This is a genomic window from Methylobacterium sp. 092160098-2 (assembly GCF_028920805.1).
GTDB lineage: Bacteria > Pseudomonadota > Alphaproteobacteria > Rhizobiales > Beijerinckiaceae > Methylobacterium > Methylobacterium fujisawaense.
Window position 1 is genome coordinate 112,460 of sequence record NZ_JAQPZJ010000001.1, and the last position, 461,373, is coordinate 573,832.

At 68.2% G+C, this 461,373-nt stretch carries 407 protein-coding genes, 12 pseudogenes and 1 other annotated feature (1 of these 420 running past the window's edge); of the genes and pseudogenes, 193 read left to right on the plus strand and 226 right to left on the minus strand.

Going from position 1 to position 461,373, the window contains the following annotated elements:
- Positions 1-125: 125 nt before the first annotated feature.
- Complete coding sequence (locus PQI07_RS00555) at positions 126-2,225, plus strand: prolyl oligopeptidase family serine peptidase (protein ID WP_274925803.1); 2,100 nt, start codon at positions 126-128, stop codon at positions 2,223-2,225.
- A gap of 663 nt (positions 2,226-2,888) precedes the next feature.
- Here PQI07_RS00555 and PQI07_RS00560 read toward each other — a convergent pair.
- The 3 genes from PQI07_RS00560 to PQI07_RS00570 form a co-directional block, all read right to left on the minus strand.
- A complete protein-coding gene (locus PQI07_RS00560; RefSeq protein ID WP_274925804.1) occupies positions 2,889-3,158 on the minus strand; it encodes a hypothetical protein in 270 nt (89 codons plus the stop codon).
- Positions 3,159-3,371: 213 nt separating this feature from the next.
- Complete coding sequence (locus tag PQI07_RS00565) at positions 3,372-3,779, minus strand: hypothetical protein (RefSeq protein WP_274925805.1); 408 nt, start codon at positions 3,777-3,779, stop codon at positions 3,372-3,374.
- Positions 3,780-4,523: 744 nt separating this feature from the next.
- Positions 4,524-5,417 carry a LysR family transcriptional regulator gene (locus PQI07_RS00570; RefSeq protein WP_274925806.1) on the minus strand — a complete coding sequence of 298 codons (894 nt, stop codon included), beginning with the start codon at positions 5,415-5,417 and terminating at the stop codon, positions 4,524-4,526.
- Between the two features lie 155 nt (positions 5,418-5,572).
- On the opposite strand from PQI07_RS00570, the gene PQI07_RS00575 reads away from it, so the two are divergent.
- From PQI07_RS00575 to PQI07_RS00600, 6 genes are all read left to right on the plus strand, one after another.
- Positions 5,573-6,565 (plus strand): aldo/keto reductase, encoded by a 993-nt coding sequence (locus tag PQI07_RS00575; RefSeq protein ID WP_274925807.1) that lies wholly within the window; start codon positions 5,573-5,575, stop codon positions 6,563-6,565.
- A 98-nt stretch (positions 6,566-6,663) separates the two neighbouring features.
- Complete coding sequence (locus PQI07_RS00580; protein WP_274925808.1) at positions 6,664-7,653, plus strand: aldo/keto reductase; 990 nt, start codon at positions 6,664-6,666, stop codon at positions 7,651-7,653.
- 31 nt (positions 7,654-7,684) lie between these two features.
- Positions 7,685-8,281, plus strand: coding sequence for an NAD(P)H-binding protein (locus PQI07_RS00585; RefSeq protein ID WP_274925809.1), 597 nt, complete (start codon positions 7,685-7,687; stop codon positions 8,279-8,281).
- A 141-nt stretch (positions 8,282-8,422) separates the two neighbouring features.
- Positions 8,423-8,818 carry a (R)-mandelonitrile lyase gene (locus tag PQI07_RS00590; protein ID WP_274925810.1) on the plus strand — a complete coding sequence of 132 codons (396 nt, stop codon included), beginning with the start codon at positions 8,423-8,425 and terminating at the stop codon, positions 8,816-8,818.
- Positions 8,819-8,856: 38 nt separating this feature from the next.
- Positions 8,857-9,840: an aldo/keto reductase gene (locus PQI07_RS00595; RefSeq protein WP_274925811.1), complete on the plus strand. Its 984-nt coding sequence runs from the start codon at positions 8,857-8,859 to the stop codon at positions 9,838-9,840.
- A gap of 38 nt (positions 9,841-9,878) precedes the next feature.
- A complete protein-coding gene (locus PQI07_RS00600; RefSeq protein ID WP_274925812.1) occupies positions 9,879-11,114 on the plus strand; it encodes a multidrug effflux MFS transporter in 1,236 nt (411 codons plus the stop codon).
- 92 nt (positions 11,115-11,206) lie between these two features.
- Here the strand turns inward: PQI07_RS00600 and PQI07_RS00605 are convergent, their stop codons facing one another.
- A complete protein-coding gene (locus tag PQI07_RS00605) occupies positions 11,207-12,190 on the minus strand; it encodes a GlxA family transcriptional regulator (protein ID WP_274925813.1) in 984 nt (327 codons plus the stop codon).
- A gap of 232 nt (positions 12,191-12,422) precedes the next feature.
- Between PQI07_RS00605 and PQI07_RS00610 the strand changes: the two genes are divergently transcribed.
- On the plus strand, positions 12,423-13,148 hold the full coding sequence (locus PQI07_RS00610) for an SDR family oxidoreductase (RefSeq protein ID WP_274925814.1): 726 nt from the start codon (positions 12,423-12,425) through the stop codon (positions 13,146-13,148).
- Positions 13,149-13,359: 211 nt separating this feature from the next.
- Here PQI07_RS00610 and PQI07_RS00615 read toward each other — a convergent pair whose 3' ends face one another.
- The 9 genes from PQI07_RS00615 to PQI07_RS00655 form a co-directional block, all read right to left on the minus strand.
- Complete coding sequence (locus PQI07_RS00615; RefSeq protein ID WP_274925815.1) at positions 13,360-14,538, minus strand: thiolase family protein; 1,179 nt, start codon at positions 14,536-14,538, stop codon at positions 13,360-13,362.
- Positions 14,539-14,577: 39 nt separating this feature from the next.
- A complete protein-coding gene (locus PQI07_RS00620; RefSeq protein WP_274925816.1) occupies positions 14,578-15,228 on the minus strand; it encodes a PaaI family thioesterase in 651 nt (216 codons plus the stop codon).
- Positions 15,225-16,673, minus strand: a complete 1,449-nt coding sequence (locus PQI07_RS00625; RefSeq protein WP_274927663.1) for an MATE family efflux transporter — start codon at positions 16,671-16,673, stop codon at positions 15,225-15,227. Before PQI07_RS00625 ends, PQI07_RS00620 begins: the two co-directional genes overlap by 4 nt.
- Positions 16,674-16,741: 68 nt before the next feature.
- Complete coding sequence (locus PQI07_RS00630) at positions 16,742-17,554, minus strand: oxidoreductase (protein ID WP_274925817.1); 813 nt, start codon at positions 17,552-17,554, stop codon at positions 16,742-16,744.
- A gap of 117 nt (positions 17,555-17,671) precedes the next feature.
- Complete coding sequence (locus PQI07_RS00635) at positions 17,672-18,256, minus strand: TetR/AcrR family transcriptional regulator (RefSeq protein WP_274925818.1); 585 nt, start codon at positions 18,254-18,256, stop codon at positions 17,672-17,674.
- 250 nt (positions 18,257-18,506) lie between these two features.
- Positions 18,507-21,629 carry an efflux RND transporter permease subunit gene (locus PQI07_RS00640; RefSeq protein ID WP_274925819.1) on the minus strand — a complete coding sequence of 1,041 codons (3,123 nt, stop codon included), beginning with the start codon at positions 21,627-21,629 and terminating at the stop codon, positions 18,507-18,509.
- Complete coding sequence (locus tag PQI07_RS00645; RefSeq protein WP_274925820.1) at positions 21,626-22,711, minus strand: efflux RND transporter periplasmic adaptor subunit; 1,086 nt, start codon at positions 22,709-22,711, stop codon at positions 21,626-21,628. The genes PQI07_RS00640 and PQI07_RS00645 overlap by 4 nt, the downstream gene beginning before the upstream one ends.
- Positions 22,712-23,284: 573 nt before the next feature.
- The gene (locus PQI07_RS00650; protein WP_274925821.1) at positions 23,285-24,157 is read right to left on the minus strand and encodes a methyltransferase domain-containing protein; all 873 of its coding nucleotides are present in this window, start codon (positions 24,155-24,157) and stop codon (positions 23,285-23,287) included.
- Between the two features lie 106 nt (positions 24,158-24,263).
- Entirely contained in the window at positions 24,264-25,877 is a 1,614-nt protein-coding gene (locus PQI07_RS00655) for a GMC family oxidoreductase (protein ID WP_274927664.1), read from the minus strand.
- A gap of 642 nt (positions 25,878-26,519) precedes the next feature.
- Between PQI07_RS00655 and PQI07_RS00660 the strand changes: the two genes are divergently transcribed.
- The 6 genes from PQI07_RS00660 to PQI07_RS00685 all read left to right on the plus strand — a co-directional run bounded on the left by PQI07_RS00660 (position 26,520) and on the right by PQI07_RS00685 (position 32,027).
- Positions 26,520-27,200, plus strand: a complete 681-nt coding sequence (locus tag PQI07_RS00660; RefSeq protein WP_274925822.1) for a Crp/Fnr family transcriptional regulator — start codon at positions 26,520-26,522, stop codon at positions 27,198-27,200.
- A 22-nt stretch (positions 27,201-27,222) separates the two neighbouring features.
- Complete coding sequence (locus PQI07_RS00665; RefSeq protein ID WP_053608613.1) at positions 27,223-27,744, plus strand: FecR domain-containing protein; 522 nt, start codon at positions 27,223-27,225, stop codon at positions 27,742-27,744.
- Between the two features lie 14 nt (positions 27,745-27,758).
- Positions 27,759-29,630, plus strand: a complete 1,872-nt coding sequence (locus PQI07_RS00670) for a CHASE2 domain-containing protein (protein WP_274925823.1) — start codon at positions 27,759-27,761, stop codon at positions 29,628-29,630.
- 100 nt (positions 29,631-29,730) lie between these two features.
- The gene (locus PQI07_RS00675; RefSeq protein WP_274925824.1) at positions 29,731-30,105 is read left to right on the plus strand and encodes a hypothetical protein; all 375 of its coding nucleotides are present in this window, start codon (positions 29,731-29,733) and stop codon (positions 30,103-30,105) included.
- A gap of 357 nt (positions 30,106-30,462) precedes the next feature.
- Complete coding sequence (locus tag PQI07_RS00680; RefSeq protein WP_446720933.1) at positions 30,463-31,698, plus strand: DUF3095 domain-containing protein; 1,236 nt, start codon at positions 30,463-30,465, stop codon at positions 31,696-31,698.
- Positions 31,699-31,778: 80 nt separating this feature from the next.
- Entirely contained in the window at positions 31,779-32,027 is a 249-nt protein-coding gene (locus PQI07_RS00685; RefSeq protein ID WP_274925825.1) for a hypothetical protein, read from the plus strand.
- A 231-nt stretch (positions 32,028-32,258) separates the two neighbouring features.
- Here the strand turns inward: PQI07_RS00685 and PQI07_RS00690 are convergent, their stop codons facing one another.
- On the minus strand, positions 32,259-32,903 hold the full coding sequence (locus PQI07_RS00690) for a hypothetical protein (protein ID WP_182592115.1): 645 nt from the start codon (positions 32,901-32,903) through the stop codon (positions 32,259-32,261).
- 4 nt (positions 32,904-32,907) lie between these two features.
- Positions 32,908-33,552, minus strand: coding sequence for a hypothetical protein (locus tag PQI07_RS00695; RefSeq protein ID WP_043755499.1), 645 nt, complete (start codon positions 33,550-33,552; stop codon positions 32,908-32,910).
- Between the two features lie 92 nt (positions 33,553-33,644).
- Between PQI07_RS00695 and PQI07_RS00700 the strand changes: the two genes are divergently transcribed.
- Positions 33,645-34,628 carry a glycosyltransferase family protein gene (locus PQI07_RS00700; RefSeq protein ID WP_111474251.1) on the plus strand — a complete coding sequence of 328 codons (984 nt, stop codon included), beginning with the start codon at positions 33,645-33,647 and terminating at the stop codon, positions 34,626-34,628.
- A gap of 37 nt (positions 34,629-34,665) precedes the next feature.
- Here PQI07_RS00700 and PQI07_RS00705 read toward each other — a convergent pair whose 3' ends face one another.
- Both PQI07_RS00705 and PQI07_RS00710 read right to left on the minus strand, forming a co-directional pair.
- Complete coding sequence (locus tag PQI07_RS00705; protein WP_274925826.1) at positions 34,666-35,850, minus strand: glycosyltransferase family 4 protein; 1,185 nt, start codon at positions 35,848-35,850, stop codon at positions 34,666-34,668.
- The gene (locus PQI07_RS00710; protein ID WP_342462028.1) at positions 35,850-36,890 is read right to left on the minus strand and encodes a glycosyltransferase family 4 protein; all 1,041 of its coding nucleotides are present in this window, start codon (positions 36,888-36,890) and stop codon (positions 35,850-35,852) included. The genes PQI07_RS00705 and PQI07_RS00710 overlap by 1 nt, the downstream gene beginning before the upstream one ends.
- Before the next feature lie 93 nt (positions 36,891-36,983).
- On the opposite strand from PQI07_RS00710, the gene PQI07_RS00715 reads away from it, so the two are divergent.
- The 7 genes from PQI07_RS00715 (at position 36,984) to PQI07_RS00745 (ending at position 44,414) form a co-directional block, all read left to right on the plus strand.
- On the plus strand, positions 36,984-39,035 hold the full coding sequence (locus PQI07_RS00715; protein ID WP_043352927.1) for an HAD-IIB family hydrolase: 2,052 nt from the start codon (positions 36,984-36,986) through the stop codon (positions 39,033-39,035).
- Positions 39,025-39,909: a glycosyltransferase family 2 protein gene (locus tag PQI07_RS00720; protein ID WP_274925828.1), complete on the plus strand. Its 885-nt coding sequence runs from the start codon at positions 39,025-39,027 to the stop codon at positions 39,907-39,909. Before PQI07_RS00715 ends, PQI07_RS00720 begins: the two co-directional genes overlap by 11 nt.
- Positions 39,910-39,931: 22 nt before the next feature.
- Positions 39,932-41,077, plus strand: a complete 1,146-nt coding sequence (locus tag PQI07_RS00725) for a glycosyltransferase (RefSeq protein WP_274925829.1) — start codon at positions 39,932-39,934, stop codon at positions 41,075-41,077.
- Between the two features lie 41 nt (positions 41,078-41,118).
- Positions 41,119-42,060 (plus strand): glycosyltransferase family 2 protein, encoded by a 942-nt coding sequence (locus PQI07_RS00730; RefSeq protein WP_274925830.1) that lies wholly within the window; start codon positions 41,119-41,121, stop codon positions 42,058-42,060.
- Entirely contained in the window at positions 42,057-43,115 is a 1,059-nt protein-coding gene (locus tag PQI07_RS00735; protein WP_274925831.1) for a glycosyltransferase, read from the plus strand. Before PQI07_RS00730 ends, PQI07_RS00735 begins: the two co-directional genes overlap by 4 nt.
- A 64-nt stretch (positions 43,116-43,179) precedes the next feature.
- Positions 43,180-43,854, plus strand: a complete 675-nt coding sequence (locus PQI07_RS00740; RefSeq protein WP_274925832.1) for a class I SAM-dependent methyltransferase — start codon at positions 43,180-43,182, stop codon at positions 43,852-43,854.
- Positions 43,855-43,991: 137 nt separating this feature from the next.
- Positions 43,992-44,414, plus strand: coding sequence for a response regulator (locus PQI07_RS00745; protein ID WP_274925833.1), 423 nt, complete (start codon positions 43,992-43,994; stop codon positions 44,412-44,414).
- A gap of 358 nt (positions 44,415-44,772) precedes the next feature.
- Here PQI07_RS00745 and PQI07_RS00750 read toward each other — a convergent pair whose 3' ends face one another.
- On the minus strand, positions 44,773-45,249 hold the full coding sequence (locus PQI07_RS00750) for a MarR family winged helix-turn-helix transcriptional regulator (protein WP_274927666.1): 477 nt from the start codon (positions 45,247-45,249) through the stop codon (positions 44,773-44,775).
- Between the two features lie 115 nt (positions 45,250-45,364).
- On the opposite strand from PQI07_RS00750, the gene PQI07_RS00755 reads away from it, so the two are divergent.
- A complete protein-coding gene (locus PQI07_RS00755) occupies positions 45,365-45,736 on the plus strand; it encodes an antibiotic biosynthesis monooxygenase family protein (protein WP_274925834.1) in 372 nt (123 codons plus the stop codon).
- A gap of 273 nt (positions 45,737-46,009) precedes the next feature.
- On the opposite strand, the gene PQI07_RS00760 is transcribed toward PQI07_RS00755, so the two are convergent.
- Positions 46,010-46,939 (minus strand): AraC family transcriptional regulator, encoded by a 930-nt coding sequence (locus tag PQI07_RS00760; protein WP_274925835.1) that lies wholly within the window; start codon positions 46,937-46,939, stop codon positions 46,010-46,012.
- A gap of 94 nt (positions 46,940-47,033) precedes the next feature.
- On the opposite strand from PQI07_RS00760, the gene PQI07_RS00765 reads away from it, so the two are divergent.
- Positions 47,034-47,777, plus strand: a complete 744-nt coding sequence (locus PQI07_RS00765) for an SDR family oxidoreductase (RefSeq protein WP_274925836.1) — start codon at positions 47,034-47,036, stop codon at positions 47,775-47,777.
- Positions 47,778-48,130: 353 nt separating this feature from the next.
- Here PQI07_RS00765 and PQI07_RS00770 read toward each other — a convergent pair.
- From PQI07_RS00770 to PQI07_RS00805, 9 genes and pseudogenes are all read right to left on the minus strand, one after another.
- A pseudogene (locus tag PQI07_RS00770) lies at positions 48,131-49,371 on the minus strand (cytochrome P450).
- Positions 49,364-50,224 (minus strand): FAD-dependent oxidoreductase, encoded by an 861-nt coding sequence (locus PQI07_RS00775; protein WP_342462030.1) that lies wholly within the window; start codon positions 50,222-50,224, stop codon positions 49,364-49,366. The pseudogene PQI07_RS00770 and the gene PQI07_RS00775 overlap by 8 nt, the downstream one beginning before the upstream one ends.
- A 318-nt stretch (positions 50,225-50,542) precedes the next feature.
- The gene (locus PQI07_RS00780; protein ID WP_274925837.1) at positions 50,543-50,758 is read right to left on the minus strand and encodes a ferredoxin; all 216 of its coding nucleotides are present in this window, start codon (positions 50,756-50,758) and stop codon (positions 50,543-50,545) included.
- Between the two features lie 56 nt (positions 50,759-50,814).
- A pseudogene (locus PQI07_RS38085) lies at positions 50,815-51,363 on the minus strand (MptA/MptB family glycosyltransferase); the annotation flags it as partial.
- Entirely contained in the window at positions 51,360-52,103 is a 744-nt protein-coding gene (locus tag PQI07_RS00785) for a TIGR04282 family arsenosugar biosynthesis glycosyltransferase (protein ID WP_274925838.1), read from the minus strand. The gene PQI07_RS00785 and the pseudogene PQI07_RS38085, both read right to left, overlap by 4 nt.
- 19 nt (positions 52,104-52,122) lie before the next feature.
- Entirely contained in the window at positions 52,123-52,287 is a 165-nt protein-coding gene (locus PQI07_RS00790; RefSeq protein ID WP_236961598.1) for a hypothetical protein, read from the minus strand.
- 21 nt (positions 52,288-52,308) lie between these two features.
- Entirely contained in the window at positions 52,309-52,653 is a 345-nt protein-coding gene (locus tag PQI07_RS00795; protein WP_274925839.1) for a hypothetical protein, read from the minus strand.
- Complete coding sequence (locus tag PQI07_RS00800; RefSeq protein WP_274925840.1) at positions 52,650-53,423, minus strand: molybdopterin-dependent oxidoreductase; 774 nt, start codon at positions 53,421-53,423, stop codon at positions 52,650-52,652. Before PQI07_RS00800 ends, PQI07_RS00795 begins: the two co-directional genes overlap by 4 nt.
- A complete protein-coding gene (locus PQI07_RS00805) occupies positions 53,420-54,022 on the minus strand; it encodes a cytochrome b/b6 domain-containing protein (RefSeq protein WP_274925841.1) in 603 nt (200 codons plus the stop codon). The genes PQI07_RS00800 and PQI07_RS00805 overlap by 4 nt, the downstream gene beginning before the upstream one ends.
- Before the next feature lie 230 nt (positions 54,023-54,252).
- Here PQI07_RS00805 and PQI07_RS00810 point away from each other — a divergent pair, with 230 nt between their 5' ends.
- Together PQI07_RS00810 and PQI07_RS00815 are read left to right on the plus strand one after the other, a co-directional pair.
- Complete coding sequence (locus tag PQI07_RS00810) at positions 54,253-55,239, plus strand: AraC family transcriptional regulator (RefSeq protein ID WP_274925842.1); 987 nt, start codon at positions 54,253-54,255, stop codon at positions 55,237-55,239.
- A 358-nt stretch (positions 55,240-55,597) separates the two neighbouring features.
- On the plus strand, positions 55,598-56,716 hold the full coding sequence (locus tag PQI07_RS00815; protein ID WP_274925843.1) for an alpha/beta fold hydrolase: 1,119 nt from the start codon (positions 55,598-55,600) through the stop codon (positions 56,714-56,716).
- A 60-nt stretch (positions 56,717-56,776) separates the two neighbouring features.
- On the opposite strand, the gene PQI07_RS00820 is transcribed toward PQI07_RS00815, so the two are convergent.
- Positions 56,777-57,547, minus strand: a complete 771-nt coding sequence (locus tag PQI07_RS00820) for an SDR family NAD(P)-dependent oxidoreductase (RefSeq protein ID WP_043384584.1) — start codon at positions 57,545-57,547, stop codon at positions 56,777-56,779.
- Positions 57,548-57,785: 238 nt separating this feature from the next.
- A complete protein-coding gene (locus PQI07_RS00825) occupies positions 57,786-58,475 on the minus strand; it encodes an SDR family NAD(P)-dependent oxidoreductase (RefSeq protein ID WP_274925844.1) in 690 nt (229 codons plus the stop codon).
- 100 nt (positions 58,476-58,575) lie between these two features.
- Here PQI07_RS00825 and PQI07_RS00830 point away from each other — a divergent pair, with 100 nt between their 5' ends.
- Positions 58,576-59,508, plus strand: coding sequence for a LysR family transcriptional regulator (locus PQI07_RS00830; RefSeq protein ID WP_274925845.1), 933 nt, complete (start codon positions 58,576-58,578; stop codon positions 59,506-59,508).
- Between the two features lie 13 nt (positions 59,509-59,521).
- On the opposite strand, the gene PQI07_RS00835 is transcribed toward PQI07_RS00830, so the two are convergent.
- From PQI07_RS00835 to PQI07_RS00845, 3 genes are all read right to left on the minus strand, one after another.
- Positions 59,522-60,238, minus strand: a complete 717-nt coding sequence (locus PQI07_RS00835) for an SDR family oxidoreductase (protein WP_043384577.1) — start codon at positions 60,236-60,238, stop codon at positions 59,522-59,524.
- Positions 60,239-60,265: 27 nt separating this feature from the next.
- On the minus strand, positions 60,266-60,940 hold the full coding sequence (locus PQI07_RS00840; protein ID WP_274925846.1) for a peroxiredoxin-like family protein: 675 nt from the start codon (positions 60,938-60,940) through the stop codon (positions 60,266-60,268).
- 96 nt (positions 60,941-61,036) lie between these two features.
- Positions 61,037-61,672, minus strand: coding sequence for a glutathione S-transferase family protein (locus PQI07_RS00845; RefSeq protein WP_274925847.1), 636 nt, complete (start codon positions 61,670-61,672; stop codon positions 61,037-61,039).
- Positions 61,673-61,794: 122 nt separating this feature from the next.
- Here PQI07_RS00845 and PQI07_RS00850 point away from each other — a divergent pair, with 122 nt between their 5' ends.
- Together PQI07_RS00850 and PQI07_RS00855 are read left to right on the plus strand one after the other, a co-directional pair.
- A complete protein-coding gene (locus tag PQI07_RS00850; protein ID WP_274925848.1) occupies positions 61,795-62,700 on the plus strand; it encodes a LysR family transcriptional regulator in 906 nt (301 codons plus the stop codon).
- 96 nt (positions 62,701-62,796) lie between these two features.
- Positions 62,797-63,567, plus strand: coding sequence for an enoyl-CoA hydratase/isomerase family protein (locus PQI07_RS00855; protein ID WP_274925849.1), 771 nt, complete (start codon positions 62,797-62,799; stop codon positions 63,565-63,567).
- Between the two features lie 68 nt (positions 63,568-63,635).
- Here PQI07_RS00855 and PQI07_RS00860 read toward each other — a convergent pair whose 3' ends face one another.
- A complete protein-coding gene (locus PQI07_RS00860) occupies positions 63,636-64,616 on the minus strand; it encodes an alpha/beta fold hydrolase (RefSeq protein WP_043384565.1) in 981 nt (326 codons plus the stop codon).
- Positions 64,617-64,900: 284 nt separating this feature from the next.
- On the minus strand, positions 64,901-65,818 hold the full coding sequence (locus PQI07_RS00865; protein WP_043755439.1) for a LysR family transcriptional regulator: 918 nt from the start codon (positions 65,816-65,818) through the stop codon (positions 64,901-64,903).
- A 129-nt stretch (positions 65,819-65,947) separates the two neighbouring features.
- Here PQI07_RS00865 and PQI07_RS00870 point away from each other — a divergent pair, with 129 nt between their 5' ends.
- Positions 65,948-66,802: an alpha/beta fold hydrolase gene (locus PQI07_RS00870; RefSeq protein WP_274925850.1), complete on the plus strand. Its 855-nt coding sequence runs from the start codon at positions 65,948-65,950 to the stop codon at positions 66,800-66,802.
- Between the two features lie 332 nt (positions 66,803-67,134).
- A pseudogene (locus PQI07_RS00875) lies at positions 67,135-67,404 on the plus strand (transposase); the annotation flags it as partial.
- 273 nt (positions 67,405-67,677) lie between these two features.
- Here PQI07_RS00875 and PQI07_RS00880 read toward each other — a convergent pair.
- A pseudogene (locus PQI07_RS00880) lies at positions 67,678-68,720 on the minus strand (IS110 family RNA-guided transposase).
- Positions 68,721-68,779: 59 nt separating this feature from the next.
- Here PQI07_RS00880 and PQI07_RS00885 point away from each other — a divergent pair.
- From PQI07_RS00885 to PQI07_RS00905, 5 genes and pseudogenes are all read left to right on the plus strand, one after another.
- Positions 68,780-69,001: pseudogene (locus tag PQI07_RS00885) on the plus strand (IS3 family transposase); the annotation flags it as partial.
- 215 nt (positions 69,002-69,216) lie between these two features.
- On the plus strand, positions 69,217-69,519 hold the full coding sequence (locus PQI07_RS00890; RefSeq protein WP_274925851.1) for a hypothetical protein: 303 nt from the start codon (positions 69,217-69,219) through the stop codon (positions 69,517-69,519).
- Positions 69,520-69,574: 55 nt separating this feature from the next.
- Entirely contained in the window at positions 69,575-70,240 is a 666-nt protein-coding gene (locus PQI07_RS00895; RefSeq protein WP_274925852.1) for a glycoside hydrolase family 19 protein, read from the plus strand.
- Between the two features lie 2 nt (positions 70,241-70,242).
- Complete coding sequence (locus tag PQI07_RS00900) at positions 70,243-70,653, plus strand: 3TM-type holin (RefSeq protein WP_179698085.1); 411 nt, start codon at positions 70,243-70,245, stop codon at positions 70,651-70,653.
- A gap of 94 nt (positions 70,654-70,747) precedes the next feature.
- Positions 70,748-71,086 (plus strand): hypothetical protein, encoded by a 339-nt coding sequence (locus tag PQI07_RS00905; RefSeq protein WP_043351545.1) that lies wholly within the window; start codon positions 70,748-70,750, stop codon positions 71,084-71,086.
- 652 nt (positions 71,087-71,738) lie between these two features.
- Here PQI07_RS00905 and PQI07_RS00915 read toward each other — a convergent pair.
- Both PQI07_RS00915 and PQI07_RS00920 read right to left on the minus strand, forming a co-directional pair.
- A complete protein-coding gene (locus PQI07_RS00915) occupies positions 71,739-72,104 on the minus strand; it encodes a hypothetical protein (protein WP_274925853.1) in 366 nt (121 codons plus the stop codon).
- Positions 72,105-72,738: 634 nt separating this feature from the next.
- Complete coding sequence (locus tag PQI07_RS00920; RefSeq protein ID WP_164706411.1) at positions 72,739-72,912, minus strand: hypothetical protein; 174 nt, start codon at positions 72,910-72,912, stop codon at positions 72,739-72,741.
- Positions 72,913-73,222: 310 nt separating this feature from the next.
- On the opposite strand from PQI07_RS00920, the gene PQI07_RS00925 reads away from it, so the two are divergent.
- Positions 73,223-73,357, plus strand: coding sequence for a hypothetical protein (locus PQI07_RS00925; protein WP_274925854.1), 135 nt, complete (start codon positions 73,223-73,225; stop codon positions 73,355-73,357).
- Positions 73,358-73,360: 3 nt separating this feature from the next.
- Here the strand turns inward: PQI07_RS00925 and PQI07_RS00930 are convergent, their stop codons facing one another.
- Positions 73,361-73,612: a hypothetical protein gene (locus PQI07_RS00930; RefSeq protein ID WP_043350800.1), complete on the minus strand. Its 252-nt coding sequence runs from the start codon at positions 73,610-73,612 to the stop codon at positions 73,361-73,363.
- 16 nt (positions 73,613-73,628) lie between these two features.
- A complete protein-coding gene (locus tag PQI07_RS37830; RefSeq protein ID WP_446720934.1) occupies positions 73,629-73,955 on the minus strand; it encodes a DUF6894 family protein in 327 nt (108 codons plus the stop codon).
- Between the two features lie 70 nt (positions 73,956-74,025).
- On the opposite strand from PQI07_RS37830, the gene PQI07_RS00940 reads away from it, so the two are divergent.
- Genes PQI07_RS00940 through PQI07_RS00950 form a run of 3 tightly spaced genes read left to right on the plus strand, consistent with a single transcriptional unit; the run spans position 74,026 to position 76,003 of the window.
- Positions 74,026-74,220, plus strand: coding sequence for a hypothetical protein (locus tag PQI07_RS00940; protein ID WP_342462038.1), 195 nt, complete (start codon positions 74,026-74,028; stop codon positions 74,218-74,220).
- Positions 74,199-74,678 (plus strand): LexA family protein, encoded by a 480-nt coding sequence (locus PQI07_RS00945; RefSeq protein ID WP_246410953.1) that lies wholly within the window; start codon positions 74,199-74,201, stop codon positions 74,676-74,678. The genes PQI07_RS00940 and PQI07_RS00945 overlap by 22 nt, the downstream gene beginning before the upstream one ends.
- A complete protein-coding gene (locus PQI07_RS00950) occupies positions 74,675-76,003 on the plus strand; it encodes a Y-family DNA polymerase (protein ID WP_274925856.1) in 1,329 nt (442 codons plus the stop codon). Before PQI07_RS00945 ends, PQI07_RS00950 begins: the two co-directional genes overlap by 4 nt.
- Before the next feature lie 97 nt (positions 76,004-76,100).
- On the opposite strand, the gene PQI07_RS00955 is transcribed toward PQI07_RS00950, so the two are convergent.
- Together PQI07_RS00955 and PQI07_RS00960 are read right to left on the minus strand one after the other, a co-directional pair.
- A complete protein-coding gene (locus PQI07_RS00955) occupies positions 76,101-76,523 on the minus strand; it encodes a GNAT family N-acetyltransferase (protein ID WP_274925857.1) in 423 nt (140 codons plus the stop codon).
- Between the two features lie 245 nt (positions 76,524-76,768).
- A complete protein-coding gene (locus tag PQI07_RS00960) occupies positions 76,769-77,338 on the minus strand; it encodes a hypothetical protein (RefSeq protein ID WP_274925858.1) in 570 nt (189 codons plus the stop codon).
- Positions 77,339-77,833: 495 nt separating this feature from the next.
- On the opposite strand from PQI07_RS00960, the gene PQI07_RS00965 reads away from it, so the two are divergent.
- The gene (locus PQI07_RS00965) at positions 77,834-84,217 is read left to right on the plus strand and encodes an autotransporter outer membrane beta-barrel domain-containing protein (protein WP_274925859.1); all 6,384 of its coding nucleotides are present in this window, start codon (positions 77,834-77,836) and stop codon (positions 84,215-84,217) included.
- A gap of 268 nt (positions 84,218-84,485) precedes the next feature.
- On the opposite strand, the gene PQI07_RS00970 is transcribed toward PQI07_RS00965, so the two are convergent.
- Entirely contained in the window at positions 84,486-85,637 is a 1,152-nt protein-coding gene (locus PQI07_RS00970) for an epoxide hydrolase family protein (RefSeq protein WP_274925860.1), read from the minus strand.
- A 29-nt stretch (positions 85,638-85,666) separates the two neighbouring features.
- A complete protein-coding gene (locus PQI07_RS00975; protein WP_210187513.1) occupies positions 85,667-86,563 on the minus strand; it encodes an NmrA family NAD(P)-binding protein in 897 nt (298 codons plus the stop codon).
- A gap of 103 nt (positions 86,564-86,666) precedes the next feature.
- Between PQI07_RS00975 and PQI07_RS00980 the strand changes: the two genes are divergently transcribed.
- Positions 86,667-87,551: a LysR family transcriptional regulator gene (locus tag PQI07_RS00980; RefSeq protein WP_274925861.1), complete on the plus strand. Its 885-nt coding sequence runs from the start codon at positions 86,667-86,669 to the stop codon at positions 87,549-87,551.
- A gap of 337 nt (positions 87,552-87,888) precedes the next feature.
- Here PQI07_RS00980 and atzD read toward each other — a convergent pair whose 3' ends face one another.
- Complete coding sequence (gene atzD, locus PQI07_RS00985) at positions 87,889-88,995, minus strand: cyanuric acid amidohydrolase (protein WP_274925862.1); 1,107 nt, start codon at positions 88,993-88,995, stop codon at positions 87,889-87,891.
- Positions 88,996-89,485: 490 nt separating this feature from the next.
- Here atzD and PQI07_RS00990 point away from each other — a divergent pair, with 490 nt between their 5' ends.
- Positions 89,486-90,442: a helix-turn-helix domain-containing protein gene (locus PQI07_RS00990; protein WP_179698061.1), complete on the plus strand. Its 957-nt coding sequence runs from the start codon at positions 89,486-89,488 to the stop codon at positions 90,440-90,442.
- Between the two features lie 231 nt (positions 90,443-90,673).
- On the opposite strand, the gene PQI07_RS00995 is transcribed toward PQI07_RS00990, so the two are convergent.
- Positions 90,674-92,047 carry an IS1182 family transposase gene (locus PQI07_RS00995; RefSeq protein ID WP_274925863.1) on the minus strand — a complete coding sequence of 458 codons (1,374 nt, stop codon included), beginning with the start codon at positions 92,045-92,047 and terminating at the stop codon, positions 90,674-90,676.
- Between the two features lie 336 nt (positions 92,048-92,383).
- Positions 92,384-93,058 carry a helix-turn-helix domain-containing protein gene (locus PQI07_RS01000; RefSeq protein ID WP_274925864.1) on the minus strand — a complete coding sequence of 225 codons (675 nt, stop codon included), beginning with the start codon at positions 93,056-93,058 and terminating at the stop codon, positions 92,384-92,386.
- 440 nt (positions 93,059-93,498) lie between these two features.
- Between PQI07_RS01000 and PQI07_RS01005 the strand changes: the two genes are divergently transcribed.
- The 5 genes from PQI07_RS01005 (at position 93,499) to dctP (ending at position 101,275) form a co-directional block, all read left to right on the plus strand.
- Positions 93,499-95,151: an MFS transporter gene (locus tag PQI07_RS01005; RefSeq protein WP_043755542.1), complete on the plus strand. Its 1,653-nt coding sequence runs from the start codon at positions 93,499-93,501 to the stop codon at positions 95,149-95,151.
- A gap of 43 nt (positions 95,152-95,194) precedes the next feature.
- A complete protein-coding gene (locus PQI07_RS01010) occupies positions 95,195-96,388 on the plus strand; it encodes an iron-containing alcohol dehydrogenase (protein ID WP_274925865.1) in 1,194 nt (397 codons plus the stop codon).
- A 115-nt stretch (positions 96,389-96,503) separates the two neighbouring features.
- Positions 96,504-97,982 (plus strand): aldehyde dehydrogenase, encoded by a 1,479-nt coding sequence (locus PQI07_RS01015; protein ID WP_164706441.1) that lies wholly within the window; start codon positions 96,504-96,506, stop codon positions 97,980-97,982.
- A 132-nt stretch (positions 97,983-98,114) separates the two neighbouring features.
- Positions 98,115-100,088 carry an aconitate hydratase gene (locus PQI07_RS01020; RefSeq protein ID WP_274925866.1) on the plus strand — a complete coding sequence of 658 codons (1,974 nt, stop codon included), beginning with the start codon at positions 98,115-98,117 and terminating at the stop codon, positions 100,086-100,088.
- Between the two features lie 161 nt (positions 100,089-100,249).
- Positions 100,250-101,275 (plus strand): TRAP transporter substrate-binding protein DctP, encoded by a 1,026-nt coding sequence (gene dctP, locus PQI07_RS01025; RefSeq protein WP_182592110.1) that lies wholly within the window; start codon positions 100,250-100,252, stop codon positions 101,273-101,275.
- Positions 101,276-101,701: 426 nt separating this feature from the next.
- On the opposite strand, the gene PQI07_RS01030 is transcribed toward dctP, so the two are convergent.
- Both PQI07_RS01030 and PQI07_RS01035 read right to left on the minus strand, forming a co-directional pair.
- Positions 101,702-102,616 carry a DUF3471 domain-containing protein gene (locus PQI07_RS01030; RefSeq protein ID WP_274925867.1) on the minus strand — a complete coding sequence of 305 codons (915 nt, stop codon included), beginning with the start codon at positions 102,614-102,616 and terminating at the stop codon, positions 101,702-101,704.
- A gap of 509 nt (positions 102,617-103,125) precedes the next feature.
- The gene (locus tag PQI07_RS01035) at positions 103,126-104,157 is read right to left on the minus strand and encodes a hypothetical protein (RefSeq protein ID WP_274925868.1); all 1,032 of its coding nucleotides are present in this window, start codon (positions 104,155-104,157) and stop codon (positions 103,126-103,128) included.
- A gap of 1,002 nt (positions 104,158-105,159) precedes the next feature.
- On the opposite strand from PQI07_RS01035, the gene PQI07_RS01040 reads away from it, so the two are divergent.
- The 4 genes from PQI07_RS01040 (at position 105,160) to PQI07_RS01055 (ending at position 113,352) form a co-directional block, all read left to right on the plus strand.
- Positions 105,160-107,337 carry a type I secretion system permease/ATPase gene (locus PQI07_RS01040; RefSeq protein ID WP_274925869.1) on the plus strand — a complete coding sequence of 726 codons (2,178 nt, stop codon included), beginning with the start codon at positions 105,160-105,162 and terminating at the stop codon, positions 107,335-107,337.
- 2 nt (positions 107,338-107,339) lie between these two features.
- The gene (locus tag PQI07_RS01045; protein ID WP_274925870.1) at positions 107,340-108,737 is read left to right on the plus strand and encodes an HlyD family type I secretion periplasmic adaptor subunit; all 1,398 of its coding nucleotides are present in this window, start codon (positions 107,340-107,342) and stop codon (positions 108,735-108,737) included.
- 472 nt (positions 108,738-109,209) lie between these two features.
- Entirely contained in the window at positions 109,210-111,096 is a 1,887-nt protein-coding gene (locus PQI07_RS01050; RefSeq protein ID WP_274925871.1) for a procyclic acidic repetitive family protein, read from the plus strand.
- Between the two features lie 663 nt (positions 111,097-111,759).
- On the plus strand, positions 111,760-113,352 hold the full coding sequence (locus PQI07_RS01055; RefSeq protein ID WP_075381705.1) for an ABC transporter substrate-binding protein: 1,593 nt from the start codon (positions 111,760-111,762) through the stop codon (positions 113,350-113,352).
- Positions 113,353-113,371: 19 nt separating this feature from the next.
- Here PQI07_RS01055 and PQI07_RS01060 read toward each other — a convergent pair whose 3' ends face one another.
- Positions 113,372-114,838, minus strand: a complete 1,467-nt coding sequence (locus PQI07_RS01060) for an amidohydrolase family protein (protein WP_274925872.1) — start codon at positions 114,836-114,838, stop codon at positions 113,372-113,374.
- A 145-nt stretch (positions 114,839-114,983) separates the two neighbouring features.
- Here PQI07_RS01060 and PQI07_RS01065 point away from each other — a divergent pair, with 145 nt between their 5' ends.
- Both PQI07_RS01065 and PQI07_RS01070 read left to right on the plus strand, forming a co-directional pair.
- Complete coding sequence (locus PQI07_RS01065; RefSeq protein WP_274925873.1) at positions 114,984-115,664, plus strand: aspartate/glutamate racemase family protein; 681 nt, start codon at positions 114,984-114,986, stop codon at positions 115,662-115,664.
- Between the two features lie 13 nt (positions 115,665-115,677).
- On the plus strand, positions 115,678-116,997 hold the full coding sequence (locus tag PQI07_RS01070; RefSeq protein WP_274925874.1) for a dihydroorotase: 1,320 nt from the start codon (positions 115,678-115,680) through the stop codon (positions 116,995-116,997).
- Between the two features lie 12 nt (positions 116,998-117,009).
- Here PQI07_RS01070 and PQI07_RS01075 read toward each other — a convergent pair whose 3' ends face one another.
- Positions 117,010-118,296 carry a hydantoinase/carbamoylase family amidase gene (locus PQI07_RS01075; protein WP_274925875.1) on the minus strand — a complete coding sequence of 429 codons (1,287 nt, stop codon included), beginning with the start codon at positions 118,294-118,296 and terminating at the stop codon, positions 117,010-117,012.
- Positions 118,297-118,712: 416 nt separating this feature from the next.
- Between PQI07_RS01075 and PQI07_RS01080 the strand changes: the two genes are divergently transcribed.
- Genes PQI07_RS01080 through PQI07_RS01110 form a run of 7 tightly spaced genes read left to right on the plus strand, consistent with a single transcriptional unit; the run spans position 118,713 to position 125,065 of the window.
- A complete protein-coding gene (locus PQI07_RS01080) occupies positions 118,713-119,954 on the plus strand; it encodes a transporter substrate-binding protein (RefSeq protein WP_274925876.1) in 1,242 nt (413 codons plus the stop codon).
- On the plus strand, positions 119,947-120,339 hold the full coding sequence (locus PQI07_RS01085) for a hypothetical protein (RefSeq protein ID WP_274925877.1): 393 nt from the start codon (positions 119,947-119,949) through the stop codon (positions 120,337-120,339). The genes PQI07_RS01080 and PQI07_RS01085 overlap by 8 nt, the downstream gene beginning before the upstream one ends.
- Positions 120,336-121,565: an urea ABC transporter permease subunit UrtB gene (urtB, locus tag PQI07_RS01090; RefSeq protein ID WP_274925878.1), complete on the plus strand. Its 1,230-nt coding sequence runs from the start codon at positions 120,336-120,338 to the stop codon at positions 121,563-121,565. The genes PQI07_RS01085 and urtB overlap by 4 nt, the downstream gene beginning before the upstream one ends.
- Complete coding sequence (gene urtC, locus PQI07_RS01095; protein ID WP_274925879.1) at positions 121,562-122,662, plus strand: urea ABC transporter permease subunit UrtC; 1,101 nt, start codon at positions 121,562-121,564, stop codon at positions 122,660-122,662. The genes urtB and urtC overlap by 4 nt, the downstream gene beginning before the upstream one ends.
- Positions 122,659-123,369, plus strand: coding sequence for an ATP-binding cassette domain-containing protein (locus tag PQI07_RS01100; RefSeq protein WP_274925880.1), 711 nt, complete (start codon positions 122,659-122,661; stop codon positions 123,367-123,369). Before urtC ends, PQI07_RS01100 begins: the two co-directional genes overlap by 4 nt.
- A complete protein-coding gene (gene urtE / locus PQI07_RS01105; protein WP_182593255.1) occupies positions 123,366-124,085 on the plus strand; it encodes an urea ABC transporter ATP-binding subunit UrtE in 720 nt (239 codons plus the stop codon). The genes PQI07_RS01100 and urtE overlap by 4 nt, the downstream gene beginning before the upstream one ends.
- 20 nt (positions 124,086-124,105) lie before the next feature.
- Entirely contained in the window at positions 124,106-125,065 is a 960-nt protein-coding gene (locus PQI07_RS01110) for an acetamidase/formamidase family protein (protein ID WP_274925881.1), read from the plus strand.
- A gap of 157 nt (positions 125,066-125,222) precedes the next feature.
- On the opposite strand, the gene PQI07_RS01115 is transcribed toward PQI07_RS01110, so the two are convergent.
- The 6 genes from PQI07_RS01115 to PQI07_RS01140 all read right to left on the minus strand — a co-directional run bounded on the left by PQI07_RS01115 (position 125,223) and on the right by PQI07_RS01140 (position 131,161).
- Entirely contained in the window at positions 125,223-125,576 is a 354-nt protein-coding gene (locus PQI07_RS01115) for a transposase (protein ID WP_043352705.1), read from the minus strand.
- 252 nt (positions 125,577-125,828) lie between these two features.
- The gene (gene atzF / locus PQI07_RS01120) at positions 125,829-127,634 is read right to left on the minus strand and encodes an allophanate hydrolase (protein WP_274925882.1); all 1,806 of its coding nucleotides are present in this window, start codon (positions 127,632-127,634) and stop codon (positions 125,829-125,831) included.
- A gap of 21 nt (positions 127,635-127,655) precedes the next feature.
- A complete protein-coding gene (locus tag PQI07_RS01125) occupies positions 127,656-128,570 on the minus strand; it encodes a polysaccharide deacetylase family protein (protein ID WP_274925883.1) in 915 nt (304 codons plus the stop codon).
- Positions 128,570-129,352, minus strand: a complete 783-nt coding sequence (locus PQI07_RS01130) for an ABC transporter ATP-binding protein (protein ID WP_043385394.1) — start codon at positions 129,350-129,352, stop codon at positions 128,570-128,572. Before PQI07_RS01130 ends, PQI07_RS01125 begins: the two co-directional genes overlap by 1 nt.
- Entirely contained in the window at positions 129,345-130,214 is an 870-nt protein-coding gene (locus PQI07_RS01135; RefSeq protein ID WP_274925884.1) for an ABC transporter permease, read from the minus strand. The genes PQI07_RS01130 and PQI07_RS01135 overlap by 8 nt, the downstream gene beginning before the upstream one ends.
- Positions 130,211-131,161, minus strand: a complete 951-nt coding sequence (locus PQI07_RS01140; RefSeq protein ID WP_274925885.1) for an ABC transporter substrate-binding protein — start codon at positions 131,159-131,161, stop codon at positions 130,211-130,213. The genes PQI07_RS01135 and PQI07_RS01140 overlap by 4 nt, the downstream gene beginning before the upstream one ends.
- 118 nt (positions 131,162-131,279) lie before the next feature.
- Here PQI07_RS01140 and PQI07_RS01145 point away from each other — a divergent pair, with 118 nt between their 5' ends.
- Positions 131,280-132,176, plus strand: a complete 897-nt coding sequence (locus tag PQI07_RS01145; RefSeq protein WP_274925886.1) for a LysR family transcriptional regulator — start codon at positions 131,280-131,282, stop codon at positions 132,174-132,176.
- 47 nt (positions 132,177-132,223) lie between these two features.
- Here the strand turns inward: PQI07_RS01145 and PQI07_RS01150 are convergent, their stop codons facing one another.
- Complete coding sequence (locus PQI07_RS01150; protein ID WP_274925887.1) at positions 132,224-133,258, minus strand: alpha/beta fold hydrolase; 1,035 nt, start codon at positions 133,256-133,258, stop codon at positions 132,224-132,226.
- Positions 133,255-133,404 carry a fatty acid desaturase gene (locus PQI07_RS01155; RefSeq protein ID WP_244538918.1) on the minus strand — a complete coding sequence of 50 codons (150 nt, stop codon included), beginning with the start codon at positions 133,402-133,404 and terminating at the stop codon, positions 133,255-133,257. The genes PQI07_RS01150 and PQI07_RS01155 overlap by 4 nt, the downstream gene beginning before the upstream one ends.
- A 279-nt stretch (positions 133,405-133,683) precedes the next feature.
- Here PQI07_RS01155 and PQI07_RS01160 point away from each other — a divergent pair, with 279 nt between their 5' ends.
- Genes PQI07_RS01160 through hpxZ form a run of 6 tightly spaced genes read left to right on the plus strand, consistent with a single transcriptional unit; the run spans position 133,684 to position 140,299 of the window.
- Positions 133,684-135,303 carry an ABC transporter substrate-binding protein gene (locus tag PQI07_RS01160; protein ID WP_051976165.1) on the plus strand — a complete coding sequence of 540 codons (1,620 nt, stop codon included), beginning with the start codon at positions 133,684-133,686 and terminating at the stop codon, positions 135,301-135,303.
- A 4-nt stretch (positions 135,304-135,307) separates the two neighbouring features.
- A complete protein-coding gene (locus tag PQI07_RS01165) occupies positions 135,308-136,279 on the plus strand; it encodes an ABC transporter permease (RefSeq protein WP_043755366.1) in 972 nt (323 codons plus the stop codon).
- 2 nt (positions 136,280-136,281) lie between these two features.
- A complete protein-coding gene (locus PQI07_RS01170) occupies positions 136,282-137,109 on the plus strand; it encodes an ABC transporter permease (protein ID WP_043385407.1) in 828 nt (275 codons plus the stop codon).
- Positions 137,106-138,722, plus strand: a complete 1,617-nt coding sequence (locus PQI07_RS01175; RefSeq protein ID WP_274925888.1) for an ABC transporter ATP-binding protein — start codon at positions 137,106-137,108, stop codon at positions 138,720-138,722. The genes PQI07_RS01170 and PQI07_RS01175 overlap by 4 nt, the downstream gene beginning before the upstream one ends.
- The gene (locus PQI07_RS01180) at positions 138,719-139,900 is read left to right on the plus strand and encodes an amidase (protein WP_043385413.1); all 1,182 of its coding nucleotides are present in this window, start codon (positions 138,719-138,721) and stop codon (positions 139,898-139,900) included. Before PQI07_RS01175 ends, PQI07_RS01180 begins: the two co-directional genes overlap by 4 nt.
- A complete protein-coding gene (gene hpxZ, locus PQI07_RS01185; protein WP_274925889.1) occupies positions 139,901-140,299 on the plus strand; it encodes an oxalurate catabolism protein HpxZ in 399 nt (132 codons plus the stop codon). It begins immediately after the preceding gene.
- A 549-nt stretch (positions 140,300-140,848) separates the two neighbouring features.
- Here hpxZ and PQI07_RS01190 read toward each other — a convergent pair.
- From PQI07_RS01190 to PQI07_RS01230, 9 genes are all read right to left on the minus strand, one after another.
- Positions 140,849-141,313, minus strand: a complete 465-nt coding sequence (locus PQI07_RS01190) for a tetratricopeptide repeat protein (RefSeq protein WP_274925890.1) — start codon at positions 141,311-141,313, stop codon at positions 140,849-140,851.
- 167 nt (positions 141,314-141,480) lie between these two features.
- The gene (locus tag PQI07_RS01195) at positions 141,481-143,262 is read right to left on the minus strand and encodes a hypothetical protein (RefSeq protein ID WP_274925891.1); all 1,782 of its coding nucleotides are present in this window, start codon (positions 143,260-143,262) and stop codon (positions 141,481-141,483) included.
- A 71-nt stretch (positions 143,263-143,333) separates the two neighbouring features.
- The gene (locus PQI07_RS01200) at positions 143,334-144,344 is read right to left on the minus strand and encodes a hypothetical protein (protein ID WP_043755358.1); all 1,011 of its coding nucleotides are present in this window, start codon (positions 144,342-144,344) and stop codon (positions 143,334-143,336) included.
- A gap of 43 nt (positions 144,345-144,387) precedes the next feature.
- Positions 144,388-147,003, minus strand: coding sequence for a virulence factor SrfC family protein (locus PQI07_RS01205; RefSeq protein WP_274925892.1), 2,616 nt, complete (start codon positions 147,001-147,003; stop codon positions 144,388-144,390).
- An 8-nt stretch (positions 147,004-147,011) separates the two neighbouring features.
- Positions 147,012-150,122, minus strand: coding sequence for a virulence factor SrfB (locus PQI07_RS01210; RefSeq protein WP_274925893.1), 3,111 nt, complete (start codon positions 150,120-150,122; stop codon positions 147,012-147,014).
- A gap of 66 nt (positions 150,123-150,188) precedes the next feature.
- The gene (locus PQI07_RS01215) at positions 150,189-151,199 is read right to left on the minus strand and encodes a hypothetical protein (RefSeq protein WP_274925894.1); all 1,011 of its coding nucleotides are present in this window, start codon (positions 151,197-151,199) and stop codon (positions 150,189-150,191) included.
- Positions 151,200-151,575: 376 nt separating this feature from the next.
- Positions 151,576-153,357, minus strand: a complete 1,782-nt coding sequence (locus PQI07_RS01220; RefSeq protein ID WP_274925895.1) for a trypsin-like peptidase domain-containing protein — start codon at positions 153,355-153,357, stop codon at positions 151,576-151,578.
- A 33-nt stretch (positions 153,358-153,390) separates the two neighbouring features.
- Positions 153,391-153,963 (minus strand): tetratricopeptide repeat protein, encoded by a 573-nt coding sequence (locus PQI07_RS01225; protein ID WP_274925896.1) that lies wholly within the window; start codon positions 153,961-153,963, stop codon positions 153,391-153,393.
- Between the two features lie 309 nt (positions 153,964-154,272).
- Positions 154,273-155,454, minus strand: a complete 1,182-nt coding sequence (locus PQI07_RS01230) for a S1C family serine protease (RefSeq protein WP_043755352.1) — start codon at positions 155,452-155,454, stop codon at positions 154,273-154,275.
- Positions 155,455-155,654: 200 nt separating this feature from the next.
- Here PQI07_RS01230 and PQI07_RS01235 point away from each other — a divergent pair, with 200 nt between their 5' ends.
- Positions 155,655-155,921 (plus strand): hypothetical protein, encoded by a 267-nt coding sequence (locus tag PQI07_RS01235; protein WP_139231638.1) that lies wholly within the window; start codon positions 155,655-155,657, stop codon positions 155,919-155,921.
- A gap of 932 nt (positions 155,922-156,853) precedes the next feature.
- Positions 156,854-157,843: an IS481 family transposase gene (locus tag PQI07_RS01240; protein WP_043385432.1), complete on the plus strand. Its 990-nt coding sequence runs from the start codon at positions 156,854-156,856 to the stop codon at positions 157,841-157,843.
- A gap of 239 nt (positions 157,844-158,082) precedes the next feature.
- Here PQI07_RS01240 and PQI07_RS01245 read toward each other — a convergent pair whose 3' ends face one another.
- Together PQI07_RS01245 and PQI07_RS01250 are read right to left on the minus strand one after the other, a co-directional pair.
- Positions 158,083-159,165, minus strand: a complete 1,083-nt coding sequence (locus PQI07_RS01245) for a catalase family protein (RefSeq protein ID WP_274925897.1) — start codon at positions 159,163-159,165, stop codon at positions 158,083-158,085.
- A 54-nt stretch (positions 159,166-159,219) separates the two neighbouring features.
- The gene (locus tag PQI07_RS01250) at positions 159,220-159,522 is read right to left on the minus strand and encodes a hypothetical protein (RefSeq protein ID WP_274925898.1); all 303 of its coding nucleotides are present in this window, start codon (positions 159,520-159,522) and stop codon (positions 159,220-159,222) included.
- Between the two features lie 99 nt (positions 159,523-159,621).
- Between PQI07_RS01250 and PQI07_RS01255 the strand changes: the two genes are divergently transcribed.
- The 4 genes and pseudogenes from PQI07_RS01255 to PQI07_RS01275 all read left to right on the plus strand — a co-directional run bounded on the left by PQI07_RS01255 (position 159,622) and on the right by PQI07_RS01275 (position 166,210).
- Entirely contained in the window at positions 159,622-160,698 is a 1,077-nt protein-coding gene (locus tag PQI07_RS01255) for a catalase family protein (protein ID WP_274925899.1), read from the plus strand.
- A 1,041-nt stretch (positions 160,699-161,739) separates the two neighbouring features.
- Positions 161,740-163,116, plus strand: a pseudogene (locus PQI07_RS01265) (ABC transporter substrate-binding protein).
- Positions 163,113-165,119 (plus strand): selenocysteine-specific translation elongation factor, encoded by a 2,007-nt coding sequence (selB, locus tag PQI07_RS01270; RefSeq protein WP_274925901.1) that lies wholly within the window; start codon positions 163,113-163,115, stop codon positions 165,117-165,119. The pseudogene PQI07_RS01265 and the gene selB overlap by 4 nt, the downstream one beginning before the upstream one ends.
- 113 nt (positions 165,120-165,232) lie before the next feature.
- Positions 165,233-166,210 carry an HWE histidine kinase domain-containing protein gene (locus PQI07_RS01275; RefSeq protein ID WP_274925902.1) on the plus strand — a complete coding sequence of 326 codons (978 nt, stop codon included), beginning with the start codon at positions 165,233-165,235 and terminating at the stop codon, positions 166,208-166,210.
- A gap of 722 nt (positions 166,211-166,932) precedes the next feature.
- On the opposite strand, the gene PQI07_RS01280 is transcribed toward PQI07_RS01275, so the two are convergent.
- The 3 genes from PQI07_RS01280 to PQI07_RS01290 form a co-directional block, all read right to left on the minus strand.
- Complete coding sequence (locus PQI07_RS01280; protein ID WP_182592593.1) at positions 166,933-168,216, minus strand: cation:proton antiporter; 1,284 nt, start codon at positions 168,214-168,216, stop codon at positions 166,933-166,935.
- A gap of 234 nt (positions 168,217-168,450) precedes the next feature.
- Positions 168,451-169,365: an extracellular catalytic domain type 1 short-chain-length polyhydroxyalkanoate depolymerase gene (locus PQI07_RS01285; RefSeq protein ID WP_182592592.1), complete on the minus strand. Its 915-nt coding sequence runs from the start codon at positions 169,363-169,365 to the stop codon at positions 168,451-168,453.
- Positions 169,366-169,410: 45 nt separating this feature from the next.
- The gene (locus PQI07_RS01290) at positions 169,411-169,836 is read right to left on the minus strand and encodes a hypothetical protein (protein ID WP_244447728.1); all 426 of its coding nucleotides are present in this window, start codon (positions 169,834-169,836) and stop codon (positions 169,411-169,413) included.
- A 648-nt stretch (positions 169,837-170,484) separates the two neighbouring features.
- Between PQI07_RS01290 and PQI07_RS01295 the strand changes: the two genes are divergently transcribed.
- Entirely contained in the window at positions 170,485-171,123 is a 639-nt protein-coding gene (locus PQI07_RS01295) for a BA14K family protein (protein ID WP_111474282.1), read from the plus strand.
- A 411-nt stretch (positions 171,124-171,534) separates the two neighbouring features.
- On the opposite strand, the gene PQI07_RS01300 is transcribed toward PQI07_RS01295, so the two are convergent.
- A complete protein-coding gene (locus PQI07_RS01300; RefSeq protein ID WP_274925903.1) occupies positions 171,535-171,831 on the minus strand; it encodes a hypothetical protein in 297 nt (98 codons plus the stop codon).
- A gap of 351 nt (positions 171,832-172,182) precedes the next feature.
- On the opposite strand from PQI07_RS01300, the gene PQI07_RS01305 reads away from it, so the two are divergent.
- The 3 genes from PQI07_RS01305 (at position 172,183) to PQI07_RS01315 (ending at position 174,212) form a co-directional block, all read left to right on the plus strand.
- Positions 172,183-172,449, plus strand: coding sequence for a hypothetical protein (locus PQI07_RS01305; RefSeq protein WP_148291146.1), 267 nt, complete (start codon positions 172,183-172,185; stop codon positions 172,447-172,449).
- Between the two features lie 171 nt (positions 172,450-172,620).
- Positions 172,621-173,022, plus strand: a complete 402-nt coding sequence (locus tag PQI07_RS01310; protein ID WP_391525597.1) for a hypothetical protein — start codon at positions 172,621-172,623, stop codon at positions 173,020-173,022.
- 971 nt (positions 173,023-173,993) lie between these two features.
- The gene (locus PQI07_RS01315; protein ID WP_179698008.1) at positions 173,994-174,212 is read left to right on the plus strand and encodes a hypothetical protein; all 219 of its coding nucleotides are present in this window, start codon (positions 173,994-173,996) and stop codon (positions 174,210-174,212) included.
- Positions 174,213-174,732: 520 nt separating this feature from the next.
- On the opposite strand, the gene PQI07_RS01320 is transcribed toward PQI07_RS01315, so the two are convergent.
- A complete protein-coding gene (locus PQI07_RS01320) occupies positions 174,733-175,479 on the minus strand; it encodes a Crp/Fnr family transcriptional regulator (protein WP_179698007.1) in 747 nt (248 codons plus the stop codon).
- A 349-nt stretch (positions 175,480-175,828) separates the two neighbouring features.
- Positions 175,829-178,159 (minus strand): FdhF/YdeP family oxidoreductase, encoded by a 2,331-nt coding sequence (locus tag PQI07_RS01325; RefSeq protein ID WP_274925904.1) that lies wholly within the window; start codon positions 178,157-178,159, stop codon positions 175,829-175,831.
- A gap of 140 nt (positions 178,160-178,299) precedes the next feature.
- Between PQI07_RS01325 and PQI07_RS01330 the strand changes: the two genes are divergently transcribed.
- Positions 178,300-178,527 carry a hypothetical protein gene (locus tag PQI07_RS01330; protein WP_236952839.1) on the plus strand — a complete coding sequence of 76 codons (228 nt, stop codon included), beginning with the start codon at positions 178,300-178,302 and terminating at the stop codon, positions 178,525-178,527.
- 53 nt (positions 178,528-178,580) lie between these two features.
- Here the strand turns inward: PQI07_RS01330 and PQI07_RS01335 are convergent, their stop codons facing one another.
- On the minus strand, positions 178,581-179,255 hold the full coding sequence (locus tag PQI07_RS01335; RefSeq protein WP_274925905.1) for an HAD family hydrolase: 675 nt from the start codon (positions 179,253-179,255) through the stop codon (positions 178,581-178,583).
- A 14-nt stretch (positions 179,256-179,269) separates the two neighbouring features.
- A complete protein-coding gene (locus PQI07_RS01340; protein ID WP_274925906.1) occupies positions 179,270-180,241 on the minus strand; it encodes an alpha/beta fold hydrolase in 972 nt (323 codons plus the stop codon).
- A 327-nt stretch (positions 180,242-180,568) separates the two neighbouring features.
- Here PQI07_RS01340 and PQI07_RS01345 point away from each other — a divergent pair, with 327 nt between their 5' ends.
- A complete protein-coding gene (locus PQI07_RS01345) occupies positions 180,569-181,747 on the plus strand; it encodes a zinc-dependent alcohol dehydrogenase (RefSeq protein WP_075381667.1) in 1,179 nt (392 codons plus the stop codon).
- A 131-nt stretch (positions 181,748-181,878) separates the two neighbouring features.
- Here the strand turns inward: PQI07_RS01345 and PQI07_RS01350 are convergent, their stop codons facing one another.
- Positions 181,879-182,061 (minus strand): hypothetical protein, encoded by a 183-nt coding sequence (locus PQI07_RS01350; protein WP_043351806.1) that lies wholly within the window; start codon positions 182,059-182,061, stop codon positions 181,879-181,881.
- A gap of 203 nt (positions 182,062-182,264) precedes the next feature.
- On the opposite strand from PQI07_RS01350, the gene PQI07_RS01355 reads away from it, so the two are divergent.
- The 5 genes from PQI07_RS01355 (at position 182,265) to PQI07_RS01375 (ending at position 185,134) form a co-directional block, all read left to right on the plus strand.
- The gene (locus tag PQI07_RS01355; protein ID WP_182592585.1) at positions 182,265-182,558 is read left to right on the plus strand and encodes a hypothetical protein; all 294 of its coding nucleotides are present in this window, start codon (positions 182,265-182,267) and stop codon (positions 182,556-182,558) included.
- Positions 182,555-183,277, plus strand: a complete 723-nt coding sequence (locus PQI07_RS01360; protein ID WP_274925907.1) for a hypothetical protein — start codon at positions 182,555-182,557, stop codon at positions 183,275-183,277. Before PQI07_RS01355 ends, PQI07_RS01360 begins: the two co-directional genes overlap by 4 nt.
- A gap of 4 nt (positions 183,278-183,281) precedes the next feature.
- A complete protein-coding gene (locus tag PQI07_RS01365) occupies positions 183,282-183,647 on the plus strand; it encodes a hypothetical protein (protein ID WP_274925908.1) in 366 nt (121 codons plus the stop codon).
- Between the two features lie 450 nt (positions 183,648-184,097).
- Positions 184,098-184,862 (plus strand): Crp/Fnr family transcriptional regulator, encoded by a 765-nt coding sequence (locus tag PQI07_RS01370; RefSeq protein ID WP_274925909.1) that lies wholly within the window; start codon positions 184,098-184,100, stop codon positions 184,860-184,862.
- A 2-nt stretch (positions 184,863-184,864) separates the two neighbouring features.
- Positions 184,865-185,134: a hypothetical protein gene (locus tag PQI07_RS01375; protein ID WP_043755316.1), complete on the plus strand. Its 270-nt coding sequence runs from the start codon at positions 184,865-184,867 to the stop codon at positions 185,132-185,134.
- Between the two features lie 344 nt (positions 185,135-185,478).
- Here the strand turns inward: PQI07_RS01375 and PQI07_RS01380 are convergent, their stop codons facing one another.
- From PQI07_RS01380 to PQI07_RS01400, 5 genes are all read right to left on the minus strand, one after another.
- Positions 185,479-185,967, minus strand: a complete 489-nt coding sequence (locus PQI07_RS01380) for a hypothetical protein (RefSeq protein ID WP_236961616.1) — start codon at positions 185,965-185,967, stop codon at positions 185,479-185,481.
- Positions 185,968-186,032: 65 nt separating this feature from the next.
- A complete protein-coding gene (locus tag PQI07_RS01385) occupies positions 186,033-187,019 on the minus strand; it encodes a hypothetical protein (protein ID WP_043388425.1) in 987 nt (328 codons plus the stop codon).
- Positions 187,020-187,071: 52 nt separating this feature from the next.
- Positions 187,072-187,332: a GlsB/YeaQ/YmgE family stress response membrane protein gene (locus PQI07_RS01390; protein WP_043351821.1), complete on the minus strand. Its 261-nt coding sequence runs from the start codon at positions 187,330-187,332 to the stop codon at positions 187,072-187,074.
- 1,260 nt (positions 187,333-188,592) lie between these two features.
- Positions 188,593-189,345, minus strand: a complete 753-nt coding sequence (locus PQI07_RS01395; protein ID WP_342462052.1) for a Crp/Fnr family transcriptional regulator — start codon at positions 189,343-189,345, stop codon at positions 188,593-188,595.
- A gap of 457 nt (positions 189,346-189,802) precedes the next feature.
- Positions 189,803-190,153, minus strand: coding sequence for a hypothetical protein (locus PQI07_RS01400; RefSeq protein ID WP_274925911.1), 351 nt, complete (start codon positions 190,151-190,153; stop codon positions 189,803-189,805).
- Between the two features lie 255 nt (positions 190,154-190,408).
- Between PQI07_RS01400 and PQI07_RS01405 the strand changes: the two genes are divergently transcribed.
- The gene (locus tag PQI07_RS01405) at positions 190,409-191,851 is read left to right on the plus strand and encodes a TolC family protein (protein ID WP_274925912.1); all 1,443 of its coding nucleotides are present in this window, start codon (positions 190,409-190,411) and stop codon (positions 191,849-191,851) included.
- On the opposite strand, the gene PQI07_RS01410 is transcribed toward PQI07_RS01405, so the two are convergent.
- From PQI07_RS01410 to PQI07_RS01425, 4 genes are all read right to left on the minus strand, one after another.
- Positions 191,790-193,898 carry a peptidase domain-containing ABC transporter gene (locus tag PQI07_RS01410; RefSeq protein ID WP_274925913.1) on the minus strand — a complete coding sequence of 703 codons (2,109 nt, stop codon included), beginning with the start codon at positions 193,896-193,898 and terminating at the stop codon, positions 191,790-191,792. The genes PQI07_RS01405 and PQI07_RS01410 overlap by 62 nt on opposite strands.
- Positions 193,899-193,953: 55 nt before the next feature.
- Positions 193,954-195,219 (minus strand): HlyD family secretion protein, encoded by a 1,266-nt coding sequence (locus tag PQI07_RS01415; RefSeq protein ID WP_075381659.1) that lies wholly within the window; start codon positions 195,217-195,219, stop codon positions 193,954-193,956.
- On the minus strand, positions 195,216-196,133 hold the full coding sequence (locus tag PQI07_RS01420; RefSeq protein ID WP_274925914.1) for an LpxL/LpxP family acyltransferase: 918 nt from the start codon (positions 196,131-196,133) through the stop codon (positions 195,216-195,218). The genes PQI07_RS01415 and PQI07_RS01420 overlap by 4 nt, the downstream gene beginning before the upstream one ends.
- 118 nt (positions 196,134-196,251) lie before the next feature.
- Complete coding sequence (locus PQI07_RS01425; protein ID WP_158498431.1) at positions 196,252-196,395, minus strand: hypothetical protein; 144 nt, start codon at positions 196,393-196,395, stop codon at positions 196,252-196,254.
- A 713-nt stretch (positions 196,396-197,108) separates the two neighbouring features.
- Between PQI07_RS01425 and nhaA the strand changes: the two genes are divergently transcribed.
- The 3 genes from nhaA to PQI07_RS01440 all read left to right on the plus strand — a co-directional run bounded on the left by nhaA (position 197,109) and on the right by PQI07_RS01440 (position 199,341).
- Complete coding sequence (gene nhaA, locus PQI07_RS01430; RefSeq protein ID WP_274925915.1) at positions 197,109-198,290, plus strand: Na+/H+ antiporter NhaA; 1,182 nt, start codon at positions 197,109-197,111, stop codon at positions 198,288-198,290.
- A gap of 77 nt (positions 198,291-198,367) precedes the next feature.
- On the plus strand, positions 198,368-198,544 hold the full coding sequence (locus PQI07_RS01435) for a hypothetical protein (RefSeq protein ID WP_164706322.1): 177 nt from the start codon (positions 198,368-198,370) through the stop codon (positions 198,542-198,544).
- A 26-nt stretch (positions 198,545-198,570) separates the two neighbouring features.
- The gene (locus tag PQI07_RS01440) at positions 198,571-199,341 is read left to right on the plus strand and encodes a potassium channel family protein (protein WP_274925916.1); all 771 of its coding nucleotides are present in this window, start codon (positions 198,571-198,573) and stop codon (positions 199,339-199,341) included.
- A gap of 36 nt (positions 199,342-199,377) precedes the next feature.
- Here the strand turns inward: PQI07_RS01440 and PQI07_RS01445 are convergent, their stop codons facing one another.
- A complete protein-coding gene (locus tag PQI07_RS01445) occupies positions 199,378-200,274 on the minus strand; it encodes a LysR substrate-binding domain-containing protein (protein ID WP_043386218.1) in 897 nt (298 codons plus the stop codon).
- Positions 200,275-200,609: 335 nt separating this feature from the next.
- Here PQI07_RS01445 and PQI07_RS01450 point away from each other — a divergent pair, with 335 nt between their 5' ends.
- From PQI07_RS01450 to PQI07_RS01460, 3 genes are all read left to right on the plus strand, one after another.
- A complete protein-coding gene (locus PQI07_RS01450; RefSeq protein ID WP_274925917.1) occupies positions 200,610-200,891 on the plus strand; it encodes a hypothetical protein in 282 nt (93 codons plus the stop codon).
- A 356-nt stretch (positions 200,892-201,247) separates the two neighbouring features.
- Positions 201,248-202,948, plus strand: coding sequence for an ATP-binding cassette domain-containing protein (locus tag PQI07_RS01455; protein WP_274925918.1), 1,701 nt, complete (start codon positions 201,248-201,250; stop codon positions 202,946-202,948).
- Positions 202,932-203,954 (plus strand): efflux RND transporter periplasmic adaptor subunit, encoded by a 1,023-nt coding sequence (locus PQI07_RS01460; RefSeq protein WP_274925919.1) that lies wholly within the window; start codon positions 202,932-202,934, stop codon positions 203,952-203,954. The genes PQI07_RS01455 and PQI07_RS01460 overlap by 17 nt, the downstream gene beginning before the upstream one ends.
- A gap of 312 nt (positions 203,955-204,266) precedes the next feature.
- Here the strand turns inward: PQI07_RS01460 and PQI07_RS01465 are convergent, their stop codons facing one another.
- From PQI07_RS01465 to PQI07_RS01475, 3 genes are all read right to left on the minus strand, one after another.
- Complete coding sequence (locus PQI07_RS01465) at positions 204,267-205,364, minus strand: YeiH family protein (protein WP_052083522.1); 1,098 nt, start codon at positions 205,362-205,364, stop codon at positions 204,267-204,269.
- A complete protein-coding gene (locus PQI07_RS01470; protein ID WP_274925920.1) occupies positions 205,361-205,693 on the minus strand; it encodes a hypothetical protein in 333 nt (110 codons plus the stop codon). The genes PQI07_RS01465 and PQI07_RS01470 overlap by 4 nt, the downstream gene beginning before the upstream one ends.
- A 62-nt stretch (positions 205,694-205,755) precedes the next feature.
- Positions 205,756-207,063, minus strand: coding sequence for an MFS transporter (locus tag PQI07_RS01475; RefSeq protein ID WP_043346575.1), 1,308 nt, complete (start codon positions 207,061-207,063; stop codon positions 205,756-205,758).
- A 280-nt stretch (positions 207,064-207,343) separates the two neighbouring features.
- Between PQI07_RS01475 and PQI07_RS01480 the strand changes: the two genes are divergently transcribed.
- Genes PQI07_RS01480 through PQI07_RS01505 form a run of 6 tightly spaced genes read left to right on the plus strand, consistent with a single transcriptional unit; the run spans position 207,344 to position 213,161 of the window.
- A complete protein-coding gene (locus tag PQI07_RS01480; protein ID WP_043386232.1) occupies positions 207,344-208,159 on the plus strand; it encodes an IclR family transcriptional regulator in 816 nt (271 codons plus the stop codon).
- A gap of 15 nt (positions 208,160-208,174) precedes the next feature.
- Entirely contained in the window at positions 208,175-209,332 is a 1,158-nt protein-coding gene (locus tag PQI07_RS01485) for a CaiB/BaiF CoA transferase family protein (protein WP_043346580.1), read from the plus strand.
- Between the two features lie 10 nt (positions 209,333-209,342).
- The gene (locus PQI07_RS01490; RefSeq protein WP_182592569.1) at positions 209,343-210,059 is read left to right on the plus strand and encodes an enoyl-CoA hydratase/isomerase family protein; all 717 of its coding nucleotides are present in this window, start codon (positions 209,343-209,345) and stop codon (positions 210,057-210,059) included.
- A 25-nt stretch (positions 210,060-210,084) separates the two neighbouring features.
- Entirely contained in the window at positions 210,085-210,912 is an 828-nt protein-coding gene (locus PQI07_RS01495; RefSeq protein ID WP_043386239.1) for a CoA transferase subunit A, read from the plus strand.
- Positions 210,905-211,660, plus strand: a complete 756-nt coding sequence (locus PQI07_RS01500) for a CoA-transferase subunit beta (protein WP_274925921.1) — start codon at positions 210,905-210,907, stop codon at positions 211,658-211,660. The genes PQI07_RS01495 and PQI07_RS01500 overlap by 8 nt, the downstream gene beginning before the upstream one ends.
- Positions 211,661-211,697: 37 nt before the next feature.
- Complete coding sequence (locus PQI07_RS01505; protein ID WP_274925922.1) at positions 211,698-213,161, plus strand: class I adenylate-forming enzyme family protein; 1,464 nt, start codon at positions 211,698-211,700, stop codon at positions 213,159-213,161.
- 117 nt (positions 213,162-213,278) lie between these two features.
- On the opposite strand, the gene PQI07_RS01510 is transcribed toward PQI07_RS01505, so the two are convergent.
- The 4 genes from PQI07_RS01510 to PQI07_RS01525 all read right to left on the minus strand — a co-directional run bounded on the left by PQI07_RS01510 (position 213,279) and on the right by PQI07_RS01525 (position 217,707).
- Positions 213,279-214,472 carry a YbfB/YjiJ family MFS transporter gene (locus PQI07_RS01510; RefSeq protein ID WP_274925923.1) on the minus strand — a complete coding sequence of 398 codons (1,194 nt, stop codon included), beginning with the start codon at positions 214,470-214,472 and terminating at the stop codon, positions 213,279-213,281.
- A 19-nt stretch (positions 214,473-214,491) separates the two neighbouring features.
- Positions 214,492-215,646 carry an LLM class flavin-dependent oxidoreductase gene (locus PQI07_RS01515; RefSeq protein WP_179697987.1) on the minus strand — a complete coding sequence of 385 codons (1,155 nt, stop codon included), beginning with the start codon at positions 215,644-215,646 and terminating at the stop codon, positions 214,492-214,494.
- Positions 215,647-215,675: 29 nt separating this feature from the next.
- A complete protein-coding gene (locus PQI07_RS01520) occupies positions 215,676-217,064 on the minus strand; it encodes an MFS transporter (protein WP_274925924.1) in 1,389 nt (462 codons plus the stop codon).
- A gap of 139 nt (positions 217,065-217,203) precedes the next feature.
- Positions 217,204-217,707 (minus strand): flavin reductase family protein, encoded by a 504-nt coding sequence (locus PQI07_RS01525; protein WP_043346606.1) that lies wholly within the window; start codon positions 217,705-217,707, stop codon positions 217,204-217,206.
- 337 nt (positions 217,708-218,044) lie between these two features.
- Between PQI07_RS01525 and PQI07_RS01530 the strand changes: the two genes are divergently transcribed.
- Positions 218,045-218,938 carry a LysR family transcriptional regulator gene (locus PQI07_RS01530; RefSeq protein ID WP_043346609.1) on the plus strand — a complete coding sequence of 298 codons (894 nt, stop codon included), beginning with the start codon at positions 218,045-218,047 and terminating at the stop codon, positions 218,936-218,938.
- A gap of 438 nt (positions 218,939-219,376) precedes the next feature.
- Here PQI07_RS01530 and PQI07_RS01535 read toward each other — a convergent pair whose 3' ends face one another.
- The 11 genes from PQI07_RS01535 to PQI07_RS01585 form a co-directional block, all read right to left on the minus strand.
- Entirely contained in the window at positions 219,377-219,532 is a 156-nt protein-coding gene (locus PQI07_RS01535) for a hypothetical protein (protein WP_164706323.1), read from the minus strand.
- Between the two features lie 602 nt (positions 219,533-220,134).
- Positions 220,135-220,371 carry a hypothetical protein gene (locus tag PQI07_RS01540; protein WP_051044647.1) on the minus strand — a complete coding sequence of 79 codons (237 nt, stop codon included), beginning with the start codon at positions 220,369-220,371 and terminating at the stop codon, positions 220,135-220,137.
- A 576-nt stretch (positions 220,372-220,947) separates the two neighbouring features.
- The gene (locus PQI07_RS01545; RefSeq protein WP_043346614.1) at positions 220,948-221,145 is read right to left on the minus strand and encodes a hypothetical protein; all 198 of its coding nucleotides are present in this window, start codon (positions 221,143-221,145) and stop codon (positions 220,948-220,950) included.
- 41 nt (positions 221,146-221,186) lie between these two features.
- Entirely contained in the window at positions 221,187-221,549 is a 363-nt protein-coding gene (locus PQI07_RS01550) for a DUF6481 family protein (protein ID WP_043755289.1), read from the minus strand.
- Between the two features lie 105 nt (positions 221,550-221,654).
- The gene (locus PQI07_RS01555; RefSeq protein WP_043346616.1) at positions 221,655-221,864 is read right to left on the minus strand and encodes a cold-shock protein; all 210 of its coding nucleotides are present in this window, start codon (positions 221,862-221,864) and stop codon (positions 221,655-221,657) included.
- A 333-nt stretch (positions 221,865-222,197) separates the two neighbouring features.
- Positions 222,198-222,566, minus strand: coding sequence for a hypothetical protein (locus PQI07_RS01560; RefSeq protein WP_274925925.1), 369 nt, complete (start codon positions 222,564-222,566; stop codon positions 222,198-222,200).
- Positions 222,567-222,733: 167 nt separating this feature from the next.
- Positions 222,734-222,976 (minus strand): hypothetical protein, encoded by a 243-nt coding sequence (locus PQI07_RS01565; RefSeq protein ID WP_274925926.1) that lies wholly within the window; start codon positions 222,974-222,976, stop codon positions 222,734-222,736.
- A gap of 603 nt (positions 222,977-223,579) precedes the next feature.
- Entirely contained in the window at positions 223,580-223,816 is a 237-nt protein-coding gene (locus tag PQI07_RS01570; RefSeq protein ID WP_043346619.1) for a DUF6894 family protein, read from the minus strand.
- Positions 223,817-223,962: 146 nt separating this feature from the next.
- Positions 223,963-225,318 carry a sigma-54-dependent transcriptional regulator gene (locus PQI07_RS01575; protein WP_274925927.1) on the minus strand — a complete coding sequence of 452 codons (1,356 nt, stop codon included), beginning with the start codon at positions 225,316-225,318 and terminating at the stop codon, positions 223,963-223,965.
- On the minus strand, positions 225,315-227,198 hold the full coding sequence (locus PQI07_RS01580) for an ATP-binding protein (RefSeq protein ID WP_274925928.1): 1,884 nt from the start codon (positions 227,196-227,198) through the stop codon (positions 225,315-225,317). Before PQI07_RS01580 ends, PQI07_RS01575 begins: the two co-directional genes overlap by 4 nt.
- Complete coding sequence (locus tag PQI07_RS01585) at positions 227,195-227,464, minus strand: hypothetical protein (protein WP_274925929.1); 270 nt, start codon at positions 227,462-227,464, stop codon at positions 227,195-227,197. The genes PQI07_RS01580 and PQI07_RS01585 overlap by 4 nt, the downstream gene beginning before the upstream one ends.
- 29 nt (positions 227,465-227,493) lie before the next feature.
- Here PQI07_RS01585 and PQI07_RS01590 point away from each other — a divergent pair, with 29 nt between their 5' ends.
- A complete protein-coding gene (locus PQI07_RS01590; RefSeq protein ID WP_043346633.1) occupies positions 227,494-228,837 on the plus strand; it encodes a dicarboxylate/amino acid:cation symporter in 1,344 nt (447 codons plus the stop codon).
- A gap of 124 nt (positions 228,838-228,961) precedes the next feature.
- On the opposite strand, the gene PQI07_RS01595 is transcribed toward PQI07_RS01590, so the two are convergent.
- Together PQI07_RS01595 and PQI07_RS01600 are read right to left on the minus strand one after the other, a co-directional pair.
- Positions 228,962-230,038: an HD-GYP domain-containing protein gene (locus PQI07_RS01595; protein WP_274925930.1), complete on the minus strand. Its 1,077-nt coding sequence runs from the start codon at positions 230,036-230,038 to the stop codon at positions 228,962-228,964.
- A gap of 22 nt (positions 230,039-230,060) precedes the next feature.
- Positions 230,061-230,612, minus strand: coding sequence for a protein phosphatase CheZ (locus PQI07_RS01600; RefSeq protein ID WP_043755281.1), 552 nt, complete (start codon positions 230,610-230,612; stop codon positions 230,061-230,063).
- A gap of 448 nt (positions 230,613-231,060) precedes the next feature.
- Between PQI07_RS01600 and PQI07_RS01605 the strand changes: the two genes are divergently transcribed.
- Genes PQI07_RS01605 through PQI07_RS01615 form a run of 3 tightly spaced genes read left to right on the plus strand, consistent with a single transcriptional unit; the run spans position 231,061 to position 233,608 of the window.
- Positions 231,061-231,663, plus strand: coding sequence for a TadE/TadG family type IV pilus assembly protein (locus PQI07_RS01605; RefSeq protein ID WP_091955289.1), 603 nt, complete (start codon positions 231,061-231,063; stop codon positions 231,661-231,663).
- Positions 231,663-232,277, plus strand: a complete 615-nt coding sequence (locus tag PQI07_RS01610; RefSeq protein WP_274925931.1) for a TadE/TadG family type IV pilus assembly protein — start codon at positions 231,663-231,665, stop codon at positions 232,275-232,277. Before PQI07_RS01605 ends, PQI07_RS01610 begins: the two co-directional genes overlap by 1 nt.
- Positions 232,278-232,315: 38 nt before the next feature.
- Positions 232,316-233,608 carry a TadE/TadG family type IV pilus assembly protein gene (locus PQI07_RS01615; RefSeq protein WP_274925932.1) on the plus strand — a complete coding sequence of 431 codons (1,293 nt, stop codon included), beginning with the start codon at positions 232,316-232,318 and terminating at the stop codon, positions 233,606-233,608.
- Positions 233,609-233,668: 60 nt separating this feature from the next.
- On the opposite strand, the gene PQI07_RS01620 is transcribed toward PQI07_RS01615, so the two are convergent.
- Complete coding sequence (locus tag PQI07_RS01620; protein WP_274925933.1) at positions 233,669-234,286, minus strand: cupin domain-containing protein; 618 nt, start codon at positions 234,284-234,286, stop codon at positions 233,669-233,671.
- Positions 234,287-234,430: 144 nt separating this feature from the next.
- On the opposite strand from PQI07_RS01620, the gene PQI07_RS01625 reads away from it, so the two are divergent.
- The 4 genes from PQI07_RS01625 to PQI07_RS01640 are packed head-to-tail and all read left to right on the plus strand — an operon-like array spanning position 234,431 to position 237,890.
- A complete protein-coding gene (locus PQI07_RS01625) occupies positions 234,431-235,204 on the plus strand; it encodes an ABC transporter substrate-binding protein (protein ID WP_043386249.1) in 774 nt (257 codons plus the stop codon).
- 5 nt (positions 235,205-235,209) lie between these two features.
- Complete coding sequence (locus tag PQI07_RS01630) at positions 235,210-235,863, plus strand: amino acid ABC transporter permease (protein ID WP_043346657.1); 654 nt, start codon at positions 235,210-235,212, stop codon at positions 235,861-235,863.
- Positions 235,860-236,591, plus strand: coding sequence for an amino acid ABC transporter ATP-binding protein (locus PQI07_RS01635; protein WP_043386251.1), 732 nt, complete (start codon positions 235,860-235,862; stop codon positions 236,589-236,591). Before PQI07_RS01630 ends, PQI07_RS01635 begins: the two co-directional genes overlap by 4 nt.
- A gap of 9 nt (positions 236,592-236,600) precedes the next feature.
- Positions 236,601-237,890: an NAD(P)/FAD-dependent oxidoreductase gene (locus tag PQI07_RS01640; RefSeq protein WP_274925934.1), complete on the plus strand. Its 1,290-nt coding sequence runs from the start codon at positions 236,601-236,603 to the stop codon at positions 237,888-237,890.
- Positions 237,891-238,054: 164 nt separating this feature from the next.
- Here PQI07_RS01640 and PQI07_RS01645 read toward each other — a convergent pair whose 3' ends face one another.
- Positions 238,055-238,375: a hypothetical protein gene (locus PQI07_RS01645; RefSeq protein ID WP_043386257.1), complete on the minus strand. Its 321-nt coding sequence runs from the start codon at positions 238,373-238,375 to the stop codon at positions 238,055-238,057.
- A 714-nt stretch (positions 238,376-239,089) separates the two neighbouring features.
- On the opposite strand from PQI07_RS01645, the gene PQI07_RS01650 reads away from it, so the two are divergent.
- The 3 genes from PQI07_RS01650 (at position 239,090) to PQI07_RS01660 (ending at position 243,126) form a co-directional block, all read left to right on the plus strand.
- The gene (locus PQI07_RS01650; protein WP_274925935.1) at positions 239,090-241,072 is read left to right on the plus strand and encodes an acyl CoA:acetate/3-ketoacid CoA transferase; all 1,983 of its coding nucleotides are present in this window, start codon (positions 239,090-239,092) and stop codon (positions 241,070-241,072) included.
- Positions 241,073-241,355: 283 nt separating this feature from the next.
- A complete protein-coding gene (gene mdcB / locus PQI07_RS01655; protein ID WP_446720935.1) occupies positions 241,356-242,285 on the plus strand; it encodes a triphosphoribosyl-dephospho-CoA synthase MdcB in 930 nt (309 codons plus the stop codon).
- 106 nt (positions 242,286-242,391) lie between these two features.
- Positions 242,392-243,126 (plus strand): DUF3750 domain-containing protein, encoded by a 735-nt coding sequence (locus PQI07_RS01660; RefSeq protein WP_100793886.1) that lies wholly within the window; start codon positions 242,392-242,394, stop codon positions 243,124-243,126.
- A gap of 60 nt (positions 243,127-243,186) precedes the next feature.
- Here PQI07_RS01660 and mqo read toward each other — a convergent pair whose 3' ends face one another.
- The 4 genes from mqo to PQI07_RS01680 form a co-directional block, all read right to left on the minus strand.
- Positions 243,187-244,917, minus strand: coding sequence for a malate dehydrogenase (quinone) (gene mqo / locus PQI07_RS01665; RefSeq protein WP_274925936.1), 1,731 nt, complete (start codon positions 244,915-244,917; stop codon positions 243,187-243,189).
- A gap of 642 nt (positions 244,918-245,559) precedes the next feature.
- Complete coding sequence (locus PQI07_RS01670) at positions 245,560-245,694, minus strand: hypothetical protein (RefSeq protein WP_257787395.1); 135 nt, start codon at positions 245,692-245,694, stop codon at positions 245,560-245,562.
- 157 nt (positions 245,695-245,851) lie between these two features.
- Positions 245,852-246,958 (minus strand): tlde1 domain-containing protein, encoded by a 1,107-nt coding sequence (locus PQI07_RS01675; protein ID WP_274925937.1) that lies wholly within the window; start codon positions 246,956-246,958, stop codon positions 245,852-245,854.
- A gap of 230 nt (positions 246,959-247,188) precedes the next feature.
- Positions 247,189-247,983, minus strand: coding sequence for a lytic murein transglycosylase (locus PQI07_RS01680; protein WP_043380860.1), 795 nt, complete (start codon positions 247,981-247,983; stop codon positions 247,189-247,191).
- A gap of 680 nt (positions 247,984-248,663) precedes the next feature.
- Between PQI07_RS01680 and PQI07_RS01685 the strand changes: the two genes are divergently transcribed.
- Entirely contained in the window at positions 248,664-249,350 is a 687-nt protein-coding gene (locus PQI07_RS01685) for a class I SAM-dependent methyltransferase (protein WP_043380861.1), read from the plus strand.
- Positions 249,351-249,401: 51 nt separating this feature from the next.
- Complete coding sequence (locus PQI07_RS01690; protein WP_274925938.1) at positions 249,402-250,013, plus strand: hypothetical protein; 612 nt, start codon at positions 249,402-249,404, stop codon at positions 250,011-250,013.
- 40 nt (positions 250,014-250,053) lie between these two features.
- Here the strand turns inward: PQI07_RS01690 and PQI07_RS01695 are convergent, their stop codons facing one another.
- Positions 250,054-251,745: an aminotransferase class III-fold pyridoxal phosphate-dependent enzyme gene (locus PQI07_RS01695; RefSeq protein WP_274925939.1), complete on the minus strand. Its 1,692-nt coding sequence runs from the start codon at positions 251,743-251,745 to the stop codon at positions 250,054-250,056.
- A 32-nt stretch (positions 251,746-251,777) separates the two neighbouring features.
- On the opposite strand from PQI07_RS01695, the gene asd reads away from it, so the two are divergent.
- Positions 251,778-252,680, plus strand: coding sequence for an archaetidylserine decarboxylase (gene asd / locus PQI07_RS01700; protein WP_043380867.1), 903 nt, complete (start codon positions 251,778-251,780; stop codon positions 252,678-252,680).
- A 1,543-nt stretch (positions 252,681-254,223) separates the two neighbouring features.
- On the opposite strand, the gene PQI07_RS01705 is transcribed toward asd, so the two are convergent.
- The 5 genes from PQI07_RS01705 to PQI07_RS01725 all read right to left on the minus strand — a co-directional run bounded on the left by PQI07_RS01705 (position 254,224) and on the right by PQI07_RS01725 (position 260,220).
- Positions 254,224-256,281, minus strand: coding sequence for an ATP-binding protein (locus PQI07_RS01705; RefSeq protein WP_050735150.1), 2,058 nt, complete (start codon positions 256,279-256,281; stop codon positions 254,224-254,226).
- A complete protein-coding gene (locus PQI07_RS01710) occupies positions 256,278-256,808 on the minus strand; it encodes a hypothetical protein (protein ID WP_050735149.1) in 531 nt (176 codons plus the stop codon). Before PQI07_RS01710 ends, PQI07_RS01705 begins: the two co-directional genes overlap by 4 nt.
- Positions 256,808-258,091, minus strand: coding sequence for an SIR2 family protein (locus PQI07_RS01715; RefSeq protein ID WP_050735162.1), 1,284 nt, complete (start codon positions 258,089-258,091; stop codon positions 256,808-256,810). Before PQI07_RS01715 ends, PQI07_RS01710 begins: the two co-directional genes overlap by 1 nt.
- A gap of 312 nt (positions 258,092-258,403) precedes the next feature.
- A complete protein-coding gene (locus PQI07_RS01720) occupies positions 258,404-259,072 on the minus strand; it encodes a uracil-DNA glycosylase (RefSeq protein WP_050735148.1) in 669 nt (222 codons plus the stop codon).
- Entirely contained in the window at positions 259,069-260,220 is a 1,152-nt protein-coding gene (locus tag PQI07_RS01725; RefSeq protein WP_050735147.1) for a nucleoside triphosphate pyrophosphohydrolase family protein, read from the minus strand. Before PQI07_RS01725 ends, PQI07_RS01720 begins: the two co-directional genes overlap by 4 nt.
- A gap of 206 nt (positions 260,221-260,426) precedes the next feature.
- On the opposite strand from PQI07_RS01725, the gene PQI07_RS01730 reads away from it, so the two are divergent.
- Entirely contained in the window at positions 260,427-260,954 is a 528-nt protein-coding gene (locus PQI07_RS01730; RefSeq protein WP_050735146.1) for a hypothetical protein, read from the plus strand.
- Between the two features lie 7 nt (positions 260,955-260,961).
- Positions 260,962-261,555 carry an Nmad2 family putative nucleotide modification protein gene (locus PQI07_RS01735; RefSeq protein ID WP_050735145.1) on the plus strand — a complete coding sequence of 198 codons (594 nt, stop codon included), beginning with the start codon at positions 260,962-260,964 and terminating at the stop codon, positions 261,553-261,555.
- Positions 261,556-262,158: 603 nt separating this feature from the next.
- On the opposite strand, the gene PQI07_RS01740 is transcribed toward PQI07_RS01735, so the two are convergent.
- From PQI07_RS01740 to PQI07_RS01750, 3 genes are all read right to left on the minus strand, one after another.
- On the minus strand, positions 262,159-265,452 hold the full coding sequence (locus PQI07_RS01740; RefSeq protein ID WP_050735144.1) for an efflux RND transporter permease subunit: 3,294 nt from the start codon (positions 265,450-265,452) through the stop codon (positions 262,159-262,161).
- 3 nt (positions 265,453-265,455) lie between these two features.
- The gene (locus PQI07_RS01745; RefSeq protein WP_050735161.1) at positions 265,456-266,685 is read right to left on the minus strand and encodes an efflux RND transporter periplasmic adaptor subunit; all 1,230 of its coding nucleotides are present in this window, start codon (positions 266,683-266,685) and stop codon (positions 265,456-265,458) included.
- 70 nt (positions 266,686-266,755) lie between these two features.
- On the minus strand, positions 266,756-267,067 hold the full coding sequence (locus tag PQI07_RS01750) for a hypothetical protein (RefSeq protein WP_050735143.1): 312 nt from the start codon (positions 267,065-267,067) through the stop codon (positions 266,756-266,758).
- A 107-nt stretch (positions 267,068-267,174) separates the two neighbouring features.
- On the opposite strand from PQI07_RS01750, the gene PQI07_RS01755 reads away from it, so the two are divergent.
- Complete coding sequence (locus tag PQI07_RS01755) at positions 267,175-267,447, plus strand: metal-sensing transcriptional repressor (protein WP_050735142.1); 273 nt, start codon at positions 267,175-267,177, stop codon at positions 267,445-267,447.
- Positions 267,448-267,455: 8 nt separating this feature from the next.
- Positions 267,456-268,790: an MFS transporter gene (locus PQI07_RS01760; RefSeq protein ID WP_050735160.1), complete on the plus strand. Its 1,335-nt coding sequence runs from the start codon at positions 267,456-267,458 to the stop codon at positions 268,788-268,790.
- Positions 268,791-269,089: 299 nt separating this feature from the next.
- Here the strand turns inward: PQI07_RS01760 and PQI07_RS01765 are convergent, their stop codons facing one another.
- Together PQI07_RS01765 and PQI07_RS01770 are read right to left on the minus strand one after the other, a co-directional pair.
- A complete protein-coding gene (locus PQI07_RS01765; protein WP_050735141.1) occupies positions 269,090-270,214 on the minus strand; it encodes a nickel/cobalt efflux transporter in 1,125 nt (374 codons plus the stop codon).
- Positions 270,215-270,227: 13 nt separating this feature from the next.
- Entirely contained in the window at positions 270,228-270,506 is a 279-nt protein-coding gene (locus PQI07_RS01770; protein WP_050735140.1) for a metal/formaldehyde-sensitive transcriptional repressor, read from the minus strand.
- A gap of 87 nt (positions 270,507-270,593) precedes the next feature.
- On the opposite strand from PQI07_RS01770, the gene PQI07_RS01775 reads away from it, so the two are divergent.
- Complete coding sequence (locus PQI07_RS01775) at positions 270,594-270,809, plus strand: DUF1289 domain-containing protein (protein WP_050735139.1); 216 nt, start codon at positions 270,594-270,596, stop codon at positions 270,807-270,809.
- Between the two features lie 784 nt (positions 270,810-271,593).
- On the opposite strand, the gene PQI07_RS01780 is transcribed toward PQI07_RS01775, so the two are convergent.
- From PQI07_RS01780 to PQI07_RS01850, 15 genes are all read right to left on the minus strand, one after another.
- A complete protein-coding gene (locus PQI07_RS01780; protein ID WP_050735138.1) occupies positions 271,594-273,453 on the minus strand; it encodes a TniQ family protein in 1,860 nt (619 codons plus the stop codon).
- A gap of 10 nt (positions 273,454-273,463) precedes the next feature.
- Positions 273,464-274,591 (minus strand): ATP-binding protein, encoded by a 1,128-nt coding sequence (locus PQI07_RS01785; protein WP_050735137.1) that lies wholly within the window; start codon positions 274,589-274,591, stop codon positions 273,464-273,466.
- 10 nt (positions 274,592-274,601) lie between these two features.
- Positions 274,602-276,863, minus strand: a complete 2,262-nt coding sequence (locus PQI07_RS01790) for a TnsB C-terminal domain-containing protein (protein WP_050735136.1) — start codon at positions 276,861-276,863, stop codon at positions 274,602-274,604.
- A complete protein-coding gene (locus PQI07_RS01795; protein WP_050735135.1) occupies positions 276,845-277,066 on the minus strand; it encodes a hypothetical protein in 222 nt (73 codons plus the stop codon). The genes PQI07_RS01790 and PQI07_RS01795 overlap by 19 nt, the downstream gene beginning before the upstream one ends.
- Entirely contained in the window at positions 277,063-277,758 is a 696-nt protein-coding gene (locus PQI07_RS01800; RefSeq protein ID WP_050735134.1) for a TnsA endonuclease N-terminal domain-containing protein, read from the minus strand. Before PQI07_RS01800 ends, PQI07_RS01795 begins: the two co-directional genes overlap by 4 nt.
- Positions 277,758-278,957 carry a hypothetical protein gene (locus PQI07_RS01805; RefSeq protein ID WP_050735133.1) on the minus strand — a complete coding sequence of 400 codons (1,200 nt, stop codon included), beginning with the start codon at positions 278,955-278,957 and terminating at the stop codon, positions 277,758-277,760. Before PQI07_RS01805 ends, PQI07_RS01800 begins: the two co-directional genes overlap by 1 nt.
- A gap of 92 nt (positions 278,958-279,049) precedes the next feature.
- On the minus strand, positions 279,050-279,220 hold the full coding sequence (locus PQI07_RS01810) for a hypothetical protein (RefSeq protein WP_160320619.1): 171 nt from the start codon (positions 279,218-279,220) through the stop codon (positions 279,050-279,052).
- A gap of 472 nt (positions 279,221-279,692) precedes the next feature.
- The gene (locus PQI07_RS01815) at positions 279,693-280,193 is read right to left on the minus strand and encodes a hypothetical protein (protein ID WP_050735132.1); all 501 of its coding nucleotides are present in this window, start codon (positions 280,191-280,193) and stop codon (positions 279,693-279,695) included.
- 528 nt (positions 280,194-280,721) lie between these two features.
- On the minus strand, positions 280,722-282,128 hold the full coding sequence (locus tag PQI07_RS01820; RefSeq protein WP_111473126.1) for a serine/threonine-protein kinase: 1,407 nt from the start codon (positions 282,126-282,128) through the stop codon (positions 280,722-280,724).
- Positions 282,129-282,631: 503 nt separating this feature from the next.
- On the minus strand, positions 282,632-283,507 hold the full coding sequence (locus PQI07_RS01825; protein WP_236961630.1) for a 3'-5' exonuclease: 876 nt from the start codon (positions 283,505-283,507) through the stop codon (positions 282,632-282,634).
- A gap of 68 nt (positions 283,508-283,575) precedes the next feature.
- Positions 283,576-284,556: a metallophosphoesterase family protein gene (locus PQI07_RS01830; protein WP_050735129.1), complete on the minus strand. Its 981-nt coding sequence runs from the start codon at positions 284,554-284,556 to the stop codon at positions 283,576-283,578.
- Complete coding sequence (locus PQI07_RS01835; protein WP_274925940.1) at positions 284,553-286,496, minus strand: AAA family ATPase; 1,944 nt, start codon at positions 286,494-286,496, stop codon at positions 284,553-284,555. The genes PQI07_RS01830 and PQI07_RS01835 overlap by 4 nt, the downstream gene beginning before the upstream one ends.
- A gap of 84 nt (positions 286,497-286,580) precedes the next feature.
- Positions 286,581-287,372, minus strand: a complete 792-nt coding sequence (locus tag PQI07_RS01840; protein ID WP_050735127.1) for a metallophosphoesterase — start codon at positions 287,370-287,372, stop codon at positions 286,581-286,583.
- A gap of 54 nt (positions 287,373-287,426) precedes the next feature.
- The gene (locus PQI07_RS01845) at positions 287,427-287,858 is read right to left on the minus strand and encodes a hypothetical protein (RefSeq protein WP_050735126.1); all 432 of its coding nucleotides are present in this window, start codon (positions 287,856-287,858) and stop codon (positions 287,427-287,429) included.
- Positions 287,859-287,947: 89 nt separating this feature from the next.
- Positions 287,948-288,976 carry a hypothetical protein gene (locus tag PQI07_RS01850; RefSeq protein WP_007565570.1) on the minus strand — a complete coding sequence of 343 codons (1,029 nt, stop codon included), beginning with the start codon at positions 288,974-288,976 and terminating at the stop codon, positions 287,948-287,950.
- A gap of 758 nt (positions 288,977-289,734) precedes the next feature.
- On the opposite strand from PQI07_RS01850, the gene PQI07_RS01855 reads away from it, so the two are divergent.
- From PQI07_RS01855 to PQI07_RS01870, 4 genes are all read left to right on the plus strand, one after another.
- Entirely contained in the window at positions 289,735-290,520 is a 786-nt protein-coding gene (locus PQI07_RS01855; RefSeq protein WP_050735125.1) for a hypothetical protein, read from the plus strand.
- A 17-nt stretch (positions 290,521-290,537) separates the two neighbouring features.
- Complete coding sequence (locus PQI07_RS01860; protein ID WP_050735124.1) at positions 290,538-290,870, plus strand: hypothetical protein; 333 nt, start codon at positions 290,538-290,540, stop codon at positions 290,868-290,870.
- A gap of 627 nt (positions 290,871-291,497) precedes the next feature.
- Positions 291,498-291,812 (plus strand): ArsR/SmtB family transcription factor, encoded by a 315-nt coding sequence (locus tag PQI07_RS01865; protein ID WP_050735123.1) that lies wholly within the window; start codon positions 291,498-291,500, stop codon positions 291,810-291,812.
- A gap of 188 nt (positions 291,813-292,000) precedes the next feature.
- A complete protein-coding gene (locus PQI07_RS01870) occupies positions 292,001-293,323 on the plus strand; it encodes a type II restriction enzyme NmeDI-related protein (protein WP_050735159.1) in 1,323 nt (440 codons plus the stop codon).
- 464 nt (positions 293,324-293,787) lie between these two features.
- Here PQI07_RS01870 and PQI07_RS01875 read toward each other — a convergent pair whose 3' ends face one another.
- From PQI07_RS01875 to arsH, 9 genes and pseudogenes are all read right to left on the minus strand, one after another.
- Positions 293,788-294,906 (minus strand): DNA-binding protein, encoded by a 1,119-nt coding sequence (locus PQI07_RS01875; protein WP_050735158.1) that lies wholly within the window; start codon positions 294,904-294,906, stop codon positions 293,788-293,790.
- A gap of 637 nt (positions 294,907-295,543) precedes the next feature.
- On the minus strand, positions 295,544-296,278 hold the full coding sequence (locus PQI07_RS01880; RefSeq protein ID WP_050735121.1) for a DUF4396 domain-containing protein: 735 nt from the start codon (positions 296,276-296,278) through the stop codon (positions 295,544-295,546).
- An 8-nt stretch (positions 296,279-296,286) separates the two neighbouring features.
- Positions 296,287-298,728, minus strand: coding sequence for a heavy metal translocating P-type ATPase (locus PQI07_RS01885; RefSeq protein ID WP_274925941.1), 2,442 nt, complete (start codon positions 298,726-298,728; stop codon positions 296,287-296,289).
- Positions 298,729-298,812: 84 nt separating this feature from the next.
- Positions 298,813-299,310 (minus strand): DUF305 domain-containing protein, encoded by a 498-nt coding sequence (locus PQI07_RS01890; protein WP_274925942.1) that lies wholly within the window; start codon positions 299,308-299,310, stop codon positions 298,813-298,815.
- Positions 299,311-299,366: 56 nt separating this feature from the next.
- Positions 299,367-299,699, minus strand: a complete 333-nt coding sequence (locus PQI07_RS01895; protein WP_274925943.1) for a four-helix bundle copper-binding protein — start codon at positions 299,697-299,699, stop codon at positions 299,367-299,369.
- Positions 299,700-300,069: 370 nt separating this feature from the next.
- Entirely contained in the window at positions 300,070-300,546 is a 477-nt protein-coding gene (locus PQI07_RS01900) for a hypothetical protein (RefSeq protein WP_274925944.1), read from the minus strand.
- 94 nt (positions 300,547-300,640) lie between these two features.
- Complete coding sequence (locus PQI07_RS01905; RefSeq protein ID WP_274925945.1) at positions 300,641-300,853, minus strand: heavy-metal-associated domain-containing protein; 213 nt, start codon at positions 300,851-300,853, stop codon at positions 300,641-300,643.
- A 131-nt stretch (positions 300,854-300,984) separates the two neighbouring features.
- Positions 300,985-301,185 carry a hypothetical protein gene (locus PQI07_RS01910; protein WP_274925946.1) on the minus strand — a complete coding sequence of 67 codons (201 nt, stop codon included), beginning with the start codon at positions 301,183-301,185 and terminating at the stop codon, positions 300,985-300,987.
- Positions 301,186-301,326: 141 nt separating this feature from the next.
- A pseudogene (gene arsH, locus PQI07_RS01915) lies at positions 301,327-302,075 on the minus strand (arsenical resistance protein ArsH).
- A 331-nt stretch (positions 302,076-302,406) separates the two neighbouring features.
- Here arsH and PQI07_RS01920 point away from each other — a divergent pair.
- Both PQI07_RS01920 and PQI07_RS01925 read left to right on the plus strand, forming a co-directional pair.
- A pseudogene (locus tag PQI07_RS01920) lies at positions 302,407-303,123 on the plus strand (adenylate/guanylate cyclase domain-containing protein); the annotation flags it as partial.
- Positions 303,124-303,153: 30 nt separating this feature from the next.
- Positions 303,154-303,327 carry a PepSY domain-containing protein gene (locus tag PQI07_RS01925; protein ID WP_274927668.1) on the plus strand — a complete coding sequence of 58 codons (174 nt, stop codon included), beginning with the start codon at positions 303,154-303,156 and terminating at the stop codon, positions 303,325-303,327.
- A gap of 47 nt (positions 303,328-303,374) precedes the next feature.
- Here the strand turns inward: PQI07_RS01925 and PQI07_RS01930 are convergent, their stop codons facing one another.
- Complete coding sequence (locus PQI07_RS01930; RefSeq protein WP_274925947.1) at positions 303,375-303,824, minus strand: hypothetical protein; 450 nt, start codon at positions 303,822-303,824, stop codon at positions 303,375-303,377.
- Between the two features lie 339 nt (positions 303,825-304,163).
- Between PQI07_RS01930 and PQI07_RS01935 the strand changes: the two genes are divergently transcribed.
- Positions 304,164-304,835, plus strand: a complete 672-nt coding sequence (locus PQI07_RS01935; RefSeq protein ID WP_274925948.1) for a toll/interleukin-1 receptor domain-containing protein — start codon at positions 304,164-304,166, stop codon at positions 304,833-304,835.
- 108 nt (positions 304,836-304,943) lie between these two features.
- Here the strand turns inward: PQI07_RS01935 and PQI07_RS01940 are convergent, their stop codons facing one another.
- The 4 genes from PQI07_RS01940 to PQI07_RS01955 are packed head-to-tail and all read right to left on the minus strand — an operon-like array spanning position 304,944 to position 306,078.
- On the minus strand, positions 304,944-305,279 hold the full coding sequence (locus tag PQI07_RS01940; protein WP_274925949.1) for a hypothetical protein: 336 nt from the start codon (positions 305,277-305,279) through the stop codon (positions 304,944-304,946).
- Complete coding sequence (locus PQI07_RS01945) at positions 305,276-305,506, minus strand: hypothetical protein (protein WP_274925950.1); 231 nt, start codon at positions 305,504-305,506, stop codon at positions 305,276-305,278. Before PQI07_RS01945 ends, PQI07_RS01940 begins: the two co-directional genes overlap by 4 nt.
- Positions 305,491-305,733: a hypothetical protein gene (locus PQI07_RS01950; protein ID WP_274925951.1), complete on the minus strand. Its 243-nt coding sequence runs from the start codon at positions 305,731-305,733 to the stop codon at positions 305,491-305,493. The genes PQI07_RS01945 and PQI07_RS01950 overlap by 16 nt, the downstream gene beginning before the upstream one ends.
- Before the next feature lie 21 nt (positions 305,734-305,754).
- Positions 305,755-306,078 (minus strand): hypothetical protein, encoded by a 324-nt coding sequence (locus PQI07_RS01955; protein WP_274925952.1) that lies wholly within the window; start codon positions 306,076-306,078, stop codon positions 305,755-305,757.
- Between the two features lie 483 nt (positions 306,079-306,561).
- Here PQI07_RS01955 and PQI07_RS01960 point away from each other — a divergent pair, with 483 nt between their 5' ends.
- The 7 genes from PQI07_RS01960 to PQI07_RS01990 all read left to right on the plus strand — a co-directional run bounded on the left by PQI07_RS01960 (position 306,562) and on the right by PQI07_RS01990 (position 316,088).
- Positions 306,562-306,942: a hypothetical protein gene (locus PQI07_RS01960; RefSeq protein ID WP_274925953.1), complete on the plus strand. Its 381-nt coding sequence runs from the start codon at positions 306,562-306,564 to the stop codon at positions 306,940-306,942.
- Positions 306,943-307,074: 132 nt separating this feature from the next.
- A complete protein-coding gene (locus PQI07_RS01965) occupies positions 307,075-308,409 on the plus strand; it encodes an efflux RND transporter periplasmic adaptor subunit (protein ID WP_274925954.1) in 1,335 nt (444 codons plus the stop codon).
- 14 nt (positions 308,410-308,423) lie between these two features.
- Positions 308,424-311,672: an efflux RND transporter permease subunit gene (locus tag PQI07_RS01970; RefSeq protein ID WP_274925955.1), complete on the plus strand. Its 3,249-nt coding sequence runs from the start codon at positions 308,424-308,426 to the stop codon at positions 311,670-311,672.
- Positions 311,673-311,677: 5 nt separating this feature from the next.
- Positions 311,678-312,238 (plus strand): threonyl-trna synthetase, encoded by a 561-nt coding sequence (locus PQI07_RS01975; protein WP_274925956.1) that lies wholly within the window; start codon positions 311,678-311,680, stop codon positions 312,236-312,238.
- Complete coding sequence (locus tag PQI07_RS01980; RefSeq protein ID WP_274925957.1) at positions 312,235-312,954, plus strand: hypothetical protein; 720 nt, start codon at positions 312,235-312,237, stop codon at positions 312,952-312,954. The genes PQI07_RS01975 and PQI07_RS01980 overlap by 4 nt, the downstream gene beginning before the upstream one ends.
- 150 nt (positions 312,955-313,104) lie before the next feature.
- A complete protein-coding gene (locus tag PQI07_RS01985; protein ID WP_274925958.1) occupies positions 313,105-314,655 on the plus strand; it encodes a TolC family outer membrane protein in 1,551 nt (516 codons plus the stop codon).
- A gap of 146 nt (positions 314,656-314,801) precedes the next feature.
- Positions 314,802-316,088 carry a multidrug ABC transporter ATPase gene (locus PQI07_RS01990; RefSeq protein ID WP_274925959.1) on the plus strand — a complete coding sequence of 429 codons (1,287 nt, stop codon included), beginning with the start codon at positions 314,802-314,804 and terminating at the stop codon, positions 316,086-316,088.
- 18 nt (positions 316,089-316,106) lie between these two features.
- Here the strand turns inward: PQI07_RS01990 and PQI07_RS01995 are convergent, their stop codons facing one another.
- From PQI07_RS01995 to PQI07_RS02005, 3 genes are all read right to left on the minus strand, one after another.
- The gene (locus tag PQI07_RS01995) at positions 316,107-317,357 is read right to left on the minus strand and encodes a calcium:cation antiporter family protein (RefSeq protein ID WP_274925960.1); all 1,251 of its coding nucleotides are present in this window, start codon (positions 317,355-317,357) and stop codon (positions 316,107-316,109) included.
- A 340-nt stretch (positions 317,358-317,697) separates the two neighbouring features.
- Positions 317,698-318,213 (minus strand): signal peptidase II, encoded by a 516-nt coding sequence (lspA, locus tag PQI07_RS02000; protein WP_274925961.1) that lies wholly within the window; start codon positions 318,211-318,213, stop codon positions 317,698-317,700.
- Positions 318,213-320,411, minus strand: coding sequence for a heavy metal translocating P-type ATPase (locus PQI07_RS02005; RefSeq protein WP_274925962.1), 2,199 nt, complete (start codon positions 320,409-320,411; stop codon positions 318,213-318,215). The genes lspA and PQI07_RS02005 overlap by 1 nt, the downstream gene beginning before the upstream one ends.
- A gap of 100 nt (positions 320,412-320,511) precedes the next feature.
- On the opposite strand from PQI07_RS02005, the gene PQI07_RS02010 reads away from it, so the two are divergent.
- The gene (locus PQI07_RS02010) at positions 320,512-320,913 is read left to right on the plus strand and encodes a MerR family transcriptional regulator (RefSeq protein ID WP_063110606.1); all 402 of its coding nucleotides are present in this window, start codon (positions 320,512-320,514) and stop codon (positions 320,911-320,913) included.
- Positions 320,914-321,224: 311 nt separating this feature from the next.
- Positions 321,225-321,965 (plus strand): NYN domain-containing protein, encoded by a 741-nt coding sequence (locus tag PQI07_RS02015; RefSeq protein ID WP_127991703.1) that lies wholly within the window; start codon positions 321,225-321,227, stop codon positions 321,963-321,965.
- Positions 321,966-321,978: 13 nt separating this feature from the next.
- Here the strand turns inward: PQI07_RS02015 and PQI07_RS02020 are convergent, their stop codons facing one another.
- The 8 genes and pseudogenes from PQI07_RS02020 to PQI07_RS02055 form a co-directional block, all read right to left on the minus strand.
- The gene (locus tag PQI07_RS02020; RefSeq protein WP_206614555.1) at positions 321,979-322,455 is read right to left on the minus strand and encodes a DUF411 domain-containing protein; all 477 of its coding nucleotides are present in this window, start codon (positions 322,453-322,455) and stop codon (positions 321,979-321,981) included.
- 19 nt (positions 322,456-322,474) lie between these two features.
- Positions 322,475-325,648, minus strand: a complete 3,174-nt coding sequence (locus tag PQI07_RS02025) for an efflux RND transporter permease subunit (protein ID WP_274925963.1) — start codon at positions 325,646-325,648, stop codon at positions 322,475-322,477.
- Positions 325,645-327,168 carry an efflux RND transporter periplasmic adaptor subunit gene (locus PQI07_RS02030; RefSeq protein WP_050735109.1) on the minus strand — a complete coding sequence of 508 codons (1,524 nt, stop codon included), beginning with the start codon at positions 327,166-327,168 and terminating at the stop codon, positions 325,645-325,647. Before PQI07_RS02030 ends, PQI07_RS02025 begins: the two co-directional genes overlap by 4 nt.
- Positions 327,165-327,569 (minus strand): FixH family protein, encoded by a 405-nt coding sequence (locus PQI07_RS02035; protein ID WP_050735155.1) that lies wholly within the window; start codon positions 327,567-327,569, stop codon positions 327,165-327,167. The genes PQI07_RS02030 and PQI07_RS02035 overlap by 4 nt, the downstream gene beginning before the upstream one ends.
- 81 nt (positions 327,570-327,650) lie before the next feature.
- Entirely contained in the window at positions 327,651-328,064 is a 414-nt protein-coding gene (locus PQI07_RS02040; protein ID WP_274925964.1) for a hypothetical protein, read from the minus strand.
- A gap of 1,179 nt (positions 328,065-329,243) precedes the next feature.
- Positions 329,244-329,333 (minus strand): annotated as a pseudogene (locus PQI07_RS02045) (NrsF family protein); the annotation flags it as partial.
- Positions 329,334-329,512: 179 nt separating this feature from the next.
- Positions 329,513-329,737, minus strand: a complete 225-nt coding sequence (locus PQI07_RS02050) for a GDCCVxC domain-containing (seleno)protein (RefSeq protein ID WP_007563961.1) — start codon at positions 329,735-329,737, stop codon at positions 329,513-329,515.
- A complete protein-coding gene (locus PQI07_RS02055; RefSeq protein ID WP_007563959.1) occupies positions 329,737-330,159 on the minus strand; it encodes a hypothetical protein in 423 nt (140 codons plus the stop codon). The genes PQI07_RS02050 and PQI07_RS02055 overlap by 1 nt, the downstream gene beginning before the upstream one ends.
- A gap of 69 nt (positions 330,160-330,228) precedes the next feature.
- Between PQI07_RS02055 and PQI07_RS02060 the strand changes: the two genes are divergently transcribed.
- Entirely contained in the window at positions 330,229-330,654 is a 426-nt protein-coding gene (locus PQI07_RS02060; protein ID WP_007563956.1) for a MerR family transcriptional regulator, read from the plus strand.
- A 145-nt stretch (positions 330,655-330,799) separates the two neighbouring features.
- Here PQI07_RS02060 and PQI07_RS02065 read toward each other — a convergent pair whose 3' ends face one another.
- A complete protein-coding gene (locus PQI07_RS02065) occupies positions 330,800-331,345 on the minus strand; it encodes a MerR family transcriptional regulator (protein ID WP_341776988.1) in 546 nt (181 codons plus the stop codon).
- Positions 331,346-331,412: 67 nt separating this feature from the next.
- Between PQI07_RS02065 and PQI07_RS02070 the strand changes: the two genes are divergently transcribed.
- From PQI07_RS02070 to PQI07_RS02095, 6 genes are all read left to right on the plus strand, one after another.
- Positions 331,413-332,168 (plus strand): cation efflux transmembrane domain-containing protein, encoded by a 756-nt coding sequence (locus PQI07_RS02070; RefSeq protein WP_274925965.1) that lies wholly within the window; start codon positions 331,413-331,415, stop codon positions 332,166-332,168.
- 47 nt (positions 332,169-332,215) lie between these two features.
- The gene (locus PQI07_RS02075; RefSeq protein WP_050735097.1) at positions 332,216-333,202 is read left to right on the plus strand and encodes a cation diffusion facilitator family transporter; all 987 of its coding nucleotides are present in this window, start codon (positions 332,216-332,218) and stop codon (positions 333,200-333,202) included.
- A 7-nt stretch (positions 333,203-333,209) separates the two neighbouring features.
- A complete protein-coding gene (locus PQI07_RS02080; protein WP_007563950.1) occupies positions 333,210-333,896 on the plus strand; it encodes a ZIP family metal transporter in 687 nt (228 codons plus the stop codon).
- Positions 333,897-333,908: 12 nt separating this feature from the next.
- Positions 333,909-334,655 (plus strand): response regulator transcription factor, encoded by a 747-nt coding sequence (locus tag PQI07_RS02085; RefSeq protein WP_007563949.1) that lies wholly within the window; start codon positions 333,909-333,911, stop codon positions 334,653-334,655.
- Positions 334,652-335,986: an ATP-binding protein gene (locus PQI07_RS02090; RefSeq protein WP_007563947.1), complete on the plus strand. Its 1,335-nt coding sequence runs from the start codon at positions 334,652-334,654 to the stop codon at positions 335,984-335,986. The genes PQI07_RS02085 and PQI07_RS02090 overlap by 4 nt, the downstream gene beginning before the upstream one ends.
- A 99-nt stretch (positions 335,987-336,085) precedes the next feature.
- The gene (locus PQI07_RS02095) at positions 336,086-336,349 is read left to right on the plus strand and encodes a hypothetical protein (protein ID WP_007563945.1); all 264 of its coding nucleotides are present in this window, start codon (positions 336,086-336,088) and stop codon (positions 336,347-336,349) included.
- A gap of 213 nt (positions 336,350-336,562) precedes the next feature.
- On the opposite strand, the gene PQI07_RS02100 is transcribed toward PQI07_RS02095, so the two are convergent.
- Both PQI07_RS02100 and PQI07_RS02105 read right to left on the minus strand, forming a co-directional pair.
- Positions 336,563-336,802: a hypothetical protein gene (locus PQI07_RS02100; RefSeq protein ID WP_007563942.1), complete on the minus strand. Its 240-nt coding sequence runs from the start codon at positions 336,800-336,802 to the stop codon at positions 336,563-336,565.
- 172 nt (positions 336,803-336,974) lie between these two features.
- The gene (locus PQI07_RS02105; protein ID WP_007563940.1) at positions 336,975-337,211 is read right to left on the minus strand and encodes a hypothetical protein; all 237 of its coding nucleotides are present in this window, start codon (positions 337,209-337,211) and stop codon (positions 336,975-336,977) included.
- A gap of 230 nt (positions 337,212-337,441) precedes the next feature.
- Here PQI07_RS02105 and PQI07_RS02110 point away from each other — a divergent pair, with 230 nt between their 5' ends.
- The 15 genes and pseudogenes from PQI07_RS02110 to PQI07_RS02180 form a co-directional block, all read left to right on the plus strand.
- Positions 337,442-337,813 carry a hypothetical protein gene (locus tag PQI07_RS02110; protein ID WP_039902985.1) on the plus strand — a complete coding sequence of 124 codons (372 nt, stop codon included), beginning with the start codon at positions 337,442-337,444 and terminating at the stop codon, positions 337,811-337,813.
- Positions 337,814-337,933: 120 nt separating this feature from the next.
- On the plus strand, positions 337,934-339,286 hold the full coding sequence (locus PQI07_RS02115) for an efflux RND transporter periplasmic adaptor subunit (protein ID WP_007563937.1): 1,353 nt from the start codon (positions 337,934-337,936) through the stop codon (positions 339,284-339,286).
- 11 nt (positions 339,287-339,297) lie between these two features.
- Positions 339,298-342,546: an efflux RND transporter permease subunit gene (locus PQI07_RS02120; protein ID WP_007563935.1), complete on the plus strand. Its 3,249-nt coding sequence runs from the start codon at positions 339,298-339,300 to the stop codon at positions 342,544-342,546.
- A gap of 5 nt (positions 342,547-342,551) precedes the next feature.
- Positions 342,552-343,109: a hypothetical protein gene (locus PQI07_RS02125; protein ID WP_007563933.1), complete on the plus strand. Its 558-nt coding sequence runs from the start codon at positions 342,552-342,554 to the stop codon at positions 343,107-343,109.
- Between the two features lie 40 nt (positions 343,110-343,149).
- Positions 343,150-344,091 carry a cation diffusion facilitator family transporter gene (locus tag PQI07_RS02130; protein ID WP_007563931.1) on the plus strand — a complete coding sequence of 314 codons (942 nt, stop codon included), beginning with the start codon at positions 343,150-343,152 and terminating at the stop codon, positions 344,089-344,091.
- Between the two features lie 225 nt (positions 344,092-344,316).
- Entirely contained in the window at positions 344,317-344,595 is a 279-nt protein-coding gene (locus tag PQI07_RS02135) for a hypothetical protein (protein ID WP_124262910.1), read from the plus strand.
- A gap of 184 nt (positions 344,596-344,779) precedes the next feature.
- Positions 344,780-345,388, plus strand: coding sequence for an MFS transporter (locus PQI07_RS02140; RefSeq protein WP_007563927.1), 609 nt, complete (start codon positions 344,780-344,782; stop codon positions 345,386-345,388).
- A gap of 131 nt (positions 345,389-345,519) precedes the next feature.
- Complete coding sequence (locus tag PQI07_RS02145) at positions 345,520-345,957, plus strand: EamA family transporter (RefSeq protein ID WP_050733501.1); 438 nt, start codon at positions 345,520-345,522, stop codon at positions 345,955-345,957.
- A 67-nt stretch (positions 345,958-346,024) separates the two neighbouring features.
- On the plus strand, positions 346,025-346,684 hold the full coding sequence (locus PQI07_RS02150) for a response regulator transcription factor (RefSeq protein WP_050733500.1): 660 nt from the start codon (positions 346,025-346,027) through the stop codon (positions 346,682-346,684).
- Positions 346,681-347,976: a sensor histidine kinase gene (locus PQI07_RS02155; RefSeq protein WP_007563921.1), complete on the plus strand. Its 1,296-nt coding sequence runs from the start codon at positions 346,681-346,683 to the stop codon at positions 347,974-347,976. The genes PQI07_RS02150 and PQI07_RS02155 overlap by 4 nt, the downstream gene beginning before the upstream one ends.
- Positions 347,977-348,068: 92 nt before the next feature.
- Positions 348,069-348,845, plus strand: a complete 777-nt coding sequence (locus PQI07_RS02160; protein ID WP_274925966.1) for a COG4705 family protein — start codon at positions 348,069-348,071, stop codon at positions 348,843-348,845.
- Between the two features lie 68 nt (positions 348,846-348,913).
- Positions 348,914-349,321 carry a hypothetical protein gene (locus tag PQI07_RS02165; RefSeq protein ID WP_050733520.1) on the plus strand — a complete coding sequence of 136 codons (408 nt, stop codon included), beginning with the start codon at positions 348,914-348,916 and terminating at the stop codon, positions 349,319-349,321.
- A gap of 29 nt (positions 349,322-349,350) precedes the next feature.
- Entirely contained in the window at positions 349,351-350,133 is a 783-nt protein-coding gene (locus PQI07_RS02170; RefSeq protein WP_050733498.1) for a COG4705 family protein, read from the plus strand.
- A gap of 29 nt (positions 350,134-350,162) precedes the next feature.
- Positions 350,163-350,942: a COG4705 family protein gene (locus tag PQI07_RS02175; RefSeq protein WP_050733497.1), complete on the plus strand. Its 780-nt coding sequence runs from the start codon at positions 350,163-350,165 to the stop codon at positions 350,940-350,942.
- 314 nt (positions 350,943-351,256) lie between these two features.
- A pseudogene (locus PQI07_RS02180) lies at positions 351,257-351,883 on the plus strand (Uma2 family endonuclease); the annotation flags it as partial.
- 422 nt (positions 351,884-352,305) lie between these two features.
- Here the strand turns inward: PQI07_RS02180 and gyrB are convergent.
- From gyrB to PQI07_RS02205, 5 genes are all read right to left on the minus strand, one after another.
- Positions 352,306-354,750: a DNA topoisomerase (ATP-hydrolyzing) subunit B gene (gene gyrB / locus PQI07_RS02185; RefSeq protein WP_043380905.1), complete on the minus strand. Its 2,445-nt coding sequence runs from the start codon at positions 354,748-354,750 to the stop codon at positions 352,306-352,308.
- A 179-nt stretch (positions 354,751-354,929) separates the two neighbouring features.
- On the minus strand, positions 354,930-355,892 hold the full coding sequence (locus PQI07_RS02190; protein ID WP_274925967.1) for an aldo/keto reductase: 963 nt from the start codon (positions 355,890-355,892) through the stop codon (positions 354,930-354,932).
- A gap of 8 nt (positions 355,893-355,900) precedes the next feature.
- A complete protein-coding gene (locus tag PQI07_RS02195; RefSeq protein ID WP_043380910.1) occupies positions 355,901-356,545 on the minus strand; it encodes an MBL fold metallo-hydrolase in 645 nt (214 codons plus the stop codon).
- Positions 356,546-356,634: 89 nt separating this feature from the next.
- Complete coding sequence (locus PQI07_RS02200; RefSeq protein WP_043345342.1) at positions 356,635-357,018, minus strand: hypothetical protein; 384 nt, start codon at positions 357,016-357,018, stop codon at positions 356,635-356,637.
- A gap of 67 nt (positions 357,019-357,085) precedes the next feature.
- Positions 357,086-358,753 (minus strand): alpha-amylase family protein, encoded by a 1,668-nt coding sequence (locus PQI07_RS02205; RefSeq protein ID WP_043345339.1) that lies wholly within the window; start codon positions 358,751-358,753, stop codon positions 357,086-357,088.
- Between the two features lie 156 nt (positions 358,754-358,909).
- Here PQI07_RS02205 and PQI07_RS02210 point away from each other — a divergent pair, with 156 nt between their 5' ends.
- Positions 358,910-361,957 (plus strand): penicillin-binding protein 1A, encoded by a 3,048-nt coding sequence (locus PQI07_RS02210; RefSeq protein WP_274925968.1) that lies wholly within the window; start codon positions 358,910-358,912, stop codon positions 361,955-361,957.
- A 28-nt stretch (positions 361,958-361,985) separates the two neighbouring features.
- On the plus strand, positions 361,986-363,041 hold the full coding sequence (locus tag PQI07_RS02215) for a hypothetical protein (RefSeq protein WP_182592621.1): 1,056 nt from the start codon (positions 361,986-361,988) through the stop codon (positions 363,039-363,041).
- Between the two features lie 19 nt (positions 363,042-363,060).
- Here PQI07_RS02215 and PQI07_RS02220 read toward each other — a convergent pair whose 3' ends face one another.
- Positions 363,061-363,279 (minus strand): hypothetical protein, encoded by a 219-nt coding sequence (locus tag PQI07_RS02220; protein ID WP_043345328.1) that lies wholly within the window; start codon positions 363,277-363,279, stop codon positions 363,061-363,063.
- Between the two features lie 269 nt (positions 363,280-363,548).
- Between PQI07_RS02220 and PQI07_RS02225 the strand changes: the two genes are divergently transcribed.
- Together PQI07_RS02225 and PQI07_RS02230 are read left to right on the plus strand one after the other, a co-directional pair.
- Complete coding sequence (locus PQI07_RS02225) at positions 363,549-363,797, plus strand: hypothetical protein (protein ID WP_043345326.1); 249 nt, start codon at positions 363,549-363,551, stop codon at positions 363,795-363,797.
- A 182-nt stretch (positions 363,798-363,979) separates the two neighbouring features.
- Positions 363,980-364,618 carry a hypothetical protein gene (locus tag PQI07_RS02230; protein ID WP_274925969.1) on the plus strand — a complete coding sequence of 213 codons (639 nt, stop codon included), beginning with the start codon at positions 363,980-363,982 and terminating at the stop codon, positions 364,616-364,618.
- Between the two features lie 16 nt (positions 364,619-364,634).
- Here PQI07_RS02230 and PQI07_RS02235 read toward each other — a convergent pair whose 3' ends face one another.
- Entirely contained in the window at positions 364,635-365,213 is a 579-nt protein-coding gene (locus tag PQI07_RS02235) for a polysaccharide biosynthesis/export family protein (protein WP_043345320.1), read from the minus strand.
- Positions 365,214-365,402: 189 nt separating this feature from the next.
- Between PQI07_RS02235 and PQI07_RS02240 the strand changes: the two genes are divergently transcribed.
- Complete coding sequence (locus tag PQI07_RS02240) at positions 365,403-367,625, plus strand: GumC family protein (RefSeq protein WP_274925970.1); 2,223 nt, start codon at positions 365,403-365,405, stop codon at positions 367,623-367,625.
- A gap of 42 nt (positions 367,626-367,667) precedes the next feature.
- Here the strand turns inward: PQI07_RS02240 and PQI07_RS02245 are convergent, their stop codons facing one another.
- Positions 367,668-368,855, minus strand: a complete 1,188-nt coding sequence (locus PQI07_RS02245; RefSeq protein WP_051975976.1) for a GNAT family N-acetyltransferase — start codon at positions 368,853-368,855, stop codon at positions 367,668-367,670.
- 245 nt (positions 368,856-369,100) lie between these two features.
- Between PQI07_RS02245 and PQI07_RS02250 the strand changes: the two genes are divergently transcribed.
- Positions 369,101-370,162 carry a polysaccharide deacetylase family protein gene (locus tag PQI07_RS02250; protein ID WP_274925971.1) on the plus strand — a complete coding sequence of 354 codons (1,062 nt, stop codon included), beginning with the start codon at positions 369,101-369,103 and terminating at the stop codon, positions 370,160-370,162.
- 83 nt (positions 370,163-370,245) lie between these two features.
- On the opposite strand, the gene PQI07_RS02255 is transcribed toward PQI07_RS02250, so the two are convergent.
- Positions 370,246-370,902 (minus strand): DUF2155 domain-containing protein, encoded by a 657-nt coding sequence (locus PQI07_RS02255; RefSeq protein ID WP_043380931.1) that lies wholly within the window; start codon positions 370,900-370,902, stop codon positions 370,246-370,248.
- A 128-nt stretch (positions 370,903-371,030) separates the two neighbouring features.
- The gene (locus PQI07_RS02260; RefSeq protein WP_078947231.1) at positions 371,031-371,447 is read right to left on the minus strand and encodes an NADH:ubiquinone oxidoreductase subunit NDUFA12; all 417 of its coding nucleotides are present in this window, start codon (positions 371,445-371,447) and stop codon (positions 371,031-371,033) included.
- Positions 371,448-371,959: 512 nt separating this feature from the next.
- On the opposite strand from PQI07_RS02260, the gene PQI07_RS02265 reads away from it, so the two are divergent.
- Both PQI07_RS02265 and PQI07_RS02270 read left to right on the plus strand, forming a co-directional pair.
- Positions 371,960-375,691 carry a vitamin B12-dependent ribonucleotide reductase gene (locus tag PQI07_RS02265; RefSeq protein WP_274925972.1) on the plus strand — a complete coding sequence of 1,244 codons (3,732 nt, stop codon included), beginning with the start codon at positions 371,960-371,962 and terminating at the stop codon, positions 375,689-375,691.
- Positions 375,692-376,099: 408 nt separating this feature from the next.
- Positions 376,100-379,441 (plus strand): DEAD/DEAH box helicase, encoded by a 3,342-nt coding sequence (locus PQI07_RS02270; protein ID WP_043381003.1) that lies wholly within the window; start codon positions 376,100-376,102, stop codon positions 379,439-379,441.
- Positions 379,442-379,624: 183 nt separating this feature from the next.
- On the opposite strand, the gene PQI07_RS02275 is transcribed toward PQI07_RS02270, so the two are convergent.
- From PQI07_RS02275 to PQI07_RS02305, 7 genes are all read right to left on the minus strand, one after another.
- Complete coding sequence (locus PQI07_RS02275; RefSeq protein ID WP_274925974.1) at positions 379,625-379,792, minus strand: hypothetical protein; 168 nt, start codon at positions 379,790-379,792, stop codon at positions 379,625-379,627.
- A 67-nt stretch (positions 379,793-379,859) separates the two neighbouring features.
- Positions 379,860-380,234, minus strand: coding sequence for a response regulator (locus tag PQI07_RS02280; RefSeq protein WP_043380939.1), 375 nt, complete (start codon positions 380,232-380,234; stop codon positions 379,860-379,862).
- A gap of 813 nt (positions 380,235-381,047) precedes the next feature.
- Positions 381,048-381,650, minus strand: coding sequence for a DUF2147 domain-containing protein (locus PQI07_RS02285; RefSeq protein WP_043380940.1), 603 nt, complete (start codon positions 381,648-381,650; stop codon positions 381,048-381,050).
- 34 nt (positions 381,651-381,684) lie between these two features.
- Positions 381,685-384,771 carry an efflux RND transporter permease subunit gene (locus PQI07_RS02290; RefSeq protein WP_043380942.1) on the minus strand — a complete coding sequence of 1,029 codons (3,087 nt, stop codon included), beginning with the start codon at positions 384,769-384,771 and terminating at the stop codon, positions 381,685-381,687.
- A 53-nt stretch (positions 384,772-384,824) separates the two neighbouring features.
- Positions 384,825-386,063 carry an efflux RND transporter periplasmic adaptor subunit gene (locus PQI07_RS02295; protein ID WP_043380945.1) on the minus strand — a complete coding sequence of 413 codons (1,239 nt, stop codon included), beginning with the start codon at positions 386,061-386,063 and terminating at the stop codon, positions 384,825-384,827.
- A complete protein-coding gene (locus tag PQI07_RS02300) occupies positions 386,060-386,698 on the minus strand; it encodes a TetR/AcrR family transcriptional regulator (protein WP_043380947.1) in 639 nt (212 codons plus the stop codon). Before PQI07_RS02300 ends, PQI07_RS02295 begins: the two co-directional genes overlap by 4 nt.
- Positions 386,695-386,982: a hypothetical protein gene (locus PQI07_RS02305; protein ID WP_051975977.1), complete on the minus strand. Its 288-nt coding sequence runs from the start codon at positions 386,980-386,982 to the stop codon at positions 386,695-386,697. The genes PQI07_RS02300 and PQI07_RS02305 overlap by 4 nt, the downstream gene beginning before the upstream one ends.
- A 467-nt stretch (positions 386,983-387,449) precedes the next feature.
- On the opposite strand from PQI07_RS02305, the gene PQI07_RS02310 reads away from it, so the two are divergent.
- Entirely contained in the window at positions 387,450-388,490 is a 1,041-nt protein-coding gene (locus tag PQI07_RS02310) for a GSU2403 family nucleotidyltransferase fold protein (protein WP_158713270.1), read from the plus strand.
- Between the two features lie 218 nt (positions 388,491-388,708).
- Here PQI07_RS02310 and PQI07_RS37835 read toward each other — a convergent pair whose 3' ends face one another.
- Entirely contained in the window at positions 388,709-388,987 is a 279-nt protein-coding gene (locus PQI07_RS37835; protein ID WP_446720936.1) for a helix-turn-helix transcriptional regulator, read from the minus strand.
- Positions 388,988-389,093: 106 nt separating this feature from the next.
- Here PQI07_RS37835 and PQI07_RS02315 point away from each other — a divergent pair, with 106 nt between their 5' ends.
- The 6 genes from PQI07_RS02315 to PQI07_RS02340 all read left to right on the plus strand — a co-directional run bounded on the left by PQI07_RS02315 (position 389,094) and on the right by PQI07_RS02340 (position 398,685).
- Positions 389,094-389,990: a 3'-5' exonuclease gene (locus PQI07_RS02315; RefSeq protein ID WP_043380952.1), complete on the plus strand. Its 897-nt coding sequence runs from the start codon at positions 389,094-389,096 to the stop codon at positions 389,988-389,990.
- Positions 389,991-391,766: 1,776 nt separating this feature from the next.
- Positions 391,767-392,483, plus strand: coding sequence for a hypothetical protein (locus PQI07_RS02320; RefSeq protein WP_139239493.1), 717 nt, complete (start codon positions 391,767-391,769; stop codon positions 392,481-392,483).
- Entirely contained in the window at positions 392,480-394,687 is a 2,208-nt protein-coding gene (locus PQI07_RS02325; protein ID WP_043380955.1) for a TnsB C-terminal domain-containing protein, read from the plus strand. The genes PQI07_RS02320 and PQI07_RS02325 overlap by 4 nt, the downstream gene beginning before the upstream one ends.
- Positions 394,684-395,778, plus strand: a complete 1,095-nt coding sequence (locus PQI07_RS02330) for an ATP-binding protein (protein WP_051975980.1) — start codon at positions 394,684-394,686, stop codon at positions 395,776-395,778. Before PQI07_RS02325 ends, PQI07_RS02330 begins: the two co-directional genes overlap by 4 nt.
- On the plus strand, positions 395,775-397,727 hold the full coding sequence (locus PQI07_RS02335; RefSeq protein ID WP_043380957.1) for a TniQ family protein: 1,953 nt from the start codon (positions 395,775-395,777) through the stop codon (positions 397,725-397,727). Before PQI07_RS02330 ends, PQI07_RS02335 begins: the two co-directional genes overlap by 4 nt.
- A 256-nt stretch (positions 397,728-397,983) precedes the next feature.
- Positions 397,984-398,685 (plus strand): GntR family transcriptional regulator, encoded by a 702-nt coding sequence (locus PQI07_RS02340; protein WP_081948592.1) that lies wholly within the window; start codon positions 397,984-397,986, stop codon positions 398,683-398,685.
- 835 nt (positions 398,686-399,520) lie between these two features.
- Here PQI07_RS02340 and PQI07_RS02345 read toward each other — a convergent pair.
- From PQI07_RS02345 to PQI07_RS02360, 4 genes are all read right to left on the minus strand, one after another.
- Positions 399,521-401,203 carry a cation acetate symporter gene (locus tag PQI07_RS02345; protein ID WP_091994845.1) on the minus strand — a complete coding sequence of 561 codons (1,683 nt, stop codon included), beginning with the start codon at positions 401,201-401,203 and terminating at the stop codon, positions 399,521-399,523.
- Positions 401,200-401,556, minus strand: a complete 357-nt coding sequence (locus PQI07_RS02350; RefSeq protein WP_081948593.1) for a DUF485 domain-containing protein — start codon at positions 401,554-401,556, stop codon at positions 401,200-401,202. Before PQI07_RS02350 ends, PQI07_RS02345 begins: the two co-directional genes overlap by 4 nt.
- 113 nt (positions 401,557-401,669) lie before the next feature.
- Positions 401,670-403,649: an autotransporter domain-containing protein gene (locus tag PQI07_RS02355; protein WP_083461088.1), complete on the minus strand. Its 1,980-nt coding sequence runs from the start codon at positions 403,647-403,649 to the stop codon at positions 401,670-401,672.
- Positions 403,650-403,771: 122 nt separating this feature from the next.
- On the minus strand, positions 403,772-404,620 hold the full coding sequence (locus PQI07_RS02360) for an AraC family transcriptional regulator (protein ID WP_081948595.1): 849 nt from the start codon (positions 404,618-404,620) through the stop codon (positions 403,772-403,774).
- 251 nt (positions 404,621-404,871) lie between these two features.
- Here PQI07_RS02360 and PQI07_RS02365 point away from each other — a divergent pair.
- Together PQI07_RS02365 and PQI07_RS02370 are read left to right on the plus strand one after the other, a co-directional pair.
- Positions 404,872-405,290: pseudogene (locus tag PQI07_RS02365) on the plus strand (IS630 transposase-related protein); the annotation flags it as partial.
- A gap of 287 nt (positions 405,291-405,577) precedes the next feature.
- Positions 405,578-405,775: pseudogene (locus tag PQI07_RS02370) on the plus strand (helix-turn-helix domain-containing protein); the annotation flags it as partial.
- Positions 405,776-405,902: 127 nt separating this feature from the next.
- Here the strand turns inward: PQI07_RS02370 and PQI07_RS02375 are convergent.
- From PQI07_RS02375 to PQI07_RS02390, 4 genes are all read right to left on the minus strand, one after another.
- Positions 405,903-407,387 (minus strand): sensor domain-containing diguanylate cyclase, encoded by a 1,485-nt coding sequence (locus PQI07_RS02375; protein ID WP_158713271.1) that lies wholly within the window; start codon positions 407,385-407,387, stop codon positions 405,903-405,905.
- 164 nt (positions 407,388-407,551) lie between these two features.
- Positions 407,552-407,944 (minus strand): EAL domain-containing protein, encoded by a 393-nt coding sequence (locus tag PQI07_RS02380; protein WP_274927669.1) that lies wholly within the window; start codon positions 407,942-407,944, stop codon positions 407,552-407,554.
- A 35-nt stretch (positions 407,945-407,979) separates the two neighbouring features.
- A complete protein-coding gene (locus PQI07_RS02385; RefSeq protein WP_081948597.1) occupies positions 407,980-408,636 on the minus strand; it encodes a LuxR C-terminal-related transcriptional regulator in 657 nt (218 codons plus the stop codon).
- Positions 408,637-409,327: 691 nt separating this feature from the next.
- Positions 409,328-409,453, minus strand: a complete 126-nt coding sequence (locus PQI07_RS02390; RefSeq protein WP_274925975.1) for a KUP/HAK/KT family potassium transporter — start codon at positions 409,451-409,453, stop codon at positions 409,328-409,330.
- A gap of 47 nt (positions 409,454-409,500) precedes the next feature.
- On the opposite strand from PQI07_RS02390, the gene PQI07_RS02395 reads away from it, so the two are divergent.
- On the plus strand, positions 409,501-409,824 hold the full coding sequence (locus tag PQI07_RS02395) for a hypothetical protein (protein WP_139239494.1): 324 nt from the start codon (positions 409,501-409,503) through the stop codon (positions 409,822-409,824).
- Between the two features lie 426 nt (positions 409,825-410,250).
- Here the strand turns inward: PQI07_RS02395 and PQI07_RS02400 are convergent, their stop codons facing one another.
- The 3 genes from PQI07_RS02400 to PQI07_RS02410 form a co-directional block, all read right to left on the minus strand.
- On the minus strand, positions 410,251-410,664 hold the full coding sequence (locus tag PQI07_RS02400; RefSeq protein ID WP_244538882.1) for a hypothetical protein: 414 nt from the start codon (positions 410,662-410,664) through the stop codon (positions 410,251-410,253).
- Positions 410,665-410,731: 67 nt separating this feature from the next.
- Positions 410,732-413,428, minus strand: a complete 2,697-nt coding sequence (locus PQI07_RS02405; RefSeq protein ID WP_081948598.1) for a PAS domain S-box protein — start codon at positions 413,426-413,428, stop codon at positions 410,732-410,734.
- A gap of 15 nt (positions 413,429-413,443) precedes the next feature.
- Positions 413,444-414,235 (minus strand): Crp/Fnr family transcriptional regulator, encoded by a 792-nt coding sequence (locus PQI07_RS02410; protein ID WP_043380972.1) that lies wholly within the window; start codon positions 414,233-414,235, stop codon positions 413,444-413,446.
- A 23-nt stretch (positions 414,236-414,258) separates the two neighbouring features.
- Between PQI07_RS02410 and PQI07_RS02415 the strand changes: the two genes are divergently transcribed.
- Positions 414,259-414,702, plus strand: coding sequence for a DUF6894 family protein (locus PQI07_RS02415; RefSeq protein ID WP_244538883.1), 444 nt, complete (start codon positions 414,259-414,261; stop codon positions 414,700-414,702).
- 1,247 nt (positions 414,703-415,949) lie between these two features.
- Positions 415,950-416,174: a hypothetical protein gene (locus PQI07_RS02420; RefSeq protein WP_139239495.1), complete on the plus strand. Its 225-nt coding sequence runs from the start codon at positions 415,950-415,952 to the stop codon at positions 416,172-416,174.
- 483 nt (positions 416,175-416,657) lie between these two features.
- Here the strand turns inward: PQI07_RS02420 and PQI07_RS02425 are convergent, their stop codons facing one another.
- The 6 genes from PQI07_RS02425 to PQI07_RS02450 all read right to left on the minus strand — a co-directional run bounded on the left by PQI07_RS02425 (position 416,658) and on the right by PQI07_RS02450 (position 419,859).
- Positions 416,658-417,167, minus strand: coding sequence for a hypothetical protein (locus tag PQI07_RS02425; protein ID WP_043380974.1), 510 nt, complete (start codon positions 417,165-417,167; stop codon positions 416,658-416,660).
- A 51-nt stretch (positions 417,168-417,218) separates the two neighbouring features.
- Complete coding sequence (locus PQI07_RS02430) at positions 417,219-417,467, minus strand: hypothetical protein (RefSeq protein WP_053622175.1); 249 nt, start codon at positions 417,465-417,467, stop codon at positions 417,219-417,221.
- A gap of 168 nt (positions 417,468-417,635) precedes the next feature.
- A complete protein-coding gene (locus PQI07_RS02435; RefSeq protein WP_053622176.1) occupies positions 417,636-417,821 on the minus strand; it encodes a hypothetical protein in 186 nt (61 codons plus the stop codon).
- A 44-nt stretch (positions 417,822-417,865) separates the two neighbouring features.
- Positions 417,866-418,450 carry a hypothetical protein gene (locus PQI07_RS02440; RefSeq protein ID WP_043380978.1) on the minus strand — a complete coding sequence of 195 codons (585 nt, stop codon included), beginning with the start codon at positions 418,448-418,450 and terminating at the stop codon, positions 417,866-417,868.
- 139 nt (positions 418,451-418,589) lie between these two features.
- Complete coding sequence (locus PQI07_RS02445; protein ID WP_043380981.1) at positions 418,590-419,060, minus strand: cupin domain-containing protein; 471 nt, start codon at positions 419,058-419,060, stop codon at positions 418,590-418,592.
- Positions 419,061-419,319: 259 nt separating this feature from the next.
- A complete protein-coding gene (locus tag PQI07_RS02450; RefSeq protein WP_051975989.1) occupies positions 419,320-419,859 on the minus strand; it encodes a DUF3280 domain-containing protein in 540 nt (179 codons plus the stop codon).
- Positions 419,860-420,049: 190 nt separating this feature from the next.
- On the opposite strand from PQI07_RS02450, the gene PQI07_RS02455 reads away from it, so the two are divergent.
- The 4 genes from PQI07_RS02455 (at position 420,050) to PQI07_RS02470 (ending at position 424,031) form a co-directional block, all read left to right on the plus strand.
- Positions 420,050-421,468: a HAMP domain-containing sensor histidine kinase gene (locus PQI07_RS02455; RefSeq protein WP_051975990.1), complete on the plus strand. Its 1,419-nt coding sequence runs from the start codon at positions 420,050-420,052 to the stop codon at positions 421,466-421,468.
- Positions 421,465-422,121 (plus strand): response regulator, encoded by a 657-nt coding sequence (locus PQI07_RS02460; protein ID WP_043380983.1) that lies wholly within the window; start codon positions 421,465-421,467, stop codon positions 422,119-422,121. Before PQI07_RS02455 ends, PQI07_RS02460 begins: the two co-directional genes overlap by 4 nt.
- 701 nt (positions 422,122-422,822) lie before the next feature.
- Entirely contained in the window at positions 422,823-423,470 is a 648-nt protein-coding gene (locus PQI07_RS02465; protein ID WP_081948600.1) for an RNA-guided endonuclease InsQ/TnpB family protein, read from the plus strand.
- A gap of 222 nt (positions 423,471-423,692) precedes the next feature.
- The gene (locus tag PQI07_RS02470) at positions 423,693-424,031 is read left to right on the plus strand and encodes a zinc ribbon domain-containing protein (RefSeq protein ID WP_081948601.1); all 339 of its coding nucleotides are present in this window, start codon (positions 423,693-423,695) and stop codon (positions 424,029-424,031) included.
- A gap of 245 nt (positions 424,032-424,276) precedes the next feature.
- On the opposite strand, the gene PQI07_RS02475 is transcribed toward PQI07_RS02470, so the two are convergent.
- Positions 424,277-425,134, minus strand: coding sequence for a manganese catalase family protein (locus PQI07_RS02475; RefSeq protein ID WP_043380988.1), 858 nt, complete (start codon positions 425,132-425,134; stop codon positions 424,277-424,279).
- A 391-nt stretch (positions 425,135-425,525) separates the two neighbouring features.
- Between PQI07_RS02475 and PQI07_RS02480 the strand changes: the two genes are divergently transcribed.
- From PQI07_RS02480 to PQI07_RS02490, 3 genes are read left to right on the plus strand one after another with little or no spacing between them, the layout of a single operon-like run.
- On the plus strand, positions 425,526-426,302 hold the full coding sequence (locus PQI07_RS02480; RefSeq protein WP_139239496.1) for a hypothetical protein: 777 nt from the start codon (positions 425,526-425,528) through the stop codon (positions 426,300-426,302).
- Between the two features lie 3 nt (positions 426,303-426,305).
- Positions 426,306-428,618 carry a KGGVGR-motif variant AAA ATPase gene (locus PQI07_RS02485; protein WP_043380990.1) on the plus strand — a complete coding sequence of 771 codons (2,313 nt, stop codon included), beginning with the start codon at positions 426,306-426,308 and terminating at the stop codon, positions 428,616-428,618.
- Positions 428,619-428,658: 40 nt separating this feature from the next.
- A complete protein-coding gene (locus PQI07_RS02490; protein WP_139239497.1) occupies positions 428,659-430,176 on the plus strand; it encodes a carbon-nitrogen hydrolase family protein in 1,518 nt (505 codons plus the stop codon).
- Between the two features lie 230 nt (positions 430,177-430,406).
- Here PQI07_RS02490 and istB read toward each other — a convergent pair whose 3' ends face one another.
- The 6 genes from istB to PQI07_RS02515 form a co-directional block, all read right to left on the minus strand.
- The gene (gene istB, locus PQI07_RS02495) at positions 430,407-431,150 is read right to left on the minus strand and encodes an IS21-like element helper ATPase IstB (protein WP_053608999.1); all 744 of its coding nucleotides are present in this window, start codon (positions 431,148-431,150) and stop codon (positions 430,407-430,409) included.
- 11 nt (positions 431,151-431,161) lie between these two features.
- Positions 431,162-432,700 (minus strand): IS21 family transposase, encoded by a 1,539-nt coding sequence (gene istA / locus PQI07_RS02500; protein WP_053609000.1) that lies wholly within the window; start codon positions 432,698-432,700, stop codon positions 431,162-431,164.
- 91 nt (positions 432,701-432,791) lie between these two features.
- Positions 432,792-432,932 (minus strand): hypothetical protein, encoded by a 141-nt coding sequence (locus PQI07_RS02505; RefSeq protein WP_274925976.1) that lies wholly within the window; start codon positions 432,930-432,932, stop codon positions 432,792-432,794.
- Between the two features lie 87 nt (positions 432,933-433,019).
- Positions 433,020-433,286: a hypothetical protein gene (locus tag PQI07_RS37690; protein WP_139239498.1), complete on the minus strand. Its 267-nt coding sequence runs from the start codon at positions 433,284-433,286 to the stop codon at positions 433,020-433,022.
- Positions 433,169-433,459 (minus strand): methyl-accepting chemotaxis protein, encoded by a 291-nt coding sequence (locus PQI07_RS37695; protein WP_342462078.1) that lies wholly within the window; start codon positions 433,457-433,459, stop codon positions 433,169-433,171. The genes PQI07_RS37690 and PQI07_RS37695 overlap by 118 nt, the downstream gene beginning before the upstream one ends.
- A gap of 72 nt (positions 433,460-433,531) precedes the next feature.
- Positions 433,532-434,467, minus strand: coding sequence for an IS110 family RNA-guided transposase (locus tag PQI07_RS02515; RefSeq protein WP_274925977.1), 936 nt, complete (start codon positions 434,465-434,467; stop codon positions 433,532-433,534).
- A gap of 210 nt (positions 434,468-434,677) precedes the next feature.
- Between PQI07_RS02515 and PQI07_RS02520 the strand changes: the two genes are divergently transcribed.
- Positions 434,678-435,906 (plus strand): IS3 family transposase gene (locus PQI07_RS02520; protein WP_091995070.1). Its coding sequence is split into 2 segments (ribosomal slippage): positions 434,678-434,966 and positions 434,966-435,906, totalling 1,230 coding nucleotides; the frame shifts between segments, so codons are not numbered across the junction.
- Positions 434,959-435,075 (plus strand) — a sequence feature (AL1L pseudoknot). Its footprint overlaps the gene before it by 117 nt.
- Before the next feature lie 36 nt (positions 435,907-435,942).
- Here the strand turns inward: PQI07_RS02520 and PQI07_RS02525 are convergent.
- The 3 genes from PQI07_RS02525 to PQI07_RS02535 form a co-directional block, all read right to left on the minus strand.
- Positions 435,943-436,443 (minus strand): hypothetical protein, encoded by a 501-nt coding sequence (locus tag PQI07_RS02525; RefSeq protein WP_043387483.1) that lies wholly within the window; start codon positions 436,441-436,443, stop codon positions 435,943-435,945.
- A gap of 819 nt (positions 436,444-437,262) precedes the next feature.
- A complete protein-coding gene (locus PQI07_RS02530) occupies positions 437,263-438,171 on the minus strand; it encodes a helix-turn-helix domain-containing protein (RefSeq protein ID WP_051976262.1) in 909 nt (302 codons plus the stop codon).
- 865 nt (positions 438,172-439,036) lie between these two features.
- Positions 439,037-439,693 (minus strand): GntR family transcriptional regulator, encoded by a 657-nt coding sequence (locus PQI07_RS02535; protein WP_043387481.1) that lies wholly within the window; start codon positions 439,691-439,693, stop codon positions 439,037-439,039.
- Positions 439,694-439,958: 265 nt separating this feature from the next.
- Between PQI07_RS02535 and PQI07_RS02540 the strand changes: the two genes are divergently transcribed.
- A complete protein-coding gene (locus PQI07_RS02540; protein WP_051976261.1) occupies positions 439,959-441,263 on the plus strand; it encodes an MFS transporter in 1,305 nt (434 codons plus the stop codon).
- Between the two features lie 12 nt (positions 441,264-441,275).
- Here PQI07_RS02540 and PQI07_RS02545 read toward each other — a convergent pair whose 3' ends face one another.
- Positions 441,276-442,988 (minus strand): 2-hydroxyacyl-CoA lyase, encoded by a 1,713-nt coding sequence (locus PQI07_RS02545; protein WP_043387479.1) that lies wholly within the window; start codon positions 442,986-442,988, stop codon positions 441,276-441,278.
- A gap of 210 nt (positions 442,989-443,198) precedes the next feature.
- Here PQI07_RS02545 and PQI07_RS02550 point away from each other — a divergent pair, with 210 nt between their 5' ends.
- From PQI07_RS02550 to PQI07_RS02580, 7 genes are all read left to right on the plus strand, one after another.
- Positions 443,199-443,606, plus strand: a complete 408-nt coding sequence (locus tag PQI07_RS02550) for a cobalamin B12-binding domain-containing protein (protein ID WP_043387478.1) — start codon at positions 443,199-443,201, stop codon at positions 443,604-443,606.
- A gap of 10 nt (positions 443,607-443,616) precedes the next feature.
- Positions 443,617-445,053 (plus strand): phenylacetate--CoA ligase family protein, encoded by a 1,437-nt coding sequence (locus PQI07_RS02555; protein ID WP_043387477.1) that lies wholly within the window; start codon positions 443,617-443,619, stop codon positions 445,051-445,053.
- Positions 445,050-446,039: a methylmalonyl Co-A mutase-associated GTPase MeaB gene (gene meaB, locus PQI07_RS02560; protein WP_043387475.1), complete on the plus strand. Its 990-nt coding sequence runs from the start codon at positions 445,050-445,052 to the stop codon at positions 446,037-446,039. The genes PQI07_RS02555 and meaB overlap by 4 nt, the downstream gene beginning before the upstream one ends.
- Positions 446,036-447,727, plus strand: a complete 1,692-nt coding sequence (locus PQI07_RS02565; RefSeq protein ID WP_043387474.1) for a methylmalonyl-CoA mutase family protein — start codon at positions 446,036-446,038, stop codon at positions 447,725-447,727. The genes meaB and PQI07_RS02565 overlap by 4 nt, the downstream gene beginning before the upstream one ends.
- Positions 447,728-447,840: 113 nt before the next feature.
- Positions 447,841-448,458: a cob(I)yrinic acid a,c-diamide adenosyltransferase gene (locus PQI07_RS02570; RefSeq protein WP_043387472.1), complete on the plus strand. Its 618-nt coding sequence runs from the start codon at positions 447,841-447,843 to the stop codon at positions 448,456-448,458.
- Positions 448,455-449,558 carry an enoyl-CoA hydratase/isomerase family protein gene (locus PQI07_RS02575; RefSeq protein ID WP_043387470.1) on the plus strand — a complete coding sequence of 368 codons (1,104 nt, stop codon included), beginning with the start codon at positions 448,455-448,457 and terminating at the stop codon, positions 449,556-449,558. Before PQI07_RS02570 ends, PQI07_RS02575 begins: the two co-directional genes overlap by 4 nt.
- A gap of 3 nt (positions 449,559-449,561) precedes the next feature.
- Positions 449,562-450,296, plus strand: a complete 735-nt coding sequence (locus PQI07_RS02580) for a precorrin-2 C(20)-methyltransferase (RefSeq protein WP_051976259.1) — start codon at positions 449,562-449,564, stop codon at positions 450,294-450,296.
- Between the two features lie 28 nt (positions 450,297-450,324).
- Here PQI07_RS02580 and PQI07_RS02585 read toward each other — a convergent pair whose 3' ends face one another.
- The 5 genes from PQI07_RS02585 to PQI07_RS02605 all read right to left on the minus strand — a co-directional run bounded on the left by PQI07_RS02585 (position 450,325) and on the right by PQI07_RS02605 (position 454,449).
- Positions 450,325-451,374, minus strand: coding sequence for an enoyl-CoA hydratase/isomerase family protein (locus PQI07_RS02585; protein ID WP_043387468.1), 1,050 nt, complete (start codon positions 451,372-451,374; stop codon positions 450,325-450,327).
- Positions 451,375-451,401: 27 nt separating this feature from the next.
- Complete coding sequence (locus PQI07_RS02590) at positions 451,402-451,701, minus strand: hypothetical protein (RefSeq protein WP_043387467.1); 300 nt, start codon at positions 451,699-451,701, stop codon at positions 451,402-451,404.
- 199 nt (positions 451,702-451,900) lie between these two features.
- Complete coding sequence (locus tag PQI07_RS02595; RefSeq protein WP_342462084.1) at positions 451,901-452,830, minus strand: RNA-guided endonuclease InsQ/TnpB family protein; 930 nt, start codon at positions 452,828-452,830, stop codon at positions 451,901-451,903.
- Positions 452,831-452,833: 3 nt separating this feature from the next.
- Positions 452,834-453,172: an IS200/IS605 family transposase gene (gene tnpA, locus PQI07_RS02600; RefSeq protein ID WP_342462646.1), complete on the minus strand. Its 339-nt coding sequence runs from the start codon at positions 453,170-453,172 to the stop codon at positions 452,834-452,836.
- A gap of 425 nt (positions 453,173-453,597) precedes the next feature.
- Complete coding sequence (locus tag PQI07_RS02605) at positions 453,598-454,449, minus strand: transporter (RefSeq protein WP_043387465.1); 852 nt, start codon at positions 454,447-454,449, stop codon at positions 453,598-453,600.
- Between the two features lie 1,025 nt (positions 454,450-455,474).
- Here PQI07_RS02605 and PQI07_RS02610 point away from each other — a divergent pair.
- Positions 455,475-455,738: a zinc ribbon domain-containing protein gene (locus PQI07_RS02610; protein WP_081948768.1), complete on the plus strand. Its 264-nt coding sequence runs from the start codon at positions 455,475-455,477 to the stop codon at positions 455,736-455,738.
- Positions 455,739-456,005: 267 nt separating this feature from the next.
- Here the strand turns inward: PQI07_RS02610 and PQI07_RS02615 are convergent, their stop codons facing one another.
- The 6 genes from PQI07_RS02615 to PQI07_RS02640 all read right to left on the minus strand — a co-directional run.
- Positions 456,006-457,082, minus strand: coding sequence for an NAD(P)-dependent alcohol dehydrogenase (locus PQI07_RS02615; protein ID WP_043387463.1), 1,077 nt, complete (start codon positions 457,080-457,082; stop codon positions 456,006-456,008).
- 120 nt (positions 457,083-457,202) lie between these two features.
- Positions 457,203-458,771, minus strand: coding sequence for a GMC family oxidoreductase (locus PQI07_RS02620; protein ID WP_043387489.1), 1,569 nt, complete (start codon positions 458,769-458,771; stop codon positions 457,203-457,205).
- Between the two features lie 42 nt (positions 458,772-458,813).
- Entirely contained in the window at positions 458,814-459,359 is a 546-nt protein-coding gene (locus PQI07_RS02625; RefSeq protein WP_043387461.1) for a gluconate 2-dehydrogenase subunit 3 family protein, read from the minus strand.
- A 30-nt stretch (positions 459,360-459,389) separates the two neighbouring features.
- Positions 459,390-459,788, minus strand: a complete 399-nt coding sequence (locus PQI07_RS02630; RefSeq protein ID WP_043387460.1) for a VOC family protein — start codon at positions 459,786-459,788, stop codon at positions 459,390-459,392.
- Between the two features lies 1 nt (position 459,789).
- Complete coding sequence (locus tag PQI07_RS02635; protein ID WP_081948767.1) at positions 459,790-460,197, minus strand: c-type cytochrome; 408 nt, start codon at positions 460,195-460,197, stop codon at positions 459,790-459,792.
- Between the two features lie 320 nt (positions 460,198-460,517).
- A protein-coding gene (locus PQI07_RS02640) for a catalase (protein WP_091995066.1) crosses the window boundary here: on the minus strand, positions 460,518-461,373 show its 3' portion. It continues 731 nt past the right edge of the window; only the last 856 of its 1,587 coding nucleotides appear in the window; its start codon lies off the right edge, out of view; its stop codon occupies positions 460,518-460,520.

Sequence of the window (461,373 nt, forward strand, 5' to 3'; positions counted from 1 at the left end):
GTCGCCAGCGGTCGGCAGTGATGTTGAGCCGCGACGAAATTTTCGTCACCCGCCCACTGCGTCACCTTAACGCTCGCATCGTCCCCCGCTCGTGATCGACGAGCGCTCGAACTATTGTGACGAGCATGAGCCCATCGACCGTGACGCCGTTCGACCCAAGGCCCACCCGCGCACGGCCCGACGACGACCCGTACCTCTGGCTGGAGCAGATCGACGGCGTTGATGCCCTCGCCTGGGTCGATGCCCGAACCGCTGAGACGCTCGCCTGCTACGGCGACGCCGCCTTCGTCCGTGACCGCGACCTCGCCCGCGACCTGCTCGACCGGCCCGACCGCATTCCCTTCGTCAGCCGTCGCGAAGGGTTGCTGTACAATTTCTGGCGGGACGACGCGCATCCCCGCGGCCTGTGGAGGCGGACCGACGAGGCGACCTACCGCGCAGGCGATCCGGTCTGGGAGATCCTGCTCGACCTCGACGCGCTCGCCGCGCGCGAGAACGAGGACTGGGTGTGGTCAGGGTCGGTGCCCTTCCGCGATGGCTACGACCGCGCGATGCTGCGCCTCAGCCGAGGCGGTGGCGACGCCGTCGTCCTGCGCGAGTTCGACCTGCCGACCCGCGCTTTCGTCGCGGACGGTTTCATCCTACCCGAGGCCAAGGGCGGCGCGGTCTGGCTCGACCGCGACACGCTGCTTCTATCCAGCGCGTTTGGACCCGGCATGGCCACGCAGTCCGGCTACGCGCGCACCGTGCGCCTCTGGCGGCGCGGCGCGGACCCTCTCGACGCCCCGGTCGTGTTCGAGACCGCCGCGCGCAGCATGGGCGTCTGGGGAGGTGTGGACCATCAGACTGGAGTCGAAAGGCTGACGTTCGCCGAGCAGATCGGATTCTTCGACACAGCCCTGCACATCGGCGACCGCGAAGGCCCGCGCCTGCGCCTCGACCTGCCCACGCACGCGGGTGTGCAATTGCATCGTGACCGCCTCTCCGTGCGTCTGCGACGACCGTGGATCGTGGACGGCGTGGAGCACGCGGCCGACACCGTCCTGACGATCGGGCTGCCCGATTTCCTCGCGGGGGAGCGCACGTTCGAGGTCCTGTGGCGGCCGGGAGATAGGTTGGCGCTCCAAGGGGTGTTCTGGTCCGCTGGGCGACTGATCGTGGACGCCCTCGACGACCTGCGGCCGATCTACACGGTCTGCGAACGGGGACCGGAGGGCTGGACGCGGCGGCCATTGCCTGGGCTGCCCGGGCTCGGCACCGTCGGCGTCTGGCCCCTTGATGATCACGCCGAGACCGCCGACGGCAGCCTGCTCGCCACCGTGCAGGACCCCGTCACACCCACGACGCTGCTGGCCTTTCCGCCCAGTCTCGACGCCCCCACCGTGCTGCGTCGGACGCCCCCGGCCTTCGACGCGCGTGGCCAGCGCGTGACGCGCCACGAGGCGGTCTCATCGGACGGGACGCGCGTGCCCTATGTCCAGACCGGACCAGACGGGACGGACGGCGACGCGCCGGTTCACCTCACCGCCTACGGTGGCTTTCGGGCTTCGACGTTGCCGGTCTATCGGGGCGTGCTGGGCAAGCTGTGGCTTGAGCGGGGTGGGACCGCCGTGACCGCCAACATCCGCGGCGGCGGCGAGTTCGGCACCGGCTGGCATGAGGTGGGTCGCCGGGAGGGTAAGGCGCGCGCCCATGAAGACTTCGCCGCGGTGGCGGCGGATCTCGTATCACGCGGCGTGACCCGGCCGGGTCGGATCGCGGCGGAGGGCGGATCGAACGGCGGACTGCTGATCGCCAACATGCTGACGCGCTTTCCCGAACGGTTCGGGGCGCTGTTCTGCACGATCCCACTGATCGACATGCGCCGGTACGCCAAGCTCCTGGCTGGCGCGAGCTGGATCGCGGAGTACGGAGATCCGGACGACGCGGCCGACTGGGCGTATCTGGGCGGCATCTCGGCCTACCACGTCGCCGAAGCGGGCCGTCCCTACCCGCCGATCCTGCTGGCGACGAGCCGCGGGGATGACCGGGTACATCCCGGCCACGCGCGCAAGATGGCTGCGAAGCTGCGGGCCCTGGGGTACGCGGCAGCGTTCTACGAGCCTGCGGCTGGAGGGCACGGCTACGGCAAGGACAACGCCGAGACCGCCGCTTTCATGGCGCTGGGGCTGAGCTTCCTGAGACAGTCGATCGGCTGGTCAGCGTCAGCGCTACCGGAAGCCTGAGCGACAGGTAGCTTCTCGTCCAGACACCTTGTCTGATTCCGAACCAAGTTGGGCGTGCTGCCGATTCTTCGGGCTTCCCTTCTTTGGGCCTCCCGAAAGCGGTCAGCCTGTCCCGCGGCAAACTATGAACTCGGCCATCGCCGCAATGGCGGCAGCCATCTCGCCGGTGTCCCTCGTTCGTCGACGTCACCGACCTGTCGTCGACGGCAACGTCCATCCTGACGAGAATTTCGTCACCATCCACCGTTTCCTGCCGCCGCTCTTGCGGCCGAAGCTACTGCTTGGCATTTGCCGTGAGAGGCTGCTACCGACCCATACCAGGCGTGCGGGTCGCGGTCGCCGCTTCCTGATAGCGGACACATGTCAGCCGACACCCAGTTTTAGGTGGAGATGCTTGACATATAAAAACTGACTTCATTCTAAAAGCAATTATATCTAATTATCCGGTCCGCAGGGTTGATTTTTAAATAAACCAGGACTGCATTCCGGGATGGGTTTCCCCGACCAATCATGTCTAGGAAACCGGTGTATGAAAAATGCGAGCACAGCAGCCATGCCAAATACGCCACACAAAATAGAGATTGTCAATGTGATGATGAGTTGTTTCAATATATGATGTCCCTGTAAGAAATCATGCATAAATGTAAATACAGCTTAGGTCTTCTAACTTCTGAGACGACCGGTGCGCTGGCCGAATAAGCCGCCAAGAATTATGCCGAGCATCAGAAAGATATAGCTTGTTGCAATTCCCGCCACGAGGATGATCAGCACGTCTATCCGATCTTGGGCGTACGCCATCGCTGCCGTCACTATGAATATGAGCGGTGCAAACCTGTTGGCACGCCATCCAAATCGCGAACGCTGAAAACCTCGCAGGTAGCCCAGGACGAAACCGCCGATCAGAGAGAAAATTGGAGCGGTAAATAAAATCATTCCGATGCTCGCTCAGTTTTATTATAGTCGCAGTCCGAAAATCTTAGTGGCAAAACGTAAGCAAAAAGTACGTGCATCTCTCCCTATCTTAGGTTTAACGAACTTGCCGCGGGTCGCGAACTGGCGTTCCATGATGTTCGCTTCGATGAATCATTCGCCTGGACGCCGACCGGCGGAAAACCACCCTTCGCGGATCTTCCGCCTGTTTTTGGCTCAGGAAATTCCGAGGAGGTGAGATCGCAGGAAACGCCAGCTACCGCCGACCTTCCTGTAAACCTGGGCCGCCACACCCAGCCCGGCGGGATGACGGCCGATTTTGCCGGACGAGTGAAATCGGCCATCGAGAACAAGATGGGTCACCACCACGACAGCTTTGGTCCGGGATTGATCGAAGATCGGGTAGTGGAAGAGCCTACGATCAATCTGCATATTCGGCTCCGAGCTAGCCTCGAATTCCGCAATGCGCTCGGCCGTGTAGCTCCCCAACTCCGCGTCCGTGCAGAAGGCGGTTGCATCGGCACGTTGGTCGGGATCGACGATTGCGCGGAAGTCTCCCGTCGTGGGCCGCACGGTACTCCCTACCTCGGCACGGACGACGCGCATGCTGTCAGCGTCGAGCATGGTTCGATCCCAATCGGTGCCATATCGACAACGTCCAGGCGCTGCCTCCTTGGCGATCACTGCCCTAAAAACCTCCCGAGCCTCTCGGTCGCGGCTCGACAGGTTAGCTTGGGCTTGCGGAGCCTGCGCATGGACGGGGAGGCAACTTACCGCGAAAGCAACAGCTGTCGCAGCGAGAGACACACGCACAAACGTAGCTGTCATCAGGGTGACCTATCATCGCGCCCGTTTAGATGGTGCCTTACTCCACGCCCGCTTTCCACTCGTCCCAGCGGTAAGTTTCTGTCTCATTGTGCCGCCTACAAGCGGACGTTTTGGCTTCGGCGGAGGGTTGTGGGCGGGCACGGAGACGATGTCCGCTTCCATCGATCACTGCCCGAAGGCAGACCGGCAGAAAACCACCCAACCTAGCCGTTCAGTCGCGCCAGCCAGCAAGGCCGGAAGTGGCCGTAAGCGGAATGGCTGCTTCGGAGCAGCCCAGCCGCAAAAGCGGACGGCCTCCTACCGACCAAACGCGGTCGCTCTTGCGCGGCCATGCGGATCCTAAGAGCGGACGTGTGCCAGATCGGTTCTCTGGGAACCTCGCGTCTAATTAAATCAAACGAAATCTACCAGGGCTTTCGCTAAGCGGGCATTGGTTGAATTAGCAAACATAAACCACCCTGGACGCCACCAGTATCAGCTGCCGGCATGGGTGGCTGATCACGGCCGAAGCCATGATTGCGCGAGTCATTCGATACGTGATCAGGCCCTATATCGGAGCGCGTCGACCAGCATCGCGAAGGCGGGCGTGGGCTGACGCCGGCTTGGGTAATACAGGTAATAACCCGGGAAAGACGGGCACCAGTCGGAGAGCACCCGCAAAAGTCGGCCACCATCGAGATCGACTCGGACCCGATCCTCGGGGAGATAGGCTATACCCAACCCGCCAAGGGCCGCCTTCAACGCCATCGAGCCGGTGTTGACCACCAGCGGTCCCTCGACCCGCACGTTCAACACGCGCGAGCCCTTCTCGAACTCCCAGGCGTAGAGCCCGCCACGCGTCGGCAAGCGCAGGTTGATGCACGCGTGCCCGGTCAGGTCGTCGGGCGCGCGCGGCTGGGGGCGCTTCTCGAAGTACCCAGGCGCCGCGACCGCGGCCATGCGCAGGTCCGGCCCGATGGGGACCGCGATCATGTCCTTCTCGACCTGCTCCCCGAGCCGGACGCCCGCATCCAGGCGCTCGGCAACGATGTTGGTCAGGCCGTTGTCGACGACGACCTCCGCGGTCACGTCGGGGTACTCAGGCAGCAGCCGCTCCAGGGCCGGCCAGACGATGGTCTCGGCCGCGTGTTCGCCCGCCGAGATCCGGACGTTTCCGGCCGGCTTCTCGCGGTACTCGGTCAGCGCGGCGAGTTCGGCGTCGATCTCGTCGAAGCGCGGCGCGAGGGTCCGCACCAGACGCTCACCAGCCTCCGTCGGCGAGACGCTTCGGGTCGTCCGGGTCAGGAGCCTGACGCCGAGGCGCGCCTCCAGCCCCTTGAGCGAGTGGCTCAGCGCCGATTGGGACACGCCGAGCTTGGCCGCCGCGCGGGTGAAGCTGCCCTCGCGCGCGACCGCCAGGAAAGCCGCAAGGTCGTTCAGGTTCTCGCGCGCCACTGATGAGCCTCACTCATAGCCCCATTCGACTTTGCGCGTCTAATCCGATTGCTCCATCCCGGATAGGTTCCTCGCCATCCCCGGCGGGCGACGCCGACCGGATCCCCAGAAAACCGGCAGGGACGGGCCTTCGAGGCATTGTCGAGGATGGAACGATGAAGACGCGCCAACTCGGACGCAGCGGCCTGGATGTCTCGGCCATCGGCCTTGGCTGCATGGGCCTGAGCTTCGGCCTCGGGCCGGCCACCGACCGCGCCGAGGCCATACGGGTCATCCGCACGGCCGCCGACCGCGGCGTCACCCTGTTCGATACCGCGGAGGCCTACGGGCCTTTTGCCAACGAGGACCTCGTCGGCGAGGCCCTGCAACCGGTACGCGACCGGGTTCTGGTCTGCACGAAGTTCGGTTTCGACATCAACGACGCCGGCGAGATGGTCGGCCTGAACAGCCGGCCGGAGCGCGTCCGCGCGGTCGTCGAGGCCTCCCTGAAGCGCCTTCGCACGGACCGGATCGACCTGCTGTACCAGCACCGCGTCGATCCGGTCGTGCCGATGGAGGACGTCGCGGGCGCCGTGAAGGACCTGATCGGCGAGGGTAAGGTCGGCCACCTCGGCCTGTCCGAGGCGAGCGCCGAGAACATCCGGAAGGCGCATGCCGTCCAGCCGGTGGCCGCCATCCAAGACCACTACTCGCTATGGATGCGCGAGCCCGAGCGGACCAAGTTCGCGCTCTGCGAGGAACTCGGGATCGGCCTCGTCGCCTGGGGCCCGCTCGGCCAGGGCTTCCTGACCGGCGCCATCACCCGCGGCATGCGCTTCGACGACCCGAACGACCTGCGCAAGGATTTCCCCCGGTTCACCCCCGAGGCGCTGGAGGCGAACTTCAAGGTCGTCGACTTCCTGAAGGACCTCGCCGCCCGGAAGGGCAGCAGCCCCGCGCGGATCGCGCTGGCCTGGCTGATAGCCCAGAAGCCGTGGATCGTGCCCATCCCCGGCGGCACCAAGGTCACCCACCTCGACGACAACCTCGCGGCCGCCGACCTCGACCTGACGCCGGGCGACCTCGCCGAGATCGACGCGGCCTTCGCCGCCATCGACATCAAGGGCGCGCCCCTGTCCGAGGCACTCGACGCCGCCATCGACCGCTGAACCCAACGCGCCTTCCTTCGCTGCTTTGCTGCGGACGAGGGCGCCCGCGGCCGGAGCCGAACTGCCCCGGCCGCGTCCCGACAAACAGGAACCCGACCATGAAGATCCGAAACCTCGGCCCCCTGGCCGTCTCCGAGCTCGGCTACGGCACGATGAGCTTCGCGAACTATTACGGAGCCTCGCCCGAACGTTCCGAGGCCATCCGCGTCATCCGCAGCGCGCACGAGCGCGGCGTGACGCTGTTCGATACCGCCGAGTCCTATGGTCCGTTCACCAACGAGGACCTCGTCGGGGAGGCGCTGGCCCCAATTCGCGACGAGGTCGTCATCGCCACCAAGTTCGGCTGGAACATCGACCTTGAGACCGGCGAGCGGCGTCCCGGCCTGAACAGCAAGCCGGCCCACGTGAAGCGGGCGGTCGAAGGCATGCTGCGGCGCCTGAGGGTCGAGACCATCGACCTGCTCTACCAACACCGCGTCGACCCGGAGGTCCCCATCGAGGACGTCGCCGGCGCGGTGAAGGACTTGGTCGCCGAAGGTAAGGTCAGGCATTTCGGGTTGTCCGAGGCCGCCGCAGCGACCATCCGCCGGGCCCACGCCGTGCTGCCCGTGGCCGCCATCCAGAGCGAGTATTCGCTTTGGACCCGCGATCCCGAGCCGGAGATCCTACCCCTATGCAGGGAACTCGGCATCGGCTTCGTGCCGTGGAGCCCGCTCGGCGCGGGCTTCCTGACCGGCACGGTCGACCCTGGCACGAGCCACGGGGCCGGCGACTTCCGCGCGAATTCCCCCCGATTCACCCCGGAGGCGAAGGCGGCCAACCAGGATCTGGTGGATCTCCTGCGCCGCTTCGCCGAGGCCAAGGGTGCGACCCCGGCCCAGGTCGCCCTGGCATGGTTGCTGGCGCGCGCGCCCTTCATCGTGCCCATCCCCGGGACGCGCAGGCTCGACCGGGTCGAGGAGAACCTCGGTGCAGCGTCGGTGACGCTCACCGCCGGGGACATGGACGAGATCGAGGCCGCCGCCTCGAAGATCACCGTGGCAGGCGCCCGCTTACCCCAGGCCGTCCTCCAGTTCTCGTACCGCTGAACCCGGCCGCCCGCGAAGGGAGGATGTAAGCATGACCAAGGTCGTGATCCTCGGCGCCAACGGGCAGATCGCCCGCGTGGCGACCGACCTGTTCTTGAAGGACACGGATGCCGAGTTGACGCTGTACCTCCGCAAGGCCCGCCGTCTGCGGGGCCTCGACGGCAATGCTCGGGTCCGCCTGGTGGAGGGCGACGTCCTCGACGAGGCGAGGGTGACGGGCGCCATGGCGGGACAGCAGGTCGTCTACGCCAACCTGTCCGGTCCGATGGAACGGCAGGCGCAGACCATCGTCCGGGCCATGAAGGCAGCCGGTGTCCGGAGGCTGATCTTCGTCAGCTCGATGGGCATCTACGACGAGGTCCCGGGCGAGCGGTACGGAAGCGTGCTCGACCCGTACCGCAAGGCGGCCGCGATCATCGAGGCGTCCGAGCTCGACTACACCCTTCTCAGGCCCGCCTGGCTCAACGACCGAAACTCCATCGCCTATGGCACGACCCGTAAAGGCGAGGCCTTCGTCAACGCGAACGCCACCGTCTCGCGCAGGAGCGTCGCCGACCTCGTGATCAGGACCGCCACCACCCCCGGCCTGAATTCGTGCGAGAGCCTCGGTGTCCACGCGACGGCCTGATGCACGAATGTTCCGCCGCACTGATGAGCATCGCTCATAACCACATGCGGTTTTGATGGGCTAATGCCAAGTTCGACGGAGGCCTAACTTCAACTCGTTCCCGCCGCACCGTCGGCGGGCCACGAAACGAAGGTGATGCCCATGGACATCAAGCGCAGCGGCTCGCAGGCGTCGGCCAAAGGGCCGGCCGAGTGGTTCACGGGTTCCGTCCGCATTGACGCCCCCTTCCAGGGCAGCGAGCCGGCCCGGGTCGCGGGCGCGACCGTGACCTTCGAGCCGGGCGCCCGCACGGCCTGGCACACCCACCCGCTCGGCCAGACCCTTTTGGTCGTGTCCGGCCTGGGCTGGGTCCAGCGCGAGGATGGACCGGTCGAGGAGATCCGGCCCGGCGACATCGTCTGGTTCGCACCCGGCGAGAGGCATTGGCACGGCGCGACGGCCGACACCGCCATGAGCCACGTCGCCATCGCGGAGAAGCTCGAAGGCAAGTCCGTCGACTGGCTGGAACACGTCACCGACGAGCAATACCGGGCGTGAGCGCCCGGACGTCCCGACCCCCGATCCGGAGCAATCAAATGAAGACACGTACCCTTGGTAAATGCGGCCTCGAAGTATCCGCCCTCGGCCTCGGCTGCATGGGCTTGAGCTTCGGCTACGGCCCCGCGACCGAGAAATCGGCCGCCATCGCGCTGATCCGCGCCGCCTACGAGCGTGGCGTCACCTTCTTCGACACCGCCGAGGCCTACTCCCAGGGCGCCAACGAGGAGGTGGTCGGCGAGGCCCTGGCACCGTTCCGCGACAAGGTGGTGATCGCGACCAAGTTCGGCTTCCTGGACGGCGACGCCATGAAGGGCGTGAACAGCCGGCCGGACAACATCCGCGCGGTCACGGAAGCCTCCCTCCTGAACCTGGGCACCGACCACATCGACCTGCTCTACCAGCACCGCGTCGATCCGGCGGTGCCGATGGAAGACGTGGCCGGCACCGTCCGCGACCTGATCCGAGAGGGCAAGGTCAGGCACTTCGGCATGTCGGAGGCCGGCGTCGAAAGCATCCGCAAGGCTCACGCAGTGCAGCCGGTGGCGGCCCTTCAGAGCGAGTATTCCCTGTGGTGGCGCGAGCCGGAGACCACGGTCCTGCCGGTCTGCGAGGAGCTCGGCATCGGGTTCGTGCCGTTCAGCCCCCTCGGCAAGGGGTTCCTGACCGGCGCCATCAACGAGGGCACGACCTTCGACAAGACCGACTTCCGCAACATCGTGCCCCGCTTCTCGGAGGAGAACCGCAAGGCCAACCAAGCGCTGGTCACGCGGCTCGGCGAGATCGCCGCCGGGCACGGGGCGACCAACGCGCAGATCGCGCTGGCGTGGTTGCTCGCCCGGAAGCCCTGGATCGTCCCGATTCCGGGTACGACCAAGCTCCATCGCCTGGAGGAGAACGTCGCCGCAGCCGACGTCACACTGACCGCCGACGACCTCGCCGCCATCGAGGACGCGCTCGCCGGGGTCGAGGTCGTGGGTGAACGATACCCGGCGCAGTTGCAGCAGCGCGTCGGGCGCTGACGTCCTCCCGGTTCGAGACAGCCCAGGGTCAGCCCACCATGATTGACGCCGCATCCGTCGCCGAGGCAAAGCCCGGGGCTGCTCCCCCGACGACGCACGGCTGGCGGGTGCTCGGCGTGCTCAGCGCCCTGATGGGCTTCGCCTCGATCTCGACCGACCTGTATCTCCCGGCGCTCCCGGCCATGGCGACCGGGCTCGGCTCCGACGCCGGCACCATGGAACTCACCGTCGCGGGCTACCTGATCGGCTTCAGCCTGGGGCAGCTGGTCTGGGGGCCGCTAGGCGACCGGCACGGGCGGCGTGGCCCGGTGGCGTTCGGCTTGACGTTGTTCGTGCTCGGCTCGGCCGGCTGCGCCATGTCGGGGACCGCCGGACACCTCGTCGCCTGGCGCATCGTCCAGGCGGTCGGCGCCTGCGCCGGCGTGGTGCTGTCCCGGGCGATGGTCCGCGACCTCTACGCCGGGCATCGCGCCGCCTCGATGCTCTCCACGCTGATGACCGTCATGGCCGTAGCGCCGCTGCTCGGGCCCCTCCTCGGCGGCCAGGTTCTCGCGCTCGCCGGCTGGCGGGCGATCTTCTGGCTGCTGGTGGGCGTCGGCCTGCTAACCCTCGCGGCGCTCGCGACGCTGCCGGAGACCCTGCCGGACGAGCGGCGCAACCGCGAACCGCTGGCCCGCGCCTTCGCCCGGTACGGCCTCCTGCTGCGCGAGCCGCGGCTGCTGGCCTATGCCGGCGCCGGCGGCTTCTTCTACGGCGGTATGTTCGCCTACATCGCCGGCTCGCCCGGCGCCTACATCACCGTCCACCACGTGAGCCCGCAGGTCTACGGCCTGCTGTTCGGCATGGGCATCCTCGGCATCATGGCGGCGAATCTGCTGAACGCGCGGCTCGTCCGGCGGACGGGGGGCGAGCGCCTGCTCACGCTGGGCACGCTCGGGGCGGCCTTGGCCGGCCTCGCCGTCGCGCTTGCTGCGTGGACGGGTTGGGGAGGCCTCGTCGGGCTGGTGACGTCGCTCTTCTTGTTCATCACGGCGACCGGGTTCATCGTCGCCAACTCCATCGCCGCGGCGCTCGACACCTTTCCCGAGCGGGCGGGCGCCGTCTCGGCGCTGGTTGGATCGCTTCACTATGGCAGCGGGATTCTCGGCGCCGGCCTCGTCGGTGCCTTCGCGGATGGAACGCCGTGGCCGATGGGCTTGGTCATCGCGCTCGCCGGCATCGGCAGCGCCTCGTGCGCTCTTGCCGTCAACCGCACGGCGGCTCCGAACCGCTAGGCGGAGACCGACAATCGGGCAGGAGCGATGCCGCGACGGCCGCAGCGGTGGAGAAGCGAACGATGCCGGGTCCTCTCGACCGGCTGGCGTGCTCATTGCCGGAGCGCGTTCTCGCGTGGCCGCCCGGCTGGGTCGGCCTCCCTGCGCGACTGCTGCCTCAGCACCTGAGGGGGTTGCCCGTAATGCCGCACGAAAGCCTCCCGCATCCTTCGAGGATCTCCGAAACCGGTCTCCTGCGCGACGGCCTCCATCGGATGCCGGCTCTCTTCCAGCATGATCCGCGCGGCCTCCAAGCGGAGTTGCTCGACGACTTTCCCCGGTGACCGTCCCGTGGCAGCGCGGAAAGCCCGGCTGAACTGCCTGGGGCTGAGCGCCGCCGCTCCTGCCAGTTCCTCGACGGTCAGCGGATTGCTCAGGTTCTTTTTCGCGTAGTTCAGGACGGTCTGGATACGGTCGGTACGGGGCGCCAAGTCGAGCAATTCCGAGTGCTGGGATTGTCCGCCGGCGCGGCGGTGATGCATGACCAGCTTGCGCGAGACGGATCGCGCGACCTCGAAACCGAGATCCTGCTCGACGAGCGCCACTGCGAGATCGAGGCCGGCCGTAAGGCCAGCCGACGTCCAGATGTTGCCCTGGTTGATGAAGATCCGGTCCTCTTCCACCAGGATGGCGGGGAAGTCCTCGCGCATCCGCCGCGCGTAATACCAATGCGTCGTCGCCCGGCGGCCGTCGAGAACGCCTGCCTGCGCCAGCAGGAACGCTCCCGTACAGATCCCCGCGGTGCGCCGCGCGCGACGGATATGGTCGTTCAGATGGGCGAGATGGTCCCGTCCGAGGGCGCCCGGCAATCCGGTGCCGGCCATCAGCAGCAGCGTGTCGACCTCATCCACCGAGGCAAGGGACTCCGTCTCCATCCGGAACCCCGTCGACGACGCCACGAGGCCGCCGTCCAGGGAGAGGAGCCGCAGCGAGTAGTAGCGTTCGCCGGCGACGTTGTTCGCGATCTCGAACACGGTCTGAGCCGCAAGCGAGATGAACTGAAAGCCCGGAAGGACGAGCATTCCGACCTCAGGCATCGGCGGTGACCTCCGAAATCCAGCGCGTCCTAAAAACGTAGTCTATCCGTCATTTCGGCCATCGGCCAGGGGCTTCATAAGCCTCGGGTGGCCGGCGAACGACGCACCGGTCTCCGGGCCGGAACGACCGCTCGGAAGTGGCCCAAGGCCTCATCCGTGCCGCCGTTCGCGCTCGCCGAAACCGTCGAACGAGCCGTCCGCGCCCGCCGCGGACAGCGTGCGGAGAACCATCATGCAACTCACCGGCAACACCATCCTGGTCACCGGCGGGACGTCCGGGATCGGCCGCGCCATGGCCGAGGCGTCCCACGCGCGCGGTAACCAAGTGATCGTCGCAGGTCGCCGAAAGGGCCTCCTCGACGAGATCACCGCAGCCAATCCCGGCATGGCCGGCATCGTCCTCGACATCGCCGACCCCGGCAGCATCGCCGCGACGGCGCGGGAAGCGACCGAGCGGTTTCCCAACCTCAACGTCCTGTTCAACAACGCCGGCTTTATGCCGTTCGACGACGCCGGCGCTCCGGTCGACGATACGGTCGCGCACGACGTGCTCACGACCAACCTCCTCGGGCCGATCCGCATGACGTCGGCCCTGATCGGACACCTGAAGGCACAGCCGCGCGCCGTGATCCTCAATACGACGTCCCTGCTGGCCTTCGCGCCGCTCGCGTCCGCCGCCGTCTACTCGGCGAGCAAGGCGGCGCTGCACAGCTACTCGATGTCCCAACGCTACATGCTCCGCGATACGTCCGTGCGGGTGCAGGAAATCGCGCCGCCGTGGGTCGACACTGATCTCGTCCCAGCCAAGGGCGATGCGCGCGCGATGCCGCTGGCCGCGTTCGTAGAGCAGACCATGGAAAAGCTGGCGCTGGACGACGAGGAGGTTGTCGTCGACTTCGTCCGCCAAGCCCGCCACAGCATCGCGACCGACGGGAGCACGCCTTCTTCAAGGGCCTGAACGACATGCTGTCCGCCGACCCGATCCGAGCCTGACAGCGCCCGACCGCTCCAGGGTCAACAAAGGACCGCCGCGGCAGTGCCCGCGGCGGAAGGATCACGAAGACGGCAGAGACGAGGATCGAGTTTCCCCATCGCGCATTCGCGGGCGATCCTGCGAACGCGTCCGGCTCAAAAAGTGCACCGAGCCGTGTGTCGGTCCGCGAAGTTCCTCACAACGCTTCCACGGCCAGGGCGATGCTTTGGCCACCGCCGATGCAGAGGGTGACCAGCCCTCGCCGGATGCCGTCCCGCTTCATGGAATGAAGAAGGCGGGTCGTGAGCACCGCGCCGGTGGCGCCGATGGGGTGGCCATGGGCAATCGCGCCACCCTCGACGTTCACGATGTCCTCGGGCAGGCCCAGGGCCTGCGCCACGGCCAGCGGGACGACCGCGAAGGCTTCGTTGATCTCGACCCGCTCGACGTCGCCGAGCGACCAGCCCGCCCGTTCCAGCGCTTGGCGGAAGGCGGGAACCGGACCGAGCCCGAACATCCCTGGTTCGCAGGCCCCGACCCCGTGGGCGACGAGGCGCCCGAAGGCGAGCAACCCCTCGGCCTCGGCGAAACGCCGTTCCGCGACGATCATGGCCGCCGCGCCTGAGTTGAGGCCGGGGGCGTTGCCGGCGGTGATCGTCCCGTCGCTGCGGAAGGCCGGCTTCAGCTTCGCCAGCGTCTCGACCGTCGTGTCCGGACGCGGCGCCTCGTCCTTCGCGAAGGTCTCGGTGCCCTTTCGCCACTTGATCTCGACCGGAGCGATCTCGGCGTCGAAAACGCCCATGGCCTGAACCTTGGCGAACCGCGCCTGGGAGCGGGCGGCCCAGGCATCCTGGGCCTCGCGGCTGATCTGCGATTCCTTCGCGAGGTCCTCGGTGTGCCAACCGGAATGCTTGCCGGAGAAGGCGTCGTTGAGCCCGTCGTGCAGCATGCTGTCGAGGATCTCCGCATGGCCCATGCGATGGCCCCAGCGTCCGCTCTCCATCAGGTACGGGGCCCGGTCCATGTTCTCCATGCCGCCCGCGACGGCGACGTCGTGATGGCCGAGACGGATCTCGTCGGCCGCCGTCGCGATGGCTTGGGCGCCGGAGCCACAGACGCGGTTCACCGTCATCGCCGGCACCGCGACGGGGACGCCGCCGTTCACCGACGCCTGACGGGCCGGGTTCATGCGGTTGCCGGCCTGGACGACGTTGCCCATCGTCACGCTTCCCAGCTTGGCGGCGTCGAGACCCGACCTCCGCAGCGTTTCGCGGATCGCGGCCGCCCCAAGCTCCGTTGCCGCGACGCCCTTGAGGCTACCCGAATAGGCGCCGATTGCCGTTCGGACCGGACTACAGAGAACGATGTCACGCATGGCCTGCTCACTCCTATCATCAGCTTGAAACGGTCTGCTTCAGCAAGGCTTCATCCAATCGGAAGCATCCCATCGCCGGTCGTCTTGAGGCTTCGGCTCTCGCTCCATTGTCCTTTGCGAGCCGACCGAAGGCCTCGCACGATCTTGGTCGGGGAGATCGAAAAGGAGGCAGGTGGTGGTGGCGGTCGCGCAGAGGCGCGACGCCTCGTCGGTCAGGCTCGCCTCTGCGACGGCCTGCTGGCGACCGGAGTGGACCACGCGCCCGACCGCGGTCACCAGTCCCGATGCCTCTGTGACGGCGCGAAGGTAGTTCACCTTGATTTCGAGCGTGGTGAAGCCGCGGCCCAACGGCAGGGTGGAATGCACTGCACAGCCCATGACGCTATCCATCAACGTCGCGATGAGCCCTCCGTGGACGGATCCGAGCGGGTTGTAGAGGTACTCCTGCGCTCGCATGGACATCGTCACCCGGCCGGCCTCGGCCGCCACGAGGTCGATGTCGAGCAACGCGACCGCGGGCGGTGGCGGGATCTCGCCCGCCATCAGCGCGTGGAGGAAGTCGAGGCCGGCGAGACCATGGCCGGCCCTGGCGATGGCGCGCGGGTCGGCCCAGGAGAAGGTTTTGGTTCGAGGCGTCGCCTCCGCGAGCTTTCCCGCGAGCTGCGGCCGGTCGGTGCGAGGCACGATCATCGTACTGTTCCTGTCTGCACGGAATGAAGGTGGTCACGTCCGGGCGCCTCCCCGGAACCGGAGCCGATGGGCGCCCCGAGCCCTGGCTGTTCTGTCGGGCTCGGGAGGGGAATCGTGGAGCCTCTGGCGTAGGCCGCGGCGTTGACGACGCCCATCGCGACGAGCCCGGATGCCAGGGCGGCGAAGATGCCTGGGAGCCCGAACCCGAACGCGAGGGCGAGCCACGCACCGCCGAGCGAGACCGCCATGCGGAGGATGCTCGCGACCAGGGGCCAGCCCACCCGGCCGGCACCCTGCCCCGCGAAGTAGAGAGCGAGGCCGAAGCCGAACAATCCGTAGAAGGGGCCGACGATCCGCAGGTACAGCGAGCCGGTGGTCAGGAACTGAGGATCCTGGCCGAACAGGCCCAGCCACGCCGTGGGATGCCACGCCGCGGCAAGCCCGATGACTTCCGTCAGCAGACCGGCGACCAGCGCACCCGTCCAGGCCGCCTGTCGAGCGCGACCCACCGCCCCCGCTCCCAACGCGGTGCCGACGATGGCGGCGACGGGCGAGCCGAGGCCGAAGACGAGCGGCACCAAGAGGTATTCCAACCGGGCACCGGTACCGTATCCGGCGACCGCCCCCGGACCGGCGGCTCCCACGAAACCCGTCACGGCGATGATCGTGACGTTCGTCGTCGCGGCGGAGAGCGCGGACAGCGCACCGATCCGCAGGATCTCCCGCGAGGGAGCCCAGGTCAGCCTCGGGATGGAGGGTTGGGGTCGCAGGACGCCCCGGCCGGACCAGAGGTAGGCGGCGAACACGGCGCTTCCGGCGGCGTAATACGCCACGACCGCGTACCCGCCTCCCGCGATCCCAAGGCGCGGGAACGGCCCCCAACCGAAGATGAGGGCCGGCGACAGGGGGATCAGCACCACCGCGCCGACGCACATCACGAGGGCCGGAAGCACCATGTTGCCGGTGCCTCGGATCACGGCCGACAGGGCGTTGAACAGCCAGAGGAGAACCGCCCCCGAGAACACGACGCCCGAGTAGGCGCTCGCCGCGGCGAGCGAGGCGCCCGTCCCGCCCATCAGGCCATAGAGGAAAGGTCCGAGCCCGAGGGCGAGGACGCTCGTCGCGAGCCCGAGCCCGACCGCCAGGGCGACCGCGTGCCAGGCGAGAAGCCCGGCCTCGGCCTGCCGCCCGGCTCCGAGGCTGCGGGAGACGGCCGAAAGGATACCGCCTCCCATGCCGCCGGCCGAGACCATCTGGACGAGCATCAGCAACGGGAAGACCAGCGCCATGCCGGCTAAGGCGTCGGTACCGAGCCCGGCCACGAAATAGGTCTCGATCAGCCCGATGGAGGACTGGACCAGCATGACGAGCACGTTGGGAAGGGCGAGCCTGGCCAGCGTCGGCATCAGCGGCGCTTCGAGCAGCCGCCGGGTTCGGATGTCGATGTGTCGGCCCGCAGGCGCATGGGTCGTGGTTTGGTCCCGGGACACTCCGACCGGCCGCTCGCCCCCGGTCACGACGGGAGCCTCATCTGCTTGCGGAAGCTCTTGTCGAAGGCGCGCGCCGGCACGAAGCGACGCAACAGGCTGACCCGTCGGGCCGTCTTGCCTGCGGTGTAGCGGGTCTTGGGCGCCGCCGCGGTCGCCGCCGTCATCACGGTCCGGGCTACGGTTGCCGGATCGTCGGCGACCGCCATGACATCGCGTAGGAAGCGCTCGTGCCCGGAGCGTGCCGCGTCGTAGACGGCCAACGGCGCATCCGGAGTGACCATGTTCCGGTCGAAGGCGGTGCGCGTATAGGCCGGCTCGACGAGGACCACGCGGATGCCTTGCGTCCTCACCTCATGGTCCAGGCTCTCCGAGTATCCTTCGAGCGCGTGCTTGCTCGCGGCGTAGAGAGCCATGAACGGGGCCGGGACGAGGCCGTAGGCCGAACTGATGTTCACGATGCGGCCTCCGCCGCCGGCCCGCATCGAGGGCAGGACGGCGCGGGTCATGCGGATGACGCCGAACAGGTTGACGTCGAACAGCGCATGGGCCTGCTTCACGGAGGATTCCTCGGCGCCGCCGCTGATGCCGAAGCCGGCGTTGTTGACCAGAAGGTCGACCCGTCCGAGCTGCGATATGACAGCCTCGACGACGCTGGCGACCGAGGCATCCGAGGTCAGGTCGCAAGGCAGCATCGTGATGCCGCCCACGTTCTGGTCGGGCTTCCGGCTCGTGCCGAACACGCGGTAACCAGCGGCTACCAACAAATTAGCGGTTTCCAGGCCGATGCCCGAGCCGGCCCCCGTCACGATTGCGACCTTGCTTTCGGTTTGCGCCACGATGCCCTCCACCAAAGACGGCCATCTCGGGACCGTTAGCCATATAGATTATGGTCATAATATAAAATGGCAACAAGAAAATGCCCCGGATTGGGCCGGAAACGCACTCCGCCGCGGCTATCCAACCGTGGCAGTATACGCCAAGCTTTCAGCTTCGGGCGTCCCGCCACCGATCGAAGCACGTGCTGCCGCGAGGATCTGCTCGGCCAAATCTTCGTCATCGACCGCGCGGGCCAGGACGACTGCGCCGACGAGTGTCGAGAGAGAGGACAGAACCCGCTCCTGCTTCCGCTTCGCCCTTTTCGACACGGCGTCCGCGACCAAAGCCGCCAATCCGCGAACCCCGTGCGTGAAGCGTGACCTGATCGGACTGTCCGGGGCTTCCCGCGCGACGTCGTTCGCGAGGGCGGCGATGGGGCAACCGATACCGGGAGCGCGGACGTGGGCGAGCGACAGGTACTTGGTTACGAGGGTCTCGGCGGAACCCCGTCGATTGTTGACGAGCGCGGTGTCGAACGCTTCCGCGACGAGAGCGTCCTTGTTCGCGAACTGCCCGTAGAAGCCACCATGCGTGAGACCTGCAGCGCCCATGATGTCGGCGACGCCGACCCCATGGAGGCCGCGCTCTCGGAACAGGGTCGCCGCCACCTCGACCACACGCTGGCGGTTGAGCTTGGCCTGCTCCTGCGAAACCCTCGGCATGTGCTGACCCTCCGGCTACGCCCCATCCGTCAATATAGATGTTTTTCGTAATTTATGAAGTGGCAGGCGGACCACGTCGTACCATGATGCCGCTTCGACGAGACACCTGTGGTGCGCATCGAAGGCGATGCGATCTGCAAGAGGTTCCGGCGGGCCCGCGGGGGGGCGGTTGCGAGCCCGCCGGATCATCGCACGCGACCTTGGGAGCGCGTGCGATCTTATCGGCCGGCTCCGTGATGGAGCCAGGGCCTCATCTGGATGCCGGCATCCCGCCCACGTTCCCGACCGCGCTGCGGTGGCCGGCGGCCTCGGTTTCCGACGGCCGACGGACCCTGAACCAGAGGGCGTAAAGCGCGGGCAAGAACAGCAGCGTCAGCAGGGTCCCGACCCCGACGCCGCCGATGAGCACGTAGGCCAGGGCCCCCCAGAACACAGAGTGGGTCAGCGGGATGAAGGCCAGCATCGCGGCGGCCGCCGTCAGGATCACCGGCCGGGCCCGGCGCACCGTCGACTCGACGATGGCGTCGTAATCCTTCAAGCCTGCCGCCTGATCATGATGGATCTCGTCAACCAAGATCAAGGTGTTGCGCATCAAGATGCCCGACAGCGCGATCAGGCCCAGGATCGCATTGAAGCCGAAGGGCTGGTGGAAGACCAGCAGGGTGGGCGCGGCGCCAACGAGACCCAACGGCGCGGTCGCGAACACCATGAACATGGTCGAGAACGAGCGGACCTGCAGCATGATGACCGTCAGCGTCACGATCAGCATGATCGGGAACACCTTGACAAGGGCCGTCATCGCCTTCGCGCTCTCCTCCACCGAGCCAGCTGTGTCGATCCGGTAGCCTGGCGGAAGCTTCGCCTTGATCGGCTCCAGCAGGGGAAAGACCTGGGCGTGGATGTCCGGCGGCTGGAGGCCGTCGAGCACGTCTCCCTGCACCCGGATGTAGGTTTCCCGGTTGTAGCGCTTGTGCACCGCGTCCTCACTCCGGCTCTCAAGGTGGGCGACCTGCGAGAGAGGAATTTGGCGCCCGTCATGGGTGGTCAGGGTCAGGTCGCCGATGTCGCCCAGGGAGCGGCGCTCCGGGCCGGGGCTGCGGAGGACGACGTCGACGGAACGCAGGTTCTCGCGGACCTGGGTCGCCGGCGTCCCGTTGAGGTAGCTCTGCAACTGCTGCCCGGCCTCCTTCGGCGTCAGGCCGATCAGGCGCAGGCGCTCTTGGTCGAGGGCGAGGCGCAGGGTCGGCGTCTTGTTGCTCCAGTCGAGGTGGACGAGGCGCATGTTGGGGTTTGCCATCATGACGTCGCGCACCTCGGCAGCGATGCCGCGGATGACGTCGAGGTCGGGTCCGACGACGCGGAAGGCGACGGGGAAGCGCACGGGCGGCCCGAACACGATCTGAAGCACCCGCACCCGCGCCTCGGGGAAGCGCCCTTCGTCGACGAGCTGGCGGACCTTGATCCGGAGCGCGTCGCGGGCGTGGGCGTCGGGGGTCTGCACCACGATCTGCGCGAAGGCGGGATCGGGCAGTTCCGGGTCGAAGGACAGCACGAAGCGCGGCATGCCCTGGCCGATGTAGCTCGTGATCTCGCGTGCCTCGGGCAACTTACGCACGGCCGCCTCGATCTTCTTCACGCTGGCCTCGGTGGTGGCGAAGGCAGAACCGGTGGGCAGGGTCACCTCGACGATGAGTTCGGGTCGCTCCGAGTTCGGGAAGAACTGCTTCTCGACCTTGCCCATGCCGACGACGGCCGCTGCGAACAGCGCCACCGTGATGCCGGCCGCCATCCACTTGTGGTCGACGGACAGACGCACGACCCGGCGCAGGCGCTCGTAGTTCTTGGTGGCGTAGATCGCCGCGTGGCCGCCCTCGACCTTTTTGATGTTCGGAAGGAGCTTGACGCCGAGGTACGGCGTGAAGGTCACCGCCACGATCCACGAGATGATCAGGGAGAAGGCCACCACCCAGAAGATGTTTCCGGCGTACTCGCCCGCCGTGGAGGCGGCGAACCCGACCGGCAGGAATCCCGCGATGGTGACGATGGTGCCGGTCAGCATCGGCGCGGCGGTCGAGCTCCACGCATAGGTCGCCGCCTCGATGCGGTCGTAGCCCTCCTCCATACGCACCACCATCATCTCGATGGCGATGATGGCGTCATCGACGAGGAGACCGAGCGAGATGATCAGGGCGCCCAGCGTGATGCGGTCGAAGTCGCGGCCGGTGACCATCATCACCACGAAAACGGCCGAGAGGGTCAACGGAACCGCCAATGCCACGACGATGCCGACCCGGAAGCCCAGCGCGACGAGGCTGACGAAGATCACCACGCCGAGGGCGGTGAAGAACTTCAGCATGAACTCGTGGATGGCGTCGTCGATGACCTTCGCCTGGTCGGTGATCTTGCTGAACGTGATCCCGGTCGGTGTCTCGTGATGGATCGCCACTTCCTCGGCGTTCAGCGCCTCGCCCAGGCTGAGACCGTTGTAACCCGGCTTCATCACGAGGCCGAGGATCAGGGCCGGCTCGCCGTCGTTGCGGATCGCGAAGGTCTTCGGGTCCTCGTAGCCGCGCTTCACTTCGGCGATGTCGCCGAGCTTGAGGCTGCGGTCTCCCGCCGCCACCGGCAGGTTGCGGATCGCGTCGAGGCCGTCGATGGCGCCGTCGAGGCGCAGGTACACCCGCGGGCCGTCGGCCTCGACGAAGCCGGCCGGCGTCACGTCGTTCTGGTTGGCGAGCGCCGCCATGAGCTGCTGGCCGGTGATGCCGAGCGTCGCAAGGCGCTGATAGGAGATCTCGACGAAGATTTTCTGCGCCTGCTCGCCGAGGATGTTGATCTTCTCGACGCCGGGCACGCGCAACAGCCGCTGGCGCAGGTCCTCTGCGCGCAGCACCAAGGCCCGGTGCGGCAGGCCCTGCGCCTGGAGCGCATAGAGAGAGAAGTAGACGTCCGAGAACTCGTCATTGAACAGGGGACCGAGCACGCCGCGGGGCAGGCTGGAGGCTTGGTCGGAGAGCTTCTTCCGGGTCTGGTAGAACTCCGACGGCAGCTTGGCCGGCGGCATGTTGTCCTTGAAGAACACCTTCATCAGCATCACGCCGGGGCGGACGGTCGTCTCGACCCGGTCGTAATAGACGAGTTCCTGGAGGCGCTTCTCCAGCGGGTCGGCGACCTGCCGCTGGATCTCGTCGGTGGTCGCGCCGGGCCATGCGGCCGAGACGACCATCGTCTTCACCGCGAAGGTCGGATCCTCGGCACGCCCGAGCTTCTCGAAGGCGAAGAAGCCGGCCCCCACGAGGGCGATCAGGAGGAACAGCGTGACGGCGCGTTCGCGGACCGCCAGCGCCGAGAGATTGAAGGATGAGGCGTTCATCGCGCGATCCCCGTCGTGCCCGCCGATGCTTCGCGGACCTTCTGACCGGCCTTGAGAAGGTGCGCCCCCAGGGCGACGATCCGGTCGCCCGGCTTCAAGCCTGAGGCGAGTTCAGCGCGCTCCTCGGACATCCGCGCGACGGCGACGGGCTGCGCATTCACGGTCTGCGTGTCGGCGTCGTAGCTCCAGACGGCCGGGCCGCCGCCTTGGTCGAACAGCGCCCCGAGCGGCACGGAAACAGACGCGGTCGCCTGCGGCTGGGCGGGCTTCAACCTGAGCGTGACCGTCGCGCCGAGCGGGGCCGTCTCCCCGCCACCCGAGAGGATATAGCGGGCGCGGTAGGTGCGCGTCGCCGGGTCTGCCGTGGCCGACAGCTCCCGGAGCCGGGCCGGATAGGTCTTCTCACCCTCGGAGTAGAGCGTCGCGGACGCCGTGCCCGACGCGAGGTGGCGACTGCCTTCCGGCAGGAACACCTCCGCCTCCCGCGAGCCGTCGCGGGCGAGCTTCACCACCGTCTGCCCGGCTGCGACGACCTGGCCCGGCTCGCTCGGGACCTCCATGACGACGCCGTCGGCATCGGCCAGGAGTTCGGAGTAGCCGGCCTGGTTGGCGATCTGGCTCGCCTGCGCCTCGGCGTTGGCGAACTGGGCGATGGCCGCATCGGCGGCCGCCTTATTCTGGTCGTAGGTCTGCTTCGAGGTCCAGCCGTCGCCGACGAGCTTGCGGCTGCGCTCCTCGTCGGCCTTGGCCTTGATCATCTGGGCGCGTGCCGCCTCGACGGACGCGCGAGCGGCGTTGAGCGCCAGGGTGAAGTCGGTCCGGTCGAGGCGCATGAGGGGCTGGCCGAAGCCCACGTGGTCGCCGGGATCGACGAGGCGCTCGAAGATCTTGCCGCCGACGCGGAAGCCGAGGTTGCTCTCCGTCCGGGCGCGGACGACACCCGTGAAGCGGGCGACCGCAGCAGCCCCGGGCGCGGCTTCTATGACCTGGACCAGGGGCGGGTCCGGCACCACGGCGGTCTCGGCAGGCGAACAGGCTGACAGAGCCAGACCGCCGATCCCGATCATCCACCTGACCATCATCGCCTCCCAAGCAGCGTCACCGGTCCTAAAAATTATTGTCATAATTTATTATGGCGTTGGTCCGGCGTCAATGGCTGCTTGTCTCGTGGTGGCGGCTCCTGCTGCATGATCTTAACACCATGCCCGCGAGGGCAGCTTGAGGCTCTCGCTTTTGTCGGACGGTCCGTTTTCTTCAGCTGCGTGCAACGAGCAGTCGTTCGACTTCGGGCCAACTACTGCCGAGCCCCGGACATCCGCTTTTTGTACTGAGCACCGGAAAGCAGAAGGACCGGAAACCACCCAACCCAGTCATTCAGGGGCGCCCGCCACCACGACGGGATTTGGCCGAGACCCGCCGGTCCGCTCTGGGGGGCCAACTGCACCGGAGCGGACACTCGAAGCGGTTCAGGCAGAGGCCTCGGGGTGCGCCCCATCAACTGGATCGCGGCTTCGAAAGTCATTCGCAGGCGCGACGCGGCAGCGGCTCTCGAGCCGCCCGATCGTCGGTCCTGATCGCGCTGCCTTGGACCCGGTCGGTACTGGCCGGCTTGATGCGCCCCGTCGCGGCAGGCCACCGCCTCGACGGAAAGCGTTCTACGCGCGTCGTCCCATCATGAGCGTGACCGGCTGTCCCGCAGAAGTCTCGATGGCGGTGAATTTACGGGAGCGAAGTTCAGCCTCCATCGCAGCACACGACCATAGGTGGCCGCCGCTTCGGGCCAGCCGCAGGGCTGCAAGCGCGGCGCCGACCGGATCCGGAGGCGGAGCGTAGAGACCGACAACAAGGTATCCCTTCGGCTGGAGGGCAACCGTTAGCCGGTCGAGCGCTGTCCGAGCCGCGTCCTGGGAAAGGAAGGGTGCCGGAAGCCACGTCAGCGCGTAGCTGGCTGGATCATCGAACTGGGTCACATCCTGCAGGCGGAGATCGATACGGCTGCGGAATGGGCTTGCCGCCACGTTCGCACGGGCCAGTTCGAGGGCCGGCTCCCAGATGTCCAGGCCCACGACACGCAGCGAGGGCCACTGCGCTGCGGCTTCGAGAGCAATGCCGCCCACACCCGTGCCGACATCCAGGAAGCGCCCGGTAAGGGCGGCCGCGAGCGCCGGGCGGTCGGCCGCCAGGGCCGCCAAGCGCCGTACGACGACCCGCGAGGCTTGGCCCTGAGCCTGCAACATCGCAGGATCGCGGACCTGCCAGACGGGCGGTCGCTCGGGACACTCCAACAGATCCCGCGCCTCCTGCAGGGCGTGCGTGACGGAGGCCAGGGACGCGGAGACCTGCGCCTGATCAAGGTCACCGAGGCCGCCCGGCACCACGGCGGCGACCACGTCGTGCAACCGGCGCGCGACCTCGGGATGAATATCCGGCGCCTCCTGCCGCAGGCGTAGGGCTGCACCGATCGCGGCAAGGCCTCTTGCCGCATCGCCCATCTGCCGCAGCGTGTGTTGAAGGTCTTGGAAAGTCATCGGCGACCGCCAGAATGAAGTTCACCACGACGCGGCATGGCGCCCGAAGCAGAAGAGCCGGACCCGTCAGCCGCAGAACCCGGCCGGGCCGCGACCCGCAGGGTGATCACAGGCCGTGCGCCTGAGCGATCATCTGTGCCGCCCGCTCGCCGATGATGGCGCAGGGGGCCTGCGTGTTTCCCGCCGTCACACGCGGCATGATCGAAGCATCCGCGATGCGCAGAGCGTCGATCCCGTAGACGTTCAGCGATGCATCGACCACCGACATGGCATCGCGGCCCATCTTGGCCGTGCAGCTCTGGTGCCAGTAGGTCACGGCGGCATCACGGATGAAGTCTTCGAGTGCGTCTCCCCGGATGTCGCCCGGCATGGCCTCTCCGCGGACATGCGGACGAAACGCCTGGGCGTTGCCCAGCGCGCGGCACAGATCCACGCAGGCGACGGCCGTCGTCAGATCAGCGGGATCGGACATCATGTTGGCCTCGATCGCCAACGGCACTCCGGGATCGGCACTCGTCAGCCGAAGCCGGCCGCGGCTCGCCGGGCGCGCCAGACCGGCGAACATCGTCCAGCCCTGCGCCGGCACACCGCGCGCCGCGGTCCGATCGCTCGGCACGGGAAATTCGACCTGGCAGAAGAGCACGTCCGGCGCATCGAGCCCGGGGCGGCTCGTCCAATACAGGGTCGCCTCGCTGCCGCTGTTACGGGGGGCGATGGGTTCGGCATACTCCCAGATGCATCCGAACGAGACATGGTCCTGAAAGTTCTGGCCGACGCCCGGCAGGTGCTGCACCACCGGGATGCCGAAGCGCGTCAGCTCCGCATGGTCCCCGATGCCGGAATGCATCAGAACCTTGGGCGTCTGGATGGCGCCCAGGGACAGCACCACCTCGGCCCGGGCTCTGATCTCCAGGACCTGCCCGGCGCGGACCACTTCGACGCCGACCGCGCGCCGCTGCTCGATCAGGACGCGCCGCACGGTCGTGTCGGTGAGGACCGTCAGGTTGGGGCGGTCGAGCCAAGGATGGACATAGGCCCGGTAAAGCGATTGGCGCCGGCCGTCGCGAACCAGCATGTCCGAAATCGAGGCGCCGCCCGGCCCCTCCATCATCTGGCCATTCGGATGCGCGAAGGTCGGGATGCCGACCTCGCGGGCCGCATCGAGCATCGCGTGTGCGATGGGGCTGGGATCCGAGGCGGGCTGGACCCAGACCGGCCCGGACTCGCCGCGATACCGCGGATCCGGTGAACCCTGCCAGTTCTCGATTCGACGATAGATCTGGAGGACGTTGTCGTAACTCCACTCGGCATCGCCCGCCTCCGCAGCGAAGTAATCCCAGTCGCTGCGATGCCCGCGCGCCCAGACCATCACGTTGATGCTGGAGCCGCCCCCGAGACCTTTGCCCATCGACATCGACAGGGCACGACCGTTCAGGTGCGGGTTCGGCTGCGCCTCAAATCCCCAATCCCGCTCGCTGCCCAAGTTGGCCGGCCATTGTGCAGGGTCGAGCACCGTCTCGGCATCGTCGCTGCCTCCGGCTTCGATCAGCAGCACGCGCAGGTCGGGATTTTCCGCGAGGCGCCGCGCCACGACCGAGCCCGAGGATCCGGCGCCGCAAATGATGACATCGTATTGCGAGCGCAGGTCGGCGACCAGGCGCTGCTGGTTCTCCTGCGCGCGCCGGGATGAATCGCGGTCCTCGCGACGAGACTGGCTCATGATATGTAACATCCTTCTAATGCTGCGCTGCCGTTGCTGATGAACGGAGCGTTTTGTCCCGCCAACACGGCGGGTCCCGCGAAAATGATCCTGAGCCGCAGGAATTCGGGTCGATGTTCCATGCCTTCGACCCCCGCGACTGTGATCGACGTCACACTGGAAGCGCGGGATGAAGTTCACGAGGGCCTGTTCGCTTCGACTCCCGAATGCGTTACAGAGATCTTCGCAGATCTGCATGTCGCGCTTCGCGTGATAGGCTCGGTTCGCCCTCACGCCATTGTCGTCGATCTTGCCGACGGAGATGCGTTTTGGTCCGGCCTTCTGAAAAGCCTCGGGGCGAACCGATCCTTCGGTCACAGCCGCATCCCGGCTGCGGGAACCTCCGACATAGCAGCGCCGTCCGAAGGTTCGGCGGGCAGCCCGGATCGCGTCTCCCCGAGATGCGGTGGCGGCCATACGCGATCGCTGGCCGATAGCCGGTCCTCGTGGAACGGCGTGGCCAGCCGGGCTGTGAGTTTTGTCACGGACCCGCCCGCCGGTCAGAGGCGACACGGTGCGGCATCATGCTGACACCAGGCTGCGCCGCGGAGAACTTTGCGGAGCGCACACGAGCCTGGGTCGGCACAGTCGAGAGAGGATGTCGTGAGCGCGCCGAACAGGCTTGTCGGGCTCTTGGCCGCCAACGCGTTCTTCGCCGAGCTGGGCCAAGACGCTCTACAAGCCATCGCCGGCCTTTGCCGGATGCGCAGCGTTGCGCGTCACGAGATCCTCTTCCAGAAGGGGGACCCAGGCGATGCCCTCTACGCGATCCGTCGCGGGCAGATCCGCATCGCCACCGGCACCGAGGACGGCCGGTCCGTGACGCTCAACCTCCTCGGCCCCGGCGATGTCTTCGGCGAGATCGCCCTGCTCGATGGCCATGCCCGCACCGCAGAGGCCATCGCGCTCGAGACGACGGATCTCTTCGTCATCGACCGGCGGGACTTCCTCGAACTCCTGGCGCACGACGCGGCCCTGGCGGCGCGGATCATCGGCTTCCTGTGCCGACGGTTGCGCTGGATGAGCGAGCGCATGGAGGAGGCTACGCTCCTTCCCCTGGATGCCCGGCTGGCGCGGCGTCTGGTTATGCTGTCCGAGGATTACGGCGCAGAAATCCAGGTGACACAGCAAGAACTCGCCGCTTACGTTGGCGCGGCGCGGGAAAGCGTCAATCGCGTCCTTCAGGATTGGCGTCGATCCGGCATCATCGATCTTGGGCGCTCACGCGTGCGTGTGAAGGTCGCGCCGCGTCTGGCGGCCCTCGGCGCGCCCTCACGGCTCTGAGGCGGCAGAAGGGATCCACCCCATGAGGAATCTCGCGCGCGTCGTGACCGCATTCGCGGCCGTCGTCGTCCCGGTCACCGTCCATGCCCAGACGCGCTGCACGGAAACGACCCGCTTCGACCCACCTCTGCGGATCCTGCGATGCACCGACGGGCTCACGCTCGAAGCCGAGCGAGCGGCCAAGTTACGGCCGGTGGATCGGGACGGCGACGGGCAGCTCGAGGGAGCGGAGATCGGCGGCAGCGCCGTACTCGTGACCCTGCCGCCGCGCTCGAAGACGCGCCGGGGCGGCTTCCAGATCCTCACCCCCCACGCGATTGCCTCCGTGCGCGGCACGATCTACGCCGTCGATGTGACCACCGCCAAGACGGCGGTTTTCGTGGCTCGCGGCCGCGTCGCCGTCGCGCGCCGGAACACCCCGGCCGTGTCCGTCACGCTCGGCCCGGGTGAGGGCGTCGATGTCGGTGAGGATCAGGCCCCCCTGGACGTGCGACGGTGGCCGCAGGAGCGCGTCAGAAGCCTGCTCGAGCGCTTCGGGCGGTGAGAGCCGCGGGTCCGGTGCCGCGGCTTGAGTCGATCTCGCGCCCCGGGCGGACGAAGCGACGCTTCGCCCTCCTCATGTTCGTGGCCGCGCTGGGTTGGAGCGGTTGGCTCGCGCACCTGCACATCGCCGGACGGGCAACGCCCCTCGATTACCTGGAGGCGGCGGCGACGGACCTGCGCATGCGCGTGGCCGGTCCACGCACGCCGCCCAAAGATGTCGCGATCGTCGCCATCGACGACGAAATCGTCCGCCGGGAAGGAGGCTTTCCCATCTCGCGCACGACGATGGCGCGGCTGATCGAAACGATCGCCGCGGCCCACCCCCGTGCGCTCGCCGTCGATGTCCTGTTCCTCGAAGACGGGCGCCAGCCCGAGGCGGATCATGCCCTCGCCGCCGCCCTCCGCAAGGTGCCCGCCGTCCTGGCGGCGGCAGCCGTCTTCGACGAGGCCACGAACGAAGGGGGCATCCCGGTCGCCACCGCCGTGCATCGCCCGATCCCGGTGATCGGCGCGGCCACGCTGACGGGACTCGTCAACCTGTCCGAGGACGCCGCCGGCGTTCCGCGGCACCTTCCTCTCGTTGCCAGGACGGACAACGGCGTTGCGGCCCATTTCGTCCTGCGCACAGCGGCCCTGGCGGCCCGGAGCGATCCGGTCCTGACCGAGGGACAGGTCCGGATCGGGCCTGCCGTCATCCGGCTCGACCTCGGCTATCATCTTCCGCTCCGTCCCTACGGGCCGCGGCGCACGATCCAGACCTTGAGCGCCGCCGCACTTCTCGATGGAACGGCACCCGTCGCCGCTCTGGCGGGCCGTGTCGTGGTGATCGGCGCGACGGCACTCGGGGGCAGCGACACCTTTGCGACGGCGTTCGATCCCGTGATGCCCGGCGTCGAACTGCTGGCGACCGGCATCGCCCATCTGACCGCGGGCGACGGACTCGTGCGCGATGCGCGCGTTCGGCGGCTCGACGGGGTGGCGGCCGTGATTCTCGCGGGCGCCGCCGTGCTCCTCATCGCGCTGGCCCCACCGCTCCCAGCAGCCATCCTCGTACTCCTCCTCCTGGCCGCCTGGTTCGCTCTGGGCACCGTCGCCTTCAGCCAGGGCATCTGGATGAGCGCCGCCCTGCCGCTCGCAGCCGCTGGCCTGCCGACGCTCCTGTGCGCGGTGGCCCGCCAGACGCTGGATCGCCGCCAGGGCCTGAGGCTCGCGCGATCGGAGCAGGCCCTGCGCCGACTTCAACCCGCCGCGCTCGCGGAACGGCTCTCCTGGGACCCGACCTATCTGGCTGCACCCCTCACGCGCGAGATCCCGGTGCTCTTCATCGATCTGACCGGCTTCACCGGCCAGAGCGAGCGCCTGGGCCCGGTCCGCACCCGCGCCCTCCTCAAGACGTTCCACGATCTCGTGGACGAGACCGCCTCGTCGCACAAAGGCCTCGTCGTCAACTTCATGGGCGACGGCGCGATGGTCGTGTTCGGCGCCCTGGACCCCGATCCCGCGAAGGCGGAAAACGCCGTGCGGGCGGCCAGCGATCTCATCGTCCGGACCCGCGACTGGATCGCGCGCGATCCCGAACTGGCAGGCGCCGGACGGGCGCTCGACGTGCGGATCGGCGCGCATTCCGGACCGGCGATCCTCTCGCGCCTCGGCAGCGACACCAATCAGCAGGTCACGGCGACGGGCGATACCGTCAACGTCGCGAGCCGCCTGCTGGCCGTGGCGTCGGAGGCCAAGGCCCGCCTCGCCGTCAGCGCCGATCTCCTGACGGCTGCCGGCATCGTTGAGCCGGCCGGCCTCTTCGACGAGCGGCGGACGGCTTCCATCCGCGGACGGTCCCAACCCATCGCGGTTTGGTTGACGCGCGAACCTGCGCGGCTGCCATAGATCCCGCGCCACGCCGCGTTTCCGGGCCTCTGTGACCGCGGTCACAGCGGCCGGCCATCGTCGGGCGCAGAGTGCTGTCACCCCAACAGGGAGAAGCACGATGAAGACGACTTCGACGAAGACGATGATGGTCGCAGGTCTCGCGCTCGCGACACTGGCCGGCGGTGCCGCCAGCGCCGATGCCCGCGGGTTCGGTCACGGCGGCTTCGGTCACGGCGGCTTCGGTCACGGCGGCTTCGGTCACGGCGGCTTCGGCCATCACGGCGGCTTCGGCCATCGCGGATTCGGGTACGGTCGCTTCGGAAACGGCGGGTTCGGCCACCATCGATACTTCCACCACCGTGGCTACCGTCGGCACTTCGGCGGGTTCGACTGGAATTATCCCACGGGTGGCTACTTCCTGAGCTCGGATTTCAGGGATTGCCGCGTCGTCTACAACCCCTTGTTCTTCGGACACGAGCGCGTCTGCAGCTGACGGAGCATTTGTCTTCGGCTGATTGAGGCCCCGGTGCGCGATCGGCCGCCGCTGCACCCGCAGCGGCGGCCGGTTGGCCGACGTCGTCACACCAAAGCTTGCCGTGACGACGGGATGGGAGCCGGCACCCCGGACCCATTCGTCTCGAAGACGCCGCTCGAATATCGAAAGTCAAACCGCAACCGCATTAGACATGAGCCGAGCGGCAGCGCGGAGCGGTCGTGAGTTTGTCGCCGCCGTAGCGCGTTCGCTTGAAGGCGTGCACGCGACCGTGGTGATGGTGGTCCCACCAAGGAAGATGTCGGTGCCGCGTTCCGGGCGCGCCGCGCGTCCGAGGCTGTGCCGGGGAGCAGGGCGATGACGGCGACGAAGACATCGGGACGTGCAGAGGAGCCAATCGAACCCGCAATGGGCCGCACGACCCCTGATTTCTACGCGAGCCTGCCCCGGTTTACCGCCTTCTCCAGCCTCATGGATCCAGGCCTCTATCGGCCGCTTCCCACGACCTGGTGGCTGGGTGTGACCGATGTCGTCGGCTCTCAGCAGCAGATCGGGCTCGGCCGCTACAAGGCGGTCAATGCGGCCGGCGCAGCCATCATTGCGGCCGTTTCGAATGCCCTCGGCCGGCGCGCGTTCCCGTTCGTCTTCGCCGGCGACGGGGCAAGCTTCGCGATTGCCCCGGAAGACGTAGACGCCGCCAGAGAAGCGCTGGCCGCAACGGCCGTCTGGGTCCGCGAGGCGCTGCAGCTCGAGTTGCGCACCGCTCTGGTACCGGTCTCCGCCGTGCGCGATCGCGGGCTCAACGTGCGCGTCGCGCGCTACGCGCCCAGTGCTCACGTGTCCTATGCCATGTTCAGCGGAGGCGGCCTGCCCTGGGCAGAGACCGCCATGAAGGCCGGCGACTATGCCGTCCTACCGGCTGAGCCCGGTAGCCAGCCCGACCTGACCGGCCTCTCCTGCCGCTGGCAGGCAATCCGTCCCCGCCACGCGTTGATGCTCTCGCTCATGCTCGTGCCGCAGCACAGCGGCGACGCGCCGGCCTTCCGGCAACTCGTGCAAGAAATCCTGCACAGTGTGGAGATCAGTGCCGAGGTCGCACATCCGATGCAGGATGAGGGACCGCAGATGCACGGACCGTGGGCGGGCCTGGATCTTGAGCTGCGCGCCATGCCGGGCTCCCGTCTGAGCCGCCTCTGGCGCAAGCTTCGCCTCGTGGCACGATCGATCCCCGAATACCTGATCTACCGCATCGGCTTGCGGGTGGGAGGGTTCGATCCGGCCGCGCTTCGGCACGAGATCGTCGGGAATACGGACTTCCGCAAATACGACGATGCGCTGCGGATGACGCTGGACTGCACAGAGGCCTTCGCGGATCAGCTGGAGGCGCAGCTCGCCGGTGCGGAGGCGCGGGGGATCTGCCATTTCGGGCTAGAACGGCAATTGGCTGCGCAGTTGACCTGCATCAGCCCTCCGGTGCCCGGCCGCGGGCACATGCACTTCATCGATGGCGCTGGCGGAGGCTACGCCGCGGCCGCCGCAAGGCTGAAGGCTCGGGCGGCAAGCGTCGGGGCCGTGGTGCCGACCAGCCCGTGAGGGAGCTGTGAAGCGTGGCTGCTGCCGGATGAAGCGCGGGCGCTCGGGACGACCTACCTTGAGCGGCGTTCAGGATCACTGTGCAGCACCGCACCGGCGAGCGTTTGGTCGATGACGGGACCTTCGCGGTCTGCGCCAGCCTGATCGGTGCCGCTGCCTGCGAGCGGCGACCGGTGGAAGGCGCGAAAATCTTCACCGTGTCGGTTCTTCTCCGGCCTGGGATCTTTGCGGAAGAGATGTCCGCTTCGGAGCGTTCTCGAAACACGCTGAATGACCGGGATGGGCGCCAAGCGGAACGATTGCTCCTGCGCGTTTGTGGGTCGGCGTGACGTGGTCTGGCCGAAACCTGCCATTCCGCTTCGGAATGCCGCCGCCCGAAATGCGGACATTCTCTCTGTCCGACTGCGAGCCACTGGCACGCGTAGGATCATGCGAGAACGTAGCCCGTAGGCAAAGGGCAGCTTCGGAGCTTCTGTTCAGATAGGTCGTCTTTCCTGCGGCCGACCTGATCACGATAACGCTTCAGAAGTTGTAGCCGAGACGACGTCGGGATTCCTCCATCAGCTACGCGTCCACGCAGCATGCACGGCTCCAGTCGCCGTATCCGGTTTCGCCGCTCCTATGAAGATCACGACCGGGCCATGGGAATCGCGCCGGGGGTCATAGAAATCGAGCAGGCCGGGATGGAGGCGCTGGATGAAATCCGGTTGCCGCCCGCTCCGACGCAGCAGGTGGTCGATGACGACCTGATCGCCATGCACCGCGTTCGGCACGGGGCCGCAGGATCCTGGGCTCATCCAGCGGTCGGGGTCGGCCGCGAAGGTCGTGTAAAGCGATGCGAGCTCGTCCCCGGACCAGCGCAGCAGCGCACTGGAGAGGCGCCCCGCGTGGAAAAAGTCCTCCATCGCGGCGAGGCCGGGCTCGGCGAGGGCATCGGCTGGGCCGGTCAGCACCGTATCAAGGTCGCACAGGAGGGTCGGACCCGTGCTGAGACCGGGCCGGAACGCCTCCATCTTCGCCCACCAGGCCGACCAAGCGTGCCGGAGCGGGATCGTCTCCACGCCCGCGACGGCCACTGGCAGGTCCGTAAGACAGACGATCCGTTCGAAAGCCGGGGCATGACGGCGGATGCCGCCTGCGAGGCGGGCGACCCAGGTGGCGTCGTAGCGCCCGCCGCCCTTCAGGACGGTGATCAGCGTGGTCATGACGTTATTGCTCGGTCAGAGATGGTGGATGCACTCGGATGCGTCCGGCCGCCTCAGCCTCGGCGAACCATGCGCGCTCGGCCGCCCAGGGATGACCGGGCCAGCCGTCGAAACCAAAGCCGAAGACCTGCGCCGGTCCTGCACCCGCCGGGCGGCCGAGCAGTAGCGCGAGCGTCACGAGGAAGCCGGTGCTCGGGTTCGGGTGTCCCGCCGTGCGCGGGCCGAGCAGGGCGTGAGCCTGCTGGTGCAGCGTCTCGGGCAGGAGGAGGACCGGGCGGCCCAGCGGACGCAGCCGCGCCAGAAGCTCGCGGGTCCAGCAGATCGGCTCGGGGACGTTGTGCTCCGCCGGCAGCATCGGGAAGGGCAGGATGAAGGCCTGCGCGGCGCGGACCACCGGGCGCTCGAGGAAGCGCCGGTCCGCCAGCCATTCCCGCGGCTGGCCGCCGCGGTTGACCAGGGCGAGATGCGTGACGCGGTGGCCGGTGCCGCCGCCGAAGCCGAGCGCGTTGTTGAAGCGGACCACGCTGTCCGCCGCATCGATCGCGGCTGCGCACGCACCCGCTCCGGGCGCGTTGCCCACGATGGCGAGGGACCCGTCGGCTGGTAGGCCGGCGCGTCCGGCAGGGAGGGAGTCGACGTCCGGGATCACGTGCGGCAGGGGTTATGGGAACCGCGGAGGTAAGGCGCGGGCCCGACGCATCCAGGCCCCTCTGCTGGATCGCGGGCGTCGGAGATGGGATCATGCGCCGGTGTTTCGTCTGTGCCGCCGCCATGATCGGGCCGAGCGACCGGACCCTGTCCTATCCGGGCGGCGCGCGCCGCGCCTTCCCGCTGGCCTGCAACGCCTGCGGGGTCCTGCTCGCGCACGGCGCGGCCCCGGAGGCCTGCCGCGCGCATCTGGCCCGAAGCCTCGCCGGTCCCGTCTTCGCGCCCGACCTGGAGGCGCCCTACGGCCTCGACCTCTATACCCTGCGTAGCGCCGCGACCCGTTGGCGGCTCGGCGTCCGTCCCCGCGACGCGGCCGGCCGCGCGGAACTCCGACACCCCCACGGTACCCGGGCGGCCGACGCTGAGCTGTTCGCCCTCGAAGCCGCCGACCGGCGCCCGGTGTCCCTCGGTCTCCTCTGCCGTCCGGCGGACCGGGACGCCGTCCTGGCCTCGCTGCCGGCGCAGGCTGGCTGGACGGACGACGTCGCGATCTTGATCGACGGGCCGGCGCGGGCGGCGGTGCCGGTCCCGGTCGCGGGCTTCGCCGCGGGGGCGGTGCGCGTGGCCGCCCGCCCCCTGGACGGGGATTTCGCCGCGCAGCGCAATGCTCTCCAGGGCCTCGCCCGCCACGGCTGGATGCTGCAGCTCGACGCCGACGAGGCGCTCGGCCCGGCGACCGGCCGCTTGCTGCCCGCCCTGGCGGCCCTGGCCGAGGCGGAGGCTGTCGTCTCGATCGGCCTCGCCCGGGCGAACCGGGTCGACGGCGTCCTCTCGGACGTGTTCCCGGATGTCCAGTATCGGTTGAACCGCACCCATCTGGTCTACGCCGGCCGCGTCCATGAGCGCCCGGTTCTCGACCGTGGCTGGCCCGGGAGCCTCATCGCCCTGCACGGCGGCATCGAGCATCGCCTGAGCGCGGCCCATGTCCGGGCACGGTCGCGGCGCTACGAGGCGCTCGATCCCGGGCGCGGACGTCCGGAGGAAGAGGCCGCGTTGCTGCGCCCCTACGCAGACTGACGGGTCGGAGCGGACCGGATCTGCCGCGGCTGCACGATCAGCCGCCCCGCGCCGCCGTGATCGCCCGTTCGTAGAGCGCCAGGGTCTCGCGCCCGAGGCTCGCCCGGCTGAAGCGCCCGGCCGCCGCCAGGGCGCGGGCGCGATAGGCGCGGCGCAGGTCCGGATCGGTGAGGAGCGGACGCAGGGCGTCGGCGAGGGCCGGCCCGGTCGCGGCCGCGGCCAGGGGGCCGGCGCCGGGCACGCCGACGAAGGCGCGGGCGCTCGCATCCTCGGCGCAGGCCACGACCGGCCGGCCGTAGGCGAGCGCTTCCTGGTAGACGAGGCCGAAACTCTCGTAGCGCGAGGGCGCCAGCACCGCGTGAGACTCGGCGTAGGCCGCCGACAGCGCCCGGCCGTCGATCCGGCCCCGGGCCTGGATGTGCGGCCGCGCCACATTGGGCAGATCGGCCGGGAGATCGTCCGGCGGCACCCCGACGAGGTCGAGCCGGAAGGCGGGCAGCGCGCCCCTCGCCCACTCGGCGCCGAGGATCGCGACCGCGCCGAGAAGGGCATCGAACCCCTTCCGCGCCTCCGCCCGCCCGACGAAGAGCAGGCGGATCGGTTCCGCCGCCTCCGGATAGGGGGCGCCACTCGCGGCCTCGGCGACCTCGGGGGGCAGGCTGAGACCGATCACCGCCTCGGGCTGCCGCCCGGTCAGCCCGTAGCAACGGGCGATCACCCCCGCGTGCGTCGCGGTGTTTGCGATGAGCCCAGCGCTCGCCTGAGCCTGCCGACGCTCCAGGCGGTCAGCCGTCCAGCCGTCGAGGCGGTTCCGCAGGCTGCCGGCCGGCTCGCGGGTGAAGGCGGCCGGCGTGGAGCTGCGGGTCACCAGCGGCAGATCCCGCCGGCCGGCGAGCAGGGCAGCCGGCGCATACCAATTGGTCGCCTCGATCACGGCGAAGGGCCCTTGGCGATGCGCCTCCAGCACGGCACGCCGGAAGGCGAGCGGGGCGGCGAGATGGCCGGCGGAGCCCCAGAGGCGCAGGCGCGCGAGGGAGCTGCCAGGCGCCAGGGCGAGCCCCGACACGGTGACGCCGCCGATCCGTTCGTGTCCGGTCCGGTCGAGGGTGAACACCGTCACCTCCGCGCCCGCCTGCGCAAGGCTCTCGGCGATCTCTCGGGCCGCGGTGGAGAGCCCGCTCGGCGATGGCGGGTAGTCCCAGGCCAGGAAGGCGGTGCGCATCAGGCGGCGTGCAGGCGGTGGTAGAGGGCGAGGTAATCCCGGGCCATGCGTTCGGCGGTGAAGCGCTCCTCGAACCGGCGGCGGATCGCGGCGCGGTCGAGCTGCCCGATCCGGGCGAGGGCCGCGACCGCCTCGGCTTCGCTGGAGACGATGAAGCCCGTCACCCCGTCCTCGACGATCTCGGGAACCGAGCCGCGGTTCCAGGCGACCACCGGAGTGCCGCAGGCCATCGCCTCGATCATCACGAGGCCGAAGGGCTCGGGCCAGTCGATCGGGAACAGGAGCGCCCGGGCGCCGCCCAGGAGCTCGCCCTTCCGGGTATCGTCGACGGGCCCGAGATAGGTCGCGTCGACGCTCAGCAGGGGACGCACGCAGCGGTCGAAATAGTCCGGGTTGCCGACATCGATCGTGCCGCCGAGCCAAATCGGCAGACCGGCGGCGCGAGCGACCCGGATCGCCACGTCGGGCCGCTTCTGGTCGGTCATGCGACCCACGAAGGCGACATGGTCGTCCGGCGCGGCGCGGAAGGCGTAGCGCGCCCGGTCAATGCCGTGATGGACGATGCCGGCCAGGTTCACGGCCGGGATGCCGGTCGCCTGCGCGGCCGAGATCGCCGCGACGGGCAGGTCGGGGAAGCCCTGGAAGAACAAGGCCCGGTCGAGCTCGTCGACCCGCCAGTGGATGGTGGTCAGGCTGCGTCGGCGCCGCGCGCCCAGCAGCGCCGCGTGGGCGAATTCGCCGTGGCAATGGACGATGTCGAAATCGTCGAGCCGCTGCCGCAGGTCCTCCAGCTGCAGAGCCTCCATGGCGGCGGGCACCCCGGGTGCGACGCGCCCGTGTTGCCGTTCCAGCGCCGCGAGACTCGGGTAATTGCCGACGCGCGGTAAGTCTGTCGCACTGTCCGATGGGGCGAATAATGTTAGTTCCACACCCAAGCTTCGTAGCGCCGTGCTGAGATCGTGCACAACCCGCTCGGTGCCGCCGTGATGGTCTGGGGGAACGGGAAAAATGTTCGGAGCGACCTGCGCGACGCGAAGCACGGCAACCTCTTTACATATGTTAAGCCGGGGCGCGGCGTTCGCTTTACATAAGTTAAGCGTTCTGCGGCGCGCGAGAGCCGCAGCGCACGCCTGATGTTTGTCCTGCATATCGCCCTGCAGGGCTGCCTGCGCGGCGACGGCGTCGTCTACGGGCTCACCGCCGACACGGGCGGCCATATCCGCTACCTGCTCGATCTGGTCTCGGCCTCGGTGCAGGACCGCGATCTCACGCGGATCGTGGTGGCGACCCGTCTGTTTCGCGGCTCCCTCGGGGCCGCCTACGCCGTGCCCGAAGAGCCGATCGCCGACAAGGTCACGCTCGTGCGGCTCGCGAGCGCGTCCCCGGACTACCGCGCCAAGGAGGCGATGCACGCCGAGGTCGCGTCCTTCGCCGAAAACCTCATCACCTGGATCGCCGCCCAGGCCCGGGCGCCGGATCTCATTCACGCGCATTACGCGGACGCGGCGACGGTGGCGGCCCTGGTGGAAGATCGCCTGGGCATCCCCTTCGTCTTCACGGCCCATTCCCTCGGACGCGTGAAGGCAACGATGCTGGGCACGGCCCCCGTCCGGCCTGATCTCGCCCGCCGGATCGCCGCCGAGGAGGAGGCTGTGGCGCGAGCCCAGCTCGTGATCGCCTCCTCGCGGGACGAGGCGGAGGTGCAGTACGCCGGCTATGCGGCCTACGATCCCGGACGCGTCCGCGTCCTGCCTCCGGGCAGCGACCTCGCCCGCTTCGCCGCGGCCCAGACCCATCCCCGGGTCGACGCGGCGATCGACCGCTTCCTCGACGATCCGGACAGGCCGGCAATCCTGGCGCTCGCCCGGCCGGTGGCGCGCAAGAATCTCGCTGCGCTGGTGCGTGCCTACGGCGAGAGTCGTGCGCTCCAGGCCCACGCCAACCTCGTGATCATCGCCGGGACCCGTGACGACATCGATACCCTCGACGGCGACATGGCCGCGACCATGCGCGACCTCCTCGTCCTGATCGATCGCTACGATCTCTACGGGCGCGTCGCCTACCCGAAGACGCACCGTCCGGAGGACGTTCCGGCGATCTACGCCCATGCCCGGACGCGCGGCGGCCTGTTCGTCAACCCGGCCCTCAACGAGCCCTTCGGCCTGACGCTACTCGAGGCCTCTGCCGCCGGCCTGCCGCTGGTCGCCACCGACAGCGGCGGCCCCAACGACATCGTCGAGACCTGCGGCAACGGGCTCTTGGTCGATCCACGCACCCACGGGGCGATCGCGGAAGCGTGCCTGCGGATCCTGGGCGATCCGGTCCTCTACGCACGCTGCGTGGCTGGCGGCGCCCGGGCGGCTGCAGCCTACGACTGGGACCGGCACGCCGCCCGCTATCACGTCCTGCTGCGCGCGCTGCTGTCCCCGGAGCCGCCCACCCAGACACCCCGGCAGCTGCTCGTCTGCGACATCGATAACACGCTGGTCGGCTGCGATGCGGCGATGGGAATCTTCCGCCGGTGGCGCAGCCGGCAGGCGGGGCTCGCCTTCGGCGTCGCAACCGGCCGGTCCTTCCACAGCGCGATGGCCGTGCTGGAGCAACAGGACAGCCCCCGGCCCCAGGTAATGATCACCTCGGTGGGATCCGAAATTTACCACCTAGACGCCAACGGCGTGACATACACGGCAGACGCCGCGTGGCGCCGGATCATAGAGCCCGGCTGGGATCGGCCCGCCGTGCAGGCAGCGCTCGACAGGCTTGATGGGCTGAGCCCCCAGGGTCCTCTGGAGCAGCGGGCCCTGAAGCTGAGCTATTTCGGTGACACCGAGACCGAACGGCGCGTCCGCGCGCGTCTAGCAGAGGCCGGCATCGCCGCGCGTGTGATTCACAGTCATGGACGGTATCTCGACGTCCTGCCCGAGGCCGCCTCGAAGGGCACTGCCGTGGACCACGTCCGGGCCCTGTACGACCTGCCGGAGCACGCCGTGTTCGTGGCCGGCGATTCCGGCAACGACATCGAGATGCTCGGCGCCCGCGTGCAGGCGATCATCGTGGCGAACTATTCCGACGACCTCGCAAGCCATGCCGCCCTGAAGCACTCCTACGTGTCCCGCCGGACCCACGCCCGGGGCATTATTGAAGGGGTCTCGCACTTCCGCCGGATGCTCGCCGATGCCGGCTGAGCACGGGGGGGGGCCGGCTCCCAGCGTCCTGACCCTAGTCCGCGGCCGGGCCGACCGCCTCCATAACCTGATGCAGGGTCTCGCCCGCCAGACGCTGCCCCCGCGAGAGCTGGTGATCGCCTGGATGCAGTCGGAGCGTGCGCCGGACCTGCCCGATCCCGGCTGCCCGATCCGGCACCTCCACGTGCCGGGCGAGCCGATGCCGCTGGCCGCCGCGCGCAACCGGGCCGCCGAGGCAGCGTGCGCTGAACTCCTCGTCTTCCTCGACGTGGATTGCATCCCGTCGCCGACTTTGACGGACGCCTATGCGCGGGCCGGCGCTACGGCGCAGGGGCTGTTGCTCGGCGAGGTCCTCTACCTTCCGCCGGGGGCGGGCACCGGCGATTGCACGCCGGCGGTACTCGACCGCCTCGGCCGAGCCCATCCGGCCCGGCCCGCCCTGCCCGAAAACGGCCTGCGGCCGGAACCCGATGCAGGCCAGCTCTGGGGCCTGTCCTTCGCCTTACCGGCCGCGGTTTGGCGCACGGCCGGCGGCATGGACGAGGCTTTCGTCGGCTACGGCGGTGAGGAGACGGACCTCGCCGCCCGGCTCGCCGCCGCCGGGCTGCCGGTCTTCTGGGTCGCGGGGGCTCGCGCCTATCACCAGCACCATCCGGTCCACGTGCCGCCGCTGCAGCATTTCGCGTCGATCCTCGCCAACGCGGCGCGTTTCCGGGCGCGGCACGGGCGCTGGTGCATGACCTACTGGCTCGACCAGTTCCGCGCGGCCGGGCTGATCGACTGGGACGTCGCCGCCCCCGCGATCCGCCTGATCCGCCCGCCGACCGAACCCGAGATCGCCGCGGCCCTGCGGCCCGACGCCCTGTTCTCTTGAGAGCGAGCCCGAACCCACCGTTATGAAGAAGCCGATCGCGTTCTTCGTTCATCATCAGGGCCGCGGCCACGCCAACCGCACGATGGCGGTGGCCGCCGAGTTTGCTCGTGACCGGGCCGTCTCGGTGCTGACCGCCGATCCACGCCTGTTCGACGGCTTCGGCCGCGACATCGAGATCGTGGCGCTGCCCAACATGATCGGCGCCGCCGTGCCGACGGCGCGCCTCTACGCCGAGCCGACGCCCCAGGTGATGCACTGCGTTCCCCTGGGTCTCGACGCGATGCGCCGGACCATGCGGTCGATCCTCGACCATCTCGACGAGCGTGGAATCGGCCTGTTCGTGGTCGATGTCTCGGCGGAGATCGCGCTGCTCGCGCGTATCGCCAGCGTGCCGGCGGTGCAGATCCGCATGCACGGCGACCGGTCCGATATCGGCCATGTCGGCGCCTACGAGGCCTGCGTCGGAATGCTCGCCCCCTTCGACGAGCGCTTGGAGCAAGACGATTACCCGGCACACCTGCGCGCCAAGACCTTCTACAGCGGCGGCCTGTGCACCAGCGTCGACCGGGTGCCGGAGCGCGCGGAGGCCCGCGCCAAGCTCGGCCTCGATCCTGCACGGGAGATCGTGGTGGCGGTGACCGGCGGCGGCGGCAGCGGCACGCCCTTCGCGCCTCTCACGGTCGCGGCCCGCGCCGAACCCGACGCCCTGTGGCTCACCCTCGGGCCGACCCACCGCGAGGGCCACGAGACCGACTTTTCGAATCTGCGCGAACTCGGCTGGGTGTCCTCGGTCACCGACTACCTCGCCGCCGCCGACATCGTGATCGCCTCGGCGGGCGACAACACGGTCCACGAGGTCGCCCGGGTCGGCGGTCGCCTGATCGTGATGCCAGAATGGCGCTACTTCGCCGAGCAGACCCGCAAGGCCGAGGCCCTGGTCCGTCTTGGCGCCGCCGTGCAGGCGCCCGCCTGGCCGGGTGATCTCCAGGGCTGGCGGGACCTCCTCGCCCGCGCCCGCGCCCTCGATGGGGCTGCCCTGCGGAGCCTCTACGCCCCCGACGCCGCTGCCCGCGCCGCCGGCTGGCTCGAAGGGCTGACCGACGCGCTCTGGGATTGCGGACCGGCCGGCGCCGAAACCGTCCCGCTTCCAGGCATCGCCGCCGAGTGACCGCCGCCGTCTCCCCAACCCAACCGGAGCCCGATCGCCTTATGTCCACCGTCTCCGTGGTGACCCTCGCGAAGGGCCGGCCGGCGCATCTGCGCAACGTGCTCCGCGGCCTGGAGCGCCAGACGCAGCCCCCCGCCGCCTTCATCGTCGCGGTGATGCAGGAGACGCCCTACGACCTGCCCGAGGTCGGCTTCCCGGTGCATCAGATTCCGGTGCGGGGCCGCGAGTTGCCGCTGGCGGCGGCGCGCAACCGCGGCGTGGCGGCGGTCGACAGCGACGCCGTGGTCTTCCTCGACGTCGATTGCATCCCGGCGCCCGACCTCGTCGCCGACTACGCGCGGGGGCTCTCCGAACTCGACGGGCTGCTGATGGGCGAGGTGCTGCATCTGCCCGAGCGCGCCACGCAGGGGACCTGGGACTATGCCGGCCTCGATGCCGTGGCGGAGCGGCATTCCGACCGCCGCGGGCCCCCGGCCTCCGGCATCGAGATCTGCAACGATTACCGCTGCTTCTGGTCGCTCAACTTCGCGATCCGGCGGGCCACCTTCCTGGCGACCGGCGGCTTCGACGAGCGCTACACCGGCTACGGCGGCGAGGACACCGACTTCGGCAAGCTCCTCGACCGAAGCGGCATCCCGATCGCCTGGATCAAGGGCGCGCGCGCCTATCACCAGTACCACCCGCACCACATGCCGCCGGTCTATCACCTCGAGAGTGTGGTGCGCAACGCCGAATTGTTCGAGGCCAAGTGGGGCTACCGCACCATGGGCCACTGGCTCTACGCCTTCAAAGTGATGGGCCTGATCGACGACACGCCCGACCGGCCGATCCGCATCCTGCGCCGGCCCGACGCCGCCGACCTCGCGCTGACTGGTCAGCTGGGCCACCAGCCCTACACCAACTCGGCGTCGGTGATCCGCGCCATCGAGGCCCGGACGGATGCCGGGGCCGCCGCGAAATCGCCGGCGCCGGTGACGGCGTGAGGATCGCGCTCCTTGCCCATCTCCGCCATCCGATCGCCCCGCCCTTCGCGGGGGGCCTCGAAGCCTATACGTGGAGCCTCGCGGACGGTCTCGCCGCCCGGGGCCACAGTGTCGCCCTGTTCGCCTCCGGCGACAGCGACGCGCGCTTCGCCCTGGATCCTGTGATCCCGGTCCATCACGAGCGGAGCCATGCCGGCCTGGAGCACCGGGGCGATGCGGGCCTGAAGGCTCATCTCGACGACGGCTACGCTTCCGCCTGCGACCGGATCGCTGCCGGGGGCTTCGATGTGCTGCACAACAACAGCCTGAGCCGTCTGCCCCTGGAGAAACGGCGCACCGCCGCGACGCCCACCGTCACGTCGCTGCACGTACCGCCCTACGACGCCCTGCGCTGGTTCGTGCAGGCGAGCCCCGCCCCGGGACACCGGATCACCGCGCCCTCCCGGGCGCATCTCGACGCGTGGTGGCCGGACGGGGCGCCCCCGGAGGCCTCGGTGCTTCACAACGGCATCGATCCCGCCGCCTGGCCGTATCGTCCGGACGGCGACGGCAGCGCCGTCTGGTGCGCGCGGATCACGCCCGACAAGGGCGCGCAGCACGCGATCGGCGCGGCGCGCCAAGCCGGCCTGCCCCTGACCCTGTTCGGCCCGGTCGAGGAGCCGGATTACTGGGCGGCCCAGGTCGCGCCGTTGCTCGGCGGCTCGATCCGCTACGGCGGCCAGCTCAGCGGGACGGCCTTGGCCGCGGAGATCGGCCGCGCCTCCGTGTTCCTGGCCACACCGTGCTGGGACGAGCCGTTCGGGTTGGCGGCGATCGAGGCGATGGCCTGCGGCCTGCCGGTCGCCGGCTTCGCCCGGGGCGCCGTTTCGGAGGTCGTCGGCGAAGCCGGGTCCCTCGCGGCACCAGGGGACCAGGCGGGTCTTGCCCGTGCCATCGGCGCGGCGCTCGTGATCCCGCGGCCGATCCCGCGCGCGCGTGTCCTGCGCCTGTTCACCCGCGCATGCTGGCTCGACCGATGCGAGGCACTCTACGCGCAGGCCCGCGCCGTTCGATGACCCCACTGCTCTTCCTGGATGTCTGCCCCTCCTGGGCCTTCCAACACCCTCAAATCAGAGTTCCATGACCCGTCAGGACCTGATCGCCGCCCTGTGGCACGGCCGCGACCCCTTCGCGGATCCCCCGGCGGACCTACGCGCCGGCGACCTTCAAGGCTGGCGCAGCATCCACCCCTATCTCGAAGAGGCGGTGATCGAATTCCGACCCCGCGTCACCGTCGAAATCGGGACATGGAAGGGAGCCAGCGCCCTCTTCCTCGCGCGAACCATGGCCGAGAACGAGGTCGCCGGCACCGTGATCGCGGTCGATACGTGGCTCGGAGCCGTCGATCACTGGGCGGACGAGGCGCTGTTCGCGGAACTCGCCACCGAGCATGGCTATCCGAGCCTCTACCGGACCTTCCTGGCCAATGTGGTGCGCGAAGGCATGACGGACCACATCGTGCCGTTGCCGCTCGACTCGGTGAATGCCGCGGAACTCTTGCGTCTGCGCGGTGTGACCGCCGACGTCATACATCTCGATGCCGGGCACGAGGAGACGTCTGTCGCGGCGGACCTGCGCGCCTGGTGGCCGGTCCTGCGGCCTGGAGGCCTCCTGATCGCCGACGATTACGACCGCTTGGGCGGCCGCTTCCCGGGTGTGACCCGGGCGGTCGATGCGTTCTGCGCCGAGGTCGGGGCGCGGGGGCCGTGGTCGCTGCAGGGCAAGTGCAAGTTCACCAAGCCGAATGAGGGCTGATCAAGTGCTTCGCCTGTGCGCCGGCGATGAGGATCTGGTCGGCACGCTGACGACCTCGGGCGTCCATCTCATGGCAGGCGGCTGAACTTGGCGTCTTTCCACCCGGACCTTTCCATGAAACGCGGCATTGAGGGGAGATGACCCATGCCTCCTCGAACGCTGCGCCCTGTGCTCTCGTCGTCGACGACGACGGCATGGTCCGCATGGCTGCAATCGACATCCTGGAGGACGCGGGGTTTGCGACCTTTGCGGCCGCATCCGGTGATACGGCGTTGCTCGTGCTCGAAGAACACCACGCGTGCATCGTGCTGCTGTTCACCGACGTGCAGATGCCGGGCGTACACGATGGCTTCGCCCTCGCTCGCAAGGTTGCGAGCGCCTATCCTCACGTCTCGATCGTCGTTGCGTCGGGGCAGGCCAAGCCCGGACCGAACGATCTGCCGGACGGAGCGCGCTTCATCGGAAAGCCGTTCAGCGTGGACATCGTGAATCACCACCTGCGCGAGGTTCTGCCGGACGAGCAGAAGCCCGAGCCGCTGCGCGACAAGAACCGCGCCTGAGAGGCGCGATCATATCTTCCGTCAGCACTCGCAGCTACGCAAGCATGCACGCGAAATGACTGTCGGCACCCCAAACGGACCCGGCGGCGCTGTCTGCTTTGAAGTATTCGCCGTCCAGAAGCGGACGGGCCGGACACCACCCCGAGCGGACGGTTCGATAGCGACCCAACCCAGCCGCCGGGAACGCCATTTACGGTTCTCCAAAGCGGTCGCTCGTTGGCCACCCCGCAAGCTCGGCTGGGGGTGGGGAGCAGACCCTGACCCTTCGCCCTTAAGCGGACGTTCCGCCAGCGATCCCCGAAAGCAGCCGTCCTTGTGGACGATACCCCAGGCGTCGGGGGCGTCAGCCGACCGTGAGCTACGCGCTCCGGTCCTCGGCATCGGCGCCGCCCTCCGCGAGCCTGTTACGCAGTGTTCCGAGAACACGCAGCGCCGTGGCGAGATCGTCGGAAGGGATGTCTTTGGCCAAGTCGCCGGCCGCCGGAAACCAAGCCCGAACGGCGGCTTCGTAGGCCTGCCGACCTGCCGTCGTCAAAACTACGAGTTGTGCGCGCTTGTGGTGCGGGTTGGTCTCGAAGGCCACCAAGCCGTCCTTGGCGAGTTCGTTGACGATGCGCTGCACGTTCTGCCGGTTCGCGCCGAGGTCCCGGGCTAGCCAAGCCACTGGCTGCGGCCGATCTGCATAGGCGATGGCCCCCATGATCTGCCAGCGCGCGCTGGTGAGCCCGAAGGGCTCGACCAGGCGGTCGCCCCAGATCAGCGTCGCGTTGTTGACCCGGAAGAGCGTGAGAACGAGATCGGTCAGCGCTTCAGCAGAGGGAGAAACTTCGGACATCGCAGAGATCACCGCCCTATTGACATCATGATGCCATTTCGTTGATTATGACACCATGATGCCATTTGGGCATCACGCGGGCAACTCATTGGCCTGCCTGCCCAAGGAGCACCCGATGTCGACCTTCATCGAAATGGATAACACCGTGACGCTCGCCGACCAGCTGGCCGACGAGGAGGCCGGTCCGGTCGTCTTGATCAACACCTTCGTCGTCCCGCCAGAGGACGCGGACGCGCTTCTGGAGGTCTGGAGCCGCGATGCGACGATCATGAAACGGCAGCCGGGCTTCATCTCGACACAGCTCCATCGCGGCATCGCGGGAAGCGGTGTCTTTCTGAACTATGCGGTTTGGCAGTCCGTCGCCCATTTCCGGGCCGCCTTCGCCAACCCCGAGTTTCGGGCGAAACTCTCGGAGTATCCGGAGAGCGCGAGGGCGAGCCCCCATCTGTTCCGTAAGGTCGAGGTTCCCGGCATTTGCATCGCCTGACGCCTCATGGGCCCGGATCAGAACACCGCTCTTCGAGAACGCGGATGAAGGCTGATCACTGCGGTTGCTCGATCGAGTGAGGGCCACTTTCTCAGCCCTCACTTCCCGAAGCGGAGCATCGGAAATCCACCACTCTGGACGTGGGTCATCCTCGACTTAGCTGCCGAGAAGCGGACCCTCCAAGGGTCTGAGAAGGGTCGTGAGGGGTCCCCATGGCTATGTCCGCTTGATGCAACTGTCGTCCAGAAGCGGACGGGCAGGAGACCACCCGTCTCAGACGGGCTGAGGCGCAGGGCTACGTTGTTGGGCGCGCTGCTCGCGGGCGTAGTGAATTGGCGGTCTGCCGACATGACGGGCGAAGGCGGTGCTGAAGGTGCTGGCAGACCCGTAGCCCACGCGCTCGGCCACCTCCGCCACGCCGGCTCCCTCGCGACCGAGCAGATCCTTCGCCAGCGCGATGCACCACGCCAGCAGATACGCCATCGGCGCGACGCCGACCTCGCGCCGAAACCGTTCGAAGAATGTCGAGCGCGACAGTCCCGCCTCTCGGGCCAGGGCCGCGACCGTCCAGGGAACGGTCGGTCGCTCGTGCATCCGGCGCAACGCGGTGGCCACGCGCTCGTCGGCAAGCCCGCGCAGGAGGCCTGAGGGTGCCGTCGGACCCGTGGTGGACCGAAGCGCCTCGATCAGAAGCACCTCCAGAAGCCGCGCCAGGACCACCTCGCGACCGGGCCTGTCGCCCCGCGTCTCTTCGTTCACCAAGCCGAGCAGCATCGCCAGTCGTCCGACGCCGCGCACATGGACGAACCGTGGCAGGAGCGACAGCAGCAGTTCCGTATCGTCGGAGGCGAAGGTGCAGTGCCCCACCAGCATGCGCAGGTCGGGCGGCACCTCGGCAGGACCGAGCCGGAACACGCCGGGGCCAATATCGACGGGCGGTGGCGCCCGCCCCGCCGAAGGCGCGACGAGGCTGGAGGCGGCGAAGGCGCTGGCGGCGGGGATCAGTACGAAGTCGCCGGCCGCGAGGACGATCTCCGCCTCGCCGTCGATCGCAAGGCGGCACGCCCCCTCCAGCACAGCGGCGTAGAACGGCTGGCCGTGGTCGTCGCGGCGCACGATCCAGGCGCCGCCGGCCAGGACCAACTTGGAGAACGAGGCGCTGGGCTGAAGCAGCCCGACCACCTGGGTGAGCGGATCGACCATTTCGGACGCTCGCCATTGAAATATGGACTTGCGCCCGTATCACGTCCGGCGAAGCGCTCCTATCACCCCGTGGTGCGTCACACGGGAGGTCACCATGAACACGATCCTTATCACCGGCTGCTCATCCGGCTTCGGCCTGGAGACGGCGCGCCTGTTCCTCGACCGTGGCTGGCGGGTCATCGCCACGATGCGGACGCCTCAGGCCGCCCTGCTCCCGGAGTCCGACCACCTCACCGTCCTGCCGCTCGACGTGACCGACGCCGGCAGCATCGCCCGGACGGGCGCGGAGGCCGGGCCGCTTGATGTCCTGGTGAACAACGCGGGCGTCGGGCTGCTGAACGCCCTGGAAGGCCTGTCGATAGAGTCCGCCCGGGAGGTGTTCGAGACGAACACCCTCGGCACCATCGCCATGACCCAGGCCGTGCTGCCGCAGTTCCGGGAACGGGGCGCGGGGGTGATCGTCAACGTGACGTCGAGCGTGACCCTGCGGCCGCTGCCGCTGCTGGCGGTCTATACCGCGAGCAAGGCGGCGGTGAATGCCTTCACCGAGTCCCTCGCCCACGAACTCGTGCCATTCGGGGTGCGCGCCCATCTCGTCATTCCCGGCCGATCGCCGGAGACCGCGTTCGGGACCAACGCCCGCACCCGAATGGGGATGGATGTGCCCGAGGCCTATGGCGAACTGGCGGGTCAGGTCTTCGCGAACTTCCAGCAGGCGACGGAAGAGCTGACCCGGGCCTCGGACGTGGCCGAGGCGGTCTGGCGCGCGGCGACCGACCCGGCCTGCCCGATGCGCCTGCCGGCGGGCGCTGACGCGGTCGCCTGGTCGGCGGCCTGAACCGACCCCTCGAACGTCTGCTTCCGCCCCATGTTCGAGGGGAAGCGGACGAGCCGAGATCCACCCACCCCGGTCATTCAGAAGACCATGCCAGCGACTCGGGACCTGGCCGATAGCAGAACGACCGCTCCTGAAAAGGCTTGCCACAGAAGCGGACGAGATCATGCGAACCCGGTCAAATATCCCGATGAGTCACCGTTCTGAAGGTCAGTCGCACAATGAGAGATTTCAGTCCCTGGTGCGATGCGCATGACTGGACAAGCTTGTACAACAGGGTGAGTTGACGCGCGCCTTCGACAGACAATAGCGCGTGGCGCCTAGCAGCTTCCCAGACCCCTTTCGGGCCCGGAGGATCAGGCGATCCCCGCGATGGCGATGCCGAAGTTCTTCGGACCGCGCAGGGAAGCGCCGGCCCGGTAGGGCGGTGGATCGTTGAGGAGCCGCGGCGCGACGAGGCGCCGGCACAGGGTGACCAGGGCGATCTCGGCTTCGACGCGCGCCAGCGGCGCGCCTACGCAGTAATGGAGGCCGCCGCCGAACCCGAAATGCTGGTTGTCGTTCCGGTCGGGATCGAACCGGTCCGGCTGCGTGAACCGCGCCGGATCGCGGTTTCCGGCCGCGAGCATCAGGACCACCGAGGATCCGGCCGGGATCGTCGCGCCCGCCACCTCGATGGCGCCGAGCGCCTTGCGGGTGCGGAAATGGACGGGGGGCTCGTGACGCAGGATCTCCTCGATCACGCGGAGCGCCCGCTCGGGGTCGGCCTTCAGCTTCTCGAGTTCGTCCGGATGTCGGAGCAGGGTGAGCATCCCGTTGGTGATGAGGTTCACGGTCGTCTCATGGCCCGCGACGAGGAGCAGGATCGCCGTGGAGATCAGGTCGATGTCGCCCATGGCTAGTCTGCCCCGGCCGCCGCGGGCGGCGAGGCCGCTGAGCATGTCGTCGGCCGGATGGCGGCGCTTCTCGCGGATCAGCCGGCGCATGTAGTCCGAGATCGCGTCGAAGGTGGCGGCGATCTCGCGCCGTCCCGCCTCGTCGTGGCGCGCGTCGGGCTCCAGGGCCGTCGCGATGCGTGTCGCCCAGGCATGGAATTGCCGCTCGTCGGCCTCGGGCACGCCGAGGAGCTCGCAGATGACGGCGACGGGCAGCGGACAGGACAGGTCGTCCACGAGGCAGACCGTGTCGCGGCCCCGGCACTTGTCGATCAAGGCATCCACAAGCGTCGCGACCTTGGCGTGGGAGTCGCGCACCCGGGCGATCGTGAACTCCTTCATCACGAAGCCGCGCAGGGTGTCGTGGTCGGGCGGATCGCGGAAGATCAGCGGGCGGTGGGCATTGACCACGCGGTTCCGGATCGGGTTGAGGATCCAGTCCTTTGGGGGTTGCCCGTGGCGGGCCGGCGCGACGGAGGCAGATCCTCGGAGCTGAGGCGCGGATCGAAGATCAGGCTCCGCAACGCCGCCTGGGTGCTGACGAGGTAGCTGCCATCCGCCTGCCGGGACACAGGTGTCTCGCGCATCCTGGCGTAGAGGGGATAGGGATCCGCCCGGTTCTTCGGGGCCAGCACCTGCGCGAAGAGCGTCTCGTCAGACATGGCTAGCCTCCGGCGCCGGCGCGGCGGGATGGGCAGGGGGCCGCGCCGCGGGGAAGCCCGGCTTCAGCCGCTCGATTCGTGGCTGGTCGATGGCATCGGGAAACGGAGGAAAGCGCGCCCCGGCGGCGACGGCCTCGGCATGGGCGGGCAGCCAGCGCGCCTCGTCGAAGGAGACGGCGGCGATGCTGCGACCGGCCCTGCCATCCACGGCCAGGAACCGGTGCGAGGCCCGCGATCCCTGGACGAGCGCGAGTGCATCCGCCCCCGCGGTGTGGCCTGCGAGCTTGATGTTCAGGCCGAACTGTCTCGACCAGAAAGCCGGCAGATGCCGGTAGGGCTGCTGGGCGGAGGGGGCGGCCATCATGTTGGCTGCCGCGTGCCGGGCCTGGTCGACAGCGTTGCCCCAATGCTCCACCGTCATCGGACGATCATTGTAGAGCGGGTTCGGCCAGCGCGCGACTTCGCCGGCCGCGTAGATGTTGGGGTCGGGCTCTCCCGCGATAGAGATCGCGCGGCAGGCTCCGTCGCAGGTCAGGCCGCCCGCATCGGCGGCGAGGCCCGCCGCAGCGAGCCAGCCGGTGTCGCGTGTGGCGCCGAGGGCGACGATGACGAGATCCGTCTCGAGAACCTCTCCCCCGGCGAGGTGCGCGCGGCGGACCTGCCCGGCCTCGCCCGAGAGCGCGCGGACCATCGTCTTCGGGCGGAAATCGACCCCGGCGCCGCGCATCCGTTCGGCGAGGGTGGCACCGATCGTGGTTCCGAGCAGGCGGGCAAGCGGCGTCGGGTTGGGATCGACCAAAGTCACCGCCAGGCCGAGGTCGGCACCGTCTCCGGGCCATGTCCTCGCCCTCACCCCGGTGGTGATGAGAAGCTTCTCCTAGGGAAGCGTCGCGCCGTCGGCGAGGTGCAGCACCCGGCGCTCCCGGTCCAGCGCGACGGCGGCCCGGCCGAGCCGCCACTGCGCCTGCAACCGGGTGAGCTGTGGCAGCGCGGTCGCGTGGCGGGAAGCTCGCCCGCAAGGACGTGCTTGGACAGGGGCGGCCTGTCGTAGGGCCGATGCGGCTCGGCCCCGACCAGGATCAGGGGCCCATCATAGCCGCCGTCCCGCAACGCCTCCGCCACCCGGCGAGGGAGGCGCCCACGACGACGATGCCCGGTCGCTGTGCGCCGATCACGGTTCGCCCTCCTCGGAGAGGCCGGCGCGCTCGCTCTCAATGGCTCGGACGGGGCAGGCCTGCTGCGCCCGCTCGATCTGCGACCGCTTCGCGTCCGGTGGCGCGGAATCGTAGAACAGGATCTCGTAACCGCGCAGCTCGAAATGCTCAGGGGCGGCGTAGCAGCACTGGGCGTAGCCCTGGCAGCGATTGGGATCGACGACGACACGCATTCAGGGCCTCCAAAAAACTGTGCGGATGACCGGCCGGCGCCGCGCAGGATCGCGAGCATGGCGAGCACGCCCAGGGCCTCGAAGCCCAGCATCGCGAGCTTCATGCCGGTGACGCCGTGCGAGACTTGGCCCACGGCGGCGAAGACCATCTGCGCCGCGGGCGGGTAGATCGTGGGCGCGTAGTCCTTGCGGTTGATCAGCGGGTAGACCGCCGCATCGCGCAGCCGTTCGAGAGCCGGACCGGCCGGGATGTAGCGGTAGGGGTTGATCCCGGCAGCCTGGACCTGCCCGTCCCAGACGTAGCGGTAGATGTCGCTCGACAGGAACGGCGGCGCCGGCAGCAGCGCGGCCCGCATCGCCACGGCGAAGCCGGGGATCGTCCACAGGGCCGCGGGCGGCAGCCGCTCCCGCAGCACCAAGCGCACGGCGAGAAGGCAGATTCCGAGACCAACCGCGACCACGCCGACGAAGACGTTGGCGCGGGCCACGGAGCCGACCGTGTCGGCGCCCGGCACGTGGATCGCGAGCGCGCCGACATTCACGACGAGCAGCCCGAGACCGAGGGCCGCGAGCCGGTGCGCGGGGCTGGCGAGAAGCCGGGTCATGCCGGGACGGCTTCCGAGGTCTCCGTGAGCCCCGCCAGGACCGCGCGCGTCGCCGGGGCCGCGTAGCCGGACGTATCGGCGGAGAGCTGCGCCAGCGAGGCCGCGTCGTCGACGTCGTACCAGGGGTCCAGCTCGACGAGAGCGAGGCCGATCTCGTGCGCCCGGGCGCGGGTGGCGGCCGCGACGGTGTCGGTGCTCCAGGCGATGTCGGCGAAGAGGCGGGCATGGGCCTGCTTGAGGCCTAAGATGTAGTAGCCGCCGTCTCTGCAGGCGCCGAGCACGGCCCTGTCCCCCGGCGCCAGCAGGATCCGGGCGGCCTGGACGAGGAGGCGCGTCGGCAGCGTCGGGATGTCGGCGCTGAGCACGCAAGCCGCTGCATGGCCCTCCGCGAGCATGCCTCCGACGGCCTGCAGCAAACAGCGGCCGAAACCCTCGACTGCCGCCGGGGCCGGGATGTCGCCGTCCGCCGGGACGAGCTGTGTTCCGATGACCAGATGGGGGCTGACCAGCGCCTCGGCGCCGCGCGGCGCGTAGGCCGCGTAGGCGGCGATCGGCGCGGAGCGGGCCGCCTCTAGGATGTTAGCGGTCGTGTCGCGCAGGAAGGCACCGCTCAGGAGTGCGGCCTGGTCGGGCGTCAGCGGCGGGCACAGCCGCGTCTTGGAGCGGCCGCTGCGCGGCGCCTTGGCCATCACGCCGATCGCGCAGGTGGCGGACGATCCGGACGTCGGTCCTGGTGCCATCTCCAAGATTCCTCCGTGATCAATGGAAGGGCCGGACGATCCCGAGGCGGAGCGTCTCGTCCAATTGAACCGCGGTGGCCGAGCCCGGCGCGAAGGCTGGCAGCGCGCGCAGGCGTTCCGGCGTCAGGCCCATGAGGGCGACGTGCTCGCCGAGCAGCGCCACCGCTTCGACCGGCACGGCCACGAGCCGGGATCCGACCCCGCTTCAGGCGACCGGCTGGAGTCCGAGCCAGGTCAGCCCGAGGACGCCGTCGAGGCGCACGATCACATCGGCGCCGCCATCGTCGCGGCGGACGAGCCCCGTCACGCGGCCGAGCACGGGCTGTGATTCCTCCGGCTGAAGCAGGAGGCGGCCGGGGAGATCGCCGACGCGCACAGGCTGGGGAAACCGGCCGGCCGCGCGACCCGCCATCTCGGGGGCGGTCATGCCGGGCTTCGGCATGTGGTCGGGGGCCGGCGAGGGACCGGCGGTCTGCGCCTGCGCCGGCCCGGCGAGGGCCAGCGTCAGCAGGACGACGCCCCGGGCGCACCGGATCGCGCGGGCACTCATAGGCCCGCGAACCAGTTGAAGCCGCGATTCTCCCAGTAGCCGCCGGGATAGGTGTTGGTCACCTCGATGGCCGTGATCCATTTGGGATTCTTGAAGCCGAGCTTGACCGCGGTGCGCAGGCGCAGCGGGTACCCGTAGGGGTCCGGCAGCTCCGCGCCGGCATAGCGGGTGGCGAGCAGCGTCTGCGGGTGCAGTGCGCTGGCCATGTCGATGCTGCTCGGATAGTTGTCGGCCGTCTTGAAGGCGACGTACTTGGCGGTGAGGTCGGCGCCGACGCGCTCCAAGAAGGCGCGGAGCGGCACGCCCGACCACTGCCCGATATAGTCCCAGCCCTCCACGCAGACGTGGCGGATGATGATCTCGCGCTCGGGCAATTCCGCGATCTGCCGACGCGTCCAGGGCCGCTTGTCGGAGATCAGCCCGGCGAGTTCGAGCCGCCACGCCGTGCCGTCGATCGGCTTCACGTCCTCGACGTCGTAGTAGGCGTTGAAGCGCGGCGGCTTCAGGACCTGGGAGGCGGGATATTCCGGCGCGAGCTTGCGGGGATCGAACAGGGCGGCCTGGACGCCGTCGTTGAAGTCGGAGACCGCGCGCAGCGCCCGGCCGACCGCGGTCGTGTCGGTCACGTCGCAGCCGGTGAGCATGGTGAGCGCGCCCAGCGTCAGGCCGCCGCGCAGGAGACCGCGCCGCTCGATCTGGCGGACCAGGGGGCGGTGGTCGTCGAGGATGCCGGGATCCGGCACCGTGCGGGGGCGGAAGGGCGACCTCATCGCGCCGCCTCCCGGGCCACGGCCGGGAGGGCCGGCTGGCGGACCGGGCCGCCAGTCAGCATCGCCCTCAGCGTGCGCGGCACGAGCAGGGCGAGCACGACGTGGATGGCAAGGAAGCCCGCCAGCACCGCCATGCCGGCGAAGTGGACGAGGCGCGCGCCCTGGAAGCCGCCGAGCAGTGCGACGAGGCCGGAGAATTGGACCGGCTTCCAGATGGCCAGCCCGCTGACGACCTGGCTGATGCCGGCCAGGATGGCGACGATGTAGAGGATCTCCTGGACGGCGTTGTAGGTCGTCAGGTCCTCGTGCGCGAGCTTGAGCCGCAGCGTGTCGCGGACCGTCTGCACGATGTCGCTCGGGCGGATCGGCAGGAGGCGCTCGCGCAGGCGCCCGGTCGCGACGCCGTAGACGAGATAAGCGCCGCCATTGGCAACCAGCAGCCACATCGCGGCGAAGTGCCAGAGCAGGCTCTCGGCGGCCCAGGACCCAAGGCGGATCGCCTTGGGAAAGTACACGCCGTGAATAATGACGGAATCGTCGTAGATGCCCCAGCCGGAGCCGATCAGCACTACCATCGCCACGGCGTTCGTCCAGTGCATGATCCGCACCGGCTATGGGTGCAAGCGACGCCTGGATCTGATCGCGTTCATCTTCATGATAGCGGGCGCCCTTCGTGTTTTTTGATCCAATACGTGGTCGTAAATTGATGAATTATGGGATCGACAAGTCATATGGGAAAAGCCAACCGCCAAGTTGCCTGTCGTGATGACCTGGACCTTCCACAAAAGACGCTGAGATTAGTTCACCAGTAAGAGCGCACGGAGTGCCCATGTCCTGCGATATCCTTCCGCGTCTGTTCTCGACTTTGTCTGTGCAGGTCCATGCGTTCGCGTTCTGTGAGATCCAGACCGGGTGGCAGCTGGCGAAGAACGGCATGGCCGACGCGATTCTGGTCCATTACGTCCTTGCGGGCTCAGGAACGATCGTGGTCGAAGGTCAAGAACCTCTACGTTTTGGGCCGAATTGCATGGTGATCCCACCGCGCGGCATGCGGCACTCAATTGGTTTCGTGGGAGCTACCCGAACGGTTACGGCCGAAGACGCACGCAGAGTTCTTCCGGATGGCCTTATTGCGTTGACGGCGGGTGATGGAAGACGGGACATTTTACTGGCCTGCGGCTCTATCGCGGCGCGATATGCCGGCGCGCTCGGTCTTTTCGACTGTCTGCACAACGCCTTGATTGAAGATTTATCCGGCAGCGACAGGATGCGCCACGCCTTCGCTTTCATGATCGAGGAACTGGTCAATCCAAGTCTCGGTACGCAGGAAGTGACGAGTGCGCTGATGAAGCAGTGCCTGACAATCCTGCTTCGGATCCATCTGAAGGAGAAAGGCGCTGAATCGCCGATCTTCGAAGCGCTGCGCGATCCGAGACTGGTCCCGGCGATCGCGGCTGTCCTCGACGCGCCTGGGGCGCAGCATACGGTCGATAGCTTGGCTGCGCTCTGTGGGATGAGCCGCTCCGGTTTCGCCGAGCGCTTCTCCGCCACATTCGGCGAGGGTCCGATCGAGTATCTGCAGCGGGCGCGACTGCAACTGGCAGCCAAGCTGCTGACGTCCTCGCCCATGCCCGTGAAGGTCATCTCCGAGAGCGTCGGTTACGCCAGCCGCAGTTACTTCTCGCACGCCTTCAAGACCGCTTACGGGTGCGATCCGAGCGCCTACCGCGCTCAAGCCACGAGCCTGGTCAGATCCCTGGCGCCACAATCCGACCTCGGGATCGACGGTTCACGTCGGAAATCCGAAAAGCCTTGAGCGTGCATGCGGGTGGATGTCTTCCGCGTTGGACACGAGCACCGAGGGTATTGCCATCATCAACGCCGGATAGTCTCGCCAAAAACTTGCGATGGTGGAACCCGCGCGGCGTGCGTTATCGTTCAAAACAGGTGCTGTGGCTCGAACTTGGTGGTTTCTGAAATTAAACCCGCATATAATCGGCGCGTCGAAAAGACGGCCTGGATTTCCTCAGGGGGGCTCATTCGGAAAACGAAGGACGGCCTTTCGGGGATGAGGACTCTTAAAAATCCTGCTCTTCAGTATGCACGGCGCGACCCGAGAAGCGGCGCCCATCAAGGCTGAGAAATCTTGAAATCAGGATCTGCCACGCCGATCGATGCTGCTCTTCGTCAACGTGGCACAGACGCTTGGCCTGGTTGGGTCGATGACCAGCCCCGATGAAAGAATGGTCTGCTCGGCGAAGACCAGCAAAGAGCGCGTCCGCGTACGGCTCGAGGCCTGCTGCCGAGTCGAGAACGGAGTCACGCAGTCACTCCTGGCACCATCGGAACATCAGAGACGTGGATCTGCGGGTGCCATGTCCCGCCATTTAAGATGCGAAAGGATGTTCATGCCGTCGGTCCTAGCGCCTGGCACGCACAGCATCGCCGTGAACGGCGTAGCTCAACATTATCACGTCTCCGGCATGGGACCCTATTGCATCGCGCATGCCGGTGGCCCCGGCATAGACGCCAGCTACTTGCGATTGCCTCTGCTCGAAGAGAGCCTGACCATGGTGTATCTGGACCCGATCGGCACAGGATCGTCCGGACGCCTCGCGACCCATCCCCAGGGGTACAGCGTAGACCGCTTCTCCGAACAGCTGCTCGCGTTCATCGACGCGGCCGGTATCCCCGAACCTTACCTCCTCGGCCATTCGCACGGTGCCTTTGTGGTGCTGGAGGCAGCGCTCAAGCGGCCAGGAGGACTCAAAGGCCTGATCGTGTATGCGGGCGCTGCCTACACAGGCGGCGCCTTCATGGCCGATGCGAGCGCTGAGATCGCCGCCTTCGTGGCACGCCACGCGGGGACGGCGGAAGCCAAAGCGGTCGAGAGGGCCTGGGCCTCGATCCCCACCATCCGCACAGACGCGGCCTATACCGCGGCGCTGCGCGACCTCCTTCCGGCCTATATGTCGGACTTCCGGCGCTGGCCAGACATGCTCGCGACCCTGCAACGGCGGCTCCAGGCGACCCTGTTGGTCGGCGATGGCCAAGTCTTCGACGTTCGCGACCGTCTCGCCACCGTGCAGGTTCCGGCGCTCGTCGTCACCGGAACCGACGACTTCATTCTCGGCCCGCGCCACGCGGCGTTGCTGGCCGATCTGCTACCACAGGCGCAAATGAGAATCTTCGAGCAGAGCGGCCACTTCGCCCATATCGAGGAGGCCTGCGCCTTCGCGGAGGCCGTCCTTCGCTTCACGGGACGTCCGGGCCGAGCGTTGTCCGGTATATGACGGCCGTGCGCGCCTAAGATCCCCGACCTCAGGCGCTCCACCGAGGGGCTGCGTGGCTGTCTAGGGCAGCGGCACACCGGACAGCGTCGCGCACCGGTCCAGCAGAGCCTCCTGCAGCCCGACGCGACGGGTGCTGGGCTCCGGCGATTTTTCGCGCTGGTGATAGAAGTACCGGCCCGTGACACGGGTCGCTGGGTCGTCCCCGACCGCCAGCCATGCCTGGGTCACGGGCGCGGCGGCCATATCATCCGGCGCACCGGGGCCGCCCATACGGGTGGGTACCCAGCCCGGTTCGAGGGCGTTCGATCGCACCGCGGGCCAGTGTCGTGCCACGCCGAAAGCCAGCAGGACATTCAGGAACTTCGTTTCCGCGTAAGCCTGCGATCCGCTCCAGCGCCGTCTGGTCCATTGCAGATCGTCCATGTCCGGAATACCGCCTGGGTGCATGCCCGAGCTCAGGTAAACGAGGCGGTCTGGCCTCTCCATCAAAGCGGTGAGCAAGTAAGGCGCCAAGACGTTGATCGCGAAGAGATGGCTCAGACCATCCCGGGTCTCCAGCCGGCGCGCTTCGCGATAGCCGATGCCGACATTATGGATGACGGCGTCGAAGCGCCCGATCGCGTTGGCCTGCTCGGCCACGGATCGCATGCCGGCGATCGTGACGACATCGCCGATGACGATCTGGGCCGCGTTCGGAAGCGCCCGTCGCGCGACCTCGCCACGATCGGTGTTCCGCGCATGCAGCACGACTTCATGGCCCTCGCGAGCCAGGCGCTGGCCCGCCATGAGCCCGAGGCCATCCGACGATCCGGTGATGAAGATACGGGCCATCGCCAGTCTTTCAGCAATGCTTCGGTTGCGATCGGCGTTTGAGAGCGCTGCAACGACGCGGCCGCCCGTAGATCGTACGTCGCGAATCCCTGCTCGGGTAGCACCGCTCCAGGCGATGACGGGCGGCTCTGCGCGGCAACCGGAGTCGTTCCGGTCACTGTCGCCGATCTCCTCGGGTGGACGCTGCCTGCCGTGGTACGTGGGTGGCGCATGTCCGGTTCGCCTGGCAGTCAGTCGGTCACCAGGGAAGCGGATTGTTGAACCGGTCGACGTAGCGCAGACCGGCCAAGCCGCGGTTCGCCTCGATCATGTCGACCACGCGCGGGATGCTCTCCGCGACGGACAGAGCCGCATCGCCGCCGCCCATCTCGGTCCGCACCCAGCCGGGAGCGACGAGGAGCAGGGCGTGCCCGTCATCGAAGTGCTTCGCCGCATAGCCCTTCATGAGCATGTTGAGCGCGGCTTTGCTGGACGCGTAGAGCTGCCAGCCGCCGGTCGCGTGCGCGATGCTGCCGAGCTCGGAACTCATGATCCCGATGGTGCCGCCGGCCGGCACCAGATCCCGCAGGAGCTCGACCGCGCGCACGGGCGAGAAGGCGTTAGTCAGCATCATGTCGAGAAAGTCCGTCTCATGCGCGCTGATCGGGCTCGCCTCGATTTCGCGGGCGATGCCGGCATTGATGAACAGGACGTCGACGCGTCGACCGCTCAAGCGCTCGCGCAGCGCGCGGACCGAGCTTCCATCGTTGATGTCGACCGGCTGGATCTCAAGGCTGTCGGGAAAGCGGTTCGCGAGCGTCTCAAGTTGGTCGGAGCGGCCGCGTGCCGTTGCGATCACGCGCCACCCGCGCCCGAGCCACTCCTCCGCGAGGGCGAAGCCCAGTCCGCGCGAAGCGCCGACGACGAGCGCCGTGGACTGCCCTGTCATGAGAGCCTCCTCTGAATTGCCACGGCTCTATGTGGCGTAGAGTCGGGACAGGAATTAGCGTCGTTCTGTCAGATCATTCCGGACTCGGAGTCATGGAACGATGCCTTACGATGGCCGACTGCTCGCCGGCGTGACGGTTCTGATGGCTGTGGTCGAGGCCGGAACCATGACCCGAGCGGCCGAGGCCCTCGGGCTCACCCAGTCGGGTGTGGGACGCGCCATCCAGCGTCTGGAGACCCGCGTCGGTGTGCGGTTGCTCGATCGCACGACCCGGACCTTGCGGCTCACCGACGAGGGACGTCGCTTCTGGGAGCGGGTCGGCCCGCATCTCGACGGGATCGAGGAAGCCGCCCTGGAGGCGGCGGGCAGCGCGTCGACGGTGCGCGGGCGCCTGCGGGTGAATGTCGATCCGTTTTTCTCGCGCCTCGTCCTGTCGCGTGAGCTGACGCGCTTCCTCGCGCTCCATCGCGAGTTGCGGCTCGAACTGATCATGCGCGATCAGATCGGCGACCTCGTTGCCGACGGGTTCGATATGGCACTGCGGTTCGGGGATCCGCCGATGGCGGGCTTCACCGCGCGCAAGCTCCTGGAAACGCGGATCCTGACAGTCGCGGCGCCGGCGTACCTGGCTGCGCACGGCCGCCCCGCGCACCCGCGCGACCTTCGCGACCACGCCTGCATCGACTTTCAGGATCCGCTGACGGGCCGCCCCTTCGCGTGGGAGTTCCGCCGCGGCGACGAGGTCGTTCCGGTGCGGCAGCCGGCGCGCCTGATGGTGTCGGACGTCGAGACGATGATCGGCGCCTGTTGCGAAGGCGCGGGGATCGCGCAGGTCATGCAGCTCGGCAGCCGGAACTTCGTCGCGAGCGGCAGGCTCGTCGAGATCTTCCCGGATTGGCCCGACGAGACCTTCCCCCTGTACGCGATCTACCCGTCGCGCCAGCATCGCGCCGCGAAGGTCCGCGCCTTCACCGAATGGTGCCTGCAGCTGGTCGGCGGCGACAACGAGCTCGATGCCGCCGCGACACGGTGAGCCGCGTCCGGGGCTACAGCGCCGCCCGACCGATCGAGGCACCGCCGTCGACGTAGAGTGTCTGCCCCGTCATGAACGCCGCCCCGTCCGACATCAAGAACGCGATGGCTGCCGCAATCTCCTCAGGCCGTCCGAAGCGGCCCATCGGCACCCCGGCGAGGTAGCGCGTCTCGCCCGGGCTGCCCGGCGGGTTGTTGGCCCGGAACAGCTCGGTCTCCGTCGGTCCGGGCGCCACCGCGTTGACGGTGATCCCGGTCGTGGCGAGCTCGAGCGCCCAGGAGCGTGTGAAGCTGACGAGCGCCGCCTTCGCGGCCGCGTAGGCCGTGCGCTCGACGCTGCCGAGGACGGTCAGGCTGGCGACGTTGACGACCCGGCCCCAGCCGCGCCGGCGCATGCCGGGCAGGGTCGCCTGCACGGCCTGAAGCGCCGGATGGAGGTTGACGCGCAGGACCTCGTCCAGCGCGGACATCTCAACGGCCTCAAGTCGCTGTGGCCGCACCAAGCCCACATTGTTGACCACGCCATCGAAGGCGAAGCGTCCGGTCAGGTCTGCAAGAACCGCGTCGGTCGCCGGACCGTCAGCGAGGTCCACCGGCACGAGCGTGCCGGGGAAATCGTCGAGGCCTCCGCGTGCAAGGCCGACGACGTGGTGGCCGTCGCCGGCGAGACGATGGGCCAGCGCCAGCCCGATGCCCTTGCTGGCACCGGTCACGAGAAAGGTTCGGGACATCCTGGATCTCCTTGCGGCCGTGTCTTGTCAGGCGGGAATGGAGGCGGCGCGGCGGAGCGCCGGCAGCATGTCCTCGGGCTCGGGGCGGCGGGTGTAGTCGGGGTTTACCTCCGCGTAGAGGATCACGCCGTCCTGCCCGACGACGAAGCGTCCGGGCATCGGCAGGGTCCAGCTCGCGTCGCCGTTGAACGCCGGCAGGTCGTTCTTCAGGCTCGTGTAGAGATCGACCAGGTAATCGGGCAGCGCGAAGCGCAGGCCGAACGCGGCCGCGACGGCGTTGTGCGGGTCCGACAGGATCGGGAATTCAAGGGCATTCTGGCGGACCGACTTCCGGCTGTTGGCCGCCGTCTGCGGCGAGAGGGCAACGAGGCTCGCCCCGAGCTTCTCGAATTGTGGCAGCGCCTCCTGAAGCGCCCGGAGCTCCATGTTGCAGTAGGGGCACCACACGCCGCGGTAGAAGCTGATCACGAGCGGCCCGCGCGCCTGCAGGGCGTCGGAGGAGACGGGCTGCCCCTCCGGGTCGTTGAGCGTGAACGCCGGCGCACGGTCGCCGGCCCTGAGGGCACGGGTCGCGGCGCCGGTGGCGATCAGCTCCGCGGTGGCCCGGTGCATCGTCCGGATCACCGAGGGCGGGACGGTGTAGGGGGGCTTGCCGGCCTCGAAATCGGCTTTGAACGCGTCGAGCTTGGATTGCAGGGTCATGGATTTGTGCCTCGTGCGACAGGCTGGCGAGCTGGCTTGCGCTGCTGGCTTGCGGGAATGGACCGGCCCGGGGCGAGTCCGGTGGCGTGCGACCGGTCAGGCCTGCGGCACGAGCGCGTTCACCCGCTCGATCGCGCGTTGGACAGCTGGACGCGCGGCCATCGCGTCGTACCAGCGGGCGACATGCGGCGTGTTCTCGAAGCTCACGCCCGCGAACTCGCGTCGCCAGAGCCAGCCGAAATGGGTGATGTCGGCCACCGTGAAGGCGTCGCCGGCGACGTAGCGGCGTTCGGCCAGGACCCCGTCGAGTACACCGAGCGTCCGGTTCGCCTCCGCCGAGAAGCGGGCGATGGCGAGCGGCTGCGGCTCGGCGGCTTGGCGTTGGAAGAAGCCCGCCTGCCCGAAGGCCGGGCCGAGCCCGGAGGCGTGGAAGAACAGCTGCTCGAACACGCGCGCCCGGCCTTCGCCGTGCGGCGGCATCAGGCGGCCGCTCGTCTCGGCGAGGTAGACCAGGATCGCAGCGGACTCGGTCAGGACCAGCCGGCCATCGGCCGCCGCCGGATCGATCAGTACCGGCACCTTCGCGTTCGCGTTCAGCGCCAGGAATTCGGGCGCCTTCTGCTCGCCCTGACGCACGTTCACGCCGTGGAGGCGGTACGGGAGGCCGAGTTCCTCCAGCGCGATGAGGACCTTGATGCTGTTGGGCGTGGCGAAAGCGTAGACCTCGAACATGTTCACTTGGCTCCGGCGGGACCACTGCGCCGATGCGGTGGTGACGGCCGGATTGATGCCCCTCCCCCGATGGACAGGGCAGAAGGCCCGAGGCGATAACGCTCATTCCAGGGAGGCATGGCGTGGACCGGTATCAGGCGATGGCCACCTTCGTGCAGGTCGTGGAATCGGGCTCCTTCTCGGGGGCCGCCCGACTCCTGAATGTCGGCCAGCCCGCCGTCTCCAAGACGATCGCGCAGTTGGAGAACCGGCTGCAGGTCAGCCTGCTCGTCCGCTCGACGCACGGCCTGAGCCCCACGGAGGCGGGCCTGCGCTTCTACGAGCGGGCGCGGGCGGCCATCGCGGAGGCGGACGAGGCCGAGCGCGCCGCCCGAGGCGCGGGGGCCGGTCTCTCGGGACGGCTGCGCGTCTCGGCGGCGACCACCTTCGCCCGGCTCCACGTGGTGCCGATGCTGCCGCGCTTCCTCGCCGAGCACCCGGACCTCGACATCGAGATCGTCCTCGACGACCGGGTAATCGACCTCGTCGGCGAGGGGATCGACCTGTCCCTGCGCATGGGGACTTTGCCGGACTCGGCCGCCGTCGCACGCAAGCTCGCCACCGGGGGCCGTTCGGTGCTCGCCACGCCCGCCTATCTTGCCCGCGCGGGCGAACCGCGCAGTCCCGCGGACCTCGCCGGGCACGAGGCGGTGGTCTACAGCCGGCAGCCCGATGCCTGGTCCTTCACCCGGGACGGCGCCGAGATCTCGGTTGCGGTGCATGGCCGCGTCCGGGTCAGCGCGGCCGAAGGCCTGCGTGCGGCCGTGCTGGCCGATATCGGGCTCACCATCGCGTCGGACTGGATGTTCGTCCCCGAACTGGCGAGCGGCGCGGTCCGGCGGCTGCTGCAGCCCTGGGCGTTGCCTATGATCGATCTCTGGGCGGTCTTCCCCACCGGCCGCATGGCCAGCGCCAAGGCGCGGCTCTTCGCCGGCTTCGTCGAGGCGGTGATGGCCGAGATGCGGGAGCCCCATTCCGCGACGGCATAAGTCTTATCGCTGCGCGCCGTCATCCGTCGCCGGGCGGTGCCGTCTACCTCGTCCTCACGCCGACCAACGGGGCCGGCCACCACGAGGACAGCACCGATGGCCCGTTTCAAGACCTACCGCGACGCGTTCCCCAACGCCCGCCTGACCCGGAAGCCGAACGGCGTGCTGGAGGTCATGCTCCACACCGAGGGCGGCAAGCTCGTCTTCAACGGTCACACCCACGAGCAGTTCGTCGACCTGTTCCACGCGATCGGCGAGGACCGCGACAACCGGGCGGTGATCCTGACCGGTGCGGGGGACGCCTTCATGGACGCGATCAGCCCCGAGGGCTTCGATTTCTTCACGCCGCAGGGCTACGACAAGATCCTGCGCGAGGGCCGCAAGGTGCTCAGCAACATCCTCGACGTCGAGGTGCCGATGATCACCGCGCTCAACGGCCCGGTCCTGCTTCACAGCGAATACGCGCTGCTCACCGACATCGTGCTGGCCACGCCCGAGACGGTGTTCCAGGACAAGCCGCATTTCGAGTTCGGGATCGTGCCGGGCGACGGCATGCACATCCTGTGGCCTGAGGTGATCGGTTCGATCCGCGGGCGATACTTCCTGCTGACGCGGCAGGTGCTGGATGCCCAGACGGCCAAGGATTGGGGCGTCATCAACGAGATCGTGCCGCAAGACCGGCTGCTGGCCAGGGCGCACGAGATCGCGGACGGGATCGCAGCTCTGCCGCCGCTCACCGGCCGGTACACGCGGATCGCGCTCACGCAGCGCCTGCGCCGGCTCGTCGAGGAGGGCACCGGCTACGGCCTCGCCCTGGAGGGCATCAGCGCCGCCGACGTGGCCCGGACCATGGCCGCCCAGAACTGAGTGAGCGCCCGATCCGAACCATCGCACGGCGTGTCGGGCCCGCGAGGATGGCCCGGCACGCCGGAGGCTCAGAAGTAGGCCCGGATCTCTCGGGCGATGTCGTCCCCGTTCGTTTCGAGGGCGAAGTGGCCGGTGTCGAGGAAGCGGACCCGTGCGTCCGGGATATCGCGCTTGAACGCCTCGGCTCCGGGCGGGATGAAGAAGGGGTCGTTGCGTCCCCAGACAGCGAGGAGCCTCGGGCGGCGCTCTCGGAAGAAGGCCTGGATCAGCGGGTAGCGTTCCAGGTTGCGCTTGTAGTCGAGCTTGAGCTTGACTTGGCGGTCCGCATTGCCCGGTCGCGCCAGAATGGCGGCGTCGAGCGTGTACGACTCGGGCTCAATGACCGACGGGTCGGGCACCCCGTGGAAGTAGGGTGCCTTGACGCCGTCGAGGGTCATGCGGGCTCGGATGGCCTCCACGGCGGCCTCGTTCGGCTTTTCCCAATAGGTCCTGAGAGGCGCCCAGGCCGCCTCGCCGAGCCCCTCCAGATAGGCGTTGCCGTTCTGGGACACGATGCCGGCGATGCGGTCGGGATGCGCGAGCGCCAGGTCCCAACCCACCGGAGCCCCGTAGTCGAACGTGTAGAGGCGGTAGCGCCGGAGGCCGAGGACGTCGACGAAGGCCTTGATCGTTCGCGACAGCGACGCGAAGTCGTAGACGTAGCCGCGGTCGTCCGGGACCACCGTGAAACCGAAGGATGGGAGATCCGGCGCGATCAGGCGAAACCGGTCCGCGAGCCTCGGCATGAGATGGCGGAAGTAGAAAGACGAATTCGCGAAGCCGTGCAGCAGCAGGAACACCGGGGCGTCGGGCCGGCCGGCCTCGCGATAGAAGACGTCCACGCCGTCGGCCCGAACCGTGCCGTGGCGGACCTCTGCGACCTCGGCGGGCCGCGTTTCCGCCGCGACGGCGCCGACCGGGCCTAAGCCTGCCGCCATGACGCTGCCGGCGAGAAGACACCGCCGCGTCGTCCTGGCAGGCCCGTCTTGGAATGCCGTGTCCTGTCTCATCGCTCCACTCGCATATGTGCGGGCCGGGGAACGTCCGGATTGCGCGCCTCGCGACCGCGAATGTCGCGCACGTCGAGGCGGATGCACCGGCCTTCGCCGCGAGCCCTCCGACCGTGCCGCGGCGTTCAGGCTCGGGACCGGACAGTGTGATCACGATGAACTCTCTCGGCACTCACTAGAACACAGAGTTTGCGAAACTCAGCCTTACGGATTTCGAGAGGGAGATGGCCCGGCCTTTTCTTACCCGGCGGACGCTCGTCCCAAGCCGGCGGGCGCATCGGCCTTCATGGGGGTGGGATAACGGCACCCAGGGACGCGCGAATGCGCGGCGTCGCGAAGTCGAGGAATGACCGCAGCTTGAGCGGGAGGCGTCCGTGGCCGACATGGACGACGCTGACCGGGACCGGATCAAGCTCGAACGACCGCAGGACGAGAACTTGGCTCCCGGCGGCGACCAGAGGGGCGGCCTGGTACGACAGCACCTGCGTGAGGCCGACGCCGGCCGCCGCGGCGTCGAGAGCGGCCTCGGCCGTGTTGACCTGCAGACGCGACCGCACCCGGACCACTTGGACGGCCTTCCGGTCGGACGTGGCGAAGTGCCAGGCCGGGCCGGCGGCCAGGTCGCTGAAGGTCACGCACGGGATCTCGGCGAGGTCGGATAGCGTGTGGGGCGTCCCGTGGGCGGCGAGGAAGTCCGGACTGCCGCAGACCACGCGTGTGACCGTGCCCAGCCGCGCCGTTACCAAGTCGCTGTCCGGCAGGTGCGAGATGCGGACCGCCAGGTCCACGTGATCCTCCACGAGGTCCAGGGCCCGGTCGGTGAGGATCAGGCGCACGGTGATGTCCGGGAACCGGGACAGGAACGCCGAGACCACCGGCAGGACGTGCAGCCGCCCGAAAACCAGCGGGGCCGTCATCGTCAACGCGCCGCGGGGCTCGGTGTACTCGCCCCTGACCGCCCGCTCGGTCTCCTCGACCTCGCCGAGCAAGCGTCGGCACGCCTCGATGTAGGCGGCTCCCGCGTCGGTCGGGGTGAGCTTGCGCGTCGTGCGGACCAGGAGCCTCGCGCCGAGATGGGCTTCCAGGTCCGCGATCTTGCGGCTGACGCTCGGCAGGGGGATGCCGAGCCGGCGTCCGGCGGCCGACAGGCTCCCGGCCTCCACGGCAGCGACCAGCAGGCTCATGGCCTCCAACCGGTCCATCGCACCCTCTCGTTTTCGGTAACGGTCACTCTCGGAGTGGTCAGATTATCCCGCAGAGTGCAAGTCGGTACCCATGCCTCACCGACGGCGTGCAGCACGGGCTGCATCGCCGGCACCGGAGGGCGAACGATGACTCAGACCACCTACCGCACCGTCGACGTCGACGGCCTCAAGGTCTTCTACCGGGAGGCCGGCGACTCTGCGAAGCCGACGCTCCTGCTGCTGCACGGCTTCCCCTCGTCCGGCCACATGTTCCGCAACCTGATCCCGCTGCTCGCGGACCGCTTCCACCTCGTCGCCCCCGACCTGCCGGGATTCGGCCTGTCCGAGATCAAGCCGCGCGCCGCCTTCACCTACACCTTCGACGCGCTGGCGAAGGTCATCGGCCGCTTCACGGAGGTCATCGGATTGAAGACCTACGCGCTCTACGTCTTCGACTACGGCGCGCCCACCGGCTTCCGGGTCGCAATGGCGCATCCCGAGCGAGTGACCGCCATCGTCTCGCAGAACGGCAACGCCTATGAGGAAGGACTGAGCGAGGGCTGGAACCCGATTCAGCGTTACTGGCGGGATCAAAGCGACGCCAACCGGCAGGCGCTGCGCGAATTGCTGACCCCGGCCTCGATCCGCTGGCAATACGAGCACGGCGTTCCGGACACCTCGCTGGTCTCGCCCGACGGGAGCGCCCTCGACGCGTGGTACATCCAGCGGCCGGAGGTCGACGAGATCCAGCTCGACCTGTTCGGCAACTATGCCAGCAACGTGGCGCTTTACCCCGATTTCCAAGCCTATTTCCGCACGCACCGCCCGCGGCTTCTGGCGATCTGGGGGCGGAACGACCCGTTCTTCCTGCCAGCCGGTGCGGAGGCGTACCGGCGCGATATCCCGGATGCCCAGATCCGGTTCCTCGATACGGGGCATTTCGCCCTGGAAACGCATACCAACGAAATCGCCGAGGCCGTCACGGAATTCCTCAAAGCCTGAAGCGGAGATTGCTAAGGGCCCGCGACAGCCTGAATGACGGAAGGTACAGAAGGGCCGGCCGACCCTGACGGGGCGGCCGCTCTTTCAAAACCTGCTTGATGCAGCAGGAAGCCATGAGAGACTTCCGCTTTCAAGCGACGTCCGATGGCCGGGGAATGTCCGGTGTGGGTGCCAAGCCGAACGTCCGGTTCTGTGCGCGCTGGCGATCCGGCGTGGCGTAGTCTGGCCGTAAGCGGCTGGTCCACTGTGGAGAAGCTTGCAGGGGATGATCCGCCCCCAATGAAGTGGTCCGCCCTGAGGTATGGCTTTCGGGCCAGTGCGAGGACGGACAGATCGGAACGAAGCGGCACAAGCCGGAGGACGTTGTCGCCGAGCTGCGGCAGATGGATGTGCTGGTCTCGCAGGGCCAGAGCGTCGGGGACGCGATCCGCACGACCGGCGTGACGGAGGTGACGTACTATCGCTGGCGCAAGGAGTACGGCGGCCTGAAGAGCGACTAGGTCCGGCGCATGAAGGACTTGGAGACCGAGAACCAGGGGCTCCGGAAAGTGATCGTGGATCTCACGCTCGACACGCTGATCCTGCAGGAGGCTGTCCGGGGAAACTGACTTCTCTATTCGGGGTTCATCGGTCAACGCCCTTTCGTGCGCATCCTGGTTCGACGCGTGATCGGCCCTGTGGAGCTCTTGCTTCTCTCCGAGGTCGGCGAGCGCCGCCTCATGATGGGGTTAGAGGGAGTGGGCGGATCCATCTAAGCCGCGCGCCCGGCAGAACCGACGCTCGAGTTTCCTCGGTCTCACCCGCTCCCATCGTCCCCACAGGGACCTCCTCCACGCCGGAGGAGCTCGGTGTTACGTGATGCTGATCCGTAAGCTTCAGGCCGCCGTCGCGGCTTCGGTCGACCAGCGGAAATCCTTCTCGTCGCGCCACATCCGATGCAGCACGATCGCCAGCTTGCGGGCGACGGCCACGAGGGCCTTCTGCATGCCTCTGCGCTTGGCCACAGCCAGCCCCAGACCTTCAGCGAGGACCATCGAACCCGAGGGCCAGTCAGCAGCACGAGCGCGGCCTCATACAGTGCGGCGCGCATCATCGTGTCGCCGCACTTCGAGACTCGGCCGACCCGCTTCGTCTCGCCGGACTGGTAGAGCCGCGGCGTCAGACCATAATGCGCCCCGACGCATTGCGATCGTCCGAAGCGGGCTGGGTTGTCGACGCAGGTACGGTAGGTCAACGCCACGACCGGCCCGACGCCGGGCGCGGTCATCAAGCGCCGGCAGACCGGGTCGGTGCGGACCTGGTCCAGCAGCATTTTGTGCAGCTTGGCCAGTTGGGTCCGCAGCGCCGAGCGCGCCTCCAGCAGCGGCAGGACCACGGCCGCGACGAAGGGCAGATCGAGCACGAGGTCGCGTACGCGCTGCTCGAAACCGGCAGCCCCCACGACACCGACTTTGAGGCCGAAGTTGCGCAGTTGGCCGCGCAGGTCGCTCTCGATGTCGTAAGCCTTGCGCTGAAGCAGCTTGCGCGAGGTCAGGAGCAGGCGGCGTTGCTGGCTGGCCGGCGTTTTGACGTGGACCGGCTTGAACAGGCCGACCCGCATCATCTGGGCTATGCCCATCGCGTCGTTGCGGTCGGTCTTGTTGATGCGGGCCGAGAGGGCCGCATGCATGTGGCGGGTCTCGACGCAGATCGCCGGCAGTCCGGCTTCGACCAGGCCGGCGTAGAGCCACGGTGAGAGCGGTCCCGCCTCCAGGCCGACACGCGCGTAGCTGTGGCCGAGGTCGATCAGGTGCCGGCCGATCACCTCGGGATGGCTCTCGACGGTGGCCCGGTGCACGACCTTACCATGGGGATCGACGATGCAGATTGCGGTCTCCTTCACGGAGACATCGAGGCCGACGTGGTGCTGCTCGCTCATGGTGGGGCTCCGGGATTGGATCGAAGCGCCATCATGCCGCCGCTTCCGCCGCGCGAGGCACCCCGAATACCCCATCTAGCCCCGCGCGCCGACGTGCCTGCATTGAGCTTGTGATGGACGTCCTGGACGTCTCTGAGCCCCGCGCGTGCCGTGCGCTCGGTCAGCATTGTTCGACGCAGCGCAAGGTGCCGCGGGGCAGAGACGATGAGGCGGCGCTGACCGCCGATCTCGTGGAGCTGGCGCGCCGGTACGGGCGCTCCGGCTACGAGAGCGTCCATGCACGCCAAACCCGCTCGCTGCGGTTTTGTCCCGCGCTCTAAGAGCCGGTCTCGTTCGCCCAGCTACGCCGGATCGCCGACGGCGACGACCTGCTGCGGCTCATGATCGAGACGCGGAAGGATCAAGCCGCGCGGATGAAGTGGGCCATCACCGCCTTCTTCGCCAAACCGGACGGCGTCCCCCCTGGACCGACTGGCTGCGCATAGGCCTGGAGGACGTGCTCGTCCTCGACGCCTGGACCACCTTCAAGCAGCGCTCCCGCGCGGGCGACCTCCTGGCCCTGAAGCCGATCGACGGCGCCCCCATCAAGCCGATCCTCGGCGAGGACGGCCGCCTGCCGATGCCCTGGGTGCAGGGCGGCGAGACCGTCTGGCCCGAGGCCTACCAGCAGATCCTCAAGGGTCTCGGCCTGTCCTTCGGCGCCGGCATCGCGGTCGGCTTCTCCGGGGCGCAGGGCCGCACCGACGCCACCGCCCTCAAGGCCGCGAACAAGGCGGGCGTCAGCCTCGCCCTGACGTAGCCGCGGTGCCGATTCGGCGCCGCGCCCCCTCAACCCGAACCCTCGTGAGGCCGACATGACCGCTCCCCTCGTGCGGGCGACCTTCTTCGCGCGGCTGCGCGCGTCGGGGTTGCTCGGCGCCACCCTCGCGCAGACCGAGGTCGACGGGCTGACCGGCCTCCTCGACGTCTGGGAGCGGCAGGGCTGGCCCGGCGATCTCCGCCACGTCGCCTACACCCTGGCCACCGCCTGGCACGAATGCCGGCTGAACCTGTCGATCCGCGAGGACGGTCTCGGGCGCGGGCATCCCTACGGTGTGCCGGTGGACGGCCGGGTCTATTACGGCCGCGGCGCCAGCCAGCTCACCTGGCTCGACAATTACCGGCGGTTCGGCCGGCGGCTCGGCCTCGACCTCGTCGGCGATCCGGACCTGGCGCTCGTGCCGGAGACGAGCGCGGCGATCCTGATCGTCGGCGCGCGCGACGGCCTGTTCCGCCCCGGCCATGCCCTCGCGCGCTACTTCGACGGCGGCACCGACGATCCGGAGGGTGCGCGGGCCATCGTCAACGGCGACGGCGCGCGGAACGGCGCGCGGATCGCGGGCCATCACGCCGTCTTCCTCGCCTGCCTCCGGGCGGCGTGCGCCGCCGCGCCGCCGCCGGCCGCCCCGCCGCCGCCATCGACCGCCTGGTGGCCGCGCCTGCGCGAAGCCGTCCGCCGCAACATGCAGAAGGGGGCCTGACCATGGGGTTCCTCGCCCTCCTGCCGGCGCTGCTCGGCGCGCTCGGTCCGATCCTCCAGAAGGTGCTGCCCGACGAAGGCCAGCGGCTCCAGGTCCAGCTGGAGTTGCAGAAGGCCCTGATCGAGCAGCAGGACGATCTCGGCCGGGCCATGGCCGAGGTGATGAAGGCCGATGCGGGATCCGAGAGCCCGCTCGCCCGCAACGCCCGGCCGATCACCGTGCTGTGGGCGCTGGCGATGATCACCTGGGTGGGCGTGGTGGCGCCGATGCTCGGCCTGCAGGTCGAGGTGGTGGCGGCGCTCAAGGGCGTGCCGGCGGAGCTGTGGTCTCTGCTCACCGTCGGGATCGGCGCCTACATGCTGGCCCGCTCGGTGGACAAGATCGTGCCGCAGGTGCTCGGGCCGAAGGGCTGAGCCTCGCGGCCGCGGGCGCACCCCGATGACGGACGAGACACCGCCCCGGGCCCGGACGGCGCGACCGGGCCGCGGCGAGCGAAGGACCGGACCCATGGCCGACCATCTGCCCGAATGGATCGGGCGCCTGATCGAGCGCGTCGAGGCCACCGGCCGCCAGATGGATGCGCTCGGGGGCAAGCTCGACCGCATGGACGAGAAGCTGGAGGGCGTGGCCTACCGGCGCGACATCGAGCACTTCGTGGCGCGCGACGAGATCGAGCGGCGGATCGACAAGGCGGTGGACGGCGCAAAGGCGGAGGCCGCCAAGGGGCTGGCCGAGGTCGCCGGGCAAGTGCGGGATCTGCGCAAGATCGGCTGGGGGCTGGCCTCGGCGGCGCTGCTGGCCTTCGGGGGGATCGTGCTGGCGAAGATCGGGCTGGCGGGGCGGTGAGCCGGATCGGTGACCGGAACCGCGCCGCCATCACCGCGTCGAGCCGGCCTCCACATTCGCCAAGCGTAGACCCTCTCAAACCGCTCGGCTCCGATCGCGGCGGTTTTCTCGTACTGGTGGCCCGCCGCTTGCCTGAGCTCAGCTTCCTCCCAGGATCCACTCAGCCCCGCCGGCACCGCCGCGCGGGGCTTTTTCGAGCCCCCCTGGCTTCGTCAGTATCGAACTATCTCTCGAGCGAGCGCGTTTCTCAGCCTTCAGTGCAAAGGAAGGTTCTCATGCGCCATCGCGTTCTCGCAGCCGCCGCTGCTTTCAGCCTCCTCGCAGGCGGGGCCTCTGCGCAGGCTCCCGCGGCGACTCCCGTGGCGCCCTCCGCTCCTGGCACTTCAGGCGTGGTTGCGCCGCAGAACAGCACGACCGGTAGCACGGGCGCCGTGACGACTTCGCCGACCGGGCAGCCGGCCGACACGATGTCGAACAGCTCGTCCTCCGCCGGGAATGCCAATCAGCCAGAGCGCGCCGTTCCTCAGGGCGGCGGCGGTGGCGGCAGCAGCAGGTAGCCGCTCATCGCCATCATCTGCGTGCGTTTTCTTCAGCCCCGCCGGCATTGCCGCGCGGGGCGTTCTCACAGTCTGCTCTGCTCTTCGAATGCGCCCTAATTGCAGGTCAACTTCCGGCCCTCGGCCATCCCGACCTTGCGGTAGTGTTCCAGACCCGACTTGATCGCTCGGCCAATGACCGCTCGGCGCACGTCCGGATTGCAGCGCAGATACTCTTCCTCGTTGAACGCGTAGTCGCCACGCCCGCCCCGGGAGCCTCGGTCGTAATCCCGATCGTAATCGCGGCGGTCACGGTCGCCGTAGCCGCGATCTCCGTAGCCGCGATCTCCGTAGCCTCGGTCACGGGGCCCGTAGTCGCCGCGATCGTAGCCGTAATCGCGTCCGCCGTATGGCTGCGCGAGGGCCGGAGCGGCTCCGCTGAGTAGCGCCAGGCCAAGGACGGTCGCTGAGATCGCCTTCATGTCGTGCTCTCCGTTGTTGCGGGGCGTGAACGCTTTCAACGGTGGGTGGTTCGATTTGCCTGAGCGGATGCCGCTCCCTCGCTCTCCGACTCACTGCCGTCAGCGGGGCTTTCCTTTCCCTGCGTCCGGCCTGGCCTCGGTGCGAGGTTTGACTGAACTTCCCCCCTTTCGGTGCCCGACCTGAGAAGCCCGCCCGGCGCGCCGGCGCGGGCTTTTTCGTGCGCGGAATCCCGGCGCGGGATTGGCCGGCAGCCGGCACGAGCACGGCTCGGTAACCGGTACTCGCCATCTTACCGCCGAGCCGCGTTGCGTATCGGCTCGGCTCACACGCTGGTGAGATCGGACGCTCCCCCGCCCCGTGAGCAGATCGGGGCGGGGCCGAGCGGGTCTCGCACCCGCAAACGCAGACGTTCACGTTGCCCCGGGCACCCTGGTTTCGGCCGGGGCGCCGCTCGCCGATTTGGGCGCGGGAACCGTGCCGCCGCGTGCGCGTAGACCAATCCCCAAGCGTAGACTCTCTCGAACCGCCCGGCTCCGGCCGCGGCGGTTTTTTCGTGTCCGGCGTCTGCCAGCCGGCCATATCCCTCGAATGCGCCGACCCCGCCGGCCCGCCGCACGGGGCTTTTTCTCGTGCTCAGACGATCACGGCCTCAGCCGTCATATCGGCGCGCGCCGTCTCGGGCAGCTCCTCGAAGCCGTGATAACCGGCGGCCTGGGCGGCGACTTCCAATGCCCGATCCGCTGTGTCGGCCTGTCCCGTCCAGAGGACCGCGCGCGTGCTGTTCTGCCTCACCTGGAAGATCGTCATGCTTACCTCCCGTGCCGTCGATCGTGCGTCGACTGGCAAAGGCAGGATCACCCGGACCTGTTCCGCCCGCAATAGGGTGTCGCCCTGTCCCTTCGGACATCTGCCCGCCGGGTTCGCCGGCGCGGGCTCTTTCGTGCTCGGAATCCCTGCGCGGGACCATCCTCCGGCCGACACCGAACGGCTCGGTAACCGCCGCCGGGCATCCAGCATCACGAGCCGCGTTGCGTATCGGCTCGGCTGGGCCGCGCCGCAGCTCTTCGGCGTCCATCCGGAGCACGGCTTCCTGCGCGTGACGTAGGCCGGCGCCCTGATGGTCAACGCTAGCCGGACCGTCGGCGTCGAGCCCAACCGGATCGTGTTCGACCGGTTCTCCGGCTACCGGACCAAGCCGGGTCAGACCTGGGGCCCGCCGGTCCGGGAGTTCGCCGCCAAGCGGCGCGGCTGACGCTCAGCCCTGCAGGCTCTCGGCGAAGTCGTCCGGCACCTCGCCCCACTGGCCGAGGATCGTGACGCCCTCCAGCTCGCCGGTCTCGTCGTCGGCCACCACCTTCAGCGCCGCCGCGCCAGGCATCCGCTTGGCCAGGGTCTCGGCCTTCTTCAGCGCGCCGCTCTCCGTCTGCGCCGGCTCCTGGCGGGCCGGGCGCAGGCGCTTGCGGTGGATCTCGAACGGCTGCACCACGAAGCTGGTCGTCATCGCCATGGTGCGGCTCCCGTCCTTACGCCGACTTGCTGCCGACCCGTACCGCAGTGAACGCGCGGAACAGCACGGGCCGGCCTGCGGCATCGCGCACGTCCACCGACCACACGGTCCAGTCCTGACAGCCGACCCCCTCCATCAGGCCCAGCGCCACCCGGTCCGCGTGCTGCCGGATCTCGCGGATGCTCGACAGCCACCGCCCCTGCAGGTCGAACACGGCATCACCGCCTCCCAGGCAGTGGAAGCGATAAAGCCTCCGCGGCATTGGCGTTTTCCCGACCTCTCCACACGGGCCCACTGCGATCTCCGCGGGATCCGACACGGCCATTGAACCACGCCCCACCATCGGGCTTTGTTCCCGATGTGTTCTAGTCGAGGTTGTGATCCGGATGCATGCCCAACGGCACGAACCGTCTGTGGAGATCCGTCTGTCCGAGGCCGAGGTGATCGCCCTGGCCTATCACCGGGCCGCCTCCGGCGATGCCTGGGCCGCCCTCGTTCGGGCGGTGGAGGATGCGCTCACCGACCTGCAAGACGCCGAAGCGCGCGTGCTCGCACAGGGCCGGCTGATCTCCCGCGGATACGCGCGATGCCGCGCCGGGACGGCCTGAGCCCCGTGCCGATCCACCCGATCGACGCGTTGCTGCTCGGGAGTCCCGACGCCGTCCGCGTGCCCCTGATCGGGCAGGCGCTGTGCGCCGGCTTCCCGTCGCCCGCCGACGATTTCCTGGAGGGCGCGCTGGAGCTGCCGCGCTGGCTCGTGCCGAACCCGCCCGCCACCTTCCTGTGGCGGATCAGTGGCTCGTCCATGGAGGGCGCCGGCATCTATGACCGCGACCTCGCCTGCGTCGACCGCAGCCTCACGGCCGGCCATGGCAGCATCGTCGTGGCGGCGGTCGACGGCCAGATGAGCTGCAAGCGCCTCGTGATCGACGGCAACACCGCCCGGCTCGCCTTCTGCAACCCGGACCTGCCGGCCTTCGCGGTCGAGGAACTCGGCGAGGGCGTGATCTGGGGCGTGGTGCGCTTCTCGATCCGCTGGCACGTCGCCCGCGGGCAGGTCTCGTGAGCACGCCGGAGGCGCGCCGGCGCGACCGGATCGGCGGCGGCCGCGCCGTGGCGCTGATCGACGGCAACAGCTTCTACTGCTCGTGCGAGCGGGTGTTCGACCCGAAGCTCGCCGCCGTGCCGGTGATCGTGCTCTCGAACAACGACGGCTGCGCCATCGCCCGGACCAGCGAGGCCAAGGCGCTCGGCATCAAGATGGGCGATCCGTTCTTCAAGATCCGCGACCTGTGCCGCGCCCAGGGCGTACGGGTGTTCTCGTCGAACTACACGCTCTACGGCGACATGTCGGGCCGGACCAACGCGGTCTACCGGCAGTTCAGCCCGCAGGTGGAGATCTACTCCATCGACGAGAGCTTCCTGAACCTCACCGACGTGGCGCCGGGCCTGCGGGTCGAGCTGGCGCGGGACCTGCGCACCACGGTGCGGGCCTGGACCGGGATCCCGACCTGCGTCGGCATCGGCCCGACCAAGACGCTGGCCAAGCTCGCCAACCACATCGCCAAGACCGTGCCGGATCTCGGCGGCGTCTGCGACCTGACCGACCCGACGGCCTACGCGCATTGGCTGTGCCGGATCGACGTCGGCGAGGTCTGGGGCATCGGCCGGGCCTCGCTCGCCAAGCTCCAGGCGATGGGCGTCGAGAGCGTCGCGGACCTGCGCGACCTCGACCCGCGGCCGGTGCGCAAGGGCCTGACCGTGGTGGGCGAGCGGATCATCTACGAATTGCGTGGTGCGGCCTGCCTGCCACTGGAGATGGTGCCGGCGCGGCGGAAGGGCTGCGCGGTGACGCGCTCGTTCTCCAGCCGAATCACCGAGCGGGCGGTGCTGGAGGAGGCGGTGGCGGCGCACGCGACGCGGCTCGGCGAGAAGCTGCGGCGCGAGGGTCTCGGCACCAACCATGTGACGATCTTCTACCACACGAGCGAGCACGACCGCGACGAGCCGATGCGCTCGGTCTCGACCACAATGCGCTTGCCGGAGCACAGCTCGGACACGCTGGCGCTGATCAAGGCCGCGCGGCACGGGGTGGCGAAGACCTGGCGCGAGCCGGGCGAACGGCCGTGGCGGTACAGCAAGGCCGGGCTCGTGACGAACGACCTCGTGCCGCTGTCCCACAGCCCGCGGGCGCTGATCGGCGGGCTGGACCGGGAGCGGTCGGGCCCGCTCATGGCGGCGATGGACGCGTGCAACGCGCGCTGGGGCCGCGGCGCCGTGGTGCCGGCGCGCGCGGGGCTGGTGAGCCGGCGCGACTGGAACACGAAGTTCGAGATGCGCACGCCGCGCTACACGACGCAGGTCGGCGAGTTGCCGGTCGCCTACGTCTGAACCGCTCCTTGAGCACGCGGCCGAGTGCTTTGGGTGGATTTCTGCCGGTCCGCTTCTCAGCGGCAAACGCATAAAAGCGGACGCACACAGAAAAATCTTAATTCAATAACTTTTTCAGAAAGTAGCGGCTCACGCCCTGGGGGTAGTTCGGCAAGTTTCCAAAGATCTCGTAGCCAATGGCTTTGTAGAATTCGGGCGCTTGGAAACCGTGCGTATCTAGCCAAACGCCTACACAGTCGCGCTTAATAGCGGCCTCCTCCGCCGTACGGACTAAACGGCGTCCAAAGCCTTGGCCTCTTAAACTGTCTGGCACAACAAGGAGTTCGATGGTCAGCCAACCGTAAGAGAATTTACCCCAAAGTCCTCCAATAGAAATTCCGATATCGTCTTTGAGCAGTACCGCGAGCCGCTCAAAACTAGATGGTCCAGCAGTAGCGTCATTGAAGGCAATAAGGTTTTTGTAGATCGCGAGCCGGTCCTCTTCGTTTGGCTCGTGCGTTACATAGAGCGTGGTCCCCATCGCTGGCTCCTCCGAGGCATCCATCGTTATCAAGAGAACCAAGGCTTCCTTGTCCAGCCAGAGTTGGCGGCCTGCCAGCAGGGGACTGCTTCCGGGAAGTGCCGATGGCGATCGGGGCGACGGGGTTGGGTCGGGAGCCGAACAGTAGCTCGGGGTGGCTTCGCAACGGTCTGCATCCGAGCAGAAAGATGTTGAGGCGGACACCGCACCTCGCTCGCTAAGGTCCTCTGCCATCCGCTGAGGTCTCATACTGCGAACGGGGCTACTGCCCACGCCATGCCGGACTTCAAATCGTCCCGCGTTCCTGCGATCCATTTAGCTAATGGCAACAGCCGAAGGCCGTAGGGCTCGGCCATACCCTGCGCCTCCGAAACATACGGTGCATGATCGCCAGGGCGATGGACGACTTGGACAACGTGTGTGATGCCACGAGGGCGAGGGTGATTACTCGCCCATGCACCGCCGCCCTGCTGCAAGCCGATCGTCGCGAAGGGCGGCAGTTCCGCGACGGTTATATGGTCGCCTGTCACTATGACGCCGCAGCGCCGTTCCAAGTTTTCGATCAAGCGGTCCGACCAAGTGTGGACCGCCGCCATGTCCGCATCGCTGAAGAGCAGGCGTCCGGCCTCACGGTTCGCAGCAGCCATACCTGCGGACAGAAGTAGAGCGGTCCAGCCCGAGCAGTCGATGACGGGAGGATGATCGTTCAGCCCACTCGCCTTGGTCCCTCGCTTATAGCCCACCTGTCCGGTGTACCGCTCAACGAGCGCCCACATTGCTGCGCCTGTTGCGTCAATCCACGAGGCGTCGTTCATGCGTGAGAGACCTTCTCAGGGCTTCGAAGGTAGCCCAGCGAACGTCGCTCAACCACCCCAATCCACTGTCGTCAGATGGGTGAACAGCGTCCGCTTCCGGGAACAGCCGAACGGAGTTCAGGCGGCAGGGTCGGGTCGCATGCGGAAGGTCCGCTTCCGGATGGAGAATCCAGTTCCGATCGCGATCCCAGCCAACCGTTCGAATAACGCGCGCGTATGAGATGAAGCTCAACGCGGTAGCAAATGGCCACTATCGACCCAGCCTCCCCGTTGATGTCAGACCGCGCCTTGTCCCTGCCCGGTCAGCAATTGATATTCGGAATTGTTCTCCATCATTGCGTCGATGTCGAATTGTACAGCCTTTAATCGATGGCCGCCCTGAAGATGTTCTGCCAGTCTTACGGGAATGGGTCTGTCGTAAAGATTTTGTTAACCATCTTTGAGGAAAACATTCGTCGAATTGGGCGGCCTCGATGACGGGCAATCCGTGCACCGATGACCCCAACCCTCTCGCTGAGGGCTGCGCAGATGTGCGGATCCGTGCGAGCAAAGAGCCTTTTCTCGATGCCGTCTCTGTCAGGTCAGCCATCTGTTGTGATTTGCCACGGGACGGTCCGTAGCCGCGAACGATTTCTGGTTACGGCCACCGCCACCCTGGCATTGATCGTCAGCTTCTCTGCGCACGCCGCCGAGCAATCCCAACCCCAAGTGGTCATCGGCGCAGATGGCCGGGATGGCAAAGTCGTCATCATTGGCCGGAACACTTCTGCCACGCCCGGCCAGGCTGGCGGCGATCTGACCTTGATCGATGTCGATACCGCAGCCGCCGGGCTTGATCCCGCCGTGACGCTCCAAATTGGCTCGAAGGGCGGACGCGGTGGACGAGGCGACGATTTTGGCCTCGGTTCGGTTTTCGGCGCCAACGGAGGCGCCGGCGGTGCCGTCTCGGTAACGTTGTTGGAGGACGTCGCCGGACTGGGCGACCAAGTCAGCAGCGGCGCTCGGCCGGAGTTCAAGCCCATTCCCCGGTTCCTCGTTTTTTCCCGGGGCGGGGATGGCGGATTCGCCCTCACGAACTTCGGCGGCGGCGGAGATGCCGGCCCAGTTGCGCTCACCGTTTCGTCCATGGTCTCGACCGTGGGGCAAGCCTTCCTTGGCGTGCGAGTGAGCGCCACCGGGGGAAATGCCGGCTCAGGCGGGGTTGCCGCCGACCAGACTGCGTTCCGGAAGGGCGGGACCGGCGGGTCGGCCTCGCTCGTCGTGACGCCGTCCGGGCAGGTGAGCACCGACGGTGCCGGTGCTACTGCGGCGATCGTCGAGTCCATCGGCGGCGCGGGCGGCAACCGCGGAACAGGAACCGCCTACAGCAAGCCCGAGGTGACGCAGGGCGGCATCGGTGGCCCTGCGCGCCTCGACATGGCCGGCACGATCAGGACGGCTGGCGACTATGCCTTCGGCGCCCTCGTCCAGAGCATCGGCGGTCGAGGCGGAAGCCAGGGCGATGCAGGGGGACGGGATGGAGCCCGAGGCGGCGACGGCGGCACCGTCACGGTGATCCAGCGCGGCACCGTGGTCACGCAGGGCGATTATGCCCTGGGCATCGTTGCGCAGTCGGTCGGCGGCCCCGGCGGCAGGGGCGGCGACGGCATCTTCGGCGGCGGCAAGGGTGGGGATGCCGCCACGGGCGGATCGGTGACATTGACCAACAGCGGCACCGTGACGACTGGCGGTACCGGGGCGATCGGTCTGGTCGCGCAGAGCATCGGTGGCGGCAGCGCCGACACGGCCCTGCCCCTCTCGCCCCTGGCCGTGAGGTCCGAGGCAAATGGCGGCGGTGCCGGGGGCAGGACGCTGTGGTTCTCCACCGGCGGTACCGGCGGCACCGGGGGGAGAGGCGCCACCGCCGAGATCGTCGATGCCGGCGGCAGGATCGTGACCGCGGGTGACGCCGCATACGGCGCCCTCGTCCAGAGCATCGGCGGCAGCGGCGGCATCGGCGGCGACGCGTTCACGGCGAATGCCTTCTTCTCTGTCGGCCTGGGCGGCAGCGGCGGCGGCGGCGGCGATGGCGGCCTCGCCCGCTTCACGGGCGTCGGCGGGACGGTCGAGACCGGCGGTGACGGCGCGACGGCCGTGCTGGTTCAGAGCATCGGCGGCGGCGGCGGTGCCGGCGGCGAGGCCAGGACCAAGGCGGTGGGTGTAGGGCTTTCGGCGTCGTGGGCGATCGGCGGGAGCGGAGGCCGAGGCGGACAGGGCGGCTCCGCCGTCATCGAGAGCGGCAGCACGGTCACGACCGTCGGCCTCGGCGCGGACGGCCTCGCGGCGCTCAGCATCGGCGGCGGCGGCGGCGTGGGCGGCCTGGCCAACGCGCAGGCGATCACGGCACCCCTCGTGACCCCGACCGGCAAGACGCTGCCGAGCTTCGCGTTCTCCACCGCGATCGGCGGTTCGGGAGGGGATGGTGGCGCGGGCGGCGCAGCGCGTGTCGCCAACACCGGCCTCGTCACCACTTACGGCGATGGGGCGACCGGCCTCCTCGCCCTCAGCGTTGGCGGCGGCGGCGGAATCGGCGGCAACGCGACGGCCTACGCGCTGGCCGTCGCACCGCCGCAGCAGATGGCTGTGGCTGCCACCACGATCCTCGGCGGCATGGGCGGCGGCGGCGGCAACGGCGGCAGCGCTACCATCACCAATCGCGGGACCGTGCGGACCTCCGGCGACGGCGCGTCCGGCATCGAGGCCCTGAGCATCGGTGGCGGCGGCGGAACCGGCGGTGGCGCGACCGCGACGAGCAACACCTTGAGCCTGCGCCAGAACATCGCCATCACCCGGGGCATCGGCGGGAAGAACCGCGATCGGAGCGGTGGGGAGGGTGGAGGCGGTGGTACCGGCGGCGACGTGACCGTCACTCAGACGGGTCGCGTCATGACCGGAGGTGACGCCGCGATCGGCGTCCTCGCGCTGAGCGTCGGCGGCGGCGGTGGTAATGCCGGGCCGGCCTCGGCAGTCGCGACGTCCGGAGTCTCCTTCGACAAGACCCTCAACGAAGTTCTCGGCAAGCTCCCGATCGCCGACACCCTGTCGGTGAGCGATACCGTTGGCGGCTCAGGCGGCGTCGGCAACCGCGGCGGTACCGTCCAGGTCACGAACGAAGGCACGGTCTTGACCGGCGGTTCGAACGCGACCGGCATCCAGGCGCAGAGCATCGGCGGCGGCGGCGGCAACGGCGGCGAGGTGTCGGGTGCCGCCACGGGTACGTTCAAAATCACCCGACAGCTTGGCGGATCCGGCGGGACTGGTAGCACGGGCGGCCCAGTGGCTGTCGTCAACGCCGCGACCGGCACGGTCGCGACCTCGGGTGACGGCGCACACGGGATCCTTGCCCAGAGCATCGGCGGCGGCGGCGGTACGGGGGGCAGCCTCGCGGCCGGAACGGATGTCGCGCCCGACGCCGTCGGGGAGATCTGGCAACAGATCAAGCAGGCGATCGGCGTCGAAGCGTATCAGCAGTGGGCCGCCGACAAAAATAACAAGGACGACAAGAAATCGCTTGAACAGTTCCTCAAGGACATCAAGGCCAGCGACACCTACAAGGGGCTCGCTGACAAGCTGAAGAAATCGGATTTCGGCAAGGCGCTGAAATCCTACTCGACCGGCATCTCAAACTACCTGGACACACAGAAGAAGACCGGGACCAAGCTGCCCAATATCTCGGCAACTTTGGCTCTCGGCGGCGACGGGGCAAGCGGAGGCTCCGGTGGCGAGGTCAACGTCAAGAACGAGGGGACGATCACGACCCTTGGAGCCTCCGCTCACGGGATCATGGCGCAGAGCATCGGCGGCGGCGGCGGCCAGGGCGGCGTTTCGTTCGCACAGGCCACCAATGCGACCAACATCGCGGCGACCGTCGGCGGCTCGGGCGGCACGGGCAATACTGGCGGTCCCGTCGGGATCCTCAACCTCGGTACGGTCGCTACAGAGGGCAATGCAGCCTACGGCCTCTACGCGCAGAGCATCGGCGGCGGCGGCGGGACCGGTGTCGGCGCCAGCGTCGACAGCCAAGTCAACAAGGGTTTGACACTCAATCTGAACGTCGGCGGCCGCGGCGGTGTCGGCGCGCATGGCGGCGACGTCACGATCGAAAACCGCGGCACCGTCGCGACGGCCGGGATCGAGGCGCATGCCGTTGTCGCTCAGAGCATCGGCGGCGGCGGCGGCAGCTTCGCCGCACCGGCTGGCGACGACGCGGCTGACGATGGCACGACCAAGGACGGCTCCGGGAGCGACGCCAAGAGTGGCGCCAAGGATGACACGAAGAGCGATGCCAAGGCGCTGACGGATGCGCTGCTCGCAGCGCTCGACATCGTACAGATCGCACCGCCGGAGGATCCTGCCTCCGTCTCGGCCAAGTCCGGCAGCCTGACGCTCGGCGGTTCCGGAGCCATGGCGGGCAATGGCGGCACCGTGCGGATCGTTCAGGACGGCACAGTCGCCACGAGCGGCTTCGGCGCGGTCGGCATCCTGGCCCAGAGCATCGGCGGCGGCGGCGGGCTCGCCTCCGTGGCGGCGGGACCGGGCGGCCATAAATATACGTTCGGGCTGGGCGGCACGGGCGGTGCCGCTGGCGATGGCGGTTCGATCCAGGTCAGGATGGGGGCGAGCGCGCAGATCCTGACCACCGGCGACGCGGCACCGGCTCTGCTCTTGCAGTCGATCGGCGGTGGCGGCGGCTACGGCGGCGCCCATCAGGCCATGGGCTACGCGATCCCCTACGGACTGGCGGACGGCAGTAGCGGCTCCGGCGGTGCGGTCAGGGTCAACCTGGAGCAGGGCTCCGTCATCCACACCGCGGGCACGCAATCCCACGGCATCGTCGCTCAGAGCCTCGGCGGAGGTGGCGGGCTCCTCGTCGGCCTGTCCGGCGAGACGGCGATGCAGCCCGTGCGAAGCCGCGCCGTAACCGGGAGCGGCGGCGATATCTCCATCGAGTCGGCCGGGTCGATCATCGCGTCCGGCCTGGACGCCCACGCGATTCTGGCGCAATCCGGCGTCCAGCGGACCGATGGTAGCCTCGAGCCCGATCTGAGCCGCAGCGGCAAGATCGTCATCCGGGTCAGCGGCCTCGTCACTGGCGGCAGCGGCGCGGGCGCGGCGATGCGCGTCGAGGGTGGGCACGACAATAGGATCGCCATCGAGGAGGGCGCCGTGGTCAGCGCCGCCTCGGGCCGGGCGATCGTCGGCGCGTTCACCACCGGCACGATCACCAATCGCGGTACGCTGATCGGTGACGTCGACCTCACAGGCGGAGGGCAGACGGGTCGCGTCGTGTTCGACAACGGATTCGACGGCGCAGCTTCGGCGATCCTGCGCACCGGTCCCGACGGTGTCATCGCCCTGGGAGATGGCGGCCGCCTGCGCAACGGCGCCATCCTCGACATCGGCGGGGTCGGCAAAGTCGCCCGGGCGACGATAACCGGCAATTTCGAGCAGACCGAGTCCGGGCGCCTGTTGGTCGATATCGCACCGCTGGCGACAGATCCCGCCTTGCGGAACGATCTTCTGACCGTCACCGGCACCGCCTCCCTGAGGGGCGTGGTCGAGCCGCACGTGATCGATGGTCTCTCGCCCGGCCGCTACACTTTCCTCAGGGCCGGCCAAGTGGAGAACGTCGGCGCCAGCGCCACCGGAAGCAGCATCAGCTCGGGGGCCATCCCAATCTCCTGGACGATCGTCTCGACGGGGAACAGCATCGCGCTGGTGCCGCAGGCTCATTTCACGGCGCCGGTCGGCGTGACCCTGACCGAGGACCAGCGCAGCGTGGCGCAAGGCCTGCAGGATGCCTGGGATGGAAACACGACGAAGCTGGGCACGCTCTACGGACGCTTTCTCTCCGTCGACAGCTCGAAGGCCTATGCCGCCGCCCTGGACGAGTTGAAGCCAGAATCCAACCAGGACAACCTGACCGACCGGACGCTCGATACCCGCAAGGGTCTCCAGCGCGCCATGAGTTGCCCGGCGTTCACGGGAACCGGTACGCTTCTGCGTGAGGGTGAATGCGTCTGGGGGCGCATCACCAGCGCTCACACGACCCAATCCGCCACCGCGGACGACGTTGGCTACCGTCAGACCGCCCTCAGCTACCAAAGCGGACTTCAGACCGAGTTCGCCCCGGACTGGTTCTTCGGCCTCACTGGCGCCTACACACGGGCGATCCAGAGCGACCCCGACCGGATCACCGGGACAACGAGCGATGCCGCCGATGTCTCTGCGGCGCTCAAGCACCAGATTGGCCCCTGGCTGCTCGCGGCTTCGGCCAACCTTGGTTATTCCTGGGCCGACAACAAACGTCTGATCGATTTTGGTGGCGCTACCGCCACGGCGCGCAGCAAGTCCGGGATCCTCACCGCGGGCGGTCGGCTGCGGGCGAGCTACCAAGTCTTGTTCGGCGACTGGTATCTCAAGCCCTACGCGGATCTGGACCTGCTCTACAGCTACAGCCCTGCCTATTCCGAGACCGGGGCGCCGGGCTTCAACCTCGATATGCGGCCGGTGGCCAAGACGCTGGTGGCATTCAGCCCGATGATGGAGATCGGCGGCCGGATCGACCTCGACGGGGGGCGCTGGGTCCGCCCCTACGGCACCCTTGGCGTGACACTCCTGTCGGACGACCATTTCACCGGCAAGGCGAGCTTTAACGGGACCGGCGCGCTGGGCCTGTTCGCTACGGAATCATCGATCCCCGATCGCCTCGGCGAAGTGGGGCTGGGTTTTCAGGTCAGCCTCGGTGGCGGCATCGAGGTGACCGGCGAGTATCAAGGTCAAGTCGGAGACCACTTCCTCTCGCATGCGGGGACTGCTCGGATGCAGCTGCGCTTCTGAGAAAGGCTGCTGCCGACCTCACCAAAACCCATCGCGGTCGATTGAATGCCGTGGGGCATCTACTTTCGACACTTTCGTCCAAAAGCGGACCGTCTCCAAACGACCCATATCGACCGTCCCGACAGCCGTTGCTACGTCCCGAAAGCGGTCCTTCTCGGTGCTGGGCGACGCAAATTGGGAGCGGACAGCGATCGGACGCATCAGACGGGGATGCGGACGCGCACTGGACCACGATGATGACCTCGCGTGGAGGCAGATCCACCTGGAACTATCCGACCTTCGCGAACGTCGCGCGCACATCTGCGACCAAGGCCGAAGGGTTCTCCATCGCCGCGAAATGTCCGCCCCTTGGGGGCCGGTTGTAATGACGCAGGTCCACGAAACGCTTTTCCGCCCAGCGCCGTGACAGCCGCATCACCTCACCGGGGAACACACTGACGCCGGCTGGCAGCGGCATGGGTTCGCTCGGCATACCCGCTTGGCCTTGCGCGTTGTCCCAATAGAACCGCGCCGAGCTGGCTCCGGCGTTCGGCAGCCAGTAGAGCATGATGTCGTCGAGCATGTGGTCCAGCGGGATCACGCGCTCGGGCTCGCCGCCGCTGTCGGTCACGTCCTGAAACAGCGCGTAGATCCAGGCCGCCAGCCCCACCGGCGAGTCCGCCAGCGCAAATCCGACCGACTGCGGACGCGTGTTCTGCAGCTTCATGTAACCCGACTGCACCCGGTCGTATCGCGCCATGCCGGACAGCATCGCCTGCTCCTCCGGCGTCGCGTCCGCGATCTCGTCCTCGGTCGGCTGGAACATGACCATATTCAGGTGGATGCCGGTGAGGCCGGGCGCGCGCATGTGCGCCAGCACCGTCACCACGGCCGCACCCCAATCGCCGCCCTGGGCGAACCACCGGTCGCCATAGCCCAGCCTCTGCATCAGCTCGACATAGGCGCCAGCGACGCGGCCGACGTTCCAACCTGGCCCGGTCGGCTTGTCGGAGAATCCGAACCCCGGCATCGACGGGATCACGAGGTGGAACGCACACCGCGGATTTCCGCCATGCGCCGCAGGGTCGGTCAGCGGCCCGATCACGTCGCGGAACTCCAGGATCGAGCCTGGCCAGCCATGCGCCAGCAAGAGCGGTTGGGCATCGGGCTCGGGCGAGCGGACATGCAGGAAGTGGATGCCGAGGCCGTCGATAACGGTGCGGCTGCTGCCCCACCCGTTGATGAGGGCTTCTGCCACCCGCCAATCGTAGCCATCGTGCCAGCGGCCGACCAGACGGCGGATGGCGTGCACGGTCGGACCTTGGCTCCCGTCGGTGACGGTGCCGGCATCGGGCCAGCGGGTGCGGGCGAGGCGGTCGGACAGGTCGGTCAGGTCGGCGTCGGCGACCCGGATCGGGAAGGGAGTGATAGCGTCGGTCATGGCATGGCTTTCCCTTGGCGGGTCGATGCTCAGCGGATCGTGGGGGCGAGGACGGCTGCGGCGCTGGTCCAATCGGTCTTGCCGTAGCGGGTGTTGTCGAAGCCGTGCAGCTTGCCGCGCCCGGTCGACATGTCGCGCAGGTATTGCATCCCCTGCCACGCCGGGAACGGCGCGTCGGTCTCCGGGGTCAGCGCGCGCGCGACAGCTATGATCGCGCTCAGGCGACCGATGCCGCCGGCGCGCAGCAGCCGCCAGCGCCGGCCTTCCAGGCTGGTCAGCAGCTCGGCCAGCCCGCGCGGGCTGATCTGATCGCCCGAGATGCGCAGATGGCGGGGCGCGGCAGGGTCGAGCGCCGCGTCCGCGGTGTAGGCGGCGACGTCGTCCTTGGCGGTGAAGTCGAACACCTGGTCGGCATCGCCCCAGAAGAGGACGCGGCGAAAGCGGTGCAGCACGATAGGAGCCTGACCCTCAAGGAGGTCGGCGAACGGCCCGTTGAGTATCGAGGTCGCACGGATCCGTGCCGCATCGAGGCGGGCCGCGAATTGGCGTCGCAGGTCCATGTTGCGATTGTCGCCCGGCCGGGTTGTCAGATAGTCCAGGCAGAAGTCGGACGGGATGAAGCGCGGCACGCCGGCTGCCACCGCCGCGTCGAGCAGTTGCCCTTGCGTGTCGAGGATCACCGGCGCGGTACCGTTCAGCGCAGACACGACGCACGCGGCGCCGGAGACGGCGTGAGTCAGCGCAACACCGTTTCCGAAATCCACGGAGACTTGCTCGACGTTGCCGCGGGCCAGCTCATCGGCCGGCCGGCGCACCAGCGCCCGTACCGGCCTACCCTTGGCCGTCAGTGCCTTGACGATCCGGGTGCCGAGATCGCCGGTGGCTCCTGCCACGACCACCAAGTGCTGGGTCTGCGCGCCATCCACCACTCATTCCTCCATCCGCTCGCCGATCAGGTGAATAGGCGTTGCGCTCTCCTGCGATTAGCTGGGCGAGATGGGACAGGGTGTTGCAAAAGGTGGAACGACAATGCAGCTCTCCGACCTGCGCGCGTTCGTGCGCATCACCGACCTGATGAGCGTGTCGGCCGCGGCGCGCGCGCTCGGCCTGCCGAAGTCGGGGGTCAGCCGCGCGCTCGCACGGCTGGAGCGCGATCTCGGCGTGGTGCTGATGGACCGCTCGACGCGGCATTTGCGGCTGACCGACGCCGGCACGCTGTTTCGGCCGCACGCGCTCCGCATCCTGGCCGACGTGGACGAGGCAGGCACGGCACTCGAAGGGTTGGGAGGCGTTCCGGCCGGTACGCTGCGGGTCAGCCTGCCTTTCACGGTCGCGACCGCACTGGTCGCTCCCATGCTGCCGGGGTTCATGGCCGCCTATCCCCAGGTCCGCGTGATGCTGGCGGTCGAGAACCGCTTCGTCGACATGCCGGCCGAGATGGCCGACCTGCTGATCCGGGTGGGACCGCTCGTAGACAGCGACCTGATCGCCCGCCGGCTGCTGGTCTCGGAGGCATGGCTCTGCGCCAGCCCCGGCTATCTCGCGGCGCGCGGGACGCCCGCTCACGCCGCGGACCTCACCGACCACACGCTGATCGGCTACGGCGATCGGGCCATGGCCTACCAGGACGATGCGACCGGCGACGCCAGACGCATCGAGCTGCCGCCGGCCGTCGCCATCTCCGACTCCGCGGCTCTGCTGCCAGTGGTACTGGGCGGCGCCGGCATCGCGTACCTGCCCGATTTCCTTGCGAGGCCGTACGTCGCGGACGGCCGGCTGGTTCGGCTATGGCCCACCGCCGAGGGCATCGAGACCGTGATTCACGCGATCTACCCGAGCCACCACAGCTTGTCGGCCAAGGTGCGAGTCTTCATCGACGCGCTGGTTGCCAGCTTCGATGGATTGCAGCGTTAGCGCTAAGTCGAAGCTGCAATCCGGCACAGGGTTCGCCGTCTTCCCGGGCACCCTCCCGGCTGATCGCCGATCCAGTCATTGCGCGTCTCACGGCATCGTCACAGTTGGATTGAGTGAATGTGTTGCCTTCCGATTCTCAATGTTTTCGGGACGGCAACATCGCCCATCAACGTCAGCTTTCGATGCGTCCTTGCCCTGAAGCCGAAGGACTGCCGTCCACCGATCGAAGGCACTCGGAGGCGCGTTGGCGCCGCGGGAGCTGGCCGAGGGCTACCAGCTTGCTTTGGCGAACGGCCCTCGGCAGAGCGGACGCACTTCTGCGGCCCCGCGTACGGTTTCAGTCCCTCACGCGGGCGATGACCGCTACCGGCCCGCCGCCATCCGGCCCCTGATGCTCAGCGCCGCCGGAGACGAACAGGTCCGTCCGGCCGATCGCCGCGGCGGCCACGCCGCCGACCAAGGCGCGGGCGTGCCGGGTGGCGTTGATATCGCTGTCGTCGTTCATGATGTGGCGCCGTCCCCGGATCAGGCCGTCGTGGGAGGGCTCGGCCTTGGCGAGCAGGGCGATCACGCGCTCCGACTCATGAGGCGGCAACTGCCCCGCTTCCAGGAAGCCGAGGTCGGTGAGCACCCCCCGAATCGCGGGCAGGTCGATGCCGTCGTCCATGACCCGGTGGGCGATGGCGAGCGGGCCTGTCCAGCCCTGGGAGTTGCCGAGCACGATGATCTCGTTGCGCATCAGCTCGATCCCCGCCGAGCAGCTGGCGCGGCCGGAGAAAAGATCGCGTCGGGTGCCGATGGCGGAATCCGTGAGATGTTCGCGGTCGACCTCCCCGAGGGCGAGGGCGATGCCGAGCGCCGAGGCGCCGCGGGATAAGCCCATCGAGGCGTAGGTGTCGTGTGTGGCAACGCCGTGGCCCCGGGCGGCCGCCTCGGCGATCCGAGCGCTCGTCAGGAGCGGGCACTTCACCTGCACCAAATGCACGTCGGCGGGATCGGTGAGCCCCGCCTCTGCCATGGCCCGGCCGACCGCCGCCGCAGTCGCCTCGACCTGCGCCAACCGGCCGATCTCCTCCGCCCGGAACTCCTGCGTGAAGGCCGTGCCGATGGCGAGCGCCTTGCCCTCCGGCACCGCAGGGCCGTCACGCCGGGCGAGGACGAGGAAGTGCGGCGACAGCCCGCCTTCGGTGCCGCCGGACATGACGAGGGCGATCCGCGCGCCGACCTCCGCCGCCGTGCAGCCGAGGGCGGTGGCGAGCGCCGTCTCCAGGGCCATCACCGCAAGCTGCCGGGTGAAGTCATTCACGCAGCCATTGCCCTCGGTCTTGCCGAAGATCGCGACGATCTCGGTCACGTCCACCGCCCCGGAAGCGACGAGGCCCATCACCTCGGAGACGTCGGCGGGATGCTGCGCGGGCACGCGGAAGACGAGGCATTCGGGCATGGGGGAACCAGGGTGGAAAAAAGGGGCGCCGCCCTTTCATCGGGGCAAACCCATCGTCCGTCCGCGCGCCCAGCGACGACAGGAACCGGCACGATCGGGTGGCCAGCAGGGGCAAGCACAGACCGGACCATCTTCGGAGAATCCCTGAGCATTCTACCGCCCGGGCGGAGCAAGTCGTCGATCGGCTCCCGACTCCGAACCAGCACATTGGCCCAATCTGCGGTAGAAGCAGACCGTCTCCAGACCACTCCCTGCCGCCGTTCCGGTAGCGACCCAACCCGGTCACTCAACCGGCCGAGATAAATTCCCATACGCGGACGCAGCTGGGTGCGACTTCCCGTTCACAGAATGGCGGCGCTATGGACACCACTTCTGAAGATTGTATACGATCCTCATAGATATCAGCTGAGGTGTTGTGTCCAGGTGACGACGACCATTCAACGTCGGTGATGGCACACGCCTCAGCGGGCGGTGAGCACAAGACCTGTCGATGCATCTTCTTCATTCTACAGCTACGCTGCCGCCTGCGAATAGGTTCAAGGTCTGGCGCGATCTGCTGGCAAACCGATACGGAGAGTTCGAGTTTACCCGCCTTGGTGACCGGCCGTTCACGAGCAAGGTCGAGGCGACGAAGATCGGGTCCTTGCCGATCGCGCGTTTCACGCAAAGTGCAGCAGAGCAGACAAGCCGAAGGCGCCCGTCGAGCCACGCCCCTGACTCGGTGCTGGCACTCTTCAAGCTGGCCGGAACGACGTCGGGAACCATGCAGGAAGACCGAGCGGCCGTTCAACGCCCCGGCGATCTGGTCTTGCTCAATCGTCGGCCCTCCGTGCTGGGAACAGCTGACGATGGTCAGTCACTGGTGATCGAACTGCCGCGCGCGCGCCTGGAGGGCCTGTTTGGTCCGTCCAACCTCTACACGTCCTTGACCATCGGGGCGGAGTTGGCCTCCACGACGCTGGCCCTGACTTACTTCCGGGAGCTGATCCGGGTCGAGGGACAGCTTGGCGCCGACACGGCGGAGCGCATGTCGTCGATCGGGCTGGACCTGATCATGGCCAGCATCGCTGAGCGCTTGGCCAAGGAAGTGCCCCGGCCGCTGCACGGTAGCGTCGTGGTCCAGCGTGCCAAGGCTTACGTCGAAGCCAATCTGCACGACCAGACGCTCGATCCGCCTCGACTTGCAGCCGCCATGGGTGTCTCGCTGCGGCGGCTGCAGGAGCTGTTCCACGAGCGCGGTCAGCACATCTCCGACTGGATCTGGGAGCGCCGGCTGGCGGTGGCTGCGAAGCGCTTGGCCGACCCAGCCTCGTTGCACCTACCGATTGGCACGCTGGCTTATGAGTGCGGGTTCACCAGCCAGGCGCACTTCTCTCGGCGCTTCAAGCACAGGTACGGCTGCTCGCCCGGTGAGCATCGACGAGCGGCGCAACAGTCAGTTCGATGATCCGGCTGAGGCCACAGACAGCGGCTTAACGGCCCTGCACACGCCAGTTGGTTTTGACCCCGAGTCGGGCGCACGATCCTTGTCTATCGGCAACCAGAACTCGAACGTCCTTTAACCTTGGTCATTTGCTTGAAAGCAGACCGGCGGGAAACCACCGATTTCGTTGAAAAACTCGCGGTCGGCCTGGATCGAGGTTTGATCGGGGCTTGGCTGAGGGCCTCCCCCAGCCGATCAGGCTAGGCTCGGCTGCCCCAGCGGGATCAGCTTGGCCAGCGTCCGTAGGTTCTGGGCGGCGGCCGCGAGGTGGAATTCGTCCCGGGCTCCATCCGGCCCCCGCAACCGAAGCCGATCCAGCTTCAGGATCCGCTTGAGGTGGGCAAACAGCATCTCGACCTTCTTGCGCTCCCGCCGCGAGGTACGGCCCGCCTCCGAGGCGCAGATGTCGCGCGCCATCTGCCGGGCGCCCTCGTGGATCGAGCGTGGGATCTTGCGAGCGGATGCGTTGGGGCAGCATCGTGGCTTCAGCGCGCAGGCATCGCAGTCGTGCTTGCTCGCGCGGTAGCGCAGCATCCCGTCTGCGTCGACGAGCGGGGGCGGTGACCTGTAGACCTTCTGACGTTGCCGCAGGTGCTTGCCGGCCGGGCAGGTGTAGGCGTCAGCGCTAGGGTCGTAGGTGAAGGCTGATCGGCTGAAGGTGCCGTCGCGGCGCTCAGACTTGTCGAAGACGGGGATGTGCGGCTCGATGCCCTGCTCGTGGACGAGCCAGCCCAGCATCGCGGCCGATCCGTAACCGCTGTCGCCGGCGAGCCGTGCCGGGTAGAGGTCGAAGCGCTCGCGCGAGCGCACGATCATGCGCTTGGCGGCCGTGACCTCGGCCTGCCGGATCGCGGTGGTCGGCTCGACGTCCACAATGACCGCGTGGTCGAGGTCAATCAGGTAGTTGGCCGCGTAGGCGAAGTAGGCCAGCCCACCGTCCGCGCCCGTCCAGCGCGCGGACGGGTCGGCGGGGGAGACGAGCTTGGGCAGGACCGGCGTCGCAGCGCCGAACGCGGCGTCGTCAAGCACGGCCAGGTACTCCCGGGCGGCGCGGCTGACGGTCTCGGGTGGCAGGCCGTTCGTACCCTCGACGCCCTTCTGCCGGTTGGCATCGGCCTTGATCAGGCTGGCGTCGACCGCGAAGCCCTCGCCGCCCACGAGCCCCTCGGCGATGCAGCGGGTGAGCACGGTCTCGAACAAGCGGCGCAGCAGGTCGCTGTCGCGGAAGCGGCCATGACGGTTCTTGGAGAAGGTCGAGTGGTCGGGCACGGCGCCCTCCAACCCGAGCCGGCAGAACCAGCGATAGGCGAGGTTGAGGTGGACCTCGTCGCACAGGCGGCGCTCGGAGCGGATGCCGAAGCAGTAGCCGATGAGCAGCATGCGGATCATCAGCTCGGGGTCGACCGAGGGCCGGCCCGTCGTGCTGTAGAAGGGCCGCAGGTGCGCACGCAGATCCGACAGGTCAACGAAGCGATCAATGGCGCGCAGCAGATGGTCGACGGGGACGTGGGTATCGAGCGAGAACTCGTAGAACAGGGCACCCTGCTCGACTTGCCGAGGTCCCATCATCTGCTTCGGTCTCCGTCTATCGACACGAGTGAATCACCTCACGACTACCGCCGCAACACCCGAGTTTTTCAACAAAATCGACCCAATCCGGTCATTCGGAGCCACACGCCAGCGGGGCTGGACTTGGCCGATAGCGGCTGGTACGCTCTGCAGGAGACACGCCGCGAAAGCAGACCCGATCTATCCGGCCGTAAGCCGGATCCCGAACGCCGCCCCCGTCGTGGCTGGCCGGTTCACGGGGCCGGGTTCGCCCCGGGCCCGGCGCAAGTGAAGCATGGGCCGCCGCGCATAGGCCGCTACGACTCGCAGGCCGCCGGACCCGCCCAGCTGCCCGCGCTAGCCCCTCTCCACCATGACGACGATGTACACGCAGGGGACAGACCCCTCGTTACACAGACGGTAAGACGACTCGATCATGAAGGAGAGGGTGTCCCCGGACGAGATTTTGTACTCTCGGTCATCTATCAGGGCAGTCAATTCGCCTTCCTGCATCAGGATATGTTTTTCGACCGCGGTCGGATAGACGGGCAGAAGCCCGGATGATTGGCCGGGCGGAATGCAGTGCTTGACGATCTCGGCGCCCCCGCCCTCGCGCAGGGGCGACAGCACCGTCCGCTCGAAGCCGCTCTGCGGATCGCGGAACGTGACTTGGTCCGCGCTCCGGTTCGACGCGACCCCGGTCGCCGCCGGCTCGACGCCGAGCAGGGACGACATCGAAACGTTCAACCCTCGCGCGATGCGCACGATGATCGGCAGGGTTGGCGACTTTTCGCTCCGCTCGATCGCGGAGAGGAAGGCCCGGCTCACCTGAGAGCGCCCGGACAACTCGTTGAGCGTCAAGCCTCGCTTCTTGCGCAGGTCACGGACGCGCCCGCCGAGATTTTTCGAGACCGTTTCGCCCAGTCGCCCCTGCGACTCAGCGTCCCTGTCGTGCTCGCTGCTCTCGTCGCCGAGCGGTGATGGACCGATGTCTGCCGTCAAAGCACGATCAGGATTCGACGAGGTCTTCATCGGAGGCGAGCCACATCCCAGGATCCCGGCAGCACGGGCCGCCATACAGGGCTCTACACCGGCGATCCAAGCGTCGTCGAAAAGATGAGCCCGCGGGCCGTTCCATGATCCCCTATCAATCCAGTGAATTCTTCTATAGAAGAAAAATGTGATCGCGAATCATCAATTCCGGCCATGAATGCGCGGGCGGGGTGAACAAGGCCGAGACGGCCGATCGGGAAGGAAGCGCCTAGAATGCCCCCTGGATCCGTAGATCCGGGGCCGTGCGGTGCTGGCGCGAGACTCTTCGCCCGAACGTCGTCCGAAGCCTGGCCTCACCCAGACCGACTCCGCCCCGGAGTTTGAGCACTCGACGGCCGAACCTCCTTGTTCGGATGTCGAACTTCAGAACAGGACGGGCGGCCTCACCGTGCTGTCCTCAGCGTCCGGGGGGATGTGAGATGGCGACAGCCGCTGTGTTGGGTCGTGCCGCGAGCATGACGGCCAAGGAGAAGCGCGTCATCGTGGCCGCATCACTCGGCACGGTGTTCGAGTTCTACGATTTCTTCCTGATCGGGTTGCTGGCCTCTGAGATCGCCAAAGCCTTCTTTTCCGGGGTGAACCCGACGGCGGGCTTCATCTTCACACTTCTGGGATTCGCCGCGGGCTTCCTGCTGCGCCCGTTCGGCGCCGTCGTGTTCGGCCGCCTCGGCGACCTCGTCGGCCGGAAATACACCTTCCTCGTCACCATCCTGCTGATGGGCCTCTCGACCTTCGTGGTCGGCCTCGTGCCGACCTACGCGACCATCGGCATCACGGCGCCGATCGCCTTCATCACCCTGCGCATGATCCAGGGGCTGGCCCTCGGCGGCGAGTTCGGCGGCGCCATCATCTACGTGGCCGAGCACGCCCCGGCCGACCGTCGTGCGGCCTGGAACGGCTACGTGGTCCTGACCGCGGCGCTCGGCTTCCTGCTGGCCGTCGGGGTGATCATCCCGCTCCGCCTCAGCCTCGGGGCAGGTCCGTTCACGGATTGGGGCTGGCGCATCCCATTCCTGGTCTCGGTGATCCTGCTGGCCATCTCGGTCTGGATCCGGCTGATGCTCGACGAGAGCCCGGAGTTTCGGCGCATGAAGGCGGAGGGCAAGGGCTCGAAGGCCCCCGTGGCCGAGGCCTTCGGCCAGTGGCGCAACCTGCGCCTGATCCTCATCGCGGCCCTGTGCATCGTCCCCGGCCAAGCGGTGGTCTGGTACACGGGCCAGTTCTACTCGTTCTTCTTTCTGACCAAGGTCCTCAAGGTCGAGGGGCTGACCGCCAACCTGCTCCTGATCATCGCCACCGCGCTCTCGGCGCCGCTCTACGTGGTGTTCGGCGCCCTGGCCGACCGCATCGGCCGCAAGCCGGTGTTCCTGATGGGTTTCGTCCTGGCGGCGGTGCTGACCCTGCCGATCTTCCACGCCCTCACCACCTACGCGAACCCGGCGCTGGCGCGGGCGCAGGAGAATGCGCCGATCACCGTGGTGGCCGATCCCGCCGAGTGCGCGGTGCAGTTCAACCCGGTCGGGACCGCCACGTTCACGTCGTCCTGCGACGTGGTGACGGACGCGGTCGCCAAGCTCGGCCTCAGCTACGACCGGCGCAGCGGCACGGGTCCGGCGACGGTGCAGGTCGGCTCCGCGCGCGTGGCCGGCTACGCGGGCGACACGCCCGATGCGGCTACCCAGAAGGCGCGGTTCGAGCGCGAGCTGAAGGCCGCGCTGGCCGCCGCCGGCTACCCGCTCGGCGACGCGGACCCGAACGCCATCAACAAGCCGATGATCGTGCTGCTGCTGTTCGTCCTCCTGAGCTTCGGCACCATGACCTTCTCGGCCTCCACCACCGCGTTGCTGGAGATGTTCCCCTCGCGCATCCGCTACACGGCGATGTCGTTCCCCTACAATCTCAGCTCGGCGTGGTTCGGGGGGTTCCTGCCGGCCACCGCCTTCTCGATCGTGGCGGCCACCGGCAACGTCTATTCCGGCCTCTTCTACCCGATCGGCGTCGCCGTCGCCGCGGCAATCCTCAGCCTCCTGTTCGCGCGCGAGACGCGCGGGACGGACATCTCCCGGGCCTGACCCAATCCGCGCCCTGACGCCGGATGCCACAGCGGAGCGTGCCATGAGCCTGACCTACTTCATGCCGACCCGGGTCGTCTGGGGTCCCGGTTCCCTCGACGGCGTCGGGCCGGCGACCCACGGCCTGGGATGTCGCAACGTTCTGGTCGTCACCGATCCGGTGATCGGCAAGCAAGCCTTCTTCGCCCGCGTTTTAGACAGCCTGAGAGCGGCGGGGCTCGAGACCGCGCTGTTCGACGCCTGCGGGATCGACGCGCGGCTCGCGCACATCGACGAACAGGCGGCCCGCTGCCGCGCGGAGCGGATCGACGGCATCGTCTGCGTCGGCGGCGGCTCGGTGATGTGCACCGGCAAGGGCGTGGGGATCGTCGCGGCCAACGGCACCACCCTGCGCGATCACCTGGGCGCCGGGAATTTCGACCGGCCGGCGCTGCCGATGGTCATGGTGCCGACCACGGCGGGGTCGGGGTCGGAGGTTTCGCAGTTCACCATCGTCAAGGACGAGGAACGGCACCTGAAGCTCCTCGCCGGCGGGCCGCTGAGCTTCCCGGCGGTCGCCGTCCTCGATCCCGCGGTGCTGGCGACGCTGCCGCGGAGCGCGGCGGTCCTGCCCGCGGTCGACGCGCTGACGCACGCGATCGAGGCCTACCTGTCGGATCTCGCCTCGCCGCTCACCGACGCGCTGGCGCTGGAATCGGCCCGGTTGCAGGCCGCCTCGATGCGCGCCTCGATCCTCGACGGCGACGAGACCGCGCGGGCCGACAACCTGCTCGCCTCGGCCATGTCCAACATCGCCTGCGGCAACGCCCGGCTCAGCCACGCGCACGCCCTGTCGCTGCCCCTCGAAGGCCATCTCGACCTCGCGCACCCGCTCGGCGTCGGGACGCTCGTGCCCTGGACCATGGCCCACAACGCAGCGGCGGTGCCCGCCAAGGGCCGACGGCTTGCCGAGGCCCTCGGAGCCGACGTCGCCGGCCTCACCGACGCGCAGGCCGTCGAGGCCGGCGTCGCAGCCCTGTTTCGCCTCTACGACGACATCGGCTTCGCCCGCCATCTGTCGCCGGATCACCTGCCGCCGGAGCGCTGCGCCGAGATGGCCCGCCTCGCGGTTCCGGGCCTCTACGCGCCGCAGACGCCGCCGCACATCGACGAGGATACCCACATCGTCGCGCAGGCGGCCCGGCCGATGACCGTCGCGCAGGCGACGCGGATCTACGAGCGCTGCCTCGGCCGCTGAGGCCCAGGGGACGCGCGGGAACCAGACACAGATCAGGAGATCAGGGATGGACGAGTCCTCGACCCCCGGCCAGCCGGGTTCAAGCGCCGCGTCGGAGCGCGGGCCGGAGGCCGGCGTGCGCGACCTGGACATGTATATCGACGGCGACTGGCGTGCCTCGGCCACCGGGCGATGGATTGAGACCAAGGATCCCTACACCAACCGGGTCTGGGCGCGGATCCCCGAGGCCGGCGCCGCGGATGTCGACGCGGCCGTCCGCGCGGCGCACGCCGCGTTCTCCGACGGTCCGTGGGCGCGCATGACCGCCAGCGACCGCGGGCTGCTGCTCCACCGTCTCGGCGACGTGATCGCCGCGAACGCGCAGGAGCTGGCCGATCTGGAGGTCCGCGACAACGGCAAGCTCATGGTCGAGATGCTCGGCCAGATGAAGTACCTGCCGCGCTGGTTCCAATACTACGGCGGTCTCGCCGACAAGATTGAGGGCTCGGTGCCGCCGACCGATAAGGTCGGCATGTTCAACTACGTCGTACACGAGCCGATCGGCGTGGTCGGAGCGATCACGCCGTGGAACTCGCCACTCCTGCTGACGGTGTGGAAGCTCGCACCCGCGCTCGCGGCGGGCAACACCGTGGTGGTCAAGCCCTCCGAGTTCGCCTCGGCCTCCATGCTCGGGCTGGCGCGGCTGTTCGCGGAAGCGGGCTTCCCGAAGGGTGTCGTCAACGTGGTGACCGGCTACGGGGCCGAGGCCGGCCGCGCGCTGGTCGAGCACCCGCTCGTGGAGCGCATCGCCTTCACGGGCTCCGACCTCGGCGGTGCCAAGATCTCGGAGGCCGCGGGCCGCCAGTTCAAGCGCGTGTCGCTGGAACTCGGGGGCAAGTCCCCGCACATCGTATTCGCGGACGCCGACATCGACGCGGCGGTCAAGGGCGTCATCTCCGGCATCTTCGCCGCCGCCGGCCAGACCTGCATGGCGGGTTCGCGGCTGCTGCTGCACGCCTCGATCCACGACGCCTTCGTCGAGAAGCTCGTGGCGCGCATGCGGGAGGCCCGGCTCGGCGATCCCCGCGCGGCCGATACCGATGTCGGCCCGATCGCCACCGAGCCGCAGCTCGCGAAGGTCCTGGACTACATCGAGATCGCCAAGGCCGAGGGCGCCCGCTGCGTGCTCGGCGGCAAGCGGGCGAGCGATCCCCGGCTCGGCGAGGGCTGGTTCGTCGAGCCGACGATCTTCACGGGCGTGACCAACCAGATGCGGATCGCCCGCGAGGAGGTGTTCGGCCCGTTGCTATCGATCATGACGTTCGAGACCGACGATGAAGCCGTGGCGATCGCCAACGACACGCCCTACGGCCTCGCCGCCGGGTTCTGGACGACGGATCTCGGACGGGCCCTGAACCTGCCCAGGCGCCTGCGTGCGGGCACCGTCTGGGTGAACGCTTACCGTGTGGTCAGCTACCTCGCGCCCTTCGGCGGGTTCAAGAACTCCGGCATCGGTCGGGAAAACGGGCTCGCGGCGATCCACGAGTACCTTGAGACAAAGAGCGTCTTTATCAATCCAAAATCGTCCATCACGAACCCGTTCACTCTGCAATAAGATAACTAGAGGTACGGCGCGCCGGTCCAAGCTGGACAATACTGCAAGACCTGGCGCCTGGACGCGACGACAAGACGGGAGCCCGGGCCAGCGCCCGGCAGCCCGCGACACGGATCACGAGGGAGGCCCCCGATGGCGTTGAACCTGACGCAGAAGCTCGTCCAGTCCCACCTCGCCGAGGGCGACCTCACCCCGGGCGGCGAGATCGCTCTCAGGATCGACCAGACCCTCCTGCAGGACGTGCTCGGCGGCCTCGTCATGCTTGAGCTGGAGGCGATGGGCGTCGAGCGCGTCAAGGTCGGTCTCGCGGCGCAATACATCGACCACAACCTTGTCCAGAACGACCAGCTCAACGCGGATGAGCACATGTTCCTGCGCTCGGCCTGCCGCCGATTCGGGGTCTGGTACTCGCGGCCGGGCAACGGCATCAGCCATCCGGTCCACATGCAGAGCTTCGGCAAGCCCGGGCAGACGCTGGTCGGTTCCGACAGCCATAGCCCCGCGGCCGGATCGCTCGGCATGCTGGCTTTCGGGGCGGGCGGCGTCGAGGTCGCGCTCGCCATGGCGGGGGAGCCGCTGCAGCTGCGCATGCCCCGGGTCTGGGGCGTGAAGCTGACCGGGTCGCTGCCCGACTGGGTGAGCGCCAAGGACGTGATCCTGACGCTGCTCGGCCGCCACGGGGTCGAGGGCGGGTTCGGCCGGATCATCGAGTATTACGGGCCGGGCCTGGAGGGCCTGACCGCCATGGACCGGCACGTCATCGCCAACATGGGCGCCGAGATGGGCGCCACCACGAGCGTGTTCCCCTCCGATGCGTCGACGAAGGCCTTCCTCGACGGTGTCGGGCGCGGCGGCGACTGGACGCCGCTCGCGGCCGACGCGGGCTGCGCTTACGACGACCACGAGGAGGTCGATCTCTCCACCCTCGTACCGATGATCGCCAAGCCGTCGAGCCCCGGCAACGTCGTGCCCGTCTCGGAGGTCGCCGGCACCGAGATCTACCAGGCTTACATCGGCTCCTCGGCCAATCCGGGCTTCCGCGACTTCGCCGTGGCGGCCGCCATCGTGAAGGGCCGCACCGCCCACGATCGGGTGTCCTTCGACATCAACCCCTCGACCCGGGTCGTGCTGGAGACCCTGATCCGGGACGGCCAGCTCTCCGACCTTATCCACGCTGGCGCTCGGGTCCATCAGGCCGGCTGCAACGGCTGCATCGGCATGGGCCAGGCCCCCGCCTCGGGCCGCAACTCCCTGCGGACGGTGCCGCGCAACTTTCCCGGCCGCTCCGGCACCCGGGAGGACAGCGTGTTCCTGTGCTCCCCGGAGACGGCCGCGGCCTCGGCGCTCACCGGCATCATCACCGATCCGCGCACCCTCGACATGCCCTACCCGCGGATCGTGCCGCCCGCGATGGTGCCGGCCAACACCACGATGCTGGTGGCGCCCTTGGCCGAGGCGGAGGCCCGGGCGGTGCGGCTGGAGAAATCCGAAAACATCACGACGCTGCCCGACCTCGGCAAGCTCGGGCCCGACATCCGCGTGCCGGTGATGCTGAAGACCGGCGACGACATCTCCACCGACGACATCATGCCGGCGGGCGCCCGGGTGATGCCCTACTGGTCGAACATTCCGAAGACGAGCGAGTTCACCTTCGAGCCGATCGACGACACCTATCCGAAGCGGGCGAAGCAAGGCGGCAAGGAGCGCACCGGCCACGCCATCGTCGGCGGCCTGAATTACGGCCAGGGCTCGAGCCGCGAGAACGCCGCACTCGCCCCGCGCTATCTCGGGCTGGAGGTCGTGCTGGCCAAGAGCTTCGCCCGGATCCACTGGCAGAACCTCGTGAATTTCGGCGTCCTGCCGCTGACCTTCCAGGACTTGGCCGACTACGACCGGCTGGAGATGGGCGACACGGTGGAGATCACCGGCGTCGTCGACGCGCTGGCGGCGGGCCGGGAGATCACCGCGACCGTCCGGGGCGGCAAGGCGACGATCCGGCTGCGGCACGACCTGTCGCCGCGCCAGATCGAGATCCTGCTCGCGGGCGGCGTGATCAACTGGCTGCGCGGGCGCATCCAGCCCGAACCCGCCCGCACCGTCGCCTGAGAACTGTTGACCAGGCCGGCGAGCGGCACCTGTGAGGCGCGCGCCGCACACGTTGGCTCCCGGCCCGGGTCGGGTGCCGCCGGCCGGTCGCCCCAGAACCCGAGATCGAACACGTCTATCGGTGACAGGCTTCACCGTCACGAAAAGATGGAGGACTCAGCATGATCGTCACACGCCGCAACCTGCTCGGATCGGCGGCGATCGGCGCCGGCCTGATCACCAGCCCGGCCGTGCTGCGGGCACAGGCGCCGAAGGTGCTGCGCATCTCGCACCAGTTTCCGGGCGGCACTCTGGAGTCCGGTGACGCCCGCGACCGCATCTGCCGCCGCTTCGGCCTTGAGCTCGAGAAGCGCACCGGCGGCAGCCTGACGGTACAGGTCTATCCGGGTTCCTCGCTGGTGAAGACGCTCGCGCAGTTCAGCGCGGTGCGCAAAGGGGCCGTCGACCTGAGCCTCGTGCCGCTCTCCTACGCGGGCGGCGAGCTGCCGGAGGCCAACATCGCCCTGATGCCGGCCCTGGTGACGAACTACGATCAGGCCGCCCGGTGGCGCACCGCCCCGGTCGGAGAGCGGCTCGCCAAAACGCTCAACGACAAGGGCGTGATGATCGTGACCTGGGTCTGGCAATCGGGAGCGGTCGCCTCGCGCGTCCACCCGATCCTCGTGCCCTCCGACGTGAAGGGCGTAAAGATCCGCGGCGGCGGCCGCGAGATGGACCTCGTGTTCCAGGCCTCCGGCGCCATCGTCTCCACCATGCCGTCGAGCGAGATGTATATCGGCATGCAGACCGGTGCGCTGGAGGCGGCGGTGAGCGCCTCCACGAGCCTGATCTCGTTCCGTCTCGACGAGCTGACCAAGAACCTCACCGCCGGCCGGGGGCGCTCCTTCTGGTTCATTCTGGAGCCGCTGATCATCTCCAAGGCAACGTTCGAGGCGCTGACGCCGGAGCAGCAGAGGGCTGTTCAGGAGATCGGCCAGGAGCTGGAGGCCTTCTCCTTCGCGGCCGCCAAGGCCGATGACGAGGAGATCACCAAGATCTACGCCGCCCGCGGTGCCAAGATCCACGAACTCACGGCCGATCACATTCAGACATGGCGTGAGGCGGCCCGCGACACGGCCTGGAAGGATTTCGCCGGCAAGAACGCCTCGTGCGCCGAGCTGCTCAGGCTCGCGGAGCAGGTGCAGTGAGGTGCGCCCGGATGCGGCTCCGCCTCCTGCGGAACGCATAAGCGATATCCGACGCTCGCCGAGATGTCTGCCGGGATCTGCGAGCGCGGCATCGACCCCCTGAATGCCGACGCGCGTCGAGACCGAAGGGATGCCTCCGAAGCCCTCCGCGGCGGCCCCCAGCGCGGTCGTCAAGCCGCATGTCCGCTCAAGCCGCAGGTCAGCTTTCGAGATGTCCGCGTTTCGACCCAGATGACCGGTTTGGGCGCAATGCCGAATGTCTGGTCCTGCGTGCGCTGACGATCCGGCGTGACGCAGTCTGGCCGAAAGCCGCCAGTCCGCTTCGAAGGAGGTCCGCCGGAAAAGCGGACGGCCCGCTGCCGACCCAACCCAGCCGTCCGGATGGCCACTAGTAGATCTACAAAGCGGCCATCCGGACGTGGATCGTCAGGGCACTAAGCGAAAGCTAGCCATTTCGATTTTCGATGCATCATTTAAGCTAAGACGCCATTCTGTCTCAGCTTTATCGAATTTAACTTCGTATACATCGCAGCCATCGGCCATCGAAATACCTCTGAATTGAATTGATAATAACTCGCCCCACCTTTGGAGAGTCCGCTTATTATCCGGAATTTGCTCTTCAAAAGCTCGTGCTAAGCCGGAAGACATAAGATTAGGCTCCGGGATGCCCAGTTGGGTTGCTTTGATGATACGACGAAGCGCCTGTTCACTACCGGATCTCGGCTCGTTCGTGGCCTTCCGTGCTTCGATGGACCGCTCGACAGATGCTGCCTTTTCCCTGCTGATGCGCGGCGCAGATTGTTCAATGCCGTTTTGGTGAAGCACTAACAAGGTCGCCGCGCCACTATCGTCTCGTTCAAAGCTAAGCTGCGCCTTGATGAGCGAGTTCCTATAAAAGAACTTTGTCGAACTTTCCGCGAGCAACGAATAGAAAGTTTGACCTGTCAGCCTCGCCATAAGACCATCTTCGTCACGCTCAATAGAGAAAATACTCTTGGGAGCTAATTCATAAAATCCGACAAACTGATCCAGCGTTTTGGAATCTATCGAGATCGCTTTACGTGGGAGCGCCTGTTCCGCCGCTAGGCGCACAACCTTATCGGCGGCGCTTTCTGCGTTCGTTCGACCCGTCAGCTTCTGAACCTCTGCCCGCAGCCGACGCCAGCTAGAAAACCCGTATTTGCGGGCAACCTCCTTTTGGGCTTCCGACAACTGCGCAGTTGGATCTGACACACGCAGCGTCTTGAGCCGCGCCTTCGCTTCGTTGCGAAGGTACTCAAGGTTCGGACGCTCTGGGAGGGCCTTGCCTTGAAGGGCACGCGATAAGGCGGTTTCGGCCATGAAATCCTTCCTTCCTCAGCGCCCATCGTCCGCGTTGCTGGGCAGGAAGTCAGGTCATGATCAAGGATGCCGAATGGGCTAAGCCCTTCACGCGGACCGTTGGCCTATCCTGAGGCCAAAGCCAGGTTACGTCCGGAATTGGAGGACGGCAAGAGGGGTTTACAATGGGGTATGCGTGGGCCGAACGGCAATGTCTCCTTCGATGCCTGGGCCACTCGTAAGCGGAACGGCAAAAATCCACCCACCCCGGTCATCCAGAGGCACATTCCAGCGGCCTGGAAATGGCCGAAAGCTGCCTGTCCGGTTTCTGGCAGACCGTGGCTCGAAGCAGACATGCCCGTCTGACCGAGCGTTTTACCGGCGTTTGAAAGTCCGACATATTTTCCCGACAAAAAATGAGCCGGTTTGGTATGGCTTCTGAAAGTTGGGACGACTCGTCGGGAAATCGATCGTTTTACCGACACAAACAGTCGGCTGCTGTGACGCCTGCAGCGGTCAGAAAATCACCGTCAGGAGGGGTGCTTCACAGGCGCCGATACCCATCCACTCGTAGTTCGAAGCTCTTCAGTGATACTTATCTCAAGACGACAGGTTGGGCTGTAGAGAGTGAGCGTGGCCGCGGTGTCCGTGTCGTTGTAGGTGATGGATGCACCGTACGGCACGAGAGGCTCGGAGTTGGGGGCGGATGCTAAAGGGTCCACCCGCTGGAACGGAGGACGGTAGGTCAATTGCAGGCCAGACGGCCCGACTTCCATGTAGCCGCTCGCCTCAAAGCAAGGCTCGACCGTGTCGGCGAACCAGAACTCGTCCACGTAGCCGGCGTCCAAGAACTCGTGGGGCCACCGCCTCTCGTCAACCGCGGTTGCGCGAGCCGGATCGCGCTGGCGCATCTTGTCCATTACAGCTTTCAGGCGCAGTTCGCTCCACTCGTTAAAGCGCTTCTCCCAAGCATGGCGCTCGACCGTGAAGCGCTGGTGTGCAGCCTCTCGCGCTTTTGGGTCAACGACATCGATCTCAGGCTGTGAGGGGAACGGTCCGGGCCCTCCGTTCTGAGACCAGACATCGGCATGAGACCAGACCGCCACCCGATGCCAAGCGCCATCACCATCTCGTATGGCCTTGCTGACGCGCAACGCGAGGCGGCAGCGCGGGGCCTGGAGAGTCAGGAGGTGGACGTTGTTCGGAGCGCGGGCCTGACTGAAATAGCTCGTGAACCCGACATGAGGGGTAGAAAGATCCACGCCGACGCGGCCTGCATGAAATCCGAAGAGGCGTTCGGGGCAGTCGGCTTCATCGGGGACCTCGAAGGCCACGCGCGCCGTCACCTTCGATGTCGGCATGGCGAAGGGCTGGAGGACGGTTAGGCCGGCGGGAGGCGACCAGTTGAGGGACAGCGTCTCGCCGAGGTGCTTGAGATCGAAATGCCATGTGGTGGGGTGATAATCACGCGACCATGCGGTTCCTGGCCCAAAGACTGCAAGGCTGCTGAGAACAGCAAAGCACATTGAGGCAATAATTCTTATGAATTTCTTGTAACTCACGATTTATCCTTCCAGATACTGGAGCGTGGCTAAGAAGGCAAAGATGTTGCTCACTATCGCGACCTCTGCAAGAACGTTCTTGCTATCCCACTGGCCACGCTGGCACGAGACATGGGGGCCGCCTGCTCCACGTACGTTAGCACAGTGGACCTGCGTGCGATCCAGCTTGCTCCTCACGAGGGCGCTAGAACAGCGGGGCATTCAGGCGGCGCTACGAAGCGGTCAACCTCATAATAACCGACACTTCGGCCTACTCACTGGTAAAGGCTGGGTCAGCCATGCGTGGGTCGAGGCCGATGGCTTTGTGATCGACATCACTGCTGATCAGTTCCAGCACCCGCCAGTAGTAATTACTCCGCTTGTTAATCATATCTACAGACCGGCAAGCGACGAACAATCTCAGCTTCGCCCGACGCGTGTCAGCTTTACTGCTGTCGATGAGATTTGGTCATCATGGATCAGGCACACTGATCAGCAGTGAGGAACAACTAACCGGAATTCTAATACTGATTTTCATCACCGGTTGAGCAATTTTCTTCTGACTAGGAATATAATAATGATGTAGTTTCTGCCCCGGCCTGAACTCGATTTAGCAATCTGGTACCTGCTGTCAGGAGGTCATATGCAGCTCCAGGGGATCTGGCATCGCTCGCAAGCGCCCGGCAACTTCCGTGTCATGTTCCGTAAGCCGACGTTATGCGAATGGTAGCGCGCCGCTTAGCAAGGCCACTCAGCTGGTGTTTCCCATCTCACAAATACGACGCGTTTGTGAGCCTGAATTTCAGACTTCTCCCACTGTCTTTAGCAAGCGTGTGCGCCGCTAATCTTTAAACAATCACCCAATTCAGAAATGTTGAAACTATGGCGCATCGTGAATGTAAATCATCCAAAATACGTGATTAAATTGCAAACATAAGAAAAGATGCTTGACGCCTTGTGAGGCACGCCCTAGCTATTCGCAAGCAATACGAGCGCTACTTGCTTGGATGAGGCGAAACCCTCATGCCGATGACTGGCGAAGTGCGTCAATTGGCCGACTTATCTCCAATCTCGAAGAGACAATCTCCGAGTTACACTGATACGGGCGCCGCCGCCCTGGCGATCCTTGCGGCCCTGCATCAGCGCGCCGTCGACGTCGCCCGCATCGTCCACGACAACGGACGCCCCGGCCAGCCGCTCGGCCCCGACGAACTCGTCCTCGCCGCCCACCGCAACCACTTCCGCGCCAAGCTCGTGCGTTCCGGCGCCGGAGGGCTCGCACGCCTGCCCCTGCCAGCGATCGGGCTCGACCGCACCGGGCTGTTCTTCATCATCGCCCGCCACGAGCCCGGACGCACCCTGATCCAGCGCCCCGGCGAGCCGCCCACTGTCTGGGATGCGAACGCCCTCGCCCGGGAATGGACCGGCCAGCTCATCCTGCTCTCACCGCGCGAGGCCGGACCGGCCGGCGAGGGCCGCCGCTTCGGCCTCGCCTGGTTCCTGCCGGCCGCCGCCCGCTTCAAGGCGCTGTTCGGCGAGGTGCTCGCCGCCTCCTTCGTCCTCCAGATCCTCGGCCTCGTCGCCCCCCTGTTCTTCCAGGTCGTCGTCGACAAGGTCCTGGTCCACAAGGGCCTGACCACCCTCGACGTGCTCGTGCTCGGCCTGATCAGTGTCACTGTGTTCGAGGCGCTGCTCGGCTACCTGCGCACCTACCTGTTCGTCCACACGACCAGCCGCCTCGACGCCGTGCTCGGCGCGCGCGTGTTCCGCCACCTGCTCGCCCTGCCGATCGGCTATTTCGGCGCCCGCCCCACAGGCCAGACGGTCGCCCGGATGCGCGAGTTGGAGAACATCCGCCAGTTCCTCACCAGCTCGGCCATGACGCTAACCGTCGACCTCGTGTTCTCGGTCGTGTTCCTGTCGGTGATGCTGGCCTACAGCCCCCTGCTCACCCTGATCGTCGCGCTGGGTCTGCCGGTCTACGTCGCCCTGAGCCTCACCCTCTCCCCGCTCATCCGCGCCCGCGTCGATGAGAAGTTCCGCTGCGGCGCCGCCCAGCAATCGTTCCTGGTCGAGAGCCTCGCCGGGATCGAGACCCTGAAGGCGCTCGCGATCGAGCCGCAGGCCCGCCGCCGCTTCGACGAGGGCTTGGCCGCCTATATCGCCGCCTCGTTCCGGGTCGTTTCGCTGGCGGCCGCCGGCAGCCAGGCGATCCAACTCGTGGCCAAGCTCACCACCGCGGTCGTGCTGTGGTTCGGCGCGCGCGCCGTGATGCAGGGCGAACTCACCATCGGCGCGCTGGTGGCGTTCAACATGCTCGCCTCGCAGGTCAACCAGCCGGTGCTGCGCCTCGCCCAGCTCTGGCAGGACTTCCAGCAGTTCCGCCTCTCGGTGGCGCGGCTCGGCGACATCCTCGACACGCCGACCGAGCTGGCCCAGGCCAGCACCCGGCTCGACCTGCCGCCGCTGCAGGGCGCGATCCGCTTTGAGGGCGTCCACTTCCGCTACCGCCCGGACGGCCCGGAGATCCTGCGCGGCGTCGACATCGCGATCCGGCCCGGCGAGGTGGTCGGCGTGGTCGGGCGCTCCGGCTCGGGCAAGTCGACCCTGACCCGCCTGATCCAGCGCCTGCACGTGCCCGAGCGCGGCAAGGTCCTGGTTGACGGCACCGACCTCGCGCTGATGGACCCGGCCTGGCTGCGCCGGCAGGTCGGGGTGGTGCTGCAGGAGAACGTGCTGTTCGCCCGCACGGTGCGCGAGAACATCGCGCTGGCCGACCCGTCGCTGCCGATGGAGCGGGTGATCGCGGTGGCGCGGCTCGCCGGCGCGCACGACTTCATCCTGGAGCTGCCACAGGGCTACGACACGGTGCTGGAGGAGCGCGGTGCCAACCTGTCGGGCGGGCAGCGCCAGCGCATCGCCATCGCCCGGGCGCTGGCCACCGACCCGCGCATCCTGATCCTCGACGAGGCGACGAGCGCGCTGGACTACGAGTCCGAGCGGGCGATCCAGGCCAACATGCGGGCGATCTGCCAGGGACGTACGGTGCTGATCGTCGCCCACCGGCTCTCGACCGTGCGCGGCGCCGACCGGATCCTGGTGATGGACCGTGGGCTTCTGGCCGAGGAGGGCCGGCACGAGGAACTCGCGCGCCGTCCCGGCGGGCTCTACGCCGGGCTGGTGGCGGTGGCGGGGGGCTGACCATGGGCCGGGTCATCGCGCTCAAGCCTGACCGGCGGCCGAGCGGCGCCCTGGCGCGGGCGTTCCTGCCGGCGCACGTGGAGCTTCTGGAGACGCCGCCCTCGCCGACGCTACGCGCCACGGCCTGGACCGCGATGGCGCTGGTGGCAGGCGCGGTGACCTGGGCGTCGTTGAGCGAGATTGAGATCGTCGCGACCGCGCCGGGCCGGCTGGCGCCGGTGGGCGAGGTCAAGCGGGTACAGCCGCTGGAGACCAGCGTGGTGCGGGGCATCTACGCGGTCGAGGGCGACCACGTCACGGCCGGCCAGGTGCTGATCGACCTCGACCCGACCGAGGCCTCGGCCGACCTGGAGGCGACGCGCACCGAGCGGATGCAGGCGCTCCTCGACGCCGAGGCCGCGCGCCTGCTCCTGAGTGAGGCGGCCGATCCGGAGATCGCCGCCCTGCCGGAGGTCGAGGCCGGGCTGCTGGCGGCCACCCAGGTACAGGTGCGGCTGCAGCTCGCCGAGCACCGGGCGGCCCTGGCGGGCCTGCGCAGCGAGATCGCCGAGAAGCGTGCGGCCCTGGCCGCCAAGGCGGTGGAGGCGAGCCGCAACACAGAGCTGATGCCGCTGGCCACGGACCGGTACGAGACGCAACGCGGGCTGTTCGAGCGGGGCAACACGTCGAAGCTGAACCTGCTGCAGGCGCAGTACGAGTTGATCGACAAGCGCGCGGAGGCGCGCAGCCTGCCCGAGCAGGACCGGCAGCTGCGGGCGGAGATCGCCGGCCTGGAGCAGCGACTGGAGCAGACGCGGGCGCAGTTCCTGAAGGATGCGGCCGAGCGGCGGGTAAAGGCGCTGCAGCGACTGGCGCAGGCCGATCAGGTGCTGCGCAAGGAGCGCGAGCGGGAGGGCTTGCGGCACCTGAGGGCACCGGTCTCCGGGACGGTGCAGGATCTCGGCGTGCACACGCTGGGCGGTGTGGTGAGCGCGGCCGAGCCCCTGCTGACGGTGGTGCCGGATGACGCTGCGCTGGAGCTGGTGGCGGTGCTGCCGCACCGGGAGGCGGGGTTTGTGCGAGAGGGTCAGGCGGCGGAGGTGAAGCTGGAGGCATTCCCGTTCACGCGGTTCGGTACGGTTCCGGGCACGGTGCGCTTGGTGAGCCGGCACGCGGTCGGCGGAACTGGACCGTCGGCGCCGCCCCGTGCCGCGGCCGAGGCGCGGGGACCGGCTGAGGAGGGCGGCTACCGGATCACGGTGGGCTTGGATCGGGCGAGGATGGCCGCGGAGTGGCGCGGCGTGGCGCTTCGGCCGGGCATGGCGGCGCAGGCCGACGTCGTGACCGGCAAGCGCCGGGTGATCGCCTTCCTGCTCGATCCGATCATGAAGCTTGGGTTGGAGGCAGGACATGAACGTTGATCCATACGTCATAGAACAGAATTCAAGTCCATTCGCTAGAGACGGACCATTATCTTTCACGGAGCACCATGTATAAATATCACAATACACAGAAGCTTATCTAGATGAAAAATGCGTTGGTGATTGCATCTCTATCGGCTTTGCCACTGGCGCTCGCCGGGATGTTCCTATTTTCTGGAGCTTCTGGAGATACAGATTATCTTGTTAAGCTATTCGCATCAATTGCTATGGTGAGCTCGATACCATTTATTGCGTGCTTAGTAGTACTATCTATCAGAAAGCCGAATTTTGTTTCTAAATTTGGCAATTGGATAATTAAAAGAAAGACTGTTTTCATTTTGTTTTTAACTACATTGCTCATCGCAATATCATACCTTGTAGTATACATTAGAAAATATTGATGGAGGACAAACCTAGCGAAAAATTGACCATATTTACGACAGAAACCAGTTAAATATCGACGGAGAAAGATATGGTTGCAGTAGGAGATGTGATTGAAATTCTTGGCAGAGGTACATCTATTTCTGCTAGTGTCGACTCAATTGCAGGTTTTGGTGGCGATAGCCTAGAAAAATTGAACACCAGCGCGCAACTCGCATCTGCCGGGGCGGGCCTGCTATCAAGCGTCAATCCAGGCGCAGCTATCTCGGCAGGATTGTTCGCAGCTGATGTTCAGCTCGCTAAATTTTACAATGACGTCAAATCCAGCGCCGGAATTACTACTTATGCGGCCGATATCGTTGGGTTTATAGGCGACATTGCAGTCATAGGAGGTGGTGTAAGCACCTTTGTCGGCGCACCTGCCGTGGGTGCGGCATTTGGGGCGTTAGGGGCAACGACAGATGTTGCGGGTATTGCCCTGAATCATCCAGAACAAGTGGTTGATACTGTCGATAAAACTATTAGCGCTATTTCCGCGGCAGGTTCATCAACCCTCGACGCGCTGGGGAAAGTTCTCAGTTCTGCTAAAGACATATTTAACAACGCGGCCGGTCCGACAGCAGATGCGACCAAAATTACCGTCGATGCTTTAAATAATCTCTCACAATCTGCTGATCAAAATTTTACAGTCGTCGCAAATAGCGCTGGCATTGTGTCGGTTTCTGGGACCTATCCGGAAGATGGCAAGGCCCCTCAAATTGAATGGACCGACAGTAATGGAAAAATTCACGACTTTGTTGCGGGATCGAGCGGGTATACTCAGAATACTTCCGCAAGTGGTCATGATATTATCATTGGCAGCGGAACCAGCGCTTCAATTACAGGAGATGAAGATCAAATCACGCTTCAAGGAGATTCCGGAACGAGCTTAAATCTCTCGGGAAAAAACCATGTTGTGACCGGTGATAGCGGCAGCGACGTGGTCAGTCTAGATGCCAACACATCAGCAACTGTATCTGGCGGAGGAAATATAGTTCTGAATGGCGACAATGCAGCAGTTACAGCTAACGAGAACGAAAAGTTCAACATAACGGTTTCATCGGGCGTAAAAACTGGCATAATCCATGCCAAGAATTCGACTATAAATCTACCCTCCAGTTGGCAGGGTACAGTTGATGGTGAGGGAAATACCATCAACCAAGCTTTAGACAGTAGTCCCAGTCCGCAGCCGAGCCCGGCGCCTGCGCCCGATCCGCAGCCGAACCCGGCGCCTGCACCCGATCCGCAGCCGAACCCGGCGCCTGCACCCGATCCGCAGCCGAACCCGGCGCCTGCGCCCGATCCGCAGCCGAACCCGGCGCCTGCACCCGATCCGCAGCCGAACCCGGCGCCTGCACCCGATCCGCAGCCGAACCCGGCGCCTGCGCCCGATCCGCAGCCGAACCCGGCGCCTGCGCCAAATCCACCTGAAACCCCCTGGGCACCGCCTACGGAACCGCAACCTGAGCCGGCCCCCACCCAGCCTGCGCCGGACCCGACGCCAACCCAACCCGCACCGGACCCGACGCCGACCCAGCCTGCGCCGGACCCGACGCCGACCCAGCCTGCGCCGGACCCAATTGCCCCGGGTGAAGGCGACCCCGGTGAGGGCGGAGATCCGGGTGGCGGAGATGTAGGCGGAGGTGGCGAAGAGTCGGTCGAGAAATACGCCACGACCAGTCTGCAGCACGATCAGGCTGCGGATCGGAAGCTGGCCTCACCCGAACACGGATCGAGCACGGTCGCTTCGCCGGTGGCGGATCCGTCTCATCACGGCACTACGCTGCAGGCGATCCAGCTCACCTCCGCAATCGCCAGCTTCAGCCCGGCCCCGGGCGGTGACACTGGTCAGTCAGCCGGCCAGACAGAGACGCGCACGACCCTGACTGTCGACCCGAGCCGCACCCCGCTGCATCAGGCAGAACGGCACGTATCCTGACCCTCCCGGAAATGACCGGGCGATCATGAAAGAAGGAGAGGGGGCCGCAGGGTCCCCTCTCCTACGCGGCAACGGTCGTTTTACGGACGTGATGATTTTACCCAGCCGAGCATCCGCTCTGTGCCACCAGCAGCCGCTCGCGGCCTCACCGGATCATGTTCCGTAACCAACCCTTATGCGAATGGCCGATCGCAGCCGGTAGCGTCCGCTTACGGGGCGTTGTCAAAGCCGTCTGAATGACCGGGATGGGCGCCAAGCAGCCGCCCGAGCTTGACCCTCGATTGACTGCTTCGCGCGCAACTCGGTTATCGAGCTAGCCTCGACAATGCCTCATGAGCGGGCGCGATCGGACAGGCGCGGAGGCCTGAGAACGCCGGACAAATCCGCACTGAGCAGGTTATGCAGGTACGGACGCGCTCGTATCCGACGACCTCTGGGCGGTGGTCGAGCCGCTTCTGCCATCCGAGCTTGAGCAGCCGAAAGGCGGGAGGCCGCACTCCTCCACAGTGCCAGCCTGCCGGCAGAGTGGCCCCCGCGACGGGTCCGAACCCGACGGACCGCGGCCTCGTTCCTGCAAGCCTGCGGGTTGCCAGGTTCGGTGATCGTACCGAACCACCGCGAGCGGTCGTCCAATCACCGCCCGCGCAGAGTGGGACTTGTCCGATGAAGCGGCGTACGCTGTTGCAGGGAGCCGGAGCCGTCGTGGCGAGCGCAGTCGCGGCACCATCCCGGGTCCGCGCGGAGGCCACAACAACCCTGCGCTTCATCCCGCAGCAGGATCTCGTCACGCTCGATCCGGTGACGACCTTCGCGTACATCACCCGCAACCACGGCTACATGGTCTTCGACACGCTCTACGGCATGGACGGCGCCTTCCGCGCCACGCCGCAGATGGTCGAGGGCCACCGGATCGAGGAGGACGGGCGCCGCTGGGACCTGACCTTGCGCGAGGGCCTGCGCTTCCACGACGGGACCCCCGTGCTGGCCCGCGACTGCGTCGCCTCCCTGCGGCGCTGGGCCAAGCGCGACCCGTTCGGCGGCTCCCTGATGGAGGCGACCGACGAGCTGTCGGCGCCCGACGACCGGACGATCCGGTTCCGCCTCAAGCGCCCCTTCCCGCTCCTGCCGATCGCGCTGGGCAAGGCCTCGGTGCCGGTCTGCGCGATGATGCCGGAGCGCCTCGCCGTCACCGACCCGTTCCAGCAGGTGCCGGAACTCATCGGCTCGGGGCCGTTCCGCTTCAAGGCGGACGAGCGCGTGCCCGGCGACCGCACGGTTTACACCCGCTTCGAGGGCTACGTGCCCCGCACGGACGGCACACCCACCTGGACCTCCGGTCCGAAAATCGTCCACTACGACCGGGTCGAGTGGCGCGTCATCGGCGACACATCCACGGCCACCTCGGCGCTGGTCGCCGGCGAGGCGGATTGGCAGGAATACGCCTCGCACGACCAGCTCGGTCTGCTGAAGGCCGCCAAGGGCGTGACCACCCGCGTCCTCGACTCGACCGGCTTCGTGACGATGCTGCGGGTCAATCACCTGCAGCCACCCTTCAACAACCCGGCGATCCGGCGGGCGCTCTGGGGGGCGATCGACCAGACGTCCTGCATGCAGGGCGTGGTGGGCGCCGACGATCCTAGCCTGTTCCACGTGCCCCTCGGCTTCTTCTGCCCGGACACGCCGATGGCCTCGACGGACGGGCTCGGGCCGCTCACCACACCGCGGGATCCGGCCAAGGTGCGGGCCGACCTGAAAGCGGCCGGCTACGCCGGCGAGACCGTGCTGCTGATGGTGCCGTCGAACTCGGCCCCGCTTCTGGCGCTCGGCCAGGTCGCGGCCGACCTGCTCCAGCGCGTCGGCATGAATGTCGAGGTCTACGCGGTCGAGTTCAACGCGATGCTGCAGCGGCGCAACCGCAAGGGGCCGGTCTCCGAGGGCGGCTGGAGCGCCTTCGTCACCAACTGGTCCGGCATGGATTGGCTCAACCCCGCCGGCTACATCGCCCTGCGCGGCACTGGCGAGACCGGCTATGCCGGCTGGGCCACGACTCCGCGGATCGAGACCCTGCGGGACGCGTGGTTCACGGCTCCGGACGAGGCGGCCCGCGCCGCCCTGTGCCGGGACATCCAGCTCCAGGCGATGGAGGACGTGCCCTACTACCCCCTCGGGCAGTACCTGCAGCCGACCGCATACCGCTCCCGCCTCACCGGGATCCTCGACGGGTTTCCGACCTTCTGGAACGTCCGGCCCGCCTGAAGATCACGGCGCCGGGGCCTCACAGCCCCGGGAAGGTCGGCGGCGCGATGGCGTCGGGGCCGCGCCCGGCCCAGTCGAGCTGCCGGATCTGCGCCAGCGCGCGGCCCTGCGCCTCCTCCAGCGCCGCCGCGGCCGCCGCGTAGTCGACCGTCAGGGCGCGGCCGTCGCGCACGATCTCGCGGCCGCCGACGAAGACTTGCCGGACCGCGCGGTCGCCGGCCGAGTAGATCAGCGACTGCACGGGATCGCGGCACGGCCGCATGGCCGGATGCGTGCAGTCGACGAGGACGAAGTCGGCCTTGCAGCCCGGCGCGAGCCGGCCGATGTCGTCGCGCCCGAGCGCCCTGGCGCCGCCCACAGTGGCGGCGTGGAACACGTCCGCCGCACGGGTGTCGCGGGGATTCTCGGCGACGACCCGGGCGAGGTACGCGACGAGGCGCATCTCGTCGAGCATGTTGTGCGGGTAGACATCGGTGCCGATGCCCATGTTCACCCCGGCCTGGCGGTAGCGGCCGAAATGGTGGAGCGCGATGCCGCGGCGGGCGAAGACCGTCGGGCAATGGGCGACCGTGGCGCCGCGCTCGGCCAGGCGGCGCATGTCCGAGCCCGGGCTGTGCCAGTGGGTCCAGGGATGGTCGTCGAGGAAGATCCCGTGGCCCACGATCGTGCGCTCGGTGAGCACGCCGAGATCGTCGAGCCACTCGATCGGCGTCATCCCGGTGCGGCGGGTGATCTCGTGGAATTCCGACAGGGACTGCGCCGCATGGGTGTGGAACCGCAGGTCGCGCCGGACCGCCTCGGCATGGGCGTCGCGCATCAGCTCCGCCGTACAGGTGTCGACCTGGGCCGGGCAGAGCATGCCGGAGAGGCGTCCGCTCGGGTGGCGCTGCGCCGCCTCGATCTCGGCGAGCGCATGCTCCAGGCCGCGCTGGCCCGCCGCCGCGTCCCATTCGTACTCGACGCTGTGGCCGTTCCGGGTGAGCCATCGCCCCGACCGGAACATCGGGGCGATGCAGACCCGCAGGCCCGACGCGCCGAGGCGATCGAGCCAGCCGTCGCTCGGCAAAGCGAGGTTGCAAACGGTGGTGACGCCCGAGAGCGCCAACTCGGCGAGCGCCACCCCGTAGGCGGCGCTGGTGCCCTCCGCGTCGGGCCGCAGGATCGGCAGGTACTCGTAGAGCGAGGTGTTGTAGAGCCGCTGGCTGCCGACCTCGTCCCACATGCCCTTGTTCATCGGCTCCGAGAACAGGTGGGTGTGGATGTCCACGAGGCCGGGCATGACCAGGCAGCCGGAGGCGTCGATGGTCCGGGCCGGCGGGGGGCCTGCGTAATCCGGACCGACATGGATCAGGACGCCGTCCTCGAACACCACGTCCGCGCCGGTGCGGTAGACGTGGCCGCCGCTGTCGGGATCCCAGGCGACGACCCACCGTGCCCCCGTCACCAGGGTGGCGCCGGCGCTCTTGTCCGCAGCATCGTCGTACATCGATACCCTCTCTCTGGCGCCGACGAGGCGGGCAAGATCGGTGCCCGATCGGGCCGGCATCGCGGCGCAGCGCGGCCCGAGTTTCGCATCGCGCGGGCCACTGTCGTCAGCGGCAGGCCCGCGCGTCGGTTCCGCAGGAGGCGGCATGCATCATCGCGGCACCACCGGACCCGCGCGCATCCTGGTCATCAACCCGAACGCCTCCCGGGCGGTGACGGCCGCCATCGACGCGGCGCTGACGCCGCTGCGCCTGGCCGGCGGCCCCGTCATCGCGGTGACGGATCTGCCCGAGGGGCCGGCGGGCATCGCGACCCAGCAGGATGCGGATTCCGTGGTGATGCCGCTGGCCCGGCGCATCGCGGAGGATCCGGCGGACGCCTTCGTCATCGCCTGCTTCAGCGACCCCGGCCTGCATACGGCCCGCGAGGTCGCCCGCGGCAGGCCCGTGATGGGGATCGCCGAGTGGGGCCTCCTCCGGTCGCTCACCCTCGGCGAGCGCTTCGGCATCGTCGCTCTCTCGGAGGGCAGCGTGCGGCGCCAGCGCCGGATGGTCCGCCAGATGGGCCTCGGCGAACGCTATGCCGGCAGCCGGCCGGTGGAGGCCCGGGCCGACGAGACGGCGGGGGCGGCGATCCGCGACCGCCTGATCGCGGCGGCCCGGACCCTGGTCGCGCGCGACGGAGCCGACGTCATCGTGCTCGGCTGCGCCGGCATGGCCCCGCACCGGGCCGCCGTCGAGCGGGCGGTCGGGTGTCCGGTCGTCGAGCCCTGCCAGCAGGCGGTGGCGGCGGCCCTCGGGGCGGTCCTGCTCCGGGCGGACCTGTAGGGAGACACCGGCGATGCACTACGACCTGCTGATCCGCGGCGGCACCTGCGTGACGCCCTGGGGCACCGAGGCGATCGATCTCGGCATCCGCGACGGGCGCATCGCGGCCCTCGCGACCCCGGCCGGCGCGACCGCGGAGGCGGTGATCGACGCGGCGGGCCTGCACGTCCTGCCCGGCCTGATCGACAGCCACGTCCACCTGCGCGACCCCGGCGACCCGGCGGTGGAGACGATCGAGACCGGCACGCGGGCCGCGGTGCTGGGCGGGATCGCCACCCTGTTCGACATGCCCAACACCGTCCCGCCGATCGCCGATACCGAGCGCCTCGCGTGGAAGCGCGACTACGTTGCGGGCCGGAGCTGGTGCGACATCGGCCTCTACGTGGCCGGCACGAAGGCCAATATCGACGCGCTCGCCGCGCTGGAGCGCGCGCCGGGCGTCTGCGCCGTCAAGGTCTTCGCCGGCAGCTCCACGGCGGCGCTGATGATCGAGGACGACGCGCATCTCGAACGCGCCATGCGCGCCGGCCACCGGCGCATGGCCTTCCACAGCGAGGACGAGGACCGGCTCCAGGCCCGCAAGCCGCTGTTCAGCCGGGGCCAGCCGTACCGGACCCACATGGAATGGCGCGACCCGGAATGCGCCTTCCTGGGCACGCGCCGCCTCATGGCGCTGGCGCGGAAGACCGGCCGGGCGACCCATATCCTGCACGTCTCCACCGCCGAGGAACTCGCCTACCTGCGCGATTTCCGCGACGTTGCCACCGTGGAGGTGCTGGTCAATCACCTCACGCAGGTGGCCCCGGACTGCTACGACACCCTCGGTGGCTTCGGCGTCATGAACCCGCCGATCCGCGACGAACGCCACCGGGCAGCCGCCTGGGCGGCCGTGCGCGACGGGACCGTCGACACGATCGGCAGCGATCACGCGCCCCATGCGCGGGCCGCCAAGGAGCGGCCCTGGCCGGACTGCCCGGCCGGCCTCACCGGGGTCCAGACCCTGGTGCCGATCATGCTCGACCACGTCGCGGCCGGGCGCCTGTCGCTGGCGCGCTTGGTCGACCTGATGGCGGCCGGCCCGGCCCGCGTCTACGGGCTCCGCGGCAAGGGCCGGATCGCCGCCGGCTACGACGCCGACTTCACCCTCGTGGACCTGAAGGCGCGCCGCAGGATCGAGGAATCCTGGATCGTCTCGCCCTGCGGCTGGACGCCCTTCGCCGGCACCGAGGTCACCGGCTGGCCCGTCGCCACGCTCGTGCGCGGCCACCTCGTGATGCGCGACGACGCGGTGCTCGGCACGCCCGTCGGCGGCCTCGCGAGCTTCGCCGCATGATGAGGCCCGCCCTCAGCCGTCGCAGGTTTCCGCCGCCAGCCAGGTGGTGAGGATCGCGACGGCGTCGAGAAGGTCGTCGATCGCCATGGCCTCGTCGGGGTTGTGGCTGCCGTTGGCGTTGCGCACGAACAGCATGGCCATCGGCACGCCGGCCTTGGCGAAGGCGGCGGCGTCGTGCGAGGCCGGGCTGCCGAGGGGCCGGGTGGCGATGCCGAGCGCGTCCGCGGCCGCCGCGAGCCCGTCGCGGATCCGGGGCGAAACCGCGCCGACGCCCGCCTCGGCGCGGGGCCCGAGGGCCACCGTGACACCGCGGCGCTCCGACACGTCCGTTACGGCGGCCAGGAATGCGGCCTCCAAGGCCGCCAGCACCTCGGCCGCGTAGGCCCGCATGTCGAGGCTGAACCGGAACTCGCCGGGGACGGTGGTCAGGCCGTGGGCCGCGGCATCGGTGTGAAACCGGCCCAAGGTGACGGCCATCGGGCAGCCGGCCGCCTCGCGCTCCGCCCAGACCCGGTCGAGGGCCAGGGCGATCTCCGCACCGGCCAGCGCGGCGTCGCGGCGGAAGCGGCGGGGTGTGCCGACATGGTCGTAGCGCCCAAGGATCCGGACGTCGGGGTAGCGGACGTTGCCGGGAATCCCGGTGCAGAGGCCCACCGGGATCCCGGCCTCCTCCAGGCTCGGCGCCTGCTCGATATGCACCTCCAGGAAGGCGTGGATCGCGGCGGCGTCGAGGGCGGGCGGGCCGCTGCGCAGCACCTCCGGGTCGCCGCCCTCCCGGGCGATGTGCGCGGCGAGGCTGAGGCCGCTGTCGATCCGGGCGGCGTCGAGCGCCCCGTCCGGCAGGGTTCCGAGGGCCGCCCGGCTACCGATATAGGAGACCTGGAACCAGACGCTCTCCTCGGCGCGGATGCCCATGACGGTGATGTCGCGCGCCGGGGTCAGCCCCAGCTCGCGGAGCGCCGCGACGGCGGCGAGGCCGGCCACCACCCCGGCGGCGCCGTCGAAATTGCCGCCGTGGGCCACGGTGTCGAGGTGGGAGCCGATCAGGATCGGCGGCAGGCTCCGGTCCCGCCCCGGCAGCGTCAGGGTGGTGTTGGCGGCCGCATCCCGCCCGATCGCGAGGCCGAGAGCGGCGGCGCAGCGCATCACCACCGCGTGCGCCGCACTCTCCTCCGGACTGTAGGAGGCCCGCGTGAACCCGGGATCGGTCCGGCCGCACCGGGCGAGGTCGTCGAACAAAGCCGCCACCCCGCCGCGCTGCGCGCGGACCGCCGTGCCGATCGCCGATACCGTGTCCATCCCGCCGCTCCCGGTGCGCGGGCCCGGGGCGGACCGCGATGGCGCCATCCTGCCACTTTCGTGCCGGCGTCGCGGAGATCCGGCCACCCGGCAGCCCACGGCTTCGCCGGCACGCCCGCCGGTCCGCGCCGCGTCCGGCGAGGGCGCCCCGACCGGCGCGGCCGTCCGCGCCCGGTCGGACACGGCTTCCGACTGATGCCGTCGCTGGATGCAGGCATCCCGTCGACGCGTTACGGGCGACACCAGTTCGGCACCCGATACGAGAATTTTGACGTTCTCGGCACAGGACCGCCCGCAGGGCGCACAAATGCTGCCAATATGCGCAAGGCCCATGCCGACCTGCAGCCTCTTTGACCTTCCCGTCTCCCGGCCCCCGGCCGACAATCGGGCGGTCCATCCAGGGAGCTTCGGGGTCGATGACGCATCTCACGCGACGCGGCGTCTTGGGCACAGGCATCTCGGGCACGGCGGCGCTGCTCGCGGCCCCGGCCCTCATCCGGCCGGCCTTCGCCGCCGAAACAGTCAAGCTCGGCTGCCTGTTCTCGTCCTCGGGCACGATGGCCAATCTCGAGGGCCGGCTGAACCACGTGGTTCGCATGGCCGCCGACGCGATCAACGGGCGCGGCGGCGTCAACGGCCGCCAGATCGAGGTCGTGACCTCCGATCCCGCCTCCGACTGGCCGCTCTACGCCCAGGTCGGCCGCCAGATGCTCCAGCAGGAGAAGGTCGCGGCCCTGTTCGGCTGCTGGACCTCCGTGTCGCGCAAGTCGGTGCTGCCGGTGGTCGAGCAGAATGACGGGCTGCTGTTCTACCCGCTCCATTTCGAGGGCGACGAGAACTCCAAGAACGTCGTCTACGTGAACTCGCCGCCCGCGAGCTCGGTGCTGCCGGCGGTCGATTACCTGATGGGCCCGGACGGGGTCGGGGCGAAGCGGTTCTTCATGATCGGCTCGGACTACGTCTGGCCGCGCACGATCAACAAGCAGCTCAAGGGCTACTGGAAGGGCAAGGGCATCCCCGAGAGCGCGTGGCGCGAGGAATACGTGCCGTTCGGATTCTCGAACTTCCAGACGCTGGTGAATCAGGTCCGCAGCTTCGCCAGCCAGCCGGGCGGCCAGGCGATCGTGGTGCTCACCGTCGTGGGCTCCTCGATCCCCGACTTCCTGCGCGAATTCGCCAACCAGGGCATCAGCGCCACCGACGTGCCGATCCTCGGCCTCGACATGGTGGAGGCGGACCTCGAGGGGCTCGATACCGGGAAGCTCGTCGGCCACCTGAACTGCTGGGCCTATCTCCAGGCCGCCAAGGGCGAGCGGAATCAGAAGTTCCTCGCCGACTGGGCCGCCTACGTGAAGGCCAAGAACGTCCCGTTCAGCGCCGACACGGTGATCGACCCGATGGTCTCGGCCTATGACAGCGTCAACCTCTGGGCGCTCGCCGCCGCCAAGGCCGGCTCCTTCGCGGTGCCGGAGGTGCGCAAGGCCTTCGCGGGGCTCAGCTTCGACGACCCGTCGGGCTACACGCTGACCATGACGGGGGAGAACAACTACGTCTCCCGCGGCGTGTTCATCGGCTCGGTCAACGAGAAGCGCGGCTTCGACGTCCTCTGGCAATCCCCGGACGCCCCCAAGCCGGTCCCGTTCAGCCCCTATGGCTGATCGGCTCCGCGCGCTCCTGGCCCTCTGCTGTCTGGCGCTGCTGACGTTTCCGGCCTCCGCCGCGCCAATCGACCGGGCGGCCTTCGCGGCGGGTCTGTGCGGGGACGGCGCCGCGCAGGTCCGCGCGGCCGAGGGTCTCGTGCAAGCCGGCGGCGATCTGGCGGCCGACGACCTCGCCTATGCCGGCGGGCTCCTCGGCGCGCTGGCCGAGCGCCGTCTCGCCTGCCCGGCGGAGGGCGCACTCCTGCTCGACCGCCCGGGCGCATCCGAGGGCGCGATGCGGTCAGCGGCGCGCCGCGTCCGGCCGCCGAGGCGCGCGCGCCGGTCCTCGGCCTACGCCAGCGGGCCGCCGTCGAGACCGCGCGCGGCACCGTCACTCTGTTGACCGGCCCGGATCCGGCCGCCCGCAGCGCCGGGCTGGCGGTGCTCGAGCGGCGCATCGCCACCGTTCCGGCTTCCGTGCTCGACCGGGCGCGGGACGCGGAGACCGATGCCACGCTGAAGGCGACCATCGCCGGCCTCGCCCAGGCGGCCGCCCTGTCGTCGCCCGATCCGGCCCGGCGCCGGGCGGCGATCGCCGCCGTGGCCGCGAGTCCGTCCGGGGCTGCTGAGGCGCGCCTCGCGGCGCTCAAGAGCGATCCGGCCTACGCCTCCGACCCGGCCTTCCGGGCGGCGCTGGATGCGGGGCTCGCCAAGGTCTCCCGCGCGGTGGCGATCGGCGACGGGCTCGCGGTCGTCTACAACGGCCTGAGCTTCGCCAGCATCCTGTTCATGGCGGCGGCCGGGCTCGCGATCATCTTCGGGCTGATGGGCGTGATCAACCTATCCCAGGGCGAGTTCATCATGCTCGGCGCCTACGCCACCTACGGCGTGCAGGAGGCCTTCCGCCGCCTCGCCCCCGGCCTGCTCGACCTCTACCTGCTCGCCGCCATCCCGGTGGCGTTCGGGGCGGTCGCCCTGGTGGGCATCGTCGTCGAGGCGCTGATCCTGCGCCACCTCTACCGGCGGCCGCTGATGAGCCTGCTCGCCACCTGGGCGGTGAGCCTGTTCCTGGTGAACCTCGTCCGCGTGACGGTCGGCACCCAGAACCTGCAATTCGTCATGCCGGCCTATGTCAGCGGCGGCGTGCCCCTCTACGCCGACTTCGTCATGACCTGGAACCGGCTGTTCGCCATCGCCTTCGCGGCGGCGACCCTCGTCCTGACGCTCGTGATCCTGCGCCGCACCCCGCTCGGCCTCGACATCCGCGCCGTGACCCAGAACCGCGACATGGCCGCCTGCCTCGGCCTGCCGACCCGCCGGGTCGACCGCCTCGCCTTCGGGTTGGGCTCGGGGCTCGCGGGCCTCGCCGGGGTGGCGCTCTGCCCGATCTACAGCGTCAACCCCGGCATGGGCTCGGGCTTCATCGTCGACAGTTTCATGGTCGTGGTGCTGGGCGGCGTCGGCAGCCTCCTCGGGACCCTGGTGGCGGCCGTCGGCGTCGGCGGCGCCAACGTGCTGATCGAGCCGATCTCCGGCGCGGTCGCCGCCAAGGTAATCGTGCTCGTCGGCATCATCCTGTTCCTGCAGCGCCGGCCCGAGGGGCTGTTCGCCGTGCGGCGGCGGCGATGAGCGGCGCCGTGCAGACCGCCCTCGCCGCCCCCGCCGGACCGGGACGCCGCGCCGTGCGCGATCCCCTGGTCGCCGGCCTCGTCGGGCTCTGCCTCGCGGCCGCGGTCGGGCTCCTCGTGGCACCGCCCGCCCCGTATCTCGTCAACGCGGTGGGTCAGCTCGCCGCCTTCGCGATCCTCGCCGTGTCGCTGGATCTGGTCTGGGGCTATCTCGGGATCCTCAGCCTCGGGCACGGGCTGTTCTTCGCCATCGGCGGCTATGTCTGCGCCATGCACCTGCTGGCCCACGGCGTGGCCGTGACCGGCGTGCTGCCGGATTTCGTGCAGTTCATGGGCTGGAAGAGCCTGCCGGCCTACTGGACGGGCCTCGACCACGCGGCCTACGCCTTCGTCCTCGCCCTGGCGCTCGCCGGCCTCGTCGCCTTCGTGTTCGGGCTGGCCTCGTTCCGCTCGCGGGTCAACGGCGTCTCCTTCTCGATCATCAGCCAGGCGCTCGTCTACGTCGCGATGCTGCTGATGTACCGCAACGATACCGGGCTCGGCGGCAACAACGGCATGACCGGCTTCCCGCTGCTGTACGGCTGGCCGATGGGCTCCCCCGGCGTCGTCACGGGGCTCGCTGTCGCCGCCCTCCTGACGCTGGCGGCGGTACTGGCCGGCGCGCGGCTCCTGGTCGGCAGCGCGATCGGGCGGCGGATGCTCGCCTGCCGCGACGACGAGACCCGCCTGCGCACGCTGGGCTACAGCACCACCCGGCTCAAGTTCGGGATCTGGTGCCTCTCGGCCATGATCGCGGCGCTCGCCGGCATCCTGTACGTGCCGCAGGTCGGCATCATCAACCCGCGGGTGCTGGCGCCGGACCTGTCCATCGAGATCGCCGTCTGGGTGGCGATCGGCGGGCTGGGCCGGCTCGGCGGGGCGGTGATCGGCGCGATCCTAGTCAACGGCCTGAAGTTCTGGCTCAGCGCCGCGATGCCGGAAGCGTGGCCGTTCATCCTGTCGGGGCTGGTGCTCGTCGTGGTGCTGGTCCTGCCGAACGGCCTCCTCGACCTCGTGGGCTGGCGCCCGCGCCCGACCTGGCTGCGGGGCGCCCGATGACCGCCCTCACCATCGACGCCCTGACGGTCGCCTTCGGCCGCTTCACGGCCCTCGATGCCGTCTCGCTCGCGGTCGATCCCGGCGAGGTGCGGGCCGTGATCGGCCCGAACGGCGCCGGCAAGACCACCCTGCTCGACGTGATCTCAGGGATCACCAAGCCGGTCTCCGGCCGCGTGATGCTCGGCGACCGGATCGACCTGACCAAGCGCTCCGAGGCCGAGATCGCGAAGGCCGGCGTGCGGCGCAAATTCCAGAAGCCCAGCGTCTTCCCCGCGCTCACCGTGCGCGAGAACCTGGAGATCGGCTGCGGGCCCGCGCTCCCCGCCCGCGAGCGGCCCGCTCGCATCGCCTCCGTCCTCGGCGAGATCGGCCTCGGACCCCGCGCCGCGGTGCCGGCCGGCCGCCTCGCCCACGGCGAGAAGCAGTGGCTGGAGATCGGCATGGTGCTCGCCGCCGAGCCGGCGCTGCTCCTGCTCGACGAGCCCGTGGCCGGGCTCTCCGACGCCGAGACCGCCCAGACCGCCGCGCTGATCCGGAGCCTGCGCAGGCCGGACCGGGCGATCCTGGTGATCGAGCACGACATGGGCTTCGTCGAGGCCATCGCCGACCAGGTGACGGTGCTGCACGAGGGCCGGACCCTCTACGAGGGCAGCATGGCAGGCGCCCGCCACGATGCCCGGGTGATCGAGGTGTTCCTCGGCCGATGACGCAAGCGTATGCATCTCCGCCCGCACGCCTCGCCGTCGAGGGGCTCGACCAGCATTACGGCAGCGCGCAGGTGCTGCGCGGGATCGGCCTCGACGTCGAGCCGGGCGCCTGCCTCGCCGTGCTCGGACGCAACGGCGCCGGCAAGACCACGCTGCTGCGCTGCCTCACCGGCCTGATCCCGGAAAGCCGCGGCCGGATCGCCCTCGACGGGACCGAGCTGACGCGCCTGTCGCCCGACCGGCGCGCCCGCTCGGGCCTCGCCTACGTGCCGCAGGGGCGCGAGATCTTTCCCGACCTGACCGTCGCCGAGAATCTGCGGGTGGCGGCCCGGGCCCACGGGCTGGAGCGGACCGACGCAATTGACGAGGCGGTCGCCCTGTTCCCGGCGCTGCGCGGCCTCTGGCACCGTCCGGGCGGCAACCTCTCGGGCGGCCAGCAGCAGCAGCTCGCCATCGCCCGGGCGCTCGCCACCCGGCCTCGCGCGCTCCTCCTCGACGAGCCGACCGAGGGCATCCAGCCCTCGATCGTCGCCGCGATCGAGGCGGTGATTGCCGGGCTCAAGGGCCGGATCACCGTGCTGCTCGTGGAGCAGTATCTCGATTTCGCCCTCCGGGTCGCCGATTCCGTGGTGGTCTTGTCCCGCGGCAGCGTCGTCGAGCGCGGCGATCCGAAGGTGCTGAACCCCGAAGCCCTCACCCGTCACATCGCCGTCTGACATCCGTAGAAGGAGCCGCCGTGTCGACCCATCACGAGATCCCCGCGACGCCCGAGACCATGGCGCTCGGCTATTTCGACGCCGCGCTGCCGCCCGTGCTGACCGTGAGATCGGGCGACACCGTCACCCTGCACTCGCATCCGGCGGGCGGGCGCGAGTCGCTCCACCCCGACCCCGCCCGGGTGCCGGCCGACCTGCTCCACGCCCTCGACACCCTGGAGCGCGGCCCCGGCCCGCACTTCGTCACCGGCCCCGTCCACGTGGAGGGCGCCGAGCCAGGCGACATGTTGCAGGTCGACATCCTCGACCTGAAGTTCCGCCTCGACTGGGGCTTCGTGGCGATCCTGCCGCTCCTCGGCACCCTGCCGGACGAGTTCACCGAGTACGAGACCGTCCACGCCGACATCGACACCGCCCGCGGCCTCTGCCGCCTGCCCTGGGGCACGGAGCTGCCCCTCGACCCGTTCTTCGGCATCATGGGCACCGCCCCGCCCCCCGCCTGGGGCCGGGTCGGCAGCCCGGTGCCCCGTGCCTTCGGCGGCAACATGGACAACAAGGAACTGAAGGTCGGCACGACCCTCTACCTGCCGGTGTTCAACCCCGGCGGCGGATTCTACGCGGGCGACGGCCACGGCGTGCAGGGCGACGGCGAGGTCTGCATCACTGCCCTGGAGACCGGGCTGACCGGCACGTTCCGCCTCACCGTGCGCAAGGATCTCCCGGGCGCGTGGCCCTTCGCCGAGACGCCCACCGACCTGATGTCGATCGGCCTGCACGAGAGCCTCGACGAGGCGATGCGCCAGGCCGTGCGCGAGATGGTGCGCCTCGTCTGCGCACGCACCAGCCTCACCCGCAACCAGGCCTACATGCTGTGCTCGCTCGCCGGGAACCTGCGGATCACCCAGACGGTCGACGGCAACAAGGGCGTGCACATGCTGATGCCCAAGACTGCCCTCGCGTCGACGTCCGGGGCCGCCTGAGCGCATTCTCGGCTGATGCTGCCTCCTCCGTCTTTGCGAGCGCAGCGAAGCAATCCAGCAGCGCTCCGTTCAACGGTCCCGCTGCCCTGGGTCGCTTCGCTGCGCTCGCGATGACGGGGAGGAACGCCTCACCCGATTCCTGCAGATGGAGACCGCCTCAGTTCGCACTGCGTCCGAAGGCGAACCGGCCGACACAGGCTTGGGCGCCGCGATGGTGCGGCGGCTGGCTCAGGCTCGCGCGCTCCGTCGTGGCCGGTGCCCCGCGCCCCGGCTGGACGAGCAGGGCTGCCCGAAGCCGCAGCACCTCGGCCCGGAGGCCGGCATTCTCCCGCTCGACCTGATCGAGCCGGGCCACACCGGCGGGCTTCAGGCCGCCGAGGCGTCTTCGCCAGCGGTAGAAGGTGCCGAGCGAGACATGGGCGCTGGCGCAGATCGCGGCGATCGGTATGCCCCGCGCGGCCTCGTCCAGCAGGAAGGCGATCTCCTCGTCCGTGTGCAGGGATCGACGCATGCAGGGTCTCCCGGTTCGGCAGTCTCGGGGCACTCTTCGGGCGGAGGAACAGCAAGAAGCGGACCGGCCGCGACGGGCCGACTGCGGCGCTTTCGTGCCGCGAAGCCCGCGATCCGGGCCGGCGGCCGCCGATTCACGTAACCGGCGCTCGGTTCTGCGGTCTCCGTACGCTTGGGTTTGCGGGCGCTTGTCAGGCGCGCGTGGATCGGCGCTGCGACCGCATCGGAGTGGATTTTGGCATCGCCCAATCAGCTATGCCGCGGCGCGGCTGGCCAGGTAGCGGCGCCAGCCGCCGAACTGCGTGATGTCGGCGGCCCCCGCGACGCCCGCCGTCTCCACCAGGAAGCCCTTCGGCGCGGTCCCGTCGGCGAGCCGCAGGGTGCCGATCCCGAGCGGTTCCGGGATGGCCGCCACGAAGGCCCCGAAGGCGGCGGGCGGCAGGGCCCAGACCTCCGTCTCGATCGCGCCGCCGTCGCCCTCGGCCACCCGGAGCAATCCGGGACGATGCGGCGGTCCGCCGGGCAGGGCGTAGAGGCGGTACTCCGGTCGGGTCGCCACCGTCCGCAGATACCGGGCGCCGTGCGCGGCGAGTTCGCGGTTCAGCGGCAGGCCCGACAGATGCGCCCCGACGACCGCCAGTTCGATCTCGCCGGGCCATCCGCGGGCCGGACCCGGCGCCACGGCCGGCACGGGCGTCTCCCCCGCGCCGATCCGGCCGGCCGCGGCCGCGTGCAGGCGGGCGCCCAGGGCGGCGAGGAGCCCATCGGAGCCACGCGGCGCGAGCAGGGTGATCCCTGAAGGAAAGCCGTCGGCGCGGGGCCGCCCCGGGACCGCGAGGGCGCACCAGTCGAGCAGGTTGACGAAGTTGGTGTAGGTGCCGAGCTCGCTGTTCGGGCCGATCGGGTCGGCGGCCACCGCCGCGCAGGTCTGGGGACGCGGATAGGTCGGCACGGCGAGCACGTCGACCCGGTCCCAGACCGCGTCCGCGTGCCGTCGCAGTTCCGCCAAGCTGTAGAGACCCGCGAAGGCGTCGGCGGCGTTGTAGCGCCCGGCGGCGGCGATCACCGCCCGCGTCGTCGGGTGCAGGATCTCGGGGCGCGTCTCCATGATCGGCCGGATCGCCGCGTAGCGCTCGGCGACCCAGGGCCCGTCGTAGAGCAGGGCCGCTACGGCGAACATCGGCGCGAAATCGACCGGCAGCGCCGCCCCGGCGAGGGTCTCCAGATCGGCAATCGTCGCCGCGAAGGCCGCCTCCGAGTGGCCGTCGCCGCCGAAACGGAGGCTCGCCGCATCGGGAAGGCCCAGCCGCCGGCCCGGTGGAAGGCCGGCCGGTGCGGGCGGCACCGGCAAGGCCCGCGACCAGGGATCGGCGCTGTCGAAGCCCAGCATGACCCGGAAGGCGGCGTCGGCGTCGGCGACGGTGCCGGCGAACACGGAGAGCGTATCGAGGGTCCGGCAGGCCGGCAGCATGCCGCGGCTGGAGATCGACCCCAGGGAGGGTTTCAGACCGACGACGTTGTTGAGCGCCGCCGGCACCCGCCCCGAGCCTGCCGTGTCGGTCCCGAGGGCGAAGGCGACGATTCCGTGGGCGACCGCGACGGCCGAGCCGCTGCTGGAGCCCCCCGGCACGTAGGCCGGATCGATGGCGTTGCGCGGGACCGGGTCGGGCGTGCGCAGGCCGACGAGGCCGGTGGCGAACTGGTCGAGGTTGGTCTTGCCGATCAGGATCGCCCCGGCCGCCTGTAATCGGGCCACCGCGGGCGCCGTCTCGGTCGGGGTGTAGGCGAAGTCCGGGCAGGCCGCGGTGGTCGGCAGGCCAGCCACGTCGATGTTGTCCTTGACGGCGAAGGGCACGCCCCAGAGCGGCCTCGACACAGGGTCGAAGGGCGGGAGCGCGGCGGCCTGCGCCAGCGCCTCGGCCTCCGGCACCAGGGCCAGGAAGATGCCGGGGTCGTCAACCGCGGCGAGCCGGCGGTAGGCCTCGGCCACGACGGTGCGCGGGTCGCGGCCGTCGGCGTAGGCCGCGTGCAGGAGCGGGATCGTCGGGAAGGGCGGCACGGCGGTTCCTCGGGTCGCTGCTCAGGATTCGTCGCCGGTGGCGCGGTACCAGTCGAGGATCTCGCGCCCCTGCATGAACACCGCGTCGCTGCGCGCCAGGATCGCGTCGAGCAGCCGCTCCAGCAGGCCGATCCGGTGCGGGACGCCGGTGATGTAGGGGTGGATCGCGAAGCCCATCACCTTGGCGCCGCCGAGGGGACCGGGACCCGCCGCCTCGGCGGCGAGGCGGTCGAGGTTGGCGAGCGCCCGCTCCACGAACTCGTCGGCCCGGTGGTGTTGGATGGCGAGCAGCGGGATGTCGTTCAGCTCCACCGAGTAGGGCAGCGCCACGAGGGCCCCCGTGCGCGTCGCCACCCGACAGGGCCGATCGTCGACCACGAAGTCGCCGACATAGTCGACGCCGGCCGCGTGCAGGTGGTCGGGCGTGTCGAGGGTTTCGGTGAGGCCCGGCCCCAGCCAGCCGCGCGGCGGACGCCCCGTGGTCGCGGTGATCGCCGCGATGGTGCGAGAAATCATCTCCGGCTGGTCCTCGACCCGGTGGGTCGGAACCTGATGGAAGCCGTGGGCCATGAACTCCCAGCCGGCCGCGTGGGCGGCCTCGGCGATGCGGGGATAGGCCGTGCAGACCGAGCCGTTGATCGACAGGGTCGGGCGGATGCCGCGGCTGGAAAAAGCCTCGAGGAAGCGCCAGAAGCCGACCCGCATCCCGTACTCGTGCCACGCCCAGTTCGGGATATCCGGGAGCAGGCTCGCGGCGGTCGGCGGCACCAGGATCTGGCGCGGCATCGGATGGTCGATGAGCCAGTGCTCGACATTGACCACCGGCCAGACGGCGACGTGCTTGCCCCCGGGCAGGGTCAGGCGCGGCCGGTCCACGGCGGCGCGGTAGGCGAGCCGGTTCTCGGGGCGGCGGGGATCGTCGGGGGCGGTGTCCATCAGGCGGCGGCCCGCGGCGCGTGGTGGCTGTGGAGCTGGGCCGCGAGCATCCGGCGCAGGTCGTTGAAGGCCGGGCTCGACACGTCGCGCCGCCGCGGCAGCTCGACCGGATGGATCGCCTCGATCCGGCCGGGGCCGGGCGACATCATCACGATGCGGTCGGCGAGAAAAATCGCCTCCTCGATGGCGTGCGTGACGAACAGGATCGTCAGCCCCGTCCGCGACCAGAGGTCGAGCAGCTCGTCCTGCAGCCGCTCGCGGGTCATGGCGTCGAGCGCCCCGAAGGGCTCGTCCATCAGCACGACCTCGGCCTCGTTGGCGAGCACCCGCGCGATGGCGACCCGCTGCTTCATCCCCCCCGAGAGCTGGTGCGGGTAGGCGTCGGCGAAGGCCTGGAGGCCGACCAGGGCGATGTAGCGCTCGGCGGTGTCGCGCACCTCGGCGGCGGGCCGCCCGCGGGCCTTCGGGCCGAAGCCGATATTGTCGCGCACGGTGAGCCACGGGAACAGGCCGTAATCCTGGAAGACCATGCCGCGGCTCGGCCCCGGCCCGGCGATCGGCTTGCCCCACATCAGGGCCTCCCCGGCGGTCGGGGCCTCGAAGCCGGCGGCGACCCGCAGCAGCGTCGACTTCCCGCAGCCCGAGGCGCCGAGCAGGCATACGAACTCGCCGCGTCCCACGGTGAGGTTCGCCTCGCGCAGGGCCTCCGTGCGGCGCCCGCCGGCCGCGTAGGTCTTGGAGACCGCCCGCATGTCGAGGATCGGGATCGTCGGATCAGCCATGATTGGGGCTCCAGGCGAGCAGCCGGCGGCCGAGCTGCATGACCAGCCAGTCGGACACGAACCCCGCGACCCCGATCACCGCCATGCCGCAGATCACGATCTCGGTGCGCGAGAGCTGGCGCGCTTCCATGATGATCGCGCCGAGGCCGGTCTGGACCCCGGTCATCTCGCCGACCACGATCACCACCCAGGCGAAGCCGAGGCCGAGCCGCAGGCCGGTGAAGATCGACGGCAGCGCCGCCGGCAGCACCACCCGGACGAACTGCGCCGGGCCGGTGCAGCCCAGCATCGCGGCCGCCTCGAACAGGCGCGGCTCCACCGAGCGGACCCCGAACACGGTGTTGACCAGGATCGGGTAGAACGCCCCGAGGAACACGAGGAAGAAGGCCGAGCGGGGTCCCAGGCCGAACAGGATCATCGCCAGCGGCAGCCACGCGGTGACCGGGACGGGGCGCAGCACCTGCAGGACGGGGTCGAGCAGCGCCCGGATCAGGGGCACGCGGCCGATCAGCAGGCCGAGCGGCAGGGCGGCGGCGGCGGCCAGCGCGAAGCCGCCATAGACCCGGCTCAGCGACGCCGCGAGATGGGTCCAGAGCGTGCCGCTGAACGCGTCGTCGTTGACGCCCCCGACGGCGAGGTCCCGCATCTCGGCCCAGACCTCCGCGGGCGGCGGGATCAGGCTGTAGGGCCGGCCCGCGGTGCTGACCTGCCAGACCGCGACGAGCACGGCCGGCACCACGCAGGCGAGCGCCAGCCGGCGCAGGTGGGCGAGCCCGGCCCCGGCCCGGCCGGCCCCGCGGGCCGGGGCCGGCGTCACCGGCGCCGCCACCGGCAAAGGGCCGGCCTCGATGCCGGTGCTCACGCCCGCCCCATCGCATCGACGAAGCGGGTGTCGATGAAGCCGGGCTCCGGCAGCCGCTTGATCTGCTTGAGCGCCAGCATGTGCTGCGCGTAGGCGTCGGCCTGCCGGACCTCGTTCGGCCCGAGGCGCCAGGTCAGCTCGACGTTCGGGGCCGAGAGTTCCAGCGCCTCGCGCTTCTGCCCGAGCTTGGCCACCGCCATGGCGATCATCGCGTCGCGGTCGCCGGCCGCGAAATCCGTCGCCTTGCGGTGGATCTCCAGCATGGTCCGGACGAGGTCGGGCCGCTCCGCCAGCGTGTCGCGGTGGGCGCCGAACACCATGTTCAGCGCGCCCATCTCGGTGCCGTAGGGGTACTCGACGAGCTGGCCGACGCCCGAGGCGAGGCTGACGCCGGGCCCCGGCTCGGCGCCGACATAGGCGTCGACGTCGCCGCGGGCGAGCGCGATATGCATCTCCGAGAAGGAGACCCGCACGGGGGTGATGTCCTTCACCGAGAGCCCCTCCATGCGCATCCGCTCCAGGACGAAGACCTCCTGGGTGCTGCCGGGCCAGATCGCGACACGCTTGCCGCGCAGGTCCTTGATGGCGTGGATCTCGGAGCCCTTCTTGGCGATCACCGCCATCCCGCGGTTGCAGGTGGAGGCGATCACCACGAGTGGCTCGCCGGCGGCGGCGCCCAGCGTCGCGGCGGCGATGCCGAAGGTGCCGAAATCCACCGACTTGGTGACCACGGCGTTCTTGCACTCGGTGGGGCTCTCGAAGGGCACCACCTCCACGGTCACGCCCGCGGGGGTGAAGCGCTCGTAGAAGCTCGGCGCGATCGAGTGGATCAGCTTGAGCGAGCCCATCCGGATCGTGACGGGCGCGCCCGCGGCGCGCGCCCGCGCCAGGGGACCGAGGGCGAGGCCGGCCCCGAGACCGGCCAGGAGGGTGCGGCGGCGGATCATCGAACGGCTCCTGCAGGGTCGCTATCGCCGTGACGCTAGGTGCGCTCCCTGTTGCAAGGAAGTGCTATTTTCTGAGCGTGTCGTTGCATCTTCGGCAACGGGGACGCACGATGCCGGCGTGAAGCACCTGCGCACCGTCACCTACGTCGCCGAGGTCGCACGTGCCGGCTCGATCCGGCGCGCCGCGGAGCGGCTGAACCTGACGCCCTCGGCCCTGACGCGGCAGATCCAGGAACTCGAATACGAGCTCGGCACGCCGATCTTCGAGCGCCTGCCGCAGGGGATGCGGCTCAACGCGGCCGGCGAGCTCTTCGCGCGGCACATCCGCGACCAGGTGGCGGATCTCGACCGGGTGAGGTCGCAGATCGCCGATCTGTCGGGGGTGCGCCGCGGTCACGTGTCGCTCGCCTGCAGCCAAGCCTTCGTCACGCAGGTGGTGCCCGAGGAGGTCGAGGCCTACCGGGCCCGGTTCCCCCAGGTCGGCTTCATGGTCCAGGTCCGCGATCACGCGCAGGCCGTGACGGCCCTGGCGGCGTTCGAGGCCGATCTCGCCCTGATCCTGCAACCGCCGCCTTCGGCGGAGCTGCATCCGCTCTTCTCCGGACATCAGACCCTCTGCGCGCTGATGCGCACGGGGCATCCGCTGGCGTCGGAGACCGGGCCGATCCGGCTGCGCGACTGCCTTGGCCATGCCCTGGCCCTGCCCGACCACTCGCTCGCCATCCGCCATCACATCGAGCACGCCCTGGCCCGGCGCGGGGTCGAGCTCCGGCCGGTCGTCGAGTCGGGCTCGCTCGAATTCCTCCGCAACCTCGTCCTGCGGGAGGATCTCATCAGCCTGCAGATCCCGAGCGGCATCCCCCAGGACCCGCGCCTGCACAGCCGCCCGATCGATCTCCGCGACCTGACGCCGATGACGCTGGTCCTCGCGCAGTTGCGCGGGCGATCGCTCTCCGTCGCGGCGGCGAAGTTCGCCGATCAGCTTGTGGTTCGGCTCAACCGGGAAGCGGTCTGATGCGGCGCACGCCCTGAGGCCGGCGCGTCACCGCTCTCCGCGCCCGATCAGGGCGCGCCCGCTTCGGCCGTGGCGAGGAAGGCCCGCACGGTGTCGCGGAGAAAGGCGGCATCGGCCGGGTTGATCGACGGGTTGCCGGCGCGGTGGCCCCAGATGCTCGGGATCGGCTGCAGGACGGCGTCGCGCAGATGCGGCAGCTCGGCGGCGTTGTCGGCGACGCGGAAGTAGAGATCCGTCTCGCCCGGCATCAGCAGCAGCCGGGCGGTGATCGCGTTGAGCGCCCGGGTGAGATCGCCGCCGTAGCGCGGGTCGCGGCTGATGTCGCCCGCCTCCCAGGTGCAGAGCTGCGCGTAGAGATCGGCCGCAGGGCGGCGGGCGAAGCGTTCCTCCCAGTCGGTGCGCAGGAAGCTGTCGAGGTCCGGGGCGCCGAGCGCGGTGCGGTGGAGGTCCGCCCGGTAGAAGTCCTGGCTGAGCGCCCAGCCCGCATAGATGCGTCCGAAGGCCCGGAGGGCGGCGGCCGGCTCGGCCGAGAAGCGGCCCCCGCCGCCATGCTCCGCCGCCGCCTCCAGCACCGCCATGAGGCCCTTCAGGAACACGCGGTTGTGGGTGGCGGTGCGGGCGCTGCCGCAATTGATCACCGCGCGGGCCACGCGGTCGGGGAACAGGGCGGCCCAGTGATAGGCCTGCTGGGCCCCCATGGACCAGCCGTAGACGGCGTGAAGGCGCTCGATCCCCCACATCTCGGCGAGCAGGCGGCGCTGCGCGTGGACGTTGTCCCAGGCGGTGACGAGGGCGGGCCAGTCCGGGGTGTTCGACGGGCTCGACGACAGCCCGTTGCCGAACATGTCGGGGATGACGATGAACCAGCGGTTGGGATCCAGCACCCCGTCGGGGCCGATCAGCCATTCGAGGTCCGGATGCTGGGCTCCGTAGCTCGTCGGGTAGAGCACGACATTGTCGCGCCCGGGCGACAGGGTGCCGTGCGTCTTCCAGCGCAGCTGCGCGCCCGGCAGCACCGCCCCCGACTGAAGCGTCAGGTCACCGAGTTCGAAGGTTCCGGTGGCCGTCGCCCAACCGCTCACGGGCGCAGCGTCCGCACGAAGCCGACCTGCCAGCGGTTGTCGCCCCGCTGCGGCACGCCGGGCCGCGCGCGCATCGCGGTATGGGCGTCCGGCAGGCTGTGGAACGGGATCGACGGATAGAGGTGGTGCTCGGTGTGGACGGGCATGGCCTACATGAGGCGCCGCATGAGGCCGTTGGTCAAGGTCGTGCGGGTGTGGGTCGGGCCGTTGTCATCCATCGTGCCGGCCGCCCGCTCCAGGTCGGGCCGGCCTTCGGCGCGCCCGGTGTCGGACTGAGATACACGGAAGATCTACTGCGTACTTCGGTGTAATAATTTGTGTCGGAAAAATATTTCCCCATCCCGGCGATGTAATGGATCGGTCGGTCCGAAACCTGCTTGGCACGCGTGTTGCGAACGGGCTGGACGCTTCAGGAGTCCTCTGGCTTGTCCCGCACGTCCGACGTGACCGATCTCTCCCGCCGCACCGTTCTGGCGCTTCCCCTCGGCCTCGCAGCGGCCGCGAGCGGCGCGCGCGCCGCCGAGCCGAGACGCGGGGGCACGATGGTGATGATCGTCCATCCCGAGCCCTCGACCCTGGCCCATTACGCGGTGTCGGCGGGCAATATCCCGCCGATCGCCACGCAGGTCTACGAGGGGCTCTGCACCTACGACTGGGACCAGAACCCGCAGCCGAACCTCGCGAAGTCGTGGGAGGTCGCGCCCGACGGCAAGACCATCACGTTCAAGCTCCAGGACGGCGTGACCTTCCACAACGGCAAGCCGTTCACCAGCGCCGACGTGCAGTACTCCTTTATGGAGATCCTGAAGAAGTACAATCCGATCGCGCCGGTCATGCTCGCGGAGCTGGTGGCCGTCGACACGCCGGACCCGATGACCGCGATCCTGCGGCTCGCCAATCCGGCGCCCTACATCATGAAGGCGCTGTCCGGGCGGGACCTGCCGATCCTGTGCCGCTCGGTGTTCGAGGGCACGGATGTCCTGCAGAACCCCAGCGCCAACAAGCCGATCGGCACCGGTCCGTTCAAGTTCACGAGCTGGGAACGCGGCCAATTCGTGCGCCTGGACCGCAACGAGCAGTACTGGAAGCCCGGCCTGCCGTATCTCAACCGGATCGTTGCCCGGTTCATCCCGGATGCGGCCACGCGCTCGGCCGCTATGGAGGCGGGGGAGGCGCATTTCGCCGGGTACAGCGCGGTGAACTACGCCGACCTCGCGCGGATGAAGACCAACCCGATCCTCGATCTCACGACCAAGGGCTACGAGATGACGCCGGCCCAGAGCGTCCTGGAGCTGAACGGCCGTCACCCGCATCTCCAGAAGAAGGACGTGCGCCAGGCGATCGCCTACGCCATCGACCGCAAGGTCATCCTCAAGGACGTGATGTTCGGCTACGGCCTGCCCGCCACCGGCCCGCTCAGCCGCAAGTTCAAGACCGCCGGCCTCTACACCGACGACGTGCGTCAGTACGACGTGCCGGACCGGCTGGACATCGCCAATAAGCTGCTCGACCAGGCCGGCGCCCCGCGCGGCGCGGACGGGACCCGCTTCGCCCTGCACCTGGAGGTGAACTCCTTCGGCGAGCAGTGGCTGCGGCAGGCCGAATATTTGAAGCAGGCGCTGGCCGTCGTGGGCATCGCCGTGACGCTGCGCTCCGAGGACACCGCGACCTGGCTGCGGCGCGTCTACACCAACTACGATTACGACCTGAACGAGCCGTTCCTCAGCCAGGGCGTCGACCCGGTCTACGGGCTGAACAAGCAGTTCCTCACCAGCCAGATCCGCAAGGGCGTGACCTTCGTCAACGACACCTTCTACAGCAATCCCGAAGTCGATCGCATGCTCGGCGAGGGCGCGCGCGAGCCGGATGCCGAGAAGCGCGCCGCGCTCTACAAGAAGGTCCAGCAGATCCTGGCGGAGGACAGCCCGATGATCTGGCTCATCGACGTGCAGTACGTCAGCGTCTTCAATCGGCGCCTCAAGGACCACACGACCGGCCCCCTCGGAACCCAGCAAGCCTTCGAACGGGCCTGGATGGACACGTAGTCCCGTGCGGCTCGCGCGGTTCCTCGGTTACCGGCTGCTGCTGGCGATCCCGGTGGTGCTCGGCATCGTCGTGCTCAACTTCTTCCTGATCCACCTCGCGCCCGGCGACGCGGCCTCCGTGCTGGCGGGCGAGAGCGGCGCGGCGAGCCCCGAATACATGGAGCAGCTGCGCCACAAGTTCGGGCTCGACCAGCCGCTTGCCACGCAGTTCGGCGTCTATCTGCTCAACATGCTCCACCTCGATCTCGGCTACTCGTTCCGCAACGACAGCCCGGTGGGAAGCCTGATCGTCGACCGGCTCTGGCCCACCGGGCTCCTGATGCTCACCGCCTTCGCGGCCGCGTTACTGATCGGCACGCTCCTCGGCCTCGTGGCCGCGACCGGGCGCAACAGCTGGCGCGACGCGGTCATCTCCCTGGTCAGCCTCGTGGCCTACGCGACGCCGGGGTTCTGGCTCGGACTGATGATGATCGTGGTCTTCGCGATCCGTCTCGGCTGGCTGCCCACCAGCGGTTACGACACGGTCGGCGCCGACAACGAGGGCTGGGACGAGGTCTGGGACGTCGGCCGCCACCTCGTCATGCCGGCGGTGGCGCTCGCGCTGTTCTACCTCGCGGTCTACGCCCGGGTGATGCGCGCCTCCGTGCTGGAACAGGTCGGCATGGACTACGTCACCACCGCCCGCGCCAAGGGGCAGACCGAGGCGCGGGTGATGACCGGGCACGTCCTGCGCAACGCGCTGCTGCCGGTGGTCACCATGGCGGGCGTGCAGGCCGGCAACCTGATCGGCGGCTCGATCGTGGTCGAGACGGTGTTCGGCTGGCCGGGGGTCGGCACGCTGGCCTTCAACGCGCTCCAGTCGCGCGACCTCAACCTGCTCCTCGGCATCTTCTTCGTCTCGGCCTGCCTCGTGGTGGTGATCAACCTCGCCGTGGACCTCGTCTACGTCTGCCTCGATCCGCGGCTGGAGCTCTAGCGATGCGTACGGCTCTGGCGCGGTTCGCCCGGAACCGCCTCGCGCTCGCGGGCGCGGCGGTGCTCCTCGGGCTGGTCGTCCTCGTGGCGCTCACGCCGCTCCTCTATCCGGGCGATCCGTTCGGGCTCGTCGGCCCCGCCCTCCAGCCGCCGGGCGGCCGGTTTCTGCTCGGGACCGACACGCTGGGCCGGGACGTGGCCGCCGAGATCGCGTACGGCGCCCGCACCTCCCTGATCATCGGCCTCAGCGCGACCGGGGCGGCGATCCTGCTCGGGACCCTGATCGGCGGGCTCGCCGGCTATTACCGGGGCGGCGTCGAGGTCGCGCTGATGCGGCTTACGGAGTTCTTCCAGACGATCCCCGCCTTCGTGCTGGCGATCCTGATCGTGGCGATCCTGTCGCCGTCGCTCTTCAGCGAGGTCGTGGCCATCGTGGCCGTCTCCTGGCCCGGCATCGCCCGCCTGGTCCGGGGCGAGTTCGTGGCGCTTGGCGGCCGGGAGTTCGTGCTGGCCTGCGACGGCCTGGGCGCGGGCGACGCCCGCATCGTCTTCCGCCACATGCTGCCGAACTGCACCGCGGCGATCATCGCGGTCGGCACGCTCCTGATCGGCACGGCGATCCTGATCGAGGCGGGGCTCGCCTTCCTGGGCCTCGGCGATCCGAACGTGATGAGCTGGGGCCTGATCATCAGCTCGGGCCGCGCGGTCCTCCGGTCGGCGTGGTGGATCTGTACCTTCCCCGGGCTGGCGATCCTGCTGACCGTTCTCGCCATCAACCTCGTCGGGGATGGCCTGAACGAGGTCCTGAACCCGAGGCTCCGAGAGCGATGAGCGACGCCGTCCTCGAGATCGAGACGCTGACGATCACGCTGCCGCCCGGCGCGGACCGGCCCAATGCTGTCACCGATCTGGATCTCGTCCTGCGGCCCGGTGCGGTCACCTGCCTGATCGGCGAGAGCGGATCGGGCAAGTCGATGGTGGCCCGCGCGATCCTCGGGCTGCTCCCGGGACCGCGCGTGCGCGTCAGGGGTGGCCGCATCCTGTTCGAGGGCGCGGATCTCGCCGCGATCACCCCGCGTCAGATGCGCAAAGTCCGCGGCGCGCGCATCGCGATGATCTTCCAGGAGCCCATGACGGCCCTGAACCCGCTCCACACGATCGGGCGGCAGATCGACGAGGTCCTGCGCATCCACACGCCGCTCGGGCGCGCGGACCGCCGGGCGCGCATCCTCGCGCTGCTCGAAAGCGTCCACCTCCCGGACCCGGCCCGGCTGCTGCGCTCCTACCCGCACCAGCTCTCGGGCGGCCAGCGGCAACGGGCGATGATCGCCATGGCGCTGGCGTTGAACCCGCGGCTGCTCATCGCCGACGAGCCGACCACGGCGCTCGACGTCACCACGCAGGCGCAAATCCTCTCCCTGATCCGCGACCTGCAGCGCGAGCACGGCACGAGCGTCCTGTTCATCACGCACGATTTCGGCGTCGTGGCCGACATCGCCGACACGGTCGCGGTGCTGCAGAAGGGCGTTCTGGTCGAGCAGGGGCCCGCGGCCTCGGTCCTCGGCGCCCCGAAGCATCCCTACACGCGCGCCCTCATCGCCGCCGTGCCGAAGCTCGTGCCGCCGCCGCGGCGCGCCGCCAGCACCGCCCCTCTGGTGGTGGAGGCCAGGGGGGTCGAGAAGACCTACGGCGCCCGCGGCCTGTTCGGGGGCCGCGTCACCCGGGCCCTCGACGGCGTGGACGTCCTGCTGCGGCGGGGCGAGACCCTGGGCCTCGTCGGCGAGAGCGGCTCCGGCAAGAGTACGCTGGCGCGGGCACTCACCCGCCTGATGCCCGTCGATGGCGGGGAGATCCTGCTTGCCGGGCACAGCGTCGCCGAACTGAGCCGCCGCCAGATGCGTCCGCACCGTCAGCGCGTGCAGATGGTGTTCCAGGATCCCTACGGCTCCCTCGATCCGCGCCAGCGCGTGGTCGACATCGTCGCCGAGGGGCCGATCATCCACGGCACCGAGCCGGGAATCGCGCGGGTCCAGGCATGCGAGATGCTGGCGCTGGTCGGCCTCGACCCCGCGGCGGCGCAGCGCTACCCGCACGAGTTCAGCGGCGGCCAGCGCCAGCGAATCGGCATCGCCCGGGCGCTCGCCATGAAGCCCGAGATCCTGGTGGCCGACGAGCCGGTCTCGGCCCTGGACGTCTCCGTCCAGGCGCAGGTCCTGGCGCTGCTCGCCGACATCAAGGCGCGGCTCCATCTCAGCATGCTGTTCGTGACCCACGACCTCCGGGTCGCGCTGCAGGTCTGCGACCGGATCGCCGTGATGCGGTCCGGTCAGGTGGTTGAGGTCGCGCCGACGTCCGAGATCTTCTTCGCGCCGAAGCACCCCTACACGAAGGCGCTGTTCGCCGCGGTGCCCGGCGCCCAATGGCAGGACCCGATCCCCGCATGACGACCGCGCAGCCCCTCTCGACGGACCCGTTCCTGCCCGGGCCGCGCGTCCGCGTCGCCGGATCCGCGACGGGGCCGCTCGCCGGCCTCACCTTCGCCGTCAAAGATCTGATCGACGTCGCGGACAGCCCCACGGCGGGGGGCAACCCGGACTGGCCGCGGGCCTACCCGACGCCGACCCGCCATGCCGGCGTGGTGCAGACGCTGCTCGATGCGGGCGCCTCGGCCGTCGGCAAGACGGTGACCGACGAAGTCTCGCTGGGAATCCTCGGCGAGAACGCCCACGACGGCACGCCGCTCAATCCGGCGGCGCCGGACCGGGTGCCCGGCGGCTCGTCCAGCGGCTCGGCCTCCGCGGTGGCTGCGGGCGCCTGCGACTTCGCCCTGGGCACCGATACCGGCGGCTCCGTGCGCGTGCCGGCGAGCTTCTGCGGGCTCTACGGCATCCGGCCGACGCACGGCCGCATCGACTTTTCCGGGATCTGCGTCCAGGCGCCGAGTTCGGACACCTGCGGCTGGTTCGCCCGGGACGCGGCGACCTTCGCGCGGGTCGGCGAGGTCCTGTTCGGCCAAGGCATGCCGGACCGTCTGCCCCACACGCTGCTCGTGGCCGCCGACGCGCTCGGCTTCGCGGACGCCGCCGTGCAGGAGGCGCTGGCCCCGCAGATCGAGCGTCTGGCCGCCCTCATCGGCAATCGCCGCGACGTGACGCTCGCGCCGCAGGGCCTGTCCGTGTGGCAGCGGGCGCAGCGCGTCCTGCAGAGCAGCGAGGCGTGGCAGACCTTCGAGCCCTGGCTCGATGCCTGCAACCCCCGCATGGCCTTCTCGGTGGCCCGCTCGCTGATCCAGGGCTCGATGATGACCGATGCCGAGCGCAGCGCCGCGAGTTTGATGCGGATCGAGGCAAGGGCCCGCCTCGCGCGGCTCCTGCCCCCCGGCACGATCCTGTGCCTCCCGACCACACCGTTCCCGGCGCCGCTGCGCGGGCTGCCGCTCGGCGCGCTGCATCCGCTGCGCGAGCGGATCGCCTGCCTGACGAGCCACGGCGGCCTCACCGGCGTCCCGCAGGTCAATCTGCCGGGCGCCCACGTCGATGGCGCGCCGGTCGGCCTGTCGATCCTCGGGGCGCGCGGGACCGACCTCGATCTGATCCGCCTGGCGGTCGCCCTGGAGGGTTGAATGGACGTGACGGTGAACCGCCCGGAGATCGTGGCCGAGATCGCGGCTTTGTTCGAGCGCTACGAGCAGGCGCTCATCGAGAAGGATGTCGCCGTCCTCGACGCGACCTTCTGGGACAGTCCGCACACGATCCGCTACGCGCTGGCCGAGAACTGCTACGGATTCGCCGAAATCCACGCTGCCCGCGATGCGGCCGATCCGCCGCCGGGCGGCACCAAGGAGGCACGGATCCGGCTGGAGATCCTGACGCTTGGGAGCGACTTCGCCACCGTCAATCTGGAGTTCAAGCCGCGCGGTAAGGCCGGCATCGGGCGTCAGAGCCAGACCTGGATGCGCCTGCCCGGTCTCGGATGGAAGGTGGTGTCCGCCCACGTGTCCATCCTGCCGACCGGGACGTGACGCAGGATCGCCGGGCGCGGAGGACCGGACACATCTGGGTTCGGTCAGCCGCTCGGCGCGTCTCTGCCGCCAGCCAGTCGATGGTCGTGTGAGCAGGGCGCAGGCGTCCGCCTCTGGACGATTGCGCCGACGAGCTGAACGGCTGAGATGTGTTGGTAGAAGGCTGTCCGCTTTTGCGGCAAGTCCCGCACCGAAGCAGACCAGCCGCTGACGGCCCGACTTCGTCACACTTGATCGCCCTCGCGCGCAAAAACGGCCATTCGGCCTTGCGCCCAATCCGGCCGTTTATGCGCGTTCAGCACTGGCCGCGAAGCGGACATCAACCGTGCATTCGATTGCAGAAACACAAGAAGGCTGGCATGCACCGCGCCATCGGCATATGCTGTGAATGGGCCGGCCACAGTTGGCGACCTTCAATTGAATGTTGCGGCATCTCGAGACAAACATTCGTTGGCGTCTGGTTGGATTGTCCTCCAAGAAATTTGTGCGTGAAAAATACAAGTCTCTGGGGAGAATGATCAAAATCGATCGATGTGCCGGGGACAAGAATCAATTACATTCAACGCTACCGCAGAGCGAATTAGTTGGATTGATCGACGAGGATGTGCTCGCAGATCCGCGCAGTATGTTAAGGGCACTTTTGGCTTCTTCATTATCAGGCTTTAGACGAAGGACCTCTTCGTAATCTCGAACAGCCGCCTGCGTGTTTCCGAGGGTGATGTTAGCTTTCGCCCTGTTGATGAGCGTATTGGAAAAGGTCGGCCGCATCGCCAGCGCACGGTTGAAGTCCGCGATCGCGGCAGTCGGGTTCTGCAGGCCGGCATAGGCGACCCCGCGATTGTGGAAGGCGTAGGGGTACTGATCGTCCGCCCGGATAGCGCTGTTGCAATCCGCGAGAGCATCCGCAAACGCACCCCGGTCGATGTTCGCCCAGCAACGCCCATCGAGTGCGATCGCGCGCTGCCGTGGTGTCCGGGCCTCGGCCAGGAGGCGGCTGCATCCGCCGACGCGCATCTCCGGGCTCCCAGACCGACAATCCTGGGCGGCATCGGCCAGAGCGGAGGGAGGTGCGAGCACCATGGCGGCCATCAGGCCGGCGTGCACACAAGTGGTGAGGGCGAGTAGTGGTGCGCGCATGATCGACCCGTCCTGCTCCCGGTGTCTCGGGCAGCTCATCGTTCTCAGCCGCAGCGATTGTTGAAGACATCCCGGCTGGGCAGCTGCATCGAGTTCATCATGCGGAGCAGTTCGGCACGGTACAGATCGCTGAACTCGGCCGGGAAACGCCCCCCGATATTCGTGATCGTGCTGCGGTCGTCGCGCCGGATCGTCGCAAAATCGTAGAAGCTTCTGTCGTCGAAACTGCCTTGAGCGACCGTCGTGCCGCGGCCTTCGAGCACGAACCCGGCGCGAACCGGCGATGTATTGACCTCCTGCGCGCGGCTGATCTGGCTCCGTCGCGGCCGGATCTGCTCCGTGATGAACTGTTGCGCGCTCCCGCAACGCTCGTTCGGGCTGACCTGCACGTACATCACCACCTGCTCGCCGTGCTGTCGCGAGTGCCAGATCGTCGTGTAGGTCTGCTTCTGCGGATCGAACTGGTCGTTGGCGAGCGGCGAGATCTCGAGCAGGTTGGTCGAGTAGTTCAACGTCCAGCCGGAGGCGCTTCCGACCGTGGTGCGCTGCTGCAGCTCACGCTGGCGGCGCTCCTCATCCGCACGGCGCTGGGCATCCTGCTCCCGCTGGCGCCGTTCCTCCTCCCACTGCCGATCCCTCTCGTCTTGCCGTCTGCGCCTGTCCTCCTCCTGGCGTCGGGCCTCGTCCGCCTGCTGGCGCCGGGCCTCGTCCTGGCGATCCCGCGTGCGGGCGCATTCGACCGCGAAGGTGTCGACCAGGGCGCGGAAGCGTCCCGCCGGATAGGACGCGCTGTAGCTCGCGGTGGCTGTGGCGTCGTCGCAGGAGGCGACCGCCCGCTGATAGGCCCGCTGCTCCCGCCCCGCCTGCAGCCGGTCTTCGAAGGGACGGGCATAGGGATAGGTCCCCGTCATCGTCTCGCAGGCGCGGATCGCGGGATCGAGGTTCACCCCGCGCAGCGCGGCCGGCTCGGCATTCGGGTCGATCTTGTTGCACTCGGTCCGCAGGCCCGCGAAGAACCCCTGTGGGATGAAGGCGAACGCCGTGGTGAGCGCGCCGCTGGCCCGGGGCTCCAGATCGCTGCCGGCGAGGCCCCGCTTTAGGGTCTCGTGTGATTGCAGAAAGGTCTCGCCCTCCTGCGCCATCGCGGCGAGCATGGGATCGCGCAGCGAGGCGCGGCCCGCGATCGGTGCCCCCGAGGCATTGCGGCGGCCCGCGCGTTCGCCGCCGATGACACTCGCCCCGGAACTCCCCGCCGCGGCATCGAAGTCGCAACTCCCGCCCGCCGAGGATTGACACTCGTCGATCACAACGACGAGTTCGCGGGTCCGGCGTCGGGCGATGCGGCGCAGCACGTCGCTCAGCCGCACGCCCTCGCTGTCGAGCAGGCCCGGGCGCTGTCCGGCATCGGCCGGGGTGTCCTGCGGCATTAGATAGATGTCGTCGGCGCCGCCGATGGTCGGCCCGAGGGCGAAGACCGCCACCTGGGCATCCTCCGGCAGGCGGCCGACGGCCTCGCGCAATCCGCGATCCAGCTGCGGGCGGTCGGCCGGCCCGAGCGTCCACACCTCGAAGCCGATGTCGCGCAGGCGCTTGCGATAGGCTTCCTCGTCGGCGTTGGCCGTCGCCGCCCGGCCGCCGGAGGCCGCGGCTTGCGGCACGATCAGCAGCGCGATCCGCTGCCCGGTGACGGCGCTGCTGCGCGCGGCGGCGGCCTGGACCGTCAGGCCGGGCGAGGCCGCGTGCCCGCCGGTGGCGGCGGCGAGACCGAGCGCGGTCGCGGCGGCCAGGCGCCTCCAGCGACGGCCGGTTCGGGCGGGCGGAGCCATGTCGGGGATCCTCGGCATCGGACGGGGTGAAACGCGCGGACGGACGAACATCGTGGGGTGCGTTGGGGCCATCAGGGACGACAGATAGCCCGGAGGCGGTCGCTGGCGGCGTTGCCCTCGCACAGCGCCCGGAGCGCCTCGGTGTGGCGGGGGGAGCGGTTGCGCCACAGGGCGTAGTAGTAGGCGGCCCGCACGATGTCGGGCCGCGCCGCCTCGCGGTACGCCGCGTCGGCGTTGCCGGGGTCGTAGAAGCGCGCGAGCTGCCAGGCCGCGTCCGCGCTCGTGACCGGATCGGCCTCCTCGAAGGCGCGGAAGGCCGCGCTCCCCTGCCGGGAGGCGAGCGCCGTCTCGCCGAGCGCCAGGAAAGCGCCGGCCGGCGCGCGCTCGTCGACGAGGCGGGCGTAGCGCTGCCGCAGCTCGGCGGCCGTCAGGCGGGACTCCGGCTCGGGAGGCGCGGGCGGCGGGCCCGGCTCCTGGGAGGGTAACTCACGGCGGGCCATGATCTCGGGCAGCCGGTCGCGGTACAGGTAGGCGCCGCCCGCGGCCAGCGCGAGGAGCATCAGCGCGACCAGCGGCCAGAGCAGCCGGCTCTTGCGCGCGGGCGGCTCGGGCACCGGCGGAACCGCGGGCGCGGCGTCCTGCGGCGGGGCCGGCTCCGGCTCCGGGAAAGGCACGGCCTCGGCGACCGGGACGGCCGGACTGCCGGTCCCGGCCCGGGTCAGCGTCGGAGCCGGTGCTGGAAGGCCGGCGAGGATGCCCCCTCCGGACGGCGCGGGCGGTATGAACGGCCACGCGATTACGCCGAAAGAGGTGCCGTCCTGCGCGACGATCTCGATCGGGACCAGCTCCTCGATGCGGTCGACGACGTTGGGGCCGAAGCGCGCGACGGCCCGCCCGTCCCGCTCGGTCACCGCGAGCGGCGCGAGCCACGCGACCTCCGGCTGCCAGCCCTCCGCCCCGAGATGCCGCGGCTCGGTATCCTGGCGGCGGAACGAGAGCAGCGGCGACGCCAGCGGGCGACCGAGATCGATGAAGGCGTAGCCGCCGGACTCGTCCTCGTCCTCGGTGATGCGGATCGTCATGGCGAAGGCTTCTTGGTCAAAGCGGGTGGAGCGGGCGAGGCGGTCAGGCGGCGCGCGCCTGGAGACCGGCGAGGATCGCGCCGATCCGGGCGTTCTGCGCGAGGTCGATCGTGACGCCGGACGCGCTCTTCGCGTTGTCCTCAACGACCCGGTAGAAGCCGTGAAACCAGTCGGTGGCGTAGGTATGGGCGAAGGTCGCGGGGGCCTGCCCGATGCTGCGGGCATCGTAGCTGACCGGCCGGTGGGCGAAGGCGACCCGATCCCCCGCCTCGTCCTGGATCGCGGGGCGCTCGCAGGCCGGCGGGACGAGGGTGAACCCGAGGCTGCCGGTCAGCCGGTTGAGGCGGGTCGCGGCGATCAGCGCGAGCTTGACCGTCGACTGCTCGGAGCGCTCGACGGTCGCCAAATCCCGCAGGTCGGACGCGATGCCACCCTCGATGTCGGCCCGGCGGGCTAGGACGATCAGCTCGCTGACCACGATCTCCAGGGCGGTCAGCGGGACGGCGAAGCGGCGCGCGAAGTCCTCGGCCTCGATCGTGCGGCGCAAGGCCCCGATCCAGGCGGCGACCACGGCCCGCGCCATCGCGCGCTCCCGGTCGTTGCCCGGGCTCGACGGCTCGGCCCGGAGCGCCGGCGCCGCGCCCGGCCGCGGGATCGCCCCGGGGCGAGCGATGCGCGGCGCCGCGACGGGGAGCGCGGCCTCGGTGGTCGCGCCCTCGGCCCCGTGCAGAGCGTGCGCGAGTGCCGCGGGGTCCACCATGAGCGCCCGCAGGAGCGAGCCGAACTGGCCGGCCGCCACGACCCCATCGAGCGCGTCGAAGACCTGGCCGGCCGCCTCGCGCCGCTCGGCCAACCGCGTCTCGATGTCGAGGGCGACGTGGAAGCGGGCGAGCCGCTCCCGCATCTCGGCGCGCAGGGCCTCCAGCCGGGAGGCGATCTGCTGCGCCTTGAGGGCCGGTCGGCAGACCCGCGACAGGTTCTCGACGAGGTAGCTCACGCCGCCGTCGTTGAGGCGGAGGGCCTCATCGAAGGCGCGGCCCGGATCCGCGAAATGCGCGGTTGCCTCCGGCAGGGCGGCGAAGCCGGCGCGCAGCTCGGCGATCCGCTCCTGCTTTTCGGGCAGGAACGCCACCTCGCGCCGCCCGTCGTAGCGGATGACCGATTCCGCCGGGTAGTTCGGGTTCCGGAACCAGTAGGTGTTGCGGAACGGCGCGCCCGGAATCCATTGCCGCGGCCACGTGTGCGCCTTCCCGAAGAATCCGAGCAGCGAGGCCTCGATCCGGTTGCGGAAGCGCAGGCCCGCATCCTGGCCGACGTCGCCGGCCTTGTCGACGAAATGGCTGTCGAACCACGTGAGCACGAGGAACAGCAGGTTCGGCAGCTGCGCCCGCGCCTCCGGGCTCGATCCGTGCGTAAGCGTGATCCAGCGCTCCACGAGGTCGGGCAGCGTCACGACCTCCTGGTTTGAGGGGCGGACGCACAGCATCATCGCTGTCAGCTCCTGCTCGGCGACGTAGCGGTCGAACAGGTAGGCGACCTTGCCGCGCAGGAAGGTCTCCTTCAGCGCGTCCGGGTGCGCGGTCAGGAAGTGGGTCAGATCGACCTTCTGCCGGCTGCGGGCGCCGGGAAAGTCGAGCAGGTCGGCCTCCTGGAGGAAAGCCCGGGGCGTGTCGGCGATCTCGATGCGCAGTTCCGCGGTGATCGCCGCCACCGTGGCACGGGCGAGCGTGACGACCCTGCCGCCGGCCCCGTGCACGGTCAGGGTGTCGTCCGAGTTCGTCGCCCCGAGACCCGCCAGGGTCGCCACATCGAGGATGCTGCCCTCGCGGGGCACCAGCGCGGCGAGCGGCGCGTAGATCTCCTCCGGATGATCGAGGCGTTCCAGCGCCTCCGCGAGTTGGCGGTAGAGGCCCGTGAAGGCCGCGTGCCCGCCCCAGAGCGGCGCGAACAGACGGGCGCGCCCGTCTAGATCGAGGCCCCCGGCCAAGCTGCGGGCCTCATCCCAGTAGCCGGCGAGATCATCGAGAGGCCGTGTGCCGCGGGCCTGGTCGCGCACGTAGTCCTGCAGATCGTCGATCGCGACGTCGTTGAAGCGCGACGTGCCAGGGCGGCCCTGCGCCTTCAGGCTCGCCAGCAGCGCGGCAATGGCCTCCGGGCTGGGCGGCGTCTCCTTGATGGCGTCGCCGTCGTGCAGGAAGGTGTTGGACAGGACTTTGACGAGATCGGCCTCGCTGAGGACCCGCAGGCGGACCGGCGCACCGAGCGGCGTCCGCCCGGCCGTGGTACCCGCACCGGCCGTGAAGCGGGAGACCAGCCCCGTCGCCTCCTTCTCGCCGATCGGGTTGATCTCGGCCAGGAAGTCCACCGGCTCATGCCCGTCGAAGCGGGCCCGCAGGGCGCCGTCCTCCGGACGCGCCAGAACCTCGACCAAGTAGGATTTGCCCGCTTGGCTCGGCCCGAACACGCCCGCGCACATCGGCCGTGCCGCTGCGCGGGCTAGCCGCTCGGCCCGGTTGGCCGCCTTCCGGACATAGCGGATGAGATCCGCACGCTCGCGTCCGACCGTGCCGGCATTGGCCTCGTCGCCGAGCCACTGCTCGGCGTCCTCGGCAAGACGACCCGTATTCCTGCAATCCTGGGCCAGATGTTCGGTCGACATGCGTGATCTCAATCGAGGGCGAGGATGCCGGTATCGAGCCAGTATCCCTGCTCCGAGGCCAGGGTATCGAGCACGAGCTCGATCTTGCGTCGGACGTCGAGACCGTCCGCGTCGTAGGCGTCGGTGATCTCGAACTCTTCCTTCATCGATTCCGAGCGCAGCAGGGCATCCGGCCCCTCGTCGTCGGGCCGGCCGTCGCCGCTGCGCTCCAGGGTGATCTCGAGGGGCAGCTGCAGCTGCGTCGCCTCCTGGCCGGCCCGCATCCGCAATCGGTAGAGCGGCGTCGCGATCCAGCGCTCCACCGGCAATTGCCGGTACCCCAAGCGCATCGGCGCGTAGTACCGGAGCTTCGCGCTCATCGCCGGGCCCTGGCGCCGGGCCGAGGCCGGGGCGTCGAGATCGACCTCGCGGAAGACCAGGCCGGCGTCGCGGAGCTGGCCGCTCAGCTCCAGCTCGCCGATGTAGCGGGCCGTGGAGCGCAGCGCGAGGCGGCGGGTGAACAGGGTGAAGTTGGTGAGCTGGCCCTCCGCGAGCGCGCAGAGCATGCCGCCCACCGCCGTGGTGGTCTTGGGATCGCCGATGCGGCGGTTGTCCCGCTCTCGGAACGGGTACCACGTGCCAGCCTGATACTGGTGGAGCGGCACGATTCGGTCCGGCGAGACCGCCAGCTTGTCGACGAGGCAGTCGACGAAGGCTTGGAGCCGGGAGGGGCGGCCCGAGAGCAGGACCACGTCGACGTCGAGGGCGTGCACGGCCTCGCACAGGTTGTCGAGGACGAGGTCGAGCGTCGCGACCACGCAGGCGCCGACCACGTCGGTCCGGCTCTCGAAGACGCAGTCGGTCAGGGCGAAATCCGCCGCGCCGCCCGCGCGGGCTGGGATCTCGAGGAAGTCGAGCAGGCGCTGCTGCGGCAGGGCGCGGCGCAGGATCCGGCCGCCGCGTTCGGGGAAGAACTCGGCGAACGGGCGGGCGGTGATCTCCGCGCCCGCCTCGACGTCGCCGAGGATCCGCAGGCCGATCGGCTCCAGCACCCGCGACACGAATTGCCGCCGCAGATGCTTTTCCTGCTCGGCCATGTTGGCGCGGTCGCCGCCGAAGCGCTCCAGCAGCAGGGCGTGCGGGTCGGGATGCCCGGCCGACCGCAGGGCCGCCTCGATCGTGGGCAGGACGAGGCGCTCGATCACCCGCTTGAGGATGTCGTCGCCGGCGATCCGGAAGCCCTCGCGGAAGTTCTGCACCGGTTTGATCGCCCGGTTACCCTCCGCGTAGTAGGTGGTGATCATCAGGTCGGTGGTGCCGCCGCCGACATCGATGCTGGCGATCCGCACCGATGGTTCCGGGGGTATCTCGGGGCCGGGCGTGGTGTTGGGCTCGGCGAAGGGCCGGGGGCGGCCGACGAGGCGCAGGAAGCCGTCGACCGCGCCGCCGAGCTTCTGCGTGATCTCTCCGTACAGGTAGACGAACTGGACGCAGCTTGCCTCGTCCCAGGCGACGTGGACCTCGGGCTGGGTCAGGCCGGGGGGCGGATTGTCGGCCCAGCCCATGAGCTGCCAGATGAGCTTGACTGCTCCCTCGGCGCGGGACCGGAGCAGGCGCTGCTCCTGGACCGGCATGGCGGGCGGCAGGGTGAGGATGATCCGGCGCAGCTTGCGTGGAGCGTCCTTCGTGCGCCGCCGCTCCCGCACACCGGCGTTGTTGATGGTGGAAAGGGCGTGGCAGATCACCTCGGCGACCATGAAGGTGAAGAAGGACGAGCGCGAGAAGGTCAGGCGCGAGGCACCGACGCGGTCGTCCGGCAGGACCCGGATTCCGTAGCGCTTCCTGTCGGCGTCGAGCTGCGCGATGACGTCGCCGCGGCTGTTGACGAATTGCCGGATCGTGCGGTCGATCAGCGGGCTCGTCCCGTCGGCGCCGTAGTCGCGGTCGGGGAAGCGCCATTCCTGGTTCACCGGGCGGACGTCGCACAGATAGCGCTTCGGGCTCGACAGGCCGCCCACCGCCTCGGTGCCCTGGGCAAGCTCGCGGAACCGGCCGGCCTCGGGCCCGACCCGGACGGGGCTTGGCCAGAAGAACGCCCGCGGGCGCGCCGACAGGCGCGAGAGGTGATCGCGGCCGAACCGGGCGTGCGACAGCTCGACATGGCTTTCGAACGGCTCGGTGTAGACCTGCTCGGGCTCGGAAAGGTCGCGCAGCTGCAGCACGAACGAGTTGTTGAGATCGACCCGGTCCTCGTTGGGGTGGGACTCGATCAGGATTCCGCAGGTGCGGCTGTTGCCGATATCGAGGATCAGGTCGACCGTGACCGGCCGGATCGCCGGCTGCGCCGTCACCGTATCGGTCAGCCGCAGGGTCCGGGGCCGGACCGCCATCTGCAGGTATTCGAGGAAGACGAGATACCGGGCATAATGCTCCAGCGCATTCGGGAAGTCGGTATCGCGCAGGGGGCGATCGGGCCGCTGCGCCGCCTTGAACTCGCGGAACTGCTCCATCAGCCACGCAGGGACCCATTCCTGGAAGCCCGCCAGCCGGCGAGTCTCCTCGTCCTCCCCGGCCGCGCCCAGGAACCAGCCGATGTCGCGAAAGCGGTGGGCGAAGCGGAACTCGTGCTCGTTGGCGGCATCCTCCAGGCAAGGCGCCGTGTAGGGCCGGTTCGGGCGCCGCTCGAGCAGCTCGGTGTCGAAGGCGAAGATCACCCGGTGGCTGATCGGGCTGTCCGGCGCCCGGTCGGCGACCTCGACGATCCGCACGCGCGCCCAGTTGGTCGGTCCGAGGTCGAGTTCCTCGCCGCCCTCGACTCCGGCCTTGACCCGCAGCATCGGCACCGGGGTCCATTTCTCCAGGAAGACCTCGAGGGCGCCGCGCTCGCCGACCGCGTATTCCCGGTCGTCGCCTTGCGCGGTCTCGACCGCGTCGGCGCCCGGGTCGTCCTCGTTCCAGGTCGGGAGCAGGCGGTAGGTCCGGCGTCCGTCGGCTCCGGGCGAGCCTGAGACAGCGCGCTCGACGAAGCGGCGGGACAGGCGGCCGACCGTGTCGATGTGGAAGGCGTATTCCACGAACTGGACGCCGCTGTGCGGGACCAGCCGGAATGTGGGGCCGAAGGGGACGGGGTCGACGAACATCGCGGGTGGCGGGTCTCGTGTGACGCGGGACGGCGGGTCAGGGAGCAACTTTGGGCGTCGGGTCGGTCAGGGCACAGCAGCGTTCCCGGTCGGGGCCTGGGGCCCGCTCTGCGGCGTTGCCGGAATCGGCAGGTCGAAGGACAGCACGGCCTGCGCGACCCTCTCCGCCGAGATCCGGCCGGTGCGCTGCTCGACGACCTCGCCGTGACGCGACAGGATGATCTGGAACGGGATCTCCGGCCTCGCCTCACCGTGACGGGCAAAAAGCCCGACCTCGACGCCGTAGCGGCCCTCTGGGGCGGGGGCATCGTCCCAGATCACGTGCTCCACCGGCCGGCTGGCGCTGCTCCCGCCCTTCTCGTTCTGGTCGGCCACGAGGCGGGCGCCGCAGGAGGCCCGGTGGTCGAAGCTGATGCGCGTGCGGTCCGGACAGACGACCTGGAGGTCGAGATCGGACGCGCCCTCCCACGCGAGCGTCAGTTCGAGACCCTGCCCGCGCTCGATGCCGGTGAGACGCCGCGCGAGGTCGGGCGGGATCACCTGCGGGGCCTCGAGTGCGGCCCGCCGCGGCGGCACCGGGCAGCTCGCATCGCAGGTGAGCGCCCGGCGCGTGAGGGCGAGTTCGGCGGCCCGCACGGCGCCATCCGTGGTCCGGATCGCCGCGAGGATCGCGCTGCCGTCGGGATCGAGGGCCACCGACGGTGCTGGGCAGTGATCGGGCAGCGCCGCGCGCATCCAGGCGGGCCAGTCGCCGCTGCCGACGGCGCAGGCGCGGAGGAGCCGATCCGCCAAGACGCCGCAGAGCAGCACGAAGACGAGCCAGAGGATCGGCGCGAGCCATGGCCGCCGCGTGGGCGCGAGCCGGACGCCGGGCCGCGGCGGCGGCGCTCCGGCCGTGTCGGCAGGCGGCGCCGGTGGTGCCCCCAGGGACTGGCCGGCGCTTCCACCGCCGCGGCGCTCGCCGTGATCGCGGCGCCCCGCGCGACGGCCGGCCCGTCCGAGCCGGCGCGCCGGTAGCCCAGGCCACCAGAACCGGCTGGCCGTCGACCGACCACAGGTGGTCGGCGTCCGGGACAACAAGCGCGTCCCGCAGCAGACGGGCGAGGTCGCGCGAAGCTTCGCCTTCGCGCTCCAGGCCATCCGCGAAGGTGGTGATCTCGGCGACCAGACGGGCCGCGGTCTCGCGCAGGGTCGTGGCGGCGGCGGGATCGAGCGCGGTCACGGGCCGCGCGTCGCCGTCGAATGCGGCGAACCACGCGAAGCCGGGACGTCCGGTGCCGGCGACCGCGACGGGGGCGGGTTCGGCGAACAGGTGCGCGTGCGCCGGGCTCAGACGGCGCGCCAGCAGGTCGACGAGTTGCTCGTATTGCTGCGCGAGCTTCGAATTGACCGGGTCGAGGCCGAGGCGGGGCGTCTCGGTGAGCTTCGTGGTCGCGGACATGATGACGGCCCCTCAGCGTGCCGGCGGCCGGGCGTCGCGCCCCGACCGTGGGGCGGCAGTCCGCGCGTCCGGCCGCGGGGCCGTCTGGCCGGCGGGCGCGGCCGGTGCCGGGGCGGGCGGCGTCGCGGCAGCCTCGGCCGGCTCGACCGCGGCGTCCGCCGCCGGGCGGGGTGTCGCCTGGAGATCGCAGGGACGGTCGTCGAGAGCCGAGGTCACGCCGGCGCCTGCCAGAAACGCCGCGAGACCGTCGGCGCCAAGGGCGTAGCGCGCGGTGACCGGCATACGGTCATCGGTGCGGCCGAAGGCGTTCACGCCGACGACGCGGCCGCAATAGTCGACGAGCGGGCCGCCGCTATTGCCCGGTGCGATCTCAGCACCGTGCAGCACGAGTGTCACTGCGGCCTCGTCGTAGCGCTGCAGATGATTGACCACGCCGGTCTGAACCACCGGGACCAAGTCGCGGCTCGCGGCAGCGTCTCCGTCCCGGAGCCGCGCGAAGGTCGGGTCGGTGCCGAGATAGAGGCCCGGGAACCCGGCCGCGACCACCGGCGTCAGCGGCCGGCCCGGCTTCGCGAGGGCGAGGGGCCGCCCCCCGGAGCGCGGCGGGACCCGCAGCAGGGCGAAGTCGGTCAGGGTACCCGGAGCGCCGACCTGCACCAGGGTCGCCGGGACGACGCCGGCGTGCCGCCCGGCGATCATCAACGTTGCGGCGCCCTCGACGACGTGGCGATTGGTGACGACGAGATCGTCCGCGATGAAAAACCCCGAGCCGGTCGCGTCGCCGGCCAGGACCAGGACCGTGCTGCGCTCCAGCCGGTCGATGAGCCCGTCGGTAGCCGGCGTGCCGGGTCGAACGGATTCTGCCGGCGACGTTGACGGCTCGACGGCGGCGCGGGCCGCGGGCGGGGCGGCCGGATCCGCGGGCAGGCGCACATTCGCAGGGCTCTGCGGAACCAGGCCCGGAAGTTCCGTCCGGAGACGGGGGCAGGCGAAGCCTTCCGCCGCGGCGAGGGCATCGCGCCGGCGGCGAAGGCCGTCGAGCCAGGCCGTCTGGAAGGCCCTGGACTCGGCCGAGACCACCCGGGGCAGCGGTGGGAAGACCAGCACGCCCGGCACGTAGGAGAGCGCGACCAGGGCCGCCGCCGTCCCGGCGGCGACGACCGGCGCGATGCTGCCGCGCCAGGCCGGCCGCGCAGCGATCCCGTGCCGTGGTCCGGGCGACAGATCCTGGCTGGTTGAAGCCGTCGGCTTGAAGCGTGCGGCCCAGTCCTCACGGCTGATCGGCGGATAGGGCAGTTGTTCGGGTGCGACCGCGCCGAGCGTTGATGCGTGATGGCGCACGCGTCCGCGCTCGTCCGCGGCCAATCCCTGAGGAAGCAATCCCCAGTCGACGAGGAGCGGGACGTCCCCGACCGTCAGCACGGCGGAAGGTCCCGCGAGGTTGAGGCACGCCGCCGTGAACGCCCCCGCCTCGCGGTCCCGCAGCACCGGCTCCAGCGCCGCCAGCGCGGCCCCGAGGCGGTGCCTGAGGCGGGCTGCACTGTCTGGATCGAGGTCGGCGAGCGGCCGGATCGCGCCCTCGAGATTCGTGTACCAGTCAACGCGTGCCGCGGCCGCCCCGTTGCTGCGCGAGATGACCGGTTCGGCGAAGAGTTCGGCAGCGGCGTCGCCGCCGTGCTGGCGCAGGAGCCGCCGCAGCCGGTCATACGCCTCGATGACCGGCCGGTCATCGAGGCGCACCGCATCGAGTCCGGTCAGCGTCCGGCTGGCGACGAAGCGCGTGGCGCCGGTCATGACCGCACCGCCCACGCTGCCTGCGGCCGCCGGCTAATCACAGCGCACGCCCGTGCCGGAGCCGTCGAGTTCAAGGCGCACGAGCGCGTCCCGCGCCTTCGTGGTGCCGCGCTCGGCGGCCTTCACGTACCAGGCTCTGGCCGCCGCCGCGTCCGGAGAGCCACCGATCCCGTTGTCGAGGGCGACCGCGTAGCAGTACATCCCTTCCGGAATGCCTGTCTCGGCCGCATCGCGGAACCAAGCGCGCGCCTTGGCATCACTTTTCTCGAATCGGCGCCCCTGTTGATAGAGGATGCCGATATTGACCTTGGCTGCACCGCTGCCCAGTTCGGCCGCGCGCCGATAGGCCTCGAAGGCATCGTGGTTTGCGCCCTGCCGGTCGTAGGCGCGTCCGAGCTGGAAGTGGAGGCGACGCAGGCGCGGGGCCTCGGCGATTGCTGCCCGGCACGCCGCGACGGCCGCGCTGGCGCGCAGATCCCGGAACTTGACGGTCCGCTGTGCGTCGGGGGCGTCCGGATCCCACGGAGCGCTCGCCAGATGGTCGCAGGACTGGATAACCCCCACACCCATATCGCCGTCGCGTGCAGATGACGCGCCGCAGGACATCGCAGCGCTTAGCACGGAGGACACAAGGTTTATCGTGAATACTAGCTTGCTTCTGCTAGATCTGCTCAAGGCTAGCACTAGAGTGTCTCTCGAACACGATTGCTGCTTCTACCTAAGCGCTTGCGGGTTAACGCATATACAATCTCAAGTGGTTAAAGCGGTCGCGCAGCTGCCTGTACACGGCGACTCAGAGTGTTTGCCGCACGCCATGGCGAGGAAGCCACACACGTCCCGGGGCTTCCCATCGTGGTACGACGCCGCCGAAACCTGCAGCGGCCGCAAGTGGATGCGGCTGCGGCCGTGCCGGCCTCAATGACAGGTGATCTGGACCGTGAAATCGCGAGCCTTCTCGGCGATCGCGGCTCCGTCCATTGGGTCCGTCATGCGCACGTTTATCGGCGCCTCGACGCCGTTCGCCTCGAGGAAGTTGAGGGCGATCGTCGACTTGATTGCGAAGTTGACGTTCTGCGGCACATCGCCTGAGGCGAACGCGACCTGCTTCGATTGCACCACCCCGATCACGTTGCCGAACTGATCGAGGGCGGGGCCGCCGCTATTGCCCTGCTGGACCGGCGCCGAGATCTGAATCTTGCGGGTGTCGTCGCCTGAACCCGCCGTCGCCGTCACGCTGCCGATGGTAAAATTGCCGGTCGAAGCCAAGACATTGCTCTGGGGATAGCCGTAAACATAGACGTTCTCGCCGAGCCGCGCGCGAATCGAGAGCGGCGGCACCGCTTTCTGCGGGAAATCGGTGGTCAGCACCGCGAGGTCATTGGCGGCGTCCCGGGCCACGAGACGGGCCCGCAGGGCGGTATGGCCGGGCTGCTGCACAGAGATATCCGAGCACGCCTCGACCACATGGTTGTTGGTCAGCAGATGCCCGCGTTCCGACACGTAGAAGCCGGTTCCGGTGCTGGTCATGCCGGCTTCGCGCTTGCGCGGGCTATCGGGCGCGGGCTCCGCCTTTGCGGCCGCCGTCGTCACGTCCTTCTGACAGCCGATGACGGCGTCGAAGGCCTCCGTGGATCCGACGAGGGACAGGACGGCGATCTGACGTCCCTGGAAGATCACGTTGATGCTGCCGGACGCGGACAGGTCGGCCACGAAGCGTTCCTTCAGCCCCGACTGGTACAGCCCGTGCGCGTCCCCGCGCTCGAACCCTGTGAATGTCCCCTGCCACTTCTGGCGGCCCGCTATCATCCGGAGCTCGTACTGCCCGCCGACCTCCAGCGAGCGCCACTTGGCGTTGGTGAGGGCCAAGTACGACGCGCCACGGGCGCCGTTGAAGCCGAACCACAGCGTGGTCCCGTCGCCGTAGCTCGCCGCCGCCAGGCAGCCGCCGAGGCTCTCGCTGTAGCCGATGGACCAGCCCGCGACTTTCCCGAAGCTCTTGTCGACCGTCAGCTTCGGTGGTGCGGGCGAGGCCGCGGCGGGGTGAGCCACGCCGCCGACGACCGCCAGAACAGCGAAGGCAACCTTCATGCGAGACATGCGCGTCGATCCGGCGTGCGTCTTGGAAGTGGCTCTCAGCGCGTCTGGTTGATCGAGGTCGTGGCATTGCCCCGCGGCGAGGCGAAGGGATCTGCGGACGCGTTCACGACCTGCGCCCCCGTCGGGCCGGCGGCGGGCTGCATGGGCTGACGGTTCGCACGGACTACTTTCCGCCGGGGAGCTGGCACGCGCCGCACTTCATGGATGACACGGACGGTACGGCGCGGCGGGGCATAAACGACGACGGGTCGCTCACGCGCCGCCTGCGCGGCAATCGAGCCGGCGATGACGCCGCCGAGGACGCCTCCAGCCAAGCCGCCGAATACGGCGCCCGCGCTTTGCGCGTGGGAGGGCGCTGGAGCCAGACCCAGTGCGATGATCGCACCAGCCGCGCCGGCCGACAACAAGAAACGCCCTCGCATCAACTCACCCTCTACAGACCAGGCTCAGAAGTGGCCGCGTCCTGATCTAAGCTTAGCCATATTCAGGGCGCTGTGAAGGGGGATCGATCGCATTTTGCATATTTTAGGTTGCCTGGCCCTGAAAAAGGGCAACGGAAAGTTACGTAGACGGGGCGAGCAACCGGGAGGGATATTCCACAGGCTGTCAACCTTTGTATATTTCAAAATTGCCCCGAATCTGAGCGACCTTGATGCTATAAAACAACTCTGCATATTGAGTTTTGGTAAATCCAAATATAATATTTTGTCTGGCGAGATTTTTGTCGGATTCAAGGCAACGACGACTCGATCGAGCTTCCAATCAAGTCATTATTTTTTCTTGTCGAGTTTTGATCTATCTTCGATTTCGGTCAAGATGGAAAAATTTAATAGATCGGCTTATGAATATTTTCAGAATTTACATTCTTAGATAACTTTGAAATATGATTGGATTACATCTGCAGATTTACTGCATTGAATGAAATTAATGTGCCGCTCAGCGCGCCAGTCGGTTGGTGACGGGCCCGTCTGCCTTTACAGCAGATCTATCTCAAAGCACACCTTCCACTTGCGGCCAGTCTCCGTCGTACTTGACCGCCATCGCGCGCGAAACCGGTCGTTCGCCCTTGCGCCTATCCCGGCCATTCAACGGGCTGTGACGGCACCCTCTAAACGGACGCTCCCAACTCGAATCGAGCGTCGCATAAGGTCGGTTTACGGAGCGCTGGGGCTTACATGGCAGCAGCGTGCTGACGGTGACGAAGGGGCTGGCGATGCCGCGCAACGTCATCGTGCGCAAGCGACCAGGACGTGAACGACCGTCTGGCTCGAAGACAGCCGTTCTTCGCCGATGTCGCCCCGAGACGGGGTGATGCTCTACGAGGCGGAGGTGTTCCCGCTAGGTGTTTGATCCCGCGATGTGGTGGTACGGTTGACCACCATGCGGTGAGGGATGGGCTATGGGCCAAATTCTCCACGGCAGCGCCCGCACGACGGAGGCGATCCGTCGCGCAATACAGCTACGTCAAGAGAGTGTGAGAGCGGCGGCCAAGCGCCACGGCGTCAGCCCGACGACGATCCAGAAATGGCGCGGACGGCAGTCGACGGCCGATGCCGCCATGGGGCCGAAAGAAGCTCGGTCGACGGTCCTGACACTGGAGGACGAGGCGACCATCGTCGCCTTCCGCCGGCATACCCTGTTGCCGCTGGACGACTGCCTCTACGGCCTGCAGCCCACGATTCCGCAACTGACCCGCTCGTCGCTGCACCGTTGCCTTGAGGGGCACGGCATCAGCCGCCTGCCCGAGATGGAGGGCGACAAGCCCAAGAGGAAGCGCTTTGCCGATTACCCCATCGGCTACGTCCACATCGACATCGCCGAGGTCAGGACGGAGGAAGCCAAGCTCTACCTGTTTGTGGCTATCGACCGAACCTCGAAGTTGGCTTTCGCCAAGCTGGAGACGGAGGCCAACCGCGACACCGCTTCAGACTTCCTCCGCGCGCTGGTCGCGTTCGTGCCGTACAAGATCCACACGGCGCTGACCGACAACGGGGTGCAATTCTGCCATGCCCCGCGCAACCGCTCAGGCCCGACTGCCCTCTACAGCCGGCACATGTTCGACCGCGTCTGCCATGAGCACGGCATCGCGCATTGCCTGACCAAACCCAACCATCCCTGGACCAATGGTCAAGTCGAGCGGATGAACCGCACCATCAAGGACGCTGCGGTCAAGCGCTACCACTACGACACGCACGAACAGCTCCAGGCGCACCTGCAGCTCTTCGTCGACGCCTACAACCATGCCCGTCGGCTGAAGACCCTTTGTGGCCTCACGCCCTACGAGCATGTCCTTCAGGTCTGGACCAAACAGCCCAAACGCTTCAAGCTCGATCCGTCACACCACATTCCGGGACCATACAGTCCTGCGCGCGCCGGCCTACCGGCGTGACGTAGTCAGTTTGTGAGCGTTATGCCTGGTTCGGAAAAGGCTCGCCATAAAGGCGGACGATCTCTCCCGACGCAACCCAGTCATTCCGTTGAAGAAGCAAGCATCCTGAAAGCAGGTATTCGGTGAACCCAGCTCCACCGAATGGTCGCTGATTTGCGGATGGGCAACTCAGGCACCCATGCTTCTCAATGCAGACTGACTGCTGGCGCGACCCCGCGTTCCGGCGTAGTGGCAAATGCTCAAGCCGGGATGCTGTCCGGCGTGGCCGTGTTCTCGCCGGTGACACCGTTCGCGCGATGTCGGAAATCGCTGAGGGCCCGATAGACCTGGAGCCGTGCCCGCATCACCGAACCGAGCGGACGGTGTTCCGAGAGGCTGTGCGCGGGCCGAAAGGTCATCACCTCATCGAAGTAGCGCACCCGCTCGGGGGAATAGGCATCCTGGCGCGGCAGCCGGAGCGTCGCCACCGTGCGGTACGGGCTGATCGCGACCGGCCAGTCCACCGAGGCATCCTCGATGGGCTGGCGTTCGGCATCGGCCCAAAGCTGCGCCTTCAGTTCGAAGACCACTTCGTGGTTGCGGAAGAACGCCGCGGCTGCATGGCGGAAACCGTCCTCGTCACCGTGCGGGTCGAGCCGCCATTCGGCCAAGTCCCACTGCGCCTGCGAAGCCGGGACCGCGCCGAGCTTGGCGACGTAGTCGCCAAACCGCATCGGGGCTTGGCTGAAGTAGCTGTCGGCGAGCGGATGGCTGTAGGGATGGCCGAGAAAGTCGGCCATGGCGCTCTCCGTGCCGAAGGCATGCAACATCCGGTTGAGGTTGCGTGCGGTGGCGGCGACCGCACTCTTCACACCCTCGGGCAGTCCGGTCGCCTTGCCGATCACCGTGCCGTCACGCAGGAAACCCGCTGCCGTCCCGGACGGAAAGGTCGTGCCGGTCACGAGCACGAAGTCCTGGGTGTCGACGTCGTGGCCGGGCAGCTTCTCGCCCGGGACTCCGAACACCTTGATCGACATGCCGCGATGGGTGGACACCCGGTCGCCCAGAGTCTCGCCCGGCCCCTGGGCGAAGCGCACGGCTACCTTGTGTGTCCCCGGCCTGGCGAACAGACCCTGCGCGAGTTCGGGCGGCAGGCCCTCCGGGATGTCCAACTCGCCGACGACGCAGGCCGAGCTCTTGGCGTGGCTCGCGCGCACCGCGTGATGCTGGCGCTTCTCCACGACTTGCGATTGCTGGGTCATCCCCTGGATGATGCCGTCGATGGACGTCTGCTCGTCCGGCGCCGGCGTCTCGATGTCGAGGGCATAGCGAAGGTAGGTCATGAGCGTCTCCTCGGCGTGTGGCTCGCCTCTGGGAGTGTTTGACGAAGGCCGCGGTCAGGGCGCGGGATCGACCTGCTGGTCCGGGATGGGGACGTTGAAGCCGTTGAGCGTCGTGCACACCATCGCGTAGAGGCCGACGAGGTGGATCAACTCGGCGATGCCCCGGGGTCCGAAGGCCGCCTGGACACGGGCGTAGAAAGGCCCCGGCAACACGCCGCCGGCGTTGAGCGCGGTGGCCGCGTCGTAAACGGCCGCTTCGTCGGGCGAGAGGAATGGGAGGCAGGCGCAAGGCGATAGCTCCGGCGCGAATTGGCAAGCCGCGCCGCCGATAAGCCATCCGCCCGGCGGACGTTCCATAGTTCGTTCATGGGCGATTGAATATCGCGCAATCCGGAACGTCAGCTACCCGTGGCTGTTCTCTCTCGGCCGTCGCCAGGAGACAGCAGGAGACAGACCGTGCAACCACCCGTGCGATACAGTCCCGATGTCGAGGCGGTGAGGCCAGACGAAGGGCAGATCATCGAACAGCTGAACGCAGCCTTCGACAAGATCCTGACCAGGGTCGCGGAGGATTCCGGGCACGCGGTGCGCTCGGTCCACGCCAAATCGCACGGCATCCTCGAAGGTACGCTGACGATCGATGCGGACTTGCCCCCCGAATTGGCCCAGGGCCTGTTCGCTCGAGCGGGCGAGCACAAGGTCTACATGCGGATGTCGACCAACGCCGGTGACATCCTGCCTGACGCCGTCTCCCTACCCAGGGGCATTGCCTTGAAGGTCTTCGACGTCGAAGGCGAGCGTCTCCCGGATGCGGAGGGGACAACGCAGAACTTCATCATGGTCAACGGCACGGTGTTCCAGGCGCCGAACGCCGAGAAATTCCTCGGCAGCCTGAAGCTTCTCGCCGGCACGACCGACCGGGTGGAGGGGCTGAAGGTCGCCGCCTCCACCGTGCTGCGCGGGGTCAACAAGGCCCTCCACGCGGTCGGTATCGACAGCCCCACCATCGGCTCCCTCGGCGGAGCCCCCAACGTCGACCCACTTGGCGAGACCTATAACAGCCTGACCCCGTTCCGGTACGGCGACTATATCGCGAAGTTCTCGCTGGTCCCCGTCGCCCCGGCGCTGACCGCCCTCACCGGCACCGAGATCGACGCTTCCGGCCGCCCGAACGCCATCCGCGAGACGGTCCAGTCCGAGATGGCCGGCATCGCCGGGGAATGGGAGTTCCGCGTGCAACTCTGCCGCGACCTCGAACGCCAGCCGGTCGAAGATCCGACGGTGGAGTGGAAGGAGGACGAGGCACCGTTCCAGCGGGTCGGCGTCGTCCGTGTCCAGCCGCAGGACAGCTGGCACCCGGGCAGGGTCCAGGCGGTCGATGAGGAGATGCGCTTCAGCGTCTGGACCGGGCTCGCCGCGCATCGGCCGCTCGGCAACGTCAACCGCGCCCGCAACGCCCCCTACCGGCATTCGGCCGAGTTCCGCGAGCGCTTCAACCGCTGCCCGATCCACGAGCCCGGCGCGCTGCGCTGATGATGGATGACAGGGCGCGGCTCGTCCGCGCCTTTTTTGAAGCGTCCGCGACCGCAACGAGATTCGGTGGGATGGCAACATCGCACCTGATCTCGTTGACCCGACCCGAGCCTCGACTTCGAGGTGCGCGGCCCCGCGGGTATCCGCACGCTTGCCGCAGACCTGCGTGGTGGCCTGTCGTCGAGGGCGGCCGCGTTTCCAGGGCAGACAAACCGGCGAGGTCCAAGGCCCGTCGGCCACCGGGGAGCCCATCGACATCGTGGTCATGGACCTCTTCCGGGCCGCGGCCGGCCGCCGGGCAGACTTGGCTGAAGGAGACCGCCTCGATCCAGATCAGTCCCTGCGACCGCGGCAGCTATGCTGAGGTGGTGCGGCCACGATCGCTGGCCCAAGGCCTGGATGAGAAGCGGAAGTGCATCAGAGTCAGAGTTGCGCGCCAAAATATAATATTCGACGCTGGGATCGAGTTCAGCCCCGCGGGGTACGGTTATCGTGGAGAGAACCGAAATTTGTTCATGGTGGTCGCTTCGATCGGTTTCTCCAAAGCGGATCCACGCCGCTCTAGCCGACGGAGACACTTTCCCGCGTTCTGTGTCGGGGTGGAAGCTCGCCCAGAACCGTTGGTCTGTCCCGGAGAAGAGTCGCCGGAAACATGTGCGCGCCCCTACCGACGCATGTCGGCCCTGCGGACAGCCGTCGCCGTCTTCTCAGCCCGGTCACATCGCGGCCGCCAGAATCGGCCAAGCGCGCGAAGCCGGAAACCGGCGTAAGACCCCTGCCCTCCTCTACAGAGCGGCGATCCAGCCATCTGGTATAAGCGGATCGATTGAGGGCAATGCGGTAGCGCGCTATCTTTCTCCTGATCCGGCTCGAACCGTCCCGGACGGTGCCCGCACGTGATGCGGAGCATGGAAACAAGGAGGAGACATGGACGCACATGCGACGGGGGATCCGGTCGGCGGACAGCCCTTTGGACCCCACAACACGGTGACGGTGGTCGATCCGTCGCCGGTCAACTGGCTCTCCATCACGTGGAACACCATGGAGGAGGCCAACCGCGTCGACCACGACGGCATCGGCCAGCCGAGCCTCGCGGAGTCCTGGCGCTGGCTCGACAGCGAGACGCTCGAACTCACCATGCGGCAGGCCGTCTATCAGGATGGCGAGCCCTTCAACGCCGGCATGTTCAAACTCGGCTTCGACAAGGTCCAGGAATGGACCAACCCGCACCCGCCGGGCGCCTTCCTGAATTTCGCCCGGGACGTCACCTGCGAGGTTGTGGACGACCGGACCGTGCGGATGCGCTTCCCCGGCGGCGACTCCGCAGCGCTGATGAAGCTGCGGGGCATGCATCTGCCCTCGATACGATTCTGGGACGAATGGGGTTTCGTCGACCCGAAGACGGGATCGGCCGAAGGCCATTGGTGAGTGATCGACGCGCCTGGTCCGTGGGGGACTGGCCCGTTCGTGCTCACCGAAGGCGTCTCGCTGATCGACTCGCGCTCCGACCGCGTGGTCATGGAGCCCAACAAGACCTACTGGAATCCCGACCGCAAGCCGACGGCCCGGATCATCTACGACAACGTGATCGGCAAGACGGAGGGCATCAAGTCGGTAGCGGCCGGTGACGGCCGGGTCGACGTGGTCTTCGATCTGACACCGGACGAGGCGCACGCCTTCCCGGCGAGCGAGCATGGAAAGATCCAGACGAAGAAGGCGAAGACGATCCTGACGGGCGTTTTCAACGAGAATCGTCCGGACTCACCCTGGCGCAACCCGGAGGCCCGCCGGGCCTTGAACCTCGCCATCGACCGCGAGTTCGTGCTCCACCAGGGCGCGCACGGCTACGGCACGGTCATCCCGGCATTCATCCAGCCCGGCCGTTACGGGGCGGATCCGGAGATGAAGCCGTTCCCGCACGATCCCGAGGCCGCCAAGAGCGCCCTCGAGGCTGCCGGGATCGGGGGGCGGGAGCTCGTGTTCGTCGCCTCGCCGGCCTGGGAGGGCGTGGTCGCGGCGATCGGGCAGTGCCTCGCGAAGATCGGGCTCGGCTGCCGGTTCGTCAGTGCCAAGGAGGAGCCGCCGGAGGAGTTCGACGTCAAGCTCGAATGGTACTTCGACTGGACGCCGCAATATCCGGTGGCCTGCGTCCACCGCGAGTTCTTCGGGAAGGACGCAACCCTGCGCCAGGGTCCGGAGGATCCGGACTTCGACGCCCTCTACGACAAGCTCCTGCACACGCCGCACGAGCCGCAGCAGGAGGAGGTGGTGCGGGCGGTCGAGCGCTACCTGCAGGACAAGGCCAAGGCCCTGTTCCTGTACGCGCCCTACACGCTGTTCGCCGTGTCGGACCGCGTGGCGTTTACGCCCTACGACACCTGCATGTCGGAGCTTGCCGAGACCCGGATTAAGGGTTGAAGCGGCAGGCGGCGCGGGGCTTCCTGCGCCGCCACCCCAGGAAAGTGTTTCTGATCCGGAGCGAGCACAGCGTGATCGTCGTCACCGCCGGCCATATCGACCACGGCAAGACGGCTCTGGTGAAGGCGCTCACCGGGATCGACGCCGACCGTCTGCCGGAGGAGAAGGCCCGCGGCATAACCGTCGATCTGGGCTTCGCCTACACGCGTCTTGGGACCCGAACCGTCGGCTTCGTGGACGTGCCTGGTCACGAGCGGCTGGTGCGTACGATGGTGGCCGGCGCCACGGGCGTCGACTTGGCGCTGATTGTCGTCGCAGCCGACGACGGCGTGATGCCCCAGACCCGCGAGCACATCGCGATCCTCGACTTGCTCGGCCTGCGCCGGGCGGTCGTCGCCATCACCAAGAGCGATCGGGTCGACGACCGTCGCCTGTCCGAAGTCGAGGCGCAGGTCCGCGTCGCGCTCTCCGGCACCGGCCTCGCGCACGCACCCGGCAACGCGCCGCTCCAAGCGCCCATGATCGCCTGCTCGGCGCTGCGCGGGACCGGCATCGCCGACCTTGCCCGGTACCTGGAAGAGGCTGCAGCCAGCCCGTCCCCTGGGGCCGCCGGGGCAGAGTTCCGGCTCGCGGTCGACCGCTGTTTCACCGTCGTCGGCGCCGGCCTCGTCGTCACGGGGGCGATCCATGCCGGCGCCGTCCGGGTCGGCGATCATCTCGTCGTATCCCCCAGCGGGTTCGAGGCGCGGGTGCGGGGCCTGCGCGCCGGCAACGAACCGTGTGATGTCGCGGAGGCCGGTCAGCGCTGCGCCATCAACCTGTCCGGTCCCCGCCTGTCCCGCGCGGGTATCCACCGGGGTGACTGGATCCTGGCGCCGCAACTCCACGGCCCCGCCAGCCATCTCGACGTGGCGCTGCGCGTCCTGCCGGGCGAGGCGCGTCCGCTGCGTCACCGCACGCCCGTCCACATCCATCTCGGGGCGGCGTCCGTGACCGGACGGGTGCTCCTGTCACCCGGAATCGCGGTCGAGCCCGGCGCGGCGGCGCACGCACGGATCGCCCTCGACGGCAGCCTCGGCGCGCTGCACGGGGACCGCTTTGTGCTACGCGACGCGTCCGCCGCCCGCACGCTCGGCGGCGGCCGGGTCATCGACATCGAGGGACCCCGCCGGGGAGCCTGGGCGCCGGGGCGACGCGCGGTGGTCGCGGCGCTGGACACGCCGGATCATGCGGCGGCGCTCACCAGCCTCCTCGACGTGAGCGAGGCAGGAGTCGACCTCGACCATTTCGCCCGCGTGCGGAATATCCCGAGGCCCGCCCTGGAAGCCTTGACGTGCGCGCACGGCGTCGTCGCCATAGCGGGGCCGGCCGGATTGCGGGGATACGCCGGCGCGCGGATCGCAGCACTCGGCGAAACCGTGGTCGCACGTCTTGACGCCGCACACCGGTCGGAGCCGGACAATCCCGGCCTGTCGGCCGAGGAGATCGGCGCGCCTGTGGCGCTGCCGGAGCGTCCCGCTCTGCGGGTTGCCCTCGATCGGCTGCTCATGGACGCCCGTATTCTTCGGCGGGAGCATCTCTACCACCTGCCCGGCCACGAAGTCCGCCTTGCTCCGCCGGAGGCCGCTCTCTACGAGGCGGTCAGGATCCGCCTGGAGGCGGCTGGCCTCGATCAACCGCGCCTCGCGGACCTCGCGGAACAGGTGGGTCGGGAGCCGGAAACCCTGCGGCCGCATCTCGACAGGTTCGGCCGGCTCGGATGGCTGCGGCGCATATCCGGGCATTACTACGTGCTGCCGGGCGTCCTGGCCGAGTTGGCGGCGCGAGCATGCGCGGTGGCGGCGGACCATCCGCAGGCACTCCTGACGGTCGGCCGCTTCCGCGAGGCGACGGGGATCAGTCGGAACATGACCATGCCAGTGCTGGCTTATTTCGACGCCCGTGGTTTCACGACGCGTGTCGCGGACGGACGGCTGGTGGATCCCAGGAAGGGCGACCTGTGACTCCGGTTCGACGGGCGTGATCGGGTCCGGAGCAAAGGCCGCGGGGCAGCGTTTCGTACCGTCACGGTAGCGATGCGCCTGCCAAGAACTTCAGGTGCGGTTTGGGAAGCAGCATGGTCGAGGGCACGGATCTGACTGGCGACGAATGGACGCTCGCCAGCTTCACCGCGGCCATCCACCGGGGGGGCGTCGGGATGTGGGCTTGGGCCCCGGAGGCGCGCCTCGCCCGGCTCGACGGCCTCTGCATGGCCTTCTGGGGCACAACGGAGCCGGTGGTGAGCATCGACGCGTTGTTCGCCAAGGTGAATGCCGAGGACAGACCCAAGATGATGCTCGACTGGTTCGCGAGCGCGACCAGCCCGAAGGCCTACAGCTTCGACTTCCGCATCGGGGAAGACCCGGACGTCCGCTGGATCTCTGCCCGCGGCATCGGCGGGGACGAGGGCCGGGTCGGCGCGTGGATCCAGGCCATTTTCCTCGACATCACCGACCGCAAGCGTGCCGAGGAGGCCGAGCGGCTGATGACCCTGGAACTGGCGCACCGGGTATCGAACATGTTCACCGTCGCCCGCGCGCTGACCAACATCGTCGCTCGGGAGGCCGAGTCCACCGCCAGCTTCGCCGAGGATTTGTCGCGGCGGTTCCACGTCCTACACGAGGCGACCACCCTGGCGACGCGGTCGCACGGGCTCGAGCAGGGCGACGTGCGGCTGCGTGACCTCGCCGCGCGTATCCTGTCGCCGTACCTGCAGGGCGCCAACATCGCGGTCGATATCGAGGACGCCGCCGTGGCGGCCCCCGACAGGGTCGACGACTACGCGATGATCTTCCACGAACTCGCCACCAATTCGGCCAAGTATGGCGCGCTCGCCATTGGAGGCACCCTGAACCTGGTCGGACGTGTCGTCGATCACGCCCTGACCCTCGACTGGACCGAAGGCGCGGCTCCGTCAGGAACCGCCAAGGCCGACGGCACCGGCTTTGGATCGCGGCTCCTCACGCAGACCATTGAACGCAGCTTGGCCGGTCAGTTCCAGCGGACCATCGACGATGCCGGTCTCCATTTCCGCATGATCGTGCCGATCCGGTGACCGACACGGCCCGGTGCTCCGGCCGTGCAACAGCAAGCCTCGGATCACAGGATGCAAGGAGCTCGCCTGCTGTTGCCGGTCCGGAACCGCGTCGGCGCGTCTGCGTGCCCTGATCGAATGCCGGGTGTGGGCGAAGAGCTGCCGCGTTGGATTCGCGGCCCCTCGGCGCTTTAGCCGACGGGCCAAACGCTCAAAGCTCCGTTCCTTCTGAGCCACGCCGTGTTTCCCGGAGGTCGACCAGTTCGAGCCGCCGCCGGTGGTAGAACCGATCGACCCGTTCGAGAGTGGCGAAACTGATAGCGTCCAAGGATCGCTGCGACCCGCGGGCGGAGAAGCAGACGAGGCCCCGCCGGATCGGGACCGGTGGTGCGGATCCTGCGCCGTCGGACGACGCCGGTCAGGCCCCTCCCCCGCATCGGCCGGGCCATCGTGCCGCGCGCCACCGCGCGTCTCCTTCGGCTCGGGCCGGCAGCCGCTTCGGATCGGCCGGCCGCGCTGCATGGGCGTGGGCCATCGATGGGTCGATCGACCGGATGCAGCCCATTGCGAGCCGTGCTCGCCCTCATGCTCCCGGACCGGCCGGACCGCCCGCTCGCGAACCTCGGCGAACGGGCGTAATATTCGGCGTCCTGGCTCCAATCTCCCGGGCGTTGGAGCCTCCGGAAAACCCGGCGCGGTTCATGACTGGAGGGCTCGGGAAACGGTTTGGTTCCGAGGCCGCTTCAGGGTGGGGGTGCCGTGAACACCAAGCCGAGCTGTGAGCTCTCCGTCCCCCGTCCCATCCTTCGGTCCACCAAACGCAGCGTCGGCGTGACGGTGACGCCATGCATCAGGATCGAGATCAGAACCGTCAGGCCGGCTGTGGCCCAGAGAAGGTCCGCGCGCTCGAACGTGGCCTGTCCGCACGCATAGGCGAGATAGTAGACGGTCCCGAGCCCCCGGATGCCGAAAAAGCTCACGACTGCGCGCTCCTCAAGGGCTCGGTCGCTGCCCAGCATGCCGATCCATCCGCTAAGAGGACGGACGACCAGCAGGGCGATCAGGGCAAACAGAGCGGCTTGCCAGGTGAGAGCCTCGAGTAAGCCGCCGCCGACGAGCACGGCGCCGAAGCCGACGAGGAGCACCATCATCAGGAGGCGTTCGAGTTCCTCGGCGTAGTCGTGCATCTTGCGATGATATCCATGGCCCCGGCTCGATGAGCGAAGGGCTAGGGCCGCGGCGAACACGCCGATGAAGCCGTAGCCGTCTGCGGCTTCGACGATGCCGTAGGCGAGGCAGGTCACTCCCAGGGCCACGAAGCCGTCACCGGTTCGGGAGAGCTTCGACAGGTTCGGGAGGTGAAAGGTCAGCCAGCCGAGGGCACGGCCGATGATCGCGCCCAGCACGGCACCCACGGCGATCTTCCAGAGGACATCCACCGCGAACCAGTGCGACCAGGACAGGCCGGCCAATCCGCCGCCTGCGGCGAGCGCGATGGCGAGGTTCACGAAGGGAAAGGCGAGGCCGTCGTTGAGCCCGGCCTCGGAAGTCAGGGCGAAGCGCGGCTCGTCCTCGTGATCCTCGGCCGGGTGACCGACCTGAACGTCGGACGCGAGGACCGGGTCGGTGGGTGCCAGGGATGAACCCAGCAGAAGCGCGGCGGCAAGCCCGAGTCCCAGCAGGGTCGATGCCAAAGCCGTCAGGGCGAGGATGGTCAGCGGCATGGCGATGCCGAGCAGGCGCCACGTCACAGCCCAGCGCCGCCAGCCGATGAGCCGGTCGATCTTGAGGCCCGCGCCCATCAACGAGATGACGACGACGGCCTCGGTCGCATGCTCGATGAGCTTCAGATGCAGGCTCGGATGGGGTGTGATGTCGGCTACAGCCGGGATGGCGGACAGTGCGGCCCCGATCCCGACGCAGCAGATGGGCAGGGACAGAGGAAGGGCCCGGAGCACCATCGGCAGCCATGCCGTCAGAAGCACCAGGACACCGAACCCGGCGACGACGAGGACATAGGTTTCCATTCAACGATGAACCGCATTGGGGCCCGGCTCGTTCCTCATCCCGCACCGTCTGCAACGGTCGGTCCGCCGGGTCCCCCGCGCGAAGCGACAGTTTGTGTCAGCCCGCCCGAAGCCGCCCCTTGCCCGCCCTCGCCTCCGGCCCGAGCCGGCCCATCGGTCTAAAACCTGGACAGAAAGGTCGGCTCAGGCGCGATCCTCAAGAATCCGCCCAGTCTGGCGCATCCTTGAAGAGCGTCAGTGGCGGTGCGCTTGACGGTGCTTCGCGTGCGACAGGAAGAAGCGCAGCATCTCGCCACTGGCATCCGGACCGGTCGGATCGGTGTGCGAGCCGGCCGGGTGGCCGCCGGCCCAGGCGTGGCCAGCGCCGTGCAGGACCCAGTGCTCCGAAGACCACTGGCTGTCCGGTTCGGTCAGGACCCTCCGCGTATATGCCATCCCGCCCTTCGAGCGTCCCGCGACGGTGGTAACGGTCAGTCGTCCCTCGGGCTGCGCCTGGGCGAGCGCCTGATCACCGTTGACCGGCGAGACGGTCGTGTCCCTGTCTCCGTGGAAAACGATGGTCGGCACGGGATGCGCGGCCTGTACCGGCCGGAGCAAGGCACCCCGCCGCATCGTGGCGATGGCGGCCGACATCGAGCCGGCCGAACCGCACGCCAATCCAGAATGGATGCCGACCGCCGCGTAGAGGTCCGGGTACATCATCGCCATCACCGCGGCGGCCGCACCGCCCGAGGACAGGCCGGCGACATAGACCCGCGACGGATCGACGGAGAACTCGGCCATGATTGCGCATGTCAGACCGGCGATGATCGACGGCTCGCCCCGGCCACGTCTCTGGTCCTCATCCCGGAACCAGTTCCAGCTCTTGGCGAAGTTGGCCGACCGTGGCTGGTCGGGATAGGCGACGAGGAAGCCCTGCGCCTCCGCCAAAGCGTCCATTCCCGTACCGATGGCGAAGTCGCGCGACGTCTGCGAACAACCGTGCAGCATCACCACCAGCGGAAGCGGTGTCCCTGCATATCCGGACGGAACGAACAGGTCGTAGGCCCGGCTTCCGGCGGCGTTTCCGAACCGGCGCGCCAGCGCGCGCGGCCGGTCGATGGCCAGCCCCGACGGGCGTGTCAGGGCTGTCCCAAGGGACTGATTCATTGGGGTGCTCTCGTGGGTGACTGAACCTGCGGCAATCGGGTCGGGCTACGACAGCGTACCGATCATGCCCTTCACGGCGCGCCTGGTGTTCTCGCAGGACCGCCTGTCACCGAGCCGATCCGCGTCGGCGGCACGGACGATGAGGGTGTCGGCGTGCCCGACGCCCTCGGCCGTCGAGACCCGGGCGGGATCGTTCGGGGCATCGTGGCGGGTAGCCCGCATGCCCCCGGCTGATCCGGTCCGAAGGGTGAGTCCTGCTTGCAGGCCGAACACTTGGACGGCACCGGCGCGATCGAGACGCTGTTCGATGGTACCGATCCGCTCGGCGCCGGACGATGCCAGCGCCGGCAAAGGCGCGAAGGCGGCGGTCAGGATGGTGAGGGTGGCCAGGACGAGGCGCATCGGCGAACGGACTTTCCAAGGGTCGGCAGCATCCGGGATCCGCTCGGCGAGCGCATAATCCGATGCCATCCCTCACCGGTCGAAGCGAGGGTAGCATCGAGACAATCCTCGCCTCGTCGTCTTGTTGCCTTGCGGCATGAAACGCGGGACAGGCCTGCGTCTGAGGGTGTAAGCAGCCAAAAATTTAGCCTTCGGACCACGTTATTATCGGCAGATCTGAGGAACAGATCGAAGATTGTCCAAATCATGGTCGAGTGCGAGTTCGATGAGCTTGTTTTTTGCGCGGTGTGACGGATTTAATCTATCGTCGTTCCATCATTTGATGGTGCGCTTGTCGATAGCAGCATCGTAATTATTCGATTGCTTCTGCGATCCGCCGGTTCAGGGTCGGCTTCGCCCCGGGGGCATAGCCATCACCCGCGTCCCGGCCTCGGCTCGCAAGCCTCGACACATGGAACGTCCTCTGGTGCGCGCGTTGGACGAGGTCGCGGAGACAGGGCGGCCGACCTGAGGCATTCGGGCGAGGCGCCCGTCACAGGACATTCCATGCAGACGAATCCGCCGTGCGGCGAGAGCCCGGCGCCGTGCCGAAAGATGGTTTCGGCTTGCCGTATTAATATTGCTCATCTGAATATGGACATAATGTAGCATGACCTATTTGCCCGACGGCGCGTTGTCGGATCGGAAGAAATATTTATCTTCGATTGGCAGGGCACGATGAAACAGACAATCCTGACGGCCGCCGTCGTCCTCGGGACGCTGGTGATACTTCCGGCGAGCGCCGATGCGCGCGGCGGCTTCGGTGGGGGCGGGTTCCACGGCGGCGGCTTCGGAGGCGGTGGGTTCCACGGGGGCGGGTTCGGCGGTGGCGGCTTCCGGGGTGGCGTAGCAGGTCGCGGCTTCGGCGGCGGGCTCGGCGGCAATCGCTTCGGCGGCGGTGCTCTCGCGGGTGGCGGCTTCGGTGGACGCGGGGGCCTCGGAGGCGGTGGGATCCGCGGAACAGGCTTCGCTGGCAACCGAGGGTTCGGCGGACGAGGCTACGGCCGACGCGGCTATGGCTATGGCTATGGCGGCCTGGGGCTGGGCGTCGGTCTCGGCCTAGCTGGAGCTGGATTGGGCTATGGTTACGGCGGATTCGACGACGGATATTATGGCGGGGACTACGCGCCTGCCGGTTACGGCGGTTACGGGGGTGGCTATGCCCCAGCCGGATACGGGCAGGGTTACGGTGCCGTCGAGACGGAGGTGGCACCTGCCGGCGACTCGGTCAGCTACTGCGTTCAGCGTTTCCGGTCGTACGACCGTCGGAGCGGCACGTATCTGGGCAACGATGGTCAGCGCCATTCCTGCCCGTAACGATCTGCGCGGCCTCTGACGGGACCGCGGCACGACAGGCCCCCAGCCGCACGGCTGCGGGGCCATCTGCCCCACCGGGTTCCCGCTGCGGTCAGGTGAGAGAGCGGGGCATGCGCCCTTCGTGACGAAGGTCTTGCCGACCAGCCGGACGTGTCGCCCGAGTCTGCTTCTGCGAGGAACGGGCAGCGTTCACGCTCACTGTCGCAGTCCGCTGCCGATCTCCCGTTGCGGCGTCTGAACGCCCCCGCCCGAGCTCCCGCCTTCGGGCGGCGCCGGTCGTATGGCGAAGCGCGGACAGGCAATGCTCAATACTGCGGGCTTCCGACCGCTGGCCAGGGCCGTCCGCGGAAGCCATCCGTGTCCCCGCCGCCATCAGGGCGGCTGCTCACCCGTCGCGGTATCCCAGGCGGTTCAGGCGTGCCGGAGAGCGTACGAACGATCTCCTGGGCGCTTCCGCACCGGTCGACGCTTCAGCGCATCCGGCGTGAGGTCGCTCGCGTCTCCGAGCAGTCGTCGGCCGGAGGTGATCACCTGGAGGGTCTGGCGATCGGCGCCCGTTGTCCACGCGGCCTGTTCCAGGTGCTGTAACCGAGCAATCATATCCACATGGCCTGCGGTCGCGTGACCGAGTTGTTTTGTCACCAAGTCTGTCACCAGGCGCTGTAGGATGCTCAATTCGTTCTGATCAAGCTGAGGAATGGTTGTCACGTCGCGCCTCCTTGGGGTTCGGCGATGCAACATGGCTCACGGCCACAGGTCGATGCTTCAACATAAATTGGATTGGATCGTCTTTTTGATCTGTCTTTTGATAGAAACTAGCAATACAGAGGCGGGATTTAGCGAAAAACGAAAGCAATCTGCATCGAAAGCCTCCGCGGCGCGGAACCTTGCGGCATGGGAGAGCTTCATCAAGGGCGGGAATTCGCACGGTCGGCCCGCTGCAGTCTCCGGCAAAAGAGTCCGCGGACTCGTCAACCCTACCGCCTCTACCGGATCTGTCCGCCCGCCGTTCGGATGGGGCGGCCGCTGCCGGTGCTTCCTGAATCGATAGGATCTCCCATGAAGCGACTGCTCCTCGCGATCGCGGCCTTGACCGCGGCAGGACCGGCTCTGGCGCAAGGATCGTTTTATCGCGAGCCTGCGGCGACGGGATCCATCATCTCAAATCAGCCCAACAACACGGGTGGCGCGGACGATTTCACGGAATCTCCAGGTGGGACCGGCGTAGACGCGTTCAGCAGCAGTTCGGCCGCGGGCGGCAACGCCAGCCGACCCGAGGTTGGTGCGCCCAACAGCAGCGGCGGCTCCAGCGGCAGCGGCGGCTAGACGGTTCGCTGCCGAAGAGGGCCGCTGATCCAGCGCCAGTGAGCACGTCAGATCAAGATCTGGGGCTGTTCCTGCAAGCAACGCGACTAGGAGCAGCCCTGGCCTGCCGCGGTCAAAGCCTCAGTTCCGTGCACCAACATTCGGTGAAGTCATCGGAACTCATGCTTGGGCGTGGCCCATGAAGCAAACAGAGCCGTTGTCCGAGAGGCGAGTGTCATGCTGTTTCGATCCGAGACCCCGCCGCCGCCCGGCAACCTGCGCGTGTCGGAGCCGGGCGCCTCCGACCGGCCGACCACGGCGATGCTGAAAGCCGATATCGACAGCGGCGCCACGGGGGACAAGATCGCCGTCTACGACCCGGGCCTGTCGTCGCTCGGGACCGATGACGAGGCGGCCGGCTCCGCACCGTCGCATCAGCGTATCGCGCTGGCGCGGGAGACCGAGGCGGCGTCCGCGAAGGTCAGGCGCGCCGCACGGTCGCCCAGCCTGGACGCCTGGATCGTGCTGGGGTTCAGCGGGTTCATCGGTGCGATCGGGATCGTGCTGAGTGCCGCCATCTGGCTGGGACACTGAGTCCGCGGGCGCGATCCATCGGACCAACGCGGCACGACCATCCTGAACCAGACCTTGTATGTCTTGCGTTAGCTTCACGGAGTGGAGCGGCCCGCGGCAGTCGGTGATGCCGATCGGGCAGTCTGGGCGTGTCTCTCGGCACTGCGGGGCCTGAAGCCCAGTTCGAAGCGCTGGAGGTGCCTCGGCAGAGGATCACGGGCCGGGACGGCTATCCGGCTTCCCGGCTGCGCGGGCTGGATGATTTTGGTTTATCGGAAGCGCCTCAACGAGGATTCGGTCTGACGAACGCCGAAGCCGCGCGTTCGGACGCGGGGAAGACATCCGATGTCGGATGAGTGCCCAAGCAGGCGCGGTCGATCGCTTCGCTCCCCGGTGAATCAATGTGGGTCATTGGGCGTCGACGGCGCCCGACGAGCTGGAACGGCATCGAACGTCGATACCGATCGACATCGTCCGCGGGATCTCTCATGGCTCAGACGGCCTTCATATTCTTCGTTCCACCTTGGATAGCCATTTCATTCCGGTGACGCCGCTTTCCGGGCGCCCTCCGTCTCGGGACGCCGGCCGCTCCCGGACCGTGCTCACAGACTGACCTGATCCGCTCTGTGACGAACGTCATGAGGTCGAACCCCACAACGCTGCGATCGGCAACGGGATTGGCGGTCACGCGGCGACAAGCAGAGTCTGCCTATCCATTCATGAGAATGGATCGCGATCTGCAGCCCGAAGCGATGTTCACGGGCCGAGCTTGTTGCGAGTTCATGCATCGCTTCCGCTAGGAAGCTGGAAAGAAAATCGTCTCTGATCTGTGCAAGATAAATAGTCAGGAAGGCGTCAAATTTTAATTTTACGAGCCTCGGCTCGTGCAATGTTGATGCGTCAATGCCGGGGGCCGAAGGCTTTGGCACGGACTGCGCCGGCATAGGGTCTTCCGATCGGGCCGCGCAGGCCTTTAGGTGGAGGCGTCCCACATGGCATACTGCGTCAGGATCGATCGCATCGGGAAGACCGGCGTGCCGCGGAGCGCCCCGCGGATCTACAATGCGAGTAACGTGGCGGATGCCGTCACGATCGCGACTTACGAGGTCGATGGGAGCAAGCCTGACCGTCCCCGTGTTGCCACCGCCACCGACGGCTCCGGCCAGATCATGTTCATCTATTCCGGCCGCCTTGCCGGGGCTCTCGGATGAGTGGGAAAGAGCAGGAGAATCAGACGCTCCACGACCGCGACGCCAAAACCCTCATTACCGTGATGCTCACCTTTCAGATCGCGTTCCTGGCGGTCTCGATGCTGTGGCTGTAAAGCTCTTCGCGGCTCCGGCAAGGATCTCCCCTTAGCGTCTCTCAGCATCGGCTCTCCGAACGATGGATGATGGGGTCCGCCGCCGGATTGAGCCGGACGGCGGGGGGCGGGAGCGAGGAGGTTGCGCCAGCGGTGCGGAATGGCTTCCCTGAAGGATCCGGGCTTGGTCGCGACCGGCCACGCGCACCAACGGCTGCGCGATCCGAGATGCGGTGCCACCACGGTCGGCGAATTCAGGCCGGGCGGACCTATCCACCGGTCCCGGGGTTACCGTCCGAAGTTCCCGCGCGGTCCGCGCGGTCTCCTGAACTGCGTGCGGGACCATGCAAGCGTAGACCGTCAGCGACGGGGTGCCGGCCTCAAGATCGTGGCTCCTCGCGGCGGCCCGCACCGGCGCGGACGGGGCCTCATCCGACCGCCCGATTCTCAAGCTGCAGGTATGTAGAGTCGAACTCGGAGACCCGCAGAAGCTCGTCCCATGCCTCGATCACCAGTGCGTTGCTGCGGAGCGTGATCAGGGTCTGACCGCGCATCTCCTTCAACACACGGTTGATGTGCACGGGTGTCAGTCCGAGTGCGTCGGCGAGATCGGTCTGGGTCATCGGGAGCGGGCAGCGGAAATTGCCTGCCAGGCCCACCGCCTGCAGCTTCAGGTAAAGCTCGCAGAACAGGTGCGCGACGTGCTCGAAGGCCGAGCGGCGGCCCATGCTGACGAGCCATTCGCGGAAGATGCCCGAATCGATCAGCGTGTCGCGCCAGAAGACCGCCGCGAGTCCGGGGTGGCGCGCCGTCAGTTCCCGCAGGCTCTCGTGGGGGATGAAGGCAACGATGGCCTTGGTCAGAGTGGCGAGGCTGTGATCCATCGTGCGGACGTGCAGGCTCTGCAGATCCGGGATGTCGCCCGGAATGTGGAACGACATGATCTGCCGCTTGCCCTGACGGAGGAGCTTGTACCGGCAGGCCCATCCTTCGAGGACGAGGCAGCAATGCGTGGGCTGGTCGCCATCGCGTACGATGTCTTGCCGGGCGTTGAGATGGTGAATCCGCACCGGCAGGCCCTGGATGGCCTGACGTTCGGTGTCGGAAAGGGTGGCGATGCTCTCCAGCTTGCGGATGAGCATGCCCAGGGCATGCTGGTCGGGCGCTGATCTCATATCGTTCCACCATGGCATTGCAGGCGGAAGCGCGCGGCTCTCCCAGTCACCAGAGCCTGTACCAAATCGGCTGATGATAATCGCGAGACTAAACCAATGTCAGTCTCGTGTTCTGTCATAAGACAGATTCGCGAGTTGATTGATCATCGGTACCGCGCAGTTTCAGCCGGCCCGCTGCGCATGACATCCAAGAGGGGCGCCTCCGACGCGGCTGACGCTCTGCGACGACCCGCACGGCTGGTCTCTGACCGGCTGACCGAGGAGATCGGACCGGAGGCGCGGTCATGACCGGAGCCGCCGGCCTCGAGGCTTGCGCCGGAGCGGGGCTCAGACCCGGCCCGGCGTCCGTTCAGCCTTCGGCGTATTCCAGCAGGGGGGCGATCACCCGGTCGCCGTCGGACCGGATCGTGACGGGGATGCCCTTGGCGGCCGGCGTCTTGCTGCCGATGGCATAGTGCCAGATCGGCATCAGCACGTTGCATTCCGGGTAGTAGCCGCCGATGCAGCCGATCGGGATGTCGTAGGCCACCACCAGCAGGCCTGAGAGCGCCCGGTCGACGCCGTCGTTCGCCACCGTCCGCAGCGTCACCGCCTGGCCGACCTTCAGGCCCAGGCGGTCGATATCCGAGCGGTTCATCAGCACCACTTTCCGGGTGTTCTTGATGCCCCGGAAGCGGTCGTCGTAGCCGTAGACCGTGGTGTTGAACTGGTCGTTGCTGCGCAAGGTCATCAGACGCAGGGAATCGTGCCCGACCTCGGGCATGTCGGCATCCTCGTCGAGGCCGGTCGGCGTGACGAAATTGGCCCGGCCCGTCTCCGTGTGCCAGTCCCGGCGCTTGGCCGGCAGGTCGCGCTGGAAGCCGCCCGGCTCCCACATGCGCCGCTCGTAGTCCCAGAAGGACTCCGGCAGCGTCTCGCCGATCTCCTTCCGGATCTCCGCGTAGTCGGTCCTGTAATCCTCCCAGCGGACCCGCGGGTTGGGCTCGAGCACCCGCTGCGCCAGTTCGCAGATCAGCCGGATCTCGCTGATCAGGTGCGGCGAGGCCGGGCGCCGCAGGCCGCGGTTGCCGTGCACGCAGGCCGAGGTGTCCTCCATGGACAGGACCTGCTGGCCCTTCGTGGTCTCGTCGATCTCCAGGCGGCCGATCACCGGCAGGATGTAGCTGACCGCGCCCGGCAGCAACGCGCTGCGGTTGAGCTTGGTGATCACGTTCACGGTCAGCCGCAGCCGCCGCCAGGCCGGCTCCATCTGGCCGTGATCGGGAATGGCGCGGACGAAATTGCCGCCCAGCATGACGAAGGCCCGAACCTCGTCCCTGAGGATCGCCTCGCAGGCCTCCACGGTGTTGTAGCCGGCCTCCCGCGGCGGCTCGAAGCCGAACTGCGCGCCGAGCCGGTCCAGGGGGAACAGCTCGGGCTTCTCGGTGATTCCCACCGTGCGCTGGCCCTGCACGTTGGAATGGCCGCGCACCGGGCAGATGCCGGAGCCGCTGCGGCCGATATTGCCGCGCATCAGCAGCAGGTTGACCAGCATCTGCACGGTCTCGACCCCGGCCTGGTGCTGGGTCAGGCCCATCCCGTAGACCGCGACGGTCGCCTTCGCCGCGCCGTAAACCTTCGCGGTCGCCTCCATGTCGGCCCGGTGCAGTCCGGAGCGGCGCTCCAGCGCGTCCCAGTCCTGGCCGCGCAACCAGTCGGCGAAGGTCTCGAAGCCGTGGGTGTGCTCCCGGATGAAGGCCTCGTCGAGTATCGCCGGGCAGCCGGCCGCCAGCGAAGCGTCGTGCGCGTCCAGCACGGATTTGCAGATTCCCGCCAAAGCCGCGAGGTCGCCACCCGCCTTGACCTGATGGTACTGCGAGCTGATCCGGGTCTCCGTGCGGCTCAGCATCTCGGCGGGCGATTGCGGGTTCAGGAACCGCTCCAGCCCGCGCTCGCGCAGCGGGTTGTAGGTGATGATCGGTACGCCGCGCTGGCTGGCCTCCTGCAGCGGGTGGAGCATGCGGGGCGAGTTGCTCCCCGGGTTCTGGCCGAAGAACAGGATGCAGTCGGACTTTGCGAAGTCGTCCAGCGAGACGGTGCCGATGCCCTGGCCGATGCTGACCGGCAGCGCCACCGAGGTCGTCTCGTGGCACATGTTGGACGAGTCCGGCAGGTTGTTGTTGCCGTAGAGCCGGGCGAAGAGCTGGTAGAGGTAACTGCCCTCGTTCGATAGGCGGCCCGAGCTGTAGAAGACGGTGCCGGTCTTCCGGTCCTCCACGGCCAGGAGTTCGCGGGCGATCTCCTCGATGGCGTGGCCCCAGGCGACCGGCACGTACCTGTCGGTCGCCGCATCGTAGCGCAGCGGATGGGTGAGGCGGCCGGTCTGCTCGAGCTCGTACTCGTCCCAGTCCAGCAGCTCGGTGACCGTGTGCTTGGCGAAGAAGTCCGGCGTGCAGCGGTGGGCGGTGAGTTCCCAGGCCATGGCTTTCACGCCGTTCTCGCAGAACTCGAACGGCAGCGGGTTCGCGGGCTTCACCCAGGCGCAGCTGTTGCACTGGTAGCCGTCGACCTTGTTGTGGCGGGTCAGCGCGATCGGCCCGCTCGCCAGCACGCCTTCCTGCCGGAGGATGTTGCCGACCGAGCGCGCCGAGCCCCATCCGCCGGAGGGAAGGCGGTAGGGCCTGAATACGGGCTTGTCCAAGGGTAGAACTCCTGGCCTGAAAAACTTTGGGAAACACCGGCGCTCGGGACGCGTTTACATTTCAACACGCCGACGTATTAAATTGTTCGCGAAAATAGTGTTCTTTAACGGAGGTTCGTTTGACCGTCACGAGAGATTACATGCTCAAGAAGTCCGAGGGGCCTTCGGAAGCGAAGCTGTTCTTTGACACCAGGGCGGTGCCGCTGGCGGCCAATCTCGCCGGCAGCCTCGAAGTCGCTCTGGAGCGCGCCTCCGTCCGCAGCGGCATCCGGCCCTCGCTGATCCTGGCGGCCTGCCTGGGCGCCGGCGTCCTGGGGGTGCTCGGTCTCGTCCGCAACGCGAGGACGGCGCAAAAACGCGTCCCCTGACTCCCCTGCGCCGGGGCGCCGGATCCGGTTGCGACCCAGATGTCCGCCCCGGATCAGCGACGTCCGCCGACCTCGTCCAGATGGTCCAGCAGATCCGCCGGATCCTCGTAGACGCGTACGGCCCCGGACCGCTCCAGCTCCTCGGTGCCGTAGCCGCCCGAGAGGAGGCCGACGCCGAGACCCCGGCAGCGGCGTGCGGCCAGCATGTCCCAGATCGAATCGCCGACGATCACCGCCGTCTCGATCGGCTTGCCCAGGCGGTCGGCGGCCGCCAGGAACAAGTCCGGGTCGGGCTTGGCGTATTTGACCATGTCGCGCGTCACGACCGGGACCCGATCCGGATCGACGCCCAGCGCATCGAGATTGACCCGGGCCGTCTCCATCCGGCCGCTCGTGGCGATCGCCCAGGGGATCCCGGCCGCCGTCAGGGTGTCGAGCAGTGCCTTCGCCCCGGGTAGCGGCCGGATCTGCCCCGAGAGCCGTCCGTAGGCTTCTGCATGCAGCCGGCCCAGCTTGGCGACATGTGCGTCGCTGATCTCCCGCCCCGTCTCCCGCAGGAGCTGGTTCGTGAACAGGCCGCCGCTCATGCCGATCTTCCGGTGGATGCGCCAGACCGAGAGGGAGATCCCCTCCGCGTCGAGCGCCTGATTCCAGGCGAGGACGTGCTGGTAGACGCTGTCGACGAGCGTGCCGTCGAGGTCGAACAGGAAGCAGGTTTCGATCCGCATGGCTGCGTGCTCCTTCAGGCCGCCGGACGGATCCGCTCCGACGCGCGCTCTACGGCCGCGACGACACGCTCGGGTGCGAGATGATGGATCATGTGGCCCATGCCGGGCACGATCACGAGCTCGCTGCCGGGCACGTCGTGGTGGAGCCGCCGCGACTGGCGGCCGACATCGGCGATCTGGTCGTCCCCACCGGTGATGATCACGACGGGCAGGTCCAGATCCCGGTAATGCGCCTGCAGCTCGACCGTGACGGGCGTCATCATCGCGGCATCTTCCGCCGAGGCGCGCAATTGCAGCGGGCGCAGCATCATGGCCGTCGGAAAGCTGCGCGCGAAGCGCTCGGGGATGGCGGCCGGGGCGAACAGCCCCTTGATCATGGCCGGCATCATGAGGCGTCCTGCGAGCGGCGAGACCGTGTGGCGCAGCAGGTCGCCGATGCCGGGGATCGCCACCGGCGACGCCAGGATCACGTCGGCGCGCAGCGTCGGATAGTAGTAGCCCGAGGCCAGCACGAGGCTGCGCACGAGCCGCGGTGCCTGAAGCGCGAGAGCGACCGCGACCAACGTGCCCCAGGAATGCCCGAGGACGACGGCCTGCGTGACGCCGAGCTGTTGGAGCGCCTTCTGGAAGAGCGTGGCGTGGGCGCGGGGCGTCCAGAAGCCGCGCGGCCGGTCGCTGTAGCCGTAGCCGGGGCGATCGAACACGATGACCCGGTGGCGCTTGGCGAGGTCGTCCACGATGCCGCTGACGAGGAAGTCCTGGATCAGGGTGCCGTTGCCGTGGATGAGCACCAGCGGCTCGCCCTGGCCGCGCTCCAGGTAGTGGAGGCGGACACCGTCGATGGTCAGGAACGAGCCGACGGGTGGCGTCTCCCGTTCCGCCCGGCGTGTCATCGTCGCCGCGTAGAGCGCGGACGCGCCCAGGGCCGCGGCCGATCCGAGCAGCGCCGGAACGAGCCATGTGCGGGAGTCGGTGCGTCGCGTCATGCTGTGAGCCTTACGGGTGAGAGGACGTGCGCCGCGATCGGCGGGATCGATCGGAAGCGTCGCGGCCCGTGTCGCGGGGCGAGTCGGTTCCGAGTGGAAGGCACGCCGCGCGCGAGTCCTCGGCGCGACCCTTGTGATGGCGCCGGATCACGGGGGGATGATGCGCTGCAATATGCCAACACCGGAGTTCAGCGATCGATCCCGATCCTATGAATTAATAATCGGCAACGTAATTTGCCGGAATGAGGTGCGGAATTATCCGGATCATTCGACGTGAAATGGCGGTTGATTTCAGAACGCCGCTGTTTGGCGATGGAGATATTTGCGATGAAGGCACTCACCTGGCAGAGCCGCGGTACGATCACCTGCGAGACGGTGCCCGACCCGAAGATCGAAGAGGGGCGGGACGTCATCATCAAGGTGACCGCCTGCGCCATCTGCGGCTCGGATCTGCACCTCATGGGCGGGTTCATGCCGACCATGGAATGCGGCGACATTCTCGGCCACGAGACGATGGGCGAGGTCATCGAGGTCGGGCGTGACAACCGGAAGCTGAAGGTCGGCGACCGCATCGTCGTGCCGTTCACGATCTGCTGCGGCGAGTGCCGGCAGTGCAAATGGGGCAACTGGAGCTGCTGCGAGCGCACAAACCCGAACGGCAAGCTCCAGGCGCAGACCTACGGCTATCCGCTCGCCGGCCTGTTCGGCTTCTCACACATCACCGGCGGCTTCGCGGGCGGCCAGGCCGAGTATCTCCGCGTGCCCTACGCGGATGTCGGCCCCATCGTCGTCCCGGACGGCCTCAGCGACGAGCAGGTCCTGTTCCTCAGCGACATCTTCCCGACGGCCTACCAGGCCGCGGAACACTGCGACATCGGCCCGGAGGACACGGTCGCGATCTGGGGCTGCGGCCCGGTCGGCGTGCTCGCGGTGAAGTGCTGCTACCTGCTCGGCGCCAAGCGCGTCATCGCCATCGACAGCGTGCCCGAGCGGCTGGCGCTCGCCCGCGAGGCCGGCGCCGAGACCATCGACCTCGGCCAGCAGAACGTGCAGGACACGCTGATGGAGATGACCCACGGCCTGGGGCCCGATTCCGTGATCGAGGCCGTCGGGATGGAATCCCACGGGGCGGACACGACCCTCCAGAAAGTGTCCTCCGCCATCATGGAGCACACGGTGAGCCTGGAGCGGCCCTTCGCGCTCAATCAGGCGATCCTGGCGTGCCGTCCCGGCGGCAACGTCTCGATGCCGGGTGTCTTCGCCGGTCCCGTCGGACCGGTGGCGCTCGGCGTCCTGATGAACAAGGGTCTCACCCTCAAGACAGGCCAGACCCACATGGTCCGCTACATGAAGCCCCTGCTGGAGCACATCCAGAACGGGGATATCGATCCGTCCTTCATCATCAGCCACCGTTCCACCAATTTGGAGGAAGGTCCGGCGCTCTACAAAGCGTTCCGGGACAAGACCGACAACTGCACGAAGGTCGTGTTCAAGCCGCACGGCTGACATCGGGCGCGGCGGCCGCACCGCCGCGCCTGTTCCCCGAGACACGGGCGGGCGGCCCTCTTGTGCGTGTCGGGCGACCGAAGCCGGCCGCGCAGACCGGGTCCGCCCGGCGCGCGGCATCGGCGCGAGCGTCAACCGGTCACCATCGAGACCAACGCGGCCGATCCGCCGAGCGCCACAGCGCCGATGCCTCCGAAGAAGGCGAGATTCGAACCCGCGACCTGCTCGGAGACCGAAGCGCCGGAATCCGTCACCAGGGATAGGGCGCCCCCGGCGGCTGCCACGGCCAGGGCGACGGACATCATGAGCGACATGGTTCGATCCTCAAGTTCCGGCCATCACGACGGAGGCCTCTCCGCAGTATGAGGTCAAATGAATACCCGATAATGATCATTTGACATCTTATGCAGTAAATACTTGAAATAACAGGCTCATAACGTCACACGGCTAGAACTTCGGTCATACATCGCACGTTGTTCGCCCAGGCTCGGCAGATTCGAGCCAGCGAGGTTCACGTGTGTCAGACAATATTTCCGGACAGGACAGCCGCCAGGGCAAGCGCGGTCGGCCCGCCCTCTACGTCCTGATCGTCAGTGTCGGCCTGATGCTGACGTCCCTGGCGGGGCTGATGATCTGGCAGGGGGCGACCGCACCGCCGGACTATGCCAGCCAAAGCCAAGCGGCCTCGCGCAAGCAGATCACCGGCACCGAATCCGGCAAAGCCGACACTCCGTCATCGGCCAACAGCACGGGCGTGCCGGGCGGGAATCCGGCGTACCCGCAGCCTGCCCTGCGCAGCGTCAATCCATGACCGCGGCTGAGAAGGCGAACGACGATCCGGTCGAGGCTGCGGTGCTCGAACGCGCGCAGCGCAACTTCCTCGACAACGGGCCGGGCGACCGGATGTGGTCGGATCCTGATCCTATGGCGGGATCCACGATGAGCGCCGGTTTCGCGCTGAGCGTGGACCAGCAGGCCGCGTTCATCGCCGCGGCGCGGACGGAGATCGCGTCCGAGGGCCATTCGGCCGCTCAGCCGGAGGAGCCCCTCCCCTCGCGGGAAGGTGCGACCGCGAGGCTGGGAATTTTCGCGCTCTATGAGAGCCGGAGAAAGGCACAGGCCGCGACAGCCACGCTCGTCACGGCCGGCATCCCCGAGCAGGCGATCCGGCTCGTGGTCGATCCTCCCGATCCGGATGCCGACCATGCCGAGGCGGACGCGCCGGATACCGGCGGGGGCCAGGCCCTCCGGGATCGGCTCGAGACGTGTGGCGTGCCTCCTGAGGCGCTGGACGCCTGCTGCGCGCAGCTGAGGTTGGGCGCGGCGATGCTGAACCTCGTGGTCGCGGACGCTCAGCGTGACCGCGTCATGGGCATTCTGAAGGACCATGGCTCGGTCGATACGACGCTGCGCCTCGCGACGTGGGGGGCAGAGGGCTGGGGCGGCACGTCGCCCGTCTCGACAGAGGGGTGGGGCGGCTATTCCGCCACCGCGACCGGTGCAACCGAGATCACGACGAGACGGGAATAAGCCGATGGCCCTGTTCGCCCCGGTCCGGTCCGAGACGACTGACCTCGACGCCGTGCGGCGCTACGCGGTGCGCGTCATCGCGCAATCCGAAGCCGAGGACCTGCAGATGAAGGCGGTCACCCTGGCGCTGCTCGGCGGGATCATGTGGCGCGCCGCGCCGGGATCGACCGAGATGATGCAGGACGCGGGGGGCGCTAAAGCCATCCTGTCGACCACCCTCGGCGGCCGCCATCTGACCTTCGCCTACGATCAGAACACCGAGTCGATCGAGATGCGCGAGGGTACGACGGACGGCCCCGTCCTGCACCGCTTCTGCAACCGGACCTTGATCGGGGATTTCGAACGCACCTTCAGCGCCTTGTGGGGTTGAGGGCGCAAGGTCCGATCCCGGTCATCGACGTGAGTCGGATCATCGCTAACGCGATCCCAAGAGGTGTTATTTTTGAATTAAACCACCAATAGAGTGCGCTGAGATCGGAAAATCTCGCGCAATCCTGCTTTTTGACCGAATGGGTCTCCACGATTCCTGGCACAAGCATCTGGCTGTTGCCCGGTGACGTGAGTGCAGCGAACACCGCGAGCGTTCCTTGCTTCCTCATCGCCCGCACGGCTTCTTCCGACCCGAACCCACTCAGGCCCTGCAGCCCCCTCCGGGCCGCGGGGCTTCTTTTCGATCTGGCCGGTGCTCGCCGCTTTGGGCGCAAAGGTCCGGAGTCGAACTTCCGATCTTCGCCGGGGATCACTCAGACCGGGCAGCGCGTTCCTCCCATGGGCCGCGCCCCGACGGTCGCGCCGTCCGCTCACTTGGGAGGGCGGTCCGATGCAGCATGCGTTGACACGCAAGCTCGAGAGTTTCGAGCCCCTCTCCGATCAGGCCCGTTGGGCCCTGAACGGCTTGGTGATCAAGGTCCGGCAGGTCGGGGCTCGCCAGGATCTGATTCAGGAGGGCGACAAGCCCGAGAACGTCCTCCTCATCCTCGACGGCTTCGCGTGCCGCTACAAGGTCCTGCCGGACGGCCAGCGCCAGATCATGGCCCTGCTCGTGCCCGGCGACTTCTGCGACCTGAACGTCTTCATCCTGGACGAGATGGACCACGCCATCGGCACGATCTCGACATGCCAGGTCGTGGACATCCCGCGCCAGGCGATCGATGAGACCGCGACGCACCACGCGAGCATCGCGCGCGCCTTCTGGTGGTGCTCGCTGGTCGACGGCGCCGTCCTGCGCGAGTGGCTCGTCAACATCGGCAGGCGCCTTCCGGCTCCGCGCATCGCGCACCTCTTCTGCGAACTTCTGATGCGCCTGGAGGCGGTGGGACGGGTCACCGACAACAGCTACGCGTTCCCGCTCACGCAGACCGAGATTGCCGAGACGATGGGCCTGTCCGACGTGCACGTGAACCGGACATTGGGCGATCTGCGCGCCCTCGGCCTGATCCATCTCAAGCAGCGGGTGCTGACCATCCTCGACGTCGAGCGGCTTAAGGCGTTCTGCGACTTCACGCCGAACTACCTGCACCTGCGCAACACGCGCTGGGGCGAGCGGCGTGACCTGAGCTGGCCCGGCCGCGCCGAAGGAGGATAGGAATGGCCAGGCGGGGCAACGTCGAGACGCTGCTCGTGCTAAAGCTTCAGCCGATCGCGGTGGACACCGGCAGCCTTGACCGCGACGGCATGCTGATAATCGCCAACGGCCTGCTGGTTGGCGTGCTGGTCCGCCTCGATGCACCCGAGCATGCGCATCCGGGTTATTGGTTCCTGGAGGCGGGGTTCGGACCGCTCCAGGGCGTGCGGGTGGATGCCTTCCCCACCCTCGAGCACGCCACGCGCTGGGTGCGTCATCATCTGAACCGGTGACGCTCACCGCCGAATGGCCATGGCGATCCCGCGGACAGGATGACGGCAGTCGCGCCGGCCACGATCCGAGCCGGCCGCTTGTCGACGGGGACCAGCCGGTCCGGTGTCGAGATTGGCCGGCGCCACGTCGGTGCAGCGGCACCGGTATCCCCAAAAACCGCTACGAGGGTGCGGACGGCGAGGCCAGAGCCGGCCCCCCTCCCCGCGCCCAGCGTCTGCGCTGGGGGTGGCGAGGGTCTCGCAGGTTCCCTGGATATGCCGAGCCCAGGAATTCACGAACCTGAGCGACGCGCGCTCCTCCGCGGGCGTCGCTCAGGCGAAAACGGGGTGCCGTGGTCCCGTACTCAGCAATCGTCGTCGCCGGGCTTGATCACCTTGCCCTCCGGCGCCTTGGCCTGGTTCGTGGAGGGCTTCGCTTGCGCGCCCACGTTGTTCATCGCGCCGACCGTGCCCGGGGATTCGGCCTTGGCGCCCGGTGTCACATTCGCGGTCGAGCCACCATCGACGTTCGAGGAGGCATCTCCGGCTTGGTGACTCGTGCTGTTCGTGGTGGTCCCGGTCGTGCACGGGGCAGCCGCGGCGAGGCCGGCTGAGAGGAGCAGTGCGGCGATTGCGCCGGTCAGTGTGGAGACGGTCTTCACGGTGGACTCCTTGGAAGTCTGGCGGGCGGTGGATCCGCGGCGGGGGTGCCGTGGCGGACGGGTCGATGGCGTCTCGGCCCGCGCGCCGAGCGGCTTGCATGAGGCCGTCGCGAGCAGGATGGCGAGATGGAGCTCGGTCACGCCGCCGGGCGGTGCCGGAGAGGTCTGACTGAGGACGCCCAGGGCCGACACCGGTTCGGATCGGGTCCGGGACGTGAAAGGCCGGTCGAGGCGCGGTTGACCTCGACCGTCGGTGCTCATGCGCGGCGCGGCGTCAGCGGCTGACCTCCCGCTCGGGCGTCTGTCCGATCGACGGCGGCGCTGCGGCCGGCGAAGAAGGCGGCCAGCGCTCCGAAGATCAGGGCAAGGGCCCCGAACAGCGCCCCCTGGGACACCCGGCGGGCCGCGGCGTCGGCGATCTGCTTCGACTGCTCCTTGGCCGAAGCGAGGGTTTCCTTGAACTGCTGGGTGTATTGGCCGACCTGGGTCCGGGCCTGCTCGACCGGGATGTTCTGTGCCTTGGCGAGGGCGACGGCCGCCTTCTCCTGGGCGGCGGCCTGCTGGGCGCCGTCACCCGAGACGGCGGCGCGCATCGCGGTCACCGCAGCGTCCTTCAGCGCGGCCGGATCGGAGCCGGTGTTGCTGCGGACGCCGGCTTCGATCTCCGAGAACGGATCGGTGACCCTCGTCAACGACGGGGCGGCCGCCTGCGCCAGGGTCGAGACGGATCCGCCCGCGGCGTTGCTCATCCCACCGATGGCCGTCGAAGCCGTCCCGAGGGCGCCGCCGACGAGGCCGCTCGCCGCCGACGAGAGCATGTACAGCACGACGAGGGTTGAGACCGCCCAGGCGAGAAGGCCGTGATACCCGGCGGTTGCGGCCGACGGCTTGCCCGAAAGCCGGCCGGCCAGAGCGCCACCCGCCACCGCGGCGAGGACGCCGGAGACGACGAACCAGAGACCCGCTCCGATGCCGATCGCGCTCGCCGCCGGGGTGCCGTCGCCAAGGGGATCCACCGTCGACAGGCCGATGCCGAGGCCGAGCATGTTCAGGATGACCTGGGCGATCAGCCCGACCGTGGCGCCGGCGAGGACCGCCCCCCACGAGACCGAGTGCAGCATCATCGTTCGGATGTCCTCGGACGGTGTGACGGCGCTGCCCTGAGGCGGGCCACGGTCGAGCACGGGCCGGTCCGGGATGGCGCGGCCGGTCGCCGCGAGGGTGGTATCGGTGACGGTAGCCATTGTGGTTTCTCCGGGATCTGTGATTTGCGAGGGAACGGGCGGCTGAAGCGGATCAGACGATCCGGCCGCGTCGCACGAGGGCGTGGTAGAGCCACAGCACGACCACGGCCCCGACGACCGCGACGAGCAGGCTGTAGAGGTTGAGGCCCGAAACGCCGGGTTGCCCGAACTGCTCGAACAGGAATCCGCCGACCACGGCACCGATGACGCCGAGCAAGATATCGACGAGCACACCCTGGCCGGTGTTGTTGACGATCTTGCTGCCGATGAAGCCGGCGATCAGGCCGAGGATGATCCAGGCAAGGAGGGACATGAACGTCTCCGGTTCGCGGCGCGTTTCAGGGTTCCGGCACCGGAGCGGCGCCGATGGGGGCAGGCGTTCGACGCGCTGCGAGGCCGACCGCCTCGTGCAGGACGGTGAGCCTGTCTCGGGGTCGTCTCCGTCCCGGCGCACCGCGCCTCGATCGGGGCCGCGGCTCCCGGCTGGATGTCCCCGCTGATCGTGCCGACAGCCAGCGCGATCAGGTCACGGCGTGATTACGCGACAGAACTTTCTCACCTCGGTTGCCGGCTGGGCCGCCACCGAGATGCCAAAATCGAGCGGGGTACTCCTGTTCAATGACCGCGCCTGGCGAGATGTTCCGAAGTTCTATTTAAAAACTTCGGGATCCAGCTTGAGTGATTTGCGCTTGTTGTTTTAGTCTCAGATTTTTTACAAATCTATCAAATGAATGATTTTGTTCGGTCCGGCGTCTCACGGCGTATAGAGCGCCGACGCCGTTTCGTTTGACGCCGGTCACACCGTACCTGCGCGCGATGTGGCTGCGCACGGTGTCGGACCAGAACCCGAGCCGCGTTCTTGCGGGCGCTACGGGCTGGGTACCCTCCCGAGCTGCCGAGCTCTGGCCCTGGTCGCCCTTCGTTTCGGCGTGTCGGAGTGCTCCGGCGCCAACCCTGCGACCGAAAGGTCGAAAGCCGTGATGCACGGACGGCAGCGCCATCCTCCTACGCCAAGCCGCCATGAGGTGCATGGCCGATACGACGGGTCAGGACGCCCTTTGGTGACATCCGCGAAACGTGGATGAATCGCGCCGGCGTTCCAATTCTGCGCAAGTATTCGACGTAGAGAAGTAAATCAGTTTTTGGAATTGGTTGTCAGACTCGCCAGATCCCGGCGAGAACGGCGTACCGATCGCTACACCGACGCAACCCAGGATCGTCAATTCGACGATCCTGCTTCTGTAGATGTAGATAAAGGTCCATATAGCGCCTCGCGATGGTGTTGCGCCCTGAGTCTGCAAACCTTATGCGTATTCCACGTACAAATTCGCGTATCAAAGGCGCTGTGCCTTCGACAGTATAGGGTGCTGGCGCGCGTATGTCGGCTCAGAGGCCGAATTAAGCGATGAAAGGCCTATTTCATTCGCCGGGTCCTTCAGCGCGACAAGACCCGTGATAACGATTACCCAAAGCTCGCTCGCGACTGCCGGCATGCCTTCGTGATCAGAGCCCGGTGTCGGCGGAGATCCGCTGGAGCGCCCAGGATCTCGGACGCCCTCCCGGCCCGCAACCGCTACGCTCCGTGGTTGCTGCTCAGCCACGGCACCTGCCGGCGGGCGCTCCACCGCGTGTTTCTGAGGTGCAGATAATTTGGGTTGAATCCGCAATACGCCTTGAGTTGCTCAACGTCCAAGATCGTCAGGACCCGGCGCTTCAGCGTGATGAATTGAAGTCGACGCAACTCCCTCAGCGTGCGGCTCACGTGCACGTCCGACAGGCCCATCGTGTCCGCGATGTCGGTCTGTGTGAACGGGAACGCGTAACTGTTGTCGCTGACGCGCCCGACGGCTTCCAAGCGCAACAACAGCTCGCAGAACAGATGTGCGATCCGCTGATGGGCCTGCCGGCTGCCGATGTTGACCAGCCACTCGCGCAGGATCGCCTCGTCCACGAGGGCGCACCACCATAACGCGCGGGTCACCTGAGGGTAATGCGCCGTAACCTCCTCGATGGCGTTCCGGGAGATCTCGACCACTTGGCAAGGGGAGATCGTGCCGATGGCATGGTCCATCTGATCGAGGATGAAGACGTTCAGGTCACAGAAGTCGCCCGGCACCAAGTAGGCCATGATCTGGCGCTGACCGTCCGGCAAGACCTTGTAACGGCAGGCATAGCCGTCAAGGATGAGATGAATCCGCTCGGGAACATGGCCTTCCTCGATGAGGTCCGTACGTGCGGGCACTTGGCGCACGCGGGGAACGAGGGCTCTCAGCGCAGCTCGATCGCCGTCGGTGAGGTCCTCAAAGCTCTCAAGCTTGCGGATCAAGGCATCTTGCATCGGGCCACGGTGGCAAAGGGCAACATAGTACCTTAGGTCCATTATCAGACACCCGCTCCTTCATAGGACGGATATTTTTCCCCTTCCGGCGGTCGATCGCGAGGCCCGCGTCACGTCGCCGGAGCCAGCCGCGTGGCGGGACCAGTCGTCGAGAATCTGGCCCTTGAAGTGATGAAGGCGCTTCCGGATGCTCGCCGGCACCCGGCGTCTTGTCTTGTCGCGCTGGCCGTGCGGAGCCTGACGCGCTGCCTGCTGCCGGTCATCGATCCGTGTCGGGAGATCCGTCTGATGCGCTGTCCACGCCTGCGCAGGGCCTCGACGATCCAGATCAGGATCAGAAGCTCACAGGGTGACTCGCCTGCCTACGCGGCCAGAGTCCGATCGACGTGATCTCGCCAACGCGCGGCAGCGCCGCTGCCGGCAGACAGCACCGGGGTCTCTGCCCTCACCTCGTCCGGCGGCACATGCCTCTGGCGACGAGGCGGCCGCTCCCCTCCGGCACGACGACCAAGGAGAAGGTCGTCGCTCCGGGACGATCGACCAGAAGGTCGCGGCCGAGGAACGCATCGACCTCCCCGGCGGCGATAGCGGTGGCATGCGCCTCGATATGCGCGTTGGCCGGCCATTCGAGCTCGACCAGTACGTTCGGGGCGGCTTCCTGCCGGGGGACACGATTGGACGGGCAACCCTCCGCGCTTCGGATAGAAGCTTCATCATGCCGGGGCATGGCACCCAAACACAGGTTGTAACCGCTTCCGGGGCCTGCGCGTCGGTTCGGATTGGAAATGTCAGGCATCGGCCGCTTCGACGTCCGCTCGCCCGCCGTGTACGCTGCCGCCGGGAATCCGAGGGGGGAACCCCAGCCTGAACCTCTGCAATTTTCGCACCTTTAAGTTGTAGTTAATATTTTCTTTGCCACAACATCGGTGGCGGGCAGGCGACGCGAACGGATCTGGCCCAGGCGACTCCGCGATGCGCAGTGGCTTCGAATGTGTCGTAAGCGATGGGGACGTGGATGCCGGCTCGGAGATCCCGAGTCGCGGCTGCTGCGATGACGATCGGACTTCTCGTCATCCCTGTGACGCGACCGGCTGTCGGTGGTGAAAAGCTCGATTCAGCCGCGGCCGCGCTCGTGGAAAGCTTTACCCTCCGAGCGGAGAATGCACGGCAGGAGGGTGCCGAGGCGCGGCTCCGGGGCGCGAAGGACGCCTTCATGCCGACCGTCGCAGTGCTGGCCGACGCGCCGCTGAGCAGCCGGATCCGCTACAGCCCCGAGATCGCTCCGACGGTCGTGGGCCTCGACGTGACGCCGCGCGCCGCGCCCTACCAACTCGGAATCGTGGCCGACCTGCCGCTTTTCGACGGGTTTCGACGACTGAACACGCTCCGTGCCGTCGATGCACAGACGGATGCCGGACGCGCCCTCGTCGCGGGGAAGCGTCAGCAGGTGCTCCTCGACGCATCGATCGCCGTCCTATCGGTCATGCGGGACACGCAGATCCTGGAATTCAGGGATGCCCAATGCGCAGCGATCGGCCGGATCCTCGACGCCACGGAGCGCCAGCTCGCGGTCGGGGACGCGACGCGCACCGATGCCGCGCTGGCCCGATCCCGGCTCCAGGCGGCGGAGGCTGAGCGCGAGCGGGCGCGCTCGGATCTCGCGGCGTCCCGGGCGACCGTGGTGCGTCTCACCGGGATGGATCCAGAGCGGGTTGCCCCGCCGCGCCTGCCCGGCACGCTGCCCCGCACGCCGGAAGCCTACGAGGCGCTCGTCCGCACCAACAATCCAGGGCTGATCGCGGCGCGTCTCGGCGTTCAATCGGATGCGGCGCGGGCCGACGCCGTGACCGCCGACCTGCTGCCGAGCGTGAATCTGCAGGTCTCGCGGATCTCTCAATTCGGCTACAGCGCAGCCCTGGATCGGATCACCGACACCACGACGCGCCTGCTCGCCCGGATCCCCCTCTACGAGCCCGGCGCATTCCCGCGCGTCGCGGAGGCTTCCGCGGCGGCGCGCCAGCGGGGCTATGAGGTCCAAGATATCGAGCGCACGACGCTCAGCACGGCGCGCGTCGACTTCCTCCGGCACAAAACCGTCGCCGAGCAGGCGGCGCGGCTGTACGCCCGGGTGGTTGCCCTGCGTCAGTCCGTCAAGGGCATGGAGATCGAACGTGTCGCCGGCTTTCGGACGATCTTCGACGCGTTGAACCTCCGGGCCGAGCTGGGCGACGCGGAGGCCGGCGCGGCGGCCGTCGCGGCGGAGCGGGACGCCCTGTCGCTCGCGCTCGCAGCCGCCGCCGGCTTGCTCGACGTCGACCATCCGGGCGCCGTCGGCAAACGGGCGCGGGTGCTGCCGCGGGCCGCGTCTCGGGTTGCGGAATCGCCGCTGGTCCGATCCGGCGTCCCGTCGCTGCGGGGAAGCCACACGGAGCTCAAGCCGGCTCCGGAACCGGTGCTGCGTCTGTCGCGGATCGATCCAGCTGACGCTCCGTGACGAGGCGCCCGTCGTGGATCCGCAGCACCCGATCGACACCGGCGAGGACCTGCCGGCTGTGGGTGACGTAGACCTTTGCGGCCTCCACACGCCGCAAACTATCGATCAGCGACCGCTCGGTGTCCGGGTCGAGGTTGGCGGTCACCTCGTCGAGGAGCAGGAGGCGCGGCTGCCGGCACAGGGCCCGGGCGATGAGCAGACGCCGCCGCTGGCCGGTCGACAGCAGGCCGCTCTCCTCCGCGATCAGGGTGGCGAAATCTTGGGGCAAAGCTTCGACCGCCTCGCGCAGGCCGACCTGATCGAGGGCCCGCTCCATCTGCGCCCGCGTGACGGACGGGTCGAACAAGGCGAGATTGTCGGCCACGGTCCCGGCGAACACGCCATCGTCGGCGAAGACGACGCCGAGATTGGCCCGGAATTCCCGCCGGCCGAATTGCTGCAGGGCGGCTCCGTCCACACTGAGACGGCCCGCCGCCGGCTCGTGGAGGCTCCCCAGGATCTTGAGCAGGGACGATTTGCCCGAGCCGGAGGCACCCACGATCGCGATGCTCTCGCCAGCCGCGATGTCGATCGTCAGGTCGACGTCGCGTAAAAGCGGGGCATCCGCCCGGCCGAATTGCACGCGGACGCCTTCGAGCGCCACCGTCCGGCGCACTTTCCGGTGGATGCAGACATCGTCCGCGCCCGGCTCCGCCTCCTGGCCGACGAGATCGTCCAGACGCTGGAAATGAACCCGCATCACCGAGAGATGCATCAGGTTGACCGTCAGCCGGTTCACCCGTTCGAAGAAGTCGCCGCGCAGGGCGAAGAAGGCGTAGAGCGAGCCGATCGTCAGGGTGTTCCCGATGACGCCGGTCACACCCATGTACAGCGTCGTCACGGTGCTCGTCGCGATGACGAGATGCATGAAGAGTTCGGCATCGATGGTCGCGTGGCGGGCGCGGAAATCCGTGTTGGCGAAGCGCGCGAAGCTTTCGAACCATCGCATCGCGAACAGGTCCGCGGCGTTATGGGCCTTCAGGGTGTCGACCCGGCGCAGACCGTCCAAGAGCCGACCCTGCTCCTCGGAGCGGGCCTCCAGGGAGGTCGCGGTGTACCGGTTCAGGGCCGGAAACGTCACGGCCCGGACCAGCAGAACGGCCGCGAGAGTCAGCAGGGTCAAGCCGGCCATGAGTGGCGCGTAGTAGTACATCAGGCCGACGAGCAGCACGGACGTGAGCGTGTCCGCGATGGCGGTGACGAGACCGCCGACCAGGAAGGTCTTGATGTGGTCGATGGAATCGACCCGCACGACGAAATCCCCGGGATGGCGCCGCTCGAAATAGCCGAGTGGCAGCCGGAAGGCGTGCCCCACGACGTTGCGCGTGAACTGCAACTGCATCAGCGTCGATGAGCGCAGCACGATGGCGTCCCGCAGCCAGCGGCCCACGGCCTCGAAGGCCATCATCGCCGCCAGCCCGATGGCGAGCACGCGCAGCAGATCGAGATCGACCTGCGGGATGACCACGTCGAGGGCGATCTCCAGGAGGATCGGCATGCCGAGGCCCAGCAGGGCGATGGCGAGCGAGATCAGGCAGATCTGCCAGACGGTGCCGCCGAGCCCCCGGGTCGCGCGGAACACCTCCATGAAGCCGAGGCGGCGTTCGGCCGTCAGGCGCGCAAAATCCATGCGCGGTTGGAATTCGAGGACCACCCCGGAGAAGAGGCGTTCCATATCGGCGCGGTCGTAGATCCGCAGCCCGAATTCAGGGTCCTGGATCCGGTAGCCGTCGCGCCCGATGCGCTCCAGGACGACGAAGTGGTTGCCATTCCAGTGCAGGATCGCCGGGAGCGCCACCCCGGACAACTCGCCGACATTCGAAAGCGCGAAGCCGTTTGCATCGAATCCCAGCCCGTCGGCGACCTCGACGATGTCGGCGAGGGACATGCCGGACTGCGACAGAGGGAAAAGCGCACGCAGGTAGCTCAGGTCGATCTGGTGCCGGTGGTAATTGGCCACCATCGCCAAGCACGCGAGGCCACATTCCTTGGCCTCGCTCTGGGCCATCCAGCGGATCCTGCGCCGCCGCGCCAGGATACGGCTCAGCCAACCCGTCATGATGTCAGCCCCTGCCGCGCATGGCCCGGATCGGATCGAGCACCCAGTCGATCAGCCGCCGCCGCTCCACGACGATGTCGGCGCTCAGGGTCGAACCGATCCGGATCGGCTCGTCGATGCCGTAGGCGCGGATGGTGCGGGATTCCGGGAGGACCTCGATCCGGTAGGTGGATTGCCGGTTCGATTCCCGCGCGTCCTGGGCAGGCGGCAGGTCGGCAGCCGGACGCAGGGGCGATTCCGAGATCGACGTGATGGTCCCGTGGCCGATGCCGAAGGTCTTGAACGGGAAGGCATCGTATTTGAGCACCACCCTCTGTCCGACCTTGGCGAGGCCGACCGCTCGCGCGGGCACGCCGAGCACGATCACCGGGTCGGCGCGGATGTCGCCGACGACGGCAAGAACCTGATCGGCCGCCACGGACGCGCCCGTCTCCACGAACAGGCCGGCAACCTGCCCATCGACCGGGGCGACGATGTCGAGTTGGGATTGCGCCGCCTGCCCGGCGATCCGAGCCACGATTCCGCTCAGCTCGTTGCGCACGGCGGCGAGCTGTCCATTCTTCTCGGCCAAGCCGAAGCGGTGGGTGCGTTTGCGTTCGTCCGCCTGTTGCCGCAGCTCGGCGCGCCGGGCCTGCAACTCGGCCATCTGCCGTCCGTAATCGAGGAGTGTCCGGCGTTGCAGATTGAGCGCGTCTCGGGTGGCGTAACCTTGGTCGAGATAGGTCTGGACGCGCGCTACGATTGCCCCCTGCTCCCGGAGGCCCATGCGCAGAATCGTCTCCTGTTGCGCGAAGGCCGCGCTCACGGCCTCGACATTGGCGTCGATCTCCGCTGTCTCCCGGTCGGCCCGCGCGAGGAAGGTCGTCAGGCGGTCGCGTTCACGCTCCAGGACGGCCCGGCGCTCGGTCAGGCTCGTCAGATCCGCCGCGACCGTGGAGACGCCGCCCACCGTCGGCTCGCGCAGCTTCACCTGCATCAGCCGCTGGCCGCGCCGCACCGTCTCGCCCTGGCGCACGTCGATCGTCGCGACGATGCCGGGTGCGCGGGCATCCAGACGCGACATCCCGGAGACCGCCGAGACATAGCCCCGCACGGACTCGGTTCGCGCGAAACGGCCGAAGAAGAGGGCGCTGATCACCAGCACGATCATCAGGCCGAAGAACCACGCCATGGCCGAGGCGCCACGATCACGATGGAGGTGGAGGGCACCCGTCCGGCGCTGCAGAAAGCCGAGTTGCGTCCGTCCGGGCGCGGCGAGGGTGTCGCTCACGCGGCCCTCTCGATGGGCATCAGGGGATCCTCGGCCGCCAGGTACTCCTGGAGCGACGGCCAGAAGTGCCATTGTGCGGGACGTTCCCGGATCGTCGTCTCGATATGCCGGCGCATCAGGTCCGCGACGCGCCCGCGTTCGAGCGCATCGTTTGCCTGCACGGCAAAGGGATAGCGCGGCACCACAACCGCACCGCCCGCCTCGGCGCCGATCGCCAAGGGCACCACCGTCGCGCCGGTCAGGTGCGCCAAGCTGTCGATGCCGAAGGCGAACGCGGTCGGCAGGCCGAAGATCGGCATCGGGGCCGGCTTGCCGTAGCGCGGCGGTAGATCGGCGAACACGACGATGACCGCGCCCCGTCGGGCATAGCGAATGGCGGGGAGATAGCCGGCCCGATCCGTGACGGTGAGGAAGCGCACCGGCATCCCGAACTCGGTGATGCGTTCCATCACCCGGGTCTCCAGCGGCCTGTCGTCCCGGCGTCTCAGGATCAGCACGGAGCGGCCGGGGAAGAAGGTGACCAGGATGCTGAGGAGCCCGATCACGTAGGGACCCATGTGCAGGGGCGCGAGAATGACCGGCTCACCGCTCGCGGCGATCCGCCTCAGGACCTCGGGCGACTGGGTCACCACATGGGCGAGGTCCCGCTGGATCGCGGCCCGGCTGCGGGTCAAGAGCGCGAGCCATTCCAGCTCGGCCAGCGCATCATGGAAGGCCGCCTCGCAGTCGAGGCGCCGAGCCTCCCGCCGCGGCAGACGGAGCACGCGCTCGAACCGGTCCGCGAGGCCGGAACGCGGGCTGCGGCCGACCGCTGCGTACACGCGGAACACGGTTCGCAAAGCCAGGCGGCGCAGGGGGAGCGGCAGTCCGGCGATGAGCGCCGCCTTCCTGGAGACACCCGAGATCGGCTCCATTGCCCGACGCCCCTGGAAGTCGCTGACTGACCGGCGCGGGAGCCGCCGCGGAACGATCGATGTTAGGCTGCCTGTGCGCCGGCGCGCGGGACGGAGCCCCGCGCGCCGGTCGCTTGGGTCAGCGAGACTTGCCGGAGGACGATCCGAGCCCAAGTCCAACGCCGACGCTGAGGCCGCCAAGATTCAAGCCGACAGCCAGGCCCTGCTGGGAGCCATGACCGCCGGACACAGTCTTCAAGGTCTTCAGGTCGAGTTTCTTCATGATTCTCAGGCCTCGTTAACCAGCGACGCCGTCGTCGCCTCCGACTCACTTATAGTTGTGTTGTCTCGGAGTCGATACCACTCAGTAGTTGCATCGGATCGCTTGCGTAAGTGTTAAGGCCTGCGCCGTTCGGCGTTAGGTCCGCCTCCTCCGTGGAACCGGCTGTGGCCTGGGATCGTCGATCCGTGCCCCGCGGCCATGAATACCTGTGCGGCCCAGGACGCGGCGAAGCGCGAAGCCTCCAGAGGTGTCGGGCTCCGCCTTCTGCCCGGTGCACAGACGCAGTGCAGCCACCGGACCGGTGGCGTTCGCGCCCGTCACGCCGAACGCCGACTGGCCACGGCCACCACCGTCGAGGCGGTCGCGCGCGAAGGGATCGCAGCGCTGCGGCAGCTTCGCGTGGCGTGAGCACCCATCTCGACCATTCTGAGGGTCCGAAGATCCACCCTGAGGCGACCACGGGCTCGGCCCTCGCAGCCGATCGAACCGGGTGCCCGACCAACCGGCGGCTTCGGGGGGCGTTCAGATGCGATGAGCCAGCTCGCCATCGCGCGCTGGTGAACCGTGCTCCACCGGCCCCTTGCGCAGCGACACGGAGGGTGGTTGCCGGCAACGCTCATCGGTGAGATATCCCGACCCGGGTGCATGATCCGAAGGTCGGATCGGCAGGCTTCAGCGTTGGTCGGGCCGCCAGCGGCGGAAGGCCTGTGCGCGTGCCGACACTTACCTATCGTCCCCGGTCGTCCCTGCGCGGCCTGCTCACGAGCGGAGCGGGTGGCGGCCTCGTGCTCATGGCGAGCGCTGCGCTGGCCTTGGTCGTCGCCAACTCGCCGCTGGCCGACGTCTATTTCGCGGGGCTCAAGGCCCATCTCGGCCCACTCTCGGTCCTGCACTGGATCAACGACGGCCTGATGGCCGTGTTCTTCCTGCTCGTCGGCCTTGAGATCAAACGCGAGCTGCTGGACGGGCGGCTGCGTACGTGGCCGGACCGCATCCTGCCGGGTGTGGCCGCACTCGGCGGCATGATCCTCCCGGCGCTCGTCTACGCCGCCGTCAATTGGCGCACGCCCGAGACCCTGCGCGGTTGGGCGATCCCGGCGGCCACCGACATCGCTTTCGCCCTCGGCGTGCTGGCGCTGCTGGGCTCGCGCGTGCCGGTTTCGCTCAAGGTGTTCCTCACCGCGCTCGCCATCCTCGACGACCTCGGCGCGGTGATCGTCATCGCCGTGTTCTACACCGCCGACCTGTCATTGCCGATGCTCGGCGGTGCGGCCGCGACGCTCGCCGCGCTGTACGGGCTGAACAAGGCCGGCGTCAGCCGCCTGTGGCCCTACCTTGCCCTCGGCGCGGTGCTGTGGGTGTTCACGCTCCTGTCGGGCGTGCATGCGACCGTCGCGGGCGTCCTGCTGGCCCTCACGGTGCCGCTCCGGCTGAGCGTCGGCAGGCCGGACGACCCGACCTCGCCGCTGCACATCCTCGAACATGCCGTCAGCCCGTGGTCGGCATTCCTGATCCTGCCGGTGTTCGGCTTCGCCAACGCCGGCGTGTCCTTCGCCGGGGTCAGGCCGGCGATGCTGCTCGACCCGGTGACGCTGGGCGTGGCGCTGGGCCTGTTCTTCGGCAAGCAAGTCGGCGTCTTCGGCTTCGTGCTCGCGACCGTAAAGCTCGGCTGGGCGCAGCGCCCGCGCGGTGCGAGCTGGGCTCAGGTCTATGGCGTCGCCGTGCTCTGCGGGGTCGGCTTCACGATGAGCCTGTTTATCGGCCTGCTGGCCTTTGCGACGCAGCCGGATCTGGAAGCCGAGACCAAGATCGGCGTGCTGCTCGGGTCGCTCGCCTGCATGGCCGCCGGGGCTCTGGTTCTGCGGCTTGCCCCGGCCCGTCCGTCTCACCGCTGAGCCGAAGCCGCTGCCGCGCGGCGACGGGGCGCGACAGCCTCGATCCGTCGATCTCCCGCGAAACCTGGTGGAGCACCATGCGCCGTCACCTTCCAAAGCGTCGTCCCGGCACCATCGAGGGCCGGCTGTCCGATTTCGTGCTGGCGCTCACTGGGGTCATGCTCCTCGGGGCGATGATCCTGCTGCTGCTCTCCTGGCTGGGCGGCGGTGCAGAGGGAGCCGCGGTCGGGTACGCGGGGATGCAGGATTCTTGAGCTCTGGCCCCGAAGCCCGACGACCGATGACGACACTGACCGCGACGCTGCGTGAACTGTACGAGGGGGACACGCGGCGCGCGCACCGCTTCCGCTACGTCCTGCTCGTGTTCGACGTGGCGACGATCGCCTTCGTCATCGTCACCTCGTTCCTGCCGCTGATACCCTGGATCATCGCCTGCGATGTGGCGCTGGGCGTGTTCGTCCTACTCGACTTCGCCGCCCGCCTCGGCATCAGCCGCACCCCGCTCCGCGAATTCCGGCATCTCAGCACCTGGACGGACCTCGTGGCCGTCGCCTCGTTCCTGGCCCCGGTGCTCGTCGAGGGCGTCGGCTTCCTGCGGATCCTGCGCACGCTCCGTCTGCTGCGCACCTATCATCTGCTGGAGCGGCTGCGGCAGGACAGCGAACTGTTTCGCCGGAACGAAGATGCGATCCTGGCCGCGACCAACTTGGTGGTGTTCGTGTTCACGATGACGGGCATCGTCTACGCCACGCAGCACAACACCAATCTGGCCATTCAGACGCCCATCGACGCTCTGTACTTCACGGTCACGTCGCTGACGACCACGGGCTACGGCGACATCACACTGCCGGGACCGACAGGCCGGCTGCTCTCGGTCTTCGTGATGATCTGCGGCGTGACGCTGTTCTTCCGCCTCGCGCAGGTGGTGTTCCGGCCGTACAAGGTGCGCTTCCCCTGCGACGCCTGCGGGCTGCAACGCCATGAGCCGGACGCGGTGCACTGCAAGGCCTGCGGCAACCTCCTGAACATCCCCGATGAGGGAGCCGACTGACGCTCTTGCGGGCGTCAGGGTCCGGTTCCAAGGCCGTCACACGGCGACGGCCTTGGACACCACGACGCGTTGCTCCAAAGCGGCGATGATCGTCGACGACAGCAGCTCGGCAGCCGGCGTGACATGTCCGGGAGCCCGGTAAAGGACGATCTCCGTATCGGGCAGTTTCGGAAGCTGAAGCCGGGCAGACACCGAGACCATGTCCGCCGGTATCATTTCCGTCGGCAGAACCGTTACGCCGAGCCCGGCTTGGACGGCGGCCTGAAGCCCGGCCAAACTTGGGCTGGTGTAGACGATGCGCCAGTCGCGTCCGGCCGCGTCGAGGGCTGACAGCGCACGCTTGCGATAGACATCGGGGGCCGGTGCGAGGATGAGGGGGATCGGGCCCTCGGTTTCCGTGACGAGGCGCGGCGACGCGACCCAGTCGAGCACCTCCCGCCAGACCTTGGTGCCGCCGCTCGGCCCCTGCGGTTCGCGCTTGAACAAGATCAGGTCGTAGCGACCCTTCGCGAAATCAGCGAGGAGGTTGACGGTGAAGTCGCACTGCACCTGAAGCGCGACCTGCGGATGGGTCCTCGCGAAACAAGCCAGAACCTCCGACAGGTGCGTCGTCGCAAAATCCTCGGGCGTTCCAAGCCTGACGACGCCCGATACATCCGTCTCGCGCAGGCGCGAGAGCGCCTCGGCTCCCAGCTGCAAGATCTGCCGCGCATAGGTGAGCAGGATCTCGCCCTCGGGCGTCAGCTGCAAGTCCCGGCCGTCCCGGTCGAACAAGCGGCGCGCGAGCCCGTCTTCCAGGCGCTTGATCTGCAGCGACACGGTCGATTGCGTCAGGCTCAGGCGTTGAGCGGCACGCGTGAAACTGCCGTTGTCGACGATCGCGACGAAGGTGCGCAACAAATCGAGGTCGAACGGAAGGGGCGGACCCGGCATCGTCCCGACATCAAATCTCTCCGGGCGCCCTGCAAGCACCCGCGCCGCATTCCTGCCGCCTCAATGTCAGAATCGACGCCGCTGCGTGATGAAACGCACATGACCATAAGCTTGCACGAGGTGTCGCAGGATTAAAAATTATCCCTGACATGCCCAATCCTGTGTCCATTTATTTTCACAATGATCATCATTGGCTCCGTAGCGTTGTTCTGCGGCCCGGTCGTTTCCAGATCATTTGCGTGGATGAGGCGAGAATGTCGGTCACGCATTGGCGGGCCGGTGCGCCTCAGCCGCGAACAGGTCGATATGACCGTGATCTTGAGTGGAGACGAACCATGAAGACTTCGCTGAAGACGGCCCGTGTGGCGCTCGTGACGGCCCTCTGCGCGATCGCGCCGATCTCTGCGGCTGTCGCCGACTACCGCGTCGGATCTCAAATGCGGCCCCTGCCCCAGACGACCTGGGACGGACTGTCGACCGGCGTGATCGACATGTCGGACGCCCCGCGGTTCTCCACTGGTGGCTGCCGGAGAAGCTCGGCGCAGGAAGGCAATGCTGATCAGCAGCACTTTCCGGTGCAGCAATACGGACAGACGGCGGGCGGCTACCGCTGCTGAACGGGGCCAGCGTCCTCGGCCCGACAGCCGGCCGTGTCTCACGTGAGGGCCGGCAACGTATCGGTCCGCCACGCCATCGTGTCATGGCGGACCGCTCTCCCGATCCTCGCCTCACAGGGCGTGCCCCGGCGGTCTCCTCCGGGAGTCCTCCCGCAAATCGTCCGCCGCGTCCTCTGCGAGACCGCAGCGCGATCGCGCCCCGACCCGGAAAGGTACCTCGCGGGTGCCGATCCGCGGCGCGATCCGGACGCCGGGAGACAGCAATTGACCAATGACTGGCGAGCAACGCACTGCATCCGATCGAAATCGTGATGCAGAACGCACAAATCAAACCTGTTCTGGAAAGTCCTCGATCGATGGATGCGATCAGACACACCCCTTTGACTGTCGTGGAAGCCTGCAGGCTCATCGCGCGCCTCTTGAACCCGGAGGCGCGTTTTGTCTGGCTGGCGATCGTCTACGGAGGTGCCATCGCGCTCCTGGGTCTCGCGGCACCCGTTTCGGTCCAGCTCCTGATCAACTCCGTGGCGAACACGGGGCTGCCGGCGCCCTTGTTCGTCCTGTCGGGTCTCTTGCTCGGATTGCTGCTGGTCGTCGCCGCCCTGAGTGCGGCCCGCATCTACGTGATGGCCCTATTCGAACGGCGCGTCTTCGCCAGGATCGTCGCGGATATCACTGTGCGCGCCGTTTACGCCAGGGATCCGCAGTTCGACGACGCTCGGCGCAGCGCTCTGTTCAACCGCTTTTTCGATCTCGTGACAGTTCAGAAGGCGGTCCCGCATCTCCTGATCGGCGGATTTGCAATCATTCTGCAATCCGGGATTGGTCTTGTTCTGACGAGCTTCTATCACCCCTTCTTTCTCGCCTTCAATCTCGTGGTCGCCTCTCTGCTGCTCGGGATCTGGCTCCTCTGGGTGGGACCGGCGCTCCGCTCGGCCGCGGCCCTGAGCCACGCGAAGCACGAGACGGCGTCCTGGCTCGAGAGCGTCGGCCGCTCGAACGGCTTCTACAAGGACGACCGCCGCCTCGACTTTGCCATGGGGCGTTCCGAGACGATGACCGCGGCCTATGTGCGGGCGCATCGCCGCCATTTCCGACACACCTTCGCGCAGACCATCGGATTTCTCCTGATCTACGCTGTCGCCAGCGCCGGACTGCTTGCGTTGGGCGGATGGCTGATCCTGCAGGGCCAGCTGTCGCTCGGACAGCTCGTGGCCGCGGAACTCGTCCTGTCCGGGGCGTTCTATGGTCTCTCGCAACTGGGCTCCCACGTGGAAACCTTCTACGGGCTGGTCGCGTCACTCCACGAACTGGCGCAGTTCGACGGGATCGAGCAGGAGGACCGGGCGGGACGATCCAGTGCGGTCCCGGTCGATGGATCCCTGCGCCTGCGTGAGGTCGAGGCCGAAGGCTACCGGTTCGACGTTGCGATCCAGAGCGGTGAAATCCTGTCCGTGACGGCCGACGAAACTGTCGAGCGGACGATCGCGGCGCTGCTCAGGCAGGAGCTCCGTCCGCGGCGGGGATCGGTGATGATCGGCGGGGCCGATATCGCTGCGTTCGACCCGGACAGCCTGCGTTCCGGGCTCCTCGTCCTGGATCGGCCGACGCTCCCCGAGATGACGATCCGCACCTACCTGTCTATGGACCCAGGCCGGAACGCCGCGACGATCCACGATAGCCTTGAGCGCGTCGGATTGTCCGAGCGCGTCCTGCACCTGCCCCAGGGGCTCGATACGCTGCTCTCGTCGTCCGGCTGGCCGCTCACGACGGTCGAGTCCATGGCTCTCAAGCTCGCCGCCGCCCTTTCGCATCCGCCGAAGCTCGTCCTCCTGTCGACGCTCTACGATCTGCTGCCCCCGGATCGGATCGCAGCGGCGTTCGCGCGGTTCCGGGAGGCGGGTACGACGGTGCTGCATGTCACGCAGCGCCCGGCCCAGCCGATCCACGATCGCCACCTCCGGCTCGGCCTGCCTGAGCAGAAGCGCACCGCCGATCACGACGGCCGCACCGATCAAGTGACGCTACGGGAGAAGTCTCATGCTGTCGCGGCCTGAACACCTGCATCACTTCCCGACTCTGACATCGATCCAGGCGCCTCGCGCAGCTGTCGCGGTCGGCTGGATGCTCGGGATCGGGACCCTTCTTGCGGTCCTGATCCTCCTGTACGTCCCCTGGGTACAGACCTCGGCCGGCACGGGCCGCGTCATGGCCCCGAATCCAGCCGACCGCGTGCAGGCCATCACCGCCCTGGTCCAGGGCCGAGTCGAGCACTGGTACGTGGAGGATGGCCAGCGGGTCCGCGCCGGAGATCCGATCGCGCGCCTCGTCGACAACGATCCATTCCTGCTGCAGCGGCTCGCCGCCGAGCGCGAGCAGATCGAGGCCGAGATCGCGGCAGCCGAGCAGGCGGTGAAGGTTGCGGAAAGTCAGGTCAGCCAGACCCGTGAGGCCGCCGAGAAGGGCTTCGTGACGCGGCGCAACTTCGAGACGGCACAGATCCTGGTCGCTGAGCGGCGCGCGCGCCTGGCCGAGGCCAAGGCCAAACTGAGCCGGCTCGAAGTGACCGTGAACCGCCAATCGGCGCAGCTGGTTCGCGCGCCGCGGGACGGCCGGATCCTCCACATCAACGCGGCCACCGGCGGCACCTTGGTGAACGCAGGGGACACCCTGGCCAATCTGGCGCCGCACGCACCGGCCCGCGTGGTGGAGCTGATGGTCGACGGACGCGATGTCGCCTTGATCAGGCCCGGCCAGCCCGTGCGCCTGGCCTTCGAAGGCTGGCCAGCCGTTCAGTTCAGCGGCTGGCCCTCCGTGGCCCATGGCATGTTTGACGGGCGCGTGCGTGCGGTCGATCCCTCTGCGCAACAAACTGGCCGGTTCCGCGTGCTGGTCGAGCAGGATCCCGGCAAGCCCGCATGGCCCGACGCTGAGTTCATTCCGCTGGGTGCGAAAGTGCGCGGCTTTATCCAGATGGAGACGGTGTCGATCGGCTACGAGCTCTGGCGGATCCTGAACAACTTTCCGCTGGAATTCCGTGCGCCGAATCCGGGCACAACTTAAGAGCCTGGAATTCCGCAGTCAGACTCTGCGCGTATGGACTTGCATCGCTCGCCCAGGTGCGAAGCGGCCGCGGGCTGCATGAACGCGGCGGCTCACATGCCCCGTATCCGCCTGTCCGGGGGGCCTCATCTGACGCGGATCGGTGGCACTCGGCCAGATCCGGCCGGCCGCTACGCGCCGATATCGGCCGCGTAGCCGAAGATGTCGGCGCTCTGGACGCAGATCTTACAAAGTCGTGGCGAGGACTGTGTTGCGAGCAGATCCGTCGCAGAAATCGCGCGTGAAATTCATCGCCTTCGGTTGCCGGCCGGATCAGCCGACCCCGAGGCCGCGGATGAGCAGGACGGCGATGGCCAGGAGCACGAGGAGCGAGGCGGTAACCCCGAGCGTCACCCGGCCGCCGACCTGGGCCAGGATGCGCACATCGACGCCCAGGCCCAAGGCGGCCATCGAGACGATCGTGAGGAAACCGGCGATCCGCGAGAGCGGCTGCAGCCAGTCCTCCGGAATGAAGCCGAGCGCGCGCAGCGTGGCGAGCGCCAGGAAGCCCAGGATGAACCAGGGCACCAGCTTGAAGAAGCCGAGCCGGCCTGGAGCACCGGCCCTTGCCCCGTCCGCGGGCAGGCGCGGCGCGATCAGCGACAGGACCACCACGACGGGTCCGAGCATCAGCACCCGCACCAGCTTGACCAACGTGCCCACCTGCGTCGCGAGCGTGCCCACCGGCACGGTCGCGGCCAGCACCTGTGGGACTGCGTAGACCGTAAGCCCCGCCAGCACGCCGTACTGATGTTCACCGAATCCGGCGAGCGGTACGAACAGCGGCAAGCCGAGCACCATCAGGACGCCCAGCACTGCCGTGAACGCGATGGCGGCTGCCACGTCCCGGCTGTCGGCGCCGATGACGGGCGCCACCGCGGCGATGGCCGAGTTCCCGCAGATGGCGTTGCCGCAGGCGATCAGCAGCGCCATGCGCACCGGTAGGCCCAGAGCGCGGCAGATGGCGCAACTCGCCAGGATGGTGAGCGCCACTGCGCCGACGATGCCGGCCAAAAGCGCCGGGCCCGACGCAACGATGGCCCCGAGACTCACCGAGGCTCCGAGTAGGACGACGGCCACCTCCAGCACCTGCTTGGCCGAGAAGGCGATTCCGGCCTTGAAGCGCGCTCCCGGCACCCAGGCGGTGCGCAGGGCCGTCCCGAGCAGGATGGCGAGCACCAGGGCCTCGACATAGGGGTGGCCGGTCAGATGCTCCTCGCCGGCCTGCAGCGCCTGCGCCATGACGGTCAGGATGAGGCACAGGAAAAGCCCCGGCATCAGCCGGCCGGCTGCACCGGCCCGAAAGGATCTGCCGGCTCGGACCGCGGGCACACTGTCTGGTGCGACCCGGGTGGCCATCCTGGCGGTCATGGCATCACCTCCTTGTCCGGCTCTCTAATGGTTGCGCCGAGACATGCGGCGCTGGCCTTGGCCTGCCGCCCCTCGATCATCGCCTGGTCGACCACCTGCTTGAGCGGCATGCCGATCCATCGGGCGCAGCCCGTCGCGCCCGCGTCGGATCCGGCGAACGGCGTCACCCGTTGCGGCAGGCGCGGGGGCATCTGCCGGAGCGGGCGCTTGCCCGGATACGCCACCCGCGGACGCTGCCCGGTGCCGAAGGTCGGCGACGCGGAGTCGGCCGCCCCGCTGCGAAGCGGCGCGACGACCCGGCCGCCCGCGCCGAGAGCCGACGTCGTCAAACGACTTCGCCTGCCCATCACGGTTCGCATCCCTCCCGGAGGCGCACCGTTGCGATCCGCGCTCAGGCCGGCGTGACGGCCGCCGTCCCGCGTCGCGCGATGTCGGCGTTGCGATAGAGCGTCAGTGTACCCACGATCGAGAACAGCGCCGCGCAGGCGAGCCAGAGGCCCGGCATGGCACGGTTCCCCGTTTCGTGGATCAGATAGGTGCAGACCGCCGGTGTGAATCCGCCGAAGATCGCCTGCGCGAGACTGTAGGCCAGCGAGAAGCCGGTGGCGCGCACCTCGGCCGGCATGATCTCGGTCAACGTGACGACCATCACGCCCTGATAGCCACCGTATAGGAAGGACATCCACATCAGGGCGGCCAGAAGCCGGCCGAAGGACGGGTCCGACACGAGCCACGCCATAACCGGGTAGGCCGTGAGGCCGATCAGCACCGAGAAGGTCAGCAGCACCGGCAAGCGTCCCACGCGGTCCGACACCGCCCCCATGACGGGAACCCAGATGAAATTCGCGATGCCGACGCAGACGGTGACGACGAAGCTGTCATGGGCGCTCAGGCCGAGCACCTGACGCGCATAGGTCGGTGTATACGCCGTGATCATGTAGAAGAAGACGCTCGTCAGCGTGACGAGCAGCACGGCCCTGAGAACGATGGCCCAGTTCTGGAGGAGAGACCGGTAGATCTCGCCGAGTGTCGCGCGGCGATGCTTGGCCCGCTGCGCGAAATCGGCGCTCTCCTGCATCGAGCGCCGGATCCAGAACAGGACCGGAATGATCAGGCAGCCGATCAGGAACGGGATGCGCCAGCCCCAGGCGAGCATCTGCTCCTCGGAGAGGAAACCGCGCAGGGACACGCCGATGATGGCGGCGAAGACCACGGCGACCTGCTGGCTGGCCGATTGCCAGCTCACGTAGAAGCCACGGTTGCCCGGCGTGGCGATCTCGGACAGGTAGACCGACACGCCGCCCGATTCCGCGCCAGCGGAGAACCCCTGCAGCAGGCGGCCGATCAGGACGAGAATGGGCGCGGCGATGCCGATCGAGGCGTAGGTCGGCGTGAAGGCGATCAGGGCGACGCCGATCGACATGATGGCGAGGCTCATGACCAAGCCGGCCCGTCGGCCGTGCCGGTCGATATAGGCGCCCAGCACGATGGCGCCGAGCGGGCGCATCAGGAAACCGATCCCGAAGGTGGCCAGCGACAGCATCAACGAGACGTACTCGTTGTCGTTGGGAAAGACCGCTTTCGCCACGGCAGCCGCATAGAAGCCGTAGACCATGAAATCGTACATCTCGAGGAAGTTGCCGCTGACGACGCGGAAGACATCCTTCTTGGAAGGTGGGCGTTGGGCCGAGGCGTCCATGGTTTCTCTCCCGTCAGCGGAGCGGTCACTTCCGCAGAAGTCTACCGCTGGTTCGAGAAGCGACGCAGGTTGTTCTATTATTTAGAACGCCGTCTCATGATTTATTAGGCTATGAAGGTCGTTGGGCGCCGTCAATGTCGAATCTGTTGCTCGCGCGATCATCGAACCGACTGGTCTGGGGCAAGCACTTACATTCCGCAGCAATCCGGAAGCACGCCCTTGACGGGTCCGGATGCGAGGCGATAGCGTTTAGCAGAACGCTGTATCGGATATTAGAACGATGGACAGCACACTCCTCAAAGGACTGACGCTTCTGGAGCACCTCGCCGGAAGCGATGCGCCCCGTGGCGTCAGCGAACTGGCGCGCGCCCTGAACCTGACGAAGAGCAATGTGCATCGCACGCTGCAGACCCTGGTGGCCGCCGGCTACGTGCACGCCAACCCGGGCGGCACCTACGCCTGCACCCTGAAGCTGTTCGAACTCGCCAGCCCGGTGGTGGCGCGGATCGACGTCCGGCAGGTCGCGGAGCCCTTCATGCGGGTCCTGGCCGAGCAGACGCAGGAGACGATCCACCTGTCGCTGCTCGACAGGGCTGACGTCATCTACCTGCACAAGATCGAGAGCCCGCAGCCGGTCCGCGCCTACTCGTCGATCGGTGGCCGCGCCCCGGCCTACTGCGTGGCCTCCGGCAAGGCGCTGCTGGCTTACCAGGAAGAGGCGCTGGCCCATCTGCCGGAGACGCTCCCGCTTCACACGCCGCGCACGATCCCGACGCTGGACCTGCTGCGGCGGGAGCTGGAGCAGGTCCGGATCCAGGGCTTTGCGGTCAATCGCGGGGAGTGGCGCGAAGGCGTCTGCGGGCTCGCCGCCATCGTTCACGATGCCATGGGCCGTCCCGTGGCTGCGATCGGCATCTCCGGTCCGGCCGACCGCCTGAACCCGACGGCTCTGCGCCGCTTCAGCGACGTCGTTGTCGACGCGGCGCGCAGCCTGTCGCGTGCCCTCGGCTACAACCCCATCACCGTCTCATCCCATCCGGCGCCACGCCACGCCCGAGGCCTCGCGCCCGAGCCTGCGTCGGCGACGGTTGTCTGATCGAGGAGTAGGCCCGTGCGACCGCTGTCCGGTATCCGCGTGATCGAGTTCTGCAGTGTTGCGGCCGGGCCGTTCTGCGCCATGCTGCTCGCCGACATGGGGGCCGACGTCGTCAAGGTCGAGAACCCGGACGGCGGCGACACGATGCGGGCTTGGCCACCCCTCAACGAGGGCTTCAGCGAGAACTTCGCCTCGCTGAACCGCAACAAGCGCTCCGTGACGCTGGACCTCAAGGATCCGGCCGACAAGGCGCGGGCCCTTGAGCTCATTTCCTCCGCCGACGTGGTGCTGGAGAATAACCGCCCCGGCGTGATGAAGCGGCTCGGCCTCGATTACACCAGCGTCAGCGCCGGGCGCCCGAGCCTTGTCTACTGCTCGATCTCGGCTTTCGGCCAGGAGGGGCCGCGCTCGTCCGAGGCCGGGTTCGACCTGACGCTCCAGGCGATGAGCGGCGTGATGAGCGTCACGGGCGAGCCCGGTGCGCCGCCCGTGAAGTGCGGCGTGCCGATCTCGGATTTCGGCACCGGGCTCTACGCGGCCTACGCCATCGCGGCGGCGCTGCTCCAGGTGCGGGCGGGCGGCACCGGCGTGCACATCGACGCCTCGATGTTCGGGGCCTCCCTGGCGATGGCAGCCCTCCAGACCAGCGAGTATTTCGGCAGCGGCCGCGACCCGAAGCGGCTGGGCTCGGCCCACCCGCGCAACGCGCCCTATCAGGCCTTCCGCGCCAAAGACGGCTACTTCGCCATGGCGGCGGGCAACAACGCCCTCTACCGCGCCGCCTGCGCGGCGATCGGGCGGAGCGATCTCGCCGAGGACCCGCGCTTCGCCACCACCGCCCTGCGGGCGCAGAACCAGAAGGACCTCCTCGGGATCCTAGAGCGCGACTTCGCCGACCGCACCTGCGCCGACCTGCTCGCCCGGTTCCGCGCCGCGGGCGTGCCCTGCGCGCCGATCAACGGCTACGCCGACGCGCTCGCCGATCCGCAGGTCGAGCACATGGGCTGGGTCCAGCCACTCACCCTGCCGTCCGGGTCCGAGACGCGCACCTTCGTGTCGCCGCTGAAATTCTCCGGCGAGGGCTTCCCGATCTACCGGGAGCCGCCGGCGCTCGGCCAGCACAACGCCGAGCTGTTCGGCGACGGCGCTCCGGCCCGCGCCCGCACGGCTTGAGGGCAGCGTTATGGACGAACTCCTGAAGGCGCGCAGCGGCGAGACGCTGACCCTGACACTCAACCGCCCCGACAAGATGAACGCCCTGTCGGCCGCCCTGGTCGATGCGCTCCTTGACGCCGTGGGAGAGGCGGCCGGCGACGGGACCCGGCTCCTCGTGCTCAAGGGAGCGGGCCGGAACTTCAGCGCCGGGTTCGATTTCGGCGGCTACGAGGATCAGTCGGAGGGCGACCTGCTGCTCCGCTTCGTGCGGATCGAGCAGCTTCTCCAGGCGCTCGCCCACGCGCCCTTCGACACCCTGGCGCTGGCGCACGGGCGGAATTTCGGCGCCGGGGTCGATGTGGTCTGCGCCTGCGGCCGGCGGGTCGGCGATCCGGCCGCCACCTTCCGCATGCCGGGTCTGTCTTTCGGGCTGGTTCTCGGCACGCGGCGCTACGCTGATCGCGTCGGGGGCTCCAAGGCCCGGCTCGTCCTGCAGGAGGGCCGGGTGTTCGATGCCCCGGAGGCCCTGACCGACGGTTTTCTCACCGCCATCGCGGCGACCGAGTCCTGGTCCGACACCGTCGCGGCCGCGTCGGAGGCGGCGACGCGGCTGTCCCCCTGGGCCGGCGCTGCCCTCAACCGCGCTGCCGCCCGCGACACCCGCGCGGACGACCTCGCCGATCTCGTCGCCTCGGCCGCGCGCCCGGGTCTCAAGGATCGCATCCGCGCCTACCGCGCGGCCTGACACGTTTCCGATCGGAGGACGCCCCGTGAGCGCCGGACCTCAGAAGATCATCCCCCTCGCGGATCTCGCCGCCCGGGTGCCGGACGGAAGCTCCCTCGCGCTGGGCGGCAGTTTCCTGCATCGCGGCCCCTTCGCGTTCGTGCGCGAATTGATCCGTCAGGGACGTCGCGACCTCGAAGTCGTCAAGCAATCGCCGGGCTACGACATCGACATCCTGTGCCGCGCCGGCGCCCTGTCCCGGGCCAGGGCCGGCATCGTCGCCATGGAGGGCAATTTCGGCCTTGCCCCCTGGTACCGCCGCGCAATCGAATCCGGCGCCGTCCGCCTGGAGGAGCATGCCTGCGCCAGCCTGACCGCGGGCCTGCGGGCGGCGGCCTTCGGCGTGCCGTTCATGCCCTGCGGCGGCATCCACGGCTCGGACTTGGCCGCCTTGAACGGCTGGAAGACGATCGAGGATCCCTACGGCAGCGGCGAGGCGGTCTACGCCATCCCGCGGATCCAGCCGGACTTCGCGGTGATCCAGGCCAACGAGGTCAGCGAGTCGGGAGACGTGCGCGTCTTCGGGACCTCCCACTGGGACCGGATCATGAGCCGCTCGGCCAAGCGCGTGCTCGTGGTGGCTGAGCGGATCGCGCCGGACGCCTCCTTCCGCGACCAGCCCGAACTGACGCTGGTGCCCCACTTCCTCGTCGAGGCGGTGAGCATCGTGCCGAACGGGGCGTGGCCCGGTTCGCTCTGGCCGGATTACGCGATCGATTACCCGGCCGTGGAGGCCTACATGACCGACGCCCCGGGCGTGCTCGCCGACCACCTCGCCGCCGGTCCCGAAGCGCGGGAGGTCGCCCATGTCTGAGGCGGCGTCCAACGTGACCGCGACTTGGTCGGGCTTCTCCTACATCGTCACGAACCTCGCCCGGTTCGTGCGGCCGAACGAGATCACCTTCAGCGGCGTGAACTCGGCCCTGCCGATGCTGGCCTGTCTCCTGGCCAAGCAGGCCTATCCCTTCGCGTTCACCTACATCAACGTCGCCGGTGGGGTCGATCCGAACCCGTCGGAGGTGCCGATCTCCTCCTCCGACCCCGTGCTCGCCGAGGGCTCGCGGGCGATCTTCGCCAACGAGGATTTCTACGATCTCTGCACCCGCGGCCTGATGGACCTGTGCTTCCTGGGCGCCGCCCAGGTCGATGGCCTTGGCCGCACGAACGTCTCCTGCATCGGCGACTGGCACGCCCCGCGGGTGCGGTTGCCGGGCGGCGGTGGGGGGGCCGTGATGCTGCCCACCGCCCGCCGGGCGGTCACATGGCGCACGGAGCATTCCCGGCGCACCCTGGTGGAGACCCTCGACTTCGTCACCGCGGCCGGCGGCATGCACGGCGTTGTCACGCCGATCGCCGTCTTCACGAAGCGCGAGGGCCGGCTCGCGCTGGCCTCCTGGCATCCGGAGGCGAGCCTCGACGAGGTCCGCGACCGTACCGGCTTCGCCTTCTCGGCGGAGGATGCCGGGCCGACGCCGCCGCCGACCCCGGAGGAGCGGGCGGCGCTGGCTTCCCTCGACCCGGCGGGCCGTTTCGCGGTCGATGCGGGCATCCGCCTGCGCTGAAGCGCGGGACAGACCAAGGGAAGAGGAGATCGCCGCCATGCCGGACTCGCTCAGCGCGCGGCTGCGCGCGGCCATCGCGCATCACGCCGAGGCGGGCCGCACGGCCCTCGCGGCCCCGGACCCCATCACCTACGCCGATCTCGGGGCACGCATCGACGCCGCCGCGGGGGCGGTCCGGGACTGGGGCGTCGAGAAAGGCGACCGGGTCGGGCTGATCGCACCCAAGAGCGCGGCGGCCATCGCGACCTATTTCGGGGCCCTGCAGGCCGGCGCCTGCGTCTGCTTCTTCGAGCCCGGGCTCGCGCCGGAGGTTGTGGCCGAGCAGGCGGCTCTTGTCGGCATGCGGCACCTCATCGTCGCCGAGGCCTACGCGGCGCAGGTGACCGGGCATGCCCTGGCCGGCCTGGACGTCCGGGCGCTTGACGGTTTCAGCCGCGGGGCGGCCTTCGCGGCCGAGATCGGCCCGCGGGACGAAGCCATGCTGCTCTTCACCTCGGGGAGCACCGGCCGGCCGAAGGGCGTGCTGCTGCGCCACGAAGGGCTCATCTGCAACGCCACAGGCGTGCTCCGCCATACCGGCACGGGGCTCGAAGACCGGCTTCTCCACGTCATGCCGCTCCACCACACGAACGGCGTCAACAATCAGCTGATCGTACCTCTGCTGGCCGGGGCCGAGATCGTGCTGATGGAGCGCTTCCAGGCCGAGGCCGCCCTCGACCATCTGCGCACCGGCGGCATCACCTACATGACCGGGGTGCCGACGATCTACGCGCGGATGCTGCCCCTGCTGCGCCAGGGCGAGCGCTTCCCGGGCCTGCGCTTCCTGCGCTGCGGCTCGGCGCCGATCACGCCGACCCTGCACCGGCAGATCGAGGACGCCTTCGGCGTGCCGCTCCTCGTCTCCTACGGCCTGTCGGAGGCAACCTGCACCTCGACCATGAATCCGCCAGGCCGGCGCCGCATCGGCACGATCGGAACCGTGCTGGAGGGGCAGAATGTCGGCCTGTTCGATCCCGTCACGGATCGCCCGGTCGAGATCGGTCGGGAGGGGGAGATCCGCATCTCCGGCCCCGCCCTGATGGCCGGCTATCTCGGCAGCACGGACCAGCCGATCGTGGATGGCTGGCTGCGCACGGGCGATCTCGGCCGCTTCGATTCCGACGGCTTCCTGTCCATCACCGGGCGCATCAAGGACGTGATCATTCGCGGTGGCGAGAACATCTCGCCCGCGCTGATCGAGCGACAGCTCGCCGCCCATCCCGCCATCCGCGATTGCTGCGTGGTCGGCGCTCCCGACGCGGATCTTGGCGAGGTGCCGGTGGCCTTCGTGGTGCTGCGGGAGGGCCAGGGCCTTGACGAGCCAGGCCTCAAGGATTTTGTGCGCGGTTCCCTCGCGCGGATCTATGTGCCGGCGCAGATCCACAAGCTCGATGTGCTGCCGGTCAACGGCGTCGGGAAGACCGATCGCAAGGCGCTGCGCAGCCTGCTGGCCGTTCCTTGATCCGCGCACGCAGGTGACGGTCCCCTCTCCTGGGCATCACGACGCCCCGGACGAGCGACGGCTCTCTCAGAACCCCGCGGGAGACCGCCTCCGCCGCCGGGTGGGCACCGCCGGCCTTCAGGCCGCCGCGTCGGCGCCCGGCAACGACAGGACCAGGGCCGCGGCGATCAGGAGCGCGGCCGCCGCGGCGAGGGACGGCACGGTGAAGCTTCCGGTCGCATCGGCTAAGACGCCCGCCGCCACGGGACCGATGACCTGCCCGGTCCCGAATGCCGCCATCATCACCGCGACGATCCGCTGACGATTTCCGGCATGCAGCCGCCGCGCCCCGTCGATGCCGAGCGACGTCAGGGCCACGAACGTCCCGCCTAGGGCGACGGCTGCGTAGAGGATGACCGGCTTATGAGCCGCCAGGACGCTGGCCATCACCCCCGACGCCTCGACGAGGCACGCGAGGGCGAAGCTGATCCGAAAGCCCAAGCGCTGCTCGACCCAGCCCCAGATCGCGACGGACGGCGCCGCGGCGAGACCGACGCACAGCCAGACATAGGCTTCGGCCGTCGCGAGTTGCGGCAACGTCCGGACAATCGCGACCAGGAAGGTGGCGGTGATCACGTAACCGAAGCCGAACAGACCGTAGGCGATCACGAGCCGGGCGATCGACGCAAAGGTCGCGGTCCCCGCCTGCGCCCGGGAGGCGGCCGGGGCGGATCCCTGGAGCAGCCAGAGGATCGGTCCCGCGAGCCCCAGGGCCAGCACGCCGCTGATTATCCAGAGGGCACGCCACCCGCATCCGGCCTCCTGCGCGATGGACACGACCGCCGCGGACAGCGCGATCCCGCTCCCGACACCGGCGTAATGGAGCGCGGCCAGATCGGAGCGCCCGGTCCGCGTCAGCCGGTCCATGACCAAAGCCGTGGCGAGGACGAAGCCGAGGGCGCTCGCCGCGCCGCCGACGAAGCGCAGGGCGACGAAGGCGGCGAGCGTCGAACACGCGCTCATGGCGACGAGCGTGGCGACGCAGGTCCCCAGGGCGCTGGCGAGCCAGAGCCTGCGTGCCCGGAGCAGAAGCGGGTGCGCCGAGGCCAGGGCGCCGGCGAGGTAGCCGGCGAAGTTGGCGGAGCCGATCAGGCCCGTTTCTGCCCGGGTGAGGCCGAGCCCGTCCGCCATGGCGGGCAGGATCGGCGTGTAGACGAAGCGACCGATGCCGATCGCGACGGCGAGCGCGAGGAAGCCGGCGGCAAGGGCCGGGAACGGCAGCCGGCCTCCTGCCTCCCCCGCGGCCGGGACAGGCGCAGCGGCGCCGCTCACCGGCACCGACCGCCGCTGTTCATGTCCGCAGACCCGCCTGCTTCATCATCGGGATGACCGCCTCGCCGAAATAGGCGAGGTCCGGCAGGTAGTCGAAGAAGTTGACCTGGACGCCGTCGCAGCCGGCCGCCTGCAGCTTCACGAAGCCTTCGACGATCTGCTCGGGCGTGCCGACAAGGTGGACGTTTCCGCCGATCACCCACTGGGCGCGGCTGTGACCGCGCCAGGACTTGGTGTCCCCGCCCACGAAGGTCTGGACGAAGTTGTCGGCCGCGACGGGATCCTCGTGCTCCAGGATGCGGCGGTAGGCCTCCTGCGCCTCCTTCTCGGTGGGGCGGCAGATCACGTGGGGGTTGATGATCGTCTTGACCTGCCGACCCAAGGAGGCGGCGAGGTCCTTGATCCGGGCGTTGACCGGCGGCAGGGTCTCGTAGGCCTTGGCGGGCTCGGCGCCGCCGGGACTCGTGATGAAGATCAGGTCCGAGTGCTTGGCCGCGTAGGCCAGCCCGGCGCCGGACGAGGCCGCGTTGACCAGGAAGGGCCGGCGGGCCCCCGGACGCGGCGCCAGGAAGGCGTTCTCGGTCTTCCACCAGCGCCCCGCGAAGGTCAGGTTCTCGTCCTCGGCCCAGAGGCGCTCCAAGAGCGTCGTGAACTCGTCGGCCATGTCGTAGCGCAGGTCGTGCTCGATCATGTCGAGGCCGAACATCCGGTACTCGCTCGGCTTGTAGCCCGTGACGACGTTCACGCCCCAGCGGCCGCCGCTGATGTGATCGAGGGCGGCCCCGAACTTGGCGAGATGCAGGGGGTGCCACGCGTAGAGGATGTGCACCGTGTTGATGAGGACGATCCGCTTCGTCATCGCCGCCAGCGCGGTGTTGACGATGATCGGATCGAGCTCGTGCTCGCGGAAATGCATCTCGCCGCCGTAGCCGCCCTTGCCCATCCATTGGGCGAGGCCGAAGGCGAGGTCGAAGCCGAGATCCTCGGCCTGCCGCGTACACTGGGCAAGGTAGTCGAAGGTCCAGGAGGTCGAGCGCGGGGCCCGCGACGGGCTCCAGGCGCCCTCCTGCATCGGCAGGAACAGCCCGAGGATGAGCTTGTTCGGTGCGAGGCGTTCCAGGGGCGAGGCCGGCGCGTCGTGGGCGTGCGGCGTGAGGGGGTTCTGGGTGAGCATGCTCGTCACCTTCACGGGTCAGGCGGTTGTCAGGAGAGCGTGGGCTTGGCGCTGGACGCGACGAGGGGTTGGCCAGCGTCCGGATCGGGCGCGCGCGGCGCGACCGAGATGTAGTCCTCCTGCGAGCGGTCCTTGAGGAGCGCCGCCGAGATCAGGCTGATCGCCGCGATGATCGCGAGGTAGCAGCTGATCGCCGTTGAGGTGCCGTAGGTGTGCATCAGCCACGTCGCGATGATCGGCGCCGGGCCGCCCGAGGTGAGGGAGGCGAGCTGGTAGCCGATCGAGGCACCGCTGTAGCGCACGTTCGGCGGGAAGCTCTCGGCGATGAAGGCGGCCTGCGGCCCGTACTGCATGTCGTGGACGACGAGAGAGGCGACCACCGTCAGGGCGATCACGGCCGGGATCGCACTGTTGATCAACCAGTAATAGGGGAAGGCGAAGACCAGCATCGTGAAGGCGCCGATCAGGTACATCCGCTTCCGGCCGACGCGGTCCGACAGGTAGCCGAACAGCGGCGTCGTGATCAGCGAGGTTGCGGCGGCCGCCAGCACGCAGTTGAACAGGAACGACCGTTCGAGCTTCAGCACGCCGGTGCCGTAGGAAAGCAGGTAGGTGGTGAAGAGGACGAACGGCGCCTGCTGTCCGGTGCGGATCAGGCAGGTGAGCAGGATGTCCTTCCAGTACAGCCGCACGGCGTCGAGGACCGGTGCCTTGGCGACCTGCTTCTTGGCCTTCATCTCCTCGAAGACCGGGGTCTCCAGCACGCCCAGGCGGATGTAGAGGCCGACGGCGATCAGGACGGCGCTCAGCAGGAAGGGGATGCGCCAGCCGATCGTCTCGAACCACTCGGGCGAGCCGGCATGGGTGACGACGGTGAGGACGAGGACGGCCAGCAGCATGCCCAGCGGCGAGCCGAATTGCGGCCAGCTCCCGGCCAGGCCGCGCCGCTTGTTGAACTGACCCCACTCGGTCGCGACCGCGATGGCCCCGCCCCACTCACCGCCGACCCCGACGCCCTGCAGGATCCGCAGGGTGGTCAGGGCGACGGCCCCCCAGATGCCGATCGAGTCGTAGGTCGGGATCAGGCCGATGAGGACGGTGCTCACCCCCATCAGCATCAGCGTGACCACGAGCGTGGCCTTGCGGCCGATCCGGTCGCCGAAATGTCCGAAGATCGCCGCCCCGAAGGGACGGGCCACGAAGCCGAGAAAGAAGGTCGAGAAGGAGAGGAGCGTCGCCGCGAACGGGTCATGCGACGGGAAGTAGAGCTTCCCGAAGACGAGCGCGGCGACGAGACCGTAGAGGTAGAAGTCGTACCACTCGATCATCGTGCCGATCGTGGCGGCGATCACGGCGCGACGCGCGTGCTTCGCCTGACCCGGATCCAATCCGGGCCGTCTGTCTTCTGCAGAGGCCATCGTTTCCACCCTCGTGTTGGCGTCTTGAGCGATTGCGCTCTCTTTTTCTTGGTGCAGATCCTTTTGGGGCCACACTGCTCTCCGGCCGGTTCCTGTTGGCGTCACGGGCCGGCTGCGTCGGGAGAGGATCGGGTCGCCGTCAGGCGTAGTGCAGGGCCATGTCCTCCAGACGGCAGAAGCGACCCTCGTGGTAGAGGAGCGGAGACTTGCTCGCGACCGCGCAGGTCACGATGCGCCCGATGAAGATCGTATGCGTGCCGAAATCCGTCTCCTGCACGACGGCGCATTCGAGCGTCGCGTCGGCGTCGCGGATCAGGGGACAGCCGGTCTGGCCGATCCGATGGTCGATGTCGGCGAACGGATCCGGCTTCTTGGCGGCGAAGTGCCCGGCCAGCTCCTCCTGATCGCTCGACAACACGTTGACGGCGAAGGTGCCGGATCGACTGATCACCGGATGCGAGCGGTTCGACTTGTTGACGATGACGAGCAGGCTCGGCGGATCGGCCGAGACGCTGCAGACGGCGGTAGCGGTCATGCCGTTCATCACAGCCCCGTCGGCAGAGGTGATGACGTTCACGGAGGCCGCGAACCGCCGCATCACCGACTTGAACTGATCTCCCGATATGCTCTGGGACGGGATCATCACAACACATCCTTCCTGCGGTCACGGCGCGCGCAGCATTCGGCCGGTCCCGCAATCCACGCGACGGGCCGGGCAAGCGGTGGAGCGGTTGCTCTGACCGGCGATCATCTCGACGACCGATACGATAGCGCTGGCAGGACACGAAAAAAGCGAATTATTCCGCAGGCAAACGTTCGAAAATGTCGAACCATCGTGTCATCGTTGACGCCCGATCGATATTTTGCAGGACTGGGATCAGGTTGCTAGGCCTGATCCGGCTCGTCCCGCGCCTCCTGATTGGCGGGCTCTCTCCCCGTAGATCCCGAAGAGGCTACACGGTCATCAAGGCTGCTCGGTCGTGAACATCAAACAGCTCGAGACCTTCCTCGAGATCGCGCGGTGCGGAAGCTTTACGGCCGCCGCGGACCGTCTGAACGCGACGCCGTCGACGATCTCGGCCCGGATCCAGGACCTGGAGCTGGATCTTGGTGTCTCCCTCTTCGACCGCTCGCAGCGGCGGGTCCGGCTGACCGCCAAAGGCCGGGAACTGCAGGTCTATGCCGAGCGCGCCATCGCAGCCTGCGCTGAAATTCGGACGCGGGTCGGCAGCGGCGACGCCCTGTCCGGCCTCGTCCGGCTCGGCGTCGCCGAACTGGTCGCAGTGACGTGGCTCCCGCATTTCGTGGACCTCATCCATCGATCCTATCCGCGCCTGACCCTGGAATTGCAGGTCGCCCTGACGGCCGACCTCCAGACCCTGATGGCGAATGGCGAGATCGACATGGCGCTGATGCCGGGCACGCGCTTCGACCCGCACCTCGCCACGCGCTCCCTCGGGCAGGTGCGCTTCGCCTGGATGGCGGGCCGCGGCCTCGATCTTCCGAACCGCAGAATCGAGCCTGCGGACTTCCGGGCGATCCGCATCCTGTCGCTCGGCAAGAACAGCTTCCATCATCGAACCGTGGAGCATTGGCTCAACGAACGGGGCGACGCGCCGCGCGTCGTCGATCTCTGCAACAGCATGGGCGCCGTCGCCTCCCTGACGCAGGCCGGCGTGGGCGTCAGCCTTCTCCCGATCCAATGCTACCGGGCGGAGATCGCATCCGGCGCCCTGCGGGTTTTGGAGACCTGCCCGGAGGGGCCGCTGGTGGAATTCTTCGCCGTCTACGCGGCGGACGCGACCACGACCATTCCGCGCCTGCTCACCGACCTTGCGGCGGCGTCGAGCACGTTCGAGGACGCTCTTGGCTAAATGCGCAGCTTCAACAGATTGTCCGTCCGGCCTGACCCGAGGAGTCTGAAGCTGCGAGGCCTCAGCGGTTCGGTGAGGCCGGATGAAAAGCCCACGGAATGCGCGTCGGGGCCGTCGGTCGGTCGCTTGAAGGGGCGCGGCGCTGAACGTGTCCGCGCCGAGCGGACGGTCCGGCGCGGACCCATTGCATGCGGGACGAGGCGCAGGTGGACGTCTTCGATGATATCGGGCCCGTCTACGACGCAACGCGGCGTCGTAGACGCTCGGCGAGCCTGGCCCGGTCGAGCTGGAGAACCGAGCTCGCGTCGATCAGACTTGCCTGCACCAGTCCGGCAGCAGGACAATCACCGATTTCGTCGGCGTCATGCCCAGATCAGGATCCCCGACGCGCCGCAAGTTCATAGCGGCCCGTCTGCAATTATCCCGGGGCGCTCGGTCTCAGCTCTTTGTGAACGGATTGTTCGACTTGTAGTTTTTGCCCTTCGGCTCGGCCTTTCGCGGGTCGGGCTTGTCGGCGAAAAGACGCTTGACGCGCTCGTTGAAGTCCTCGGGCGTAACAGCCTGCGCTTTGCCGGTCGTAAATTCGCGTGCCATCTCGGCCTCCGCTTCGTCGCCCAGGGCACGGGATTGCGCGGAGGGATGCCGAAGCTATGCGCCGTCCGAAGCCAAAACGCCACTCCCAACGCAGGGTGTCGACGGTGGGACGACTATCGGAGGGCGGCTGAGCGCGGGTTTCGCCAGTTCGGAGATCCGCGGCGGCTGCGTTGCACATCCGGAACGCGCATCAAAAGGGCCCGGTGTCCGATTTTCGCGCGGACGGTCATCGCCGCTCTGCGATGAGGGGCGTCAGGCTCCCGGGACGACCGGCCTGCCCGTAAAGGCGCACGAAGGCGCCGGACTCCTCACCCGCCGCCAAGCCGCGATCGCGCTGCGTCTGTCTTCGAAGGTCGACCGCAGGCGTGTTCCAGGCGCGCCCCGACGGTCCTCCCCGAAGCCGTGGAGCAGCACCGCGTCGGGACCGAAGACCCGATGCATCTCGGCACGCCAGAGACGGTCGGTGACCGCAAGCACGCGCTCGGTTTCTGCCAAGCGGTCGATATCCATGGCGGAGGTTCCCCGTTCACTGCCTGTCGCCGCACCGCCGGGCTGGCGACACGAGATCCCGCTCGAGGACCGGGGCAGCCCTGGAAGACGCGTCAGAGTGCTCTTGCGAGACCCGCCTCCAGGTTGAGGGCGCTGGCCGTCTGTTGAGCGAGGCGGACGCCCGTTGGCTCGACCACCGCATCCGCTTTCACGGCCTGGCGCACGACCGCAAGCGCCTCGTCCTCGGAGGTCGTGATCACGGCGTAGAACATTACCAAGGAACCGGATAGTTCCGCCTCGTCGGGGCGCGTCACCTTGAGGATATAGGCGGTCTGATTGGGCTCGATCATGGCCGCCTCGGGGGAATGGGTGCCGGCCGGGGGCATGAAACATCCTCACGTTTGAACATGTCGGGTTCGCAGCAGCGATCGATGATGGTTTGGCTCCGGGACCCGGTTCCCGCGCGGGAACACTCGCCGTGAGCCGACGGGCAGCCGAAGGCCGAGCGAGAGGATGCGCGCCTGTGCATCGCAATCTCGATCGCTTGTGCTGTCGCGACGGACGATCGTTACGGGCATGGCAGAGCATCCGAGATGCCCTGCTCGAAACAATCGTCGCAGCTTTGCCGATCGTTTAAAGAAACAAGACCGGACGCCTAAGCTCTGCTCGCAGCAGTTCGCGCGGCGCACCGATGATGGCACCGTGTGGCCGCCAATCTCCCGCGGCTTGCGTCGCGGCAGGCGTGGCCGGGACGGATCATCGTCCCTGTCGGTCCTGAGAGTGGCGCTCGGCTCGCCGCGTCGATCGCGGCCGCAGCCGCGGCGGCTTCAGCAGCGTTCCCTCAGGGCGTTCTTCTCTGGCCCGATCGCCCCCCGCAGCGTTGCAGCACTCAACGGCCATGCGGAAGCCCGGTCGGGCCGGATGGATCAAGAGGCCGGAACGAGTTCGCCTTCCCGTGCCGCGCGCTCACCGCCGTCGGACCGGATTCGGTAGGTGGGTTCGCCGGAGCGGTCATCCGGCGTCAGCCGGACCACTTCGAACAGGCCGTCGACGATGCCCTTGTTGCCCGTATAGCTGGTCCCCAGCTGCCGCACGTGCTGGCCGATCTTGAACTTGTGAGACATGTTTCGTCCTCCAAAGAAGCGCTGAGCGGGGAGCGACCGGCTTACCGGCGGGCTCTGGCCTTGCGAGCGGCGAAGCGCGCGTCGCGGGCGGCCTTCTGCTCAGCGGCGCGGGCCGTCTGCAAAGCCGCTGCCTCGGCCACCAACCGAATCCGGTCGGCTTCGGCCTGCGCGCTGGCAGCGAGACTCTCAGCCTCGCGTGCGGCTTCGTCGGCGAGGCGGGCGACCACACGCTCGGTGTTGCGTGCAGTCCGCGCCGCGACCACAGCCTGGCGGGCTGCCTGCCGGGCGCGAAGGGCCGGATCGTCGGCTGACGGGCGGGCCCGGAACCGGGCCAGGGTGTCCTGTCGCGACTTGGCGATCGCCGCCAGATGGTCAACAAGCTGACTTGCTTTGTATGGTCCCACGAATATTCCTTGTGCGCGCCAGAGCTAAGCTTTGGCTGCGAAATACAGATGAAGCCGCCCCCGGGGGAACGGCTTCGAGACGCGTCTTGGAAGACGGAGTGTGGCTCAGACGGCCTGGAGGCTGCCGGCGGACTGCTTGCCGCTGCGGCGATCGGTTTCCATTTCGTAGGAGACCTTCTGGCCTTCGGTCAGACCCTGCATGCCGGCACGCTCGACGGCGGAGATGTGCACGAATACGTCCTTGCCGCCGTCATCCGGCTGGATGAAGCCGAAGCCCTTGGTGTCGTTGAACCACTTAACGGTGCCGATGCTCATAGGTATTCCATATCGTTATAGGTAGTTAAATAGGTCGAGCGCACGCCATGCACGCGCTCGGTCGCGAATTTTCGAAAATGGGAGAGATGCAGAGCGCTCGCCCTGTTGAGGCGATGCGGCCGAATATCTGGCCAAAAGTCGATTTATCATCTGTACGGCATCGGAGAGATAATCACAAGCACTAAGTCAAAATGCAGGATGTTTGACACGCGGCGCAGAAGATTTTGGCGGTGCAAATCAGCGGCGCGAAGCTAGGCGGCGGTTTCCATACCGACCGCGCCATGGATTCCCAATCCGGGTCCCCGGTTACCCGAACGAAGCTGCACGCTGCCTTTAGATCCTCACACTCGCCGCCCCAGCGGCCGCGGCTTGTTCCACGGAAGCACCGCCGCGCAGGGCCATGGCGATGGCCGTCGATATGGTGTCGATCGCCAGCGCGCGATCCTGACCATAATCGTAAGAGCTGTTTCTGTCGGAACTCAGCCTGGCATAGTAGCTGTCCGGAAAGCGCTCATCGATCCGCAGCTTGAGCATTTGCGTTGCTGCATTGTAATCGCTTTCGAACTGTCGGGATTTTGTGGAATACCCGCCTTCGAAGGTGCCGGCTTCGCGCTCTTTGGACATCGTATTCGCCCTGCGACTCTGAGTTTCGCCAAGGAAAAGACCGATGATTTTGCTGGTCAACCAGCGCATGACGTGCATTTCGTCCTCCTGACTTAAGGGCCGTTGAGCGATGCTCGGTGCTGTCGCGCCGTCTCGCGGATCCGGGTATCCGGCTCGGTATCCGCCCTCCCCGGTTCGACGGGCGCTTGAAGAGCAGTCCTGAATGGCCGCGCATGCGACCGTCTGCGGATAGATCAGTGCCTGTTCTAGGCCGAAGCCATCGGTAAAAGGCTCTCGATGCGAAGCTTCAGCCGCGTCGCCCGGATCGCGTCCAGGGTGCGCCGATGCGCATCTGTGGCAATACCTTCGGCTTCGAGGTCCGTGAGCTGATCGATCAGCCACCCACGCTCCTGAAGACCAGGCAGCTGCGATGAACGTGCAACCATCCTGATCAATCTTTGCATCACCGGGCAAGGCGGTGCTGAGTACGGCTCGACCACGAGTTTCATCTCCCGATTTCCGCCATCGTGTCAGCCACGACCGCGGGGCTCGGCGAGGCCCACAATCGACGGAGCCGCCCTGTTACGGTCACCGGCGGCTCCTCCGCTTTCTTTGACTCGCTGGGCCCGCGGCTCGATTCGGTTGCCATGATCGCGCTCCGCGTCACGGTCGGAGGCAGAATAGGACCGGCTCCGGGATCTGTCGGACGGCCGGATGGCAAGCGGTCGAATCTCCGTTGGGCCGTCAAGCGCGCCGTACCCGGTATAGGAACGAAGCGTCAGCACCCCACGCTCGGATGCAGGCCGATGCAGCCGATAGGCTTGGCGCACCTGATGAGAGCGGAACCGTCCTGAAACTGACGGGATGTTTGCCAAGCACGCCTGTCCATTGCAGGCGGGGGCGCAGGCCCTCAGTCACCGGCGCCTGGATCAGTCGATCCGATGATGGTCTCACTCTGCGCTTTCGAGCGCGATAAAGATAGTCCTTTGGCGTCGGGGCATCCGCTGCCCATGCAGCGGCCCTGCAGTCGCCTCTCCCTCGGCCCGGTCCGAATTACCGGTATTGCGTCGGGGCGCTTCTGACCGCGTACGCCCGCAGTGGCTGCTGCGGCGTCAGCCGACGGGGTCCGCATCGAGCGATACGCGCAGGCGCATCCGCACCACCCCCATCTCGTCGCGGACAGCCGCCATGTAGTCCTGCCGGCCGGGCGCGTCGGAGAATCCCTGCGCGATACGTGTCATGATCTTCACGGCCTGAGACCGGGCGGCCTCAAGGCTCGGCAGATCGTAGCCGTCTCTGTCGCGGACGATGTCGGTTCCGTCGTGCAGATCGATGAAATAACGCGGCATAGGCGGCTCGGCGAGGCTGATCCGTCCGCCACGCTAAGCCGTTTCCGCACTTGTCCGCTTACCCCTTTTCGGTAGCTTGCCCGGACCGCGGCGCCACACGCGTCGGTCGCGCCCTTCGGTCCGGGCAACAGGTCGAACGGGCGCCCCTAGCGAAAGTCGCCCGGCGTCAGGCCGTGACGCGCCATCTTGTCGTAAAGCGTCTTGCGGGGCAGTCCGAGCGCCTCGGCGGCGGCCCGGACATCGCCGCCGGCCATGATCAACTCGTCGCGGATCAACTGCCGCTCGAAACGATCCACCTGATCGGTGAGGCTGCCGGCCGCCGCCTCAGTGGCGGATTGCGGCACGGCTCCGAGCCCGAGGGCGCAACGCTCGGCGAAATGGCCGAGTTCGCGGACATTGCCCGGCCAGGGGTGACGGCGCAGATGATCGCGGATGGACGGCGTGACCGGCGGCACCGGCCGTCCGAACCGCTCGGCGGCGCGGCGCAGGAAGTGCTGGAAGAGCAGCATCACGTCCTCGCCCCGGTCGCGCAGGGGCGGGATCGCGATCGTGATGACGTTGAGGCGGTGATGGAGGTCGTCCCGGAAGGTGCCCTGAGCGGCCGCCTGCCCGAGATCCACCTTCGTGGCAGCGACGACCCGCATGTCGACCGGCCGCACCTCGTTCGTGCCCAGCGGTTCCACGGTGCGCTCCTGAAGCACCCGAAGCAGCTTGACCTGCAGCGGCAGCGGCATGCTCTCGATCTCGTCGAGGAAGAGCGTTCCACCCTGTGCGTGCTCGATCCGACCGATCCGGCGCTTCAGCGCCCCGGTGAAGGCCCCGGCCTCGTGGCCGAACAATTCACTCTCGACGACGCTGTCCGGCAACGCCCCGCAATTCATCGCCACAAGATTCCGCCCGGAGCGCCGGCTCCAGCGGTGCAGGGCGCTCGCCACCACCTCCTTGCCGGATCCCGTCTCACCGAAGACGAGCACATCGACATCGGCCTGCGCCACCTCGCGCACGAGGGCGCGCAGGCTCACGATCTCCGGGGAGATCCCGAGGAACGCCGGATCCTCCTCGACCGCCGCGTCGAGCCGCGCCCGCAGCGCCCGGTTCTCCATCACGAGCCGCCGCCGCTCCAGCGCCCGGCGCACGGAGGCGACGAGCGCTTCCGCGGGATAGGGCTTGGCCAGAAAGTCGTAGGCGCCGCCCTGCATGGCGGCCACAGCCATGCGGATGTCGCCGTGGCCGGTGATCAGGATGACAGGCAGGTCCGGATCCACCCGGCGCAGGCGCGCCAGCAGTCCGACGCCGTCGAGTCCGGGCAGCCGCACGTCGGTGACTACCACGCCGGGAGGCGCGGCCAGAATCGCCGCCAGAGCCGCCTCCGCCGCGGCGAAAGCCTCGACGGCAAATCCCTCCAGTTCCAGGCTTTGGCAATTGGCCCGGCGAACCTCCGCCTCGTCGTCGATGAAGACGACGCGCTCGGTCGCCGCCTCCGCGTCCGCCGATCCGCTCACGGTGTTGCTCCCAAGGGCTTGTCCACGCCCGGACTCTTCTCCGTCGCCCGGAGCAGCTCCATCCGGAAGACCGTGCCGGCGTCCGCGTCGCCCGCCAGGATCAGGTTGCCGCCGCAATCCTCCACGATCCCACGGGCGATGGCGAGACCCAGACCAAGGCCATCCGCCTTGGTCGTGAAGAACGCGTCGAAGACCTGGCTGCGTAGGGCGTCGGGAATGCCGGGCCCGGTATCGGCCACTTCGACCGCGATGCGCTCGCCACCGTCGGAGCGAAGGTGCAGTCCGACGCGGGCGTCCGGTCGGCCCGCCACCGCGTCGAGGGCGTTCTGGAGCAGATTGACCAGAACCTGCTCCAGCCGCGGACCGTCTCCGAGCACGCGCAGATCCGGGTCGGGCCGGTCTGCCGCGAGCGGGACGTCGAGGGCCGCCGCGCGCGCAGTGACGAGTTCCAAGGCGTTCGCCACCACGTCGCGCAGCACCACCGGCTCGCGTCGCGGCGAGGCGCGGCGGGCGAAGCCCTTGAGCTGCCGGGTGAGGCCCGCGATGCGGTCGGTGAGCCGGCCGATGGCGGCCGCGTTCTCGGCCGCGTCGTCGGATCGCCCGCGGCGGATGAGGATCGCGGTGTTGTCGGCGTAGGAGCGGATCGCCGCCAACGGCTGGTTGATCTCGTGCGCCATGCTGGCCGCGAACTGGCCCAGGGCCGCCAGCCGGCCGGCCTGCGCCAATTCGCGGCCGAGGCGCTCGCGCTCGGCCTCGCCGCGCTGTCGCTCCGCGATCTCGTCGCGCAACTGCGCGTTGGTCTCGCGCAGCGCGCGTGTCCGCGCCTCGACCCGGGTTTCAAGCTCCGCCCGGCGCGCAGCGGCCTCCGCCAGCCGGGTCCGCGTCCGGCGGCCGCGGTCGGCCAGGGCGAAGAGCCCATACCCGACGAGCGCCGTGGCCAGCGCCGCGATGATCCAGGCCTGAAGCCGCTCGCGCTCGACGGCGGTGCCGACCGGTGTCAGCGTATGCAACCGCCAGTCCGTCCCGGGCACGGGGGCCTGCGACAGGATCGCGGTCCAGGCCGGCAGTGCCCCCCGGGCGACGCGGACGGCGTCCGGCTTGCCGGCGATCGGATGCAGCGGCAGCCGCTTGAGGGACGCCGCCCCGAATTCCTGCCCCGCCTCGATCCGGGCACGCTCGGCGGCATCGATGGCGTCGAGGGTATCGAAACGCCACCCCGGCTCGCTGGTGACGAGGACGATGCCCCGGGCATCGGTGACGAAGGTCACCTCGTGGGCCGCGCGCCACGCCGCCTCGACCGTGTCGAACTCCACCTTCACCACGACGACCCCGGCGCCAGCGCCGACGCGCCGCGCGAGGTACAGGCCGGGCCGGCTGCTGACCGTGCCGAGGGCGAATTGCGATCCGGCGCCGCCGGCCAGGGCCTGCTTGAAATAGGGACGGAAACCGTAATCCTGTCCAACGAAGCTGCGGTCGCTCCCGGCATTGCTGGCTGCGACCGTGAGCCCATCGGCGCCGATCACGTAGATGACAGCCGAGCCGGTGGCGGCCGCGACCTGTGCGAGCCGCCTGTCGACGCGATCCAGAAGGCCGCGGCCCGGATCCGGCCCGAGTGCGGCGACGACTTCGGGGTCGGTGGCGAGTGCAAGCGGCAGCGAGGCCTGCTTCTGCATCTCGGCCAGCAGCACGCCGACCTGAAGCCCGATGGCCGAGCGGGCGGCCCGCCGCAGATCCGACAGGGCCCAGCGTTCTGCGGTGCGGCCTGCGAGCCACGTCGCCGCCAGGACTGCGCAGAGCCCGAGAAGAATCGCGAGACCCCGCCGCGACGGCGTTCCGTCCGGCGTCCGGGCTCCGCTTTCGGGGGCCGCCGAGCGGATCAACGGGCTCCAACCCGTGCGGAAAGCCGGAACGCTTCGGCCCGAGGCGTGCGGAAATCCGCACGGGAACCGATCCGGCGATCGCGCAACGGCCGTAAAAAACCGTTTCCTTTCAATGAAATGAAGAAATGCAACACGCCGCCTTTCGATGGCATGCCGGTTGCCATTCCCGCCACGTAACGCAGCCATGTCGTCAGGGAACGGCTGCCAGCCAAACGGCCAAGAGCAAGCGCGGACAGCGTCGGACCATTTCGACGCCAGCCGCCCAAACCGAAGCTATCGACAGGGAGAACGCCCCATGGCTGCCGTGCCGTCACCACTCACCGCCCCGCATCCGCCCGCCAAACCGAAGCCGCTGTACCGGACGCTGTACTTCCAGGTCCTGGTCGCCGTCGCGATCGGCATCCTGCTCGGCCACTTCTATCCGCAGCTCGGTGCCGAGATGAAGCCGCTCGGCGACGCCTTCATCAAGCTCGTCAAGATGATCATCGCCCCGGTCATCTTTCTCACCGTCGTCTCCGGCATCGCCGGCATGACCAACCTGGAGAAGGTCGGACGCGTCGGCGGCAAGGCGCTGATCTACTTCCTGACGTTCTCGACGCTGGCGTTGATCGTCGGCCTCATCGTCGCCAACGTGCTCCAGCCGGGCAACGGCCTGCACATCGACCCGAAGTCGCTCGATCCGAAGGCGATCGCCACCTACGCCGGCAAGGCGAAGGAGCAGAGCATCGTCGACTTCCTGATGAACATCATCCCCACGACGGCGGTCGGCGCCTTCGCGGGCGGCGAGATCCTGCAGGTGCTGTTCTTCTCGGTGCTGTTCGGCTTCGGCCTCGCCTTCCTGGGCGACCGCGGCAAGCCGGTCCTGGACATCATCAAGGTGCTGTCCGAGGCGATCTTCGGCGTCGTCAACATCATCATGAAGGTCGCCCCCGTGGGCGCCTTCGGCGCGATGGCCTTCACGATCGGCAAGTACGGCATCAGCTCGCTCGCCAACCTCGCCTATCTCGTCGGCGCGTTCTACCTGACCTCGACGATCTTCGTGCTGGTCGTGCTCGGGGCGGTGGCCCGCTACAACGGCTTCTCGATCATCCGGCTCATCCGCTACATCAAGGAGGAGCTGCTCCTCGTGCTCGGCACGTCCTCGTCCGAGTCGGCGCTTCCCTCGCTGCTGGAGAAGATGGAGCGGGCCGGCTGCTCCAAGCCGGTCGTCGGCCTCGTCGTGCCCACGGGCTACTCGTTCAACCTCGACGGCACCAACATCTACATGACGATGGCGGCCCTGTTCATCGCCCAGGCGACCGATACGCCCCTGAGCTTCGGCGAACAGGCCCTTCTGCTCCTCGTGGCCATGCTGTCCTCCAAGGGCGCGGCGGGCGTGACCGGCTCGGGCTTCATCACGCTGGCGGCGACGCTGGCGGTGGTGCCCTCCGTGCCGGTGGTCGGAATGGCGCTGATCCTGGGCGTGGACCGCTTCATGTCCGAGTGCCGGGCGCTCACGAACTTCATCGGCAACGCCGTGGCCTGCATCGTGGTGGCGCGCTGGGAGAACGAGGTCGACGAGGACAAGCTCGCGGCGGCCCTTGCCGGCCAAACCACCCGACCGGCCGGCCACACGCCGGCCCTGCAGGCCGCCGAGTGAGCCGCGGCCGTCGCGGGCCGCGGGTGCGGCTCGCGACGGCCACATCCTAGACAAGCGATCTGCGATCAGCCCGCGCAGACCGGCGGGCGGCTGTGCCGGGACTCCAAGGGCCGATCCCCGGCCGTCAGCCCTGCGCGAGGGCCTGGGGCGCGAAGGCGGCGACGACCGGCCGGAACGCGCCGACGATCGCAGGATCGAGCCGGCCGGCCATGCCCTCCAGAATCGCGTATGCTGCCTCGCTCGCCATGGGCGCCCTATAGGGCCTCTGCTCGATCAGGGCCGCGTGGATGTCGCAGACGGTGACGAGCCGGACGAGGTCGGGGATGTCGCGTCCCTTGAGCCGGTCCGGATAGCCCGAACCGTCGAGCAATTCGTGATGCGACCGGACCACCAGAAGCATCTGCTGCTCGAAGCCCTGCTCGGCGAGCATGCTGTATCCCTTTTCCGGATGCAGCCGCATCACGGCCATCTCGGTGTCGTCGAGCCGGCCCGGCTTGTTGAGGATCGCGGCCGGGATGTGGATCTTGCCGACATCGTGCAGCAGGGCCGCTTTGGTGACCCGGTGACGCTCCTGCACGCCGAGGCCGAGCCTTGTCGCGAAGGCTGCCGCCAGCCCGGCCACCAGCAGGCAGTGCTGGTGCGTGGCATCGTCGAATTGGCGCACCGCCCGGATCCAGTCGCGGATCCCCGTATCCCGGATCGCGACGTCGATGGCCTGGGTGCCGTTGTCGATGACAGCGGGTGTGATCGGCTGATCCGCCACAAAGACCGATGCGTAGAACCCGCGCACCTCTGCCGCCATCCGGACCGCGCAGGCGGGCACCGGCTCCTCGACATGCGCCGCGACGGGTGACGGCGGCCGCTGCGCGCCGAGCCGATCCCGCAGGTGATCGATGTCGATGGGGGCGCACAGCGTGTGCGTCGCACCGAGCGCGACGCCGACGAGCCGGGTGCGCGGGCTATCGGTCGGCAAAAGGACGACCAGGGGTACCCCGTGCCGGATCTGCACCAGGAGGCGCCGCAGACGCTCGACGGATGCCGTACCGAGATCGAGGACGTCAGTGACGATCGCGGTCGGTGTGCCGACCGGCGCCGCCGCGGCGCGGAGGTCGTGGATCTCGCAAGACAGACCATCGGACAGGTCCCCCTGCAAGCCCAGGCTGCGTACGGGATCGTCCGTGATCAGAAGGATACGGCCCATCGGCACGCTCTCTGATCGCGGCCTACGGGAACATTGCGTCAACCGTGTCCTGCGAGACCGAGGCGTCGCCGGGTAGCACGGGGCCATTCAGCAGGGCCGCCTCGCCGCTGCGTCTGTCGTGCGGCAGGTTGGGCCGTGCCGGGCCATCGTCGGACGCCGACCAGACGCGCAGCATCTCGCCGATCCGCTCCTCCACGAGGACGATCGTGCGCACGACCTTCGAGATCCGCTGCCCGGTCAGATCCTGGAAGTTGCACGCCTCGAAGATGGTTTGCATCTCGGCCTGAATGGCCTCCGCGTCGGCCCGGGTCGCAGGGTGTTCCGAACGCCTCACGATCCCGCGGGCCAGCCCATCGACGGTCTCCGACGCCGTCAGAATCGCGTTCGTGGCGTCTTCCGTGCCTTGTACGACGGCGTGGAGCTCGTCGCAGGCGCGACTGGTCTCCTGCTCCTGTCGAAGGTCTGCGATTTCCTGGCGCGTCCGCGCGATCGCGTCCGAGATCGACACGAGCTGGCTCCGCAGGAGCCCGACACCCTCTTCGATGGAAACGACGTCCGGTACAGCACGGGCCATGATCGACGATCACCATGCGCTTTAATTTAGGCGCCGAAACTATCGACCATGTCTTAAGCTGGGCTTAATGCCGATTGTTTCCGTGTCTCGTCAGCGTATCGTACGATTGATGACTTAAAGATTTCATGATTTTGCGCTTCGACCCGGACGATCGGTCAATTCGATCTCCGCCGACTCATCAGCGGCGTCTTCGAGGGCGTGCAACGGTGATCTGCTGATCTGACAAGCGGCAGCGATCCGGGGCGCCGTCGCAAGCCTCGTGGAATCTCTGCCAGTTCTTTCAACTTGAGGTGGACGTGACGGTTAAATTTGCAATTGCATGTTAAGTGACAGCATTCCGAATGGATCGATTTTGAACAATGCTGCGCGAAAAAAAAGTAAGCTTTTGATGCTCTTCTAGCGGCGTGGTCCGGTCGAAGGCTGGGTATTGAGCACGGAAATCCGAACGGTGGTTCGCTGGCTTGATGGACGAGCGCAGGCGGCGCGCTTCGTGCGGGCGCGCGGGGGTGCGACTGCCGTGGAGTTCGCCCTCGTGGCTCTTCCGTTCTTCGCGCTGATCGGGGCCTGCCTGGAGAACGGGATCGTCTTCTGGGAGCAGGAGATCCTCCAGCAGGCAGTGTCCGATGCTGGCCGGCAGATCTATACGGGCTCCTTTCAGACCGCGAACACCGGCACCACCGATCCTGCGACCCTGATGAGCCGGTTCCGGACGGCGATCTGCACGCAGTCGAACGGCACCCCGCGGGTGACGATCTTCAACTGCGCCAATGTCCGGGTCAGCGTCACGCAGGCCAGCAGCTACGCGGCCGCCAACCCGGTCTCGCCCGTGGCGACCAATGCCAGCGGCGCCAGCGACTGGAACGCGAGCTTCCCCAGCTATTCCTGCGCGGGCGCCTCCGCGATCGTGATCGTGCAGGCGGCCGTGGACGTCCCGATCTTCTTCCCGCTGCTCGGTGCGGCGACGCCGAGCCTGCCCAACAGGCGTCGGGTGATTCAGGCGGCGACGGTCTTCAAGGTCGAACCGTACACAACCCAGTCCGTGTGCTCCTGATGCGCCGGATTCTGGAACGTCTCGCGCGCTACCGATGCGACGAGCGCGGGATCGCCGCGGTCGAGTTCGCGTTCGTGTTGCCCCTCCTCATCATCCTGTATTTTGCCACCGCGGAACTCACGCGCCTGGTCGACGCGAACCGCAAGCTGACGCTGTTCGCGCGCACGCTGAGTGATCTGTCGGGACGCGCGGACAATCCGAGTCCGACGGTCGAAGCCATGGCGACGATCGCGGGCGCCGCGACCGCGATCCTGCGTCCCCTCGATGCCTCGAATCTGCAGATCGTCGTCAACGCCATGGGGGTCGAGTCGGTCTCGGGCACGCTCTATGGCGGGGTCTGCTCCAGCTGGGCCCAGAACGCGACCAAGCGGCCGGCGCAGCAGCGCAACGGGACCAACGGGTTGCCCCCGACGCCGGCCGTCTATCAGTTCGACGGCGCCCGCTACATCCTCGGCGAGGTGACGATGACCTATACGCCGATCATCGGCAGCGCCCTCTACCGCTGGATCTTCGGCAGCCGCGGCCTGACCTTCACGCGGCAGATCCCGTGGTCGGAGCGCACCGCGAGCGAGATCATCATGCCGGGCGGCGTGGCTTGCCCGATCTTCAACTAGCGCGACGGGGGCCCAACATGTCCGCTGTTCCAGCCGGAATGAGCCGCCTCCTCACGCGCTGCGTCCGCACGTGTGCGCGCTCGCGATCCGGCCAGGTCGCGATCACCTTCGCCCTCGTGATGCTGCCGGTGCTGTTCGCCACGGGGGCGGCGGTGGATTACGGTCGACGCAACGCCGCCAAGGCACAGCTCGACGCGGCCCTCGACGGCGCCGTCCTGGCGGTGATCTCGCAGAAGACGAATTCGATCTCATCGACCAGCCTGCTGAACATGGAGACGCAGTTCCGAGCGGAGGCCGCAAAGGTTCCGGGCGTCACCGTGACCTCCTTCAACCCGGGAACACCCGTCAGCAACTCGGCCACACTCAGCTTGGCAGCGAGCTATACGGCCACGGTGAAGACGACGATCTCATCGTTGATGCAGGTGCCGGTCATGAACATCAACGGGAGCTCGTCCAGCACCCGCAACATGTTCCAATATATCAATTTCTACCTGTTGCTCGACAATTCGCCGTCGATGGGGCTGGCGGCGACCGACACCGATGTCGCCAACATGAAGATCGCGACAGGCGGCTGTGCCTTCGCGTGTCATCAGCACACCTACGACAATAAAGGTCGCGTCACAGGGGATAGTCAAGCCGACTTCTATCACGTGGCGCTGAGGAACAACATCAAGCTGCGCATTCAGGTCCTGCGTGACGCCGTGTCGGCACTGGTCGATCAGGCGAACGCAAGCATGTCGCTGTCGCAGCAGTATCAAATGGAAATGTGGACGTTCAACGATTCCACGACGCAGACCCGGCTCCAGGCGATGACGCCGACCCTGAGCCAGATCAAGGCTGCGGCGCCGAACATCGACATCGCGTACGCGTATTACAACCAGTCGGACAACCAGACGGATTTCGAGCGCGCCATCGCGGTGATGAATACCACGATCCCGGCGAGCGGGACCGGCATCACGGCGTCCTCTCCGATCCGCTTTCTGTTCCTGGTCACCGACGGGGTCGAGGATACCGGTGGCAGCGTCACGAACCAGAGCGCCGGCTTTCAAATCCAGAGCGACCGCTTCATCGGCCCTTTCAGCCCATCGACATGCAATGCGCTGAAGAGCAAAAACGTGCGGATCGGCATCATCTATACGCAATACCTGCCGATCTACGACAACGACTTCTACAATCGGTACGTCAGACCCTATGAGGGCCAGATCGGTCCAGCGCTGCGGTCCTGCGCGTCGGACGGGCTGTACTTCCCCGTTGCGTCCGGGGGTGACATCACCGCCGCCATGCTCAAGCTGTTCTCCACCGCGGTGGCATCCGTCCGGATCAGCAACTGAACGGGTTCCGGTCACTCCGGGGGCCAGCATGGCCCTGCCTGTCGGTGGCCCTGCGTTCCGCTAAGGCGATCCGGCCGGCATCGGTCCGAGGACATTGACCCACAGCACGATGGTTTGGCCATGCGGGTCGGGATTGCTGAACCGGTGTGGTCGCCGGCTCTCGAAGCGGAAGCTGTCGCCTTCCGCGAGTCGAAGGGTCCGCGCCTCGACGACCAGGGTCAGGCGCCCCTCCAGAACGAGGCCGGCCTCCTCGCCCTCGTGGCTGAACGGCTCGTCGCCGGTGCTCGCCCCCGGCCTCAGCACCATGTGGAAGAGGCTCATCCCGTGCGTGCCGCCGGGCGGGGTCAGCAACTGCTTGGTGATGCCGGCCCTCCAGAGCTGAAGTTCCGGCCGGTCCTTCCGGAACACCACGATCGGGTCCGGATCGGGCTCGTCCGGGCTGGGCTCGAAGAGGCCGCCGATACCGATCTGCAGCGTGTCCGCGAGGAGCGCCAGGACCCGGAGCGAGGGCGACGACAGACCCCGTTCGACCTGACTGATGAACCCGATCGAGAGACCGGTGCTGGATGCGATCGCCTCGAGGGAGAGCCCCCTGGCGCGCCGGAGGCCGCGCAGGCGCTGACCCACGGCCCGGTCGACCGGTTCCGGACCCGTTGCGTCGCCTTGGGGAATGCTCACCGTCGCACCAACCTGCCTCTCGCGTGTCTCTTCATGCACGTGAAAGTCCCTTGCGTCGATATTGGAAACGTGCGGTATTCTTCACGAGAATGAAATCGGGCGGCGGCTCTCGTCGCGCAATCCGGTCATGATGGGAGCGGCAGGATGAGAAGACGGTTGGCCGGGCTGTGTCTGTCGTCGACGCTGCTCCTGGGAATCCTGGGGAGCGCGGTCGGCGCCCAATCCCTGAAGGTCGGTGCGACGCCGACAGGCCTGCCGTTCACCTTCCTGGATACCAAGACGAACACCATCCAGGGCGTGATGGTCGACCTCGTCAACGCGGTCGGCAAAGAGGCGGGCTTCACCGTGGCGGTCGAGCCGCTGCAATTCTCGACGCTGATCCCGGCGCTCACCGCCTCGAAGATCGACATCATCTCGGCGGCGATGTTCATCACGCCGCAGCGCAAGGAAGTCGTGGCGTTCTCGGCGCCGGTCTACAGCTACGGTGAGGGGCTGATCGTCCCGAAGGCCGACACGAAGGATTACATGTCCTTCGCTGACCTGAAGGGCGAGACCGTGGGCGCCCAGGTCGGCACCGCCTTCGTCGAGCCGCTGAAGAAATCCGGCCTGTTCGGCGAGGTGAAGATCTACGATACGATCCCCGACATCATTCGGGACGTGAACTCCGGACGGCTGAAGGCCGGCTTCGCCGATGCGCCGATCCTGGCCTACTACGTGAAGCAGGGAGCGTTCCCCGGCGTCCGCCTGGTCGAGACCTTCAAGCCGACCGTGGTGGCCTCGGTGGGCCTCAGCGTGCGCAAGACCGACGCGGACTTGCTGGCCAAGATCGACAAGGCGCTCGCCAAGCTGAAGGCCGACGGGACGCTCCAGGCGATTCTCACCAAATGGGGCCTGCCGCCATCGGCCGACCGGTCCTGAGCTCCATGCGCGAGTTCCTCGCCGATGCTCAGGAATACCTGCCGATCCTGCTGCAGGGCGTGCAACTGACCGTCCTGATCACCCTCGCCTCCCTGGTGGTCTCGACGCTCCTCGGCTTGGTCTGGGCGGTGATGCGCGTCTCCGGCATCGCCGTGCTGGCGGGCTTCAGCGCGGTGATGATCAACATCCTGCGCGGCATCCCGATCATCGTGCAGCTGTTCTACATCTACTTCGTCATGCCCGATTTCGGCCTGTCGCTGACCGCGGTGCAGGCGGCGATCATCGGGCTCGGCATCGCCTATTCGGCCTACCAGGCGGAGAATTTCCGCGCCGGCATCGAGGCGGTGGATCGCGGCCAGGTCGAGGCGGCGCTGTCGATCGGCATGGGCTGGGGCATGACGATGCGGCGGGTGATCCTGCCGCAGGCGATCCGGATCGCACTGCCGCCCTACGGCAACATCATGATCATGATGCTCAAGGATTCGTCCCAGGCCTCCACCATCACGGTGGCGGAATTGGCACTCCAGGGGAAGCTGATCGCGTCGTCGACCTTCAAGAATACCAGCGTCTACACGATGGTGGCGCTGATGTACCTCGCGCTCAGCCTGCCGCTCATCCTTCTGGTCCGGCATCTCGAGGCCAAGGGGCGGCATCGATGATCGTGCTGAAGGACGTGCGGAAGCACTACGGCACCCTGGAGGTGATCAAGGGCGTCTCGGCCGAAGTCACCAAGGGCGAGGTGGTGTGCATCATCGGACCCTCGGGGTCCGGCAAGTCGACCCTGTTGCGCTGCATCAACGGCCTGGAAGCCTATGACGGCGGCGAGATCCGCGTCGACGGTCAGCGGGTCGACCGGGACAAGCGCAGCATCAAGGCGATCCGGACCCGGGTCTCCATGGTCTTCCAGCGATTCAACCTGTTCGCCAACCGGACCGCCCTCGAGAACGTCGTCGAGGGTCCGATCCACGTCAAGGGCGAACCCCGTGCGGAGGCCGAGGAGCGCGCCCGGGCGCTCCTCGCGCGGGTCGGTCTCTCCGGCAAGGAGCACGCCCGGCCGGACGAACTCTCCGGCGGCCAGCAGCAGCGCGTCGCGATCGCCCGGGCGCTCGCCATGCGTCCGGAGGCGATCCTGTTCGACGAGCCGACTTCGGCCCTCGATCCCGAACTCGTCGGCGACGTGCTGCGGGTGATGCGCGGGCTCGCCGACGAGGGCATGACGATGATCGTCGTGACCCACGAGATCGGCTTCGCCCGGGAGGTCGCCGACCGGGTGCTGTTCCTCGATGGCGGCCGGCTCGTCGAGCAGGGACCCGCCGCCGAGATCCTGAACCGTCCGCAGAACCCGCGCACGCAGGATTTCCTGCAGCGTGTGCTGCACCCGCTTTAGGACAAGGCCGTGGCCGAACCGTTCCCCCTCGCCCCCTCGCTCTGGGCCACAACGGCGGCGCCCGCGCCGGACACACCGCCGCTCGCCGAATCCGGCACGGCCGACGTGGTGATCGTCGGCGGCGGATTCTGCGGCCTGTCCACCGCCCTGCACTTGGCCGAGCGCGGCATCCGCCCGGTGGTTCTGGAGGCGCGGGAGGTCGGCTATGGCGGGTCCGGTCGCAACGGCGGCCAGGTGATCCCGGGCCTGAAATACGATCCCGCGGATCTCCTCGCCCGGTTCGGGCGAGAGCGCGGCGAGCGGCTCGCACGCTTCGCTGGCGGAACCGCCGACGTGGTGTTCGACCTGATTGCCCGGCACGGGATGGACGTGCCGCACCGGCGTGCCGGCTGGATTCAGGGTGCCCATACCGAGACGGGGCTCGCCGAAGTCGAGCGACGGGCGGCGCAATGGGCCGATCTCGGCGCGCCGACCCGCGTCCTCGACAAGGCCGAGGCCGAACAGCTCCTCGGGACCGGTCGCTATCGCGGCGGCTGGCTCGACGGACGCGGTGGCGCGATCCAGCCCTTGAGTTATGCCCGCGGCCTCGCCCGGGCGGCCCTGAAGGCCGGAGCGTCGATTCACGGCGCATCGCCGGTGACCTCTCTCGAACGGACGGGATCGGGCTGGACGGTCACGACGGCCCAGGGGGCCCGGCTGAATGCCGAACGGGTCGTTCTGTGCACCAACGGCTACACGGGCGGCCTCTGGCCGGACCTCGCGCGGACCGTGATCGCGGCGAACTCCTTCCAGGTCGCCACGGTGCCGCTCTCCGACAACCTGCGGCGCTCGATCTTGCCCGAAGGCCATGTCTCGTCGGACACGCGCAAGCTCCTGCTCTACTTCCGGCTGGACCATACCGGTCGCCTGCTGATGGGCGGCCGCGGTCCGTTCCGGGAGCCGCGGAGTCCTGCCGACTGGGCCCATCTCGAACGGATCGTCGGCAAGCTGTTCCCGCAGCTCGACGGGACCGCCTTCGACCACCGCTGGTGCGGCCGCGTCGCGATCACCCGGGACTACCTGCCCCATCTCCACGAGCCGGCACCCGGCCTCCTCATCGATATCGGCTGTCAGGGCCGGGGCGTCGGCCTCCAGTCGGCAATGGGTCGTGCGATGGCCGCCTACATCGCCACCGGCGATGCCGACAACCTGCCGCTCCCGCTCACTCCGATCGCGCCGCTGCCGCTTCACGCCCTCCACAGACTGTACGTGTCGGCGATCATCGCCTGGTATCGCCTGAGCGACGGCGGCATCCGCTGAGGCGGCAAGGCTCGGCGTCTCGATGATCCAGCGAGACCCCCGCGGGCGGAGGTGCCAGGATCCCGACCGACAAGTCGGGAAGCGGACGCTATCGGCTTCTCGGGGCAATCGCGACCCGGCCATCGAGCCGCATCGGAACAGGCCTGCCGCGCCGGAGGAGCGGCTTACTGAAACCGCCGCATCTCCGGTGAAAGGGAGCGTCCGGCCTCGAGCAGGGCCCGAACCTTGCGTGTTGCATGCAGAAGGATATCCGGGCGGGCATCCTCGTAGGACGTCTCGTCGACGAAACTCTGCAGCGCCTCCGTGATCCGATCCTCGATCTCGTCCATCAGGGCGAGGCCTTCCGGACCTTCCCTCCGGAGATGTGCGTCCGCGAGGGTCAGATAGGCCGCGCTCGCCAGCAGGAAGGCGATCCCGTTCGCCTCCCGGGCCGCGTCTGAACTCGCGTCGCCGCCGTCCGTACCGTCTGCGACGTCGTCGTCCATCGGCCTATGCACTCCTCATCCGTCAGGCCCGCTGTGCCGCCTGCGCGGCGCCGCGCAAAGTAGGGAAAAAGGGGTCGGTCCCGTCACCATTCGGGCAACGTCGGCGGTGGGTGTGGCCTGCACGCTTGTGCCCGTGGCTCAGCCGCTGGGATCGGTCCGATCCTGCGCGGCCCGCCGTTCGCGCATCCTGCAGAGCGCCCGCCGCCAGGCGGCCACGACGGCCTCGCGTGCGCCGGCCTCGGCGCCCCTGGTCGGATCGGAAGGGCGGCCCCTGCCCTCGCGTTGGCTGTTTCGGTCTCTCGGATCTCGATTCATGATCGCCTCCCTGCGTGATGGAGAGAGACACCGGATCCAGGGACCCCGCGGTGAGGCCGCGCACGCGAACCGCGGAAACCGCGTGCGGGGGAGCACATGCGGTCAGGCTCGAGCCGATCCTCGTCCGCGGCGCTGACACCGCGCAATTTTTCTGATCGTGGACCGAAGAGTTTTTCAGCAGCGCCGGTCTGCATTTTAGGAGTACTGTCACGCGGCCGGCATGGGCCCTCGTGCAATGCCGCAAATATTGATGCGGTGCAATAACGATCGTATTCAAAACTCAGCTGACTCCCGGGGCCGATATGTCCCGGAACCACGGGGGCGGCGCATGGCAGAATCGGAGGGGACGGGCATCACGGCCGGCCGCACCTCCGAAGGCCGGGGAGGATCACGGGCTCCATGAGGAAGAACAAGGTCATCTCGGCGGAAGAGGCGATCGCGCTGATCCGCGAGAACGACGTCGTGACGACAACGGGGTTCGTCCAGAGCTGCATCCCGGAGGCCCTGCACGCCGCCCTCGAGAAGCGGTTCGTCGAGACCGGATCGCCCCGTGGGCTCACCCTGATCATGACGGCGGGTGCCGGTGACAGCAAAGGGCTCGGCACGGGCCGCCTGCACCATGACGGCCTCCTCTCGCGGGTCATCGCCGCCAATTTCGGCCGCATGCCGAAGGTCGCGAAGGCCGCGCAGGACAACCTGATCCGCGGCTACAACCTGCCCCAGGGCGTCATCTCACAGCTGTACCGGGCCTGCGCCGCAGGCCAGCCGGGCCTGTTCTCGAAGGTCGGCCTGAAGACCTACGTCGATCCGCGTCATGGCGGCGCCAAGGTCAACGAGCTGACCACCGAGGACATCGTCAAGCTCGTCGAGGTCGATGGTGAGGAGTGGCTGTTCTACACGGCGACCAAGATCGACGTGGCGTTCATCCGCGCGACATCGGCCGACCCGTCCGGCAACCTCTCCTACGAGAAGGAGGCGCTGACCCTGGACTGCCTCGCGCAGGCCATGGCGGCCCGCAACAACGGCGGCATCGTCATCGCCCAGGTCGAGCGCATCGTCGACGACGGATATCTTCTGCCGAAGGACGTGCGCGTCCCCGGTATCCTCGTCGACTGCGTGGTAGTCGCCGAGCCCGAGATGCACCGCATGAATTACGGCGTCATGCACGACGCCGCGCTCGCGGGCGAGATCCGCGTTCCGGTGACGGGCATCAAGCGGATGCCGCTCAACGAGCGCAAGATCATCGCCCGGCGCGCCGCCTTCGAGCTGCCGCCGAACGGCGTCGTCAATCTCGGCGTCGGTGCGCCGGAGGGCATCTCGTCGGTCGCCAACGAGGAAAAGATCACGCCCTACATCACCCTCACCACCGAGGCGGGCGCGGTCGGCGGGGTGCTGGCCTCCGGTTCGAGCTTCGGTGCGGCGACCAATGCCGACTGCATCATCGACCAGAACCAGATGTTCGACTTCTACGACGGCGGCGGACTCGACATGACCTGCCTGGGCATGGCCGAGTGCGATGCCGCCGGCAACGTCAACACGTCCAAGTTCGGCGGCAAGCTGAATGGCTGCGGCGGCTTCATCAACATCTCGCAGAACGCCCGCACCGTGGTCTTTGCCGGCACGTTCACAGCCGGCGGCCTCGAGATCGCGGTGAACGACGGTCAGGTGCGCATCGTCAGCGAGGGCAAGGCGCGCAAATTCGTCACGCAGGTGCAGCAGAACACCTTCTCGGGTCCTTACGCGGTGGAGCGGTCGCAACCGGTCCTCTACGTGACCGAGCGCTGCGTGTTCCAGTTGACATCGGACGGTCTTGAACTGATCGAAGTCGCACCCGGCATCAATATCGAGCGGGACATCATCGCCCACATGGATTTCGCCCCCGTGGTGCGCAATCCCGTGCCGATGGATCCGCGCATCTTCCGCGACGAGCCGATGGAGCTGATCTCGGATCTGCTCAACCTCGATCTCAAGTCGCGTGTCAGCTACGATGGCGAGCGCAACATCCTCTTCATCAACTTGGAAGGCTGGTACTGCCGGGTGAAGGGCGACATGGACGAGCTGCGCATGACCATCGTCGAGGCCTGCCGCAAGGCCGGCCAGCGGGTCAACGCCGTGATCAACCACGATGGCTTCCGGCTCAACGAGAACCTTGTCGATGATTACGCCGGCATGGTCCAGTATCTGCAGGCGAACTACTACGCCACCACGACCCGGTACGCGACGAGTGCGTTCCTGCGCCTGAAGATGGAGGAGGCCCTGAACAACCGCGGGGTCGCGCCACACGTCTTCGAGCGCAAGGAGGAGGCGCAGGCCTTCGTCAGCAGCACCGAGGACAAGAAGGCCCGGAAGCGGATCTCTCCGGCGGTCGCCTCGGCGGCCTGAGGAGAGTGCCGGACGCAGGCGGCCGGCAATTCGGGGGATTTGCCGCGCCGTCCCGGACGGGTCGGCGTGGTGGACCGTCCGGGGCCGGCATTCAGCGCGTCGTCGGTGGCTCTCGTGGGAGGGCCAAGCCCCGGCTCCCCGCGGTTGTCGGCAGATCACGCGTTCGCCGAGCCCGACCCGCCATCCGCGGCGATAGTGTTTCCGGAGGATCTCCAGGCCGGATACGCCCAAGCAGACTGGGGCTGATTCCGACGCATGCACGCGCCGTTTCTTCCCGTATAGGTTGGGCCGGCCCAGTTCCGTCCGGCCATGTCGGCGCACGCCTCGGGGAGGTCCGCTCCTGCACGCTCATCAGAACCTCGCCGTCGCGACGGCCGATGCCGGACGCGCCCAGCCCCCCTGGGCCGAGCGCGTCGCCGACCTCGCCCATGCGGCTCTGATCGAGGAACTGGAGACCTGGCCGAAGCCCGGCCTCGTCAGCCCGGTGGATTCCGGCAGCCACGACGACATGGATGCCGCCACCCTCCACCGGAGCGCGGCGGCGATCCGGCCGTTCTTCGCCGATCTGGTCTCGGCGGGCAGCCGAGGGGCGGAGATGGCGGAACTCCGCGGGATCGGGCTGCGGGCCGAGGCCGCGATGATGCGGGCCACCGGCGACGTCAACGCGCATCGCGGCGCCATCTTCTCCCTCGGTCTGATCTGCGCGGCGGCCGGCACGCCGGACACGGGGCGCGGATCCGCCGAGGCGCGGGCCGAACGCGTCGGGCATCTGTGGGGAGCGGCGATCGCCGGGGCCCCTGTCTCGCCGGTGAGCCATGGCGGACGGGCGGTGCGCCGCTTCGGAGTCGGCGGTGCCAGCGCCGAGGCGGCGGCCGGCTTCCCGACGATCCGTACGGTCGGCCTGCCGGCGCTGCGCGCCGGGCGCGCCTGCCGGCCGGGCGAGCCTGAGGCGGCGCGCGTGCACTGCTTCTTCGCGCTGCTGGCGGTGGTCGACGATACCAATCTCCTCCATCGCGGGGGACCCGACGGCCTCGGATGGGCGCAGACGGCGGCGGCGGACTTTCTCGCGGACGGCGGAATCGCGGCGCCGGGCTGGCGGGACCGGGCGGCTGCGATCCACCGCGCCTTCGTGGCGACGCGCCTCAGCCCGGGTGGCTGCGCGGATCTCCTCGCCGCGACGCTTCTGCTCGACGCGCTCGCCGCCGCTGGTTGAGAGCGACGGTGCGAACCGATCCGCGCGGCCGCGTTCCACTGGCGGCATACGTCGGGGCACGCGCAGCCTTCATCCGGCCGGCCCATCATCGGGAGCCCCCTCGTTCGTGACCTGCTTCAGGATCGTCCTCCTCGCGCTCGCCGTGCTCTTCGTCCTGCCCGTGGCGGCATCGGCCGTGCTCTACGCGACCCGGGCGAGTGGCGACTGGCGTCTCGCGGATCGGTCCAGCGTCGGTCTGCTGCCACGCGCGGATGCGCATCCCGGCGCCGTGCTGCGCATCTTCTCGGCGCGGACCGTGAGCTGGCGCGGCATCGTGGCCACGCATAGCTGGATCGTCATCAAGGACCGCGACGCCCCCGCCTTCAGCCGGTTCGACTACACGGCCTGGGGCCAGCCGATCTGGGTCGACCGGTTCGTGCCGGACGGGCGCTGGTTTGGAAATCCGCCGTCGGTCGTGTTCGCGGCGGACGGGCCGGAGGCGGAGGCGATGCTCCCGCGGATCCGCAGGGCTGTGGCCGAGTACCGCTATAGCCGGCCCGGCGACTATGTCGTCTGGCCTGGGCCCAACTCGAACACCTTCGTGGCCGCCGTGATGGCGGCGGTGCCGGAGATCCGCGCCAGCCTGCCGACGACGGCGATCGGCAAGGATTTCCCCTACGACGGGCGCTGGGCCGGCCTGACGCCCTCCCGGACCGGAATCCGCGTCAATCTCGGCGGCTATGCCGGAGTGACCCTCGGCTGGGTCGAGGGATTCGAGCTGAACCTGCTCGGAGGCGTCGCGGGGATCGACCTGCGGCGACCCGGGATCAAGCTGCCGGCGGTGGGCCGGCTCGGCCTCTGAGCGGCGGATCCGGCCACCACCCTGGCAGGCGTGCGCGCAGTCGCGCACGCCGAACCGGTCCTACGGCGCGAGGTCGTGGACCGGCTCCTTCACCGGCGTAGCACTGCTGTTGAGCACGGTGCTGCCGGTCGGGACCGGTTTCAGCACGGCCCGGTCGATCTGCGGCGGCGTCGGCAGCTGGAGCTGTGCGCTGGTCTCGGCCCATTCCTGGGCGACGCGCTCGGGATCGTCGTTGAGCCTCGTGCCGTAGCTGGGGACAATCGCCCGGATCTTGGCCTGCCATTCCGGCGTGGCGACCTTCTGGGCGAACACCTTCTCCAGCACCTGCAGCATGATCGGCGCCGCCGTCGAGGCCCCGGGCGAGGCCCCGAGCAGGGCCGCGATGCTGCCGTCCTTGGCGTTGACGATCTCCGTTCCGAGCTTCAGGACGCCGCCCTTGTTCGCGTCGCGCTTGATGATCTGGACGCGCTGGCCCGCCTGCCAGAGACGCCACTCCGCCTTTTTGGCGTTCGGGAAGTACGCGCGGAGCGCCGCGATCCGGTCGTCGTCCGACAGCATGAGCTGTCCGGCGAGGTACTCGACCAGCGGGAATTCGTCGACGCCGACCTTCATCATCGGCCAGATATTGCTGGTGGTGGTGGAGCTGAGGAGATCGAAATAGGAGCCTTCCTTCAGGAACTTGGTCGAGAAGGTCGCGAAGGGCCCGAACAGGATCACGCGCTTGCCGCCGAGCATGCGGGTGTCGAGATGGGGCACCGACATGGGCGGCGAGCCCACGGACGCCTTGCCGTAAGCCTTGGCGAGGTGGAGCGTGGCGACGTCGGGATTGTCGTTGATCAGGAACGAGCCGCCCACGGGGAAGCCGGCGTAATCGTCACCCTCCGGAATGCCGGATTTCTGCAGGAGGTGCAGGGCGCCGCCGCCTGCACCGATGAAGACGAACTTGGCGTCGACCGTCCGGCGCGTGCCGTCCTTGAGGTTCTTCGAGGTCACACGCCACGAGCCGTCGGCATTCTTCGCGATGGTCTCGACTTCGGTCGACAGCCGGAGCTTGAAGCTCGGCTGCTTCTGCAGATGGGCGACGTATTGACGGGTCACCTCACCCCACTCGCAGTCGGTGCCCAGCGGCGACCACGTCGCGGCGACCTTCTGCTTCGGATCGCGCCCCTCCATCATCAGGGGCACCCATTTGCGGAGCTGCTCCGGATCCTCCGAATACGCCATGCCGGCGAAGAGCGGGCTCCCCTTGAGAGCCTCCCAGCGCTTTTTCAGGTACGCGATGTTGTCGTCGCCCCAGACGAAGCTCATGTGCGGCGTATAGTTGATGAAGGTGTGCGGATCCTTCATCACGCCGGTCCTGACCTGATGCGCCAGGAACTGACGGGTGACCTGGAAAGCTTCGTTGATCTCGACCGCCTTGGCGATCTCGATCTGTCCCGTCTTGTTCTCGGGCGTATAGTTCAACTCCGCCAGGGCCGAGTGTCCGGTGCCGGCATTGTTCCAGCCGTTGGAGCTCTCCAGGGCGACCTGATCGAGCCGCTCGACCATCTGGATCGACCAATCCGGCTCCAATGCATTCAACCAGATGCCGAGGGTCGCGCTCATGATCCCGCCGCCGATCAGCAGCACGTCGACGGTGCCGTCGGCACCGTCGGCCAGGACCGGCGAGCCCGGCAGCGCGGCCACGGCCAGGCCCGTCGCGGCCGTTCCAAGGATCTGACGCCGGCTGAGAGGCAGCGCGGCCGAGGCACGGCGGTTACGCAGGTCGTGAGTCTCGTCGTCGCCACGCATGGGCAGATCCCGCTTTTTGCGTACCGGACAGGCCCGATCGGCCGATCCGCGTACGGAAGACACTCGATACGACGAGCGAGAGCCCCGCTCGTCAGGCCTTCCGGATCGTTTCCCCGTTGCCGTGGCGGCGTGGCGGCGGTCTCGATCGACCCGACACGACGGTCCGGCGCGTGTCCGCAGCGGTGCGAAGTTCCGATGCCCGCGCAGATCGCGAGGCGACGGAACGTACCGATGCGACGCGCGTGTCTCCTGCCACTCGGACGCTCGATCCGGCCGGAGCCGTAATCTTCGGTCCAAGACCTCGAACGCGCACAGGCGCGATCGCCGAGGGGGAGGAAAGACGCTGGCTGGCTTAGCTCAGCAGATTGATGTCGGCCTCTTAGAGGACGAGGCTCGAAAGGACAATCGCTGCAGGGGTTGCATTCACCGTCTGCCTGTCAGGCCCGGATGCAAGCATCGAAGGTTGACGACCACCCTCGGTATGACAGGCGAGCACGATCGGGCGCCGCCGATAGACTGTCCGGGATCGTGCGTCCGGATCCGTGATCGACGTTATCGGATGGACTGGCAACGGCTGATGCTGCGCGACGGCCGGCCGTCGGTTCAGTTCGGCATGACGCGCCCTGGCGTCGTCAAGTCGGTTCAGTCGCCGTCCATCCGGGTGGCGCGTCGCAGCTCGGAGGCGATCCTTTCGGGCGCCTTGGCGGTCTGGACGCCGGTGACCCACCGGTCTCTCCCGATCCGGTGGCAGACGGTACCGGCGACGAGGGTCTCCATGTGCGCGGTCCGAACGGGCCGGAGGATTCCAGCTTGCGGACGCTGCCCATCGCATCGATGAGCGGGCCGGCCTCTCGGTCCGTGACCTCGGACGGCACGACCGGCCGGTTCAAGGCGCGATGCGCGGCGCGCCGCCGGCTCAGGTCGCGGGGCGGGCTCAACCGCCGTTGCGGGCCATCCGGGTCGTGACCGTACCGGCGGCGAGGCTCGGGAGCGGATCCTGCGTGCCGCTGACCACGACGAGGCGCTGCACCTCGCCGCGCAGGAAGGCCTGAAGGAACCGCTCGTAGTCGCGGAACGACACGCAGCCGTTCGAATCACCGCGCGGCCCCAGCATGTAAGTGTGCGCCAGAAGGCCGACACGGCCATAGACCGCCTCGTTGCCGCCCACCGGCGTGAGCCGGATAGCCCGAACCCCGTGGAACGGCCGCTCGCGCTCGGTGAGATCGTAGGTTCCAGGCGGCGTCGGCCCGCGCATCCGCACATTGACGAGGCGGGGATCGTCCAGCCCCTCCCCGAGACCCGAATGGGCCTCAAGACGCTCGCCGTTCGGCAGCGTCACGGTCTTGGCGGCGATGTTGTAGACGGCCACTCCGCCCGTCGGGCTCGGCGCCGGGGACAGCGCCAGCGGCGGCGAGATGCGCCGTTGTGGCGCCACGTCCGCAGGCTTGCTCTCCAGAGCGGCGTAGGCGAGAGCCGGTCCGCGCTCGATGCCGAAGAGCTTCTCGAGGAAGGACCGCTCGTCGGTCTGGGGAGCGGGCTGCGCCACAGGCGGGACGTCGCGGCGCGCCATGCGCCGGTCGGACCGACGCGCGAAGCCGGTTCCGGCCGGCGCACGGAATTCGGGCGGCCGCGGAATCGGAAGCGGGACGACCATCGCGGCCTGCGGCGGCGCCGCGGCTTTCGGTTCGGTCTCGGCGCCGGGCTCCGGCACGGGTTCTGGTGTCAAAGCGGGCGGCGCGATCTGGGTCCAAGCCCAGCGCGACAGCTTTCCGCCGGCGGCTTCCCGCCACGGATCAGGCGATCCCACCGTTTCCGATTCGACGACGGTGGCCGCCGCCGTCTCAGCGGCATCCGATCTTTCGGTCGACGCCTCCGTTCGGGCGATCTCGATCTCGGCGGCCGGATCCGGGGCGCGGTGCAGGACGCTGCCTCCGAGGGCAGCGAGGGCTACCACGCCGGTGAGCACCGAAAGGGGCGCCAGCCAGGCGCCGCGCGCAGTCTGGGATTTGAGGCCGTCCAGCGGCACGGATTCGACAGCCATGCGGTTGCCCATGCTCCTCGTCGCGAGACGGGGCAGACCGGCGGCAGCCCTCCACCACAGGGTGAGGAATCGCCGCGGGCGGACCGGCCCCGCTCAAAGCGAGACAGCGGGGTCGGGCCGGCTTTTCTGCGGCGATGCGATGGTCGATCTTGGATCGATCGAGACCATTTTCAGGCGCACCGCCACCAGTGTTCGTGTCTCTAAGACACGGATCTATGTGCGATAGACTGCTAGTCGTTGTCGATTTGACGCCCGAGCAGCGCGATCGCCTTCTCGTAGACCGGGGCCGCGTTCCAGCCCTGGATCGCCGCGAAGTTCGGCTCGCCGGGCTGGTAGCCGGCGCCGGCCCGCCAGCCATGGGCCTTGAGGAAGTTCGCGGTCGACGACAGGGCCGCCCCGACATTGTTGAGGTCGCCGGTGCCGTAGGTGAGCACGTTCTTCGGCAGGAACTGCGTGTGGCCGACCTCGCCATGCGCCGCGCCGCGGGTGCTCGGGGTGAGCAGGCCGCGATCGACGAGGGTCAAGGCGGCGTAGAGCTGATCCGTGAAGTATTCGGAGCGGCGGCAATCATAGGCGAGCGTCGCCACCGCCGAGAGCGTATTGACGTTGCCGCGCACGGCGCCGAAGCCGGTCTCCATGCCCCAGATCGCTAGGAGCGGTCCCGGCGGGACGCCGTAACGCTGCTCGATGGACTCGAAGAGGGCAGCGTTCTGCCGCTTCAGGGCGCGTCCGCGGGACACGATGGTCGGGCCGCCGCGCTTGGCGAGGAATTGCTCAAGCGACAGCTTGAAGCTGTGCTGTCCGCGATCCGCCGAGATCGTGGCGGTGGAATAGGTGGTGTTCTGCAATGCCGCGAGGCTGGCAGCGCTGGCCCGGCCGCGCGCCTCCTCGGCAAACTGCCGCTTCCACGCATCGAACCCGGCCGCTGTGTTGCCGCACTGCGCAGCCTGCACCTGCCCGGCGCTGAGGGCGATCCCGGCAAAGGCCGCGACCGCGATGGTCTGACGCCGCAAATTCTCGATCACGCGAAACACTCCTTCGGCGCGTCCTCGCGCCCTGTCCTGCTGGCGATACCGGGCCACATCTGGTCGATAAGAGGGCGAGAAGATGTCGAAGGGGCGACCTTCACCTTTCTCGCCCTCAAATCATTGCGCATCCGCGGATCTCCGACGAGAGCGCGGTGGCTGCGGGTTGGCGGCATCGTGAATGCCGCGTTTTCAGGCGTAGCCACCGCTTGAGAGGCGCGAGCCACGGTTCAAAGAACAGGCATTGGGCGGATCGCATTCCTGGCGTCGGTCGAAGATGTTCCGTCTGGATCATCGCTATTTTGCCAACGAAATTAGGATTGGCTCGCGCCGTTGATGATACTGTCACAACGCTGTCAAACGACGGACATAGCTTTGCCGGCGGAAAGACTTCTGCGGAGGGGCGGCGTGGGGTCGATGATTGTCGGTGTGGCTCGGCATGAACCAAGAGTCCGCCACCCGCATTTGCGCTCCTCCTGATCGGCCGATGCTGTCTCGCAAAGCTTGCGGTCGATCGGGCCAGGGCGCAGGCGGTCGCGCATCCTCCGCCTGCGGAGCAGCCGGTCCGAACCCGCGCTGACACGAATTCGATCCCGAACGCACGACCGAAATCCGCAACACCGGCGGTCAGACCAAGACCGCCCCTGCGCCGACCTTGCCGACATCGAGACAGGATGCTCATGGCCATCGGAATGCACGATACCGGTTCCTCGCGTCCGGCGAAGCTCGGTCCCGATCTCGACCGCGACGGAGTCGCCAAGGCCTATGGCCGTTGGGCGCCAGTCTACGATCTGGTCTTCGGGCCCGTCTTCGCGCAGGGCCGGACCCTGGCGGCGGCGGCCGCGGAACGGATCGGCGGCCGGATCCTGGAGGTCGGGGTCGGAACGGGTCTGTCCCTGCCCGCCTACCGGCACGCCCGCAGCATCGTCGGGATCGATATCTCGGCCCCCATGCTGGAGAAGGCGCGCCAACGGGTGGCGCGGCTGCGCCTGCGCAATGTCGAGCGTCTCGCCGTGATGGACGCGGAGCATCTCGACTTCGCCGACGCGTCCTTCGACGTGGTAGTGGCGCAGTACGTCGTCACGGCGGTGCCCAATCCCGAGGCGGCGCTGGACGAGTTCGCCCGGGTGCTCCGCCCCGGCGGCGAGATCGTGATCACCACCCGGATCGGTGCCGAGTCCGGCCTTCGGCGCGTCGTCGAGCACGCCCTCGCGCCGGTGACCAGCCGCCTCGGCTGGCGGACCGAGTTCGCCTGGGAGCGCTATGCCGCCTGGGCCGTGACTGCACCCGTGGAAATCGTCGAGCGCCGGGCGCTCCCGCCCCTCGGCCACTTCTCCCTCCTCCGCCTGCGCAAGCGCGACGCCTGAGGGTGCCTCACCTCCGACCAGCCCACCCAAATCCGAGCGGGGACGAACACCATGGCGAGTTTTCTGGACGCGCTGCGCGTGCAGCGCTGGGACGATCATCGATACTACCACCACAACCGCATCAACCAGAGCCTGCACGTCGTCAGCGCGATCAGTTTTCTGTTCGCCTATGCCCTGGCGTTCAAGGATCCGGCCACGGCGGCGTTGATCGGTTGGCTCGTGGCGATGACCTCCCGGCAGGCCGGCCACCTCTTCTTCGAGCCGAAGGGCTACGACCACATCAACGACGCGACGCACGAGCACAAGGAAGAGATCAAGGTCGGCTACAACCTGCAACGCAAGGTCGTACTCCTGGCGATCTGGGCCCTGTCGCCTCTGCCGCTCTATTTCGACCCGAGCCTGTTCGGATTGATCTCACCGCACCAGACCACCGCGGACCTGATCCGCAACGTGGGCTGGATCTGGCTGTGGCTGGCGGTGGCCGGGCTGCTGTTCCGGATGGTGCAACTCTTCGTCCAGCGCGACGTGCAGACCGGTCTCGTCTGGGTCGCCAAGATCCTTACGGACCCGTTTCACGACATCAAGCTCTACCATAAGGCGCCGCTCGCGCTGCTGCACGGCGAACTGGTCGAGGAGCAGGAGCCGCACGAGCGCGGCGCCTAGGGCTGGATCCCGCGCCGAGCGCGCGGCTCGGCGCCCCGGATCAGTCGTGATCCGGGGCGCGCAGGCCCAGCCGGGTGCCGAGCCTGCCCAGGCGCACCGCCGCGACCTCCCGCAGGATCGACCGGCGGATCGCCTTGTCGCTGGGGGCGCCACCCTCCCACCACCCATCCGACCGCATCGCCTGCGCCGCCGCCACGAAGCGCGTCGCCACGGCCTCGAAGGCCGCGTCGTCGTAGGCGAGGCTGAAGATCAAACGGCCGGTCCCGACCCACGACAGGGCCAATCCCTCCGCGCGCAGGTAGAATTGCAGCATCCAGTTGTAGCGCGACGGCTTGGTGTACAGGACCGTCCACACCGTCGACATGTTGGCGACCCGCACCGGCAGGTCGGCGTCCGCCAGCAGGGCGTTGAGGCGCCGCGCCCGCCCGTCCCAGGTCGCGTCGAGGTCGGCATAGAGGGCAGCGACCGCTGGGGTGTCCAGCCGCTCGAGGAACGCGCCCATGGCGCCCATCACGTAGGGATGGGCATTGAAGGTCCCGCGGGCGAAGCAGATGTCGACGGGACGATCGTCCCGGTAGCGGCGCATCAGGTCGGCGCGCCCGCACAGGACGCCGACGGGCAGCCCGCCACCGAGCGTCTTGCCGTAGGTGACCATGTCGGCACGCACGCCGAAATACTCCTGCGCGCCGCCGCGGGCGAGACGGAAGCCGAGGAAGACCTCGTCGAGAATCAGCACGATCCCCCGGGCGCTGCACACCGCCCGCAGGTCGTGAAGCCACTTGGTGTAGGCGGCGCGGTCGAAGGACGCCCTGCGACCGCTGTCCACCAGCGCGGAATCGGCCGGCGCGCCGGCATTCGGGTGCAGGGCCTGGAGCGGGTTGACCAGGACGCAGGCGACGTCGCGGCGGGTGGCGAGCACCTGCAGCGTCCGCTCCGACATGTCGGCCAGGGTGAGCGTGTCGCGGGTCGGGACCGGGTTGCCGATGCCGGGCTGCACCTCGCCCCACCAGCCGTGATAGGCGCCGCAGAGCCGCACAATCCTGCGCCGGCCGGTGTGGTAGCGGGCGAGTCGGACCGCCTGCATCACCGCCTCGGTGCCCGACATGTGGAACGAGACCTCGTCGAGTCCCGAGATCGCCTTCAGCCGCGCGACGTTGCCGGAGACGACCGGGTGCAGCGGCCCGAGGACGGGGCCGAGCGCCGCGACGCGGGTGGCGCCCTCCTCCAGACAGGCGCGGTAGAAATCGACGCCGAACAGATTCACGCCGTAGGAGCCGGCGAGGTCGTAGAAGACGTTGCCGTCGAGATCCGTGACGGTCACGCCCGCGGCCGACGCCGCGAAGGCGCCTGTCCCCAGATGCGCGCGCACGTGGCGGGCATACTGGAACGGCACCCGGTACAGCCCGGTGAACTGCAGATCCGAGAGGCCGTCGCGCACCGCCTCGGTCTCGGCCCGCGTCCGGGCGAAGCGTGTCCGGAACCGGTCGGAGAGCCCGGCGAAACCCGCCTCGCGGCGCAGGGCCACCGCTTCGTCCGGTTCGTCCGACCGGAAGAAGGCGCGCTCCGAATAAGCGTAGTGCGGGATCAGCCCGGCGACGCGCCGGGCCATGCGGGCATGGCCGGTGAGCGAACGGTGCTTCGCCCGCGACAATTGCAGGCGCTCTGCCGCGCGCGGCAGGGCGAGAACCGCGGCAGCGGCGGTGGCGGACAGGGTGATGAGGAGCGCGGACATCGCCCCGCGCCCTATCGGAGACGGTTCACGGCATGATGACGGTTGCCCGATCCCGGTTGCGGGCGGTCCTGGCGCGGGTCGGCGCGCAGGAGGATCTCAATTTCCTTTTGACGAACCGCCTTCCGCGCCGGTTCGCCACCCGGTTCATGGGCCGGTTCAGCCGGATCGAACAGCCCCTGGTGCGCGACCTCTCGATCGCGACGTGGCGGTTGTTCTGCGACGTCGATCTCCGCGACGCCGAGGAGACGCGCTTTCCCAGCCTTCACGCCGCCTTCGTGCGCGCCCTACGCCCGGGCGCCCGGCCGGTTGCCCCCGATCCCGCAGTGCTCACCAGCCCCAGCGACGCGATCCTGGGCGCCCATGGCCGCATCGAAGCGGGACGCCTGTTTCAGATCAAGGGCCTGTCCTATCCGCTCGCCGATTTGCTCGGCGGCGACGTCACGCTGGCGCGCGCCCATGAAGGCGGCTGTTATGCCACCCTGCGGCTGACGGCCGGGATGTACCATCGGTTTCACGCGCCGCACGATCTGCGCGTCGAGTCGGTCCGGCACATCTGGGGCGATACCTGGAACGTGAATCCGATCGCGTTGAAGCGTGTCGAGGCGCTGTTCTGCCGGAACGAGCGCGCGATCCTGCGCCTGCGCCTCGCGGAAGGCGGCCATGCCGTGACCCTGGTGCCCGTGGCGGCCATCCTCGTGGCGGGCTTACGCCTCGGCTTCTTGCCCGAAGGGCTTGCCCTGCGCGAGACCGGGGGGCGGACCTTGCCCAGCGCCGCGCATCTGGCGAAGGGCGCGGAGATGGGCTGGTTCGAGCACGGCTCCACCATCGTGGTGCTGGCACCGCCGGGCTTCACGCTCTGTCCGGAACTCTCCGTGGGGTCGCGTCTGCGCGTCGGCGAGCCCCTGATGCGCCTTCCGGAGCCGCCCATCCGCTGACGATCTGCGCCGCCCTCGCCCGCACCTTTCGCGCCGGGCTGGAGAAGCCGCGCCTTGCCGACCCGGCACGCTCTGCGATGCGCTTCACTGGGGACTCACACGGCCCCGATCAGCACGCGACGGGCAGGATGCGCCGGCGCTGCCCACCACGTGCGCGCGCCTCCCGGCCCGGCAGAGGCCGGACCGTGCTGTACCGCGCCATCACACAGGCTTGTCATTTCTCGGCAAAGCTTGTCCTGATTTGAGGAATCCCCACAGGGAGTGCTCTCAAATGAGCTTGGCCTAAAGCACACGGAACTCTGTCCATACAGATCCGTGCTTACAGAGAAGTTTGACCTTGTTCGCGAACGGCCCCTCACGTCCGCTCAGCTTCGCGTTTCCGTGTTCTCGACCGACTGCGGCTTCCGCGATGGCTCGGAGGATAACAAATTGCCCTCGTCTCACCGTCTCACCGTCTCACCGTCACGGTTTTTCGGATTGAGGCGGCAGTACCACAGCCTGGTTCCGGAAAAGAATCTGCGCAGCACAGTCCGCAGCAGATCCGACAACCCGCCTTGGTGCACGCTAACATGAGAATTTGTCTTGATTTCTGTTACCTCTGGAGGGGCGGTCTCATTTAAGTTTATCCCGATTTGTAGGGAACGTGATCCGCCTCGCTCCCTAGACCCGACATGCCCAGGCGCGGATGCCTGGTCCAACCCTTGGAAACAGAGGCCGGCATCAAACCCGATGCCGGCTCGATCATAGGGCCGATGGGTCCAGACCGCGTCCTTAGCGTGATCTGCGGACCGGACCATGCCCTTCGGGTTGCCGTACTTTCTTTTCGGAATGGCCGCGAGGACACCACCGGCCCCCAACGCCGGGGGGCATCCGGTCGAGCGCCCTGATCGTTCAGGTCCGAGGAGGCGCCCTGGCGGTCGGCTCGGCTGGCTTCGCCGATACCGTCGCTGCGGTCCTCACGTGTTCGGATCGGCCGCTCCACGATGATCTGGACGGCGGCCCGGCATGCACGAGGAAGCCGCCTCGGGACGAGGCGAGCCGGACGGCTGGGACAGCCGAGGCAGACTATCATGAAAGCGTGTCCCGATTTACGGCCCTGCCAATGGTACGCACTCAAGAGAGCTTATCCCGATTGTCAGGGAAGCCTGTCCTCACGCCCGGGATGTGCTTGAAGCCGGTGGCCTCCGCAGAGGGGGTGGCCTCCGCAGAGGGGCGCCCGTGACCGCGCCGCCCCTCTGCGGACATGATGATTCCCGTGTTGGGCCTGAGCCAGGACCGCTGGCCGGGACGAAACCTTTTCGGTTTCGCGGCCTGATCGGGCATCCACTCCCCGGAATTGCCGCGCGCAGGAATGCTCTCCGCTTTCGACGGGCAGGGCGACACCCACGTCGGACGGGGTCTGCGGAGAGCGGGGAGCGTTTGCGAGGCGGTCGTCGAGCTCCCTGCCCTCTTCCTTCGTCGAGGTCACGAAATCGGGGACCGCGGGTCGAAACACCGGTCCTGGGCGGGCACAGCCCCGACGCCGTCGGTCATCGAGGCCGTCTCAGCTCGCCGCGCTCAGGTCCCTTGCCCTCCTGAGCACGCCGACCATGGCTGGTTCGATGTCCGTCGAGCGAGTGACCGAGGCACCCCCGCCGGGAACAAGATCCAGGTCGTGGCGGCGACCGAGCGCCGTGGGCTCGCTCATGAGGCGCCGGCACAGCAATTCCGCCAACGACGGATCCTCGACGGCACAGACGATCTGCCGGCCCGACCGCTGCAGGGCCGACAGGACCTCGACCAAGTGCAAGGCCCGGAAATCATCGATGTGCTGGACCGGGTCGTCGAGCATGAGCGTCCGCCAATTGCACCATGGCCGGGACAGGTGAACGGAGAGGAGGAAGGCCAGCCCGGCCGCACGCCTCTGCCCGCTGCTGAACACGAATTGCGGGTTCAAGCCGTTGCCGACCCGCAGGCTCAGGAAACGCCTGACGTCGCCGCGTATGCCGTAATCGATGGTCCGCCACTCGGAATGCGGGCGAAGCCGCTGGTACAGCTCGTTCAGCAGCGGGCTGATAACCGCCAGGCGCTCGTCGATGATCTCGGCATTCGTCCTGCGGACCGTACGATCCAGCGTCCGGGCGGTCGTCACCGCAGCGTGGGCGCGCGCGAGCCGGTCGCTCGCGTCGTCGGCCTCTGCCCGAAGCGCTTCGAGGCGCGCTTCGAGCTCCGTTACGCGTTCCACCGCCTGCGAAGCTTCCAAGGTGAGGATGCTCCGTTCCAGGTCGATCAACCGACTCCTTTCGGCCTCCACCACCTCCTCCAGGGCCTCTGGGTCGTAGGCCAGCTCTCCATCCAGGGAACGTCGCACGAGCTCGGCCGAAAGCGCCTCTTCCCGGGCTTCCAGCTCGGCTTGGGCGGACGCGAGGCGATGGACGACCGTCTCGGCCTGCTTCAGGATCTCGCCGGCATCCTCGACCCGGGTTCGGGCCGCCGCGACCTCGCCTCGCGCCTCCGGCACTGCCGACCGCCGGGCGGCGAGGCGCTGGCGCGCGGATGCGAGCCCCGTCTCGAACTCGGGGGCGCCCTGCGGCGCGCGGCATAGCGGGCAACGGTCGTCATGCAGGCCGATCCGGCTGCCGTGATCGACCAGGATCGCGAGCGACGCGGCGAGGCCGTCGCTTTCCTGTTCACGGTCCAGGCGCGCCTCGGCGGCCTGCAGCTGGCGGCGGGCTTCCTGGACCGCGACCTCGGCTTCGGCCACCGCCACCGCGTCCCGGCCTGCGCTGTCGCCGTGTCGCGCGACCGTGTCGCGCAATGCGGCCACCGCGCGAGCCTCGTCGGCGACCCATCCCATCTCGCCGAGGTTCGAACGGCGCCTGGCCAGCGTCTTCCGAGCTGCCGCGACCCGAGCTCCCAGGTCGGGGCCGGCCCCAGGCGTAAGCTCGTCCAGGGTGGCAAGGACGGCCGCGACGTCCCCGGCCTGCAGGGCGACGTCCCGGATCTGCTCCAAGTCGGTCAGCGCCGCGGTCAGACGTGCGCGCGCCTCCTCATAGGCCTGCGCGGCGGCATTGTGTACGGCCTCGGCGGAGGACAGGGCCTCGCGAGCCTTGGCGGCGTAATCCGGACCCTCGATGGCGCCCAGCGCCGCGCGCACGAACTCGAACCGTTGCGTTTCCGTCAGGTCGAGGCTGAGCGCAGCGATCCATTCGTCGCGAATGATGGATGTCCTGCAGACCTGCTGGAGGGCCCGCTCGGGCTGCGCGCCCGGAACGCAGAGCATCGCCTCGATGCGTGCCGCGTCCCGGTCGGCGCCGGTCTCGCGCGAGCGCGTCACTGCGAAGCCGCTCCCGTCATCGGCGCGGAATCCCACGGTGACGAAGTGCGCCTCCGGGTGGCCTTCGCCGCGCCACCAGACGTAGTCGTCGAGGCTTTCCTTCGCCGCCTTGTCGACGAGGTACTTGTCGATTTGGCCGGTGAGGGCGAACTCGACCGCGTCGCACAGCGTGCTCTTCCCGACGCCGTTGCGTCCGCAGATCACGGTGAAGCCAGTGCCGAAATCGACCCGCTGGCGCTCCAGGAAGCCCCGGAAGCCGCACAGTTCGAGGTAGTCGAGCCTCATGGCGCATCCACCAGGATGCGCGCCACCTCGGAAGCGCTCGCCGCGCCCAGGAACGCGGCCACAGCGTCGTCCGGCAGGTCGCTCAAGCGCGCCCGCAGACGGGCCCGGTAATCGGCCCCGCCGATCTCGGGTGCGCTGAGGACCGGCAGGAGGGGCAACAACGTTCTTCGCAAATCGGCCACCGTGCGCAAGTCGCCGCGCGCGATCTTGCGGGTCATGGAGAAGTCCTCCTCGATCCGCTCGATCCGCCGCGCGAGGGCCGGTTCGGAGCCGCAAGCCAGGAACAAGGCGTAAACGTTCCAGGCCTTTGTGCCTGCAGAGCGCAACGAGGCCGCATGCCGGCCGAGCGTGGCCTGCTGGATTTGCTGCCAATCGGCGAGCAGGCTCTCGCCGCTCGCGAAGACGTGCAGGAATCCGACGACCGCCGCGTTCTCGAAGCAGACGACCGGCACGCTGCCGCCCGGCCAGGTCCAAGTCTCATAGCCTGCCGACCGGAGGAGCACCTCGGATTGAGTCGCTATGTCCATCACACGTCGAGCTCCCTGCGGGCGGCGGGAAGGTCGAGCCATGCCGCGGAGGCGCTCGGCCGGATTATGTCGCCCGGTCGCCCTTCCCGAACGACGTTCAACGGCAGGCCGACGTCGGTGGCTCCGGCGCAGACCACGATGTCGGCGACCTCGAACGGCGTCTCCCTGAACCGGTCCTGCACCGTCTGGAGCAGCATGCCCGAACCGTTCACGACCCTGATCCGGCGGCCCGCGAGATCATAGCCGACGGGGGTCTGGCTGGCACCGGCACGCCGCAGCAACAGGTGCGCGTAGCCCAGGACCTCGGACGGCCCCGGGTTCCGCAAGGTCGCCGCGGCGGTGGCCGGCACGCCCTCGGCGTCCCGTCGAAGGTCGTAGAGTTCCTCGCTGCCCAGGTCGGGCGGATCGAGCCAGCCCGCCTCACACTCCGCTCCGAGCTCGCTCTCCAACGCGGCGCGCCCGGCGTGCAGGACCTTGCGTAGGTACGCCTGGGAAAACGCCCTCCGGAGTTCGTCTAGGACTTCGGCCCCCGAACGCTGAACATGCGTGAACCGGACGTTCTCCGAATTGGCCAGGGTCCAGAGTTCGGGCGCCTTGGCCTGCAGGACGTCCTCGGGCGCCAAATCGACCAGCGTCACCGACAGCGGCGCGACGCCCGTCAATGCCTCGGCGAGAACGGTGTTGAGATAGGACCAATCCGACCAGAAGCCGACGACGAGCAGGTCGCTCTCGCGGAGGTGGTGGGCCATCCACGTCTTCGTCTTCTCGATGCGCGCGGCGATCACCCGGTCCTCGGTGAGCTGTGAGGCCGTCCAGACCGTGGCGCGCCGCTCGCGGACGGAGCAGCCATGAAACTTGAGCAGGGGCGCGTGCTTGCGGGCCTGGACCTTTGCCTCGTCGCCGTCGAGGGAGGCGAGGAGATCGAACCCGTATTCCTGCGCGCGGCGCTCGATCAGGGTGTCGTAATTCGCCGACACGACACCGGCGGCCAAGCGCGTGATCAGGAAGTCCGCCACCGCGGCGTGCCCGACGTTGGGCGGCCGGACGAAATCCTCCCAGGGCACGAGAGCGTCGATGAAGACCGACCCGAGCATGTCCTCCTTGGCGAAGATCTCCGCCAGGGACTCCAGGTCGCCGCGCAGTTCCTGCGGGCACTCCGGATCGATGCTCATGACATAGCGGTCGTAGCACCTGGCGGCCACGGTCCAGGCCGACGGCAGGGAACTCGGCGGCGCCATCGACAGGCCGGCGCCGCAGAGGAGGACGAGGCGCCCGGCTTCCATGGAGGCGAGCAATCGCGCACGAACCGCCGCGTCCAAACCGCCCCCCTTCGTCCGCCGGATCTTCGCCAAGGCGATAGACCGGAGGCACGCCTAAGGTAAAGCAAGGTGATCCGGCTTCCCGTTGCCCGCCCCGAGGGTTCACCGGTGCGTCGCACCCTGGAAGTCTCGCCGGCATAGGTGCGCGTGGCCGCCGGGGCGATGGGAAGGTTCGAGGCGTCTCATCCCGGGCCAGCATACGAACACGTGCTGGTGCGTCATGCCTGACTTGGAGGCCCGCCAGACCAACGTCGGGAAGATCCGGCTGCGGTTTCCTTACGGCAGCGTGAGTTGCACCGCGTGCGGAGCTTTGGCGGGTAGGCCGTACAACTCGCCCATCCGAGCGACGAACTCGGTCTGACCTCCGTAGCTGGGATGCCGGACCCGCTCGGCCGCCATACCCAAGTCCGCCAACGCCGCCTCGGCATCCCTCCCGATGGCGACCAGGACCCGGGGCCGCAATTCCGACACCAGCCATTCGAGGAGGTGGCGGGACGCCTGCCGTTCCCGACGGGTGTGGCAGCGATTGGACAGCGGGTCGCCCGACGCGTGCGGATGGAGCGGGAAGACGTTCCAGAGGAAGATCGGACGTCGCAGGTCCCGGAGAACCTGCCAGATCACCGTCGCCGTGCGCTCGGTCATCGCGGGGCCGCGGGTTGCCCGCGCCAGCGGCAATTGACCGTAGAGGCCGGCATGGGCGGAGAGGTGGGCCTCGTCCGTGAGCGCCAGGCCCGTGCGCCGCCCGCCACGGTACCCGAGGTCGCGCGCGATCCAGATCGAGTCGACGCCTCCGGCGAGGGCCGCCTCCAGCACGAGGCGCAGGTTCTCACGCCGGACCTGGGGCGCACCGACGCCGTCGTGGTCCGGGCAGGCCTCGGCGTAGGGGTTGAAGGTGTCGCTGAAGCGAAGCGCCGCGAGGGCCTCGATGAAGGCGCCAGGTGTCATGTCGGCAGGTCCTCGACCAGCATCTTCCGCCCGACCAGATCGAGCCGAAGGCGCCCGCGGCGCTTCTCCCGCAAGAAACGAAACGCTTCGTTACCGGCGAGGATGGCCTCTTCCCAAAGCCAGAGCGGGCAGGCCTCGACCTCGTAGCCGCGCACGAATTGCCTCACCGATTTCAGGAAGGCGAAGCCCAGGTCGCCCGGGCGCTGTCCTTCGAAGAAGCCGAGCTGCTTCGCCTCACCGAAGACGAACGTCGCCACGCCCTCCTCGATCAGGATCGCGCGCGCTCCGTCCTGCCCCTCGTCGACGCGGGCCTCGCTTTTCCTCTTCAGGCGGAACAGCGCGCGCGTCACCGGCGACCAGCCGAGGACGGCGGCGTAGGCATAGTGGAAGGCGTCGTGGAACCGGTAATCGTCCGGCTTCATGATGTTGTCGGTCAGGCGGTCGCCGATGAAGATGCCGTTGCATCGCTGCACGACGTACCGCCTGTCGTTCCCGCCGGTGCGCTCGAAGATGTCGATGGTCAACGCGCGGGGTAGGCGCTCTTCGTCCGGGAACGCCTCGTCGAACAGCGGCGGGGCGACGCGCGTCGCCGGCCAACGGTCCTCGGCCTTCGCGAGGTTGCGCATGGCGGCCTGCTCCAGGGTGACGCCGGCCTCGTTCGCGGCCGCGACGAGAAGGCCGAACACTGCGGAGAGACGCTCCAGGAGGTCCGGGCTTCCCGCGAGGTCGCCCCGCGCCCCCAGCGCGGCCAGCCGGCCGACGGCCCCGGCCAGCTGTAGCAGGGTGTGCTCGAAGGCGACGGTCGGGACGTGCAAAGGCAAGGCACGCTGCGGCTGCACGTCCGCGAAGGTCGGCTCGGGTCCCCCGGCGAGGTCCCGGCCGGCGAGATCCCCCAAGCGCAGCCCGGCGTGATCGGCGATCACCGCCAGGTACCAGAGCGCGTCGCCCATCTCCTCGACGACGCTCGCCTCGTAGCCGAGATAGGACCGCGCGTCGCGCTGCTTCTTCTTGGTCTCGCTCAGCAGGCTGCCCGTCTCGCCGAAGAGGCCGAGCACGGCCAGGTCGAGGCCGGTGCCCTTCCCTCGCGTCCGGTCCGTCCGGACCGCCCCGGCTTGATAACCGTTCAGGCTAAGCGGCGCCGTATCCATGTCCCCTCCCCGCTCCAGGTTGGCCTATCCTCAGGTTGCCATCGTCGGACCTTTCCGGCGCTCAGTCCAGGGTGCCGGTGCCCACCCGCGCCGCCGCGGACGGACCCTTGCCATACCGACCGCGGCTGACCACCTAAGCTTTACTGAGCCAGGCTCCCGGGCGTAATGCGCGACGGAAGGACCTGGGCACCGGGGAGAAGCCGCACATGCCGAAGGTTTGCGTGCTCGGTCCTGTCGACGACGAGGAACGCACGGCCCTGCTCAAGCTCTTGGCCGAGGCGGGCTGCGATGTCGTGGACGAGGAGGTCGCCGCCGTCGAGCCCGGCGAAGGGGAGGACGACGAGGGGGAAGACGGCGAGCACGTCGAGGATCCCGTTGCGCCGGAAGACGACGAGCCCGCACCCGCGGATGACGAGGCCCCCGCCGGTCACGCCGAGACGCCGGACGAGGACTTGGGGGTGATCGTGCTGTCTCCCGATTGCCTCGCGGACGAGGAGCTGGGGCGCGTGATGCAGCGGGCCGCCGCCCAGGGTCGTCGCGTGATCGGGATCTGGCCTCCTGGAACCCAGGACGAGACGCTGCCGCGCGCGTTCGAGGATTACGGCGGGGATACCGTCCCCTGGGATGCGGGCAGCCTGCGGGGCGCCCTACCGCGGAGGAACGCGAAGCCCGAGTGGTTGAAGCCCGACGCCCAGCCGCGGGCGGAGCGCCAGACCAAGCGGAACAAGTGCTGAGGCCGGCGTGCGCGTCCACTCCTACGTGATCGACCACGACCTCGGGTTCGCGCCCAATCCGTTCCACCGGGTGTGCACGCTGAGCGCGTGCAAACCGCTGATCCGGCAGCACGCGAGCGTCGGGGACTTCGTGGTCGGGACCGGCTCGATCCCGAACGGGATCAAGGACCGTGTCGTCTACTGGATGCGGGTCGACGAGATCCTCACCTTCGACCGGTACTGGGACGACGCTCGCTTCGGCGCCAAGCGACCGGTGATGTCCGGCAGCCGCATGCAGATCTACGGCGACAACATCTATCGCCGCTCGGCCGACGGCACCTTCGTCCAGGCCGATTCCTTCCATAGCGAGCCCGGGGGCGTCACCAGCCTGCCGAACCTGGTGCGCGACACCGGTCGGACGGACCGGGTGCTTCTCGGGCGCGAATACGCCTACTGGGGCGGTTCGGGCCCGCTGGTCCCCCAGGAACTGAGCGATCTCGTGCACAGCACGCAGGGCCATCGAAACCAGTTCACGCCCGAGCGGGTGAGCGCCTTCGTGACATGGCTCCGCGGCATGCCGGGCCGCGGCTTGCTGGGTCGGCCGGCGAACTGGCCAGCCTGAGAGCCGAGCGCCCCGGCGGCCCCACCGCCGGCGAACCCGGCCACGAGGCCATGGGCGTGACCCGCTACGAGGTGGCCTCGCCCCGGTCCTTCGGCGACATCGACGCCGCGCGCCGGCTGCCCCCGACGGGCGGCTAGGAAGGCGGCGCTTGCCGGAATGAGCCTGGCTCAGAAGCCTCTACCGCCGACTTGTCCCGTGCGATGCCAAGGGGCTTTCGAGTAGGGGTGACGGGCGGCGACCTTTCATCCGAGCCGGTCGGAAGTCCGGGCGGACAGCCGCTCGTGGCCATGGATCTGGCCTCGATCCGTCGAGCCACGGTGGCGGGACGCGAGCCGAGACCAGGCGTTCCCAAAGGCGTTGAATGGCGGCGGCACACATCGGGTTACGTCGTCCCGCCGCGTGCGCGCCGTCTCACTCGGTCCGTGGCAACCTCGGTGATGCCGATCCTTGCGCGCGGCTGCGCAGGACACGCTCTCAAGAAAGCTTGTCCCGTTTGCAGCACCGCGACAGCGGCGCTCTCAACACAGCTTGTCCCGATTTGCCCGGAACCTTGTCCCGCCGCGATGCGGACGCCCCGATCCGACCGCTCGCGGGGCCGTCCGGCTAAGGTGTTCGTGGGTCGGCCCACGCCACGACATGGCCTCGTGGAGCGGACGGGAGGGACGCCTTGGCCTTGCCGAACCGGACGTAGAGCGCCGGAAGGACCAGCAGCGTCAGGACGGTCGCGCTGGCCAAGCCGCCGATGACGACGGTCGCCAGCGGCCGCTGCACCTCCGCACCTGTGCCCGTCGCCAAAGCCATCGGCACGAAGCCCAGGGCGGCGACCAAGGCCGTCATAGCCACCGGCCGCAGCCGGGTCAGGGCGCCCTCGCGGACGGCATCCGGAATCGCCGTCCCCTCCGCCACGAGCGCGCGGATGTGGTTCAGCAGCACCAAGCCGTTCAGGACCGCGACGCCCGAGAGCGCGATGAACCCGACCGCGGCCGAGACCGAGAAGGGCATGTCGCGCAGCCACAGGGCCGCAACGCCGCCGGTCAGGGCCATCGGCACGGCGCTGAACACGATCAGCGCGTCGCGCCCGGACCCTAGCGCCCCGAGGAGCAGGAGGAAGATCAGCGCGAAGCAGGCCGGCACGACCGCCGCCAAGCGCTGGCGAGCGGCCGTCAGGTTCTCGAACTGCCCGCCCCACTTCACCTCGTAACCGGGCGGCAGCCGCACCTCGGCGGCGATGCGCGCCTGCGCCTCGGCCACCAGCGAGCCGATGTCGCGCCCGCGCACGTTCGCGGTGACCACGACGCGGCGGCGGCCGTTCTCGCGGCTCACCTGGTTCGGCCCCTCGCCCAAGGCGAACGAGGCGAGCTGCCGCAGCGGCACGCTCGTACCGCCGGCCGGCCCGGGAGCGGCCGGGACCCCGGTGCCCGTCCGCGCGGGCGCGGCCTGCGAGGGCGGTAGCGGCACCGGCAGGTTCCTCAACGCCTCGACGTCGCCCCGGGCGTCGTCGGCCAACCGGACCACGATGGCGAAGCGACGGTCGCCCTCGAACACCAGCCCGGCGTCCTTGCCGCCGACCGCCGTGCCGATGACGTCCTGCACGTCCGCCATGCTCAAGCCGCGCCGGGCGATCTCGCGCCGGTCGACCTTGATCTCCAGGAACGGCAGCCCGACCGCCTCCTCGACCTTCACGTCGGCGGCGCCCTCCAGGCTGCGCAGGATGCCGGCGATCTTGCGGGCGCCGTCGACCATCGGGCCGAACTCCTCGCCGAACACCTTCACCGCGAGGTCGTCGCGAACGCCCGCGATCAGCTCGTTGAAGCGCATCTGGATGGGCTGCGAGAACCCGAGCAGCGTGCCCGGGATCAGCTTCGCCTCGGCGTCCATGCGGGCGATCAACGATTCCTTCGCCTCGGACGGGTCCGGCCACTCCGCTTGGGGCCTCAGGATCAGGTAGGTGTCACAGGCGTTCGGCGGCATCGGGTCGGCGGCGATGTCGGGCGTGCCGCAGCGCGAGTAGACGAAGGCCACCTCCGGGAACTTGCTCATGGCGTCCTCGACGCCGAGCTGCATGGCCTGCGACTGCGAGATAGCCGTCGAGGGGATGCGCCGCGCCTCCATGACGATGTTCTTCTCGTCGAGCGTCGGGGTGAACTCCTGGCCGAGCCGCGTCGCCAGGGCCCCGGCCAGCCCGAGGACGACCACCGCGCCGCCTATGAAAGCCAAGGGCGTCCGGACCGCCCCGCCCAGCACCGGTCGATAGGCCGCCTTCAGTCCTCGGATCAGCAGGTTGTCGCCCTCGCCGACCCGCCCGGTGATGAAGGTCGCGACCATCGCCGGGACGAAGGTCAGGGACAGCACGAAGGCCGCCACGAGCGCGATCAGCACCGTCAGCGCCATGGGTGCGAAGGTCTTGCCCTCCACGCCGGTGAACGTCAGCAGCGGCACGTAGACCAGGATGATGATGGCCTGCCCGTAGACGCTCGGCTTGATCATCTCCTCGGCCGAGACGCGCACGGTCTCCAGCCGCTCGTCGAGGCTCAGCGTCCGTCCCAGCGCGTGCTGGCGCTCGGCCAGGTGGCGCAGGCTGTTCTCGGCGATGATGACCGCGCCGTCGACGATGAGCCCGAAGTCGAGCGCGCCGAGGCTCATCAGGTTGGCGCTGATGCGGCCCGCAAGCATGCCGGTCGCCGTCAGCATCATGGCGACGGGGATGACCAGGGCCGTGATGATCGCCGCCCGGATGTTGCCGAGCGCCAGGAACAGCACCGCGACGACCAGCAGCGCACCCTCGGCCAGGTTCCTGGACACCGTCCGGATCGTGGCGTCGACGAGGTCGGTCCGGCTGAGCAGCGTCCGGGCCTGGATGCCCGGCGGGAGAAGCTTGTTGATCTCCTTGATCTTGGCGTCCGCGGCCGCCGAGACGGTTCGGCTGTTCTCGCCGATGAGCATGAGGGCGGTGCCCAGCACGACCTCGCGGCCGTTCTCGCTGGCCGAGCCGGTCCGGAGCTCGCGGCCGATCCCGACCTCGGCGACGTCCCTCACCAGGATCGGTATCCCGGCCCGGGTCGCCACGACGACATCGCGGATCTGGTCGACGTTCTCGATCAGCCCTCCGGCCCGGACGACATAGCCCTCGCCGTTGCGCTCGACGTAGTTGGCGCCTCGGGTCACGTTGTTGGCTCCGATGGCCCGGGTCAGGTCGGCGAAGCCCAGGCCGTAGCCGACGAGCTTCATCGGGTCGGGCTTGACCTGGTACTCCTTGACGAAGCCGCCGATGGCATCGGCACCGGCCACGCCCGGCACGCTCTTCATCTGTGGCCGGATGATCCAATCCTGGACCGTGCGCAGGTAGACCGTGCGCTCGAAGTCGGACCTCAGCCGCTCGCCCTCGGGCGTCAGGTAGCTGCCGTCCGACTGCCAGCCCGGCAGGCCATCGCGGACCGGGGCGCCGTCGCCGGCGGCCTGGTACTCGACCGCCCACCAGTAAATCTCGCCGAGGCCGGTCGAGATCGGCCCGAGCCTGACCTCGACCCCGGGTGGCAGGGTGTTGCGCACCTCGCCCAGGCGCTCGTTCACCTGTTGCCTGGCGAAGTAGACGTCGACCTTGTCGCTGAACACGGCCGTGAGCTGGGCGAAGCCGTTGCGCGAGAAGGAGCGCAAGCTCTCCAGGCCCGGCGTGCCGGCGAGCGCCCGCTCGACCAGGACCGTGACCTGCTTCTCGATCTCGACCGGCGTCAGCGCCGGCGCGATGGCGTTGACCTGGACCTGGTTGTTGGTGACGTCCGGCACCGCGTCGATTGGCAGCCGCGCGAGCGACCAGGCCCCGAAGGCGGTGGCGATGAGCGTCACCAGGATGACCGCGTAGCGGTTGGCGACGGAGAAGGCGAGGATCGGGCGGATCACGGTTCAGTCCTCCGCCGCGGCCTTGCCGAGCTCGGACTTCAGCGTGAAGGTGTTGGCCACCGCCACGGCCTCGCCGGGCTCCAGCCCCTCCGTCACCTCCACGGCGGCGTCGTCCGACCGCCCGAGCTTCACCGGCCTAGCCTCGAAGCCCGCGGCCACCCGCACGAAGACGTTCGGTCTGCCCTCCAAGGTCTGGATGGCCGAGGCCGGGATGAGCACCCGCACCGGCTTGTCGGAGATCACGATCTCGGCACCCACGAAAGACCCGGGCCGCCAGGTCTCGTCCGGGTTGGCCAGTTCCGCGACGACCCGCGCCGCGCGCGTGGCCTGGTCGAGGACGGGCACGATGATGACGATGCGACCGCGCGCGGCCTCGCCGGTCGCCTCGGCCCGCACGGCCACCGCCTGGCCCTCGCGGACCAGCGGCAGGTCGCCGGGGCTCACCGCGAGATCGACCCAGACCGTCGACAGGTCTACGACGCTGTAGAGCTCGGTCTCCAGGTTGTCCCGGCCGACGGCCGCCCCGAGGTCGACGCGCCGCTCCACGACCTTGCCACCGAGCGGCGAGCGGATCTCCTGGCGCTCGAACTGCGCCTCCGGCTGGTTCGGCAACGCCTGGATCTCGGCTTGGCTGAGGCCGAGGAAGGTCAGCTTGCGGCGGGCCGCGTCCTCCTTGACCTTCAGGTCCTGGTAGCTCGCCTGCGAGCGCAGGTACTGCTGCTCGGACGAGATGCGCCTGTCCCAGAGCTCCTTGTCGCGCTCGTAGAGCGTCTTCTGCAGGGCGGCCGACACGCGTGCCGCCAAGTATTCTCCCTTGGCGTCGGCGATCTCGCGGCTGTCGAGGAGCGCCACGACCTCGCCCTTGGCGACCTTGTCGCCGAGCCCCTTGCGCAGCTCCACCACCGTGCCGGTGGTCTTCACCGCGATGCGGGCGGTCAGGTTGGCGTTCGGGACGATGGTGCCCGGCACGTGCAGGTGGCGCGAGAGGTTCCCGCCACCGACCCCGTCCGTGCGGATGCCGGCTTTGCCGACTTGGTCGTCCGTCAGCTTGACGAGGCCGGATCTCTCCGGCTCCGGACCGGCCGCCGCGTGCGGTTCGGGCTTGGCAGGCGCGGCGGCCCCCCTGGCGCCCGCCAGCATGGTGCGGACCGCATCGGGAGCGCCGGGCCACCAGGTCGCGATCAGGACGCCGCCGGCGAGGGCCAGCAGAACGGGGATGAGACGTCTGGACATGTCGGTGCCATGGACGGGCGGCCGCACGCGCACGGCGCCGTCGTTCGAGGATGGGAAGTGGCGGAAAGCCTCAGGCCCTCGGAGGCTCGAACGGTCCCTGCGCCCCGCCCCCGGCTCGGAAGACGTCGTCCAGGCGGGCGAACGACCGCGCCGCCGACGTGGCCACGCTCGCGGGAGCCTTGGCGGCGACGGGCATCACGCCCTGCGCGTGCGATTGCGCGTGGTGGACCAGGTCATCGGCATCCTGGTGGGCCTTGGCGTGGTCCTGTCCCGCCACCGGCGGCATGGCGAGCGCGACGGGACCGGAGGCCGCGTGCCGGGCCTCGGCGAGCAACGGCATCACCGTCACGCCCGCCAGGAGCAACGCGACGGCCACCGTCATGAGACGCCGTCCGAATGACACCCGACACCCTCTTCCCGGCGAGCGCCGTCCATCCCGGCGCGTCGAACACCCTTCCCTTATCCCCTCCGGGGGGATAGCATGTCAACATGGATCACGTTCACGCCTCCCACCCGGAGATCATCAAGCGGCTGAGGCGCGCCCACGGCCATCTCGCCGGCGTCATCGCGATGATCGAGGAGGGCCGCCCCTGCGTGGACCTCGCCCAGCAGTTGCAGGCGGTCGAGAGCGCCATCGCCAACGCGAAGCGCACGCTGATCGAGGACCACATGGAGCACTGCATCGGCGACGGCGTCGCGGACGGCGGCAAGTCCGCCAAAGCGGCGCTGGCCGAGTTCAAGGCGCTGGCCAAGTACCTGTGAAGGCCCCGTTGCTGAGCGTCCTCGCGAACCGCACCTACCGGCACCTGTTCGCCGCGCAGGTCATCGCCCTGGTCGGCACCGGCCTGCTGACGGTGGCCCTCGGCCTGCTCGCCTACCGGTTGGCCGGGGCAGAGGCCGGGGCGGTGCTGGGCACGGCGCTCGCCATCAAGATGGTGGCCTACGTGCTGGTGGCGCCCATCGCGAACGCCTTCACCGGGCAGTTGCCCCGCCGCGCTTTCCTGGTTGCGACCGACCTCGTCCGGGCCGGCGTCGCCCTGATCCTGCCCTTCGTCGACCAGGTCTGGCAGGTCTACCTACTGGTGTTCGTGCTGCAAGCCTGCTCGGCGGCCTTCACGCCGACCTTCCAGGCGACCATCCCGGACATCCTCCCGGACGAGCGTGACTACACCCGGGCGCTGTCGCTCTCGCGCCTCGCCTACGACCTGGAGAACCTGCTCAGTCCGACACTGGCCGCCTTGCTGCTGACGGTCATCGACTTCCACTGGCTGTTCGGCGGCACGGTCGTCGGATTCCTGTGTTCGGCCGCCCTGGTCGTCTCGGTGGCGCTCCCGTCCCCGACGCCGCCCGAGCGCCAAGCGGGGGTGTACGAGCGCACCATGCGGGGGCTGCGGATCTACCTCGCCACGCCGCGGCTGCGCGGGCTTCTCGCCCTGAACCTCGCGGTGGCGGCGGCCGGCTCCATGGTCATCGTCAACACGGTGGTGATCGTGCAGGCCCTCCTGCAACGGCCCCAGAACGACGTCGCGGTGGCGCTCGGGCTGTTCGGGGGCGGCTCGATGCTGGCGGCTCTGCTGCTGCCGCGGGTGCTCGACCGGCTGCCCGACCGCACGGTCATGCTCCCGGCGGCGGCGTTCCTCGGCGTCGTGCTGCTCGGCTTTGCCGCTACGACCTGGGGCGGCGTCATCGGCTGGCCTATGCTGCTGGCCGCCTGGCTGGCGCTCGGGATCGGGTACTCCGCCGCGCAGACCCCGACCGGACGGCTGCTCCGGCGCTCCGCGACGCCCGGCGACCGCCCGGCCGTGTTCGCCGCCCAGTTCGCGCTCTCGCACGTCGCCTGGCTCTTGACCTATCCACTTGCCGGCTGGCTCGGCGCGAAGGCGGGCATGCCGGTCACGCTGGCGGTGCTGGGCGCGCTGACCTTGGTCGCCGTCGCCGCGGCGGCGGCGCTCTGGCCGGCCTCGGACCCGGACGTCGTCGAGCACGCGCACCCCGGCCTCGAATTTGGCCATCCGCACCTGGACGGCGTCGGGACGCGCCGGCATGCCCACGCCTTCGTCATCGACGACCTGCACCAACGCTGGCCCGCGGCCCGGCCGGGATGAACCGACCCGGATGTTCGTCGGGCGCTTCGGTCCCGAGGCCGTGGATGCCACGCGCCGCGGCTCTAACCGAATGGCGAAGGTGCGGGGCTATGCGCCGCCGGAACCCCGCCATGCGGGTCTTCGCAGTGGCAGCCCGGTCAGTCCGTCGACTTGCCCCACGCGTCAGGAGGCTCGACCGGTTCGCTCCGAGCGGGCAGCCGCGTCCATCTCGGCCACATCCGCCGATGCACCGGCGCTTCGACGGCTGTGGGCTTTCGCGGCGAGGACCGGCGGGGCGACCAAGCCCGCCGGGACCGCGCTTACGATGGGCTGATCGATGGGTCGATCCCGACCGCGTGCGCCGCGGGGTCGGGATGGATGCCCTGCCAGCCAAGCCAGCCGGTGTAGAGGCCGACGAGCACGATCAGGGCTGCCGAGGCGTAGGGCGCCCGACGGGCGAAGGCACCGAACCCGGACCACCGCGACGCGACGTGCTTGACGCTGAGGGCGGCCAGCACCCCGGCCGAGACCATCGTGACCGCGAGGCCGATGCTGAAGCAGACGACCAGCGCGAAGCCGAGGCTGAACTGCTTGAGCTGGATGCACAGGAGCAGGACCGTGATGGCGGCCGGGCACGGGATCAGGCCGCCGGTCAGCCCGAACAGCACGATCTGTCCCGTCGTCACCTGACGCCCGGCGAAGCGCCGCCGGATGTCCTCCGCATGCGCTCGGGCATGGGCGTCGTCCTCGTCGCCCAGGTTCATGTGACCGTGGTCGTGATCCTGCTCCTCGAACGCGACCTCGTGGGTTTCCGCACCCGCGGGCCCGTCAAGGCGCAGTCGCGCCGTGAAGGCGTGCGGCTCGGGGATCTCCTCCAGGCTCTCCAGGAAGTCGCCCCCATCGGCGAAGGCGAACGTCTGCCGCCCGCCGTCCGGACGGACCGTCTCGACGGTGACCGCACCCGGCGCGGGCAGCGGACCCGTCCCGGCCCGGAGGCGCCAGCGCGGCGGCACGCCGTCCTCGTACACCTCCAGCGTCAACCGGCCGTCGCCGGTCACGACGTGCCGGTGCTCGCCATGGTGATGATGGTGACCGTGGTGCTGCTCGCGCCAGGTCCGCCACGCCATCCAGAGCGCGATGCCGACGATGAGCACCGCCGACGCCAGCTGGAAATACGGCTCGGCCGTGTCGCCACCCCATTCCTGGCCGAGATACTGTCCGCCCAGCGCGATCACCCAGACGACCGCGGTGTGCGAGAGCGTCGCCGCCAGCCCGAGCAGGACCGCCTGCGTGACCGTGCCCCGGACCGCGATGATGAAGGCGGCCATCATCGTCTTCGAATGGCCGGGCTCCAGGCCGTGCAGGGCGCCGAGCAGGATGGCGCTCGGCACGAACAGCCAGGCATGCGCGGTCCCCTGCTGCAGCAGGTCGGCGAACGGGGTCATGGGGCGGCTCTCGTCATTTGAGGTAGGTCCGCACCACCTCGATCAGCTCGGCGGCGCCCCGGGCGCGCTCGGCGTCCGGCTCGGCGTCCGGGTTCACGACGTGGTGGCGGATGTGGTCTTCCATCAGCTCGGCGGTCAGCCCGTTGATGGCCCCGCGCATCGAGGCGACCAGCATCAGCACGTCGGCGCAGCCGTGCTCGGCCTCCAGGGCCCGCTCGACCGCCTCCGCCTGTCCCTTGATCCGGCGCACCCGCGCCAGCAGCTTGGTCCTGTCCTTGATCGTGTGAGCCATGAATGGCGTCCTCGTCCTCGCAATACATAGGGGGGTACCCTATCTGTGTCCAGCGACCGATGCGTCGCGTGGCGGGGAGGCCCTAGCATGAGGAAGGACGACCCCTGCATCGGGGTTTGCCAGTGGGATGGGCGGACCGGCTGGTGCCTCGGTTGCGGCCGCACGGTCCCGGAAATACGCGCGTGGCGGAAGATGACGCCGTACAGGAAGGCCGCCCTCGCTCGCGAACTGCCGCGGCGCGTTCGGCAGGTCGCCGTCGCGCAGGTCGAAGCCGAGCCCGGCAGGACCCCGAGCCGCTCCTAGATCGCAGGATCTGCCGGGCGGAACGGCGGCCCCGGTCAGATCGTCCCCGACATGGGTTTCGTCCAGCCGGACGCCCCGTCAAGCCACCCCAGTGTAGCCGAGCCGGAATCGAAAGGCGTCGTGACCGGTGACTGTCACCGCCGCGATTGCGTCCGGCACGTCGGGCGGCATGCGTCGGACGATGCGCTCCATCCCGCAGCAGCAAGCCCGGCGGACGAGGACGGCGAGCCCCGATCCGTTTCCGGCGGTCGCGGTCGCCGTCTTTTTGCGCCGGGACACGCCGGGCCAGACCACGAGGCTGACCAGCCCCGCCGCTGCCGATGCCCGAGGCGCGAACCGAGCCCGCCGGCGTCGATGGGCAGGTGAAAGCCTGACCGCGAGGGTGGACGTCGGCACCGTCTCGGCCTCGCAGGCCGGCGGTGATCTCATAAGCGCGTTGGAGGCCGAACCCGAGCGGCGGCAGGACGGAGATCCGATCCAGCCAATGCCGGGCGATCCGGCAGGTCGCCGCCTGCAGCGCCGCCAGCGCCGCCAGCACCGCGACGCCGGTCGCACCGAGGACGGATCCGAGCGCGAGGCCGCGCCAGCCGAACCGGTGGGCCGCCGCCGCGATCACGGTCGCGGCGATGATCCGATCTGTTCACGTCCCCTGGAAGGCGACGGGGTCCCCGAACCAAGACGACGTCACATCCTTCCTCGGTCGACGCCCCGCGCAGATCCTCATCGCCCCGCTCATGGCTTTGCGCCGACGGCGCTCGCGCGGCACGGCGGTCCCGGCGTGCTCCTAGGGTCGCGGCGTGTGGGTCCTTGCGATGCGGCGCCGAAGGTCCGTCGGGACATCCATCCGGCGCCATACCGTCGTGGTCTTTCGGCCCGTGATCGCGAAGGCTGGCCTGACGCCGGCCCGATCCAAGGCTTCCCGCACCCACCGCGCGCCGGATCCCATCTCCCTGGCGAGCGCACCCGTGGTGGCGTACTCGGCCTCGTAAGCCGCGAGCGCATCGTCCCGCACCAGGATCTCCCCGCACGGCATTGCTGTCCCCGCCATGAGGCCTGCCCGGACGATCAGGCCGACGCTGTCCGTCGGGACCGTGAGCCGCCGGCCGACCTCTTCGAGGGTGAGACCCCCACCTTCGCGCGAACGCCGCGCGACCCTGATGTCCTCCGGGTCGACCAGGAAGCCCGCGAGGCCGGGTACGTCCCGCAGGACCGCCCTGACCCGAAGCTGGCCGGCCAGGATCATGTCGCAGGTGCCGCGCACGCCGTCGACCTTGCCGTGCTGGCTGGCTCGCGCGAGCGGAAGGAGGCCGGCGGGCATGGCCCCGACGGTCGGCGCCGAACCACGGATCCGGGATAGCACGGCGGCCACGGCATCCCGGTCGAAGACGTCGGCCTTGATGCCGGCGCGCGCGTGGATCTCGGCGGGCGGAACGATCCGCGCCGCGACCAACATCCGCGTCTGGCGCTTCGCCAGCCCGAGCGCCGCCGGCAGATCCTCCGCGCGGAGCGCGCGGTCGAGGATCGCCCGGATCTGGGCGGCGGTCTCGCGGGCGATGCCGATGGGCGTACCCCTCCTCGTCCGTTGCGGCCAGGCGCCCAGGGCCTTGACGTAGCCGGCGATGAACTCCGGCCTTCGGCCGCATTCCGCGGCGATGTCGGCGAGGCTGACCAACGGGACGTCGGCATGCCGGATCACCACCGAGGTCTTGTGAACCGGGCCCCGACCGGCGTGATGCGCGTATAGGGCCGCCCGAACCGCATCCCCGCTCGCTCCCGCCGGCAGCCGCTTCGCCCAGAGATACAGGTAGCCATAGACCTGTTCGGCCCCCCAGGCGCCGAGGCCGACATGGTCGGCTCTGGCCATCCCGTCGAGCAGGGCGTCGAAGGCGTGCGGCCAGTCCCGGGCGGCGGCGAGACCGGCCGAGAACACCTCCGGATGGCGCTCCGCCGGAAACTTCGAGAGGGCCCCGTCGGCGCCCCCGAGCAGGGCGACGCCGAACCGCTCCATGGCGTCGCAGGCCTCGGCGAGCGTCAGGCCGTCGAGGAGGGGCACGCTGGTCCGGGCCATGCCGCCGAGGCGGCCGACCACGTAGGCGTCCGCCAGCGTCGTCGCGGGCGGGACCCTGGCGCCGTCGCAGGCGAGAAGGGAATGGCCGTTCCTGCAACGGGTCAGTGAGCCGGCTTCCCAGGTGACGCCCGTCCGGCAAATCGGGCAGGACCCCTCCAGGCGGACATGATGGAGGGGACAGGTGCCGACGGCGGCCACGTCCCACCAGAAGCGCCGGTGGATGTTCCAGTGCGCGTGTCGTCCCGACGGCGTCCTGCGAAGGTCGTCCTGCCAACAGCAGGGGCACCACCGCCGCACGTTCGTCGTCCAATCGTCCCGGTGGACCACCTCGTCCGCGATCACGACCTTTTTCTTGGTGATCTCGGTGGGCGTCCAACCCCGGAACGCGTCCTCGCCACGGCCGAGCCGATCCGCGAGGGGGCCGGCGGCGCGGCCCTGCAGGATGTCGCTCATGGAATGGCCCGCGGTCCTGAGGCGTTCGCGGCTCCACGGCTCGCCGTTGACGTCGAAGGCGCGCAGCAGGTGCGCCGCGGCGGATTCCCCGTCGATGACGGGCGGGATGATGGTCAGCCGCATCGGTTTCCCCCTACGCGTCGTCGGCTTGCGTCTCGACCCCGGCCTCGGCGGTCCCCGTCAGGCGCGTGAGCCTCTCGAACTCGATCTCCTTCATCTTCGGCAGGGTCGAGATGTCGACCACCAGGAACGGGTTCCTGCGCGGACCGAGCTCGAAGATCTCCTCGAAGACGAAGCCGAGGTGGTCGACCTGCCCGATGCTCGGCTTGCCCGACTGGATGGCGCGGAAGGCCGCCTTCTTGACGAGGTGCATCATGCGACCGGTGTAGCCGTTCGAAGCCTTGAGCATGCGCTGAACCATGTCGTGCTCCGACAGGCCGCACGCGGCCGGGAAGCCGAGCCTTGCCTCGACCAGCGACAGGAATTTCGTGGCCTTCTTCACGCAGGCTTCCGAGTGACCCAGCGGCTTGATCGGCTTGAAGACGCAGCGCCGGAGGAGCTGGAAATCCTCCTTCAGCACCTTCTTGAGCCAGGGCATGCCCGAGAGCACGAGGGAGACGGGGCGCAACTCCGCACCGGGCGGCCGAAGCGGATCGTCCGGATCCGGGATGACGAGGTTCTTCAGCGTCTCGACCAGGGTGCGCCGCTCGTCACCGGTGCGTCCGCGGAAGGCATGGTGGAATTCGTCGATCATGATGATGGAGACGAGTTGGGCGTGCATCTGGTGGCGCACCCGGGTCCAGATATCGTGCTCCTTCAGGTTGGCGCTGAGCTCCTTCTCCGTCATGGCGAGGTACAGCGCGAGACCCAGCGTCTTCAGCGTGCAGGGGCTCGGCGCCTTGATGTAGACCAGCGGCCGCACGGGGCCGAACTCGTCGCGGAACGGCACGAGCGCCGGGCGGAGCTGCAACCGGGCGAGCAGATGCGACTTCCCGGCCCCGGAAGCGGCCGGGATGACGAGGCACTGACCCTCGACATCGTCGCCGAGGTCCTTGAGCATCTCGTCGAAGCGCGCGACGGTCTTGATCACCACGTCGGTGTTGACGTGGATGGTGTCGACGCGTCGCTTCCAGGCCCGCCGTTCGAGGTCCTGCGGGCTCAAGCGGATCGCGAACCGCTCACGGCGGACCGGGGCGGCCTGGGGGCCGGGAAGGATGGTGACGTCGGGGCGGAAGGTCTCCCCGTCCTGGCTTTGCGGCATGCGATGGCCCTCACTCGGCAGTCCAGTTGTCGGGATCGTCGGGGTCGAACTCGGCGCCGACGTCCGCCGTCACGCTCCGCGGATCGGCCTCGGCGGCGACGGGCCTCGGACCGGCCGGCCGGGCCGCCGGCGCGGCGTCCTGCGGGGCGTCCTGCGGGGCGCTGGCCGGGCGCGGCGCGGTCTTGCGGCCACCCTGCCCGACCCGGGGCGCGGGTGCCGCGTCGGCCGCGGCCGGCGGCGCGGCCTTCCGCGGGCGCCGGGTCCGCAGCCGCTCTTCCTCGTGGGCGCCCTCGTCCGCGACGTCCCAGGCGACCTCGAACATCGGGTCGTCGGCGTGGTCGCGGAACCAGTCGACGTCGGCGCTCGCCAGGCGCTTCGGCTTGACGCCGGCCTTGCGGCATTCGGCGCGCAACAGCTCCATCGCGCGGACGAGCGTCGCGCGAGCGACGCGCTGGCCTTCCTGCGTCATCCGACGCGCCGTGCGGACCACGTCTCGCCACTCCGCCAGGGAGGTCCCGTCGGCCAACCCGTCCTCGCAAGGGACCTTGATCCAACCGGCCTCCTCGTCCACCAGGACGAGGAGGTGGCCGAGATCGGACGCGTCGGCCTTGACGAGGAATTCGTCGCCGAAGTGGAAGCCCTTCCTGCGACGGACGCCCTTCAGTTCGTCGGACTGGTAGGTGAGGCCGAGGAAGGTGATCCCGTTCCGCTGAATGGTCCGCGGGACCACCAGGGCGATGAGCGGGTCGAGGTCGTCGGCCGACGGCGGCAGGCGCGTGCCGTAGCCCGCCAGGTCCTGCCAGCGCAGCAGGGGCGTTCGTCCGAGCAGCCCGCCATGCTTGCGGTTGTGGTAGATGTCGACGACCCAGATCGTGAAGAACTCGACGAGTTGGGCCAGGGTCAGGGCGGCCTGCCCGACGCTGTCGTAGTCGCCGCGCTCGCGCACGTCGCGGAAGGTCCGGCCGGGAAGGTAGGCGCAGAAGTCGCGCGCGATGGTGCCGAGGGCGCGCTCGACCTTGCCCTTCAGGTGGGGCTTGCGCCGGGGCATGTAGCGGAGCTCGAACCGCAGCTGTCCGGCGGCCGCCTTCATCGACCGGGAGTGGAATTCCTTCCCGTTATCGAGCTTGACGACCTCCGGCACGCCGAACACGGGCCACGCCGTGTCGACCCGGATGCCGGTCAGGTCCTTCGGCAGCACCGCCATGCGCAGGCAGTGCATCACCGAAGTCCAGGAGGGACGCTCGTCACTGAGGTGGAATCCCACGATCATGCGGGTCGCGGCGCAGATCGCGACCGTGAGCCAGACCCGCCTCGTGCGCTTGTCCTTGCGGCGCCGGTCCCGCGCCGGCGTGCCGTCGCCCTCCAGGACCAGCACGTCGAGCGGCGTGTGGTCGACCTCGACGATTTCGAGCGGCCGCGTCGCCTGGGGGGCCTTCTTGACGTGCCGGAAGGCCTGCTCCGCCGCCGCGGGGCCCTCGCGATGGTAGATCACGTCGAACTGGCTGACGTTCGCCTTCACCCAACGCCGGATCGTCATGCCATCGGGCACGTCGAAGGGCACGGTGCGCGTCTTGTTCTCGCGCTCGATCCTGCCCTGGATGAAGACGATGACATGGCTCAGCGGCGGTCCGTTCCGGGTGAGCCAGTCCTCGCGCACGCGCTCCGCGATGATCATCTCGACCTCGGGATCGAGGCGGAAACCCGCCCGTCCCTTCAGGTCGTCCAGCGGGATCAGCGCCACGATGGACTTGCCGCCCTTGCGCCAACGCCCGTACCAACCCTTCAGCGAGGAGCCGCTCACCCGTTCGAGCGGCACGTCGTCGGGATGGGAGCCCTCGTTCTCGATGGCCCGCTGCCGGCGCTCGGCCGCGACGAGCCTCGCGATATCGGCGTAGCCCTTCGGGACCTTCCTATGGGTCCGCTCGGCGAAGCACCGGTCGCAGGCCTGCACGTAGTCGAGGCGCATCAGCGCCGCGTCCTGCTGGCGAACGTCGAAGGTGTCGATGTTGCGAAGGAGGTTGTCCCTGACGCCTTGGGGGAGCCCGGCGGCGGTGTCCTCCACCAGTTGGAGCCGCCTGGGCTCGCCGAAGTAGAGGTCGGCCAACTCGGCATGGGTCTTCGTGACCGTGACCGGCCTCGCCCCGAGCGTGCGCAGCGTGACGCCGGCCTCGTCGCGCGAGAGCACCTTGTGGTAGACGCCCTCGACGATGACGAGCGCGTCCGCTTGGAGACGGATCTGGCACGCGCCCATGGTCAGCGCAGCCCCCCGCATGCGCCGGGTCCCGCCATGCGCACCCTCCCGCCGCGGTGGAGGTCCACCAGGACGGCGTCGCTCAGCAAGACGGTCTCGGAACCGCCCGCGAGCCTGCGCAGGGCGAGGCCCGCCCGCTCGCGGGCGACGGAGGCGTAGGGGACGCCGTCGACGACGACGACCGCGCCGATGGGAAGGCGGAACTGCTGGTCGAGCCTGTTCAAGGTGCACTCCTGAGGTTCGCGGGGCGGCGGATCATGGCGTGGTCGTCGAAGGGTCGGCCGGGGTCGGCCAGCTCGGCCTCGCCGCGCGCGACCAGGGCCACGACGGCCCGGAAGGCGCGGGCCTGGAGCCCCGACGCCGCCCGGAGTTCCCGGACGAGACCCCGGCCGCCGAAGCGGTCGAGGACCACGCGCATGGTGTGCTGCTCCGCCTCGTCGACCATGAAGGTGCGCTCGCTCGCGACGAGCGCGGCGTTCGCGACGCGGAGCGCGTCGATCTCGACCTCGGTCCAGAGCTCGAAGCCGTCGTAGCCGGCGGCCCTGGCGCCGGCCTCGATGCGGTGCCGGATCCCGTCCCAGCCCAGCCTGATCACCCTCTTCCGCGGCTTGACCTCGACGGCGAGGCGCCGCCCGTCGTCGATCTCGACGCCGAAGTCGGCCGTGTAGCTGCGCCACCGGACGCCGTCGTGCCAACGGAAGGGTGCGGGCTCCTCCTGGTAGCGCAGGACGGCATCGTCCTGCTCCAGGATCAGGATGAAGTCCCGCGCGAGGAGGCCCTCGTAGGCCACCATGCGGTAGCCCATCCCCGCCTTGCCGGATGGGACCTCGCCCGTGATGCAGTCCCGTCGGCCGGTGACGATCGGGCGCGACGGGCTCGGCTTGCCGACATGGCGGCTTCGCAGGGTCGCCGGCATCAGGACCTCCGCCGGGCGTCAGGGCCGTCAGGTCCCTCGGCCGCGTCGGCGCCACCCGATTCCTCGCCGGTCGGGATCGCGGGGGTGGCCCCGGGCGACAGCCGGATCGGATAGCGCGCGACCCCCTCCTGCCAGCGGTCCAGCGGGGTCGACCGGTCCGGTCCGGAGCGGCGGACGTCGAGATCGGCGAGCCAGGCGTGCGCGGCCGCCATCAAGCCTCCTGCGTCCTCGACCACCTCCCCCCGGGCCGTCAGCCAGCGCTGCAGGCCCGCCACCCGGCAGGGAGCGCCCGGATCGTCGACCGCGGCGAAGTGCAGCCGGATGCCGAGCGCCGCCGCGGAATGCCGGAACGTGGCGCCGAGGAAGGCGGGATCCCGGTCCAGCACGATCACCTCCGGCAGCCCCATGCACAGGCGGGCGGCGCCGAGCGGCTCCGGGGCCGCCGTCGCGGTTTGCGCCCCGAACAGGCCGAGCAGGTCCTCCCCGTCCGGCGGCGCGGTGCCGAGCGCCGCCGCCACGATCACGCCGCTGTAGCTGTCGCGTGCGGTGACCAGGTGAACGCGGTCGGCGCCGAGTTCCGGGACGGCGACCCGCAGGGCTTCCCGGGCGACGACGACCTCGGCGAGAGGACGCCCGCACGAGAGGTGCCGGAACCGGTACGCCTGCTGCAGGGGACGCAGACGGTCGCCCACCATCCGCACGAGGGTGCGGAAAGCGGGAACGTCAGCGGCCGCGCCTCCCCGCGCATGCGACGCTTCCAGGCACCTCGCCTGTGCGAGGCGGGCCATGGCCGTCAGAGTGACGCCCCGGCGCGGGTCGGCCTCGGCCACGACCTGGTCGACAAGCTCGCCGATCCACGGGGCCCAGTGGGTCTGCTGCCGGGGCGACCGCGCCATCCGCCGGTGGGCGAGGCCGGCCGGGTTGCCGTCGGCCTCCCGGAGCCGCGCTTCCCATGCCCTGACCTGGCGCGGCGTGGGCGGATCGACGTCGTCGCTCAGCTCGCAGACGGCGCGGATCGCGACCCGCAGGTGGCGGTCGCCCCGCCGTCCTGGCGGGAGGTCCTCGACCGCCCGCACGTAACGGTGGCGGCGCAGCGCGGCGGCGCGCTCGCGCTCCGTCATCTCGTTGAGGGCCTGGATCTCGGCCCGGAGCCGGTCGGTGTCGGCGGTCGTCGCGGGAAAGAGTTCTAGCTGCTTCATGATCGCGCGGGTCCTCGAAAGGCGGACGGAGCCAGCCTTGGTGGTGGGATGGGCGGTGACCCCGGCCCGGAGGCCGGGGCTTCGGCGGCGGCTCAGAACTCGGTGGGCTCGCTGGCCTCGGTCTCCGGCTCGAACGTCCCCCGCGGGACGCCGAGCAGCGCGGCGACGTCCCCGTCCCAGGCATCGAAGGCCCGGTCGATCAGGGGGGCGAGGGGCGGCTGGAAGTCGGCCGTGAGGGTCTCGACGCGGTACGGCTCGTTCATGGTGCTCTCCTCGGATGGGGTCGCGCGGGGCCGGTCCGGATCCGTCGCGGGGACGGTCCGGGCGCGGCCGGCTTGGGCCGGCGGATCCCGAGGAGGCGGAGCGCAGCCCGCTTGCTTTCGCAGGCGAGAGCTGGCATACGTCATCGGTCTCGAATGTCGGCCTTGTCCCGGTGGTTGGCCGGTTTGGTATGCGGCGGTCGTGATCACGAGGTCCGGCGGTGACGTGGTCGAGAGGGCTCAAGCTCTCGTCCGGCGTGCCGGACCTTACCCGCTACAGCCTTTCGGCTGCGTAGCGGGCAAGCTCAAAGCGTGCGGCCCGGATCGGGCCGTGCGCTTTTATTTTGCCTCGACGATCACTGCCTGGCCCGGAGGGTCGCGGGAGCGCGCGCGGAGGGCTGCGCGATATCGGTTGCGCATCGAAATTCTCCTCGATAATTGATGAGTTGTTGGATCTAGACTGATCTTATGACGCTCAGGCCTTCGTTGGATCTTTCAGATACCAATGTTGTGCCTTCCGATCATGGTAAACGAGGTTTTTATTCTTAAGACGGGTCTTATTTTTCTCCGAGGCATCGAGCGTGTAGCCGGCGTCCCGGACCGCGTCGTTGACTTCAGTCCCCGACAACCCCTTGGCGCCAGCCTTCGCGAGAGCGTCGACGATGACCTGGGCGACCAGGCCGGAGACTTTCGGCGCCGGCATCCGTTCGGCCTCGTCCGGTACCGGCTCGTCGTCCGGCGCCGGCCGGGCCTCCGCTTTCGTCTCGGCCTGGTCGGCCGCCTGGGCCGGTTCCGGGGCGTATGCCGCCCCTTGCTGCAGGGTCGCGATCATCTGGTCGAGGCGGGCCGCCTTGGCGGTCTCCGCCGCGATGGCGCTCACGTGTTCCAACATGAGCTCCTGAAGCTGCCGCGTCCTGTCCGCGGCGGCTTGCCGGGCCCGGTCGCGCTCCTGGCACATCTGGGTGATCACATCCATTCGGCACCCCCGACCAGGTCCAGGTCCGCATCCAGGTCCGGAGGAGCTCCGCGACCTGATGATCGGACCATAGACCGGGTGCCCGCCCAGCCGCAAGTTCTTTCGCCCAGGTCCACCGGACGTGGTAAACGGAAGCTGACCCGGTCGACCCGGTTGAGTGGCTGAATAAAACCGGGTCGCGCCCCCGGCCAACCTTGTCCGTCCCGTCCCCGGGTCATCCTCCGGCCGAGTGTCGCTTGTCTCCAACGGCGGGCGGCCGTCGACGTACCCTAGGACACCCGCAAACGCGACGTCCGCGTTCGTGGATCTTCAAATCGACGAAGCATTCATTCGAGCACAGGCCGCCGTAACAAATGTCGGTCTCCGTATTCTGATCAGCATCGGCGCCGAGACGAAGGCGTATGCCGCATTTCATCGAGCTGGCCCCCGCGGGTCGGCGGGTAGCGCGACCCTCGCATTGGCCGAGCGGCATTGCCGTCGACAGGGCCCCCGATCCGGCCGGCGACCCGGCCGTCCCGGACCTGGTCGTCACGGGCCTGGCCGACCGGTGGGTTGGGCCGGGGCGCGGATCAGGCACCGACCGGCCGGCCCGTCGTGCCACTCGAAGCCGATCTCGACCAGGCCGGACGCCAGCACGAGGTCGCGGACCGGGTCGAACCTCACGGCGCTTCCCTCCTCGTCGGCGGTGCGGACAAGCTCCTCCAGCAACCCGGCATCCTGCGTCCGAACCGCCTCAGGAGCGACCTGGAGCTCGCCGGTCCCGTTGACATGCATGGGGAGGAGTGATGCGCCGTCCAGCCGCGAGAGGCGACGCATCGCGCGATGTGCGGGCGTGTTGAGCTCGTCGGGGATGGACGCATCGAGGAGCGCATCGGCGTCTTCGGGCGCGAGCGTCGTCGGCGCGCCGTCCGACGAGACGACCGCGGATGATTGCTCGAACCGCCCGGCGGCGACGTCGAAGCGGACCGCCAGGAGCAGCCTGACGCCGGCGCGGGACAGGGCGAGGTCCAGCCGGCCTCCGTGTCTCTCGCCCCGGGCATAGCGGGCGTCCCCGATCTCCAGGCCGGCATGCCGGCGCAGCAGTCGTACTGCGGCCGGCGCGAGCGCCTCGTCGATCAGGTCGCGGGAGAGCGCGCCGGCGAGGCTCCGGCGCCATTGCGGACCGCCCCAGTCCGATGTCCGTGTGCCGCGCGCGGGCGGCGCGAGGAGCGCGGCGGCCGTCCAGCGCAGCGCGGGGACGTCGGCCGCGGCCGCGGGGCCGCGGTGAACCAGGTCGGCCAGGTCGCCGATCAAGGATGGAAGGCCCGGCGACAGCGCCGCCTTGAGCCGGCGCTGGACCAGTGCGGCGGCGTCGGCGAGGGCCGACGAACCGGGTCCGGATGCGGGGCGGCCCGTTCGTGTGGCGCCCGGCGCGAGGCCTTCGAGATCGGCGAGGGCCTGTAGGATGAGCGGCAGCATCCGCAGGTACTCGAAGGCCCGCCCGAGGTGCGCCCGCGTGCCGTCGGCATCCTCGGGGACCCAACGGGCGATCCGTTCCAGGGCGGCCAGCACCTCGGCGTGGGCCCTCAGGGCGAAATCCTTCGGGATCGCGTCGAGCACGGCGCGGTCGGCCGGATGGCGCGACCGGGCTAGGGGGGCGACGATGCCGTCCATCCAGGCCTGCCTGACGTGTTTGCGGATGGCGCTCTGCAGCCCGGGGATCTTGGAGACCTGGAGACCGCCCCCGGAAAGCGCCGCATGCAGGGTGCCCATGGCCGTGTCGACGATGGGCCGCGTGTCGGGATGGGCAAGGGCGGAGATGGCCTGCCGCGCCCGCGCGAGTTCGTGCACGTCCGCCCGCATCGGGCGGACGTCGGCGGGGGAAAGCGGGAAGTCGGGGTCGGGATGCATGGCCGGACGGTGCCCCAGGCGCGCGGGCGTCCGGTCGAGGCGCACGGCACGGCCTCGCACCGGGATTGTGCGCGGAGGCCGGGCCGGGTCGGTCCTGTCCTTGGACGGCGCCCGGGAATCGGGCGCACAGCCCATTGTGCGAGGCGCGCGGCAAGGCACAAACGCCCTCCCCGACCCTGCCGGGACGTGCCGCCGCGCCGCCGTCGGCCGCGACGTTCCCGACGGCAAGCCCGGTGAAGTTCCGCTCGCGCGTTCCGCCATGTCCCGCCTCGACATCCAGGGGTTCTCGGGGACCGGGCCGCCTCAGGCGGCCCGGGGCGAATGCACGGGGCGCCGGACCGCGGCGCGCCGCTTCGGCATCCGTCGCACGACGGCGCTCGCGGTGGGTGTCACCGGTCCGGGCGCGGGCGCCGCCGGCCGGTCCGTTGTGCCGGCGACGCCGCGCGGCCCGGGCCCGAGACGCGGCGATTCGGACCGGGGCCCCGAGCCCGATCCGGGTGCCGCGCCCCGCGCCCTCGGGAGACGGGGCCGGGACCCGAGGGCGAGGGTCATCCGCCCCGGCGGTCCCTGTCGACGACGAACGCCGGCCGCGTGTCGGACAGGCGTCGCCAGGCGTCGAGGTAGGCGCCGAGATGCGGTCTGCGGGTCCGCTCCAGCTCCAGGTAATCCTGGAGGCCCGCGATCGCCCTGTCGTGGGCCGCGGCGTCGGTCCGCCCGGCGAGATACGCATGGCGGACGTAGATGCCGAAGGTCGTCATCGTGTCGGTCTCGCAATACGCCCGGACGCGCTCGATCTGTCCGGCTGCGACCATGTCGGCCACCAGCGACCCGTGCTCGCCGAGTTTGCCCGGCATGCCGACCAGCGCGGCGGCCTCCTCCAGGGTGAGCCGGCTGGCGCACCCGAACCCGGACATCTCGTCCATGACGTCGACGTGGGCGCCGCCGTACCGGTTGCCGTAGCTTGACCAGCGCGTGCCGCGCCGGAACCAGGCTTCCGCCGAGATGCCGTGGAGCATCGTGCGGTGGAGCAGCGTCGGCATGTCGAAGCCGCGGCCGTTCCAGGTGACGAGCCGGAACCTGCCGGAGGCGAAATGCCGCCAGAAGCCGCGCAGGATGCGGGCCTCGTCCCAGCCCGCCTCGCCGCCGCTCCTGCAGGCGGTGACCCGATATTCCTCCAGTCCCGTATCGCCGTCGCGCAGGATCTCCGCCTGCACGAAGCTGACGGCGACCACGGCGTGCCACGCGCATTTCGGAAACCTGTCCCTGGCCCACACCTCGGGCGGCGGCATCAGGGTTTCGTCCGGCACGGTCTCGATATCGACGACGAGGAGCGCGTCCGCATCGACGCCGGTTTCCGCCGCCGGCCGACGGTCGTGGCGGACGGCGGAGCGCGCGCCGGCCGCGGGTGCGCTCGCGTCGGACATGGAGGGGAGCCGAAGCCGGGGCGACGGGGAGCGGGTCTGGTGCATGGGGCGGTTCTCCGGGGCGGCTGTCAGACCAGGATCGTGCGGCTGGCGTCGAACCCGTTCGTCGGGTCGTCCGGGTCGTAGGGGTTGCTCACGACGCGCGTGCGCCCGAGCCGCAGGTCGCAGGCCTGCGGCACGTTCCCGTGGATCCAGACGGCCGGGGCGCCCCACCCCTCCATCACGGGGTCCAGGGCGGAGGCGTGCCAGCAGACCCGCCACGGGTCGAGCACGGGCCTCGCCAGGGCTGGCGGCAGGCAGGACCGGGACGGGGCGAAGGCGGTGACGACCGCGGCGCGGTCGCCCGGGCCGATGTCACGCAGGACCGGGTTCGGCATATGGCCATACAGGCCGGCACCGACGGCGACGGCGTTGAGCCCATCCTCGATGAACGCCCGCGAGCGTGCATGCGCGCCGGCCGCGTCGTGCGGGAAGAAGGGCACCCCGGGTGCGCTCGCCGCCTTGTCAGACACCGTCCAGCGGCTGCGGGCGTGCGCGCGGGCGGTCCGGGCGTTCTCGACGCCGTCCAGGGCGAAGTCGGTCCAGAGCGTCGCCCCCAGGATGATCAGGCCGGGCCGGAGCGGATCGCCGAGGCGAACGGCGCCGTCGTGGAGCACGGTGATGCCCAGCGCCGCCCCAAGCGGCACGGCCTCGGCGAGCGCCTCGCCCACGGGTTCGCCGTCGAGGTACTCCGCCGGTCCCGGGACGAGGACGACCGGCCGCCGACCCTGGCGGCCGCCGAGCGCGTCCGCAAGCCAGCGCACGGACCGGCACAGGCCGGGCGCGATCCCGCCCGGGACGAGCAAGGCGTCGAAGTCCGGCAGCGGGTCCGGCAGCACGTGCGGCGCCCGGTCAATCCTCAGGTCGGACAGGGTCCATAGACGGAACGGGACGGGCTTCGGCGGGGCGGACCGCGCCCCGGGGGCGGCCGGCACGGCGGACGGGCCTTCCGTCGGTGCCGGTGCATGCACCTCGGCCCGGGCCACCGGATCGGGAACGTGGAGCGTCACGGCTGTCCTCCGTCCTGCGCGGCGCGGTGTTGGTCCGCCTCGGCGATCAGCGCCCGGAGCGCGTCGCCCGAGACCAGGCGCCGCGCGATCAGCAGCTCGGCGACGGCCGCCACGGCGGTGCGGTTCGCCTCCATGACGGCCAAGGCCTCGCCGCTCAGCCGGTCGAGGTCGCGCTCGACCGCCCCGAGAAGGGTGGGGTCGAGCGACAGCGCGACCGCCACTTCGTGGGGGGCGCCGCGATACGCCAACCGGTCGCCGAGGCCGAGCGAGGCGTGGTTGCCGGCGAGCAGGGTCGTCACGCGCGCGAGGTCCGAGCGGCTATCGCCGCCCGCCCCGGCGCTCGGCTCCCCGAGGAACAGGATCTCGGCGGCCCGTCCGCACAGGAGCGCGACCGCGAGGCCCTCGATCTCCGCGCGGGTCGGGGACTGGCCGAGGCGGGTCGCCACGGAGGTCGCGCCGAGCGAATCCCGGCGCGGGACCAGGTCGACCTGGGCGACGCGGGCGCCGATCCGCTCGAACGCCACGGCGTGCCCCGCCTCGTGGTACGCGCTCCGACGTCGGTCCGCCGGGCTCCCTTGATCCGGCGGCGCGACGCGGCCGAGCAGGTCCTCCGGGCGCATCGGCCGTCCGGCGGCGCGCGCGGCGGCACGGGCCTCGGACACCCACCCGGCGACCTGGGCGCCGCTGGCGCCGAGCGCAAGCGCGCCGAGCGGCGCGAGGTCCATGTCGGGCACCTCGCCGTCGTCGAGGTGTTGCCGGAAGATGACCGCCAGGTCGGCGGCCGAGGGCGGCTTGATCTCGATCACCCGGCCCAGCCGTCCGGGCCTGATCAAGGCGGGATCGAGCCTATCGCCGTGGTTCGTCGCCGCGATGATGCACACCTCGGGGGCGCCGGGCGCGTTGAGCGCATCGAAACCGAGCAAAATGCTCGTGCACAAGGGGGTCCACCACTCGCGTGCGTGGTTGTCCATCGTGGCCCTATTAGGAATACTGTCAGTTTCATCTAGGAATAAAATACTCGGCGCCAGAGCGCACGCGTGCGTGTACGCGGCATCCCATGCGCGGAGCACGCCACCCAAATGTCCGTCGGATCCGGTGAACCAGGCGCCGACCGAGGTCGCGACCAGCGGCAGGCCCGCGGCCTTCGCGAGCGAGCGGACGAAAGATGATTTTCCTAGTCCCGGGGCGGAGCTGAGGGCGACGTGCCTGTCGAGCCGCTGGAACGCGGGCGCGCCGCCGGAGGCGCGCCAGGTCGCGATCTCGTCGATGAGGCGCGTGCCCCAGGCGTGGGCATCGCCGAAGCCGACCAGGGTCGCGAAATCGGGCGCCGACCCGACGGCGGGATCCGCGGTGGCCTTCGAGCGCGCCGCCGCGGCGAGGCGCGCGACGCAGGCCCGCGCCGTCGTCCCGCGCACCGCGGCGGCGATCTCGAAGAAGTCCAGCCCGCGCGCGATCCCGGGCGGCAGGGTCGGACGCCGCCCCGTGGCGGCCCGGACGACCCGCGCGATCACGGCGTCGGTCGCGCCCGGGAGCCGCACGTGCAGGTCCGCCGCGGCGACGAGGGCCGAAGGCAGGTAGCGCGCGGGCGATTGCGAGACGCCGAGCACCCGGTCGCCGCGGGCGAGCCGGTCCGCCACCCGGTCGTTTCCGCGGTCCGCACGGTCCTCGCTTCTCGAAGCGCCGGTGCGCGCCGCCACGTAACCCCACGCCGCCAGGCGCCCGCACGCCTCGCGGACCGGCTCGACCCAGTCTGCGGCCGGAACCTGGACGACGAGGGCGAAGGCGGGGTCGGCGGCGATGCGGCGGCGCTGGGCGGGCGAGAGCGCCGCTTCGAGCGCGAAGGCCGCGAGCGTCTCGGTCGCGGGACGGCGCTCGTCGGCGGCGACGTCCCCGGTCTCCGCCTCGTTCAGGTCGTCGCGCAGGAATGTCAGGTGGGGCATGGTCGCCTTGCTCCGAGGGTGGGTCGAGGTCCGGGGCCGGGTTACGGCGGGCCCGGGTCGCGGCACGCATCCGCCGGCGACGGCCTACGACGGCACCTCGACGACGCAGGCCGGGTCGAAGGCGGGGTTCTCGCCGTCGTAGCCGAGGGGGTTGCACAGGATCCGGGTCGGACCGATCCGGTGGTCGCGGCGGGCGTGGACGTGGCCGTGAAGCCAGAGGTCCGGGCGGCCGGCGGCGATGAGGCTGCCGAGGTCGCTCGCGAAGGCCGGGTTCAGCACGCTGCCGGCGAAGCCCGGGTCGAGCGAGGCACGGGCGGGGGCGTGGTGCGTGACCACGACGTGCGGTCGCGCCCGCGTGCCCGGCGGGTCGACCTCCAGCAGCGCGCGCTCCAGGAAGGCGCGGCTGGCGGCGTGCAGGGCCGCCGCGTCCCCCGGCCGGAATGTGCGCCAGCCCGGGTTGCGGGTCGTCGCGATGCAACGGTGATCGTTGAGGCCGGCCTGCGCGGCCGCCATGGCCCGCCGGCGGTTGCCCGCGCCGTCGATGCCGTAGTCGGTCCAGAGCGTGCCGCCGGAGAAGGCGACGCCGCCGATCTCGACGGTGTCGTCGTCGAGCAGGGTTACGCCGTGCCGTTCCGCGGCCCGGCGTCCGAGCGCGCGCTCCTCGTCAACGGCCGAGCCGTAGAATTCATGGTTTCCCGGCACGACTACGACCGGCATGATCGGTCGGATGGCCTGGCCCAGCCAGAGGATGGTGTCCGCCAGACCCTGGCCGACGTCGCCCGCGACGACGGCGACGTCGGCTTCGGGGATGTGCCCGGGCGTCCACGGCGCCCCCGACAGGTCGCGATGCAAGTCGCTGAAGATCCAGATCCGCACGTGATCGACTCCGGGGTTCTCGGGAACTTCTCGCTCTTCGGGATGCGGCGGCGGTCACCGCCGAGGCGGGGGGCGGCGCCCGGCCCGCCGCCTTCCGGGTCGGCCCGGACGCCCGCCGCGCACGTCCGGCGGTAGGCCGGCGAGGACGTGGGCGAGGACGGTGCGGGCCGCCGCATCGCCCCGCCAGGCGGCGACGAGCACCGTCGAGAGCGCGAGGTCCACGACGGCGGGGTCCGGTTCGGCGCGCCGCGTGAGGTCGAGCGTGACGGCGATGGCGGCCGCGGCCTCACCCCTCCGGGCCGCGGGCCAGGACCGATGATGCAGGCAGACGCCGCCGGCGAGGGCTCGGCGGACCTCCCGGATCGCGGAGGCCTCGATGTCCGGAAGCCGTGCCGTGCGCCAGAGCGCGAGCGGATGGCTTCCCGCGGGCGGCTCGCGGCGCGGGAGGGTCCGGTCGCGGGGATGGGAATCGTCGCTCGCGCGCATGCGTCCTCCGGGCTCGTGACGGGCAAGACGGACCCGCTCCCGCGCGCCGAGGCGCGCGGGCGGGGTTCGTTCGGACGGGATGGCGGTGGCTAGTGCCGGTCGAGGCGCTCGGCGCCCGTGTCGGGTTGGCCCAGGACGAAGTACCTCGACAGGGTGCGCGCCCAGCGCCGGCCATCGGAGGCGTACAGATCGCTGGTGGTGATGCGGCGGCCGTCGGGGAAGTTCGGATGCCCGTGGACCTCGCCGGTGAGCACCCTCACGGACCGGGTGGAGGCCCGCCACCGCTCAAGGCGCGGGGCGCCGTGCAGGTCCTCCCGCGTCGGCTTGACCTGGTCGCGGATCCCCTGGAGCTCGTCGGCGAGGTCGCGCAGCCGGTCGCCGGCCTCGCGCTCGTCCGGCGCCCGAGCCTGTTCGACGTCGACACCGAGGTTCGCGGCGAACGCGGCGGGGTCGACCTCGGCGGCGTGCGGGTTCGCGGCGGCGGCGCGCAGGGCGGCGAGCAGCGTGACGGAGGCCCCGAGGCTGCGGCTCGTGCGATCCCCTTCGGCGATGCGCTGTGCCTCCCCGCGGCCGAACGCCGGCACGACCGTCGGCAGGGTCCGGACACGGCCTCGACCCGGCACGAGCGCCTCGTGCCCACGCATGACGCGGCCGAACGCGTCGGCAGCGGCGGCTCCGCCGCTGCGCCCGCACCCGAGGAGCCAGGGCGGCGAGACCACGTCCAGACCGAAATCCTCCGACGGGTTCATGCCCGCGAGCGCCGACGCCGCGGCATGCTCCTCGAAGGGGGTCGGGCCCACCGGCAGCACCGGCGCGTCGATGCGCGCCCTCAGCCCGAGGTTCCCCAGGCACGCCGCCGGCAGGTCGAGGACGAGATCGTCGTCCCGCCCCACGGCCTCGGCCGCGATCTCTCCCGCCTCCCGTGCGTCGCGCGCCTCGCGCTCGCTGACGGTGAGGCCCTCCTCCGTGACCGTCCGGCCCGGCAACGGGGCCTCCTCGGGGAACCTGACGCGCAGGAGCGTGACGGGGCGGCCGAGAACGCCATAGGCGTCGGCGAGGAGGAGCGCGGCGTAGGCGGCATGGGTCCGGCCAGCGGAACCGAAGAAGGCAGAGATCAAGGGCAATCTCCATGACGGAATCCGGACGCCGGCGCGCCCGGTGGAATGGCCACCGGGCGCGCGACGTCGGACACGTTGTGATTGATCCGTGAATCTTAAGGCAAAAGAGCGGAAATGAACAGCATAATCTGACTATTATCAAGAGCCATATTTTCGGGATGGTTAACGGCGTCGTGGCATATAGTCTTGGGCGCTTCGGATTACTTACGCATACGCGCGAGGTGGACCGGCGTGACGGTGCCGGAGGTACGCTTCCTGCGACCGGCACGGGGCCCCGTGTGACACGTCCGGACCGCGCCCGGCGACCCGAGCGGCGACCTGCGGTCGAAGCCGGCCGGTGCTTGGATCCCCACGCCCCATGCCGTCGTCGCGCAGATGACCCGCTGCGCCCCTGAGAGCCGGGCTTGACCGACCGCCGTGACCGCCGGTTCGGCGCGACGGTCGCCCGGTCAGCACCGATGCCGGGACGAGCCGGCGGCCGGGTCGCAAGGGGGGACCACGCCTCAGGCAGTTCAGGAATTGACGGGTGCGGATCTCGCGGGCGCTGACGGACGCGACAAGGGGCCGTGCCCGCGGCCCGGCCCCGAGGAGGGCGGGACGCCGACGGCGGTCGGCACGAGCGCGGGACCGCGCGACGCGCGATAGACAGTGCGCCGGGAGCGACCAGGGATCCGATAACCAGTAATTTCTGTATTTCTAGACTTATAGAAATACAGATGGCAAGATTCCCTCGATGCATCGGCCCAAAGGAGGACGCCGTGATCGCGACCATCCATTCCAACGACCGCACCGGCCTCCTGGCCGCAGCGTTGGTGGCCGGCGGCCTGACCGCCGCCGGCTCCCGTCCCACCGTCGTCGCCGTCGGCGCCAACGGCGCCCAGGCCTGTGGCCTGGCACGCCTCTCGGGTTCGTTCGACCTGCTCCGCCCCGATCCCGGCGACGCGGCGGCCGTCCTGTCGGGACTGGCGGCACGGTCGGAAGGCGACGTGATCGCCGTCCTGCCGACGGACCTGCTTCGCGAGGGCGGTCCGGGCGAACCCGGGCACCTTCGCGTCGTGGCCACGGCGTGCCGGCTGACCGCGGCCCAGGCCCTGCACGCGACCGCGTCGGGGGCGTGGCACCTTCGCTGCGACAGCGGGCTCGGCCAGCCGGCCTGGCGGATCGCCCCGCGCGTCCTGCCCCTCCGGCTGCCGAGGCTCTCGCCGCTGGAACAGATGCGGCTGCTCGCGGGAGATCTCGGCGGCGGCATGCGGTACGCGGCGGTCGCGCTCGCCGCCACCCTCCTCGCCGTCTCGGCGGATCCGGACGCCGAGCGCTTCGAGGCGGGTGACCTGGCCGCGCTCATGTCGCCGCTTTCCCCGGCCCGGGACCGTGCCCTGCACGAGCGGCTCCTCGACTGCGCTGCCGCCCTGGCCGACCCGGTTCTCCGAGACGCCCCCGTCGGCACCGCCGAGGCCGCGGGCGACCGAATCCGCAAAGCCCGCCCGACGCCGGTGGCGACCGCTCGCCTCCGCGCAACGCAACCCGCCCGCCTTCGCGCCTGACGGAAAGGACCAGAGCGATGATCAACCGCACGAAACCGAACCGCCTCTCGCCAGCGCCACGGCCGCGCGTCGCCTCGCCCGGGACCGCTCGTCCCGGTCGCTCCGGAAGCGCCCGCCGGGCGCGCGCCGGGGCGGGCTTCTCCCGCGCCCGGATCGGACAGGGCGACCTCTCCCGCGACCGGGCGCCGACGGCGCCCCCGCACCGGGACGCGAACCCCTACGAGGCGTTCTACGCCTTGTCGGCGGACGGTGTCGGCCTGCTCGACCCCGGTTTCGACGACTGGGACTTGGACCCGTGCGTCCTCGTCGGGCTGTCGCCGTACCGCGGCGACGAGCCGGACGACGCGTGACCGCTTCCCGGGGCCCCACGGCGAGGGCGCCCGGGGGATGCGAGCCGGCACGGACCGGCTTCCGCGTCGCAGCGGGAGCCGGCGCACGGCGAAGGACCGGCTTTCGGAGCCTCAGAAATCGTCTCGGACGCGGCGTCTCGGCGAACGCGTAGCGGGTATCGTTATGCGTGACGCGTTACGGGCGTCGACCCTTCGGCTTGATCGGGAAGCCGGGACACGGGGTTGTGGCATGGTCGGGGAGCGGTCGGTCGAGCCGCCCAGGTTGTCTCCGGGAGGGACGAGGCGACGCCGCATCGAGGATGCCGCGCCGCGGCCGGACGCCCCGGCAGGCGGAGGCACCGGAGGTGGTTCGGGTCCGCCGGGCGTGCCGGAGGATGGAGCCGGTCACCGTTGTCACGCGCCTCGCGACCGGTCTCGGCGCCGGTGCCGATGCATCCGCTGCCCCACGGCACCGCGCCGCGCTGATGGGGCGGGACTGGCGAGCGTGCAGGGACGCAGCGGCCGGTCACGAGGGAGCGGAACCTCCGTGCGTCGGCGCGCGCGGTCGGACGCCCATGCCGCGGCCATAGTTCTAGATATACAGAAATAAGGGTTGCGCACCCCGTGCCGCGTCTCCATGGTGCTTCCATGGAGCTCGAACTCGCGGCACGACAGTTGGAGGCCCTCGGCAATCTGACCCGCCTGAGGGTGTACCGTACGCTCGCGCGGGCGGGCCGAGACGGCCTGCCGGTCGGTGCCCTCCAGCGGCGCGTCGATGTCCCGGCCTCGACGCTCTCCCATCATCTCCACCGTCTGATCCAGACCGGTCTGGTCGCCCAGGAACGCCAAGCCACGACACTGGTCTGCCGGGCGGTCGATCCGGCGATGAACGCCCTGATCGGCTTCCTCGATGAGGGTGGGCATCGGGAGCGGTCGGCCGGTCCCGCGTCGATGTCGGCCTGATCGACCGTTGTCCGCGACCGGGCATGCAACCTTCGCTCGACCGGCGCCGTTCCGACCGCCGCGACCCGTCCGGGCCCGCGCGGCCTTGCCCGGCGGAGGCGCGCCGCTGAGACTTGCCGACGACAGCGCCGATCGGGGCGGCGATGGTATGCTCCGGCCCGAATCCGGATTTTGGGAATGCCGCGCCGATGCGCCTGACGGAAGAGACCGGGACGGATCACCGCCCCTCGGACGAGGCCTGGATCGGCAACCTGATCCGGCATTGGCGCGAGGACCCCGGCGCCTCCTATCGGACCTGGTTCCTGTGGGAGGAGCGCATCAAGAACTTCCGCTCGATCCGGCGCGGCCTCCAGGCGGTGATAGACGAGATCCGGGCCGACGCGTTCGGCAACGCCTATCGCGGCTCGTCCTTGGAAACGGTGGTCCACTCCATCGCGGAGCAGCGCCAGGTCTTCAAGGGCGCCGACCACGCATTCCTCTGGAAGCCTAAGCTGCGCATCCCCGACATCTACGAAGACCGCGCCAACCAGGTTGCGTTCGGCCGGTTCCTCGACGCCTGCCTGTGCTGCAGTGCAGAGGACGGGGTGCTGGCCGCCATCCACGGCCTCGACCGGCAACGCATCAAGGGGCTGGGTCCGGCCGCGGCGAACCTGCTGTACTTCCTGCACCCCACACTTGTGCCCCCGTTCAACACGGCCATCGTGAAGGGCTACAACGCCATCGCCGGCGCCAATGTGAAGCTCGGCAAGTGGGACGAGTACCTCGCCATGCGCCGGGGCATCGTCGCCCTCAACGCCGCCCATCGCGGCCTGCTCTCCAACGATTACGGCGCCATCGCGGGCTTCCTGTTCGACGTCGGGTCCGGGCGATACCCGCTGCCGGAGCGCGACGGGGCCGCCGCGCTGGCGCGCTGGCGCGAGGATCTCGACCGAGTGCGGGCGGAGGCCGCGGCCACGGCCTCCAAGGCGGCGCTCGCCGCGCGTGAGGCGGACCACACCCACACCGAGGTCCAGGGCTGGCTGCGCGACCTCGGCCTCGCCCTCGGCTTCGACGTCTGGATCGCGTCGAACGACGGCAACCGCCCCTATGCCTCCGGCCGCCTGTCCGACGGCTGCCTCGACCGCCTGCCCGGGCGGCTGACGGCGAATGGGTCGGCCGAGATGGTCCGGCTCATCGACGTGATCTGGCTGGACAAGGCGGACGGCGACGTCGCGGCCGCCTTCGAGGTCGAGCACACGACGAGCATCTACTCGGGCATCGTGCGGATGCTCGACCTGGCGCTCGGGGTCGAGGGCGGGGCCGCGCGCAACTTCTTCCTGGTGGCGCCCGACAACCGCGAGGAGGACGTGCGCGCGCAGTTCGCCCGGCCCGCCTTCTCGCGGGTGGCCGAGCTCGACCTGCGCTACCTGCCCTACAGCGAGCTGCGCGGGCACCGGGAGACGATCGCCCGCTTCGGGAGCGGCCTGAAGGGCGTGCTCGCCATCGCTAAGCCCGTCGGGCGTCCGCGCTGACCCCGGTGACCGGCGCGACGAAGCCGGCCGGAGGGATTCGGTCGTCATTCCAGCGGCTGGCCGAGAGCGTCCGGAGGTCGCGCAACCGCATCGGCCACTATCGCGCCGTCCTCGACGAGGGACCGACCAACCACCACGCCGACGCCCTGGACCCGATCCGCTGGTGCCGTCCGACCATCGCGCGATGGGCGAGCACCGTGTCACGGGTGGCCGCCGTCGTCATCGGGCGTCCAGCCGCGGGCGCGGGTTCCGAGGGCGCCGGACCGCACGCGCGGATCCCGACGGTCACCGAAGACGTTCGCGGCGCGGCCGATGTTCCGCCGTCGGCCGGGATGCCGGTGGCCCCACGACAACGAACTCCGCCGGTGCGGCCGGACCCCGCGGCGTAGCCTTCGAGCGGGCGTCGGATAAGTCGGCTGTCGCGTCGCGGTGGCCCCGCTCGCCGCGGGCCTCGGCCGCGGGCGTCATCCGGCCCTCGCCGCCGGGGCCTCGGCCGGGCTCTCACCGTCCCAGGGAGCCTCGCCCACGAGGGCGGCGAAGCGCTCGTCCGGGAGTTCCTCGAACGGCCTCCGCTCCGCTATGCGCTGGCGCAGCTTCCACCGGAGCAGCCGGGGCGTGATCCTCTGGAAGCGCCCCGTCGCCGCGACCAACTCAGGATCCAGGCCGCCGAGGATGCCTTCCGCCGTCTGTGCCCCGCCTCTGGCGAGAAGGGCGTGGACCTCCCGCATGAACAAGCGCCAGAACGGCCGCTTTCCCATCGCCGCGACCGCCTCGGCGAGTGGCGGCTCGGGCGTCGCCGCGACGTCCGGCTCGGGCTCGGCCAGCCCGAACCGATGGCCGACGAGGGTCAGCCCGTTGCCGTCCTGCACCAGGCGCAGGAGGTGATAGCGCAGCCACGCCTCGGTGAGCGGGAAACCCGCCCGCTCGCCCTCCTGCTTGAGCCGGGTCGGGAGCGCTCTCAGGAGCGGGTGGACCGCCATGGGGCCGCGTTGGCGCACCGCCGCTTCGACCGCGTCCCGCACCTGCCCCCAGAAGTCGTTCGCCTCTCGCGCCAGCTTGAGCCCGTGCGCGGTATCGACAAACCCGGGCCCGGCGCGACCCTGCGCGAGGGAGTCCGCCTCTCCCGCGGCGGAAACGGGCGGCGCGGCCCCGCCGGCCTGAGTGCCGACGGCCCGCACCCGGTCGAGCTCGACCTGCAACGCCGCGACCCGCTCCTCCAAGAGATCGACCCGGTCCAGCGCCTCGTCGAGCAGATCCCTCGCCGCGGCCCTGCAATCCTCGGCTCCGACGAAGTCCGCCAGACCCGCCCGGGCCGCTTCGACCCGGGCCAACTCAAGCAGCTCCCGCCCGATCACCGTAAGCCGCCTCTCGAACGCCTCCGGCAGGTCCGCCCGTTCGATGGCCGGCCGGTAGTCCTCCCTGTCCTTCCACTTCCTGAGCTCGCGAGCGATGTCGCCGAACGACCCGCCGCCGAGCTCCCTCCGGACCGTGCGGACCGAGACCCGCTCCTTGGTGCCACCGGGCGGTGCCGGCCTGGCCCGTATCCGATCCGCGGCTGTCCAGACCCCGTTCTCCGTCACCATGCCCGCCATCCCAAGCCGTTACCGGTATCATCGCCGCGAGCGGTGAAGAAACGGTCGCGGTCCGCGTGGAGGCTCGGTGTGGGCGCGAGCGCGAGCCGGACCCGAAGGCGACCGGACAGATAGGCCGCGGGAGGCCTTCGGATTGAGGAACGCCCGGTCGGCGAACGCCCCCATCGTGTAACGCGTACGCATAACGTTACCCGTTATGCGTACGCCTCGGAGTCGCGTGCCAACCGCCGGCGGCAGCAGCCGCCATCCCGCCTTGAGCCGCCGGAAACCTCGCTACCACCGAAGACGTACTTCGTCGGCCTGCCTCGCCGCACTACGAAGCCATTCAGGACCGTCGCGGCCGACCAGAAGGTGATCCTGTCGGCCCGTACGCAGGGGCCTCACCGAGGTGCGGCGGCCCGCGAGATCTCGGCACGGGACGGCAGGGGCGCCCATGCTCTTATCCAAGTGCGGTTGCTGCGGGCGGACGGTTCGCACCGACGCGACGAGGTGCCCGAGCTGTCGCGCCGCAACCGGGGCGGGCATGCGCCCTTCCCCGAACGAGGCGGCATACCGGATCTGCATGCTCGCGGACGCGTGCGCCGTCCTCTTCTGGCTCCTCGTGATCCGCCGATAGGCGCGGACCGGCCTACATCCGCTCCTTGATGCCGGAGCCGACGAGCCACCAGTTCACCGGGTAGCTGGTCAGGAATCCCGCCACCATCGCGACCTGCATGGCGAACCAGAACTCGACCGAGTTCACCGGGGCGCGCTGGCCGGCCCAGTGCGGGAACAGGAAGAATTGGGCGAACGCCATGAAGCCGTACATGCCGACCTGCCAGGCGATCAGCGAGACGGTGTCCGCCTTCACGGCCGCCACCAGACCCTCGCCGGGGGATAGCCCGCGCATCGGCACGATGGCGTAATACTGGAACGCGATCCCGAGCGCGTACGCGAACACGAAATCCAGGACCCAGACCGCGTACATCTTCTCATCGAAGAGGGAGTGCCAGCCGAACCAGACGGCGACGGCCGGCACCACGAAGGCGAGCCACTCGGCGGCGACATCGCCCAGCAGGCAGCCGCTGCCGCAGTGGAGCGCACCCTTGCCGACCATCACCGGGAAGGGCATCCCCGTCGTGTTCGGCGGCTTCTCGCCCCGCTCCTTCGCGTCGTGGTGCGCCTCCATGGTCGCGAGCCGGCCGTAACTGAAATAGGCCCAGACCACGACCACCGTCCCGAACAGGGCGCTGATCGGCCAGACCACGTTCATCACGGTCATGTGCTGCGGGTGACGGATCACCTGCGCCGACAGCAGCAGCGAGCAGGCCGCCCCGAGCAGCAGCGCGGCGATCGAGATGGCATGGAGCCAGGTCGGGAACATGCGCGCTCCTAGCGGGCCGAGGAAGGGTCGAGGTTGGCCGCCCGCAGGCGCAGGGCATTGCCAATGACGCTCACCGAGGAGAGCGCCATGGCGGCCGCGGCGATGACCGGCGAGAGCAGGATGCCGAGGAACGGGTAGAGGATGCCCGCCGCCACGGGCACGCCCGCGGCGTTGTAGATGAAGGCGAAGAACAGGTTCTGGCGGATGTTGCCCATCACCGCCCGCGACAGCCGCCGTGCCCGCACGATGCCGAGGAGATCGCCCTTCAGCAGGGTCAACCCGGCGCTCTCGATGGCGACGTCCGTCCCGGTGCCCATGGCGATGCCGACATCCGCCGCCGCGAGCGCCGGGGCGTCGTTCACGCCGTCGCCGGCCATCGCGACCACCTGCCCGGCCGCCTTGTGGCGCTCGACCACCGCAGCCTTCTGGTCGGGCAACACCTCCGCCTCGACCTCTTCGATGCCGAGCCGGCGTGCCACCGCCTCGGCGGTGGTGCGGTTGTCACCGGTCAGCATCACCACCCGGATGCCCTCGGCCCGAAGCGCCGCCAGCGCCTCGGCCGTCGTGGCCTTGACCGGGTCGGCGATGGCGATGACGCCGGCCACCCGGCCATCGACGCCGGCGAAGATCGCCGTCGCGCCGTCACGCCGGAGTTCGTCGGCTTCGGTCGCATGGGTCGATACGTCGACCCCTTGCTCCTGCAGGAAGGCGGCGTTGCCCAGCGCCACGCGGCGGCCCTCAACGGTGCCGAGCGCGCCCTTCCCGGTCGGGCTGTCGAAATCCGAGACGGGGGCGGTCGCGATCCCGCGCTTCCCGGCGGCCGCCACGATGGCCAGGGCGAGCGGGTGCTCGCTCGCCCGCTCGACGCTCGCCGCGAGGCGCAGGAGCGTGTCCTCGTCGAACCCGGCCGCCGCCACGACCCGCGTCACGGCCGGCTTGCCTTCGGTCAGGGTGCCGGTCTTGTCGACGACGAGGGTCGTGACCCGCTCCATCCGCTCCAGTGCCTCCGCATTCTTGACGAGCACCCCGGCCCCGGCGCCGCGACCGACGCCGACCATGATCGACATCGGCGTCGCGAGACCGAGCGCGCACGGGCAGGCGATGATCAGCACCGCCACCGCGGCGAGGAGCGCGAAGGTGAAGCGCGGCTCCGGCCCAAACGCCATCCAGGCGGCGAAGGCCAGCACCGCCACGCCGATGACCGCCGGCACGAACCAGCCGGCGACCTGGTCGGCGAGGCGCTGGATCGGCGCCCGCGAACGCTGCGCCTCGGCCACCATTTGGACGATGCGCGCCAGCATAGTGTCGCGCCCGACCCTGGTCGCCTCGACCACGAGCGAGCCGGACTGGTTGAGGCTGCCGCCGATCACCGCGCCGCCGACCTCCTTGGTGACGGGCATCGATTCCCCCGTCACGAGGCTCTCGTCGATGGCGCTGCGGCCCTCCACAACCGCGCCGTCGACCGGGACCTTCTCGCCGGGGCGCACGCGCAGCCGGTCGCCGATGGCGATGGCATCCAGCTGCACCTCCTCGTCCTCGCCGTCGGGCCGGATGCGGCGGGCGGTTTTCGGCGCAAGGTCGAGGAGCGCCCGCAGCGCGCCGCCGGTGCTCTCGCGGGCGCGGAGCTCCAGGACCTGTCCGAGCAGCACGAGCACGGTGATCACCGCCGCCGCCTCGAAGTAGGCCGGCACCGCCCCGCCGTGCCCGCGCAGCGCTTCCGGGAACAGCCCCGGGGCCAGGGTCGCCACCACGCTGTAGAGGTAGGCCGTGCCCGTCCCGAGGGCGACCAGGGTGAACATGTTCAGGTTCCGGGACAGGACGGAGTGCCAGGCCCGAACGAAGAAGGGCCAGCCGGCCCAGAGCACCACCGGGGTGGCGAGCGCGAACTGGATCCAATTCGAGGTCTGCTGCCCGAGCCGTTCGGTCAGGCCGAAGAGGTGCCCGCCCATCTCCAGCACGAACACCGGCAGGGTCAGGACCAGCCCGACCCGGAACCGGCGGGTCATATCGACGAGCTCCTCGCTGGGGCCGTCGTCGGCGCCGACCAGCGCCGGCTCAAGCCCCATGCCGCAGATCGGGCATGCCCCGGGGCCGACCTGCCTGATCTCCGGGTGCATCGGACAGGTGTAGATCGAGCCTTCCGGCACCGGGTCGGACTTGGCTGCGGACTGGCCGGGGTCGAGGTAGCGGACCGGCTCGGCCACGAACTTCGTCCGGCAGCCGTTCGAGCAGAAGTAGTAGGGATGCCCGTCGTGCTCGGCCCGGTGCTTGGCCGCGTGCGGGTCGACCATCATCCCGCAGACCGGGTCCTTCACGCGGTACGCACCCGCGTCATCCGCGGCCATGCCGGCATGGTCGTGCGCATGGGAAGCGACGGAGTGGTCATGCCCGTGTCCTTCGGCGCAGGCGTGGGCCGCCGGGGCGGGATGCGTTTTCGACGAATTGCTCATGACCGGTCCCTCCGCGCGACTTCGATGTCCGCGGCCCGCGAGAGCGGACGCGATTTGGGCCGCGGACAAGTGGTTCTCTCAGGCTTACTGCTTGCCTTCCTTACGGGCGTTCTTGTCGAGCCAGGCGGTGAGCTCCTTGATGCTCTTCTCCTGTTCCTGGATGCTCTTCTCGGCGATCTTCTTAGCCTCGGGATTGTCGCCGTTCCTCAGGCCGACCTGGGCCATGGCGATGGCGCCCATGTGATGCGGGATCATCGCGCAGATCCAGGCGACGTCGGGGTCGCCGGCCATCATGCCTTCCATCATCGGGCCGTTCATCTGCATCATGGCGTGCTGCAGGCCCTTCTGGGTGTCGCTCGCCTGACCGGACATGCCCTGCATCGCCATCGACATGTTGCCCTGCATGTCCTTCATCGAGGACTCCTTGCCGGCCGACGCCGCCTTGCAGGCTGCGGGCAGCTCGAACGACGGGGCCTGCATGGAGCCGTGGTCGTGGGAGCCATGGTCGTTGTCCGCGGCGAGGGCCGCGCCGATGCCGGTCAGCGCCAGGGTCATCGCGAGTGTCAGGGTACGAACGTTCATGATCATCTCCTCCGATTGATCAATCGGGACGGCCGGCTCGGCCGCCCCGTCAGGGTTCAGGCGGTCATTTTCCGGCAGGTCTCGGCACACCGGCGGCACTGCGCGACGCAGTCCTGCATGTCGCCGACCGCCTCACAGCTCCGCGCGCAGGCCTCGCAGACCTCGGCGCAGGCTCGACAGGTGTGCGTGTGCTCGGGCAGGCCGATCAGCATGAAGTGCGCCGAGGTTCGGCATATTTCCGCGCAGGCCATCATCAGGCGAAAATGCTCCGGCTCGACGTGCTTGCCGCCGGCGGGGAGACAGTGGTTAGAGGCCATGCCAAGGCAGCTTTGATAGCAGCGCAGGCATTCGTCGATGCAAGATTGCATTTCGCCAGACATGTTGTGCATCCTTGTCCTCTTTCAGTTGATGTTTGATGCTATAAATTCAGCAAATACATAGAATTAATTCGGGTTTTGCTGTAGTGAGATTAGATCTATAACCATATTCGTCGTATTAAGTTTAATTTATTGTCTATAATATTTCTGTATGTCTGGGCGCGGGCCTGCGATGAGGGCACGCTGCGGCGAGGCCCGTCGAGGCGTTTCAGACCTTGCGCTGAGCGTGGGTGAGCATCCCGCTGAGACAGCGGCAGAGGGCCCCTACGTCAGCGGCGCCGGATCAACGCGAGATGAAAGATGGGCCTCGCCACGGGATAGTCGGCGCACGCCACGACTGCGGTCGCACCTCGGGCGTCGCGCGCCTCGGGCGCGCCTCATCTCACGCGAGGGTTCGTGGGGGCTTGCGCAGCGCCTCGGGAGCGATACCCGCGCGTCCGGCGACATCATCCGGGATTAACACGGCCGCCCGGAACATGGGCATGGCGGGTGATGCGGGTCCGGCAAAAATACCGAATGTACCGCCCACCGTCGTCTCACAGCAGCGTCGCTTGCAGGGGCCGGGGCAACAGCATCGGTCGGCATCGACCGCCCGAACGGATGCGGTCGACTTGCCGGTGGTCACGCGTAGGCGAGGCGCGGTCAACAGCGTCACCGCCAACTCGGCGATGCCCGACGCCTTGTCGAGACCCGGGTTCGCCGCGGGAAGGGACGCCGTGGCGGCCTCCGAGACCATCCGACCGCGGTGGCCGCAGTGGACGTGCCCCTCGTGAGCCTGGACGGCGGACGGCGCGACATGGGCGATGATCGCGAGGATCATCACCGCCATCAGACGCACGATATGCCGGTCGAAGCCCATGCCGGTCGCCAACCTCGGCCCAAACGTAGGGACGGCGTCGTCCCTGGGACGTGAATGCGCGCATTCGGGTTTGGTTGCGGCCCGTCCCCCCGACTCACGCAGTCGGGCTCAGCGGCTCTGCGGGGAAGCCTGCGGCGACTATGGTCTCGGCAATGCGGTCCGCAGGGCCGGTCGCGCCGGACACGGTCACGAGCTTGGCCCCGAGGTCCACCTCGACCCGGGCGCCCGGCTCGATGCCGGCGATGGCCCGGGTCACGGACTTGGCGCAGCCTCCGCAACCCATCCTGTCGACCTTGTAGCGGTACATGACGCTCTCCCTGTGGTGGCGTCCCGCACAGATGGGGCTTCCCATGGTGGGAAGGTCAAGGGTCGCGGAATGCCTCCCGCCAGATGGGAATGGCGTCTATTCGGGCGGGCGCCCAGGTCGGGGCCGACGTGTTAGGACATCGTGCGGATGATCGCGGCGAACTTGCCGACGGTCATTTGCGTGCGGTCGCCCTCGGTCACGTCCCGGAGAGGATGAGGGTTATCCGACCAAGCTTCCGGGCTTGCGCCGCGTTCGAGGGCGGCGAACCGTTCGGCCTTCACCTCGGCGACGTGGCAGTCGCGTTGGATCGTCCGCCTGGCGTGACTGAACACCCATGGGCGTCTCCGGCTGCGTATCGCAGGCAGCGAGCAGGGCACCCAGCGGTATGTCGCTGGCGGCGGCCGGTGCCATCGTGTGCGGGCGTTCAAGGGTCAGCATCGGCATGCTCCTCGGGTTGTTTCTCGGGACTGGTCTCAGCGCTTCACAAAGCCCATGTCGGCGGCCACCGCGCTCAGCCGCTCCGGCGCGCGCTCCTTCCGCTCGCTGTAGCGGTCCACCAGGTAGTCGGCCCGCTCGCGGGTCAGGAGCGTGAACTTCACCAGCTCCTCGCACACGTCCACGACCCGCTCGTAGAGCGGCCCCGGCTCCATCCGGCCGGCGTCGTCAAACTCCTTGTAGGCCATCGGCACGGACGACTGGTTCGGGATGGTGATCATCCGCATCCAGCGGCCGAGCACGCGCAAGGCGTTCACGGCGTTGAAGCTCTGCGAGCCGCCGGAGACCTGCATCACGGCGAGGGTGCGCCCCTGGGTCGGCCGCACGCTGCCCTCGCTCAAGGGCAGCCAGTCGATCTGACTTTTCATCACGCCGGACAGGGTGCCGTGCCGCTCCGGTGCGACCCACACCTGGCCCTCGGACCAGATCGCGAGAAATTGCGCAGCTCCTGCACCTTTGTGTGGTCGGCGGTCGCATCGTCCGGCAGAGGCAGGCCGTACGCGCGGAAGATCCGCACCTCGCCGCCCATGGCTCCGAGCAGCCGGGCGGCCTCGTAGGCGAGGCAGGGGATGAACGAGCGCTCCCGGAGCGAGCCGTAGAGGATCAGGAAGCGGAGCGCATGGGTGAACGGCGCCGCCGCGTCTAGGCTGTCGCGGGTCGGCACCTCAAAACGCGCTTGGCTGAGGTTCGGCAGGCCATCGTTGAAGGGCTGGCTGAGCTTGTCCAAGGATCGTCTTCGGGACCGTCAGCATGGCGGTCGTGAGAGGATAGGTGACCTGATCCTCGACCACCTGCGGGGCCTGGCGAGAACAATTTCCTGACCGCCGGCCTTTCCGGCTCGCCAAGAGACCGTTCGGATGCCGGCGCAGCGTGAATTCCGGCACCGTCCGGAGCGCGCGTCGGGGCCGCCGTCGGTCGGCGAGACCGCGCGGAGCGACGATGGACCCAGTTCCGGTCTGTCGTGATCCCGGACGTCCGCCCGCGCGATTCCTTGGGACATGACCTTCCATCCGCGGCGGTCGCGGTGCAGGCTGGGGGAATGGTCTCGGGAGAAACGCCTGGACGAGGTCGACGAGCGACGGCTCGCCGCCATCCTGGTCGCCGATGTCGTCGGCTATAGCCGCCTCATGGGCGCCGACGAAGCGGGCACGCTGCGCCGGCTCAGGGGCCTGCGCCGGGAACTGCTCGATCCGCGCATCGAGGCGGCCCGGGGCCGCGTCGTGAAGTCGACCGGCGACGGCCTGATCGCCGAGTTCCCCAGCCCGGTCCGAGCCGTGTTCTGTGCCGTCGCAATCCAGCGGGCGATGCTGACGCGTGAAGCCGGCGTGTCCGACGACCACGCGTTCAGGCTGCGCATCGGCATCAACGTCGGCGACGTCGTCGCCGAGCCGGAATGCGACCTCTATGGCGACGGCGTCAACGTGGCGGCTCGGCTCGAACCCTTCGCGGAGCCGGGCGGGATCTGCATCTCGCACACGGTCCACGATCAGGTACGGGACAAGCTCGGCTACCCCTTCGAGGATCGGGGCGAGCAGGCGTTGAAGAACATCGCCCGGCCGGTCGGCATGTTCGCGCTACCCGCCGCGGCCATACTGGCGATGCCGGCCGAGGATGACGGCGAGATCGAAGCTGCGGTCCGGGTCCGGCCCGCGGCGCGCCGGTTGTCGGGACGTCCCGCGCTCGCCGGCGGGCTGGTCATCCTCGCCGCCCTCGGCGGCCTCGGGCTTTGGTCCTGGATGACACCGCGCGAGACGGGACAGGTCCCGCCGACGGCCCTTGCCGACGGTCGTGTCGGCGCGGACTGGATGCCGGCCGCGGAAATCCGCCAAAGGCTTTTGGACACGGGCTACACGTCGGTCACGGAGCTCAAACCCGATGACGGGCTGTGGGACGGCAAGGGGATCAAAAACGGCATGGAGGTGAGGTTCCACGTCGATCCGCGGATGGGGGCGATGCTGTCTGAGCGGACGGACGACTGAGACGCTCCGGTCCGGCCGGGGCGTCGCTCCGGTTCCAGGGATGGCCCTCAACTACCCGTGGCCGGCGAGAGCGGCGCCCCGTAGCGGAACGTCGAGGTGCCCCCGGACCACTCGGTGAATGCACCCTCCCCATGGTCGGCCCACGCCGTCGTCACGGTGCCATGCAGGATGCCCGCGCCGGTGCAGTCGACGCTCACCGGCACGGGCGCATGCTTGAGATCCAACGTGAAGCTGCCGCTGCAGGCGACGTACCCCGTCGCGTCGCGCGCGAAGAAGCTGACCCGCAAGAGGCGAACCGACGCGTGGCCGGTCAGGACGCTGCCGTCGATGCGTTCGATCCGGAAAGGCAGGGAGTCGAAGCCGAGCGTGCTGCCGCCATCGTCCGAGCCAAGCTGGATACCCGGTAGCGTTCCTCCCCCACATCCCGATAGGAACGGCAGCAGGATGCCTGCGCAGCCGAGAAGCGCGCGCCGCCTCATCGAAACCTCGTTCGCCATACCGCTCTCCACGTACGCTCGGCGCAGGGGGCCTCGCATCGCCCGCGTTGCCTGACGGGCCCGGATTACGGCGTCGCTCAGCGCCGACGCCTTCCGCATCTCTCGGCGGTCACCGTACGTCCTCAAGCGGCTAGAGGGTCAAGAGACTGCGCCGCCCGCCCGCGGCGCCGTAACACATAGCGGATGCCGTCATGCGTTACACGTCCCCCCCGGAGTCGTTTGACTGACACGCCGCGACCGGAGCCGACGCCGTCCGGGCCATCCCTTTCCCCGCAGGGAACAAACCCGGTCCGGGGCGCATGGATCCCGAACTTGGCCGGCAACCTGACGGGGGCTTCCATGCGCGCCCGTACCCGTAACGAGAGGCCCCGCAGGCCAGCGAAACCGGCCCCCGGGACGCATCCCGCCCCGAAACCCGCCGCGGCCCCGCGGGCCAGGGCGGAGAAGCCCGAGGTCCGGATCTTCGTCTCGTACTCGCACCGCGACACCGAGGCCCGGAGGAGGCTCGGCATCCACCTCGCGCCCCTGGAACGAGACAACGTGAGGACCTGGTTCGATGGCGACATGGACGCCGGTGACAAGCTCGATACTGGAATCGCCCGGGCTCTGCACGACGCCCACGTGTTCGTCGGCCTGCTCAGTCCCGACTACCTGGCCAGCAACTATTGCTGGAAGATCGAGTACCGCCGCGCCATGAACCGCCGCGCCCGCGGCACCATGCGCGTGGTCGCCGTGGTCGTGCGCCCCTGCGACTGGACGTCGACCCCGGCCGCCGGCTTCAAGCTCCTGCCCGAAGACGGGCGCGACGTGACCCGGTGGCGCAGCGCCGACGGGGCCTACCTCAACGTCGCCCAGGGCATACGACGCGTCGTCGCGGCGGTTCGCCGGGACATGGCTGCAGCCCCGGTCCGCCCCGTGTGGACGAAACGCGCCGCCTCGAAGGCCAAACCGGATGCTCCGACCAAGGCAGCATCCGCCGTCAAGACGGAAGCTCCGCGGCCCGTCACCTGAAGCCCGCCCGGGGCGGCGCGAAAAAAAAAACCCGTGCGCAAGCCGGACAACGCCTGACGCGCGCAAGGCAAGTCCGACCCGGCGCACCCGAGGACGGTTCCGGGCCGATCAGGCCCAGCTCAGCCGAACAGTCGTTCTGTCCACCTCGGCCTTCAGACCGGTGAGTTCCCGAAGCGCCTGAGCCAGCCCTTCGAGGGCTGCGTGGCCCGAGCCGTGCAGCGTCAGTTCCAACGCGCCTTCCCGGCATCCGGCAACCCCGACGGCCTCGTCGACGAGCCGACCGAGATGCGTCTCGGCGAAGTCGGCCCCCGCCTCCCGGCCGTACAGCCTCGCGTCGCGGGCCAAGTCGTCGAAGCGCGAGCTCCGCCGCCTCTGCATGAAGCGGTTTCCCAGCGCCTCCACGTGCGAGCCCCGGACCTTGAACTCGATTTCCGCAGGCGTCACGTCATCGCCTCCTGTCCGGGCGAGCGGGCAACGGCGCGGCGCGTCACCCGTTCCGCACCGCCCCGGACCTCGCGCTCTCGCCGTCCCAGGGCTCCTCCCCGGGGCACGGCGGCGAAGCGTTCGTCCGGGAGTTCCGCGAACGGCCTGCGCTCGTCGATCCGCCCGCGCAGCTTGAACCGGAGACGCCGGGCGTGATCCGCTGGAACCCTTCCTACGCCGCGATCCATTCGGGGTCCATCCGCTCCAGGATGTCCTCCGCCGTCAGCCGCCCCTCCTTCGAGAGCAGGACATGGAACTCGCGCACGAACCGGCGCCAGAACCGGCGCTTGCCCATCTCCCGGACCTCGTCCGCGAGCGTTGGCGCCGCCGGCTCGCCGGGCACCGGTTCGGGCTGCGGCTCCGCCAGGCCGAACCGGCCGTCGATCTCGGCCAGCCCCTCGCCAGCCTTCGCCATCCGGAGCAGGTGGTATCGCAGCTATCCCGGCGTCAGCGGCAGGCCCACGCTTTCCCCCTGGCGCCGCAGCTCGGCTGGCGGCGCCCGGTAGATTGCGTGGGCCGGCATGGGCCCGCGCTCGCCCATCGCCGCCTCGACCGCGTCGCGCACCTGCGCCCAGAACGCGTCCGCCTCCCGGGCGAACTTTCTCCCCTTGAGCGCGTCGACGAAGCCGCGAGCGGCGGCCGCCTGCTGCGCGGCGGGCGCGGCGATCGCTGGTGGAGCGGCTCCGTCCCGGCCGGTCGCGACGTCGGCGGCGCGCAGCCGGGCCAGCCCCGGGTCGACGAAAGGCGGGACCCCACGCATGACGGATCGACCTAAGCGACCCTGGCCGGCGGCCGTCTCGGGGTCGCCGCGATGCTCGGCGTGCGCAGGCTCGAACGGCGGGCGCCGGGACTTGTCGGGCTGTGCCCTTCACGACCATCGACATCCTCTTGGACGGTCGCGTCCTCGGCATCGCCTTCGCGGCAACAATCGCCGAAGGGCGGGCCAGACAGTCACGGGGCGAAATGCCGACATCACGAAAGTAATAGGAGACCTGCCACCATGACGAATTCTCAAGGCCTCGCTCGATATCCCGTGGCGTAACATGACACTCCCCAGCCGGTGCCGCCTCGGCCGGATGCGCATCCCACGAGGGTAAGGCTGAGGGGCATGTCCTGGGTCGCATGGTCCGAAGGGTCCCGGTGTAGCGGCCGAGATGCTCAGGATCCTCGGCCGGGCGGCCGATGCCCCGAACGCGCGAAATTCGACTTGTGCAGGGGACCTCCACTCACGCATAAGGGCGGCATGAAGGTAGGGCGGTGGCACTGGGGCGTCGGCGCGCCGCGTGGCTGGTGGACAACCGCCGCGCGCCTGCTCGCGTTCGTTCTGGCGCTGACGCTCGCGGCACCCGATCTTGGCCTCGCCGCTGACATGACCGGCGCCCAGGTTCGGCATGCGTCGATTTCGGACGCTCCGGCCCTGACCATCGGCGCAGAGCATCCCGTCTCGGGATCCGTTGAACTCGGCCTCGCCTGCCATGTGCATTGTGGCTGCCATCCGGCCATACGGACCGAGGGCGGCGCCGTCATGACATGTTCCGACACCGGGCCCCGCGTCGCGTCCGTGGTCGGTGGGCCGCTGGCGCCCGTATGGCCCGATCGCCTGTCGAGGCCACCTCGCGTGTGAGGTGAGCGCGCCCCGAGCGGCGTGCGCGCCCAGCCGAACGCTGGGCACCCGGAAACCCCACACGTGAAATCTCGGAGCCGACGCTCGCCCGCAATCCGGGCGACGCGCGGCGTCCCGGTCGAGTCCGGCTTCATGCGCATTCTCCTGTCCGCGGCCCTCCTGGTCGCCGGCATCGCCATCGGCGGTGCCGTTCCCGGCGTGTCCTCACGCATCCACGAAACCCTTGACGCCCTCGGCGCCCGGAACATCCCGTTCCTGCAAGCAGCCCCTGGGATGGCCTCAGCGCCGGCGAGCAACGAGAAGCCTTGCGAGGACGCCGAAGCCCATGGGTCGGAGCCGGCACCGCTGGAGCCGAACGGCGCCGGCGAGGCGCATGCCCCGGAAGGCATCGTCAGGATGCGGCCCGAGCAGGTCGCCGCGCAGGACATCAAGGTCCGGAAGGTCGAGGGCGGCACGCTCGCCAGGCACCTCCTGGTGCCCGGCACCATCACGCCCAACACCGACCGGGTCGCCCGCGTCCCGGCCAGGGTCGTCGGCACGGTGGCCGAGTTGCGCAAGCGCCTCGGCGACGACGTCCAGAAGGACGAGGTCGTCGCCGTGCTCGACAGCCGCGAGGTCGCCGACGCCAAGAGCGAGTACCTGACCGCCCTGGTCCAGGCCGAACTTCAAAAGATCAACTACGAGCGCCAGCAAAAGCTGCTCGCGTCTCAGGCCGCGTCTGAGGCCGCGTTCCAGAACGCCCGTGCGACGTTCCTGGAGAACCAGCTGCGCGTCGACCTTGCCCGCCAGAAGCTGTCCGCGCTGGGGCTCAACGCCGCCGAGGTCGCGGCTGCCCAGAAGCGGGACGAGGCCACACCGAACCGGTCGAGCCTGCGCCTGTTCGAGTTGCGCTCGCCCCTCTCCGGACGCATCGTCGAGCGCAAAGTGGACGTGGGCACCAAGGTCGGCGGCGAGGGTGATCCCGCCGACCTCTACACGGTGGCCGACCTCTCGTCCGTGTGGATCGAACTCTCCGTATCCACCCTGGATCTAGCCAATGTTCGGGATGGCGCACGTGTCGCGGTCTCCCTGGGTCAAGCGGGCGGCGACCGCCACGGGGAGGGCAAGGTCGTCTTCGTCAGCCCGCTCCTCAACCAGGAGACGCGCTCGGCCCGGGTGATCGTCGCCCTGCCGAATCCGGACCTCGCGTGGCGGCCCGGCACCTTCGTCACCGCCGAGGTGGAGATCGCCCGGGACGCGGTCGCCGTGCGCATCCCCAAGGCCGCCCTGCAGACCGTCGAGGGCAAGCGCGTGGTCTTCGTGCGCACCGAGGCAGGCTTCGAGAAGCGCGAGGTCGAGCTCGGGCACTCCGACGACGAGGCCTTCGAGGTCACGGAGGGTCTGAAGGCCGGCGAGGAGATCGCGGTCGGCAACTCCTTCCTGCTGAAAGCCGAGCTCGGCAAGGCCGAAGCCGGCGACAACGACTGAGGGGCACGCCGACCATGATCAGCCGCATCCTCGACGTCTCGATCCGCCAGCGCTGGCTGGTGCTGCTCCTGTCACTGCTCGCCGCCGGCTTCGGCGGCTATGCGCTGACGAGGCTGCCCATCGACGCGGTGCCCGACATCACCAACAACCAGGTGCAGATCAACACGGTCGCGCCCGCGCTCTCGCCCTTCGACATCGAGCGGCAGGTCACCTACCCGGTCGAGACCGCGCTCGCCGGGATCAAGGGCCTCGAATACACCCGCTCGCTCTCGCGCAACGGCTTCTCGCAGGTCACCGCGGTCTTCAGCGACAACGTCGACCTATACTTCGCCCGCCAGCAGGTGGTGGAGCGCCTGAGCGAGGCTCGCGAGGCGCTGCCCTCCGAGGTCGAACCGCACATGGGCCCCATCACCACGGGCCTGGGTGAGATCTACATGTGGACGGTCCGGTACGCCGCGCCCGCGGAACGCAAGATCGCGGCTCCCGGCAAGCCGGGCTGGCAGCCCGACGGCGGCTACCTGACCCCCGAGGGCCAGCGGCTGACAAACGACCTCGAACGGGCCGCCTACCTGAGGACGATCCAGGACTGGGTCATCCGGCCCCAGGTAAGGACCGTGGCGGGCGTGGCCGGGGTCGACGGCATCGGGGGCTTCGAGAAGCAGTACCACATCCAGCCGGACCCGACGAAGCTAACCTCGCTCGACCTCTCCTTCTCGGACGTCGCCCGGGCGCTCCAGGCCAACAACGCCAACCAGGGCGCCCGCTACCTGGAGGACAACGGCGAGGGCTACGTCGTCAGGTCCTCGGGTCGCCTGGAGAGCATGGACGAGATCGGCGACGTCGTCGTCACGACCCGCGGCGGCGTACCCGTTCGGATCAAGGATATCGCCGAGGTGCGCATCGGCCGCGATCTGCGCACCGGCTCGGGCAGCCAGAACGGGCAGGAGGCGGTCGTCGGCACCGCCCTGATGCTGATCGGCGAGAACAGCCGCACGGTTGCGGCCGCCGTCGACGCCCGCATGGCGCAGATCCGGCGCGCCCTGCCGCCGGGCGTCGAGGTCCAGACGGTCCTCGACCGGACGCAGCTCGTCGAGGCCACGATCCGCACGGTGGGCAGGAACCTCGCGGAGGGGGCCGCCCTCGTCATCGTCATCCTGTTCCTGCTGCTCGGCAACATCCGGGCGGCGCTGATCGCCGCGCTGGTGATCCCGGTCGCCATGCTGATGACCGTGACCGGCATGGTCGAGGGGAAGATCTCGGCCAACCTGATGAGCCTCGGGGCGCTCGATTTCGGCCTGATCGTCGACGGGGCGGTGATCATCACCGAGAACGCGCTCCGCCACCTCGCCGAGCGGCAGCACGCCCTCGGGCGCGCGCTCGACCTGGAGGAGCGCCTGGAGACGGTGCGGGCGTCGGCCGAGGAGATGATCAAGCCGTCCCTGTACGGGCAGGCGATCATCATCCTGGTCTACGTCCCGCTCCTCACCTTCACGGGGGTCGAGGGCAAGATGTTCCAGCCGATGGCGCTGACCGTCATCCTCGCGCTGGCCTCGGCCTTCGTGCTGTCGCTGACCTTCGTGCCGGCCCTGATCGCCATCATGATCACCGGTCGCGTCACGGAGAAGGACAACCTCATCATCCGGGCTCTGAAGGCGGCGTATCGGCCGGTCCTCGCAGTAGCGGTCCGGGCGCCGTTCGCCTTCATCGGCGCCGCCCTGCTGCTGCTGGCGGGGGCCGGTCTGCTCGCCGCAAGGCTCGGGACCGAGTTCATCCCGACCCTTGACGAGAAGAGCATCGCGATGAACGCGCTGCGCATCCCCTCGACCTCGCTAAGCCAGTCGCAGGCAATGCAGATCAGGATCGAGCAGGCCGTCTCGAAGTTCCCGCAGGTCGCCTACGTGTTCTCGAAGACCGGCACCGCCGAGGTCGCCACCGACCCGATGCCGCAGAACTCCTCCGACACGTTCGTGATGCTCAAGCCGCAGGCGGAATGGCCGGATCCGGAGCTGCTTAAGTCCGAGTTGCAGGAACAGATCGAGAAGGCCGTGGGTGAGCTCGCCGGCAATACCTACGAGTTCTCCCAGCCGATCCAGCTGCGGTTCAACGAGCTGCTCGCCGGGACCCGCGGCGACCTCGCCGTGAAGGTGTTCGGCGACGAGTTCGGGGCGATGAAGCAGGCCGCCAACCGAATTGCCGAGATCCTGCGGGGCACGCGCGGCGCGGAGGACGTCAAGGTCGAGCAGACCGCCGGACTTCCGATCCTTGAGATCAAGATCGACAAGGCCGAGGCCGCGCGCCTGGGGCTCAGCACCGGGGCGATCCAGGAGGTCATCGGGGCCGCCATCGGCGGCAAGGATGCAGGCGTCGTCTTCGAGGGCGACCGGCGCTTCCCCATCGTGGTGCGTCTGACCGACAAGGTCCGCGAGGACCGGGAGGCCCTGGAGAACATCCCGGTGCCGCTGCCCCCGGGACCGAACGGGCGCGCCGCCTCCGTGCTCCTGAAGCAGGTGGCGAGCTTCACCGTGACCGAGGGACCGAACCAGGTCAGCCGCGAGAACGGCCGGCGGCGCGTCGTCGTCACCGCCAACGTGCGCGGCCGCGACATCGGCTCGCTGGTGGCCGAGGCCCAGGCCAGGGTGGCCAGCCAGGTACAACTGCCGCCAGGCTACTACCTGACCTGGGGAGGGCAGTTCGAAAACCTGGCCTCGGCCCGCCAGCGCCTGACCGTGGTGGTGCCGGTGTGCTTCTTCCTGATCTTCCTGCTGCTCTACTCGGCCCTGGGGAGCGCTCGGGACGCGCTCCTCGTGTTCAGCGCCGTGCCGCTGGCGCTCACCGGCGGCATCGCGGCCCTGTGGCTGCGGGGCATGCCGCTGTCGGTGCCGGCCGCGGTCGGGTTCATCGCGCTGTCGGGGGTGGCGGTGCTGAACGGCCTGGTGATGCTGACCTTCATCAAGCAGCTGGTCGCTCAGGGCCGGCCCCTGCGGGCGGCGATCCTGGAGGGGGCCCTGACCCGGCTGCGGCCGGTGGCCATGACGGCACTCGTCGCCTCGCTGGGCTTCGTCCCGATGGCGCTCGCGACCGAGACAGGTGCCGAGGTGCAGCGACCGCTCGCCACCGTGGTGATCGGCGGCCTGATCAGCGCGACCCTCCTGACGCTCGTGGTCCTTCCGGCCCTCTATGCCCGCTTCGGCAAGGCCGCGACGCCGAAGGCCAGCGAGCGGACGACGGAGACGGTGCCGCGGCACCTCAAGGCGGCGGAGTAGCGCCGATGCGCGCCCTCGCGATCACGGCCGCCATGGCCTTCCTGTCCACCTTCGCCACCACTCCCGCATCGCCCGCGGTGGGGGTCGAGGGCGGCGACGCACCCTTCGGGTTGCCCGGGGGACCGGTCGACGCGGTGCCGCGTTTGCTCAAGGTCGACCGCGAGGCCAACCTAACCGCCCTCCACTATCCGCATGGCTGGCCGCCGGCCCTCGGGGCGGGCACCGCGGAGGTGGTCCTCGTGGTCTGCCGGGACGAAGGGCTGCAACAGGTGGTCTGGGTCGGCCTGCCGATGTCGGGCGAGGCCCTGGCGAGGACGCGGCGCGCCATCCACGACGAGGGCGTGCGCCGCCATGGCGAACCCGCACCGGGGCCCGTGGCCGATTCCGAGCTCTGGCCGGGCGGCCGGGCGCTCCTGGCCAGCCGCGAGGTCACGGATGGGCGGCGCGAACGCGTCATGACCGCATTCGGCCCCGGCTACCCAGCCTGCTCGGCGGCCCATCGCGACGCGACCGGACACCCGGCCGGCGTGCACGTCGCCGACCTGATCGGTGTCGACGCCCCATGATGAGGACCCCCGGTACACATCCCGGCCGGTACGGCATGCGCGGGCGCGGATCGCTCGAAGGCGGAAGCCCGTTCGGTGGCGCCCGGGCGACGAGCAAGGCCGGCGTCGGCCTTGCGGCGTTCCGGTACGGCACGGCGGGGCGAAGCGACGAGGCCGGGATGAAGCCCCCTGCCGAGAGGAGCCGCGTGCAGGGTCGGACGGCCAGGGCCGGCGTGCTCGATGGCGGGGAATGCCTCGCGCGCCGGACGCCTGCACCGGGCGGGCGGTCGGCACCGGCCGCCCTGGCCAGCCCCACGGCGGCCGGAACGCCTCGGTCCTTGGCCGCGTCCCTGATCGGGCTTCGGCGGTCTCGGGACCGGGGCACCGACGGAGCCTGGCGCCGTGCGTTGGCGTGCCTGCTCGCCTTCGCCCTGATCATAGCCCTCGTGGACCCGGCCCCGGCATCGCCCCGGGTCGGACCGGACCACGGGAATGGGCTCGGCACGTCATCCCTGTTCGAGCCGGATGCGACCGTGTCGGCCGCGGACGAGCGCTCGGACCGAGGGCCCCCCGGATCGGCCCGGTGCAACGGTTGCTGCCCCTGCCATGCGGCCATTCGGCCCGACGGCGGCCTCGCGGGGCCCGCGCGCGTCGCGCGGGCCCTGGAATTCCCGATTTCCGGCGTCGGCTTCCGGTCCCGGAAGGCCGCCCCGCCCCACGAGCCGCCACGCGCCTGACCGCTCGGCCGCCGCGAGCCGCGGCGGCGACCCGGGTCCAAGAGCCCCGTCCCGTGACCCGGATGTGAGTGCGCTCGCCTCGCGTGAGCGCGCGGCCCGTCGCCGTGACGGAGCCGCTGGTCGGAACCGCCTACGAGATCGGGTGGAGCGATGCGCGTTCCCAGTCCCCCCTTGACCAACCCCGCACGGCCGACCGTCGACCCGGGAGCAGACGGCGTCCCGCCAGCCCGATCACGACCGTCGAACGTCCCGGGCCCCTCGGTGCGAGGGAGCCCACTGCCGTCGGACACCCCGAAAGCGGACTGCCCGCCCCGAGCGGGGCTCGGGCCATGTCGGCTCGGTCGGCGCACCCTCGCGGCGCTCGCGGCCCTCGCGGCGAGCGCGGTCGGCAGTCCGCGGGCCGAGACGCTGGAGGGCTCGCTGGCGCGCGCCTACCGCGCGAACCCGGAGCTGAACGCGACGCGGGCGGCCTTGCGGGCGACGGACGAGGAGGTCGCGCTGGCGCGGGCCGGCTACCGCCCGACCGTCGCCGCGGACGCGGACGCCGGGGTACGGACCGTGCGGGGGGCCGCAGGCGGCGAGCGCCTGGCGCGAACCTCGTTCCCGCGCGGTGCGGGGCTGAGCGTCGAACAGACCCTGTTCAACGGCTTCCAGACGGACAACGACACCCGTCGCGCGGAATCGAACGTGCTCGGCCAGCGCGAGGCCTTGCGCTCCGCCGAGAACACGCTCCTGTTCGACGCCGCGCAGGCCTACATGGACGTCCTGCGCGACGCCGCGACCGTGGAGCTCAACCGCAACAACATCGCGGTCCTGGAAGAGCAGCGCCGCCAGACGAGCCTGCGCTTCCGGCTCGGCGAGTTGACCCGGACGGATGCCGCGCAGGCCGACGCCCGCCTGGCCGGAGCCCGCTCGCAGCTGAGCGCGGCGGAGGCGCAGCTCCGCGCCCGCACCGGCGTCTTCCGCCAGGTCATCGGCATGGACCCGCGCCGGCTCGCCCCCGGGCGCCCGCTCGACCGCCTGGTCCCGCCACGTCTCGACCTCGCGCTCGGCTTGGGGCTGGCCGAACATCCACGGATCCTCTCCGCGCTCCACGCGGTCGATGCCGCGGAGGCGCAGGCGAAGGTCCTCGAAGGGAGGGTCTACCCACGGGTCGGCGCCTCGGGCGTCGTCCAGAGGCGCCGCGACGAGGAGGAGCCGGGGGACGATGTGCTTGCGGCCGGGCTCGTCGGACAGGTGACGGTTCCCGTCTACGAGGGCGGGCAGGTCTACGCGCAGGTCCGACAGGCCAAGGAGCAGGTCGGGCAGGCCCGCATCGAGGCGGAGCAGGTGCGCGACGCCGTCCGCGCCGGCATCGTCGCCGCCTGGGCGCAGCTTGAGGCCGCGAAGGCGCAGGTCGCCGCCTCGCAGGCCCAGGTCCAGGCCAACGAGGTGGCGCTGGCCGGCGTCCGGGAGGAGGCGCGCGCCGGCCAGCGCACCACCCTCGACGTCCTGAACGCGCAGCAGGAATTGCTCAACGCCCGGGTGGGCTTGGTCGTGGCGCAGCGCGACCGCGTCGTGTTCTCCTACGGCGTGGTCCAAGCGCTCGGCCGCCTCACCGCGCGCCTCGCCGAGCTGCCCGTGCCCCCCTACGGCGCCAAGGCCCACTTCGACCAGGTCGAGGATCTCTGGGCGGGCCTGCGCACCCCCGACGGCCGCTGACGCCCCGCCCGCGAGACGCAGCCCGGGGCCGCCTTCCCGCGGGATCGCCCGCGGCCCGGCCACCCTGCGCCACCCCAACTCCCAAGCCCGCCGCTGCGGAACGGCGCGGGAAGCCCCGAAGCCCTCACGAGAGAGGGCCGGACACCATGTCGGAGCCCTTCTTGGTCACGCCCTCCCTGATCCATGCCCTGGCCCACCGGATGGCCTGGGTCGACTACCCCGACAGCCACTGGTGGGTCGACCTCCTGGCCCTGCTCGCCTTCGTGGTCGCACCGGCCTGGATGGGATGGCTGGCGATCCGGCTCGGCCTGCGATGGCTGGGACCGGGAAGACGTCGACGGCTCCACCCGGTCGCCGTTCCGTCGCGCGAGCCCCGGGCCGGATCGGTGCCGCCGAGGCCGGGGGGCGCCCGCGACGGCAGCTATGGCTGGTGCCTGGAGCGTTTCGTCGTCCGTGCGACGCTGCGCTTCCAGCTGCGTCTCGTGCTGCTCTCGCTGCTGACGCTGCCCGCGGCGTGGCTCCTCCTCGAAATCCCCAAGCACATCATCAATCGCGCCATCACCGACGCCGACGGGGACGGGCATCCGGAGATGGTCGTCCTCGGCTTCACCCTGAGCCAGGTGGAGCTGCTGTTCGCCCTGTGCGGGAGCTACCTGGCCGTGCTCACGCTCGGCGGGCTCGCCAAGTATGCGGTCAACCGCTCGCGCGGGCGCGTCAACGAGCGTCTCGTGCGCCGCCTGCGCCTCGCCATCCTCCGTCGCGCGCGCGACGAGCCCTCGCCCGACCGACGGGCGGCGCTGGCGGCCGCGGCCATGCAGGAAGTCGAGCCGATCGGCTATTTCGGCGGGAGCCTCGTCGTCGTGCCGCTCGTGCAGGGCGGCACGCTCGCGACCAGCATCGCCTTCCTGCTCCTCCAGAACGCCGCCCTCGCGCTGGCGGCGCTGATGATGCTGCCGGTCCAGCTCACGCTGCTGCCGCCCCTGCAGCGGCGCCTGAACGCGAAGGTGCGCGAACGGGTCCACGCGACGCGGGCCCTGGGAGGCCTCCTGACCGCGGCGCCGTCCGGTCGGGAGGCCGCGCCGCCTCGCGACCGGCCCGCACGGACGCCGGCCCGGTCGCGGCAGATGCGCCTGGCCGAGGACCTTGAGCGCGTGCGCGTCGAGATCAACGACCTCAAGGGCCGTCTCAAAGGCCTGTACAACTACACCTCCAACCTGACGCCGTTCTTCTTCTTCGCGATCGGCGGCTACCTGGTCGTGCAGGAGCGCCTCTCGCTCGGCGCGCTCGTCGCCGCGCTGGCGGCCTACAGGGAGATCGCGCCGGCCATGCGCGAGGTGTTCGATTTCGTCCAGAGCTGGTCCGACGCGAACGCCCGGTTCGAGGAGGTCACGACGGCGATCCGCCCCGCTCCGCCCGGCCCTGCGCCCCGGTAGGCCCGAGCGGCCGAGCGCTCAACCCGGTCGCTCCGGCCGACCCGGCGCGCCCGCCGCGGACGGCAGGAAGGCGACGCGCAGGAGGTCGACGAGGTGGCGGCGGTTCACGAGGAACAGGATCGCGGCGAGCCCGAGATAGACCCAGGCGAGCACGGACAGGGTCGCCACCGTGCGCGCCGCGTCGTCCCGGTAGGCGAAGGCCAGCCCCAGCTGCAGGCCGAAGAGGCTCGCCAGGGCGAATGCCGAGACGAGGCCGAGGCGTAGCCGCAGCAGCAGGCCCAACGCGAACAGCGATTGCGCGGCGGTCAGGAAGAACTCCTCCTCCTGGCGGGCGTCGAGCGGCAGGTTCGCCAGCGAGCCCGCGCCGACGCTCATCGCGAGCGGCAGCATGCCGACCAGCAGCGTCCACTGGCTGATCTTGTCGCTGACCAGGGCGCCGAGCCCGTTGGCGGCCCGGCCCGCCAGAACGAACAGGACCGCGACGGTCATGGCCGGGGCTTCGCTCGCCAGCGGCGCGAGCCACTGGATGAGCAGGAACTCGTCGAGGCCGAGGACCCGGCCGGCGCCGACCAACGCCTCGGCGAACGGCTCGGCCGAGATCAGGATGACCCCGCAGGCGGCCAACGTCAGGGCCGCCGTCGCGGCCCACCGTCCTGCCACGGGCAACGCGTTCAGGGCGGCGGCAGGGCCGGGCTCCTCGTCCTCACCCTCGGCCTCGGGCGCGCCGCGGGTGCGCCAGACGTAGGCGCCGAAGAACGCCGCCAGGACCATGAAATCGAGCGGCCCGATGCCGTCCTTGAGCACGATGACGAAGGCGTACAGGCTTGCCAGAAGCAAAAAGGCGACCTCGACCGCGTTGGATCGGGTCAATTCCACCGCGCGGCCGCCGCCTCGCGCCCAATGTATGGCGACCAGGAGCGGCCAGGCCAAGCCGACGAGCAGCCGGTTGGCCCCCGTCATGTTGGCGGCGGCGTAGTGCACGTACTGCGACCCCGGCCCCGCCTTGCCGGCCTGGTAGGCGTAGTAGAGGTCGACCGCATATTCGGGCAGCACGGTCACGAGGGCGACGACCGCGATGATCAGCCCCTGCGAGACGTGCCGCTCGGCGGCTTCCGCCCCCCAGGACAGCAGGAAGCCGGCCGCGAGGATGGCGGCCCCGAAGGCCGCCGTCTCGCCGATGGGCCCGACCTGCAGGCCGGTCAGCCGCAGGGTCAGGGCCGGCGTCGCCGCCGCGACCGCGAGGGCGACGAGCATCAGGAAGCGTCCCATTCCGTCCCTCCTCGTCACACGCCCGGGCCGTGGCCGCCGGGCGCGGGCGGTCCTCGTCGGCGGGCGCCGCCGGCGGGCGGACCCATGGCCGCGACAGGGTGACCGAACCGCGCCGGGCACCCCGCCCGATGTCTCCGGCGACCGCGCCCGATCCCGCCGCCATCACCCCGGCGGCGCTCGCCCGAAGCGCGTGGCCGGCCGGTCGGAGGGCGCTCGGCCCGGCCCCTCCGGAAGGACAGGTGCGGCCGCGCCGAACGGCTGGCGTGAGCCGAGGACGCACCCGTCCGCAGGGCGGCGCCGGCGGTCGCGGGCGAGGCGGCGACCGCCCGGATCGAGCCCCTCACGAAATCTCCCCTGCCGCACCGGCGCGGCGCCGATCGGACACGAGGAATCCGCCGAGGAACAGCAGGACCGCGCCGGCGGAGATCCAGACGTCGGCCAGGTTGAAGGTGAACCAGCGGATGCTGCCGGTGTGCAGGTCGAGGTAGTCCGTGACGACGCCGTCCATGAGCCGGTCGACGAGATTGCCGGCGGCCCCGCCCGCCATCGCGGCGAGCCCGAGGCGTTCGAGCCCGCCGCCCGCGGCCAGAGCCCAGCCGGCCACGAGGCAGGTGAGCGTTCCCTGGATGGCGAGGAGCAGCGCCAGGGAGGACGGATCGTGCGCCGGGAACAGGCTGAAGCTGATGCCGTGGTTGAACGACAGGCTCAGGTCGACGAAGGGCAGCGCGCCCCTGACGGCGCCTTCGTCCAGCCACGCCTCGGCCACGGCCTTCGCGCCGAGGTCGATGGCCGCGGCGGCCAACGCCACCCCGGCCACGCTCCCGGCCCGGCCGGCCCACCCCGACAGGACCATCATCACGCCCTCAGGAGACGGAGCGCGTTGGCCGTCACCAGGACGGTCGCGCCGGTGTCGGCCAGGATGGCCGGCCAGAGGCCGGTGATGCCGGCGATGGTCGTCACTAGGAACACCGCCTTCAGGCCGAGGGCGATGGCGACGTTCTGGCGGATGTTGCCCAGGGTCGCCCGCGAGAGGGAAACCAGCGCGGCCACGTCGCCCACCCGGTCGTTCAGCACCGCCGCGTCCGCCGTCTCCAGGGCCGCGTCGGTGCCGCCGCCCATCGCGATGCCGACGCTGGCGGCGGCGAGGGCCGGCGCGTCGTTGATGCCGTCGCCGACCATGGCGACCGGGCCCATCTCCTTCAGGGCAGCGATATCGGCGAGCTTATCCTGTGGCAGGAGCTCGGCCTTCACGTCGAGGCCGAGCTCGGACGCGACCGCCTCGCCCGTGCGCCGGTTGTCGCCGGTCAGCATCACGCTGCGCACGCCGAGCTTGCGCAGGGCCGCGATGCCGGCCGCCGCGTCGGCGCGGGGCTCGTCCCGGACCGCGATGGCACCCAAAGCCTCGGCGCCCCGGACGACGATGACCACCGTCTTGCCGCCGGCCTCCAGCTCCGCGACGGCGCGCTCGGCCTCGGGGCCGAGCCGCGCGCGCTCGGCGGCGTGGCGCGGCGAGGCGACGAGCACCGTCTGCCCCATGACCGTGGCCTGAACCGCCTTGCCGGGGATGGCGCGGGCGTCCCGCGTCGGCCGCAGCGGCACCCCGTCCGCGCTCGCCCGGTCGAGGATGGCTCGGGCGATGGGGTGGCTGGACCCGTTCTCGACCGCGGCGGCCAGCCCGAGAAGCGAGCGTTCCGATGCGTCCGGGGCGAAGACCAGGATATCCGAGACCCGCGGACGTCCCGCGGTCAGCGTCCCGGTCTTGTCGAACGCGACCGTGCGTACCCGCCCGATGACTTCCAGCGCGGCCCCGCCTTTCACGAGCAGCCCGCGCCGCGCACCGGCGGCCAATCCCGAGGCGATGGCCGCCGGTGTCGAGAGCACCAGCGCGCAGGGGCAGGCGATCAGGAGGAGCGCCAGGCCCCGATAGACCCAGGTGCCCCAGTCGGCGCCGAGCAGCAGCGGCGGCACGATTGCGACCGCGGCGGCGAACACGAAGGCGATGGGCGTGTAGACCGCGCTGAACCGGTCGATGAAGCGCGCCGTGGGCGATTTCGACGCCTGCGCCTCCTCGACGAGGTGCAGGATGCGGGCGACCGTGTTGTCGGCCGCCGTCTTGGTGACCCGGACCTGGAGCGCGCCGTCGGCGTTGACGCTGCCGGCATAGACCGGGTCGCCGACCTCCTTGGGCTTCGGGACCGACTCGCCGGTGATGGGGGACTCGTCGAGGCTCGACGCGCCGTCGGTGATGACGCCGTCGGCGGGTACGCGGTCGCCCGGCCTGACCACGACGACCTGCCCGATGGCCAGCGACGCCGCGGGCACCTCGCGGATGGTGCCATCGGCCTCGTCGACGACGCGGGCAATCTTCGGCACCAGGGCCGCGAGTGCCTTGATGCCGGCCCGCGCCCGGCCCGCCGCCACCACCTCCAGCATCTCGCCGACCGTGAACAGCAGCACGACGATGGCAGCCTCCTCGGCGGCGTGGATGGCGAGCGCCCCCGCGGTCGCGACCGACATCAGCATCTCGATGGAGAAGGGCGTGCCGGCGAACGCCGCCACGGCCGCGCGGCGCCCGTAATAGGCGAGCCCGACGAGCGCCCCGGGCCAGTAGGCGTACTCGCCCGCCAGGCCCGGCGCGATCCGCTCGACCAGGAAGCCGGCGGCGAACAGGGCGCCGATCAGGATGCCCAGCAGCGCCTTGCGGCTCCGCCAGAGCGGCGGCTCGGGCTCCGCCGCGGTCTCGACGGGCGGGGCGCCACCCGAGGCTTGCGCCATGGCCAGGTCCGCGGCCGTGGGGAGCGGCGCGACGCCGTAGCCAAGGCGCTTGATGCGCCCCTCCAATTCGGTCCTCGGCGTCGCGGCCTCGTCGAGCGCGAGGTCGAGGACCTGGCTGCCGTAGTTCACGCGCACGTCCGCGACGCCCGGCAGCCGGGAGACGGCGGTCTCGATCTTGCCGGCGCAGGTCGGGCAGTCCATGCCCTTGACCCTGTAGCGCAGGGCCTCCGGGCCGTTCGTGGGGAAGGATGTGCGGTCCGCGCCGGCGGCCTGGTTCATGGTGCGCTCCGTTCGCCGGGCTCCTGGTCCGGACAGGGAAGGCCCCCTACATGCACCCTGTAGTCGCTACAGGGTCAAGGCCGTGCGGACCGCCTCTTCCATGACCATCGGCAGCCTCGCGGAGGCCACGCAGACCCGTGTCGAGACGGTCCGGTGGTACGAGAAGGTCGGGTTGCTGCCCCCGCCGGCGCGGTCGAGCGGGAACTACCGGCTCTACGGACCCGAGCACCTGCGCCGGCTGAGCTTCATCCGCCGCGGCCGCGCCCTGGGCTTCACGGTGGAGCAGATCCGGGACCTGCTCGCCCTGGCGGACGACCGGGAACGCTCCTGCGGCGAGGTCGACACCATCGCCCGCGCCCATCTCGCCGACGTGGAGCGCAAGCTGGCCGACCTGACCCGGCTCGCCTCGGAACTGCGCGAGGTCATCGGCCAATGCGGCTGCGGGTCGGTCGCGGATTGCCGCATCATCGAGGCCCTGTCGCCGCTGGGCGAACCCGCATGAGCGACCTGGGCCCGGGATCAGCGAGCGACGTAAGGCGCCAACGGCACCCGGCTCTCGAACAGCCCCTCGGCCAAGAACCCGCGGCAAGCGGCGGCGACCGTCGCCGCGACCATCTGGGACCCGGGGATGCCAAGCCGGCGCGGCCAGCCCACGAGAGAGAAAAAAGATAGTACCACGCGAGGCTAACTCAGAATAGAACGGCCTCGGAAACCAAGAAGCCCACAGGTTGGAACCTGTGGGCTTCACACGGGCCGGAGCCCATGGGTTGCTGACGGCGCACCGTTCAGCGTTGACGGATCGGATATGAGTGCATGGGGCCGGATAGTCAAGCGGGAAAATCTGGGATCCGGGCTGCACTCTACATCGACGGTTTCAATTTGTACCACTCCGTCAACGACTTAGGAGAGCCTTTCCTGAAGTGGTGCAACTTCTGGAAGCTGGGGGAGTCGATCATCCCGCGGCAGTCGGAGGAACTCGTCCGCGTCGTGTTCTGCACGGCCTATTACCCGGGCGATCACAGCAAGAAAATCCGCCACGAACGCCTGGTCCGGGCGCTCAAGCTGGTCGGCGTCGAGACCGTCCTCGGCCACTTCAGCCATGAAGACGCGAAGTGCCGGGACTGCGGCTCCATTTGGCAGAAGCCGACCGAGAAGGCCACGGACATCAATCTCGCGCTCAGCGTCTACGACGATGCCGTACAGGACGTCATGGATACTGCATATCTCCTGACGGCTGATACCGACCAAGCGGCGACAGCCAAGCTGTTCGCCAAGCGCTTTCCCGGCAAGAAGCTCGTCAGCGTCAGCCCCCCGGGCCGGACCCACTCGCAGCACATCCTGTCGCACACCCCGCACAAGATCGCGCTCAACCGGGAGCATATCGAGAGGGCGCTGTTCCCGGGGCTCGTCACCGCGGAGGGGCAGGCCTCCGTCATGCGCCCGCACGAGTACGACCCGCCGGCCGGCTACGTGATGTGGGACCAGCGTCCGAAGCCCGCGCCCAAGTCGGGGGCGAAGGCGACCGTGCCAACGGCGGCGATGCCCGAACGCTGAACCCGACGCGGCCTCAGGCCGGTTCCCCGCCCCGGTACCGCGCGAACGTCGACCGTCCGTCCTTCCCGAACAGGACGACGTCGTAGGTATCGGGCTGCATGTCCTCGATCTCCATGCCGGGCGAACCGACCGGCATGCCCGGCACGGCCAGACCCGTTCCCTCGGGCCTCTCCGCGAGGAGGCGCTTGATCGCCCCGGCCGGGACGTGCCCCTCGATCACGTAGCCACCGACCTGGGCGGTGTGGCACGAGGCGAGCTCGCGAGGCACACCCAGGCGGATCTTGAGCGGGTTCACCGGGCCCTCGGTCGCGGTGACGGCGAAGCCGGCCTCACGCAGGTGGGTGACCCACCGCTCGCAACAGCCGCAGCTCGGGTCCTTGGTCACCGAAACCGTCGGCAGCCCCGCCGCCACGGCACCCCGTCCGAGCGCAAGCCCCGCCGCCACGCCCGCGAGCACGGCCCGTCGGGACGGCATCGCATCGTTCCTCATCGTCATCTCCCGTTCGCTCTCACTCGGCCGCCTGCGGCAGCCGCATCGCCTCGCCGTTCGTCCCCTCGCGGACCGCGCCGGCCGGGGGCAGGCCCCGCCCCTTCACCAGGGCGTAGACGGCCGGGATCACCACCAGGGTCAGCACGGTCGAGGAGACCATCCCGCCGATCATGGGGACCGCGATCCGCTGCATGACCTCGGAGCCCGAGCCGGTGCTCCAGAGGATGGGCAGGAGACCCGCCATGATGGCGACCACCGTCATCATCTTGGGCCGGACCCGCTCGACCGCGCCGACCATGATGGCCCGCCGCAGATCCTCGTTCCTGAACGGGCGTCCCTCGCGCACGCACTCCGCCCGGACCTCGTCGAGGGCGTGGTCGAGGTAGACCAACATGATCACGCCGGTCTCGGCGGCGACGCCGGCGAGCGCGATGAATCCCACCGCCACCGCGACCGACATGTTGAAGTCCATCCACCACATCAGCCAGACGCCGCCGACGAGCGCGAAGGGCAGCGACAGCATCACGATGAGGGTCTCGGCCAGCCTGCGGAAATTGAGGTAGAGCAGCAGGAAGACGACCAGCAGCGTCAGCGGCACAACGATCCTGAGGCGGGCTTCGGCGCGCTCCAGGTACTCGTACTGCCCGCTCCACTGCAGGGTCGTGCCCTGGGGCAACCTGACCTCCCTGTCGACCGCGGCCCGCGCGTCGGCCACGTAGCCGCCGAGGTCGCGCCCCGTGAGGTCGACGAAGATGTAGACCGCGAGCTGGCCGTTCTCGGTCCGGATCGAGGTCGGCCCCCGGGTGAGCTCGACCTTCGCGACCTCACCGAGCGGCACCGTCCCGCCGGCCGGCAGCGGCACCTGCACCTCGTCGGCGATGGCCCGCGGGTCGGAGCGGAAGGCGCGCGGGTAGCGCACGTTGACGGTGTAGCGCTCGCGGCCCTCGACCGTGTTGGTGACGCTCTGCCCGCCGAGAGCCGAGGCGACCACGTCCTGGACGTCGCCCACCATGAGCCCGTAGCGGCCGAGCGCCTCCCGGTCGGGCGTGATGTCGAGGAAGTACCCGCCGATGACCCGCTCCGCGTAGGCACTCGACGTGCCCGGCACGTCGCGCACCACCGCCTCGACCTGACGGGCGACCTTCTCCATGGCGCCGAGGTCGGTGCCGAGCACCTTGATGCCGACCGGGGTCCGGATGCCGGTCGAAAGCATGTCGATGCGGGCGCGGATCGGCTGCGTCCAAGCATTCGAGACGCCCGGGAACTGCAGCGCCCGGTCCATCTCCGCCTTGAGGCTCGCGAGCGTCACGCCCGGGCGCCACTCGGCCTTCGGCTTGAGGCTGATGATGGTCTCGGCCATCTCCATCGGCGCCGGGTCGGTCGCGGTGCTGGCGCGCCCGGCCTTGCCGTAGACCGAGGCGACCTCCGCGAAGGACTTGATGATCCGGTCCTGGGTCGCCAGCAACTCGCCCGCCTTCGTCACCGAGATGCCGGGCAGGGTCGTCGGCATGTACATCAGCGTCCCCTCGTCGAGTTCCGGCATGAACTCCGAGCCGAGCTGGCGCGCCGGCCAGACGGTGACCGCCAGGACGCCGAGGGCGAGCAGGATCGTGGGCAACCGCGCCCGCAGTACGCCCGCGATGACCGGGCGATAGAGCCAGATCAGGAGCCGGTTCACCGGGTTGCGATGCTCCGGGACGATCCGTCCGCGCACGAACAACACCATCAGCGCCGGCACCAGGGTCACCGACAGGAGCGCCGCCGCCGCCATGGCGAAGGTCTTGGTGAGCGCGAGCGGCCCGAACAGGCGCCCCTCCTCGCCCTCCAGGGTGAAGATGGGCAGGAAGCTCACGGTGATGATGAGGAGTGAGAAGAACAGCGAGGGGCCGACCTCGCCCGCCGCCTCGACCAAGATCTCGACCCGCGGCTTGTCCGGCGGCGCCCGCTCCAGGTGCTTGTGGGCGTTCTCGATCATCACGATGGCCGCGTCGATCATGGCGCCGACCGCGATGGCGATGCCGCCGAGCGACATGATGTTGGCGCCCAGCCCCAGCGCCTTCATCCCGGCGAACGCCATCAGGATGCCGACGGGCAGCATCAGGATGGCGACCAGCGCGCTTCGGACGTGTAGGAGGAACACGATGCATACGAGGGAGACGACGACGCTCTCCTCGACAAGCGTGTGCCGCAGCGTCTCGATGGCCGCGTCGATGAGTTGCGAGCGGTCGTAGACCGGCAGGATCTCGGTGCCGGCCGGCAGGCTTTTCGCCACCTCCGCGAGCTTCGCCTTCGCGTTCTCGATGACGGTCAGGGCGTTCGCGCCGAACCGCTGCAGGACGATGCCGCCGGCGACCTCGCCGTCACCATTCATCTCGGTGATGCCCCGCCGCTCGTCAGGCCCGAGTTCGACCCGGGCGACGTCCCGCACCCGCAGGGGAGCACCACCGGTGGTCTTCAGGACGATGTTGTCGATGTCGGCCACGCTCCGCAGGTAGCCGCGTCCGCGCACTATGAACTCGAACTCGGAGAGCTCGACCGTGCGGCCGCCGACGTCGGCGTTGCTCGCCCGGATCGCGTCCCGGAGCTTGTTGAGCGAGATCCCCTGCGCCCGTAGGCGGTTCGGGTCGACCACGACGTTGTACTGCTTGACGAAGCCGCCGACGCCCGCGACCTCGGCCACGCCCTCGGCCCGCGACGCCCCGAAACGGACCACCCAGTCCTGGAGGGAGCGCAATTCCGCGAGCGTGCGCTCCTTGGCCACGACCACGTACTGGTAGACCCAGCCGACGCCGGTGGCGTCCGGACCGAGGGTCGGGGTCACGCCCGCCGGCAAGCGGCTGGCGGCCGCGTTGAGGTACTCCAGCACTCGACTACGGCCCCAGTAGGGATCGGTGCCGTCCTCGAAGATCACGTAGACGAAGCTGACCCCGAAGAACGAGAAGCCGCGCACCACCTTCGCCTTCGGGACCGTCAGCATGGCGGTCGTGAGAGGATAGGTGACCTGATCCTCGACCACCTGCGGGGCCTGGCCCGGGTACTCGGTGTAGACGATGGCCTGCACGTCCGAGAGGTCGGGGATGGCGTCGAGCGGCAGCGTTCGCAGCGCCATGACGCCAGCGGCCACGGCGAACACGGTGCCGACCAGCACCAGGACGAGGTTGCGGGCCGACCAGCCGATGAGGCGCGCGATCATGGCTTGCCCTCAAGGTTCGAGGCCTGCCGGTCGCTCGCCTTCGGGGCGGACATGGACTGAAGCGCCGCCTTCAGGTTGCTCTCGGCGTCGATCAGGAAGTTCGCCGCCGTGACGACCCGGTCGCCGGCGTCGACGCCCTCGCGGACCTCGACGTAGCCCGTGCCGCGAACCCCGACCTTGACCTCGCGGGGCTCGAAGCGCCCCCCGCCCCTGTCGAGCAGCACCACCTGCCGTGCACCTGTGTCGATGACCGCGTCGTCGGGCACCGCCACGACGGGCTTGCCCGCCCCCGTGGCGATCTCGACCTCGGCGTACATGTCCGGCAGGAGCGCGCCGTCCGGGTTCGGCAGCTCGATGCGCACCCGCGTGGCCCGGGTGTCCGGGTTTACCTGCGGATAGATCACCCCGACCTTGCCGGAGAAGGTCCGGCCCGGGGCCGAACGCAGGCGCACGGTCACGGCCTGTCCGGCGCGAACCCCGGCCAGGTCGCGCTCGGGCACGTCGGCCAGCACCCACATGACCGAGATGTCGCCGATCCGGAACAGGGTGTCGCCGGCCGCGGCCTTCATGCCCTCGACGGCCGAGCGCTGCAGCACCAAGCCGTCCCGGGCCGACGACCAAGTGATGGCCATCGGCACCTTCCGGGTGCGCTCCATGTCGTCGATGACGGCCTCGGAGACGTTGAGGTTCTGCAGGCGTCGCCGAGCTCCGTCGAAGCCGGGGTTGGCGATGAGCTGCGCGGCGGCGGAATTGATGTCGGGGGAGTAGACGTGGACCAGCGGCTGGCCCTTGCGGACGCGGTCGCCGGTGGTGACGTCCTCGACATGGTCGACGTACGCGTCCGACCGGGTCGCGATGACCGTCACGCGCCGCTCGTCGAGGGCGACGGTACCGGGCACGCGCACCGGCTGCGCCACCACCCGCCGCTCCACGGTTTCGGTTCGGACGCCGGTCCGCTGGACCTTGCCGGGGGAGACCGTCACGACGTTGCCGCCCTCGTCCTCGCCCGCGTAGACGGGGATGTAGTCCATCCCCATCGAATCCTTTTTCGGGGTCGCCGAGGTGTCCGGCAGGCCCATCGGGTTGCGGTAGTAGAGCACCTTGCGCGTGCCCCGGTCGGGCTTTCCGGCCGCCGCCGTTCCAGGCGCCGCCATGCCGTGCCCGGTCACGTCGTGGCCGGCCATGTCGGGGGATGTCGTCTCGCTCCCTTGTGCCTGGTCGAAGCGCACGTCCTCGCTGGCCCGAACCGCCCGGAAGTCGTGCCCCTCCGCAGTCGTTCTCGGCGACGCGGAGTAGACCGGCTTCCCATCCGGATCCTGGTAGTAGACCACCGGACCCGTGACCTTCGGCGGCGCCGGTGCCTGCGGACCCGGCATGCCGGTCGGCAGCCAGTGGGCGAACTCGGTCCGTGCGCGCTCGACGAGGACCGGAACGGGGCTGCCATCGCGCCCCGCCCAGTACCCGGTGCCCCCCGCCGCCAACGCGGCGAGGATCCCGGCGAGCCATGCCGAGCGGCTCACTTGACCGCCTGGAAGACGAGCCTGTCCTCGACGGTGCCGGTTTCGCCCTGGACCTTCGCCCCCAGCGAGAGCCGCCAGCCCCCGGCCATCGTGAGCTTCGCCTTGAAGCGGTAGATGCCAGGCTCCGTCGACGGGACCTGCTCGATCGTCGAGGTCATCTCGTCCATGCTGTCGGGCGCCATGTCGATGCGCTTGGCGAAGATCACCGCGTCCGGAACGGGCTTGCCGGTGCGCTTGTCCATGAGGCGCACCGAGAGGATGGTCTCGCCGACCTTCGCCTCCGTCCGGGTCGGCTCGAAGGCGTAGTCCTTGATGCCGGCGAGCGCCGGCAGGGCCGGGACCGACAGCGCGGCGCCGAGCAGCGCGGCACCGAGGGCGCGCGCGAAGGGGTACGTGGTCACGGATTTCGTCTCCTGAACGCGATGGATGGCCACGCGCGGACGCGCGGCGTCGTGCCGGCGTTCACGCCGGCGGCATCGGGCTCAGGCTCGGGGGGGCTCAGGTAGGGGGCGGCCGGACAGGCTGGCGAAGGACGCCGCATCGGGCCACACCCGGCTCGTCCGCGTCGCCACCGGGGCCGGGACGGACGCCGCGGTCGGCAGGAGGGAGGCGACGCTGGCGAGGCAGAGCGCCAAAAGCGGACAGCCGGCCTTGGCGCAGTCGGGCTTCGCCACCTTCCCGGGCGGGCAGCACGGCATGTCGGCCATGTCCGCGTTGCCCACGTCCATCCCCTCCATCTCGGCATGGGCAATGGCCGAGGTCGCCTCAGGCGCGGCTTGCGCCATGATGAACGCGCGCATCCCCGCGGCGGCCGCGGGCGCGGCCACCGGCGTCAGGGCGAGGCTGAGTACCGCCAGGAGCGGCAACAGTCGCCGAAGGGCGATCAAGAACGTCACGCAGGTACGATGCCAGCTTTTCGATCCGGGCGGAAGGCCAGTGTCACGGGAGACGGCGCGTCTCAAGTCTTGAGGGTCAAGGTTTCGTTCCGTCGGGCGGTCGATCCGCCGACCGACCTCGCCGGGCGGGCGTCTCGGCGACCCGTTTCTCGTGAGCCCGCCGGACCGCGCCATGGCGCGTCCGGCCTGCCGTGCCATGGCCGTCCCCGAACGGCAGGCAGAGGCCGGATCGAGGCCGCTACCCATGGAAGCCGCATCGACACCGTCGGTCCCCTGGCAAGCCCGCGGACATGGGGTGGCCGTCTGCCGGGCGCGCAATCTGGAAGGCGGTCAACAGGGGAATGGTCGCGTGCATCGCAGGCGTGAGCCGGTCGTCGCCCTCGGGCTGTTGCGCTGGCCGCCCATCGCAAGGGCGCAGGTTCCGGGCTCCCGGCATCCGCGCGCGTGCTGTCCGGGCATCTGGGAAACCTACCGCACACTTGGCCCTCCGCGCGGTAGGCGGTGCAGGGCGGCGCGCCAAACCTCACCCCGTACAACCCCAATCGGCCGGTCCGGCGGTTCGGACCCCGCGGGAGGTTCAGAAGTGCTGGGCGGGGGGTGCCGACCGGGCGGCGGCAGGGCGACGGGGCACCGCGCTGATCGATCCGGTCGTCAGGCCGACGTCCGGAGCTTCGACCTGAGGCGTTTCGGTCCGTTGCGATTGATGCGTCTGGGGCAGAAAACGGGGTGGGACGTTGTCCATCCATCCCGCGAGCGCGTAACCCGGCAGTCCGGCGAGCATGGCGATTCCTGCAAAGGCGGGGATGATCTTGCTTTTCATGGCGGAACCCGTTGATCTGACGAGAAGCTTGCCGCTCCTTGTCTTTAAGTCCGGATGTCTTGGACGTACCGTTACAGCGCGCTGCGAACCTTTGTGGGGTTGGGCCGGGGTCGCCCGGCGCGGCGCCTCGCTCACCGGGGGGATGATCCTGCAAGCGATTGTGGGATGCGCGGCGGCCGCATTGCCTCGCGCGGCCGGGCGGGTGGGAGGGTCATGCCCGTCGTCGTGCCGGATCCCATCCGCGGCGATACCGCAGCGAGGCCCGTGACATGAAGCGTCGGCCGGCGACAGGCCCCCAAACCGTCGCGTCGCCCCTTGAACCCCGGCAGGCGATCCGGAGGATGTTCCGAACCGGCTCGCTACCAGCGAAGGAGGCGCGGTCCCAGGAGCGCTCCGACGAGCGTGCACATCGCGATCGTCCCCCCGTACCAGACGGCGACGAACGGTACGATTCTGGGCAGGTTTCTGGCTGCTGCGCCGGCAGTGTTTTTGTCCTTAGCGCGCCAGACTGGGACGCTTTGCATCAGGCGACCCGCACGGCGTTCGGATGGGTTTGCGCAAGCCGACCTCGGTTTTGGCGCAGCGCCACTCACCGGGTGGGCGTGATGGAGCTAAACAGTATGGCTGCTCAGCCCTTGCAGCAGCTCGCCGGTTCATTTCGTTCCTGAGCTTCCTGGATCGGCGGGCACGGGACATCGCCGTACGAGCAGAATACACAGCAATCGCCCTTCTTCGGGCGGAGCAGAGTGCCGCAGCCAGGGCATTCGTAGAAGAACTGGCAGGCGTCGGTCGGCATCGTTTCCGAAGCCCGGTGCCCACAATGCGGACAGGTCAGGATCGAGATCAGCTTCATCAGGCTGTCCGCAGCATCTTGATCAGGGCGGGCTCAAAGTAGCTCCCGGCCGCAGCGGCGGCGATGAACAGCGTGGCGAGGCTGAGAAGCACCAGGGGGGCGGATGACCGACGCGGAGCTGGGCATGATCCATCCGGCCCGCAAGCAGCCCGTCGCCGCCGCGCGTAGAAGAACCAGCCGGCGATGACCGCCAGGACGCTGACGAGCATCAGCGGCGTGCGAAGAGAGGCGAGCACGCCGAGGACCGTGAAGACCCCAGCACCGATCCCGAGGCCGCCCAAGACTATGGGCAGCACGCAGCACGACGAGGCCGCCAGGGCACCGAGCCCCGTGATGGCGCCGAGCGCAGCGATGCTGCCAACGCTGACCGCGGCCGGTTCGTGGACGGGTCGTTCGGCAGGCGGTGTCTGATCGAGGGTCATGTCTCGTATCCATCGTGATCCTCGGCTACCCTGCATCCTGTAGCCACTACAGGATCAAGGGCGATCTTCATGGGTACGGCTAAGGGGGCGCGAAGCGGGGCCCTGACCATCGGTCAATTGTCGCTGCGGACCGGCGTCAACATCGAGAACATCCGGTACTTCGAGAAGGTCGGCCTACTCCCTTCGCCCCCGCGCACCGAGGGTGGCCATCGGTCCTACGGCGTCGAGCACGAGCGCACCCTGGCCTTCATCCGTCGCGGACGCGAACTTGGCTTCACGCCGAACGAGGTTCGGGCGCTGCTCGAACTGCGTCGGCCTGGTAAGGCAACCTGCCGCGAGGGACAGGGGATCGCGAGGCACCACCTTGACCGGGTGCGTGCGAAGATCGCGGACCTGTCAAGGCTCGAACGTCTCCTGGCCGAAACCATCGAGCAGTGCCCCGGTGGGGCGGCTCCTGGATGCCCGGTGCTCGATATGATCGACCCCGCCGAGTGAGCTTCGGAGCACCCATCCGACGCCTGCATCCTCGGTAGACCCAGAGGCCCCCACCGTCGGTCCGCTCCGGCCGCGAACCAGAGCGGTTACAGGAAGCGGTCCTGGCATTCGGTTGCTTCAAACCTCGAATGTTCGGAAGTCCCAATCACGGCTGAGCCCGGCCCTCCCGAAATATCATGTCGTCTTCCTGATCGAATGTCGACGACGATGCGCTCCGGGGCCGGGCTCCCTGCTTCGCTTCCGGCCTTGTGGGACGCCGGCTCCGGGTAGCGCGGTGGCCCTCATCCTCGCAGCAGGCATGGTCCGAGAGGACCTCGATGACACGGCACTCGCCGACCCGGCCTTGGCCGCACGCGTCGGTCATGCGGGCGAGCTCGCCCTTCAGGGCCATGAGCCGCTCGATGCGGCGCTCGACCTCGGCCATGTGACGCCGGGCGATCTTGTCGACCTCGGCGCAGGAGCGGTCGGGCTGGGCGGCCAGCGCCAGTAACTCACGGATGGCGTCCACCTCGAAGCCGAGCTCGCGCGCGTGGCGGATGAAGGCCAGGCGCTCGATGTCAGCCCGCCCATAGCGGCGGCGGCCGCCTTCCGTCCGCGGCGGCGGCGGCATCAAGTCGGCCGTCTCGTAGTAGCGGATGGTCGTGGCGAGCACGCCGGCACGCCGCGACAGCTCGCCTATCGACAGCTCCATTTTTCCGCTTGCTCCTCTAGTCGCTGGAGGAAGTAGGCAGTCGTCCACGACTTGGAAAGGAGGCGTCATGGCCAAGGAGTGCTGCGGCTCGACCGTTGGCTGTCAGGCATCGAGGGCGGAACGTGCGCATCCGGCGGCGCCGCCGCAGGTCGTCGCGGGGGGCGATTGCGGCACGGGGGATGCCTGCGGCTGCTCTGGGGGCGTGCCCGTCTTCGACGGGGTCGACCCGCGCTACAAGCGCGTGCTGTGGACGGTCATCGCCGTCAACGGCGCCATGTTCCTGACCGAGATGGCCGCCGGGCACCTTGCCGGCTCGCAGGCGCCCCAGGCCGACGCCCTCGACTTCCTGGGCGACACGGTCACCTACGGCCTGAGCCTCGCGGTCATCGGAGCGTCCCTCAGGGCTCGGGCCACGGCGGCGCTCGTCAAGGGGCTGTCCCTCAGCGTGATGGCAGTCTGGGTCTTTGGCTCGACTGCCTACCACGTCCTGGTGCTCGGGGTGCCCAAGGCCGAGGTCATGGGCGTCATCGGGCTGATGGCCCTGGCAGCCAACCTCGGCTCGGTACTGCTGCTGCGCCCCTACAAGGACGGCGACGCCAACGTGCGCTCGGTCTGGCTGTGCTCGCGCAACGACGCCATCGGCAACGTCGTGGTGATGGTGGCTGCGCTCGGTGTCTGGGGTTCCGCGTCGGCCTGGCCCGACCTCGCCGTCGCGGCGGTGATGGCCGGCATCTTCCTGACCTCGTCGGTGCAGATCCTGCGGCAGGCCTGGGCGGAGTATCGCGAAGGCGCCGTCACGACGCGAACCGCGGCGTCCGGATAAGGCGCGCACCGATCCGCGTACAGACCAAGACGGATACAGGGACGACCATGACATCACACGACGCACGCGCAGGACATGATCACGGATCGCATGACCACGACGGCGAGGCGGGTCACGACCATGCCGGGCATTCCCATGGGCCAGGGCACAGCCATGCCCCCGCAAGCTTCGGGACGGCATTCGCCATCGGCATCGCGCTCAACGTCGGCTTCGTGGCCGTCGAGGCGACCTACGGGGTCCTGGCGAACTCGGTGGCCCTGCTCGCCGATGCCGGCCACAACCTCTCGGACGTGCTCGGCCTCATCGTGGCCTGGATCGCGACGGTGCTGGCCAGGCGGGCCCCGAGCGCGCGGTTTACCTATGGGATGAAGGCCTCGTCGATCCTGGCGGCCCTTTTCAACGCCGTGTTCCTGCTGGTCGCCGTCGGCGCCATCGCGTGGGAGGCGATCCAGAGGTTCGGTGAGCCCGTCCCGGTCGCAGGCAAGACCGTGATGGTCGTGGCCGCAATCGGCATCCTGGTGAACGGCATCACCGCGTGGCTGTTCGCCTCCGGGGCCAAGGGCGACATCAACATCCGCGGGGCGTTCCTGCACATGGCGGCCGACGCCGCCGTCTCGGCCGGGGTGGTCATCGCCGGCCTCGTCATCCTCTACACCGGATGGACGTGGCTCGATCCGGTGGTGAGCCTCGCCATCGTGGCCGTCATCGTCTGGAGCACGTGGGGGCTCCTGCGAGACAGTCTTACGCTGTCCCTCGCCGCCGTCCCGCCGGGCATCGACCCGGTCGCCGTACGCCGCCACCTCGAAGGGCTGCCCGGCGTCGCGGCCCTGCACGACCTGCACATCTGGGCGATGAGCACCACGGACACCTGCCTCACGGCGCACCTCCTCATGCCCGGCGGCCGTCCCGACGACGCCTTCCTGATGGCGGCGGCCACCGGCATCAGGGAGCGGTTCGGCATCAGCCACACGACCCTCCAGGTGGAGACGAGCGAGGCCACCGCCTGCGCCCTGGCTCCGGACCACGTGGTCTGAGCGCGGCATGCAAGCCTGGTCCTATACCCTGATCCCCGCCGCGGCCGCCGTCGTCGGCGCGGCGGTGGCGGTCAACCTGCGGCCGGGCCCCGTCCTGGTCAGCGCCATCCAGCACTTCGCCGCGGGCGTCGTCTTCGCGGCGGCCGCGGGCGAGATCCTGCCCGACGTCAAGCATGCCGGATCGCCCTGGGCCATGCTGGTCGGGGGCGCGCTCGGCGTCGCCGCGATGCTCCTCGTCCGTATCCTGGAGAAGCGGGTGAAGGGGCCGGCCGGGCTGATGTCGGTCACCGGCATCGACATCCTGGTGGACGGCCTCGTCCTCGGCATCGCCTTCGCGGCCGGGGCGAAGGCCGGCATCCTGCTCACCGTCGCGCTGACCATCGAGGTGCTGTTCCTGGGACTAACCGTGGCGAACGAACTCGGCGAGGGCGGCGCGTCGAAGGGCAAGGTGGTCGGCCTGACGGCCGCCCTCGTGCTGCTGCTCCCGCTCGGAGCCCTGCTCGGCGGGCCCGTCGGCTCGCTGCCCGCCGCCGTCCAGGCCGGCTTCCTCTCCTTCGGCCTGATCGCCTTGCTGTACCTCGTGACCGAGGAACTCCTCATCGAGGCGCACGAGACCGAGGACCGCCCCTGGGTGACGGCGATGTTCTTCGCGGGCTTCCTGCTGCTGCTCCTGCTCGACGGGATGATCGGCTAGGCTGTATCCGGAATGCTTGCCGCGGGCGAAACCAGGTCCCTCCCGGACGAGGCCCACATCCTGCTCGTCGAGGACGACGACGGCATGCGCGTGCTCGTCGGCCGCATCCTGCGGGAGAGCGGCTTCCGGGTCACGGGCTGCCGCGGCGGCGCCGAGATGTGGTCGCTCCTGCCCGACACGCCGGTTGACCTCGTCCTCCTCGACGTCATGCTGCCGGGCGCGTCCGGGTTCGACCTGCTCAGGGCCCTGCGGGCGAAGGGCACCGTCCCGGTCATCATGCTGAGCGCCCGCAACGAGGAGGCGGACCGGGTGCTCGGCCTGGAACTGGGCGCCGACGACTACGTCGCCAAGCCGTTCGGGCGCCCAGAACTCCTCGCCCGGATCCGGGCGGTGCTCCGCCGGTCGGCGCTCGCGCCGGTGCCGAGCGCGGCGTCGCGGCCGGAATCCCTCGCCTTCGCCGGCTGGCGGCTCGACCTGCGCAGCCGCGCCCTGACCGATCCCGAAGGCGCCGCCGTCGACCTGTCGGGCGCCGAGCACGACCTGCTGCTGGTGTTCCTGGAACACCCGGGCCGGGTGCTCGGCCGCGAGCAGATCCTGGAGATGGGCCGCGGGCGCCTCTCCGCGCCGTCGGACCGCAGCGTCGACACCCTGGTCAGCCGGCTGCGGCGCAAGCTCGAACCGCCCGCGGGGACGGCCGCCGTCATCAAGACGGTGCGGGGCACCGGCTACATGCTGGCCGCCAAGGTCGAGCGGGCATGAGGGGCGTCCTCGGCCTCGCCCGCAGCCTGGAGGGGCGCACCGTCGTCGTCCTGCTCCTGGCCGTGCTCCTCGTCCATGGCGGCGCGCTGGCGATCTACCGCCTCTCGGCGGCGGCCGCCGCCGACGAGGCCTTCGCCACCGAGGTCGCCCGCCAACTCGTCATCGCGCGCGAGGCCGTGTCGCGGCGCCCGCCGGAGGAGCGGGCTGACGAGGCCGAGGCCCTCTCGTCGAACCATTTCGAGATCGGCTGGGACGCCCCAGCGCCGGCTCGCCCCCCGGGGGCGACCGATCCCGCGCTCCGGGACCTGCGCGACCGCCTCCTCGCCCTCGAACCGGTCCTCGGGGCGGGGCTCGCCCTGAACCTGGAGGCGCCGGACGAGCCGCTCCACCGGCAGGACCTGCGCGGGATCATCCCGCTTCCGGACGGGAGCGCGCTGACCTTCCGGTCCGCGCACGCCCCGAGCCTCGTCCCCGTCGCGCCCTGGGCCTCGCTCGCCACCGCCATGGCCATCCTCGTCGGGGTGGCCGCGGTCGTCCTGATGCATCGGATCGCCGGCCCCTTGCGGGAGCTGACCCGGGCCACCGGACGGATCGGCCACGGCGCCCCCGTCCGGGTTCCCGAGATTGGTCCCGACGAGACCCGAGGGATCGGCCGTGCCCTCAACGCGATGCAGGAGCGCATCCACCGGCTGGTCGGCGAGCGGACGCAGGCGCTCGCCGCCGTGTCCCACGACCTGCGAACGCCCATCACCCGGCTCCGCCTGCGCCTCGACCACGTCGAGGACCCGGCCGGGCGCCGCGCCATGGCCTCCGACCTCGACGACATGCAGGCGATGGTCGACGCGACGCTGGCCTACCTGGGGGGCGACGCCGACCCGGAGCCGCGGCAGGTCACCAACGTCGCGAGCATTTTGATGGGGGTCGCCGACGCCTCCGCGGATGCCGGCCGGGCGGTCGCATACGGAGGACCCGGCCGGGCCCTGGCGACGGTGCGCCCAGTCGCCTTCCGGCGGGCGCTGGAGAACCTCGTGGACAACGGCGTGCGCTACGGCGCGCGGGTGCGCATCGCCCTGGCGGCCGAAGAGACAGCGCTGGTCTTGCGCATCGACGACGACGGGCCCGGCATCCCGGCATGCGACGTCGCCTGCGCCTTCGAGCCCTTCACCCGCCTGGAGGGGTCGCGCAACCGAAACACCGGCGGGACCGGACTCGGCCTGACCATCGCGCGGCGGGCCGTGGAAGCGGAGGGAGGCACGCTCATCCTGACCACGAGGCCGGAGGGCGGATTGCGGGCCGAGATCCGCGTGCCCCGGGCTGGGCGCGGCGGCTGACACACTTCGTCACGAACGCGGCGTCCCGGAGACAAACGGCTTGGCTATCTCGGACTTCGAAGCGGCCGACGCGGTCGGCGCCGAACAGGAGACCGACAGATGAAGCGCACGCTCGCCGCCGTCCTCGCCGCCGGGATGCTGGCCGCGGCCACGGGGTCCGCCTTCGCCGTGGACAGCCACGGCAATGCCTCGAACCCCGAGCGCGCCGTCCCGAACACCGGTGGCGTGTCGGGCGGCCCGGCCCATCGCGACGACCCGCGCGTCAGCGAGGCCCGTGAGAAGCGGCCCGACGGCAAGCCGGCGCATTCGGACAACGACGGGCATGCCCACGGGCACAGCCACGACAAGCCCGGCAAGAAGTGAGCTCGCCGGGCAGGCCGCGGGGGCGGGAGGCGCGGACATGCGGATGCTGCCCCTGCTCGTCGTCTTCGCGCTCCTGGCCGCGGTGATCGGCTACGCGCTCGCCGAGCCTGCTCGGCACGTCGTTCACGATGCGCCGACCCCTCGCGCGTCGTGATGCGCCCGCACCGGCGCGAGCCGGTGCGGGCGACCTCTTCTCGACGCCAGGCGGCGACCTCAGTCGTCGAAGTCGTGATGGTGATGGTGCCGCTCGAACCGGCCCGGCCCGTAATCCTCGCGGCGCGGGTGATGGTGCCGGACCACGACGTCGTCATGGTTGCCGTGGCGGTAGACATCGACATGGTCGTGCGGCCGCCGCTCGCCGTAGCCGTAGCCGCGCTCGTAATACTGGGCCGAGGCCGCGGCCGGCGCGAGGAGGATGGCCGCCGCCATCAAGCCTGCTAGGTGCCGTCGCATCGCTGTCTCCTCCGGGGATTCCTATTGCGGCGGTTTGCGCGGCGGCCGTTGAACAGGTTCTGAGACCGTCGTTCAGGAAGCCGTCACCCCAGGTTCGCCGACGTCCTCGAAATGCGAGGGGCCGGGCCGGACGTCGCTGCCCCCGGCCCGGCCCCGTCGCGATGTCAGCCGCTCAGTGGCGGTGCTCTTCCACGACGGTCTTCTCGTGATGGTCGTCATGATGTTCGTGCACGACCGGCCGGTCGCGATGGTTCTCCTCGACGGTGGTGTGCGTATGGTCGACATCGCGGCGGTGGCCGTCGCCGTGAACCCCGACTCCGCCGGGGCCGACGTCCACGTGCTGGGCGAGCGCACCGACCGGCGCGAGGGCCAGGGCGGCCGCGGCGGCGGCGGCGAACATGATCTTCATCCAAGGATCTCCATGTTTCGCGGTCGGCCGGGAATGCGGCCCCCCGCGAAACCGTTCCCGGATTTTCCTCGCCCGGTATTCGTCTCGGCCGAGCGAGAAACGGCTTGGCCGCTTTCGCGTCGTGACCGCGGCTGACCTTGCATGGCGGCCACAAAATCTGTTCAGACCGGGTTCAAGAGGCCAGGACGATGCCTTGTCCGATCCGGGATAAATCGCGCATAAGGCCGGAGATGGGTTCAGGACGCGGGCATAGCCGCAGGTGGGCGGCACGGGGATGGTGGGCGTTCGCCGCACGCCTGCTCGCGCTCGCCCTCGCCCTGTCCCTCGTCGCGCCCGCCGCCGGCCTCGCCGCCGACGTCGCGTACCACGATGGCGGCGGCAGGCACGTCACGGAGATCGCGAGCATTGAGGCCGCGCCCGACACCGGCGCGACCGACCCCGGCATGGCCTGCCACCTCCATTGTGGCTGCCACCAGGCGGCACCCGCCGTGGCGGACTTCTCGGAGCCGGTCTTCGGGGTCGCCCGGCTGGCCTATGCGCATTTGAGCCAGACGGTTTCCTCCGTCTCGCCGGACCGCCTGCCGAGGCCCCCCCGCGCCTGAGGTGACGCCGCAGAGGCGCGTCCCGAACCCGGAGCCCGCGCTCCGGGCCACTCCTCACGCCACAGAAGCGGGACTGCCGCGTCCGTCCGAACGGCGCCCGATCCCGGCCGAGCAGGTCTCATGCGCATCCTCATCACCGCGGTCCTCGTGGCCGCCGGCATCGTCGTCGGCGCCGCCGTCCCCGCCATATCCGCGTTCGTCCGCGGCCTCCTGACATCGGCCGGGCTGCCGCCGGCCATCCTCACCTTCGCCGCCGGCCCGCCCCCTGGCGGGAAGGCGCCGAAGGATGAGGCCGACCATGCCGAAGGCGACGGCCACGACCACGGCAAGGCCGCCGCGCCGAAGGCCGAGGGAGCCCACGCTCACGGCGAGCACGAGCATTCCGAGGCGGAGGGCGAGGAAGGCCACGTCAAGATGACGGCCGAGCAGGTCGAGGGGCAGGACATCGGCGTCGCCAAGGCCGAGGGCGGGACGCTCTCGCGACACGTCCTGGTGCCCGGCACCATCACGCCCGATACCGACCGGATCGCCCGCGTCCCCGCCCGCGTCGTCGGCACGGTGTCCGAGATGCGCAAGCGCCTGGGCGACGACGTCAGGAAGGGCGAGGTGGTCGCCCTCCTCGACAGCCGGGAAGTCGCCGACGCCAAGAGCGAGTACCTCACCGCGATGGTCCAGTCCGACCTCCAGAAGATCAACTTCGAGCGCCAGCAGAAACTCTTGGCGTCGGCGGCGGCATCCCAGGCGGCGTTCGACAACGCCAAGGCCGTGTTCCAGGAGAACCAGCTGCGCGTCGACCTCGCCCGCCAGAAGCTCTCGGCGCTGGGCCTGAACGCCGCCGAGGTCGCCGCCGCGCAGAAACGCGACGAGGCGACGCCGAACGCCTCGACGCTGCGCCAGTACGAGCTGCGGGCGCCCATCGCCGGCCGCATCGTGGAGCGCAAGGTCGATGTCGGCACGGCGGTGGGCAAGGAGGGCGACCCTGCCGACGTCTACACCGTCGCCGACCTCTCGACCGTCTGGATCGAGCTCGCGGTCCCCACCTCCGACCTCGCCGAGGTCCGGGAGGGCGCGCGGGTCACCGTGAACCGCGGCGGCCGCAGCGAGCAGGGCAAGGTGGTGTTCGTCAGCCCGCTGCTGAACGCCGACACCCGGTCCGCCCGGGTCGTGGTCTCGCTGCCCAACAAGGACATGGCCTGGAGGCCCGGCACCTACGTCACCGCCGAGGTCGAGACCGCGACGGACCAAGTGCCGGTGCGGGTCGCCAAGTCGGCGCTCCAGACCGTCGAGGGCAAGCGCGTCGTCTTCGTGCGCACGGACGAGGGCTTCGAAAAGCGCGAGGTCGAGCTCGGGCGCTCCGACGACGACGGCTTCGAGGTCGTCTCGGGCCTCAAGCCCGGCGAGACCATCGCGGTGGCCAACACCTTCCTCCTCAAGGCCGAGCTCGGGAAGAGCGAAGCCGACCACGACCATTGAGGAAGCCCGACATGATCAGCCGCATCCTCGACTTCTCCGTGCACCAGCGCTGGCTGGTTCTGCTCCTGTCGCTGCTGGCCGCCGGCTTCGGCGGCTACTCGGTCACCAAGCTGCCGATAGACGCGGTGCCCGACATCACCAACAACCAGGTGCAGATCAACACGACGGCGCCGTCGCTCTCGCCCGTCGACATCGAGAAGCAGGTCACCTACCCGGTCGAGACCGCGCTCGCGGGCATCAAGGGGCTCGAATACACCCGCTCGCTCTCGCGCAACGGCTTCTCGCAGGTCACCGCGGTCTTCGCGGAGAAGCTCGACATCTACTTCGCCCGCCAGCAGGTCGCCGAGCGCCTCGCGCAGGTGAGGCGGGACCTGCCGCCCGGCACCGAGCCCAGCATGGGGCCGATCTCGACCGGGCTGGGCGAGATCTACATGTGGTCGATCCATTACGCGAAGCCCGGCGAGCGCACGGTCTCGAAGGCGGGCAAGCCCGGCTGGCAGCCCGATGGCAGCTACCTGACCCCCGAGGGCCAGCGCCTGAAGACCGAGCTGGAGCAGACCGCCTACCTGCGCACCGTCCAGGACTGGATCATCCGCCCCCTAGTCAAGACCGTGTCCGGCGTGGCCGGGGTCGACGGCATCGGCGGCTTCGAGAAGCAGTACCACGTCCAGCCCGACCCGACGCGGCTCGCGTCCCTCGACCTGTCCTTCTCGGACGTCGCCCGGGCGCTGGAGGCCAACAACGCCAACCAGGGCGCCCGCTACCTGGAGGACAACGGCGAGGGCTACGTCGTGCGCGCCGCCGGCCGCCTGGAGAGCATGGACGAGATCGGCGACGTGGTCGTCGCCACCCGGGGCGGCGTGCCGGTGCGGATCAAGGACATCGCCGAGGTCCGCATCGGGCGCGACCTGCGCACGGGCTCGGGCAGCGAGGACGGCCAGGAGGTCGTCGTCGGCACCGCCCTGATGCTGATCGGCGAGAACAGCCGCACGGTGGCTGCCGCGGTCGACGCGCGCATGGAACAGATCCGCAAGAGCCTGCCGCCCGGCGTCGAGGTCCAGACCGTCCTCGACCGGACCCGGCTCGTCGAGGCGACCGTGAAGACGGTGGTGAAGAACCTGTCCGAGGGCGCGGCTCTCGTCATCGTCATCCTGTTCCTGCTGCTCGGCAACATCCGGGCCGCCATCATCACGGCCCTGGTCATCCCGGTCGCCATGCTGATGACCATGACCGGCATGGTCGAGGCGAAGATCTCGGCCAACTTGATGAGCCTCGGCGCCCTCGATTTCGGGCTGATCGTCGACGGGGCGGTGATCATCACCGAGAACGCCCTGCGCCACCTCGCAGAGAAGCAGCAGGAGCTGGGCAGGGGGCTCGACACCGAGGAGCGCCTCCAGACGGTCCGCGCCTCAGCCGAGGAGATGATCAAGCCGTCGCTCTACGGGCAGGCGATCATCATCTTGGTCTACGTCCCGCTCCTGACCTTCACGGGGGTCGAGGGCAAGATGTTCGAGCCGATGGCGCTGACCGTGATCATCGCGCTCGTGGCGGCCTTCGTGCTGTCGCTGACCTTCGTGCCGGCGCTCATCGCCATCGTCATCACCGGCAAGGTCACGGAGAAGGACAACCTCATCATCCGGGCGCTCAAGGCCGCTTACCGCCCGGTGCTCGGCGCGGCGGTCCGGGCGCCGTTCGTCTTCGTCGGCGCGGCGCTCCTGCTGCTCGTCGGGGCGGGCATCCTGTTCACCCGCCTCGGGACCGAGTTCATCCCGCAGCTCGACGAGAAGAGCATCGCCCTCAACGCCACCCGAATCCCATCGACCTCCCTCACCCAGTCGCAGGCGATGCAGCTCAAGGTCGAGAAGGTGGTCTCGAAATTCCCGCAGGTGGCCTACGTCTTCTCGAAGACCGGCACCGCCGAGGTCGCCTCCGACCCGATGCCGCCGAACTCCTCAGACACCTTCGTCATCCTGAAACCCCAGGAGGAGTGGCCCGAGCCGAGCCTGTCCAAGGCCGAGTTGCAGGAGCAGATCGAGAAGGCGGTCGGGGCGCTCGCCGGCAACGTCTACGAGTTCTCCCAGCCGATCCAGCTGCGCTTCAACGAGCTGCTCGCCGGCACCCGGGGCGACCTCGCCGTGAAGGTGTTCGGCGACGAGTTCGAGCCGATGCTGAAGGCGGCCAACCAGGTCGCGGCGGTCCTGAAGGGCATCGACGGCGCCGAGGACGTCAAGGTCGAGCAGACGGCGGGCCTGCCGTTCCTGGAGATCAAGATCAACAAGGCCGAGGCGGCGCGCTACGGCCTGAGCACCGGGGCGATCCAGGAGGTCATCGGCGCGGCCATCGGGGGACGGGACGCCGGCGTCGTGTTCGAGGGCGACCGTCGCTTCCCCATCGTCGTGCGCCTGACCGACAAGGTCCGCGAGGACCGGGAGGCCCTGGAGAACATCCCGGTGCCGCTGCCGGCGGGCCCGAACGGCCGGGCGAGCTCGGTCCTGCTCAAGCAGGTGGCGAGCTTTTCGGTCACCGAGGGACCGAACCAGATCTCGCGCGAGAACGGCAAGCGGCGGGTCGTGGTCACGGCCAACGTGCGCGGGCGGGACATCGGCTCGCTCGTCGCGGAGGCGCAGGCGAAGGTTGGAAGCCAGGTGCAGCTGCCGCCAGGTTCCTACCTCACCTGGGGCGGGCAGTTCGAGAACCTCGCCTCGGCCAAGCGGCGGCTGATGGTGGTGGTACCGGTCTGCTTCTTCCTGATCTTCCTGTTGCTGTACTCGGCCCTGGGCTCGCCGCGGGACGCGCTGCTGGTGTTCAGCGCGGTGCCGCTTGCCCTCACCGGGGGCATCTTCGCGCTTTGGCTGCGCGGCATGCCGGTCTCGGTACCGGCGGCGGTCGGGTTCATCGCGCTCTCGGGCGTTGCGGTCCTCAACGGCCTCGTCATGCTGACCTTCATCAAGCAGCTCGTGGCGGAGGGCCGGCCGAAGCGCGAGGCCATCCTGGAGGGCGCCATGACCCGGTTGCGGCCGGTGGCGATGACGGCGCTGGTCGCCTCGCTCGGCTTCGTGCCCATGGCCATCGCCACCGAGACCGGCGCCGAGATCCAGCGGCCGCTCGCCACCGTGGTCATCGGTGGCCTGATCAGCGCCACCCTGCTGACCCTGATCGTGCTGCCGGCCCTGTACGCCCGGTTCGGCAAGGTTGTCGTCCCGAAGGTCGCGGAGCGGCCGCGGGAGCCGGGGCCACGACACCTCAAGGCGGCGGAGTAGACGAGATGCGACGCGTCCCAACCTGGTTGGCGGCTCCTTTCGCCTTCCTCGCGCTGACGGGTGCGGCTCCGGGCGCGGACGGAGGCGTCGGCGAGGCTCCGTTCGGCCTCGCGTGGGGGCCCGTCGCCGACGTGCCGCGCCCGCTCAAGGCCGACCGCGAGGCCAACCTGACCGCGCTGTACTACCCGCGTGGCTGGCGGCCGGCCGTCGGGTCGGCAACGGCCGAGGTCGTGCTGGTGGTCTGCCGCGAGGAGGGTCTGCAGGAGGTCGTCTGGGTGGGGCTCCCCCTGGCGGGCGAGGAACTCGCGCGCGTGCGCCGCGCCATCCACGACGAAGGGGTGCGCCGCTACGGCGAGCCGACACCGGGGCCATCGGCCGATTCCGAGCTCTGGCCCGGCGGTCGGGCTCTCCTGGCCAGCCGCGAGGCTCCGGACGGGCGGCACGAGCTCGTCATGGCGGCGTTCGGTCCCGGCTACGCGGCCTGCTCGGCCGCCCACCTCGCCGCGACCGGACACCCCGCCGGCGCGCACGTGGCCGAGCTCATCGGCTCCTCCGGCCCCTGAGGCGGCCGGTCCGGGACGGCAACGAAAGACTGGGAGCGACATGGGACACGGACACGCGCACGGCGGCGGCCACGGGCATTCGCACGGCGGCGGCATACCCGCGGGCTCGGCGGCGGGCAGGAACAAGGGGCGCCTAGCCTGGGCGCTCGCCCTGACGCTGACCTACATGGCCGCGGAGGTCGTCGGCGGCCTGCTCACCGGCAGCCTCGCGCTGCTGGCCGATGCCGCCCACATGGTCACGGATGCCGGCGGCCTCGCGCTGTCGCTGCTCGCCATCCACTACGCGGCCAAGGCGCCGTCGCCGGGCAAGAGCTTCGGCTACATGCGCTTCGAGATCCTGGCGGCCCTCGCCAACGCCGTCGTGCTGCTCGGGGTGACGGCCTACATCCTGTACGAGGCCTACCGGCGCTTCTTCGAGCCGACCGAGATCCTCGGCTGGCCGATGATGCTGGTCGCGTTCGTCGGCCTCGGGGTGAACCTCGCCAGCATGAGACTCCTCGCGGGCGGATCGTCGGAAAGCCTCAACGTCAAGGGCGCCTACTTCGAGGTCTTCTCCGACATGCTGGGTTCGGTCGGCGTCATCGCCGCGGCCCTCGTGGTGATGGCGACGGGCTGGCGATGGGTCGATCCGCTGGTCGGCGCCGGCATCGGCCTGTTCATCGTGCCGCGCACCTGGCGCCTGTTGAGCGAGGCGCTTCACATCCTGCTGGAGGGAACGCCTCTGGGTGTCGATCTTGCCGCGCTACGAACGGAGATCGAGGCGATGCCTGGCGTGCGGCGCGCCTACGACCTTCATGCCTGGACGCTGACCTCCGGCTTCGACGCGATGAGCGGCCACGTGGTCATGGACGACGTCGCCGCCGGACCCGACCTCATCCGCGCGGTCCGGCGTCTGGTGAAGGAGCGACACGGCATCGAGCACGTCACCGTCCAGGTCGAGGACGAGGCGCTTTCGGCCGAGGCCGCGCGCCTGCCCGTGTGACGGCGAGCATCCGGCATGAGCAAGAAATCGGCGCGGCTGCAGAGCGAGTGGGCGCCAAATCCTCGGCGCAAGCGACGGGTCAGGCCATACGTCCGCAAAGCCGCGGATCGAATGATGATAGCGATCTGTATCGGATTGCCTCTGGCCGTATTGTTTCTCCAATACTTCAAGCACCTCATGAAGTGATGCCTGAGTAATGATGCTTGACTATGCAAGGTGTTTTCAATGAATGATCTACAAACGCACCATTTTGCCGTGACGACAACGGCGATGCTTGCGGTTCTGAGAACATCGACCATCGCCATGATGACCCTTCTCATGCAAAAACTTTCAGCACCTGAACGGGAAGAGGTTTTCGCAGAGATCGCGGCGACAATCGGTGAGTTGCCCCCGGATTATTCCCAGGCAGGCCCCGTGGGGACCAAGTTCTACGAAGAGGTGGTGGCCGAGGCGCCGGCGCTCGCGAAGGCATTCGTCCAAGATTTGCGTAGATCTCTTGGTTGAAATCCGATGAGACCATTTATCAGTTATCGAGTGTTGGTGACGGAGAGCAGAGGTCCCGCGGACCTGACGCGCCTGTCGCCTTTTCTGTGCTCGGTGCCCGGCCCGTCACTGAGGCTTAGGCGTCTCCGTATCGAGTGCCAACTGGGCATGGCGGATCTTCCTGGCGACACCGCGCCTGCGCGGGTTGCTCGCCCTGAATTTCGCCGTCGCGGCGGCCGGCGCCATGGTCATCGTCAATACCGTGGTAATCGTCCAGGCCCTGCTCGGACGCCCCCAGCACGACGTCGCCCTTGCCCTTGGACCCTTCGGCGCGGGCTCGATGGCCGCCGCCCTGGTCCTACCGCGGGTCCTGGACCGCCTGTCCGACAGGGGTGTGATGCTGCCGTCCGCCGCCTTCCTCGGAGTCGTCCTCGTCGGGGTCGCTGCCCTGACCTGGTGCGGGGCCATCGGCTGGCCCGTACTGCTCGGGACCTGGCTCGTCCTTGGGATCGGCTACTCCGCCGCCCAGTTCGCGCTCTCGCACGCGTCGTGGCTCCTCACTTACCCGCTGGCGGGCTGCCTCGGCGCTGCCGTCGGGATGCCCGCGACCCTGGCGGCACTCGGCGCCCTGACCGTCGCGGGCGTCGCGGCGGCGGCCATGCTTTGGCCTGCATCCGACCCGGACGTCGTCGCACATGCCCACGCGGACCTCGACCCGTCCCACCCCCACGTGCGGGGGATCGGTCAGGGCCGGCACGAGCATGCTTTCGTCATCGACGACCTGCATCGGCAATGGCCGTCCAGGGCGAATTAGGAACCACACGGCGAGCGTTGGAACGGCGACGCTCAGGGGGGGGCGTCGGGTGCCGGACATCCCTCATCCGATGGTCTGTCGGGGGCCGTGAGGATTGCGTCGCGGCAGGTCCGCATCGAGGGGAACACGGCATGAGGACGTTGCTCGGATCCTGGCAGCTGTGGGCGCTGCTTTCTGCCGCCTTCGCGGCGTTGACCGCGATCTTCGCCAAGGTCGGCATCGAGAACGTCAATTCCGACTTCGCCACCTTCATCCGCACGGTCGTCATACTCTGCGCCCTCGGCGCCATCCTGGTCGGCACGGTCCAGTGGGTACCGGTCGGGTCGGTCTCGGCCAGGACCTACGTGTTCCTGGTGCTCTCGGGCCTCGCCACGGGCGGCTCATGGATCTGCTACTTCCGCGCCCTCAAGCTCGGCGAGGCCAGCCGCGTGGCCCCGGTCGACAAGCTCAGCGTCGTGCTGGTGGCCGTCTTCGGGGTCGTCTTCCTCGGCGAACGTCTATCTCCACCGAATTGGCTCGGCGTCGCCCTCATCGCCGCCGGGGCCGTGCTCGTCGCCTATCGAGGATGAAGCCGGCGGGAAGGGATGCGTCGCGGCGCAGTCCAGGGCGAGGGCTCGAAACCGGACGGACCGACCGATGCGCGTGCTGTTGATCGAGGACGACCGGATGATCGGCGAAGGGCTGTCGAACGGCCTCTCGGCCGAGGGCTATTCCGTCGATTGGGTCCGCGACGGCGGCGAGGCCGAGACGGCCCTGCTCAACGGCGGCCACGCGCTCGCGCTGCTCGACCTCGGCCTGCCGGGCGGGGACGGACTTCGGGTGCTTCGATCCGCCCGGGCGGCCGGGATCGACACGTCGGTGCTCATCATCACGGCGCGGGACGGCCTCGAAAGCCGCGTCGCAGGCCTCGACCTCGGGGCGGACGATTACCTGGTCAAGCCGTTCGAGATGCGCGAGCTGCTCGCCAGGATGCGGGCCATCCTGCGCCGTCGGGCCGGGCGGGCGAGCGCGCGGCTCGTGGCCGCCGAGACCGAACTCGACACGGAAAGCCACGTCCTGTCCCACGCCGGGACCGTCGCGGTCCTGTCGGCGCGCGAATACGCCCTCATGCACGCCCTGATGGAGCGACCGGGGCGCATCCTCTCTCGTGCGCAGATCGAGGAACGCATCTACGGGTGGGGCGAGGAGGTCGAGAGCAACGCGGTGGACGCCCTGATCCTCACGGTCCGTCGAAAGGTCGGCAAGGGCGTGATCCTGAATGTCCGCGGCGCAGGTTGGATGGTACCCAAGCCATGAGGGCCGCCTCCCTGCGCCGCACGACGCTCGTCTGGATGACCGCCCTGCTCGCCGGAATCGGCTTGGCCGCGATGGTCGCGGCCTATGCCCTCGCGCGGATCGAGGCGGCCGATTTCCTCGACGGGCAGTTGCGGCAAGTCGCCCTCAACGCCGGTCCCGGGCTAACGGACGCGGACGCGCCGCCCGCCGCCGACCAGGACCCGGAGGACCAACTCGCCGTCACCATCTGGAAGGACGGGCAGGTCCTGCGCGACGACCGCGGCGTCGACGTCCGCCACCCCGGCCGCACGGGATATGCGAACGTCGTCATGGGCGGCGAGCTCTGGCGCACATACACGACCGCCAACGGCACAACGACGGTCCGGGTCGCCCAGCGCGACGTCGTGAGGGCGGAGTTCGCACGCAATGCGGCGCTCGGTGCCGTGGCCCCCCTGCTGCTCCTCGTCCCGCTGTCGTGGATCGTCGTCGGCTGGGCGATGAACCGGGCGCTCGGGCGGCTCGACGGCTTGGTGCATGACCTCGCCGGGCGCGGCGCCGCCGCCCAAGGCCCCTTGCCGACGCGCGGCGTGCCGACGGAGGTGGCGCCCCTCGTCGAGGCCATGAACGGGCTCATCCTTCGCCTGCAGGCCGCTCTGGCCGCCCAGAAGCGGTTCGTCGCCGACGCGGCGCACGAACTGCGTACGCCGCTCGCCGCGATGCAGATCCAACTCGACTCCCTCGGCGGGCCTGCCGGTGGCGGGAGCGACGCGCGGCGTACGGCGCTGGCGGACGGCCTCCGGAGGGCGAACCGGCTGGTGGATCAACTGCTCCGTCTCGCCCGGCTCGACGACGGTGCCGAGGCGCGTCCTGCATCCGTCGACCTCGGCCAGCTCCTGCTCGACTGCGTCGCCGACCACGTCGTGCTCGCCGAGCGCAAGGACATCGACCTGGGCGTGCATATCGAGACACCCGCGACGCTTCACGCGTCGGAGGACGAGGTCCGCGTCCTGTTCGCCAACCTCGTCGACAACGCCCTGCGCTACACGCCGTCCGGAGGCCAGGTCGACGTCCGTCTGCTGAACCGGGACGGTGCGTGCGTCGTCACGGTTCGGGACACCGGCTGCGGGCTGCCGCCGGGAAGCGAGGGCCGCCTGTTCGACCGCTTCTTCCGGGCCGCGCCACCGGAAGTCGAAGGCACAGGGCTCGGGCTCGCCATCGCCCGCCGCATCGCGGAGCGCAACGACCTCGGCCTGACGGTCGAAAACCGACGTGACGGGCAGGGGACCCTCGCAACCGTCAGACTGCCGGCCTGAGGCCGAGCCTGCGGCTCCTTTGGACGAAGCTCATTCTGCCCTCATTATGGCTCGCTATCACGGTGCCCGACCATGACGGACGGGAGACGGGGATGAGCGAGATCCAGCGCCAGATCTTGAACAAGGTACCGGAGGTCACCGCGGTCTTCTGGGTCATCAAGATACTGTCCACGACCGTCGGCGAGACCGGCGCGGACTACCTCGCGGTGAACGTCGGCCTGGGTGCCGCCGTCACCGCCACCCTCACGGCCGGCCTCCTCGCGGCCGTCCTCGCCCTGCAGGTGCGCGAGTGGCGCTACTTGCCCTGGACCTATTGGTCGACCGTCGTCCTCGTCAGCGTGGTCGGCACGCAGGTTACCGACATCCTGACCGACAAGCTCGGCGTGAGCCTCTTCGTCAGCACCGGCGTGTTCGCGGCCGCCCTCGCCACCGTGTTCGCCCTTTGGTACGCGACCGAGCGGACGCTCTCGATCCACGCCATCGTGACCCGGCGCCGCGAGGCGTTCTACTGGCTCGCCATCCTCCTGACCTTCGCGCTCGGCACGGCCGCGGGCGACCTGGCTACCGAGGCGCTGGGGCTCGGCTTCAATCTCGGCGTCGTCATCTTCGGCACGATGCTGGCCGCCCTCGCCCTCGCCTGGCGCCTCGGCACGAACCCGGTGACGATCTTCTGGATCGCCTACATCGTCACGCGCCCCCTCGGCGCATCGCTGGGCGATCTGCTGTCGCAGGCACGGGAATACGGCGGCCTCGGCTTCGGCACGGCCTCCACCAGCCTCGCCTTCTTCGCCGTCATCGTCGCCCTGGTGACGTCCCTGAGCCTCGTCTCCGGACGCCCTGGCGAGCCGGCCGGACAGCGGCGGGCCTGACCGTCCGCCGCCTCCCGCATCCCCATCCTCCAGTCCTTCCAACGCCGCACGACACGGAGCGAATGACCATGCGAAACATCCTCCTCGCCGCCATCGCCGCGACGGTCATCGGCGCCACGGCCGCCCCCCTGGGCCTGCAGGCGATGCAGGACGCCGCCGTCGGAGCGACGCCCAAGGCGATGGCGGCCTCGAAGCTCGGCGACCTCTCCAAGTTCCGGACCATCGTCGTCGACGTAAAGGCGATGACCGACCGGGGCGACCTCGCCGCCGCCAAGACGCGCATCAAGGACCTGGAATTGTCCTGGGACGCGTCCGAGGCCGGCCTGAAGCCGCGAGCCGCCGCCGACTGGCACGTCGTGGACAAGGCCATCGACCGCACCCTCGACGCGTTGCGGGCTTCGAACCCCGATCCGGCCGCCTGCCGTCGCGCGGTCGACGACCTGCTCGCCATCATCGACCAGACCCACACCGCGTGAGCCAGCCCTCGCTTTCCCACGGCAGCCCGATGCAACCGACCGAGCGACCCGGACACGTCGAACCCGCCAAAGTGCCAGAAGCCACCGCCGGGTTCTGGGCCATCAAGATCGTGGCCACGACGTTGGGCGAGGTCGGCGGCAACGCGGTCACGTTGACGCTCGGTCTCGGCTATCTCGCCGGCACGGCGATCTTCGGGGCCGCCCTGGCGGTGCTGCTCGCCGCACAGGTCCGGGCGGACCGCTTCCAGCCGCTCCTGTACTGGGCCGTGGTCACCGCGACGACGCTCGCAGGCACGACCCTCGCCGACTTCTGCGACCGGTCCCTCGGCATCGGCTACGCGGGCGGGTCCCTGGTGTTGCTCGGATTGGTCGTCGCGACCCTGATCCTGTGGAAGCGCACGCTCGGCACGGTCGCCGTGGAGACGGTACGGTCCCCGCGGGCCGAAGGTTTCTATTGGGCCACGGTCATGTTCTCCCAGACGCTCGGCACCGCGTTGGGCGACTGGATGGCCGACAGCAGCGGACTCGGGTACAACGGGAGCGCGCTCCTCATCCTCGTCGCGCTGGTCGTGGTCACGGCCCTCCAACTGCGAACGCGCGTTTCCAGGCCGATGCTGTTCTGGACGGCGTTCGTCCTGACGCGGCCGCTCGGCGCCACCCTCGCCAACTCGCTCGACAAGCCAGTCGCTTCCGGCGGCCTGGGCATCGACGACATCACGATCTCCGGCGTGCTCGCGCTCGTCATGGCCGGGCTCGTCCTCCTCATCCCGCAGCGTGCCGGTCGCCGGGCGGCCTGCGCCGACGCGCCGTGAGGTTTCCCCTCGAAGAAGGAGCAGGTCCGATGGACGACCGTTACGAACGCGCTCTGAGCAAGGTGCCGGAGGTCACGCTGGGCTTTTGGATCATCAAGATCCTGGCCACGACGCTCGGGGAGACCGGCGGCGATACCGTCACCATGACCCTCAATTGGGGCTACCTCGCCGGTACCGCCCTGTTCGCCGTGCTGCTGGTCGCGCTCGTGGTCGCCCAGGTCATGTCGAAGCGGTTCCACCCGGTCCTGTACTGGTCCACGATCGTCGCCTCGACCACCTTCGGTACGACGATGGCGGACTTCGCCGACCGCTCGCTCGGCATCGGGTACACCGGCGGGTCGACCCTGCTCCTCGTTTGCCTCGCGGCCGTGCTCGGGCTCTGGTACGCGACCGAGGGCACCGTGTCGGTGAACACGGTTTCGACCCCCCGGGTCGAAGCGTTCTATTGGGGGGCGATCACCTTCTCGCAGACGTTGGGCACCGCGCTCGGCGACTGGCTCGCGGACACCGGCGGCCTCGGCTACGAGGGCGGCGCCCTCGTCTTCGCGGCGGCGCTCGCGGTCGTCGTCGCCCTTTACTACCGGACCTCGGTTTCGCGCGTCACGCTCTTCTGGGCGGCGTTCATCCTGACCCGCCCGCTCGGGGCCACGGTGGGCGATTTCCTCGACAAGCCGGTCGCCGACGGCGGGTTGAACCTGAGCCGGCCGCTCGCCTCCGCCGTGATCGCGGCCTTCATCGTCGCGCTCATCGTCCTCCTCCCGCAAAGGGCCGGTCAGCATCCGACAGAGGGAGCACAGGCGTCGCGCTGACCCGGACGTTCCCGTGCGAGCGCCGAACGGCCACCGTGCCTTGCCCAAAGCTTCCGGATCGCCACGTCCAAGCGTATGATGAGGGGGAACCTATAGTGCCAAAGCATGCCCGCTGCATTACGCGACGACTTCATCGGGCGGGATGAGTACGAACGCCTCTGCGAAGCGGCGGAGGAAGGGGAGCGGCTGGAGTACATCGACGGGCAGGTTGTCCGCATGCTGGTCGGCGGCTCCATCGCCCACCATGCCTTGACCCGGTGCCTCGATAACCTGATTGCCGACCGCCTCCCCCCGGCGGGCCGTGCGCGTCATTACGTCAGACGATGCGGCTCCAAGCGGGAACGGCACGCGTCTACCCGGATGTCTTCGTCGCCTGCGGGGATACCGTCGAACCGGATCCGGAGACCAACAGCGTCCGTTCGGCGACCGTCATCGTGGAGGTTCTGCCCCCCGCGACCGAACGGTACGACCGCGGCGGGAAATGGCTCGAATACCAGACGCTGCACGACCTCATGCATTTCGTCCATGTCGCGCAGGACCAACGCCGGGTCGGATTCTTCCACCGTCAGGGAGACGGATGGCACTACGAACTCCTACAAGGACCGGACGCCGTCCTTCGGCTAGCGGCCATCGGGGTCGAGTTGAGGCTCGACGATTTCTACTCGTCCATCCCGCTGCTAGCCACGGAGGGCGGCGACCTCGCTACCCAAGCCACGTTTGCCACCGTTCAGGTATCGGGCATTGCGGGGATGAAGGGTCTTCCACGCTCGCCGGACATCTACGCCATGGTTACGGAGATGGACGCCGGCGAGTGTGAGGCGGCCGTAGCTGCCATCGTCGGCTTGGTCGGTACGCCCGCGATGGTGGATTGGAAGTCCGTACTGCCGGAGCGGCTGCAGAACCGGCTGGATGCTGTTCTGAGCGCCAGCACTTACTATTAGGCAGTCCTTTCAGGAGCCGGGCGGCTTAATCATAACCGAAGGGGGGCGGCCCCATGAGGGCTTGGGCGTCCTCCAACGCCCGGTCGACGTTGCGGGGGTGTTTGCCCGCTCTGGCACCCGCCGCGACGACCAACGCCGGATGGAACCCCGTCTTCATTACCCACTCCGAACCTAAGCGGTCCGTACCCCGACGGCTAGGGCGGCCATGGCGCTCAGCAGGTAACCGACCTCAAAGCGTTGGATCTCGGTCACCAAAGGGCACTGACGAAAGCTTGATGTTGACAGCGGAGAGCATCTCTGAATCAATGCTCTCCCAACCTGAAAACCTGCCGATACGCCGGCGAGGTCAGGCTTCTCAGTAAATCGGTCCACATAATTCGCTTCCCGGGACATATTTTACTGAGAAATTACAAGGCTGAGCCCTAGACGTCCAGATTGGCGACGCTGAGGGCGTTTTCCTGAATGAACTCGCGCCGCGGCTCCACCACATCGCCCATCAGCTTCACGAACAGGTCGTCGGCGTCGGTCACGTCCTTTACCTTGACCTGCAGCAAGGAGCGCACGTCGCGATCCAGGGTGGTCTCCCAGAGCTGCTGGGCGGTCATCTCACCGAGGCCCTTGTAGCGCTGGAGCTGCAGGCCTTTCCGGCCAAACGCCATCACCGCCTCGAACAGCGCGACGGGCCCGTGCAGCACGGTCTCGTCGGACTTACGCATCAGGGTGGCGGGTTCGCCATAGATTTCCCGGAAGGCGTCGGCCCGCTCGGACAGGCGCCGGGCTTCCTGCGAGGTGATCAGGCCGAGATCGAGGGTCGCCACCTGCCGGACGCCGCGCAGCGTCCGGCTGAGGCGATAGCCGCCCTCGAAGGATTCGCCCTGCCAGCCGCGCTCGATCTCGTCCGCGATGGCGTCGAGCCGGCGGGCGGTCAGGTCGGCCAGCACCTCGGCCTCGCCGGTCCGCGAGGCCGCCTCGGGGTCGAAGGCGCCGGCCAGCACCGCCTGCTCGACCACGGCGCGGTCGTAGCGCGTGTGCAGGCCCTGCAGGATGTTGCGGAAGGTCCGCGCCTCCTCGACGAGGCTCTTGAGCTGAGGCCCGGCGAATTCCGCACCGGTGGAGAGGCGCAGGATCGCCCCGTCGGTCCCCTGGTCGATCAGGTAATCCTCAAGGGCGCGCTCATCCTTCAGGTAGATCGCCTTCCGGCCGCGCTCCGCTTTGTAGAGCGGCGGTTGCGCGATGTAGAGATGGCCGCGGTCGATCAATTCCGGCATCTGCCGGAAGAAGAAGGTCAGAAGCAGCGTCCGGATGTGCGAGCCGTCCACGTCCGCATCGGTCATGATGATGATGCGGTGGTAGCGGAGCTTCTCCGGGTTGAAGCCCTCGCGGTCGGTCGAGGAGCGCCCGATCCCGGCGCCGAGCGCCGTGATCAGCGTGCCGATCTCGGCCGAGGACAGCATCCGGTCGGCGCGGACGCGCTCGACGTTCAGGATCTTGCCGCGCAGCGGCAGCACCGCCTGGAAGGTCCGGTCGCGGCCCTGCTTGGCCGAGCCGCCGGCGGAATCACCCTCCACCAGAAGGATCTCGCACTTCGTCGGGTCGCGCTCCTGGCAATCGGCGAGCTTGCCGGGCAGCGAGGCGATGTCGAGGGCGCCCTTGCGGGTCACGGTCTCGCGGGCCTTGCGGGCGGCCTCGCGCGCCGAGGCCGCCAGGACCACCTTTGCCATGACCGACCGCGCCTGGCTCGGATTCTCCTCGAGCCAGGTCGACAGGCCTTCGTTGAGGACGTTCTCGACCGCGGGCCGGACCTCGGACGAGACGAGCTTGTCCTTGGTCTGCGACGAGAATTTCGGGTCCGGCACCTGCACGGAGATGACGGCGGTGAGGCCCTCGCGGCAATCCTCGCCGGTGAGCGACACCTTCTCCTTCTTGGCGATGCCGCTGGATTCGGCATAGCCGGTGACCTGCCGGGTCAGGGCCGCCCGGAAGCCGGCCATATGGGTGCCGCCATCCCGCTGCGGGATGTTGTTGGTGAAGGGCAGCACGGTCTCGTTGAACGAGTCGTTCCACCAGAACGCGACCTCGACGCGGATCCCGTCGCGCTCGGAACTGACGACCACCGGGCTGGTCATGCCGTCGATCGGCTTGCGGGAGCGGTCGAGATACCGGACGAAGGCCTCGATGCCGCCTTCGTAGTACAGCTCCTCGCGCTTCTTCTCGGCATGGCGGGCATCGGTCAGGACGATCCGCACGCCGGAATTGAGGAAGGCGAGTTCACGCAGGCGCTTTTCCAGCGTCCCGTAATCGAACTCGATCATCGTGAAGGTTTCGGTGGAGGGCAGGAAGCTGACTTCCGTCCCGCGCCGACCGTTGCCGGGCCCGACGACCTCCAGGGGCGCCACGGCGTCGCCGTGGCGGAACTCCATCGCGTGCTCCTTGTCGTTGCGCCAGATGCGCAGGCGAAGCCACGACGACAGGGCATTCACCACCGACACGCCGACGCCGTGCAGGCCGCCGGAAACCTTGTAGGAATTCTGGTCGAACTTACCGCCGGCGTGCAGCTGGGTCATGATGACCTCGGCTGCCGAGACACCCTCCTCCTTGTGGATGTCCACCGGGATGCCGCGCCCGTTATCGGAGACGGTGCAGGATCCGTCGGCGTTGAGGGTGACGGTGACGAGATCGGCATGGCCCGCCAGAGCTTCGTCGATGGCGTTGTCCACGACCTCGTAGACCATGTGGTGGAGGCCGGAGCCGTCATCGGTATCGCCGATATACATGCCGGGCCGCTTGCGGACGGCGTCGAGGCCCTTCAGCACGCGGATGGATTCCGCGCCGTAATCGGCAGGCTCGGTCTGGGGGGTGTCGGCCATGAACTTCCTCGGGCAGGCGGGCCTGATCGCGTCGGTGGCAGATGCGCCGTCGGGTGCCCGCGCCTGAACTCTCGCTTGATCCGCCTGATATAGGGGTTCCGCGTTGAGATTGCACGATTTTACGGGCCCGCGGCGGGCCAGTCCCGAAGCTTTTGTGACGCTCGCCGCTTAACGCCGCGTTAGCCCTCGATGCCGCCCGCGCTCGCCGTGTCGAGGCGGCCGATCGCCTCCGGCGAAAGGGTCAGCCGGACGGCGCCGAGGAGCTCGTCGAGTTGCGCCACCGAGGTCGCGCTGGCGATGGGCGCCGTGATGCCGGGGCGAGCGATGATCCAGGCAAGCGCCACCTGGGCCGGGCTGGCACCGTGCGTCTGCGCGACCGAATCGAGCACGTTCAGCAGCGCGAGACCGCGCGGGTTGAGGTACTTGGCGACGCGGTTCTCACGGGCCCGTCCCGTCGCGTCCTGGGCGCTGCGGTACTTGCCGGTGAGGAAGCCCGCGGCCAGCGAGAAGTAGCCGATGACGCCGATCTGTTCGGCCCGGCAGAGCGGCTCCAGCTCGGCCTCGTAACCGCGCTGGGCGAGGCTGTAATCCGGCTGGAGGCATTCGTAGCGTGGCAGCCCCGCGGAGGCGGCGATCGTCAGTGCCTCCTTGAGCCGCGCCGCGCTGTAGTTCGAGGCGCCGATCGCGCGGACCTTGCCCGCCGCGATCAGGCGCTCATGAGCCCGCAGGGTCTCGTCCAGGGGCACGTCGTTATCGTCGACATGGGACTGGTAGAGGTCGATCCGGTCGATCCGCAGCCGCCGCAGCGAGGCCTCGCAGGCCCGCTCGATATGGGCCGCCGAGAGACCCTTGCCGGCCTCGCCCATGTCCATCCCGACCTTGGTCGCCAGCACGATCCTGTCCCGGACGCCCGGACGGCTGGCCAGCCACCGTCCGATCACCGTCTCGGATTCCCCGCCGGCATGGCCGGGGGCCCAGCGCGAATAGACGTCGGCGGTGTCGATGAAATCGAAGCCGCTCTCCACGAACCGGTCGAGGATCGCGAAGGCGGTCGCCTCGTCGGCGGTCCAGCCGAAGACGTTGCCGCCCAGGCAGAACGGCGCGACCGTCAGGTCGGAGCGGCCGATGCGGCGCTTGTCCATGATGTCGGTCAGTCCTGCAGGAAGGGATTTGAGACACGCTCCTCGCCGAGCGTGCTCGTCGGGCCATGGCCCGGGATGAAGGCGATGTCGTCGCCCAGCGGCAGGACCTTGTCCTTGATGGCCCGGATCAGCTGCTCGTGGTTGCCGCCCGGCAGGTCGGTGCGGCCGACCGAGCCCTTGAACACCACGTCGCCGACCAGGGCGAACCGCGCGTCCCGGCTCACGAACACGACGCTGCCGGGCGAGTGCCCGGGGCAGTGAAGGATGTCGAAGCCGAGACCGCCGACCGTCACGGCATCGCCCTCGTCGAGCCAGCGGTCGGGCGTGACGGGCCGGGCCGCGCCGAGGCCGTAATTGGCGGCGGTCTCGGGCAGGGAATCCAGCAGGAACTTGTCCGCCTGGTGCGGCCCCTCGATCGGAACGCCGAGGCGCTCGCGCAGCTCGTCGGCGCCGGCGGCGTGGTCGACATGACCGTGGGTCAGCAGGATCTTCTCGACGGTGACGCCCTGCTCGCGGATGGCCGCCTCGATCCGATCGAGATCGCCGCCGGGATCCACCACGGCGCCGACCTTGGTCGTGTCGTCCCAGATCAGGGTGCAGTTCTGCTGGAAGGGTGTGACCGGGATGATCCCGGCGCGTGGCGTACCTGGCATGTCGTCCCGCGTGTAGGCAGCGCCGCTCCGGACGCCCTCGGCCGCAGTCTAGCGCAGAACGCCGGTGGGCGGCACCCTGTGCGGCACGCTCAGGCCGCGTCGCCCCTGGGGCGGCGCAGGCCGTCGTGAAGCGCCAGCATCTCCGCCATGCCGAGCGCCCGCGAGCTCCAGCGGGTCTCCGCGGTGTTGACCTGCGTGAACCGGTCGTGGGACCGGCCGCCATAGGCTCCGAACAGGGTCCTGCCCGCCTCGACGGCACCGTCGTCCCGCGCCGTCTCGTCCGGCCGGTCGATCCGGTAGGACGGCGTCGGCGACCGGCCGGTCACGCCGATCCGCACCGAGGCGTCGCCGTAATGCTTCTGGCACAGCCTCATGGTGACCAGCACTTCGCGCAGGTAGTCCTCAGCGTCGGCGAGATCCGGCAGGATGTCGGCGATCGTCGCGTCCGAGGGATAATGCTTCGTCCGGGCCATTCTACACCTTGCTCAGGCGTGTCCTACCGTCTTCGCCGGCCGAGGGCGAGCCGGGCGCCGGTTTTCCTCACGCCGGCCGCCGCTTCAACAGCGCGTCGAGGCCCCCGACCCGGAACCAGTGGTAGCCGTAGCCTTCCAGGAACAGGCAGTGCCGTCCGTCTTCGCCGACCTCGCTGCGGCTGCCGGTCAGCACATCGACGAGGATGTCGTGCTCGGAATCCTCCACGCCGGATGCCATGGCGACCTCGACAGGCTCCGGCGCCAGATTGTGGACACACAGGATGGCGTTGCCGCGCCAGTCGTAGCGGAGCGCCAGCACCGAGGGACGCCCGGTCTCCATCGGGACCACGTCGCCCCAGCCGATCTCCGGCGCCTCCTTGCGCTGCCGGATCATGCTCTGCATCCAGTTGAGCAGCGAGTCGGCCTCGTGGCGCTGGTCGGCGACGTTCACGTGCGCGTAGCCGTAGGGCCCGTGGTCGATCAGCGGAATCACCGTGCGGTCGGCCGTGGAGAAGCCGCCCTGATACTCGCTGGTCCACTGCATCGGCGTGCGAGCGCAGTCCCGCTCCTTGAGCGCGAGCTCGTCGCCCATGCCGATCTCGTCGCCGTAACGCAGCACCGGCGTCCCCGGCAGGGTGAACATCAGCGAATAGGCCAGCCGGATACGGCGGGGATCGCCGGCCAGCATCGGTGCGAAGCGGCGGCGGATGCCGCGGTCGTAGAGCTGCATCCCCTTCTCGGGCCCGAAGGCGTCGAACACGCTCTGACGCTGCTTGCCCGTCAGGCGTCCCAGGTCCAGCTCGTCGTGGTTCCGCAGGAAGATGCCCCATTGGCAGGAGAGCGGGCGCGGCTTCGTCCGCTCGATCGCCTTGACCAGCGGGCGCGCATCATGGGCCGCAAGGGCGTAGAAGGTCGCCTGATTGACCTGGAAGTTGAACATCATGTGCATGCGGTCGGCGTCGTCGCCGAAATAATCCATGTCCTGGTTCGGCAGGATGTTGGCCTCGGCCAAGATGATGGCGTCGCCCTGCCGCCATTGCAGGAACTCGCGCAGATCGCGCAGCATCTCGAACTGCTCGCGGGGCTTGCCGCCGACATCGGCCCCCTTCTCGGCGATGACGAACGGCACGGCATCCATGCGGAAACCTGAGACGCCCAGCTGGATCCAGAAACCCATGATCTTGAGGATCTCGGCCAGCACCTCGGGATTGGCGGTGTTGAGATCCGGCTGAAAGTTGAAGAAGCGGTGGAAATACCACGCCTTGGCCTTCGCATCGTAGGTCCAGGTGGTCTCCTGCACGCCCGGGAAGACCATGCCCTCGTCGGCGCTCGCGGGGCGCTCTTTCGACCAGACGTACCAGTCGCGATAGGGTGAATCCGGGTCGGAGCGGGCCGACTGGAACCATGGGTGCTGGTCCGATGTGTGGTTGACCACGAGGTCGATCAGCACCCGCAGCCCCCGCTGCTTGGCGGCGTGGGTGAAGGCGACGAAGTCACCGAGCGAGCCGTAATCGGGGTCGACGCCGTAATAGTCGGCGATGTCGTAGCCGCCATCCTTCTTGGGCGACGGCTGGAAGGGCATCAGCCACACCGCGGTGGCGCCCAGGCCCTGGATGTAGTCGAGCCGGCGCTCGAGCCCAGCGAAGTCGCCGATCCCGTCGCCGTTGGCATCCATGAAGGTGCCGACCGACAGGCAATAGATGATGGCGTTCTTGTACCACAGGTCGTTGATCATGGCCCCCCCGGCGTCGTCGCGCCTCACGAACGTGGGACCCCATCAAAGCGTTGCCGTGCGGCGTCTCCTTAAATCAGCCGCGTTGTGCACGCCCTGTTCAGGCGCGCTCCCGAAAGGTCCGCGCCCGCCCCGTCGCGTCCCCCGAACTCGGCCCGTATGAACGCCATCCTGATCAAGCTGTTCGCGACAGCCCTGACCCTGAGCCAGGTCACGACCCGGCCGGAGGCGGTCCGGACGCAGTTCGATCCAGCCACCGATGGGCCCGAGGTTGTGCGCCTGCTGCGCGACGGCTGCGCCCACATGCGCAAGGCCTTCGACATCGAGGACATCAACCTCGACGAGCTGATCACCACCGCGATGGAGGATCCGTCCACCGTCGCCGGGCCGGCCGCCCCGAAGATCCTGCACGGGCTCGACCTGAACGAGCTGAACACGAGCTACAAGCAGTTCTGCAAAGGCGAGAACCCGGCGAACTCGCCCTTCGACGCCAAGGCGGTGATCGAGTTCTACGACAACGCCACCAAGGACCTGCCCAGCGCCGAGGCCCTGCGCGACAAGGCGCTGCCCGGCATGACCCGGATCCTCGACGGCGCCGGCAAGCCCTTCGCCGAGGCCTCCGAGCCGAACGGGCGCCGCATCGTCGTGCCGATCACGGCGGTTCCGACGCTGGTGCAGAAGGCCTTCATCGCCGCCGAGGACAAGCGCTTCGAGACCCATCACGGCATCGACGAGCGCGGCGTGATCCGCGCCTTCATCGCCAATCTCGCTTCGCCGGGACGTCCGGCGGGTGGTTCGACCATCACCCAGCAGGTGGTCAAGAACCTCTCGGTCGGCGACGACGTCACCTACGAGCGCAAGATCCGCGAGATGATCGTCGCGTCGCGGCTGGAGCGGATCCTCTCGAAGCCGCAGATTCTCGGGCTCTATCTCAACGGCATCTATCTCGGCCGCGGCGCCTACGGCATCGAGATGGCGGCGCAGAGCTATTTCGGGAAGCCGGTGGGGCAGCTCACCCTGCCGGAGGCCGCGCTCCTCGCCGGCATGCCCAAGGGGCCGAATTTCTACAGCCCCGACAAGTATCCGGACCGGGCGCGGGAGCGGCGCGCCTACGTGCTCGCCCGCCTCAAGGAAGAGGGCGCGATTACCGAGGCCGAGATGAGCGCGGCGATCAAGTCCGATCTCGGGCTGAAGCCGATCGAGACCGCGCGGCGCGATTCCGGCTTCTACGTGGTGGATTTCCTCAATCGCGAGGCCCGCACCTTCGCGGGAGTGGATTCTTTGACCTCCGGGTCGCTGACCGTCCGCTCGACGATCAATGCGGGCCTGCAGCGCTCCGTCGAGGAGGCTCTCCAGGACGGGCTCGCCAATTACGAGCGCTCCACGGGCCGTCAGGTCTTCGCGGGGCCCGAACTCAACCTCGCCGACAGCGTCCGCCGGATCCAGGCCGCGACTCCTGCACCGGAGGGGGCGACCCAGGCGGCGCCCGCGGTGACGGGAGCGCGAACGGATGCGCCCAAGGCAGATGCCAAGATGGACGCCAAGGCGGACGCCAAGGCGCGTCGTGGCGAGAAGGTCGCGGCGATCCCGCAGAAGAAGCCGGCCTGGCTTCTGGCGCTCGAGAGCGCTCGCCCGGTGCTCTATGATGTGCATTGGCCGATGGCGGTGGTGCTGGAGACCGGGCGCGGCGGCATGAAGGTCGGCCTCGCCGATGGCCGGACCGCCGTCCTCGACCCCGGCATCGCCCGGGGCAAGCTGCAGGTCTACGACGTGATCCGCGTGAAGGTCGGCTCGGGCAAGGGCGGCCTGCGCGCGCAGATCCGCGTCCGGCCTACGGTCCAGGGCGCGGCCCTGGTGATGGAGAACCAGACCGGCCGGATCCTCGCGATGGCCGGTGGCTTCTCCTACCCGCTGAGCCAGCTCAACCGCGTCACCCAGACGGTGCGCCAGCCCGGCTCGACCTTGAAGCCGCTGACCTATCTCGCCGCGCTCAATGCCGGTCTGCAGCCCAACACCCTGGTGATGGATTCCGCCGTCACCCTGCCGCCGATCGGCGGGACCGGCGATTCCTGGTCGCCGAAGAACTACGAGGGGGGCGGTTCGGGCCCCACCACCCTGCGGCGCGGCCTCGAATTCTCCAAGAACCTCGTCACCGCCCGTCTGCTCCAGGGTGGAATCGAGCCCAAGGCGCCGGCGAGCCTGAAACGGGTCTGCGACATCGCCCTGGAGGCACAGATCTACGCCGAGTGCGAGCCCTACTATCCCTTCGTCCTCGGCGCGCAGCCGGTGCGGATGCTGGACCTCGCGGGCTTCTACGCTGCAGTGGCCAACGAGGGCGCGCGTCCGGCCCCGTACGCGCTCGAATCCGTCGAGCGGGACGGCAAGCCGCTCTACACGCACCCCGCCAAGGAGCCGGCGCGGATCGCCTCTGCGGACCGGGTCGCCTTCTACCAGCTCAAGACCATGCTGCAGGGGGTGACCCAGCACGGCACCGCGGCGGCGCTGTCGAAGGTCTCGGCCTACGTCGCCGGCAAGACCGGCACCTCCGAGAACGAGAACGACGCGTGGTTCGCGGGCCTGACCAACGAGATCAGCGTGGTGGTCTGGGTCGGCTACGACAACGCCGACGGCACCCGCAAGACCCTCGGCCGCGGCCAGACCGGCGGCCATGTCTCGGTGCCGATCGCCTCGGCGATCCTGCAGGCGGCGTGGGCGAACGGAATCCCCAAGACGCCGCTGCGGGGCCCCTCCCCCGAGGCGCGCCCCTTCATCGCCGACCTGGCGGTCGATCCGCGCAGCGGCGTGCGGGTCGCGGGCGGCGGCTTTCTCGAGCATTTCCGCACAAGCGGCGACGGACGGATGGCGGACACGCAGTACCGCCTCGTTCCGCGGGAGACGCTCTACGCCATGCGGCCCGATGCCCAGGACGGCGATCTCGCCGGCGCCGACGACGGCGCGAACGTGGCGGGCGACTATTACGGCAACATGACGGGCGAGCGGCCGCGGGCCGACTTCCTGGACCCGTTCGGCGAGCGTCCGGCGCCGCGCAGCCGCCGTGCGCAGGGCAATGTGGATCTCTACGGGCAGGATCCGTACAAGCCCTGGCCCGGCCAGACGAACCGCTCGCCCTTCGGCGGGGATGACGACGCGCGCCGGCCGCGCCGCCGCGATCCGGACTACCTGTTCGGCGAAGATCCCGGTTACTGACTGCCCTCCCCGAGAGATGAGAATCCCGTTGCGTCAGCAGCTTCCTGCCGCCCTGGCGGCCGCCCTCACGGTCGCTCTCCCGGCCATCCCGGTCCGCGCTCAGACACCCGCCGCCAACACGGCGCCGGCACCGGAGCGGGTCAAGGATGTGCCCTCGGTCACGGCCGTCGACCCCGCCGCGATCAAGCCGGGCCAGATCCTGTTCACCGATCACCGCGAGAATCCGTCGGCGCCGGAGAACGGCCTGATCCCGTATCTCGACTGGTTGAAGGTGCGGCCGGCCGAGGCGACGGCGCTCGCCCCCTATCCCGGCTACAAGGAGCCGGATTACACCGTCACGGTGAACGGCGTGACGAAACCCCGGCACGAGACGCTGAAGGTCTATGTGGCCGAGGGACGCTTCGTCGTCCCGCGGCCGGCCGAGGCGATCGACCTCCAGGCCTTCGCCAATCTCGCCTTCGTCCAGAAGATGGATCCGGCGATCAAGCACCGCGCCATCTCGGCCGCCGACGTGACCCCCAACAAGGATCCGGCCGCCGCCTTCGCCAAGCGACCCGACCGGCCCTGGTGCGAGGGGGCGGGCGCCTGCATCGAGTCGCGCTACGATCTCGAGGGCAAGCTGCCGCTCGGGGTGAAGCTCGCCAACAAGCTGGAGGAAGGGTCGGCCAAGAAGATCGCCGAGTTCGTCTCGTTCCAGAGCGAGTTGCGGGTCCTCGGGCCGGACCAGGGCGCCGCGCTCAAGGCACTGACCAAGATCGACACGTCCGTCACCGGCGGGCTGGAGCAGACGATCTTCTGGGTCAACCAGATCCTGCGCTTCGGCAAGTTCCTCGCCGTGTTCCAGCCGATGCCGAACGACCCGACCAAGACGGTGGTCACCACCTACATGGCCCTTGCGATCAAGGGGGACGTCCTCGACCGCAAGGCCGAGTACGCCCGTGTGCCGGTTCTCAAGAACCTGCTGCCGGCGCAGGTGCTGATGGGCAATTCGAGCTTTAACACCGGCAACTCGATCAGCGCCGGCCTGCCGGTCTACGCTCGCAACCGGATCGCCGCCTTCGCGGACGCGCTCACCAAGCGCTGACGCGTCGCGACCGCGGGTGTCACATCCCGCGGTTGCCGATCGTCGGCAGCGTGGGCTGGGTGTAGGCGCGGTTCACGTCCCGGCGGCTCTGGGTGCCGTTCGTGTTGCCGGAGGCGCGGTAATTGTCGAGGTTGAAGGTCTCGGCCAGCCCGCTGCGCGAGTCCGGCCCATCGCTGGTGCTGCAGGCGCACAGGCCACCGAGGGTGAGTGCGGAGAGGGCGAGAAGGGTCAAGCGCATCGCAAATCCTGAAGCCTGCCGGAGTCGAGCCTCCCTCCGGCATCTCCCGGACGAGGCCTCGACGAAACGTCTCGCGGCATGGTCAGCCCGGGAGCGCGCCCGTCAAGGTCGCGCGCAACGTGTAAATCCGTTCTGTGGCCTCCGATGCGCAGCGGCCACGGAAAATCCACCACACCCCCGGTTTGGGGCGGATACCGACGGGCAATCGTGTTGAGCGCGGCCCGCGCCCCCTGGCGAATCCGGACCGTTTCGGGCGACAACCCTCGGCAATGAGCAACGTCTTGCCCTTCCGCCCGCGTCCCACCGTCACGCGCCTCGCCCGCTGCGAAGTCGTGACCGTGGCCGGTGATCTTCTCGCCCTCCTGGAGCAGCTCGAGGATGTGAGCGCCCGCGCCGCCGCGATGGGTCGCCCCGCGCTCGAGGTCGAGCGGACGGTCCAGCACCTGCTCGATGCCGTGAGTGCGGTCGAGCGCGCCCTCGACTGCATCGGCGAGGGCGAGCAATCCGCTCCGGGCTGATCGGCGCTTCACCCCCAACGCATCCGGATCGCGTCATCGCCCTCAGACGGGGGCGTCGAATACTGCACCGTCGCGAAGTCGACCGGTGTTGCTAAGCAGATCGTAAATCATCCGGAACCCTCCAGTACGCCTTGCGGTTGAGGGTCGGATGCTCACGTCGGGCGTCGGTTCCGGAGGATGTCATGAGGCTTCGCACGAGCAGTTTGCTGGCCGTCATGACGGCCGGCGGCCTTCTCGCCGGGACGACGATGCACGCCCACGCGGCCGAACTGGGCTTCCTCGAGATGCTGTTCGGGGCTCGGCCGGCGGTTCAACAAGCTCAGCCCGCGCAGACCCAGGCTCCGGCCTTCGAGGGCCGTTCGTATGGCCGCCAAGCGAGCCCGCGGCTCGGCGCCGCGCGCCGACGCTTTCAGACCCGCTACGCGGCGCTGCCGCTGAAAATCCGCGTCAAGGAGCGGGAGATCAGCGAGCGCCAGACCCCCATCGACATGAAGGGCGGCGCCACGGCGGCTCTGTTGAAGGACGAGACGCTGCGCCCCGGCGACATCGTGGTCCTGAATGCCGGCGCCCGGGTGTTCACCGGGAATCCCGACAAGCGTCACGCCATCCGAGATTTCGAACCGGTCCAGAACTCGCGCTTGGTCAGCAAGGGCACCCGCAAGGTCCTGGCCGGCCTGTTCACGCCGGTGGGCACCCTGCCCGCACAGGCCGCACGGCAGATGATGGCGCGGGCGAAACAGCCGGCCCCCGAGATCGCGACGCCGATCCCCGCGCAGAAGACCGCGATGCGGGTGATCAACCCGTGGCATGAGGCGCAGTGACTGGCCCGGCCGTCGCTCAGAAGAAGCGCTCCTTGATGACGATCGTGTCGCCCGGACGGACCGCGTAGGTCATCGGCACGATTCCTGAGACCAGCGTGCCGTTGGTGTCGCGGGTCAGAACGGCATAATCCCGCGCCGCCCGGGGGCCGAAGCCGGCGGCGATGGCCACCGCCGTCTCGACGGTCATGCCGTTGACGAACGGATACTGGCCCGAGGTGGTCACCTCCCCGAGAATGTAGAAGGGCCGGTAGGCATCCACCTCCACGGTGACGTGCGGCTCGCGGACGAACCCGGCCGCCAGCTTGGCCTCGACCGCCTTGGCCGCCTGGGCGGTCGTCTGACCGCCGACCTGCACGGTGCCGATCAGCGGCATGGCGATGCGACCGGCACCATCCACCGCGTAAATGTTCGACAGGTTGTCCTGGCCGAAGACGATCACCCGGAGCTTGTCGCCCGCCGCCAGCGTGTAGCGGGCGGCGATCGACCCGGTGCCGGTCGCGTCGAGTTCGTCGGTGCGGAAGCTCGGCCGCAGGCAACCGCCGAGTGCCAGAGTCGAGCCGAGTGCGAGAAGCAGAGCGCGCCGGTTCATCACCATCGCCGTCAAGGATGCAGTTGCCGGATGATCTAGGCCGTTAAGGTTAATGAAACTTGATCACCGCCGGACGGGCCAGCCGGCGCCGCCGGTCCGCGCGCGCCTTAACTCTTGAGCAACCTTAACATCCACTAATGGCGGCGGGCGGGCAGTAATGCCGGCCCGGTTTTCCGCCGCGTCCAGAGCGTCCGCATGTCCTCTATACGTCAACGCTCGACCAACGCCCTGCCCAGCCCGCAGCCGCGCGCCGACGAGGGCCTCGGTCTCGCACAGCTACCGCGGATTCTGAGGCGCTCGATCGGATGGATCGTCGGACCGACCCTGGTGGTCGCCCTGGGGGCGAGCGTTTTCGTCAACGTGGTCAGCCCCCGCTACACCGGCGAGGCGAAGGTTCTCCTGGAGAGCCGCGACCCGGCCTTCGCCCGCACCGCGCAGGAACGCGCCGACCAGCTCGCGCCCATCGACGAGCAGGCTGTGGCGAGCCAGGTGCAGGTGGTCATGTCCCGGGATCTCGCCCGCGAGGCGATCCGCCGGCTCAAGCTCGTGGGCAACGCCGAATTCGATCCCGGCGCCGGTAGCATCGGCCCGGTGCAGCGCGTGCTGATGATGCTCGGCATCGGCGCCAATCCTCTGGACCGCCTGGCCGAGGACCGCGTGCTCGATGCCTATTTCGATCACCTGCTGGTCTTTCCCGCCGGAAAGTCGCGCATCCTGACGATCGAGTTCCGCGCGAAGGATCCGAAGCTCGCGGCCGAAGCCGCCAACACCATCGCGAAGCTCTACATCGGCTCGCTGGAGGCCGATAAGGTCGACACTGCCCGCTATGCCTCCACGTGGCTCGGCGGGAACATCGACGGGCTCCGCAAGCGCGTCGCCGAAGCCGAGGCGAAGGTCGAGGCGTTCCGCGTCAAGAACGGCCTCGTGGGCAGCGCCGGCGCCACCGGCCGGCCCCTCAACGCGCAGCAGCTCGGCGAATTGTCGAGCCAGCTCTCGGCGGCGCGGAGCCTGAAGGCCGATCTCGACGGCAAGGTGAAGGCCATCAAGGACCTGATCAAGGACGGGCGCGCCTTCGAGATCCCGGATGTCGCGAACAACGAGGTGATCCGGCGGATCGTCGAGAACCGGATCTCGGTGCGTGCCCAGCTCGCCCTCGAATCGCGCACGCTTCTGCCGGCCCATCCGCGGATCAAGGAACTCAACGCTCAGCTCGAGGATCTCGACGCGCAGATCAAGGCCTCCGCCGAGCGCATCGTGCGGACGATGGACAACGACGCCAAGATCGCCGGCGCACGGGTCGAGAGCCTCCGGAACGCCGTGGACGGCCAGCAGGACGTCGTCGCCCAGGGGAACGCCAGCGAGATCCAGCTCCGGGCGCTGGAGCGCGAGGCCAAGGCGCAGCGTGAGCAGCTCGAATCCTATCTCGGCCGCTACCGCGAGGCGGCGGCGCGCGACGGCGAGGCGGCGACGCCGGCCGATGCCCGGATCGTATCCCGCGCGGTGACACCCGAGGTGCCGTCCTTCCCGAAGAAGTTGCCGATCGTCGCTTTCGCGACGCTGCTGACCCTCATGCTCTCGGCCGGCGGCGTCATCGCCAGCGCGCTGCTCGCCGAATCCGGCCGCGCTGCCGGACAGCGCGACGGCGATCCGACGGACGATCGCCGCCGCCGCGAGCCGTTGATGGACCGGCCGACCTTCGCGTTTCCGGAGCCGATGCCGTCCGAGCGCTGGTCCCAGCCGTCGGAGGCCGCAGCCGCCTCCGCGACGACGGCACCCGTGGCGAAAGCGTCTGCCGGCACCGCCGAGGCCTTCGACCTTGCGCCCCTCGTCGCGCGCATCGCCGCAGCGCCCCGCGACCCGGGGGCCCAGTCCGGCCGCCGGATCCTGATCGTCGAGACCGAGGACCGGCGCGGTCCGGCGACGCTCTCGGAGGCCCTGACCCGTGCCCTCGGCCGCGAGGGGAGCCTCGTCGCCGTGGATCTGAACGCGCCGAGCAGCGGGCCCCGGGGCTTGGGCTTCTCCGACCTCATCGCCGGCGAGGCTGCCTTCCTCGATGTGATTCAGGCCGGTCGCGCCGGCGGCCATCATCGGATCGCGGCCGGGCTCCACGATTCGACGGTCCTGTTCGACGCGCCGGACGCTCTGGTGTTGACCTTCGAGGCCATGGCGGAGGCCTACGAGTGCGTGCTCTTCCGGCTCGCCGCCGCGCCGGGCGCCGTCGACCTGCTCGAGCTCGTCGCGGGCTTCATGGACTGCGTGGTGATCGCGTCGAATGCCGATGCGGAGGATCCGGCGCTGGCCGATCTCTACGCCCTGGCCGAGGATGCGGGTGCGGGGCAGATCCTGGTCGCTCAGGACCGTCCGGCGAATGCGGATTTTCAGGATCCGGCGGCCGAGCTGCGCCTCAGCGCCGCTTGAGACGGGTGCCGCCGGGCGCGGGTCCGGCCCAGGACGCGACGGTCAGGGCCGGCGGCGCAAAGCCCGGAGCCGCTTGAGGACGGCGTAGAGACGCGGGTCTCGCTTGATGCGCCGCTTCGTGCGCGTCAGGCTTCCGCGCACGGCCCCGTAGGTCCGGCCGCGCAAGGTCACCGGTATGACCGTCTCGACGAGGCTGATCGTCTCGTCGCAGATGCTGGCCTTGTAGCGCGCCTCGCCGACGCCGAGGTCGAAGCCTTGCCGGCCCCGGTCCGTCTGATCGCGCACCAGATGTTGCAGCAACAGGTCCCCGGGGCTGTACCGGGCGATCTCCGGGTCGGCGTCGAATGCCGTCATCATGCCGCTGAAGCGCCGGTCGCTCACGGCGCCGCCGAACGTTGCCAGGACCCGGCCGCTCTCGACGAGGCAGAGGGCATGCACCTCCATCGCCGGCTCCGCGCCGGTCGACGCCGCCGCGAGGAAGGCGCGGATCGCGGGATCGGCATAGGGGTCGGAGATGCCCATGACGGCGAAGCGCGCCGATTTCTGCGCGTAGAAGGCGGCCAGCAGACGCTGCGCCTCCTCGGGCGTCCCGGCGCGGCGGTAGGCGATGGCGCCGTGCGCCTCGATGAGGCGCTTCTCCTTCGAGCGCAGCTTCTTGCGGGCGTCGGCACTGAAGACCCGGCGCACGGTCGCCTCCGGGTCCGGCCCGAGCATGAGACCGTAGGCATCGCTGGCCTCGGGCTCGCCGGTCGCGGCGAGCGGATTCGCCGCCCCGTCCCACATCCTGGGTTGATGCTTGAGGGTGTAGGCGTCGATGCCGTTGGCCCGGCCCGCCTGGATCAGGGCCGTGACGATGCTGCTGGGCGGGAGGGCTGCCGCATCGCGGGTGGCGAAGAGCGGCATATGATAGTTGGCGTGCGTGTCACCGACGGTGCGCGCGATGCGGAGGCCGTGTTCCCGCTGCAGCGTCAACGGCATGAGAAGGCGTGGACGCCCATCTGCGTTCCGCACGATCACGATGCGGGCATGCTCGACCTGCCCGGTCGCATGCAGATAGGCGCTCACCCAGTCGAACCGCTGATAGGGCGTCCCGAGGGCGGCCGGCTCGGTTTCGAGCCGGCGCCAGAGTGCCTCGGCGGCATTCAGATCCGGGATGATCTCCGCGATGAGCCCGTGGGCCAGGCGCGATTCGACCATGTCCGTTCCTGCCATCTGGACGCCGGTCGCCATGACCCGATCTCCCAGGGACCACCGACGATCCCGTGCCGCCCGAATACTGGGTTCCAGGGCCTGAATGGCCCGTCACCCCAATGCGGGATCCTTGGCCCGCGGCGCGGCACGGCGCGGCAAAAGGGATGCTTGGCTAACAGCTCCTTTCTTCCGGTCGCCCCTCGGTGCGGCGGCTTTCGGATTTGTTTACCGCGTCGCGCCAAGGCTCCGTGGTACGGGCGCTGCGGCCCGATCGGTTCAGAATCATGCTGTCGTCGCGCGCCAAGCATCGGGTCTTCGCGTCCGGCTTTCGCGCGATACAGGCGCTTGGGGCGGATCGGTGGCTCGGCCCCGCCGCCCGCGGCCTCGGTGTGATCCTCACATTCCACCACGTCAGCCCCGCGCCGAGTCCCGCCTTCGCGCCGAATCGCCTGCTGGGCATCACGCCGGAATTCCTCGACTTGACCCTGCGGGAACTCGATGCCCGGGGCTTCGAGATCATCGGCCTGGATCACCTGCCTGAGCGCCTGGCCGAACCCGATTACGGGCCGCCCTTCGCGGTCCTGACATTCGATGACGGCTACCGGGACAACGTCGTGCATGCGCGTCCCGTGCTGGCCCGCCACGGCGCGCCATGGACGTTGTTCGTCACCAGCGGCTTCGCCGATCAGGGCGGCCGGCTCTGGTGGATCGAGCTTGAGCACGCGATCGCGCGCCTCGATCGCGTGCGGATCGACATCGGGTCCCGCAGCGTGGACTTGCCGGCCCGCAGCCCGCAGGAGAAGGCTCTAGCCTTCGAAGTCGTTTACCGAGACCTGCGCCGCGGCCGCGAGGCCGACCTTCTCGACCGGATCGCCGAGCTCTGCCGACAGGCCGGCTTCCCGCCCGGACGGGTCGCCTCCGAACTGTGCCTGTCCTGGGCGGAGCTGCGCGACCTCGCGGCCGACCCGGCCGTGACGATCGGCGCGCATACGGTGAGCCACCCGATGCTGGCCAAGCACGACGCCGCCTTCGCCGCCCACGAGATCGCCGAGGGACGCGCGCGGATCGAGGCGGAACTCGGACGGACGGTCCGGCACCTGTCCTATCCGGTGGGAGACCCGACCTCCGCGGGACAGCGGGAATTCGCCCTGGCGCGGGAGATGGGCTTTGCGACGGCGGTGACCACGCGGCCCGGTCACCTGTTCGCCGAGCATGCCGCGCACCTTCAGGCCCTGCCCCGGGTCTCGGTGAACGGCTGCCACCAGACGGGTGCGGCGCTCGCCGGACTTCTCTCCGGTGTTCCGTTCCTGGCGTGGAATCGCGGGCGGCGCGTCAACGTCGCCTGAAGCGGCGTCGCGCTTCGAAACCGCCCCTGACGACGCCGGCCGAGTTCATCGAGGCGGGTGCGGGGACCGGATCGCGGACGCGGTCAGCGGAATAGAGCGTCGAACAGGTTCTGCGGCTGATGCGGCGGCGGCGGAGCCGGTGCCGGACCCTCGTTCGACGGGAAGAACTTGCGCGAGGGCTTCTGGCGCGGCTGGACGGGCACGCCGCGCGGCGCCTCCACGTCCACCTGCCCGGCCGCATTGAGCTGCTGCGCGGTCTTCGTGGGGTCCTTACCCGGGCGCTTCGCCTTCTCGGGCTTGGCCGCGACGGCCGGGACGTCTTCCTGCTCCTTGGCTTCGGCGATCACATCGCTGCCGCCTTTGCAGTCGACCAGCCACACGTCGTAGATCGGATGCTCGATCGCGTGCAGCCCGGGGCTCGACGCGAACATCCAGCCGGTGAAGATGCGGCGGTACTTGTTGTCGAGGGTCACCTCGTCGACCTCGAGGAAGGCCGTGGTCTTGGCGCTCTCGGTGGGCGGACGCGTGTAGCAGACCCGCGGGGTGAGCTGCAGCGCGCCGAACTGCACGGTCTCGTCGACCGCCACCTCGAAATTGACGATCCGGCCGGTGATCTTGTCGAGGCCGGAGAAGACCGCGGTCGGGTTCTTGATCTTGTCGGCGGCGGCAGGGCTGGCGCAGATGGCGAGCGCCAGGCTCGGGGCGAGCGCGCGGCGTGCGAAGGCGGTGATGCGGCTCAAGGCTCGGACCCCTAGACGAGGGTGGCCGGCCGCGCCAACGATTGCGCGGCGGACGATCGGGATTGGCCCGTCATGAACACCGGAACGGTGGCGGCAAAAGGGCGCCGGGTCCGCGGGAGACCGGGGATCTACTCGCCCGGCGACCAGGAGACGTAGTCGCCGGTGGCCGCCGGCCGCTGGCCCCAGGAGAGTTGCGAACCCGCCGGCCGGTACGCGTTGGCCGTGCCGGTCTGGTTCTCGATATGCGGCTTCTGCCAAGCCTTCGGCTCGTAGTTCTCCTCGCTCGGGGCGAGATCGACATTGTGGCAGAGCCAGCCACGCCAGCCGGGGGGGACCTTCGAGGCGTCGGCATAGCCGTTGTAGACGACCCAGCGGCGCTCCGAACCGACCGAGCGGTCGATCAGCGCGCCTTCCGCCTTGTAGTACTTGTTACCGAATTCGTCCTCGCCGACGAAAATGCCGGTGCGGGCGGTCTGGAGCGCCAGGGAGACGGTCTGGCCGTTCCACCATGTGAAGACGCGCAGCAAAGTGTCCTTCAGCGCCATCGCCGGTCCCGAGATCGTGCCGCGCCGCGGGGGCGCTTCTCGGCGTCGTTATGGTGACCGCGCGCCCGCGAGTCCAGCCGCGTGACGGAAGTGTCGCTGCGCGGCAACGCTCAAGGCGGGCTTTCCGCTCCCCGTTTCGGCCGGGCGTTCACCGCTCTCTCCAGGGTTGTGAATCTAAAATTTTCCCGATCCGATTCCGGAAAGCGGGAAGGACACTTATCCGGGCCCGGGACGATATCCACAGGCTTTTGCGAGCCGGCACAACATCTAGCGGGGAACAAGGCTGCCGAACACCACTTGTTGACGTGAGAGTGAAGGCGGCGGTATTCTCCCGGCATCGGTCGCGACCTTGGAGTGGCGCGTTGAGCAGGGGCGACCGTTCCTAGATTTCGTTCGCGACACCGGGTGACGACCCTTCGCCGGGCGTGTTCGGCCGCGAATCCCAATATCGGGCATAGACCCCGCGTCGCGCGGGGCGGGGCCGTCGTGTCCCGTCGGAAGAGGTGTGTTTCATGCGGTTCGAGCGTCGCTACACAACGGCCGGACAATCGCCCTACGCCGGGATCCCCTTCCGCAAGGCCCTGAGCGAGATCCGCAATCCGGACGGGTCGATTGTGTTCCGCCTCGACGGCATCGACGTGCCGGAGAGCTGGAGCCAGGTGGCGAGCGACGTCCTCGCGCAGAAGTATTTCCGCAAGGCGGGTGTGCCGGCCCGCCTCCGCAAGGTCGAGGAGAACGCGGTTCCCTCGTTCCTCTGGCGCTCGGTGCCCGACGAGGCGGCGCTGGCGGAACTGCCGGAGGACGAGCGCTTCGTTTCGGAATCCTCCGCCACGCAGGTCTTCGACCGGCTCGCCGGCTGCTGGACCTACTGGGGCTGGAAGGGCGGCTATTTCTCGTCGGAGGCGGACGCGTCCGCCTTCATGGACGAGCTGCGCTTCATGCTCGCCCGCCAGATGGTGGCGCCGAACTCGCCGCAATGGTTCAACACCGGCCTGCATTGGGCCTACGGCATCGATGGCCCGAGCCAGGGACACTATTACTGCGACCCGCAGACCGGCGTGCTGACCAAGTCGGCCACGGCCTACGAGCACCCGCAGCCGCATGCCTGCTTCATCCAGTCGGTCCAGGACGACCTCGTCAACGAGGGCGGCATCATGGACCTGTGGGTGCGTGAGGCGCGTCTGTTCAAGTACGGTTCGGGCACCGGCTCGAACTTCTCGCAGCTGCGCGCCGAGAACGAGAAGCTCGGCGGCGGCGGCAAGTCGTCGGGTCTGATGAGCTTCCTCAAGATCGGCGACCGGGCGGCGGGCGCGATCAAGTCGGGCGGCACCACCCGGCGTGCCGCCAAGATGGTGATCGTCGATATCGACCACCCGGATATCGAGGCCTTCATCGACTGGAAGGTGAAGGAGGAGCAGAAGGTCGCCGCCCTGGTGACCGGCTCGAAGGTCGTCTCCAAGCACCTGACCCTGGTGATGAAGGCCTGCACCCAGTGCGAGGCGGAAGGCGACGCCTGCTTCGACGCCGAGCGCAACCCGGCGCTCAAGCGCGAGATCAAGGCTGCCCGGCGGGCGTCCGTGCCGGACGCCTACATCAAGCGCGTGGTGCAGTTCGCTCGTCAGGGCTTCACCAAGATCGACTTCCCCGTCTACGACACCGACTGGGATTCCGAGGCCTACCTGACGGTGGCCGGCCAGAACTCCAACAACTCGGTCTCCCTGACCGACGGCTTCCTGCGCGCCGTCGAGGCGGACGCGGACTGGAACCTCACGGCTCGCACCACCGGCAAGGTCACCAAGACCCTGAAGGCGCGTGAGCTGTGGGAGCGGATCGGCGAGGCCGCCTGGGCGTCGGCGGATCCGGGCCTGCACTTCAACACCACGATGAACGACTGGCACACCTGCCCGGCGGGTGGGCGGATCCGGGCCTCGAACCCGTGCTCCGAGTACATGTTCCTCGACGACACTGCCTGCAATCTCGCCTCGGCGAACCTTCTGACGATGTACGACCGGGAGACCAAGCGCTTCGACGTGGAGGCGTTCGAGCATCTCAACCGCCTCTGGACGGTGGTGCTCGAGATCTCCGTGATGATGGCGCAGTTCCCATCCAAGGAGATCGCGGAACTCTCCTACCGGTACCGGACGCTGGGTCTCGGCTACGCGAATATCGGCGGCCTTCTGATGACCATGGGCCTGCCCTACGATTCCGATGCGGGCCGGGCGCTGGCCGGCGCGCTCACCGCGATCATGACCGGTGTCGCCTACGCCACCTCCGCCGAGATGGCTGCCGAACTCGGCACCTTCCAGGCCTATGACGAGAACGCCGACGCGATGCTGCGGGTGATCCGCAACCATCGCAGGGCCGCGCATGGCGAGACCGCAGGCTACGAGTTCCTGAATGTCGCGCCGGTCGCCCTCGACCATGCCAACATCCCGCAGGCCGACCTGGGCGACCATGCCCGCGCCGCCTGGGACCGGGCGCTGAAGCTCGGCGAGGAGCACGGCTACCGGAACGCGCAGGCCACCGTGATCGCGCCCACCGGCACGATCGGCCTCGTGATGGATTGCGACACCACGGGGATCGAGCCCGACTTCGCCCTGGTGAAGTTCAAGAAGCTCGCCGGTGGCGGCTACTTCAAGATCATCAACCAGGCCGCGCCGGACGCCCTGCGGGCGCTGGGCTACCGCGAATCCGAGATCGCCGAGATCGAGGCCTACGCGGTCGGCCACGGCTCCATGGGCCAGGCGCCGGGGATCAACCCGACGACGCTCCGCGCCAAGGGCTTTCCGGACGAGAAGATCGCCGCGGTGGAGAAGGGGCTGAAGTCGGCCTTCGACATCAAGTTCGTGTTCAATCGCTGGACGCTCGGCGACGACTTCCTGATCCAGACCCTGAAGGTCCCGGCCGAGAAGCTCGCGGACCCGACTTTCGAGCTGCTGCCGTTCCTCGGCTTCTCCAAGAAGGAGATCGAGGCCGCCAACACCCACATCTGCGGGGCGATGACGCTGGAGGGCGCGCCCTTCCTCAAGCTCGAGCACTACGCGGTCTTCGACTGCGCCAACCCGTGCGGGCGGATCGGCAAGCGCTACCTCTCGGTCGAGAGCCACATCCGCATGATGGCGGCGGCCCAACCCTTCATCTCGGGGGCGATCTCCAAGACCATCAACATGCCGAACGACGCCACGGTGGAGGATTGCAAGGCGGCCTACCTGCTGTCCTGGCGTCTCGCCCTCAAGGCGAACGCCCTCTACCGCGACGGCTCGAAGCTGTCGCAGCCGCTCAACTCGGCCCTCATCTCGGATGAGGACGACGAGGCGGATGAGGGCATCGAGGCGCTGATCCAGGCCCCGGCCGCCGCCAAGGCCGCCGCGGTGGCGGAGAAGATCGTCGAGCGGGTGATCGAGCGGGTGGAGCGCATCCGCTCCCGCGAGAAGCTGCCGGCCCGGCGCAAGGGGTACACCCAGAAGGCAGTCGTGGGCGGCCACAAGGTCTACCTGCGCACCGGCGAGTACGACGACGGGCGGCTGGGCGAGATCTTCATCGACATGCACAAGGAGGGCGCGACCTTCCGGAGCTTGATGAACAACTTCGCCATCGCGATCTCGCTCGGCCTCCAGTACGGCGTGCCGCTGGAGGAATACGTGGAGGCCTTCACCTTCACGCGGTTCGAGCCGGCGGGCTTCGTGCAGGGCAACGACGCGATCAAGAACGCGACGTCGCTCCTCGACTACGTGTTCCGCGAGCTGGCGGTCTCGTATCTCGGCCGCGCCGACCTCGCCCATGTCAGCCCCGCCGAGATCGGCGGCACGGTGATCGGCGGCGGCGAGAGCGGCGACACGACCCGCGAGGGCCCGAAGCCCGCACCGGCCTCCTCGGTGGTCTCGCGCGGTCTGCTGCGCGGCTCGGCCGACCGGCTGACCCTGATCCAGGGCGGTCCGGCGGGCGGGACGGTCGGTGTCGGCGCGGCGAGCGCCGGTCAGTCGGCCCCGGCCGGCGGAACGGTCCACGCGATCCGGGGCAGCACCGCGCTGAAAGCGGAGCCGGTGGCACCCGGTCAGGCCGAGACCATCGCGGACGCCCTGCCCTTCGCAAAGGTGGAGCGGAGCGTCGCGGACCGCCGCGCCGAGGCTAAGATGAAAGGCTATGTCGGCGAGGCCTGCCCGGAATGCGCGAACTTCACGCTGGTCCGCAACGGCACCTGCCTGAAGTGCGACACCTGCGGGTCCACGACGGGCTGCTCGTAATCCCGACGTCCTGGGGTGGATGTGACGTGCAGCAAAGTCCAACCAGTACATGCGGATATGCTGCCAGCCTATGAGGGAATGTGAAGCGAAGCATAAGATAAGCCTGGGGAACCAAATTTAGCGGAGAGCGGGATTGGTCCTAAACAGAGGGAGGATTGGTCCCTCGCCATAGGCAAGTTTGGTCCCAACTTCCTTTTGAAGCCGATTTCGCCAGTGTGTTGCCTTGGAACTTCGCTCGGTTCAGCGCCGAGCAGGTTCTCGTTCAAAACAGCAAAAACGGCGGCGGGTCTCGGCCCGCCGCCGAATACCAACCCGAACAAAACGGGATCATGATTTCGGGGGTGGCCCAGGATCCTCGCGGCACGCCATTCCTGGCCTGCAGTGTTCGAACCGAGCAGGGACATCGACATGACCTTGGAGGAACCCGTCAGTCAGCCTGACACCGGGGTAGAGGCGGAGCCGCCTACGCCGGCGACGCTTCAGACCCCGGAGCTTCGGTACATCGAGAGGATGAGGATCGGCGTCAGGTTCTGCCTGCTGATCCCTGCCCGATCCCATACCGTCGAACGGGTCACATCCATCCGCATCTCGGCCAAGCGAGATATCGAGATCTACCATCTCGCCGGCGACGAGCGGATCGCCGTCGCACATCGGCGTCTGTCGACGGTGCCACCTGGAGTGACCGGGGTCCTGCTCCAGGAGGACGGGCGCAAGCCGCGCTGGCAATGGCACGTGCGGCTGGCTGAATTCTCAGCCAAGCACCGTGCCGATCCACGAGGATCGGCCCAGGAGATCGAGGGGTCCTGGAAGGACGGCTTTCGTTTCAGGACCGAGACCACCACCGCCCAGGGTGAGGTCGCCGAGGGCGGCCAAGGCTTGCGTCCGCCCCAGGTCGGCGCGCTCCATTCCATCGGCGCACATTGGAGTGTGTTCTCGACAGAGCCGGCCACCGTCGTCATGCCCACGGGAACGGGCAAGACCGAGACGATGCTCTGCGCCGTCGTCAACTATCGACGGGGCCCGACCTTGGTGGCCGTCCCGTCGGACGCGCTTCGCTGGCAGACGGCCAGGAAATTCGAGAACTTCGGCAAGTTGCCGGAACTGGGGCTGGTCGATCCGGATATCCGCAACCCGGTCGTGGGCATCATTACGAAGGAACCCACCCGCAGCGAGGATCTCGACCTGCTCAGGGGCTGCAACGTCGTGGTCGGCGTCATGGCCTCGCTCGCGGGCGCCGCGACCGAGCCCCTTTTTCCCGAGATCGCCGAAGCCGTAGGCACCCTGTTCGTGGACGAGGCGCACCACGTGGCCTCGGATACCTGGAGCGCTTTCCGGAGCCACTTCAGTCGGCACCAGATCGTGCAGTTCACGGCGACGCCCTTCAGGCTCGATGGAAAGCTGGTCGATGGGCGCGTCATCTTCAGTTACCCGCTCGCGGCCGCCCAGCGAGACGGGTACTTCAAGCCGATCAAGTTCGTTTCGGTCTTCCAGATCGACCCGGGCAAGGCCGACGAGGAAATGGCCGACGAAGCCATCGCGGCCCTGAGGGCGGACCTGAAGGCCGGCCTGAACCACCTGCTCATGGCCCGGTGCGCGCGCATCCAACGCGGCGAAGGCCTGCTCGAACTCTATCGACGCCTGGCGCCGGAGACGAACCCGGTCCTGATCCATTCGGAGATGACGGAAATCGAGGTCGCGCAGGCCTTGGATGCCCTTCGGGCGGGCCGCCACCGCATCGTCGTCTGCGTCAACATGCTCGGCGAGGGCTTCGACCTGCCCGAGCTCAAGGTCGCAGTCCTGCACGACCTACACAAAAGCCTGCCGGTCCTCCTGCAGTTCACCGGCCGGTTCACACGTCGCTCCGGCAAGCGCATCGGTAACGCAACCGTGGTCGCGAACATCGCCGATCCGAAGGTGTCTTCGAAGCTGGAGCGCCTCTATAGCGAGAGCGCCGACTGGAACCAGTTGCTGAGCGAAGCCAGCTCGAAGGCGGCGCGCGATCATGCCGAGCTGATCGCCTTCCTGCGGGACTCCACCGCACTCGTGCCGGAGGAGAACGTCGAGGGGCTGAGGATCTCGAAGAACCTGCTGAGGCCGAAGTTCAGCACCATCACATATCTCTGCGACGAGTTCACGCCCAAGACCTTCCACGAGGGCATTCCCGACAAGACCTTCGTCCATGCCGCATGGCAGAACGATGCGGCGTCGCTGGTCTATTTCGTGACGAGGCGGGAGGAGCGGGTCAGATGGACCCGGAGCAAGAAGGTCGCCGACCGCCAATGGGACCTTTTCGTTTTGTTCCATGACGAGGAGGCCGGCCTCCTGCATGTGAACTCCTCCGACAAGAGCAGCTTGCACGAGGGGCTTGCAAGCGCGGTCGGCGCGACCGCGCGGATTGACGGGGAGAAGACCTTCCGCGCCCTGGGCGGCATCAATCGGCTGATCTTCAGCAACATCGGCGTGCGCAAGCACGGTCGCCGGAACATGAGCTTCGCCATGTATACGGGCTCCGACGTGAGGCAGGCGCTCACGCTGACGGAGACGACCGGCGCCACGAAATCGAACCTGGACGGTCGAGGCTGGGAGGGAGGGACCGTCGTCTCGCCTGGCTGTTCGGCGAAGGGGCGGGTCTGGTCCAAGGCTCAAGGCACCATTCCGCAATGGCTGAGATGGTGCCGGCCCATAGGGCGCAAGCTTCTCGATCCCGCGATCAACGTCGACAAGATCCTCCACAACGTCCTCATCCCCACCGAGGTGAAGACTGCGTTCCCGGACGAGCGGGTGCTCTCGGTCGAATGGCCCGCGGAGACATTGAAGACCTCCGACGAACGCATCGTCTTGTGCAAGGACGGGCGACAGGTCCCGATGGCCTATTGCCAATGGGAGCACGAGGCCGAGGCATCCTCGTCGACCCGACTGGCCTTCAGGCTCGTCTCCGCAAGGGGCGAATTCAATGACCGCGTCGAGTTGGTGCTGGACGCGGTTCGGGGCTATCGCTTCGTCGGACCGGAGAACATCCGGCTGCGGCAAGGCAGGCTGGACGTGCCCTTGCCAGATTATCTGTACGACTATCCCCTTGTCGTCCGTTACGTCAGCCTGAAGGAGCTGGAAGGCGACCTTGTCTACCAGCAGACCAGCACGGCTCCGGCACGTATCGAAGACCGCCAGTTGCAGCCGTGGGACTGGACCGACGTCGACATCCACGTCGAGTCTACTTGGAAGGAAGGGGTCGAGAGGCCGCGCTCGGTCCAGTCCCGCATGGCGACCCACTACGTCGACGAGGGCTTCGACATCGTCTTCAATGACGATGACGCCGGAGAGGCGGCGGACCTCATCTGCATGCAGGAGGGCGACGAGACCATTAGGCTCGTCCTGGTTCACTGCAAGTACTCGGGCAAGCCGGACCCTGGCGAGCGGATTAAGGACGTTGTCGAGGTATCGTCGCAGGCGATCCGCTCGGCCTCGTGGCGCGGCGGTTTCGACCGACTTCACAGGCACATGCTCACGCGCTGCAAGATGATCGGCAACGGCAGTCCTTCCCGGTCCCGGTTTATCGCGGGCTCGGCCGCCTCGTTGGCCCAACTCGCGCGCGCCTCAAGGATGAAGCCAATCGCCTTCGAGATCCTCATCGTGCAGCCCGGAGTGCGGCGGTCGAGGCTGACCGACGACCAAGCCGTCGTGCTGGGTTCCGCCGCCGCCTATCTCCGGCAAACCGTCGACGTCGAGCTGGCCGTCGTCTGCTCGGCGTGAAACGGCCCTGCACCGCCACTGGTCTCGACGGCCGTGACGTATGCCGCCGAGCCCAGGCATCGTGCAAACCGACCGCCACGAACACGGCAGTGAGGCTCAAGGGGCTGCCGGAGGACACCGCACGCTAACCGGCTTCGCCTTTGAGCTCCGCTCAGCGCGGGCCCCAAATGACGTTTTGTCACCTTAAATGACTTTACGCTCCATCGACAGGGACGCGGTCGGATCGTCGAGGAACTGAGCCGCCATCTCGACCGCGGCTCGGTATGAGACCGGGGCCGGGATGGCGCGGCTCCATACGATGTGTGCGGCGGCGTTCGGGTCGGTAAGCCGCGCGTTCTTCTTGTTTTCCAAGAAGGCATGCGTCGATGCCCAAAGCTGCACGGTCTCGTCGAGATTCAGGGACTTGTCGGCCCGCCGCTCACCGCGCGTGGACGATGGCCTCGACGATGTCCCCCGTGCCGTAGAGTTTGGCCACGAACAGGCCGTGGTCTGGGACGTCCTCGTCCGCGAGGCGATGCCGGCCCGAGGTCGGGACGAGGCGGATGTCGGGCCACGACGCGTGGACGCGGGCGGCCAGGGTCTTGCCGCACATGGACCCGGGCATGTCGATGTCGGTGAACAGCACGCCGATGTCGTCGCGGCGCTCAAGGATGTCCCAGGCCTCGTCGGCGTCGCGGGCCTCGACCGTCGCGAGGCCGAAGTCCTCCAGCAACTCGACGGCGTACAGGCGCACGAGGGCGTCGTCCTCGACGACGAGGACCAGGGAGGCATCGAGGGCGCGCTTCGCGGACATGAGCCGTCAACGAGGCTCACACCTTGGCCGTCTGAGCCAAACCAAAAGGCCTCCGGGAAACTCGGCGCGGTTCATTCGGATCGCGGGCGATGCGGGATTTGCGTTGGCCGCAAGTGGCCACGAAGGCGTTCGTTCCTTCGTTGCGGGGCTGCTCGATCTTGGTTCGGAGGGGCGGCGTGCGAACGGCGGGCTGCAATCCGCTTTGGGGCCGCTGCACGATTGGCCCGCCAACAGTCGCCACTCCGCAGATCAGTTCGGGCTTCGCGATCTCGTCCGCGAGGTTGCTGCGGCGAACATGCCATTGGGTGCCGACGAGGTGTGCTTATGGGGACCCGTCGGGCCGCGAAAGCTGCACTCGATCCGCTCCGCCTCGCGTGAAACGCACGTGCACTTGGAAACGCGCGAGGGGAGCGCGGGGTCGATGTCGCCGAACGCCTTGGTCGCAACCGGATCGCAGCAGTCTTGCAGCCTGTGCGACTGTCGCGCGTCCCCTTTGACGTGCTGCGTAAGATCCAGGAGCACTTCCTCGCGGTGATCCGAGGCTGTGCCGACGACCTCGTTCGCGATGCACGGCTACGACCGCTGGAGATCGCGCACCTCCTTGAGATACGCCTCGACCCAGAACCGGCCTGGCTCGCCGTGCTGGGCATGTACGGAGGTTTCGCCTGCCGGCTGCCCGAGACACTCCGCATCACGAGACGAGAAAAACAGCCGGTCGGCCATGCACGAGGGGGCGATGTGCCAGCCGACCGGCCAACCGTGCACCCTCGAGAGGGCGGCACGATGCTTGGTGCGCCCGTGTGGGCGCGAAACTCACCTTGCGTGCGCAGCCGATCCCTCGTGTGCGGATCTCTTGGCGGAGATAGCGCCGGTTCGCGGACCCTTCGATGTCCACTCCGGATCAGAGCGCGGACCCCCAGGGCCGTCTGTTGGTCCCTGGAGCTGGCCGGGGACGACGTCGGCCACGCGCTTCCATGACTGCGAGGCGCAAAACACCAGCATGCAGCCTTTCACAGTCAGCGCTGACGGTTGATCGCTCCATACCGTCACGTCGTAGGATTTGCCGTTGTCAGCGTTGTAGATCTTGCCCTCGTAGCGCCCCTCCGCGTTCGGCTTCAAGCCGAGCAACATCTGGTGGCCGAGCTGGGGCCGGGCCTGCCAAGCCGGGTTCGGGTTGTAGCGGTCGACTTTCGATTTGCCGTCCTTGTCGAGCGGCTCACTGCCCCATACGACGAAGCCGCACAGGCGGGAGGCGTCGGACCCGCACCGCTCGGTCCGGACCCGGGCGCGGCCGTCTTCCGTGAACCAGGTGCCGAACGGCTCGGCGGCACGGGCCGCGTTCAACCGGCCGCACGTGACGGTCGCGACGGCGGCCACCAAGGCGACCGCGGCCAAGCGGTATATGGGAGCGGTCATCGGATTCCTTCTGCAAGCTGTTGGACCGTGGCGCTCACGGTGCGGTCGCCGCGTGCCCGGCCGCCTCGTCGCGCGGTCCAACGAACCGTCCGAACACGCGCCCGAGAAGACCGCCCAGGCTGTCCATCAGCAGGAACACGGCCGGCACGAAGACGAGCGACAGCAGGGTCGAGACGATCAGGCCGGCGATGACCGCCACCGCCATCGGTGCGCGGAACTCGCCGCCGACGCCGAACGCCATCGCAGAGGGCACCATGCCGGCGGCCATCGCGATGGTGGTCATCACGATGGGCCGTGCGCGCTTGCGGCCGGCATCGACGATTGCCGTGACCCGGTCGACGCCGCGCCCCATCTCCTCGACCGCGAAGTCGACCAGCATGATGGCGTTCTTGGTCACCAGCCCCATCAGCATCAAGATGCCGATCACCACCGGCATCGAGATCGGCATGTGGAAGACGAGCAGGCCGAGGATAGCGCCGCCGATGGAGAGCGGCAGCGAGAACAGGATGGTCAGCGGCTGGAGGAAGTTGCCGAACAGCAGGACGAGTACCGCGTAGACCATCATGATGCCGGCGCCCATCGCCATCAGGAAGCCGGAGAACACCTCCTGCATGATCTCGGCGTCGCCGGTCTGCCTGATGGTCACGCCCGGGCGCAAATTGCGCGCGGTCGGCGTCTGCATGGCCTCGGCAATGAGCGAGCCGAGGGCTTCCGAGCCCTCCATGTTCGCCTCGACGGCGACGCGCACCGCCCGGTCGTAGCGGTCAATGGCGCCGGGGCCTTGGTCGAGCTCGATGTCGGCCACCACGGCGAGGGGCACGGCGGCCCCGTCCTTGGCCGGCACCTTCAGGTTCTCCAGGCGCGAGACCGCGCCGCGGGCGCTCTCGGGCAGTTGCACCCGGATCGGCACCTGACGGTCGGCGGCGTTGAACTTCGCCAGGTTCAGACCGATGTCGCCGATGGTGCCGACCCGCACGGTCTCGGCGATGGCGTCGGTCGAGACGCCGAGGTCGGCCGCCACGCCCTCCTTCGGCCGGATGCGCACCTCGGTCCGGTTCAGCGGAGCAGTCGACATCACCGCCACGAGGTGCGGGATGGCGGCCATGTCGCGCTGCAGGCGCGCGGCGACTTCGGTGACCACGTCGGCGTCGGGCCCGCTCACCACCAGGGCGAGGTCGCGCTGGCCGCTGTCGCGCAGGGTCCAGGACCGGATGTCGGGCTCCTCGGCCAGCAGGGCTGCGATCTCGGCTTCGACCGTCCACTGGCGCTTGGCGCGCGAGGCCTTCGGCGTAAGGTTGACGGTCAGGGTCGCGAGCCGGGTCTCCTTCTTGCCGCCGACCTGCCGTCCGCCGTCGACGAAGACCGAGGTCACCTCGGGCAGCGCCCGGATGCGCGAGACCACACGGTCGGAGACCGCGACCGTATCGGCGAGCTTCGCGCCCGGCGCCAGCTCGACCATGAACAGGGTACGGGCGTTGTCCTGCTTCGGGATGAAGCCGGAGGGCAGCAGGCCCGTCGACACGATGGAGGCGGCGAACAACGCGAGGCCCGCGAACAGCGTGACGACCCGGTGGCGCACCGACCAGCCGACGAGGCGGCCGTAGGCGCGCATCACTAGGCCCTCGCGCTCCTCGGCATGGCCGTGGTCGCGCAGGAAGTAGGCGGCGAGCATCGGAGTGATCAGGCGCGCAACGAGCAGCGACATGAACACCGAGACCGCGATGGTGAGGCCGAACTGGATGAAGTAGCGGCCTGCGATGCCCGGCATGAACGAGACCGGCGCGAACACCGCGATCAGGGTCGCCGTGATGGCGATGACCGCCAGCCCGATCTCGTCGGCGCCCTCGATGGCGGCCCGGAACGGCGACTTGCCCAGCCGCATATGCCGGACGACGTTCTCGATCTCGACGATGGCGTCGTCGACGAGGATGCCGGTGACCAGCGTAATGGCGAGTAGGCTAATGCCGTTGAGGGTGAAGCCGAGCGCATCCATCGCCCAGAAGGTCGGGAACACCGAGAGCGGCAGCGCGACCGCGGCGATGAGCGTGGCGCGCCAGTCGCGCAGGAACAGCAGCACCACGATGACCGCCAGCAGCGCCCCCTCGATCAGGGTGTGCATGGCGGAATCGTACGAGCCGATGGTGGACGATACGGAGGAGTCGATCAGCTCGAACTGCAGGTCGGGGTAGCTCGCCTGGAACTCGGCAATCTTCCTCTGCACCCCGGCCGCGACCTCGGCGTCGCTCGCGCCAGAGCCGCGCGACACCGCGAAGGCGACCACCGGCTCGCCGTTGAAGCGCGCGAAGGTGCGCGGCTCCTCGATGCCGTCCTCGACCGTGGCGAGGTCGTCGAGCCGGACCTTGCGGCCGCCCGGCAGGACGATGGAGGTGGCCTTGAGGTCGCGCAGGGTGCGCGAGGCGGCGAGCGTGCGAATCGACTGCTCGCGACCGCCGACCTCGCCGCGTCCGCCCGCCATGTCGGCGGAGGTGAGCCGCAATTGACGGTTCACGTCCGCCGCGGTGATGCCGAGCGCCAGCAGACGCTCGGGCTGGAGCACGACCCGCACCTCGCGGGCGACGCCGCCGACGCGCTCGACGCCGCCGACGCCCCTCACGCCCTGGAGCGCCCGGGCGATCTTGTCCTCGACCAGCCAGGACAGGTCGGCCGGCGTCATTGCCGGCGCCTTCACGCCGTAGACGAGGATGGGCAGGCCCGCGATCTCAACGCGGCTGATCACCGGCTCGTCGATGGTGCGCGGAAGGTTGATGCGGATCTTTGAGACCGCGTCCTTCACGTCGTTGACAGCGCGGTCGGTGTTCACCTCCAGCCGGAACTCGACCGTGGTCACGGAGGAGCCCTCGGTGATGGCCGAGGTGATGTGCTTGACGCCCCGGACGCCGGCGATGGAGTCCTCGACCCACTTGGTGACCTGGGTCTGCAGCTCGGCCGGCGCCGCGCCCGACTGGGTGATGGCTACCGAGACGATGGGCACGTCGACGTTGGGCATCTTCGTCACCGCGAGCCCGCGGAAGCTGACGAGGCCGAGCACGACTAGTACCAGGAACAGGACGAGCGGCGCGATGGGGTTGCGGATCGCCCAAGCGGAGACGTTGAGGCGCATCGGACGGCCTTGGCTTCCGTGACGTTGGCTTCGGGGAGCGGGGACGCCGGGGGCTACGGCACGCCGGCTTCGGCGGTGTCCTGCGCGGCGGGCATCGCCGGCATGGCGGCCACCGCCCGCGCGGGCGCCGGGGCTTCGAGCACCGGCCGGACACGGTCGCCGTCGCGCAGGAACGAGCCGGCCCGGGCGACGACGCGCTCGCCCTCATTCAGGCCCGTGCGGATCTCGATCGTGTCCTCGTCGGCGATGCCGATGCGGACGGTGCGGTCCTCGACGCGCTCACCCGTCACGACGAGCACACTGCGGCGCCCGCCGCCGTAGAGCACGGCGGCCTGGGGGACGCTGACGCCGCGGCTGCGGGCGAGCTCGACGGCACCGCGGGCGAAGGTCCCGATGCGCAGGCGCGGGTCGGGGTCGAGCCGCACGCGCACCTTGCCCAGGCGCGTGGCCTTGTCGACCTCGGGGTAGACGGCGCGCACGCGACCGGCGATGCGGCCGCCCTCGCCCATGTCGATCCAGGCCGGGGCGCCCTCGCGCAGCAGGGGCAGCTTGGTCTCGACGACCTCGCCCTCCAACTCGATCTCGCCGCGGGCGATCAGGCGGAACAGCGGCTCGGCCGAGGCCGACGCGGTGATGCCGACCCGGGCGGTACGGCGGCTGACGATTCCGGGCTCCGGGGCGCGGACCTCGGTGCGAGCCAGCCGCAGGGACAGCTCGTCGCGAACGGCACGGGCCTGGGCGAGGTCGGCTTTGGCCATGGCCAGGCCGTTGCGGGCGAAGGCCAGCTTGCCCTCGGACTGGCGCAGGGTGGAGGTCCGGCTCTCCATCACCACCGCCGTGGTGTTGCCGGTCGCCATGAGCGAGCGCGCTCGCTCCAGTCCAAGACGGGCCTCGGTCTCGGCGGCCTCGGCCTGCTCGATGTTGCTCTGGGCCTGAGGCACGGCGGCCTCCGCCTTGGCCACCACCGCGTCCTGCTGGGCGATCTGGCGGTCGATCAGGTCGCGCGACAGGCGCGCCAGCACTTGGCCCTTGGCGACCCGCGCGCCCTCCTCCACCAGCACCTCGGTGACCCGGTAGCCGTCGATCTCGGGCGTCACCAGCACCTCGTCGCGCGGCACGAGGGTGCCAGTCACCGTCACGGTCTCGACGGTCTCTCGCCACATCGCCTCGACCACGCTGACGGCGGGCGCGAGAAGTGGCTTGGCGGCGACGGGAGCCTCGTCGCGGGCCAAGGTAGCCGAGAGGCCGAGCACCAGGAGCGCGGGACCGGCGAGGAAGGCGGCGCGGGTCATCGACGGGTCTCCGGGGGGGCCGCGGCCGCTCGCGGGAGCGAACCGTGCAGGCCGGCTTCGATGAGGGTTTGGAGGTGGGCAACCGCGGCGGCCGAGTCGTGCCCGGGCAGGGTCGCGCGATTGACGACGATGCCCTTCATCAGCGGGTTGACCGCCTCGAACATCGCCGCCGGATCGCAGTCGGGCGAGGCGGCGAGTGCCGTGAACATCCCGCACAGCCACTCGCGGGCCTCAGCTTCGCTGCGGTCGACCAAGGCGGCGATGGCAGGATTCCGGGTCGCCTCGGACCAGAGGTCGAGGCGCAGCACCGCGGCTTCCTGGGTGAGGTCCGTGAAGTAGCGGGCGAGAATGCCGGTCAGGACGGCGCGCTGGTCGCCACCTTGCTCCAGGTCGGCGAGCATGGTCGCGCCACGGGCGCGGTCGCGCTCTGCCATCGCGAGGACGATGTCCTCCTTCGAGGCGAAGTAGCGGTAGAAGTTGCCCTGGCTCATCGCGGCCTCCCGGGCGAGGTCGGCCATGGTGGTGCGGTGGAAGCCGTTCCGGACGAAGCAGGCCTCGGCCGCGGCCAGGATCTGCTCGCGCCGCGCGGCCTGCGCGTCGCGGACCTCGACGACGGTTCCGGTCGCGGCGCTCACGACGTGGAGCCCGCGTCGTGCGGGGCGACCCGGCTCTGGTCCTTGGACGGCAGGACCTCGGCGCAGGCGCGCGATGCCAGACCGAGGCCGGCGCAGGTGCGGGCCTGCCACCCCCCGGGCCCGTTGCCGGTCCAAGCAATCAGTGCCGCCCAACCCAGGAGCACAAAGAGGACGGCGAGCAGGTTGGCCGGACGCGACGCGGCGGCCACGACTGAGCGCAGGAAGCCAAGGGCCTCCTCCGCAGCACTGGTCCGGTTCGTCAGAGCATCAAGTCCGTATGCCATTCGTAAACCCGCTCTTCTACGAAGAAGCAATAGTGAACGTTCATTCTCATGTCAATGAGCGTTCATTCACTGGTGATGACGACGCTCTAGGCACGTCGGGTGCCGTTCCCGAACGCAGCCCGGTCGCGTGTTTGTATGTCGGCGTTCGTTCGGAGTTTGCTCGACGGCCGGAGGCTCTCGACGGCTTTCAGAATGCGCGTTCAACGCCCTTGACGCTCAGACGCGCTCTCGATGCAGCGGGAGCTTCTGATCGCCCGCGAGGCAGCAGGCACCTCTCGAACTCCGCGCGTAACTCGTTTGCGAGACTTCGGCGATTGAGGAAGAGGCCGTATGGCACCGAGCCCGCTCGGATCTCAGGCGCAAACGGTCCGACATCGCTACGGCTTTCTGTCGCGGGCCGCCGAACACGAGATTGTCGATTTTCATCCTGTATGTATCCTGTCGGTTTGCATACATCGTCGTCTGTGATGATACGGTCGCTCCCGCTCGCCCAGCACACGCTGTTTGCCGACCTCTTGCAACAGAGCGCGGACGAGCTGTTCGACCCAGAATTCCCGGAAAACGGCAGCGTCCTCGTCCGGCCCGGCCGAGCAGGCGCGCCGTCCGGCCACGTGTATTATCAAGGCTATCGCCGAGCTGGCGGCGAGGCCGATCGAGGTCAACGCTTTGCTCGCTTCGTCGGACGCTCTGACGACCCAGGTGTCATGGCGTGGGTCGTGCGGTTCCAGCGGATCAAAGCTGTCCGAGCCGAGCGCACAATCACCGTACGTGCGCTGATCGGATCTGGGGTACCGCGACCCGACAGGATCATCGGGCGGGTAATCGAGGCCTTGGCTAGGGCTCGCCTGTTTTCCAACGGCGCGGTCCTCCTCGGCACTGCCGCCTATCAGACCTACGGTGGCGTCCTCGGAGTGCGGCTATCCAGAGCCTTCAGCAGGCCAGCCGAGCACGACGAGGGTCGATCAGCCCGGATTGCGCTGCGCGCGGCAGATCAGATCCCTGACCTCTTCGCCGCGCTTCGCGGCATCGATCCGAGCTTCGCATCCTTCGCCAGCCCGGCGGACGTGGTCGGCACGACGCGCTTTCGGAATGCGAGCCACCTACAGATCCATGTCCATGTCGCGAGCGAACTGGCGATCCTCGTCGACGACGCGGTTCAGTCAATCGTCCTGCACGGTCCGGGGATCCCAGTAAAAGTTCCGGCCCCCGAGCGCTGGGTCGTTAACACACTGCTCGGACAGGGATGGTGCATCAACGGCACAGACGATCCGAACCAAGCGTTTGCCCGGGCAGCCGAACTGATCGAGGCCTTGAGCATGGTCGGACGGGAGCACGCTCTCGCGAGAGCGTTCGACGCGGCTTGGGACTGCGCCTTAAAATGGAACGTAGATCTCCGAGCGAGCGTGCAACACCTCCCCTCGCCCGCACGTACGATCCTCGAAGCGCACGCCGGAATTCGAGAGGCAAGCAGCACCCCGTCAAAGCCGCGCCAGGCCTCTGACGTTTAACACCCGGAGGCGAGATTGAACGGATCGGGTCCAGCCTCGCACAGCCCCGAGGACACACAGACCATTGAGGTGAGCCGAAGGGATCCTTGCCATACAAGGCGATCGGCGTGTGGAAGCCGGCCGTGCTTCGGGGGCGTGCTCGGCCCTGCCGTTAACCACGAGAGGCGCGAAGCACCATCGCGGGCTTCGACGGCCAGGTTGCCGCAGAGAAGATCTTCTCAGGGCGCTGGGCGCCTTCTGTGAGCACGGCTCTCCAATAGGGCCTCCTCGCTCAGTGTAAGGCCGATCGCCCCAGATGCAGTCCGAGTGAATTCGATCCCGGCTTCGCGGAATGTGGCCGCTATCTTCTTCAGTGTTTCTTCCTTCGCGCTGTGGATGCCATGTTCATAATTTATGAGTGAACGGCGCGATAGGCCGATGCGCGCTGCCAAATCATCCTGAGACCAACCCAGCATGGCACGTGCTGCTCTGACCTGCTCGGGCTGAATATTAATCAACGAAGTCTACCAGCAACGCTTGATTATCCACGTTACTGCACAAAATGTGCAATTCGGGCGCGGCCGCATTACATCATTGTTGTCGCCAACAACTGTGGTGCAGACCATGTCGAAAAATCTCCATCTCGATCAACTCGCCAGCCTGCTGGAGCAGACTGGCGATTATCGCGTGCTGCGTCGGCTGACGCCGCGCGCAACCTACGATCAAACTGCTGACCCTGCGGTGGCGCGCGGCGTCTTCCTGGATCTCGAGACTACGGGACTCGATCCCGAGATGCACGAGGTCATCGAAATCGCCCTGGTACCATTCACCTACTCGGCTGACGGCCGGATTCTGAACGTGGAGGAGCCGTACTGTTCGTTTCAAGACCCCTTCATGCCGATCTCGCCGGAGATCACCAAGCTGACCGGCATCACGCCCGAAATGGTCCAGGGCTCGATGATCGATGTGGCCGAAGTCGAGAGGATCATCGCCGACGCATCCTGGATCTGCGCTCATAACAGCCGTTTCGACAGACCCTTCGCCGAACAGATCACGCCCGCCTTCGCGCGGAAGCGATGGGCTTGCTCTCTGACGCAGGTGCCCTGGAAGGAGGAAGGATTCGGCGGAGCTAAGCTCGGTTATCTGCTGGCGGATCTCGGCTTCTTCGCCTCGTTCCACCGCGCGCACGAAGACTGCCTCGCGGCCATCGAAATCCTGTCGCGGCGGTTGCCGAAGTCCGAAACCACCGCCTTCGCCAAGCTCATTGAGGCCGCGGAGGCGCCGGTCTACCGGGTCTGGGCGTCGCTCGCGCCGTTCGAGCGGAAGGACGCGCTCAAAACACGTGGGTATCGCTGGAACGGGGCGCCCAATCCGGGCCGACCGAAGGCTTGGTATCGCGACTTGCCCGAGGATCTCGTCGGCTTGGAGTTCGAGTATCTGCGCCGCGAGATCTATGGCTACGACGCAGATATACTGGTCACTGAGGTCACGCCTTACGACCGCTTCTCGAACCGCATCTGACCTGAATGGGAGGTCCGCATTGGACACCTGCCACAGCTTCCGCACGCTCAGGCGCGAAGGACGAGCGCCGGTGCGCTGCGATGCAGTAACCTTGGTCGTCGACGCGTACACAAACTGGGTTGCCCGAGAGGAACTCAGAAGCTCGGAGGCAAGCCGCGCCGTCTGGCTACGCGGCCCCGGTCGTCCCACCCGCATTGATCGGCTCGCGACGGCTCTCCGCGGGCTCGCGCACGAGGACGCGCGCGACGCGTCGGCGGGCGAACCTCGCTGATCCACCGCCGCGCGGATCCGGAACAGCGCGGGTCGTTGCTGTAACCCTCGCGCTCTCACCAAAGCTCCAACCCAGATCGCGCTGAGACCGACGTCGCCGCGAACGCGGGCGGCGAACGGGACAGGGCGGCTGCACGGATCTCACGATATCACCCGCAGGAGTGGCTCGTCATGTACGCACATATGCGTCTCATTCCGATCCCGGTTATTTCCATCCCAGATCCCAGCAATTCTGCCGATCGGCGATCAATCCCACTGCGAGGCTGGCCGAAGGGCACGACACGATCGAACGCGGGAAGCGGCCGTGCCGTCCCAAACGGCGGCGGAGCGGGCGGTTGCCGCGTCTTCCGGACGGAGGTGTTCGATGCACTCTGGAAAGACGTCGTCGTACCGCGAGCGTCGCTGATGAACAGGCCAATCACGTCCGAGACGCGACGGCGGCTTTGGCTGAACGGGATCAGTCACCTTTGCGCCTCCGATCCCAGGCTCTACAAGTCGACAGCTCACGACCTCGAACGCATCATCGCAATCCTGAGCCCGGTGATCGGCCGGATCGAGGCCGATCTAAAGCCGCCTGGTAATACTTCGGAAACCCATGGACCAAGCCTGGATGGCCGACGGCGTCCGCCAACTGCTGCGACGCTTGCCCGATGGTTGCGGGAAGATCGGAATGGACTCGTACCCGCTCTAGGTCTGTCATCAAAGCTCGACGGCACCGATTCGGCTGAAACCGCTTCCGGCTAATCTTCCTTCGACAACAGCAGCTGCGTCAAACCGGCGCAATCTAGTGGCTGCTAGCCCGACGGCAGCAGGTCTTGCCGTTACTCAACCCCTTCTTGCGTTATCTTCAGCAGTTCTTGCGCGATCTAAGGCCGTTCTTGAGGGTTTTTCAAGTAAAGGCCATGGCCAAGCTAGGTCATTGTCGGGACAAAAGGCGGTTCTGAACGCTCCCGGATCATTGACTCGACGGCAGGGCTGAGTCGTTCTTTGCGGACACCACGAAGGAGATCCCGATGTAGCTTTGTGCCCCACGATCCGCTCCGCTGGAGGGCGCGGTCACCGACCGCGCACCTCCAGGGCTGGCCGCTTCGCACGATCCGCCAACGTTCCAAGGCGTCGGAGCGTGCGCTGTACATGATCACCGCCGCCCAAGGGGCATGCGGTATCGGCTGGCCGAGGACGCTGATCCGGTACGGGTCACCCCGTATCGTCGTCGCCCCAATCGATCCAACCCCCCAGTCCGCTCCTACAACCACATCGGCAAGACCGGTGGGTCGAAGGATGCTGGCTGAACAGCCGAACCTGCACGAGGATTCGCATGGGTTCGTCAGCCTCGCAAGCCCGTCTTGGGCGAGTGAGCCTGCGTCACCTCGACTCCCCCGCAGGTCGATCGGCTCCCCCTCGAATGAGGACGGCGCCCGTCGGGCCTTCAGCCTGACTGAGCGCCGCCTCCAACCGTGACGCGCCGGGCGATGCCGGCGCTGTCCTGGCGCACGAGGTCGGCCCATGCTTCGGAATCGCACCGTATCGTTCGACGATCAGCGGGACTGGCCGCTGCCATTCTCTGAAAGCCTCCCCAGTCTCTCCAGCCGCACGCTGCCACGCCGGTCGCGGGTCTCTGCCATCGGGCAACTCGTCACCACGACAGACCAGCGACGCGTGGTGTTTCAGAGCATGATCGAGTGCCATTCGGCCTTGCACCTGCTGGCCGATCCCGAGGTGGAGACGCTGATCGATCAGCCGCCGGCCATCACCTACACGCGAGGCGGTCGGCAGCATCTGCACACCTTCGACTTCTTGGCCGTTCTGCGCAGCGGCCAGCGCGTCGCCGTGGCCTGCAAGGCCTCGATTCGTGCGGAGTTGAAGGATCTCGCCGGCTTCTACAGGAGCATCGCCCACCAGATCCCACGCAGCTTCGCGGACCGGATCGTCATCTTCACCGAGCTGAGCTTCTCGCAGGCTGACATCTACAACGTCGGCCTGCTGCACGACTGCCGGCGCGACGGTCCGGGATCTTCCGACGCCGCGATCGCCCAGTACGTCGGACGCCTGTACGGGCGAACCACAATCGCCAGTCTCGTCGAAGCGACGGGCCTGGGCGCCGACGCGTTCCGTGCCGCGATCCGCGCGATCGGAGATCGCACGCTGCTGCCAGTCCACGCCGGCCGCTGGGATTACAACACCCGGGTTGCGCCGCCTGTGGGGACGGAGGTTGCCGCGTGACCCAGCTCGAACGGACGATCCCACGCTACGAGCTCGGTCGCTATGACCAGATCATCCTCCCCGACGGTCTGGCCTACACCTGCCCGCGCTCGCTTCCGGATCACTACGTACTGGTGCAGGTGGGCAGCAACCTCGCCCAGGAGATCACCTTTGCCGAATTCGAGGCGTTCCGGCGATCGCCGAAGTTCCAGCACAACCGGGACTACTACAGCCTCGGGCACGTCGAAGCTCGGGCCCGTTCCGGCGTCGCCTCGGTCCTGGACCTGCCGCGGGACGAACTCGCGGTCGTGCTCTTCCGGGAAGCCTGCGTCGAGGATCTAATCGACCTCCACGCCGACGGGCAGACCACCATCGACGATGCCGCGATTCAGAAGGTTCTGGGTGAGATCGAGCGTCGCGTCACCGCACGCGGCCTGTCCGAGCACATCGTGGTCGTCGAGGATCGGCGCGGCGAGGCCCTGGAGCGCAAGGTCGAAAAGCGACGGCGCTATGTGACCACGACGCTGACCTTCAGGTTCCCGAAAGCCCGGACGCTGCGGGAATGGTACCGCGTCTATCAAACCTGCGGCTGTCTCGCGTATGCCCTGCGCGACCGCCTGCGCCATTGCGGCAATCGGGTGCCGCGCAAGAACCCCGACGTGCTCGCGCTGATGCACGAGCACGTCCACAACTACATGTCCGAGACGAGGCCCACGCAGAAGGCCTGCTACAAGGCGTTCTGCCGCGCGCTGGAGAAGTCCGGGTTCAAGCCTCGCGCAGGCGAGGATCCCGAGGCCTACCAAATCTCGTTCACCACATTCTCCGCGGCCGTGCGGGTGCTGCCGAAATTCGAGGTCTGCGTCGCGCGCCGCGGGCTGCCGTTCGCGCTCCGACGCTTCAAGGCGGTGACCCAGACCTTCGGAGCCCACCGGATCGGCGAGCTCGTGCAGATGGACGAATGGCAGGTCTCGCTCATGAGCCTGTGCGTCCGGTCCGGCGCCTGGAAGCTGATGAGCCTCGCCGAACGCAAGCTGGTCCGGCGGGAGCGGCGCTGGCTCGCGGTCGTGCTCGACGTCGCTTCGCGCTGCATCCTCGCGATGCGCCTGAGCCGCACGGTGACCGCGGAGTCGAACCTGCTGACCTTGCGGATGATGCTGAACGACAAGACCGCCGTCGCGCAGGCCGCCGGATGTCGCACCCCGTGGGACTACACGGCGCATCCGCTCACACTCCGTAACGACACCGGGCCGGCCTACGTCTCCGACCGCTTCAAGCTGGCCACCGCCGACTTGAGGATCCTCAACGTCTCGCCGCCGGCTGGAATGCCCGAATTACGCCCGCACATCGAGCGGCTATTCGGCACGATCCGGACGGGCCTGATGGGCTACTTCACCGGCCAGACGTTCGCGAACGTGACCGACAAAGGCGACTACGATGCGGAGGCGCGGGCTAGCCTAACGCTCGATCAGCTCTGCGACCTGATGATCCTCTGGTTCGTCGACGTCTATCACAACATCCCGCACGAAAATCTTGGCGGCAAGACGCCCAGACAGCGCTGGACTGAGCTCGAGGCCCTGTACAAGCGCGGGCCGGTGCCGCCCGGGCCCCACGACCAGCGCGCAATCTTCGGCATCACGGTCCGGCGCACGCTCAACAATCGCGGCATCCGGGTCATGGGCTTGTACTATCTCTCGCCAGCTCTGGTGCGGCACTTCCGCGATCACGAAGAGGTCGAACTCGACGTCCGGATCGATCAAGACGATCTGGGCTGGATCTCCGTACGCATCGGAACGGAGTGGCACCACGCGAAGTGTCGAACGCCTGGCTTTGATGGCGTTTCGGCCGTCGCCTGGCAACGCAGCGTGAAACAGGCCCGCATCGATGCCGGTCCCGGTCAGCACGAGGCGCGGGCGATCGCAGAGGAGGCCCTCGATCGGATACGATCCAGTGCCAACGCGGCCCACGCTCAGGCCGCGCTGACCGGCATCGTCCTCGATCCCAAGAGAGTGGAGCGGATCGAGCGCGGGACCATTCGCACCCTCGAGATCCTCGACGACGAGCACGGGGCGCCGACCGACCTGGAGGATCTCTCCCGCGGCATCCCCGTGACAGGCCCCGCGGAGCCACCGATGAACGACACGCTCGTGCAGCCTGAGCGGACCTCACCGCCCGAGGTGACGGACGAGGACGATCAGGGCCTCTGGCAAGTGCGGAGGCCGACGTGACGGTGCCCAATGCCCTCGCGACGATACGCGCCGGCCTCCGGCCGGCCGACCTCGACGTCGTCGCCACCATGGAACGCGTCAAGGCGACCTACTTCGCGACGCCGACACACGGCGCGGTCGAGAAACAGCTCAACGTCGTCCTGCAGCAGCTGCTCGAGCGCCGTGATCCGGCCCTGCCGGTGGGGCCGGACAACGTCGTCGAGGCGCGCGGCTTCGTCCTCAGCGGGCAGGCCAGGGCCGGCAAAAGCCGGGCACTGAGCGAGGTCTTCCGCGGTCACCCGAGCCTTCCAGGCTACGGAGATGCGAGGGCCGATTGTCCGCTGGTCACGGTCGTCCCCCAGGGCGCCTGCACGCTCGGCCGATTCGGCCAAGACGTCTTCGAGCAACTCGGACTGCCGATCGTCAACATTCCCACCGGCAAGAATTACGAGCTGAAGCTCGCGCACATGATCCGGAATCGACTGAAAATTCGCGGCATCAAAATTCTCCACGTTGACGAGGCGCATCACGTCACGGAGCCGGCGAATAAGACCGAGATCAAGAAGATTATCAACATGTTCAAGTACCTCATGATCTACTTGGATTGGCCGGTTGCAGTCATACTTTCCGGTATTCCGGAGCTGGTGAGCGCGATCCGGAAGGACCCGCAGCTCTCTGGTCGCATGGCGTTCACGGCCGCCACCGGCCTCGTTCCGAAGACGGATTACCGCCGCATCGAGCATGTCGTCGGTGAGCTGGCGAGCGTCGCAGGGTTGTCGATCGCATCCGGAGAGCTCGCAGCTGTCGTACCCCGCCTCATCCATGCCGGGAATCGGCAGCTCGGGCGCAGCATCGAGATCACCTACGATGCGATCCGGTTCGCACTCACCGAACGCCAAGCGGCGATAAGCCTCCACACGTTTGCACGCGCTTACGTCCAATCGCGCGGGGTTGCGCCCGAGCACAACCCATTCGTGGCCCGAGACTGGCGGCTGACCGATCCCTTGTTGGTCCTGGAGAAGCCACCGAAGCAGCGCCTCCTGCGCGCCCAGAAGGTCAAGCGCGCGTCACTCGCAACCGACGACGATTTCGATGAGGAGGATGAGGCGTGAGCGTGCTGTGGCCTCACCTCGCCTTCCAGCCCGGCGAGACACCGGCGAGCTTCATGGGACGCCTCGCCATGCGGCACGGAATCGACGATCCCAAGCTGCTGGGCCAGATGCTCGGGATTGATTTCCGCGCGGTCGCTCAAGGGGAGCTGCGGCACCTCAAGGCCCTCGCTAGGGTCGCCGACGTCGACGCGTCCGGACTGGTGGAGAGCGCGATCCGGTTCGACCGACAGCGTGGCGGGAGCTTTCGGGGCGAGAAGCTCGCCGCATCTGCCCTGCATCGCGGCTACCGCAGGGTTTGCCCGCGCTGTCTCATCGAGGACGCCAAAGCGAGCGAGCTTCCGGCGTCGTGGGCCGCATACGGCAGAACGATCTGGACGCTCGCGGCGATCCGGACGTGCCCGGTTCACCGCCTGCCGCTGGTTGAGGTCGGCCTGCCAGCCGAACGGTCCGTCGTGCACGAATTCACCCGCTGTGTCGCACCGGCGCTCCGCGATCTCGAGCATCTCGCTGTGTCGCATGGTCCGCGTCCGCTGTCCGATTTGGAAACCTACCTCATCCGGCGTCTGGACGGCTTGAGCGGCCAGAGTGCGTGGCTGGATAGTCTGGACTGGCATGTGGCCGCGAAGCTTTGCGAGATCGTCGGCCTCGTCTCGCTGGATGGACGCCGGGCGAAGATCCGTGGCTGTCCCGAAAGCCATTGGCAGGCCGCCGGGCATGCCGGTTTCGCGATTGTCTCCGCGGGACCGGACGGATTGCATGCCTTCATAGACGATCTCTACAGGACCTACCGTCCGCACACGTCGGCGCTGGCCCACGGTCGTAAGCTGTTCGGAACCTTCTACGAATGGTTGACCAGCGCCGGGCGCCGGTCCGACTTCGAGCCGGTGCGCATCCTCGTGCGCCGATCGATCGCACAGATCATGCCCCTCGGCGCCGGCGACAAGATCCTCGGTTCCACGATCGAGGTGCGGACGCTGCACTCGATCCGAACCCTCTCGATCGCTACCGGCCGAGACCCCCGTCGCCTACGGAAGATCCTCTTCGCTGTCGGGCTGGCCGCCGCAGAACAGCACGAAGACTGGGACCATCACATCGTCTTCGACGCCGCCACGGCAGAGCGCGTCGTCGCTGAGTACAGCGACGCCCTGACGCTACCGGACATTGCCACGCTGCTGGGTTGCTCGCTCGTGCAAGCAAAGCGCCTGGCCGCAGCCGGCTTCATCCGACCGATCCCGCTGTTTGCCGACGCGCCCGGGCTCGCACCGGTCTACGCGCGAGCGAGGATCGTCGCGTTTCGCGACGCCCTCCTGAACCATGCCGTACCGGTCGATACGGTCCCCGACCACATGTGTCCGCTCACCGACGCGGCGCGCAGGGCGAACTGTGCCGTCAAGACAATCATCCAGCTCGTCATCCGAGGCGAGCTCCCGACGATCCACCTTGATCGCAGCAAAGCAGGCTACGCCGCGTTGCTCGTCGCTCCGCGGGAGATCGCCGCCGCACTTGAGCAGCCCGATGAGGTCGATCTGCTCAAGCTGCGCCAAGTCGAACAAATCCTTCGTGTCAACGGAAAGGTGATAAGCCGGCTTATCCGCGCACGAGTCATGAAGGCGTGGTCAGGCGTCCGTCCTTCGACGCGACGACGGATCACGCTCGTCGCACGTCGTGACCTGGACGCGTTTCGGAGCCGATACATCTCTGCTTCGGAACTCGCCCGTCTCAACGCGACGAGTTGCCGAGGTATTGTCTGTTACCTCAAGGAATTGGGTATCGAACCCGAGATCAGACGCGCGCAATGCGGCGTGAGCTTCTATCTTCGAGACGCCGTTCTCAACCCAGGTGTGCAGGAACGTGTCACCGGAGTGTTGTGCAAGCGAAGAGACAGTCGGCTCGGCCGAGCGAACACGCAAGGACCTGATCCAGGGCTCCAGGCGACGATCGGCGCTTGAAGTCAGGAGCGGCTCAACGCCTCTATCCGAGCTATCGCGGACCGCCCGTCGCGTGTCGGCGACCCGCGATCTGTCGCATTCGAACACATCTCGCGACCTCACTCGCCCAGTCCAAACACGCGATCCAGACCTGTAGCTCCTGAGAAAGAAGAACGGGCCTGATCGAAGGTGCGAATAGAAGATCCAACTTCGAAATGGTCCAGGAAAGTAGCTGGCCTCTAATTTCATTAATTCGCAGCAGAGCGGATCAAAAGCAATGTTGACTCCACGGCCAGCTCAGTTATCTGTCGAAAAACTTCTGCAGATCAAAGATGCTACTTGCAGATTGCGGCAGGAAATCTTGTGCGAACGGCTGCTGGATCGAGAGATACTGAAACAGCAAGTCGTCGCGAACCGGCTCGGCGTTAGTCAGACCGTCGCCCGTGAAGCTTTCAAGCGGCTGATCGTCGAAGGGTTTGCCAAAATCAATTGGCGTGGGCTGCCGGAGGTCGTGGCCTTGAATCATCTCGAAGTCTGGGAACTAACCACTAGACGCGAACTGATCGAAGAATTCGTTCTAGCGCTATCGATACCGAATATGTCAGGTACGGATTTTATCAAATTTGATACCATCATGAGCCGTGTTGATCTCATGAAACCGGCATCTGTCAACATGGAATATGCAACAGAACTTTATCGAGCGATTTTCGCTCCAGCCCGCAACAACGATGCAATCGGCGAGGTATATAATTTGAGATTAAAATTCGACAAATACTTGAATTACTATTGGAAAAAACCTAGAAACACTAAGTACTTTTTCGACGATTATAAGGTTATACTGGAATTATGCAAGTCTGGTGACGTCAAGTCGTCAAGAAGCGCGCTTGCACAGCACATCAGCAGCTATGGATGTGCCATTATGCTCCAGCTAAGGGAGCAATCCGGTTTTTCGGAGCTTAAATTCATTCCAGAAATCTGATAGATACAACACGTTGAACTATATAAAGGGTGCGGCGCATAACGTGAGCCTTTTGTTGAGATTTGCAATTGCCGTTCTTCGGTTGCATGACATGATATGCCTCAGTTCTCGCCTCGGGCTTGAGGCGGTTGTCGCAGTTTTTCAAAGGAAAAGCCCGGCGAGCACGTAGAACCGAGTCAAGGTCCCATGAATCTCAAACACCGGATGGGAGACTGAAGAGAATTAGTCAGGTTCAGCATCGATAGCAAATGCTGGCATCGACCGACCCTTATACTCGCTGCCAAGCCGCAATATTGCCCCTAGGGCCTTCAACTCGTTTTATCAGGCCCCTCTTGCGAAGCCGACAGAACACCCTCATCATGATGATGCCGGATGAGATGTCTGTAAGAACACGTGCCTGCGCATTCGTAATATCAGAATGTTCCTGAAGGTAGGCCAGCACCAGCTCCTCAGCAGTGGGCCATGTCACAGCAGGCTCATTGAGAGACGCCGGAAAATTCATGGATCTTGCCTCGGAATGTTGCGAGGAAAAATTATTACCTTTGAAGACTAAGGCTGCTGAGATCGGGACGACTGTGCACGTTTCGCACCTTCGAGCGCCCGAAGATGAAGTGCTTGGATACGATGTTGCCGAACTCGTTTCCAAAAAGAGTTGGCAACGCTGACTTGGCCAACGTGTTCGAAGAGTGTGGCTACTTCAGCAACCCCTAACGCTGCCAGTTCATTGAGCACCGCAGCTGGGGCGAGAATATCATCGACGTAAGCCGGCATGCCGCGCACCTCCATTGGCGTTGCGAGACTGCCGTGGCCCGATCAGGGCTACGGCAGCTCAATCTCAGTGGGCGTGCGCGCCCGCCGCCCCAATGCCGGTCTCGGAGCGCACGAACTGCGCCTCGAAGGCCGCGCGCTCGCGCTGAGCGCGCCGGGACTTGTCCATCAGGGACACGACCCAGATCGTCGCGAAGGCCAGCGGCATCGAGAACAGAGCCGGGTTGTCGTAGGGGAAGAGCGGGGCGGGATTGCCCAGCGTCGTGACCCAGACGGCCTTCGACAGCACCACCATGACCACCGCCGCCGTCAGGCCCACGAGGCCGCCGGCGAGTGCCCCCCAAGTCGTGGTACCGCGCCACAGGATCGACATGGCCAGCACCGGGAAGTTGCAGCTCGCCGCCACCGCGAAGGCGAGGCCGACCATGAAGGCGACGTTCTGGTTCTCGAACACGTAGCCGAGGTAAATCGCCACGATGCCGATCACCACCGCCGAGATCTTCGACAGGTTGACCTCGTGCTTCTCGGTGGTGCGCCCACGGGCGATCACCTGGGCGTAGAGGTCGTGGCTGATCGCCGAGGCGCCGGCCAGCGTCAGGCCGGCGACGACCGCGAGGATGGTCGCGAAGGCCACGGCGGAGATGAACCCGAGGAAGTACGGGCCGCCGACCGCGTTGGCGAGGTTGACCGCCACCATGTTGGTGCCGCCGATCATGTCCTTCAGCTTGTCGAAGGCTCCGGCCGGGCCGAGCTTGAAGTAGCTCGGATCGGACATCAGCAAGGCGATGCCGCCGAAGCCGATGATGAAGGTCAGGATGTAGAAGTAGCCGATCAGGCCAGTGGCGTAGAACACCGACTTGCGCGCGGCCTGGGCGTCCGAGACCGTGAAGAACCGCATCAGGATGTGCGGCAGGCCGGCGGTGCCGAACATCAGGCCGACGCCGAGCGAGATCGCCTCGATCGGGTTCGACACGAGGCCGCCCGGCGCCATGATGGCGTCGCCCTTCGGGTGGACCTGCACGGCGCTGGCGAACAGCACCTCCGGGTTGAAGCCGTACTTCAGCAGAACCGCGCCGGCCATGAAGGTCGCGCCGCCCAGGAGCAGGCAGGCCTTGATCACCTGCACCCAGGTGGTCGCCTTCATGCCGCCGAAGGCGACGTAGACGATCATCAGGACGCCGACGATGATCACCGCGTAGAGGTAGGGCAGGCCGAACAGGAGCTGGATCAGCTTCCCCGCGCCGACCATCTGGGCGATCAGGTAGAAGGCCACCACCACCAGCGTGCCCACCGCCGAGATGATGCGGATCGCGGTCTGGTCGAGGCGGAAGCTCGCCACGTCCGCGAAGGTGAACTTGCCGAGGTTGCGCAGGCGCTCGGCGATCAGGAACAGCACGATCGGCCAGCCGACCAGGAAGCCCGTGGAGTAGATCAGCCCGTCGAAGCCCGAGGTGTAGACGAGGCCGGAGATGCCGAGGAACGAGGCCGCCGACATGTAGTCGCCGGCGATCGCCAGCGAGTTCGTGCCGGCCGAGATGCCGCCGCCGGCCGCGTAGAAGTCGGCGGCCGATTTGGTGCCCTTGGCCGCCTTGTAGGTGATGCCGAGCGTCAGCAGCACGAAGAACAGGAACATCAGGATGGCCGGCCAGTTCGTGGCCGATTGCTGCACGGCACCGAGATCCGGACCGGCGGCGTAGGCCGCGCTCGCTGCGATCACGGCGAGCGTCAGGCCGAGGAAGAGGCGGTTCATCGGGCGACGCTCCGCTTCAGGGCGTCGCTCAGCGCGTCGAACCGGGTGTTGGCCCGGGCCACGTAGACGCCCGTGAGCGCGAAGGCGAACAGGATCACGAACACGCCTGCGAACAGTCCGAGGGAGGCCGTGCCGCCGACCTTCACGGCGAGCAGCGACTTGTCGAAGGCGATCAGGCCGATGAAGCCGAAATAGACCACCAGCATCAGGATCGTCAGCGTCCAGGCGAACCGGGTGCGCTCGCCGACGAGCTGCTGGAACATCGGGTCTTGAACGATTGTGGCGTATGCGCTGCCCGCGTTAGCTGGGGGTTGGGGCGTAGGACCGCGCGCTGCGAATGTTCGGCCTGTCATGTCGACCTCTATCAGGGGTTCAGGTCTGATCGGAAGAGGCCCGGCCGGTGGCCGGGCCAGTTGGCGCCCCTGTGGGTCTGAGATCGGGAGGGCGCGAAACCAGAGTGACAGCCTCAGAAGCGATAGCGCAGGCCTACGCTGACGGTGTGATCGTCGCCGCCGGAACGGGCGAAGCTGGTCGAGCCGGTCAGCACGCCGCTCAGCCCGTTGCCGAAATCTAGATCCAAGCCGCCTGCGACCCGTCCGTACACGTCATCGCTCCGCCGCCCAGTCTGCGTGCGGATCAGCAGCGTCGGCGCGTAGGTCTGGAATGAGGTTACCGTGCGCACACCATCTAGGAAATCGTGCTGTGCCGTCACGTTCAGGAACGGGCTTGCCAGTCCTCCAAAGATCGGGAGAGTCGTACGGATCTGGATGCCGCCGCCGGCCGTCAGGCCCTCTAGGTTTTGCTGGCGGGTGCCGATGGTCAGCAGCGCGTCACCGCGCTCTCGGTACGCATCGACGCTGACGTTGGCGTAAGCCATTTCGCCCACCGGACCGGCCTTGAAGGTGCCGAAGTCGAATAGGTAGCCGGTCCGCGCCGCCACGGTAAACACGTCGCCGGACGGCGATGCGGTCAGGCGATCGTTCATCACCCCCGGCCGGTCAAGGGTGTAGTTGTTGTGGCCGTAGGTGCCGACCACATCGGCGAAGAAGTTTGGAAATGACAGCGAGGCGAAACCGGCGCCCTGAAAGCTGTCCATATCGATTCGTCCATTGGTCGGGCCGCGCAGATCGACGCTGGTGTTGAGATAGTTGAAGGCGGCGCCGAGCACGAGATTAGGTGTAGCTTGATAGAGAAGGCCAGCGGTGACACCGCCGAAGTCAGCGCTAAAGGTGTTGCCGGTGCTGCCACCACCCTTTTGGTTCTGCGCTGTGCGGTCGACGTTGAGGTAGGTGCCGAGCGCGAACAGCGACAGCGGGCTTCCGACTTGAACTGGAACGGTAACCGGCGGGACTGTGCGGCCAGGGAGATCCGCAGTGTAGGTGGCGGGCACCGACATCGCCATGTTACGGCGGCGCTCGGCGCTGAGGAAGTCGATCAAGGTTGAGGAGAAGGCCAGGCCGGCGCTCTGGCCGAGATCGCCCTGCGGTCCAATCGTCAGCGGCGCGTTCAATTGGTTGGCCACGAAGGCGGCGATATATTGGTTCGTCCGACCCGTGTTGTGGATCCCGTCCGGCGAAATGTACTGGTTCTCGATCGCACCGCCGTTCAAGGTTCCGTTGGCCCGGCAGTTCGGCACCATGGCGCAGGGTGTGTTGGCATCAGGCCCATAGCCGTAGGCGGTCGGATTAGCGCGCAGGCGCGTGATCAAGGCATCAACGTCAAAAAGATGAACGTTGAGACCCGCTGCGGAGAGCGGCGTCAGCGCACCCGGAAGCTGCGCGTTCACGGCAGAGGCCAGATCCCGGTTGCCAAACGGGATCGCCATACCAGCGTAGGTTAGCGTGTCGTAACGATCCGTCTTCTGGTTGAAAACCACGAAGTTGCGGGCGCCGGCGCTGGCTAAGGTTTCAATACCGGACACAGTATTAGCGATGATGGTGTTCACGCCGGCCAGACGCACCGACTGTGGCGCAGCCCCCGCAGCAGGAATACCACTCAAGTCATTGTAGCCTGCCCAGATGTTCAGAACATCGCGGGAGCTGAAGCGACCAACCTGAGCGACAGCTTGGTCAACTTGGTCAAGAAAACCGTAGGCGAAATTGGGTGACACGAACGCATTGGCCGGCTCGCGCGCACTGGTCGAAGATCCAATGGCGAACTGGTTGGCCGCAACGTAGGGTGCTCCGACTAGACCTGGAAGAACTTCAAGGAAATTTGGTGCGTTTGACGCTCGATTACCATCATAAACGTTGCCGCCAACCAAGGTCTTGAAAAAACCATTGCCACCGGAATTGATATCGCTCGTCGATCTCGCAATACGGCCGGTGTCCGATAGACTATCTCCGAAACTATAATAGTTCTTGAAGTAAGCCTGTTGTGACAATGCTGGAGCAGATGTCGACAAAACGGTCGAAAGCGCCAGCGTGAATCTTAGACGTGCAAACATGAAGCCCCCCTTGAGGAATTTTTTTGCAAGGGGATGTTTGGTCGCGGCGCGCGATTTCGTCTTCTGTCATTCGGACGAGATTTCGAAATCTGGACATGGCCCGCAGGATTTTCCTGCACAATCTACCGCTTGTTGCGGAAATGTGACGGCGACGCGCCGGCGAGCCTTCTGAACGTGTCGGTCATATGTGCCTGATGAGCAAAGCCAACAGCCAACGCTATTTCTTGAAGGCTCATCTGATCATTTCGGATCAGTAGCTTTGCTCGCTCGATCCTTCGCAAAAGAATGTAGCGGTGAGGCGGATACCCTGTAGCGGCTCGGAAAATTCGGCATAGTTGGCGTACGGTAACTGCGCTCTCAGCAGCCATAGCCTCAAGTGTAATCGGTAGCTCAATGTGCGCTTCAATCCAGTCGCACAGCCGCTGCACGCGCGCATTTACCGTTGGTGAAGTGATATCGTCCGGCGCAGCCAATCCAATCTCATCATAGAGCTGCTGAACAATCGAGGACGCAATAGCTTCGCCTAAGGCTGGGCCGCTTCGATGACCGGTAACTACGTCAACATGTAGGGCGCGCAACAAGTGTCCGATCGCCACCCGAGTACCGTTAGCGGGTCGGAGCTCGCTCGATCGGAAAACGCGCCCAGATAACCGCTCGACAGTACTTGGTTTGAGGAAGAGGTGCCATCCCCGCTGCGTCCCCTTCCACCGTCCGACGCCAACATCTCCAGGAAATGACAGTTGTGGGTCAGTTGGGTGATCGAGAAATGAGTGACCACTCAAGCCTCGCGCAATACGCATCGGGCCGAGCGTCATCGAGACCGTGAGGCTTGTTGTTACACTCTCGAACGTGCCTTCTCCAAACACCTGAACTTCTTGGAAGTGAAAATCATGCCAGCCTGACTTTCCGCTGTGCACGACAATCCTGCGCCGATCGGGCGGCGACGCCTTGAGAAATCCGGCATCAGACATAACCGGTCTGCCCGGCTACAGATCGATCGAAAATCGACCGAGGACTGCCGACCAAACGGCTTGGATCGACGGCAATTGGGAGAGTCATCAAATCGGTGCCCTACTCGCTAAGAGGCGATGACGAAGAGATATGTTGCAAGATCGGCCTTGCGCACAATATTCTCAGACTCGGTTCGGTCTTGCTAGGGCGCCGTCCGAGCGCGACGAAACGGCTGGCGGGATGATGGGTTCGTCGGCGAAGGAGAGTGCCGATGTCCTCAGCTCTGTCCGTCGATTTGCGTCAACGCGTGGTCCAAGCCGTCGAAGCCGCCGCGGCGCGTCACCAAGCAGCTGAACGCTACGGGGTCAGTCTGGCGAGCGCCAGTCGCTGGTGCGGGCAGTTGGCCCGTGAGGGCCACGTCGCACCCAAATCGATGGGCGGCGATCAGCGCTCGCACCGGATCGAGGCTCATGCCGACCTGATCGTCTCCCTCTACGAGGCGCAGCCCGGCATCCATCTGCACGAGCTACGGACCAACCTGGCTGATCGCGGCGTCTGCCTCGCATAAAGCAGCCTCTCGCGCTTCTTCAAGCGCCACCGCATCTCGCAAAAAATCGCCAGGCCACGCGGCAAAGCAGGAGCGGCCGGACGTGAAGGCCGCGCGAGGCGTGGTTTGAGGACCAGCTCGAGTAACCGGAGCAGATTGCCGGGCGGTCAGACTGTAACGGCATTTCTGACGAGATCTGGTAGGGGCGGGATCGCGTCACCGTCCGAGATCCCGAGGCGGTCGCCGAGATAGCGGAAGAACGACACGCCGAGCTTGGCTGTCAGCGGGCGTTGAGTACTCCCTGATTGTGGGGACCAAAAGTCCCTGGTCGGTGCCCTGGCCTGAGTGCACGGCGGGCATCCGGCGCCCTCGGGCTTAGCCGTCCTCCGCTATCATGCCCGCCGATGCGTATCGGTCGGGAGCGACGAGGATGGTCCTGCTCGGAGAACTCCTCATGATCCTCGACCTGCACCGCCAGGGTCCGTCGATCACCGCCATCGCCCGCCGGACCGGGCGCGATCCGAAGACCGTCCGCAGGTACATCGCGCGCGGCCTCGAACCGCCCGCCTACGGTCCACGCCAAGCCGGACGCCCGAGCCAGCTCGCCCCCTACCTCGTGTATGCAAAGGCAATGAGCGTTGCGACCGGCGCGGTCTGTGAAGGTCTGTTCGTCCACATGCCCGTGGTGGGCACCATCGTCGAGGTTGGGGCCGTCGCGGAGGCACTCGCCGTCACAAGCGGCCCCTAGCGCGCGATCAGCTCACAAGACGCAGACCTTTCGTGTGCGGCTCAGCCGATCGAACCTGATTACGGCCGGCACCTTTGGCCGCATATAGAGCGGCGTCGGCCGCTGCAGTGAGCGCTGCTGCCTCAAGCGCCAACACCTCGGAGGCGCTTGCGACACCGCAGCTGACCGTGAGCACTGCGTGCGGCCCTGCAGCGTGGGGCATGCCCCATCCTGTCACAGCCGCCCGGATCCGCTCAGCCACGACCGCGGCGCCCGCCAAGTCAACCTCGGGCAGGACGACCGCGAATTCCTCGCCGCCGATGCGGCAGGCCGTGTCACTGGCACGGTTGGCGGCCGCCCGGATCGAGCCGGCAATCAGCCGAAGCGCCTCGTCGCCGCGCTGGTGGCCGTAGGTGTCGTTGAAGCTCTTGAAGCAATCTGCATCGATCAGCACCAACGACAGCAGCCGCCGACCGCGCAGTGCGCGGCCCCATTCCTCCGTCAACACCTCGTCGAAGCGCCGGCGGTTGCCGAGGCCGGTCAGCGCGTCCGTCGTCGCCTGCTCGGCCAAGCGGACGTTGGCGGCGACCAGCCGGGTTTCGGCCAGCTCACGACAGCGCAACTCGCGGCGAAGAAGCCAGGTCAGGGCGACTGTGACACCGCACAGGCTGAGCAACACAATGCCGAGGCTCAGCGCCGTTCGTTGCCATTCGGCGTAGATCGTGGCCGGGGCCACAGCGATGCTAAGTATGAGCGGTCCGGTGCCAAGCTGCGTGAAGGTGAAGTCCCGCTCGCCATCCCCGAGCATCGCCGGTCCTACGAAGCTCCCCTCTCGCATTGCAACCATGCGGTGATAGCTCGGCGAGCCTGCCACGCTGGTCCCAATCGCGCGTTGATCGAACGGCTCGCGCATCAGCACGATGCCTTCCGGTCCGTAAAGCATGACGGTTCCGGCATGGGCCGCGTCGACCGAAGCGAACAGGCTGCGCAGATAATCGGTCCTGATGCCACCGACCACGACACCGGCGAACGCGCCGTCCGGGTTGGACAAGCGACGGGAGAGCAGGACGATCTGCTTGCCGCTGACCTTCGAGATGGTGGGCGGGCTGACATGCAGGTCGTCATCCTCGGGGTGGGCGAGGAAGTGACGGAAATACTCGGCCTCGGACCGATCGAGCCCCTTCGGCACCAAACGATCCGAGCCGGCGACGATGACGCCGTCTGAGTTGAGGAGCAACAGGAACGCGAAGCCGGGTGCCGAGGCGGCACGATCAAACAGGATCAGTTGGCGCAACTCGGGCGAGGCTTGTGCGACGTCGGTTCGGCCGAAACTTTCGACGACGGCCTGCAGCGACAGGTCGTAGAGTTCGACGTTGCGGGCAATATCGCGGCCGAGCACCTGGACCAGGCTGCGCGCGGTCAGCTGGCTGCGATGCTCCGCGTCCAGACGCAGCTGCCAGAGCAGAAGCGCAGCCACGCCGACCAAGCCGGCGACAGTGAAGAAATTGGCCACGCCTAGCCAGAAGGCCAGGGGCCACCGAGACCCCGTGCGATCGAAATGCCCCGAGGGGCTTGTCTCAACGTCCACCACCTCGGGCCTGCGCCGCATAAGGATCCCCGCGCAGTGGGCCGCAAAACAATTACCAACCGCTTAGCGTAAAAAACGCATTTGTCCGATCATAGTCGAAAAAGGTCGGCGACGCGCAATAATGCTTCAGACAACTCCGGTGCGCGGCTATCGGTGACGGTTGTATTACTCTCGCGTGCGTTGCAGAGACAGGAGAGCATGCGAGATCGTTGCGATGGCCACCGTTCCCCGATGCCGCTCGCGGACGTTGCTTGATCCACCTGATTGTCCCGCAGTCCGAAGCCCTCCGCGAAAACCGAGGCCGGTGTCGGTCGACCGAACAGGTACCCTTGCACCTCCTCGCAGCCGTTCGCGAGTAGCCGCCGGCGCTGCGCGTCCGAGTCGATCCCCTCCGCAATCACGCTCAAATCGAAGCTGCGGCTCAACGCGATGGTCGCCCGCACGATTGCCGCATCCAGCCGGTCCCCGCACCGGTTCTGCACGAACCCAGGGGACGCGGCATTCGGCAACGGCCCTTTCAGTCAGCTTCGGCATACGGAGGTGCATCATGCATCGTGACGGTCACAGCGACCTGAGTGCGCGTGTTCATCTCCAGCTTGCGCAAAAGCTGCGTCACGTGAGATTTCACGGTCGATTCCCCGACAGCGAGGATGTGGGCGATCTGCTTGTTGCTCAAGCCTTGTCGGATGAGCGTCAGCACGCGACGTTGTTGCGGCGTCAAGCGCTCCAATCTTTCAGCGAGCAGCCGCCCTCGCTCGTCAGAACGCTGCACAGCGAGATGCGATACGAGTGGGGCTGCAACCCGGGCTCGCTTGCCCGCGACTGCCTCGATGGCCCGAACGAGCGTCTCCTTGCCTGCCGATTTCGGGACAAAAGCGGCAGATCCGTTGCGCAGAGCCTGCTGGAATGGACCAGGCAACCTGACCGACGCAATCGCCGTCCGGGATTGCCAAAGCGACGGGCAGCGCAGCACGACGATCCCGTCGTCGCCTGTCGCCTCACGTTGATCGGCACTCAGAAGAAGGAGTGTGCTCGTGCGGCGCGTTCTGAGTTGCAAGCGGGCGTCTTCCAGACTTTCCACCTCGTCGACTACGGTGTCAGGAAAGTAAAATTGCACGATCTCTGCAAGTGCATTTCGAATTATGACGCGATCGTCGACGATCAGGACCAGCATAAGCCGCTCACACCGAAACCGTCGCGCCGCGGGATTCTTGCGCGTGGCCCGAGAAGCGCGCACTTCGGCGCAACCTGCGGACGCCAAAGAGGCGAAGTCGAGTCTGTGGCGCGAACGTTGCCCGGGCCGTTGAAAGGCTTGGAGGTGCCGCGCGTACCGGAGCCCGAGGCATAGAGCCCCGGTCTGCAGCAGCCGCGTGGCGCGACCGCACCACCGTCGCCGCCGCTGCGGGGCGTCCGGTCTGGTCGCCGAACGTGCGTCCCCAGGATTTGGCCATCTGTCGCGCCCCAGGCTCGTCGCGCGGATCTGGCCTGCGGCGCCCAACTCGGTCGAGCGCGCCGTCGCCAATCCGCTCCCAATTGCGGGGGCGCTCCTCGTCGACCCTCTCGCTTATCAAAGGCTCTAGCCGAGCGTCGCAGGAATGCCTTTCCCTTTCAGGTCGTTGTTTCGCAATCGGGACACTTTCGAAACCCGGATACCGGGCCTGTGGTCTGCTGTTGCAATAATGTTAAAATGTCCGCGTGGCGATGTTGAACTCCGGCCCGATCTCACGCACCCGGGCCGTCTCTGACCGGGCCCGTGGTGAAAACGAACCGTGGTCGCTGGCGGCGTCCGCGGCTGAACCCGCCCCCGCGCGGGAGGCCGTATGACGAAGGCTGCACCCAGGGAAGAGCGGCGATCTGACGGGTGCCTACATCTCATCTTGGGTGCCCAACTCGACGACCTGCGCCGGCGGGATCCGATAGTAGTTTAGGGAGCGCACGGCGTTGCGCGCCATGAAGGCGTAGAGCGGCTCCTGTCGCCGTACCGACGGCACCGGCAGCCCCTCCAGTGGGTTGTGTTGACCTGAACCGGAGGAGGCAGGTGATGGTCATGGACCCAGGGCTTGGGCAGGTCGAAGCGCCGCTCGCGACCGCGCTCGGAGTGTTCCGCATTGCCCTCGTGACCTTCGCCCGGGAGGTCGCCAATCGTGATCCGCAGCTCGCCACCCAGGCCTTCGAGGCGGCGCGGGCGGCTGTGGAGGCCCGGCTCGGCGGTGGTCCAAATGGGTCTGAGAGCGCGGACGTGGTCGGCCGCGAGGCGGCCATGCGCAATGCCCTTCGGATTCAGCTTCGCAAGGTGATGATTGCCGCGAAGGCCGCGATCGATGAGCAGGCGGGTGATGAGCCTCTCGACGCTGGTGGTTGACGGTCGGCCCCCTCAACACGGCTCTGAAATCCGACTCTCGGTGCTCTTTGAGCGGCACCGAAGCGCCCAGCGGCCGCGAGGCCGGATTGTTCTCGCGTCAATGCAAAGGCGCTAGCGCGACGATCCTGGGTGGTGACAACTCCGCGCGCTGAAGCAGGCGGCTTCTCGGGACAGCTATGCGGCAACCCGCTGGCTCATGTCCCGAGGGCCGTGTCCCGGCCCGAACGCCCGCTGATGCACGACCGTCGCTGCGGCAACATCCCGGTCCAGAACGATCAGGTTGTTAAGTCCCAAGTCGATCCCGACCATACCGGTGCCGCAGGTCTCTGCGAACTCGGCCTCAACGCTGAAGACAGCGTACCATCGGCCCTGCTGGCAGGTTAGGATCACTGTACCGAGCTTAGCGTCCGGCGGCAGATCGCGCTGCTAGACCACCTTGATCCCGCCGGGTGACCCGACGACCCCAATTTGCCGATCCCTCTTGATCGTCAGCCCATCGCCGAGGCGGAACGTGGCCGCGTGGTAGCGTGCGGACGTCCGGAAGTGTGGGAAGCCGTGCCCGCGTCGGAAGAACGCCGCATAGGTCTGGTCCAATCGCCGGAGGCCCTGTTGCAGGGCAGAGAACGACCAACGACCCAGACCATCCGGATCCGCCGTACGGCACGCTTTCATTTCGGCCGCCTGATGCCCGTAGCGCAGGCTGATGCCACGGCGGTAGGCTTCGATGCGCTGTTGCAGGCCCGCGTTGGACAGCCCGCAGAAATCGCGCAACATCGCATGGAGGGCTGCAGCCTGCACGCGGTCGGGTCGAAGGCGATACATGTAACTGCGGACCTGCATCCAGACCGTTTGTACGCGATACGTTCTCTCCGTCAACGACACAGCACGGCTGGCTCGCATCCCCCCGTCAGCTCAAGCAGACGGTCCCCTGCGAGATTGCTATGGAAGCCAGGGGCGCCTCCAGGCGGCAAACCAGGCCGGTTGGTGCGTAGGTGAGTTCAACCTCGCCGCCGACCTCAGTCGTGAAGCTGCGCTCGATTAGGCGCGAGCCGAACCCTCGACGGGTTGGCTGGCCGACAATGGGCGGACCATCCTGCTCGGACCACGTCAGGTAGAAGAGGGGAGCTGCCTCGTCGTGGACCACGTCCCAACGCAGATCCACAACGCCACTCTCGTTCGAGAGCGCACCATACTTAGCGGCGTTGGTCGCGAGCTCGTGCAGCGCCAGCGATATGGACAGGGCGGCACTGGCGCCCAGCAACACGTTGGGCCCGCTGAGCCGAATCCTCAAGGTTTCGGCTCGACGGTCCACACAGAGCGCACTCTCGATCACCTCGATGATCGGTGCCGCGGTCCAGCTCGCCTGGGTCAAGATGTCATGCGCCCGCCCGAGCGAGACTAGCCGAGCGACGAAGGCTTCGCGCGCCGTGGCGAGATCTGTCGCTCCGCGCAGGGTCTGGCTGGCGACCGCTTGGACCAGCGCCAACGTGTTCTTCACCCGGTGCTGGAGTTCGCCCGTGAGCAGGCGCTGGTGTTCTTCCGCCCGTTTGCGTTCGGTCATGTCGAGCATGGCTCCGATCATCCGCACCGGCTTACCCTCCGCGTCGCGGAGTACGTAGCCGCGGTCGAGGATGTCCCCGTAGGAACCGTCAGCACGCAGGAACCGGTACTCGGCGCTCCAATGGTCGATACCACCGTGGATGACGGCGGAGATGCCGGCCTCGACCCGCTCGCGGTCGTCAGAATGAATGTGCGTCTTCCACCAGTGGCTGTTCTGAGCGATCGCGTCGGGCGCATAGCCGAACAGCGTCTGCACGGCCTCGTTCCAGCGGACGTGGTCGGTGCCCAGGTCCCAATCCCAGATCCCATCGTTGGTGGCGCGGGCGGCCAAGCGGTACCGCTCCTCCGTCTCGCGCAGCTCCTGCTCGGCCCGACGGCTGTCGGTAGTGTCGAGGACCGTGCCGATGAAGCGGACGGCACGCCCTTGGTCGAAATACGCTTGGCCTCTGGCTGCCAGCCAACGCTCCACCCCGTCGCTCAAGCCGATGGTGCGGTAGGCGATGTCGTAAGAGCCGTCGCCGGCAGGATCGAGGGCGGTCTTGACCGCCTCCTCGACCCGAGCGCGGTCCTCCGGGTGGAGACCTTTTAGAAATACGTCGTAGCTCACGGGCACGTCCGGCGGTAACCCGAACAGGGCACGGGTGCGGTCGTCCCACTCCAGCGCACCAGTGCCGAGATCGTAGTCGAAGACGCCCGTGCCGGTGGCCGCGATCGCCAGGCGCAGCTGTTCCCGCGTCTTGCGAAGATCCGCCTCGGCCTGCTTGCGTTCGTGGATATCGATGGCGATGCCGATCCAGCTCCCCACCAAGCCGGCCGCGTCTCGCACGGGTCTGCCGCGTGCCAGGAACCAGCGGTACTGGCCGTCGCTGGCCCGGCGAAACGGAATCTCGATCTCGTAGTGGTCCCCGGTCGCGATCGCCTGCTTCCAGACGTCAAGAATCCGCACGCGGTGATCCGGGTGGATCACGCTGGTCCAGCTGTCATCACTGGTGTCAGCGGGAGTCAAGCCGGTGAATTCGTACCACGTCGAGTTGCAGTAAGTGATGTGCCCGGTGGCATCGCCGAACCAGACCACCTGCGGGCTGACCTCCACGAGCGATTGGAACCGCAGCTCGCTGGCGTTCCGCTCGGCCGCGTCCACACGCTGCTGAGTTCGGTCGCGGAGGATCTTCATGAAGCCCCGAACCTCGCCGCTCGCGGTCTTGAGGGGCATCATTTCGCCCCGCGCCCAGAACCGCTCGCCGGTCTTGCGCAGGTGCCAGCGCTCACCCGGCGCGCTGCCGTTCTCCAGCGCCAGGCCCATCTCGATCTCGGGCCGGCTGCCGGCACGGTCTTCGGGCGTGAAGAACCGATGGGCTGGGCTGCCCAGCATTTCGTCCTCGCGCCACCCGAGGATCCGTTCGGCGCCGGCGTTCCAGCGCGTCACCCGGCCCGTGCGGTCCGTCGCAACGATCGCGTAGTCGGACGCGCTCTCCAGGACCCGGTTCTGCAGCGCCTTCTCCGCCTGCTGGATGCGCCCGGCGCGACGCAGCTCCAGTTGCGTCATGGTTTGGCGGGCGAGGCGCTGTAGGCCGGCCTGCTGCCGCTCCGTGAGCCGGCGGGGCCGGGTGTCGAGCACGCACACCGTGCCGATCGCTAGCCCGTCCGCGGTCCTGAGCGGGGCGCCCGCATAGAAGCGCAAGCTTGGCGCAGCCGACACGAACGGGTCGTCGGCAAAGCGTGGATCCTTCGTCGCGTCGGTGACGGCGAGGACCTCACCCTGCAAAATCGCTTGGTGGCAGAACGCGGACTCGAGCTTGATTCCACGCTCGCCCAGACCGACTTCAGCCTTGAGGAACTGCCGGCCGTCGCCGATGAAGTTCACGACCGCGATCGGCGTGCGGCAGATTTCGGCCGCTAGTTCAGCGATGTCGTCGAAGTCCTGCTCACGTGGCGTGTGGAGGATGTCGTAGCTCTCGAGCGCCTGAAGGCGCCGGCTCTCATCGCTCAGGGGCTCATCCGGCTCGCTGATCGCGGCTCGTCCGGATGGTTGGAACTCTCCCATTCCGTCGCCGTCGTCTCAGACAGCGTGACACATCGGGGTACTCTCGGAAGGCGCCGGACGCAGCGACACCAGGGTCCCGCCCGCGCTGTAGACGGCGCCCAACACGCGCTCGAAATGCCGCTTGACCGCGCCGTGGCACTCGCAGCTTGCCGCTTCTAACGCCGGGCGGCTCACGATCACGATGCGCCCGCGCCGGATCTGGATCAGGCCCTGCTGCTGCAGGGTGCGGAGCGCGCGCGACAGGTAGGAGCGCTGGACGCCTAGAAGTTCGGCCAACACCTCGTGCGTGATCGGCAGGACGTTGGTGCCGACGCGATCCTGAAGGCTCAAGAGCCAGCGGGCACAACGGGCCTCAATCGTGTGGCTGGCATTGCAGGCGACGGACTGCAGCACCTGGGCGAGCAGGCAATCGGAGTAGCGGGTGATCATGTTGCGCAGGCCAGGCGAGGTCTGCTTGATTCGCTGGAGGACCGTGGCGTCGATGCGCAGGACGGAGCCGGGGACCTGCACCATCGCGCGGCTGAATGCGGGCAGCGAACCCTGGCTGACCACGCCGCCGATCGCGCCCTCACGCCCAACCGTGGCGGTCTCGACCGCACGTCCATCTCGCAGCCCCACGACGAGGGCGGCCACGCACTGGTCCAGAGGAAACGACACGAAGCAGACGTCCTCGCCGGCCTCAAACAGCACGTCGCCGCGCGCATAGGCCTTCAGCTCCAGGTGCGGCTTGATCAGGGCCTGATCGGGCACGCGTAGGGCGCTGAGAAGCAGGTTGCCGCTGAGCAGTGCGTCAATCTCGGCCAGCATGGGGCAGCGACGGGTCATTCCAGATGAGCGCCCGCGAGATCTACCGCAACGCTTATGCCCTGTCTGGTCACAAGTACCCCAATAGCTGGGAGATCGGCGTCATTCATCGGCTTGGCGCCGGCCGACGGCGGCGTACCTCGAACCCTGCAACTATGTGCGGCTTGAGAGCTTCTAGGTCCGTACCCATCCGCGTTCCCAACTCGCATGTGATGCCCCGCTACTTCATCGACTATCACGACGGACACGTGTGCCTGCCTGACGATGAAGGGCAGTGCTACGAGAACCTCCATGCTGCCCGGGATGCAGCTATTGCGGCTCTGCCGGACATGGGGCGCGATCCTCCGCCCGCTGACGGGCGGCGCGCGTTCACGGCCTATGTGAGGGATGAAGCTGGCGCCGTGCTGTGCACCGTATCGCTCCATCTGGATGCAGAGTGTCATCACGACCGCCCGGGTCAGAGCGCTTGAGAGCCAGGTCAGTGGCGCGCCCTTACAGTTCGAACAGCGAGACCGCCGCGAGCCTGCGCTTCAGTAGAATCGGGCGACGGTCGCGACCGGGTGCTGGTCCTATGCTGCGTGGACGTTGCAAACGCCGTGATCACCGCGGTGTCACGCAAGCGGCCTAGACCGTCGCGATTTCAGACGTCGGCCGGAAACCGAATGCCTTCACCCGGGTTAATGCAGACCCGGACAAAAAGGGGCCGCCCCAAAGAGCGGCCCGAAGTCTAGGGAGGAAACGCCCTCACGGGCTGCAGCGCAGCACGCCGTGCTGCGCTGCATCGTGTAAACGGCGTGGCCGGGATCGTGTTCCGCGCAGGTTTACTTGAACATGGAGCCGCCCGCGCATCGCCGAGCGCGCCTTGCGTGGCACACGCTCAGCGGTGTCGTCGCACAATCTCGGCGATTGCAATGCCGAGGGTCGCCGGTCCCCGCAAGGTAGCCCGACAGCGGTAGAGCTGCGGAGCGTTCTGAAACGGCGAAAGCGACGGCGCGGCGGGCTCGCGTCTTCTCACGATCCGTCCCGCGATCGTTCGGCCGGCACGGCGGAAGCCACCGTTCGCGCGAGGGGATAGCCGGCGTGGCTCGATCCTGCTGGCAGTGCGCGGGGCAGTGTATCTGCATCGGCCCAGGGCGCTGCTAGCGAACGGCAGGAGCAATCCTACAAATCAGTCGGAATTTCGCGGGTTTTCCGTCTCAAGAGCCACGGCTATCGATTGTTCTTCCCACTTCTAACTCTCTCGCGGTTCCACAATGTGCAGCGCGTCGACTGCCGGTAGGTCAGCTTCGTCCTCTTAGCGGCTGCTTTCATACCGCAGACAGGCGCGTCGGCCCTACTCAGCGACGTGAAATCCGCTGTCCATCGGTTCGGAACAGGGTAGCGGATCGACCGCAGCGCACTGATCCTTTCCTCGCGCTTTCCGATCCTGTTCTTTGGCAGAATCTGCTGACCGAGCAACGCGCGACACCTCCGACTCCATGGCGCTGCACATCTGCTACGGCCACAGCTTCAGCAGCACCTGAGATGCCGGATGTGCTGAGCATGGCCGAGCGCCTGATAGCTGATCGGTGCGAGAAGATATCAACCCCCAAAGCGAGCGAAGCAGCATCCGCCAAACTACAGCCTTCCGGAAACAACTATAATTATGACCTTGTCGTGGATGTACATTCTAAAAACAAATCAATTCTAAATCCCGGAAAGACAGGATAAATAACACGTGACCAAATTCACGATCTCCATCGATCCGTCTCACAGGGCTGGCGTCAACAGCATCGCAGACCGTCTGGAGGCTGAAGGGCTTCGGGAGGTAAAAATTTTCCCAAAATTCAATGAAATCGTTGGCTGTGCAAGCGTAGGGGTAGAAAAGGCCCTTGCATCCGTCGACGGCGTGCAGACCGTTCGATGGTCGGAAGAATTTATCCTTCGAAACGAGCATCTATGACCGACGTCAAGCCCCCAGGATCGGCTCCGTCAAAGGCGTCACGGGCTCAGCAACCTTGAACGCCGGACGCTTATGTTGCGCTAGTCTCGGTAGTCGAGGCTCAGTGTTGATTCGCGCCGTGCTCGCCGCAAAGGGGCGGCGACGCGCTCGATAGGGCCGCGATCCGATGGCCTGCGAGTTAAGCGGGTGCGATCGTATAATTCTACGAGAGGAGGTCGATATGTGCGATCCGTTCCCGGGCTAGGTGAACCGCCGCGAAGGGCACTCACGCGGTGGACGTAGTGCGCCTCGGATCGGCTCTGCCGACCGGCTCGACAAGCTGAGACTCTCGACACTCGGATAGAGTATGCTGTACGCGCTTGCTCGAACTCCGGAACGCCTCGATAGCCCGCAGTGCCGGTTCTAAAGGGCATTCGGCTCGAGGAGGCGCGGGATCTGCCTCAATGAGCAGGCTAGCGGCAGGAAGACTGGTTGCTCTGAGCTTCAGTGCACGTGCACCTGTCTCTGGCAGGTTGGTAGCCATTTTCCGCTCAGCCGCGATCGGAAGCTGACGGTTTTCGAGCTGGCATCGAACTTGAGCTCAGTCGCATCCGTTCGGTTTGCCGTCGTGTCCTCCGGTAGCGGCGCGACCGAGCACACCCTGTCGCGAACCGTCTGGACGACCTTTCCGTCTCGCAGGACGTCGACCCGCACCGGGCAGATCGCCGGCTCCGCGGCCGCATTGCGGTCGTTGGCTCCCATGGCGCAGATGCCGCCGGTAAAGGCGACGCTCACGAGGTACGTCGTGCCCTTCGCCTCAAAGCGCGCGGCGTGGATTTGGTAGAACGGCTTGTCTACCAACTCACGCTGCCACAGCGGCACGACGGTCGGAGTGAACGCGGAAGGATGCCGCAGGTCGGAATAGGTCAGCTTCTGCCAGGCTGTCTCGGCCTGTGCCGTGCCGAGGCCCGCGCAGCAGGCGAGCATCATCGCTGCGACGACGCGCTTGGTCATGTCGATCTCTCTATCCAAGGGGTATTCGGGTTGCGGCGAACCGTTCGGCGGTCAGGCGAAGATCGTCATGAGCTGCCGGTTGATCAGGGCTTCCAGGGCTCGGCCGATGCGGCTGCGCCGCACATGGCGCTCAATCTCCAACACGGCGCAGAGGCCGATCCAAGCGATGACGCCACCGATCAGGTGTGGCAGCCACTGCTTGGCCATCAGGTACACGACGAACCCGAAGAACCCGTAGACGGCGAAGCCGAAGACCCCGAATAGCAGCGCTGGAACGAGCGCGAGGACGAAGCCCTTCATGACTGCCGACACGCAGTGGCCGATGACCGCAAGAGCGAAGTGTCCCAGGCCGGCGACCAGACCAAGTTGTCAGCCGCCGCCAGCATAGGTGTCGACGAAGGCGCTCCACCGATCCGAATCATAGACGTCGATCGTGCGCCGGTTGGCGTCGTAGTACAGGGTCTCAGCTTAGTAGGCGTTCTGCGCATCGACGAGGCCGATCGGCAGCCGTCCGGTCCGCGAGTCGAGCATGCCGAGCACGACCCCGACAGCGAGCCCATCACCGGCAAGGCGGTACTGTCGCCCGGTGAACGCAAGCACGGCGTCGTAATGCTGCAGGCCAGGGGCGCTGCGGTCCAAGGGTTGAAGCAACATCGGTTGCGACCGTCAGAATCGAGGGGAAGGCGGCAGGTGGTCCATCACGGGGCGGCGGCGTAGGTCACCGCCAAGTAAGTCCGTCGCGCGCTCGAACACCGAGCCGACGTCGTGGCGATATCGAATCCCGTGCCAATCAGTTCGCCGGCGCTACGAGGGGCATCGAAGAGGAAGAAGGCCGCCGCCCCGGCCAACCCGAGGCTGACGGCGGCGTTCGCAGTCTCATGTCCCTGGGTCAGGTAGGCCATCGTCGCGAACGGCCCGTCGAGGCCGGGCAGGCTGGGCAGGCCGACAACCCGCCAGACCCAAACGCCGTCGGCGCGTGTCTCAGGGATCAGCGTTCCGATCAGCACCGGCTCGTCACGACCAAGAGGTGTGATCTGGATGCGCGTGCGGGACCAGAACAGCCACGACGTGATTCGCCGGAACGCGACCTGGACACCGTTAATTGCGGCAGCGGCGACGATTGCGCGGGGATCGGCGAAGGTCACGCGTCCATCGGGTGTCGTCAGGCCGAGCATGCCGTCGCCGACAACGTCGTCGACGTGGACCGCCGCGAGTGCCGCCCGGGCGCGGCGGACGCCGACCTGCCTCTCCCCTTCACGGCAGGCGTCGCCGGCCGCCCGCATCGGGTCAAATCGCTACCGATGGCTCGCCGCGAACATCATCGGCGCAACTCAGGTGTCCGCATTCTGTTCGACAACGTGGGCTGGTTCGCTTACATCCCCGGCTTGCACGCCGGGGCCTCTCGCACACACCAGGTAACGATCACGCGGCCCTGGCGGTGACCTTCTCGAATGCTCCCGTTGCAATCTGATCGTCTAGCTGCGCCCTAAAATCTGCGATGCCGAGGACTTGCGCCGTGTTTCCGGCCGCATCAAGGAACTCGTAAAGTACGTCTTTGATGTTGCGATTGCTGAAAAACACGATGGCATCTTCGTCCCCGCCGCCTTCTGTGTGCGGTTCACCGTCGGCGACGCCGGACACGAAGCTGCCAGGATAGCGGATCTCCTTAAGTTCGCCGTCGGGACGATAGAAGCGAAGCTCTCCCTGCATCACGAGGGTGTTGTATGGGCACCTGTGTTGATGCAACATCACACGCTTATTGGCCGCGAATTTGAAGATCACATCGACAATACGGTTTTCTTCATCGACTTTGTAGACAAAAAACGCGATGTTTTCGAGCCAGTCAAGAGTGCGCCAAGTAATATCGCTGTCATCAAATCTGAACGGTGTCATGGTAGATCCTTTGTTGCTTGTCGTTCCCGCTTGGGTGTTGGTGCTCGGTGCAGGACGTTGCTTTTATCTTGCGCACCATCTAGCACCCAAGATCCGGGGTGCGACGGTGCAGGAACATCGCTCTCCGGGCTCGGCGACGTCGGTCGGCCCTTGAACGCCAAGGTTCTTGATCGGGAGGCCGTACACCGTCGCCTTCGGAGACGCATGCGGCAACTCCGATATGAGAATAGCAGCATGACTTGCCGGCATGAGTATGTCGTCACCGATCCGAGCGGCTGCTCCGGTCGCCGTTGCCGGAAGTCATGCCGCTGGCCGGCGGCAAATTATTCTTCACGAGGTACTTCACCCCGTGCTCGAAGGAGGCGTCGTTATCGCCGCGAATATCGACGCTGTAGGCCTTCTCGGCCGCGTCACTTCTCAGATCCTTCACATAGAGGTTGATGTTGAGGATGAGATTCGAGACCTTCTGGATTTCTCCGGTGATCGCGACGTCAGCTCCGAGCGTGCGAGCGTAATCCTCGGCACAGCCGCCGCATCTGCGTAGCTCGGCTCCCTTGGCGATCTCGTCCTTCACGGGGCCGGTCGAGACGATCTCGTAGCGGCCGGAGTTCTTCAGCAGGCCGCGCAGCAGATCGCTGATCGGTCCGAGGCGGGCTATATCCGCCTCGGTCGGACCTTGTGCGCCCAAGTTGGCGAGCTGGAAGTCGAAGACCGCTGCTTTAGGTGGGTCGGCTCGCGCGGTCGCAGCGCTGAGCAGCACTGCAGACAGCGGGATCGCGAGACGTGTGAGGACCCGCATGGTCGCTCCTCCAGGGTTTCTGCGAGCGTGCGAAGCACGAGCTGGTGTGGTGCATCGAGGCTAACGCGGCCCGCAGAGCACCGACACAGCGCATTGCCCGCTGTTCCCTGGGCAAATCGCACGGGATTGCTCGCGCTCCTATCCAGGACGCCCAAACCCCTCTTATGCTTCGCTGGACGGGAGGGAAGGAATGATCAGTGCCGGTGCCGAGATGGCAGCGCCTGCGAGAGCGCGACGTGAACTGAACCTCAAATGGGCCCTTGTCCGCCGGATCGTCGCGGTCGCGGTACTGTGCGTGATCGGGGCAACTGTCATCGTTCTGAACAACGTCGCCGTCGAGGCCAGGCGCGAGAACGACGAGATCGCGGGGACGGTCGAGAAGCAGCTGCAGTTGCAACTCTTCCGCATCGACACGGCCTTGGATCGTGCCGACCGTTTCCCGGACTGGGAGGCGGTGATCGGGCAGCCGTTGCGTTCGGGCCAATGCGTCCGCTTGATCCAGGCCGACACGCAACGCACCAACTCCAACTGCGTCGGCGTCGAGGAGCGTGGGCTGGCGCCGGCTTGGTTCGTGCATGCCTATCGATTGCTGTTCCTCAGCCAATCGAACGCGGTGCGGCTGCTCGTGCATCGCGGCGTGGAGAGGGGGCGTATCGAGGCAACGACGGATCCAAACGCCGTGACGCGACAGGCATGGGGCGAGCTGTCACGCATACTCGCACTCCTGGCTGCGCTTATCGCACTGCTCTGCTTCCTCGCCTTCGTGGTCGTCGGGCATGCCTTGCGTCCGACCGACCAGATACTCGCCGGCATCAATCGCCTAGCCCAGGGTGACCTGTCATGCCGGCTGCCGCCTTTCCACCTCAGCGAGCTCCAACGCATCTCGGAGGTGTTCAATGAGATGGCCGAGCGCCTGCAGACCGCCACAGAGGAACGAGCGGACCTTTCCCGCAAGCTCGTCGACGCCCAGGAGCGCGAACGCAGCCATATCGCGCGTGAATTGCACGACGACGTCGCCCAGCGGCTGACCGCGCTCACTTTTCTTGCTCGGTCCATCAAGGACGGCATTGGCACGATGGCCCCGGACGTTGCGGCTGAGAGCACCGAATTGGTCGCCTTGGCCGCCGGTACAATGCGGGCGCTGCGCGACACGCTTACCCATCTGAGGCCCCCAGAGATCGACGACCTTGGCCTTCTCGGCAGCCTGGAGGATTTGGTCACCGGCCATAACCAGCAGTCAGGAGGACGGATCAGCTTCACCCTTCGGACGGACGGCCATCTGGATGCGCTTCCGGCTGAGACCGCGGCGCACATCTACCGGATCGTCCAAGAAGGCCTCAACAATGCGGTCCGCCATGCCGACGCCCAAAACGTTGATGTCGTCCTGTCCGCAGGTCCGAACGGCGAGATATATCTAACGGTCACCGATGACGGTCGCGGTACGACACCCGAGACCGTGCGGCATCCGGGAGCCGGTATCGGTCTGATTGGCATGCGAGAACGCGTCTACGCGCTGAGCGGCCGGATGACGACGGAAACCAGCGCTGCGTGTGGGTTTCGATTGCGGATCAGCTTCCCGACCGAGCTTGTTGTACGGGTTGCGTCATGACTGGGAAGCGCATTCGGGTGATGGTTGTCGACGACCACGCCGTCGTTCGGGAAGGTTACCGCCGCTTGCTCGAGAAGCAGCCCGACGTCGAGGTGATCGCGGAGGCTGGGGACGCGGCCTCGGCCTACCACCAGTTTCGAGCCACCGCTCCAGATGTCGTGATCATGGACATCAGCATGCCGGGTCGGGGCGGCATCGATGCCATCCGCCAGATCCGGCAAACGGATTCGACTGCGCGCATCCTCGTGTTCAGCATGCACGCGACCGTCAGCTATGCCGTCCAGGCCATCCGCGCCGGCGCACGTGGATATATCACGAAGAGCAGCGCCTCAGACCTGATGGTCGAAGCGGTGCGCAGCGTATCCCAGAACAAGCTGACCCTTTGTGCGGAGATTTCGGAAGCCCTGGCGACGAGCCGCTTAGAGGAAAACGCGGACGCTCTCGATCAGCTGTCGCCCCGTGAATTCGAGGTGCTGCGGATGATTATCGACGCCAAATCCACCGAAGAAATTGCCACCGCGTTCCATCTCACTCCCAAAACGGTCGCGAACTACCACTACGCCATCAAATCTAAGCTCGGCGTTTCGTCGGACATTGACCTTGTATATTTCTGTATGCGCAATGGCATGGTCACGCCTCTAGCGAACTGTTGAAGAAGGCGGCTGTCGATCGGCGATGGAGGCGATCTTGTCGCCGCGGCGGAAGCCGCCCTCTGCCCTGAAATGTCCGCGGACCATAGCCACGACCAGCAACTTCAATCGTGCTGCGAGCACTCCGGGCCCTCAATCCAGGGATAACGCACCGCGTGGAGTTGCAGACTGCGATCACGCCTTTCGCTCCCGAGGTCGGATCCTCGTCTCACCGACGTCTCCTCCGTCGACAAGGATAAGCCGACCGGCGTCGGTGATGCGCACGCTGCCCCTAAACTTTGATCCCATCTCGGCCCAGCCGCGCGCCACGAGTGTCGGCACGAAGAGTTCATCGCCGCAGCGCACCTGCCGCGCTTGCCCGAGGTGAGCCAGATCAACGAACTCCGCCTCGGGCGCAAGCGCCAAGACTGAGAGCAGGCGGATCTGTGCGGCGTGTGGTCTGCTCACAAGGGCACTCTCCCGCGCGTTAAGGGCGGCAGCGATCGAGGTTACAGCACCGGGTGCAGGTATCTATCCGGGTCGGCAGCGTTCACGCCTTAATGGTTCCAGAGTCGTAGATTGACGCTTGTAAGTCATCGGAAATCATTGAGGCCCCGATCTTCAGGTCGGGGAGGCTGCGCGTCTGCGCAGCGTGAATAGTTGGTGAGATGCGCGCCCGGTGATAGGAACAGACCGTGACCGTAGCCAGCGGCTTCCGCTAAAAGCTGGGACCGCCGCCCGAGCAGGAGGCCCGGTTCCGGCAGTTCGCGGGCGTGTGTCGCTTCGTCTACAATCTCGGCCTGGAGCAGAAGGCGACCTGGGGTCGGGAGCACCGGCTCGGCTACGTCGCTCAAGCCGCCGACCTCACAAAGCTGCGCGCCGAGTTCGACCGGGTATGGGCCGTCTACGTCTCGTGCCGGCAGCAGGCCCTGCGCGACTTCGACCGTGCTTTCGGCAACTTCTTCACGGGCCGGGCGAGCTTCCCTCAGCCCCGCAGGCGCGGCGTGGACGACAGCTTCCGCTTCCCTGGCCGCGAGGTCGCGGTGAAGCCCCTGAACGGCAAGTGGAGCGCCGTGCGCCTGCCGAAGATCGGCTGGGTCAAGTTCCGCGACACGCGGCCGATGCGCGGCGACCTGAAGAATGTGAGCGACCGCCTTGATGCCTCGGGCTGGTACGTCGCCTTCACCTACGAGATCGCGCACGACGCGCCCGCGCCGGGCTCTGGGGTGGTCGGCATCGACCGGGGCGTGGTTACAACGCTCGTTTTGTCCCCGGGCGACATGCTGATCATGCCGAGGAGCCTGGGGCGGATCGAGGCCTGCAAGCGCAACGCACAGCGCATCCTCGCCCGGCGTAAGCGTAGATCGAACTGAAAGCGGCGAGCGCAGGCCCGTGTCGCGCGGCTCCAAGCGCGGCAGGCGCGCATCCGGCGCGACTTCCACCAACGCACTGCTCTCGACATCGCCGAGCGCTTCAGCGTCGCTGTACTTGAGGGCCTGAACACGCGTGGCATGACCGCCAGCGCGCGGCGTACCTTTGTAGAGCCCGGCCGCAACGTCCGCTAGAAGGTTGGGCTGAACAGGGGCATCCTCAACGTGGGCTGGCACCTCTTCGCGACGATCCTTACCTACAAAATGGAAGAGCGCGGCGGTCAGGTGGTCACTGTGCCCGCTCGATTCACGTCGCAGACCTGCGCGGCGTGCGGTGTGGTCGATGCCGGAAGCCGCGACCGTGAGAGCCAAGCGCGCTTCAACTGCATCAGCTGCGGCCACACCGATCACGCCGACATCAACGCGGCGATCAACATCAAACGGCGGTGGAGCACACCGTTGCTGGAAGTGGAGGGTATGCATCGGCAGCCCTCTGAAGCGTCAGCGGGACGAGATCTCGCGATCTCAGAAAATCCCCGTCCTTCAGGGCGAGGAAGATGTTAACGCTCGTAGACCGCGAACTTGGCCTACAACCCGATTCAGTCGCTGGAGGAGCGGTTTCCGCTCCTCCTCCGTTCGGCGCAGTTCGATCCGGCCATTGATGATTCTACCGTTTGCCATCAGACCTCCTCGCGCGCCGACCACGTCGGCTCCGGCTGGAGTGACGTCCGCGGGGTGTGAGGAACGGAGTGAAGGACAGAACCGTTCGCAGTGAGGCCTTAGCCGTGCCGAGGCTTTGGAGGCCGATCTTAAGCGATCTGCTGGGACTGGGCCCCGCTGTCGGGCCGTGCCGGGCCGAGCACCGGCTCCTCGCCCATGGGCTGGTTCTGGACCACGCTGAACTCGCCCTTGCCGTCGAGGGACGGGCCCTGCGTCCAGCGGCCGGCCGGGGGCGGCGAGCCGTCCGCCGACGTCGAGAAGAAGTTGTAGTTGAACTTCTGGTTCTCCTCGCTCTGCGGGAAGGAGTTCGGGATCGGCAGCGTGCCCGCGTGCCCTCCGAGTTCCTCGATCACCGACAGCCATTGCTGCTGGTGCATCGTGTCCCGGGCGATGAGGAAGCTCCACATGTCGCGCATGCCGGCATCGTTGGTGGCGTTGTAGAGCCGGACCGCCAGGATCCGTCCGGTCGCCTCGGCGGCGACGTTGCAGTACATGTCGGCCGCGATGTTGCCGCTGGCGTAGATGTGGCTCATGTCGAAGGGCAGGCCGTCGGAATTGCCCGGGAACGCCGCCATGCCGGTGGACAGCAGCGTCTTGTGCAGCATGCCTTCGGCGATGTGGCGCGGGTTCTCGCCGCCCATCACGGCTCCGACGAGTGCGTCGGCGGCCCCGGCCTCCTGCACCTTGGTCGGCGCGGTCTCGAGGTTCATCGCGACGGCGGTCGCGAGCATCTCGATATGCCCGATCTCCTCGGTCGCGGTGTTGAGCAGCATGTCACGGTACTTCGTGGTCGGAGCGCGGTTGCCCCAGGCCTGGAAGAAGTACTGGAAGCAGACCCGGATCTCGCCCTCGATCCCGCCGATCGCCTGCTGGAGCATGCGGGCATAGATCGGGTCCGGGCTGTCGACCTTGACCGGGTACTGAAGTCGCTTGTCGTGATAGTACATCGTTGAACTCTCCAGGTTCCAGGAAACGAACCGCAAGTCTGTCAGATTTATCGGAATGAGAACCGGATTATAAATCGGGAACTAGAACGAATTGCTTCGTCCTGATCGCTTGCTAACTGCCGTACTGGACGAATGTTCAACGCCGCGCGGCCTCCTCGGGTAGGGGCGATACGACGAAGACGCTCGACGTCGTCTGGCCCGTGCACGGCCAGTACCGCACCCCTCACGCCGCAAGCTCCTGTTTCAGCGAGGTACATTGAGCCAAACTTAACGCGGCTCACAGGCATTGACCTTCGCCCCTAACGAAAGTGAGTCGCGGTGGATCGGTCCCATCGCGGGAGGTGCGGCGGCACTCTTTCGTTTCCGGAACAAATAGTTGACCGGAAGGTTGATGGCCTGTAATCTGGCCGCGCAGCCAAAGGCTCTCCTCAGCGCTGAAAGCGATCCAATGTCGATGCTCAACCAAATTGATCGGATGATCTGGCCCATCGTTCCGCTTCCGGAAGGCTCGAGGATTGATAGTAAGGTTGATCGCTGTGTCACGGCGTCGATCGATGGCGGTCTGGACGCCCTGCTCGCGGCCGATGGTCGCCTGCTCGTGGAGGAGGCGCGGCTTGCGAAGGGGCTGCATGATAAGATCGTGGCTACTGCCCCGGAGATCGTGCAAGATCCGACTTACATCGCGGGGCGTCTCGGCTCACTCGCGGATATGCTCGGATTGGCTGCTGAACGCTGCGCTCCATCCGAGTTCGAAACCGTCCTGCGGCAGGACCGCTTTCAGGGTCTGCTGAGCGCGCTCTTTGAGGACGCCGTTCGAAACGTCGATCTTGCTGCTAGGTTGAACGAGAGCGAAGAAAGCATATGCCGGAAGTTAAAGGAGCTCAGATCAATCGGAGCGGTGGCGGGTAACAAACAAGGTCGAGAAGTCGTCAACGTTCTGCTTCCGGCAGCGCGTGCTTTCTTGATCGCAGAGTGGAACTCCGCTCCTGGAGCAGACGAAGCTCCCTTTGATTTAGATGTGTATCAAGGGCTCGATATCGCGCAGGTCGAGGAGTTCTTCGGCGGCGAAGCGGAAGCCGCAACCCCATCGACTGTCCCGCGCCTTGGCTTGGCAGATCTCGACCCTGATGAATATGAGGGAAGTCACTCTTACGCAGAAGCGGCTTAATCGATGGCTGGGAGCGAGAAGATCGGAAAAATCGCGACGTTCTATTCGTTCAAGGGCGGCGGCGGACGCAGCATGGCGCTGGCGAATGTCGCCTGGGCTCTGGCCTCGAACGGGTGGAACGTTCTGGCGATCGATTGGGATCTCGAGGCTCCTGGCCTTCATCGTTATTTCCATCCTTTCCTGGCCGATCCGGAGCAAGTTCGGTCGCGTGGGCTCGTCGATCGTCTCTGGCAATACGCGAGAGCTATCGGAAGCTCCGGTGAGGCTCCGGAGGAAACGATCGACCGTCTGTCGGACTGCTCCGACATCGTACAGCATCTCGCGCTCCCACATGCCGCGAGAGGCAAGCTCGGCTTCATCGGCTCAGGGCGTCAAGATGAAGAATACACCCAGAAGGTAGGAGCGTTCGAGTGGGGAGCGTTCTACAAGCGTTTCGCTGGTGGACAATACTTCGACGCCTTTGGTCGGTGGGCGAGAAAATCGTTCGACATCGTTCTGATCGACAGCCGCACAGGCGTCTCTGACAGTGCGGGCGTGTGCACGGTTCAATTGCCAGATCTGCTGGTTTTGACGTTCGTCTACAATCGACAAAGCATTGATGGAACGGCAGCTGTCGCGCGATCGATTCACCGGCAGCGCACGCAGTTGCGGCGTCCCATCCGCTTCTTTCCCACGCCAACGCGCGTCGAGGACAAGAGCGAGGCGGCGCACGCGAGGCGTCATGCCGTCCACCGCATGCGGAAGCTCTTCAACCGAAGTGTCGAGGATCTCGATCGGGAGTTGCGGCTCAACGAAATTCGCCATTATCCCTGGTGCGCTTTCGAAGAGAAGCTTGCCGTTTTCGAGGAGGATCCGGCCGAGCGCGGCTCACTGTTGCAAGAGATGCACGGTCTCGCGTCACGGCTCGTTGACGGCGACATAGGGCCTGTGCGGGTCGACGGTGAGGAAATGGCTCGCCTCTGGCGCCGCGCGGCGTTCACTGATCCCCGGTTGGCAGACCTGCTCATCGTTCGCGACCAGTCGCTGAGCGAGGCGGCTCCCGTCCTGACGACCTGGCTTGAAGAGGCCCTGATCAACGACGACGACCGAACGGATTGGCGATCGGCTCTGGCTGCAGCCTGTGTCGAGATCTCGCAACTGCATGCCGGCGGGGCATTCGGCGTTGAAGTCGAGGCGCTCTCGAAAGGCGGCGTCGACTTGGCGCGTCGTTTGGCTCAAAAGGTTGGTGATCCAGATGCAGATCTTACGGCGGAGCTTGGACGCCTCCTGTTGGTCCGCGCGAACTTCCTCCAGGCTCAGGCGCGATCCGATGAGGCATTGGACGCTTTGGCGGAGGCCACGACGTACTTCCGTAAAGGCGACCACGCCAACGGACTGCAGCTAGCTCGTGCGCTCGAGTGGCAGGCTGGTGTTCTCCAGCGTACGAGAGCCTATGAAACCGCAATCTCTGTCTGGACGGACGCTGGAAAGACTTACGACCGGCTCAGCGAAAGTGAGCCGCGCCGGTTCGAGGATGTCGCCCGAACCTTCATCGGGCTTGCGGCCAGTTACAGCGAGATCGGGGCGCCCTCGAGAGCCGTCGAGGCCTGCCGCAGAGCCGTAGAGGCACTCGATCGTGCGGCCGCCGAGGGTGTAGCGGTTGTCCCCTCTACCTGGGCGGCGGCTCTTGTCGCCTATGGACGGTGTCTCCTTGAGGCTGGCCACCTCAAAGATGCGGAAATTGCCGTCGCGCGCGCAGCTCAGCACTTCGAGGACAAGCTAGAGAGCTCGCAACTGCGGGCCAGCATGGCCGAGGTTTTTGCTCTGCAAGGTGAGATTCTCAAGACTCAGGGGTATTGCGAGGAGGCGCTCCAAGTGGTCGAGCGCGCAATCGCGCTTCTCAGTTCCGCCTCGTCCGAGGCACAGCGACATGGATCACTGACCGCCGTTCCGATGGGCGGGACAGCAAGCCGCCTTCGTATTTTGCGCGCCGAGCTTCTCCTCGCCCGGGGGGATCACGCCGGAGCTGCGGAAGTTTCTGGGTTCGCACTCCATCACTCGGGCATCGCCGATGTGGGGCGCTTCCGCCTTCGCCTTTCAGAGGTGTCGCTTCTGGCGAGCATGGCCCTCGAAGACGCGCGAGCTGTGGATGAAGCGGCCGGGCAGATGTACTACGAGATCACACGCGGCAGCGACGATGAGATCCCGGAGCGCTCACGTCAGGCGCTGCAAGCCTACGTCACGTGGAGCTTAGACCGAGGGCGCCAACCGTTCCCGACCTTGAAGCCGGTCGTTGCGAACCGGTTCATCGACTCACTGCCTTCGCGGGAAGTCTGAGTCGAATGGGCGGGCGGAACTCAGGTGACGAGTGCTCAACATGCTGACCCAGGAGCTGCTCGGTCCACATCTGCAAGGTCTGGGCGATCTCTTCGCGCTCCTGTGGCAGGTCGTCGTCCCGCACACGGGTGTGCTCCACACGGTACCGTGGCGGGGACGGGCGGCGGCGGAGTACGCGCCGCTTGCGGCCGCTGCGCGCCAGTATCGCGGAACAGGAACGCCCGACGTCTTCATCCGGTATCTTCTCGGTGAGCCGGTCGCGTTCCACACGGAGATCGCGCCAGCGGCCGAGGCCGAACGAGCATTCACGATCATGCTGGTGATCGACCTCCTGGCCCACGACGTTCACCCGGCGTCTGTCGTCATCTCCGCCTCCTCGCGCGCCCCTGCCCCATGCAGGGCCGCCAGTCAGCTTCGCCAAAGACGCTGGATCGACGGGCACTACGGTGGCGGTATCGCAGGAACCGGCCGTGTCGTTCCGAAGGGGCCGATCTACCGGCGCCTCCTCGACGAGGACGAGATGGCGAGTGGAGACCGGCTGGACACTCAGTTCACGTCGCTGGCGCTTCTCGAGGTAGGCGCTGGCCAGTACACAATCAATATCGAGGCGGTCGCACCTAAGGACTTTCCAGCTGGTCACGATCCCGCCGACGCCGCAGCTCCGAGCATTGGCATAGCGCCCGTCGCGGAGGACCGGGACGATCTCGCCTTCGACGCCGTGCTGCGGCAGGGACGCCCGTTCCTCGACGCTCGACCGAGAGATCCGGGAGAGCTCGCCGCGCGGACGGTGGCCGTGGTTCGGGCACTCGGGTCCGCAGACATCGTGCTGCTCCCTGAGCTGTGCGTGAGCGCCGATGCCGTCGTGGCCGTCATGGAAGACCTCGTCGCAGCGGCTGGCCTGAGTGGGGCGCCAGCGCCCAGACTGATCGCGCTGGGTTCTGGGCTGAGCGCGCAGTGCTGCCCCACGACGAGCCGGCCATACAACGAGTGCAGCATCGTCGATGCGAACGGCCGCGTTCTTTGGAAACAGCGCAAGCTCAATCATTTCAGGATGGGCGAGCAGCGGATGGGGGAATGCAACATCCTCACGGCAGTCGCGCGCCCCCATGCAGAGGACGTAGCGACTGGCACCGTCCTGCAGGTCCGTGACCTGCCACACTTCGGGCGAGTCATGGTCTTGATCTGCGAGGATCTCGAACAGCGTGCGCCCGGTGGCGACGCCGCGTACGCTCTCCGACCCGACTGGATTCTGACGCCTGTGCTCGACGTCGCACAATCGGCCGGCCGATGGACACATCAGCGTGCAATCGAGATCGCTCGCCTCAGTGGCACACGTATTCTCGTCTCGAACTCGGCGACGCTCGCAGTCCGGCAGGCGAATGGCCGAACAGTCGGAGATGTTGCCGCGAGCAGCGTGGGGATCGGACTTTGTATCGATATGACCGAGTCACGCCGAATGAAGGTCGTCACCCTAGCGGATTGCACCATATCGCCGATCTCGGCCCAGTTTGACTGGGATCCTACCTCATGGGATCGCTGGACCATTGTCGTCCGTTGACATCGTCCTCACCTTACAGGCCGAGGAAGACGCCAAATCATGCCGATGTGCGTGCCTCAGGCTGTCGTTGTCGGTCCCCATGCGTATTCCGACGAAGCCGGCCGGGGATTCCGATTTGAAGCCGGCCGTCGTTCCGAGGCGAAGCCGGCCACCATTCCGATCTGAAGCCGGCCGGTGGCGGAGGCGCTCCCGTGGGTCGGAGGTGAAGATCACGGGGTCGGTTCAGCAGGTCAAGCGGTAGGTTCGGCCGCCTTGATTTTGCGTAGGCTCTCGCCGGCGAGTTCGATGCGGTGAGCGTTGTGCAGCAGCCGGTCGAGAACGGCGTCAGCGAGCGTGGGGATGCCAATGATGTCGTACCAGCGGTCGACCGGCACCTGGCTGGTGATCAGGGTCGCGCCAGTGTCGTAGCGATCCTCGATGATCTCCAGGAGGTCGCGCGCCTGCTCGGGCAGGAGTGGCTCGGGTCCCCAATCGTCGAGGATCAGGAGGTTCACGCGCGCGATCTGGCGCAGCATCCGGCCATAGCGACCATCGCCGCGCGCCAAGCTGAGAGCCGCAAACAGGCGCGGGACCCTGTAGTACAGCACCGAGAGGTCGTCTCGGCAGGCCTTGTGCCCGAGCGCGCAGGCCAGCCAGCTCTTGCCCACGCCGCAGGGGCCGGTGATGACGAGATTACGCCGGGTCCGGATCCAGTCGCCGGTGGCGAGCTTGAGGAACAGCGCACGGTCGAGGCCGCGATGGCTGCGGTAGTCGACATCCTCGATGCTGGCGGGATGGCGCAGGTGCGCGGCCCGGGCGCGGGTCTCGAAGCGCTTCTGCCGACGGGCGGTGGCCTCGTGTTCGAGCAGCAGTCCGAGCCACTCGGCGTGCGAGAGCGCGCCGGCTTCTGGGTTGGCATCGAGCGTCTTGAAGCCCGAGGCCATGCCGGTCAGGCCGAGCTCGCGCAGGAGATCGAGGGTGGGATGGGTGAGCATCGTCGTCTCCGTCAATGGAAATAGCGCGGGCCGCGCAGGTTGGGGTGGAGCAGGACGGGAGCGGCCTCGGCAGACGGCGCGGTGCGGTCGAGGCTGTTGGCCAGGATCGAGGCGATGCTCTTGTAGGTGAGCGCACCGATGGCCACGGCCCGGGCCGAGGCAGCCTCCGCCCGGCCGGGGGCGAGCCCGCGATAGAGGCGCAGGATGCCCAGGCAGGTCCGGAAGCCCTGCTCTGGGTGAGGACGGTCGTGGAGGATGGCTACGACGAGACCCTCGGTCTCCGGGCCGATGCCGCGTGCCCAGCGCCGGAAGCGCTCGGGGCTCCACTCGGCGTAGCGCCGATGCGCGCTGGGCATGTGCTCGGGATCGGTGCCGTGCCGCTGGCCGGCATAGCGACGCTCATGGGCGGCGACGCGCTGACCGCGGTGGAACACCTCGACGGTGCGCGCGGTGATGCGGAGGTCGACCTGCTCGCGGATCAGGGCGTGGGGCACCGAGTACAGGAAGCCGGCCGCCTCGACGTGATAGTCGAGATTGACCCGAGCCAGCCGCCACTCGGCGAAGGTGTAGTCTTCCACCGTCAAGGGACGGAGCGCCGCCCGCTCGATCGCCTCGAACAGGGCGCGCCGGGTCGTGCTGAGCCGGCGCATGAGGTGGGCGTTGATGCGCTCCACCATCACGGCGATGGCGGCGTTGCATTCGGCGAGTGAGAAGAACGTCTGTCGACGTAGCCGTCCGAGGATGTAGCTCTGGGCAAAGCGGACGCCGGCCTCGACCTTGGCCTTGTCGCGCGGCTTGCGGGGCCGGGCTGGCAGGATGCCGACGCCGTAATGGTCGGCCATCATGCCGTAGGAGCGGTTGATCTCCGGGTCGTAGAACGAGGCCTTGTGGACGGCACTCTTGAGGTTGTCCGGGACGACGAGGCGGGGGACGCCGCCGAGGAAGCGGAACAGGCGGACGTGCGCGCCGATCCAGTCGGGCAGCGTCTGCGTCCAGGTCGCCTCAGCGTAGGTCAGGCTCGACGCGCCCAGCACCGCGACAAAGATCTCGGCCTCGCGCACCACACCGGTGGCCGGATCGACGATGGCGATCCGCTTGCCGGAATAGTCGACAAAGACCTTGTCGCCGGCCGCATGGTGCTGGCGCATCACCGGGGTGAGGCGGCGCTCGAACTCGCGGTACAGGTCGCAGAACCGGGAATAGCCGTATCCCTCGGGATGAGCCTCCCGGTACTCCTCCCACAGCACCGTGAGGTTGACTCCAGGCCGGCGCATCTCTCGGACCAGCGACGGCCAATCTGGCTCGGCTAACCGTCGAAGGCCCTGCTTCACTCCGGCTCGGGCGAACAGGCGCTGTTCCAGAACCGTGTCGCCGACCTCGGGGCCGAGTGGCCAGGTCAGGCCGGCAGCGCTGGCTCGGCCGAGGTTGTCCTGCACGGTGGAGCGGGCGATCCCGAGGGTTCGTCCGATCTCACGCGCGCTCACCCCCTCATGGGCGAGCCGCAGCATCTGTCTGATCTGTCGCATGGTCAGCTCTCTCCTGGCCGGCATCCCATCCTCCTCGTGGTCGAGGACTGGGATGCCGCGGTTGCTGACCCACGGGGATGCGCCGTCGCCGATGCCGGCTACCGAGTGGCCGGCTTCATCTCGGAATGGTGGCCGACATCAAATCGGAACGCTGGCCGGCTTCGCGTCGGAATGGGTGGCCGGCTTCCGTCGGAATCCGCATCCCCACGCCCAGGCCGAGATTCAACGCGATGGTCGCCACCATGAGCAACAGCATGGTCAGACCCGGCCTTTGACACTCCTCCTGAAGGAGGAGGTCCTGCGATGGGCTCGACAATGGGGATCCGGACATCAAAGCGCATGCTCAGGCCGTTTTAACGCGAGCCAAGAATGTGTTGACAGACTTTGGCAGGCTTTCTGAATGACGGGTCAGGTCACGCGCCGCGCTCGGGACGCGGGCGGCTGCCACCTCCGTCTGACCCGCGCCGTCCTGAACGCGATTGATGCTACAGGTCACATGCTCGCTGCCCTGCGCAGCTTCCGAAACGTTGCGGGCAATCTCGCGGGTGGCTGCACTCTGCTGCTCGACAGCCGCGGCGATCGCCGTGGAGATGCTTGAGATCTCACCCATTGTACTGGTGAGGCGATCGCGGACACCGCCTCGTGCGTCGTGGTTTGAACCTGCTCGATGTGACTGGCGATCTCCTCTGTGGCACGCGACGTTTGGCTTGCTAGCGCCTCGACCTCGGTAGCGACCACCGCGAAGCCACGCGCAGCCTCAATCGTCGCATTCAGAGCTAGCAAATTGGTCTGCTTCGCAATGCCTGAACCGCCCCGGGATTTTCGGAGGCTCCAACTCTTGAGTATCCGTGTTGGTCAAGTGTGGTTTGGAGCCCAGGGCCGATTGTCCCTGATGAGGGCGTTTGCCATGACGATGAGCCTGCGCATGATGGCCACAAGAGCGACCTTTTTCTGCTTTCCGGCGGCGGTCAGCCGATCATAGATAAGCTTGAGGTCCACGTTGAAGCGCGCGGCAACGATGGCGGGAAAGTAGAGCGCTTGGCGTAGCGCGGCCCGCCCACCTTGAATCCGCTCCTTGCCTTGCCATCGCCCTGATTGTTGCGAGACAGGAGCAAGTCCGGCCAGGCTGGCGGCCTGCTTGCCTTCCAGTTCGCCGAGTTCCGGCATGTCGATGGTAAGCGTAACGGCGGTGACCTCGCCGACCCCAGGAATGGTTTGCAGAATGGCAACTCGCCTCGAGAGGTCGGGGTCCAGTGCGGCCATCCTCGCCAGTTCGGTGTCGATCCGCTTCACATCCTTGTCGATCAGGGCAAGACGATCTTCCAGCTGCCGCTTGAGCAGAGGAAGTGTCGCGACGGAGCGGCGAATTTTCGCGGCGGCCCGATCCTTGATGAGCGCTCGGCGTGCTGCGAGCAGCTCCCTCAGGTCGTGGAAGCTTTTCGGCCTCGGCGTCTGAGCCTGCAATTCAAGAGCGGCGCCCATCCGAGCCAGCATGGCAGCATCGACGCGGTCGGTCTTCGCCAGACGGCCGGTTGCCTGAGCAAATCGGCGCGCCTGCTTCGGGTTGACCTTGACGAACGGTACGTCTCGGCCGCCAAGGGCAAGTTCTAGCTCGCGATGATAGGGTCCTGTGGCCTCGAAGACAATCAGTATCTTCTGACATTTTCCGATCCATTTCAGAAGTAGCCGATGGCCTTCACGATTATTGTCGACATTTAGCCGATGCCCATCGCCCAACCGGTAGGCGTCAAGGGTATCCTTAGCTATGTCGATCCCGATGGTCTGCTGCATGTTTCGCCTCGCCGCTTCGTCTTGTCATACGGGCCCGAAGCCCCTGTATCCGTTCAAGTCGGTGAAGGTTTTGGAGAGCGGCCACACTCAAGAGCGGTCCTGTGTCGACCAAGAGAATTTCGGCCCGCATTCCCCTGCATGACGGGCAACGACCCTTCGATGCAGCCCCAGCCAAGGAGCCATTCCTTCATAAGACAAGAGACTGGAGCCATGACGAAGCATACCCCACCCTTTTCCCCTGAGGTTCGCGAGCGGGCAGTCCGGCTGGCCCGGGAGCATGAGAGCGAGCATGGTTCGCAATGGGCCGCGATCCAGTCAATCGCGGCCAAAATCGGTTGCTCTGGCGAGACGCTGCGCAAGTGGGTTCGCCAAGACGAGCGAGATCGAGGCAAGGGTACAGGGCCGACCACGGACGAGCGCGAGCGGATCAAGACCCTGGAGCGGGAGGTCCGCGAGCTCCGGCAGGCCAACGAGATCCTCAGGAAGGCGTCGGCGTATTTTGCCCAGGCGGAGCTCGACCGCCGGTTCCGGTCATGATCGCCTTCATCGACGAGCACCGTGCGCTCTACGGGGTCGAGCCGATCTGCAGGGTGCTGCCGATCGCCCCGTCGACGTATCGTGCCCATGCCGCGCGGCGGGCCGATCCCGGGAGACTGCCGGCTCGAGCCAGGCGCGACGCGGCGCTCTCGGCCGAGATCCGGCGCGTGTACGAGACGAACTTCCGCGTCTACGGCGTGCGCAAGGTCTGGCGACAGCTCGCCCGCGAGGGGATCGTGGTGGCGCGCTGTACGGTGGCCCGGCTGATGCGGGCGATGGGCTTGGCTGGCGTCGTCCGAGGGCGGAAGGTCCGCACCACCGTCCCAGATCCGGCAGCGGCCTGTCCGCGCGACCGGGTCAATCGTCAGTTCAAGGCCGCGTGCCCGAACCGGCTATGGGTCGCGGATTTTACCTACGTGGCGACCTGGAGCGGCTTCGTCTACGTGGCCTTCGTGATCGACGTCTTCGCCCGCCGGATCGTGGGCTGGCGTGTCTCACGCTCGGCTCGGGCGGACTTCGTGCTCGATGCCCTGGAGCAGGCCCTGCACGAGCGCCGCCCCTTCGCCGGCAGCGGCCTCGTCTGCCATTCCGACCGCGGATCGCAATACGTGGGCCTCCGCTACACCGAGCGCCTCGCCGAGGCGGGCATCGAGCCCTCCGTCGGCAGCGTCGGCGATTCGTACGATAATGCTCTGGCCGAGACGGTGATCGGCCTGTTCAAGGCGGAGGTCATCCATCGGCGCGGGACATGGCGCTCATTCGAGGCAGTCGAGTACGCCACGCTCGAATGGGTAGATTGGTTCAATCAGCGCCGGCTGCTCGAACCGATCGGCCACATCCCTCCCGCCGAGGCGGAGGCACGCTATTATGCCCAGGCCGAGGTCCAAGCCTTGGCCGCCTGACCCAAACCAAACGGCCTCCGGGAAACTCGGAGCGGTTCAGCCGTCGATGAGCACAACCACCACACCGATGCGTTCGGCCGTCGCCGCGGAAGCCTGTACGATGTCGCCCGCGCGCCGCGCGACTGCGACGGCCTGGCCGGCGATCCGCGACGAGTCTGCGACCTGTGCGGCGATCTCCTGCACGGAGGTCGCAAATTCCTCAGGCGCCGCAGCCACGGTCTGAACATTGGCGAAGGTTTTTCGCGCGGCCATGGCGACACCCATCGATTCGCCTGTGGTCTGGTCGGCACAAGCGGTCATCGACTGCGCGGTCACTTCCATGCTGGTTGCGGCTTCCGAAAGGGCCAATATCAGCCCGGCGGCACGTTGCTCGAAGAGCTTGGCGGTCTCGTCCAACGTCTCCGCACGGATCGTCCGCGCCTGCCCCTCAACTTCAGCAGCTTCGTCGGAGACGCGCTTGGCTGCGAGCGTGTCTCTGAACACAGCCAGCGAACGCGCCAGGATGCCGATCTCGTCTCTGCGGGTCACGTGCGCCACAGGGGTATCAAGATCGACGTTCGTCAGGGTGGGCGGGTGATCACCCGCGACCAAGCCTCGGCCTGGGTGCTGTGGACCATCGGTCAGGACCTGGCCGCGGTCGAAAGGCCGGAACCCTCATCCAAAGCCGCGTAAGCGGCTTGGATGGGCTCGTTCATGTTCGTCTCGCGTCCGTGCGGCGAAGAGTCCAGACAATCCGACCAGCATCGTCTCTCAAGGCTGCACACCCGGCTCGGCTGGCTAGAAGACGCGCAAATCGGGCGTTCGCTTCAGCTATCGCCTCCGCCTCGGTCTGAGCAACGATCTGCTCGCTGGCAACCGAAAGGCCGCTGACACAGCGACGGTAGACGGAGCATTCAAAATGGAACACGGCCATACCATTGTCAAAGCAATGTTTCTGCCAAAGCGAGTGCTGATCGCGGCGTGGGGGAAGCGGTTAAAAAAGACGGCCCGACGGTCGGTCGGGCCGAGGTACCCCGTTGTTGAGACGTGGGAAGCACAAAGGACGTAGCCTTCAGCGATCACAGCGAACGTGTTACATGATCACTGACGAACGCGCTCGTACGAAGACATCATGCCGATGTGATGATACCTCAGATAAGCGACTTTCAAGTCGTTGTCTTTGCAGGTGCGGGAACGAATTGCTTAATCGAGAACGCGCCGCGGGATACGAGGTAGGAAAAGGACCGCGGTGCTGAGGCTGGCGGCCGATCTGAGAAAGCCAACGCGCTCCGATATACGTCTGCCGCGGTGGAACATTCCGGAAGCGCTCTCGGCCAGCGATGGATCCCCGCCTGGACTGACCGAACGAAGGGTCCCTCACGCCTTGCTATCGGGTTGCGAAGGCCGCTCAGCGATGTGGGGTGGCCGCGAGCGGTATTGCGTCCGGAAATGTGAGGGGGGCACCTGCAGGATACGTTGAAAGGTGGCGGTCATTTGGCTGTGGCCGGCAAACCCTGTCGCGTGAGCGATGTCGGCGAGGGACAAATCACCGGAGCGAATCAGATCGCAAGCACGGTCGATCCGGCGCCGAAGGATGTACTGGTGCGGTGAGTGCCCGGTGGATTGCCGGAACGCCCTGCAGAGATAGCGTGTGCTAGTGCCGATCACGCTGGCCAACTCCGTCAGATCCAGCCGCTCCGAAAGCCGCGACTCGATTGCATCGAGGATCCGCCGCAACTGCCTCGGGGCGAGGCCGCCGCGCGCGCTCGTTCGCGACGGCTTGTGCCGGGCAACGTAGTGCACCAGCGCGGCGGCCAGGGTCTGCAGGAAGAGCGGATCGGCTTGATCCGCACGGGCGATCTCGTCGGCGAAAACTGTCATGAGCTGGCCGATCGCCGCATCGGTTGCGTCCGGCTGCCGATTGTCGGCGAACGATCGTGCTGAGAGTGTCGCGGTCTCGTCCCCGAGAACGGCTGCGACGAACTCTGGCGCGAGCATGAGATGGCGACCGCGCCCGCTGCCGTGCCAGCCGCAGCGGACGGTCTGTCCCGGCGTGAAGACGGCCGCGCTTGGAGCAGCCGGGGCGTCGCACGGCATGTTCGAGGCCAGGCGCAGCGCGTCGGGTCGATGAGAGATGTGCAGGCGCGTGGCGCGCCCTTCGCACGAGCCGGGAGCCGCGTAACGGACGTCGTAGAAGGCCCACTCGGCAGTCGCGAGCTGGTGAGTGATGCTGGGCAGCTCGCCGTGATGGACCCAATCTGACTCCGGTGACAGGACCTGGCTCATCGCAGCGCTCCGAAGCCGGAGTGCTTCGATTGTTGACGCCTTCCGCCCACGCACGCGTGAACAGCCTCGGCCAAGTCGAGCCGGGATGCCCGCCCACTTCGGGCGATTTTGCAGGAGTCGGGCGGCGCGCACGATTGGAGGTGAAAGGTTTGCATCAGCAGCACTGCACAGGGGCCGGCGGAACGAGATACGCAGAGGCGCCAGAATGATCCGGCAGCCCGGGCCGCGAGGAGCGCGTAGCGCGCAGGTCGCGGCGGTGCGGCGACGCGCATCACGTCTGCCAATCGCTGTGGGTGCCACCTAGTGGCACCTTCAAACCCGAGGATCGAGAGCGCACGGGCTGGCCGCCCATGTGCAGGACGACGGTTTCTGTCGTGCCGCCTGTCAGGGACGGGCGAACACCGCTTCGGCGCAGGCCACGAGACGACCCAGGTCTCGCCTGACCACCTCGCAGAAGCGCGGCTTTCAGCGCTTGCCCGGACATTGCAGCACCGGAACGGCGAGAAGAGAATGCTCTCGAACGTGACACCGAGAATAAGAGTCGTGGCCGTGCGCGGTGTCGGGATCCGCTCGCTCCGCGGCGAAAGCTCCGTCGCGAAGGCTCTCAGATGTTGCGAGATCCTCATATGGTGCGGTGTGTCGGTTGTTGCGGTGTATCAATCGACGTTGCGTCGCACCCAACCTGAGGCTCTCGTACCCGATCTCTCAAGGCCCATTCAGTTACAGCGGTCGCGAGGTCTCACAAATCGCAGCGTTATTCAAAATTCTAGTTCTTGAATCGAAAATCTGTTCCCGATTGTGATAATCTCGCGGCGTCTTCTCCGGGTTCTCGGAGGCTGTCTCCGGTCGTACCCAGTCGGATGTCTTATTTCGCCTCCGGGTCGATCCGGACCCGCTCATAGGCCTCGACAACATGCCGGCGCATCAGATCTGCAGCGCCGGCCGCGTCACCGAAGATCATACGTTCGAGAATGCGGCTGTGCTCCTGCCACACGCTGATCGACATGCCCGGATAGCGGAGCACCTGACCCATCGCTCGGCGCAGGTGGAGCCAGTGTAGGCGCATGGTCTCTCCGATGATCGGATTGCCGGACAGCTCGTAGATGAAGGCATGGAAATCCATGTCGGCCTGGAGTGTGGCGCGCGCGTCGCCAGCCACCACCAAGTTGCGACCGTGTTCCACCAGCGAGCGCCCGCGCACGATGGCGTTCTTAGTCAGACGCTGTGTCGCGAGGCTGACCGCGAGGGGCTCGACGGCCGAGCGGAATTGATAGATCGCCTGGAAAAATTCGGGTTCGACGGCGGTGACGGTGAGCCCGCGACGACCTGACTGCATCAGGAAGCCCTGCGCCTTCAGCACCGCGAGCGCATGGGTGACGGGCTGGCGTGAGACGCTGAGCCGGGCCGCGATGTCGTCCTGCGTGAGTCGTTCGCCAGGCTTGAACGTGCCATCACACAAAGCGTCGAGGATCACGGTATAGGCTTGATCGACGAGGCTCGTCGATGGCTCGAGTGACTGCAAGCCCCGTCCTCCGATACGCGAACACGACAACGATATCACGCCCGCTTGACAGAAGAGCAAGCGCTCTGCACGCTGCGTTCCGTGTACCGAATTCCGAGTTCGAGGCCGCGAACGGCGCCGAACAGCAATTTCCTCGCCGGAACGCCACCGGCGTGCTCCCTGGAAATGCGAATGGGACTGTGATCGGCCAACGCCGATAGAATATTCCGGGCTCGATCCACCAAGTCACAATAATAGACTAGCTCTATTACAGAGGGAGGACGTTATGTCGAGCGGTCTCACGCTGGCCCCGGTCACCGATCTGCCTTCGCGCGATGCTCTCTACGGGAGATTGCTGCGCAGGATCGTGCCGTTCTTACTTCTCTGCTACGTCGCGGCTTACCTCGATCGCGTGAATGTCGGCTTCGCCAAGCTACAGATGCTGAGCGACCTGAAATTCAGTGAAACGGTGTACGGGCTGGGAGCGGGCGTGTTCTTCGTTGGCTACGCCTTATTCGAGGTCCCGAGCAACATCATCATGGTGCGATTTGGTCCCCGCTACTGGATCGCGCGAATCATGATCACCTGGGGCGTGATCTCAGCCGCCATGATGTTCGTCACGTCGCCGACGAGCTTCTACGTCCTCCGCTTCCTGTTGGGCGTGGCGGAGGCCGGATTTATCCCGGCGATCATCTACTACCTGACCATTTGGTTCCCCTCCGCCTATCGCGGCAAAGCCTCGGCGCTGTTTTTGGCGGGAATCCCGCTCTCGGGCATCGTCGGCGGCCCGCTGTCAGGCTGGATCATGACCGCCTTCCATGGAGCGACTGGCCTCCAGGGATGGCAGTGGATGTTCCTGATCGAAGGTCTGCTCGCCTCGCTGCTCGGGATTGTCTGCCTATTCCGGCTCGACGACAACGCGGCCTCGGCGGCTTGGCTCGCACAGGACGAGAAACAGCAGATCGCCGCCGACATCGCCGCGGAGGCGCGCGAGAAGCCGTTGCACACCGCCCGCCACGGTCTGACCAGCGGCCGGATCTGGCTGCTCAGCGGCACCTACTTCTTCTTCACCATGGGTCTTTACGGTCTCAGCTTCTGGCTGCCGACGATCATCCGCGATAGCGGGGTCAAGGATCCGCTGACCGTCGGCCTGCTCACCGCGATCCCTTACACGGGGGCGCTGGTGACGATGTACATCGTCGGATTGAGTTCGGACCGCCAGCGCGAGCGGCGTTGGCATCTCGCAGTCCCCGCCCTCGTGGGAGCGGCGGGGCTCATCGCCAGCGTGCTGGTGGCCCACAGCCCCGCGATGGCACTCGCCGCTCTCACGGTCGCGTCCGCCGGCACCCTCACCTGCATCCCACAATTCTATACTCTGGCGCCGAGCGTTCTCACGGGCGCGGCAGCGGCGACCGGCCTCGCGGTGGCAAACTCGGTGGGCAGCGTCGCGGGCTTCGTGAGCCCGTACCTCCTGGGTTGGGTCAAGGACGCCACCGGCAGCACCGGACAGGGGGTGATGGTGCTCGGCGCCACGCTCGTGATCGGCGCGCTCCTCGTCTTCATCAACCCGGCCCGCCTCGTAAATCGCTGACCCCGGTCCCGCTCAGCCGGCGCGCCAAGCCCGCTCGGCCCGGTCCCAAGCCTCAAGGGGCTGCAGGTCTGGGACCCAGGCGAGGCCACTCTTTGCATCCGACGAGACCGCCTCCCCGGTCACCAACACGTCGAGCAGGGCCGGCCGGTTCGCCATCGCCCGCGCGAGAGCCGCGGGCAGCGCGTCGGCCCGCTCCACACGCTCGGCGTACAGGCCGAAGGCACGGGCCATCGCAGCGTGGTCGGCGTGCTGGAGCCGCGTCCCGACCACGCGCCCGTGCGTGACGGTCTGGTCGTGGACTTCGATCTGCCAAGCTCCGTTGTTAGCCACCACGAACAGGACCTTGGCCCCGTGCCGCTGGGCGGTGTCGAGCTCCATGGCGTTGAATCCGAAGGCGCCGTCCCCGGTGGCGACCACGACGTCCCGTTCGGGCGCCGCGAGGGCGGCGGCGATCCCATAGGGTACGCCGACGCCGATGCAGCCGAACGACCCGGGATCCAGTACAATCCGGGCCGAGAGGCCGACCCGGGCGAAGCTGAGGAAATCGCCGCCGTCCGTGCAGATGATCGCCTCAGAGCCGGCGACCGCCTGCAGCGCGTCGAGCAGCCGGTTCGGGTGCATCAGCCCATCTGAACCATCGGGCGCCGCGCGGGCCTGCTCGCGGAGCTTGTCGACCCGCACGACATGGCCAACCCGCAATGCATCGACCCAGGCTCGATCGACCAGCGGCTCGCGCTTTTCGACGCCGCGCACCAGCGCCGTCAGCGTCTCCCCGGGATCGGCCAGAATTGCCGTCCCGGGGCGGTTGTCGCGGAGTTCCGCAGGCGCCCCGGCGATGCGCAGAAATTGCGCGGCGCTGAATACCGCTGGCGAGCCGTAGGCGAGCTGGAAGTCGAGACGCCGGCCGACCGTGACCACGAGGTCGGCCTCGGCCATCGCGCGGCCGCGCATCGCGGCGACCACGGACGGGTGATCATCTGGCACGAGCCCACGGCTCTCGCCGGTGTCGAGATAGGGACAACCGAGGCGGTCGAGCAGCGCCAGGAGCTGCGGCCCCGCCCCGCGTGCGCCGCGCCCGCTGACGATCAATGGGCGCTTGGCTGCGACCAGCAAGTCGACGGCGCGGTCAACCGCCTCGGGATCGGGCCGCGGCCGCGTCAGGACCCGAGGGCGCATCAGTTCAGGCAGCAAGAGCGGTGCGGGTACGTCGGCCCGCAGCACGTCGGTCGGGACGTCGAGGTAGGCAGGCCCCGGGTCGCCCCCCTCCCCCAGGGCCCGGGCCGCCGCTTCCGCGAGCTCCTGCGGGATGAGGCCAGGCTCGCGCACGGTGCGGGCATAGCGGGTAATCGGGCCGACCAGGCGCGCGTGGTCGAGGTCCTGCAGAGCGCCCCGGTTTTCCTGGGTCCGCGGCGGTGTCCCCGACAGGATCAGGATCGGCGCACGCGAGACGTGCGCGTTCGCGATGCCGGTCATGGCGTTCGTGACGCCCGGCCCCGCCGTCACCAAGGCGACGCCGAGGGCGCCTGTCACCTCAGCCTCACCCTGCGCCATGTGTACGGCCGCGCGCTCGTCGCGCACATCCACGATGCGGATGCCGGCGGCATCGACGGCCATCCAGATCGGCATGATGTGGCCGCCGCAGAGGCCGTAGACCCGCTCGACCCCCCAATTTTTGAGGAACCGCGCGATCACAGACGCGGCTTGGTGTTCCTCGGTTGTGCACATCAGTTCCTCCGCTCAGCCCAACGTTGCAGTCCCGCGAGTCGGTTTGAATTCCGTCCTCAGCGCGAAATTCTTGACTCAGAGTCCCGTCTGCCTTTGCCGCACAAGGGGACGCCGGCTTCTGCGCTGCAATATAAGTTCTATCTTGACGCTCAACCTGCACGATCGTACCGATGGCATACGGAGTTCGGAATTCAATAGCGAGAGCCCGGAATGAGCCAGCCGATCCGCGTGTTGCTGGCCAAGGTCGGCCTGGATGGCCACGACCGTGGCGTGAAGGTGGTCGCCCGGACGCTGCGCGACGCCGGCATGGACGTGATCTACTCGGGCCTGCACCGCACTCCTGAGGAGGTGGTCACGGCGGCGATCCAGGAGGATGTCGACGTGCTCGGCGTCAGCCTCCTGTCGGGGGTCCAGCTCACGGTCTTCCCGAAGATCTTCAAGCTCCTCTCGGAGCAGCAGGCGAACGACCTCATCGTGATCGCGGGTGGCGTGATGCCCGACGAGGACGTCGTCGCCATCAAGGAGATGGGCGTGCGCGAGGTCCTGCTGCAGGACACGCCGCCGGAAGTCATCGTCAGCACCCTACGCCGGCTGGTCGCCGAGCGTGGCGAGCGTTGAGGAGGCGATCATGGAAGCCTGGACCTTCCCGACCGCCTACGACGACAGCTACTTCCCGGACGCCGGCAGTCGCTACTGGTTTCCGCGGCGCGAGACCATGCCGGCGGGGGAGCGCGAGGCCGCAATCCTGGGCCGCCTGCGCGAGGTCTGTAGCTACGCCTACGCCAACGCTCCCTTCTACCGGCGACGCTGGGATGAGGCCGGTTTCCACCCGGACCAACTGAAGAGCCTGGAGGATTTCGAGGACCGGGTTCCGGTGGTCACGAAGGCCGAGCTACGGGCGTCGCAGAACGCGGCCCCACCCTTCGGCGATTATCTCTGCGTGCCCGACCGGGAGATCTTCCATATTCACGGCACGAGCGGCACCACCGGGCGGCCAACCGCGTTCGCCATCGGCCGCAACGATTGGAACGCCATCGCCAACGCCCATGCTCGTATCATGTGGGGCATGGGGATCCGGCCGGGCGACATGGTCTGCGTCGCCGCGATCCTCAGCCTGTATATGGGCAGCTGGGGGGCGCTCGCCGGGGCGGAGCGCCTGGGCGCCCAGTCCTTCCCGTTCGGCGCCGGCGCGCCCGGCATGACTGCCCGCTGCGCCCAGTGGCTGGCAAGCCTCAAGCCCGCGGCCTTCTACGGTACGCCCACTTACGCGCTGCACCTCGCCGAGGTCGCTCGCGAGGAGGGCCTCGACCCGCGCAGCTTCGGCCTGCGCATCATGTTCTTCTCGGGCGAGCCCGGCGCTTCCATCCCCGGCGTGCGCGACCGCATCGCCGAGGCCTTCGGCGCCAAGGTGTTCGACTGCGGCTCGATGGCGGAGATGTCGCCGTTCATGAACGTCTCTGGCACCGCCGAGACCCCCGGCATGCTCTGCTGGCAGGACGTGGTCTACACCGAGGTCTGTGACCCGGCCACCATGCGGCGCGTGCCCTACGGCAGCCGCGGCACGCCGGTCTACACGCATCTGGAGCGCACCTCGCAGCCGATGATCCGGCTCGCCTCGGGCGACCTGACCCTGTGGACCGACGACCCGACCCCGTGCGGGCGCACATACCCGAGCCTGCCGCAGGGCATCTTCGGCCGGATCGACGACATGTTCACGATCCGCGGCGAGAACGTCTATCCGAGTGAGATCGACGCAGCGCTCAACGAGACCTCAGGCTACGGCGGCGAGCATCGCATCGTCATCAGCCGTCAGGCGGCGATGGACGAGCTGCTGCTACGCATCGAGGCGGACGACAGTGTGTTCGCCCGCGGGCCGGAAGGGGTGGAGGATTTCCGCCGCGCGGCCTGCCACCGGTTGCAGAAGATGCTGGGCCTGCGGGCGCAGGCTGAAATCCTGGCAGCCAACACCTTCCCGCGCACCGACTTCAAGGCCCGTCGAGTGATCGACGACCGGGCGGTGTTCCGCGACATGCACGCGCAGATCGCCGACCGGGGGGCTGCGTGACACGGGTCCCCTCCCTCGACCTCGTCGAGCGGATCGCCGCGGGCGCGGTGCCGGCAATCGGGCGGATGATCTCCCGAGCCGAGGCCGGCTCCCCAGAAGCGCGCCCAGCGCTGGCCGAGATCTACGGCCGGGCCGGACGCGCCCACGTGGTCGGCCTCACCGGCGTGCCGGGTAGCGGCAAGTCGACCCTCGTGGCGACGCTCACAGCTCATCTGCGTCGGGCCGGCCAGAAGGTCGGCGTCGTGGCGATCGACCCGTCAAGTCCGTACTCGGGCGGCGCCATCCTGGGCGACCGGATCCGGATGGCCGACCACGTCTGCGACGCGGGCGTCTACATCCGCAGCATGGCCACCCGGGGCGCCATGGGCGGCATGGCCCGGGCCGCCCTCGACGCAGTCGACATTCTCGACGTGGCGGGCTTCGACACCGTGATCATCGAGACGGTGGGCGTCGGCCAGGACGAGGTCGAGATCGCCCGAGCCTCGCACACCACAATCGTGGTCTCGGCCCCCGGGCTCGGGGACGAGATCCAGGCGATCAAGGCCGGCATCCTGGAGATCGCCGACATCCACGTCGTGTCGAAATGCGACCGCAGCGACGCCAACCGCACCCTCACCGACCTGAAGCAGATGCTCACGCTCGGGGCGCTCACCGCCCGGCACGCGGAGTGGCGCATCCCGGTGATCGGCCTCTCCGCCTACAAGGGCGAGGGCTTCGAGTCCTTAATCGCGGCGGTCGAGGACCATCGACGCGTCGCCTTCGAGACCGAGACCGGAGCCCGGCGTCGGCAGGCAATCGCGCGCTTCCGCTTGGAGAAGACCGCCGAGAATCTGCTGATCGAGCGCTTCAGCCGTGGCGCGCAACGCCTCAGTGGCCCGCTGGCGGAGCGCCTCAGTGCGCGGGCCGGCGACCCTTACAGCCTCGCCGCCGCACTCCTCGAACAGGCCCTCGCGTCAGAGGCCGACGAACCCGGAGCATCGTCATGACCAGTCTCATCGACCGGACCACCGTCGACGCGCTGCGCTCAGAGGTGGCCGACTGGGAGGAGAAGGAGGTCGGTGCCTTTATGAAGAAGCAGGCCGAGCGCAAGCCCGCCTTCTTCACCCTCGGCGACATCCCAGTGAAGCGCGTCTACACGGCCGCCGACGCCGCCGAGACGCCGATCGAGGATATCGGGCTGCCCGGCCGCTACCCATTCACCCGCGGTCCGTACCCGACCATGTACCGCTCGCGGAATTGGACGATGCGCCAGATCGCCGGCTTCGGCACCGGCGAGGACACCAACAAGCGCTTCAAGTACCTGATCGCCCAAGGCCAGACCGGCATCTCGACTGACTTCGATATGCCGACCCTGATGGGCTACGACTCCGACCACCCGATGAGCGAGGGCGAGGTCGGGCGCGAGGGCGTGGCGATCGACACGCTGGCCGACATGGAGGCTCTGTTCGACGGCATCGACCTGGAGACGATCTCCGTCTCCATGACGATCAACCCCTCCGCGTGGATCTTGCTCGCCATGTACATTGTCCTGGCAGAGAAACGCGGCTACGACCTCGACAAGCTCTCGGGGACGATCCAGGCCGACATTCTCAAGGAGTATATGGCGCAGAAGGAGTATATCTTCCCGGTGGAGCCATCGGTCCGGATCGTGCGCGACTGCATCACCTACTGCGCCAAGCACATGAAGCGTTATAACCCGATCAACATCTCGGGCTACCACATCTCCGAGGCTGGGTCGTCGCCGCTCCACGAGGCCGCCTTCACGCTGGCCAACCTCATCGTCTACGTCGACGAGGTGCTGAAGACCGGCATGCCGGTCGACGCCTTCGCGCCGCGGCTCGCCTTCTTCTTCGTCTGCCAGGCGGACTTCTTCGAGGAAATCGCCAAATTTCGGGCGCTCCGGCGCTGCTACGCCAAGATCATGAAGGAGCGTTTCGGGGCCAAGAACCCGGAATCAATGCGCCTGCGCTTCCACTGCCAGACGGCAGCCGCCTCGCTCACCAAGCCGCAGTACATGGTCAACGTGGTGCGTACCTCGATGCAGGCGCTCGCGGCCGTGCTCGGAGGCTGCCAGTCGCTCCATACCAACGGCTACGACGAGGCCTTCGCCATCCCCACCGAGGACGCAATGCGCATGGCCCTGCGCACCCAGCAGGTCATCGCGGAGGAGACCAACGTCACTCAGGTCACAGACCCGCTCGGCGGCTCGTACTACATCGAGACCCTGACCACGGAGTACGAGAAGCGTATCTTCGAGATCCTCAAGGAAGTGGAGGAGCGCGGCGGCACGCTGAAGCTGATCCAAGAGGGATGGTTCCAGAAGCATATCGCGGATTTCGCCTACGAGACCGCGATCCGGAAGCAGACCGGCGAGAAGCCCGTAATCGGCGTCAACCGTCTCGTCGACGACACCCCGGATCCGAAGATCGAGACGCACCCCTACGACCAGTCGACCGCCGACCGGCAATGTGCCCGCACCCGCCGGGTCCGGCAGGAGCGCGATCCGGTGAAGTTCGACCTGCTCCTGCAGCAGCTCGTGGCGGTGGCCAAAGATCCGGCGCAGAACATCATGCCGATCACCATCGAGCTGGTCCGCTCAGGGGCAACCATGGGTGACATCATCGAGACGCTGAAGAAGGTCTGGGGTACCTATCGGGAGACACCGGTCTTCTAGGAGCATTTCAGCGTCTTTCAGATCGTAAGCGGCGTTTGGAGGCCAGAGACCGTCGCGCTCTTCGGGATACGACATCAACGTCGCTCGCGGACACTCTGTGGGAGGGTCAGAAGATGGGTTCTCGGCTTTCGGAAATCGCGGCCCACGCTGGCGATCATGGCCAGACCGGACTCGATAACCGGCTACGCGTGGACAAGGACAACCCCGTCATCCAGGCCCTCGGCGCAGTGGACGAACTCAATAGCTGGATCGGTGTCGTAATCGCGCTGTCGGGATCCGATAAGATCCGGTCGTTTCTGTCGCTGGTCCAGCATGATCTGTGCGATCTCGGTGCTCAGATCAGGGGCCCTGGTACGCAGCGCCTGTCACCAAATCACCTCGCGCGGCTAGAGATGCTCGTCGCAGCGCTCAACAGCGAGTTCGGTCAGCTGAAGGAGCCGATCCTCTCAGGAGGCGTTCAATCGGCGGCATTCGCACACGTGGCGCGAACCGTCTGCCGACGCGCCGAGCGGGATCTCTTCACGCTGATGGAGGCGTCCAACCGGTTGGACGGTCTGCAACCTGCCGATCGGGCGCCCGCGACCGATGATTTCGGTCTCCCATATCTCAATCGGCTCTCCGATCTACTGTTTGTCGTCTCACGCTTCGAGAACTGCAATGCCGGGCAGACAGACGTCATGTGGAGGCGCGAACAGAGTCTGAGGTCAGATCCGGTTCAGGTCGGGCGATGAACGGATTGGCCGCGGCTCCGACGGATGAGGTGCGCATACGCCGGAGCGGACGGCTCGGGCATCTCACTTTAAATCGTCCCGCGGTGTTGAATGCCCTGACCCCTGGCATGGTCACCCGAATGCTCGCGGCAATCACGGCGTGGGAAGTCGAGAGCGGGATCAGCGCAATTCTCATCGACGGCGCAGGAGAACGGGGTTTCTGCGCGGGCGGCGACGTCAGGATGCTGCATGCGAGTGGCCGACGCCGGGACGGATTGGCCCAGCGCTTCTGGCATGACGAGTACGTGTTGGACGCGCTGATTGCCCGCTGCACGCGTCCGGTGATCGGGATCATGTCGGGGATCGTCATCGGGGCCGGACTCGGATTGACTGGGCACGCGTCCCACCGGATCGCCACTGAGGATCTGCGCCTCTCGATGCCGGAAGTCGGGATCGGTCTGATCCCGGATGTCGGCGCGACTTGGCTCTTGTCCCGGGCTCCCGGGGAATGTGGGACCTATCTCGGGCTCACAGGCGCGTCCGTCGGCGCCAGCGACGCGATCGCGCTCGGATTGGCCGATCTCTTCATCCCCTCCGAGCAGGTGCCCAGGCTCGTCCAACGGCTCACCGCTTCGGGAAGCGGCACCGATGCCGGAGGGATCGGCGAGATCTTGGCGTCGTACGCGGAAACGCCCGACACGGCGCCCCTCTCGGCTCGGCGTGCCCTCATCGACCGCTGTTTCGGTTTCAACAGCTTAGAGGAGATCGTCGCCGCGTTGGCGCGCGAGGACGATGCGTGGGCCGGCACCGTGCTTGCCCTCCTTCGAACCCGATCACCGACCAGCCTTAAGATCTCGCTCGCCGCGCTGCGGGCGGCGAGGGAGTTCAACTCCCTCGAGGACTGCCTCAGGCTCGAATTCCGGCTGGTGTGCCGGATCCTCGACGGCCATGACTTCTACGAAGGTGTTCGGGCTGTCGTCATCGACAAGGATCGCACGCCTCAGTGGAAGCCAGATCGGATTGAGGACGTGTCGTCGGAGGTCGTGCGCGCCTATCTCGATCCGCGTGACGCCCCGGAGGTCGCGTTCATCGCCCGTCCGGTGGATGCAGCGGTCGGCTGAGCGGTGTCCGGACGGACGGCAACCCTCTACGGCGTTGGGATGGGCCCGGGGGATCCGGACCTGCTGACCGTGAAGGCACAGCGTATCCTGATGCGGGCGCCAGTGCTGGTGCATTTCTGCAAGCGCGGGAAGCGGGGCAACGCCCGCACCATCGCGGACGCGATCCTGCGCGACCCCGCCCGCGAGATGGCGCTGGCCTATCCCTACACCACCGAGATCCACCCCGAGCATCCGGACTACGTGGCGGCGCTCGCGGGCTTCTACGACGACGCGGCCGGGCGGCTCGCCGACCATCTCGGCGCCGGACGCGACGTGGCGATCCTGTCGGAGGGCGACCCGTTCTTCTACGGCTCGTTCATGCATCTGTGGCGCCGCCTCAAGGACCGCTTCCCCGTGGAGGTGGTGCCGGGCGTGACCGGCATGTCCGGCTGCTGGACCCGGGCCGGCACCCCGATCACCTGGGGCGACGACGTCCTCACGGTCCTGCCCGCGACCCTGTCGCTCGCCGCGCTGACCGAGCGCCTGCGCGCGACCGATGCCGCGGTCGTGATGAAGCTCGGGCGTCACCTGCCCAAGGTGCGCGCGGCGCTGGCCGCCTCCGGGCTGCTGGAGCGCGCGGTCTATGTCGAGCGCGGCACGATGGCGGGCGAGCGCGTCGTGATGCTGGCCGACAAGGCCGACGACGACGCGCCCTACTTCTCCATGGTGCTCCTGCCCGGCGAGGGGCGCAGGTCGTGAGCACCGCGTCGCGCGTCCCGGCTCGCGGTCACCCGAAATTCGGCTCCGGATCTCCCGTGGGCTCGAAAGCGGAGAGAATCGCGGCGCGGTCGACGTCATCGAGTGCGGCGGGCTGCCAGGCCGGACGGTTGTCCTTGTCGACCAGGACGGCGCGCACACCCTCGTAGAAATCATGACCCTGCATTATCCGCGTGACCAGGCGGTACTCCGTCGAGATCGCCTCCGGCAGGGTCAAATTGAGGCCGCGCCGCATCTGCTCCTGGGCGAGGCAGAGACTGGTCGGTGAACGGCTGCGGATCGTGCGCGCAGTCGCGGCGGCAAAGTCCGATCCGGCAACCGCGTCGAGGTTGGCCAGGACGGCTTGGACGCTGCCGGCCGAGAAGCAGGCGTCGAGTAGGCCTGCCTCCCGCACCACCGGACCAGCGGATGGCGGAGGGCTGGCGTGGGCGGAAAGGACCGTGTCGATCGGCCCGCCCTTAGCGAGACCGTCGAGCACCGCCGGGAAGTCCGCGGCCTTCGCGGCATGCGTGGCGAGGCCCAGCGCGAGGGCGTCCCCCGGGCCGATCCTGTTGCCGGTCAGGGCGAGATAGGTGCCACTATGGCCGGGTAAGCGCGGTAGCAGGTAGGTGGTGCCGACATCCGGGATGAAGCCGATGCCGACCTCTGGCATCGCGAAGGCGTAATTCTCAGAAGCAACACGGTAGGGCCCGTGAACCGAGATGCCGACCCCCCCGCCCATGACGATACCGTCGATAAGCGCGACGATGGGCTTCGTGTAGCGGGCCATGGCGGCGACGAGGTCATACTCGCCGCGCCAGATGTCGAACATCATCGCGTGCTCGCCGGTGCGGGCCGCCTCGTAGATGCGCCTGACGTCGCCGCCGGCGCAGAACGCGCGTCCGCCGCTACCCCGAACAACCACACGCGTAACACACGCGTCATCCTCCCACGCCCGCATCTGCGCGCGCATCGCCCTGATCATGCCGAGCGTCAGAGCATTCAGCGCCTTGGGGCGATTCAGCGTTATGAGACCGAGCGCCCCACGTCGCTCGAAATCCACTTCGTTGGAACAGGCCATTTTCACCACGGCGTGCGGTTGCTCGTCTTAAAGTGGAATCGCCTCCGTGATCAACGCAATAGCCTGTCGCAGGGCTGCCGCATCGTCCTTCCGAGTCGAGTCCGTCGCCGTCGCGAGGCGCCGGCGAGCGGTTGGGTCCTCGGGGAAGGCGGCGGCCAAGCCCTCGTAGATCTCGACCGACTTGCGCTGTTCGTCCGGAATTTTGGAGAAGAACAAGCAGTTGGCGTATTCAATTTTAAGGAAGTACCCCACTGTCCGGTCAAAACGCGCCGTGACGGGTGTTTCCAGCAGCGGCCCGAGCCCCTCGATCGCCTCACGAAAATTCACCGCGGCCGTGACGTAGTTCGTGCGTGCTTCCTCACGAGAGTTTGCCTCCTACCCGTCGATGATCAGGCCCTAGCCGACCTCGACCACACCGACCATCTCGCTGGAAGCCACACCCCTGAGAGCCGCAACGATGGCGTTGCGATCGGTCGGCTGTGATGTCGCAGACTACGTTTCCAGCGATGGCATACTCTTCAGCTGATTAACATCTGCCCCGCCGTGAACGGCGGGGATTTTCGGAGCTTTCAGCCTCGTACCGAACGAGTTGGACGAGCAGAGACCACGCGGCATCGTGAATGGAATGCGCGAGCATCCCTCGCTTGAGCGCAGTCAGGTTGAGGTCTTCGAACGCGATGCTGCGGTAGCGGGAGACCAGGGACCGGGAAAGCCTATGCGGATGATCCCGACGCTGCCGGGCGATCCTTGCCGACCCAGCAGCCAGCCGCGCCCTGGCCTCGAGGCGGCGCTCCGAGCCTCGTTGGCACCGAGCCAGTGCACGCTGTCGCCTACTCTGCGCCTTCTGCACCGTGCGAGCAAACCGAGGTACCGGGACCGTGTCGCCGTCGCTGGTGGCGATGAGGCTGTTCAGGCCGAGATCGATGCCGACCGTACCCGTGCCGCACGCCTCGGCAAACGCGGCCTCGACGCTGAACACGACGTACCACTTGCCCTGCTGTCGCGTGAGGATCGCCGTGCCCAGTTCGTCGTCCTCTGGTAGGGCGCGATGCCACACAACCTTGATGCCGCCGAGCACGCCCAAGCGCCGATCCTTCCGGATCGTCAGCTCGTCGCCGACCCGGAAGGTCGCTGCATGATAGCGGGCCGACGCACGGAAGCGCGGGAGGCCGTGGCCGCACTTGAAGAAGGCAGTATAAGTTTGATCCAGCCGGCGCAGCACCTGTTGCAGGGCGGAGAACGACCAGCGTCCAAGCCCGTCCGGGTCGCTTCGCGGCACGCCTCCAACTCGCTGGCTTGATGCTTGTAGCGCAGGCTCATGCCGCGGCGGCGGTATGCCTCGACGCGCTTGCAAGCCGGCGTTGTACAGACCGCAGAAATCGCGGAGCTTTGCGTAGAGCGCTGTATCCTGCGTCCGGTTTGGCCGGAGCCGATACTTGTAAGAGCGCACAGACACCGCTCAGCTGCCCTTCTGCGCGGCGATGTGGGCTTTGACCACCTTGGCGCTGACGTGGTCGACTGAACCCGCATAGTAGGAGCGCGACCACGGCGTTCGCAGGCGCAAGCGCAGCGCCGGGAGCTTCTGGCGCATCAGCCGAGACGAGCGGCCTTTGAAGCGATTGACGATCTCGGCGACCGCAAGCGTTGGGTCTGCCTCCACGAACAGATGCACGTGATCGGGCATCACCTCGATCGCGTGGGCGATCAACTCTGCCTTGTCCGCAACCTCTGCGATGATCTCCCGCATCCGCGTGTCGTAAGGCGCGATCAGCACCTTGCGCCGGTACTTTGGCACCACACGAGGTGGTACTTGAGGCTGAAGGTTGCGCCCGCGTTGTGCCGATAGCGGCTCATTCAAAACATTATATCAAGGGCGTTTATCTTTCACGAGCTCGTCGGCCCATCCGCATGCAACCGACGCCTGAAGGCGACGGTCCCCTGCGGAAGTGACTATGAGTCTTGAGGTCTGATCGAATGCCCTCGCTTCCTGCTCGCCATGTCATTCTGAGAACGACTTTCCGAAATCGGAACTTACCGCGCCGGATGGTGCGCCAGTCGCCGAAAGCGAAGAGCCGAGTCGCTCAGATCCGTCCGCCGGTGGCTCGCCCGGCGCGAGCTACGACCGGGTCCCGAACAGCCTGCGAGCGGAGCAGCAGGGCCCGGAGTCGAGAGAGCTCAAGCTTCACGGAGCGGGCGCGCAGTGCCCTCCCGGGGCCCAATCTCTCAGTACCGAGCCCTGAGGGGCGCCGGCGTAGCCGGGGCCGGATCACCAACATACAAGGGAGCGACGACGCGCAGCCATCCTCGCGTGTCCCGACCGCCATAGTTCCGCTCGATCACGTCGCGGGTGAGATAGGCCTGCACCGTGAAGGGACCGAAATCGTAGCCCACGAGTCCGCCGACGGCGAACTGCCCTTGGGAACGGTACGAGGAAAACCGCGTCGGGAGGTCGGTCGATCCGAACGCGACAGGACCGAGCTCCCACTTGCCGAAGTGTTTCGTCGCGGTCAAATCGAGGTTCAGGTAATCCGGATATATGGCTCCATTCTTCGTGGTCGGCCCGACGATGGTGCCGTAATACAGATTGGCCGCGAGATTGTAGCCGTCAGCGGTGTACCCGATCGCAAACCGCTGGTTGATTGTGGTCGTCTCCGCATCGAGGTTAGTCCCCGAAGGCAGATAGGCCGCCAAAAGGTAGCTGACGCCGACGCCTCCGCCCAGATCCCAGGCGACGATGCCGGAAATAAAAAAGTCGGTGAGGCCGCCCTGCGTGCGCGTTCCGGGGCTAGAGACCCAGATGTTGGGCATGGCCACGATCAGCCCGAAATGCCCGTCGAAGATGCGAAGCGGCGTAGCCCAGACTAGGACGGGAATGTTGAGCCCGAGATCGGTATGGGCAGGTTGCGTGCTGCGGCGGCCGAAGTTGAACGTATTGATGAAGTAGAGGCCGTCCGGCAGCGGCGTAGCAACCGCGAGCCCGATCGTCTGGCCTGGCTCTGAGACGGACGCGGCGTCAGCCACCGTCGTGGCAGCGAACAGGCTGGCAGCAGCGAGAACAAGGCTGGTGTACCGCATCGCGTATCCTCATTGGGTTCGATGAACGTCTTCGCGCGCCGAAGCCGCGCTGGCGGGCCGGCCTCAATGGCGGCCAAGCTCGAGCCGATCCCGTCCGCGCGAACGCGCCGGCAGCCCGAGTTCATGGATCGGCCGGCTTAACGGCCGGCCGGGTCGATTTGCGGAAGAAGTGCGCCACGATCCGGATCGTCTCCGGGACTGATCCCGTCACGAAGTTGCGTCAGTGGTTTTTTCACCGAACTGACGTGGATCCACGTTAGATGCCCGCAGCTGCGGTCGAAGATTCCGCCACTAGATTCGGCATCTCTGCTTTAGTCAAGTTCTGATGCCGGGCGTTGATAAGGCGAGTCGATGTGTGTCGAGACGAGTTTTGTCTCGGACGGGGAGTGCGAGATCGCGGAAGGTCGAGAACTGGACATCGGTCGTCCTCAGATTTGCGGTTGGCAGGGCCGGCAACGGCGCGGTGCCGGGGACAGTGTTGGGCGGGTGCTCGCGCGACCGGTCCCAGCCATCAGCAAAGGTCAGAGACGACTGACGGATCGCCTCGCGCGCCGATCCGACCTGATCTGAGACAGGCCTCTTGATCAGATCAGCTGACACGAGGTCTCAGCCAGTATCCTCCCTCGTTCTTATGTGGCGGCGCTGCTGCGCGAACCATCTGTTCTGTAAGACTAGACTATTGCTGCTCGCAAGCGAGTCAATCCGGAAAAATAACACCGGATGGAGCTGTTGTAAGATTAGCACATTGTCTTACCTGGACAGAGCGTCCGGAGAGACGTGGTTCGGCTAAAGTTGCAAAACGCGACAGTGTAGCTGAATGCGACAAGTGTAGCGCGTGGTTGTTTTGGCGGAGAACCCTGAAACCTCGGCCTTCAGGCCGGGGAGGCCGCGCGTCGGCGCGGCGTGAAGGGTTGGTGAGATGCGCGCCTGGTGATAGAGACGAATTGTGACCATCGCCCGCGGCTTCCGCTACAAGCTGGAACCGCTGCCCGAGCAGGAGGGCCTGTTCCGGCAGTGCGGTCACTGTGCCCGCGCGGTTCACGTCGCAGACCTATGCGGCCTGCGGTGTAGTCGGTGCCAGAAGCCGCGAGAGTCAAGCGAGCTTCACCTGCGTCAGCTGCGGCCACTGCGATCACGCCGACATCAACGCGGCGATCAACATCCAACGGCGGTGGAACACACCGTTGCTGGACGTGGAGGGTGTGCATCAGCAGCCTGTCGAAGCGTCAACTGGACGAGACCTCACCGTCTCCGAAAATCCCCGGCCTTCACGGCGGGGAAGATGTTAACACCTGTGATCAGGCAAGTGCGGAGGTGCTGTGGAGCATCGATCCGGAGCTTGCCGCGGCCAACAGGTCGGAAACTCAACCCAGAGCCGCCTGAGCAGCTTAGGTGGGATCGTTCACGGCCGGATACTCTGAGGCGCTCTCCCGGTGCTGGCAGAGGCGAACCTAGGCCGCCTCCCGGAGACACAGCGCCTGCTGGACCGGTGCGGAGGACGCTTCGGCGGTCCCGTCCCGGGGGCATCGCGACGCCCGCGCGTGAGCCATGCACGATCAGGGCGTGATCGCGACTTTCAGAACCCCGTCGCGCTGATTGGCGAAGAGTTCATAGGCGTCCTCGATCTCTTCCAGTTTGAAGCGATGGGTCACCAGCCCGGATAGATCGGCGCGCCCTGAGGTGACGACCTCGAGCATGCGGCGCATGCGCTCCTTTCCACCCGGGCACAACGAAGTCCGGATCGATTTGTCTCCGAGCCCGGCCGAGAAGGCGTCCAGCGGGATCTTAAGGTCCGTCGAATAGACGCCGAGGCTTGAAAGCACCCCACCCGGGCGAAGCACACGCAAGGCAGCCTCAAAGGTCGGCTGCGTGCCGAGTGCCTCGATGGCGACGTCGACGCCGCGCCCGTCGGTCAGGCGCATGATGGCCGCGACGGGGTCCTCTGCCTTGAAGTCCACAACGGCGTCCGCACCCATCCGCTTGGCCATCTTCAGGCGCGCCGGGACCGTGTCGACGGCGATGATGCGGGTTGCGCCCATGAGCTTCGCACCCGCCGTCGCGCAGAGCCCGATCGGCCCCTGCGCGAAGACCGCGACCGTGTCACCAATCTTGATCTGCCCGGTCTCGGCACCGGCCAAGCCCGTTGACATGATGTCAGGGCACATCAGGACTTGTTCGTCGCTGACGCTGTCGCTGATGGGCGCGAGATTCGCCATCGCGTCGGGGACGCGCACGTATTCGGCCTGGCAGCCATCGATCGTATTGCCGAACTTCCAGCCGCCGATCGCCTTCCAGCCGTGCCGGGTTCCCGCACCGTCCTGGGCGCCGCAGCCGCACAGGCACGCGTGGCTCCAGCCGGATGGCGTGATGGCGCCGGCGATGACCCGTTGTCCCTCCGTGAAGCCGCTGACGCCGGAACCCAACTTCTCGATGATGCCGACTGGCTCGTGCCCGATGGTCAGGCCCTTCTCGACGGGATATTCGCCCTTCAGGATGTGGACGTCGGTTCCGCAGATCGTGGTCGTGGTGATCCTGACCAGCGCGTCCTGCGGGCTGATATCCGGGATCGGCTTCTCGTCGAGCACGATCCGGCCCTTCTCCACGAACACCGCCGCCTTCATCCTGCGCTGCATATCGGTCTCCTCGCCGCTTCACGCTCCGACGTTCTCTCGAAGAGGCTGGCGCGGCTCACCCTGTGGGCCGCGCCCCTCAAAGACGCGCATCTCCGGCCTTCTGTGCAGCCCGTCCGAGCCTTAGATGTCTCGCCTCTGCATCGCGCCGGCGATGTGATCGGCCTGCCGGATCGCGAGCGCCACGATCGTGAGCGTGGGGTTGCAAGCCGCGCCCGAGGTGAACTGGCTGCCGTCTGAGATGAACAGGTTCTTGATGTCGTGCGTCCGGCCGAACTTGTTGACCACGCCGTCGCGCGGGTTCGCGCTCATGCGATTGGTGCCCATGTTGTGGGTGCTCGGATAGGGCGTCGTGGGATACGTCACCGTCGCACCGACGGCCTCGTAGACGGCCGCACCCTGCCGGTAGGCGTGGTTGCGCATGGCGATGTCGTTCGGGTGGTCGTCGTAGTGAACGTTTGCGACCGGCAGCCCATGCTTGTCCTTTGCCGTCGGATCGAGGGTGACGCGGTTGCTCTCCTGCGGCATGTCCTCCCCAATCAACCACATGCCGGCCATGCGAGGATACGTCTCGAGAGCGCTGGTGAAGCTGCGGCCCCAGGCTCCCGGGTTGAGGAACGCCGCCATGAAGGGAAGCCCGATCGAGATCGTCTCCATCTCGTAGCCACCGTTGAAGCCGCGCGAGGGATCGTGGCGCGCCTCATCGCGGATGATGCCCGCCATGGTGGTGCCGCGATACATGTGCACCGGCTTCTCGAACGTGGCGTACACGGAACCGGTCATATGGCGCATGTAGTTGCGCCCGACCTGACCCGACGAGTTGGCCAAGCCGTTCGGGAACAGGGATGAGGCACTGTTGAGCAGAAGCCGAGGGCTTTCGAGCGAGTTGCCGGCCACACACACGACGCGCGCCTTCTGACGCTGCAGGGCACCGGTTTCGTCGAAGTAGGTGACCCCCGTGACCTTCCCGCTTCGATCATGCTCGATCCGCGCCACATGACTGTTGGGCCGAACCTCGAGGTTGCCGGTCGCCTCCCCTTGAGGAATCTCCGTGTACAGCGTCGACCATTTGGCGCCCGACTTGCAGCCCTGGAAGCAAAAGCCGATCTGCTGGCAAAAGCCGCGCCCGTCGCGCGGCTGACTGTTGATCGCCATGCGCCCGGTGCTGACCTCTTTATAGCCGAGTTTGCGCGCGCCGGCCTCCATCACTTTGAAATTGTTGTTGCCCGGGAGCCCGGGGATGTTGTTCGTGCGGGTCACCCCCATCTTCGTCTCGGCCTTGTCGTACCATGGATCGAGGTCGGCCTTGATTATGGGCCAGTCCAGGAGATTTGCGCCTTTCACGCCGCCGTAGGCCGACGCGATCTTGAACTCATGTTCGTCAAATCGGAGCGAGGCGCCCGCCCAGTGAACGGTCGATCCACCGACCGATTTCACGATCCACGCGGGGAGATTCGGGAAGTCCTGCGCGACGCGCCACGAGCCGGACGCGACCCGCATGTCGGTCCACGCGAGTTGGGCGAAGCTCTCCCACTCGTCGTTTACGAAGTCTTGGATCTCGTTGCGCGCACCGGCTTCCAGCATCACGACCTTGACGCCGCGCTGCGCGAGTTCATTGCCGAGCGTGCCGCCGCCGGCGCCGGAGCCTACGATCACGACGACGCCGTCGTCATTCAGATCAAACTGGGCCATCATCATCCTCCCTAGGTATCTTTTTGTCTACCACTGCCAGCTTCAGGTCTTGGGAAGCCAATCGATGTCATTGAATCCGCGGTTGATGTAACCGCCCTTGTCCGCAGATGGCCCCTCGTAGCCGAACTTCTTCCAAAGCTCGTGCTGATTGTAGAGCGACACGACCAGATCGGATCGAAGCTTCTTGAAGAAATCGGTCTTCTCGACACCTTCGAGGAGTTTGACCCGCTGCTCCTCCCAGCCAACGTCGACGTAAGGAACGCCATGCCGCTTCTGAGCATCGGCATCCAGGTGCCGCACGCCGTCTTCGAGCATGGTTTTAATCGCCGGATCGCTCGCAGCCTTGCCGTTCCACGGCTTGATGGCATTGACGTAGTAGACGTCCCCGAGAAAATCGTGTGGGTAGATATCGCGAGCGACCTTGACCAGTGTTTTCATCGTGAGCGGAGCCAGTGGGCCGTCTTCTGCCCAAGCGTCAGATACTGACAGCTCCGCAGAGCTGGCGATCGCCGCAGCGGGCAGACCCGCGGCCATCCCCTTGAGGAGGAAGCGGCGGCTGTATCGGTTTCGCGGGTCGACTGTTCTCATAATGACCTCCCTTTCAATCGCGGTCGATGGTTAGACAAAGCGTCCGCCGCGCTCGATCACTTCGATCTTGTATCCATCTGGATCCGTGATGAAGAAGAATCGCGCCAGGATGGCGCCGCGGTGCTTGAATTCGCGGATGGGCCCGACCGAGATTCCGGCGCTCGACAGTCGCTCATGCTCAGCCTCGAGCGAGTCGACCGTGACGGCCAAATGGCCGTAGCCGTCGCCGAGCTGGTACCGCTCCGTCCGGTCGTGATTGACGGTGAACTCCAGCTCGAATGGTGAGAGCTCATTGCGCAGATAGATCAGCGAAAAACCATCGAAATCGAGCCGGTCGGCTACTTTCAGTCCGAGAACCTGGTCATAGAATGCGATCGATTTGATGTCGTCGAGAACACGGATCATCGAATGGACCAGCTTAGTGCCCATGTCAGTGTAGCTCCTTCAGATAGCCGATGATCGCCGATCGAACCTCGGCCTTGGATTGCCGGTAGGGCATGATCGCCCCAGGAATCATCGCCTGCGGGTTGGTCAGCCAGCGGTCCAAGCGCGCCTCGTCCCAGGTCCAGTCGGCCTTGGAGAAGCCGGCCGAGTAGTGATAGCCGGCCACCGTCCCGGCTTTTCGCCCGATCACGCCGAACAACGTCGGCCCCTGCCGCGGAGGATCTGTCGTGTTGATCGAGTGGCACGTCGCGCACTGGCGCTCGAAGAGCACTTGACCGGAAGGAAGCTGAGCCACCGGCTGTCCGACTTGCGCGCGAGCAGATCCGAATTCGGTTAAGCCGCATGCGATCCAAAACAGCGTTGCCAGAACTAGACCGTACTGAAGCCGGGGCATGATTACTCCATGTTATGAGACGCAAATCGCTTAGCCGAAATTGCCCTGGCTTCGCGAGCGTCGGATGTCTCGATACTGGCTCGCTACGGATCTCGTCGATATCTTATAGGGTATCGCCGGACACTGTGGCGCTCATTTTGAACTCACATCTTATTTCTGGAATACAAAAGCGTCTTTTCCACAACGATCGCGGACCTAGCGCTGTTTGACGCTTCAACCGATCCGGGATCCTCCGCGACCTGGCATTGTGAGCGAAGTCGACAGCTACGGCCTCGCTCCTCACATCGCGCGCGACCATCGCACCATGGTCGCCGTCGCGGTTATTCTGCGGCGACCTTGTGGGCCTGCGACCCGTCCGTGTAGGTCCCGGCCTGCAGGCGCTTGCCCGGGGCGGCGCGGCCCGGCAGCGGCGGCAGGGCCTTGGCCTTCTCCAGGTCGATCCCGGCGCCCTCGGCGACGCGGCGGCCGTAATCCTCGTCGGCGTGCCAGAAGTGCCAGACCATCCGCAGCTGGATCGGCTCCGGGCACTGCTTCATGTCGGCCACGAGGTTGGCGATCAGGTCCTCGCGCTCCCAATCCTCGAAGGAGCGGTAGCGCACACCGGCCTGGGTGTAGTCGTCCTCGGTCCGCGAGGTCTGGTAGCGGCCGAGGCGGCCCTCCACCGGCTGGTGGTAGTCCTTCGCGGGCTTCGGCGCCTCGCGCAGGCCCTCGGACAGGGTCGAGGGCTCGTAGTTGATGTGCTTGTTCGGGCCGGTGCCGTCGACCGTGTAGGCCATCTGACCGTCGCGCTGGTTCGAGTAGACCTTCACGCCGGGCTGCGGCGCATTGATCGGCAGTTGGAGGTAGTTGGCGCCGACGCGGTAGCGCTGCGTGTCCGAGTAGGACAGCGTCCGCCCCTGCAGCATCTTGTCGTCCGAGAAGTCGATGCCGTCGACGAGCACGCCGGTCCCGAAGGCCGACTGCTCGACCTCAGCGAAGAAGTTGTCCGGCACGCGGTCGAGCACCATCCGGCCGCAGGGCAGCAGCGGGAATTGGTCCACCGGCCACAGCTTCGTGTCGTCCAGCGGGTCGAACGACAGGTGGTCGTTCGGGCCGTCCGGCATGATCTGCACGGCGAATTCCCATTCGGGGAAGTTGCCGGCCTTGATGTTGTCGTACAGGTCGCGGGTCGCGTGG

Coding starts and splice junctions, on each gene's coding strand:
- PQI07_RS00555 (WP_274925803.1), top strand. CDS start 126: ATGAGCCCATCGACCGTGACGCCGTTCGACCCAAGGCCCACCCGCGCA.
- PQI07_RS00560 (WP_274925804.1), bottom strand. CDS start 3,158: ATGATTTTATTTACCGCTCCAATTTTCTCTCTGATCGGCGGTTTCGTC.
- PQI07_RS00565 (WP_274925805.1), bottom strand. CDS start 3,779: ATGCTCGACGCTGACAGCATGCGCGTCGTCCGTGCCGAGGTAGGGAGT.
- PQI07_RS00575 (WP_274925807.1), top strand. CDS start 5,573: ATGAAGACGCGCCAACTCGGACGCAGCGGCCTGGATGTCTCGGCCATC.
- PQI07_RS00580 (WP_274925808.1), top strand. CDS start 6,664: ATGAAGATCCGAAACCTCGGCCCCCTGGCCGTCTCCGAGCTCGGCTAC.
- PQI07_RS00585 (WP_274925809.1), top strand. CDS start 7,685: ATGACCAAGGTCGTGATCCTCGGCGCCAACGGGCAGATCGCCCGCGTG.
- PQI07_RS00590 (WP_274925810.1), top strand. CDS start 8,423: ATGGACATCAAGCGCAGCGGCTCGCAGGCGTCGGCCAAAGGGCCGGCC.
- PQI07_RS00595 (WP_274925811.1), top strand. CDS start 8,857: ATGAAGACACGTACCCTTGGTAAATGCGGCCTCGAAGTATCCGCCCTC.
- PQI07_RS00600 (WP_274925812.1), top strand. CDS start 9,879: ATGATTGACGCCGCATCCGTCGCCGAGGCAAAGCCCGGGGCTGCTCCC.
- PQI07_RS00605 (WP_274925813.1), bottom strand. CDS start 12,190: ATGCCTGAGGTCGGAATGCTCGTCCTTCCGGGCTTTCAGTTCATCTCG.
- PQI07_RS00610 (WP_274925814.1), top strand. CDS start 12,423: ATGCAACTCACCGGCAACACCATCCTGGTCACCGGCGGGACGTCCGGG.
- PQI07_RS00615 (WP_274925815.1), bottom strand. CDS start 14,538: ATGCGTGACATCGTTCTCTGTAGTCCGGTCCGAACGGCAATCGGCGCC.
- PQI07_RS00620 (WP_274925816.1), bottom strand. CDS start 15,228: ATGATCGTGCCTCGCACCGACCGGCCGCAGCTCGCGGGAAAGCTCGCG.
- PQI07_RS00635 (WP_274925818.1), bottom strand. CDS start 18,256: ATGCCGAGGGTTTCGCAGGAGCAGGCCAAGCTCAACCGCCAGCGTGTG.
- PQI07_RS00640 (WP_274925819.1), bottom strand. CDS start 21,629: ATGAACGCCTCATCCTTCAATCTCTCGGCGCTGGCGGTCCGCGAACGC.
- PQI07_RS00645 (WP_274925820.1), bottom strand. CDS start 22,711: ATGATGGTCAGGTGGATGATCGGGATCGGCGGTCTGGCTCTGTCAGCC.
- PQI07_RS00650 (WP_274925821.1), bottom strand. CDS start 24,157: ATGACTTTCCAAGACCTTCAACACACGCTGCGGCAGATGGGCGATGCG.
- PQI07_RS00655 (WP_274927664.1), bottom strand. CDS start 25,877: ATGAGCCAGTCTCGTCGCGAGGACCGCGATTCATCCCGGCGCGCGCAG.
- PQI07_RS00665 (WP_053608613.1), top strand. CDS start 27,223: ATGAGGAATCTCGCGCGCGTCGTGACCGCATTCGCGGCCGTCGTCGTC.
- PQI07_RS00675 (WP_274925824.1), top strand. CDS start 29,731: ATGAAGACGACTTCGACGAAGACGATGATGGTCGCAGGTCTCGCGCTC.
- PQI07_RS00680 (WP_446720933.1), top strand. CDS start 30,463: ATGACGGCGACGAAGACATCGGGACGTGCAGAGGAGCCAATCGAACCC.
- PQI07_RS00690 (WP_182592115.1), bottom strand. CDS start 32,903: ATGACCACGCTGATCACCGTCCTGAAGGGCGGCGGGCGCTACGACGCC.
- PQI07_RS00700 (WP_111474251.1), top strand. CDS start 33,645: ATGCGCCGGTGTTTCGTCTGTGCCGCCGCCATGATCGGGCCGAGCGAC.
- PQI07_RS00705 (WP_274925826.1), bottom strand. CDS start 35,850: ATGCGCACCGCCTTCCTGGCCTGGGACTACCCGCCATCGCCGAGCGGG.
- PQI07_RS00715 (WP_043352927.1), top strand. CDS start 36,984: ATGTTTGTCCTGCATATCGCCCTGCAGGGCTGCCTGCGCGGCGACGGC.
- PQI07_RS00720 (WP_274925828.1), top strand. CDS start 39,025: ATGCCGGCTGAGCACGGGGGGGGGCCGGCTCCCAGCGTCCTGACCCTA.
- PQI07_RS00725 (WP_274925829.1), top strand. CDS start 39,932: ATGAAGAAGCCGATCGCGTTCTTCGTTCATCATCAGGGCCGCGGCCAC.
- PQI07_RS00730 (WP_274925830.1), top strand. CDS start 41,119: ATGTCCACCGTCTCCGTGGTGACCCTCGCGAAGGGCCGGCCGGCGCAT.
- PQI07_RS00740 (WP_274925832.1), top strand. CDS start 43,180: ATGACCCGTCAGGACCTGATCGCCGCCCTGTGGCACGGCCGCGACCCC.
- PQI07_RS00745 (WP_274925833.1), top strand. CDS start 43,992: ATGACCCATGCCTCCTCGAACGCTGCGCCCTGTGCTCTCGTCGTCGAC.
- PQI07_RS00750 (WP_274927666.1), bottom strand. CDS start 45,249: ATGTCCGAAGTTTCTCCCTCTGCTGAAGCGCTGACCGATCTCGTTCTC.
- PQI07_RS00755 (WP_274925834.1), top strand. CDS start 45,365: ATGTCGACCTTCATCGAAATGGATAACACCGTGACGCTCGCCGACCAG.
- PQI07_RS00760 (WP_274925835.1), bottom strand. CDS start 46,939: ATGGTCGATCCGCTCACCCAGGTGGTCGGGCTGCTTCAGCCCAGCGCC.
- PQI07_RS00765 (WP_274925836.1), top strand. CDS start 47,034: ATGAACACGATCCTTATCACCGGCTGCTCATCCGGCTTCGGCCTGGAG.
- PQI07_RS00780 (WP_274925837.1), bottom strand. CDS start 50,758: ATGCGTGTCGTCGTCGATCCCAATCGCTGCCAGGGCTACGCCCAGTGC.
- PQI07_RS00785 (WP_274925838.1), bottom strand. CDS start 52,103: ATGGCACCAGGACCGACGTCCGGATCGTCCGCCACCTGCGCGATCGGC.
- PQI07_RS00795 (WP_274925839.1), bottom strand. CDS start 52,653: ATGAGTGCCCGCGCGATCCGGTGCGCCCGGGGCGTCGTCCTGCTGACG.
- PQI07_RS00800 (WP_274925840.1), bottom strand. CDS start 53,423: ATGAGGTCGCCCTTCCGCCCCCGCACGGTGCCGGATCCCGGCATCCTC.
- PQI07_RS00805 (WP_274925841.1), bottom strand. CDS start 54,022: ATGCACTGGACGAACGCCGTGGCGATGGTAGTGCTGATCGGCTCCGGC.
- PQI07_RS00810 (WP_274925842.1), top strand. CDS start 54,253: ATGTCCTGCGATATCCTTCCGCGTCTGTTCTCGACTTTGTCTGTGCAG.
- PQI07_RS00815 (WP_274925843.1), top strand. CDS start 55,598: ATGCTGCTCTTCGTCAACGTGGCACAGACGCTTGGCCTGGTTGGGTCG.
- PQI07_RS00820 (WP_043384584.1), bottom strand. CDS start 57,547: ATGGCCCGTATCTTCATCACCGGATCGTCGGATGGCCTCGGGCTCATG.
- PQI07_RS00825 (WP_274925844.1), bottom strand. CDS start 58,475: ATGACAGGGCAGTCCACGGCGCTCGTCGTCGGCGCTTCGCGCGGACTG.
- PQI07_RS00830 (WP_274925845.1), top strand. CDS start 58,576: ATGCCTTACGATGGCCGACTGCTCGCCGGCGTGACGGTTCTGATGGCT.
- PQI07_RS00835 (WP_043384577.1), bottom strand. CDS start 60,238: ATGTCCCGAACCTTTCTCGTGACCGGTGCCAGCAAGGGCATCGGGCTG.
- PQI07_RS00840 (WP_274925846.1), bottom strand. CDS start 60,940: ATGACCCTGCAATCCAAGCTCGACGCGTTCAAAGCCGATTTCGAGGCC.
- PQI07_RS00845 (WP_274925847.1), bottom strand. CDS start 61,672: ATGTTCGAGGTCTACGCTTTCGCCACGCCCAACAGCATCAAGGTCCTC.
- PQI07_RS00855 (WP_274925849.1), top strand. CDS start 62,797: ATGGCCCGTTTCAAGACCTACCGCGACGCGTTCCCCAACGCCCGCCTG.
- PQI07_RS00860 (WP_043384565.1), bottom strand. CDS start 64,616: ATGAGACAGGACACGGCATTCCAAGACGGGCCTGCCAGGACGACGCGG.
- PQI07_RS00865 (WP_043755439.1), bottom strand. CDS start 65,818: ATGGACCGGTTGGAGGCCATGAGCCTGCTGGTCGCTGCCGTGGAGGCC.
- PQI07_RS00870 (WP_274925850.1), top strand. CDS start 65,948: ATGACTCAGACCACCTACCGCACCGTCGACGTCGACGGCCTCAAGGTC.
- PQI07_RS00895 (WP_274925852.1), top strand. CDS start 69,575: ATGACCGCTCCCCTCGTGCGGGCGACCTTCTTCGCGCGGCTGCGCGCG.
- PQI07_RS00900 (WP_179698085.1), top strand. CDS start 70,243: ATGGGGTTCCTCGCCCTCCTGCCGGCGCTGCTCGGCGCGCTCGGTCCG.
- PQI07_RS00905 (WP_043351545.1), top strand. CDS start 70,748: ATGGCCGACCATCTGCCCGAATGGATCGGGCGCCTGATCGAGCGCGTC.
- PQI07_RS00915 (WP_274925853.1), bottom strand. CDS start 72,104: ATGAAGGCGATCTCAGCGACCGTCCTTGGCCTGGCGCTACTCAGCGGA.
- PQI07_RS00920 (WP_164706411.1), bottom strand. CDS start 72,912: ATGACGATCTTCCAGGTGAGGCAGAACAGCACGCGCGCGGTCCTCTGG.
- PQI07_RS00925 (WP_274925854.1), top strand. CDS start 73,223: ATGGTCAACGCTAGCCGGACCGTCGGCGTCGAGCCCAACCGGATCGTG.
- PQI07_RS00930 (WP_043350800.1), bottom strand. CDS start 73,612: ATGGCGATGACGACCAGCTTCGTGGTGCAGCCGTTCGAGATCCACCGC.
- PQI07_RS37830 (WP_446720934.1), bottom strand. CDS start 73,955: ATGGTGGGGCGTGGTTCAATGGCCGTGTCGGATCCCGCGGAGATCGCA.
- PQI07_RS00945 (WP_246410953.1), top strand. CDS start 74,199: ATGCCGCGCCGGGACGGCCTGAGCCCCGTGCCGATCCACCCGATCGAC.
- PQI07_RS00955 (WP_274925857.1), bottom strand. CDS start 76,523: ATGGGGACCACGCTCTATGTAACGCACGAGCCAAACGAAGAGGACCGG.
- PQI07_RS00960 (WP_274925858.1), bottom strand. CDS start 77,338: ATGAACGACGCCTCGTGGATTGACGCAACAGGCGCAGCAATGTGGGCG.
- PQI07_RS00965 (WP_274925859.1), top strand. CDS start 77,834: ATGACCCCAACCCTCTCGCTGAGGGCTGCGCAGATGTGCGGATCCGTG.
- PQI07_RS00970 (WP_274925860.1), bottom strand. CDS start 85,637: ATGACCGACGCTATCACTCCCTTCCCGATCCGGGTCGCCGACGCCGAC.
- PQI07_RS00980 (WP_274925861.1), top strand. CDS start 86,667: ATGCAGCTCTCCGACCTGCGCGCGTTCGTGCGCATCACCGACCTGATG.
- atzD (WP_274925862.1), bottom strand. CDS start 88,995: ATGCCCGAATGCCTCGTCTTCCGCGTGCCCGCGCAGCATCCCGCCGAC.
- PQI07_RS00990 (WP_179698061.1), top strand. CDS start 89,486: ATGCATCTTCTTCATTCTACAGCTACGCTGCCGCCTGCGAATAGGTTC.
- PQI07_RS00995 (WP_274925863.1), bottom strand. CDS start 92,047: ATGATGGGACCTCGGCAAGTCGAGCAGGGTGCCCTGTTCTACGAGTTC.
- PQI07_RS01000 (WP_274925864.1), bottom strand. CDS start 93,058: ATGAAGACCTCGTCGAATCCTGATCGTGCTTTGACGGCAGACATCGGT.
- PQI07_RS01005 (WP_043755542.1), top strand. CDS start 93,499: ATGGCGACAGCCGCTGTGTTGGGTCGTGCCGCGAGCATGACGGCCAAG.
- PQI07_RS01010 (WP_274925865.1), top strand. CDS start 95,195: ATGAGCCTGACCTACTTCATGCCGACCCGGGTCGTCTGGGGTCCCGGT.
- PQI07_RS01020 (WP_274925866.1), top strand. CDS start 98,115: ATGGCGTTGAACCTGACGCAGAAGCTCGTCCAGTCCCACCTCGCCGAG.
- dctP (WP_182592110.1), top strand. CDS start 100,250: ATGATCGTCACACGCCGCAACCTGCTCGGATCGGCGGCGATCGGCGCC.
- PQI07_RS01030 (WP_274925867.1), bottom strand. CDS start 102,616: ATGGCCGAAACCGCCTTATCGCGTGCCCTTCAAGGCAAGGCCCTCCCA.
- PQI07_RS01040 (WP_274925869.1), top strand. CDS start 105,160: ATGCCGATGACTGGCGAAGTGCGTCAATTGGCCGACTTATCTCCAATC.
- PQI07_RS01045 (WP_274925870.1), top strand. CDS start 107,340: ATGGGCCGGGTCATCGCGCTCAAGCCTGACCGGCGGCCGAGCGGCGCC.
- PQI07_RS01050 (WP_274925871.1), top strand. CDS start 109,210: ATGGTTGCAGTAGGAGATGTGATTGAAATTCTTGGCAGAGGTACATCT.
- PQI07_RS01055 (WP_075381705.1), top strand. CDS start 111,760: ATGAAGCGGCGTACGCTGTTGCAGGGAGCCGGAGCCGTCGTGGCGAGC.
- PQI07_RS01060 (WP_274925872.1), bottom strand. CDS start 114,838: ATGTACGACGATGCTGCGGACAAGAGCGCCGGCGCCACCCTGGTGACG.
- PQI07_RS01065 (WP_274925873.1), top strand. CDS start 114,984: ATGCATCATCGCGGCACCACCGGACCCGCGCGCATCCTGGTCATCAAC.
- PQI07_RS01070 (WP_274925874.1), top strand. CDS start 115,678: ATGCACTACGACCTGCTGATCCGCGGCGGCACCTGCGTGACGCCCTGG.
- PQI07_RS01075 (WP_274925875.1), bottom strand. CDS start 118,296: ATGGACACGGTATCGGCGATCGGCACGGCGGTCCGCGCGCAGCGCGGC.
- PQI07_RS01080 (WP_274925876.1), top strand. CDS start 118,713: ATGACGCATCTCACGCGACGCGGCGTCTTGGGCACAGGCATCTCGGGC.
- PQI07_RS01085 (WP_274925877.1), top strand. CDS start 119,947: ATGGCTGATCGGCTCCGCGCGCTCCTGGCCCTCTGCTGTCTGGCGCTG.
- urtC (WP_274925879.1), top strand. CDS start 121,562: ATGAGCGGCGCCGTGCAGACCGCCCTCGCCGCCCCCGCCGGACCGGGA.
- PQI07_RS01100 (WP_274925880.1), top strand. CDS start 122,659: ATGACCGCCCTCACCATCGACGCCCTGACGGTCGCCTTCGGCCGCTTC.
- urtE (WP_182593255.1), top strand. CDS start 123,366: ATGACGCAAGCGTATGCATCTCCGCCCGCACGCCTCGCCGTCGAGGGG.
- PQI07_RS01115 (WP_043352705.1), bottom strand. CDS start 125,576: ATGCGTCGATCCCTGCACACGGACGAGGAGATCGCCTTCCTGCTGGAC.
- PQI07_RS01125 (WP_274925883.1), bottom strand. CDS start 128,570: ATGGACACCGCCCCCGACGATCCCCGCCGCCCCGAGAACCGGCTCGCC.
- PQI07_RS01130 (WP_043385394.1), bottom strand. CDS start 129,352: ATGGCTGATCCGACGATCCCGATCCTCGACATGCGGGCGGTCTCCAAG.
- PQI07_RS01140 (WP_274925885.1), bottom strand. CDS start 131,161: ATGATCCGCCGCCGCACCCTCCTGGCCGGTCTCGGGGCCGGCCTCGCC.
- PQI07_RS01155 (WP_244538918.1), bottom strand. CDS start 133,404: ATGCCCGTCCACACCGAGCACCACCTCTATCCGTCGATCCCGTTCCAC.
- PQI07_RS01170 (WP_043385407.1), top strand. CDS start 136,282: ATGCGTACGGCTCTGGCGCGGTTCGCCCGGAACCGCCTCGCGCTCGCG.
- PQI07_RS01175 (WP_274925888.1), top strand. CDS start 137,106: ATGAGCGACGCCGTCCTCGAGATCGAGACGCTGACGATCACGCTGCCG.
- PQI07_RS01180 (WP_043385413.1), top strand. CDS start 138,719: ATGACGACCGCGCAGCCCCTCTCGACGGACCCGTTCCTGCCCGGGCCG.
- hpxZ (WP_274925889.1), top strand. CDS start 139,901: ATGGACGTGACGGTGAACCGCCCGGAGATCGTGGCCGAGATCGCGGCT.
- PQI07_RS01190 (WP_274925890.1), bottom strand. CDS start 141,313: ATGCGCGTCGGCGGATGCAGCCGCCTCCTGGCCGAGGCCCGGACACCA.
- PQI07_RS01195 (WP_274925891.1), bottom strand. CDS start 143,262: ATGGCTCCGCCCGCCCGAACCGGCCGTCGCTGGAGGCGCCTGGCCGCC.
- PQI07_RS01200 (WP_043755358.1), bottom strand. CDS start 144,344: ATGACGATCCGCATCACCGAGGACGAGGACGAGTCCGGCGGCTACGCC.
- PQI07_RS01205 (WP_274925892.1), bottom strand. CDS start 147,003: ATGTCGACCGAACATCTGGCCCAGGATTGCAGGAATACGGGTCGTCTT.
- PQI07_RS01210 (WP_274925893.1), bottom strand. CDS start 150,122: ATGTTCGTCGACCCCGTCCCCTTCGGCCCCACATTCCGGCTGGTCCCG.
- PQI07_RS01220 (WP_274925895.1), bottom strand. CDS start 153,357: ATGACCGGCGCCACGCGCTTCGTCGCCAGCCGGACGCTGACCGGACTC.
- PQI07_RS01225 (WP_274925896.1), bottom strand. CDS start 153,963: ATGTCCTGCGGCGCGTCATCTGCACGCGACGGCGATATGGGTGTGGGG.
- PQI07_RS01230 (WP_043755352.1), bottom strand. CDS start 155,454: ATGTCTCGCATGAAGGTTGCCTTCGCTGTTCTGGCGGTCGTCGGCGGC.
- PQI07_RS01235 (WP_139231638.1), top strand. CDS start 155,655: ATGGATGACACGGACGGTACGGCGCGGCGGGGCATAAACGACGACGGG.
- PQI07_RS01240 (WP_043385432.1), top strand. CDS start 156,854: ATGGGCCAAATTCTCCACGGCAGCGCCCGCACGACGGAGGCGATCCGT.
- PQI07_RS01245 (WP_274925897.1), bottom strand. CDS start 159,165: ATGACCTACCTTCGCTATGCCCTCGACATCGAGACGCCGGCGCCGGAC.
- PQI07_RS01250 (WP_274925898.1), bottom strand. CDS start 159,522: ATGGAACGTCCGCCGGGCGGATGGCTTATCGGCGGCGCGGCTTGCCAA.
- PQI07_RS01275 (WP_274925902.1), top strand. CDS start 165,233: ATGGTCGAGGGCACGGATCTGACTGGCGACGAATGGACGCTCGCCAGC.
- PQI07_RS01280 (WP_182592593.1), bottom strand. CDS start 168,216: ATGGAAACCTATGTCCTCGTCGTCGCCGGGTTCGGTGTCCTGGTGCTT.
- PQI07_RS01285 (WP_182592592.1), bottom strand. CDS start 169,365: ATGAATCAGTCCCTTGGGACAGCCCTGACACGCCCGTCGGGGCTGGCC.
- PQI07_RS01290 (WP_244447728.1), bottom strand. CDS start 169,836: ATGGCATCGGATTATGCGCTCGCCGAGCGGATCCCGGATGCTGCCGAC.
- PQI07_RS01295 (WP_111474282.1), top strand. CDS start 170,485: ATGAAACAGACAATCCTGACGGCCGCCGTCGTCCTCGGGACGCTGGTG.
- PQI07_RS01305 (WP_148291146.1), top strand. CDS start 172,183: ATGAAGCGACTGCTCCTCGCGATCGCGGCCTTGACCGCGGCAGGACCG.
- PQI07_RS01315 (WP_179698008.1), top strand. CDS start 173,994: ATGGCATACTGCGTCAGGATCGATCGCATCGGGAAGACCGGCGTGCCG.
- PQI07_RS01320 (WP_179698007.1), bottom strand. CDS start 175,479: ATGAGATCAGCGCCCGACCAGCATGCCCTGGGCATGCTCATCCGCAAG.
- PQI07_RS01330 (WP_236952839.1), top strand. CDS start 178,300: ATGCTCAAGAAGTCCGAGGGGCCTTCGGAAGCGAAGCTGTTCTTTGAC.
- PQI07_RS01335 (WP_274925905.1), bottom strand. CDS start 179,255: ATGCGGATCGAAACCTGCTTCCTGTTCGACCTCGACGGCACGCTCGTC.
- PQI07_RS01340 (WP_274925906.1), bottom strand. CDS start 180,241: ATGACGCGACGCACCGACTCCCGCACATGGCTCGTTCCGGCGCTGCTC.
- PQI07_RS01345 (WP_075381667.1), top strand. CDS start 180,569: ATGAAGGCACTCACCTGGCAGAGCCGCGGTACGATCACCTGCGAGACG.
- PQI07_RS01350 (WP_043351806.1), bottom strand. CDS start 182,061: ATGTCGCTCATGATGTCCGTCGCCCTGGCCGTGGCAGCCGCCGGGGGC.
- PQI07_RS01360 (WP_274925907.1), top strand. CDS start 182,555: ATGACCGCGGCTGAGAAGGCGAACGACGATCCGGTCGAGGCTGCGGTG.
- PQI07_RS01365 (WP_274925908.1), top strand. CDS start 183,282: ATGGCCCTGTTCGCCCCGGTCCGGTCCGAGACGACTGACCTCGACGCC.
- PQI07_RS01370 (WP_274925909.1), top strand. CDS start 184,098: ATGCAGCATGCGTTGACACGCAAGCTCGAGAGTTTCGAGCCCCTCTCC.
- PQI07_RS01375 (WP_043755316.1), top strand. CDS start 184,865: ATGGCCAGGCGGGGCAACGTCGAGACGCTGCTCGTGCTAAAGCTTCAG.
- PQI07_RS01385 (WP_043388425.1), bottom strand. CDS start 187,019: ATGGCTACCGTCACCGATACCACCCTCGCGGCGACCGGCCGCGCCATC.
- PQI07_RS01390 (WP_043351821.1), bottom strand. CDS start 187,332: ATGTCCCTCCTTGCCTGGATCATCCTCGGCCTGATCGCCGGCTTCATC.
- PQI07_RS01400 (WP_274925911.1), bottom strand. CDS start 190,153: ATGCCTGACATTTCCAATCCGAACCGACGCGCAGGCCCCGGAAGCGGT.
- PQI07_RS01405 (WP_274925912.1), top strand. CDS start 190,409: ATGACGATCGGACTTCTCGTCATCCCTGTGACGCGACCGGCTGTCGGT.
- PQI07_RS01410 (WP_274925913.1), bottom strand. CDS start 193,898: ATGGCCCAGAGCGAGGCCAAGGAATGTGGCCTCGCGTGCTTGGCGATG.
- PQI07_RS01420 (WP_274925914.1), bottom strand. CDS start 196,133: ATGGAGCCGATCTCGGGTGTCTCCAGGAAGGCGGCGCTCATCGCCGGA.
- PQI07_RS01425 (WP_158498431.1), bottom strand. CDS start 196,395: ATGAAGAAACTCGACCTGAAGACCTTGAAGACTGTGTCCGGCGGTCAT.
- PQI07_RS01435 (WP_164706322.1), top strand. CDS start 198,368: ATGCGCCGTCACCTTCCAAAGCGTCGTCCCGGCACCATCGAGGGCCGG.
- PQI07_RS01440 (WP_274925916.1), top strand. CDS start 198,571: ATGACGACACTGACCGCGACGCTGCGTGAACTGTACGAGGGGGACACG.
- PQI07_RS01445 (WP_043386218.1), bottom strand. CDS start 200,274: ATGCCGGGTCCGCCCCTTCCGTTCGACCTCGATTTGTTGCGCACCTTC.
- PQI07_RS01450 (WP_274925917.1), top strand. CDS start 200,610: ATGAAGACTTCGCTGAAGACGGCCCGTGTGGCGCTCGTGACGGCCCTC.
- PQI07_RS01455 (WP_274925918.1), top strand. CDS start 201,248: ATGGATGCGATCAGACACACCCCTTTGACTGTCGTGGAAGCCTGCAGG.
- PQI07_RS01460 (WP_274925919.1), top strand. CDS start 202,932: ATGCTGTCGCGGCCTGAACACCTGCATCACTTCCCGACTCTGACATCG.
- PQI07_RS01465 (WP_052083522.1), bottom strand. CDS start 205,364: ATGACCGCCAGGATGGCCACCCGGGTCGCACCAGACAGTGTGCCCGCG.
- PQI07_RS01475 (WP_043346575.1), bottom strand. CDS start 207,063: ATGGACGCCTCGGCCCAACGCCCACCTTCCAAGAAGGATGTCTTCCGC.
- PQI07_RS01480 (WP_043386232.1), top strand. CDS start 207,344: ATGGACAGCACACTCCTCAAAGGACTGACGCTTCTGGAGCACCTCGCC.
- PQI07_RS01490 (WP_182592569.1), top strand. CDS start 209,343: ATGGACGAACTCCTGAAGGCGCGCAGCGGCGAGACGCTGACCCTGACA.
- PQI07_RS01500 (WP_274925921.1), top strand. CDS start 210,905: ATGTCTGAGGCGGCGTCCAACGTGACCGCGACTTGGTCGGGCTTCTCC.
- PQI07_RS01505 (WP_274925922.1), top strand. CDS start 211,698: ATGCCGGACTCGCTCAGCGCGCGGCTGCGCGCGGCCATCGCGCATCAC.
- PQI07_RS01515 (WP_179697987.1), bottom strand. CDS start 215,646: ATGCTCACCCAGAACCCCCTCACGCCGCACGCCCACGACGCGCCGGCC.
- PQI07_RS01520 (WP_274925924.1), bottom strand. CDS start 217,064: ATGGCCTCTGCAGAAGACAGACGGCCCGGATTGGATCCGGGTCAGGCG.
- PQI07_RS01525 (WP_043346606.1), bottom strand. CDS start 217,707: ATGATCCCGTCCCAGAGCATATCGGGAGATCAGTTCAAGTCGGTGATG.
- PQI07_RS01535 (WP_164706323.1), bottom strand. CDS start 219,532: ATGGCACGCGAATTTACGACCGGCAAAGCGCAGGCTGTTACGCCCGAG.
- PQI07_RS01540 (WP_051044647.1), bottom strand. CDS start 220,371: ATGATCGAGCCCAATCAGACCGCCTATATCCTCAAGGTGACGCGCCCC.
- PQI07_RS01545 (WP_043346614.1), bottom strand. CDS start 221,145: ATGTCTCACAAGTTCAAGATCGGCCAGCACGTGCGGCAGCTGGGGACC.
- PQI07_RS01555 (WP_043346616.1), bottom strand. CDS start 221,864: ATGAGCATCGGCACCGTTAAGTGGTTCAACGACACCAAGGGCTTCGGC.
- PQI07_RS01560 (WP_274925925.1), bottom strand. CDS start 222,566: ATGCACGTCATGCGCTGGTTGACCAGCAAAATCATCGGTCTTTTCCTT.
- PQI07_RS01565 (WP_274925926.1), bottom strand. CDS start 222,976: ATGAAACTCGTGGTCGAGCCGTACTCAGCACCGCCTTGCCCGGTGATG.
- PQI07_RS01570 (WP_043346619.1), bottom strand. CDS start 223,816: ATGCCGCGTTATTTCATCGATCTGCACGACGGAACCGACATCGTCCGC.
- PQI07_RS01590 (WP_043346633.1), top strand. CDS start 227,494: ATGGCTGCCGTGCCGTCACCACTCACCGCCCCGCATCCGCCCGCCAAA.
- PQI07_RS01595 (WP_274925930.1), bottom strand. CDS start 230,038: ATGGGCCGTATCCTTCTGATCACGGACGATCCCGTACGCAGCCTGGGC.
- PQI07_RS01600 (WP_043755281.1), bottom strand. CDS start 230,612: ATGGCCCGTGCTGTACCGGACGTCGTTTCCATCGAAGAGGGTGTCGGG.
- PQI07_RS01610 (WP_274925931.1), top strand. CDS start 231,663: ATGCGCCGGATTCTGGAACGTCTCGCGCGCTACCGATGCGACGAGCGC.
- PQI07_RS01615 (WP_274925932.1), top strand. CDS start 232,316: ATGAGCCGCCTCCTCACGCGCTGCGTCCGCACGTGTGCGCGCTCGCGA.
- PQI07_RS01625 (WP_043386249.1), top strand. CDS start 234,431: ATGAGAAGACGGTTGGCCGGGCTGTGTCTGTCGTCGACGCTGCTCCTG.
- PQI07_RS01630 (WP_043346657.1), top strand. CDS start 235,210: ATGCGCGAGTTCCTCGCCGATGCTCAGGAATACCTGCCGATCCTGCTG.
- PQI07_RS01635 (WP_043386251.1), top strand. CDS start 235,860: ATGATCGTGCTGAAGGACGTGCGGAAGCACTACGGCACCCTGGAGGTG.
- PQI07_RS01645 (WP_043386257.1), bottom strand. CDS start 238,375: ATGGACGACGACGTCGCAGACGGTACGGACGGCGGCGACGCGAGTTCA.
- PQI07_RS01650 (WP_274925935.1), top strand. CDS start 239,090: ATGAGGAAGAACAAGGTCATCTCGGCGGAAGAGGCGATCGCGCTGATC.
- mqo (WP_274925936.1), bottom strand. CDS start 244,917: ATGCGTGGCGACGACGAGACTCACGACCTGCGTAACCGCCGTGCCTCG.
- PQI07_RS01670 (WP_257787395.1), bottom strand. CDS start 245,694: ATGGAGACCCTCGTCGCCGGTACCGTCTGCCACCGGATCGGGAGAGAC.
- PQI07_RS01675 (WP_274925937.1), bottom strand. CDS start 246,958: ATGGCTGTCGAATCCGTGCCGCTGGACGGCCTCAAATCCCAGACTGCG.
- PQI07_RS01685 (WP_043380861.1), top strand. CDS start 248,664: ATGGCCATCGGAATGCACGATACCGGTTCCTCGCGTCCGGCGAAGCTC.
- PQI07_RS01690 (WP_274925938.1), top strand. CDS start 249,402: ATGGCGAGTTTTCTGGACGCGCTGCGCGTGCAGCGCTGGGACGATCAT.
- PQI07_RS01695 (WP_274925939.1), bottom strand. CDS start 251,745: ATGTCCGCGCTCCTCATCACCCTGTCCGCCACCGCCGCTGCCGCGGTT.
- asd (WP_043380867.1), top strand. CDS start 251,778: ATGATGACGGTTGCCCGATCCCGGTTGCGGGCGGTCCTGGCGCGGGTC.
- PQI07_RS01705 (WP_050735150.1), bottom strand. CDS start 256,281: ATGAGGCTCGACTACCTCGAACTGTGCGGCTTCCGGGGCTTCCTGGAG.
- PQI07_RS01710 (WP_050735149.1), bottom strand. CDS start 256,808: ATGGACATAGCGACTCAATCCGAGGTGCTCCTCCGGTCGGCAGGCTAT.
- PQI07_RS01715 (WP_050735162.1), bottom strand. CDS start 258,091: ATGGAAGCCGGGCGCCTCGTCCTCCTCTGCGGCGCCGGCCTGTCGATG.
- PQI07_RS01720 (WP_050735148.1), bottom strand. CDS start 259,072: ATGACACCTGGCGCCTTCATCGAGGCCCTCGCGGCGCTTCGCTTCAGC.
- PQI07_RS01725 (WP_050735147.1), bottom strand. CDS start 260,220: ATGGATACGGCGCCGCTTAGCCTGAACGGTTATCAAGCCGGGGCGGTC.
- PQI07_RS01730 (WP_050735146.1), top strand. CDS start 260,427: ATGCCGAAGGTTTGCGTGCTCGGTCCTGTCGACGACGAGGAACGCACG.
- PQI07_RS01745 (WP_050735161.1), bottom strand. CDS start 266,685: ATGTCCAGACGTCTCATCCCCGTTCTGCTGGCCCTCGCCGGCGGCGTC.
- PQI07_RS01750 (WP_050735143.1), bottom strand. CDS start 267,067: ATGACGGTGGCCGTCGCGTTGCTCCTGGCGGGCGTGACGGTGATGCCG.
- PQI07_RS01755 (WP_050735142.1), top strand. CDS start 267,175: ATGGATCACGTTCACGCCTCCCACCCGGAGATCATCAAGCGGCTGAGG.
- PQI07_RS01765 (WP_050735141.1), bottom strand. CDS start 270,214: ATGACCCCGTTCGCCGACCTGCTGCAGCAGGGGACCGCGCATGCCTGG.
- PQI07_RS01770 (WP_050735140.1), bottom strand. CDS start 270,506: ATGGCTCACACGATCAAGGACAGGACCAAGCTGCTGGCGCGGGTGCGC.
- PQI07_RS01775 (WP_050735139.1), top strand. CDS start 270,594: ATGAGGAAGGACGACCCCTGCATCGGGGTTTGCCAGTGGGATGGGCGG.
- PQI07_RS01780 (WP_050735138.1), bottom strand. CDS start 273,453: ATGCGGCTGACCATCATCCCGCCCGTCATCGACGGGGAATCCGCCGCG.
- PQI07_RS01785 (WP_050735137.1), bottom strand. CDS start 274,591: ATGCCGCAAAGCCAGGACGGGGAGACCTTCCGCCCCGACGTCACCATC.
- PQI07_RS01790 (WP_050735136.1), bottom strand. CDS start 276,863: ATGCGGGGGGCTGCGCTGACCATGGGCGCGTGCCAGATCCGTCTCCAA.
- PQI07_RS01800 (WP_050735134.1), bottom strand. CDS start 277,758: ATGCCGGCGACCCTGCGAAGCCGCCATGTCGGCAAGCCGAGCCCGTCG.
- PQI07_RS01805 (WP_050735133.1), bottom strand. CDS start 278,957: ATGAAGCAGCTAGAACTCTTTCCCGCGACGACCGCCGACACCGACCGG.
- PQI07_RS01810 (WP_160320619.1), bottom strand. CDS start 279,220: ATGAACGAGCCGTACCGCGTCGAGACCCTCACGGCCGACTTCCAGCCG.
- PQI07_RS01815 (WP_050735132.1), bottom strand. CDS start 280,193: ATGGATGTGATCACCCAGATGTGCCAGGAGCGCGACCGGGCCCGGCAA.
- PQI07_RS01825 (WP_236961630.1), bottom strand. CDS start 283,507: ATGTCCGACGCGAGCGCACCCGCGGCCGGCGCGCGCTCCGCCGTCCGC.
- PQI07_RS01835 (WP_274925940.1), bottom strand. CDS start 286,496: ATGCCCCACCTGACATTCCTGCGCGACGACCTGAACGAGGCGGAGACC.
- PQI07_RS01845 (WP_050735126.1), bottom strand. CDS start 287,858: ATGCGCGCGAGCGACGATTCCCATCCCCGCGACCGGACCCTCCCGCGC.
- PQI07_RS01860 (WP_050735124.1), top strand. CDS start 290,538: ATGATCAACCGCACGAAACCGAACCGCCTCTCGCCAGCGCCACGGCCG.
- PQI07_RS01865 (WP_050735123.1), top strand. CDS start 291,498: ATGGAGCTCGAACTCGCGGCACGACAGTTGGAGGCCCTCGGCAATCTG.
- PQI07_RS01870 (WP_050735159.1), top strand. CDS start 292,001: ATGCGCCTGACGGAAGAGACCGGGACGGATCACCGCCCCTCGGACGAG.
- PQI07_RS01875 (WP_050735158.1), bottom strand. CDS start 294,906: ATGGTGACGGAGAACGGGGTCTGGACAGCCGCGGATCGGATACGGGCC.
- PQI07_RS01880 (WP_050735121.1), bottom strand. CDS start 296,278: ATGTTCCCGACCTGGCTCCATGCCATCTCGATCGCCGCGCTGCTGCTC.
- PQI07_RS01885 (WP_274925941.1), bottom strand. CDS start 298,728: ATGAGCAATTCGTCGAAAACGCATCCCGCCCCGGCGGCCCACGCCTGC.
- PQI07_RS01890 (WP_274925942.1), bottom strand. CDS start 299,310: ATGAACGTTCGTACCCTGACACTCGCGATGACCCTGGCGCTGACCGGC.
- PQI07_RS01895 (WP_274925943.1), bottom strand. CDS start 299,699: ATGCACAACATGTCTGGCGAAATGCAATCTTGCATCGACGAATGCCTG.
- PQI07_RS01900 (WP_274925944.1), bottom strand. CDS start 300,546: ATGGGCTTCGACCGGCATATCGTGCGTCTGATGGCGGTGATGATCCTC.
- PQI07_RS01905 (WP_274925945.1), bottom strand. CDS start 300,853: ATGTACCGCTACAAGGTCGACAGGATGGGTTGCGGAGGCTGCGCCAAG.
- PQI07_RS01925 (WP_274927668.1), top strand. CDS start 303,154: ATGCCGGCCGCGGAAATCCGCCAAAGGCTTTTGGACACGGGCTACACG.
- PQI07_RS01930 (WP_274925947.1), bottom strand. CDS start 303,824: ATGGCGAACGAGGTTTCGATGAGGCGGCGCGCGCTTCTCGGCTGCGCA.
- PQI07_RS01935 (WP_274925948.1), top strand. CDS start 304,164: ATGCGCGCCCGTACCCGTAACGAGAGGCCCCGCAGGCCAGCGAAACCG.
- PQI07_RS01945 (WP_274925950.1), bottom strand. CDS start 305,506: ATGGATCGCGGCGTAGGAAGGGTTCCAGCGGATCACGCCCGGCGTCTC.
- PQI07_RS01950 (WP_274925951.1), bottom strand. CDS start 305,733: ATGGCGAAGGCTGGCGAGGGGCTGGCCGAGATCGACGGCCGGTTCGGC.
- PQI07_RS01955 (WP_274925952.1), bottom strand. CDS start 306,078: ATGCGTGGGGTCCCGCCTTTCGTCGACCCGGGGCTGGCCCGGCTGCGC.
- PQI07_RS01960 (WP_274925953.1), top strand. CDS start 306,562: ATGAAGGTAGGGCGGTGGCACTGGGGCGTCGGCGCGCCGCGTGGCTGG.
- PQI07_RS01965 (WP_274925954.1), top strand. CDS start 307,075: ATGCGCATTCTCCTGTCCGCGGCCCTCCTGGTCGCCGGCATCGCCATC.
- PQI07_RS01970 (WP_274925955.1), top strand. CDS start 308,424: ATGATCAGCCGCATCCTCGACGTCTCGATCCGCCAGCGCTGGCTGGTG.
- PQI07_RS01975 (WP_274925956.1), top strand. CDS start 311,678: ATGCGCGCCCTCGCGATCACGGCCGCCATGGCCTTCCTGTCCACCTTC.
- PQI07_RS01980 (WP_274925957.1), top strand. CDS start 312,235: ATGATGAGGACCCCCGGTACACATCCCGGCCGGTACGGCATGCGCGGG.
- PQI07_RS01985 (WP_274925958.1), top strand. CDS start 313,105: ATGCGCGTTCCCAGTCCCCCCTTGACCAACCCCGCACGGCCGACCGTC.
- PQI07_RS01990 (WP_274925959.1), top strand. CDS start 314,802: ATGTCGGAGCCCTTCTTGGTCACGCCCTCCCTGATCCATGCCCTGGCC.
- PQI07_RS01995 (WP_274925960.1), bottom strand. CDS start 317,357: ATGGGACGCTTCCTGATGCTCGTCGCCCTCGCGGTCGCGGCGGCGACG.
- lspA (WP_274925961.1), bottom strand. CDS start 318,213: ATGATGGTCCTGTCGGGGTGGGCCGGCCGGGCCGGGAGCGTGGCCGGG.
- PQI07_RS02005 (WP_274925962.1), bottom strand. CDS start 320,411: ATGAACCAGGCCGCCGGCGCGGACCGCACATCCTTCCCCACGAACGGC.
- PQI07_RS02010 (WP_063110606.1), top strand. CDS start 320,512: ATGACCATCGGCAGCCTCGCGGAGGCCACGCAGACCCGTGTCGAGACG.
- PQI07_RS02015 (WP_127991703.1), top strand. CDS start 321,225: ATGGGGCCGGATAGTCAAGCGGGAAAATCTGGGATCCGGGCTGCACTC.
- PQI07_RS02020 (WP_206614555.1), bottom strand. CDS start 322,455: ATGAGGAACGATGCGATGCCGTCCCGACGGGCCGTGCTCGCGGGCGTG.
- PQI07_RS02025 (WP_274925963.1), bottom strand. CDS start 325,648: ATGATCGCGCGCCTCATCGGCTGGTCGGCCCGCAACCTCGTCCTGGTG.
- PQI07_RS02050 (WP_007563961.1), bottom strand. CDS start 329,737: ATGAAGCTGATCTCGATCCTGACCTGTCCGCATTGTGGGCACCGGGCT.
- PQI07_RS02055 (WP_007563959.1), bottom strand. CDS start 330,159: ATGACCCTCGATCAGACACCGCCTGCCGAACGACCCGTCCACGAACCG.
- PQI07_RS02060 (WP_007563956.1), top strand. CDS start 330,229: ATGGGTACGGCTAAGGGGGCGCGAAGCGGGGCCCTGACCATCGGTCAA.
- PQI07_RS02065 (WP_341776988.1), bottom strand. CDS start 331,345: ATGGAGCTGTCGATAGGCGAGCTGTCGCGGCGTGCCGGCGTGCTCGCC.
- PQI07_RS02070 (WP_274925965.1), top strand. CDS start 331,413: ATGGCCAAGGAGTGCTGCGGCTCGACCGTTGGCTGTCAGGCATCGAGG.
- PQI07_RS02075 (WP_050735097.1), top strand. CDS start 332,216: ATGACATCACACGACGCACGCGCAGGACATGATCACGGATCGCATGAC.
- PQI07_RS02080 (WP_007563950.1), top strand. CDS start 333,210: ATGCAAGCCTGGTCCTATACCCTGATCCCCGCCGCGGCCGCCGTCGTC.
- PQI07_RS02085 (WP_007563949.1), top strand. CDS start 333,909: ATGCTTGCCGCGGGCGAAACCAGGTCCCTCCCGGACGAGGCCCACATC.
- PQI07_RS02090 (WP_007563947.1), top strand. CDS start 334,652: ATGAGGGGCGTCCTCGGCCTCGCCCGCAGCCTGGAGGGGCGCACCGTC.
- PQI07_RS02095 (WP_007563945.1), top strand. CDS start 336,086: ATGAAGCGCACGCTCGCCGCCGTCCTCGCCGCCGGGATGCTGGCCGCG.
- PQI07_RS02100 (WP_007563942.1), bottom strand. CDS start 336,802: ATGCGACGGCACCTAGCAGGCTTGATGGCGGCGGCCATCCTCCTCGCG.
- PQI07_RS02105 (WP_007563940.1), bottom strand. CDS start 337,211: ATGAAGATCATGTTCGCCGCCGCCGCCGCGGCCGCCCTGGCCCTCGCG.
- PQI07_RS02110 (WP_039902985.1), top strand. CDS start 337,442: ATGGGTTCAGGACGCGGGCATAGCCGCAGGTGGGCGGCACGGGGATGG.
- PQI07_RS02115 (WP_007563937.1), top strand. CDS start 337,934: ATGCGCATCCTCATCACCGCGGTCCTCGTGGCCGCCGGCATCGTCGTC.
- PQI07_RS02120 (WP_007563935.1), top strand. CDS start 339,298: ATGATCAGCCGCATCCTCGACTTCTCCGTGCACCAGCGCTGGCTGGTT.
- PQI07_RS02125 (WP_007563933.1), top strand. CDS start 342,552: ATGCGACGCGTCCCAACCTGGTTGGCGGCTCCTTTCGCCTTCCTCGCG.
- PQI07_RS02130 (WP_007563931.1), top strand. CDS start 343,150: ATGGGACACGGACACGCGCACGGCGGCGGCCACGGGCATTCGCACGGC.
- PQI07_RS02135 (WP_124262910.1), top strand. CDS start 344,317: ATGAATGATCTACAAACGCACCATTTTGCCGTGACGACAACGGCGATG.
- PQI07_RS02145 (WP_050733501.1), top strand. CDS start 345,520: ATGAGGACGTTGCTCGGATCCTGGCAGCTGTGGGCGCTGCTTTCTGCC.
- PQI07_RS02150 (WP_050733500.1), top strand. CDS start 346,025: ATGCGCGTGCTGTTGATCGAGGACGACCGGATGATCGGCGAAGGGCTG.
- PQI07_RS02155 (WP_007563921.1), top strand. CDS start 346,681: ATGAGGGCCGCCTCCCTGCGCCGCACGACGCTCGTCTGGATGACCGCC.
- PQI07_RS02160 (WP_274925966.1), top strand. CDS start 348,069: ATGAGCGAGATCCAGCGCCAGATCTTGAACAAGGTACCGGAGGTCACC.
- PQI07_RS02165 (WP_050733520.1), top strand. CDS start 348,914: ATGCGAAACATCCTCCTCGCCGCCATCGCCGCGACGGTCATCGGCGCC.
- PQI07_RS02170 (WP_050733498.1), top strand. CDS start 349,351: ATGCAACCGACCGAGCGACCCGGACACGTCGAACCCGCCAAAGTGCCA.
- PQI07_RS02175 (WP_050733497.1), top strand. CDS start 350,163: ATGGACGACCGTTACGAACGCGCTCTGAGCAAGGTGCCGGAGGTCACG.
- gyrB (WP_043380905.1), bottom strand. CDS start 354,750: ATGGCCGACACCCCCCAGACCGAGCCTGCCGATTACGGCGCGGAATCC.
- PQI07_RS02190 (WP_274925967.1), bottom strand. CDS start 355,892: ATGGACAAGCGCCGCATCGGCCGCTCCGACCTGACGGTCGCGCCGTTC.
- PQI07_RS02195 (WP_043380910.1), bottom strand. CDS start 356,545: ATGCCAGGTACGCCACGCGCCGGGATCATCCCGGTCACACCCTTCCAG.
- PQI07_RS02200 (WP_043345342.1), bottom strand. CDS start 357,018: ATGGCCCGGACGAAGCATTATCCCTCGGACGCGACGATCGCCGACATC.
- PQI07_RS02205 (WP_043345339.1), bottom strand. CDS start 358,753: ATGATCAACGACCTGTGGTACAAGAACGCCATCATCTATTGCCTGTCG.
- PQI07_RS02210 (WP_274925968.1), top strand. CDS start 358,910: ATGAACGCCATCCTGATCAAGCTGTTCGCGACAGCCCTGACCCTGAGC.
- PQI07_RS02220 (WP_043345328.1), bottom strand. CDS start 363,279: ATGCGCTTGACCCTTCTCGCCCTCTCCGCACTCACCCTCGGTGGCCTG.
- PQI07_RS02225 (WP_043345326.1), top strand. CDS start 363,549: ATGAGCAACGTCTTGCCCTTCCGCCCGCGTCCCACCGTCACGCGCCTC.
- PQI07_RS02230 (WP_274925969.1), top strand. CDS start 363,980: ATGAGGCTTCGCACGAGCAGTTTGCTGGCCGTCATGACGGCCGGCGGC.
- PQI07_RS02235 (WP_043345320.1), bottom strand. CDS start 365,213: ATGGTGATGAACCGGCGCGCTCTGCTTCTCGCACTCGGCTCGACTCTG.
- PQI07_RS02240 (WP_274925970.1), top strand. CDS start 365,403: ATGTCCTCTATACGTCAACGCTCGACCAACGCCCTGCCCAGCCCGCAG.
- PQI07_RS02245 (WP_051975976.1), bottom strand. CDS start 368,855: ATGGCGACCGGCGTCCAGATGGCAGGAACGGACATGGTCGAATCGCGC.
- PQI07_RS02250 (WP_274925971.1), top strand. CDS start 369,101: ATGCTGTCGTCGCGCGCCAAGCATCGGGTCTTCGCGTCCGGCTTTCGC.
- PQI07_RS02260 (WP_078947231.1), bottom strand. CDS start 371,447: ATGGCGCTGAAGGACACTTTGCTGCGCGTCTTCACATGGTGGAACGGC.
- PQI07_RS02265 (WP_274925972.1), top strand. CDS start 371,960: ATGCGGTTCGAGCGTCGCTACACAACGGCCGGACAATCGCCCTACGCC.
- PQI07_RS02270 (WP_043381003.1), top strand. CDS start 376,100: ATGACCTTGGAGGAACCCGTCAGTCAGCCTGACACCGGGGTAGAGGCG.
- PQI07_RS02280 (WP_043380939.1), bottom strand. CDS start 380,234: ATGTCCGCGAAGCGCGCCCTCGATGCCTCCCTGGTCCTCGTCGTCGAG.
- PQI07_RS02285 (WP_043380940.1), bottom strand. CDS start 381,650: ATGACCGCTCCCATATACCGCTTGGCCGCGGTCGCCTTGGTGGCCGCC.
- PQI07_RS02290 (WP_043380942.1), bottom strand. CDS start 384,771: ATGCGCCTCAACGTCTCCGCTTGGGCGATCCGCAACCCCATCGCGCCG.
- PQI07_RS02295 (WP_043380945.1), bottom strand. CDS start 386,063: ATGACCCGCGCCGCCTTCCTCGCCGGTCCCGCGCTCCTGGTGCTCGGC.
- PQI07_RS02305 (WP_051975977.1), bottom strand. CDS start 386,982: ATGGCATACGGACTTGATGCTCTGACGAACCGGACCAGTGCTGCGGAG.
- PQI07_RS02310 (WP_158713270.1), top strand. CDS start 387,450: ATGATACGGTCGCTCCCGCTCGCCCAGCACACGCTGTTTGCCGACCTC.
- PQI07_RS02315 (WP_043380952.1), top strand. CDS start 389,094: ATGTCGAAAAATCTCCATCTCGATCAACTCGCCAGCCTGCTGGAGCAG.
- PQI07_RS02320 (WP_139239493.1), top strand. CDS start 391,767: ATGCTTCGGAATCGCACCGTATCGTTCGACGATCAGCGGGACTGGCCG.
- PQI07_RS02340 (WP_081948592.1), top strand. CDS start 397,984: ATGTTGACTCCACGGCCAGCTCAGTTATCTGTCGAAAAACTTCTGCAG.
- PQI07_RS02345 (WP_091994845.1), bottom strand. CDS start 401,203: ATGAACCGCCTCTTCCTCGGCCTGACGCTCGCCGTGATCGCAGCGAGC.
- PQI07_RS02350 (WP_081948593.1), bottom strand. CDS start 401,556: ATGACAGGCCGAACATTCGCAGCGCGCGGTCCTACGCCCCAACCCCCA.
- PQI07_RS02355 (WP_083461088.1), bottom strand. CDS start 403,649: ATGTTTGCACGTCTAAGATTCACGCTGGCGCTTTCGACCGTTTTGTCG.
- PQI07_RS02360 (WP_081948595.1), bottom strand. CDS start 404,620: ATGTCTGATGCCGGATTTCTCAAGGCGTCGCCGCCCGATCGGCGCAGG.
- PQI07_RS02385 (WP_081948597.1), bottom strand. CDS start 408,636: ATGCTGGTCCTGATCGTCGACGATCGCGTCATAATTCGAAATGCACTT.
- PQI07_RS02400 (WP_244538882.1), bottom strand. CDS start 410,664: ATGCAGGTCCGCAGTTACATGTATCGCCTTCGACCCGACCGCGTGCAG.
- PQI07_RS02405 (WP_081948598.1), bottom strand. CDS start 413,428: ATGGGAGAGTTCCAACCATCCGGACGAGCCGCGATCAGCGAGCCGGAT.
- PQI07_RS02410 (WP_043380972.1), bottom strand. CDS start 414,235: ATGCTGGCCGAGATTGACGCACTGCTCAGCGGCAACCTGCTTCTCAGC.
- PQI07_RS02415 (WP_244538883.1), top strand. CDS start 414,259: ATGAGCGCCCGCGAGATCTACCGCAACGCTTATGCCCTGTCTGGTCAC.
- PQI07_RS02425 (WP_043380974.1), bottom strand. CDS start 417,167: ATGACCAAGCGCGTCGTCGCAGCGATGATGCTCGCCTGCTGCGCGGGC.
- PQI07_RS02430 (WP_053622175.1), bottom strand. CDS start 417,467: ATGAAGGGCTTCGTCCTCGCGCTCGTTCCAGCGCTGCTATTCGGGGTC.
- PQI07_RS02435 (WP_053622176.1), bottom strand. CDS start 417,821: ATGTTGCTTCAACCCTTGGACCGCAGCGCCCCTGGCCTGCAGCATTAC.
- PQI07_RS02440 (WP_043380978.1), bottom strand. CDS start 418,450: ATGCGGGCGGCCGGCGACGCCTGCCGTGAAGGGGAGAGGCAGGTCGGC.
- PQI07_RS02445 (WP_043380981.1), bottom strand. CDS start 419,060: ATGACACCGTTCAGATTTGATGACAGCGATATTACTTGGCGCACTCTT.
- PQI07_RS02450 (WP_051975989.1), bottom strand. CDS start 419,859: ATGCGGGTCCTCACACGTCTCGCGATCCCGCTGTCTGCAGTGCTGCTC.
- PQI07_RS02455 (WP_051975990.1), top strand. CDS start 420,050: ATGATCAGTGCCGGTGCCGAGATGGCAGCGCCTGCGAGAGCGCGACGT.
- PQI07_RS02460 (WP_043380983.1), top strand. CDS start 421,465: ATGACTGGGAAGCGCATTCGGGTGATGGTTGTCGACGACCACGCCGTC.
- PQI07_RS02475 (WP_043380988.1), bottom strand. CDS start 425,134: ATGTACTATCACGACAAGCGACTTCAGTACCCGGTCAAGGTCGACAGC.
- PQI07_RS02480 (WP_139239496.1), top strand. CDS start 425,526: ATGGCCTGTAATCTGGCCGCGCAGCCAAAGGCTCTCCTCAGCGCTGAA.
- PQI07_RS02485 (WP_043380990.1), top strand. CDS start 426,306: ATGGCTGGGAGCGAGAAGATCGGAAAAATCGCGACGTTCTATTCGTTC.
- PQI07_RS02490 (WP_139239497.1), top strand. CDS start 428,659: ATGCTGACCCAGGAGCTGCTCGGTCCACATCTGCAAGGTCTGGGCGAT.
- istB (WP_053608999.1), bottom strand. CDS start 431,150: ATGCTCACCCATCCCACCCTCGATCTCCTGCGCGAGCTCGGCCTGACC.
- istA (WP_053609000.1), bottom strand. CDS start 432,700: ATGCCGGCCAGGAGAGAGCTGACCATGCGACAGATCAGACAGATGCTG.
- PQI07_RS02505 (WP_274925976.1), bottom strand. CDS start 432,932: ATGCTGTTGCTCATGGTGGCGACCATCGCGTTGAATCTCGGCCTGGGC.
- PQI07_RS37690 (WP_139239498.1), bottom strand. CDS start 433,286: ATGGGTGAGATCTCAAGCATCTCCACGGCGATCGCCGCGGCTGTCGAG.
- PQI07_RS02515 (WP_274925977.1), bottom strand. CDS start 434,467: ATGCAGCAGACCATCGGGATCGACATAGCTAAGGATACCCTTGACGCC.
- PQI07_RS02530 (WP_051976262.1), bottom strand. CDS start 438,171: ATGAGCCAGGTCCTGTCACCGGAGTCAGATTGGGTCCATCACGGCGAG.
- PQI07_RS02540 (WP_051976261.1), top strand. CDS start 439,959: ATGTCGAGCGGTCTCACGCTGGCCCCGGTCACCGATCTGCCTTCGCGC.
- PQI07_RS02545 (WP_043387479.1), bottom strand. CDS start 442,988: ATGTGCACAACCGAGGAACACCAAGCCGCGTCTGTGATCGCGCGGTTC.
- PQI07_RS02550 (WP_043387478.1), top strand. CDS start 443,199: ATGAGCCAGCCGATCCGCGTGTTGCTGGCCAAGGTCGGCCTGGATGGC.
- PQI07_RS02555 (WP_043387477.1), top strand. CDS start 443,617: ATGGAAGCCTGGACCTTCCCGACCGCCTACGACGACAGCTACTTCCCG.
- PQI07_RS02565 (WP_043387474.1), top strand. CDS start 446,036: ATGACCAGTCTCATCGACCGGACCACCGTCGACGCGCTGCGCTCAGAG.
- PQI07_RS02570 (WP_043387472.1), top strand. CDS start 447,841: ATGGGTTCTCGGCTTTCGGAAATCGCGGCCCACGCTGGCGATCATGGC.
- PQI07_RS02575 (WP_043387470.1), top strand. CDS start 448,455: ATGAACGGATTGGCCGCGGCTCCGACGGATGAGGTGCGCATACGCCGG.
- PQI07_RS02585 (WP_043387468.1), bottom strand. CDS start 451,374: ATGGCCTGTTCCAACGAAGTGGATTTCGAGCGACGTGGGGCGCTCGGT.
- PQI07_RS02605 (WP_043387465.1), bottom strand. CDS start 454,449: ATGCGGTACACCAGCCTTGTTCTCGCTGCTGCCAGCCTGTTCGCTGCC.
- PQI07_RS02615 (WP_043387463.1), bottom strand. CDS start 457,082: ATGCAGCGCAGGATGAAGGCGGCGGTGTTCGTGGAGAAGGGCCGGATC.
- PQI07_RS02620 (WP_043387489.1), bottom strand. CDS start 458,771: ATGGCCCAGTTTGATCTGAATGACGACGGCGTCGTCGTGATCGTAGGC.
- PQI07_RS02625 (WP_043387461.1), bottom strand. CDS start 459,359: ATGAGAACAGTCGACCCGCGAAACCGATACAGCCGCCGCTTCCTCCTC.
- PQI07_RS02630 (WP_043387460.1), bottom strand. CDS start 459,788: ATGGGCACTAAGCTGGTCCATTCGATGATCCGTGTTCTCGACGACATC.
- PQI07_RS02635 (WP_081948767.1), bottom strand. CDS start 460,197: ATGCCCCGGCTTCAGTACGGTCTAGTTCTGGCAACGCTGTTTTGGATC.